Annotated in this window: 458 protein-coding genes, 4 tRNA genes, 1 other RNA gene, 4 pseudogenes and 1 riboswitch (2 of these 468 cut by a window edge); of the genes and pseudogenes, 251 read left to right on the top strand and 216 right to left on the bottom strand. The window is 53.7% G+C overall.

The features are described from left to right. On the top strand, positions 1–212 hold the 3' portion of the coding sequence (locus CYQ09_RS10505; protein ID WP_106745495.1) for a PLP-dependent aminotransferase family protein. Its footprint begins 991 nt before the window's first position; 212 of the gene's 1,203 nt are visible here — the last part of the coding sequence; the start codon falls outside the window, past its left edge; it ends in the stop codon at positions 210–212. Here CYQ09_RS10505 and CYQ09_RS10500 read toward each other — a convergent pair. The 4 genes from CYQ09_RS10500 to CYQ09_RS10485 form a co-directional block, all read right to left on the bottom strand. Then, complete coding sequence (locus tag CYQ09_RS10500) at positions 209–2,653, bottom strand: GcvT family protein (protein ID WP_106745320.1); 2,445 nt, start codon at positions 2,651–2,653, stop codon at positions 209–211. The genes CYQ09_RS10505 and CYQ09_RS10500 overlap by 4 nt on opposite strands. 128 nt (positions 2,654–2,781) lie before the next feature. After that, the gene (locus tag CYQ09_RS10495) at positions 2,782–3,666 is read right to left on the bottom strand and encodes a homocysteine S-methyltransferase family protein (protein WP_106745319.1); all 885 of its coding nucleotides are present in this window, start codon (positions 3,664–3,666) and stop codon (positions 2,782–2,784) included. 12 nt (positions 3,667–3,678) lie between these two features. Beyond that, positions 3,679–4,245 (bottom strand): helix-turn-helix domain-containing protein, encoded by a 567-nt coding sequence (locus tag CYQ09_RS10490; protein ID WP_106745318.1) that lies wholly within the window; start codon positions 4,243–4,245, stop codon positions 3,679–3,681. Between the two features lie 96 nt (positions 4,246–4,341). After that, positions 4,342–4,794: a GAF domain-containing protein gene (locus CYQ09_RS10485; RefSeq protein WP_106745317.1), complete on the bottom strand. Its 453-nt coding sequence runs from the start codon at positions 4,792–4,794 to the stop codon at positions 4,342–4,344. 121 nt (positions 4,795–4,915) lie between these two features. On the opposite strand from CYQ09_RS10485, the gene CYQ09_RS10480 reads away from it, so the two are divergent. Next, a complete protein-coding gene (locus tag CYQ09_RS10480; RefSeq protein WP_106745316.1) occupies positions 4,916–6,490 on the top strand; it encodes a gamma-glutamyltransferase family protein in 1,575 nt (524 codons plus the stop codon). A gap of 134 nt (positions 6,491–6,624) precedes the next feature. Here the strand turns inward: CYQ09_RS10480 and CYQ09_RS18325 are convergent, their stop codons facing one another. After that, a complete protein-coding gene (locus tag CYQ09_RS18325) occupies positions 6,625–6,864 on the bottom strand; it encodes a hypothetical protein (RefSeq protein WP_162617637.1) in 240 nt (79 codons plus the stop codon). Between CYQ09_RS18325 and CYQ09_RS10475 the strand changes: the two genes are divergently transcribed. Then, entirely contained in the window at positions 6,854–7,633 is a 780-nt protein-coding gene (locus tag CYQ09_RS10475; RefSeq protein WP_162617636.1) for a hypothetical protein, read from the top strand. The two genes, CYQ09_RS18325 and CYQ09_RS10475, sit on opposite strands and share 11 nt — an antisense overlap. Before the next feature lie 2 nt (positions 7,634–7,635). Here CYQ09_RS10475 and CYQ09_RS10470 read toward each other — a convergent pair whose 3' ends face one another. From CYQ09_RS10470 to cobN, 7 genes are all read right to left on the bottom strand, one after another. Next, positions 7,636–8,031: a hypothetical protein gene (locus CYQ09_RS10470; protein ID WP_106745314.1), complete on the bottom strand. Its 396-nt coding sequence runs from the start codon at positions 8,029–8,031 to the stop codon at positions 7,636–7,638. A 76-nt stretch (positions 8,032–8,107) separates the two neighbouring features. Continuing rightward, entirely contained in the window at positions 8,108–8,731 is a 624-nt protein-coding gene (gene bluB / locus CYQ09_RS10465) for a 5,6-dimethylbenzimidazole synthase (RefSeq protein WP_106745313.1), read from the bottom strand. Beyond that, a complete protein-coding gene (locus CYQ09_RS10460; protein WP_106745312.1) occupies positions 8,732–9,094 on the bottom strand; it encodes a Lin0512 family protein in 363 nt (120 codons plus the stop codon). Then, positions 9,091–9,435, bottom strand: coding sequence for a Lin0512 family protein (locus tag CYQ09_RS10455; RefSeq protein ID WP_106745311.1), 345 nt, complete (start codon positions 9,433–9,435; stop codon positions 9,091–9,093). Before CYQ09_RS10455 ends, CYQ09_RS10460 begins: the two co-directional genes overlap by 4 nt. A 50-nt stretch (positions 9,436–9,485) precedes the next feature. Continuing rightward, a complete protein-coding gene (locus CYQ09_RS10450; protein ID WP_106745310.1) occupies positions 9,486–10,154 on the bottom strand; it encodes a YrbL family protein in 669 nt (222 codons plus the stop codon). Positions 10,155–10,251: 97 nt separating this feature from the next. After that, entirely contained in the window at positions 10,252–10,860 is a 609-nt protein-coding gene (cobO, locus tag CYQ09_RS10445; protein WP_106745309.1) for a cob(I)yrinic acid a,c-diamide adenosyltransferase, read from the bottom strand. A gap of 37 nt (positions 10,861–10,897) precedes the next feature. Continuing rightward, a complete protein-coding gene (gene cobN / locus CYQ09_RS10440) occupies positions 10,898–14,599 on the bottom strand; it encodes a cobaltochelatase subunit CobN (RefSeq protein WP_106745308.1) in 3,702 nt (1,233 codons plus the stop codon). 47 nt (positions 14,600–14,646) lie between these two features. On the opposite strand from cobN, the gene CYQ09_RS18430 reads away from it, so the two are divergent. Next, positions 14,647–14,811 (top strand): hypothetical protein, encoded by a 165-nt coding sequence (locus CYQ09_RS18430; protein WP_204353927.1) that lies wholly within the window; start codon positions 14,647–14,649, stop codon positions 14,809–14,811. A gap of 2 nt (positions 14,812–14,813) precedes the next feature. Here the strand turns inward: CYQ09_RS18430 and CYQ09_RS10430 are convergent, their stop codons facing one another. The 3 genes from CYQ09_RS10430 to CYQ09_RS10420 all read right to left on the bottom strand — a co-directional run bounded on the left by CYQ09_RS10430 (position 14,814) and on the right by CYQ09_RS10420 (position 17,080). After that, on the bottom strand, positions 14,814–15,263 hold the full coding sequence (locus CYQ09_RS10430; protein ID WP_106745306.1) for a GNAT family N-acetyltransferase: 450 nt from the start codon (positions 15,261–15,263) through the stop codon (positions 14,814–14,816). Further along, a complete protein-coding gene (gene cobW, locus CYQ09_RS10425; RefSeq protein WP_106745305.1) occupies positions 15,260–16,324 on the bottom strand; it encodes a cobalamin biosynthesis protein CobW in 1,065 nt (354 codons plus the stop codon). Before cobW ends, CYQ09_RS10430 begins: the two co-directional genes overlap by 4 nt. Positions 16,325–16,405: 81 nt before the next feature. Then, positions 16,406–17,080: an energy-coupling factor ABC transporter permease gene (locus CYQ09_RS10420; protein ID WP_106745304.1), complete on the bottom strand. Its 675-nt coding sequence runs from the start codon at positions 17,078–17,080 to the stop codon at positions 16,406–16,408. 36 nt (positions 17,081–17,116) lie between these two features. Continuing rightward, a riboswitch (cobalamin riboswitch) is annotated at positions 17,117–17,335 on the bottom strand. 201 nt (positions 17,336–17,536) lie between these two features. On the opposite strand from CYQ09_RS10420, the gene smc reads away from it, so the two are divergent. Next, the gene (gene smc, locus CYQ09_RS10415; RefSeq protein ID WP_106745303.1) at positions 17,537–20,992 is read left to right on the top strand and encodes a chromosome segregation protein SMC; all 3,456 of its coding nucleotides are present in this window, start codon (positions 17,537–17,539) and stop codon (positions 20,990–20,992) included. A 51-nt stretch (positions 20,993–21,043) separates the two neighbouring features. Here smc and CYQ09_RS10410 read toward each other — a convergent pair whose 3' ends face one another. The 7 genes from CYQ09_RS10410 to CYQ09_RS10380 form a co-directional block, all read right to left on the bottom strand. Continuing rightward, on the bottom strand, positions 21,044–22,207 hold the full coding sequence (locus CYQ09_RS10410; RefSeq protein ID WP_106745302.1) for a dipeptidase: 1,164 nt from the start codon (positions 22,205–22,207) through the stop codon (positions 21,044–21,046). A gap of 9 nt (positions 22,208–22,216) precedes the next feature. Continuing rightward, positions 22,217–23,380, bottom strand: coding sequence for a lytic murein transglycosylase (locus CYQ09_RS10405; RefSeq protein ID WP_106745301.1), 1,164 nt, complete (start codon positions 23,378–23,380; stop codon positions 22,217–22,219). A 59-nt stretch (positions 23,381–23,439) separates the two neighbouring features. Beyond that, a complete protein-coding gene (locus tag CYQ09_RS10400) occupies positions 23,440–24,024 on the bottom strand; it encodes a DedA family protein (protein WP_106745300.1) in 585 nt (194 codons plus the stop codon). Next, positions 24,017–24,382: a hypothetical protein gene (locus tag CYQ09_RS10395; protein ID WP_162617635.1), complete on the bottom strand. Its 366-nt coding sequence runs from the start codon at positions 24,380–24,382 to the stop codon at positions 24,017–24,019. Before CYQ09_RS10395 ends, CYQ09_RS10400 begins: the two co-directional genes overlap by 8 nt. A gap of 62 nt (positions 24,383–24,444) precedes the next feature. Then, positions 24,445–25,341 (bottom strand): adenosylcobinamide-phosphate synthase CbiB, encoded by an 897-nt coding sequence (gene cbiB, locus CYQ09_RS10390; RefSeq protein ID WP_106745298.1) that lies wholly within the window; start codon positions 25,339–25,341, stop codon positions 24,445–24,447. Continuing rightward, complete coding sequence (locus CYQ09_RS10385) at positions 25,338–26,273, bottom strand: threonine-phosphate decarboxylase (RefSeq protein ID WP_106745297.1); 936 nt, start codon at positions 26,271–26,273, stop codon at positions 25,338–25,340. The genes cbiB and CYQ09_RS10385 overlap by 4 nt, the downstream gene beginning before the upstream one ends. Next, positions 26,270–26,644 carry a DUF1636 family protein gene (locus CYQ09_RS10380; protein WP_106745296.1) on the bottom strand — a complete coding sequence of 125 codons (375 nt, stop codon included), beginning with the start codon at positions 26,642–26,644 and terminating at the stop codon, positions 26,270–26,272. The genes CYQ09_RS10385 and CYQ09_RS10380 overlap by 4 nt, the downstream gene beginning before the upstream one ends. 210 nt (positions 26,645–26,854) lie before the next feature. Here CYQ09_RS10380 and CYQ09_RS10375 point away from each other — a divergent pair, with 210 nt between their 5' ends. Continuing rightward, positions 26,855–27,235, top strand: coding sequence for a response regulator (locus tag CYQ09_RS10375; RefSeq protein WP_106745295.1), 381 nt, complete (start codon positions 26,855–26,857; stop codon positions 27,233–27,235). Here the strand turns inward: CYQ09_RS10375 and CYQ09_RS10370 are convergent. Next, positions 27,210–28,184, bottom strand: a complete 975-nt coding sequence (locus CYQ09_RS10370) for a glutathione S-transferase family protein (protein ID WP_106745294.1) — start codon at positions 28,182–28,184, stop codon at positions 27,210–27,212. The genes CYQ09_RS10375 and CYQ09_RS10370 overlap by 26 nt on opposite strands. 172 nt (positions 28,185–28,356) lie before the next feature. Here CYQ09_RS10370 and CYQ09_RS10365 point away from each other — a divergent pair, with 172 nt between their 5' ends. The 10 genes from CYQ09_RS10365 to CYQ09_RS10320 all read left to right on the top strand — a co-directional run bounded on the left by CYQ09_RS10365 (position 28,357) and on the right by CYQ09_RS10320 (position 37,712). Beyond that, positions 28,357–29,133 (top strand): HAD-IIB family hydrolase, encoded by a 777-nt coding sequence (locus CYQ09_RS10365; RefSeq protein ID WP_106745293.1) that lies wholly within the window; start codon positions 28,357–28,359, stop codon positions 29,131–29,133. Between the two features lie 16 nt (positions 29,134–29,149). After that, positions 29,150–30,370, top strand: coding sequence for a glycosyl transferase (locus tag CYQ09_RS10360; RefSeq protein ID WP_106745292.1), 1,221 nt, complete (start codon positions 29,150–29,152; stop codon positions 30,368–30,370). Positions 30,371–30,574: 204 nt separating this feature from the next. Beyond that, a complete protein-coding gene (locus CYQ09_RS10355; RefSeq protein WP_106745291.1) occupies positions 30,575–30,796 on the top strand; it encodes a DUF6732 family protein in 222 nt (73 codons plus the stop codon). After that, entirely contained in the window at positions 30,793–32,013 is a 1,221-nt protein-coding gene (locus tag CYQ09_RS10350) for a sirohydrochlorin chelatase (RefSeq protein WP_106745290.1), read from the top strand. Before CYQ09_RS10355 ends, CYQ09_RS10350 begins: the two co-directional genes overlap by 4 nt. A 65-nt stretch (positions 32,014–32,078) precedes the next feature. Next, the gene (locus tag CYQ09_RS10345) at positions 32,079–32,714 is read left to right on the top strand and encodes a precorrin-8X methylmutase (RefSeq protein WP_204353926.1); all 636 of its coding nucleotides are present in this window, start codon (positions 32,079–32,081) and stop codon (positions 32,712–32,714) included. Then, complete coding sequence (cbiE, locus tag CYQ09_RS10340; protein ID WP_106745288.1) at positions 32,707–33,909, top strand: precorrin-6y C5,15-methyltransferase (decarboxylating) subunit CbiE; 1,203 nt, start codon at positions 32,707–32,709, stop codon at positions 33,907–33,909. Before CYQ09_RS10345 ends, cbiE begins: the two co-directional genes overlap by 8 nt. A gap of 46 nt (positions 33,910–33,955) precedes the next feature. Then, positions 33,956–34,657, top strand: coding sequence for a precorrin-2 C(20)-methyltransferase (cobI, locus tag CYQ09_RS10335; protein WP_106745287.1), 702 nt, complete (start codon positions 33,956–33,958; stop codon positions 34,655–34,657). Further along, the gene (gene cobJ / locus CYQ09_RS10330) at positions 34,648–36,453 is read left to right on the top strand and encodes a precorrin-3B C(17)-methyltransferase (RefSeq protein ID WP_106745286.1); all 1,806 of its coding nucleotides are present in this window, start codon (positions 34,648–34,650) and stop codon (positions 36,451–36,453) included. Before cobI ends, cobJ begins: the two co-directional genes overlap by 10 nt. Before the next feature lie 52 nt (positions 36,454–36,505). Next, a complete protein-coding gene (cobM, locus tag CYQ09_RS10325) occupies positions 36,506–37,273 on the top strand; it encodes a precorrin-4 C(11)-methyltransferase (protein ID WP_106745494.1) in 768 nt (255 codons plus the stop codon). A gap of 91 nt (positions 37,274–37,364) precedes the next feature. Next, on the top strand, positions 37,365–37,712 hold the full coding sequence (locus tag CYQ09_RS10320) for a hypothetical protein (protein ID WP_106357897.1): 348 nt from the start codon (positions 37,365–37,367) through the stop codon (positions 37,710–37,712). Between the two features lie 7 nt (positions 37,713–37,719). On the opposite strand, the gene CYQ09_RS10315 is transcribed toward CYQ09_RS10320, so the two are convergent. Next, positions 37,720–38,889 (bottom strand): MalY/PatB family protein, encoded by a 1,170-nt coding sequence (locus tag CYQ09_RS10315; protein WP_106745285.1) that lies wholly within the window; start codon positions 38,887–38,889, stop codon positions 37,720–37,722. A gap of 111 nt (positions 38,890–39,000) precedes the next feature. Here CYQ09_RS10315 and def (CYQ09_RS10310) point away from each other — a divergent pair, with 111 nt between their 5' ends. The 6 genes from def (CYQ09_RS10310) to CYQ09_RS10285 all read left to right on the top strand — a co-directional run bounded on the left by def (CYQ09_RS10310) (position 39,001) and on the right by CYQ09_RS10285 (position 42,759). Continuing rightward, the gene (def, locus tag CYQ09_RS10310) at positions 39,001–39,522 is read left to right on the top strand and encodes a peptide deformylase (RefSeq protein WP_106745284.1); all 522 of its coding nucleotides are present in this window, start codon (positions 39,001–39,003) and stop codon (positions 39,520–39,522) included. A 4-nt stretch (positions 39,523–39,526) separates the two neighbouring features. After that, a complete protein-coding gene (def, locus tag CYQ09_RS10305; protein ID WP_106745283.1) occupies positions 39,527–39,988 on the top strand; it encodes a peptide deformylase in 462 nt (153 codons plus the stop codon). After that, on the top strand, positions 39,985–40,485 hold the full coding sequence (gene def / locus CYQ09_RS10300; protein WP_106745282.1) for a peptide deformylase: 501 nt from the start codon (positions 39,985–39,987) through the stop codon (positions 40,483–40,485). The genes def (CYQ09_RS10305) and def (CYQ09_RS10300) overlap by 4 nt, the downstream gene beginning before the upstream one ends. Before the next feature lie 70 nt (positions 40,486–40,555). Beyond that, the gene (fmt, locus tag CYQ09_RS10295) at positions 40,556–41,455 is read left to right on the top strand and encodes a methionyl-tRNA formyltransferase (protein WP_106745281.1); all 900 of its coding nucleotides are present in this window, start codon (positions 40,556–40,558) and stop codon (positions 41,453–41,455) included. Positions 41,456–41,524: 69 nt separating this feature from the next. Then, complete coding sequence (locus CYQ09_RS10290; RefSeq protein WP_106745280.1) at positions 41,525–42,334, top strand: aldo/keto reductase; 810 nt, start codon at positions 41,525–41,527, stop codon at positions 42,332–42,334. After that, positions 42,331–42,759, top strand: a complete 429-nt coding sequence (locus tag CYQ09_RS10285; protein ID WP_106745279.1) for a VOC family protein — start codon at positions 42,331–42,333, stop codon at positions 42,757–42,759. Before CYQ09_RS10290 ends, CYQ09_RS10285 begins: the two co-directional genes overlap by 4 nt. Positions 42,760–42,914: 155 nt before the next feature. Here the strand turns inward: CYQ09_RS10285 and CYQ09_RS10280 are convergent, their stop codons facing one another. Beyond that, positions 42,915–43,268: a winged helix-turn-helix transcriptional regulator gene (locus CYQ09_RS10280; RefSeq protein WP_239495904.1), complete on the bottom strand. Its 354-nt coding sequence runs from the start codon at positions 43,266–43,268 to the stop codon at positions 42,915–42,917. A 97-nt stretch (positions 43,269–43,365) separates the two neighbouring features. Between CYQ09_RS10280 and CYQ09_RS10275 the strand changes: the two genes are divergently transcribed. The 12 genes from CYQ09_RS10275 (at position 43,366) to CYQ09_RS10220 (ending at position 55,436) form a co-directional block, all read left to right on the top strand. Next, positions 43,366–43,941 (top strand): flavodoxin family protein, encoded by a 576-nt coding sequence (locus CYQ09_RS10275; RefSeq protein WP_106745277.1) that lies wholly within the window; start codon positions 43,366–43,368, stop codon positions 43,939–43,941. Positions 43,942–44,228: 287 nt separating this feature from the next. Beyond that, entirely contained in the window at positions 44,229–45,434 is a 1,206-nt protein-coding gene (locus CYQ09_RS10270; protein ID WP_106745276.1) for an aminopeptidase P family protein, read from the top strand. Positions 45,435–45,612: 178 nt separating this feature from the next. Then, positions 45,613–47,265: a Hint domain-containing protein gene (locus tag CYQ09_RS10265; RefSeq protein ID WP_106745275.1), complete on the top strand. Its 1,653-nt coding sequence runs from the start codon at positions 45,613–45,615 to the stop codon at positions 47,263–47,265. Positions 47,266–47,399: 134 nt separating this feature from the next. Further along, on the top strand, positions 47,400–48,188 hold the full coding sequence (locus CYQ09_RS10260; protein ID WP_239495903.1) for a L,D-transpeptidase: 789 nt from the start codon (positions 47,400–47,402) through the stop codon (positions 48,186–48,188). A 131-nt stretch (positions 48,189–48,319) separates the two neighbouring features. Next, positions 48,320–49,399: a hypothetical protein gene (locus CYQ09_RS10255; RefSeq protein WP_106745273.1), complete on the top strand. Its 1,080-nt coding sequence runs from the start codon at positions 48,320–48,322 to the stop codon at positions 49,397–49,399. 3 nt (positions 49,400–49,402) lie between these two features. Further along, entirely contained in the window at positions 49,403–49,624 is a 222-nt protein-coding gene (locus CYQ09_RS10250) for a hypothetical protein (protein ID WP_106745272.1), read from the top strand. Then, positions 49,617–50,732: a hypothetical protein gene (locus CYQ09_RS10245; RefSeq protein WP_106745271.1), complete on the top strand. Its 1,116-nt coding sequence runs from the start codon at positions 49,617–49,619 to the stop codon at positions 50,730–50,732. The genes CYQ09_RS10250 and CYQ09_RS10245 overlap by 8 nt, the downstream gene beginning before the upstream one ends. A 73-nt stretch (positions 50,733–50,805) precedes the next feature. After that, positions 50,806–52,746: an AAA family ATPase gene (locus CYQ09_RS10240; protein WP_106745270.1), complete on the top strand. Its 1,941-nt coding sequence runs from the start codon at positions 50,806–50,808 to the stop codon at positions 52,744–52,746. Positions 52,747–52,753: 7 nt separating this feature from the next. Next, complete coding sequence (locus CYQ09_RS10235; protein ID WP_106745269.1) at positions 52,754–53,098, top strand: hypothetical protein; 345 nt, start codon at positions 52,754–52,756, stop codon at positions 53,096–53,098. A gap of 22 nt (positions 53,099–53,120) precedes the next feature. Next, the gene (locus CYQ09_RS10230) at positions 53,121–54,470 is read left to right on the top strand and encodes a DUF6638 family protein (RefSeq protein ID WP_106745268.1); all 1,350 of its coding nucleotides are present in this window, start codon (positions 53,121–53,123) and stop codon (positions 54,468–54,470) included. Continuing rightward, entirely contained in the window at positions 54,470–54,745 is a 276-nt protein-coding gene (locus CYQ09_RS10225; RefSeq protein ID WP_106745267.1) for a hypothetical protein, read from the top strand. Before CYQ09_RS10230 ends, CYQ09_RS10225 begins: the two co-directional genes overlap by 1 nt. Before the next feature lie 10 nt (positions 54,746–54,755). Continuing rightward, positions 54,756–55,436 carry a DUF1523 family protein gene (locus CYQ09_RS10220; RefSeq protein WP_106745266.1) on the top strand — a complete coding sequence of 227 codons (681 nt, stop codon included), beginning with the start codon at positions 54,756–54,758 and terminating at the stop codon, positions 55,434–55,436. Between the two features lie 57 nt (positions 55,437–55,493). Here CYQ09_RS10220 and CYQ09_RS10215 read toward each other — a convergent pair whose 3' ends face one another. The 3 genes from CYQ09_RS10215 to CYQ09_RS10205 form a co-directional block, all read right to left on the bottom strand. Next, positions 55,494–57,809, bottom strand: a complete 2,316-nt coding sequence (locus CYQ09_RS10215; RefSeq protein WP_106745265.1) for an aldehyde dehydrogenase family protein — start codon at positions 57,807–57,809, stop codon at positions 55,494–55,496. 4 nt (positions 57,810–57,813) lie between these two features. After that, positions 57,814–58,818, bottom strand: coding sequence for a deoxyribose-phosphate aldolase (deoC, locus tag CYQ09_RS10210; RefSeq protein WP_106745264.1), 1,005 nt, complete (start codon positions 58,816–58,818; stop codon positions 57,814–57,816). Positions 58,819–58,913: 95 nt separating this feature from the next. Further along, on the bottom strand, positions 58,914–59,750 hold the full coding sequence (locus CYQ09_RS10205; RefSeq protein ID WP_106745263.1) for a helix-turn-helix transcriptional regulator: 837 nt from the start codon (positions 59,748–59,750) through the stop codon (positions 58,914–58,916). A gap of 108 nt (positions 59,751–59,858) precedes the next feature. On the opposite strand from CYQ09_RS10205, the gene rpe reads away from it, so the two are divergent. The 3 genes from rpe (at position 59,859) to CYQ09_RS10190 (ending at position 62,373) form a co-directional block, all read left to right on the top strand. Beyond that, positions 59,859–60,542, top strand: a complete 684-nt coding sequence (rpe, locus tag CYQ09_RS10200; RefSeq protein ID WP_106745262.1) for a ribulose-phosphate 3-epimerase — start codon at positions 59,859–59,861, stop codon at positions 60,540–60,542. A 242-nt stretch (positions 60,543–60,784) separates the two neighbouring features. Then, a complete protein-coding gene (locus CYQ09_RS10195) occupies positions 60,785–61,465 on the top strand; it encodes a response regulator transcription factor (RefSeq protein WP_106745261.1) in 681 nt (226 codons plus the stop codon). Next, complete coding sequence (locus CYQ09_RS10190) at positions 61,450–62,373, top strand: sensor histidine kinase (protein WP_106745260.1); 924 nt, start codon at positions 61,450–61,452, stop codon at positions 62,371–62,373. Before CYQ09_RS10195 ends, CYQ09_RS10190 begins: the two co-directional genes overlap by 16 nt. Positions 62,374–62,396: 23 nt before the next feature. Here CYQ09_RS10190 and CYQ09_RS10185 read toward each other — a convergent pair whose 3' ends face one another. Further along, positions 62,397–63,617, bottom strand: coding sequence for a urate hydroxylase PuuD (locus tag CYQ09_RS10185; protein WP_106745259.1), 1,221 nt, complete (start codon positions 63,615–63,617; stop codon positions 62,397–62,399). Between the two features lie 90 nt (positions 63,618–63,707). On the opposite strand from CYQ09_RS10185, the gene CYQ09_RS10180 reads away from it, so the two are divergent. The 4 genes from CYQ09_RS10180 to CYQ09_RS10165 are packed head-to-tail and all read left to right on the top strand — an operon-like array spanning position 63,708 to position 68,019. Beyond that, entirely contained in the window at positions 63,708–64,628 is a 921-nt protein-coding gene (locus tag CYQ09_RS10180) for a LysR family transcriptional regulator (protein ID WP_106745258.1), read from the top strand. 60 nt (positions 64,629–64,688) lie between these two features. Then, positions 64,689–66,089, top strand: a complete 1,401-nt coding sequence (puuE, locus tag CYQ09_RS10175) for an allantoinase PuuE (RefSeq protein WP_430383339.1) — start codon at positions 64,689–64,691, stop codon at positions 66,087–66,089. After that, positions 66,086–66,559 carry an ureidoglycolate lyase gene (locus tag CYQ09_RS10170; RefSeq protein ID WP_106745256.1) on the top strand — a complete coding sequence of 158 codons (474 nt, stop codon included), beginning with the start codon at positions 66,086–66,088 and terminating at the stop codon, positions 66,557–66,559. Before puuE ends, CYQ09_RS10170 begins: the two co-directional genes overlap by 4 nt. Before the next feature lie 44 nt (positions 66,560–66,603). After that, complete coding sequence (locus CYQ09_RS10165) at positions 66,604–68,019, top strand: uracil-xanthine permease family protein (protein WP_106745493.1); 1,416 nt, start codon at positions 66,604–66,606, stop codon at positions 68,017–68,019. A 71-nt stretch (positions 68,020–68,090) separates the two neighbouring features. Here CYQ09_RS10165 and CYQ09_RS10160 read toward each other — a convergent pair whose 3' ends face one another. Then, on the bottom strand, positions 68,091–68,516 hold the full coding sequence (locus CYQ09_RS10160) for a hypothetical protein (protein ID WP_162617634.1): 426 nt from the start codon (positions 68,514–68,516) through the stop codon (positions 68,091–68,093). A gap of 198 nt (positions 68,517–68,714) precedes the next feature. On the opposite strand from CYQ09_RS10160, the gene phnC reads away from it, so the two are divergent. The 6 genes from phnC to CYQ09_RS10130 all read left to right on the top strand — a co-directional run bounded on the left by phnC (position 68,715) and on the right by CYQ09_RS10130 (position 73,648). Continuing rightward, positions 68,715–69,536 (top strand): phosphonate ABC transporter ATP-binding protein, encoded by an 822-nt coding sequence (phnC, locus tag CYQ09_RS10155; protein WP_106745254.1) that lies wholly within the window; start codon positions 68,715–68,717, stop codon positions 69,534–69,536. A 58-nt stretch (positions 69,537–69,594) separates the two neighbouring features. After that, positions 69,595–70,503 carry a phosphonate ABC transporter substrate-binding protein gene (gene phnD, locus CYQ09_RS10150; RefSeq protein ID WP_106745253.1) on the top strand — a complete coding sequence of 303 codons (909 nt, stop codon included), beginning with the start codon at positions 69,595–69,597 and terminating at the stop codon, positions 70,501–70,503. Between the two features lie 71 nt (positions 70,504–70,574). After that, entirely contained in the window at positions 70,575–71,444 is an 870-nt protein-coding gene (phnE, locus tag CYQ09_RS10145; RefSeq protein WP_106745252.1) for a phosphonate ABC transporter, permease protein PhnE, read from the top strand. A gap of 5 nt (positions 71,445–71,449) precedes the next feature. After that, complete coding sequence (phnE, locus tag CYQ09_RS10140) at positions 71,450–72,742, top strand: phosphonate ABC transporter, permease protein PhnE (RefSeq protein ID WP_106745251.1); 1,293 nt, start codon at positions 71,450–71,452, stop codon at positions 72,740–72,742. Then, complete coding sequence (locus CYQ09_RS10135; RefSeq protein ID WP_106745250.1) at positions 72,739–73,032, top strand: hypothetical protein; 294 nt, start codon at positions 72,739–72,741, stop codon at positions 73,030–73,032. Before phnE (CYQ09_RS10140) ends, CYQ09_RS10135 begins: the two co-directional genes overlap by 4 nt. A gap of 1 nt (position 73,033) precedes the next feature. Further along, positions 73,034–73,648: a chloramphenicol acetyltransferase gene (locus CYQ09_RS10130; protein ID WP_106745249.1), complete on the top strand. Its 615-nt coding sequence runs from the start codon at positions 73,034–73,036 to the stop codon at positions 73,646–73,648. Between the two features lie 141 nt (positions 73,649–73,789). Here the strand turns inward: CYQ09_RS10130 and CYQ09_RS10125 are convergent, their stop codons facing one another. The 3 genes from CYQ09_RS10125 to phnF form a co-directional block, all read right to left on the bottom strand. Continuing rightward, positions 73,790–74,329 (bottom strand): cytochrome b, encoded by a 540-nt coding sequence (locus CYQ09_RS10125; RefSeq protein ID WP_106745492.1) that lies wholly within the window; start codon positions 74,327–74,329, stop codon positions 73,790–73,792. 244 nt (positions 74,330–74,573) lie between these two features. Beyond that, entirely contained in the window at positions 74,574–75,764 is a 1,191-nt protein-coding gene (locus tag CYQ09_RS10120; RefSeq protein ID WP_106745248.1) for an alpha-D-ribose 1-methylphosphonate 5-triphosphate diphosphatase, read from the bottom strand. A 70-nt stretch (positions 75,765–75,834) separates the two neighbouring features. Next, entirely contained in the window at positions 75,835–76,545 is a 711-nt protein-coding gene (gene phnF, locus CYQ09_RS10115) for a phosphonate metabolism transcriptional regulator PhnF (protein ID WP_106745247.1), read from the bottom strand. 105 nt (positions 76,546–76,650) lie between these two features. Between phnF and phnG the strand changes: the two genes are divergently transcribed. Genes phnG through phnN form a run of 7 tightly spaced genes read left to right on the top strand, consistent with a single transcriptional unit; the run spans position 76,651 to position 81,654 of the window. Continuing rightward, positions 76,651–77,106 (top strand): phosphonate C-P lyase system protein PhnG, encoded by a 456-nt coding sequence (phnG, locus tag CYQ09_RS10110; protein WP_106745246.1) that lies wholly within the window; start codon positions 76,651–76,653, stop codon positions 77,104–77,106. After that, the gene (phnH, locus tag CYQ09_RS10105) at positions 77,106–77,681 is read left to right on the top strand and encodes a phosphonate C-P lyase system protein PhnH (RefSeq protein WP_106745245.1); all 576 of its coding nucleotides are present in this window, start codon (positions 77,106–77,108) and stop codon (positions 77,679–77,681) included. The genes phnG and phnH overlap by 1 nt, the downstream gene beginning before the upstream one ends. After that, positions 77,681–78,763, top strand: coding sequence for a carbon-phosphorus lyase complex subunit PhnI (locus CYQ09_RS10100; RefSeq protein WP_106745244.1), 1,083 nt, complete (start codon positions 77,681–77,683; stop codon positions 78,761–78,763). Before phnH ends, CYQ09_RS10100 begins: the two co-directional genes overlap by 1 nt. Next, on the top strand, positions 78,760–79,629 hold the full coding sequence (locus tag CYQ09_RS10095; protein WP_106745243.1) for an alpha-D-ribose 1-methylphosphonate 5-phosphate C-P-lyase PhnJ: 870 nt from the start codon (positions 78,760–78,762) through the stop codon (positions 79,627–79,629). Before CYQ09_RS10100 ends, CYQ09_RS10095 begins: the two co-directional genes overlap by 4 nt. Further along, entirely contained in the window at positions 79,626–80,396 is a 771-nt protein-coding gene (gene phnK / locus CYQ09_RS10090) for a phosphonate C-P lyase system protein PhnK (RefSeq protein WP_106745242.1), read from the top strand. The genes CYQ09_RS10095 and phnK overlap by 4 nt, the downstream gene beginning before the upstream one ends. A gap of 35 nt (positions 80,397–80,431) precedes the next feature. After that, positions 80,432–81,115, top strand: coding sequence for a phosphonate C-P lyase system protein PhnL (phnL, locus tag CYQ09_RS10085; RefSeq protein WP_106745491.1), 684 nt, complete (start codon positions 80,432–80,434; stop codon positions 81,113–81,115). Beyond that, complete coding sequence (gene phnN / locus CYQ09_RS10080) at positions 81,112–81,654, top strand: phosphonate metabolism protein/1,5-bisphosphokinase (PRPP-forming) PhnN (RefSeq protein WP_106745241.1); 543 nt, start codon at positions 81,112–81,114, stop codon at positions 81,652–81,654. Before phnL ends, phnN begins: the two co-directional genes overlap by 4 nt. Here phnN and CYQ09_RS10075 read toward each other — a convergent pair. Continuing rightward, a complete protein-coding gene (locus CYQ09_RS10075) occupies positions 81,636–82,313 on the bottom strand; it encodes a DUF1045 domain-containing protein (RefSeq protein WP_106745490.1) in 678 nt (225 codons plus the stop codon). The genes phnN and CYQ09_RS10075 overlap by 19 nt on opposite strands. A 34-nt stretch (positions 82,314–82,347) precedes the next feature. Here CYQ09_RS10075 and CYQ09_RS10070 point away from each other — a divergent pair, with 34 nt between their 5' ends. Continuing rightward, the gene (locus CYQ09_RS10070; RefSeq protein WP_106745240.1) at positions 82,348–83,493 is read left to right on the top strand and encodes an alpha-D-ribose 1-methylphosphonate 5-triphosphate diphosphatase; all 1,146 of its coding nucleotides are present in this window, start codon (positions 82,348–82,350) and stop codon (positions 83,491–83,493) included. A gap of 58 nt (positions 83,494–83,551) precedes the next feature. Here the strand turns inward: CYQ09_RS10070 and CYQ09_RS10065 are convergent, their stop codons facing one another. The 5 genes from CYQ09_RS10065 to CYQ09_RS10045 form a co-directional block, all read right to left on the bottom strand. Beyond that, on the bottom strand, positions 83,552–83,761 hold the full coding sequence (locus CYQ09_RS10065) for a cold-shock protein (protein ID WP_106357805.1): 210 nt from the start codon (positions 83,759–83,761) through the stop codon (positions 83,552–83,554). A gap of 239 nt (positions 83,762–84,000) precedes the next feature. Beyond that, a complete protein-coding gene (locus CYQ09_RS10060; protein WP_090195363.1) occupies positions 84,001–84,207 on the bottom strand; it encodes a cold-shock protein in 207 nt (68 codons plus the stop codon). Positions 84,208–84,892: 685 nt separating this feature from the next. After that, on the bottom strand, positions 84,893–85,798 hold the full coding sequence (locus tag CYQ09_RS10055) for a hypothetical protein (RefSeq protein WP_106745239.1): 906 nt from the start codon (positions 85,796–85,798) through the stop codon (positions 84,893–84,895). 220 nt (positions 85,799–86,018) lie between these two features. Further along, positions 86,019–86,094, bottom strand: a tRNA-Ala gene (locus CYQ09_RS10050). 101 nt (positions 86,095–86,195) lie between these two features. Then, entirely contained in the window at positions 86,196–86,522 is a 327-nt protein-coding gene (locus CYQ09_RS10045) for a TIGR02300 family protein (protein ID WP_106745238.1), read from the bottom strand. Positions 86,523–86,633: 111 nt separating this feature from the next. Between CYQ09_RS10045 and CYQ09_RS10040 the strand changes: the two genes are divergently transcribed. After that, positions 86,634–87,326, top strand: a complete 693-nt coding sequence (locus tag CYQ09_RS10040) for a M48 family metallopeptidase (protein ID WP_106745237.1) — start codon at positions 86,634–86,636, stop codon at positions 87,324–87,326. A gap of 32 nt (positions 87,327–87,358) precedes the next feature. Continuing rightward, positions 87,359–88,006, top strand: coding sequence for a GntR family transcriptional regulator (locus CYQ09_RS10035; protein WP_106745236.1), 648 nt, complete (start codon positions 87,359–87,361; stop codon positions 88,004–88,006). Here the strand turns inward: CYQ09_RS10035 and CYQ09_RS10030 are convergent. From CYQ09_RS10030 to mdh, 9 genes are all read right to left on the bottom strand, one after another. Then, on the bottom strand, positions 88,003–88,836 hold the full coding sequence (locus tag CYQ09_RS10030) for a TerB family tellurite resistance protein (RefSeq protein ID WP_106745235.1): 834 nt from the start codon (positions 88,834–88,836) through the stop codon (positions 88,003–88,005). The genes CYQ09_RS10035 and CYQ09_RS10030 overlap by 4 nt on opposite strands. Positions 88,837–89,016: 180 nt before the next feature. Then, on the bottom strand, positions 89,017–90,405 hold the full coding sequence (gene lpdA, locus CYQ09_RS10025) for a dihydrolipoyl dehydrogenase (protein ID WP_106745234.1): 1,389 nt from the start codon (positions 90,403–90,405) through the stop codon (positions 89,017–89,019). A 75-nt stretch (positions 90,406–90,480) separates the two neighbouring features. After that, positions 90,481–90,891 carry an MAPEG family protein gene (locus CYQ09_RS10020; RefSeq protein WP_106745233.1) on the bottom strand — a complete coding sequence of 137 codons (411 nt, stop codon included), beginning with the start codon at positions 90,889–90,891 and terminating at the stop codon, positions 90,481–90,483. Positions 90,892–90,895: 4 nt separating this feature from the next. Continuing rightward, positions 90,896–91,441, bottom strand: a complete 546-nt coding sequence (locus CYQ09_RS10015) for a L,D-transpeptidase family protein (RefSeq protein WP_106745232.1) — start codon at positions 91,439–91,441, stop codon at positions 90,896–90,898. A gap of 135 nt (positions 91,442–91,576) precedes the next feature. Further along, positions 91,577–92,776 (bottom strand): 2-oxoglutarate dehydrogenase complex dihydrolipoyllysine-residue succinyltransferase, encoded by a 1,200-nt coding sequence (gene odhB, locus CYQ09_RS10010; RefSeq protein ID WP_106745231.1) that lies wholly within the window; start codon positions 92,774–92,776, stop codon positions 91,577–91,579. Further along, on the bottom strand, positions 92,776–95,733 hold the full coding sequence (locus CYQ09_RS10005; RefSeq protein ID WP_106745230.1) for a 2-oxoglutarate dehydrogenase E1 component: 2,958 nt from the start codon (positions 95,731–95,733) through the stop codon (positions 92,776–92,778). Before CYQ09_RS10005 ends, odhB begins: the two co-directional genes overlap by 1 nt. Before the next feature lie 519 nt (positions 95,734–96,252). After that, positions 96,253–97,134, bottom strand: a complete 882-nt coding sequence (gene sucD / locus CYQ09_RS09995; RefSeq protein ID WP_106354490.1) for a succinate--CoA ligase subunit alpha — start codon at positions 97,132–97,134, stop codon at positions 96,253–96,255. A gap of 83 nt (positions 97,135–97,217) precedes the next feature. Then, complete coding sequence (gene sucC / locus CYQ09_RS09990; RefSeq protein ID WP_106745228.1) at positions 97,218–98,411, bottom strand: ADP-forming succinate--CoA ligase subunit beta; 1,194 nt, start codon at positions 98,409–98,411, stop codon at positions 97,218–97,220. A gap of 388 nt (positions 98,412–98,799) precedes the next feature. Continuing rightward, complete coding sequence (gene mdh, locus CYQ09_RS09985; protein WP_106745489.1) at positions 98,800–99,762, bottom strand: malate dehydrogenase; 963 nt, start codon at positions 99,760–99,762, stop codon at positions 98,800–98,802. A 160-nt stretch (positions 99,763–99,922) separates the two neighbouring features. On the opposite strand from mdh, the gene CYQ09_RS09980 reads away from it, so the two are divergent. Next, positions 99,923–100,678: a sulfite exporter TauE/SafE family protein gene (locus tag CYQ09_RS09980; RefSeq protein ID WP_106745227.1), complete on the top strand. Its 756-nt coding sequence runs from the start codon at positions 99,923–99,925 to the stop codon at positions 100,676–100,678. Positions 100,679–100,737: 59 nt separating this feature from the next. Here the strand turns inward: CYQ09_RS09980 and CYQ09_RS09975 are convergent, their stop codons facing one another. Both CYQ09_RS09975 and CYQ09_RS09970 read right to left on the bottom strand, forming a co-directional pair. Further along, complete coding sequence (locus CYQ09_RS09975; protein ID WP_106745226.1) at positions 100,738–101,373, bottom strand: PRC-barrel domain-containing protein; 636 nt, start codon at positions 101,371–101,373, stop codon at positions 100,738–100,740. 115 nt (positions 101,374–101,488) lie between these two features. Beyond that, positions 101,489–101,800, bottom strand: a complete 312-nt coding sequence (locus tag CYQ09_RS09970; protein WP_106745225.1) for a hypothetical protein — start codon at positions 101,798–101,800, stop codon at positions 101,489–101,491. Positions 101,801–101,972: 172 nt separating this feature from the next. Between CYQ09_RS09970 and CYQ09_RS09965 the strand changes: the two genes are divergently transcribed. From CYQ09_RS09965 to CYQ09_RS09905, 13 genes are all read left to right on the top strand, one after another. Then, the gene (locus tag CYQ09_RS09965) at positions 101,973–102,815 is read left to right on the top strand and encodes an HpcH/HpaI aldolase/citrate lyase family protein (RefSeq protein ID WP_106745224.1); all 843 of its coding nucleotides are present in this window, start codon (positions 101,973–101,975) and stop codon (positions 102,813–102,815) included. Continuing rightward, entirely contained in the window at positions 102,812–103,357 is a 546-nt protein-coding gene (locus CYQ09_RS09960) for an NnrU family protein (RefSeq protein WP_106745223.1), read from the top strand. The genes CYQ09_RS09965 and CYQ09_RS09960 overlap by 4 nt, the downstream gene beginning before the upstream one ends. Positions 103,358–103,361: 4 nt before the next feature. Beyond that, complete coding sequence (locus CYQ09_RS09955) at positions 103,362–103,565, top strand: DUF1737 domain-containing protein (protein ID WP_106745488.1); 204 nt, start codon at positions 103,362–103,364, stop codon at positions 103,563–103,565. Continuing rightward, positions 103,562–104,587 carry a MaoC family dehydratase gene (locus tag CYQ09_RS09950; protein ID WP_106745222.1) on the top strand — a complete coding sequence of 342 codons (1,026 nt, stop codon included), beginning with the start codon at positions 103,562–103,564 and terminating at the stop codon, positions 104,585–104,587. Before CYQ09_RS09955 ends, CYQ09_RS09950 begins: the two co-directional genes overlap by 4 nt. A 14-nt stretch (positions 104,588–104,601) precedes the next feature. Next, complete coding sequence (locus CYQ09_RS09945; protein WP_162617633.1) at positions 104,602–105,690, top strand: M48 family metallopeptidase; 1,089 nt, start codon at positions 104,602–104,604, stop codon at positions 105,688–105,690. Positions 105,691–105,939: 249 nt separating this feature from the next. Continuing rightward, on the top strand, positions 105,940–106,329 hold the full coding sequence (sdhC, locus tag CYQ09_RS09940) for a succinate dehydrogenase, cytochrome b556 subunit (RefSeq protein ID WP_106355322.1): 390 nt from the start codon (positions 105,940–105,942) through the stop codon (positions 106,327–106,329). 12 nt (positions 106,330–106,341) lie between these two features. Further along, the gene (gene sdhD / locus CYQ09_RS09935; protein WP_106745220.1) at positions 106,342–106,713 is read left to right on the top strand and encodes a succinate dehydrogenase, hydrophobic membrane anchor protein; all 372 of its coding nucleotides are present in this window, start codon (positions 106,342–106,344) and stop codon (positions 106,711–106,713) included. Positions 106,714–106,733: 20 nt separating this feature from the next. After that, the gene (sdhA, locus tag CYQ09_RS09930) at positions 106,734–108,539 is read left to right on the top strand and encodes a succinate dehydrogenase flavoprotein subunit (RefSeq protein ID WP_106745219.1); all 1,806 of its coding nucleotides are present in this window, start codon (positions 106,734–106,736) and stop codon (positions 108,537–108,539) included. Further along, positions 108,539–108,985 carry a hypothetical protein gene (locus CYQ09_RS09925; protein ID WP_106745218.1) on the top strand — a complete coding sequence of 149 codons (447 nt, stop codon included), beginning with the start codon at positions 108,539–108,541 and terminating at the stop codon, positions 108,983–108,985. The genes sdhA and CYQ09_RS09925 overlap by 1 nt, the downstream gene beginning before the upstream one ends. Positions 108,986–109,024: 39 nt before the next feature. Continuing rightward, the gene (locus CYQ09_RS09920) at positions 109,025–109,348 is read left to right on the top strand and encodes a succinate dehydrogenase (RefSeq protein ID WP_106745217.1); all 324 of its coding nucleotides are present in this window, start codon (positions 109,025–109,027) and stop codon (positions 109,346–109,348) included. Then, positions 109,345–109,638 (top strand): hypothetical protein, encoded by a 294-nt coding sequence (locus CYQ09_RS09915; RefSeq protein ID WP_239495902.1) that lies wholly within the window; start codon positions 109,345–109,347, stop codon positions 109,636–109,638. The genes CYQ09_RS09920 and CYQ09_RS09915 overlap by 4 nt, the downstream gene beginning before the upstream one ends. A gap of 42 nt (positions 109,639–109,680) precedes the next feature. Then, positions 109,681–110,460, top strand: a complete 780-nt coding sequence (locus CYQ09_RS09910; RefSeq protein ID WP_106745215.1) for a succinate dehydrogenase iron-sulfur subunit — start codon at positions 109,681–109,683, stop codon at positions 110,458–110,460. Positions 110,461–110,508: 48 nt separating this feature from the next. Continuing rightward, on the top strand, positions 110,509–111,354 hold the full coding sequence (locus CYQ09_RS09905; RefSeq protein WP_106745214.1) for an urea carboxylase-associated family protein: 846 nt from the start codon (positions 110,509–110,511) through the stop codon (positions 111,352–111,354). Here CYQ09_RS09905 and deoD read toward each other — a convergent pair. The 3 genes from deoD to CYQ09_RS09890 all read right to left on the bottom strand — a co-directional run bounded on the left by deoD (position 111,351) and on the right by CYQ09_RS09890 (position 114,524). Beyond that, positions 111,351–112,055: a purine-nucleoside phosphorylase gene (gene deoD / locus CYQ09_RS09900; protein ID WP_106745213.1), complete on the bottom strand. Its 705-nt coding sequence runs from the start codon at positions 112,053–112,055 to the stop codon at positions 111,351–111,353. The two genes, CYQ09_RS09905 and deoD, sit on opposite strands and share 4 nt — an antisense overlap. A gap of 69 nt (positions 112,056–112,124) precedes the next feature. Then, positions 112,125–112,451, bottom strand: coding sequence for an H-NS family nucleoid-associated regulatory protein (locus CYQ09_RS09895; RefSeq protein WP_106745212.1), 327 nt, complete (start codon positions 112,449–112,451; stop codon positions 112,125–112,127). Between the two features lie 105 nt (positions 112,452–112,556). Then, positions 112,557–114,524: a protein meaA gene (locus CYQ09_RS09890; RefSeq protein WP_106745211.1), complete on the bottom strand. Its 1,968-nt coding sequence runs from the start codon at positions 114,522–114,524 to the stop codon at positions 112,557–112,559. A gap of 135 nt (positions 114,525–114,659) precedes the next feature. On the opposite strand from CYQ09_RS09890, the gene CYQ09_RS09885 reads away from it, so the two are divergent. From CYQ09_RS09885 to CYQ09_RS09855, 7 genes are all read left to right on the top strand, one after another. Beyond that, positions 114,660–116,018, top strand: a complete 1,359-nt coding sequence (locus CYQ09_RS09885) for a 1-acyl-sn-glycerol-3-phosphate acyltransferase (RefSeq protein WP_106745210.1) — start codon at positions 114,660–114,662, stop codon at positions 116,016–116,018. 242 nt (positions 116,019–116,260) lie between these two features. Beyond that, positions 116,261–117,541: a crotonyl-CoA carboxylase/reductase gene (gene ccrA / locus CYQ09_RS09880; protein WP_106745487.1), complete on the top strand. Its 1,281-nt coding sequence runs from the start codon at positions 116,261–116,263 to the stop codon at positions 117,539–117,541. Between the two features lie 196 nt (positions 117,542–117,737). Further along, positions 117,738–117,953 carry a hypothetical protein gene (locus tag CYQ09_RS09875; protein WP_162617632.1) on the top strand — a complete coding sequence of 72 codons (216 nt, stop codon included), beginning with the start codon at positions 117,738–117,740 and terminating at the stop codon, positions 117,951–117,953. Beyond that, positions 117,931–118,662, top strand: a complete 732-nt coding sequence (locus tag CYQ09_RS09870) for a helix-turn-helix transcriptional regulator (protein ID WP_106745208.1) — start codon at positions 117,931–117,933, stop codon at positions 118,660–118,662. The genes CYQ09_RS09875 and CYQ09_RS09870 overlap by 23 nt, the downstream gene beginning before the upstream one ends. A 118-nt stretch (positions 118,663–118,780) precedes the next feature. Continuing rightward, a complete protein-coding gene (locus CYQ09_RS09865) occupies positions 118,781–119,416 on the top strand; it encodes an acyl-homoserine-lactone synthase (protein WP_106745207.1) in 636 nt (211 codons plus the stop codon). A gap of 40 nt (positions 119,417–119,456) precedes the next feature. Beyond that, positions 119,457–120,983: an ATP-dependent DNA helicase gene (locus CYQ09_RS09860; protein ID WP_106745206.1), complete on the top strand. Its 1,527-nt coding sequence runs from the start codon at positions 119,457–119,459 to the stop codon at positions 120,981–120,983. Beyond that, positions 120,980–121,690, top strand: a complete 711-nt coding sequence (locus tag CYQ09_RS09855) for an SDR family oxidoreductase (RefSeq protein ID WP_106745205.1) — start codon at positions 120,980–120,982, stop codon at positions 121,688–121,690. Before CYQ09_RS09860 ends, CYQ09_RS09855 begins: the two co-directional genes overlap by 4 nt. On the opposite strand, the gene CYQ09_RS09850 is transcribed toward CYQ09_RS09855, so the two are convergent. The 15 genes from CYQ09_RS09850 to trpS form a co-directional block, all read right to left on the bottom strand. After that, on the bottom strand, positions 121,687–122,439 hold the full coding sequence (locus CYQ09_RS09850; RefSeq protein ID WP_106745204.1) for a TIGR02186 family protein: 753 nt from the start codon (positions 122,437–122,439) through the stop codon (positions 121,687–121,689). The two genes, CYQ09_RS09855 and CYQ09_RS09850, sit on opposite strands and share 4 nt — an antisense overlap. Continuing rightward, the gene (locus CYQ09_RS09845; RefSeq protein WP_106745203.1) at positions 122,436–123,350 is read right to left on the bottom strand and encodes a sulfite exporter TauE/SafE family protein; all 915 of its coding nucleotides are present in this window, start codon (positions 123,348–123,350) and stop codon (positions 122,436–122,438) included. Before CYQ09_RS09845 ends, CYQ09_RS09850 begins: the two co-directional genes overlap by 4 nt. A 123-nt stretch (positions 123,351–123,473) precedes the next feature. Further along, positions 123,474–124,280, bottom strand: a complete 807-nt coding sequence (locus CYQ09_RS09840) for a purine-nucleoside phosphorylase (protein ID WP_106745202.1) — start codon at positions 124,278–124,280, stop codon at positions 123,474–123,476. Then, positions 124,264–125,229: an ABC transporter permease gene (locus CYQ09_RS09835; protein ID WP_106745201.1), complete on the bottom strand. Its 966-nt coding sequence runs from the start codon at positions 125,227–125,229 to the stop codon at positions 124,264–124,266. Before CYQ09_RS09835 ends, CYQ09_RS09840 begins: the two co-directional genes overlap by 17 nt. Further along, positions 125,230–125,652, bottom strand: coding sequence for a hypothetical protein (locus CYQ09_RS09830; protein ID WP_106745200.1), 423 nt, complete (start codon positions 125,650–125,652; stop codon positions 125,230–125,232). A 1-nt stretch (position 125,653) separates the two neighbouring features. Beyond that, the gene (locus CYQ09_RS09825; RefSeq protein WP_106745199.1) at positions 125,654–126,739 is read right to left on the bottom strand and encodes an ABC transporter permease; all 1,086 of its coding nucleotides are present in this window, start codon (positions 126,737–126,739) and stop codon (positions 125,654–125,656) included. After that, positions 126,739–128,274 (bottom strand): ABC transporter ATP-binding protein, encoded by a 1,536-nt coding sequence (locus CYQ09_RS09820; protein WP_106745198.1) that lies wholly within the window; start codon positions 128,272–128,274, stop codon positions 126,739–126,741. Before CYQ09_RS09820 ends, CYQ09_RS09825 begins: the two co-directional genes overlap by 1 nt. A gap of 63 nt (positions 128,275–128,337) precedes the next feature. Continuing rightward, positions 128,338–128,706 (bottom strand): nuclear transport factor 2 family protein, encoded by a 369-nt coding sequence (locus tag CYQ09_RS09815; protein WP_106745197.1) that lies wholly within the window; start codon positions 128,704–128,706, stop codon positions 128,338–128,340. Between the two features lie 78 nt (positions 128,707–128,784). Then, positions 128,785–129,780 carry a BMP family lipoprotein gene (locus CYQ09_RS09810; RefSeq protein ID WP_106745196.1) on the bottom strand — a complete coding sequence of 332 codons (996 nt, stop codon included), beginning with the start codon at positions 129,778–129,780 and terminating at the stop codon, positions 128,785–128,787. A gap of 189 nt (positions 129,781–129,969) precedes the next feature. Then, positions 129,970–130,389 (bottom strand): GNAT family N-acetyltransferase, encoded by a 420-nt coding sequence (locus CYQ09_RS09805; protein ID WP_106745195.1) that lies wholly within the window; start codon positions 130,387–130,389, stop codon positions 129,970–129,972. After that, the gene (tsaB, locus tag CYQ09_RS09800) at positions 130,386–130,994 is read right to left on the bottom strand and encodes a tRNA (adenosine(37)-N6)-threonylcarbamoyltransferase complex dimerization subunit type 1 TsaB (protein ID WP_106745194.1); all 609 of its coding nucleotides are present in this window, start codon (positions 130,992–130,994) and stop codon (positions 130,386–130,388) included. The genes CYQ09_RS09805 and tsaB overlap by 4 nt, the downstream gene beginning before the upstream one ends. Continuing rightward, positions 130,984–131,547: a NifU family protein gene (locus CYQ09_RS09795; protein WP_106745193.1), complete on the bottom strand. Its 564-nt coding sequence runs from the start codon at positions 131,545–131,547 to the stop codon at positions 130,984–130,986. The genes tsaB and CYQ09_RS09795 overlap by 11 nt, the downstream gene beginning before the upstream one ends. A 75-nt stretch (positions 131,548–131,622) precedes the next feature. Then, positions 131,623–132,078 carry a universal stress protein gene (locus CYQ09_RS09790; RefSeq protein ID WP_106355325.1) on the bottom strand — a complete coding sequence of 152 codons (456 nt, stop codon included), beginning with the start codon at positions 132,076–132,078 and terminating at the stop codon, positions 131,623–131,625. 277 nt (positions 132,079–132,355) lie between these two features. Then, positions 132,356–133,186 carry a class I SAM-dependent methyltransferase gene (locus CYQ09_RS09785; RefSeq protein ID WP_106745192.1) on the bottom strand — a complete coding sequence of 277 codons (831 nt, stop codon included), beginning with the start codon at positions 133,184–133,186 and terminating at the stop codon, positions 132,356–132,358. Positions 133,187–133,246: 60 nt separating this feature from the next. Further along, positions 133,247–134,266: a tryptophan--tRNA ligase gene (trpS, locus tag CYQ09_RS09780; protein ID WP_106745191.1), complete on the bottom strand. Its 1,020-nt coding sequence runs from the start codon at positions 134,264–134,266 to the stop codon at positions 133,247–133,249. 87 nt (positions 134,267–134,353) lie between these two features. Here trpS and CYQ09_RS09775 point away from each other — a divergent pair, with 87 nt between their 5' ends. Continuing rightward, positions 134,354–135,034, top strand: a complete 681-nt coding sequence (locus tag CYQ09_RS09775) for a rhomboid family intramembrane serine protease (protein WP_239495901.1) — start codon at positions 134,354–134,356, stop codon at positions 135,032–135,034. Here CYQ09_RS09775 and murJ read toward each other — a convergent pair. From murJ to CYQ09_RS09760, 3 genes are all read right to left on the bottom strand, one after another. Continuing rightward, on the bottom strand, positions 135,031–136,593 hold the full coding sequence (gene murJ / locus CYQ09_RS09770; protein ID WP_106745189.1) for a murein biosynthesis integral membrane protein MurJ: 1,563 nt from the start codon (positions 136,591–136,593) through the stop codon (positions 135,031–135,033). The genes CYQ09_RS09775 and murJ overlap by 4 nt on opposite strands. Before the next feature lie 96 nt (positions 136,594–136,689). Next, positions 136,690–139,479, bottom strand: coding sequence for a [protein-PII] uridylyltransferase (locus CYQ09_RS09765; RefSeq protein ID WP_106745188.1), 2,790 nt, complete (start codon positions 139,477–139,479; stop codon positions 136,690–136,692). Continuing rightward, positions 139,463–140,644 (bottom strand): penicillin-binding protein activator, encoded by a 1,182-nt coding sequence (locus CYQ09_RS09760; protein ID WP_106745486.1) that lies wholly within the window; start codon positions 140,642–140,644, stop codon positions 139,463–139,465. Before CYQ09_RS09760 ends, CYQ09_RS09765 begins: the two co-directional genes overlap by 17 nt. A 92-nt stretch (positions 140,645–140,736) precedes the next feature. Here CYQ09_RS09760 and rsmI point away from each other — a divergent pair, with 92 nt between their 5' ends. The 4 genes from rsmI to CYQ09_RS09740 all read left to right on the top strand — a co-directional run bounded on the left by rsmI (position 140,737) and on the right by CYQ09_RS09740 (position 143,850). Continuing rightward, positions 140,737–141,597 carry a 16S rRNA (cytidine(1402)-2'-O)-methyltransferase gene (gene rsmI, locus CYQ09_RS09755; protein ID WP_106745187.1) on the top strand — a complete coding sequence of 287 codons (861 nt, stop codon included), beginning with the start codon at positions 140,737–140,739 and terminating at the stop codon, positions 141,595–141,597. Beyond that, the gene (locus CYQ09_RS09750; RefSeq protein WP_106745186.1) at positions 141,594–141,950 is read left to right on the top strand and encodes a YraN family protein; all 357 of its coding nucleotides are present in this window, start codon (positions 141,594–141,596) and stop codon (positions 141,948–141,950) included. Before rsmI ends, CYQ09_RS09750 begins: the two co-directional genes overlap by 4 nt. Before the next feature lie 69 nt (positions 141,951–142,019). Continuing rightward, on the top strand, positions 142,020–142,964 hold the full coding sequence (gene gshB, locus CYQ09_RS09745) for a glutathione synthase (protein WP_106745185.1): 945 nt from the start codon (positions 142,020–142,022) through the stop codon (positions 142,962–142,964). A 97-nt stretch (positions 142,965–143,061) separates the two neighbouring features. After that, positions 143,062–143,850 (top strand): alpha/beta hydrolase, encoded by a 789-nt coding sequence (locus tag CYQ09_RS09740; RefSeq protein ID WP_162617631.1) that lies wholly within the window; start codon positions 143,062–143,064, stop codon positions 143,848–143,850. Here CYQ09_RS09740 and CYQ09_RS09735 read toward each other — a convergent pair. Genes CYQ09_RS09735 through cobU form a run of 4 tightly spaced genes read right to left on the bottom strand, consistent with a single transcriptional unit; the run spans position 143,820 to position 147,231 of the window. After that, on the bottom strand, positions 143,820–145,334 hold the full coding sequence (locus CYQ09_RS09735) for a YifB family Mg chelatase-like AAA ATPase (RefSeq protein WP_106745183.1): 1,515 nt from the start codon (positions 145,332–145,334) through the stop codon (positions 143,820–143,822). The genes CYQ09_RS09740 and CYQ09_RS09735 overlap by 31 nt on opposite strands. Before the next feature lie 51 nt (positions 145,335–145,385). Beyond that, positions 145,386–146,075 carry a glutathione S-transferase gene (locus tag CYQ09_RS09730; protein WP_106745182.1) on the bottom strand — a complete coding sequence of 230 codons (690 nt, stop codon included), beginning with the start codon at positions 146,073–146,075 and terminating at the stop codon, positions 145,386–145,388. 59 nt (positions 146,076–146,134) lie between these two features. After that, positions 146,135–146,713, bottom strand: coding sequence for a histidine phosphatase family protein (locus tag CYQ09_RS09725; protein ID WP_106745181.1), 579 nt, complete (start codon positions 146,711–146,713; stop codon positions 146,135–146,137). Further along, positions 146,710–147,231: a bifunctional adenosylcobinamide kinase/adenosylcobinamide-phosphate guanylyltransferase gene (cobU, locus tag CYQ09_RS09720; RefSeq protein WP_106745180.1), complete on the bottom strand. Its 522-nt coding sequence runs from the start codon at positions 147,229–147,231 to the stop codon at positions 146,710–146,712. Before cobU ends, CYQ09_RS09725 begins: the two co-directional genes overlap by 4 nt. A 95-nt stretch (positions 147,232–147,326) precedes the next feature. Here cobU and CYQ09_RS09715 point away from each other — a divergent pair, with 95 nt between their 5' ends. From CYQ09_RS09715 to CYQ09_RS09685, 7 genes are all read left to right on the top strand, one after another. Further along, complete coding sequence (locus tag CYQ09_RS09715) at positions 147,327–148,205, top strand: RNA polymerase factor sigma-32 (RefSeq protein WP_106745179.1); 879 nt, start codon at positions 147,327–147,329, stop codon at positions 148,203–148,205. A gap of 67 nt (positions 148,206–148,272) precedes the next feature. Beyond that, positions 148,273–149,466 (top strand): bifunctional phosphopantothenoylcysteine decarboxylase/phosphopantothenate--cysteine ligase CoaBC, encoded by a 1,194-nt coding sequence (gene coaBC, locus CYQ09_RS09710; RefSeq protein WP_106745178.1) that lies wholly within the window; start codon positions 148,273–148,275, stop codon positions 149,464–149,466. Next, complete coding sequence (gene dut / locus CYQ09_RS09705; RefSeq protein WP_106745177.1) at positions 149,463–149,918, top strand: dUTP diphosphatase; 456 nt, start codon at positions 149,463–149,465, stop codon at positions 149,916–149,918. The genes coaBC and dut overlap by 4 nt, the downstream gene beginning before the upstream one ends. After that, positions 149,915–150,979 carry a HesA/MoeB/ThiF family protein gene (locus CYQ09_RS09700; RefSeq protein WP_106745176.1) on the top strand — a complete coding sequence of 355 codons (1,065 nt, stop codon included), beginning with the start codon at positions 149,915–149,917 and terminating at the stop codon, positions 150,977–150,979. The genes dut and CYQ09_RS09700 overlap by 4 nt, the downstream gene beginning before the upstream one ends. 33 nt (positions 150,980–151,012) lie before the next feature. Then, positions 151,013–151,795 (top strand): transporter substrate-binding domain-containing protein, encoded by a 783-nt coding sequence (locus CYQ09_RS09695; RefSeq protein WP_106745175.1) that lies wholly within the window; start codon positions 151,013–151,015, stop codon positions 151,793–151,795. Positions 151,796–151,812: 17 nt separating this feature from the next. Continuing rightward, complete coding sequence (locus tag CYQ09_RS09690; RefSeq protein ID WP_106745174.1) at positions 151,813–152,601, top strand: amino acid ABC transporter permease; 789 nt, start codon at positions 151,813–151,815, stop codon at positions 152,599–152,601. Between the two features lie 91 nt (positions 152,602–152,692). Beyond that, positions 152,693–154,720: a M3 family metallopeptidase gene (locus tag CYQ09_RS09685; protein WP_106745173.1), complete on the top strand. Its 2,028-nt coding sequence runs from the start codon at positions 152,693–152,695 to the stop codon at positions 154,718–154,720. 20 nt (positions 154,721–154,740) lie between these two features. Here the strand turns inward: CYQ09_RS09685 and CYQ09_RS09680 are convergent, their stop codons facing one another. Together CYQ09_RS09680 and CYQ09_RS09675 are read right to left on the bottom strand one after the other, a co-directional pair. Continuing rightward, positions 154,741–155,649, bottom strand: coding sequence for a cation diffusion facilitator family transporter (locus tag CYQ09_RS09680; RefSeq protein WP_106745172.1), 909 nt, complete (start codon positions 155,647–155,649; stop codon positions 154,741–154,743). 43 nt (positions 155,650–155,692) lie between these two features. Beyond that, positions 155,693–156,223: an SH3 domain-containing protein gene (locus tag CYQ09_RS09675; RefSeq protein ID WP_106745171.1), complete on the bottom strand. Its 531-nt coding sequence runs from the start codon at positions 156,221–156,223 to the stop codon at positions 155,693–155,695. 108 nt (positions 156,224–156,331) lie between these two features. Between CYQ09_RS09675 and CYQ09_RS09670 the strand changes: the two genes are divergently transcribed. Both CYQ09_RS09670 and CYQ09_RS09665 read left to right on the top strand, forming a co-directional pair. Beyond that, positions 156,332–157,318, top strand: coding sequence for a 2-hydroxyacid dehydrogenase (locus CYQ09_RS09670; RefSeq protein ID WP_106745170.1), 987 nt, complete (start codon positions 156,332–156,334; stop codon positions 157,316–157,318). 98 nt (positions 157,319–157,416) lie between these two features. Beyond that, positions 157,417–158,637, top strand: a complete 1,221-nt coding sequence (locus CYQ09_RS09665) for a hypothetical protein (RefSeq protein ID WP_106745169.1) — start codon at positions 157,417–157,419, stop codon at positions 158,635–158,637. 16 nt (positions 158,638–158,653) lie between these two features. Here CYQ09_RS09665 and CYQ09_RS09660 read toward each other — a convergent pair whose 3' ends face one another. Next, positions 158,654–159,109: a hypothetical protein gene (locus tag CYQ09_RS09660; protein WP_106745168.1), complete on the bottom strand. Its 456-nt coding sequence runs from the start codon at positions 159,107–159,109 to the stop codon at positions 158,654–158,656. Positions 159,110–159,480: 371 nt separating this feature from the next. Between CYQ09_RS09660 and CYQ09_RS09655 the strand changes: the two genes are divergently transcribed. Further along, positions 159,481–161,982: a GcvT family protein gene (locus CYQ09_RS09655; protein WP_106745167.1), complete on the top strand. Its 2,502-nt coding sequence runs from the start codon at positions 159,481–159,483 to the stop codon at positions 161,980–161,982. 18 nt (positions 161,983–162,000) lie between these two features. On the opposite strand, the gene CYQ09_RS09650 is transcribed toward CYQ09_RS09655, so the two are convergent. The 6 genes from CYQ09_RS09650 to CYQ09_RS09625 all read right to left on the bottom strand — a co-directional run bounded on the left by CYQ09_RS09650 (position 162,001) and on the right by CYQ09_RS09625 (position 165,839). Continuing rightward, positions 162,001–162,306, bottom strand: coding sequence for a hypothetical protein (locus CYQ09_RS09650; protein WP_106745166.1), 306 nt, complete (start codon positions 162,304–162,306; stop codon positions 162,001–162,003). 31 nt (positions 162,307–162,337) lie between these two features. Continuing rightward, entirely contained in the window at positions 162,338–163,066 is a 729-nt protein-coding gene (locus CYQ09_RS09645) for a GNAT family N-acetyltransferase (protein WP_106745165.1), read from the bottom strand. A gap of 9 nt (positions 163,067–163,075) precedes the next feature. Then, the gene (locus tag CYQ09_RS09640; RefSeq protein WP_106745164.1) at positions 163,076–164,146 is read right to left on the bottom strand and encodes an NAD(P)/FAD-dependent oxidoreductase; all 1,071 of its coding nucleotides are present in this window, start codon (positions 164,144–164,146) and stop codon (positions 163,076–163,078) included. Further along, a complete protein-coding gene (locus tag CYQ09_RS09635; RefSeq protein ID WP_106745163.1) occupies positions 164,143–165,075 on the bottom strand; it encodes an aldo/keto reductase in 933 nt (310 codons plus the stop codon). Before CYQ09_RS09635 ends, CYQ09_RS09640 begins: the two co-directional genes overlap by 4 nt. A gap of 99 nt (positions 165,076–165,174) precedes the next feature. Further along, positions 165,175–165,585: a hypothetical protein gene (locus CYQ09_RS09630; RefSeq protein ID WP_204353924.1), complete on the bottom strand. Its 411-nt coding sequence runs from the start codon at positions 165,583–165,585 to the stop codon at positions 165,175–165,177. A 23-nt stretch (positions 165,586–165,608) separates the two neighbouring features. Next, positions 165,609–165,839, bottom strand: coding sequence for a hypothetical protein (locus CYQ09_RS09625; protein WP_106354638.1), 231 nt, complete (start codon positions 165,837–165,839; stop codon positions 165,609–165,611). A 169-nt stretch (positions 165,840–166,008) separates the two neighbouring features. Between CYQ09_RS09625 and mgrA the strand changes: the two genes are divergently transcribed. The 6 genes from mgrA (at position 166,009) to CYQ09_RS09595 (ending at position 172,010) form a co-directional block, all read left to right on the top strand. Further along, a complete protein-coding gene (gene mgrA, locus CYQ09_RS09620) occupies positions 166,009–167,064 on the top strand; it encodes an L-glyceraldehyde 3-phosphate reductase (RefSeq protein WP_106745161.1) in 1,056 nt (351 codons plus the stop codon). Then, entirely contained in the window at positions 167,061–168,656 is a 1,596-nt protein-coding gene (locus tag CYQ09_RS09615; protein WP_106745160.1) for a glycoside hydrolase family 43 protein, read from the top strand. The genes mgrA and CYQ09_RS09615 overlap by 4 nt, the downstream gene beginning before the upstream one ends. Continuing rightward, the gene (locus CYQ09_RS09610; protein WP_106745159.1) at positions 168,653–169,483 is read left to right on the top strand and encodes a TolB family protein; all 831 of its coding nucleotides are present in this window, start codon (positions 168,653–168,655) and stop codon (positions 169,481–169,483) included. The genes CYQ09_RS09615 and CYQ09_RS09610 overlap by 4 nt, the downstream gene beginning before the upstream one ends. Positions 169,484–169,543: 60 nt before the next feature. Next, positions 169,544–170,140, top strand: a complete 597-nt coding sequence (locus tag CYQ09_RS09605; protein ID WP_239495900.1) for a nicotinate-nucleotide adenylyltransferase — start codon at positions 169,544–169,546, stop codon at positions 170,138–170,140. Further along, on the top strand, positions 170,137–171,603 hold the full coding sequence (gene dacB / locus CYQ09_RS09600; RefSeq protein ID WP_239495899.1) for a D-alanyl-D-alanine carboxypeptidase/D-alanyl-D-alanine endopeptidase: 1,467 nt from the start codon (positions 170,137–170,139) through the stop codon (positions 171,601–171,603). Before CYQ09_RS09605 ends, dacB begins: the two co-directional genes overlap by 4 nt. Before the next feature lie 104 nt (positions 171,604–171,707). Next, the gene (locus CYQ09_RS09595; protein WP_106745156.1) at positions 171,708–172,010 is read left to right on the top strand and encodes a hypothetical protein; all 303 of its coding nucleotides are present in this window, start codon (positions 171,708–171,710) and stop codon (positions 172,008–172,010) included. A 64-nt stretch (positions 172,011–172,074) separates the two neighbouring features. On the opposite strand, the gene CYQ09_RS09590 is transcribed toward CYQ09_RS09595, so the two are convergent. Further along, a complete protein-coding gene (locus CYQ09_RS09590; RefSeq protein ID WP_106354654.1) occupies positions 172,075–172,494 on the bottom strand; it encodes a tellurite resistance TerB family protein in 420 nt (139 codons plus the stop codon). Positions 172,495–172,602: 108 nt separating this feature from the next. On the opposite strand from CYQ09_RS09590, the gene CYQ09_RS09585 reads away from it, so the two are divergent. The 10 genes from CYQ09_RS09585 (at position 172,603) to ureG (ending at position 182,072) form a co-directional block, all read left to right on the top strand. Continuing rightward, positions 172,603–174,168 carry a lysine--tRNA ligase gene (locus CYQ09_RS09585; protein WP_106745155.1) on the top strand — a complete coding sequence of 522 codons (1,566 nt, stop codon included), beginning with the start codon at positions 172,603–172,605 and terminating at the stop codon, positions 174,166–174,168. A gap of 166 nt (positions 174,169–174,334) precedes the next feature. Next, positions 174,335–176,623 carry a glycosyl hydrolase family 28-related protein gene (locus CYQ09_RS09580; protein WP_106745485.1) on the top strand — a complete coding sequence of 763 codons (2,289 nt, stop codon included), beginning with the start codon at positions 174,335–174,337 and terminating at the stop codon, positions 176,621–176,623. A gap of 325 nt (positions 176,624–176,948) precedes the next feature. Then, the gene (locus CYQ09_RS09575) at positions 176,949–177,650 is read left to right on the top strand and encodes an urease accessory protein UreD (protein ID WP_239495898.1); all 702 of its coding nucleotides are present in this window, start codon (positions 176,949–176,951) and stop codon (positions 177,648–177,650) included. 3 nt (positions 177,651–177,653) lie between these two features. Then, entirely contained in the window at positions 177,654–177,956 is a 303-nt protein-coding gene (locus CYQ09_RS09570) for an urease subunit gamma (RefSeq protein ID WP_106745154.1), read from the top strand. Positions 177,957–177,997: 41 nt separating this feature from the next. Next, a complete protein-coding gene (locus CYQ09_RS09565; protein ID WP_106745153.1) occupies positions 177,998–178,303 on the top strand; it encodes an urease subunit beta in 306 nt (101 codons plus the stop codon). A gap of 1 nt (position 178,304) precedes the next feature. Then, positions 178,305–180,065, top strand: coding sequence for an urease subunit alpha (gene ureC, locus CYQ09_RS09560; RefSeq protein WP_106745152.1), 1,761 nt, complete (start codon positions 178,305–178,307; stop codon positions 180,063–180,065). 96 nt (positions 180,066–180,161) lie between these two features. Next, the gene (locus tag CYQ09_RS18320) at positions 180,162–180,299 is read left to right on the top strand and encodes a hypothetical protein (RefSeq protein ID WP_162617630.1); all 138 of its coding nucleotides are present in this window, start codon (positions 180,162–180,164) and stop codon (positions 180,297–180,299) included. A 61-nt stretch (positions 180,300–180,360) separates the two neighbouring features. Then, complete coding sequence (locus CYQ09_RS09555) at positions 180,361–180,819, top strand: urease accessory protein UreE (RefSeq protein WP_106745151.1); 459 nt, start codon at positions 180,361–180,363, stop codon at positions 180,817–180,819. Next, entirely contained in the window at positions 180,809–181,444 is a 636-nt protein-coding gene (locus CYQ09_RS09550) for an urease accessory protein UreF (RefSeq protein ID WP_106745150.1), read from the top strand. Before CYQ09_RS09555 ends, CYQ09_RS09550 begins: the two co-directional genes overlap by 11 nt. 16 nt (positions 181,445–181,460) lie before the next feature. Next, entirely contained in the window at positions 181,461–182,072 is a 612-nt protein-coding gene (gene ureG, locus CYQ09_RS09545) for an urease accessory protein UreG (RefSeq protein ID WP_106745149.1), read from the top strand. Here the strand turns inward: ureG and CYQ09_RS09540 are convergent. After that, positions 182,041–182,733, bottom strand: coding sequence for a hypothetical protein (locus CYQ09_RS09540; protein WP_162617629.1), 693 nt, complete (start codon positions 182,731–182,733; stop codon positions 182,041–182,043). The two genes, ureG and CYQ09_RS09540, sit on opposite strands and share 32 nt — an antisense overlap. Positions 182,734–182,786: 53 nt before the next feature. Next, complete coding sequence (locus tag CYQ09_RS09535; RefSeq protein WP_106745483.1) at positions 182,787–183,251, bottom strand: YdcF family protein; 465 nt, start codon at positions 183,249–183,251, stop codon at positions 182,787–182,789. Positions 183,252–183,455: 204 nt separating this feature from the next. Here CYQ09_RS09535 and acs point away from each other — a divergent pair, with 204 nt between their 5' ends. Beyond that, complete coding sequence (gene acs / locus CYQ09_RS09530) at positions 183,456–185,414, top strand: acetate--CoA ligase (protein WP_106745147.1); 1,959 nt, start codon at positions 183,456–183,458, stop codon at positions 185,412–185,414. 83 nt (positions 185,415–185,497) lie between these two features. Here acs and CYQ09_RS09525 read toward each other — a convergent pair whose 3' ends face one another. Together CYQ09_RS09525 and CYQ09_RS09520 are read right to left on the bottom strand one after the other, a co-directional pair. Beyond that, positions 185,498–186,307 carry a zinc-dependent peptidase gene (locus tag CYQ09_RS09525; RefSeq protein WP_106745146.1) on the bottom strand — a complete coding sequence of 270 codons (810 nt, stop codon included), beginning with the start codon at positions 186,305–186,307 and terminating at the stop codon, positions 185,498–185,500. Positions 186,308–186,335: 28 nt separating this feature from the next. Beyond that, positions 186,336–187,700 (bottom strand): mechanosensitive ion channel domain-containing protein, encoded by a 1,365-nt coding sequence (locus CYQ09_RS09520; RefSeq protein WP_204353923.1) that lies wholly within the window; start codon positions 187,698–187,700, stop codon positions 186,336–186,338. 201 nt (positions 187,701–187,901) lie between these two features. Here CYQ09_RS09520 and CYQ09_RS09515 point away from each other — a divergent pair, with 201 nt between their 5' ends. The 5 genes from CYQ09_RS09515 (at position 187,902) to CYQ09_RS09490 (ending at position 193,226) form a co-directional block, all read left to right on the top strand. Continuing rightward, on the top strand, positions 187,902–188,846 hold the full coding sequence (locus tag CYQ09_RS09515; protein ID WP_162617628.1) for a calcium-binding protein: 945 nt from the start codon (positions 187,902–187,904) through the stop codon (positions 188,844–188,846). Between the two features lie 217 nt (positions 188,847–189,063). Next, positions 189,064–190,470: a 3-isopropylmalate dehydratase large subunit gene (gene leuC, locus CYQ09_RS09505; RefSeq protein WP_106745143.1), complete on the top strand. Its 1,407-nt coding sequence runs from the start codon at positions 189,064–189,066 to the stop codon at positions 190,468–190,470. Then, positions 190,470–191,075 (top strand): 3-isopropylmalate dehydratase small subunit, encoded by a 606-nt coding sequence (gene leuD / locus CYQ09_RS09500; protein ID WP_106745142.1) that lies wholly within the window; start codon positions 190,470–190,472, stop codon positions 191,073–191,075. Before leuC ends, leuD begins: the two co-directional genes overlap by 1 nt. 337 nt (positions 191,076–191,412) lie before the next feature. Continuing rightward, positions 191,413–192,252, top strand: a complete 840-nt coding sequence (locus tag CYQ09_RS09495; RefSeq protein ID WP_239495897.1) for a hypothetical protein — start codon at positions 191,413–191,415, stop codon at positions 192,250–192,252. A 44-nt stretch (positions 192,253–192,296) separates the two neighbouring features. Beyond that, positions 192,297–193,226 (top strand): endonuclease/exonuclease/phosphatase family protein, encoded by a 930-nt coding sequence (locus tag CYQ09_RS09490; protein ID WP_106745480.1) that lies wholly within the window; start codon positions 192,297–192,299, stop codon positions 193,224–193,226. Here the strand turns inward: CYQ09_RS09490 and CYQ09_RS09485 are convergent. Then, positions 193,161–194,207 (bottom strand): epimerase, encoded by a 1,047-nt coding sequence (locus CYQ09_RS09485; RefSeq protein WP_239495896.1) that lies wholly within the window; start codon positions 194,205–194,207, stop codon positions 193,161–193,163. The genes CYQ09_RS09490 and CYQ09_RS09485 overlap by 66 nt on opposite strands. Between CYQ09_RS09485 and CYQ09_RS09480 the strand changes: the two genes are divergently transcribed. From CYQ09_RS09480 to CYQ09_RS09470, 3 genes are all read left to right on the top strand, one after another. After that, the gene (locus CYQ09_RS09480; RefSeq protein ID WP_106745140.1) at positions 194,162–195,058 is read left to right on the top strand and encodes a LysR family transcriptional regulator; all 897 of its coding nucleotides are present in this window, start codon (positions 194,162–194,164) and stop codon (positions 195,056–195,058) included. The genes CYQ09_RS09485 and CYQ09_RS09480 overlap by 46 nt on opposite strands. A gap of 57 nt (positions 195,059–195,115) precedes the next feature. Then, positions 195,116–196,219 (top strand): 3-isopropylmalate dehydrogenase, encoded by a 1,104-nt coding sequence (gene leuB / locus CYQ09_RS09475; protein ID WP_106745139.1) that lies wholly within the window; start codon positions 195,116–195,118, stop codon positions 196,217–196,219. A gap of 153 nt (positions 196,220–196,372) precedes the next feature. After that, positions 196,373–197,347, top strand: coding sequence for a DMT family transporter (locus CYQ09_RS09470; RefSeq protein ID WP_106745138.1), 975 nt, complete (start codon positions 196,373–196,375; stop codon positions 197,345–197,347). Positions 197,348–197,349: 2 nt separating this feature from the next. On the opposite strand, the gene CYQ09_RS09465 is transcribed toward CYQ09_RS09470, so the two are convergent. Together CYQ09_RS09465 and CYQ09_RS09460 are read right to left on the bottom strand one after the other, a co-directional pair. Further along, on the bottom strand, positions 197,350–198,969 hold the full coding sequence (locus CYQ09_RS09465) for an FMN-binding glutamate synthase family protein (protein WP_106745137.1): 1,620 nt from the start codon (positions 198,967–198,969) through the stop codon (positions 197,350–197,352). Between the two features lie 73 nt (positions 198,970–199,042). After that, positions 199,043–199,852, bottom strand: a complete 810-nt coding sequence (locus tag CYQ09_RS09460; RefSeq protein ID WP_106745479.1) for a division plane positioning ATPase MipZ — start codon at positions 199,850–199,852, stop codon at positions 199,043–199,045. 411 nt (positions 199,853–200,263) lie between these two features. Here CYQ09_RS09460 and CYQ09_RS09455 point away from each other — a divergent pair, with 411 nt between their 5' ends. Further along, positions 200,264–201,574 carry a DEAD/DEAH box helicase gene (locus tag CYQ09_RS09455; RefSeq protein ID WP_106745478.1) on the top strand — a complete coding sequence of 437 codons (1,311 nt, stop codon included), beginning with the start codon at positions 200,264–200,266 and terminating at the stop codon, positions 201,572–201,574. A 38-nt stretch (positions 201,575–201,612) separates the two neighbouring features. Here the strand turns inward: CYQ09_RS09455 and CYQ09_RS09450 are convergent, their stop codons facing one another. The 5 genes from CYQ09_RS09450 to trmD all read right to left on the bottom strand — a co-directional run bounded on the left by CYQ09_RS09450 (position 201,613) and on the right by trmD (position 204,538). Further along, positions 201,613–201,927 carry a DUF1992 domain-containing protein gene (locus tag CYQ09_RS09450; RefSeq protein WP_106745136.1) on the bottom strand — a complete coding sequence of 105 codons (315 nt, stop codon included), beginning with the start codon at positions 201,925–201,927 and terminating at the stop codon, positions 201,613–201,615. Positions 201,928–202,149: 222 nt separating this feature from the next. After that, positions 202,150–202,563 (bottom strand): DUF7282 domain-containing protein, encoded by a 414-nt coding sequence (locus CYQ09_RS09445; RefSeq protein WP_106745477.1) that lies wholly within the window; start codon positions 202,561–202,563, stop codon positions 202,150–202,152. Positions 202,564–202,860: 297 nt separating this feature from the next. Next, positions 202,861–203,082: a 50S ribosomal protein L31 gene (gene rpmE / locus CYQ09_RS09440; protein WP_090199856.1), complete on the bottom strand. Its 222-nt coding sequence runs from the start codon at positions 203,080–203,082 to the stop codon at positions 202,861–202,863. Between the two features lie 11 nt (positions 203,083–203,093). Further along, complete coding sequence (gene rplS, locus CYQ09_RS09435; protein ID WP_106354704.1) at positions 203,094–203,477, bottom strand: 50S ribosomal protein L19; 384 nt, start codon at positions 203,475–203,477, stop codon at positions 203,094–203,096. A gap of 245 nt (positions 203,478–203,722) precedes the next feature. Then, positions 203,723–204,538: a tRNA (guanosine(37)-N1)-methyltransferase TrmD gene (gene trmD, locus CYQ09_RS09430; RefSeq protein ID WP_106745135.1), complete on the bottom strand. Its 816-nt coding sequence runs from the start codon at positions 204,536–204,538 to the stop codon at positions 203,723–203,725. 63 nt (positions 204,539–204,601) lie between these two features. On the opposite strand from trmD, the gene CYQ09_RS09425 reads away from it, so the two are divergent. Further along, complete coding sequence (locus CYQ09_RS09425) at positions 204,602–205,528, top strand: hypothetical protein (RefSeq protein ID WP_106745134.1); 927 nt, start codon at positions 204,602–204,604, stop codon at positions 205,526–205,528. Here CYQ09_RS09425 and rimM read toward each other — a convergent pair. The 7 genes from rimM to CYQ09_RS09390 all read right to left on the bottom strand — a co-directional run bounded on the left by rimM (position 205,497) and on the right by CYQ09_RS09390 (position 210,267). Then, a complete protein-coding gene (gene rimM / locus CYQ09_RS09420; RefSeq protein WP_106745133.1) occupies positions 205,497–206,027 on the bottom strand; it encodes a ribosome maturation factor RimM in 531 nt (176 codons plus the stop codon). The genes CYQ09_RS09425 and rimM overlap by 32 nt on opposite strands. Positions 206,028–206,232: 205 nt before the next feature. Beyond that, a complete protein-coding gene (gene rpsP / locus CYQ09_RS09415) occupies positions 206,233–206,625 on the bottom strand; it encodes a 30S ribosomal protein S16 (RefSeq protein WP_204353921.1) in 393 nt (130 codons plus the stop codon). 48 nt (positions 206,626–206,673) lie between these two features. After that, on the bottom strand, positions 206,674–206,970 hold the full coding sequence (locus CYQ09_RS09410) for a chorismate mutase (RefSeq protein WP_106745132.1): 297 nt from the start codon (positions 206,968–206,970) through the stop codon (positions 206,674–206,676). Then, positions 206,963–207,478 (bottom strand): GNAT family N-acetyltransferase, encoded by a 516-nt coding sequence (locus CYQ09_RS09405; RefSeq protein ID WP_106745131.1) that lies wholly within the window; start codon positions 207,476–207,478, stop codon positions 206,963–206,965. Before CYQ09_RS09405 ends, CYQ09_RS09410 begins: the two co-directional genes overlap by 8 nt. Then, positions 207,475–208,023, bottom strand: a complete 549-nt coding sequence (locus tag CYQ09_RS09400) for a GNAT family N-acetyltransferase (RefSeq protein WP_106745130.1) — start codon at positions 208,021–208,023, stop codon at positions 207,475–207,477. The genes CYQ09_RS09405 and CYQ09_RS09400 overlap by 4 nt, the downstream gene beginning before the upstream one ends. Before the next feature lie 3 nt (positions 208,024–208,026). After that, positions 208,027–209,523, bottom strand: a complete 1,497-nt coding sequence (gene ffh, locus CYQ09_RS09395; RefSeq protein WP_106745129.1) for a signal recognition particle protein — start codon at positions 209,521–209,523, stop codon at positions 208,027–208,029. Positions 209,524–209,730: 207 nt separating this feature from the next. After that, complete coding sequence (locus tag CYQ09_RS09390; RefSeq protein ID WP_106745128.1) at positions 209,731–210,267, bottom strand: FMN-dependent NADH-azoreductase; 537 nt, start codon at positions 210,265–210,267, stop codon at positions 209,731–209,733. 111 nt (positions 210,268–210,378) lie between these two features. Here CYQ09_RS09390 and CYQ09_RS09385 point away from each other — a divergent pair, with 111 nt between their 5' ends. Together CYQ09_RS09385 and CYQ09_RS09380 are read left to right on the top strand one after the other, a co-directional pair. Beyond that, entirely contained in the window at positions 210,379–211,257 is an 879-nt protein-coding gene (locus CYQ09_RS09385) for a LysR family transcriptional regulator (protein WP_106745127.1), read from the top strand. After that, positions 211,257–212,132 (top strand): DMT family transporter, encoded by an 876-nt coding sequence (locus CYQ09_RS09380; protein ID WP_106745126.1) that lies wholly within the window; start codon positions 211,257–211,259, stop codon positions 212,130–212,132. The genes CYQ09_RS09385 and CYQ09_RS09380 overlap by 1 nt, the downstream gene beginning before the upstream one ends. 3 nt (positions 212,133–212,135) lie before the next feature. Here the strand turns inward: CYQ09_RS09380 and CYQ09_RS09375 are convergent, their stop codons facing one another. Further along, a complete protein-coding gene (locus CYQ09_RS09375; RefSeq protein WP_106745125.1) occupies positions 212,136–212,456 on the bottom strand; it encodes an ArsR/SmtB family transcription factor in 321 nt (106 codons plus the stop codon). Between the two features lie 42 nt (positions 212,457–212,498). Further along, entirely contained in the window at positions 212,499–212,690 is a 192-nt protein-coding gene (locus tag CYQ09_RS09370) for a hypothetical protein (RefSeq protein WP_106745124.1), read from the bottom strand. Between the two features lie 106 nt (positions 212,691–212,796). Between CYQ09_RS09370 and CYQ09_RS09365 the strand changes: the two genes are divergently transcribed. The 7 genes from CYQ09_RS09365 to CYQ09_RS09335 all read left to right on the top strand — a co-directional run bounded on the left by CYQ09_RS09365 (position 212,797) and on the right by CYQ09_RS09335 (position 217,275). After that, the gene (locus tag CYQ09_RS09365) at positions 212,797–213,684 is read left to right on the top strand and encodes a LysR family transcriptional regulator (protein ID WP_162617626.1); all 888 of its coding nucleotides are present in this window, start codon (positions 212,797–212,799) and stop codon (positions 213,682–213,684) included. Positions 213,685–213,860: 176 nt separating this feature from the next. Then, positions 213,861–214,196 (top strand): AtpZ/AtpI family protein, encoded by a 336-nt coding sequence (locus tag CYQ09_RS09360; RefSeq protein WP_106745122.1) that lies wholly within the window; start codon positions 213,861–213,863, stop codon positions 214,194–214,196. After that, a complete protein-coding gene (locus CYQ09_RS09355) occupies positions 214,186–214,944 on the top strand; it encodes a F0F1 ATP synthase subunit A (protein WP_106354735.1) in 759 nt (252 codons plus the stop codon). Before CYQ09_RS09360 ends, CYQ09_RS09355 begins: the two co-directional genes overlap by 11 nt. A gap of 60 nt (positions 214,945–215,004) precedes the next feature. After that, the gene (locus CYQ09_RS09350) at positions 215,005–215,226 is read left to right on the top strand and encodes a F0F1 ATP synthase subunit C (protein ID WP_045996757.1); all 222 of its coding nucleotides are present in this window, start codon (positions 215,005–215,007) and stop codon (positions 215,224–215,226) included. An 80-nt stretch (positions 215,227–215,306) separates the two neighbouring features. Continuing rightward, complete coding sequence (locus CYQ09_RS09345; RefSeq protein ID WP_106745121.1) at positions 215,307–215,855, top strand: F0F1 ATP synthase subunit B'; 549 nt, start codon at positions 215,307–215,309, stop codon at positions 215,853–215,855. A gap of 3 nt (positions 215,856–215,858) precedes the next feature. Beyond that, positions 215,859–216,416, top strand: a complete 558-nt coding sequence (locus CYQ09_RS09340; protein WP_106745120.1) for a F0F1 ATP synthase subunit B — start codon at positions 215,859–215,861, stop codon at positions 216,414–216,416. Between the two features lie 124 nt (positions 216,417–216,540). Then, positions 216,541–217,275: a CPBP family intramembrane glutamic endopeptidase gene (locus tag CYQ09_RS09335; RefSeq protein ID WP_106745119.1), complete on the top strand. Its 735-nt coding sequence runs from the start codon at positions 216,541–216,543 to the stop codon at positions 217,273–217,275. On the opposite strand, the gene CYQ09_RS09330 is transcribed toward CYQ09_RS09335, so the two are convergent. From CYQ09_RS09330 to CYQ09_RS09320, 3 genes are all read right to left on the bottom strand, one after another. Beyond that, positions 217,272–218,039, bottom strand: a complete 768-nt coding sequence (locus CYQ09_RS09330; protein WP_106745118.1) for a FadR/GntR family transcriptional regulator — start codon at positions 218,037–218,039, stop codon at positions 217,272–217,274. The two genes, CYQ09_RS09335 and CYQ09_RS09330, sit on opposite strands and share 4 nt — an antisense overlap. A gap of 108 nt (positions 218,040–218,147) precedes the next feature. Further along, positions 218,148–218,807 carry an OmpA family protein gene (locus CYQ09_RS09325; RefSeq protein ID WP_106745117.1) on the bottom strand — a complete coding sequence of 220 codons (660 nt, stop codon included), beginning with the start codon at positions 218,805–218,807 and terminating at the stop codon, positions 218,148–218,150. Between the two features lie 118 nt (positions 218,808–218,925). Beyond that, entirely contained in the window at positions 218,926–219,765 is an 840-nt protein-coding gene (locus tag CYQ09_RS09320; protein ID WP_106745116.1) for a bifunctional helix-turn-helix domain-containing protein/methylated-DNA--[protein]-cysteine S-methyltransferase, read from the bottom strand. Between the two features lie 93 nt (positions 219,766–219,858). On the opposite strand from CYQ09_RS09320, the gene nth reads away from it, so the two are divergent. From nth to CYQ09_RS18315, 3 genes are all read left to right on the top strand, one after another. After that, positions 219,859–220,503 (top strand): endonuclease III, encoded by a 645-nt coding sequence (nth, locus tag CYQ09_RS09315; protein WP_106745115.1) that lies wholly within the window; start codon positions 219,859–219,861, stop codon positions 220,501–220,503. Continuing rightward, the gene (locus tag CYQ09_RS09310) at positions 220,500–221,492 is read left to right on the top strand and encodes an adenosine kinase (protein WP_106745114.1); all 993 of its coding nucleotides are present in this window, start codon (positions 220,500–220,502) and stop codon (positions 221,490–221,492) included. The genes nth and CYQ09_RS09310 overlap by 4 nt, the downstream gene beginning before the upstream one ends. 302 nt (positions 221,493–221,794) lie before the next feature. Continuing rightward, positions 221,795–221,956: a hypothetical protein gene (locus tag CYQ09_RS18315; RefSeq protein WP_162617625.1), complete on the top strand. Its 162-nt coding sequence runs from the start codon at positions 221,795–221,797 to the stop codon at positions 221,954–221,956. Positions 221,957–222,161: 205 nt separating this feature from the next. Here CYQ09_RS18315 and CYQ09_RS09305 read toward each other — a convergent pair whose 3' ends face one another. Together CYQ09_RS09305 and CYQ09_RS09300 are read right to left on the bottom strand one after the other, a co-directional pair. After that, positions 222,162–223,673, bottom strand: coding sequence for a phosphate ABC transporter substrate-binding/OmpA family protein (locus CYQ09_RS09305; RefSeq protein WP_162617624.1), 1,512 nt, complete (start codon positions 223,671–223,673; stop codon positions 222,162–222,164). A 341-nt stretch (positions 223,674–224,014) separates the two neighbouring features. Further along, a tRNA-Met gene (locus tag CYQ09_RS09300) sits at positions 224,015–224,091 on the bottom strand. Positions 224,092–224,248: 157 nt separating this feature from the next. Here CYQ09_RS09300 and uraH point away from each other — a divergent pair. Further along, on the top strand, positions 224,249–224,593 hold the full coding sequence (gene uraH, locus CYQ09_RS09295) for a hydroxyisourate hydrolase (protein WP_106745112.1): 345 nt from the start codon (positions 224,249–224,251) through the stop codon (positions 224,591–224,593). On the opposite strand, the gene CYQ09_RS09290 is transcribed toward uraH, so the two are convergent. The 9 genes from CYQ09_RS09290 to CYQ09_RS09250 all read right to left on the bottom strand — a co-directional run bounded on the left by CYQ09_RS09290 (position 224,590) and on the right by CYQ09_RS09250 (position 235,002). After that, entirely contained in the window at positions 224,590–225,555 is a 966-nt protein-coding gene (locus CYQ09_RS09290; RefSeq protein ID WP_106745111.1) for an aldose epimerase family protein, read from the bottom strand. The two genes, uraH and CYQ09_RS09290, sit on opposite strands and share 4 nt — an antisense overlap. Positions 225,556–225,618: 63 nt before the next feature. Beyond that, positions 225,619–226,443, bottom strand: coding sequence for an SMP-30/gluconolactonase/LRE family protein (locus CYQ09_RS09285; RefSeq protein WP_106745110.1), 825 nt, complete (start codon positions 226,441–226,443; stop codon positions 225,619–225,621). Further along, positions 226,440–227,045 carry a 2-dehydro-3-deoxy-6-phosphogalactonate aldolase gene (locus CYQ09_RS09280; protein ID WP_106745109.1) on the bottom strand — a complete coding sequence of 202 codons (606 nt, stop codon included), beginning with the start codon at positions 227,043–227,045 and terminating at the stop codon, positions 226,440–226,442. Before CYQ09_RS09280 ends, CYQ09_RS09285 begins: the two co-directional genes overlap by 4 nt. Positions 227,046–227,408: 363 nt before the next feature. Further along, a complete protein-coding gene (locus tag CYQ09_RS09275) occupies positions 227,409–228,470 on the bottom strand; it encodes an acetate/propionate family kinase (RefSeq protein WP_106745108.1) in 1,062 nt (353 codons plus the stop codon). Continuing rightward, the gene (locus CYQ09_RS09270; protein ID WP_106745107.1) at positions 228,467–229,402 is read right to left on the bottom strand and encodes a phosphate acyltransferase; all 936 of its coding nucleotides are present in this window, start codon (positions 229,400–229,402) and stop codon (positions 228,467–228,469) included. The genes CYQ09_RS09275 and CYQ09_RS09270 overlap by 4 nt, the downstream gene beginning before the upstream one ends. Positions 229,403–229,415: 13 nt before the next feature. Continuing rightward, positions 229,416–230,159 carry a sulfite exporter TauE/SafE family protein gene (locus tag CYQ09_RS09265; RefSeq protein ID WP_106745106.1) on the bottom strand — a complete coding sequence of 248 codons (744 nt, stop codon included), beginning with the start codon at positions 230,157–230,159 and terminating at the stop codon, positions 229,416–229,418. Positions 230,160–230,162: 3 nt separating this feature from the next. Then, the gene (gene xsc, locus CYQ09_RS09260) at positions 230,163–231,935 is read right to left on the bottom strand and encodes a sulfoacetaldehyde acetyltransferase (protein ID WP_106745476.1); all 1,773 of its coding nucleotides are present in this window, start codon (positions 231,933–231,935) and stop codon (positions 230,163–230,165) included. Between the two features lie 139 nt (positions 231,936–232,074). Then, positions 232,075–233,535, bottom strand: coding sequence for a PLP-dependent aminotransferase family protein (locus tag CYQ09_RS09255; protein ID WP_106745105.1), 1,461 nt, complete (start codon positions 233,533–233,535; stop codon positions 232,075–232,077). Positions 233,536–233,619: 84 nt separating this feature from the next. Next, on the bottom strand, positions 233,620–235,002 hold the full coding sequence (locus CYQ09_RS09250) for an aspartate aminotransferase family protein (protein WP_106745104.1): 1,383 nt from the start codon (positions 235,000–235,002) through the stop codon (positions 233,620–233,622). A gap of 479 nt (positions 235,003–235,481) precedes the next feature. On the opposite strand from CYQ09_RS09250, the gene CYQ09_RS09245 reads away from it, so the two are divergent. From CYQ09_RS09245 to CYQ09_RS09215, 7 genes are all read left to right on the top strand, one after another. Next, positions 235,482–236,489 carry an ABC transporter substrate-binding protein gene (locus CYQ09_RS09245; RefSeq protein WP_106745103.1) on the top strand — a complete coding sequence of 336 codons (1,008 nt, stop codon included), beginning with the start codon at positions 235,482–235,484 and terminating at the stop codon, positions 236,487–236,489. Positions 236,490–236,603: 114 nt separating this feature from the next. After that, the gene (locus CYQ09_RS09240; protein WP_106745102.1) at positions 236,604–237,407 is read left to right on the top strand and encodes a taurine ABC transporter ATP-binding protein; all 804 of its coding nucleotides are present in this window, start codon (positions 236,604–236,606) and stop codon (positions 237,405–237,407) included. Then, positions 237,407–238,741: an ABC transporter permease subunit gene (locus CYQ09_RS09235; protein ID WP_204353920.1), complete on the top strand. Its 1,335-nt coding sequence runs from the start codon at positions 237,407–237,409 to the stop codon at positions 238,739–238,741. Before CYQ09_RS09240 ends, CYQ09_RS09235 begins: the two co-directional genes overlap by 1 nt. Positions 238,742–238,856: 115 nt before the next feature. Continuing rightward, entirely contained in the window at positions 238,857–240,155 is a 1,299-nt protein-coding gene (gene hisD / locus CYQ09_RS09230; protein ID WP_106745101.1) for a histidinol dehydrogenase, read from the top strand. A 55-nt stretch (positions 240,156–240,210) separates the two neighbouring features. Next, positions 240,211–242,634, top strand: coding sequence for a heavy metal translocating P-type ATPase (locus CYQ09_RS09225; RefSeq protein ID WP_106745100.1), 2,424 nt, complete (start codon positions 240,211–240,213; stop codon positions 242,632–242,634). A gap of 1 nt (position 242,635) precedes the next feature. Beyond that, the gene (cueR, locus tag CYQ09_RS09220; RefSeq protein ID WP_106356411.1) at positions 242,636–243,022 is read left to right on the top strand and encodes a Cu(I)-responsive transcriptional regulator; all 387 of its coding nucleotides are present in this window, start codon (positions 242,636–242,638) and stop codon (positions 243,020–243,022) included. 74 nt (positions 243,023–243,096) lie between these two features. Further along, positions 243,097–243,717 carry an NYN domain-containing protein gene (locus tag CYQ09_RS09215; RefSeq protein ID WP_106745099.1) on the top strand — a complete coding sequence of 207 codons (621 nt, stop codon included), beginning with the start codon at positions 243,097–243,099 and terminating at the stop codon, positions 243,715–243,717. 53 nt (positions 243,718–243,770) lie between these two features. Here the strand turns inward: CYQ09_RS09215 and CYQ09_RS09210 are convergent, their stop codons facing one another. Genes CYQ09_RS09210 through uvrB form a run of 3 tightly spaced genes read right to left on the bottom strand, consistent with a single transcriptional unit; the run spans position 243,771 to position 247,016 of the window. Further along, entirely contained in the window at positions 243,771–244,238 is a 468-nt protein-coding gene (locus CYQ09_RS09210; protein WP_106745098.1) for a HugZ family protein, read from the bottom strand. 48 nt (positions 244,239–244,286) lie between these two features. Next, positions 244,287–244,766, bottom strand: a complete 480-nt coding sequence (locus CYQ09_RS09205; RefSeq protein WP_106745097.1) for a hypothetical protein — start codon at positions 244,764–244,766, stop codon at positions 244,287–244,289. 48 nt (positions 244,767–244,814) lie between these two features. Next, the gene (gene uvrB / locus CYQ09_RS09200) at positions 244,815–247,016 is read right to left on the bottom strand and encodes an excinuclease ABC subunit UvrB (RefSeq protein ID WP_106745096.1); all 2,202 of its coding nucleotides are present in this window, start codon (positions 247,014–247,016) and stop codon (positions 244,815–244,817) included. Positions 247,017–247,149: 133 nt separating this feature from the next. Here uvrB and CYQ09_RS09195 point away from each other — a divergent pair, with 133 nt between their 5' ends. Next, positions 247,150–247,461, top strand: coding sequence for an ETC complex I subunit (locus tag CYQ09_RS09195; RefSeq protein WP_106745474.1), 312 nt, complete (start codon positions 247,150–247,152; stop codon positions 247,459–247,461). Between the two features lie 1,112 nt (positions 247,462–248,573). Here CYQ09_RS09195 and CYQ09_RS09185 read toward each other — a convergent pair. Beyond that, positions 248,574–248,816 (bottom strand): hypothetical protein, encoded by a 243-nt coding sequence (locus CYQ09_RS09185; protein WP_106745094.1) that lies wholly within the window; start codon positions 248,814–248,816, stop codon positions 248,574–248,576. 153 nt (positions 248,817–248,969) lie between these two features. Then, positions 248,970–249,179 (bottom strand): aldo/keto reductase, encoded by a 210-nt coding sequence (locus CYQ09_RS18635; RefSeq protein WP_430383341.1) that lies wholly within the window; start codon positions 249,177–249,179, stop codon positions 248,970–248,972. A 143-nt stretch (positions 249,180–249,322) separates the two neighbouring features. On the opposite strand from CYQ09_RS18635, the gene CYQ09_RS09175 reads away from it, so the two are divergent. The 3 genes from CYQ09_RS09175 (at position 249,323) to dnaE (ending at position 255,849) form a co-directional block, all read left to right on the top strand. Beyond that, on the top strand, positions 249,323–250,276 hold the full coding sequence (locus CYQ09_RS09175; RefSeq protein ID WP_106745092.1) for a DUF4123 domain-containing protein: 954 nt from the start codon (positions 249,323–249,325) through the stop codon (positions 250,274–250,276). Then, a complete protein-coding gene (locus CYQ09_RS09170) occupies positions 250,273–252,141 on the top strand; it encodes a hypothetical protein (RefSeq protein WP_106745091.1) in 1,869 nt (622 codons plus the stop codon). Before CYQ09_RS09175 ends, CYQ09_RS09170 begins: the two co-directional genes overlap by 4 nt. A 207-nt stretch (positions 252,142–252,348) precedes the next feature. After that, positions 252,349–255,849, top strand: coding sequence for a DNA polymerase III subunit alpha (gene dnaE / locus CYQ09_RS09165; RefSeq protein ID WP_106745090.1), 3,501 nt, complete (start codon positions 252,349–252,351; stop codon positions 255,847–255,849). Here the strand turns inward: dnaE and CYQ09_RS09160 are convergent. Then, positions 255,846–256,151, bottom strand: a complete 306-nt coding sequence (locus CYQ09_RS09160) for a hypothetical protein (RefSeq protein WP_106745089.1) — start codon at positions 256,149–256,151, stop codon at positions 255,846–255,848. The two genes, dnaE and CYQ09_RS09160, sit on opposite strands and share 4 nt — an antisense overlap. Positions 256,152–256,298: 147 nt before the next feature. On the opposite strand from CYQ09_RS09160, the gene CYQ09_RS09155 reads away from it, so the two are divergent. Next, the gene (locus tag CYQ09_RS09155; protein ID WP_106745088.1) at positions 256,299–257,417 is read left to right on the top strand and encodes a Hint domain-containing protein; all 1,119 of its coding nucleotides are present in this window, start codon (positions 256,299–256,301) and stop codon (positions 257,415–257,417) included. Between the two features lie 8 nt (positions 257,418–257,425). Here the strand turns inward: CYQ09_RS09155 and CYQ09_RS09150 are convergent, their stop codons facing one another. Further along, complete coding sequence (locus tag CYQ09_RS09150) at positions 257,426–257,629, bottom strand: SlyX family protein (RefSeq protein WP_106745087.1); 204 nt, start codon at positions 257,627–257,629, stop codon at positions 257,426–257,428. Positions 257,630–257,776: 147 nt separating this feature from the next. On the opposite strand from CYQ09_RS09150, the gene hisS reads away from it, so the two are divergent. From hisS to CYQ09_RS09125, 5 genes are all read left to right on the top strand, one after another. Further along, complete coding sequence (gene hisS / locus CYQ09_RS09145; RefSeq protein ID WP_106745086.1) at positions 257,777–259,267, top strand: histidine--tRNA ligase; 1,491 nt, start codon at positions 257,777–257,779, stop codon at positions 259,265–259,267. Next, complete coding sequence (locus CYQ09_RS09140; RefSeq protein WP_106745085.1) at positions 259,267–260,340, top strand: ATP phosphoribosyltransferase regulatory subunit; 1,074 nt, start codon at positions 259,267–259,269, stop codon at positions 260,338–260,340. Before hisS ends, CYQ09_RS09140 begins: the two co-directional genes overlap by 1 nt. Beyond that, the gene (hisG, locus tag CYQ09_RS09135; protein WP_106745084.1) at positions 260,340–261,029 is read left to right on the top strand and encodes an ATP phosphoribosyltransferase; all 690 of its coding nucleotides are present in this window, start codon (positions 260,340–260,342) and stop codon (positions 261,027–261,029) included. Before CYQ09_RS09140 ends, hisG begins: the two co-directional genes overlap by 1 nt. A gap of 69 nt (positions 261,030–261,098) precedes the next feature. Further along, complete coding sequence (locus tag CYQ09_RS09130) at positions 261,099–261,638, top strand: hypothetical protein (RefSeq protein WP_106745083.1); 540 nt, start codon at positions 261,099–261,101, stop codon at positions 261,636–261,638. Positions 261,639–261,681: 43 nt separating this feature from the next. Further along, on the top strand, positions 261,682–263,070 hold the full coding sequence (locus CYQ09_RS09125) for a pyridoxal phosphate-dependent decarboxylase family protein (protein ID WP_106745082.1): 1,389 nt from the start codon (positions 261,682–261,684) through the stop codon (positions 263,068–263,070). Positions 263,071–263,074: 4 nt separating this feature from the next. Here CYQ09_RS09125 and CYQ09_RS09120 read toward each other — a convergent pair whose 3' ends face one another. Continuing rightward, positions 263,075–263,506: a DUF1489 family protein gene (locus CYQ09_RS09120; RefSeq protein WP_106745081.1), complete on the bottom strand. Its 432-nt coding sequence runs from the start codon at positions 263,504–263,506 to the stop codon at positions 263,075–263,077. A 148-nt stretch (positions 263,507–263,654) separates the two neighbouring features. On the opposite strand from CYQ09_RS09120, the gene CYQ09_RS09115 reads away from it, so the two are divergent. From CYQ09_RS09115 to CYQ09_RS09105, 3 genes are all read left to right on the top strand, one after another. Beyond that, entirely contained in the window at positions 263,655–265,937 is a 2,283-nt protein-coding gene (locus tag CYQ09_RS09115; protein ID WP_106745080.1) for an adenosylcobalamin-dependent ribonucleoside-diphosphate reductase, read from the top strand. Between the two features lie 327 nt (positions 265,938–266,264). Beyond that, the gene (locus CYQ09_RS09110; protein ID WP_106745079.1) at positions 266,265–267,365 is read left to right on the top strand and encodes an AAA family ATPase; all 1,101 of its coding nucleotides are present in this window, start codon (positions 266,265–266,267) and stop codon (positions 267,363–267,365) included. A 9-nt stretch (positions 267,366–267,374) separates the two neighbouring features. Beyond that, positions 267,375–268,280 (top strand): metallophosphoesterase, encoded by a 906-nt coding sequence (locus CYQ09_RS09105; RefSeq protein ID WP_106745078.1) that lies wholly within the window; start codon positions 267,375–267,377, stop codon positions 268,278–268,280. 39 nt (positions 268,281–268,319) lie between these two features. Here CYQ09_RS09105 and CYQ09_RS09100 read toward each other — a convergent pair whose 3' ends face one another. Beyond that, on the bottom strand, positions 268,320–268,652 hold the full coding sequence (locus CYQ09_RS09100) for a hypothetical protein (RefSeq protein WP_106745077.1): 333 nt from the start codon (positions 268,650–268,652) through the stop codon (positions 268,320–268,322). A 787-nt stretch (positions 268,653–269,439) separates the two neighbouring features. Here CYQ09_RS09100 and CYQ09_RS09095 point away from each other — a divergent pair. Next, positions 269,440–270,090, top strand: a complete 651-nt coding sequence (locus CYQ09_RS09095; RefSeq protein WP_106745076.1) for a hypothetical protein — start codon at positions 269,440–269,442, stop codon at positions 270,088–270,090. A 236-nt stretch (positions 270,091–270,326) separates the two neighbouring features. Here the strand turns inward: CYQ09_RS09095 and CYQ09_RS09090 are convergent, their stop codons facing one another. Next, on the bottom strand, positions 270,327–271,343 hold the full coding sequence (locus CYQ09_RS09090; protein ID WP_106745075.1) for an alpha/beta hydrolase: 1,017 nt from the start codon (positions 271,341–271,343) through the stop codon (positions 270,327–270,329). 54 nt (positions 271,344–271,397) lie between these two features. On the opposite strand from CYQ09_RS09090, the gene CYQ09_RS09085 reads away from it, so the two are divergent. After that, positions 271,398–272,009, top strand: coding sequence for a GNAT family N-acetyltransferase (locus tag CYQ09_RS09085; protein ID WP_106745074.1), 612 nt, complete (start codon positions 271,398–271,400; stop codon positions 272,007–272,009). Between the two features lie 189 nt (positions 272,010–272,198). Here CYQ09_RS09085 and CYQ09_RS09080 read toward each other — a convergent pair whose 3' ends face one another. Both CYQ09_RS09080 and CYQ09_RS18310 read right to left on the bottom strand, forming a co-directional pair. Then, the gene (locus CYQ09_RS09080) at positions 272,199–272,831 is read right to left on the bottom strand and encodes a tyrosine-type recombinase/integrase (protein WP_106745073.1); all 633 of its coding nucleotides are present in this window, start codon (positions 272,829–272,831) and stop codon (positions 272,199–272,201) included. Positions 272,832–273,154: 323 nt separating this feature from the next. After that, positions 273,155–274,423 carry a hypothetical protein gene (locus CYQ09_RS18310; protein ID WP_162617623.1) on the bottom strand — a complete coding sequence of 423 codons (1,269 nt, stop codon included), beginning with the start codon at positions 274,421–274,423 and terminating at the stop codon, positions 273,155–273,157. A gap of 99 nt (positions 274,424–274,522) precedes the next feature. Between CYQ09_RS18310 and CYQ09_RS09070 the strand changes: the two genes are divergently transcribed. Next, positions 274,523–275,344: an AAA family ATPase gene (locus tag CYQ09_RS09070; protein ID WP_239495895.1), complete on the top strand. Its 822-nt coding sequence runs from the start codon at positions 274,523–274,525 to the stop codon at positions 275,342–275,344. Positions 275,345–275,445: 101 nt separating this feature from the next. Here CYQ09_RS09070 and CYQ09_RS09060 read toward each other — a convergent pair whose 3' ends face one another. From CYQ09_RS09060 to CYQ09_RS09025, 8 genes are all read right to left on the bottom strand, one after another. Further along, on the bottom strand, positions 275,446–275,709 hold the full coding sequence (locus CYQ09_RS09060) for an Arm DNA-binding domain-containing protein (RefSeq protein ID WP_239495894.1): 264 nt from the start codon (positions 275,707–275,709) through the stop codon (positions 275,446–275,448). 147 nt (positions 275,710–275,856) lie between these two features. Continuing rightward, positions 275,857–275,946, bottom strand: a tRNA-Ser gene (locus CYQ09_RS09055). Positions 275,947–276,370: 424 nt separating this feature from the next. Continuing rightward, entirely contained in the window at positions 276,371–279,463 is a 3,093-nt protein-coding gene (locus CYQ09_RS09050; RefSeq protein ID WP_106745070.1) for a type I restriction endonuclease subunit R, read from the bottom strand. Continuing rightward, positions 279,463–280,614, bottom strand: coding sequence for a DUF4268 domain-containing protein (locus CYQ09_RS09045; RefSeq protein WP_106745069.1), 1,152 nt, complete (start codon positions 280,612–280,614; stop codon positions 279,463–279,465). Before CYQ09_RS09045 ends, CYQ09_RS09050 begins: the two co-directional genes overlap by 1 nt. Further along, positions 280,614–281,531: a hypothetical protein gene (locus CYQ09_RS09040; protein WP_106745068.1), complete on the bottom strand. Its 918-nt coding sequence runs from the start codon at positions 281,529–281,531 to the stop codon at positions 280,614–280,616. Before CYQ09_RS09040 ends, CYQ09_RS09045 begins: the two co-directional genes overlap by 1 nt. Continuing rightward, on the bottom strand, positions 281,528–282,832 hold the full coding sequence (locus CYQ09_RS09035) for a restriction endonuclease subunit S (RefSeq protein ID WP_106745067.1): 1,305 nt from the start codon (positions 282,830–282,832) through the stop codon (positions 281,528–281,530). Before CYQ09_RS09035 ends, CYQ09_RS09040 begins: the two co-directional genes overlap by 4 nt. Beyond that, on the bottom strand, positions 282,829–284,349 hold the full coding sequence (locus CYQ09_RS09030) for a type I restriction-modification system subunit M (protein WP_106745066.1): 1,521 nt from the start codon (positions 284,347–284,349) through the stop codon (positions 282,829–282,831). The genes CYQ09_RS09035 and CYQ09_RS09030 overlap by 4 nt, the downstream gene beginning before the upstream one ends. Positions 284,350–284,620: 271 nt before the next feature. Then, positions 284,621–284,890, bottom strand: a complete 270-nt coding sequence (locus CYQ09_RS09025; RefSeq protein ID WP_106745065.1) for a hypothetical protein — start codon at positions 284,888–284,890, stop codon at positions 284,621–284,623. Positions 284,891–285,103: 213 nt separating this feature from the next. On the opposite strand from CYQ09_RS09025, the gene CYQ09_RS09020 reads away from it, so the two are divergent. Beyond that, on the top strand, positions 285,104–286,048 hold the full coding sequence (locus CYQ09_RS09020) for a MobA/MobL family protein (RefSeq protein WP_162617622.1): 945 nt from the start codon (positions 285,104–285,106) through the stop codon (positions 286,046–286,048). Here the strand turns inward: CYQ09_RS09020 and CYQ09_RS09015 are convergent. Beyond that, positions 286,008–286,631, bottom strand: a complete 624-nt coding sequence (locus tag CYQ09_RS09015) for a hypothetical protein (RefSeq protein WP_106745063.1) — start codon at positions 286,629–286,631, stop codon at positions 286,008–286,010. The genes CYQ09_RS09020 and CYQ09_RS09015 overlap by 41 nt on opposite strands. Before the next feature lie 290 nt (positions 286,632–286,921). On the opposite strand from CYQ09_RS09015, the gene CYQ09_RS09005 reads away from it, so the two are divergent. The 5 genes from CYQ09_RS09005 to CYQ09_RS08980 all read left to right on the top strand — a co-directional run bounded on the left by CYQ09_RS09005 (position 286,922) and on the right by CYQ09_RS08980 (position 293,688). After that, positions 286,922–287,605: a hypothetical protein gene (locus tag CYQ09_RS09005; protein WP_162617621.1), complete on the top strand. Its 684-nt coding sequence runs from the start codon at positions 286,922–286,924 to the stop codon at positions 287,603–287,605. Continuing rightward, positions 287,602–288,024 (top strand): hypothetical protein, encoded by a 423-nt coding sequence (locus CYQ09_RS09000; protein ID WP_106745060.1) that lies wholly within the window; start codon positions 287,602–287,604, stop codon positions 288,022–288,024. Before CYQ09_RS09005 ends, CYQ09_RS09000 begins: the two co-directional genes overlap by 4 nt. Positions 288,025–288,670: 646 nt before the next feature. Continuing rightward, positions 288,671–289,795: a tyrosine-type recombinase/integrase gene (locus CYQ09_RS08995; RefSeq protein WP_106745059.1), complete on the top strand. Its 1,125-nt coding sequence runs from the start codon at positions 288,671–288,673 to the stop codon at positions 289,793–289,795. Positions 289,796–289,953: 158 nt separating this feature from the next. Continuing rightward, positions 289,954–292,212 carry a hypothetical protein gene (locus CYQ09_RS08990; protein WP_162617620.1) on the top strand — a complete coding sequence of 753 codons (2,259 nt, stop codon included), beginning with the start codon at positions 289,954–289,956 and terminating at the stop codon, positions 292,210–292,212. A 930-nt stretch (positions 292,213–293,142) separates the two neighbouring features. Next, positions 293,143–293,688, top strand: coding sequence for a hypothetical protein (locus tag CYQ09_RS08980; RefSeq protein ID WP_162617619.1), 546 nt, complete (start codon positions 293,143–293,145; stop codon positions 293,686–293,688). A gap of 25 nt (positions 293,689–293,713) precedes the next feature. Here the strand turns inward: CYQ09_RS08980 and CYQ09_RS08975 are convergent, their stop codons facing one another. Continuing rightward, positions 293,714–293,956 (bottom strand): hypothetical protein, encoded by a 243-nt coding sequence (locus CYQ09_RS08975; protein WP_106745055.1) that lies wholly within the window; start codon positions 293,954–293,956, stop codon positions 293,714–293,716. A gap of 1,929 nt (positions 293,957–295,885) precedes the next feature. Here CYQ09_RS08975 and CYQ09_RS08965 point away from each other — a divergent pair. After that, entirely contained in the window at positions 295,886–296,725 is an 840-nt protein-coding gene (locus tag CYQ09_RS08965) for a site-specific integrase (RefSeq protein ID WP_106745053.1), read from the top strand. Between the two features lie 460 nt (positions 296,726–297,185). On the opposite strand, the gene CYQ09_RS08960 is transcribed toward CYQ09_RS08965, so the two are convergent. Beyond that, positions 297,186–298,664, bottom strand: coding sequence for an NAD-dependent succinate-semialdehyde dehydrogenase (locus CYQ09_RS08960; RefSeq protein WP_106745052.1), 1,479 nt, complete (start codon positions 298,662–298,664; stop codon positions 297,186–297,188). Between the two features lie 62 nt (positions 298,665–298,726). On the opposite strand from CYQ09_RS08960, the gene CYQ09_RS08955 reads away from it, so the two are divergent. Next, positions 298,727–299,503 (top strand): alpha/beta hydrolase, encoded by a 777-nt coding sequence (locus CYQ09_RS08955; RefSeq protein ID WP_106745051.1) that lies wholly within the window; start codon positions 298,727–298,729, stop codon positions 299,501–299,503. Positions 299,504–299,638: 135 nt separating this feature from the next. Next, positions 299,639–299,956, top strand: coding sequence for a hypothetical protein (locus CYQ09_RS08950; RefSeq protein WP_106745050.1), 318 nt, complete (start codon positions 299,639–299,641; stop codon positions 299,954–299,956). A gap of 60 nt (positions 299,957–300,016) precedes the next feature. Here CYQ09_RS08950 and CYQ09_RS08945 read toward each other — a convergent pair whose 3' ends face one another. Continuing rightward, a complete protein-coding gene (locus CYQ09_RS08945) occupies positions 300,017–300,646 on the bottom strand; it encodes a ribonuclease T2 family protein (protein WP_106745049.1) in 630 nt (209 codons plus the stop codon). A gap of 137 nt (positions 300,647–300,783) precedes the next feature. Between CYQ09_RS08945 and CYQ09_RS08940 the strand changes: the two genes are divergently transcribed. After that, on the top strand, positions 300,784–301,539 hold the full coding sequence (locus CYQ09_RS08940) for a DUF1013 domain-containing protein (protein WP_106745048.1): 756 nt from the start codon (positions 300,784–300,786) through the stop codon (positions 301,537–301,539). Positions 301,540–301,687: 148 nt separating this feature from the next. Here CYQ09_RS08940 and recR read toward each other — a convergent pair whose 3' ends face one another. The 4 genes from recR to CYQ09_RS18305 form a co-directional block, all read right to left on the bottom strand. Next, on the bottom strand, positions 301,688–302,281 hold the full coding sequence (gene recR / locus CYQ09_RS08935) for a recombination mediator RecR (protein ID WP_106745047.1): 594 nt from the start codon (positions 302,279–302,281) through the stop codon (positions 301,688–301,690). A gap of 74 nt (positions 302,282–302,355) precedes the next feature. Further along, positions 302,356–302,700, bottom strand: a complete 345-nt coding sequence (locus CYQ09_RS08930) for a YbaB/EbfC family nucleoid-associated protein (RefSeq protein ID WP_106745046.1) — start codon at positions 302,698–302,700, stop codon at positions 302,356–302,358. A gap of 381 nt (positions 302,701–303,081) precedes the next feature. Continuing rightward, positions 303,082–304,836: a DNA polymerase III subunit gamma/tau gene (locus tag CYQ09_RS08925; protein WP_106745045.1), complete on the bottom strand. Its 1,755-nt coding sequence runs from the start codon at positions 304,834–304,836 to the stop codon at positions 303,082–303,084. 439 nt (positions 304,837–305,275) lie between these two features. Beyond that, positions 305,276–305,758: a hypothetical protein gene (locus tag CYQ09_RS18305; RefSeq protein WP_162617618.1), complete on the bottom strand. Its 483-nt coding sequence runs from the start codon at positions 305,756–305,758 to the stop codon at positions 305,276–305,278. Positions 305,759–305,972: 214 nt separating this feature from the next. Between CYQ09_RS18305 and CYQ09_RS08915 the strand changes: the two genes are divergently transcribed. Together CYQ09_RS08915 and CYQ09_RS08910 are read left to right on the top strand one after the other, a co-directional pair. Continuing rightward, a complete protein-coding gene (locus CYQ09_RS08915; RefSeq protein WP_106745043.1) occupies positions 305,973–307,472 on the top strand; it encodes an ankyrin repeat domain-containing protein in 1,500 nt (499 codons plus the stop codon). After that, positions 307,465–307,938 carry a protein-tyrosine phosphatase family protein gene (locus CYQ09_RS08910; RefSeq protein ID WP_106745472.1) on the top strand — a complete coding sequence of 158 codons (474 nt, stop codon included), beginning with the start codon at positions 307,465–307,467 and terminating at the stop codon, positions 307,936–307,938. Before CYQ09_RS08915 ends, CYQ09_RS08910 begins: the two co-directional genes overlap by 8 nt. A gap of 6 nt (positions 307,939–307,944) precedes the next feature. Here the strand turns inward: CYQ09_RS08910 and CYQ09_RS08905 are convergent, their stop codons facing one another. Then, a complete protein-coding gene (locus tag CYQ09_RS08905; RefSeq protein ID WP_162617617.1) occupies positions 307,945–308,673 on the bottom strand; it encodes a hypothetical protein in 729 nt (242 codons plus the stop codon). 91 nt (positions 308,674–308,764) lie between these two features. Here CYQ09_RS08905 and CYQ09_RS08900 point away from each other — a divergent pair, with 91 nt between their 5' ends. Both CYQ09_RS08900 and CYQ09_RS18550 read left to right on the top strand, forming a co-directional pair. Further along, a complete protein-coding gene (locus tag CYQ09_RS08900; RefSeq protein WP_162617616.1) occupies positions 308,765–309,463 on the top strand; it encodes a hypothetical protein in 699 nt (232 codons plus the stop codon). Then, positions 309,460–309,582, top strand: a complete 123-nt coding sequence (locus CYQ09_RS18550) for a hypothetical protein (RefSeq protein WP_275425361.1) — start codon at positions 309,460–309,462, stop codon at positions 309,580–309,582. The genes CYQ09_RS08900 and CYQ09_RS18550 overlap by 4 nt, the downstream gene beginning before the upstream one ends. Here CYQ09_RS18550 and CYQ09_RS08895 read toward each other — a convergent pair. The 4 genes from CYQ09_RS08895 to CYQ09_RS08880 form a co-directional block, all read right to left on the bottom strand. Further along, entirely contained in the window at positions 309,579–309,983 is a 405-nt protein-coding gene (locus CYQ09_RS08895; RefSeq protein WP_106745040.1) for a RidA family protein, read from the bottom strand. The genes CYQ09_RS18550 and CYQ09_RS08895 overlap by 4 nt on opposite strands. An 18-nt stretch (positions 309,984–310,001) precedes the next feature. After that, entirely contained in the window at positions 310,002–311,033 is a 1,032-nt protein-coding gene (gene rsgA / locus CYQ09_RS08890; RefSeq protein WP_106745039.1) for a ribosome small subunit-dependent GTPase A, read from the bottom strand. Positions 311,034–311,257: 224 nt separating this feature from the next. Continuing rightward, positions 311,258–311,356: signal recognition particle sRNA small type (gene ffs / locus CYQ09_RS08885), an RNA gene on the bottom strand. 37 nt (positions 311,357–311,393) lie between these two features. Beyond that, on the bottom strand, positions 311,394–313,268 hold the full coding sequence (locus CYQ09_RS08880; RefSeq protein WP_106745038.1) for a bifunctional 2',3'-cyclic-nucleotide 2'-phosphodiesterase/3'-nucleotidase: 1,875 nt from the start codon (positions 313,266–313,268) through the stop codon (positions 311,394–311,396). 89 nt (positions 313,269–313,357) lie between these two features. On the opposite strand from CYQ09_RS08880, the gene nudC reads away from it, so the two are divergent. Beyond that, complete coding sequence (nudC, locus tag CYQ09_RS08875; protein ID WP_106745037.1) at positions 313,358–314,305, top strand: NAD(+) diphosphatase; 948 nt, start codon at positions 313,358–313,360, stop codon at positions 314,303–314,305. 39 nt (positions 314,306–314,344) lie between these two features. Continuing rightward, complete coding sequence (locus tag CYQ09_RS08870; RefSeq protein WP_106745036.1) at positions 314,345–314,815, top strand: SRPBCC family protein; 471 nt, start codon at positions 314,345–314,347, stop codon at positions 314,813–314,815. A gap of 1 nt (position 314,816) precedes the next feature. Here CYQ09_RS08870 and CYQ09_RS08865 read toward each other — a convergent pair whose 3' ends face one another. Continuing rightward, positions 314,817–315,656: a prephenate dehydratase gene (locus tag CYQ09_RS08865; RefSeq protein ID WP_106745035.1), complete on the bottom strand. Its 840-nt coding sequence runs from the start codon at positions 315,654–315,656 to the stop codon at positions 314,817–314,819. 121 nt (positions 315,657–315,777) lie between these two features. Between CYQ09_RS08865 and CYQ09_RS08860 the strand changes: the two genes are divergently transcribed. The 6 genes from CYQ09_RS08860 (at position 315,778) to CYQ09_RS08835 (ending at position 322,796) form a co-directional block, all read left to right on the top strand. Continuing rightward, positions 315,778–316,293, top strand: coding sequence for a c-type cytochrome (locus CYQ09_RS08860; protein WP_106745471.1), 516 nt, complete (start codon positions 315,778–315,780; stop codon positions 316,291–316,293). Between the two features lie 167 nt (positions 316,294–316,460). Continuing rightward, the gene (locus CYQ09_RS08855) at positions 316,461–318,377 is read left to right on the top strand and encodes an extracellular solute-binding protein (protein ID WP_106745034.1); all 1,917 of its coding nucleotides are present in this window, start codon (positions 316,461–316,463) and stop codon (positions 318,375–318,377) included. 9 nt (positions 318,378–318,386) lie between these two features. Continuing rightward, positions 318,387–319,466: a microcin C ABC transporter permease YejB gene (locus CYQ09_RS08850; RefSeq protein WP_106745033.1), complete on the top strand. Its 1,080-nt coding sequence runs from the start codon at positions 318,387–318,389 to the stop codon at positions 319,464–319,466. Further along, on the top strand, positions 319,463–320,629 hold the full coding sequence (locus tag CYQ09_RS08845) for an ABC transporter permease (protein ID WP_106745032.1): 1,167 nt from the start codon (positions 319,463–319,465) through the stop codon (positions 320,627–320,629). Before CYQ09_RS08850 ends, CYQ09_RS08845 begins: the two co-directional genes overlap by 4 nt. Next, positions 320,629–322,224, top strand: coding sequence for an ABC transporter ATP-binding protein (locus CYQ09_RS08840; RefSeq protein WP_239495892.1), 1,596 nt, complete (start codon positions 320,629–320,631; stop codon positions 322,222–322,224). The genes CYQ09_RS08845 and CYQ09_RS08840 overlap by 1 nt, the downstream gene beginning before the upstream one ends. 155 nt (positions 322,225–322,379) lie before the next feature. After that, entirely contained in the window at positions 322,380–322,796 is a 417-nt protein-coding gene (locus CYQ09_RS08835) for a VOC family protein (RefSeq protein WP_106745030.1), read from the top strand. 108 nt (positions 322,797–322,904) lie between these two features. On the opposite strand, the gene CYQ09_RS08830 is transcribed toward CYQ09_RS08835, so the two are convergent. Then, positions 322,905–324,446, bottom strand: a complete 1,542-nt coding sequence (locus tag CYQ09_RS08830) for a D-alanyl-D-alanine carboxypeptidase family protein (protein ID WP_106745029.1) — start codon at positions 324,444–324,446, stop codon at positions 322,905–322,907. Between the two features lie 261 nt (positions 324,447–324,707). Between CYQ09_RS08830 and clpS the strand changes: the two genes are divergently transcribed. Genes clpS through CYQ09_RS08815 form a run of 3 tightly spaced genes read left to right on the top strand, consistent with a single transcriptional unit; the run spans position 324,708 to position 326,872 of the window. Beyond that, entirely contained in the window at positions 324,708–325,052 is a 345-nt protein-coding gene (clpS, locus tag CYQ09_RS08825; protein WP_106745470.1) for an ATP-dependent Clp protease adapter ClpS, read from the top strand. Positions 325,053–325,076: 24 nt separating this feature from the next. Then, entirely contained in the window at positions 325,077–326,048 is a 972-nt protein-coding gene (locus tag CYQ09_RS08820) for a class I SAM-dependent methyltransferase (RefSeq protein ID WP_106745028.1), read from the top strand. 20 nt (positions 326,049–326,068) lie between these two features. After that, positions 326,069–326,872 carry an SDR family NAD(P)-dependent oxidoreductase gene (locus CYQ09_RS08815; RefSeq protein WP_106745027.1) on the top strand — a complete coding sequence of 268 codons (804 nt, stop codon included), beginning with the start codon at positions 326,069–326,071 and terminating at the stop codon, positions 326,870–326,872. On the opposite strand, the gene CYQ09_RS08810 is transcribed toward CYQ09_RS08815, so the two are convergent. Then, the gene (locus CYQ09_RS08810) at positions 326,873–327,259 is read right to left on the bottom strand and encodes a hypothetical protein (RefSeq protein WP_106745026.1); all 387 of its coding nucleotides are present in this window, start codon (positions 327,257–327,259) and stop codon (positions 326,873–326,875) included. A 102-nt stretch (positions 327,260–327,361) separates the two neighbouring features. Here CYQ09_RS08810 and hemF point away from each other — a divergent pair, with 102 nt between their 5' ends. Together hemF and CYQ09_RS08800 are read left to right on the top strand one after the other, a co-directional pair. After that, a complete protein-coding gene (hemF, locus tag CYQ09_RS08805; protein ID WP_106745025.1) occupies positions 327,362–328,240 on the top strand; it encodes an oxygen-dependent coproporphyrinogen oxidase in 879 nt (292 codons plus the stop codon). After that, complete coding sequence (locus CYQ09_RS08800; RefSeq protein WP_106745024.1) at positions 328,231–328,872, top strand: LysE family translocator; 642 nt, start codon at positions 328,231–328,233, stop codon at positions 328,870–328,872. The genes hemF and CYQ09_RS08800 overlap by 10 nt, the downstream gene beginning before the upstream one ends. On the opposite strand, the gene CYQ09_RS08795 is transcribed toward CYQ09_RS08800, so the two are convergent. Continuing rightward, a complete protein-coding gene (locus tag CYQ09_RS08795) occupies positions 328,859–329,164 on the bottom strand; it encodes a hypothetical protein (RefSeq protein WP_162617615.1) in 306 nt (101 codons plus the stop codon). The two genes, CYQ09_RS08800 and CYQ09_RS08795, sit on opposite strands and share 14 nt — an antisense overlap. Positions 329,165–329,228: 64 nt before the next feature. Next, the gene (gene hemE, locus CYQ09_RS08790) at positions 329,229–330,263 is read right to left on the bottom strand and encodes a uroporphyrinogen decarboxylase (RefSeq protein ID WP_106745022.1); all 1,035 of its coding nucleotides are present in this window, start codon (positions 330,261–330,263) and stop codon (positions 329,229–329,231) included. An 81-nt stretch (positions 330,264–330,344) separates the two neighbouring features. Here hemE and hemC point away from each other — a divergent pair, with 81 nt between their 5' ends. Next, entirely contained in the window at positions 330,345–331,286 is a 942-nt protein-coding gene (hemC, locus tag CYQ09_RS08785) for a hydroxymethylbilane synthase (RefSeq protein ID WP_106745021.1), read from the top strand. Here the strand turns inward: hemC and CYQ09_RS08780 are convergent. From CYQ09_RS08780 to CYQ09_RS18300, 4 genes are all read right to left on the bottom strand, one after another. Beyond that, entirely contained in the window at positions 331,283–332,470 is a 1,188-nt protein-coding gene (locus CYQ09_RS08780; protein WP_106745020.1) for an MFS transporter, read from the bottom strand. The two genes, hemC and CYQ09_RS08780, sit on opposite strands and share 4 nt — an antisense overlap. After that, positions 332,467–333,879 carry an FAD-binding oxidoreductase gene (locus tag CYQ09_RS08775; RefSeq protein WP_106745019.1) on the bottom strand — a complete coding sequence of 471 codons (1,413 nt, stop codon included), beginning with the start codon at positions 333,877–333,879 and terminating at the stop codon, positions 332,467–332,469. Before CYQ09_RS08775 ends, CYQ09_RS08780 begins: the two co-directional genes overlap by 4 nt. Before the next feature lie 89 nt (positions 333,880–333,968). Further along, entirely contained in the window at positions 333,969–334,331 is a 363-nt protein-coding gene (locus CYQ09_RS08770) for a hypothetical protein (protein WP_162617614.1), read from the bottom strand. Positions 334,332–334,742: 411 nt separating this feature from the next. Further along, complete coding sequence (locus CYQ09_RS18300) at positions 334,743–334,904, bottom strand: hypothetical protein (RefSeq protein ID WP_162617613.1); 162 nt, start codon at positions 334,902–334,904, stop codon at positions 334,743–334,745. A gap of 1,625 nt (positions 334,905–336,529) precedes the next feature. Between CYQ09_RS18300 and CYQ09_RS08765 the strand changes: the two genes are divergently transcribed. Beyond that, on the top strand, positions 336,530–337,420 hold the full coding sequence (locus CYQ09_RS08765; RefSeq protein WP_106745017.1) for a type IV pili methyl-accepting chemotaxis transducer N-terminal domain-containing protein: 891 nt from the start codon (positions 336,530–336,532) through the stop codon (positions 337,418–337,420). Positions 337,421–337,468: 48 nt separating this feature from the next. After that, on the top strand, positions 337,469–339,271 hold the full coding sequence (locus CYQ09_RS08760; protein ID WP_106745016.1) for a phosphate ABC transporter substrate-binding/OmpA family protein: 1,803 nt from the start codon (positions 337,469–337,471) through the stop codon (positions 339,269–339,271). Between the two features lie 304 nt (positions 339,272–339,575). Here the strand turns inward: CYQ09_RS08760 and CYQ09_RS08750 are convergent, their stop codons facing one another. Genes CYQ09_RS08750 through CYQ09_RS08715 form a run of 8 tightly spaced genes read right to left on the bottom strand, consistent with a single transcriptional unit; the run spans position 339,576 to position 346,059 of the window. Further along, entirely contained in the window at positions 339,576–340,370 is a 795-nt protein-coding gene (locus CYQ09_RS08750) for an ABC transporter permease (RefSeq protein ID WP_106745015.1), read from the bottom strand. Continuing rightward, positions 340,367–341,095: an ABC transporter ATP-binding protein gene (locus CYQ09_RS08745; protein ID WP_106745014.1), complete on the bottom strand. Its 729-nt coding sequence runs from the start codon at positions 341,093–341,095 to the stop codon at positions 340,367–340,369. The genes CYQ09_RS08750 and CYQ09_RS08745 overlap by 4 nt, the downstream gene beginning before the upstream one ends. A gap of 3 nt (positions 341,096–341,098) precedes the next feature. Beyond that, positions 341,099–341,524: a hypothetical protein gene (locus CYQ09_RS08740; RefSeq protein ID WP_106745013.1), complete on the bottom strand. Its 426-nt coding sequence runs from the start codon at positions 341,522–341,524 to the stop codon at positions 341,099–341,101. Continuing rightward, the gene (locus CYQ09_RS08735; RefSeq protein WP_106745012.1) at positions 341,521–342,129 is read right to left on the bottom strand and encodes an ABC transporter ATP-binding protein; all 609 of its coding nucleotides are present in this window, start codon (positions 342,127–342,129) and stop codon (positions 341,521–341,523) included. The genes CYQ09_RS08740 and CYQ09_RS08735 overlap by 4 nt, the downstream gene beginning before the upstream one ends. Next, a complete protein-coding gene (locus CYQ09_RS08730; protein WP_106745011.1) occupies positions 342,126–342,863 on the bottom strand; it encodes an ABC transporter permease in 738 nt (245 codons plus the stop codon). Before CYQ09_RS08730 ends, CYQ09_RS08735 begins: the two co-directional genes overlap by 4 nt. Beyond that, on the bottom strand, positions 342,863–343,852 hold the full coding sequence (locus tag CYQ09_RS08725) for an ABC transporter substrate-binding protein (protein WP_430383338.1): 990 nt from the start codon (positions 343,850–343,852) through the stop codon (positions 342,863–342,865). The genes CYQ09_RS08730 and CYQ09_RS08725 overlap by 1 nt, the downstream gene beginning before the upstream one ends. A gap of 22 nt (positions 343,853–343,874) precedes the next feature. Continuing rightward, a complete protein-coding gene (locus CYQ09_RS08720; protein ID WP_106745010.1) occupies positions 343,875–344,861 on the bottom strand; it encodes a YVTN family beta-propeller repeat protein in 987 nt (328 codons plus the stop codon). A 10-nt stretch (positions 344,862–344,871) separates the two neighbouring features. Further along, the gene (locus CYQ09_RS08715) at positions 344,872–346,059 is read right to left on the bottom strand and encodes an ABC transporter substrate-binding protein (protein WP_106745009.1); all 1,188 of its coding nucleotides are present in this window, start codon (positions 346,057–346,059) and stop codon (positions 344,872–344,874) included. A 207-nt stretch (positions 346,060–346,266) separates the two neighbouring features. Between CYQ09_RS08715 and CYQ09_RS08710 the strand changes: the two genes are divergently transcribed. The 21 genes from CYQ09_RS08710 (at position 346,267) to CYQ09_RS08610 (ending at position 364,682) form a co-directional block, all read left to right on the top strand. Next, positions 346,267–346,800 (top strand): SRPBCC family protein, encoded by a 534-nt coding sequence (locus CYQ09_RS08710; RefSeq protein WP_106745008.1) that lies wholly within the window; start codon positions 346,267–346,269, stop codon positions 346,798–346,800. Between the two features lie 19 nt (positions 346,801–346,819). Then, positions 346,820–347,746: a beta-propeller fold lactonase family protein gene (locus CYQ09_RS08705; protein ID WP_106745007.1), complete on the top strand. Its 927-nt coding sequence runs from the start codon at positions 346,820–346,822 to the stop codon at positions 347,744–347,746. After that, positions 347,747–349,342 (top strand): sensor histidine kinase, encoded by a 1,596-nt coding sequence (locus tag CYQ09_RS08700; RefSeq protein WP_106745006.1) that lies wholly within the window; start codon positions 347,747–347,749, stop codon positions 349,340–349,342. Positions 349,343–349,351: 9 nt separating this feature from the next. Beyond that, positions 349,352–350,014: a response regulator transcription factor gene (locus CYQ09_RS08695; RefSeq protein WP_106745005.1), complete on the top strand. Its 663-nt coding sequence runs from the start codon at positions 349,352–349,354 to the stop codon at positions 350,012–350,014. Between the two features lie 89 nt (positions 350,015–350,103). After that, positions 350,104–350,205, top strand: a complete 102-nt coding sequence (gene pqqA, locus CYQ09_RS08690; protein WP_106357700.1) for a pyrroloquinoline quinone precursor peptide PqqA — start codon at positions 350,104–350,106, stop codon at positions 350,203–350,205. 23 nt (positions 350,206–350,228) lie between these two features. Further along, positions 350,229–351,125 carry a pyrroloquinoline quinone biosynthesis protein PqqB gene (gene pqqB, locus CYQ09_RS08685; RefSeq protein ID WP_106745004.1) on the top strand — a complete coding sequence of 299 codons (897 nt, stop codon included), beginning with the start codon at positions 350,229–350,231 and terminating at the stop codon, positions 351,123–351,125. Further along, on the top strand, positions 351,122–351,877 hold the full coding sequence (pqqC, locus tag CYQ09_RS08680) for a pyrroloquinoline-quinone synthase PqqC (protein ID WP_106745003.1): 756 nt from the start codon (positions 351,122–351,124) through the stop codon (positions 351,875–351,877). Before pqqB ends, pqqC begins: the two co-directional genes overlap by 4 nt. Continuing rightward, positions 351,874–352,158, top strand: a complete 285-nt coding sequence (pqqD, locus tag CYQ09_RS08675; RefSeq protein WP_106745002.1) for a pyrroloquinoline quinone biosynthesis peptide chaperone PqqD — start codon at positions 351,874–351,876, stop codon at positions 352,156–352,158. The genes pqqC and pqqD overlap by 4 nt, the downstream gene beginning before the upstream one ends. Further along, the gene (pqqE, locus tag CYQ09_RS08670; RefSeq protein ID WP_106745001.1) at positions 352,158–353,291 is read left to right on the top strand and encodes a pyrroloquinoline quinone biosynthesis protein PqqE; all 1,134 of its coding nucleotides are present in this window, start codon (positions 352,158–352,160) and stop codon (positions 353,289–353,291) included. The genes pqqD and pqqE overlap by 1 nt, the downstream gene beginning before the upstream one ends. Positions 353,292–353,437: 146 nt before the next feature. Further along, positions 353,438–354,418 (top strand): AAA family ATPase, encoded by a 981-nt coding sequence (locus tag CYQ09_RS08665; protein ID WP_106745000.1) that lies wholly within the window; start codon positions 353,438–353,440, stop codon positions 354,416–354,418. Between the two features lie 5 nt (positions 354,419–354,423). Then, positions 354,424–355,290, top strand: a complete 867-nt coding sequence (locus CYQ09_RS08660) for a DUF58 domain-containing protein (RefSeq protein ID WP_162617612.1) — start codon at positions 354,424–354,426, stop codon at positions 355,288–355,290. After that, positions 355,291–355,662 (top strand): hypothetical protein, encoded by a 372-nt coding sequence (locus tag CYQ09_RS08655; RefSeq protein WP_106744998.1) that lies wholly within the window; start codon positions 355,291–355,293, stop codon positions 355,660–355,662. It abuts the gene before it with no gap. Beyond that, positions 355,655–356,611, top strand: a complete 957-nt coding sequence (locus CYQ09_RS08650) for a VWA domain-containing protein (RefSeq protein ID WP_106744997.1) — start codon at positions 355,655–355,657, stop codon at positions 356,609–356,611. Before CYQ09_RS08655 ends, CYQ09_RS08650 begins: the two co-directional genes overlap by 8 nt. Further along, positions 356,608–357,534, top strand: coding sequence for a vWA domain-containing protein (locus tag CYQ09_RS08645; RefSeq protein ID WP_106744996.1), 927 nt, complete (start codon positions 356,608–356,610; stop codon positions 357,532–357,534). The genes CYQ09_RS08650 and CYQ09_RS08645 overlap by 4 nt, the downstream gene beginning before the upstream one ends. Next, positions 357,534–358,217, top strand: coding sequence for a tetratricopeptide repeat protein (locus CYQ09_RS08640; protein ID WP_106744995.1), 684 nt, complete (start codon positions 357,534–357,536; stop codon positions 358,215–358,217). The genes CYQ09_RS08645 and CYQ09_RS08640 overlap by 1 nt, the downstream gene beginning before the upstream one ends. Further along, a complete protein-coding gene (locus CYQ09_RS08635; RefSeq protein ID WP_106744994.1) occupies positions 358,211–359,428 on the top strand; it encodes a BatD family protein in 1,218 nt (405 codons plus the stop codon). The genes CYQ09_RS08640 and CYQ09_RS08635 overlap by 7 nt, the downstream gene beginning before the upstream one ends. Before the next feature lie 74 nt (positions 359,429–359,502). Next, complete coding sequence (locus CYQ09_RS08630; RefSeq protein WP_106744993.1) at positions 359,503–360,228, top strand: response regulator; 726 nt, start codon at positions 359,503–359,505, stop codon at positions 360,226–360,228. A gap of 7 nt (positions 360,229–360,235) precedes the next feature. Continuing rightward, entirely contained in the window at positions 360,236–361,402 is a 1,167-nt protein-coding gene (locus tag CYQ09_RS08625) for an FIST N-terminal domain-containing protein (RefSeq protein WP_162617611.1), read from the top strand. Beyond that, positions 361,399–363,657, top strand: a complete 2,259-nt coding sequence (locus tag CYQ09_RS08620; protein WP_106744991.1) for a hybrid sensor histidine kinase/response regulator — start codon at positions 361,399–361,401, stop codon at positions 363,655–363,657. Before CYQ09_RS08625 ends, CYQ09_RS08620 begins: the two co-directional genes overlap by 4 nt. Positions 363,658–363,702: 45 nt before the next feature. After that, positions 363,703–364,338 carry a hypothetical protein gene (locus tag CYQ09_RS08615; protein WP_106744990.1) on the top strand — a complete coding sequence of 212 codons (636 nt, stop codon included), beginning with the start codon at positions 363,703–363,705 and terminating at the stop codon, positions 364,336–364,338. Beyond that, positions 364,335–364,682: a hypothetical protein gene (locus CYQ09_RS08610; protein WP_106744989.1), complete on the top strand. Its 348-nt coding sequence runs from the start codon at positions 364,335–364,337 to the stop codon at positions 364,680–364,682. Before CYQ09_RS08615 ends, CYQ09_RS08610 begins: the two co-directional genes overlap by 4 nt. Here CYQ09_RS08610 and CYQ09_RS08605 read toward each other — a convergent pair. Continuing rightward, positions 364,679–365,476, bottom strand: a complete 798-nt coding sequence (locus tag CYQ09_RS08605) for a quinoprotein dehydrogenase-associated SoxYZ-like carrier (protein ID WP_106744988.1) — start codon at positions 365,474–365,476, stop codon at positions 364,679–364,681. The genes CYQ09_RS08610 and CYQ09_RS08605 overlap by 4 nt on opposite strands. 129 nt (positions 365,477–365,605) lie before the next feature. Between CYQ09_RS08605 and CYQ09_RS08600 the strand changes: the two genes are divergently transcribed. Next, positions 365,606–366,649 carry a quinoprotein relay system zinc metallohydrolase 2 gene (locus CYQ09_RS08600; protein ID WP_106745468.1) on the top strand — a complete coding sequence of 348 codons (1,044 nt, stop codon included), beginning with the start codon at positions 365,606–365,608 and terminating at the stop codon, positions 366,647–366,649. 4 nt (positions 366,650–366,653) lie between these two features. On the opposite strand, the gene CYQ09_RS08595 is transcribed toward CYQ09_RS08600, so the two are convergent. After that, complete coding sequence (locus tag CYQ09_RS08595; protein ID WP_106744987.1) at positions 366,654–367,268, bottom strand: hypothetical protein; 615 nt, start codon at positions 367,266–367,268, stop codon at positions 366,654–366,656. Positions 367,269–367,435: 167 nt separating this feature from the next. Here CYQ09_RS08595 and CYQ09_RS08590 point away from each other — a divergent pair, with 167 nt between their 5' ends. The 7 genes from CYQ09_RS08590 to CYQ09_RS08560 all read left to right on the top strand — a co-directional run bounded on the left by CYQ09_RS08590 (position 367,436) and on the right by CYQ09_RS08560 (position 373,726). Beyond that, positions 367,436–368,548 carry an S-(hydroxymethyl)glutathione dehydrogenase/class III alcohol dehydrogenase gene (locus tag CYQ09_RS08590; RefSeq protein ID WP_106744986.1) on the top strand — a complete coding sequence of 371 codons (1,113 nt, stop codon included), beginning with the start codon at positions 367,436–367,438 and terminating at the stop codon, positions 368,546–368,548. A 3-nt stretch (positions 368,549–368,551) separates the two neighbouring features. Then, positions 368,552–369,382 carry an S-formylglutathione hydrolase gene (gene fghA / locus CYQ09_RS08585; protein WP_106744985.1) on the top strand — a complete coding sequence of 277 codons (831 nt, stop codon included), beginning with the start codon at positions 368,552–368,554 and terminating at the stop codon, positions 369,380–369,382. A 28-nt stretch (positions 369,383–369,410) separates the two neighbouring features. Further along, positions 369,411–369,836: a c-type cytochrome gene (locus CYQ09_RS08580; protein WP_204353919.1), complete on the top strand. Its 426-nt coding sequence runs from the start codon at positions 369,411–369,413 to the stop codon at positions 369,834–369,836. Between the two features lie 122 nt (positions 369,837–369,958). Then, on the top strand, positions 369,959–371,761 hold the full coding sequence (locus CYQ09_RS08575) for a methanol/ethanol family PQQ-dependent dehydrogenase (RefSeq protein ID WP_106744984.1): 1,803 nt from the start codon (positions 369,959–369,961) through the stop codon (positions 371,759–371,761). Positions 371,762–371,845: 84 nt separating this feature from the next. Then, a complete protein-coding gene (locus CYQ09_RS08570; protein ID WP_106744983.1) occupies positions 371,846–372,358 on the top strand; it encodes a c-type cytochrome, methanol metabolism-related in 513 nt (170 codons plus the stop codon). Beyond that, the gene (locus CYQ09_RS08565; protein WP_239495891.1) at positions 372,342–373,172 is read left to right on the top strand and encodes a substrate-binding domain-containing protein; all 831 of its coding nucleotides are present in this window, start codon (positions 372,342–372,344) and stop codon (positions 373,170–373,172) included. The genes CYQ09_RS08570 and CYQ09_RS08565 overlap by 17 nt, the downstream gene beginning before the upstream one ends. After that, positions 373,169–373,726 carry a PQQ-dependent catabolism-associated CXXCW motif protein gene (locus CYQ09_RS08560; RefSeq protein ID WP_106744981.1) on the top strand — a complete coding sequence of 186 codons (558 nt, stop codon included), beginning with the start codon at positions 373,169–373,171 and terminating at the stop codon, positions 373,724–373,726. Before CYQ09_RS08565 ends, CYQ09_RS08560 begins: the two co-directional genes overlap by 4 nt. A 35-nt stretch (positions 373,727–373,761) precedes the next feature. Here CYQ09_RS08560 and CYQ09_RS08555 read toward each other — a convergent pair whose 3' ends face one another. From CYQ09_RS08555 to CYQ09_RS08545, 3 genes are read right to left on the bottom strand one after another with little or no spacing between them, the layout of a single operon-like run. Further along, positions 373,762–375,150, bottom strand: a complete 1,389-nt coding sequence (locus CYQ09_RS08555) for a S8/S53 family peptidase (protein ID WP_106744980.1) — start codon at positions 375,148–375,150, stop codon at positions 373,762–373,764. 2 nt (positions 375,151–375,152) lie between these two features. After that, positions 375,153–376,025 (bottom strand): hypothetical protein, encoded by an 873-nt coding sequence (locus CYQ09_RS08550; RefSeq protein ID WP_106744979.1) that lies wholly within the window; start codon positions 376,023–376,025, stop codon positions 375,153–375,155. A 9-nt stretch (positions 376,026–376,034) separates the two neighbouring features. Then, on the bottom strand, positions 376,035–377,885 hold the full coding sequence (locus CYQ09_RS08545; RefSeq protein WP_239495890.1) for a tetratricopeptide repeat protein: 1,851 nt from the start codon (positions 377,883–377,885) through the stop codon (positions 376,035–376,037). A 230-nt stretch (positions 377,886–378,115) separates the two neighbouring features. On the opposite strand from CYQ09_RS08545, the gene CYQ09_RS08540 reads away from it, so the two are divergent. Continuing rightward, positions 378,116–378,811 (top strand): helix-turn-helix transcriptional regulator, encoded by a 696-nt coding sequence (locus CYQ09_RS08540; protein WP_162617610.1) that lies wholly within the window; start codon positions 378,116–378,118, stop codon positions 378,809–378,811. Here CYQ09_RS08540 and CYQ09_RS18545 read toward each other — a convergent pair. From CYQ09_RS18545 to CYQ09_RS08470, 14 genes are all read right to left on the bottom strand, one after another. Continuing rightward, positions 378,808–380,445: a S8 family peptidase gene (locus CYQ09_RS18545; RefSeq protein ID WP_106744977.1), complete on the bottom strand. Its 1,638-nt coding sequence runs from the start codon at positions 380,443–380,445 to the stop codon at positions 378,808–378,810. The two genes, CYQ09_RS08540 and CYQ09_RS18545, sit on opposite strands and share 4 nt — an antisense overlap. Before the next feature lie 9 nt (positions 380,446–380,454). Further along, entirely contained in the window at positions 380,455–380,724 is a 270-nt protein-coding gene (locus CYQ09_RS08530; protein ID WP_162617609.1) for a hypothetical protein, read from the bottom strand. A gap of 59 nt (positions 380,725–380,783) precedes the next feature. After that, positions 380,784–381,200: a hypothetical protein gene (locus CYQ09_RS08525; RefSeq protein WP_162617608.1), complete on the bottom strand. Its 417-nt coding sequence runs from the start codon at positions 381,198–381,200 to the stop codon at positions 380,784–380,786. Between the two features lie 396 nt (positions 381,201–381,596). Then, a complete protein-coding gene (locus CYQ09_RS08520; protein ID WP_106744974.1) occupies positions 381,597–382,601 on the bottom strand; it encodes an oligopeptide/dipeptide ABC transporter ATP-binding protein in 1,005 nt (334 codons plus the stop codon). After that, a complete protein-coding gene (locus tag CYQ09_RS08515) occupies positions 382,601–383,569 on the bottom strand; it encodes an oligopeptide/dipeptide ABC transporter ATP-binding protein (protein WP_275425360.1) in 969 nt (322 codons plus the stop codon). Before CYQ09_RS08515 ends, CYQ09_RS08520 begins: the two co-directional genes overlap by 1 nt. Before the next feature lies 1 nt (position 383,570). Further along, entirely contained in the window at positions 383,571–384,497 is a 927-nt protein-coding gene (locus CYQ09_RS08510; RefSeq protein ID WP_106358826.1) for an ABC transporter permease subunit, read from the bottom strand. Between the two features lie 10 nt (positions 384,498–384,507). Next, positions 384,508–385,431, bottom strand: coding sequence for an oligopeptide ABC transporter permease OppB (gene oppB, locus CYQ09_RS08505; RefSeq protein WP_106744972.1), 924 nt, complete (start codon positions 385,429–385,431; stop codon positions 384,508–384,510). An 83-nt stretch (positions 385,432–385,514) separates the two neighbouring features. Next, positions 385,515–387,146, bottom strand: coding sequence for a peptide ABC transporter substrate-binding protein (locus CYQ09_RS08500; protein WP_106744971.1), 1,632 nt, complete (start codon positions 387,144–387,146; stop codon positions 385,515–385,517). 285 nt (positions 387,147–387,431) lie between these two features. Continuing rightward, positions 387,432–388,454: a siderophore-interacting protein gene (locus tag CYQ09_RS08495; RefSeq protein WP_106744970.1), complete on the bottom strand. Its 1,023-nt coding sequence runs from the start codon at positions 388,452–388,454 to the stop codon at positions 387,432–387,434. After that, positions 388,451–389,221 (bottom strand): ABC transporter ATP-binding protein, encoded by a 771-nt coding sequence (locus CYQ09_RS08490; RefSeq protein WP_106744969.1) that lies wholly within the window; start codon positions 389,219–389,221, stop codon positions 388,451–388,453. The genes CYQ09_RS08495 and CYQ09_RS08490 overlap by 4 nt, the downstream gene beginning before the upstream one ends. Next, positions 389,218–390,195, bottom strand: coding sequence for a FecCD family ABC transporter permease (locus CYQ09_RS08485; protein WP_106744968.1), 978 nt, complete (start codon positions 390,193–390,195; stop codon positions 389,218–389,220). Before CYQ09_RS08485 ends, CYQ09_RS08490 begins: the two co-directional genes overlap by 4 nt. After that, on the bottom strand, positions 390,192–391,175 hold the full coding sequence (locus CYQ09_RS08480; protein ID WP_106744967.1) for a FecCD family ABC transporter permease: 984 nt from the start codon (positions 391,173–391,175) through the stop codon (positions 390,192–390,194). The genes CYQ09_RS08485 and CYQ09_RS08480 overlap by 4 nt, the downstream gene beginning before the upstream one ends. Next, positions 391,175–392,191 (bottom strand): iron-siderophore ABC transporter substrate-binding protein, encoded by a 1,017-nt coding sequence (locus tag CYQ09_RS08475; RefSeq protein WP_106744966.1) that lies wholly within the window; start codon positions 392,189–392,191, stop codon positions 391,175–391,177. Before CYQ09_RS08475 ends, CYQ09_RS08480 begins: the two co-directional genes overlap by 1 nt. Positions 392,192–392,255: 64 nt before the next feature. Next, on the bottom strand, positions 392,256–394,373 hold the full coding sequence (locus CYQ09_RS08470) for a TonB-dependent siderophore receptor (protein WP_204353918.1): 2,118 nt from the start codon (positions 394,371–394,373) through the stop codon (positions 392,256–392,258). A 548-nt stretch (positions 394,374–394,921) separates the two neighbouring features. Here CYQ09_RS08470 and CYQ09_RS18295 point away from each other — a divergent pair. The 4 genes from CYQ09_RS18295 to CYQ09_RS08455 all read left to right on the top strand — a co-directional run bounded on the left by CYQ09_RS18295 (position 394,922) and on the right by CYQ09_RS08455 (position 396,917). After that, positions 394,922–395,086 carry a hypothetical protein gene (locus CYQ09_RS18295; protein ID WP_162617607.1) on the top strand — a complete coding sequence of 55 codons (165 nt, stop codon included), beginning with the start codon at positions 394,922–394,924 and terminating at the stop codon, positions 395,084–395,086. Continuing rightward, positions 395,086–395,256 carry a hemin uptake protein HemP gene (hemP, locus tag CYQ09_RS08465; RefSeq protein WP_106744965.1) on the top strand — a complete coding sequence of 57 codons (171 nt, stop codon included), beginning with the start codon at positions 395,086–395,088 and terminating at the stop codon, positions 395,254–395,256. Before CYQ09_RS18295 ends, hemP begins: the two co-directional genes overlap by 1 nt. Before the next feature lie 73 nt (positions 395,257–395,329). After that, on the top strand, positions 395,330–396,592 hold the full coding sequence (locus tag CYQ09_RS08460) for an imelysin family protein (protein ID WP_106744964.1): 1,263 nt from the start codon (positions 395,330–395,332) through the stop codon (positions 396,590–396,592). Positions 396,593–396,665: 73 nt separating this feature from the next. Next, positions 396,666–396,917 (top strand): DUF1289 domain-containing protein, encoded by a 252-nt coding sequence (locus CYQ09_RS08455; RefSeq protein ID WP_106744963.1) that lies wholly within the window; start codon positions 396,666–396,668, stop codon positions 396,915–396,917. Between the two features lie 10 nt (positions 396,918–396,927). Here CYQ09_RS08455 and CYQ09_RS08450 read toward each other — a convergent pair whose 3' ends face one another. Together CYQ09_RS08450 and CYQ09_RS08445 are read right to left on the bottom strand one after the other, a co-directional pair. Beyond that, positions 396,928–397,398: a Dps family protein gene (locus tag CYQ09_RS08450; protein WP_106358807.1), complete on the bottom strand. Its 471-nt coding sequence runs from the start codon at positions 397,396–397,398 to the stop codon at positions 396,928–396,930. 109 nt (positions 397,399–397,507) lie between these two features. After that, on the bottom strand, positions 397,508–397,963 hold the full coding sequence (locus CYQ09_RS08445) for a hypothetical protein (protein ID WP_239495889.1): 456 nt from the start codon (positions 397,961–397,963) through the stop codon (positions 397,508–397,510). Between the two features lie 100 nt (positions 397,964–398,063). On the opposite strand from CYQ09_RS08445, the gene CYQ09_RS08440 reads away from it, so the two are divergent. The 6 genes from CYQ09_RS08440 (at position 398,064) to CYQ09_RS08415 (ending at position 404,535) form a co-directional block, all read left to right on the top strand. Next, positions 398,064–399,554, top strand: a complete 1,491-nt coding sequence (locus CYQ09_RS08440; RefSeq protein ID WP_239495911.1) for a di-heme oxidoredictase family protein — start codon at positions 398,064–398,066, stop codon at positions 399,552–399,554. Continuing rightward, a complete protein-coding gene (locus tag CYQ09_RS08435; protein ID WP_106744961.1) occupies positions 399,551–400,567 on the top strand; it encodes an imelysin family protein in 1,017 nt (338 codons plus the stop codon). Before CYQ09_RS08440 ends, CYQ09_RS08435 begins: the two co-directional genes overlap by 4 nt. A gap of 1 nt (position 400,568) precedes the next feature. Beyond that, a complete protein-coding gene (locus CYQ09_RS08430) occupies positions 400,569–401,648 on the top strand; it encodes a DUF1513 domain-containing protein (RefSeq protein WP_106744960.1) in 1,080 nt (359 codons plus the stop codon). A gap of 124 nt (positions 401,649–401,772) precedes the next feature. Continuing rightward, positions 401,773–402,426 (top strand): protein-L-isoaspartate O-methyltransferase family protein, encoded by a 654-nt coding sequence (locus CYQ09_RS08425; RefSeq protein ID WP_106744959.1) that lies wholly within the window; start codon positions 401,773–401,775, stop codon positions 402,424–402,426. Between the two features lie 50 nt (positions 402,427–402,476). Further along, entirely contained in the window at positions 402,477–403,850 is a 1,374-nt protein-coding gene (locus CYQ09_RS08420) for a TolC family outer membrane protein (RefSeq protein ID WP_106744958.1), read from the top strand. Positions 403,851–403,917: 67 nt separating this feature from the next. Beyond that, positions 403,918–404,535, top strand: a complete 618-nt coding sequence (locus CYQ09_RS08415) for a hypothetical protein (protein ID WP_106744957.1) — start codon at positions 403,918–403,920, stop codon at positions 404,533–404,535. Here CYQ09_RS08415 and CYQ09_RS08410 read toward each other — a convergent pair. Together CYQ09_RS08410 and CYQ09_RS08405 are read right to left on the bottom strand one after the other, a co-directional pair. After that, a complete protein-coding gene (locus CYQ09_RS08410) occupies positions 404,532–405,983 on the bottom strand; it encodes a cobyric acid synthase (RefSeq protein ID WP_106744956.1) in 1,452 nt (483 codons plus the stop codon). The two genes, CYQ09_RS08415 and CYQ09_RS08410, sit on opposite strands and share 4 nt — an antisense overlap. Before the next feature lie 117 nt (positions 405,984–406,100). Continuing rightward, complete coding sequence (locus CYQ09_RS08405) at positions 406,101–406,424, bottom strand: DUF6280 family protein (RefSeq protein WP_008230719.1); 324 nt, start codon at positions 406,422–406,424, stop codon at positions 406,101–406,103. 225 nt (positions 406,425–406,649) lie between these two features. Between CYQ09_RS08405 and efp the strand changes: the two genes are divergently transcribed. Further along, entirely contained in the window at positions 406,650–407,213 is a 564-nt protein-coding gene (gene efp / locus CYQ09_RS08400) for an elongation factor P (protein WP_106358799.1), read from the top strand. 85 nt (positions 407,214–407,298) lie between these two features. Here efp and CYQ09_RS08395 read toward each other — a convergent pair whose 3' ends face one another. The 3 genes from CYQ09_RS08395 to CYQ09_RS08385 form a co-directional block, all read right to left on the bottom strand. After that, the gene (locus CYQ09_RS08395; RefSeq protein ID WP_162617606.1) at positions 407,299–407,916 is read right to left on the bottom strand and encodes a hypothetical protein; all 618 of its coding nucleotides are present in this window, start codon (positions 407,914–407,916) and stop codon (positions 407,299–407,301) included. Positions 407,917–408,134: 218 nt separating this feature from the next. After that, complete coding sequence (locus CYQ09_RS08390; RefSeq protein WP_106744954.1) at positions 408,135–408,866, bottom strand: YgfZ/GcvT domain-containing protein; 732 nt, start codon at positions 408,864–408,866, stop codon at positions 408,135–408,137. Beyond that, positions 408,859–410,649 (bottom strand): ABC transporter ATP-binding protein, encoded by a 1,791-nt coding sequence (locus tag CYQ09_RS08385; RefSeq protein ID WP_106744953.1) that lies wholly within the window; start codon positions 410,647–410,649, stop codon positions 408,859–408,861. The genes CYQ09_RS08390 and CYQ09_RS08385 overlap by 8 nt, the downstream gene beginning before the upstream one ends. A gap of 127 nt (positions 410,650–410,776) precedes the next feature. On the opposite strand from CYQ09_RS08385, the gene CYQ09_RS08380 reads away from it, so the two are divergent. Continuing rightward, positions 410,777–411,952 carry a pyridoxal-phosphate-dependent aminotransferase family protein gene (locus tag CYQ09_RS08380; protein WP_106744952.1) on the top strand — a complete coding sequence of 392 codons (1,176 nt, stop codon included), beginning with the start codon at positions 410,777–410,779 and terminating at the stop codon, positions 411,950–411,952. A gap of 126 nt (positions 411,953–412,078) precedes the next feature. On the opposite strand, the pseudogene CYQ09_RS08375 reads toward CYQ09_RS08380, so the two are convergent. Next, positions 412,079–412,306, bottom strand: a pseudogene (locus CYQ09_RS08375) (IS30 family transposase); the annotation flags it as partial. Between the two features lie 133 nt (positions 412,307–412,439). Here CYQ09_RS08375 and CYQ09_RS08370 point away from each other — a divergent pair. Together CYQ09_RS08370 and CYQ09_RS08365 are read left to right on the top strand one after the other, a co-directional pair. Beyond that, a pseudogene (locus CYQ09_RS08370) lies at positions 412,440–413,435 on the top strand (IS3 family transposase). Between the two features lie 49 nt (positions 413,436–413,484). Continuing rightward, positions 413,485–413,885 (top strand): annotated as a pseudogene (locus CYQ09_RS08365) (IS30 family transposase); the annotation flags it as partial. 4 nt (positions 413,886–413,889) lie between these two features. Here CYQ09_RS08365 and CYQ09_RS08360 read toward each other — a convergent pair. Continuing rightward, the gene (locus CYQ09_RS08360; protein WP_106744951.1) at positions 413,890–415,023 is read right to left on the bottom strand and encodes a pyridoxal phosphate-dependent aminotransferase; all 1,134 of its coding nucleotides are present in this window, start codon (positions 415,021–415,023) and stop codon (positions 413,890–413,892) included. A gap of 77 nt (positions 415,024–415,100) precedes the next feature. Between CYQ09_RS08360 and CYQ09_RS08355 the strand changes: the two genes are divergently transcribed. Further along, positions 415,101–415,262: a Tat pathway signal protein gene (locus CYQ09_RS08355; RefSeq protein WP_106744950.1), complete on the top strand. Its 162-nt coding sequence runs from the start codon at positions 415,101–415,103 to the stop codon at positions 415,260–415,262. 55 nt (positions 415,263–415,317) lie between these two features. Here CYQ09_RS08355 and CYQ09_RS08350 read toward each other — a convergent pair whose 3' ends face one another. From CYQ09_RS08350 to CYQ09_RS08330, 5 genes are all read right to left on the bottom strand, one after another. Continuing rightward, positions 415,318–415,695 carry a hypothetical protein gene (locus tag CYQ09_RS08350; RefSeq protein ID WP_106744949.1) on the bottom strand — a complete coding sequence of 126 codons (378 nt, stop codon included), beginning with the start codon at positions 415,693–415,695 and terminating at the stop codon, positions 415,318–415,320. Between the two features lie 125 nt (positions 415,696–415,820). Next, positions 415,821–418,955 (bottom strand): valine--tRNA ligase, encoded by a 3,135-nt coding sequence (locus CYQ09_RS08345; RefSeq protein WP_106744948.1) that lies wholly within the window; start codon positions 418,953–418,955, stop codon positions 415,821–415,823. A 105-nt stretch (positions 418,956–419,060) separates the two neighbouring features. Continuing rightward, positions 419,061–419,279, bottom strand: coding sequence for an anti-sigma factor family protein (locus CYQ09_RS08340; protein WP_106744947.1), 219 nt, complete (start codon positions 419,277–419,279; stop codon positions 419,061–419,063). Further along, complete coding sequence (locus CYQ09_RS08335) at positions 419,276–419,773, bottom strand: RNA polymerase sigma factor (protein ID WP_106744946.1); 498 nt, start codon at positions 419,771–419,773, stop codon at positions 419,276–419,278. Before CYQ09_RS08335 ends, CYQ09_RS08340 begins: the two co-directional genes overlap by 4 nt. Before the next feature lie 79 nt (positions 419,774–419,852). Beyond that, positions 419,853–420,230 carry a COG4315 family predicted lipoprotein gene (locus CYQ09_RS08330; protein WP_106744945.1) on the bottom strand — a complete coding sequence of 126 codons (378 nt, stop codon included), beginning with the start codon at positions 420,228–420,230 and terminating at the stop codon, positions 419,853–419,855. A 174-nt stretch (positions 420,231–420,404) separates the two neighbouring features. Between CYQ09_RS08330 and CYQ09_RS08325 the strand changes: the two genes are divergently transcribed. Beyond that, complete coding sequence (locus tag CYQ09_RS08325) at positions 420,405–422,705, top strand: xanthine dehydrogenase family protein molybdopterin-binding subunit (protein WP_106744944.1); 2,301 nt, start codon at positions 420,405–420,407, stop codon at positions 422,703–422,705. After that, the gene (locus tag CYQ09_RS08320; protein ID WP_106744943.1) at positions 422,692–423,759 is read left to right on the top strand and encodes a DUF2235 domain-containing protein; all 1,068 of its coding nucleotides are present in this window, start codon (positions 422,692–422,694) and stop codon (positions 423,757–423,759) included. The genes CYQ09_RS08325 and CYQ09_RS08320 overlap by 14 nt, the downstream gene beginning before the upstream one ends. Here the strand turns inward: CYQ09_RS08320 and CYQ09_RS08315 are convergent. Continuing rightward, positions 423,721–424,203 (bottom strand): PaaI family thioesterase, encoded by a 483-nt coding sequence (locus CYQ09_RS08315; protein WP_106744942.1) that lies wholly within the window; start codon positions 424,201–424,203, stop codon positions 423,721–423,723. The genes CYQ09_RS08320 and CYQ09_RS08315 overlap by 39 nt on opposite strands. A gap of 36 nt (positions 424,204–424,239) precedes the next feature. Next, a complete protein-coding gene (gene metF, locus CYQ09_RS08310; RefSeq protein ID WP_106745463.1) occupies positions 424,240–425,106 on the bottom strand; it encodes a methylenetetrahydrofolate reductase [NAD(P)H] in 867 nt (288 codons plus the stop codon). Positions 425,107–425,197: 91 nt separating this feature from the next. Between metF and CYQ09_RS08305 the strand changes: the two genes are divergently transcribed. Together CYQ09_RS08305 and CYQ09_RS08300 are read left to right on the top strand one after the other, a co-directional pair. After that, positions 425,198–426,103 carry a LysR substrate-binding domain-containing protein gene (locus tag CYQ09_RS08305; RefSeq protein ID WP_106744941.1) on the top strand — a complete coding sequence of 302 codons (906 nt, stop codon included), beginning with the start codon at positions 425,198–425,200 and terminating at the stop codon, positions 426,101–426,103. 123 nt (positions 426,104–426,226) lie between these two features. Further along, positions 426,227–427,021 (top strand): inositol monophosphatase family protein, encoded by a 795-nt coding sequence (locus CYQ09_RS08300; RefSeq protein ID WP_106356913.1) that lies wholly within the window; start codon positions 426,227–426,229, stop codon positions 427,019–427,021. Here the strand turns inward: CYQ09_RS08300 and CYQ09_RS08295 are convergent. Both CYQ09_RS08295 and putA read right to left on the bottom strand, forming a co-directional pair. Next, positions 427,011–427,742, bottom strand: a complete 732-nt coding sequence (locus CYQ09_RS08295) for a rhomboid family intramembrane serine protease (RefSeq protein ID WP_106745462.1) — start codon at positions 427,740–427,742, stop codon at positions 427,011–427,013. The two genes, CYQ09_RS08300 and CYQ09_RS08295, sit on opposite strands and share 11 nt — an antisense overlap. Positions 427,743–427,776: 34 nt before the next feature. Further along, positions 427,777–431,235, bottom strand: a complete 3,459-nt coding sequence (putA, locus tag CYQ09_RS08290) for a bifunctional proline dehydrogenase/L-glutamate gamma-semialdehyde dehydrogenase PutA (protein WP_106744940.1) — start codon at positions 431,233–431,235, stop codon at positions 427,777–427,779. Positions 431,236–431,340: 105 nt separating this feature from the next. Between putA and CYQ09_RS08285 the strand changes: the two genes are divergently transcribed. The 3 genes and pseudogenes from CYQ09_RS08285 to CYQ09_RS08275 all read left to right on the top strand — a co-directional run. After that, complete coding sequence (locus tag CYQ09_RS08285) at positions 431,341–431,835, top strand: Lrp/AsnC family transcriptional regulator (protein ID WP_106744939.1); 495 nt, start codon at positions 431,341–431,343, stop codon at positions 431,833–431,835. Positions 431,836–431,847: 12 nt separating this feature from the next. Then, positions 431,848–431,933: transfer RNA gene (locus CYQ09_RS08280), tRNA-Leu, on the top strand. Between the two features lie 203 nt (positions 431,934–432,136). Then, positions 432,137–432,333, top strand: a pseudogene (locus CYQ09_RS08275) (integrase core domain-containing protein); the annotation flags it as partial. Between the two features lie 113 nt (positions 432,334–432,446). Here the strand turns inward: CYQ09_RS08275 and CYQ09_RS08270 are convergent. Continuing rightward, the gene (locus tag CYQ09_RS08270; protein WP_106745461.1) at positions 432,447–433,412 is read right to left on the bottom strand and encodes a sugar transferase; all 966 of its coding nucleotides are present in this window, start codon (positions 433,410–433,412) and stop codon (positions 432,447–432,449) included. Positions 433,413–434,187: 775 nt separating this feature from the next. Between CYQ09_RS08270 and CYQ09_RS08265 the strand changes: the two genes are divergently transcribed. From CYQ09_RS08265 to CYQ09_RS08240, 6 genes are all read left to right on the top strand, one after another. Next, a complete protein-coding gene (locus CYQ09_RS08265) occupies positions 434,188–434,625 on the top strand; it encodes a hypothetical protein (RefSeq protein WP_106744938.1) in 438 nt (145 codons plus the stop codon). Positions 434,626–435,037: 412 nt separating this feature from the next. Continuing rightward, a complete protein-coding gene (locus CYQ09_RS08260) occupies positions 435,038–435,682 on the top strand; it encodes a hypothetical protein (protein WP_162617605.1) in 645 nt (214 codons plus the stop codon). Positions 435,683–436,308: 626 nt separating this feature from the next. Further along, complete coding sequence (locus CYQ09_RS18290) at positions 436,309–437,154, top strand: O-antigen ligase family protein (RefSeq protein WP_162617604.1); 846 nt, start codon at positions 436,309–436,311, stop codon at positions 437,152–437,154. Between the two features lies 1 nt (position 437,155). Further along, the gene (locus tag CYQ09_RS08250; protein ID WP_162617603.1) at positions 437,156–437,956 is read left to right on the top strand and encodes a metallophosphoesterase; all 801 of its coding nucleotides are present in this window, start codon (positions 437,156–437,158) and stop codon (positions 437,954–437,956) included. After that, entirely contained in the window at positions 437,957–440,116 is a 2,160-nt protein-coding gene (locus CYQ09_RS08245; RefSeq protein WP_106744934.1) for a Wzz/FepE/Etk N-terminal domain-containing protein, read from the top strand. A gap of 236 nt (positions 440,117–440,352) precedes the next feature. Further along, the gene (locus CYQ09_RS08240; protein WP_162617602.1) at positions 440,353–440,784 is read left to right on the top strand and encodes a hypothetical protein; all 432 of its coding nucleotides are present in this window, start codon (positions 440,353–440,355) and stop codon (positions 440,782–440,784) included. Between the two features lie 241 nt (positions 440,785–441,025). On the opposite strand, the gene CYQ09_RS08235 is transcribed toward CYQ09_RS08240, so the two are convergent. Further along, complete coding sequence (locus tag CYQ09_RS08235; RefSeq protein ID WP_106744932.1) at positions 441,026–441,880, bottom strand: sulfotransferase family protein; 855 nt, start codon at positions 441,878–441,880, stop codon at positions 441,026–441,028. Positions 441,881–441,977: 97 nt separating this feature from the next. On the opposite strand from CYQ09_RS08235, the gene CYQ09_RS08230 reads away from it, so the two are divergent. Further along, positions 441,978–443,555, top strand: a complete 1,578-nt coding sequence (locus CYQ09_RS08230; protein WP_106744931.1) for a DUF5928 domain-containing protein — start codon at positions 441,978–441,980, stop codon at positions 443,553–443,555. An 8-nt stretch (positions 443,556–443,563) separates the two neighbouring features. Further along, positions 443,564–443,926, top strand: a complete 363-nt coding sequence (locus tag CYQ09_RS08225) for an HIT domain-containing protein (RefSeq protein ID WP_106744930.1) — start codon at positions 443,564–443,566, stop codon at positions 443,924–443,926. 43 nt (positions 443,927–443,969) lie between these two features. Here CYQ09_RS08225 and CYQ09_RS08220 read toward each other — a convergent pair whose 3' ends face one another. After that, positions 443,970–444,899: an ABC transporter ATP-binding protein gene (locus CYQ09_RS08220; RefSeq protein ID WP_106744929.1), complete on the bottom strand. Its 930-nt coding sequence runs from the start codon at positions 444,897–444,899 to the stop codon at positions 443,970–443,972. An 87-nt stretch (positions 444,900–444,986) separates the two neighbouring features. Here CYQ09_RS08220 and CYQ09_RS08215 point away from each other — a divergent pair, with 87 nt between their 5' ends. Beyond that, a complete protein-coding gene (locus tag CYQ09_RS08215) occupies positions 444,987–445,166 on the top strand; it encodes a zinc-finger domain-containing protein (RefSeq protein ID WP_106744928.1) in 180 nt (59 codons plus the stop codon). Here CYQ09_RS08215 and CYQ09_RS08210 read toward each other — a convergent pair. After that, on the bottom strand, positions 445,163–445,624 hold the full coding sequence (locus CYQ09_RS08210) for a hypothetical protein (protein ID WP_106744927.1): 462 nt from the start codon (positions 445,622–445,624) through the stop codon (positions 445,163–445,165). The two genes, CYQ09_RS08215 and CYQ09_RS08210, sit on opposite strands and share 4 nt — an antisense overlap. A 39-nt stretch (positions 445,625–445,663) precedes the next feature. Between CYQ09_RS08210 and polA the strand changes: the two genes are divergently transcribed. Together polA and CYQ09_RS08200 are read left to right on the top strand one after the other, a co-directional pair. After that, complete coding sequence (gene polA / locus CYQ09_RS08205) at positions 445,664–448,480, top strand: DNA polymerase I (RefSeq protein WP_106745460.1); 2,817 nt, start codon at positions 445,664–445,666, stop codon at positions 448,478–448,480. A gap of 81 nt (positions 448,481–448,561) precedes the next feature. Next, positions 448,562–449,041: a pyridoxamine 5'-phosphate oxidase family protein gene (locus CYQ09_RS08200; RefSeq protein WP_106744926.1), complete on the top strand. Its 480-nt coding sequence runs from the start codon at positions 448,562–448,564 to the stop codon at positions 449,039–449,041. A 35-nt stretch (positions 449,042–449,076) separates the two neighbouring features. Here the strand turns inward: CYQ09_RS08200 and CYQ09_RS08195 are convergent, their stop codons facing one another. The 5 genes from CYQ09_RS08195 to CYQ09_RS08175 all read right to left on the bottom strand — a co-directional run bounded on the left by CYQ09_RS08195 (position 449,077) and on the right by CYQ09_RS08175 (position 454,400). After that, positions 449,077–449,544 (bottom strand): Hsp20 family protein, encoded by a 468-nt coding sequence (locus tag CYQ09_RS08195; protein ID WP_106356244.1) that lies wholly within the window; start codon positions 449,542–449,544, stop codon positions 449,077–449,079. 142 nt (positions 449,545–449,686) lie between these two features. Then, positions 449,687–450,496, bottom strand: a complete 810-nt coding sequence (locus CYQ09_RS08190) for a trypsin-like serine peptidase (protein ID WP_106744925.1) — start codon at positions 450,494–450,496, stop codon at positions 449,687–449,689. Between the two features lie 54 nt (positions 450,497–450,550). Then, positions 450,551–451,867, bottom strand: coding sequence for a glycolate oxidase subunit GlcF (gene glcF, locus CYQ09_RS08185; protein ID WP_106744924.1), 1,317 nt, complete (start codon positions 451,865–451,867; stop codon positions 450,551–450,553). Further along, complete coding sequence (locus CYQ09_RS08180; protein ID WP_106744923.1) at positions 451,867–452,946, bottom strand: FAD-binding protein; 1,080 nt, start codon at positions 452,944–452,946, stop codon at positions 451,867–451,869. The genes glcF and CYQ09_RS08180 overlap by 1 nt, the downstream gene beginning before the upstream one ends. Before the next feature lie 20 nt (positions 452,947–452,966). After that, positions 452,967–454,400, bottom strand: a complete 1,434-nt coding sequence (locus CYQ09_RS08175) for an FAD-linked oxidase C-terminal domain-containing protein (RefSeq protein ID WP_106744922.1) — start codon at positions 454,398–454,400, stop codon at positions 452,967–452,969. 82 nt (positions 454,401–454,482) lie between these two features. Between CYQ09_RS08175 and CYQ09_RS08170 the strand changes: the two genes are divergently transcribed. Then, a complete protein-coding gene (locus CYQ09_RS08170; protein WP_106744921.1) occupies positions 454,483–455,181 on the top strand; it encodes a DUF599 domain-containing protein in 699 nt (232 codons plus the stop codon). After that, positions 455,178–455,200, top strand: partial view of a hypothetical protein gene (locus CYQ09_RS08165; protein ID WP_106744920.1) — the 5' end (the start) only. 316 nt of this gene lie beyond the right edge of the window; only the first 23 of its 339 coding nucleotides appear in the window; the start codon lies at positions 455,178–455,180; its stop codon lies beyond the right edge, outside the window. The genes CYQ09_RS08170 and CYQ09_RS08165 overlap by 4 nt, the downstream gene beginning before the upstream one ends.

The following is a 455,200-nucleotide window of genomic DNA, read 5'->3' as shown; positions in this document are numbered from 1 at the left end:
GTATGTTCATCTGGCTGACGCTTCCTGATCATATGGACGGGGCTACAATGCTGGCCAAGTCGCTTGAAACGCAACGCGTGGCGTTTGTACCGGGCCGTGCGTTTCACGCTGACGGATCAGGCGGAAACACAATCCGGCTGAATTTCTCATTACCCGATGAAGCAACGATTGAAGAAGGCATCAAACGTTTGGGGGCGTTACTGCGCGGCTAAACCTTTGTACGGTCACCTTTGGGATTGTAGAATGGGCGTAGCTGGGCTTCTGCCTTGACCCGCGTGCCCATCACGTCGATCTCATAGGTGCTACCCAGCATGTCGGCGACAGTTTCGCCCTTGCAAGGAACATATCCCATACCAATAGCCGCGCCCAAGTGATGGCCATAACCACCCGACGACAAATATCCGACGGTGTTACCATCCCTGATGATCGGTTCATTGTGATAAAGCAGCGGTTCGGGATCTGTAAGTTTGAACTGAACCAAACGCCTGTCCAGCCCTGCTTCGCGTTTGCGCAGAACCGCATCGCGTCCGATGAAAGCGGGCTTGTCGGTTTTGACGGCAAAGCCCAACCCGGCTTCTAGCACATGGTCTTCGCAGGTGATGTCGTGCCCGAAGTGGCGGAAACCCTTCTCCAGACGGGCCGCGTCCATCATATGCATGCCGCACAGTTTTAGCCCCATGTCCTGTCCCGCGGTGTGCAGCGTTTCAAACACATAGGCGGCCATGTCGGTCGATACGTAGACCTCCCATCCCAGCTCACCAACGTAGGTGACGCGGTGCACACGGGCGAGGCCCATGCCGATCTCAACCTCTTGCGCAGTGCTGAACGGATTTATCGCGTTCGTAAAGTCATTGGGCGACACCGCTTGTAGCAGCTTGCGACTGTTTGGTCCCATCACGGCTAGGACGGCTTCGGATGCGGTCATGTCAGTGATCACCACATTGAATTCGCCAACGTTTCGCTGCATCCAGGTTTGATCAGCCAGGCGCGTCGCGGCCGGTGTCACAACCAGATAGGCCGTTTCAGATAAACGCGTGACGGTGATGTCCGCTTCGATCCCGCCATGTTGGTTAAGGAATTGTGAATAAACGATCTTCCCTGCGGGGACGTCCATTTCGCCGCCACAGATATGGTTCATAAATGCGGTTGCATCGTGGCCTTCGATCCTAATTTTGCCAAAGGATGACATGTCGTACATGCCGACATTGCTGCGGATCGCGCTGACCTCATCCGCGACATTGCCAAAGAAGTTTTGACGTTTCCATGAATATTCATAAGCAGGCGCCTGCCCGGGCTGCGCGAACCAATTCGCACGCTCCCATCCGGCCAGTTCACCCATCACGGCGCCCTGATCCATCAGGTGTTGGTGGAAAGGGCTGCGCCGAATGCCACGCGCTGTCGCTTTTTGGCGGAATGGAAAATGGTCGGCATACAGCAAGCCAAGCGTTTCCTTGGACCGTTCAAACAGGTAGGTTTTGTTGCCCTGAAACGGCTGCATCCGCGATATGTCGACATCACCCAGATCGAACGGTTTCTCGCCCGTATCCATCCATTGCGACAGCGCCATCCCAGCGCCACCAGCCGATTGGATCCCAATAGAGTTAAACCCAGCCGCAACCCAAACATTGTCCATCTCGGGTGCTTGCCCAAGGTGATACGCATCGTCAGGGGTAAAGCTCTCGGGTCCGTTAAAGAACGTGTGGATACCTGCCTCGGCCAGCATTGGCAGGCGGTTCACTGCGGCCTCTAGGATTGGTTCAAAGTGATCGAAATCTTCGGGCAATTGGTCGAATTCGAAATCATCCGGGATGCCATTCATGGCCCAAGGTTTGGCGTTTGGTTCGAACGCACCCAGCAGGATTTTACCTGCGTCCTCTTTATAATAGGCGCATTCGTCCGGCACACGAAGAACCGGCAATTGCGCGAGATCGGGAATGTTTTCAGTGACGATATAGAAATGCTCGCAGGCATGAAGCGGAACATTCGTTCCCATCATTTTGCCAACCTCATGGCCCCACATGCCAGCGCAATTGACGACCATATCACAGGTGATCGTGCCGTTATCGTCAGCAGTTTGCCAATCGACAGAGGTAACCCGACGCCCGGTGCGGTTGATGTTCGTGACCTTGGTACGTTCCGCAATGACTGCGCCATTCATACGTGCGCCCTTGGCCAATGCGAGCGCAATGTTCGCGGGATCACCTTGTCCGTCACGTGGTAGGTAGACGCCAGCCTTTACGCCGTCGATGTTTAGATGATCATAGCGGGCTTTAACTTCAGCCGGAGAAATTTCCTCGACATCGACGCCAAAGGCGCGTGCCATGGCTGCTTGGCGAAAAATCTCTTCTTTGCGTTCATCCGTGAGGGCAACAGTGATTGAACCGTTACGTTTGAAACCAGTTGCGACACCTGTTTCTGTCTCTAGGTTCCCGTATAATTCCTGGGAGTAGCGCGCGAGCTTGGTCATGTTCGCCGTTGCACGTAGCTGCGCGATCAGCCCGGCGGCATGCCAAGTGGTTCCAGAGGTCAGTTGTTTGCGTTCGAGTAAAACAACGTCTTTCCATCCCAGTTTGCTAAGGTGATAGGCAACGGAACAGCCTATAACCCCGCCACCGATAATGACCACGCGCGCAGATGTAGGAAGCTTTGCCATGATGACGTGCCGATTCGTGTTCGTGAAATTTTAGCCGATGTTTTCACGACTTGGGCGTTTCGTCACCATTTTTTATTATGCTTTAAGAATAACAGGATACGTTAAACGCGGTGCTTGAGTTGTAAGTGTTACACGATTTCGTGGCCCGCGTCGCGCAGTGCAGCGGCAAGTTCAGCTATGTGTGCAGGGCCCACTTCGCAACAGCCGCCAACAATTGTTGCCCCTTGTTCAACCCAGCCCATAGCGTGACTGGCATATTCTTTGGGACCTAAATCGCGTCTTGCTGAAAGGCTGCTGACTGTGGGTTTGTCCTTGAGGAAATCGCTCGTGATTTGCTGGAAACCGTTCGCATAACCACCAAAAGGCAAATCATTGTCAGCGAGAATACCGATTGCGGTGCTAATGGCCTCTGGCGCGGCGCAATTTGCCAATAGCGCTGCGGCTCCTTTCGTGTGGGGGATCACATCCGCAAGACGTTCCCCAGAGCGAAGTCGTGTACCGTCATTATCGTCGACAGTCATGGCTAGCCAAACCGGTTTTCCCGCAGTCATAGCCCCTGCAAGAACAGAGCGGGCGTGATCAATCGAGGCAATTGTTTCGCAAATGATAAGATCGACGCGCGGACCTAATAGTTGCGCGACTTCTGCGTAAAGCGGGACGGCGTCAGCAGGTTCAGGATGAATGTCTGGGCGATATGATGCCCTTAGCGGACCTATGGCGCCGGCGATGCGCCCGTGGCCTGCGCAAGCGGCTTCAGCTTCGGTAAGTGCGGTGCTGTAAAGGGCTGCAAAGCGGTCTTTGTAAGCTGTGTCAACGAAACGGTCGCGGTGCAGCGCATAGGTATTTGTCATCGCGACAGTCGCGCCGGCGTCACGGTAGGACCGGTGTACCGCTGATACCATGCAAGGGTGATCAATCATGACCTGCGTTGCCCAAAGCGGGGTTGCCGTATCGCCGGAACGACGGATGAGCTCTTGGCCCATCCCGCCATCAAGTAGCGTAATATCTGTCATTTTACGGTTTACCTAATAGATGGGAGGAGAAATAACCCAGATGATCTCGCAAGGCTTACTTCCTGTATTCGCCCAGCGAAAAGATTCACCACGCAATCGAAAGCTGTCGCCTGTTTTGAGGTGGAAATGCTTATTGTTAATCCAAATTTCAAATGTGCCAGTAACGATATAGCCAATTTCTTGTGTTTCGCGCACAAGGGGGGCTGTGATTTCAGACCCCGGTTCGAATTTCGAATGGATGACTTCAAAGCTGTCAGTCAGGTCTGGAGACAGGAGCCCTTCGGTCAGGCCGGGAGTGCGGCTTCCTATCGGGCGGCGCGCGTTTGCACGTACGATAAGGCCGTCTTCGTCAGGCGCCACACTGGTTTGTAGAAGGCTTGAAACAGCGACATCTAAAACCGCTGCCATCTCGGCAAGGTCCGAAATAGCGGGGACTGAAATGTCGCGCTCCACTTGGCTGAGCCAGCCAACAGATCGGTTTAGGCTTTCTGCAAGATCGACCAGTGTCATCCCGCGTGTCTTACGCAACGCGCGAATGTCAGCGCCCAAAGTTTGACCCGGTTTTTCTAAATGTGCCATGGCGTCCTAATGCGTAAAAAGAAGTTAGAATTAGCGCATAGGTTGCTAAGCGCAATACTATATTGGCTAAAATTAACACCTAATCAACCATAGGTTTTAAATCGCAAAGACTTGGGCCAGTATTTCTGTCAGCATATTTGCGTCGTTTTGATCAAATGCATCGGTTTGGTTGCTGTCGATATCGAACACAGCGATTACTGTGCCATCGCGATCAAAAACAGGTAAAACCAGTTCAGAACGCGTACTGCTTGCACAGGCAATGTGTCCTTCAAACGCCTCGACGTCGGGGACAAGCTGTACTTCGCCTGTGCGCGCAGCGGCACCACAAACGCCGCGCGAAAATGGGATTGTCAAACAGCCGTGCCCGCCTTGGTAAGGGCCGATTTTTAACAGTTCCGGTGCCGTAACCCGGTAAAATCCAGTCCAGTCAAACCGATCATCGCTGTGATGTATTTCGCAGGCCACAGTCGCCATCAGCGCCACGGTGTCTGTTTCGCCCTCGGTTAGCGAAGCAATTGTTTTTGCAAGTGTGGCATAGTCTGCGCGCATCTTATGTGATCCTGTTTATCTTAACTTACAAAGGTCTAACGACGTGCAAGAAAACCAACAAGCCCCGTTGCACTTGTTCAACAATTCCGTACCGTAGTTTAGCAATAATCCAGAGGGCACCATGCGCGACTTTCACACACCGGGCCGATCGGCTGTTTATGCAACCAACGGAATGGCTGCCACATCACACCCTTTGGCAGCAAAGGTCGCCGTTCAGATGCTAGAGGCAGGTGGCAACGCAGTGGATGCGGCGATTGCTGGCGCTGTATTACTCGGTATCTGTGAACCGCAGATGACCGGTATTGGTGGTGATTGCTTTGTGTTGTTAACACCGCCGGGTGAAGACCGTGTTGTTGCGTTGAACGGCTCTGGCCGTGCGCCCGGTGCGATTGATGCAGACGCTTTGCGTGCCAAAGGGCCAGTTGTTGCGCCCTACAGCGTTGATGCTGTGACAATTCCTGGTGCGATTGATGCTTTTTGTCGATTATCAAAAGACTGGGGTAAACTGGGCCTTAAGGCCGCGCTGGCCCCTGCCATTCACTACGCCGAAGCTGGCGTGCCTGTTGCGCCACGCGTGGCATTTGACTGGGCGTTGGGTGAAAAAAATCTATCGGGACATGCACGCGATCTGTTTTTGTTGGATGGTAAGGTGCCGACCACGGGTCAGATGTTCCGTGCGCCGGGGCAGGCCAAAGTACTGCGCGAAATCGCGATGGAAGGCCGCGCTGGATTTTACGAGGGCGAAGTCGCGGAGGACATGGTCGCCAGCCTGAATGCATTGGGTGGCACACATACCTTGGATGATTTTGCCGCGACGTCCTGTGAATACACCGACCCGATCTCGGGCGGTTATGCCGGGCTAGAGCTATGCGAACATCCCCCGAACGGGCAGGGCGCAACGGCAATCCTGCTGCTGAATATCCTAAAGCATTTTGACATTGCCGGAATGGACCCGTGGGGCGCCGAACGTGCGCATATCGAGGCCGAAGCGACCAAGCTTGCCTATGACGCTCGCAACCGTTTCATCGCTGACCCAGAATACACGACGCGGGTCGATCATATGATGGCACCGGAAACAGCCGCCAAATTGGCTGCCTTGATTGACCCCGTCAAAGCGATGCCTGCCGCGGCCCCGCTGACGGAATCTGTGCACAAAGACACGATCTATATTACCGTCGTCGATAAGGACCGCATGTGTGTGTCACTGATCTATTCGGTGTTCCATTCTTTCGGGTCTGGAATTGCATCGGATAAATACGGCGTACTGTTTCAGAACCGCGGGGCGGGGTTCACTCTTGAACAAGGTCACCCAAACGAGGCTGGCGGCGGTAAGCGCCCGATGCATACGATTATTCCGGGGCTGCTGAAAAAAGCTGGAAAGCCATTTATGCCGTTTGGCGTCATGGGCGGTGCGTATCAATCAACCGGACACGCAAGGTTCGTCAGCAACGTCACAGACTTTGGGTTGTCCCCCCAAGAAGCGATGGACGCGCCACGCTGCTTTGCTGATGGGGATGTTCTGAACGTGGAAAATGGATATTCAGACGCGGTGAAGGCTTCGCTTTGCGACATGGGGCACAACGTGCAAACACCAGACACTGCAATCGGTGGATCACAGGCAATCATGCTGCATGACGATGGTGTTCTTGAAGGCGGAAGCGACCCGCGCAAAGACGGCTGCGCGTTGGGATATTAATATCGAAGCCGTCATGTTGCAGGTGAAATTCAACATAGATATTTGTATTTTGCACAATTGACGGTTGAGACTTACATGGGGATAAGGTTGCCAGACTAGGCGGCGGTTTGTTGTGTGGTTCCGTAGGTATATGTTCAAGTCAGGGTCGTTTTGCTAATATTGCGTTCAATTCCTTTTTCGTTTGCAATCCTTTGGCGCATGGCTTTGGTGATGCCATTCGTGATTTTAGCATTAGCCGTTTTTTCAGCAATGTTTGTGATCTGGTTTTTGACTTCGCTACTGTTCTTTCCGTCAGTTGCATTCTTGATCATAACCACAGTGCTTTTGTTTCCAATGGCCGCATTTCTTGTGATGCTTGCTGTAATGTCCGCCATGATGTCAGTCGTGCCGACGATGGTCGGTGCGCGGTTGGGGCTTCAGGCGCGTGGCATCATCGTGAAAGACGGATATGGCAAAATGGTGTTGCCAGCTCTCGGATACGGCCTGTTTGAAAGCCTTCTGGGCATCATTCTGATGTCTACTGGTTTCGGATTGTTTCTGCTGATCTCCCCCCTGTCGCTTTCCGATCTTAGTCAGCTTGCGGAGGAAGAGTCTCAAATCGCGATGATAGAAGCATTTTCCGGGAGTGGTGAATACGCGTGGCCGATCATCTTGGCTATCAGCATGATTATGATTGCGGTTCGCGCATTGTTATTGGTGCCGATTACTGGCGCGTCGATTGGCAAGGATGCCAACGGTATCATGCACACACCGTTTATGGGGGCTGGCACGCGGTTTCTGTCGGTTCTATGTGTTGTTATCCTTGCTGGGGTGGCCAGCTTTTGTATTGCGCCATTCTTGGCTTTGGTGGGCGAGATTATTGGCTTTGGCGATGCGCAAATTGACGCGCTAAAGTCCGCCAATAAGGATATTGATACCGCCATGCCTTCAATCTCGACATGGCAGCTTTGGGTGCTCCTAGCGCTTGCAATCCTATCGTGGATTTGGATTTTCTGTCTGCAATGCGCTGTTGCTGTATTGGCCTATCTCGACAAGAAAAGGGAATACGAAGAAATTCGGAATGCCGAAGTCGAAGTGAAGCGTATGGCAGCTGAAGAGGTGCGCGGCCTATGGAAAGAACGTATGCCACCGGGGCGCCGGTAACGTCAGCCCGCCCGTAACGACCTTAAAAATAAACCAATACCGCCGACTAGCAGCACAAGGATGACAATCAGGTCAAAGGCGCTCATGCGTTCGAGTTGGAGCGTCATGTTGGCGATTACGCCAAAGACAAGCGCGACCATTGAGCCGCCTGCGAGCAGCCAGCCGATCCAGTTTTTCGAATTGTAGAACACCATGCCGATCCCAAACATGAAGGGGATAAGCACCATACCTGATGTTATCGGTACGCCGCCGATACCAAATACCCGTGATCCAAATCCAAAGTTGGGCCGGACGACAATACCATCAAGCAAAAGATACCCGCCGCCGATTATCATGATCACACCGATCAGAAAACTGCCTGTTCCGCCGTCTGTGCCGCCTGCGCCACGTGTTGACATGTGTCTCTCACTTTCGCTGTGTTCGTTTAGCACGGTTTTATTGAAGCACCCCATGCTTGGCTAGGCTTCTGTCGCGCTAAACCTGTTCCCACCGTGTGGCGGTGTTTTCTTGCCATTTCTTTTCGTGAAGGAGGGGGGTGTCATTGTCAAAAGCAGCTTTGCCTAAGCATAAGTACCCAGTCAGCTGCCAATGATCTGGGACCCCTAAGGTTTGGGCAACAGATACAGGGTCAAGGATCGACACCCAGCCAAGCCCCAAGTTTTCGGCACGCGCCGCCAACCACAGCGTATAGATCGCTGTGACGCTCGAATAGCACAGCATTTCAGGCATCGTTTGACGCCCAAGACCGCGTCCTTCGGCAGGTTGGTTTTCTGTGAAGACGGCGAGGTGAACGGGGGCTTCGCGCAATCCAGCGAGCTTCAGACGTGCATAGGTTTCACGTGTTTCATCGTCGTATATTTCACCGGCAGCTTCATTGGCGGCTTCGAAGTTTTCGATAATTTTGCGACGTAGCGCGGCTGTGGTCACGTGTAAAACACGCCAAGGCCGCGCATTTCCCACGGATGGGGCCATATCCATGGCTGAACGCAATCGCGCAAGCGTATCGTCAGGTATCGCATCTGGTAAAAAATGCCGAACATCACGCCGCCAACGTAGCACGTCATGAAGCGCGTCTCTGTGGGCTTGGGTCAGTTCCATCTAGCTTTGTTTCCAATTGCTGGCCTGTGATGGCAAGAATGCTTCAATCGCGGCGGTGGCCACAACTGCGGTGTCGCCAGTTTCTGGATTTGGCACGTTCATCCCCCCTTTGACTGCGGTAACCGTGGCGCGTCCACGCGGCAGCTTTTGGGCAAGCGCCGTTGGGTCGATTTTATCTGGGTCTTGCACGCCCACCGTCACCTGTACCCGCATTGCGCTGTGGTCTAACCCGATGCTTTGAAAAATTGGCAGCGTCGAATGTCGGATCGCATCTTCGATCGCGCGGGCGGCGGCCTTTTGGTAATCCATCCCGTGCAGATCGTTGCCCATGCCCATTTCAATAATGACGCGCTGATCGTTCATGCTGGCACCATATCGAAACTAACGTTGATCGCGACGTTTGCGATGACCGTTGGGTTGCCGTCAGGACGTGGAATATCCAAGCCCCCGTGGGTGACGAAAATTGTGGGTTGCCCGTAAGGAAAGATATCCAGCAATGCGTCAACGTCTACCTGTTCCGGCTGTTGCACTGCGATCTGTACGTCGATCAGCATTGCTTCTTTTGGGAAGCCAAACAGCTCTGCCATATTGATAGAGTTATGCCAAAGCGCGTCCTGTAACCCGCGACGCGCGGCTTGCGTATAGTCTTGGCGGCGCAGGCTGGTGCCCATGCCAAATTCAGTAAGGACGCGGTGTTTAGACATGCGACAGACCCTTGTTGAAGCGGTTGGAGCAACCTACCCCAACTAAACATTCAGCGCGAGAACTGTTGCGTGTCTTTATGCCACTTCAATTTGGTATTTCGGCCAAGCCGTTCACAGCTGTCAATCAGGCCAAGTCGGTTCGACCATTTGGCCATCGACCGGACCGGAATGGCGTGAATGTCACCGAAGCCGTCAACAAGAACACATTCTTCTGGGCCCGGGCCGCTCCCGTTGTCGCGGTGGCCAAAAACGAAATTGTTTGGATTCATGTCGCTTGCGCGAATGTCATTCGAAAATAGTCGCGATATCGTGTCGTTCAGCAGATCAATATGATGATCCGTCAATGTGCCTGCCTTCGCCTTTGCCCCAAGCGTTTCGCCCAATGTGCCGTCTGGCATCATTACGCTTTCGGTCAGGCAGCCCAGACCGACATTTGTGCTCACGAACCCAAACATATGCGACATTGGCGCACGAAAGGTTGGTTCAGGATGGTTTAACATCACCCGCAGGTATTCAGTGTATTCTTTGCGGATTTGGCGCAGTCGCGTGCTTGGAAACCAACGATCCATGACACCGTTAAAGTTATAGCGTCGCGGCATTTTTATGCTGGGCTTTAGAACCTTGATCAGTTTGGTGTGGTCTGTTGGGTGCAGATACACAGCACGCTGCACCCCGCTAGCGACGAGACCGGATGGAAGAAGGTTCAGTACATTTGTCATAATTCAGTTACATAGAAACTGAACCGTATAGTGCAAGGCACGATAGCGTGTGATCTGCGAAATTTGGCGCTTTTACGTGGCGAAAAGCGAACTTAGCCTAAAATTCAACTCCGATTTGCGCTTTGATCCCCGAACGGAAGGGATGTTTGACCAGCTCCATTTCGGTGACAAGATCTGCAATTTCGATCAGATCTTCGTGCGCGTTACGTCCGGTCAAAACGACATGTGTCATCGGTGGCTTGTGATCGCGCAAGAAGGATACAACCTCTGCGATGCTCACATAGTCATAGCGAATTGCGATGTTGATTTCGTCAAGCAGGACCATGTGATTGGTTTCATCGAGGATCAGCTCTTTGGCTTTGGTCCACGCGGCTTGCGCCATTTCTGTATCGCGGGATTTATCTTGGGTTTCCCAAGTGAACCCTTCGCCCATGGTGTGGAATGCGCAGGTATCAGTAAACTTCGCAAGGATAAGATCACGTTCGCCGGTGGACATGCCACCCTTGATAAACTGCACAACAGCGCATTTCATATCATGGGCTATACAGCGAAAGATCATCCCAAATGCGGCCGAAGACTTACCCTTTCCTTTGCCCGTATGGACAATGACCAGCCCCTTTTGGTCGGTCTTCGTCGCCATGATCTTATCACGGGCAGCCTTCTTTTTGGCCATCTTCATTGCATGGCGGTCAGTATCTTCGGTCATGGCAGGCTCCTTTTTGAAAGATGGTATCTGGCTTGGGCTATGTGATCAATTCGGCAATACGTGTGCGCGCAGAGTTGGATTTTGGTTGCCATAAATCGCGGTCTATAGCTTCTTGCAATCGTTGGGCGATCTCGCGCAGGGCTGGGGCATTCGCGTCCGCGATGAATTCACGTGTGTCATCGTCTTTGATGAACGCCTCCTCGACCAGATCAAAATGATGGTTCTGTACCGCGCCTGTGGTTGCCGCAAAGGCGAATAGGTAGTCGACTGTCGCCGCGATTTCGAACGCGCCTTTGTATCCGTGGCGTTTGACCCCATCGATCCATTTTGGGTTTACCACCCGGCTACGTACGACCCGCCCAATTTCGTCATCAAGTGTACGAATGACTGGTCGTTCAGGGCGTGAATGGTCGTTATGATAGATGGGCCTGTCTTGGCCTTGTAATGTGCTTACGGCTGCAGCTGCACCACCCTCGAATTGGTAATAGTCGTCACTGTCCAAAATATCGTGTTCGCGGTTGTCTTGGTTTTGAACGATGGCGTCGGTTTGCGATAGGCGCGTTTCAAAGGCATCGCGGTCTTTGCGGCCTTCGGCTCCAGCACCATAGGCGTAGCTGCCCCATTCAAGATAAGCATCGGCGAAATCGGATTTATCCGCCCAAATCCGTTCGTCGATCAGCGCTTGCAGGCCTGCGCCGTAAGCACCGGGTTTAGACCCAAAGACACGTGTTTGATTTTCACCTACTTTGGCACGACCCGCTGCGGGATTTACATCGGCAGGTTCGTCGAGTTCTTGTACAGCACGCGCAGCGCTATCGACCAGTGCAATGAGTTGGGGAAATGCATCGCGGAAGAATCCCGAAATACGCAAGGTAGCGTCAACGCGGGGTCGCCCAAGGATTGATTGAGGGAGAATTTCAAACCCGGTGACACGACGGTTTGCACTATCCCATTTTGGCTTTACCCCCATGAGCGCAAGAGCCTGCGCGATGTCATCACCACCTGTACGCATGTTCGCGGTGCCCCATGCGGTGATCAGCATGCTGCGTGGCCAGTCGCCATGGTCTTGAAGGTGTTTTTCGATCAATAGGCTGGCAGATTTCCAGCCAAGCGCCCAAGCTGTCGGTGTGGGTACGGCCCGGCTATCGACGCTGTAGAAATTACGACCAGTTGGAAGCACATCTAATCGCCCACGGGTTGGCGCGCCGGACGGGCCCGGGTTGACGAAGTGCCCAGATAGGGCGCTGAGGAGACCCGTCCCTTCGTCGGGTCCACAGGCCTGAATTGTCGGCAAAATAACCTCTAAGATTTCGTCCAGAACGGCTTGTGACGCTCGCGGGGTGAGCCCCGCATCGCCCCACCCTCCGTCCCGCAGACCACGTTGGCACAGTGCTTCCAGACGTTCGACCGTATCGCCATTGGTACGCCATGTGGTATTATCTTCTAGTGCGGCGGGTTTTTCAGGTGGGGGCGCTGCCATGTCGCAGTCAAGCGGATCGATACTTAGCTTCAGATCCTCTGCCAGCGCACGCAGAAGCGACGCATTTCTACCCTTGCCGTCACCACGTGGGACGCGTGCCAAGGCAATGGCCAAGTCCCGTTCTTGTTGCCCTTGGGGTGATTGCCCAAAGATATGCAACCCATCCCGAATTTGCGCCTCTTTTAACTCACATAGGTAGGCATCCAACTTGCCCAGATCGCTGTCGTTGTCGCCGGTGAAGCCTGCGTCTTTGGACAGGCCTGTTACGTCGGATAGCGAGAGGATTTCTTTGCGCAGGTGATCAATCCGACGCGGATCGACGCCTGCGGCTTCGTAGTATTCGTCAACCAGCGCCTCTAGGTCGCGCATAGGTCCGTAGCTTTCGGCGCGGGTCAGAGGTGGGGTTAGGTGGTCAATGATCACCGCTGATGTGCGTCGTTTTGCTTGTGTACCTTCGCCCGGATCGTTGACGATGAACGGATAGATGTGTGGCGTTGGGCCAAAGACGGCCTCGGGCCAACAGGTTTCAGATAGGGCGACGGCCTTTCCGGGGAGCCATTCGAGGTTCCCATGTTTGCCCATGTGAACGATCGCGTCAGCGCCCCAGTGGTGCCGGAGCCAAAAATAGAAAGCGAGGTAATTATGCGGTGGGACGAGGTCTGGCGAATGGTATGTATCGGTTGGATCGATGTTGTATCCGCGTGCTGGTTGAAGTCCGACCACGGCGTTGCCATAGGTGTGGATTGAAAGGGCGAAGCCCTTGTTTGCCTCCGGCGGGAGTATTTCAGACAAAGCGAGGAATGGGTCGTCTTCGGGTTGCCCCCAGCGTGAGGTAATCTGTTCTTTGGCTTCCCACGGGAGCGCGTCAAAATACCGTTGGTAGATATCGAGCGGTAGAAATTCGCCGCCTTCTTTGTCTGCGCGGTCGGTTAGCCAGTTGGTCGGGCCGTCCATAACAGTTTGCATTAACGTGGCGCTATCCACGGGGGGCGTTACTGTGTGGCCTGTCGATTTGAGCAGGTTCAGCACATGTACGGTCGCGGCTGGCGTATCAAGCCCGACGCCGTTAGCAAGCCGCCCGTCTTTGTTTGGATAGTTGGCTAGGATCAGCGCGACCTTTTTGTCGCTGGCTTCTGTGCGTCTCAGGTGCGCCCAGTTGCGGGCAAGCTGGCTGGTAAAGTCGATCCGGTCGCCTAACGCCTGATAGGTTGCGATGGGGCATTCGGTGGCGTCGTCAAAGAATGCTTCTCCTTTGAAGCTGACCGCGCGGGATAGGATGCGCCCGTCGACCTCTGGCAGGGCGACGTTCATCGCGATGTCGCGGGCGGTTAGCCCGTGCAGGCCATCGCGCCATGTGGCCTCGGACGCGCCAGATAGGATGACCTGAAAGATTGGTGCGTTGTTGGCAAGCAGTGGGTTTGTTGGGCTGTCGTCGCCGTCATGCGGGCTGCCGACTGCGAAGGCGGTACAGTTTAGGATTACTTCGGGTGGGGCTGCGGTGAACAAAGTGTCAAGTGTTGCGCGGCTGACCGGGTCTTTGAGTGAAGCGACAAAGACGGGCAGCGGGTTAAGACCCGCGCGCGATAGACTGCGCACCAGACGGTTGATTGGGTTTAACCCGCCGCCTTGGACTAGTGCGCGGTAGAAGATGATTGGGACGATGGGTGCGTCATCTGTCCAAGTTGCCTTTGCGGCATCAAGATCGGCGATACCTGAACCGGGCCAGTATACACCCGCGCGTAGCAAGGGGCTGGCAGCAGCTGGTTTTTCGCTGCCGTCGAGCATGGCGCGCGCGTAACCTAACAGATTGGTACTATTTTGCGGCCCTCCTTCGACAAAATAGGACCACAGCGCGTCGTAGTCTTCGCCCGAAACGGTAGACAGTTCACGCAGTTCTTGGTCCGGCTTGTCGTCGCCGGGCAGGGCGACAAATGGGACGCCAGCCTCAAACAAACGTGCGGCGTATTGCGTCAGCCCGTATTTCCAATACCCGGCACCACCCAAGATACGTGCAATCACCAGCCGTGATTTCGTGGCGCAGTCATCAAGATGCAGATCGACCGACATCGGGTGCTGGAGGTGCATCATATTGGCAAGGCGCAGCCCCGGTGGGTTGTCCATGTGCGCCCGCGCGTCGGACAGCGCAGCCAATTCCGTATCGGCAGCGGAAATAATTACCACGTCGGCAGGGGTTTGGCCCAAATCGACAGGCTCTGATCCGTCAGAGATCGCGCCGGGTGTCGCTGCAAGCAGGTGCATTAGGTATATTCCCGTGGTAGAGGGTGCCCAAACAAGAGGTTCACATCATGGATTACAAAGCTGCAGGAGCGCCAAAATTGGGTAAAAACGCACCAAAACACGCCGAGCACAACGCGCACGGTTCTAAAAAGAAACCGTTTGGACAACGCCCAAGCAAGGAAGAGTTGTTGGCCCGTATGAAGGCCGCGGCTGAAGCAAAGAAGGCCGAATAGCCTCATAACGGCTTTTCCATAAACACTGAGCTTTTGGCGGTTATGTAATCGCCAAAAGCACCGCATGGGACAAACCCGTGTCGCGCATAAAGCCGATGTGCCGCATGTAGCAAATTGCCGGTTTCAAGCCTAATGAGGGGTAGTTTCATTTCGATTGCTTGATCGATGATCTGCCGCAATAGGGCATCTGCGATACCTTTGCCGCGTGCGTCCTCGGACACGAACATCGACTTTACCTCACCGTAATCAGCGTAGACCTTTAGCGCGCCGGTTCCCAGAATTTGTTCGCCGATACGCGCTGTAAAAAAGTGAATGTCGTCGGCGACCAGATCGTCAATTTCAAGATAAAAGTTATCTTCGGGCGGAAAGAGTGACGCCATCAGGGCGTGACTTTGTTTGAGCAAAGCCGTCGCCTGAGGATGGTGTGGATCTGTCCGCTCGACGATAATCATGCCTGTAGGGCGGTTGTGATGGCTGCTTGATCAAGACCTGCTTCGCCGATGACGACAAGCCGCGTTTCGCGTGGTGCGTCGCCAAAGGGTTGGTCAAAGTAGGTATCAACGCGAGGGCCGACGGCCTGCAAGGTCTGGCGCATAGGTTTGCCTGTGACTGCAACAAATCCTTTTAGGCGTAGGATGTTGTTGGCGCGGATGACATCGGCGACTTGGGCTGTGAATGCCACAGGGTCTGCGATTTCGCCACGGGTGACGATGAAGGATTCGAATTCATCGTGGCCATGTGCGTGTTCATGGTCGTGGTGATGATCGTCTTCGTCATCATGGTGATGATGGTGGTGGATTTCGTGACGAGAAGACAGATCAGATTCAGCGCCGACACCTTGGCCAAGCAGAACATCGACGGGTAGGGCACCCATGGATGCTTTGATGACCTGAACACCGTCACGGCTTTCGGATTTTAGCTTTGTTGTTAGTGCGTCTGCTTCTTCGGCTGACAGTAGGTCCGCTTTGTTCACAACGATCATATCGGCGCAGGCGACTTGGTCTTCGAACAATTCAGACAGTGGCGTTTCGTGATCAAGGTTTTCATCTTGGGCACGCAGCGCATCGACTGCAGCGACGTTATGGGCGAACTGGCCGTCGTGAACGGCGCGGCCGTCAACAACGGTCACAACGCCGTCGACTGTCACTTTGGTTGAAATGCCCGGCCAGTTGAACGCCCGGATAAGAGGTTGCGGCAGCGCAAGGCCAGACGTTTCGATCACGATGTGATCGGGTTTGTCTTCGCGCGCGAGCAGGGCTTCCATCGTGGGGATGAAATCATCGGCGACGGTGCAGCAGATACAGCCATTGGACAGTTCAACGATATCGTCTTCGGTACAGGTTTCGATCCCGCAGCCTTTTAAGATGTCGCCGTCAACGCCAAGATCACCAAATTCATTGATGATCAGCGCGATGCGCTTGCCTTGGGCGTTTTGGAGCATGTGGCGGATGAGAGTGGTTTTCCCGGCACCAAGAAAGCCGGTGACAACGGTCGCGGGGATTTTTGCGGGCATGGGTATGTTCCTGCTGCAGATGTTTCCAAACGGAATGACGGCCCCAAGGGACCGTCATACAACATGTTTTGTTTGGCGCGCTTAAGCGGCGTAGAGGCGTGGTGTGACCAGACCGCTGTTTTCGAGGCTGCGTAGGCCTTTTGCGCCAGCTAGAACAGCTAGATCAACAAGTGGCTCGAGCAGGACAACTGTCATATATGCTGCACCGAATGTACCAACAGACGCGAGGTTTTCTGCGCCGAAGCCTTGGCCGTAGAATGCCCAGAACGCGACCCAAGCAACGATACCGCCTTGGTAGGTAGCAGACATCGCCAGTGCTTGTTTGTAGCTAAGGTCAACATAAGCTGTGCCTTTGGCGATCACGTTTTTAGTCAGTGCGTGCAGGCCAAGCAAGGGAACCAGCAGCGTAGTCAAGTTCATGCCGTATTGTGGCAGGTCAAACGGTGCAAAGAACATGCCTTGTATCAGCAGGCCAGCGGCAAGGCCGATTGCAGCAGGCGCAGTGCCCAGCATCAGTAGCAGAGTCGAACCCATGATCAGGTGGACCTCAGACACGCCCACAGCCATATGTGGCAGCAATTCAAAGAAGATGAAGACTGCAACAGTCGCGATGGCTGCGCGCGCGATCAATGAAACAGCACCGCGATCACGCAGGCTTTCCCAGATCAGTTTCGCGGAATAAGCAGTTGCGCCAGCAGCAGTGGCGTAAGAAAGCGCGATTTTTGCGCCTGTGACGATTCCGGGTTCGATATGCATTTTTCTATCCTTGTTTCACCGTCATCCCCGACGGCCGTTACGACATTTTGCATGGCTGGTCTCCTGGCTTGCGGGTCGCGGTACCTTGTTTACCTTCCCAGGTTTCCCCAGTGGCGTCGTTAACAAGGCACTCACCGCATACAGTCGCGGGGGCGGCTGTGGCATCGGGCCTCCTGTTAGGATCGGCCTTTCCACATTCCCATTTCATCCCCAGATGCTTGGCATCAGCGGGGAACCGTGCGCTGCTGTTGTGCGCTGCCGGGCATGGCCACGTCAAGGAAGAATGCGACATTTGCAGGCCTAAGCGCGGCGTCAGTTGGTTAAGTTGGTACGGATGCCGCAATATCTTGTGGATAACTGGGCAGAACACAGCACATGCTGCGTCTGCGACGTTGACAGGTTGCCGCATCGGGGGACATGGTTTTGGTTACGAAGGAATCATGAGGTCCGAAAACCTTGCGTTTTAGCAAACTGCGTCTGAATGGCTTTAAAAGCTTTGTTGACCCTACAGATCTGATCATCGCTGATGGTTTGACAGGTGTGGTGGGGCCAAACGGCTGTGGTAAATCCAATTTGCTAGAAGCCCTGCGCTGGGTCATGGGCGAGAATCGCGCGAAATCCATGCGCGGTAGCGGCATGGAGGACGTGATCTTTGCTGGGGCGTCGACGCGTCCGGCGCGTAACTTTGCCGAAGTGTCATTGATTATCGACAATGGTGAACGACTGGCGCCCGCGTCATTTAACGACAACGACCAGCTCGAGGTGATCCGCCGTATTACGCGTGACGCGGGGTCTGCCTATAAGGTTGGTGCAAAAGACGTCCGCGCGCGTGACGTGCAAATGCTGTTTGCTGATGCCTCGACGGGGGCGCATTCGCCTGCGTTGGTCCGGCAGGGCATGATTTCTGAGCTGATTAACGCGAAGCCAAAGGCCCGCCGCCGTATTCTAGAAGAAGCCGCCGGTATTTCTGGTCTTTATCAGCGCCGTCACGAGGCGGAACTGAAGCTTAGGGGCGCTGAAACCAACCTTACCCGCGTCGATGATGTGATTGAGCAGCTAGTCGCGCAATTGGGGCAGTTGGCCCGGCAAGCACGGCAAGCAGCCCGGTATCGCGAGATAGGTGACAACCTGCGCCGTGCTGAAGGCATGTTGTTATTTCGTCGTTGGAAAGAAGCCGATGAGGCGATGTTAGCCGCGTCAGAGCAATTGCGTGAACGGACAACTGCTGCGGCCCAAGCCGAGAAAACAGCGCGCGAGGCTGCTAAGTCACGTGCGGAATATGAAGATGCTCTGCCGCCACTGCGCGAGGAAGAGGCGATTGCTTCGGCTGTGTTGCAGCGTTTGCAGGTCCAGCGGGATACGTTGAAAGACCAAGAAGATCGCGCACTTGAAATGATCGAGACCTTGCGGTCACGCATCGATCAACTTGGCCGCGATATGGAGCGCGAAGGTGGTCTAAACAAAGACGCTGGCGAGACAATTGAGCGGCTTGAGTGGGAAGCACGTGAGATTGCCAAAGCCGGTGAGGGGCATGACGATCGACTAGAAGAGGCCCAAGACGCGGCCCGCGAAGCTGCGAGTGTGCTGGAAGAACGGGAGGCCGATCTTGCGCAGCTGACCGAAGATGTTGCCCGGCTTGCGGCTCGTCACCAATCGGCGCAGCGTTTGGTCGCGGACAACCGGACCACTATGGAAAAGAACGAGGCTGAAGCGGAGCGGGCCAAGTCAGCTATGCAAGAGGCCGCGACCGCGCTGGCGAAGGCCGAAGAAGATTTCGCTGCTGCAGGAGAGGCTGAAGCGGCTGCGGTTGCTGCAGCAGAGGCTGCAGATATTGCACTTTCAGAGGCCGAAGAGGCGCGTGCGGAAACCCAGACCCGCGAAAGCGACGCACGGGCGTTGCGATCAGAAGCCGAAGGCGAGGCAAACGCCTTACGTGCAGAGGTGGCCGCGCTGGCCAAACTCGTCGAGCGTGACACAGCCGAAGGTGGGCAGGTTCTTGACCTTCTACGCGTGCAAGGTGGCTATGAAAAAGCGCTGGGTGCTGCGCTGGCTGATGATCTGCGTGCGCCAGAGGTCGGTGCAGATGCGAAGTCCGGCTGGGCGTTGTTACCGGGATATAATACGCCACAAACGCTGCCCGAGGGCGTGAAGGCACTCACGAACTATGTCGGTGTGCCCGAAGTTTTGGCCCGCCGTATGAGCCAAGTGGGTTTTGTCGACGCCGTCGATGGCCCACGATTGCAAGCGGAATTGAAGCCGGGGCAGCGGCTCGTTTCTGTCGAAGGCGATTTGTGGCGTTGGGATGGGTTCCGTGCCGGTGCAGAGGATGCCCCATCCGCGGCGGCGTTGCGACTGCAACAGTTGAACCGCCTGACTGAGTTAAAGCGTGATTTGGAAGAGGCTTCGGCCACAGCCGTTGGCGCGGCACAAGCGCATGATACGCTGACGATGCTTTTGAAGCAGCAGACCGAGGCAGATCAGGCGGCACGTAACGCACGCCGTGATGCCGATCGGATGGTTGCAGAGGCAAACCGTGCAGCTAGCCGTGCAGAAGCCGACCGCAACCTAAGCCAAGGTAAGCAAGAAAGCCTTGGCCTTGCGCTAAAGCGGCACGAAGAAGAAGCGATGAACGCGCGCAAGGCGCTGGCAGAGGCAGAAACCGCTGCGAATGCGCTGGGCAATCTGGATGATGCACGTGCCGCTGTTGAAGACGTGAAAATGACTGTCGAAGCGGCCCGTATCACGATGATGTCGCATCGGTCGGCCCATGACGAAGTGCGCCGCGAAGGCGAAAGCCGCCTAAAACGTTCGCAACAAATCACTAAAGAGGTGAGCGGCTGGAAACACCGCCTTGAGACCGCGAACAAGCGCACCGCTGAATTGGCAGAGCGCAAGGCGATGTCAGAAGCTGAGCTGGAAGAGGCAACCGCCGCACCCGAAGAAATTGCCGCCAAACGGTCAGAGTTGGCGGATGCGATTGATGAGGCCGAAGAACGCCGTAAGGATGCGTCTGATAAATTGGTCGAAGCTGATGCCGCGCTGCGCGAGGCAGGCCACCAAGAACGCGATTCCGAGCGTTTAGCATCAGAAGCGCGCGAGGCGCGCGCGCGCTCCGAAGCGCGTGCGGATGCAGCCCGTGAAACCGTCGCCTATGCCGCCGAGCGCATCATGGAAGCGCAAGAGGTCACGCCGGATAAACTGCTTGAGACGCTTGAAATGGCGGTCGGAGATATGCCTGCATCCGATGTGATCGAGACGCAGGTCAATGCATTGAAACGTCAGCGCGACAGCCTTGGTGCTGTAAACTTGCGCGCCGAGGAAGACGCAAAAGAGGTGCAAGTCGAACACGATGGCTTGGTCTCTGAGAAGGCGGACCTTGAGGACGCGATTGCGGCGCTGCGTTCCGGGATTGCCAGCCTGAACAAAGAAGGTCGTGAGCGCCTGCTGACAGCGTTTGAACAGGTAAACGAGAACTTCGGTCTGCTGTTCACCCACCTGTTTGGAGGTGGTGAAGCCAAGCTGGTGTTGGTCGAATCCGATGACCCGCTTGAGGCTGGTTTGGAGATCATGTGCCAGCCGCCGGGTAAAAAGCTGAGCACTTTGTCATTGCTGTCGGGTGGTGAACAAACCCTGACGGCGCTGGCGCTGATATTTGCGGTGTTCCTTGCGAACCCGGCCCCGATCTGTGTGCTGGACGAGGTCGATGCGCCGCTGGACGACGCCAACGTCACGCGTTTTTGTGACTTGTTGGACGAGATGTGCCGCCGGACTGACACGCGGTTCCTGATCATCACGCACCATGCGGTCACGATGAGCCGGATGGACCGATTGTTTGGTGTCACAATGGGGGAACAGGGTGTGTCGCAGCTTGTTTCTGTAGACCTGAAAAAGGCGGCTGCGATGGTGGCGTGATGCTTGGCGTCGCTATTGCTGTGCAATGCGCCCCGCCCACCATCCCAATGCCTAGGGCAGCCGTTGGCGCAGTACCCTGACCATATTGCCACCCATGACTTTGCCGATTTGTTCATCGCTTAGCCCCACGTCGAGTAGAGCTTGGGTCAATACGGCGAGTTCTGACGTGTCAAAGCTTGTCGCGACCGATCCGTCAAAGTCTGAGCCTAGCGACACATGGTCATCACCTAGCAGTTCAACCGCAGCCTTTATCGTCGTGGCGATCCCGGCTGGGCTGTCGTCGCATGTCACGTCTGCCCAATAGCCGATCGCGATGACACCGCCGGTTGCCGCAATGTCTTGCATCAGGTCATCGGTGAAATTCCGTTTGACGGGGCAGACAGAATGGATGCCGGTGTGGCTGACGACCAGGGGGATGTCAGTCATGGCCAGAACATCGCGGGCGACTTGGGGCGATGAATGGGCAAGGTCGAGGATGAGGTTGCGTGCGGCGACTTCGCTGACCACCTGCCGACCGAAATCTGACAAACCGTGATCGCCGGTACCATGAAGGGAGCCACCGAGTTCATTATCGAAAAAATGCTGTAGGGCGATCATACGGTGGCCCGCTGCTTCGATTTTATCGAGGTTGGCAATGTCGCCTTCTAGCGGATGTGAACCTTCAATCCCGAGTAGCCCGCCGACAACCTGTTGTCCGTTGGCCCGGTCTGCAAGCAGTTGATCAAGATCGGCGCGTGTTTTGATAACACGGAGGCGACCGCCTGAGGCATCGGCATAGGAATGCAGCCGCTTTGCCTGATAAAGTGCGCGTTCTAGCAGGCTGTCCCAAGTGCGTGGGGGCCACAGTTGACCAACGGCAAGCAGGGTGATGTTGTCAAATGCCTCTGCCGAATTTTCGTGATAGTTCTGTCCCGCTGGGCTTTTGGTGACGGCGGTGAACATTTGCAGGGTGACATTGCCTTCGATCAGGCGGGGGAGGTCGACGTGGCCGCGGTTGGCACGGTTGAGCAGGCTACGTTTCCAGAGCAATGTATCGGCGTGCCAGTCACCGATGATCAGACGATTGTGCAGTGCTTGGGCCTGTGGGCTAATGGGATAAGTTTCGTGATCCGCGACAGCATTGCGTCCCTTTTCAACATAGCCGGGGGCGAAGATCAAAAAGGCAGCGATGCCCAAAATGAGCAATACAAATATGACTTTGAGGAACCTGCGCACCGCTGTCCCCTAGAGCTGATTGAGAAGATCAAGCGTTGGCCAAGCGTCCGCAGGCATTCCTAAACGCTGCTGTTCTGCCTGAACTGCGGCACGGGTCATTGCGCCCAAAATCCCGTCGATTCCGCCGACATCATGCCCACGCGCTGTTAGCTTTTGTTGAAGTTGTCGCATTTGCGGGCCGGTAAGAGGGGCGGATGGATTGCCTGCATCATAGACTGGAGCACCGGAAAGGCGGCTCGCGAAATAGGCTGCTGTCGTTACGTAGACAAAGCTTTTGTTCCACTCGAAATAAACGTCAAAGTTTGGATACGCGAGGAATGCTGGCCCGTTGCGCCCCATAGGAAGAAGAACAGAGGCCTGCAAGTTCGACGGCCCAAGCGATCCTTGGCGTGCGGTGATGCCAGCATTTGCCCAATCGCGAACACGGTTTTTGTGATTTAACCCAGTTTGTGACCAATCAAGGTTGTCAGGCACGTTGATTTCTTGCAGCCAAGGTTCATTGGGGCGCCACCCAAGCGAAGAAAGAACGTTGGCACCAGACATTAGCGCATCGGGTGCAGATGTTTTTAGCGTTACGTGGCCATCACCGTCGCCGTCCATGCCGCGTTCAATGATATCAAGCGGAAGCATTTGAACCTGCCCAATTTCCCCAGCCCAAGCGCCTGTCGTATTGTTGGGGTCCATGTCACCCCGCTGAAACAGCTCCATCGCGGCAATAAGTTGTGGGCGGAACAGTTCCGGGCGGCGGCAATCATGCGCAAGGGTTAACAGCGCGTTTCGCGTGTTAAAGTTGCCTTGGACTTGTCCATAGTCGGTTTCAAATGCCCAAAACGCCAATAGCACGCCCCGCGGAATCCCAAATCGAGATTCAATCGTGTCAAAAGTGCTGTCATAGCGTTGTCCATACACTCGGCCATTGTCGATCCGGTTTTGCGAGATGAGCGCACGCGAAAAGCTGATAAAGTCTTTTTGAAAAACACCTTGTGACCGGTCCGCATTGAGAACGCTTTGTTCGATACGTGCGCCTTGGAAAAAACGATCAGCGTTGGCTGCCGAAATACCATCTGCGCGTGCCTCTGCTTTGACCCCTTCGATAAAGCTATTTACGGGGCCTCCGCAGGTTTCTGCGGTTGCTGTGCTGGCGGCAAGGCAAAGGGCAAGGGCGAGGCGCATGGTGGGTCTCCTATTGGTTGTGAGCACGTTATCAGGCGGTCGTTGAGGTGCAAGCATTGTCACTGTTTCGAGCGCAATAGGAAAAAGCTTGCCGCGAGAGCGAGGCTGATCGCGGTCAGTAGCCATGCCCAATCGGCGACAAGGGTCGTCAAGGCGTCAAGATTGGCCGCAAAGTAATACCCGAGCATGACATAGCCGACGACCCAGATTGCTTCGCCTAAAGCATCCCAGATGATAAAGCGCCACGGATTAAGCCGCGCCGCGCCAGCTGCAAAGTTGACCCATGGCCCCAATGGCGCTGCTGCCCATGTGCTAAAGAAAACGCCGGTACTGCCCCAGCGATCGACGACTTGTTGCGCGCGTGCGAATAGCGCGGCCCTATTTGGGCGTGTGGCAAGGAATTTATCCAACCATTTACCGCCCAACCGCCCCAGCTGAAACCCGGTCTGATCACCCGCTAGCGCGGCAACATAGGCGACTGTCAGGACTTGCCAAAGCACCAGATCCCCTGCGGCAGCGAAGGCTCCGCCTGATAACATGACGGCAAACGTGGGCACCGGAACAGCAAGACAAGAAAAATAAGCCGAGGCGGCGATGATGACGAGCCCCCATGTGGCGACAAGACCAAAAAAGAAGTCAATCACGCTTGCGTTCCTTGAAATCAGCAATTGATGCTTCTAGGGCAATGATAAGCGTTTCAACGTCGGTATTCTGCGCAACGGCGATGTCATAAAGTGTTTTCTTTTGATGCATCAGGTCTCTGCCTGGCGCAATTGTGTTTTCTATTACACGAGGCGGTACGTGTTGGGACATGGCGATGTAACGCGGAGACATCCAGCCTTCGATTTGTTCTGGCGGTGCATTATACCACGCACGTGAAGAGCTTGCCGCGCGCATGCCGAAAATGACCGTGGCGGCGACGGCCACCACAATAAGCACCAAGGCAAGCCGCCGGAGTAGGCGGATATGCCGATCAGATATTTTGTGTCTACGATCTGGCATTTTCTCAGGCTCCAGTGTGCGTGCTGTATTCAGGGCGGTGGATTAAAATCCACCCTACGCCATCAGATTATAGAGATCAGCAAGGCGAGGCATAGACCCAGTGCCCATGTTTTCCAAAGTGCGTCGACGGCTTGATCCACGTGCACGGGCGTTAGGTCACGTTCGCCGCCTCCGTTTACATAGGGGAAATCATGCATTTGCCCATCATAGCTGCGCGGTCCACTTAGTGCGATGTCCAGCCCATGCGCCATAGCTGCCTCGGGCCAGCCGGCGTTGGGGGATCTATGGCGCGGAGCCTCTTGTAAAATTGGCTGAATGCCCGGACGTTTCGTGACAGCCCAAATGAGCAAGGCAGTCAGGCGTGCGGGGATCAAATTCAGCACATCGTCTAGTCGCGCAGCTGCCCAACCAAATTGTTCGTGTCGTTCAGTGCGATAGCCAATCATACTGTCGGCCGTGTTTGTGATTTTATAGATGAGTAAGCCCGGAAGCCCGCCGATGGCGAACCAAAACGCGGGCGCGATGACGCCGTCAGACAGGTTCTCGGCGGCGCTTTCGATTGCGGATCGTGCGATGGCAGCTTGGCCCATTTCGTTTGTATCGCGCCCCACAATCATTGCCACTGCCATGCGACCATCCCCCACCGATAGGCGCAACGCGTCGCCCACGGCTTGGACATGCTGGACGAGTGATTTTTGTGCCAAGAGCACGGCGATGATTGCGATGTCGACAACGGCAGTAGGGATGGATTTTAGCACCCAGCCCAAAAGACCAGCCAGCAGGCACACCCCCATAACAACGGCTGCACCTTTTACGCGTTTGTTATCGCCTGTGTTGAATGTTTTGTCACACCAGCCGATCAACCGTCCCATCAGTATTGCGGGATGTGGCACCCGCGACCACAGCAATCGCGGTTCGCCGATTACAGCATCAAGTAACATACCAAAAACAAGTATCAAAACGCTGATTCCAATTGTGCCCAGCGGTGCGTGGCGGGCAAACCTAGCCGAAGCCAATCAGGTGCATACGGAAAACTGCGTGACCAAATATGGTTTTGGGCAAGCTGATGTTGGGTCTCTGTTGCATCTTTTACTTTGTACAATCTGAACAAGGTTGTTCCCCCGATCAATTCAGCACCCTGTCCAGTGATCAGAGCATCCAGCCGCACGGAATCTGCGGTCAACCGTGCGCGCGTTTGGTTCGCCCACGCCGGATCAGAGAGCGCGACCGCCCCAATCGTGAGCGCTGGCCCCGAAATCTGCCATGGTCCAAGTAGATCGGTCAGCTTTGCGATAATGGCAGGATCGCCGATCGCAAACCCAAGCCGCACCCCGGCAAGCCCCCAGAATTTACCAAAGCTTTTCAGAACTACGGTGCCGGGACGTCTGGCTAAATGGATAAGCGATTGATCCGGAGCGACGTCGCCAAAGCTTTCGTCGATGATCGTAAAGGGCGTGTCTAAGTCAGAGGCTTTCCAGATGCGTCCGTCGGGGTTGTTGGGATGTACGACAACCATTGCATCTTGGGGGGTGTCGTTGACGTTCCATCCAGCCGCCTGAAACGCGGCACCATGTTCATTGTAGGTCGGGCCGGGAATATACACGCGGGCAGAGGGAACTGTATGAGGTAACGCGGCAATTATCGCAGAGGCGCCCGTTGCACCAATAATCGCTGCGTCTTTTGGGATGTTCCAAAAGCTACGTGCAAAATCGTATAGTCGCGCAAATGCGGCTTGGTCCGGGAGAGCGGTCCACGTGTCGTTTGAAAACGCTGGAAGCGGATAAGGTATTGGGTTGATGCCCGTCGATAGGTCCAGCCAATTGGACCGGGTGCCGCCGTAAGTCGCAATTGCAGCATCAAGCCCGCCGCCATGGTCGCGTTTTTGAGTCATTCGGTATCAGGGAGCGGTGGGTGACGGGTTATGAAATGCCCCTTCACGGCTTGTGGCCAATCGCGATAAGGAACTTGTCCTGTTTCGCTTTTGTGGTGGGATATCGCGTAAGCTACGATGCCAGATGCCGCTTCTGTTGTGGCTTCGAAATCACCCAAGGTATAGTTCAGCTTGTCTTTGCCTTGGATCGCGATGTTGCAGCCGCGTTTGCAACCCATAAGGCAGGATACGCGACGTGTTTTAACCCCCGAGAGCCCCGTCGCAGCGGCTTCAATCAGGTAGGCAAGCGACTCACCATCGGTTTGGGACATATCCCCAGCATCCCAGCCTTCGCGTTTGCAGGTGTCGCAGATCGTGATCCAAGTTGTCATAAGTCATGCCTGTTGTTAATATTGCGGCATTTCAAGCGGATTTTTGCCAGAACCACAAGGATTACAAATCTTACCTGTCTTTTGGTACAGGGTGGATTGAATCATTAACTATTCATTAGGGATTTAGACAGACTTGTGATTAAGCGAGGTTCAATTTTCGAACACTTTTCGCGCTGAAGCGATATTATGTAGCCAATAATCGGAGCAAAAATGCACGTCTTGATCGTCCAGAGTAACGTAAACCTAGGCCAGCTGTGGAAGCGGCATCTAGAGCGTTTACGTGCGAGGGTGACCTTAGTGCAGACTGGTAAAGAGGCGCTTTGTGCGCTGGAAACAGATCATTTTGCAGTTATTGTGCTGGATTTGGTCTTGAGCGAGGGAAGCGCGCTCGCGGTTGCAGATGTTGCCCAGTACCGACAGCCAGATGCGAACGTTGTGTTCGTAACGGACACAACGTTCTTTTCTGATGGATCAATTTTCAACCACAGTGCCAACGCCCGCGCATTTATCGAAAGCGCGACCCCACCTAAAGATTTAGCCGCGATCGTCGAACACTATGGACAGCCTAACCCCGCCCGTGCGGAGCGTTAAAATCAATCTGCGGATTGATTGGAATGATCCGATTTGGGTTAATCGTGTCGTGGCTATAGTGATAGTGCCTTACGATATGATCCATGTTGACGGTGTCCGCGACACCGGGCCACTGATATAACTCCCGCGTAAAGCCCATCAGATTTGGATAATCGGCGATCCGTTTGCGGTTGCATTTAAAGTGCAGGTGATAGACGTTGTCGAACCGGATAAGCGTTGTCCAAAGACGCCAGTCGGCTTCGGTGATGGTATCCCCCATCAGATACCGGTTTTCGCTAAGCCGTTGTTCCAGCCAATCTAGGCTATCGAATAGCGGATATACGCCATCTTCATAAGCTGATTGGGTGGTTGCGAACCCCGCTTTGTAAACACCATTGTTAACTGTATCATAGATGCGTTCGTTTACGGTTTCGATATCGTTGCGCATGTCTTCTGGCCAATAGTCATCCGTATTACCGGTCAGGTCATTAAAGGCGCTGTTGAACATACGGATGATTTCAGCGGATTCGTTTGATACAATTGTCTGGCGTTTCTTATCCCACAAGATCGGAACGGTAACCCGTCCAGATATGTTTGGGTCGGCTTTGATATAGATATCGCGGGCAAAGGATGATCCGAATAGGTTGTCGCCCGTGGCCCCTTCAAAGTCGGTCGCAAAGGTCCAACCATCGGACAGCATGTCAGGATGCACAACTGATACGTCAATATGATCTGTCAAATCTTTCAGCGCTCGGAAGATAAGCGTGCGGTGTGCCCAAGGGCAGGCATAGGATACATACAAATGGTATCTGCCGCTTTCTGCTTCGAAGCCACCCGTCCCAGATGGACCAGCACTGCCATCAGCAGTGATCCAATTGCGAAATCCAGTTGTGGAACGAATGAATTTTCCGCCAGATTTTTTGGTGTCATACCATGCGTCATCCCAGACACCGTCGATCAACTGACCCATTTTGGTCTCCTTTAATTTGCTTTATGCATAGCTAGTCTATCTTCAAATTATGACAAACACCGTTTCGGGCGCAGTTATCGTGCGTGCGTGCACAGAGTGTAATTGCTGCACCTGCGAAAAGAATTTTGTACAAAGGGTTGCATCCCGCTGTCCGACATATGAACCTGTGATTATGAATGCATGTAATTCTCTTGTCGTTTTCTCTGATCTCGATGGGACGCTATTAGATCATCACACTTATTCTTGGTCCGCAGCGCGGCCCGCGCTGGATATATTGCGCCGGATCAATGCACCCCTTGTTCTTTCAAGTAGTAAGACAGCTGTTGAGATCGCTGAAATTCAAGCTGACCTTGGGATCGTCGGAACGCCCGCCATTGTTGAAAACGGCGCTGGACTGTTGACGGATCAACCTGATGACGCCGGCACATATGCGCAGCTTTTGAATGTTCTGAATGGTCTGCCTGATGATTTGCGTCAGGGATTCGAAGGTTTTGGCGATATGGACGTCGCGCGGGTATCCGAAATAACGGGGCTGGATGCTGCAGGCGCAAAATGCGCAAAGGCGCGCGCGTTTTCTGAACCGGGTCTTTGGTCCGGCACTGATGGGGGGCGGGCAGAATTCATCGCGGAGCTTGCCGCGGGCGGTGTTTCTGCACGCGAAGGCGGTCGTTTCTTGACGCTGTCCTTTGGCGCAACAAAGGCCGATGGCATGGCGCAGATCGTGGCTAGCCTCAAACCGGGTCATACAATTGCGTTGGGCGATGCGCCCAATGATGTCGAAATGCTAAATGCCGCTGATTTTGGCGTGATCGTCGCCAATCCAACCCGCCAGCCGCTATCCCAATTACCCGGCGAATCCACGGGCCGCATATTTCGCACCGCACAACCGGGGCCGGCCGGATGGAACGAAGCGGTCCTAAGGTTGGTTAGGCAATTAGGTTTACAATAAGAAAGAGAACAAGCTCATGGTCGATTTTCATCAGAACGGTAACATTGCCACGCTTCATAACCTGCGGACGCGATCACACGAAGAAATGACTTATGAGCTTGAGACATTTGCGCAGTCTCGCAAAATGTCGCTAATCTTGCCTTGTCTCTATTCAGAACTTGAAACCGACGCGATGCCAAACATCTTGGCCGAGCTGTCCAAAGTCACCTACTTACACCGGATCATCATTGGCCTTGATCGCGCGACCGAGGATCAGTTTCGTCACGCGAAAAAGTTCTTTGAGGGGCTAAACCAAAATCACGTCGTAATATGGAATGATAGTCCACGGATGAAGGCGCTAGAGGCACGGTTAGACACGCTTGGGCTTGCCCCCACTGAACAAGGCAAAGGCAAAAATGTTTGGTCGTCGCTTGGATATCTTATCGGCTGTCAGGATAGCGCTGTTATGGCGATCCATGATTGCGATATTCTGACCTATACGAACGACATGCTAGCGCGGTTGGTCTATCCGGTCGCGAACCCGACTTTTCCGTATCAGGTCGCCAAGGGGTATTATGCGCGGATTGGTAATGAAAAACTAAACGGTCGCGTGACGCGTCTACTGGTTAGCCCTTTGTTGATCGCGCTTAAGAGGGTGATTGGGGATCGCGATTACATCGACTACCTACGCAGCTTTCGCTATCCGCTGTCGGGTGAATTCGCGATGCGTACCAACATCTTGCCAGACCTGCGCATTCCATCTGACTGGGGCCTAGAAATTGGCGTGCTGTCCGAAGCATGGCGGAATCTCGCGCCCAAAGCCGTCTGTCAGGTCGAGATTGCAGATGCATACGACCACAAGCATCAAGAATTAAGTCCCGAAGATGCGGCCGCAGGGCTGAATCGCATGTCCACTGACATTTGCAAGGCGATCTTTCGCAAATTGGCGGCTGATGGCACGATCTTCACGGGCAACGTTTTCCGCACGCTCAAGGCGACCTATTACCGCAGCGCGCTGGATTTGTTGGACGCCTATTATAACGATGCACAGATGAATGGGCTGACGATTGACCGTCATTCTGAAGAACGCTCGATCGAGCTGTTCGCTGAAAATATCATGCGAGCCGGGCAGTTTTTCTTGGAAAACCCACACGAAACGCCTTTTATCCCGACGTGGAACCGGGTGCATTCGGCTGATCCCGATTTCTTGCGCGACATGCAGGATGCGGTCGCTGCGGACACGGCAGATTATAAATGACGCCGCGGACTGATCATTAACCGCCGCTTATCTGTTTGCTCCGGCGCGGATGGGTCTTTATACGAATCCTCAGACGAAGCCCCTTTCAGGGCCAGAACGGTTGGAGGCGCGGCGGTTGACCCAAAAAGGGGACCAAAGCACCACGTCGTCGAATCCCGCGCAGCGCGTGGGACTTCTGGTCGTGAACCGAAACGGAGAGACCAGATGCGCGTATTGCTTACACTAACCATGGTTATGACCGGTTCCGCCGCAGCCGCACACCCCGGCCATTGGGCCGAAGCTGCCGGCCACGATCACTGGATCGCGGGCGTTGCAATTGGTCTGGCAGGTTTGGCCGCAATCTGGGGTGCGATCAAAGGCAAAAAAGCCGACGACGACACCGAAGAAGCCGAAGACGAAGAAGAGATCGAAGGCGAAGCGGCATGAAAACTGGCGTTATGATCTGCGGTCACGGTTCGCGTAGCCAGTCCGCCGTCGATGAATTTGCGACGTTGGCGGAAAAGCTGCCTGCGTATCTGCCTGACGACTGGCTGACAGATTACGGCTATCTTGAATTCGCAAACCCAGTGATCCGCGATGGTTTGGACCGTCTGCGCGAAGCAGGGTGTGAACAGATATTGGCAGTGCCCGGCATGTTGTTTGCCGCGATGCACGCCAAGAACGATATTCCCACTGTGTTGAATACATACGCGACCAAGCATGGCATCAACGTGAGCTACGGTCGTGAATTGGGCGTTGATCCCAAGATGATCGCCGCTGCAGCTGGGCGCATTCAAGAGGCCGTCGATAAGGCGAACGCTGAACACGGTGCAATACCGCTTGCTGAGACATGTTTGGTTGTCATCGGTCGCGGTGCATCGGACCCGGATGCCAACGGCAACGTGTCCAAAGTCGCGCGTATGCTTCAAGAGGGCATGGGCTTTGGTTGGTGCGAGGTGGGATATTCTGGCGTGACTTTCCCGTTGGTCGAACCTTGCCTACAGCACGTTGCGATGCTGCCATACAAACGTGTCATCGTGTTCCCGTACTTCTTGTTCTCAGGCATCCTGATCGACCGTATCTACGGGTTCACCGATCAAGTTGCCGAAGAACACACTGGTATCCAGTTCATCAAAGCGGGCTACTTGGGGGATCACCCCAAAGTGCTTGAGACCTTTGCCGAACGGATCATGGAACAAAACAGCGATACTCCGCCGCCAAACTGTGGGATCTGCGGTTATCGTAGTCAAGTTCTGGCACTGGAAGACGGCCACACCCACAGTATCAGCGTCGAAGAACGCACCCATCCGGCCTTTGGCGCGGTGCCGCCGCCGACCTGCGTGCTATGTAAATATAGGACACAAGTGTTAGGGTTCGAGGGAGAGGTCGGTGCGGTGCAAGAAAGCCACCACCACCATGTCGAAGGGCAGGGTGCCAATGCACCCGGATCTAACGTCGAAGACTGTCAAATGTGCGATAAGTTCTGCACGGGTATGTGCCGTTTGGACATGGACCACCATCACCACGATGATCACCATCATCACGATCATGACCACAATCACCACCATCATCATGACCATGGCCACGATCACCACCACGCGCCTTATCCGCACGCTGACCACCCGCATGGGCCAGAAAGCGCGCGTAAAACGCGGAACAACTGACCTCGCTTTGGTCAAAATACTCCCGCCCGAGGCTCCGGCCCATCCACGATAATGAAAGCCTGATTTTGCGTCCCTACGAAAAAGACCCTAACACCATCTACGCGCAAAGCTTTGCGACTGTCCGTGCCGAGGCACGGCTGGAACGTTTTGCCGCCGATATGCGCCCGCTGATCACGCGTGTTATCCACGCATGTGGTATGGTCGAAGTCGCGGATCGTCTGGCGTTTTCGCCAAATGCCTATGCCGCTGGACATGCGGCGTTGCAGGCAGGTGCGCCAATCCTTTGCGACTGTGAAATGGTTGGGGCAGGTATTATCCGGCGGTATCTACCAGCAGAAAACAATGTCATCGTGACATTGAATGATGCAACGGTTCCTGCACGGGCCGCTGAAATCGGGAACACGCGGTCAGCCGCCGCAGTTGAACTGTGGAAAGATCACTTGGAGGGGGCGGTGGTTGCCGTTGGGAATGCACCGACAGCATTGTTCCATTTGCTTGAACTGATTGATGCGGGCGGGCCAAAACCTGCCGTGATCCTTGGCTTCCCAGTCGGGTTTGTTGGCGCGGCCGAGAGCAAAGCAGAGCTGGCTGCCAATCCACGCGGCTGTGAATTTGTCGCATTACGTGGACGTCGCGGCGGGTCTGCGATTGCGTCAGCCGCAGTAAATGCATTGGCAGCGGGGTTACCAGAAGATGTCTGATCCTTGGCTACACATTGTTGGTATTGGTGAAGATGGGCTTGATGGGCTTGTCCCGGCGACACGCGCCGTAATCGAGGCCGCAGAGGTTATCATCGGGGGTGAGCGCCATCATTCGCTTGCGGGAAACGTTAATGCTGAACGGTTAGCGTGGCCCTCGCCATTTGACGCAATGGTCGAGACGATTAAAACGCTGCGTGGTCGCCGCGCGGTGATTTTGGTTACGGGCGATCCGCTGTGGTTTTCGGTCGGTGCGCGTATTGGCCGTGCGATTGATCCGTCAGCAATCATCTATCACCCGCAGCTTTCAGCGTTTCAGTTGGCAGCGGCGCGGATGGGATGGTCTTTGCCGGATGTCGAAACACTGACCGTGCATGGTCGCCCGGTCGAACAAATGATTGCTTTTATCCAGCCCGACGCACGGCTTTTGGTGCTGACCACCGGTGCCGAAACCCCGGGTCAGATTGCACGGTTTTTGACTGACCGGGGTTTTGGCAAATCACGCATGACAGTGCTTGCCGCGATGGGCGGCAAGGACGAGGCGCGCTTTGATGGCGTTGCAGAAAGTTGGGATCATGTCGTCCCGGCGTTCAACACACTGGCGGTTGAATGTGTCGCCGCACCCGATGCCGCGCTTTTGCCGCGCGTTCCGGGCCTTGCGGACAATCTGTTCCAATCTGACGGCACCATGACCAAGCAAGAGGTCCGCGCAGCGACTGTCGCTAAGTTGATGCCGATGCGTGGTGCGTTGTTGTGGGACATCGGCTGTGGTTGTGGATCAGTCGCGATCGAATGGATGCGTGCCGCGCGTTACGCCCGGGCTATCGGGATTGAACCGCGCGCAGATCGCCGGGCGATGGCTGCCGCAAACGCACTGGCCTTGGGTGCGCCAAAGCTATCTATCGTTGAAGGCACCGTTCCCGCAGCACTGGATGGTCTAGAAGCCCCCGATGCGATCTTTATCGGTGGCGGACTAAGCCGCCCAACATTCGAGGCAGCGTGGGCTGCCTTGCGCCCGCTGGGTCGTTTGGTCGCGAATGCTGTGACGTTAGAAAGCGAAGCCGAATTGATCGCATTGCATAAAGAATACGGTGGTGACCTCGTGAAAATCGCGACCCACCGCGCAGAACCTATCGGTCGTTTGACAGGATGGCGCCCTGCGATGCCAGTTACACAGTGGAGCCTTGTGAAGCGATGAAGCGATGCCTCCGGCGGGAGTATTTCAACCAAAGCGAGGGTGGGCGATGAGTGGCGTTCTTTACGGTGTGGGGCTTGGCCCTGGGGCGCCTGATTTGATCACGCTGCGCGCCGCGCGACTTATCGAGTGCGCGCAGGTCATAGCCTACCCATCTTTGGCTGGTGGTGACAGTTTCGCCCGTGCAATTGCTGCTGATTTGATCGCGCCAGATGCGCAGGAAATCGTCATGGATGTTCCGATGACAGTGGAGCGTACACCGGCGCAGGCGGCCTATGATACGGGTGCCGCGCAAATCGCAGAGGCGTTGGATGCGGGTCGAGATGTTGTTTGTCTGTGCGAAGGTGACCCGTTCTTTTACGGGTCTTTCATGTATCTTTATGCCCGCCTATCCGACAAGTATCAGGTCGAGATCGTGCCGGGTGTGACGTCTATCACCGCTTGTGCTGCGCGTGCTGGAATGCCGCTGGCTGCGCGCAATGAACGGCTGACCGTACTGCCGGGGCCATTGCCCGAGGATGAATTGCGCACGCGTATCGAAGGTGCCGAAAGCGTGGTGATCATGAAGGTTGGTCGCCACCTTGCTAAAATTCGCGCTGTTATTGCCGACCTTGGTCTGACTGACACAGCGATGTATGTCGAACGCGCGACGCTTCCCCAAGAGGTGGTGCTGCCGTTGTCGGAGGCCCCAGAAAAGGCTCCGTATTTTTCAATGATTTTGCTGACAAAGGGGGCCGATCCATGGCTTTGAAACCAGTAGTTTTGGCCTTGTCCCGGTCAGGAGAGGCAACTGCCCATCGCGTGGCGGCTGCAATTGGCGCGCAAGTGCATGGCCGCGAGGGCCGTGTTAAAAAGGCTGATGCCTTTTTCCCAAATGCACTGGATCATGCGCGTGATTTGTTCGCGGCGGGTGTGCCAATTGTGGGTGTCTGTGCATCAGGTATTCTGATCCGCGCCGTTGCGCCGTTGCTGTCTGATAAAACGACCGAGCCACCTGTTGTGTCGGTGTCCGATGATGGTGGCGTTGTTGTTCCCCTATTGGGTGGACATCGCGGTGCGAACCGTCTGGCGCGTCAGATCGCGGATGCTTTGGGTGGTGATGCTGCCGTCACGACTGCAGGTGATGTTGCAATCGGCGTGGCCTTGGATGAACCGCCTGCAGGGTATCGTTTGCACAACCCCGAAGACGCCAAAGGCGTTATGGCAGCTTTGCTGGCTGGCGGCGGCGTGACGTTCACCGACGAGGAACTGTTTGATGTCACACTGCCCGAAGGTGGGGATGTCGAAATCCTTGTGACCGAAGCCGCAAGCGAGGGGAACGCAGGCAAGCTTGTCTACCATCCGCAGCGCTTCACGCTTGGGCTTGGCTGTGCGCGCAACGCGGATACCGAAGAAATGTGGGAGCATGTCCAAGGCGCGCTGCATGCTGCTGACGTGGCACCGGGGGCTGTGGCCTGTGTGGCGTCGATTGATCTTAAGGCTGATGAGCCTGCGATTATCGCTGTTGCTGCCCGACTTGGTGTACCTTTGCGGGTCTTTACCGCTGCTGAGCTGGAAGCGGAAGCTGGCCGTTTGGCGAACCCATCTGACGTGGTGTTCGCCGAAGTCGGCTGTCACGGTGTATCCGAAGGTGCGGCCCTTGCCGCTGCTGGTGCTGACGCGGAATTGTCTGTCGCGAAAAGCAAAACCGCGAATACGACCTGCGCGTTGGCACGGTCGGATGACCCTATCGTAAATATGCGGGGCCGCGCACGTGGAACGCTTTCGATTGTGGGGATTGGACCGGGGCAGGCGACTTGGCGCACGCCAGAGGTTTCGAAACTCGTGTCCGAGGCGGAAGAACTGGTTGGTTACGGGCTTTATATTGATCTGCTTGGGCCACTCGCAATTGGCAAGGAACGGTCTGATTTTCCGCTGGGGGGGGAAGAAGACCGTTGCCGCTATGCGTTAGAGCAAGCGGGCAAAGGCAAGAATGTCGCCTTGGTGTGTTCCGGTGATGCCGGGATTTACGCGATGGGTGCGTTGGTGTTCGAATTGCTAGATCGCGGTCCAGATCAGATGGGTGTTACGGACGCAGCCCGCCGGGTTGAAGTGATTTGTTCGCCGGGTGTCAGCGCATTGCAAGGTGCCGCCGCACGCGCGGGCGCGCCTCTTGGGCATGACTTCTGCGCGATTTCATTGTCGGATCTGCTGACGCCGCGCGAAGATATCGTGAAGCGTTTGAATGCTGCGGCTGAGGGTGATTTTGTGATTGCCTTCTATAACCCGGTGTCGATGCGTCGCCGGACGTTGTTGGCCGAGGCGCGTGATATTTTGTTGCAGCACCGCCCTGCAGATACGCCTGTGATGCTCGCGTCATCGCTTGGCCGACCAGAGGAACATCTGCGTTATCGCCGTTTGGAAGAATTGGAGGTGGATGAGGTTGATATGCTGACAGTCGTGTTGGTCGGGTCTTCGCATTCACGTCTGGCGCAGTTGGGAACGGGCCCTCGTATGTATACACCGCGTGGCTATGCTCGTAAAATTGATGGGGACCTGGCTGGGTGACGCGCTTTCGCTAATGCGAAAGACGCCCCAACCACCATCCCAAGGAGACAAGATGACAGTATTTTTTATCGGCGCCGGTCCGGGTGATCCGGAGTTGTTGACGCTTAAGGCAGCACGGTTGATCGGTGAATGCCCCGTGTGTTTATATGCAGGATCTTTGGTGCCAGACGCCGTTGTGGCCTGTGCACCTGATGATGCGCATGTGATGGATACCGCTCCAATGACGCTGGATGAAACCCATGCTGAAATTCTGGCGGCCCATGCAAAGGGGCTGAACGTCGCGCGCGTGCATTCGGGCGATCCATCGCTTTATGGTGCGATTGCGGAACAAATACGCCGGTTAAAGGCAGACGATATTGACTATCAGATTGTTCCCGGTGTTCCAGCCTATGCCGCAGCTGCTGCGGCGCTGGGGACTGAGCTAACGGTGCCAGAGGTTGCGCAGTCTATCATCCTGACGCGGATGTCGATGAAATCGACAGGCATGCCCGAGGGCGAGACGCTTGAGAATTTTGCCCGGACAGGTGCCACCTTGGCGATCCACCTTGGTATTCGTGCGCTACGCGAGATCGAGCGCCAGCTTGCGCCATACTATGGCGAGGACTGTCCTGTTGCGGTGGTATATCGTGTTGGCTGGCCGGATCAGCTGATTATTCGTGGCACGCTGATGGATGTCCGAGAGAAAGTACGCGCCGCAAAAATCACGCGTACCGCACTGATTATGGTTGGGCCCGCACTGTCAGATTCGAATGGCTTTCCGGATTCCGCGCTATATGATGCAGCTAAGCCACATGTGCTGAGGCCAGTACGCAAGCCCTAAGTTATACTAAATTCCTAAAGGATGCGTGGATTCGTTACTTGATGTTTACGAAAGCGTGCGCATTCTAGTAGGTGATTGGAAGGGGGCCATCATGTATGAATTTTTGCCAGAGGCAGTGCGTCTAGGATTAGAAGAAGCCCGTAAAGCTGCATTAAAACGCAAAGATCGGCTGTCGGTACACGACGGCGATGACACGTATCGGATACGTCGGTTCTGGGATGGGGGATTCGCCCTTGACCTTGATGCATCTGACCGATTGCGCGGACATGTCGATATTTATGACGGGCCAAAGCATCTGTATCAGTGTCTTGTCGTATCATCAGTCGCTGAAGATAATGAACGTGTCTTTGAATTCAAATGGCTTCGCCCAGTGACGGACCGGCCTGCAGCGGATTATGTCATGCCAGAGTTCGCCCCAGCAGGTCTGCTGGAGCGCTAAGGTATTCTTATTGAAGGTCGCTGAACGCCTTTTGCATCCGTGCGACGGCGTCTTCGATCTGTGCCTTTGGTGCGCCTAGGTTGAACCGTAGGAAGTTCTCGCCGCCTGTCCCGAACGTCGGGCCATGATTGGCCGCGATCTTGGCAGTTTGTTCAACGCGGTTGGTGAATTCTTCGCGGGTCATGCCTGTCCCTGAAAAATCGACCCACGCAAGATAGGTCGCCTCAAGCGGCATTGAGGAAAGGCCGGGGATCGCGTTGATCCCGGCGTCGAAAATCTTACGGTTCTCGTGCAAATATGCGCGCAATTCATCGACCCAAGCAGCCCCTTCGGGGGAGTAGGCCGCCGTGGCCATGTGCAGGCCAAAACTGTTTGCCGAAATGCCAAGTGCCGCCATCCGGCGGCCAAATTTTGCGCGTAGATCAGGGTCTTCGATGATGACATTGCCGGAATGGCTGCCAGCAATGTTAAACGTCTTTGTGGTCGCGGTCATCATAACGAGCCGGTCGACGCTGCCTTCGATGTGCGGCATTGGGATATGTGTCTGGCCCGGCATGGTTAGATCGTGGTGGATTTCGTCAGACACAAGGATCAGGTCGTGCCGTTTAGCAAAGGCTGCGACGCCTTCTAATTCTGCCTTTGTCCAGACGCGCCCGCCGGGGTTATGTGGCGAACACAGGATAAGCATCCGCTCATTCCCCAACATCTGCGCGTCATAGGCGTCAAAATCCATTTCATAGCGGCCATCGTTGTTGACCAATTCGCATTCGACAACTTGCCGGTTAGCGGCATGAATGACTCGTGCAAAGGCATGATAGACGGGGGTGAACAGCACGACGCCGTCGCCGGGTTGTGTAAACGCATCGATGCAAAGCGCGGTGCCGTTCACCAGACCATGGGTGGTGAAAATCCACGAAGGATCGATGGACCAACCATGCCGTTCCTGCATCCACCACTGAATGGCCGCGCGGTATTTGCTTTCGTCACCAAAATACCCATAGACGCCATGATCAACCATGTCTTGGACGGCTTGTTTGATTGGATCGGGCGCGCGGAACTCCATATCTGCGACCCACATTGCGATACCTTCATCGGCGGAAACACCATAGATGCTTTCCATTCCGTCCCATTTGACACAATGGGTGTTTCGGCGATCAACAGGGGTATCGAATGTCATGGGGCTCTCCTTGGCTGATTTGCGCAGGGTTGCGCAGATGAAGGGCCATGTGCAAGCGCGATATTGTACCCCCTGCTTGCGGTACACCGGGTTAGCGATTAGATCACCCGCATGGCATTACGAAATATCCTTATTCACCCTGATCCTCGGCTCAAGAAGGTGACAGCACCCGTCGCATCGGTGTCGGACGACATCCGTCGTTTGGCCGATGATATGTTGGAAACGATGTATGACGCCCCCGGTATCGGGCTGGCGGCACCACAGGTTGCGCAGATGCTGCGCATGATTGTTATGGATTGCGAAAAAGACGAAGACGCGACACCTGCGCCCATGGTTTTGATCAATCCGCAGGTCGTGTGGTCGTCAGATGAGCGCAGCGTCTACGACGAAGGCTGTCTTTCTATCCCCGATCAATACGCCGAGGTCGAGCGCCCCGCAGAGGTAGAGGTCGAATGGCTGAACCTTGACGGCAAAACCCAGCGTGAAAAGTTCGACGGGCTTTGGGCGACATGTGTGCAGCATGAGATTGATCACTTGGATGGGAAATTGTTCATTGATTATCTAAAGCCGCTTAAGCGCCAGATGATCACGCGCAAGATGCAAAAGCTGAAACGCGAAATGGCGCGGGGCTAGGGCGTTGGCCGTTCTGGACCTGCGTTTTGACGGCGATCCGGTGCTGCGCGAAGTTGCGACAGCGATCAACACCTTTGATGCAGCCTTGGCGCAATTGGCCGATGATATGCTGGAAACGATGTATGCCGCGCCCGGTCGCGGCTTGGCTGCGCCGCAGATTGGGATTAGCCAGCGGATTTTCGTGACGGATGTCACGTGGAAAGACGCCGAGCCGACACCGCTTGTCTTCGTGAACCCACAAATCATCGCACAGTCCGACGAAACGCAAACTGGGACCGAAGGTTGCCTGTCGATCCCTGACCGTAGTTTTGATGTATCGCGCCCCGTCTGGGTCGAAATGCGCTGGCAGTCAGTGGATGGCGCTATCCAATCTGCGCGGTTTGACGGCATGCAGGCGATTTGTGCCTGTCACGAATTGGATCACCTGAACGGCATTTTAATCACCGATACTGGGATAGAACTATGATGCACCGCCCTTATGTGATGTGGCCGCACGAGGTATTGCGCACGAAGGCCGCGCCAGTGACTGAGGTCACAGACGAAACCCGCGCCATCTGGGATGAGATGATCGTTGCGATGGATACGATGCCCGGTGTTGGGCTGGCGGCGCCTCAGCTTGGTATCGGGTTGGCATTGGCGGTTGTTGATGCGTCCGAGGGGCGTGGGCAGGCCGTGCGGATGGCGAACCCAGAAGTGCTTCACGCAAGTGTAGAGCCGCGCGTTCACGAAGAAGGCTCACCAAATTTGCCGGGTGTTTGGGCCAAGGTGTCGCGTCCGCGTGCTGTGACCGTTCGATTTTTGAACGAACAAGGCGTTCAAGAAGATCGCGATTTTGTTGGCCTTTGGGCAACCTCCGTCCAGCACCAGATTGACCATCTTGCGGGTAAGATGTTTTTTGATCACTTGACGAAAATGAAACGCGATATGCTGATTAAAAAGGCGCGCAAGCTGAACCGAGGTTAGGGGGCGATCAAATTTAGCTAAATTTGATCTATGCCGTTGCGCGAAATTGAAAGTAAGAAAGAGGTTCAAGATGCGTGTCGTCTTTATGGGAACACCAGATTTTTCGGTGCCAGTCTTGGATGCTTTGGTTGACGCAGGCCACGTCGTCGTGGCCGTCTATTGTCAGCCCCCGCGTCCAGCGGGTCGCGGCAAAAAGGACCGCCCAAGCCCCGTCCAGCAACGTGCAGAGGCATTGGGTCTGACTGTCCGATACCCGGTTTCGTTAAAGACGCCCGAAGCCCAACAAGAATTCGCAGCGCTAAATGCAGATATCGCGGTGGTCGTCGCATATGGTCTGATCTTGCCTCAGGTCGTTCTGGATGCACCTCGGCATGGTTGCCTGAACATTCACGCGTCTTTGCTTCCACGCTGGCGTGGTGCTGCGCCAATCCACCGTGCGATCATGGCAGGTGATGCACAGACAGGTGTCTGCATCATGCAGATGGAGGCCGGGTTGGATACAGGCCCCGTATTGTTGCGTGAGGCCTTTGACATCGGTGTCGAAGAAACCACCGGAGAGTTGCATGATCGCTTGTCTGCATTGGGTGCCGATCTGATCGTGCAAGCGCTAGACCAGTTGGATCAGCTTTCACCGCAGGTTCAGCCCGAGGATGGTGTGACCTATGCCGCCAAGATCGACAAAGCCGAAGCGCGGGTGGATTGGACGCAGCCCGCTGAAGTGGTTGATCGGCTTATTCGCGGCCTTTCGCCGTTTCCGGGTGCGTGGTGTGATGTTGCGGGCGAACGCGTTAAACTCCTTGGCAGTCGTACTGTCCCCGGCAATGCAGAACCGGGCACTGTTTTAGACGGCTTCACCATCGCTTGCGGGGCGGGCGCTGTTGAGATCACACGTGCGCAGCGACAGGGCAAAAAGGCGATGTCAGCCGAGGATGTGCTGCGCGGTTGGGATTTAGGGACACGTATGTCCTGACCTGATTTTCGGGACTTGGTTTACCATACGTAATCGTTATAGTCCCCTTTGATAAGGGGAGGATATCGCATGAAAACCATACCGCTATTGGGCTACGGCACGTGGAACAGGCCCGGTGATGCAGCCTATGATGGTACGCTGTCTGCCTTGCAGGCCGGGTATCGCCATATTGATGGCGCAGAGGGTTACCAGAACGAAGAACACGTCGGTCGCGCAATTGCCGACTTTGGCCTGCCACGTGATGACCTGTGGGTGACCACGAAGGTCGCGCCCGAAAGCTTTGGCCCCGGTCAAGTCCGTCCGCATGTTGAGGCATCGCTAGAAAAGCTGGGCGTTGGTCCGGTTGATTTACTCTTGTTGCACTACCCTTCGATCAACGACGAATATGAAATCGAAGACTACATGGCGCAATTCGCGGCGGTCTATGATGCAGGGCTTTGCCGCAACATCGGCGTGTCGAACTTTACAAAGCGATATCTGGATCGCGCGTTGGAATTATTGGGTGACCGCCCGATCCTTACCAACCAAGTCGAACTGCATGTATTCATGCAAAACAAACCCATCGTGGATTATTGCCGCGCTAAGGGCATTCCACTGACCGCGTTTTCACCGCTTGCGCGTGGTGCTGTTGTCGACGATCCTGTTCTGACGACAATTGGTGAAAACCATGGCGCAACGGCTAGTCAGGTCGCATTGGCATGGCTGTTGTCCGAAGGGCACATCGTCATCCCTTCATCGGGTAATCCTGACCGTATTCGTGAAAACCTAGCCGCCGCTGATCTGCAACTAACGCCAGAAGAACTAAAACGGATCGAGGGCCTAGAACGCGGCATGCGCCTTGTGAATGGCCCGTGGTGCCCAGAGTGGGATATCGCATGAGCACCCCGCCATTTTCGCTGGTCGGGATTGATCACGTGGTGTTCATTGTTGACGCCATGCCCAAAGCGCTGGCGTTTTATCACGATGTGCTTGGCTGCGTTCCCGGCTATTCCTATCCCGCGATGGGGATGGAGCAGGTATGGGCGGGTGCCGCACTGATTGTGTTGTGGGATGTAACTCATCCGGGTGCCGCCAGCGCTGTGCCACCCGTATCGGGCGGGCGGAACGTAGATCACGTCTGCATCGCCACCAGCCCTTTTGACGCGGATGACATGCGGGCGCATTTATCAGCGCACGGAGTCACGATCGACCGCGAAGCCCAACACGGCGGCGCGCGCGGTGTCGGGCATTCGTTCTACATCTTTGACCCGTTCGGTAATAAGCTCGAGATCAAAGGGCCAGCGGAATATCCTGACGGGCGATGAGTTTGACCGTCACCTAACCGCAGCTTTGCGCCCTCTTGTGCCGAAGCTGCGATGAAGATGTCGCTTGCACTTATTCGTTGAGCCGCAAAAATATTCGCGATTTCGGCCTGTGGCGCCCGTTTCGCATAATTATCCAAACCGAATTTGGAAGCTAGCTAGTGAGAGCACAGTTGATCTTCGCACTGTTCAGCTAGATCCCATTTTATGGAAAGGTCACTTAGCTGATTTAGAATAACGCGCAGTTCCAAACCACGTTCACTAAGCGAATAAGAAACTTCCGGAGGAATCGTTGGCTTGTAGTGACGTTCGACAAGTCCACAGCCTTCAAGCTTCCTCAATCGTTCTGTTAGCACACGCGACGAAATCCCTGGGACAAGTCTTTTCAGCTCTCCAAAACGAACTTTTTTGTAGTTGGCGAGGCGCCATAAGATATATGTCGTCCAAGGTCCTGAAATTATTTGTAAAAGGCTGTCCATTGGGCAGGAAATTGGGGCATCCGAAAACTTCATTTCATAAATTCCTCACCAGGTTACTTTAAGATACCTACTTTTATAAAATTATCAGAATAGCTAGCTGCTCGAAAGAACAAAATGAGGAGACGTTCAAATGACGAAGCAGGCGAAAATCGGAATTGTCTATCACAGCGGGTATGGTCACACGAAAGTACAGGCAGAATCCATTCTCGCGGGCGTTAGCTCGGTTGATGGTGTGCATGGACAATTGATCGAGGCAGAAGCGGCAGCGGCGAACCTAGACCCGCTTGACGATCTGGATGGTCTTGTTTTTGGGTCACCGACTTATATGGGCACTATCTCTGCTGGCTTCAAAGGATTCATGGATGCATCTTCAGCTAAATGGATGGAGGGTGCCTGGAAGAATAAGATTGCTGGCGGATTCACCAACTCTTCCAGTCAAGTTGGCGACAAAACTGGGACTCTGCAAGCCATGAGTGTCTTTGCTGCACAGCACGGGATGATTTGGGTCGGACTTGATCTCCCGCCTGGCAATAACTCGTCATTGGGTTCAGACGAAAACCTGAACCGTATGGGCGCAAGTTTAGGCGCGATGGCTCAATCAATGGCTGATCAAGGTCCTGATGAAACACCAACAAAGTCTGACAAGGACACGGCGCATTACTACGGCAGTCGTATTGCCGAAGCGACCTTGCGTTGGATGAACTGAGCAACAGCAGCCGATGATGTTTCAATTGCTTCGTCATCGGCTTACGCTGTCAAGGCCGACATTCAGCTTACATGGTGTTTTGTGATGACAATGTTGATCGCCGCATTATGGGGTCGTTTCGGCGGCACTCTATACTGAGTAGGGCACGATGCTGCGTTTTTGGTTTAAGCACTGATCAATATTGATTTGGATGCGCCCGCAGCTTAGCATTTTAATCACAACGATGGCGTCGTTGTGATTCCATACATGATGTCCTGAACGCCGGGACCTTTTCACGAGGGTCTGACATGACTGCACGTCCGCAATTTTACCGTTTTCACCAAGGTGCCGAAGTCCTGCCATTTGCTGCTTCTGAATACGTAGCTCGGCTGGCTGGCCTGCGTCTTATTATGGCGCAACAGGGGATTGAGGCCGCTGTTTTCACGTCGATGCACAACATCGCCTACTATTCGGGGTTCTTGTACTGCGCTTTTGGGCGGCCATATGGGCTGGTTGTGACGCAGGCGGATTGCGTGACGATTAGCGCGGGGATTGATGCCGCGCAGCCTTGGCGGCGCTGTTATGGCGACAACATCACCTACACGGATTGGGAGCGCGACAATTACTGGCGTGCGATCGTGTCGGTGACGGGGCAGGGCCGGAGTGTCGGATATGAGGGTGATCACCTAACGATGCTTCAGCATGAAAAGCTAAAGGCATTCATGGCCCCTACTGCAATGACCGACATTGCCCCGGCGACAATGCTGCAAAGGATGCATAAATCGCAAGCAGAGCTGGACCTGATCCGCGCGGGTGCTGCGGTTGCTGATGTGGGCGGTTTTGCTATTCGTGATGCGATCAAACCCGGCACCCGCGAAATTGACGTCGCAATGGCGGGTCGTGACGCGATGGAGCTTGAGATCGCAAAGCGTTTCCCTGACGCTGAATACCGCGATACGTGGGTTTGGTTCCAATCGGGGATCAACACAGATGGCGCGCATAATCCAGTAACAAGCCGTGTGTTAGAGCAAGGCGATATTCTGTCCCTGAACACTTTTCCGATGATCAGCGGGTATTATACAGCGCTTGAGCGGACACTGTTCGTGGGCGAGGTTGATGATGCGAGCCTAGCTTTATGGGAAGCAAACGTTGCTGCACACGAATACGGCATGTCGCTGTTGGTGCCGGGTGCAAAGTGTTCTGACGTGACCTCCAAGATCAACGCCTTCTTTGAGGAACGTGATCTGCTGCAATACCGTACCTTTGGATATGGGCATTCGTTTGGCGTACTGTCGCATTACTACGGTCGTGAAGCAGGGTTGGAACTGCGTGAAGACATCGACACAATCCTTGAACCCGGCATGGTGATTTCGATGGAGCCCATGCTGACAATCGCCGAGGGGCAGCCCGGTGCAGGTGGTTACCGAGAGCATGACATTTTGTTTGTCACCGAAAATGGGAATGAGGATGTAACACATTATCCGTACGGCCCTGCACATAACGTGATTGGGTAAAAAGAGATTGCCTGCCGTTCAGACTGTTCGGTAGGCAGTTTTGTTATTTCCCGTTTGTCTAGGGTAAAATTGCATCAATCCTCCGCTTTGACGCGTAAACCATAGAGTTTAATGTCAAATCTAATTACGCTTTGCTAAGTACAGTTAGGCGGCGCCGTCTTTTGCGAGGATTGCCAGCATGGCAGATAACGATAGCACAAACCCTGCAACACAGGGTAATCAGACTATTTCTGGTTCGACTGATGCTGACCAGCTTACAGGCGGGTTGGGTAATGATGCTATTAGCGGTGGTGCTGGCGATGATATCCTTCGCGGTGATGGCCCGGTTGCGGGTGCGTGGCACTTTGAAACCTATGATCACAATTTTGGTTCAGGGTCTAACCAAGCCTTTGATATTGGCAGCGATGCGTCTGAACGTACAGCCTCTGGCTATGTGACAGATTTCGATGTTGAGGGCGTTACCAACACTGTGCGCGAGGTGGGTGGGGACCCGAATGATTTTGGGGTTATATACACCAATACGATTTCAGTCGTCTCTGGTGGCTCATATGCGTTTTCGACGAGCTCTGACGACGGATCAACGCTTCAGATATTTGACTCTGCTGGCAACCCGGTCATCTGGGATTCACAAAGTTCTCCTATCGGGGATAATAGCTATTTAAACAACGACTTTCACCAGCCAGATACGACGCGTAGTGGGGCGATCACGCTGAATGCTGGTGAAACATATACTGTTCAGATTCGTTATTGGGAAAACGGTGGTGGCAACGTATTAAGCGCGAGCGTCAATGGTCCTGATACAGGGGGCGCAACGCAGAATTTGTTGACGACACCAATGCTAAATGGTGCGCCTGACCCGGACTATTCAACGACCGGAATTGCCGCTGGTGTCGAAGGTGACGATATTCTCGATGGTGGTGCAGGAAACGATACCATCGATGGTGATGGCGGCGATGACAGGATTACCGGTGGCGCAGACAACGATACCTTAACCGGTGGTGATGGGAATGATACGTTCGTGTATAATGCGGGTGACGGCGACGACGTTATCACTGATTTCAACACAGGTACTGGTCAAGACATCAACGACGGTGATCAAACCAACAACGATTTCCTTGACCTATCAACATTTTACACGAACCTTGCCGAGGCACGTGCCGATCTAAATGATGATGGGGTGCTGAATAACGCGTCTTTGGGGGGCGGTTCGATCACCTTGACGGGTGTTGCAGCCGATGATCTGACCGCTGATAACGTAAACCTTGCATGTTTTGTACGAGGAAGCCGGATAACGACAACACGCGGTGAAGTCGCAGTCGAAGACCTGCAGGCGGGTGATATGGTTCATACCGTCGATAACGGGTTACAGCCCGTGTTGCATATTGTGTCGCGCAAGGTGCCGGCAACAGGTCGTTTTGCGCCGATTGTTATTTCAAAGGGTGCGCTAGGCAACGCGCGTGATCTTTTGGTGTCTCCTCAGCATCGGATGTTGATGATTGGTTGGCAGGCACAAGTGATGTTTGGTGAGGGGGAAGTTCTTGCCGCGGCTAAGCATTTGACCAACGGTGACACAATCTATCAAAGGTTTGGGCTCGCGGTAGAGTATTTTCACATCGTCTTTGAACGCCATGAAATTATTTATGCAGAGGGTATCCCCAGCGAGAGTTTCCTAGTGTCCGCGGAAAGCGTAAGCCAGCAAGAACAGCATACGTACGATGAACTGATAGCGTTGTTTCCAGAGCTTGCCACATCGCCCGAGCGTTTTAACAAATCGGCGCGGCGGACACTAAAGTCGCACGAGGCCTCTTTGTTGAGCCAGACAAAGCACTAGCTGGTTTCGTGCGGTGTTACGACAGTGCGTGATTGTCACGATTTGTAATGCATTCGCAGAAATCCGCTTGCTGGCTATTTTGCCTAGCCTAACTGCGGTGCTAAGACGGCAAAAGCGAAATATTGGGTGAGTGTATGCGATCTTTGACAATTCTAACGCGTCGATCTTTTGGGGCCATGATGCTGGCCAGCACAGCGGCGGCTTGTGCGCCACGCGTCACCGAAGAGGAACTGCCGCCGCCAGTAGAGTTTCTCGATGGGTATGGACCAATCGAGGATGCAGGGTATCGGTTGCCCGGAATTCCGTCAGAATATCTGCAAGGTGTAAACCGTCGCGTGTCCGGAATTTATAACGGAGAGCAGCGCGGAAATACGATCGATGTCGATCCATATGCCAAGTTTTTATATCATGTTCGCGAGGATGGTACGACCACACGCTACCCCGTTGGGGTTGGGCGCGCCGGAAAATCGATCCGCGGAAACGCGACGATCCGCATGAAACGGATGTGGCCCGGCTGGACGCCTACCGCGAATATGTTGCGGACTGAACCCGAAGTATACGGCGATTTGGCGGCTGGGATACCCGGCGGCTTGCGCAGTCCTCTGGGTGCACGTGCCCTTTATCTCTATCGTGGCTCACGCGATACGTACTACCGAATTCACGGAACTAACGACTTAGAATCAATTGGGAATTCGGGCTCTGCTGGCTGCATTCGGATGTTCAATCAGGACATCATCCACCTGTTTGATCAGGTTGATGTTCCAATGAAAGTCCATATCCGCACGCCCGAAGAATCGCTTCGGGTTGATCCCGAAAACTACGAACGCGGAATCGAACTTCCGCCGAAGATCATCGATGCCGAAGAACTGCTCGGGCCAGAAGCGGTGGCGATGGATCACCCACCAGTTTTCGACGACGCATAAGCGCTTTATTTTGGTCACAGGTCTTGTAAGAATTGCGCCTGACAAGGTGTGTTTTCGCATGCCGTGTATTTGAAAATAGACGCGGCAGTGCATATGTAACTGTTAATATACAATAAACGAGGGATTTTTAGATGGCCGATTTTCAGACCCAGATTCAGGAATCGCAACAACAGGTTGCCGCTGCGCAAAGCAAGATTTCAGAACTGACAAGCCGTATTGAAACGGCGCGGACAAAAATGGCCGAAGGCACTGACATCGCTGTCGATATCGAAAACGCCAGCCTTGATGAAGTGCACGCACATACTGACCTCATGAATGCAAACATCGCAGAGCTGATCATGGGCTTGGACGATGTGACATCCGCATTTTCCAAAGACTTTGATGACATGCGGTCAAAGACTGGCATGGAAACCTTTATCGGAATTTTCAGCAAGGCGAAGGCCGATAGCATGCGCCAAGAACGTATGCGCACGGCATCAATTGATGACAAATTGCAGGACTTGATCAGCAAATCTGACGTAATCATGAAACTGCTTGAAGGCCAGCTAGCGGTGCTGAATGAACAGAAAATCAGCGTCGAAAAGAACCTTGGCGGTACCTTGCAAGAACGCGAAGCGGTTGTTGGTGAATTGGAAGCAATCCGCGCTGACATCTTGGCCGTGGATCCACAGATCATCACGCTTGAAGGTAAAATTTCGGTTGAACAAGACGCTGCTGCCCGTACGAAACTGGAAACCGAATTGGCTGGGTTGAATGCCAGCTACAACGATATGGTCCAGCAAGAGCAAGTGAAACTAGCAAAATCCCAAACGCTAGAGCGCTATATCGAAAAGGGCAAAACCTGGATCGACAGTTTGCAGAACCAAGCGGCGACGCAGATGGTGCTGATCAACAAACTGCAAACAGACACGAAGCAGCGTGTTGTCCTGTACGACGCCCTTTCCAAGTCTTTGAAAACCGCACAACAGCAGGACGTCGCGCACAAGATCAACGAAATCGGTGTGAAAACCGACCAAGAGGCCCAAACCGCGATGGCCGCAATCGGTGCCGCGACTAACGCGCGCATGGCCGACATGATGGAAGCCCACGAAGACCACATGGTCTTTGCCCGCGAGATACTCGAGCAAAAGGCGAAAGCAGACGAGCGTTTTGTGCGCCGCTTCCAACAGATCGTCGAAAAGCACGACAGCAATCAGTATGGGACAGAGTAGGGCGTGAAGCGCCGGAATATTTTCTTGGTGTCGTTGCTTGGTGCTTTAGCCTTTACGGACGCGTTCCGCCCATTGCCGTTCGGCTGGTCGGGACTGCCAGAGGTGATTGAACGATTAATTGAGGCAAGCGTTATCGCTGCGCTTCTCGCCCTAGTCGGACCCAAAGGATACGAAAACCTAATGGATCAGCGTGTAGGCGGTTTGAGGAGTAAGAAGGATGACTAACCTTCAAGCCGACCACATGAAACTCGAAGATACCCGCGTGACGCGTCGGTATTTTGGCAAGTTCCAACGGATCACGGGCTATTTGACCAAGGTCGCCGCGACGATGGAGGCTGAGGGGCGTTTCTCTCGGCGTGATATTGAGGCGTTGGCGCAATACCTTGTTGGTTTGAATTGGACCTTCACGGCGCTGGCCCACAAATATCATTTCTCGGGGCGTTTCGCCCATGCCGGACAGTTGACCTTTGACCGGATAGAAAGCGGCTTTCCTGTCTATCAAGAATTGCTTGAGATGGCGAATGACGCGCTTCAGGCCAAACGCCACCTTGGGTCGATGCCAAGTACGGATGACTTGAAGGATCAAATGGTGCGGGTCATCCTAAGCGAACAGGAAATCCCGACGAAGCTGCAATATGCGCTGTCACAGCGGCTGTATTATGAAGAGCTTTTGCGCGGTGACCAGTTTTGGGCACGTAATGATCCGCAGGCGGTCTGGGTCGAAAACAAGGCCGACCGCCGTGTGTTTCAAGTTCACTGGGCCGTTTATGACAGCCAGATCAATCTGCCAACGATCTATATCATGGACGTCGAAGATACCGGACGCACTGGCCTGCCCAAAGATGAACGGCGCTGGCCAGAGGCCCAAGCGCATCTGATGGCGCAGTCGGTTGCAGGGTTGAAGCTCCTGACGATCGCAAAGGGCTTTGATGAAGATTTCGACGACCTGCATCCAACGCGCCTGCGCCGGTTCCACATCGGCCCCATGTATAGCAACGCCTTTACCCGCCAATCAGGACCGCTGCGCGAGGTTCTTGAGGCAGCGAATGCCCCTGTTGGTGAAGATTGGGCGCTGGTGTGGTCCGAAGAAGAGCTGGTCGCTGAACGTGTTGAGCACGTGAAGTCTGGCTGGTTCGGGTCGGTTGAACGACAGATTTTTGCGCGCGATGTGTTCGAGCAGGGCGGCGCGAATTTGGGCGCGACCCGGTTGGAACGTTCCCTCATTATGCCAGAGCGCCCCTATCAGGCATTGGCAGAACGGAACCCATCTGGTTTTGGCGATGTCCGCAAGTTTGTCGTCAGCGATAGCGGACGTGTGCTTAGCTATCGTTAGGGAGAACAAATTTAGCTAAATTTGTTGGCCTCCGGCGGGAGTATTTTGAACAAAGCGAGTTGAAAGAAGAGATATGAGCCAGACAAGCGATCAAATGGAAGTGCGTGAAGACGATATCCGCAAACACTATATGCCGGTGGCCGAGATGTTGATGCGGTTGGATCATAGCCCTCGTTTGGCTAAGGCGCGTTTGTCATTGGAAGCGCCCGAGAAGTCGCCGGATGTGGCAGCGACCCGCCGTCGGTTCCGTTCTACAACACCTGGATTGCTGTCGCGTACATCCGCGCCTGCTGGTGGTGTTCGCATGCTTGATCGTCTTGCGGAAACGGACGACGATGATCCGCTGACGTCACCTGCGCAGGCATCCGTGGCGCATGCGTTGCGCCGTGCGATGTCCATCGCTTTGGCCGTGGCAGAGGCTTACTCTGATCAGACGCCTTTGACCGAGTTGAAGCGCGTCAATCTTGAGGGGCGTTTGCCATCGGAAAGGTCCGTTAAGTTCGCAGAGTATCTGGCAGCTGAAAGTCTGATCACATTATATACATTTGCGAATGCCACGTCATTTTTGTTGGCGAGTCATGGGACGGAAACGAGCGTTGAAGTTGGACCTGTTGATGAGGTTTTGACCGATAATGCCCCGTTGGCATTGCATGGTGCGATTTGGGAACTTGATCAGAAGATAGGTCAATTTGCCAAGGATGAATCGACGCTGATCGCTACTCTGCTTGCTTATTGCGAGCAGCTAATGGATCGCGTGGCGCTGCGTGCAACCACGGCCCCGCATATGGCCGCGTTTAACAATTCAAGCTGGCATGTTGAAGCTGACGATTTCACGATTCAGGGCTTTACCCCAGCCCGCAAGGCCAAGGGTTCCGCCCTGTCCATGACCTTTAAGAAACCGAACGAGGTCGTTGGTAACCACATTGCCAAGTATCAGGCGATGAAGCTCGCCAAGATGGTGATGGCCTATGACTTTGATCGCAAACTGAACCCATTTGCTGAACTTGGTGGGTTTATCTTTACCTTTATGGGCGACGGTAAGCCGGGGACGGGTAAGACCACACTTATCCAAATGATGGCTGGCTTGGTGAACGATTACTGTCAGGTCGCGGGCTATCCGTTCCGCTATCAGAACCTTTCGACCGACAATATTGACAGCTACCAGGGTAAATCGGGCCAAAACGCCAAAGCATTTATCAACAACGTGCTTGATCCGCATGTGATTGGCTTTGGCACGATTGACGATATTGACCAGCTTGCGGGGAAACGCGGGGACCGTCAGTCATCTGCTGGCCAGCTAGAAATCACCGCCGTGCTGATGGAAAGCTTTGCGGGTGCAAATACAGTTGTGCGGGGGAACTGTACGTTCGGCATGTTCTCGAACTATCCCGAGAATGTCGATGATGCACTGCGTCAGCGTGCTGGCGCGCGATTCTTGGTCGATGGTCCGCAAACGCGCGAAGACTATATCGACATTCTTTACTTGCTGATGGGAAAAAACCACGAGATCCCAGTCGGTGCGCATGAAGTGTTCAGCGCGCAAGAGATCAAAAAGGCAGTCGCCGCATCGTTCGAGGGCCACGCACGACCCAAAGAGGTTGGCTTGCTGAACGTTTATGACCGTGTTTCGTCTGAAATTGGCACGCTTGATACGATTGCCAAAATGGGTACTTACCTGAAAGCCATTCAAGAGGCTGATCCGCGGTTCACAGGCCGTGCGATCAAGAACATCACCGACGCGGTGAAGGTTCGTGCGATGGACTTTGAACTGCCCGACGAATGGATGGAAAACCCTGACCTGTTCATGTTCAAAGACTACGACACCAAGAAGGCTATGATTTCGGACCTCCGCGTGCCGATCACGGTCGACATGGTCATCCAAGAAATCAACCGCTACGCAGACAGTGAATTCCGCTATGCAGATAAGTCCGACGAAGTCGCGATTGAAAACATGGTCCGCGATTTTGGTCGTCAGGAAGAAGCAAAGCGACGCTATTTAGACAGCAAGGGTTAACGGAAGGATGGGTGGCCTGATTTCGGATAGCTTGTTCATCCCGGCGCTAATGTTGGCCGGGCTTGCATTTGCTATGCCGCGCATGCTGGCTCGCGGATTGCCTGAAGGCGTAAAGCCGCTGCTGCTAAACGCCTTCTTGTCTACGATCTTCGTGTTCGTGATTTCAGCGACTTTCTTCGCCGGTCTCTACATATGGCAAGGGGTGGCATTCGCGGAAATGATGGTACCGGGCTGGTCTGCGAACATCGCATTCTTCGGGCGTCTCGGCCTAATCTCAGCAATTATTTGGGCGCCGATTATGTTATTGTCTTTGGCTGGCTTGCCCAAAAAATGGGTGAACGAAACATGGTAGAGTCATCCAACGGAGTTGCAAAATGCATCGACTAATCGAAAAAGGCCTGATGTTTGGCAACCTGATCCGGGTGGATAGTCCGGTATTGGTTGAGCGCTATAATCGCGCGCTTAAGCATCTTACCGGACGTAAAACGTCTCAAAATATGTTCCATATTGATATTTCTGGATTCAGCCCCGAAATCGGTGAAGAGTTCGGAGATGATCTCTATCTGAACCACGCGGGCGTGAACCGCCAGTTTATTTTGCTGACGACAGAGCAAGCGACCGCGCCGCTGTTGAATGCAAAGTTTTCGACTGCGCGTAGCATCCTCAAACAGTTTATCAACGAAAATAGATCAGAGTTGTTTGCCTTGACCGCGCGCGATGCCGTTGCGGGCGAATTGGTGAACTCTGTCTATTTGGTCGATAGTCCGGCGCGCCTTTTTGATATTCGCAAAGTCCGGATCGAGGCTGATACGACCAGCGGCACCGTGGCGATGGCTGACAAACTGGGCCAAATGATCGATCGGTTTAAGTCTGAACAAGATGCGTGGTTTGACGACGTGTTGATCGCGGATATGATTGGTATGGCAAAAAAGACGGGTGATGTGGTGCGCAACCCGGTCCGCCTAAAACAGATGGAATTCGATCAGGACAACTATTGGACCGACCTGTTTGGCGGCATGTACCTGTTTCGTGGTGTTGAACATCCAGCAGCGATTGTCGCGAGCGATAAGGACGACTTTGACGACTTGCCTATTCGGTTTACCTTTGACCTTAGGGATCGTTCAGCCATTGCCAAGTTCCTAAGCATTAACGATCTGGTTGAACCCATAATCGACGCACGTGGTGTCGATGCTGCCGCGATTTTGCATCAAAAGATGGATTTCATCGTGATGGAGGTCGCCGCCGCGATGGATGAAAACCTTGCCGGTGCGACCCGTCGCGACCTGCGCCGTTTAGGGCGGCAATATGCAAAGAAACTACCAGAGGCGTGGCAGGGGCTTGCCGCGTTGTTGCGCTGGGCCGAAGAAGACGGGCCGTGGCCCAAGATCACGTCAGAACACCCGGCGTATTTCTATACGCTGCGTGCTAAGCCGCACGCGGATGCAGATTTAGTAAACATGCTGTTGGCTGAACTCACGCCGCTTGATATCAGGCAGCTGTTCATCTGCCACAAAGAGGTGTTTTATCGCGCCTACGCCACATGGCCGGATGAAAAACGGGCTTATGTCGTTGATTTCCTTGATCGTGAGTATCAGGTAGATAAGGCTGGAACCCGACAAGCGCTATATGGTCTCGAGGCCCCGATGGAGGAGCCAAGGCCACGGGCGCAACCTGATTTGATCACCCGCGTTGGCCCGTGGGGCGCTCTGGGGAGGAGAAGCTGATGGGATTTATTCGACTAATCGTGTTCGGCTTTGTCGGGCTAAGTGTGCTGTATCTGATGGTCTCGGTCTATTCGCGGTCGGTCAGACGTGAACGGCTAGAGAAAGAATTTGATGCCGATCACCTAGATAATGTTGATCAAGACGCCCGTGATGCCTATGTGGCTGAGGGAATCGCGTCTTATAACCGTTCGATCCGACCCAAATTGATCGGGCTGGTCTATGTCGTTCCTACCATCGCCATCGGCGCTATTATCTATATGATTAACGAGAACTAAAGGAATTTCCATGCACCGCATTAAGATCGCTTTTCGGGTTCTTGTATTCATGTTTGGCTGGGTCATCTTGCATTATGCTCTGCCGCAGCACGACATCGTGCGTGTTGTGAACACCTACCAAGAACGCCAAGATCTGAACGATTGGACCCGTATTTTCTGGGCGCGCCCGGATGACCAATCTGCCACGATTATCAATCGGGATGTTCAGTTTATCCAAACAGTGAAAAAGAAAACTTTCCTGTTGGGTTTTGTGCAGCGCGAAACAACCGAAGTCATGGTGTATCGTAACGAAGATACTGGTTGGTCGTGGCCGTTCTACTTTAAGTTCGACACCGCTTCGTTGCAAACGGAGGCTGACGATTTACGGTCCACCCCCGAGCAACCTAAATGGGCTGTGGTGACCCATTACGGTTGGCGGAACGAATATTTTTCGGCCTTTCCGAACGCGATTGCGATCCGCCCAGTGGAAGGGCCTAACGTGACGATTATACCTTGGTTCAATATTGCGTTTTTTGTCTTCTTGATGGTTGGCATTGTCTTTATTCGTGCGATGTGGCGTCAGTTTCGTGAACGCACTGTTGATCCCTTGATGGATAGCGCGGGGCATCGCGTAGACGAAGTGCAGGCGGATATGGCCGAAAGAAAAGGCCGCGTCTCGCAATGGCTCGGTACTTGGCGGTCAAAGAAGTAAAACAAAAGGCCCCGAAGAATCGGGGCCTTTTTTGTATGATGAGTTGGCGAAGGTTCGTTACTCGCCGTAAGGAATCCAGATATTTTTCACCTCGGTCGCGGCATAGAGGTAATCCTTAGCCGTCGGTGCCAAGTCATGTCCGTTGTTGACCCATGTACGCTTGAGGTTCCCCGCACTGGCCTTTTCCACCACTCCGCTGACATCGCTGCTTGAGAATGACCAAACCGCGTCCAAATCCATGTGGCTAGCGAGTGTCGGCGCCAGTTCTGCGTGGTCGCCGGTGATGATGTTTACGACGCCTGCAGGCATGTCAGATGTTTCTAGCACTTGGTAGAAATCAGTCGCCACCAGCGGGAATGCCGCGCTTGGGATAAGGACCGTACGGTTGCCCATCGCGATTGCGGGGGCCATTGCGCTGATCAATCCTGATAGCGGAGTATCGTCACACAGAACGCCGATGTTGCCGACGGGTTCTTTCATCGCCAAGGCAACGCCGCGGATCGGTACACCGTGCGCCTGCCCATCGTATTTGTCGGCCCATGCGGCATAGGTAAACAGCGTTTGGATCGCTGTTTCGACCTCTGCCGAGCCGGATTTTCCACCGACTAGGGCGTCAATCCTTGCGGCAAATTCAGCATCCCGTGCCGACAGATTTTCTGCGATGTAATACAGGATTTGCGCACGTAGGTGGCCAGTTGTCTTGGACCAGCCTTTGGCTGCGTTACATGCCTCGACCGCGTTGCGGATGTCTTTGCGATTGCCAATGCCACTATGGCCCAGCAGCTTGCCTTTGGCGCTGTAGACGGGGTTTGAATAGCCACCGTCGGGGCGCGCTTGTTTGCCGCCGATATACAGCTTTGCAGTACGGTCGAGAGGGTCCGCAGGCTGACCGTCAGTCGCTGAAAATGCTTTGGCTGGCTTGATTGGCTTCGCTGATGCCTTTGGCTTGGTGTAACCTGTCAGACCTTCCCAGCCGCCTTCACTGCCAAAGCCGCTTTCGCGTACGCCACCAAAGCCAGCAGCGGCATCCATCATGTTGGTGCCGTTGATCCAGACAATGCCTGCAACCAGCTTGGGCGCGATATCGAGCGCAAGGTTGATGTTTTCTGACCAGACAGACGCAGCAAGCCCGTATCGCGTGTTGTTCGCGATCTCAATCGCCTCGGATGGTGTACGAAATGTTGTCGCGGCCAGAACTGGTCCAAAGATCTCTTCCTGCATCAGTGTCGATGCGGACGACAGGCCAGTGATCAGTGTTGGCGGATAGAAACAGCCTTCGGGCGCTGCAACCTGATAGGTTTCGCCTTCTGTATTGGCGCTGACCATCTTGGTGATCTGGTCCAGCTGAACCGGGTCCACGATGGCGCCAACGTCGATGCATTTGTCGAGCGGGTTACCAATGCGCAGCCCGTCAATGCGGGATTTCAATTTGGCGTAGAACCGATCAGCGATGCCTTCTTGGACCAGTAGACGTGATCCGGCGCAGCAGACTTGGCCCTGATTGAACCAGATCGCGTCAACCAACCCTTCGACCGCGCTGTCGATGTCGGCATCGTCGAATACGATGTAGGGGGATTTGCCGCCAAGTTCGAGCGATAGCGCCTTGCCTGATCCGGCAGTGGCTTCGCGAATTTTGCGGCCAACTTCGGTGGATCCAGTGAATGCGATTTTATCGACATCAGCGTTGACCAGTGCCGCGCCAGTTTCGCCGTCGCCAGTCACAATGTTCACGACGCCCGGCGGTACGCCTGCCTCTGTACAGATTTCGGCAAAGACCATCGCGGTCAGTGATGTGTATTCTGCTGGTTTCAGAACGACCGTGTTACCCATCGCCAGCGCAGGCGCGATCTTCCATGCAAGCATCAGCAGCGGAAAGTTCCATGGGATGATCTGACCGCAAACACCCAATGCCTCGCGGTCGGGCAGCTCTTCGTCCATCAACTGGGCAAAGCCCGCGTGGTGGTAAAAATGGCGGATCGCCAGAGGCACATCAATGTCGCGGCTTTCGCGGATCGGTTTGCCGTTATCCAGTGTTTCCATCACGGCCAAAAGGCGGCTGTGTTTCTGCAAAAGACGCGCGATTGCATAAAGGACACGTGCACGTTTATGGCCCGACTTGGCCCAAGCAGGTTGCGCCTTGCGGGCGGCTTTGACAGCGGCTTCGACCTCGGCTGCAGTGCCTTTGGTTACGCCTGCCAGTTTTTCGCCGGTGGCTGGGTTGTTTGATGGGAAATCATCGCGCAAAGCGCCCCATTCGCCGTTGATGAAATGGCCCGCGATGCCGCCACGATCGGCGATCCACTGCAGTGCCTCTTTGCTACTTTCAGGGGCAGGGCCGTATTCCATGGTGTCGAAGATTTCTTTGATGGTCATGATCTTATCCGATCGCGTGACGCCAGGATGCCGAATAGGCGCCTGTGACGTGATGTTCGAGTTGCCGTTCAATGTCGCCCAATAGACTGGATGCACCAAAGCGGAACAGGTCGGGTTGTAGCCAGCGGTCGCCGAGTTCGTCTTTGATCATGGATAGATAGACCAGCGCGTCTTTGGCTTTGGAAATGCCGCCTGCGGGTTTGTAGCCAACCTTGATCCCCGTACGTTCCTGATAGTCGCGGATCGCGCGGATCATGGTTAGCGTGACCGGCAGGGTAGCGTTGACGGGTTCTTTACCAGTGGACGTTTTTATGAAATCTGCCCCGGCCATCATACAGACCAGCGACGCACGCGCGACGTTGCGCAAGGTGCCCAGTTCGCCAGTTGCAAGGATCGCCTTAACATGGGCGTCGCCGCAGGCCGCGCGCATTTCTTTCATTTCATCATAAAGTGCCTGCCAATTGCCGGTCAGCACGTGGCGGCGCGAAATGACGATGTCGATTTCTTCGGCACCCGCTTTGACGCTTTCGCCGATTTCGGCGATGCGCAGGTGGAACGGCGAAAGGCCCGCAGGAAAACCAGTGGAGACAGCCGCGACGGGAATGCCCGACCCTTGCAACGCATCCACGGCAGTTTCGACCATGTCGTGATAAACACAGACTGCACCTGTGGTCAGCCCGGTCATGCCAAGATTTTCAAGGATGTCTGCCCGAACAGGTTGGCGCGCCTTGGCGCATAGGCGTCGCACGCGCCCTTCGCTGTCGTCGCCCGACAGGGTCGTCAGATCGATCAGACTGATCGCTTTGCATAGCCAAGCGGCTTGGTAATCTTTTTTGACTGACCGCCGACTAGGCAGAGTTGCTGCGCGTCGTTCGATGGCCGATGTATTTGCTTGGACAGCCATCACCCAATCAAGGTCAAGTGGCATGCCGTCGTTACGCTGTTCTTGCACCTGCGGAAGCTGGTGCAAAGTGGTGGAGTGAGTAGTTTGCAAGGGGGCCTCCTGCATTGCCGGATCAGACTGGCAGTTTGGTCGATGAATGGCAAGTTTTGATCAATTGATCAAAACTGTTTTTTGAGTATTTGACGCAAGGTGATGGTTGGCTAGCCTTGAGGTTGGACGAGTTCGCGCTGGTATTTGTGCCGATATTGGAGCGGCGTTAGTTCATATGCGTTTCGGAACAGTTTGTGAAAATGTGACATGTTCGGAATGCCGACATCCCGCGCTATTTCGCTGATTGGGTCGCTGTCCGTGATCAACACGCGTGCAGCGTGGGTCATACGCAAGTCGTTGATGAAATCTGACGGTGTTTGGCCATAATATTTACGCATACTGCGCGAGACATGCGGATGTGCTTTGCCCGTTATCGCGACAAGACCAGCAGCCCCTTCCCGAAACACCGCGGGGTCTTTGGCTGTCTGGCAAGCCTTCGCCAGCCATGCAGGTGCGTCTTTTGGTTGAATATTACCCGTTAAGTCGGCGCAAAGCGGTAGCAAGAAAGCCTCTGCGTGCAGCGCAGTGCACGCGCTGCGTTCCAAAAGGACAGCGGCGTGGTTTAGTGTAGCCAATTGGCGAATATCGCGTTGGTGTTGTGCGATTTTGGCGTCGGACCAGAAAAGGTGACCCTGCAGGTCTGGATGGCGTTTTCCAAGATTAGCAATCGTATCAGGGTGGATGCAGAGCGATACAATAAGCGCATGTTCGCCGCGACCTTGTAGCGCATGATGCTGACCGGGCTGTAAGAAACCGACAGTGCCTTCGTCCAGCGTGTCGGTGCGGTCGGGCAGGTGATGTCTGACCTGACCGTTTTGAACCCAAAACAGTTCGAAAAAGTCATGCGTGTGCAGGGCTTTCGGGCGCTGAGGCGCCAAAGTCGCGCGCGTAAGGTGAATTTGCGCGCGGTTTTGCAGAATGTCTTTGTGATACAAAGTCTGGACCATGCCGCAAATTAACACAGCCTTTGCTGCATTGCAGCATATATCTTCGTTGCGTGACAATTGGCCCGACTAGGACTATCTGCTGTGCAAATCTAACTATGAGGTGCGCCCATGTCCTTTGATCGTTCTTTGAAGATCGCCCCGTCGATTTTGTCTGCTGATTTCGCCAACTTCGGCAAAGAGTGCGAGGCGATTGAGGCGCAGGGTGCTGATTGGGTGCATGTTGACGTCATGGATGGGCATTTCGTGCCAAACATCACTTTCGGTCCGGCAACCTGTGCTGCGATCCGCCCGCATATCAAAGGTGTTATGGACGTGCATTTGATGATTGCCCCGGTCGATCCATATATCGAAGCCTTTGCAAAAGCGGGCGCTGATGTGATCACCGCCCATGTCGAGGCTGGCCCACATATCCACCGCACATTGCAGGCGATCCGTGCAGCGGGTGCCAAGGCAGGTGTTGCGCTGAACCCCGGTACGCCAGCAAGCGCGGTCGAATATCTGTTGGATATGGTTGATCTTGTTTGTGTGATGACAGTGAACCCCGGATTTGGGGGGCAAAAATTCATCCATAGCCAAGTCGAAAAGGTGCGCCAGCTGCGCCAGATGATTGGTGAACGCCCGATCCATATCGAAATTGATGGTGGCGTTGATCCGACGACAGCGCCTTTGGTTGTCGAGGCAGGTGCCGATGTGTTGGTCGCAGGTTCTGCCGTGTTCCGTGGCGGGAGCGTCACTGATCCGACCCCATATGGCGACAATATGCGCGCCATTCGGTCTGCCTGTTCTAGCTAATCGTAAATCTACGCAAAATCTGCACAATTCACAGGGATAGTGTGCACCATGCTTTTTTAAGTCTGCTTGAGAGCAGTAATAAAGAGGCAAGAAAATGGTTGTACGTGGTATTCCAAAAAGACTGGCACGGGATGCGTGGTGGCTGGACGATGAATAAACCCTGCTTATCCAACCGTATGCCGCAAATTGCGCTACCTAAACGAATGCTGACGCCGTAGTTTGGCATTGATGGAGGTGGGGCAATGATATTGATCGCAGATGATGATGCGCAAATTCGTGACGTATTGCGCATTGCGCTGGGGCAGGCAGGTTTCGGTGTGACTGAGGCGGCCGATGGTCGCGCAGCGCTAGAAGCTGCACAAAGCCTGTCACCTGACTTGATCGTTCTCGATATCGGCATGCCCGAGATGGACGGGCTTTCGGTGTGCCGTGAATTGCGCAAGACTTCGCAGGTGCCCGTGCTGTTTTTGACCGCGCAAGCGGATGAAGTCGACCGGATTGTCGGTCTTGAGCTGGGCGCAGATGACTATGTGTCTAAACCGTTTTCACCGCGCGAGTTGGTGGCGCGTGTCCGTGCGATTCTGAAACGCAGCGGACCAGTTGAAACAACGCAGGCCGTCTTGCGCCGGGGCTTGCTGAGTATCGATCCAGAGCGACACCTTTGCCACGTGAATGATGCGCCGGTGACGTTGACTGCCCGCGAAATGGAACTAGCGCTGCATTTAATGCGACGCCCGGACAATGTGTTGTCCCGCCCGCAGTTGGTCGATCAAATCTATGGCACCAACGTACATGTCAGTGATCGTACGATGGATAGTCATCTACGCAATTTGCGGGCTAAGCTGGCCGAGGCGGGCTGCACCGACGCGATTGAGACTGTACATGGTGTTGGCATCCGGATGGGCGCATGCCGCGGCGCGTAATCGCCAAATGGCGACCGCCACTGGCTTTTGTGCTGGGTGGCACCTTGGCTGCAGTGTTCTTTTTGCCGCTTATTGGTATCGGTTATTTTCGTGTCGCTGGTGGCGTTCTTGGTTGGGCCGAGACCACTTGGATGATTGCCGGAATGGCATTCGTTGCGACGGGTGTGCTGGGATTCTTTTTGTGGCGACTTGTGTTGCGCCCTGTGCGCGCCATTACGGATTACGCGCAGGCCGAAGGTGAAGCCAAAGTCCCGACCCATTTCGGAACGCCAGAGTTTTCCAAACTAGGAAACGCCGTGTTTGCCATGACCGAGACCTTACAGGGTCGCGAGGCCGTTCTAAGGTCTTATGCGGATCATGTGACCCACGAATTTAAGTCCCCTTTGACTGTCGTGCGTGGCGCCGCAGAGCTGCTGGGTGATCCTAATCTGTCAGTCGCCGACCGCACTAAAATGCTGCAAAATATCACCGACGCAGTGGCAAGGATGGAGGCTCTGTTGGACAGTCAACGTGCGCTAGCCCGTGCACAAGACCCGTTGCCGCGAGGGAGTTGCGTTCTTTCTGAGGTCGCTGACTTTGATGGTGTGCGTGTGATAAAGGATGGCGAAGTGCCGTTTTCACCAGAGGTTCTGAAACTGGTTTTGACCCATCTTGTTGGAAACGCCAAGGCGCATGGCGCAACAGATATCCAAATCACGCATCATGATCATCGGGTCGTAATCGCTGACAACGGGCCCGGCATCTCCGAAGGTAATCGGGACCGCATTTTTGATCCGTTTTTTACAACGCGTCGTGACGCCGGTGGGACAGGTATGGGGCTGCCTATTGTGGCGCGAATGCTTCAGGCGCAGGGTGCGCAGATCAGCTTGTTGGACGGACCGGGTGCTGCGTTCGAAATCAGGTTTTAGGGCGCGGTGGGTTAAAACCCACCCTACGACCCTGCGCGGTACCAAGCGATCAGTTTAGCGCGATCTTCGTTTTCTATGTGTGTAATGTTTGCAGGCGGCATTGCTTGGCTAACCCCTGCTTGCAAATAGATTTGGCGCGCGTGTTTCGTGATGTCCCCTGTGGTTTCTAGGAACACACCTTTGGGCGCATGCTGCATATTGCCCCAGACCGGTTCGCGCGCGTGGCACATTGAACAGCGGCCAATGACGATATCGTGGACTTCGTCGTATCCTTCGGCACTCGCAAAGCGTTGCTCGTATGCGGTTAATTCACGCGCCTCAGCCTCTTCATAGCTGTCATATCCGCGCTGCGTGGATAGCCATGCGATGATGAGGAACAAGATAACCGTGACGGCCCATGTCCAGCTTGGTTTGCCTTTGCGGGCGTGCATTGAATTGAAATAATGACGGATCGTGACGCCCATCAGGAATACCAATGCCGCGATAATCCATGCGTATTGAGTACCGAACGCCAGAGGATAGTGGTTCGACAACATCAGGAATATCACTGGCAGGGTAAGGTAATTATTATGTGTCGATCGCAGCTTTGCGATTTTGCCATATTTTGGGTCCGGCGTGCGCCCGGCCTTTAGGTCCGCAACGACGATCCGTTGGTTCGGCATGATGATAAAGAACACATTGGCCGTCATAATCGTAGCGGTGAACGCGCCCAAGTGGAGCAATGCCGCGCGGCCGGTAAAGACTTGGTTATAGCCCCACGACATGGCGACCAGCAGGACAAACAGCAGCACCATCAATACGGTTGGCGTGTTTCCAAGCGGGGATTTGCAAAGGTAATCGTAGATCAGCCAGCCGACGGCAAGCGATGCCGCCGAGATAAAGATGGCCTGCCAAATCGCCAGATCAGCCTTGGATGGATCAATCAGGAAGAGTTCAGCCCCGGCCCAGTACACGACCGCGAGCATGGCGAAACCAGACAGCCAGGTTGAATAGCTTTCCCATTTGAACCAGGTCAGATGTTCTGGCATCGCCTTTGGCGCGACCAGATATTTCTGGATGTGATAGAAACCGCCGCCGTGGACCTGCCATTCTTCGCCATCGGCGGGGCCGTCGATATCGCGGTTCAGCGACAGATCAAGCGCGATGAAATAGAAGCTTGACCCGATCCAAGCGACCGCCGTGACCACATGCAGCCAGCGCACGGCAAAGGCCAGCCAGTCCCATAGAATTGCCAGATCGTACATGCGTGTCCCCTTTTTGCGCCCAGTCTAGTCAACGGCTTGGTTTTCTTGTATTCGCTGATACTGCCAAGCTCTATCAAAAATTGCAGAATAATGTCTTACTTTGAGAATATCCGCACTTTCGTGCGTGTCTATGAACTGGGGTCGATGTCAGCGGCGGGTCGCGATCTTCGGATTTCGCCAGCGGTGACATCTGCCCGGATTTCTCAGCTAGAGGACCACTTGTCTGTGCGGCTGTTCCAGCGAACCACCCGAAGCCTTACACCGACAGCGCAGGGCAAGGCGTTTTATGGTGGCGCTTGCAGTGTCTTGGATGCTGTCGATTACGCCGAGGCACAGGTTTCTGATCTGACCGAAAACCCCAAAGGGCAGCTGCATGTTGCGGCACCTTTGGGTGTTGGGCGCCGATTGATTGCGCCGCATGTTCCCGAATTTACAGCGCAATATCCGTTGATTGACGTGCGGCTGCGTATGACTGACCGGACGGTAGATATGACAACCGAAGGGTTGGATTTGGCGTTTCATTTGGGCCAGCCTACCGACAGTAATTTGCGCCAACGCAAGATATCGGATGTCGCGCGGGTGCTGGTTGCATCGCCTGAATACATTGCCGCGCGCGGGCATCCGGCGGATGGTGCTGCGCTTGTGAATGACAAACATGAATGCCTGAACCTGCGCTTTCCCGGTGCACTTGAGTTCCAGTGGCAGTTGATGACCGAAAATGGCCCGCAACGGTTTCGCGTCAGTGGGCGGCTGGAAAGTGACGATGGTGATGTTCTTACAGACTGGGCGCTGGCGGGGCAGGGGGTGGCGATGAAACCGCGTTTTGAGGTCGCAGAGCATCTTGCGAATGGTGCGCTTGTCGTTGTTGGTGCGAAAACGCCCCCCGTGCCGGTTCAAATGTCGTGCCTTTATATGCATCGCAGGCACCAAGATCCTAAAACCCGCCTGTTTATGGAGTTCATGATTGATAAGATCGGCGATGCTATTCGAACTGCCGAAAGACTTTCGTAAATATTTTGAAAACAATCAGGATTATTTCTGATTATCATGGCAATGAAATAGGAGACACCGGTGCAAAGATATCCGCGTGACATGATCGGCTATGGGGCGAACCCTCCGGCGGCGAATTGGCCGAACGGTGCGCGCATTGCCGTGCAAATTGTCTTGAATTACGAAGAAGGCGGCGAAAACAACGTGCTGCACGGCGATGCCGCGTCAGAGGCGTTTTTGTCCGAAATCGTTGGTGCCGCGCCGTGGCCCGGCCAGCGCCATTGGAACATGGAAAGCATCTATGAATACGGCAGTCGTGCTGGGTTCTGGCGGCTGCATCGGCTGATGGCCGATTTGCCGATTACCGTTTACGGGGTCGCCACTGCATTGGCGCGCAGCCCGGAACAGGTTGCCGCAATGAAAGACGCAGGCTGGGAAATTGCGAGCCACGGTTTGAAGTGGATCGAATACAAAGACGCCCCCGAAGATGTCGAACGCGCCGATATGGCTGAGGCGATCCGCCTGCACACAGAGGTCGTGGGTGAACCGCCGCGCGGTTGGTACACGGGGCGCTGTTCGGACAACACTGTGCGACTAGCTGCGGAGACTGGCCAGTTTGCCTATGTGGCGGATACCTACGCCGATGACGTGCCGTATTGGTCAGAGTTCGGTAAAACCGATCAACTGATCGTGCCTTACACATTGGACGCCAACGACATGCGTTTCGCGACGCCGCAGGGCTTCAACTCTGGCACGCAGTTTTTTGAATATCTCAAGGCCAGCTTTGACGCGCTATACCGCGAGGGCGGGCGGATGTTGTCGATTGGCCTGCACTGTCGCCTGATTGGCCGCCCTGGCCGTGTCGAGGCTTTGCGTCAGTTTATCGAATATGCGCAAAGCCATGATGACGTTTGGTTTGCGACCCGTGAACAGATCGCCGACCATTGGGCGACCGAGCACCCGCATCAGCGTTTTGTCCGCCCATCGCAAATGGGCCGTGATCAGTTTGTGCAGGCTTATGGTGGCGTTTTTGAGCATTCGCCTTGGATTGCCGAGCGCGCCTTTGATCTAGAGCTTGGGCCCGCGCATGACACCGCCGTAGGCTTGCAAAATGCGTTTGCGCGGATGTTCCGAACCGCAAGCGAAGACGAAAGGCTGGGCGTGCTGACAGCGCACCCGGACTTGGCCGGAAAACTGGCCGCAGCGAAGCGCCTGACAGCAGAAAGCACAGGAGAGCAAGCAAGCGCAGGTTTGGACGCGCTGACCGACAGCGAACGCACAGAATTCGAAGCAGGCAACACGGCCTATACCGACAAATTCGGCTTTCCCTTTATCATTGCCGTGCGCGACCATGACAAAGCGTCGATCAAGGAAGCAATGCAGTCACGTCTAAACAACGATCGGGCAACAGAATTCCAAGAAGCCTGCCATCAGGTCGAACGCATCGCACTGCACCGGCTTAAGGATATGTTGCCAAGATGACCCGAAACATCAGCATATCCCCTCTGACGGCAGCGGCGTTTGCGCCATATGGGGATGTGCTGAATTGCGATGGCGACCCCGATAAAATCATCAACGCTGGCCTATGTGGGCGGTTCCACGACCGGGCAAAGGTTGATGTTGGCGATGCACGGGTGGGGATCAGCCTGTTCCGGTCTGAACTGCGGCAACTGCCCTACCAGCTAGGCCTAATTGAGCGCCACCCAGACGGATCGCAGGCGTTTATCCCGATGAGCATGGACCCGTTTTTGGTCGTCGTCGCAGACGCTGATCTGCGACCCCATGCATTCATCACAAACCCCGGAGAGGGTATAAATTTCCATCGTGGTACCTGGCACGGCGTTCTGACCCCACTGGCCGGGCCGGGCCTATTTGCCGTGATTGACCGTATCGGTGACACCCCAAACCTAGAGGAGCATCACTACGACACACCCTATTTCATAAATTTCTAAATTTGACCGGCGCTAAGATCGGCAAACCATCAGGGACAAAAATAATGACAGATAATTCAATCGGGACGCCAGAACAGCTGCGCGACCCAGACTATTTCCCGGGGATCGCAAAAGCGGTTCCACTTGGCATTCAGCACGTATTGGCGATGTTCGTATCGAACGTGACACCTGCCATCATCATTTCAGGGGCAGCTGGCTTTGGCTTTGGGTCCGACGCGGGGGCGCTTGGGTTCCCGGATATGACCTATCTTATCCAGATGTCGATGCTGTTTGCGGGCATCGCGACACTGTTCCAAACAATCGGCATGGGCCCAGTTGGCGCACGGCTGCCAATCGTGCAAGGGACGTCGTTCGCGTTTATCCCAATCATGATCCCACTGGTCGCTGGCAAAGGGGTAGAGGCAATGCCCGCCCTGTTTACCGGCGTTTTGATCGGCGGCCTGTTCCACGCGTTGTTGGGCACCGTGATCGGCAAAATCCGATTTGCCTTGCCTCCTTTGGTGACCGGGCTGGTCGTAGTCATGATCGGTTTGGCGCTGGTCAAGGTTGGCATCCAATATGCGGCGGGCGGTGTTCCTGCGGTGAATAGCCCCGAATATGGCAGCCTGTTGAATTGGGGTGCCGCTGGTACGGTCATAATTGTGACCCTCGCGCTAAAGTTCTTCGCCAAGGGCATGTTGTCGATTTCTGCTGTGATCATCGGGTTGATCGCCGGCTATATCTATGCGCTGATTTTCGGGATGATCAGCTTTGGCGGTGATTTCGGCATCGCGGCCAAAGTCAGCAATGCAGCTACTTTCGCAGCGCCGATGCCGTTCAAATATGGCTTTGAGTTCAGCGCGGCTGCGGTCATCGGGTTTTGCATGATGGCGTTTGTGTCAGCAATCGAAACCGTCGGCGACGTCAGCGGCATCACCAAAGGTGGCGCGGGGCGCGAAGCAACGGACAAAGAAATCCAAGGCGCGACCTTTGCCGATGGTTTCGGCACTGCGCTTGCTGGCATCTTTGGCGGTTTCCCCAATACATCCTTTAGCCAGAACGTCGGCCTGATCGCGATGACCGGCGTGATGAGCCGGCACGTCGTGACCGTCGGTGCGATCTTCCTGATTATCTGCGGGTTGGTTCCCAAAGTGGGCGCGATCATTAACACCATCCCAATCGAAGTTCTGGGTGGTGGTGTGATCGTCATGTTCGGTATGGTCGTTGCAGCTGGTGTGTCCATGCTGTCCGAAGTCGACTGGAACCGCCGCAACATGGTGATCTTTGCGATTTCCCTGTCGATCGGCTTGGGCCTTCAGCTAGAACCAAAAGCGGTCCAATATCTGCCAGACACAATGCGCATCTTGATGACATCCGGCCTGCTGCCATCAGCCTTCATCGCGATTGTGCTGAACTTGGTGCTGCCCAAAGATTTGGACGGCTCACCTGACATTGCTGGCGGTCTATCCGGCGATAAATAAGACACAAAGGGCCTCGCATTTGCGGGGCTCTTTTGAGGGTGAATTACTTTGTGGAGCCGCAGCTTATTGAGTCAACGTCCAATGATAGCTCGAAATTTAGCAAAGAGCCCCAAGCGTCTAGGAACGTTGTCTACGTTCATAAAAATAATATTTAGTGGCTCTGGTGCGCTCAAAGGAAGCTCTCGTTTTATGAGTATCATTTTTGCGTTTGCTCTAATGTCCTGCCAAAAAACGGAGTGAAGCATTGCATCCTTGTTCCAGTAACCGACGACACCAGACTTGCTATCAATCAACTCATCAAGTTTTTTAATGTCTGGGTTTTCATTTAGAAAGTCCGCGGGTTCCTTGAGGATATAGGTCTCAAAGTCCAAAACTAAATTATCGGCAGCTTCGTCGTAACACTGGTACAACTGAAATTGAGTATCAGCCTCTTGGGCAAGCGCCCTGAGTGACCAAATTAGGCTGTCTGAAATTGACGTTGAATGAGTTTCGGTCATGAATATGGATTGCATATTTAGTTTTGAGGATCAACGGTTGCAAAGCCCCACATAGCTGACATCGTGATTGAGTATCCAAGCTGCGTCATGATTAATCCCTTTGTCGTTTATGCCCCGATCCGTCACAAAACCTTCACCATTTCTTAACAATTCTGCAAAGCGAGGGGATCACACAGCATAAGACTTTGGAGAGCCTTGATGCTGCGTATTGATGACCTGACCAAGGCCTTTGGCCAAAATAAAGCCGTTGATGCGGCGAGTATCGCTGTCGATAAACCGGTGATGATCGGGATTATTGGGCGGTCGGGCGCTGGTAAATCTACACTGCTGCGGATGCTGAACCGTTTGACCGATGCGACCTCTGGTGCGATCATGTTTGAAGGTCAGGATGTCACGCAGCTGCGTGGTGCGGCCAAGCGCAATTGGCAATCCCAATGCGCGATGATCTTTCAGCAGTTTAATTTGGTGCCGCGGATGGATGTTGTGTCCAACGTGTTGCACGGCACGTTGAACCGTCGTTCGACCTTTGCAACGATGTTCAATCTTTATCCGACCGAAGATATCCATCGCGCGATTGAAATTCTTGATCGTCTTGGGATCGCGGAACATGCACCCAAACGCGCCGAGGCATTGTCTGGCGGTCAGCAGCAGCGCGTCGCGATTGCGCGGGCGTTGATGCAAGACCCCAAGATTATTCTGGCAGATGAACCGATCGCGTCGCTTGACCCGATGAACGCGCAGGTGGTGATGCAGTCCTTGCGTGATATCCACGAACAAGACGGCCGCATGGTAATTGCGAACCTACACACGCTTGATACCGCGCGCCGGTATTGCGACCGGGTGATCGGGATGCGCGGCGGGCGGATCGTGTTTGACGGCACGCCCGAACAGCTAACTACCGGCGCTGCCCGCGACATTTATGGCGCGGACGAGACATTCTCGGAAGCGGCCACATCCACCGAAATTGAAACCCTAAGCGAAGAAGTCGCGAAACTGGCGGACATCGCCGTAAGCGTCTGACGCAAGATTTAACCCCAAAGCCCCGTCTGCTTGGGGCGTTTTGTAAGAGAGAAGACCAATGAAAAAACTGATAGCTGCCGCGCTTGCGACAACATCGCTGACAGGTGCTGCCTTTGCTGAAGGTCACGCCATTGACGAATTTCGCATCGGCATCTTGGGTGGCGAAAACGCGCAAGACCGTATGAATTCATACGAATGCCTGCGTGGTTACACCGAAGAAGAATTAGGCGTCGAAACAAAGCTGTTCGCGCCAGCGGACTATAACGGCGTTATTCAGGGCCTGCTGGGTGGTACGCTTGATATGGCTTGGCTGGGCGCGTCTTCTTATGCTGCGATTTACATCCAAGACGAAACTGCGGTCGAACCTGTTTTGGTTAAAATCAATTTGGATGGGTCTTACGGGTATCATTCAATCGGTTTTGCACGCGCAGACAGTGGCATCACATCGCTTGAAGACATGCAGGGCAAAGTCTTTGGTTTTGGCGATCCGAATTCGACTTCTGGTTACCTGATCCCATCTATCGAAATCCCCCAAGAGACCGGCGCATCAATGGAATCTGGTGACTACTTTGGTGAAGTCAAATTCACTGGCGGTCACGAGCAGACAATCGTTGCTGTGAATAACGGTGACGTTGATGGTGGCGTGACTTGGGCCGATGGCCAAGGCGAATGGGACGATGGTTTCAATTCTGGCGCACTGCGCAAAGCGGTTGATGCGGGTCTTGTCGATATGAACGATCTGGTTGAAATCTGGCGTTCCGCGCCCATCCCCGAAGGTCCGATGGTTCTGCGCACCGCGCTGCCACAAGACGTCAAAGACAAGATGACAGCGCTGGTTGATGGCCTGTTCGAAGCAGACCCAGACTGTGCCTATGGCGTTGCGGCAGGTGAAACGCTTGGCTTTGATCCGATCACACATGACGCCTATGTTTCGATCGTTGCAGCCCGCCTTGCAAAGTCTAACTAAACGATTTTCATGAAGTTCTGCAGGCCCCGGTATCACACTGGGGCCTGTAATTTTGTTTATAAGGCAGGCAGATGGCAGAGCTGACAACCGCAGATATTCAGACCGACTATATGGCGCAGGTCCGCAGTAAACGGGTCATGAACATGATCCTTTTGATTGTGTTCGTCGCATTGATGTTGGGTGGTTTTGCAACGGCAAACGACCGAAACGCGGGTGGCTTTTGGAATGGGCTGCCGATGTTGCTCGACTTTCCGACTGATGTGATTAGCGAGGCATTTGAACGGGCTCATTTGCTGCCGGGTTATTTTGCGAAATATCTGCCGTCATTGACTGAAACCATCAATATCGCTGCGGCTTCGACCCTGTTGGGTGGTATTTTGGGTTTGCTCATGTCGCTGCTAGTGACGCGCGGCCTTGCCCCTGTTCCGTGGATGGTCGGCCCGTTGCGCCGCGTTTTGGACGTGCTGCGTGCTGTCCCTGAAATCGTGATCGCGCTTGTGCTGATCTTTATCCTGGGCGGTGGCCCTGTGCCTGCGATGATCGCGATTGCGCTACACACGGTCGGCGCGCTGGGGAAATTGTTTTCTGAGGTCAATGAAAACGCGTCGTTAAAACCAATAGAAGGGCTGGAATCTGTTGGCGCAGGCTGGATCCAACGGATGTGGTTGGGTGTCATCCCGCAGGTCGCACCAAATTACCTAAGTTATGCGCTGCTGCGGTTTGAAATCAACATTCGCGCCTCTGCTATCCTTGGCTTTGTGGGGGCGGGCGGCATTGGATACGACCTACGTAACACGATGAGCTGGGGGCAGGGCAAGTTCGACGAAGCCGCCGCGATCTTCCTGTTGCTATTTTTTACCATCGTCGTCGTCGACCAAACATCCAGCTACCTGCGCAACCGTTTGACCCACGGGTCTATCAAAGGGGAGATGCACGCGTGACAGTCATGCCGCTCCAAATCCGTTCTGCCGCGCATTTTCAACGCAAACGGCTGATGTCGTTCGCAGCACCTGCAATGATCCTTGTCTATTTCATTTATATCTTTGTCAGCTTCGATATTGGCGGATTGGCTGAGCGTGCCAATTTGGATAATGCGCGAACGCTGGTTTCAGATGCGTATAGCTATAAAACCCACGTCACCCGCGACAACCGTGATGGTTCGGTCGACGTATCCATCGAAGGGGAACGCAAAGGGCGCTACGCCGAAGGGACAGGCCCTGCGTGGGTCGCTTTGGGGACTGACACGTTGATTGACCTTGGCGATGATCATGTCGTGACCTTTGGCGAAACCCAGGTGACCTATGACGTTCCTGGCTATGGGATGATCGTCACTGAACCCGGACGCAGTGGCGTAAACGCAGTGTTTCCAGCGGGCGAACTGCCCGATTGGATAAACGCATCAAAGAACCGTGTGACCATTTCAACTGATGCCGGGCGCCTGACCGTTACCCGAAACAGGTCAGAAGTATTCCGTTATTCTATGGGCTGGGAACTGTTCTTTTTCACCTTAGATAGCCCGTACCACGGGATGGAATTTGGCAGGTTAGTGGGGCATGCGTTCAACGGCGAAGCTGGCGCGATTTGGTCCGAATTTTGGGCAAACAAGATGTGGCGGCATGGTGATGTCGCATGGGCATTATTCGAAACGGTCCTGATGGCATTCCTAGGTACATTTGGTGCCGCGATGGTCGCGCTGCCGCTTGGGTTCTTGGCCGCAAAGAATTTCACTCCACTTGGTGGGTTGCGTTTCGCGGCACGGCGCGTGTTTGATTTCTTGCGTGGGGTAGACGGGCTGATCTGGACGATTGTTTTATCACGCGCCTTTGGGCCGGGTCCGCTGACTGGGTCATTGGCGATCTTGCTGACAGATACGGGCTCGTTCGGCAAAATGTTCTCGGAAGCGTTGGAAAACGTTGATAGCAAGCAGATCGAAGGCATCACCTCTACCGGTGCCAAGCCACTGCAACGTTACCGTTTCGGGGTCATTCCGCAAATCACCCCCGTGTTACTAAGCCAAGTTCTGTACTACCTTGAATCCAATACGCGATCCGCGACAATCATCGGTGCGATCACCGGTGGGGGGATCGGTCTGCTGCTAACCCAAGCGATCAATACCCAGAAAGACTGGGAAGAGGTCACATACTACATTGTTCTCATTATCCTGATGGTCATGATGATGGACACGTTCTCTGGTTGGTTGCGGCGCAAGCTGATCAAGGGCGACGAGGGCGGGCATTGACGACAATCCTCATAACGGGCGCAAACCGTGGCATTGGCGCGGCGATTGCGACGATTGCGCAGTCACGCGGCATGGATGTTATTCGCGCGGTGAGGCCGGGCAATCGCGGCGATGTTGCGTTTGACGTTACCCAACCCGATGCGGTGATGACAGCGATGCGCGGTATTGGCATACTGGCAGATTTAGAACCCGCAGATGTTGCCGATGGTATTGTGACGCTTGCCGAGAATATAACGCTCAATGACACCGGGAAATTTTTGCGGTGGAATGGCGAGGAAAGGTCATTTTAATATGGCACGGTTGAATGCAGACACTCCGTTTGTTCATCCTGATTGCGAAATTACGGATACGACTTTTGGCCGATATACCGAGGTCGGGCGCGGGACGCGCTTGGCGCATTCCCATTTGGGTGATTATTCCTATTGTGACCGTTTTGCCGATATCGCGAATGCACAGATAGGCAAGTTCGCGAATATCGCGAGTTATGTGCGGATTGGCGCGACGGATCACCCGATGGAGAAGGCGAGCCTACATCATTTTCATTACCGGTCCGCCGACTACTTTGAAGATGCATGTCAAGATGACGATTGGTTTGCGCTTCGCCGGTCTCGGCGAACAATCATTGGGCATGACACATGGATCGGGCATGGTGCCCAGGTCCGGCCAGACGTAACGCTTGGGCATGGTTGTGTCGTTGCTGGCGGTGCCATCGTAACCAAAGACGTGCCGCCCTATATGATTGTCGCAGGGATACCGGCTGTGCCTCTGCGTGCGCGTTTTACCGACGACGTCGCCGAACGCATGATGGCGCTCGCGTGGTGGGACTGGCCGCATGATAACTTGCGGGCCGCCCTATATGACTTTCGCGAAATGACCGCTGAAGCGTTTCTCGAAAGATATGCTTAGGGGATATGGAGTCTGCATTGAAACAGATCGCGAAACCGTATCCCGTATCCCGTATCTCAATTCTGCGCGCCAAACACAGACGTTGACGATGCAGGTCGTGCGGCCGTTGATTAAACCATCTCGGATGGCCGGGCGTCGATTTTACCCGACCATACGTTTGAGGGTATCATCACGCAGGATAATTCGGTGCCAGATGCATGCCATAGCAATATGCCCGACAACCAAAAACGCGAGAACCCAGCCTAATTCACCATGCCACCCCCCGAGAGCCTGCATCCAGCTAATTTCTGTGATACGCGCAGAAAAAATTTCGATGCCTAGATAAGTAAATCCGCGCGTACCACCAGCGTATGCCATTAATTTTAACGACGGAACGATCGCCATAAGCAGGTACAAAGCGATATGACCAACTTTAGCCGCTTGACCCATCGTTCCGCTGTGGGATGGTCGTCGAGAAATGTTCATCAATCCCCAAATGCCGCGTAAAATGACCAGGATTAATAGGGTTGTTCCCAGCGTTGCATGGTAACTCCAAAGTGCTTCACGTAATGCGTTCTCGCGCGGAAGGGCCCAATGCGCTGCTGCCGACAAGAACTGCATAGCAAATAAAGCGGCCATGCCCCAATGGAGTGTGCGACTTATGAGGCCGTAACGTTTCGGAGTGTCTGATAGCGTGGTCATAACGGATTCCATCTTCGGTTTGGTTTTACATCTAACGGTCAACGCAGGTTTTTCCGTCGTTGATAAACCTCTGCAGCATTTCTGCGTGAGCATAAATCAAAACCTAGCTTTTGAGAATATTGTACACATCGCGATAGGCGGGCTGATACTTTCGCGTATCATGGCAGTCAGCTCGTTTGGTTGACCGATTGATTGTGTAGGCTTGCGAGGCAACGATCAGAGCGATCTAGTGTTCAAAATCTACTCACTCGGCTGCGATCCGCAGTTTTGGTGCAGCTTGGGTTAGTCGATGTGCAAGACCCGCGGCGAGATATGACCATCTGCCAGCTGCCATGGTGCCTTCGACTTGGCGGGTACTTGCGTTTACGATGGTTAGGTCGGCGCGTTTGCCTTCGTCGATGACACCACGGTCGCCTAATCCCATTATGCGTGCAGGACGGCTTGAGATCATTCCCCAAGCACGGGCGAAGTCCATAACATTCGCATCGGCTAGGGAAAATGCAGCCTGCGCCAACGTGGGGTAATGGTAATCGGAAACAAGCGCGTCGCACAGTCCTTCGCGGATCAAAGACACGGCGGCGATGTTGCCCGATTGTGATCCGCCACGCACCACGTTTGGCGCACCCATAATCACAGGGTCTGCCCAAGTTTTCGCAAGCGCTGCCGCGCTTCGCTGCGTAGGAAATTCACATATTTTCGCGCCAATCATTGAGTAATATTCGCGTGTGCGCCCATCCGGGTCGTCATGGCTCCCATATCGTACTGCGAGACGGTCAAAAGCGGCTGCGAGATTGCACAAATAACGGGGAACTTGCGTGCTGAGGTCCCGTGTTGCTTCGACAAGGGCCATATGCTCTGCTGTTGTTCGCCCTGCGCGTGACGCCCATGCGGCGATCCGATCTGGTTGTGCCTTTGCGATCTCGACGGCCTCATCAAGGTGGTTGTTGAACACGACGTAGTCGATGCCATAGGTTTCTATGGCGTCAATTAACCTATCTTGGGTATCGACAGTATGTGTTTCACATCGGATTTGTATCCGTAGGTCTGTCAACATGTTGCTTCGATAGTCCGCGTGGGTTTGCATGAACTTCTCTGCAAAGTCAGGTCCGCGACCGCCACCTTCCCAAGACCAGCTTTGCGCCATCCATGCTGTCGTTACCCCATTTGCAGCGGCGTCTCGGTCCGTGCCTGCTAGCCCAAATTCGATGGGAAACGGCGCGGACGGGCGGGGGGCAAGGTGGTGTTCAAATGCGTCACCGTGTAGATCAATGATCCCCGGCAATACGTAATACCCAGCAAGGTTAATGCTTGGCTCACCCGGCCTACTATCGTCGCGCATAAATCCTTCACGTACCGTTATGTTGCCTGTCGTGATTTGTCCGTCGCGTAAGATTTGTGCGCCGTTTAACGAAAGAAATGCAATCGGGGGTGTCATCGATTTGCTCGCCTGAAGGTTGTTTCAGGTTTTATCGCCCATCGATGTATCGTGCGTATGACATCGCGATTCACGAATTGCTAACAGTCAGCGTGACGCGGTCTCCTGCGAACCAAGTATGGCCGAATTCAATGGGCGTTCCGTCAAGATCGACGTTGATGCCAACGGACCGTAGTATAGGCGCACCCTCAGTAATCCTTAGGTGCAATGCCTGTGTGGGATTGGCGAGCTTCGCTGTCATCCTCGTAGAAGCGCGCGTATAATCTGTGATGCCGTGCCGTAAGAATGCGGCTGTGACTGATTTGGTTTCGTCTACGTCTCGCAAAATATTGGGAAATCGCTCTGCGGGAAAGACACTCCGAAATAGCGCGATAGGCTGCTCATCAGCGAGTGATAGCCCGTCATAGACATGGACAAGGGTGCCCATCTTAATATTAAGCGCCTCAGCCTCGCGCTCATCTGCGGCGCGTGTTTCTAGGGACAGGATTTGCTTAGCTGGTGCACGACCGGCGGCGGTCAAGTTCTGGTGAAATCTGACCCGGCGACCAATGGGATAGTCCGTTGGTGTTTGGGCAACAAAAACGCCTGCGCCACGTCGGGCATGTACAAGACCGTCATTCGCCATCGCGGCCAAGGCGCGCCGGACTGTGTGCCTATTTACCCCAAATCGGGCGGCAAGCACAGCTTCGGTCGGAAGCTTGTCACCGGGGCCGTAACGACCTTCAGCAATATCATTGGTCAGCGAGGTGCTGATCGAAGTCCAGATTGCAGTACGAGCCATGGTGTCACGAAAGTTTCACATCATCAGGGATTGCCAGTCGTAAAAGACTCGGCCTAGTATTTGTCTAGTTGTATATTAATTTAGACAAACAGGCAAGGTGTCTAGATGGAAGAAATGAACGATCCAAACGCAGCCCGAAAAGCATGGATGAGCCTGTTGGCTAAATCTGATGCAGTTACGTTGGTACAGCTATGGGGTGAAATTAGGATCGCGCCAGAGTTTAGCTATTTGCGTGCGCCAGAGATCGGTGGCGTGATGGTGCGCGGGCGGGCAGGTGCGGTTGGCTCAGCTTTTAACTTAGGCGAAATGACGGTGACGCGTTGCTCTGTTAAATTGATCAGCGGCGTTGTTGGTCATGCTTATGTGCAGGGGCGTGACAAAGAGCAGGCGCGGATCGCCGCATTGGTTGATGCGCTGATGCAGACGAAAGAAGCCGCGGTTGTTCAGGCAGCGGTGATTGATCCGCTCACCGACATTCGTCGTTCATCACAGGTCAGTCGCGCGGCAAAAGCCGCCGCAACCAAGGTCGATTTTTTCACGATGGTCAGGGGCGAGGACTAATGCAAGCAACGACTTTAGAAGGTGGTTTTGGCAACGCGCCGCTCGATTCCGCGCGTGCGTTTCGGCAGATTATGACTGCAGTTGCGCAACCGGGTATCATCAATGATGTCGTGGGCGCGACCCCGCCTGCACCGTTGTCCGTGGCCGCTGGTGTGGTTTTGCTCACGCTTTGTGATCCGGATACACCTGTTTTTCTGACACCGGAATTTGACACAGATGACGTAAGAGCATGGATTACCTTTCACACTAGTGCGCCATTGGTCGATGCGGCAAAGGCGAGTTTTGCGGTTGGTTCTTGGGGCGATTTGCCGATTGCTGATTTTGCTATTGGAACTTCGGAATATCCTGACAGGTCCGCGACATTGATCGTCGAAGTCGCTTTGTTAAATCCCGAAGGGGCTGAACTACGAGGTCCAGGGATCAAGGGCAAAGCAACGCTTTCGTTGCCGGACACGGCGGCGTTTCAAGAAAATGCAGCGCTTTTTCCGCTTGGACTTGATTTTGTCTTCACGTGTCAAAATCGTCTTGCTGCGCTGCCACGCACGACCAAAGTTAACGCGATAAAGGTGTCCTGATGTATGTTGCAGTAAAGGGCGGCGAAAAGGCGATCGATAACGCCCATGCGTGGTTGGCCGAAGAACGGCGGGGCGATACATCGATTGCTGAATTGTCAGTTCCGCAAATTCGCGAACAGCTTGCGCTGGCGGTAAACCGGGTCATGGCCGAGGGGTCGCTCTATGATCCCGATTTGGCTGCGCTTGCGATAAAGCAGTCGCGCGGTGATTTGATCGAGGCGATCTTTTTAATCCGCGCTTACCGTACGACATTGCCGCGATTTGGTGGGTCTTGCCCTGTTGATACGGAGCAAATGATCTGTGATCGGCGTGTGTCTGCAACGTTTAAGGATGCGCCGGGTGGGCAGGTGCTTGGGCCGACGTTTGATTACACACATCGTTTGTTGGATTTCAAATTGGCCGCAGACGGGGAGGTTCCACAAGCGCCCACCGCTACAACCGCACAACCTGATACTCCGCACATCATGTCGTTCTTGGATCGCGAAAATCTGATCCAAACCGAACCCGAGGGGCCAGAGACACCGCCTGATTTAACGCGCTCTCCGCTTGAACTCCCAGCGACGCGTGCGCTTCGTTTGCAAGCGCTGACGCGTGGCGATGAGGGGTTCATCCTTGGCATGGCCTATTCCACACAGCGTGGATACGCCCGCAACCACGCCTTTGTCGCAGAGCTGAGGATCGGTGCAGTGTCCGTGGAGATGGATATTCCTGAACTGGGGTTTGCCATCGACATCGGCGAAGTTACCCTAACCGAATGCGAAACGGTGAACCAATTCCAAGGCTCTAAAACGGAGCCTCCGCAATTCACACGGGGATATGGATTGGTATTTGGGATGACCGAACGCAAAGCCATTTCCATGGCGCTGGTCGACCGGGCGTTGCGCTGGAAAGAATTGGGTGAAGATAATGTCGGTGCGCCCGCGCAGGACGAAGAATTCGTGCTGTACCACGCAGACAACATTCAAGCGACAGGGTTCCTCGAACATATCAAACTGCCGCATTACGTCGATTTTCAATCTGAATTGGAACTGATCCGCAGGCTGCGTCGCGAAGCGATGGGCGAACAGGAGGCCGCAGAATGACGGACTATAATTTTGCCTATCTGGATGAGCAAACCAAGCGGATGATCCGTCGTGCGATCCTTAAGGGGCTTGCTATCCCGGGGTATCAGGTGCCGTTTGCCAGTCGTGAAATGCCAATGCCGTACGGTTGGGGGACTGGTGGTGTACAAGTTTCGGCAGCGGTTCTGACGCCGGACGATACGTTTAAGGTCATTGATCAAGGTGCGGATGATACGACCAACGCAGTGTCGATACGTCGTTTTTTTGAAAAGACAGCAGGCGTGGCTGTAACCGAAGCAACGGTCGATGCCAGCGTGATCCAGACACGGCACCGCATTCCTGAACAGGAACTGCGCAGTGATCAAATTCTTGTTTACCAAGTGCCGATCCCCGAACCGCTGCGGTTTTTGGAGCCTTCAGAAGTCGAGACACGCAAGATGCACAGTCTTGAGGAATACGGGCTAATGCATGTGAAACTATACGAAGATATTTCCCAGCATGGCGCAATTGCGACGGCCTATGCCTATCCGGTGAAGGTTGAAGGTCGTTATGTGATGGATCCGTCCCCGATTCCTAAATTCGATAACCCGAAACTGAACATGGCGGGTATCCAGCTGTTTGGCGCAGGCCGTGAACAACGGATATATGCGGTGCCACCTTATACGGATGTCGTCAGCCTTGATTTCGACGACTATCCCTTTGAGGCAAGCAAAGCCGACCACGCATGCGATTTGTGCGGCGCCGAAGACAGCTATCTGGATGAGTTGATCGTCGATGACGCAGGCGGGCGCATGTTTATGTGTTCTGACACGGACTATTGCGCGGGCCGCCGCAAGGCGGGTTGCATTGGTGCGCAGGGTATCCCCTATCAGGAGGATGTCGCATGAACCCGTTGTTAAATGTAACTGGCGTGTCAAAATCCTATGGCGACCGCATTGGCTGCAAAGATGTTTCGTTTGACCTGTACCCCGGCGAAGTCATGGGGATTGTCGGAGAAAGCGGGTCGGGCAAGTCAACGCTTCTGAGCTGTCTCGCGGGTCATCTTGGGCCTGATACTGGTGCCGTTAACTTTGATACGCGCATCGCAGGTATGCGTGACACGATTACGATGTCGGAACCTGAACGCCGGATGTTGTCGCGCACTGACTGGGCGTTTGTACATCAACATGCACGGGATGGTTTGCGTATGAATGTCAGCGCGGGCGGTAACGTAGGAGAGCGGCTCATGGCTGTCGGCGCACGTCACTACGGCGAAATTCGTGAACAGGCGATAGATTGGCTTAGCCGGGTTGAGATTAACGCCGACCGCGTAGACGACCGCCCCAGTGCCTTTTCGGGGGGGATGCAACAGCGCTTGCAGATCGCGCGAAACTTGGTGACTGGTCCGCGGCTTGTGTTCATGGATGAGCCAACGGGGGGGTTAGATGTGAGCGTACAAGCGAGGCTACTGGACCTGCTGCGGGGGCTTGTCCGTGAGATGAACCTAAGCGCGATTATTGTCACACATGACTTGGCTGTTGTGCGGCTTTTGGCGGATCGACTGATGGTCATGAAGGACGGGCATGTTGTTGAAACTGGTCTTACGGATCAGGTGCTGGATGATCCGCAGCATGGTTATACCCAGCTACTGGTGTCCTCTGTGTTGCAGGTCTGAATTTTGAGTATTTTGAACAAAGCGAGGATAGGATGATGATTACTGTCGATAACGTATCAAAATCATTTACGCTTCATAACCAAGCTGCCGCGACGATCCCCGTTATGGTGGGTGCGTCATTGCAGGTGAAGGCTGGTGAATGCGTTGCGCTTGTCGGGCAATCAGGGTCTGGAAAATCAACCTTAATGCGGATGATTTATGGGAATTATTTGACTGCGGGCGGGCGGATTATGGTCGGTGACTTGGATGTCGCTGTTGCGGCGCCGCGCGACATACTTGCGTTGCGCCGCTATACGCTGGGCTATGTGAGTCAGTTCTTGCGTGTTGTGCCGCGTGTGCCAACGGTCGAGGTGGTCGCGGAACCATTGTTGGCAACAGGGACTGACCGTTCGGCTGCAATTGCGCGGGCGGAAGTATTGTTGGATAACCTGAATATTCCCGAGCGGCTATGGAGCCTGAGCCCAACGACGTTTTCAGGGGGAGAACAGCAGCGCGTGAATATTGCTCGTGGGTTTGCCCATAACTATCCCGCGCTTTTGTTGGATGAGCCGACCGCGAGCCTAGACGGAGTGAACCGTGAGGTTGTCATGTCGATGATCGAAGAGGCTAAGGCGCGCGGCGCGTCGATTGTTGGTATTTTCCATGATGAAGCCGCGCGGGACCGTGTCTGTGACCGCGAAATCGATGTGACAGGTTTCACGCCGCGGGCAGCCATATGACGGGTCGGTTTATTGCTGTTGTTGGTCCATCTGGTGTGGGCAAAGATAGCGTTATGTCGGCGATGGCGCAGTCAGAGCCGCGGCTTGTGCTTGCTCGGCGGATTATCACAAGGCCCAGTGACGCTGTTGGTGAAGATTTCGAGGGTGTCACTGAAGACTGCTTTGCGCAGATGCGGTCAGCGGGTGAGTTTGCGTTGTCTTGGCCAGCCCATGGTCTGCAATACGCCATCCCTGTGAGTGTCGATCAAACTCTTGCTAAGGGATGCGATGTCGTTGCGAACCTGTCGCGTGCGCAGCTTGTCGCCGCGCAGAGTAGGTTTGAGCGATGTGAGATTATATCGCTAAGCGCCACGCGCGAGGTGCTTGCGCATCGGCTAACTGCACGTGGTCGCGAAACCAAGGAACAAGTTGAAAAGCGTCTTGATCGGGCGAGCTATGCTTTGCCGGATGGCGTGATAGCGCATGTTATCGATAATAGTGGGGCCTTGGATGAAACTGTGCAGGCTGTACTTCGCCTGCTTTATCCGGCGAGATCATAACGTTGGATTTCATGGAACATCCCTTCGCTATCCTCTCCCATCAGGGCGATCTGCTCGATTGGAAACGGACGAGGCACCAGCGGCAAAAGATGCGGCGCCAACGCATCGGTCACGTCAGCACCAAGACCGGGGTCAATGCGTCCAGACAGGGTCAGATGAAAATGAAAGTCCTCGCCAACGTAGGGGTAGCCCCATGTCATCAGGTTTTTCTCTTGCCTTTCAGACAAGTTGGCTTGCCTGCGGCGGGCCAATTCGGAAGCGCTAGCAGGTGCGCGAAAGTCGTCAAGCGTTTCGACGATATGCTGGGCAACACTATTCAATGTAGTGATGTTGCCGCGCGGCCGAAGCGCCAGAAACCCGCGATGATGTTTGAGAGACAGCCCATCCAGACGGAATGGGGGGATGGTTTCAGCCATTTGGCTGGTTGCAGTCTTCAACTGGTTTTGCGACGCCCCCTCGATCAATCTGAAAGGTGCCTTCAGGGTGGCGTGAATACCGTATTTTCGAGGTGTCTGCGTCAACTTATCGACGTCAAGATCGGCGATTTGGGGGTGAACGCATTTACGCCCATCCCGATTATCCCAACCCAGCCAAGATGCGCAGAAATCGGCGAATGCGCCGGATGGAGGGGTATAGAAAATTGCGTATCGTTCGAACATGAAACACTCTTTGCCAAGATTGCGTGACAAATCCATGACACAAGAAATTACACTCGCCAATGCCCAGCTTATCCTTGCTGATGAGGTGATTACCGGCAGTTTGAAAATGCAGGGGGGCATCATCACTGACATTGCCCACGGCACAACCATACCGACCGGGGCGATTGATTGTGACGGCGATTTTGTCTGCCCCGGTATGATCGAACTGCACACTGACAATCTTGAACGGCATATCAGCCCGCGCCCCAAAGTCGACTGGCCTCACCGTGCAGCAATCGTTGCACATGACCGAGAGCTTGCTGGCACGGGAATTACAACGGTGTTTGATGCGATCCGGGTCGGGTCTATCACGTCTGACCATGGCAAACGGTATGGAAAATATGCGCGTCAGGTCGCGGACGAGATTTTGCAAATGCGCAATGCGCGCGCGCTTAAAATCAGCCACCATATTCATCTGCGCGCAGAGATTTGTTCGGAAACGCTTGTGGATGAATTGGCTGAGTTTGATGAATCTGACCGAATTGGGATCGTATCGTTGATGGACCACACCCCGGGTCAGCGTCAGTTCAGCGATTTGCAAAAGTATGAAGACTATGTTTGCGGGAAGCATGGAATGGATCGTGCCGCATTTCCGGCCTATGTCGATTTTCTATATAGCCTGCAGTCCCGCCTTGGGACGATGCACGAGACGGCGGCTGTCGCGGCTGCGCATCGCTATGGCGCGACCATGGCGAGCCATGACGATACAACGGCAAAACAAGTTGCTGCAAGCCGCGCGCACGGGATTACATTGGCCGAATTTCCAACAACCGTTGAAGCTGCGGATGCATGCCACGCGTCAGGGATTGCAACGATAATGGGTGCACCAAATCTTGTGCGTGGTGGGTCACATTCGGGCAATGTTGCGGCACATGAATTGGCTACGTTGAATCGGCTTGATATTTTGTCGTCCGACTATGTTCCGGCGGCATTGCTATTGGGTGCTGTGCAGCTTTCAAAGGTCTGGGGGAACTGGGCACGCGGTATCGGGACGGTCACGTCGCAGCCTGCTAAGCATGTGCATCTGACGGATAGGGGCGTGCTCAATATTGGGCAACGTGCGGATGTATTGCGCTTTGGTCTGGTTAACGATCTTCCGCTGGTTCGGTCTGTGTGGGCGTCTGGCAACCAGGTCGCATAAAGTTTAAACGAGAAAGGGCGCCTAAATGAGGCGCCCTAAACTATTCTATGTGTACCGATTAATCGGCGAGTGTCAGGTTGACGGCGCTTTCGCGACCATCGCGACCAGCTTCGATGTCAAAGTTAACTTTTTGATCATCGCGCAAGCCAGTCAGACCTGAGCGTTCCACAGCAGAAATATGGACAAAAACGTCCTTAGTTCCACCATCTGGGGCAATAAAGCCGAAGCCTTTAGTTGTGTTGAACCATTTCACGGTGCCTGAAGCCATGTGAGTGTCTTCCTTCAAAATCATCCGCTCGCGGAACTGCAGCGGGTTGGCTCGGTCAAACTTAGATCGATTGACTGGGCCGAAAGGGAGACAGTGGTCGATAATTTAACGTCGCGACTCAACCATGGCAGAGTGTGCAACAAAATCAACAATTTTAAGGTATTGTATGCAAAAAGGCGTTAAATTGCCTTTGGATTGTGGCGCGCGTGAAAACGCACGCCACAAAATTCATTAGACGCTTATGCGAGTGCGAGGTTAACCGCAGATTCGCGGCCGTCGCGACCAGCTTCGATGTCGAAAGTAACTTTCTGATCGTCGCGCAGGCCAGTTAGGCCAGAACGCTCAACAGCAGAGATGTGAACGAATACGTCCTTAGATCCGCCATCGGGTGCGATAAAGCCGAAGCCTTTAGTTGTGTTGAACCATTTCACGGTGCCAGTAGCCATCGTGTTTTCCTTTATTTATCAATACTATCCGCATAATTGCGACAGTTTGGCTTAGTCAGTGCAAGATCGAAAGACTGTAGCCGGATAGGAAAACAGTGGTCGAGTTGGATAACGTCTGCCAACCCCATGTGGGACCTTATGACTAATAAATCAAGTAAAATCGACGTGTCGGCGCTACGTCAGACATGCAACGGTGCTACTTTGCAGTTAATCCTTGGGTTGTTTTTGAGTACTAAAGAACACGCAGGTTGCGTTCAGGTAGAATGATAAAGACAAGCGGTGGGTGGCCACCGCCAAAGCGGGCGCTTGCCAAAATGCGCTATGTGTCATGATCAAAAAGGTCAGTTCCGCCGCGCTGCTTTGGCTGCCCAATTAGTCTTGCATTTAGCAGTCCTGAATTGGCGTTCTTAACCCTGATTATACCAGTAAAGGGAAAGCTATCTGACAGTTTTAAGCTATTTGATCAGGAACCCATAACAGTTCCTTTTTGAGTTCTTAAAATGCAATGAAATCAATGGTGCGGTTTTCGAATTGCGCAGCAAATCTTCCTTTTTGGCAGCATAGTTTTTCCTTCGATACCCGAAGAAAAACTGACACTCGAAACCCGTTAGTCGACTGACGGCAATGCGGGACTTTGCTCCGTTCTGAAATGGCTTGAAAACGTCTTCTTTTTGATCGTCTGATCCTAGTTTCCATCAGCTCTGGATACGAAATCATCAATTTGATTGCGGAATGAGCTTGAGAAGTATGTGAACGCTTCTTCGCTGATCGCCTCGAACTCCCCATTGATGATTTCGCGACCGTCCACAATGCGAGACACACGTGGCTCCTCCAAACGCTGGAATGTCACGCCCAGCATCGTTTCGCACTCTGCGGCCGTATTGTTCCGCGCAATCTCGAAGAACTCTTGCGTCTCGAAGTTCAGGCTAAGCTGGTTGGTCCTGCACGCACTGTCGTTCAAAGGAACGGCGTCGATGAGTTGCCCTTCCCATCGTGTGATCCGGTAGGTGTCATCCGCAATCTCTCCGACGTGGTAAGATTGGACCCAAGAATTTTGGTCGGGCAGCATAAGCGCCATCTGGCGATACTCACACGTACCTTCATTGCGACTGCATTCAATATCTACGTGATTGACCGGGTAGGCGATCCTTTCGTCGATGATCTCAACCGTACCTTTCACGAATGCCCAGTCCTCCGTCATCGTTCCTCCGAAGTCGAATGGAAAGAAACTGACGCTGGTCATGTTCACACGCGAGGCGCGGTATCCAAGCGAATGGATTTGCCACACGGTTAACGCACCCGTAGGTTCGCCACCCAAATCCGATTGGAAGGCACGCTTTGCGCCTTCGTAATCGGCAAACCCGTTATACATCAACGAGTTTAAGTAGGCTCTCATAACCAACTCGCCCGCCGGCGACGTCGCGAGGTTGGCAGCTCCGCTGAATATCAGCGGGACTGAACTATGTCGCTCGTCCTCTGACAATGCGAGAAGCTGTTCTGGCAGATAATTGCCATACTTTGCGATGGCATCTTCATCTGCTTGGGCGACGCTGGCGAGAAAAATGAAAAGAACTCGGAGGAAAGTATGCATACCAAACAGATGACATGGGTGCCAGACAACGGTCAACTACGGACTGAAATTGCTTAATACGCGAAGCCGACATTCGTGCGTCGTGCAGCATTGGTCAAAGTTGGGCTCTTTTTCTCTTTCGCTGCGGTTTGTACTAACGTCCGCAGTGCGGAAAAATTGGAAAAAGGAAGGTTTATGCTGCCATACAGGAACTATTATGGGGTGTTTAGCATAGTTAATTTGGTGGAGCCTAGCGGGATCGAACCGCTGACCTCCTGCATGCCATGCAGGCGCTCTCCCAGCTGAGCTAAGGCCCCATCATGATGACAATGTCATCGGGTGCAACTTGCGTTGCGAGGTGCTGTCTATGCAGCGATCCGGGCGAGATCAAGAGTAAATCGCGCCCGGGATCGTAAAATTAGTCGTCGTCGTTTGTGGCAACGTCCGCGAGCTCGTCGAGTGAGACAGTATCGTCGTCATCGTCGTCTTCCAGCACGTCATCACCCAGATCAACGTCATCTGTATCATCGTCATCATCGAGCACCAGATCATCGTCATCTGACGTATCTGCAGCCTTTTTAGACTGGGCGTCTTCTGCGTCTGCGACCATTGTCCGGGTCTTGGACGTGTCGACAGTCACTTCATTGCCTGTATATGGGCTAATGATTGGTGTCGCGTTCAGGTCGTAAAAGCGTTTGCCGGTTTCAGGGCAAACACGCTTTGTGCCCCATTCTTCCTTAGGCATAGGCTATCCCTTCAAATTCTTGTCGTACCCTTGCGGGTGATCGGTGCCAACTGCCATAAGCAGGCAGGCGTGTCAAAGCCTTTGACACATGAAAAATATGAGTAGTTGGATATGGGCCGTCATACGCTTGAAGGCAACCCCCCGATTGCGGTGAGTTTACGCCGTTCTGCGCGGGCAAAGCGATTGTCGCTACGGGTGTCCCGTTTGGACGGCCGTGTGACGCTTACAATGCCGCATCGCACCCCAGATCAAGAGGGAATAGCGTTTTTACGTGTGCAAGAGCCATGGCTGCGGGGGCATTTGGCAGAACTTAGCCCTGTTTCAAAGGTGACTTTGGGCGGTGCGCTGATGGTTCGTGGGCAGATGTTGCCTATTTTGCATGCCGATGTGCGCCGGCTACATATTACAGAGACCGCTGTAGAGGTTCCTGTTGGCGCGAAATCGATTGGGATGGTGATTCCGAAGCGGTTAAAAAATATGGCGCGGGATGCCTTGGTCGCGGCGTCTGATCGCTATTCTGCTGAATTGGGCCGTAGCTATAGCAAGCTGACGATTCGCGACACACGATCGCGCTGGGGGTCATGCAGTAGTGCAGGAGCGTTGATGTATTCGTGGCGGCTGATTATGGCCCCGCCAGAGGTGCTTGATTATGTCGCCGCGCACGAAGTCGCTCATCTGCAAGAGATGAACCATGCGCCCGAATTTTGGGCCGTGGTTTCGCATTTGTGTCCTGACTATAAAGCGCATCGGGATTGGTTGCGCAAAAACGGTGATCAATTGCATCGTGTGTCTTTCGACGATTGACCGCTCGGCTTTTTGTGATCACATAGAAACGCATGATTCAGCCTCGTCCTGTCGACCCTTCTACTGCAGCCCATGAACGCGTCTATCGCGCGCTGCGCACCCGTATTATGCACGGAGAGATCGACCCCGGCGCATCATTAACCTTGCGTGGGATTGGAAACGACTATGAGGTGTCGATGACACCCGCCCGTGAAGCGGTCCGTCGCTTGGTCGCCGAAGGCGCGCTGTCGCTGTCGACATCGGGCCGTGTTTCTACGCCGGCATTGTCGAATGATCGTATCGAAGAGCTGGCAACATTGCGTGCGATGCTCGAACCGGAACTTGCGTCTCGTGCGCTACCACGTGCGCATTTTGCGTTGATTGACCGGTTAGAAGCCATAAACCAAGGTGTCAGTCAGATGATTTCGCGCCATGATGCTGCGGGATATATCCGTATGAATTTGGAATTTCACAGGACGCTGTATTTGCGTGCACAGGCGCCTGCTATGCTCGCGATGACAGAAACCGTGTGGTTGCAGTTGGGGCCAACGATGCGGGCTCTGTACGGCCGTTTGAACCGCACAGAGCCACCGTATCATCACAAGCTTATCTTAAGCGCGCTAAAGGCAGGCGATGAGCCGGGGCTGCGTTTAGCCGTGCGTACAGACGCGACGCAAGGGTTGCGAATGCTAAAGGCCTAAGATGTGGCTGCTGCTAGGGCGTTATCAAGAACCCGCCGAAAGTCTTCACCAGGCATGCCAAGCCCATAGGCCAGCGCTGTTGCGAACTCATGCTCGTTTGGTTGCATTCGTCCGCTAGCGATTGCGACAGATAGAATGCCTTGCATCATCAGATCTTTTTCGCGATCTCGTAGACCCTTACCAAACGCGATAAAGTCGTGTTCAGTCAGTCCTACTGACATGTCAATTGTATCCACCAAGTGAATAATGTCTGAGTTCGGGTAACTACGCCCCGTCAACTGACGCGCCATTTTACGAATATGGGCAAGTTCGGTCGCGTCGACAATACTATCGCACTTGGCCATATGGCACATTGCGGACAGAATACGATGGGCCGCTTTTTTGCGCATTGGCCCACGCAAATCATACCCCATAAGTGATTTGATACGGCGAATGATGACAGCAATTAATCCCAACGCCGCCGCAATCAAAAGGCCGTAAACGGACAGATTACGTTGCCAATCGTTCCGCGCGATTGGATCAACATTTTCGGGGATAAGATTGAGAGCCTGCGCTGCGACAATTTTGTCCTCGGTATAAAGCTGTTCATACTCAGCCACACAGCCATCGCTCGCGAGCGCATAGCTTTGGATATCACTAGTAATGCGCAGTCCGAACACCGTCAGATCGTCGGTCACATAGCAAAGTGACATCATTTCGTCTGATGGGCCGGGAATACGCGTTTCGGCTACAAACTCTAGCCCCGTTTCACGGGCTATATCGAATGTTGCCGCCTGCGCCGGAGCGCCGAAGGAAACAAACGATAACAATATAAAAATGAGGTTTTTCATACGAACTCTCAACAACACTCACGCTTTAAAACACTAATTATGTGCCAAAATATGGCAGCTATGTGGTTGATTAGTCGCTGATACGTGGGAAAGTCGACCCTAATCGCGTGAATTATTCACGTAAATAGTTGAAAGCCAGATTAGGTATGCCGCGCCAACACAGGTTGGCGCGGCAAGTTTTTAGACGTGAATTGCGCCGTCACCACAGGCCAAAGCCGCCTCGCGGACAGCTTCGGAATAGGTTGGGTGGGCGTGGCATGTACGCGCGATGTCTTCGGCAGCAGCACCAAATTCCATTGCGACACAGATTTCATGGATCAGATCACCAGCCATTGGGCCGATGATATGTGCACCCAAAATACGGTCCGTTTGCGCGTCAACCAGTAGTTTCACAAAGCCATCACCGGCAAAGTTTGCCTTGGCCCGCGCGTTGCCCAAGAATGGGAATTTGCCGACCTTATAGGCGCGACCAGCGGCCTTTAGGGTCTCTTCGGTTTCACCAACGTTGCTGACCTCTGGGTGCGTGTAGATCACACCTGGGATAACGCCGTAGTTCACGTGCGGCTTTTGACCCGCGATGACTTCGGCGACGGCCATGCCTTCGTCTTCGGCTTTGTGGGCGAGCATTGGACCTTCGATGGTGTCACCGATTGCATAGATACCCGGCACATTGGTCGCATAGCTTGCGTCTGTCTTGATCTGTCCACGCTCAGTTAGTGCAACACCCAAGGCGTCGATGCCAAGGCCTGTGGTGTAAGGCTTGCGGCCTGTAGCAACCAGTACGGTGTCAGCTGTGATTGTGTGTTCGCTTTCGTCTTTGCGGACAACATAACTGACGGTGGCTTTGTTGTTCTTGACTTCAACGCCCTGAACTGCGGCACCGAGGGTGAATTTAAGGCCCTGTTTAGTAAGCATTTTCTGGAACTGGCGTGCAATTTCAGCGTCCATGCCGGGGGTGATGGCATCGAGGTATTCGATCACAGTGACCTCGGCGCCAAGGCGGGCATACACGGAACCCAGCTCTAGCCCGATAACACCAGCGCCGATAACGACCAGTGACTTTGGAACCTTTGGCAAGGTCAGCGCGCCGGTCGAAGTCACAACAGTCTTTTCGTCGACTTCGATGCCGGGCAATACGGATGCTTCGGAACCAGATGCGATGATGATGTTCTTGGCATCGTGGACTTCGTCGCCGACTTTGACTTTGCCTGCTTCAGGGATGGAACCCCAACCTTGAAGCCAGTCTATCTTGTTCTTTTTAAACAAGAATTCGATGCCGCCGGTGTTCTGGCCAACTGTCTTTTCCTTGTAGGAAATCATCTGTTTCCAATCAACAGATGGGGCTTTGCCCTTGAGGCCCATTTCCGCAAAGTTATGCTCTGCTTCGTGCAGCATATGTGTGGCGTGCAGCAATGCCTTGGACGGGATACAGCCAACGTTTAGGCATGTGCCGCCAAGCGTTTCACGGCCTTCAACGACGGCGACTTTCATCCCGAGTTGGGCGCAACGAATGGCGCTAACATAGCCGCCGGGGCCTGCACCGATCACGATGACATCATAGCTGGACATTTAGGACTCCTTGGTCTTTTGAGGGTGGCACACCGCGTACACAACCTGTGCATACGGCGTACATACGTGTGTGTGTCAGACTAATGCCGACATTATCATGAGCATGGTCGAGAGAAACCCCACAAACCAGATCAGCGAACGCCAAGGCGCCCAGCCAAAGTAGTAGGCAGGGATATAAAGGATGCGGGCACCAAGATAGGTCCACGCGCAAGCGGCGCTGAACCCGGTTCCCTTGTCGCCAAGGGTGATCACGACGACTGCGATCGTGAACATGATCAGTGCTTCAAAATGGTTGTTCATTGCACGGAACAGACGGCCTGTTCCGACGCTAGCCTGTTCCATTAACGGTTTGCTAAGGCGCTGGGGATCGCGCGGCGATGATGTTTTGCCTGTGCCAAGTTCGATGTTGGCTGGAATGCTCATCAGGCAAAACTGGATACCTTGGAGCACGCCAGCAAGGGCAAGAACGGTGAGTTCGGGTGTCATGGCGTCATTCCTGAATTGTGATCGGGGTGCCGTTCGGGACCAGCGACCAGATTTCGCGCATTTGCTTATTATTGACTGCGATGCAGCCGTTTGTCCAATCCCAGTAGGTTTGCAGCGGGCCAAGCCACCCCCAACCGTTGAGGATGCCGTGGATCATGATGCTGCCGCCGGGGGATACGCCACGGGCCTCGGCCTGTGCGATGTCGTCGGCGTTGGGGTATGAGATATGCAGCGATAGATGCGCGATTGAGTTTTCATTCCGCCAGTCGATTTCATAGGTCCCAGTAGGGGTGCGTTCGTCACCTTCTTGGGTTTTGTGACCTGTCGGGTTGGCACCCATTGAGATGTGGTAAGTCGCGATGGTTTCATTACCACGTAGCAGGGTTAACCGACGGTCGCTTTTGTCCACCAAAATCGTATCAGCCTGTTCGCTGTCAGCGGCCATTGGCGGCGGAGTGCCAGAGCCAACCCGCATCATGACTTGGGTGTAGGCGAAAAGGCCGAGCGCAATCAAAGCCAATAGGGCGAGTGGTTTCAGAAAGCGTGGCATATCATTCTACAGTTTCAATAAAGCCCCGCGTTTATGGGGTAGTTTTGCCCGGCATCGCCGGGCAGCGCCCGGATCTCCCCAATGGGGAGGGCGCTTTGCACCCACCCCGAGGTCCGGGCGTTGCTCTATGATGGGTTACAGATCCATCAACAGACGACGTGGGTCTTCCAGTGCTTCTTTGACGCGTACAAGGAATGTCACGGCGCCTTTGCCGTCTACGATCCGGTGGTCATAGGACAGCGCGAGGTACATCATTGGGCGGATGACCACTTGGCCGTTGATTGCCATTGGGCGGTCCTGAATTTTGTGCATGCCGAGGATACCGGACTGCGGGGGGTTCAGGATGGGCGAGGACATCAGTGACCCGTAGACACCACCGTTAGAGATGGTGAATGTGCCGCCCTGCATTTCTGCCATGGACAGTTTGCCGTCACGTGCTTTTGCGCCTTTTTCAGCGATGGCTTTCTCGATCCCAGCGAATGACAGCTGGTCGGCGTCGTTGATCACAGGAACAACCAGACCGGTTGGCGTACCCGCAGCGATACCCATGTTCACGTAGTTTTTGTAAACGATATCAGTGCCGTCGATTTCCGCGTTCACTTCTGGGACTTCGTTCAGCGCGTGGATACATGCCTTGGTGAAGAAGGACATGAAGCCCAGTTTTACGCCGTGCTTTTTCAAGAACAGGTCTTTGTATTCGTTACGCAGGGCCATCACCTCGGTCATGTCGACCTCGTTATAGGTGGTCAGCATGGCAGCGGTGTTCTGGCTGTCTTTCAGGCGCTTGGCAATTGTCTGACGCAGGCGTGTCATTTTCACGCGCTCTTCGCGGTCAGCTTGATCCGCAGCAACAGGTGCGCGTGGTGCGGCTGCTGGGGCAGGGGCGGCGGATGCGCTGGAAAGTGCGTTCAGCACGTCCTCTTTCATGACGCGGCCGTCTTTGCCTGTGCCAGAAACGTTTGACAGGTTGTTTTCAGCCATCAGTTTCTTCGCAGATGGCGCGTCTTCGACGTCTTTACCTGCTGGTGCGGCTGCGGCGGGTGCTGGGGCTTCTGCAGGTGCTTCTGCCTTAGGCACAGCGGGCGCTGCGGACGCACCGCCTTCGCTGATTTGTGCCAGCAGCGCGTCAACGCCAACGGTGTCGCCTTCGGCTGCAACGATTTCTGACAGGGTGCCAGCGATCGGTGAAGGTACTTCGACGGTGACTTTGTCTGTTTCCAGCTCGCAAAGCATTTCGTCAACTGCGACGGTATCGCCGGGTTGTTTGAACCATGTGGCAACCGTGGCTTCGGTGACGGATTCGCCTAGTGTTGGTACGCGGACTTCGGTGCTCATTACTTTGTTCCTTCGATAGTCAGCGCATCGTTCACGAGCGCTGTTTGTTCTGCTTTATGTTTGCTGGCCAGACCAGTTGCCGGAGAGGCCGAAGCCGAGCGCCCAGCGTAAACGGGCCGTGTGTGTTTCGCTTTGATCCGGGTGAGGACCCATTCGATGTTTGGTTCCATGAAGGACCACGCACCTTGGTTTTTGGGTTCTTCCTGACACCAGACCATTTCGGCGTTTGTAAACCGTTCAAGTTCGTTCACAGCAGATTGGGCTGGGAAGGGGTAGAACTGTTCGAAACGCATGATGTAGACATCGTTGATCCCGCGTGCGTCGCGTTCTTCGAGAAGGTCATAGTAGACCTTACCAGAACACATCACGACGCGTTTGATTTTGTCATCAGCGACCAATGTAGTGTCTGAATTCCCCTGTTGCGCATCATCCCACAATACGCGGTGGAAGCTAGAACCCGTGGTGAATTCTTCGGCCTTAGACACCGCCAGCTTGTGACGTAGCAGTGACTTTGGTGTCATCATGATCAGTGGCTTACGGTAGCTGCGGTGCAGCTGACGACGCAGGATGTGGAAGTAGTTCGCGGGCGTTGTACAATTCGCAACGATCCAGTTGTCCCCGCCACACATGGTCAGGAAACGTTCTAGACGTGCGGATGAGTGTTCTGGCCCTTGGCCTTCGTAACCGTGCGGCAACAGACAAACGAGGCCGGACATGCGGAGCCATTTGCTTTCGCCGCTTGAGATGAACTGATCGAACATGATCTGCGCACCGTTGGCGAAGTCGCCGAACTGGGCTTCCCACAGGGTCAGCGCGTTAGGTTCAGCCAATGAATAGCCGTATTCAAACCCAAGCACTGCGTATTCTGACAGCATGCTGTCGATTACTTCGTAGTTCGCCTGACCTTCGCGGATGTGGTTCAGCGGGTAATAGCGATCTTCGTTGTCTTGGTTAATGAGGCCAGAGTGACGTTGACTGAATGTACCACGTGTACTGTCCTGACCGGACAGACGTACCGGGTAGCCTTCGGTGACGAGAGAGCCAAATGCGAGCGCTTCGCCTGTTGCCCAATCGATACCTTCGCCAGTTTCGAACATCTTGGCCTTGGCACCCAAGATACGGCCAACGGTTTTATGTACCGGGAACCCATCAGGCACCGTTGTCAGGCCGCGGCCAATCTCTTGGAACGTCTTTTCCTCAATAGCTGTCGCGCCGCGCTGATAGTCTTCTTTTTGGGCGTCCAAGTGTGACCACTTGCCGTCCAGCCAGTCAGCTTTGTTAGGCTTAAAGGTTTTGCCCGCTTCGAATTCGGCATTCAGGTGCGCTTGGAAGCTGGCCTTCATGTCTTCGATTTCGCCCTCAGGGATCAGGCCATCTTTGACCAAGCGATCAGTGTAAAGCGTCAGCGTTGTCTTCTGCTTTTTGATCTTTTTGTACATCACCGGGTTGGTGAACATCGGCTCGTCGCCTTCGTTGTGACCAAAGCGGCGGTAGCAGATGATGTCCAGAACCACGTCTTTGTGGAACTTTTGACGGAATTCCGTTGCGACGCGGGCGGCGTGTACGACGGCCTCTGGATCGTCACCGTTCACGTGGAAGATTGGTGCTTCGACCATCAGCGCAATATCGGTTGGATACGGGCTTGAGCGGCTGAAGTGCGGCGCGGTGGTAAAGCCGATTTGGTTGTTCACGACGATATGCATCGTACCGCCGGTGCGGTGACCGCGCAGACCAGACAGGCCGAAACCTTCGGCAACGACGCCTTGGCCTGCGAACGCAGCATCACCGTGCAGCAAAATGCCCATGACTTTGGTGCGGTCTGTGTCGTGTAGCTGGTCTTGCTTGGCGCGGACCTTGCCCAACACAACCGGGTTCACGGCCTCTAGGTGGGATGGGTTCGCTGTCAGCGACAGGTGGACATTGTTGTCGTCAAAGCTACGGTCGGAAGACGCGCCAAGGTGGTATTTTACATCGCCGGAACCATCGACCTCCTCGGGTTTGAACGACCCGCCTTGGAATTCGTTAAAGATCGCGCGGTAGGGTTTTTCCATCACGTTCGCGAGGACCGACAAACGGCCGCGGTGCGGCATACCAATGATGATTTCCTCAAGGCCCAGCTGACCGCCGCGCTTGATGATTTGTTCCATCGCTGGGATCAGGCTTTCGCCGCCATCTAGGCCGAAACGTTTCGTGCCCATATATTTGACGTGCAGGAATTTTTCGAAACCTTCGGCCTGAACAAGGCTGTTCAAAATGGCTTTGCGGCCTTCTTTGGTAAACGCGATCTCTTTGCCGTAACCTTCGATGCGTTCTTTCAGCCAGCCCGCTTCTTCGGGGTTTGAAATATGCATGTATTGCAGGGCGAAGGTGCCGCAATAGGTGCGTTTAACAATCGCGATGATCTCGTTCATCGTCGCAACTTCGAGGCCAAGCACGTTATCGATAAAGATCGGGCGATCCATGTCGGCGGCTGTAAAGCCGTAGGATGCTGGGTCCAGTTCTGGGTGCGGCACGTTTGCATGCATGCCCAATGGGTCAAGGTCAGCAACCAAATGGCCACGAATACGGTATGCGCGGATGATCATCAGCGCACGTACCGAATCCAGCACTGCATTGCGGACTTGGTTTTCGTCGAGCGATACGCCCTTTTCGGCGGCTTTGTCTTTGATTTTTTTACCAGCCGCTTCGGGTTCGGCGGGCCACTGACCATCAAGCGCAGATGTCAGGTCATCGTTTGGTACCGGTGGCCAATCCATACGGCCCCAAGACGGGCCAGCGGCCTCTGCCTTGGCGTCTGTCGGGGCATCACCCAACGCCTTGAAGAATTCGCGCCAGCTTTCGTCAACCGCGTTCGGGTTGTCAGCATAGCGGGCATAAAGCTGTTCAACATATTCCGCATTGTGCCCCTGCAAGAACGAGGAAGCGTGGAAGATATCGTTAGGAGATTGGTCGTTCATGAGAGAGCCTCATTGGGTGGCTGATTTAAGGGGGGCTTCAGGCCAATCCTAGTCAGTATCGCAAGGCCTAGGATGAATAGAAATACAGCTATCGCTGGGAAGTGTTCAGTGGCTGTTGGGTCAGGTGCCAATCCAGACATATGCATACTGTAGAAGCCGAGTCCGACGAGCGAGGTTAATGGTCCGTATGTAGCGCCAGTGTGGCCCAAGCCTGCTTCGTTTGACCGACGGGCAGCCATTCCCATCGCCGGAGCTAGAATCATAGCGGCAATGAAAAATGCGGTAAGGATAGCATTCTTTGAGTGGGTGAACGGAATTAGAGCCATAAAAACCACAACAGACAGTGTTAGAGGTAAAGGAACAAATGTCCAAAATTCTCGCCTAGACGCCTGACTCTCAAAGTCAAACGTGGAAAGAACTCCTGCACGGATGAATTGCAGCGACTTCATTTTGTCTTCCTTAGAGCGCCCACGCGCAATGGATGGCACGGCGCAAACAAAATGCACCGTGCAGTTTCAATTAGCCTATTGCCTTCAGGACAGCTTCGCCAAGTGTGGCGGGGCTGTCTGCGACGACGATACCGGCAGATTTCATTGCTTCGATCTTGCTTTCCGCGTCGCCTTTACCACCGGCAACAATCGCACCAGCGTGGCCCATGCGGCGGCCCGGAGGCGCTGTGCGGCCTGCGATGAAACCAGCGACTGGTTTCCAGCGGCCTTTTTTCTTTTGCTCAGCAAGGAATTCGGCTGCTTCTTCTTCCGCAGAACCACCGATTTCACCGATCATGATGATCGAATGTGTTTCGTCATCGTCAAGGAACATGTCCAGCACGTCGATGTGCTCTGTGCCTTTGATGGGGTCACCACCGATACCAACAGCTGTGGACTGACCAAGGCCAGAGTCAGATGTCTGCTTCACGGCCTCATATGTCAGTGTACCGGAACGGGATACAACACCTACAGAACCACGCTTGTGGATGTGGCCCGGCATGATGCCGATTTTGCATGCGTCGGGTGTGATAACGCCTGGGCAGTTCGGCCCGATCAGACGTGATGCGGAACCTTCAAGCGCGCGCTTCACCTTCATCATGTCCAGCACGGGGATGCCTTCGGTGATACAGATGATCAGTTCCATTTCAGCGTCGATCGCTTCAAGGATGGAATCCGCAGCGAAGGGCGGAGGCACGTAGATCACCGATGCATTTGCTTCGGTCACGTGCTTTGCTTCGTGGACAGAGTTGAACACGGGCAGGTCAAGGTGGGTCATGCCGCCCTTGCCGGGTGTCACGCCGCCAACCATTTTGGTGCCGTATGCGATGGCTTGTTCAGAGTGGAATGTCCCCTGAGAGCCTGTAAGACCCTGACAGATGACTTTGGTGTTTTCGTTTACGAGAATGGCCATGTGGGCCTCCTTGGAAATCTTGGTGTAGGGTGGGGTTCACCCCACCGATGAGGTGGCACGGCGGGGTAAACCCCGCCCTACGTTTATCCTTTGACCGCTTTCACGATCTTCTGGGCGCCGTCTTTCAGGTCGTCAGCAGCAATCACGGCAAGGCCGGAGGTGTTGATGATCTCTTTGCCTTTTTCGACGTTTGTCCCTTCGAGGCGGACAACGAGTGGAACTTGCAGGCCGACTTCTTTGACCGCAGCGATCACGCCTTCGGCGATGACGTCGCAGCGCATGATGCCGCCAAAGATGTTCACGAGGATGCCTTTAACGTTTGGATCAGATGTGATGATCTTGAACGCTTCGGTTACTTTTTCTTTGGTCGCGCCGCCGCCTACGTCAAGGAAGTTGGCAGGTTCAGCACCGTACAGCTTGATGATGTCCATAGTGGCCATCGCAAGACCCGCACCGTTCACCATGCAGCCAATTTCGCCTTCGAGGGCGATGTAGTTCAGGTCGAACTTAGACGCGGCCAGTTCTTTGGGGTCTTCTTCTGTTTCGTCGCGCAGGGCGGCGATATCAGCGTGGCGGTAGATCGCGTTGCCGTCGAATGAAACCTTAGCGTCCAGCACTTTCAGGTCGCCGCCGTCGGTGACGATCAGCGGGTTGATTTCCAGCATTTCCATGTCTTTTTCGACGAATGCTGTGTAAAGCTGGCCCATCAGTTTGACGCACTGCTTTGTTTGCGGACCGTTCAAGCCAAGTGCGAACGCAACGCGGCGGCCGTGGAATGCTTGGTAGCCAGTTGCAGGATCAACTGTGAAGTTCAGGATTTTCTCAGGAGTGCTCTCGGCTACTTCTTCGATGTCCATGCCGCCTTCGGTCGAAACAACAAAGCCGATGCGGCTTGTTTGGCGGTCAACCAGCAGAGCGAGGTAGAGTTCGGTTTCAATGCCAGAACCGTCTTCGATGTAAATACGGTTTACGACTTTGCCGACTGGGCCAGTCTGGTGTGTGACCAATGTACGGCCGAGCATCTTCTTAGCTTCTTCGGCAGCTTCTTCGACTGATTTGGCAAGACGTACACCGCCAGCTTCGCCAGCGTCGGCCTCGACGAATTTACCTTTGCCGCGGCCACCAGCGTGGATCTGTGCCTTAACAACCCACAGTGGGCCATCAAGTTCGCCAGCGGCGGTTTTTGCGTCTTCGGCGCGCGTCACAGGGCGACCGTCGGAAACAGGAGCGCCATAGCTGCGCAGCAGTGCTTTGGCCTGGTATTCGTGGATGTTCATAGGGACATGTCCAATTTGGCTTCGGTTGCACCACGTAAAGCACAAGGAATGGACGTTTTGTAACTGAAAAATGTCAGATCGGCGGATAATCGAACATTTGTGATCACAGCTTTTTTGAGTGTGATCACAAATGCTGCGCTTGCGCTGTAACCGGGGAATCAAATGAGGATAATAGGCTGTGCATCCCCCGTGCAATGCGATGGTGTCACGGTCAGAACTGAAACAGGCTGTTGGCTATGTCTATCACTTGATCGTTGCACCGCCATGGCCCATCGTTGGTGGTAGGGGGCTGATCTAAAATAGAGGTGGTGTGGTTTTGACGCGGCGGTAGAAAGTAAAAAGGGTGCCCCGATGGGCACCCTTTTAAGTTCGGATGGGTTTCAGTCGCTTACGCGAGTGAGCCGTCGATGTCTTTACAAGCAGCGACCAGACCTTTGACCGCATCGACAGATTTGTCGAACATGGCTTGTTCGTCTTTGTTCATCTTGATTTCGACAACACGCTCAACGCCGCCGGCGCCGATGACTGTTGGGACGCCGACATAGAAACCGTCAAGGCCGTAAGCGCCGTCAACGTGGGCTGCGCATGGCAGAACGCGTTTTTGGTCTTTGAGGTAGGCTTCGGCCATTTCAATCGCGGATGTCGCAGGTGCGTAGAACGCAGAGCCCGTTTTCAGCAGGCCAACGATTTCGGCACCGCCGTCACGTGTACGCTGTACGATTGCGTCCAGTTTGTCTTGTGTGGTCCAGCCCATGTCGACCAGATCAGGCAATGGAATGCCCGCAACTGTGGAGTAACGTGTCAGTGGGACCATTGTGTCGCCGTGACCGCCAAGAACGAACGCTGTGACGTCGCGCATGGATACTTTGAATTCGTCAGCAAGGAAGTGACGGAAACGCGCTGAGTCGAGGACACCAGCCATGCCGCAAACTTTGTTGTGTGGCAGGCCAGAGAATTCGCGCAGCGCCCAAACCATCGCGTCAAGCGGGTTGGTGATGCAGATCACAAATGCGTCTGGCGCGTGGGCTGCAATGCCTTCGCCAACGGCTTTCATAACTTTTAGGTTGATGCCCAGAAGGTCGTCACGGCTCATGCCGGGTTTACGTGCAACACCAGCTGTCACGATGCAGACGTCCGCGCCTGCGATGTCAGCGTAATCTGCTGTACCGGCCATTTCGGCGTCGAAACCCTCAGATGGGCCAGCTTCGGCGATATCAAGCGCCTTGCCTTTTGCCGCGCCATCATTGAGGTCGAGCAAGGTAACATCGCCGAGTTCTTTGATCGCTGCGAGGTGTGCAAGCGTACCGCCGATTTGTCCGGCGCCGATAAGGGCAATCTTGGGTCTAGCCATGGAAATGGATCCTTTGGTGGGTTCGATTTGCGACATTGGGTAAGCCTTTGATCGCCCGCACGCAAGAGCGCTGCATCGCGGCATCCCTTATTATGTGGTGGTTCCTTATCCTGTAAGGCGCTAACGAAGGATGAATTCAAGGTATTTTAAGGGCAGGCAGATGATTGAATTTGATTGGCAATTTTTCATGATAGGGATCCCTGCGATCATGTTTGGGGGGATTTCAAAGGGTGGATTCGGGTCTGGAGCAGCGTTTGTGGCCGGGGCGATTCTGGCATTGGTCGTGCCGCCGGGTGTCGCGTTGGCCGTCATTTTACCGTTGTTCATGTTGATCGACGTTGCAACGCTAAAGCCGTACTGGGGAAAATGGCATTGGCCCTCTGCCAAGGGCATGATGCAGGGGGCTGTTCCAGGCGTCATTTTTGCAGCGTGGGTCTATACTGCGGTGGACGCAGATTTCTTCCGCATATTGATCGGTTTGATTTGCTTAGCGTTTGTCATGTTTCAGCTAAGTCGTGCCATGGGCTGGCTCACTATTGGAACGGCCCCGTTTTCGCGTCCCTTCGCATGGTTGGCGGGAATGGTTGGCGGCTTTACCAGCTTTGTCAGCCATGCTGGGGGTCCGCCGACGGCCGTGTTTTTGCTGTCGCAAGGGTTAAGTAAGACGGCTTATCAAGCCACGACGGTTATCACATTTTGGGCGGTGAATTGGATGAAAGTCGTGCCTTATGCGTTTTTGGGGATATTCACATGGAACACATTGTTAGGCAGCTTGCTTTTGGCCCCATTTGCCCTGATCGGCGCATGGATCGGGGTGCGCGCCCACGATTTCGTTCCTGAACGGTTGTTCTTTGGCCTAACCTACGTTCTTTTGGTATTGACCGGGATACGATTGATATGGGTCGCAATAGCATAGCCCCCCAGCAAATGCTGAGGGGCTATACCGTCATATATTAGTTAGCTTGCATATATTAGTTAGCTTGCTTCAAACTCTGGCATTGCTTCGAGCTCTTCTTGCGTCGCTGCAACATAGACCACCACGTCGCCGTCTACTTCGGTCTTCATCAGGGCGAGGTCAGCGAATGGTACCGCAACGGATTTTTCACCAATGCCGATAAAACCACCCACGTCGATCACTGCTTTTTCGGCGTTGCCGTCAGCAGATAGAATGATTTCGCTGACTTCACCAATTTCCGCATCTGTTTCGTCGTAGACCACGGCACCTTCCAGATCGGCAGCAACCATAACGTCAGCCTGAGCTGAGATTATCGCGCCGTTTTCGATCATGGGGCTTGTCACGGTTTCATTGGTTTCTGCGATAAAGGCGTCAGCTTCGGCCTCTAGCTTTTCGCCAGCGTCAACGATGGCTTCGCCTGTTGCTTCTGCACCGGCTTCGATGTTGTCGCCAGCTTCGGCCATTGCATTGCCCGCATCGTCAAGCAATGTCGTATCCGTATCTGCTTGTGCGTTCATTTCAAGCTCAGTTGAAACAGCTGAATCGTTAGCCTGAGCAGTTACCGCAGTGTCCGCGCTAGTGTTCAAGTTGCTTTCCGCAAATGCAGCTGTACCAACCAAAAGTGTCAGGGCAGTTGTTGTCATCATACGTTTCATGTCGTTTCCTTTCACGCTCTGTGATGGCGGTTGCAACGTGTTGCCGCCGCCTTGTGATAGGAGAACAGTCAGGGCCTATTTAGGTTGCATGAAATCCGAAATAATTTCTCCCCACCTAAAGCAAAGAGGGAAATTCAGCGAATTTTTCGTATTTGTATTCAAACGCTTGCCCGGCTGAAACCAAGCAGGTCAAATTTCCCGGTCGCGTTGATGTGATTGTCCAGCTGCCAGTATCAGGCGCGACGAAGAGCTCGACCATTGTGTGGTCGTCGGCCCATCTGACCGCATGTGGATGTTCACCGAATTGGCGCGCAAGGCGGTCAATGATTGCATCACGATGGATACATGTCTGTTCTGCGCGTGCGTTGTGTGCGGCAAGCAGCATTGCGCCAATAAGTAACGGCATGTGAAGTAGCATACGCTGCATCTTGGGGCACCTGATTGGGTTCGGTTTGGTGCTTCGATATTTGGAAGGTATCTATGATTAATTGGTTAACGTACCGTAATGACGGGTCTGTCGCCGCAGTGCGGCATATTTTGACTTGAACTATCGTTTAATTTCTGGCCAATTATGCGCAATAATATTGCGAGGATACGCCATGCACGACCGCCCATTCCGCTCAGCACTTTATATTCCTGGTTCAAAGGATCGCGCGTTGGACAAAGCACGCGGCCTACCTGTGGACGCGATTCTGTTTGATCTTGAAGATGCCGTTTCGCCAGACGCAAAGGTAGAAGCCCGCGCGACGCTCGCGAGCGCGCTAGAGCAAGGCGGCTATGGCCCACGGTTTAAGGTCGTACGCATTAACGGGCTTGATACAGAGTGGGGTGCAGATGATGCGGCGGCTGTTGCGGCAATGGATTGCGACGCGGTTCTGTTGCCAAAGGTAAACAGCACGGCTGACGTCGATGCATTGGCGGCGCTTATTCCCGATTTGCCAATCTGGGCAATGATGGAAACCCCGCAGGGCATTTTGAATGCGGCAAGTATTGCAGCACACCCCCGTATGGCGGGGTTCGTGTTGGGAACGAATGATCTGGCCAAGGATTTGAACGCGCGGGGCAGGGCGGCAATGGTGACCTCGCTTCAGCTATGTCTGCTTGCGGCAAAGGCGGCAGGGATTGTCGCGCTTGATGGTGTTTATAACGCCTTTAAAGACGAAGACGGATTGCGTGCCGAATGTAGCGAAGGGCGCGATATGGGCTTTGATGGTAAGACCCTGATTCACCCGGCACAGGTTGCCGTTACCAATGCGGCCTTTGGCCCAAGTGATGATGAAATCGACCTTGCTCGTCGTCAGATCGAAGCATTCGATGCCGCAGAGGCCGAAGGGCAGGGCGTTGCCGTTGTGGACGGTCGCATCGTTGAGAACTTGCATATTGTCACCGCGCGGGCGACGCTAGCGAAAGCTGACGCCATCGCCGCATTGGAGACTTCATGACATTTATCGTTCTTGGACTGGTTCTTTGGGCCAGCGTTCATTTTTGGAAACGACTTGCCCCCGCAAGCCGCGAAGCGCTGGGCGATAAGGGGAAGATGATCGTGACGGCAGGGTCTGTTGTCGGTCTGATCTTGATGATCATCGGATATCGTGGCGCTGACGGGACATTCTATTGGGGGCGCACGCCTGCAATGACAGGGATTAATAACCTGTTGATGCTGTTGTCATTCTATCTGTTTGCTGCTGCCGGATCGAAAGCGCGGATTACACAGTATATTCGCCACCCGCAGTTAACTGCTGTGATGATATGGGCGGTTGCCCATTTGTTGGTGAACGGTGACACGCCGTCGTTCATTTTATTCGGTGGTATGCTGGTCTGGGCCAGTTCCGAAATTCAACTGATCAACCGCGCGGAACCTGATTGGACGCCCGCCCATGCGGTACCCATGAAAAAAGAAATCACTGCTTTGGTCGCAACTGTGGTCGTCTTTGCCGTTGTGGCGGGCGTTCATATCGCGCTTGGCTATAACCCGTTTGGATGAAGACATGAAAATCTATCGACTACTGACCGAAGACGACACCGCCGCCTTTTGCCACAAAGTGTCCGAGGCTCTTTCAAAAGGTTGGGAATTGCACGGCAGCCCAACCTATGCGTTTGATCAGGCAAATGGCGTGATGCGTTGCGGTCAGGCCGTCACCAAAGATGTCGACACGCCTTATACGCCTGACATGAAGTTGGGCCAGCAATGACCAAGACAAACGCAGGCCGCTTTTTTGAGGATTACGCCGTTGGTGATGTGATCACCCATGCGGTGCCGCGCACAATTAAGATGGGTGAAAGGGCGCTGTATCACGCGCTTTATCCCGCGCGTCATGCGTTGCATTCATCTGATCAATTCGCGCAAAGCTGCGGCCTGCCGTTTAGCCCGCTGGATGATCTTGTGACCTTTCATACGGTGTTTGGGAAAACAGTACCGGATGTGTCACTGAATGCGGTGGCTAATCTAGGCTATGCAGAGGGCCGTTGGATCACGTCACTTTGGCCCGGTGATACGATCACCGCCACGTCAGAAGTGATCGGGGTTAAGCAGAATTCAAACGGCAAAAGCGGCGTTGTCTGGGTTCGTACAACGGGGCGCAATCAACACGGCGAAGAGCTGATGTCGTACGTTCGTTGGGTGATGGTACGCAAACGTGGCGAAGGCCCGGCGCCCGAGGCGGTGATCCCTGAACTGGCCAAGGCCGTGTCGGCCCAAGACCTCGTGATCCCCAAGGGTTTGGATTTCACGAACTACGACTTTGCCCTTGCAGGCGAACCGCATCGCCTGTCGGATTATTCCGTGGGCGAAGTGATTGACCACGTTGACGGCGTCACGATTGAAGAGGCCGAGCATATGCTCGCCACGCGCCTATGGCAGAACACCGCAAAGGTTCATTTCAACGCGACCAATCGGCCAGATGGCAAGCGCCTGATTTACGGTGGCCATGTGATCAGCCTTGCGCGGGCGCTGTCGTTCAACGGTTTGGCAAACGCGCAGATGATCGTCGCACTGAACGGCGGGGCGCACGCGAATCCTTGCTTTGCAGGTGACACAGTACGTGCGTGGTCAGAGGTTTTGGATATTGCCGAAACATCAGCGCCGGGTGTCGGTGCAATCCGCTTGCGGCTGGTCGCAACCAAAGGTGAGGCTGGAACGCTGCGAGGCGAAGACGGGAAGTACGCGCCAGAGGTCCTGCTGGACTTGGATTACTGGGCGCTGATGCCTGTATGAACAATGCAGGCTGGATGGCTAAACTTCATCGCAAAGCAGGCGAGAAAGTTTTCCGTGGGGCGTTAGAAGACTTGCAAGCTGGCAAATTGCGGCGGGTCGAAGCCGCGCATCGCACGGCGCTATTACTATCGTTGTTTGTGATGCTATCCCCTGTCGCCCTAATCGTGGCAGGTGGCGTCATCGCCGTCGCCGCTTTGCCGTTTTTAGGAGGCATCTTTTGGGGAGGTCTCCTAATTGCCGTCGGGGTATTTCTGTTGCCCGCGCGCTTTCGGGCACCTGAACGTGCGCTTCGGCGCAATGACGCGCCACGCCTGTTCAAGGATTTGGACCGGGTCAGTGAAGCGTTGGGCGCTCCGAAAGTTACGGTCGTGGCTGTAGATGGAAGCTTTAATGCTTTCGCGGCGATGCATCGCAAAGAGGTTGTGCTTGGGATTGGTGCCGTGTTGTGGGACGCTAGTTCACCGGAACAACGGCTTGCACTTGTTGCGCATGAGACCGCGCATTTCGTGAATGGTGATCCTTCGCGAACGCGAGTGATTGGGTTTGCTTTACAGATGCTTGATAAATGGGAAATGCTTCTTGAGCCCGATTTTGGTGATGCAGCGCATGCTTTCGCAGCACTGCTTCTCTTGCCGTTTCGTTGGCTGGTTGCACTTCTGAATGAGACAATTCGGACGCTGCTATACGTCCAAATGCAGCGCGCTGAATATCTGGCTGATGCTCTGGCGGCAGAAGTTGCAGGGGGCAATGCTGTAAAGCAATTACTGTCCACAATCAGCCTATCTGAGTATATTGATGAACAATGGAGCACGCGGCATGGCGTTGGTTCTGCTCGGGGGCGGGATGTTATCAAAATGATTGTAGAGCCCGTGGTCCAATTGAATGCTGATGAACGCGTTGAAATTGCGATTGGTAATGGGAAAGTGGATCATTCAGTTGATACCACGCATCCTCCTACCCACTATCGGATCGCTTTTCTTAACGCTGCTCACGTAGTCAAACCTAAAATTCTGAACAATCTGTTTGACCGTGAAGATACATCGTTCGAGAAAGCGTTTGATGCCGTGGGTGAGAGCCTCGCGGTACAGCTTGAGGTTCAATGAACTAATCGCGGACCTGCGCGAGGCTAGTCACCGCGTATGATAATTGAGATTAATTCTGACTAAATCAGTCGGTTTATACTTTGTGATCACATGGAAAAAATGTGTGATCACAAAAATGCAGAATTTCGCTGATTGGCGTATTATTTCACCATTTATCCATCCTCCTCTGCGTGACTCTTGTTTGGAAGTCGTGCAAAAAAGACCAAAGGCGCGACCGAAATGGCAGCCAAGCCAAAGAAGGGAACATTCATGGCCGACAATAAACAGGACAACCGTCCTCTGTCTCCGTTCATGATCGGGCAATACTACCGACCACAGTGGACGTCGATGACGTCGATCTTCACACGTATCACTGGGCTTTCATTGCTCGTTTCTGCATTGATGATCGTATGGTGGTTTGTTGCCGCTTCGGCCGGGCCAGACGCATTTGCGGTGGCTAACGGTTTCTTGACTAGCTGGTTTGGTGATCTGGTCTTGTTCTTGTCGACTTGGGCGATGTGGTATCACATGCTTTTCGGTATCCGTCACCTGATCTGGGACTCTGGCCGCATGCTTGAGGTCGACCAGTCCGAACTATACGCGCAAGCCGCGTTGGTTGGGTCCGTTTTGCTGACAATCTTTGTCGTTATCGTTCTTTAAGGGAGGCAGATCATGGCATTTATGACTGACCGTAAACGGGCTGCTGGCCTTGGTTCCGCCAAAACAGGAACCGAACATCACTGGCACATGATGGTAACTTCAGTGGCGCTTGTGCCGTTGGTGGTGCTGTTCATCTTTACATTCGGCGCGGTCCTTGGGTCCTCTTATGAAGAGGTGATTGCCTATTACCAACGCCCATTCCCGGCGGTTATTGCAATTCTAACAATGCTTGTCGGCTTTAATCACTTTGCGAACGGCGTCCGCGCCACCATCGAAGACTATACCGGTGGCATGACCCGCAAAGCGCTGATCATTGGCATGACCTGCCTATCTTATACTGCTGCCGCCTTTGCGATCTTCGCAATCGTGCGCATCGCCCTTTAATTCCGCGGAGCAACTGAACAATGGCTGCATACGAATACGAAACCCATACCTATGATGCGATCGTTGTTGGCGCTGGTGGCGCTGGCCTGCGCGCAACATTAGGTCTGGCAGAGCAGGGTCTGCGCACCGCTTGTATTTCAAAGGTTTTCCCAACACGTTCACACACTGTTGCTGCCCAAGGTGGTATCGCGGCGTCCCTTGGTAACATGGGCCCCGATAGCTGGCAGTGGCACATGTATGACACTGTGAAAGGGTCTGACTGGCTGGGTGATACCGATGCGATGGAATACCTTGCGCGTGAAGCCCCCAAAGCGGTTTACGAGCTAGAGCACTATGGTGTGCCATTTAGCCGTACTGAAGAAGGTAAAATTTACCAGCGCCCATTTGGCGGCCACACAACCGAATTTGGTGAAGGCCCGCCCGTACAGCGTACCTGCGCTGCTGCTGACCGGACTGGTCACGCGATCTTGCATACGCTGTATGGTCAGTCACTGAAACAGCAGGCTGAGTTCTACATCGAGTACTTTGCGCTTGATCTGATTATGTCCGAAGACGGCGTTTGTCAGGGTGTGATCGCATGGAAGCTGGACGACGGTACAATGCACGTCTTTAACGCTAAGACGGTTGTTCTTGCGACGGGTGGTTATGGCCGTGCCTATTTCAGCGCGACATCTGCCCATACCTGTACTGGTGACGGTGGCGGCATGGTTGCCCGTCAGGGTCTGCCGCTGCAGGATATGGAATTCGTACAGTTTCACCCAACTGGCATCTACGGTGCGGGTTGTCTGATCACCGAAGGTGCACGTGGTGAGGGTGGTTATCTGACCAACTCTGAAGGCGAACGGTTCATGGAGCGTTACGCCCCGAACTATAAAGACCTCGCACCGCGTGACTATGTCAGCCGCTGTATGACGATGGAAATTCGCGAAGGTCGCGGCGTTGGTGCGGGCGGTGATCATATTCACCTGAACCTGAACCACCTGCCAGCCGAAGCATTGGCCGAACGTCTGCCCGGTATTTCTGAATCGGCTAAGATTTTCGCAGGTGTTGACGTGACCAAAGAACCGATCCCGGTTCTGCCAACGGTTCACTATAACATGGGCGGTATTCCAACGAACTATTACGGTGAGGTTCTGAACCCAACCGCCAAAGACCCGAACGCTGTTGTTCCCGGTTTGATGGCCGTTGGTGAAGCTGGCTGTGCCTCTGTTCACGGTGCGAACCGTCTTGGATCTAACTCTCTGATTGACCTTGTGGTCTTTGGTCGCGCTGCCGCGATCCGCGCTGGTGAGGTTGTCGATCGCAATGCACCAAACCCAACGCTGAACCAACCTTCCGTTGACGCATGTTTTGATCGTTTTGATGGTCTGCGCCACGCAAAGGGCAACATCGCGACGGCTGATCTGCGTTTGGAAATGCAAAAGGCGATGCAGGCTGATGCTGCTGTGTTCCGTACAGATAAAACACTGGCCGAAGGCGTTGAGAAGATGACAGCAATCGCGGGCAAAATGGATGACCTGAAAGTCACCGACCGCAGCCTTGTCTGGAACTCTGATCTGATGGAAACGCTCGAACTGACCAACCTGATGCCAAATGCATTGGCGACGATTGTTGGCGCTGAGGCGCGTAAAGAAAGCCGTGGCGCACATGCGCACGAAGACTACGCGACACGTGATGACGAAAACTGGCGGGTGCACACCATCAGCCACGTTGACGGCGATAAAGTGACCCTAAGCCACCGCCCGGTCATCACCAAAGGCCTAACAACCGAAGCCGAAGGCGGGATTTCTGAAGCCAAGATTACACCAAAAGAACGGACATTCTAATGAAAGTACTAATTGTGTCATTGACCGCCGCGTCTGTGCTTAGCCTTACGGCTTGTGCTGGAAATGATCCATTGAAGGCATATCCACAGGCCGAAACGGTTCGTGAGTGTCAGGTTTTACATGAGGCTGAAGCTGATCAAGCACGCCAAAACATGCGGAATACACAGTATACATCGTCGGGTGGTAACGCACTTGGAACGCTGATCGGGACTGCAATTGGTAAGGGTATCGGTGAAGGTGTTCTGAATAACCGTCTTCAAGGGTGCATTGCACGTGTTGGCGGCGCGTCACCTGCTGGAGGTGCAACTTACACCTCGTCGATTAGCGCATCCTCATCAAGCTACAGCGGTTCTTCTGCAGGCTATCAACCTGCGATTGGAGGATATCAATGCAAGCGAGGAGCGGGACCGTTCCAAGGCGGTGGTGCGCTTTGCCCAGGATCATAAGTTAGCGGCTGCTGACGCAATGGAGACAAGGATAGTTCGATGCGATTATTGATAGCGATGGGCCTAGCGACATTTACGCTGTCCGGTTGCATGCAAGATCTAGGCTCCCAAGGTGATGTGCTTGCGCGTAGCGCGGCTAAGGGTGTCGTGAATAATGTCGTGGCATCTAAGTTTCCGGGCGTCGATGCGACGCCTGTGACGGACTGCATTATCGACAACGCCTCTGGTTCGGAAATCTTGATTATCGCTGAGGCTGCCGTGGTGGGGACTTCGCAAGCGACGACTGATCTTGTCGTTGATATCGCGCAGCGCCCTGAAACAACCCGGTGTGCGGCGGGCAGCTTATTGGGGGTAAACCTGTGATACGTGTTTCCGCTTTTACATTGATGTGTGTTTTGGGTGGCTGTGCGACGACACCGCCAACGCCAGAAGAAGCTGCGCAAAAATGCGAAGAGCGGGCGCAGGCAGCACAGGCCCCAACCGGTGGTATGACTGTCGGTGTAAATAGCCGGACCGGTGTTTCGACCGGGATTCAAATAGGTGTTTCGGCTGACCTAATACGCGGGCGTGACCCGTTAGAAGTTTATCAAAGCTGTGTCATGGATATGACTGGCGAACCGCCTATCCGCCCTGCGCGGTTGCGGGCACTTTAAGAATTTTCGGGCAATACTGTCCGTGACGGAAGGATCATCACTATGGTGCAACTGACACTCCCTAAGAATTCCCGCATGACTGTCGGGAAAACGTGGCCAAAGCCTGAAGGCGCAACAAATCTGCGTAAGGTGCAGATCTATCGTTGGAACCCTGACGACGGGAAAAACCCGCAGCTGGATACATATTTCGTTGATATGGATACCTGTGGTCCGATGGTTTTGGACGTTCTGATTAAGATCAAGAACGAAATCGACCCGACCCTGACGTTCCGCCGGTCGTGCCGTGAAGGCATTTGTGGTTCGTGCGCGATGATGATCGACGGGGTGAACACACTGGCCTGTATTTACGGTCTCGACGAAATTAAGGGCGACGTGAAAATCTATCCGCTGCCGCACATGCCCGTGATCAAAGACCTGATCCCTGACTTGACCCATTTCTATGCGCAGCACGCGTCGATCATGCCTTGGCTTGAAACAAAGACGAACCGCCCTGCGAAGGAATGGAAACAGTCGATTGAAGACCGCAAGAAGCTAGACGGCCTGTATGAATGCGTGATGTGCGCGTCATGCTCTACCTCGTGCCCATCTTACTGGTGGAACAGTGACCGTTACCTTGGGCCAGCTGCGCTGTTGCACGCGTACCGTTGGATCATCGATAGCCGTGATGAAGCAACCGGCGAACGTTTGGACGAACTGGAAGATCCGTTCAAACTTTACCGCTGCCATACGATCATGAACTGCGCCAAGACATGCCCCAAAGGGCTGAACCCAGCCAAAGCCATTGCCCACATTAAAGGCATGATGGTTGAGCGTGTTGTCTAAGATTGAACGCCACCTTCGGGTGGCGTTTTCTGCTATAGGGGGATGTGCATGACCGACATCCCGCATGATGCAGACGCGCGCCGCGCTGTTGCGCCTGTGATTTGCTATCCAACGGATGGCCTGCCTGTGGCGGATATGCAGTTTTATGCTAAAGTCCGTGAGACCCTGACATCTGTGTCGCGTGTTACGGTGCCGCCGCGTGATGCCGCTGCAATTTCCGTCCCAGCAGGGCAATTTTTGCGCATACATTCGGTCGAAGGGTCACAGGTTGGCGATTTGAACTTGTTCAACGCCAATGATTTGTCTGAGCGGTTCTATTCGGGGAAAACACGCGCTTTGCATGGGACCCATGTCACGACGGGTGAAAGGCTTTGGTCATCATTCCCGAGCATGCGCCCGATGGCTACTATCACGTATGATACGTTGAACTGGTACGGGATCGACCAATATGGCGGCTCTGTGCATGATGTGATTGGCACGCGATGCGATCCCTATACGGGGCGGCTTTTGTCTGGTGAGGACTATCATCATTGCTGCCATTCAAATCTGACGCGTGCCTTGGCTGCGCATTCCGGGCTTTCCCTGGCTGAGGCAGAGCATCATGTGCATGACGTATTGAACGTGTTTATGTGTACCGGGTTTACCCGTGACACTGGGCAGTACTTTATGAAAGCCAGCCCTGTACGCCCCGGTGACTATATCGAAATTTTCGCTGAGATTGATCTGCTTGCAGTGCTCAGCGCCTGCCCGGGCGGTGATTGCAGTGCTGAGCATTCCAGTGATGCCGCCGCTTGCTATCCGTTAGAGATGGAGGTGCTGCGTCCTGCTGACGGCACCCTTGATCGTTGGGTGCCGCCTACAAAGAATAAATACGACCTTAGTCACGGCGCTTAGGCGAACGCCGCCTCGAGCGCGATTTCGACCATGTCGCCGAACGATTTTTCGCGGTCCTCGGCTGGTAGGGCCTCGTTTGTGATCAGGTGATCGCTGACCGTCAGTACCGCAAGCGCGCGGCGACCGTAGCGGGCGGCAAGGTTGTAAAGCTCGGCAGCTTCCATTTCGACGCCCAGAATGCCGTGGCGCACCATCTGTTCGTTCAGGTCTGGCCGTTCGTCATAAAACACATCTGACGAATAGATGCCGCCAACATGTGTCAGAACGTCTTTCGTTTCGGCCGCCTTATGCGCGGCGGCAAGAAGCCCGTAGTCAGCGCAGGGCGCAAAGTTCAGTTCTTTGAAGATGCCGCGCGACGGGGTGGACAGCGTGGATGCTGTCATTGCTAAAATGACGTCACGAATGCCAACGTGTTCTTGCATCCCGCCGCATGATCCGATCCGAATAAGCGTCTGAACGTCAAAGTCTTTAATCAGTTCATTCGCATAGATGGAAAGTGACGGCATCCCCATGCCTGAGCCCTGAATTGTGACAGGGTGTCCGTGCCAATTGCCGGTAAAACCAAGCATGCCGCGCACTTTGTTAATGCAGCGCACATCCTGCAAGAACGTTTCTGCCGCCCATTTGGCGCGATAGGGATCGCCCGGCATGAGAACGGTTGGGGCGATGTCGCCCGGTTCTGCACCAATGTGAATTGTCATGTTTAATCTCCTGTCCAGTTTGCGCACAGCATAAGCCGCTTGTGCGCAAAGTGGCAGAGATAACCGGTTTTAGATTTCCATTGCGTCAGGCGATTGGCCGGCAGCTATTGCATCTTTAAACCACTGAGGCTGGCGCCCCTTTCCAGTCCATGTCTGGTCGGTATCCGCTGGATTGCGGTATTTGGGGCTGGAAAGGGGCTTTGGGCCAGATTTGCGCCCTTTTGACCCATTCCCAGTGATGTCGTCCAATGAGAAGCCATATGCTGCAACGGCTTGCTCGGCTGCTTGGCGTGCTGCTTGTTTTTCTTTTTCCGCAACTTCGATCAATGCGCTTTCAACATCAGACTTTAGTGCTTCAAGGTCGGTCCGGGACATTGAGGTGAGATCGAGGTTCATGGCGGGCTCCTTTTTAGTTTCCGCGTACTAACATTAGGCGTACTGATACGGACACTGGAATCGCACAATTCTTATACAAAAGTACAATTGTTTGTAATTGCACTACTATTCACCGGCAAGAAAGCGCCCATCGACCAGTTTTATGATGTCTGCCATGATGACATTTAATTCAAAGTCTTTAGGTGTATAGACTTTTGCAACGCCCATCGCATGTAACGCATTTGCGTCGTCGTCGGGGACAATTCCGCCAACAATGACCGGAATATCGCGCAATTCTGTTAGATTTAGCTTGGTCATTACGTCTTGTACAAGCGGAAGATGCGATCCAGATAGAATAGATAATCCAATAACATGCGCTTTATTTTCGCGGGCTGCGTCGATGATTTCGTCAGGTGTTAACCGGATACCTTCGTATGAAATGTCCATACCGCAGTCGCGCGCACGCGTGGCAATCTGTTCGGCCCCGTTTGAATGCCCGTCAAGCCCCGGTTTGCCTACAAGAAACTTGAGCCGCCTTCCAAGCGCAGAACTTACTTGGTCAACCTGTTCGCGGAGTTCATCGAGCCCCTCTGTCCGGTTCGACTGGTTCTGACTAACGCCGGTTGGTCCGCGATACTGCCCAAACACAGAACGTATAACGTCAGCCCATTCGCCTGTTGTGACCCCTGCGCGTGCGCACGCAATCGATGAAGGCATGACATTGCTACCGTCGCGTGCGGCTATCCGTAAGGCGGCGAGCGCGTTGTTTACCGCAGTGGTATCACGGGTGGTTTTCCAGTCTTTTAGGCGGTTCAATTGATCTGCTTCAGCTTTGGGGTCGGCAACCATAATTGCGTCGTCGCCAGCGGTTAGTGGGGACGGTTCGCCAGATTGCCACTTGTTCACCCCGACGACAGTTGTGCTGCCGCTTTCGATCCCTGCGATGCGCGCAGCGTTGCTTTCGACCAGTCGTGACTTCATATAGCCGATCGCCCCAACTGCACCGCCCATCCCGTCGATCTGGGCAAGTTCAGCGCGCGCACCTTCTTTGAGTGCGGTCACCTTTCGGTCGATGGCCGGGTTGCCGTCGAACAGGTCGTCAAACTCAAGAAGGTCGGTTTCATAGGCCAAGATTTGTTGCATCCGTAGTGACCATTGCTGATCCCATGGGCGGGGTAGGCCCAATGCTTCGTTCCATGCTGGTAGCTGTACGGCGCGTGCACGTGCGTTTTTCGATAGCGTGACCGCCAGTGTTTCCAGCAAGATACGGTAAACGTTGTTTTCGGGCTGCTGTTCGGTCAGCCCGAGCGAGTTGACCTGAACACCGTAACGGAAACGACGATATTTTGCGTCCTCAACGCCATAACGGTCGGCGCAGATTTCATCCCACAGTTCGACAAAGGCCCGCATTTTGCACAGCTCTGTCACGAACCGGATACCCGCGTTCACAAAGAATGAGATGCGGCCAACCATCGCTGGGAAGTGTTCGGCGGGTACTTTGCCCTTCAGGTCGTCCAACACGGCGGTTGCCGTTGCTAAGGCAAATGCTAATTCCTCTTCGGGTGTCGCTCCGGCCTCTTGCAGATGGTAGGAGCACACGTTCATCGGGTTCCATTTGGGCAGATGCTCGCGGGTATAGGCCGCAACATCTGTGATCATCCGCAGGGACGGTTCGGGCGGGCAAATATATGTGCCACGCGACAGGTATTCTTTGATGATGTCGTTTTGAACGGTGCCCTGGAGGGCGCTGATATCCGCGCCTTGTTCTTCGGCGACGGCGATATAAAGCGACAGTAGCCATGGTGCCGTCGCGTTGATCGTCATCGAGGTGTTCATTTGATCAAGCGGGATGTCATTAAACAAGGCCCGCATGTCGCCCAGATGGCTGACGGGCACGCCAACTTTGCCGACTTCGCCTTTGGCAAGCACGTGGTCGCTGTCGTAGCCAGTTTGCGTTGGTAGATCAAAAGCGACTGACAGGCCGGTCTGACCTTTTGCTAAGTTGCCGCGATACAGCGCATTCGATGCTGCAGCCGTCGAGTGGCCAGCGTAGGTGCGAAATAGCCATGGGCGGTCTTTCTGCGTCTGCGACATATCGGGTCCTCTGGTTTTGTTGCGCAATTTTATTGCGTTCAGAATTTATTATCCGATATTTTGTGGCGCTGTCAATTCGCTGCATTGCGGCATGACGGGATTTACGTCAGGTCGTTTCCCTGTCAGGTTCGCGCAATGACGCAAACCGTTTCAATGCCGCTGTGGGCCTTTGCCCTGATTGTCCTGTTTGCAGCAGTGACGTTCGCGTCGCATTTCCTATTTCCGTCCGTGCGCTGGTTTTTTCGAAAACGTGCTGAAAGGGTCATTGCGCGAGTAAATCAACGCCTTCAGCGTCCGATCGAGCCGTTCAAGCTTGCGCGTCGTTACGACATGATCCAGCGGCTGATCTATGATCCCGAGGTCACGCAAGCCATCGTTGAATACGCTCGTAAAGAAAACGTGCCCGAAAACGTCGCCTTTGAAAAGGCCAAGGGATACGCGCGTGAAATCGTGCCTTCGTTTTCAGCGACCGCGTATTTCAGCATTGGAATCAGGTTGGCACGTTGGCTGTCAAAGTCGCTTTATCGTATTCGCCTAGGGACGTTTGACCGTAAACGATTGGCCGAAATTGATCCTGACGCTGCCGTTGTGTTTGTGATCAACCATCGCAGCAACATGGATTATGTGTTGGTGACGTATCTAGCTGCAAACGCTGGAGCATTGTCTTACGCCGTGGGGGAGTGGGCCCGCGTTTGGCCGCTATCGCCGATCATCCGCGCGATGGGGGCGTATTTTATTCGGCGTAAGTCGCGGGGCGCGCTGTATCGCAAGGTTCTTGCCCGATATGTGCAAATGGCGACGCGCGGAGGCGTTAGTCAGGCTGTTTTTCCTGAAGGTGGGCTAAGCCTTAACGGTCGAATGGCGGCACCTCGGGTGGGATTGCTGAACTACATTATCGACGATTTCGACCCAAAGCAGCGTGAAGTTATCTTTGTGCCAGTCGCGATTAATTATGATCGGGTGCTTGAGGATACGATTTTGATAGCTGCTGATAAGTCGGGAACGCGCAAGTTCCGGCCTCCGTTTTGGGATGTGGCCCGTCGTGTTGGCCGACATATGTGGTTACGGATCACGCGGCGGTTTCATACGTTTGGAACGGCCTCTGTCAGCTTTGGTGATCCGCTAGAACTGTCGCGGTTTCGCGATACGGTATCTGATGATTTGACCAATGAAGTTGCAAATGAACTTATGGCACGCATTGGGCGGGTCATTCCTGTTTTGGGCGTTCCTATCGTTGCGTATGCGTTGATCAACGATATGGTCGATAACAAAGTTGCGTTGATTGATCGGGTTAATGCAAAGCTGACTGCATTGCAGGCGGGGCAGATGCCGCTACCGCGGCGTACCCCTGACGTTATTGTGTCCGAAGCGCTTGACCAGTTGGTAGCGCGTGGGATTGTTGAAATGACAGATGACAGCATCCAAATCACGACAGTAGGCCGGGATATCTTGGCTTATTACGCGAATTCAATCGCGCACCACTTTCAATCCTAACTGAAATAAATCCCCGTTTTATGCTATGATTCAGGCGCAGAAGGCGTCTGGATTCTGGCTGTGCGGCTGCTTTGTGCTTCTTGGAGTACGATTGTGAGAAAGTTACGCTGCGACGCGGCAGACATAATATTACAATATTAATGGCGTTAAGGTTGCAAAGTTGCGCATCGAATATTATCCATCAGTGAGAGCGCCGATTCTGCGGCGCAGCAACAGATGGATTTTCAGTGATGGAGACCGATATGGCCCTAGACCAGAATGCACCCGCAACGGCGCCTAAAAAGGCGCTTTATGAGGTCGGTGAACTGCCGCCCGTCGGTCATGTACCCGATCAAATGTACGCATGGACAATTCGCCGCGAACGCCACGGGGAGCCGGATCAGGCGTTTCAGGTAGAGGTCGTTGATACGCCTAAGCCCGATAGCCACGAAGTGCTGGTTCTCGTTATGGCAGCAGGCGTTAACTATAACGGGATCTGGGCCGGCCTAGGTATTCCGATCAGCCCGTTTGACGTTCACGGCGCAGATTTTCACATCGCGGGCTCTGATGCGTCGGGTATCGTTTGGGCCGTTGGTGACAAGGTCAAGCGTTGGAAGGTTGGCGATGAGGTCGTCATCCATTGCAACCAAGATGACGGGGATGACGAACACTGTAATGGCGGCGACCCTATGTTTTCGGAAAGCCAGCGCATTTGGGGTTATGAGACACCGGATGGATCGTTTGCCCAGTTCACGAACGTTCAGTCTCAGCAGTTGATGCACCGCCCAAAGCACCTAAGCTGGGAAGAAAGCGCATGCTATACGCTGACGCTTGCGACGGCATACCGCATGCTGTTCGGCCATCACCCACATGAATTGAAGCCTGGCCAAAACGTTTTGGTTTGGGGTGCGTCAGGTGGTTTGGGATCATATGCAATTCAATTGATTAATACTGCAGGTGCGAATGCAATCGGTGTGATTAGTGATGAAAGCAAACGCGACTTCGTGATGTCGTTGGGTGCGAAAGGCGTGATTAACCGTAACGATTTTAGCTGCTGGGGGCAAATGCCTACGGTGAATACTCCCGAATACAAAGAATGGTTTAGCGAGACCCGTAAATTCGGCAAAGCAATTTGGGAAATTACCGGCAAGGGTAATAACGTCGATATGGTTTTTGAACACCCAGGCGAGGCAACATTCCCCGTTTCGACTTTTGTGTGTAAACGTGGCGGTATGGTTGTCATCTGCGCGGGGACTACGGGCTATAACCTGACGTTTGACGTGCGCTACATGTGGATGCATCAAAAGCGTTTGCAGGGAAGCCACTTTGCCAACCTGAAACAAGCAAGTTCCGCGAACCAGTTGATGATCGAACGCCGTCTTGATCCATGCATGTCAGAAGTATTTACTTGGGATGAGTTGCCAGAAGCACACAGTAAGATGCGCAGAAATGAGCATAAGCCCGGAAATATGGCGGTGTTAATTCAATCCCCCAAAGCGGGTTTGCGTTCACTTGATGACACGCTAGAGGCATCTAAGAAATAGCGCATATATCAGCGTTAAAAGGCGTAAAGGCGTTACCTAGTCGGGTGACGCCTTTTTTGCTATCGCAATGATTTTAAATCGTAATCCGTCTACTCACTATTATTGGGGAGTATGAAGGTGTGAATAATTGTTTCATAAATTTCATTGATACTCTTGCCGTCAGTAAAACAAAAATGATTAGTAGAGAGACATGAAAATGGGACACGATTGGATCATCGACGTACTTGCCGATTTGAAACGCTTTGCGAATACGCACGACCTTCCGATGTTAGAAGCACAGCTTGAAAATACGACACTTGTCGCATCCGCAGAAATCGGCCGGATGGTCGAAAATACTTGTCACTTGACGCAGGGAGACAGTCCTGGAAATCGACGGTTTTCTCCAAGCACTGGAGCAGGCAGGCGCGCTTGACGACCTTCAAGGTCTGATCGTGCGCTTACGTGATGAGTTTGCAGTTGATCATGTGGTCTACCATTGGTTAAGCGCAGATGGTGAACAATACGGGTTCGGTACTTACGATCCTGTTTGGGTGCAACGCTATGTCGAACGCGATTATATGCGTATTGATCCGGTCGTGATTGGTTGTTTTCAACGCTTCCATCCCGCGGACTGGAAGTCACTTGACTGGTCATCGCGTGCGGCGCAGGCTTTTCAAAAAGATGCGATTGCGCATGGCGTTGGCAATCAAGGGTTTTCATTCCCAATCCGTGGCCCAAATGGTCAGCTCGCGTTGTTGACTGCATCTCATACCACTGACGATGAAGCTTGGGAAAGTTTCACGAAATCCAATCAGCGAGAGTGGATTTTGATCGCACATTATCTGAACCGCAAAGCGATGGAGTTGGAAAGCCGTCGTCGGCCAGAGCCAGTCCGTCAGCTTTCGCCGCGTGAAATTGAGGCGTTAACCTATCTTGGTATGGGCCATGGGCGGGCACAGGTGGCAGAATTTTTAAATATCTCTGAGCATACGTTGCGGGCCTATATCGAAAGTGCGCGTTTTAAGCTGGGCGCATCGAATACAACCCATGCTGTTGCACGGGCCGTTGCTGAAGGTCTGATTGTATTGGGCGGTGCGGCAAAAGCCGCGCGAGGCGGTTGGCCTGGTCGCGATTCGGGGTAACGCTGCAATGCGGCATTTTATTAAGAATACGTTAACGAACGGTTCTTGCAATTAACGAAATACCTGTGTGACGGCTTCTACCCTTGAGACATCGTTAACGGCTCAAGGGGAGCATGGAATGCTTCGTTACATTTATGGGAATGATCTTTCTCAATTTCCCGTACTTCAAGATACTATGCACAAGGACCGCGCGACCCAGTTTTCAGAGCGTCTGAAATGGGCGGTGACCGTCGATGAAAACGGTTGGGAGCGGGACGAATATGACGCGATGAACCCGCTTTATGTCATTTGGGAAAACGCCGATGGCACCCATGGTGGATCGATGCGGTTTTTGCCGACGTCAGAGCGCACGATGGTCAATGATCACTTTAGCGACTTGCTGAAGGGCGAAAGAATCGAAAGTCCCTTTATCTGGGAATGCACGCGTTTTGTATTGGGGCAGCAGGCAACCCCACGGGTCGCGGCAGCCATGATGTTGGCAGGCGGAGAGTTAATGCGTGCGTTTTCGCTAACCCATCTATTGGGGGTTTTTGATCCGCGTATGGTCAGGATATATTCGATGATTGGCGCATCGCCCGAAGTATTGGGTAGTTCAGGCGAAGGCCGCGATAAGATTAGCGTTGGATTATGGGCTTATCGTCCCGAAGATCGCGTGCGCGTTTTACGCCGGGCAGAGGTTTCCTCTGACGTGTCAGAGCTGTGGTTTGATCTTTCTTTTGGGCGGTCCATTCAGCAGATGCAAAAGGTGGCCTAATCCACTGGTCCCGCCGCGATGGTACAGGTACTGTCGCGGCATGAACGCACCAGTCATCACATTTTCAGACGATCAGGCCGAGGCTTGGGATAACGTCGCGACCGCCCTGCGCCAATCCGGCGTGGATTTAGACGATAGCCTGCTTATGCCGCCCGCCTCTGACAAGTCATCAGTGATGGCTGTCATTGGCAAGGCTGGATCGGGCAAGACCATGCTTTTGGCCAAGCTATATAAAGCACTGGAAGACGCGGGCGTTGACGTTATTTCCGGCGATTGGGAAGGTCGAAAACGCAAAGACCGCCGAACACTGGCGATTTTGGCACCGACCAACAAGGCCGCGAGTGTGCTGCGAAATCGTGGGGTTCCCGCGACGACGATCCACCGTATTCTTTATACGCCTGTCTATGACCCAGAATACGAAAAGGTGGCTGAATGGCTGGCTGGACAGGGTGAGCGCCCCGAGATCGAAGGCCTGACAGATGTCGCGCTTGATCGCGCCTTTGCCTCCTATCAGGTAAACAAATCCATTCCCGCTGCATTAGCGGCGGCTGGTCTGCGTGGAAGCGATTTTATTACGGGCTGGAAGCGGCGCGAAGAAGCGTTGGATATCGGCTTTGTTGACGAAAGCTCTATGCTGGACAGCAAGCAGTTCGAAGACCTGCAAGAGATTTTCCCGACCCTAATCCTGTTTGGCGATCCGGCGCAGTTACCCCCGGTGCAGTCGTCTGGCGGGATGGTATTTGAAACCCTGCCGGAAAAGCGCGTTCTAACGTTGAACCGTATCCACCGGCAGGACGCGGGTAACCCGATCCTTGATCTGGCGCATGCTTTGGCTGATCCGCAGCTCGATTTCTATGCCTTTGAGCGCATGGTTGAAGAGGCGTCGAAAACGGACGAACGTGTCGTGATGGCACAACGGGTCGAGGCCGATTTGATGGCACGTTCCCCCTGTCTGGTCTGGCGCAACGCCACCCGTATTCGTCTGATCCATGCATTTCGGTCTGCGTTTGGTGCCCCGCATGACGAATTGCTACCGGGCGAGCCGTTGATTTGTGACGGTATTGAATTGCCGATGAAACACCGCAAAAAGCGGTTGGACCTAGAGGCACGCGGCCTGATCAAGGGCGCGCAAGTGATCTACCTTGGGCCGGGTCGCAAGCCTGGGTTTTCACGCTTGCATGTGATGGGCGCTGAGGACCCACAGGTCAGCGCAGCAAGCATCGTTAAAATCGAACAAGAAGGCGACGCAGAACCGTTTATCCCTTTTGCTGCCCGCATGGGGGCCACGTTCCTTCACGGGGCAGCCGTTACCATTCATAAGGCACAGGGTTCGCAATGGGACACGGTGCAGGTCTTTGCCCCCGATATTTACGCGGCCAGCCGCATGGGCCGTGTTGAGGCGGGACAGCCGTTGTGGAAACGGCTAGCCTATGTCGCGATCACCCGGGCCGAAACACAGTTGCGTTGGGTTGTTCGAAACCGTTTGGCGCGGCCCGATGGTATATTGCGTGTTGACGACCTTGAAGTCCCAGCCGCGCCCCTAGAACTGACAAGTGAGGAACCATGAAGACAATCATGATCACTGGCGCCAGCAGTGGTATTGGGCGCGTCACAGCTGAACATTTCCTAGACAACGGTTGGCGTGTTGGGCTGATCGCGCGTCGTGCGGATGCGCTAGCGGAAATAGACCACGCTAACGCGGTGCACTTTCCCTGTGACGTGACAGATGAGGGGGCAGTTGATGGCGCCTTTGCCGTTTTTGGGCATTTGGATGTGTTGTTTAACAACGCTGGTATGTTTGGTCCGCAAACAACCATCGACGAAATCGCGCTGTCGGATTGGCAGCAGGTGATCGACGTGAACTTAACGGGCATGTTTTTATGTGCGCGTGCTGCATTCCGGCAGATGCGCCACCAAACGCGACAAGGTGGGCGGATCATCAACAACGGTTCTATTTCGGCTTATACGCCGCGCGAAGGGTCGATCTGCTATACGACCACGAAACACGGCGTGTCGGGGTTAACTAAGACGATCACGCTTGATGGGCGGGCGTTCAATATCGCCTGTGGTCAAATTGACATTGGCAATGCGCGTACCGAGATGGTGCAAAACCTGGAAAAGGCGCGTGCCGCCCAAGGTTTAGAGCCGTTGCCAACGATGGCCGTCGAAGATGTGGCGCGGTCTGTTTACCACATGGCTTCGCTTCCTGCTGAGGCGAACGTGCAGTCGATGATGGTGATGGCAACGAAGATGCCACATATCGGGCGCGGTTAGCGGCGCAACATCCCAAAGATCGCGGAGGCACCCCAACCGGCGCCGACAGCGATTGCCAGCGACATCAGCCCGTACAGCAGGGCGTAATTGTGGGCGAGGTTATATAACCAGCGTTCTAACCCGACCTTTCGCACCGGGATTTCGGTCCGGTATTCGTCGATCACACGACCATTGCGGGTTAGAAATATACGCGCCTCGTATGTCCCCTCGGTCAAGTTCGCAGGCAACGTAATCGCAGTCCGAAACAGGGTGTCCTCTTCAAGGTCAATCGCGCCTTCTAGCCGCTGGTACAGCCCTTCGTCGGTTCGAATGCGGATCAGCGCATTCATAAAGGCAACGCTATCGCTAACTTGTCCGCCAATCGCCTTGATCGTGCGGGGGGTGGTGATGCGGTATTGTAGGTCTTCGACATGATGCAGCACATCGCGCATCGGTGCGGATGTTGCGACGGCATAGAATGACGGGGCTGCGTCGACTTCGACCTCATCCGTGTTGATCCAGATGCCGACGCGGCGGTCTTTGCGCCAGATATCGACGGGTTGATCTGGCCCTGCGATCGTGACGATCACGCCAAGCTCGCTTTTGTCGGGGATAGGGGTTTCACGCTTTACTGCACCGAACACGAGGATATCGGACCCTTCGAATGTCGCTGTAATCGCGACTTGGTCCTGTGACAGGCCCAGCACGATTTCTTCTTCGGCATGCGCGGGCAGGGCACATATCAGCAGGAATGCGATCAACCGGATCATGGCATCCCCGCCGTCAAAGAATAAAGCTCGGTCGGTTTGATCAACAGATCAATTGCGAGTTTTATACAAACCCCTAAGACCAATGTGGCTAGTAGGATGCGCAGCTGTTCCGCCTTCATCCGTACACCAAGGCGGGTCCCAAATTGGGCGCCGATAACGCCGCCAATTAGCAAGAGTAGGGCCAGTACAACGTCAACCGTGTGGTTGGTGGTGGCGTGTAAAACTGTCGTAAAGCCGGCAACAAAGATGATCTGAAACAGCGATGTACCGATCACGACCTTGGTAGGCATGCCCAGCAAATAGATCATCGCGGGGACCATGATAAACCCGCCACCAACGCCCATGATCGCGGCAAGGACCCCAACGAACATCCCGACAAGAATTGGCGGAATGACCGAGATATAAAGCCCCGAAACCCGAAATTTCATCTTCATGGGTAGGTTATGGACCCAGCCGTGTTTGCGACGGATCACCCGCGCACCCGGCTTGTTCGCACGGCGAATTGCGTTCAGGCTTTCGACAAACATCAGTGCGCCGATCACGCCAAGGAACAGCACGTAGCAAAGCTGAACAAGCAGATCGACCTGACCCAATGATCGCAGGTAGCTAAATACTAAGACCCCAAGCGCAGACCCAATAAGCCCGCCAATCAGCAGCACCGTGCCCATCACCATGTCGACAGTTTTGCGTTTGAGATGGGCAAGAAGGGCGGAAAATGACGAAGCGACAACTTGGTTCGTGCTTGTTGCGACGGCTACGGCTGGTGGGATGCCGATAAAAAACAGAAGTGGCGTGATCAAGAAGCCGCCACCAACGCCAAACATTCCCGACAAAATTCCGACCAATCCGCCGATCCCTAATAGAAGAAAAGCGTTCACCGATACTTCGGCGATGGGAAGATAAACTTGCATGAACTGATCCGGGCGTTTGTGCCTGTACCCACACCAAAACCGTTTCCCGCCTGAGTGTCAAACGGTCGCACAAATTTAATGCATGTAAGGTGCTGAATTGCCGATTTTGAAAGGGGGGCTGACCTAGGCTCGCGCCTTTAGATACCCGCGCAAGACCTTTTCCAGCTTGGCCGCACCAATTGGTGCCATTGCTTTTGTGTGCTCGTGGCTGATGTTCTCGTCGCTCATCCCGGCGGCCATGTTGGTAATGGTCGAAATCGCGGCAGCCTTTAGGCCAAGGAACCGGGCAAGGATAACTTCGGGAACGGTGGACATGCCCACGGCATCAGCGCCAAGCAATTTGATCGCACGAATTTCAGCGGGTGTTTCGAACGATGGACCGGAATACCACGCGTAAATGCCATCGGCCATTTCGACATCTGCAGTATCGGCAGCCGTGCGTAGCGCCGCACGGATTTCAGGATCGTAGGCGTCTTTCATCGGGACAAAGCGCGCGTCGGTTGGTTCACCGATCAGCGGGTTCAGCCCGGAAAAGTTGATATGGTCGGACAGGCACATGATGGACCCGGTCGGCATGCCAGCCCGCATCGACCCGGCAGCATTGGTCGCGATCACGCGATCCGCACCAAGTTCGCGCAATACCTCAAGCGGGAGGCGCATGGCGTCGGCTTTGCCGTTTTCATAATAATGCGCGCGGCCACCAAAGACGGCCACGCGCACGCCTTCAAGATCGCCGATCACAAGGTTGGGGTTGTGTCCGGACACGCCCGCGTGTGGAAAACCGGGTAGGTCACCATAAGGGATCGCAACGCCGTCAACAGTATCCGCAATATGCCCAAGGCCCGATCCAAGGATTAGACCAATCTGGACGGGTGCATCGCCAGCGATGCCGCGAATTTGGTCAGCAAGTGCCTTAGCGTTCTTTGACATAGGCTTCGCCCCCCGCTTTGGGGCCAGCGGCCTTGCCTACGAAACCCGTTAAGATGACCACAAGGATAAACGGTAGTACGTCCAGCAGTTGGTTGTTCAACGCAAAGCCAATGACGTTTTCAACAACGTCGGACCGTAGCGCCATCGCCTGAAGGAAACCGAACAGCAGGCACGAATATAGCGCGTACCATGGGCGCCATTTCGCAAAGATAAGTGCGGCCAAAGCGATGTAGCCGCGACCGGCGCTCATGTCTTTGGTAAAGCCCGCTTGCAATGCTGTCGCTAGATACGCGCCAGCAATACCACAGAGCACGCCACAGATCGCCACAGCCGCAAAGCGCAAGCCGATGACCGAAACGCCGGCGGTATCAACAGCGGCAGGGTTTTCACCCACAGCACGCAGACGTAGTCCAAAGCGCGTGCGATATAGTATCCACCATGTTGCCGGAACGAGCAGCAAGGCCACATATACAAGGATTGTGTGACCCGAAATCAGTTCGTAGTAAATCGTCCCTAACACGGGCACATCGCGAAGCTGCTCTGCAAAGGGCAGCTCGATAGGGTTAAAGCGCGCATCGCCAGACAGTTGCGGCGTACGGCCCCCCTGTTTGAACCAGCTCTGGGCGACAACGACCGTTAAGCCCGCCGCAAGAAAGTTAATCGCGACCCCGGAAATCAACTGGTTTCCGCGGAAGGTGATCGATGCCAACCCGTGAATACCAGACAGCAGCATCGATGCACCGATGCCCGCCAATAGTCCCAACCAGACGTTGCCTGTGACAGATGCAATCGCTGCCGACATAAACGCCGCCGCCAGCATCTTGCCCTCTAGCCCGATGTCGAAAATTCCGGCCCGCTCAGAATACAAGCCAGCCAAACAGGCCAGCAAAAGCGGGGTCGCTAGACGCAAAGTCGCGTCTAGCATCTGCAAGAGGGTCGCAAAGTCCATTTAGGCAACTTTCTCCATCAAGAATGGAAATAGGGCAAAGAAGCGGTCAGCCACTTCTGGGTTCCGGCGTAGGGCGTCTTCTGCCTCGGCCTGTGTGATATCGACGGCTTGTGTTTTGTCGCGGCGCAGAAAGAACTGTAGCCCCAGCATTGCGTCAAAACGGTCGTCGGTGATGAATGGGTCGTGTGGGATGCGGCGCATCACAGCATCGTTCGGGCGGAATACGCTTGCGGGTTTTTGCAGTGCAAGCAGCGCCACCAAATGTGGTGGCACGTCGCCACCGGGTGTTTGTGCAATCACGTGATGGATCCACATGTGGAGCTCTTCCATCGTGATCATGCCAAGCGCAAGACAGCTGAGCACAAAGCCCAGATCTGCGCCGGTGTCATCATCGACACCTATTTTAAAGGGTCCTGCCATCATTTTATGCTCTCCTCATGCTCATGAATAGCCGCTCGAGCGGCATGCGCACCATATTGTCTAGTGCACCCGTAAAGAGGATCACCAATGCCTGTATTACGATGATCAACTCACGGGGGATCGACGTCCATAGGGCGAGTTCTGCGCCGCCTTGATATAGAAAGCCGAAAAGAAGGGCCGCCAAAAGAACCCCAAAGGGGTGGTTGCGACCCATGAGCGCGACGGCGATGCCAATAAAGCCAGCGCCCTCTGCTGCGTTCAGGACCAGCCGTTCGGCCTCGCCCTGTACGTTGTTGATGGCCATCATACCGGCAAGCGCGCCGGAAATAAGCATGGTGACCATGATGATTTTTGTGGGGCTGATGCCTGCGTATTTCGCGGCAGATTCAGATTCCCCGAAGGAACGAATTTCGTAACCAAGACGCGTACGCCAGACCAGTGCCCAAACGAACAAACACGCGGCCAATGCCACGAAGAATGACACGTTGGCAGGTGCGCCACGGAAAAACGTGGTGTCGCCAAAGTTAAACATGTCTTGGAAGGATGGTAGATGCGCGGGTTCCGGAAACTTGGCCGTCGCAGGTTCCATGCCCGGTGCCTTAAGCGCGCCGATCAGCAAGAAGTTCAGCAGTGCAGCGGCGATGAAGTTGAACATGATTGTTGTGATCACGATGTGGCTGCCGCGTTTGGCTTGCAAGAACGCAGGAATTGCAGCCCATGCAGCCCCAAATAGGGCCGCCGCAGCCGCCGCGCCAAGCAATGCAAGCGTCCAGTGCGGCCATGGGATGTATAAACATACAATCGCAACGCCCAAACCGCCAAGCAAAGCCTGACCTTCGCCGCCGATGTTGAACATCTTTGCCTGTGCAGCAATCGCAACAGCAAGGCCGGTGAAGATAAAGTTGGTAGCGTAGTAGATCGTATAACCCCAACCATAGGTGGAGCCAAGCGCACCACTGACCATCAGCTTAAGCGCCTCCCAAGGGTTTTCACCAATCGCGAGGATCACCAGTGCAGATAGAATTGCAGCAAGAATGATCGAGATCACAGGAATCAGGATCACGTCAGCCCATTTTGGCATCACGTCCATCAGGAATCGCCTCCGCTCATCCCGGCCATGAGAAGCCCGAGTTCTTTTTCGTCTGTATTTTGAGGCATCCGCTCGCCCATTATTTTTCCGTCAAACATAACAGCGATCCGGTCAGAGAGCGACAAAATCTCTTCTAACTCTACTGAAACCAGCAAAATTGCCTTGCCCTGATCCCTTAGTGCAACAATCTGCTGGTGGATGAATTCGATCGCTCCGATGTCCACGCCGCGTGTTGGCTGGCCGATGAGCAGCAAATCGGGGTTGCGTTCAATCTCGCGGGCGAGAACGATTTTCTGTTGGTTACCCCCGGAAAAGCTTTTCGCGGCAAGCGTTGGATCGGGTGGGCGCACGTCGAAACGGGCCATTTTTTCTTCGGTATCTTTCTTAAGCGCGGCGTTATCCATGAACAGCGCGTTCTTTCGATAGCGGGCGTCGCGGTGGTAGCCAAATCCGGTGTTTTCCCACGCGTGGAAATCCATGATCAGACCTTCGCGCTGGCGATCTTCGGGAACGTGGGCGATGCCACGCGCGCGGCGGCTTTGGCCGTCAGATTTCGCACCGGTCAGGTCGATCTCTTCGCCGTTCATCTTGATGCTGCCAGTGGCTTTTTCATAGCCACCTAGAACCTCGAGCAATTCGGATTGGCCGTTGCCGGCGACGCCAGCGATCCCAAGGATTTCGCCCGCATGCACATCAAAGCTGACACCTTTGAGGCGATGAACGCCCTTTGCATCGGTGACGTTCAGGTCTTTGACTTCAAGGATCTTACGACCAATCTGGGCAGGGGCCTTGTCAACGCGCAAAAGTACTTTGCGACCGACCATTAGCTCGGCCAGATGAGGCGGGTTTGTCTCGGATGTTTTGACGGTGGCTGTCATTTCACCACGGCGCATGACGCTGACGGTGTCGGTGATTTCCATGATCTCGCGCAGTTTATGCGTAATCAGGATGATCGTTTTGCCTTCGCGACGCAGGTTTTCCAGAATGCGGAAAAGATGGTCGGCCTCGGCGGGGGTCAGGACGCCTGTTGGTTCGTCGAGGATAAGGATATCGGCCTTGCGATACAGTGCTTTCAGGATTTCAACACGCTGCTGCATCCCAACACCAACGTCTTGGATGACCGCATCGGGATCAACGTTCAGTTCGTATTCTTCAGCAAGGTTTTTCAATTCGCGGCGGGCACGGGCAAGCGACGGTTTCAGCAGGCCGGAATCCTCGGCCCCTAGCACCACATTCTCAAGCACCGTGAAGTTTTCGACCAGTTTAAAGTGCTGGAACACCATACCGATACCTGCCGCGATGGCGGTTTGGCTGTCGGTAATGTTTTTCTTTTCGCCCGCGATGAAAATCTCGCCTGCGTCGGCTTTGTAAAAGCCGTAGAGGATCGACATCAGGGTCGATTTACCCGCACCGTTTTCACCAATGATCCCGTGAATTGTGCCGGGCATCACGCGGATTGAGATGTCTTTGTTGGCTTGCACGGGTCCAAAGGCCTTGGAAATGCCTTTGAGTTCGATTGCGGGGGCTTGGGTCATACTGGGGCCTTTAATTTCGAAGTTGGCCTATTTCTGGCCAACCAAAGGTCGTTCTTAGGTGTCTTAATCTGCAGGCGTTTCGCCGACGAATCCGGCGATCGCAATGATCTGGCCGTCATCATTGGTATCCACGAAATAGGTTCCGTGTTGCGCCATCTCTTGTCCGTCCGGGCCTTTGCCGCTGAATTGAACAATGGCGCGGGTATAGTTGTTAATGTTGTCGCTTTTGGTCACTTTAGCGCCCCAACCGGGAGCATTTGCGCCGAACATCGCAACATAATTCGCAATGGCAGTCGCACCCAGCAGGCGTTCACCTGATCGCGGATCAGAGTAGGTGCCATTTTCAACAAAGCACTGCGCAATCACGTCCGCTTGCGCATTAGGATCTTGCATAGACCATGCAGCGAAGAACTTGTCTGTCGCATCTGCCATTGGTTCTACCTCTTGTTAAATGGGAATGCCGCGCAAATTTCTTCGCGCGGCGTTGGTCGCTCTTTTTATAAGAACAGCTTAGAAATCAAGCGCAGGGCATGTTTCATCGCTAGAGTAGTCGTGAACAGCCAGTTCGCCAGCTTCGATCTGAGCTGCGGCAGCGTATGTTGCAGCCAGAACGTCATAGCCAACGATACCTTCGTTGTTTGCGTCCATTGCAAAGCCAACACCGTGGTTTGCGACGCTCATGACGTTAAAGCCAGTTTCCATGTCAGCGCCATCAGACATTGCGTCGTAAACAGCGGAGTCAACGCGCTTCATCATGGATGTCAGAACTTTGCCTGGGTGCAGGTGGTTCTGGTTCGCATCAACTCCGATCGACAGGATGCCTTCGTCTGCAGCAGTCTGAAGGACGCCAACGCCTGTGCCGCCTGCGGCAGCAAATACAACGTCAGAACCTTGGCTGATCTGTGCAAGTGTCAGTTCGGAACCCTTAACCGGGTCGTTCCAAGCCGCAGGTGTTGTACCTGTCATGTTAGAGATCACTGTCACATCTGGGTTTGCCGCTTTGGCGCCCTGTGCGTAACCACACGCGAATTTACGGATAAGTGGGATGTCCATGCCGCCGATGAATGAAACAGTGCCTGTTTCAGATGTCAGCGCAGCCATCATACCGACAAGGTAAGACCCTTCGTGTTCGTTAAAGACAACGGAACGCACGTTTGGCGCGTCAACGACCATGTCGATGATTGCGAACTTGGTGTCTGGGTAATCAGCAGCAACCTCTGCCAATGGTGTACCCCAAGAGAAGCCAGCCATGACGATTGGGTTTGCGCCAGATTCGGCAAAGCGACGGATCGCTTGTTCGCGCTGTGCGTCAGATTGAATTTCAACTTCAGCATAAGAACCGCCAGTTTCGGCCGCCCAACGCTCTGCACCGTTATAGGCGCTTTCGTTGAAGGATTTGTCGAATTTGCCGCCAAGGTCGAAAAGGATGGCGGGGTCAGCGGCCGCTGCGCCAGCTGTCAGTGCAAGCGCGGCAGAGGCGCCTAGAAATTTTTGTGCAAGAGTCATTTGGGTCTCCCAAGTCGTTATACGAGGTTTGTTCGGCGCAATTCGCCGCCTCTGTCAAAAGCCGAGCCGATCTTTGCGTCGGTCCATCAGCCGATAAGGCCCTGACTGACGCGGAAGATCAACTGCTTTTTCGTTTAACCCATGGGGTTCGTCGTTGTTTGGGGCTTTATATTAAAGGGTTACGTTGGGTTATACGACCTGAAGTTGCTTCCTTAAAACCAGTGCCGCAACGGCTGCCCCATCTTTGGGCAGATAATAACCGGGACGGCGACCCACTTGGGTGTAACCTGCTTTTGCATATAAGGCTTTTGCGGCTTCGTTATCTTCGGCGACTTCAAGAAAAACGCTGGCGGCGCCTGATTTTTGGGCAAATGCTTCGGCTTGGGCTAGCGCAACGCTGGCTAAGCCCTTTCTGCGATGCTCTGATGCGGTAGCAAGGGTCAAAACTTCAGCTTCATCGAGGGTAACACGCAGCAAAGCAAAGCAGCGGTCGTCCCCTGATAGAATCGATCCTGTTTGGTCCATCAGTGCAGAAAATTCTTTTGCCGACCATGACCGCGCGTTTGGAAATGCGGCGGCATGAATTTCAGCAAGGGTTTCAGGCGTCACAACAATATCGCCGGTGCTTGGTCACGAGGAGGGGCGGCGTCCGCCGCACGAACGTAAAGCGGGGTGGGGCGGTGCGCATCTGCGCCGATCCGTTTTGCTGTGATCGACGCTGTTGCGCTGATTAATTGTTCGGCCGTCTTTTCCAGTGTTGTCGCATTTGGCCAATCTGCCGAAACCGTTTCTTGATCGGCGATCAGTTTGGGCTGCGATGAAGTGCCAGACTCATTGAATTCTTGAACATAGCACTGCCCGCGTGGCGCAGGGATAATTGCGGTGATTGGGAGTATTTCTCCGTATATCCGCGCGTCAAAACCGTTCACGCCAATCGCAGGTTTGCCTAAGCCCAAGGCTAGGCCGCGTGCGGCGGACACTGCGATGCGAATGCCAGTAAAATTGCCCGGCCCTGTGCCGACGCCGATAGCATCAAGATCGCGCCAAGAGATCCCTTCGGCTGCCAGCATTTCTTCAAGCATGGGCATCAGGTGTTCGGCTTGGCCTTTGGACATTTCATCAATGCGGGTGATAATTCGGTCGCCCAACAACAAAGCGGCGGCGCAATGCGCCGCCGATGTATCAAATGCGATGACTTTGACGTTAGGCTGCAACGGGCCGCACCTCGACCACCTCGGGGATGTAGTGGCGTAGCAGGTTTTCGATACCCATTTTCAGCGTCAGGGTGGATGATGGGCAACCTGCGCAGGCACCTTGCATGTGCAGATAAACAATGCCGCGCTCGAACCCGTGGAACGTGATATCTCCGCCATCTTGGGCAACGGCAGGGCGGACCCGTGTGTCTAGTAGTTCTTTGATCTGGTTGACGATCTCGCCGTCTTCGCCGCTATGGTCGGCATGGCCGCTTGCGGGGGCATGGTCGTCTGCCATGACTGGCTGGCCCGATTGGTAATGCTCCATGATCGCGCCCAGAATGCCGGGCTTGATGTGGTCCCATTCGACATCGTCGGCCTTGGTTACAGTGACAAAGTCATTGCCAAAGAACACACCTGTCACTTTTCCAGCCGCAAAGATGCGTTTCGCAAGCGGTGAATTCTCGGCCGCCTCTAGGGTTGGGAAATCGGCAGTACCCACCTCGAGCACGTTCTGGCCGGGTAGGAATTTGAGCGTTGCCGGGTTCGGCGTTGATTCCGTCTGAATAAACATGGTGCAAACCTTTTTTGTCAGGGTTTTGATATGCGCCTTGGATAGGTCTATGTCAAGGTTTGGAACGATTCTAAACTAGGTAATCGCTTCGAGCCGCTCTTTTGACAGGTCACCGGGCACAATGGTTATTGGAATTGGCAGGCTACCGGATTGACGCGATAGCTGGGTAACTAACGGGCCGGGGCCTTTGTTGTCAGTGCCCGCGCCAAGAACAAGAACCCCAATTTCGGGGTCTTCACTTACGTGGTTGATGATTTCGTGCATTGGTTCGCCTTCGCGAATAACCAATTCAGGGTGCACATTTTGACGGTCACGCATCCATTTTGCAAAGACTTCGAAATGGACTTCGATCCGTTCCCGTGCCTCTGCGCGCATAATTTCACCCACGCCAATCCAGTGGTTAAATTCATCTGGCGGGATAACAGATAAAATCGCAACACCGCCCCCAGTTTTAGCCGCGCGCATCGCTGCAAAGCGCATTGCATTCAGGCATTCTCGGCTATCGTCCAGTACGACCAAAAACTTGCGCATCGTTAGCATTCTCCCGTTCAAGCCGATATTGGAGCATAGTTCGTGTGCTGGCAATGAAATTGAAACACAGTCTATACGTTGGCGTTCGATGCCGGGGGACACCGAACGCCTCGTATACCGGGGCGTCCTACTTGGGCGGGACAACGACGCCCGGGCGGGGCGTGCAGAGCGAATCGATACTACGCCACCCCATGGTCGGGGCGGCGCGATTCAGTTTTGTGACGGTCTTGACGGTCCGGCGGGCATTAGAACACGCGTTGGCGAACGCGGGGATTTGTTAAACCTGATCTTCGGGACAGATTGTAACCGCGGGCATCCCGGTTGATGGGCATTTCAGAAAGTTGAGACCATTGTACCGTTTGATTAATGGGTCTCGGATTAACAGTTCAAAACCGTTATCAATCTTCTCTCGTTTCGCGCGAACGCCCGGATTAAAGACAAGTACAACTTTCTTTCGGGCAATGCGTAGCATTTCGTCTATGAAAGTTTCGTAATTATCTTCGTCGCCGTACGCGTCGATTGCCTGGAAACAGGCGACGATATCATAAGAATTGTCGTCGAAAGCGTACGGAGTTTTCGATCCATCAAACCCGATGACTGGCAGGTTGAGTGCATTATGGATAGGCGCATAGACCGAGCCGCGCCCATCAAGGAAGTCAGTTGCCTGATAGGTATTCCCAAAATGCTGTGCTACTTCTGCACCGCCGCATCCACCAGAAGATAGTTCCAATATATCGTAGGATTTGGCGCTATCCAAGACTTCGGGAAATAGCGTCACACACCGATCAAACTCGCGCAGCACGTTGTGGGCACGGAGTTGATATTTGGATTGTACCATTCCGAATATGCGCCGCGACGTATTGACGATAGCGTCAAAGTTGTCGGGTAAAAACTCTTCTTTCGGAAATGGGTAGGGCTTTAGAAAATCAGTCGGGATAGCGACCGATTTACTATCTAGTGACTTCCAGGATTTTTCGGTGCGACCAAACCACTTACGTATTTTTTCTGAAAGGTATGACGCATTTGGTCGAGATTTCTGCAAAAGTTCATAGGATGCAACTTCTTGATCGAAGTAGTTTCTGAGTAGTCGGGGACGGTTCGTTGTCATAAAATTGCCTTTTCTCAAAGCTGTAATTTACGCGCCAAATTTTCGGTTCCTGTGGATCTATTATGAGGAACGCAGCAATCCAACGATGTCGTATGTCTTCTTGAGGATTGGTTCAGCAATTGCGCGCGCTTTGTCAGACCCTGCTGCCAAGATACGGTCGATCTCGGCGGGGTCGTCCATCAGCCGTGCCATTTCTTCGGAAATGGGTGCCAGCTTAGCGACGGCAAGATCGGCAAGTGCGGGTTTGAATGTTCCCCATCCAGCACCCGGGTACTGTGCGATCACGGCCTCGGGTGTTGTATCGTCCAATGCGGCATAGATTTCGACAAGGTTGCGGGCCTCTGGGCGGTCAGCCAACCCTTCGACTGTTTCGGGCAGTGGCTCTGGGTCGGTCTTTGCTTTCTTGAACTTCTTGGCGATCTTGTCAGCATCATCGGTCATGTTGATGCGTTCCATGTCGCTTTCACCTGACTTTGACATCTTCTTAGTGCCGTCGCGTAGGTTCATGATGCGCATGGCTGGTCCTTCGATGACTGGGGTGGTCATCGGGAAGAAATCAGTTTTGTAGTCGTGGTTAAATTTGGCGGCGATGTCACGGGTCAGTTCGACGTGCTGCTTTTGGTCTTCGCCCACCGGAACATGGGTCGCGTGATACAGCAAAATGTCTGCAGCCATCAGGGAAGGGTAGGCGTATAGGCCCAGCGATACTTTTTCAGCGTTGCTGCCTGCTTTGTCCTTGAACTGGGTCATGCGGTTCATCCAGCCGACACGCGCCACACAGTTAAAGACCCAGCCGAGTTCCGCATGCGCGGCAACTTGGCTTTGGTTGAAAAGGATCGATTGCGACGGATCAAGGCCAGCGGCCAGATAGCCAGCGGCAACTTCGCGGGTCATATTGGCCAGCTCTTTTGGGTCCTGCCAGACCGTGATCGCGTGCATGTCGACGACGCAATAGATGGTTTCCATCTGGCCTTGCATGCCAACAAACCGTTTGATCGCACCAAGGTAGTTGCCCAGCGTCAGCCCGCCAGAGGGCTTAATCCCAGAGAAAACGCGGGGCGTGAATGTCGTATCTGTCATTATAAAATGTCCGGGCTGGATTTCGGGGCAGGGGTCGCATACCCATGCCAGACGGACCCGTCAATTTCAACAGCCCAAGGCATCATGATGAAACCTGAAAGCCCAATCAACGCTATTCCGCCAATTATTATTGTGCTGACACTGGTTATCGTCGCCGTTGAATGTACCATGCAGCTTGCTGATCTAGGTATTGTCGGGGGCGCGCGGGGCGTCGGCTGGCGTGTCGCGGCGATCCAAGACTACGGTTTTTCTGGCGCTGTGCTGGACCGGATGTTGGTGCACGGGGACTATTCCTTCGAAATGATGCGCCGATTGGTGACCTATCCGTTCATCAACGCGAACCTGACCCAAGCGGCGTTTTGTGCAGCATTGACCCTTGCCTTGGGCAAATTCACAGCAGAGTTTTATGGCGGCATCAAAATCTTCGTTCTTTACGCCGTAACGGCGATCATCGGCGCTTTGGCCTTTGGCTTGTTGGCGCCTAACAATTACCCACTGATCGGTGGGTTCCCGTCGGTTTATGGATTGATCGGGGCATACACCTATGCGCTTTGGCTGAACCTTGGCGCGATGGGGCAGAACCAGCTACAGGCGTTTCGCTTGATCGCTGTGTTGCTTGGCCTGCAGTTGCTGTTCGGGCTGTTCTTTGAAACCGGCTATGGCTGGGTCGCGGAATTGACCGGATTTGTTGTTGGCTTTGCGTTGTCGCTATTGCTCGCACCCGGCGGTTGGACCGCCTTTTTGGGCCGGATGCGGCAGCGGTCTTAGCGGCGCAGGTTGCGTTTGAATTCGGCGAGTTTGAACGCACCAATCAAATGCCCGATCCCAAAATAGCTGACGATCCCGGTCAGGACCAACACCAGCAGCGCAAGGTAGCGCAGCGTCGCGATGCCGAAGAATGGCGATAGCACCGCAGCCGTCACCCACAAAATCACCCCCATTCCAGCAGATGCCAGAACGATCCGAGGAAGCCGCTGTTTGAACCGTGCATCAAATTTTGATGCGCCATCCATATGACGCGTGCCATTCAGCAAAAGCAGAACGGTGGCCCAACCTGTGAGCGACGTGCCGACCGCTGCAGCAATATAACCGATAAATGGCGATAGACCGATCGCAAGTGCGGCGTTAAGGGCAAGCGCGATCAGGGCGTAATAAAACGGGCGTTTAGTATCTTCGCGTGCGAAATAAAGCGGCTGGAGCGTCTTTTGCATGACAAAGGCAGGTAGTCCGAGGCCATAGATCGCCACGGCAATTGCAGTCGCAGCAGTGTCGTCGCTGTCAAAGACACCACGTTCGTACAAGACACTGACAAGCGGGAGTGAGATCACCATGAGCGCGACCGCAGCAGGTACGGTCAGCGCAAGGCTGATTTCACTGGCGCGGTTAAAGGCATTTTGCCCGCCTTCATGATCGCCCGCACGCAAGCGGCGCGATAGATCGGGCAGCAATACAACACCGATTGCAATACCAACGACACCGAGCGGCAATTGGTACAGGCGGTCGGCATAGTTCAGCCAAGCAACCGCGCCGTCAAAGAAGCTGGCGACCTGACGCCCAACCAAAAGGTTGATCTGTACGACGCCACCAGCCAATGCAGCAGGGGCGGCGATAATTGCGAGGCGCTTGAGTTCGGGGGTCATTTTTGGCCGCTGCAATCGCATTGGAAACCCTGCGCGCTTTGCGGCAAACCAAACAAGCGTAACCTGGGCAATACCGGCGACAGGTACGGCATAGGCAAGTGCTTCGCCCATGAGGGTTTGATTGTCTACACCTGTGCAGCCACAGGTTAGGCCAGTCAAAACAAGTGCGCTGATAAAAACAATATTGAGTAAAAGGGGCGCCGCAGCTGCGGCCGTAAAACGACCCGTCGCGTTAAGTACGCCAGATAACAGCGCTGACAGCGATATAAACAGGATATACGGAAACGCGATACGCCCGTAATAAACAGCCAGATCAAACCGTTCTGATCCAATAAAACCGCTGGCCATCATAGTCACCAAAGCTGGCATCAGAACAATTGCGACGACTGTGAAAACGACCAGCACACCTGCAAGGCCGACAAACGCGTCTTGGGCAAATTCTTTGGCGTCTTCGCCACCTTCTAATTTTTTGGAAAACATAGGCACAAAGGCCATGTTGAATGCGCCTTCGGCAAAGAAGCGGCGGAAAAGGTTGGGCAGTGAAAACGCGACCAAGAACGCCTCGGCTACCGGGCCGGTGCCAAGGTAGGCCGCAATCATGATATCGCGCACAAATCCAAGTAGGCGACTAGCCAAAGTCCATAGGCCAACGGTGAAAAAGCCCGACATCAGACGGATTGGTTTCATGGGGTCGTGACCTCGATCATAGAGCCGTTCTAGGGCACCCTATGGAAGCGACTAGGGCGCAGCAAGAATGCGATTGTGCAAGAGATGTGCAGGATATCAGGTGCGTGCGCGTTCTGAACCTTGCGCGATCGCTTCGCGCAGCTTGCGTTCAAGCGCGGCACGTTTGGAATCTGCGTAATACTTTAGCCCAACCATATCCTTGACATAGAACGTATCAACGACCTGTTCACCATATGTCGCGATGACTGCTGATGCGATGTAGACATGATTATTCGCTAGCGTCCGTGTTAGATCAAAAAGAAGCCCCGGACGGTCGCGCGATTCAACCTCGATGATCGTGTAGATTTCGGACCCCTCATTGTCGAATGTGATATTCGTCGGGACTCTGAACGCGCGTTCACGTTTCTTGATCTTGTCTTTACTGACGAGCGCGTCGCGGGCGACGACTTCGCCTTTGAGCGTTTTAACAATCATTTGACGCAGGCGCGACAGACGGGATTCTTTGTAGGGATGGCCGTCATTGTCTTGAATCCAAAACACAGCGGTCGCGTACCCGTCCTTTGACGTATAGCTGCTTGCGTCGACGATATTCGCACCGACAAGCGCAAGAGCGCCAGTCATGCGACTGAACAAGCCGGGGTGGTCGACCATCGCAAAGCACGCGCGGGTCGCGTCGCGGTCTTCGTCGAGCATCAGGTCGATCCGGATTTCATCGTCAGAGATGTCATGTAACAGGTTTGCAAATATGACATGAGCCGCGAGCGGTAGACCTTGCCAGTATGGGCCATAGTGGCGGCCCGCTTCGGCCTTAAGCGCTTTTGCGTTCCAGTCCGTAAGCGTGGCGCGCAGTACGCGTTTTGCTTCGTTTTCACGGGTTTCGCGGTTCAGATCCTCTAGGCCGTTTTGAAGTGCATCTTTGGTCGCGGTGTAGAGATTGCGCAGTAGCACTGCCTTCCAGTTATTCCACGTATCGGGACCCACACCGCGAATGTCACACACAGTTAAGACTGTCAGAAGGTCCAGCCGTTCAACTGATTTCACAGCCTTGGCAAAACCACGCACGGTGCGTGGTTCGGAAATATCGCGTTTTTGCGCCACATCGGACATCAGCAGGTGGTATCGGATCAGCCACTCGACAGTGTCGCAGTCTTTTTTACTCAGGCCAAGCCGTGGCGCGACCTTACGGGCGATTTGCGCGCCTAAAATTGAGTGATCTTCGTCCCGGCCCTTGCCAATGTCGTGCAACAGTAGCGCAACATATAGAACCTTGCGGTTCACCCCGCGTTCTAAAATGCCTGACGCGACAGGCAATTCTTCGATCAGCTCTTTACGTTCGATCTGGGCAAGGTTGCTGATGCACTGAATGGTGTGTTCGTCGACAGTATAGTGATGATACATATTGAACTGCATCATTGCGACGATGGGCGCAAATTCTGGAATGAATGCGTCAAGAACACCCAGTTCATTCATGCGCCGCAGGCCGCGTTCCGGGTTTCCGTGTTTGAGAAGCAAGTCGATAAAGATACGCCGTGCTTCTTTGTTTTGGCGCATGTCTTCATCGATCAGGTCAAGGTTCGCTGCGATCAAACGCATCGCATCTGGATGCAGCAATGTGCCTGTGCGCAACGCTTCTTCAAAAATGCGGAGCATATTCACGTTGTCAGCCAAAAATGCGTCTTCATCGGCGACTGTCAGGCGGTTTTGTTTGATCGCGTAAGGGGCCTTTGCCCGTTTGCGCCGGCCAAGCAACCTTACAAGCATCGGTTCTGGTTTGGTGTGTGTGGCTTCGAGTGCGGTCAAGAAGATACGGGTCAGTTCGCCCACGCTGTTTGCCTGACGAAAGTAAGCCTGCATAAAGTGTTCGACAGCGCGGCGGCCGCCATGATCGGTGTAGCCCATAGCCTCGGCGACTTCGACTTGTAGGTCAAAGGTAAGTTGATCGGTTGCACGGCCTGTAATCAGGTGCAGATGGCAGCGTACAGCCCACAGGAAATCTTCGGCGGTGACGAATGTTTCGAATTCTTCGGGTGAAAACACGCCCAGCCCAACAAGGTCTGCGGCGTCTTTGACGCCGTTGACGTATTTACTAATCCAGAACAACGACTGAAGATCGCGTAGGCCACCTTTACCTTCTTTGACGTTTGGTTCGACCACATAGCGTTGACCACCTTGCTTGCGGTGACGTTCAGACCGTTCGTCCAATTTTGCTTCGATAAATTCTCCAGCGGTGCCTTTGAACAGATCAGACCAAAGTTGCGCGCCCAACCGTTTCGCTAGTTTTTCGTCGCCAGCAAGATATCGGTATTCCACCAGTGACGTTCGTATTGTGTAGTCTTCGCGGGCCAGACGAATGCAGTCTTTAACTGTACGGCTTGCGTGACCAACCTTAAGCTTAAGATCCCACAACATATAAAGCATGGATTCAATCACGCTTTCGGCCCAAGGGGTCATTTTGTAAGGCGTCAAAAACAGAAGGTCGACATCAGATTCAGGTGCCATTTCGCCGCGCCCATATCCGCCAACGGCGATAAGCGATAGTTTCTCGCCTTGGGTCGGGTTGGGTAGGGGGTGCAGTCTTGTTGTTGAAACATCAAGCACCAGTTCGACAATTTGATCCGTCAGCCAGCTATATGCCCGGGTCGTTGTGCGCGACGCAAAAGGCTGTGCTTTGAACGCGGATGCAATAACCGCGCGGCCAGCATCGCGTGCGCGCGACAAGATTGCGACCGTTGCCGCACGAATCTCACGCTCGTTAGATAAATCATCCAGTGCCGCTGCAATATCTGCTGCGACGCGTTGGCGATCAAAAATGTCGGACGCCGGACAGATGAAACTGTCCGGCGCGTTTGCTTCTAATTCTGCAGCGAGGTCAGAAACCTGCGCCACCGAAGCTACGAGGGGCTTGTTCAAGGATAACTACCTGATTTTCTGTGATTGTTGCTACGGCCAAGGCGCGTTGGTTTAACCCGTTTGGCAGTAGCCGGAACACGCCAGACGTACCGCGGAAACCTTGCGGAGACGTCAACGCGGATTTGGTGAGCGCTTCGGTGTTGCCTGCGGCGACCAGTGCACCAATTGCGGCGATCCCATCATACGCTAGGCCAGCAAGCGGATGAGGCTGTTCGCCGTATGTTGCTGCATACCGGTTGGCAAAAAGTGCCGCTGTTGACTGATCAGGCATTGCAAAAAGCCCGCCTTGAATGCCGGGTAAAGCATGAAGCTGCGGCACGGTATCCCAACGGGTAAGCCCTACAATTTTTGTCGTATCCGTATTCATGCCTGCATCGGGCAATGCGGTCGCGATCAGCGGCAGATCAGCCGCCGCGCCAGCTGTGGTGAAAACGGCCTGCGCGCCGGAACTGCGTACGCTACCAACGATTCGACGCGTCGAGGTAAATATCCCTTGTTGTGACAGTGGATAGCTTTCCATGCCGACAACTTGACCGCCGTTGTTTTGAACGGCGCTGGCAATCGCTTGGCTGCCGACTTGGCCTGAAGGATTATCACCGTAAGCGACGAGGTACCGGTTGATGCCGTTGCGTGTACCGTATTGGACCAAACGATTGGCAGTGTTTTCAAAGGTTGATCCCAGAACAAAGACGTTCCCGCCCGCGATGCTGGTTGTGTTGGAAAACGACAGTACATTTACGTTGCGGCCTGCTACGGCAACGCCGACCGCGTTTGCAGCTTCGCTATAAAGTGGCCCAAGAATGATCTTTGCGCCGTCATTTACTGCTGTAGCCGCTGCGGATGCCGCTGTGGCTGGGTCACCGGCTGTGCTATAAACACGCAATTCGATTTTTGCACCTTCGAGGTCAGCAATCGCAAGACGCGCCGCGTTTTCAAGGTTCTGCGCAAGGAAGTCGTCGCTACCCGTACCAGAGCCGCGCGGCACAAGCAGCGCAACAGGGACAGGGTCGCTGGTGTCAATTGACTGGCCGACGTTGGCGTCAGGTGCCAGTGTAACATCACAGGCGGCAAGCCAAATCAAAGCGGTAAAAGCGAAAAATTGTGCCACGGCCTTACGAGCACTAATGTATCGGGCAAACATATGCGGTATCCCTTCGTAAATCAGGCGATGCGCCACAACGGTGTCGACGCCATTTTCGGCCATCATAAAGCAGGGGGCACGCGGGTCCAGATATGAATTTTGTAAACAAGCCACTCTCTGCCGGATTGTATTTTGTCGCGACCCCCATCGGGTCGGCACGCGACATGACGTTGCGCGGGCTCGATATTCTAGCATCGGCTGATTTGATCGCTGCCGAAGATACGCGGACAGCCCGTAAGTTAATGGAAATTCACGGTGTGCCATTGAATGGCCGCAAGGTTGTTGCCTTTCACGACCACAGTGGTGACGGGGCGACCGCACGGCTGGTTCAGGATATTCAAGAAGGAAAGTCAGTGGCTTACGTGTCAGAGGCAGGGACACCTTTGGTTGCCGACCCCGGATATGAATTGGGCAAAGCCGCAATTGCCGAAGGTTTGATGGTGACATCTGCGCCGGGGGCTTCTGCGGTGCTTGCCGCGCTTACGGTGTCTGGCCTTCCAACTGATCGCTTTGCATTTGTAGGCTTTTTGCCTGCGGCGAAACAGCAACGCGAAACCGAAATCGCAGGACTGCGGGATGTTCCATTTACGCTAGTGTTTTACGAAAGCCCGAAACGCGTTGGGGAAATGTTAGGGAATCTGCGCGATGTATTGGGTGGGGACCGACAGGCCGTGGTGTGCCGGGAACTGACAAAGAAGTTCGAAGAAACGTCGCGGGGTACGTTGGCGGAATTGGCTGACGCCTTTGATGGGCGCTCTGTGAAAGGTGAACTGGTCGTGCTGGTTGGGCGTGCAGGCGCGACTGACGTGGCCGAAATGGATGTCGAAGATGCGCTGCGCGATGCGATGCAGACAATGCGGGTCAAAGACGCGGCGACGATTGTTGCTGGCGCACTCGGGTTGCCGCGCAGGCAGGTCTATCAGGTCGCGCTGGGCATGAAGGATGATGAATGACAGGACGCACTGGCTATCATGCGGGGCTAGCGGCAGAAGAAATCGTCGCGCGTGATTATCAACGCCGCGCGCACAGTGTTGCGGCGCAACGTTGGCGCGGCAAAAGCGGTGAGATCGATTTGATCCTGCGCGATGGCGACACCGTCGTGTTTGTCGAAGTTAAGAAAAGCCATAGCTTTGCACGCGCCGCGACACGGTTAAGCCGCACCCAGATGGATCGCATTTGCGGTAGCGCGTCAGAGTTTTTGGCTGGTGAACCACATGGCCAACTGACCGATGTGCGCTTTGATTTGGCGATGGTAGATGGTGTCGGTGCGGTCAAAGTGATCGAAAACGCGTTCATGGAAAGCTGAGGGGCCATTGCACAACACATGTGGCTACGCCATGTATCAGGGCAACACAGCATTCAAAGAGGTTGCACCATGTCGCTGAAAATTGCTTTCCAGATGGATCCAATCGGCCCCATTGATATCAACGCGGACAGCACGTTTCGTATCGCCGAAGAAGCGCAGGCGCGTGGGCATTCGTTGTTCTACTATACGCCTGATAAGCTCGCATTTGATCAAGGACGTGTAACCGCGCGTGGCTGGCCGTTGACCGTTCAACGGGTCGCGGGTGATCACTTTAGTTTGGGCGAAGAACAGACTGTTGATCTGTCGGAATTCGATGTGGTTTGGCTGCGCCAAGACCCGCCATTTGATATGGGCTACATCACGACGACGCATATTTTGGATATGATCCATCCAAAAACACTGGTCGTGAACGATCCGTTTTGGGTGCGGAATTATCCTGAAAAGCTGCTGGTGCTGAACTTCCCTGATTTGACGCCACCGACGATGATCGCCCGTGATCTTGAAACCTTGCGCGGCTTTCGTGAAGAGCACGGCGATGTCATTCTTAAGCCGCTTTATGGCAACGGCGGGGCTGGGGTGTTTAAGCTTGCCCATGCTGACAGCAATCTGGCGTCGCTACACGAATTGTTCAGCGGCATTAACCGCGAGCCATTGATCATGCAGAAATATCTACCTGCGGTTTCCAAGGGTGATAAACGTGTGATCCTTGTGGATGGTGAACCTGTCGGCGCAATCAACCGCGTACCTGCTGCGGGTGAGACGCGATCGAATATGCACGTCGGTGGTCGTCCAGAGAAGGTCGCGCTGACTGATCGTGACCGCGAAATTTGCGCCAAGATTGGGCCGTTGCTGCGTGAAAAAGGCCAGATTTTCGTCGGGATCGACGTGATTGGTGACTGGTTGACTGAAATCAACGTGACTTCGCCAACGGGTATCCAAGAACTAGAGCGGTTCGACGGCACGAATGTTGCCGAAAAAATCTGGCTCGCCATCGAAGCCCGCCGCGTGGGATAAGGTGCGTTTACACATATTAAATTTCTGGCTGCGCTATTTTGTGCGGCCAGTGCTTGCCATTCAACGAGAGCCCGCTTTTTCAAAGTGGGCATTCGATTTGGCCGCACCTTGGCTGTTTCGCGGTCCACCTTACATCTGCCATCTGACCGAAACGGTTAACACGTTGACGCTGAACTGGATCAGCACAGGAAGGGTACACCCTAGACGCGTCATCCTCTATTTTCATGGTGGCGCGTATTTCGTCGGTAGTGGCGCCGCCTATCGCGGGCTATTGGGGCGCGTTTCTAGTATGACTGGATTACGTGTTTGCGCTCCTGATTATCGGTTGTTGCAAGACGCTCCGTTTCCTGCGGCGTTTGATGATTCAGTACTGGCTTGGGATGCTTTGATTGCCAAAGGTTATCGCCCGCAGGATATTATCCTGGGGGGCGACAGTTCTGGTGGCGGGCTCATGTTGGCGTTGCTGGCATTCTTAACCCAACGCGGTGACTATCCGCTTGCAGCATTCGCGATGTCGCCATGGGTTGACCTAACTCTTCAAGGTCAAACCTTACACGCAAAGTCTGAGGTCTTGTTACCTATTTCTCGCATTGACGAAGTCGTGAACCGTTACTTGAAAGGTGCCGTTCGTGATGATCCGCGGGCGTCGCCATTGTTCGCGCGATTTGATCAACCGCCGCCCGTATTGATCCAAGTCGGAAGCGGTGAGGCCTTGCGCGCTGACGCTGAACGTATGGCAGGCGCTTTACAGGGCGCGCAATTATGCGTGTGGGACGAAGTCCCGCATGTTTGGCAGATGTTTGACGGTTACGTCCCCGAAGCACGTAACGCATTGGCGGAGATCGCGGAGTTTATTCAAACCTCTTTTGTCATCGATAGCCGATAGCTGACGGCTTCTGCTACATGTGGTTTGCGTACGTCGTTAGACCCGTCAAGATCGGCAATGGTGCGTGCGACCCGCAAGACCCGGTGATACCCGCGTGCAGATAGTCCAAATCGTTCCGCAACTTTGATCAATAGGTCGCGGCCATCTGTGTCCGGCGTTGCGATTTCTTCTAGAACACGGCCTTCGGCATCTGCATTCACGCGCATATTATTATGTCCGGAAAAACGCGTTTCTTGCAGACTGCGGGCCCCTGCGACGCGTTCGGCGATTGTTGCAGAGCTTTCGCCATCTTGAGGGAGGTCCAGATCGGTAAATGCGACTGGCGGTACTTCGATCCTGAGATCAAAGCGATCCATCAAAGGGCCTGATATACGCCCCAAGTAATCATCGCCACATTGCGGAACGCGCGCACATGCGCGCGCTGGGTCCGAAAGATACCCGCATTTACAAGGGTTTGCCGCTGCGATCAGCATAAAACGACAGGGATATCGAACATGTGCGTTTGCACGGGCGACGACGACTTCGCCAGTTTCAATTGGTTGTCGGAGCGTTTCTAATACAGTGCGCGCAAATTCGGGAAATTCATCCATGAATAGCACCCCATTGTGCGCGAGGCTGATTTCGCCGGGCTTTGCTGTGCGACCGCCGCCGACAATGGCAGGCATTGATGCGGTATGGTGGGGTTCGCGAAATGGTCGCTCTCGGTTGATTCCGCCTTCGTCGAGGAGACCAGACAGAGAGTGGATCATTGACGTTTCAAGCGCTTCAACGGGGGAAAGTGGCGGTAAGATACCAGGGATGCGCGCGGCTAGCATTGATTTCCCAGAACCGGGCGAACCGACCATAATCAGGTGATGACGCCCTGCCGCCGCAATCTCCAATGCGCGTTTGGCGCGTTCTTGGCCTTTGACTTCAGAAAAGTCGCGGCTGTTGCTGGTCCGGTGAACTTCGCCGGGTTCTGATGGCGATAATACCGATTGCCCAGTGTAGTGCCGCACCACATCGGCCAATGTACGCGGTGCAATCACGTTCGCGGCCCCGACCCATGCGGCCTCTGCACCGCAGGCGTGCGGGCATAGTAGGGTGCGGTTGTCTTCTGCTGCGGCCATTGCTGCGGGCAGGGCCCCGACCACTGGCACCAATGTGCCGTCGAGTGATAGTTCGCCCAGCGCCACAGACTGGGCCGCATCATCTTGGGGGATGATGTCTAGGGCGGCCAGTAGCGCAAGAGCGATGGGAAGATCGAAATGCGAACCTTCTTTGGGCAGGTCTGCCGGCGATAGGTTTACGGTGATCCGTTTGGATGGCAATGCAATCGCCATTGCGGTCAGTGCTGCGCGGACCCTTTCGCGGGCCTCTGACACCGCTTTGTCGGGCAGGCCAACGATCGAAAACGCGGGAATGCCGGGCGTTACGGCGCATTGCACCTCGACCAGTCGTGCCTCTATCCCTTCAAATGCCACTGTGTAGGCCAGTGCGACCATGTTCACGCTCCGCTTTTTATTAACGGTTACGTGGTCGTGGTTTACGAATGGTTAAGATGCGTCGCCCGGCCAAGGTTTGCGCCCCAGATCCATTGGATAAGGCCAAGGATCGTATATTTCTGATTTCGATGCTTCGCGCCATGCTAAAAACGCGGGGTCAGCTAAATGCGCGTCGACATAGGATTGGGCGCTGCCAGTGATCGGTAGGTCATAGGTCGTCATCCGCAGCGCAACCGGCGCGTAAAAGACATCGGCCAGCGTGTATTCACCAAATAGCCAAGGCCCGCTTTGTCCGTGTCGCGAACGCGCCAGCGCCCATAGTTCTTCGATGCGGGCAATGTCTGCCAATACTGCCTCGGATGGTTGGAACCCATCCCAGACGTGGGTGATCATGTTGGGGCATGCATCACGCAGCGCCATAAAGCCCGAGTGCATTTCATGTGTGATTGTTCTGGCTAACGTCCGTGCAGCGCCGTCACGTGGGTACAGATTCACGTCTGGATGACGTTCGACCAGCGTTTCACCCATCGCCATACTGTCGGTCAGCACATAGCCTTCGGGTGTTTGCATCGCTGGAACTGTCCGCGCGGGCGCAAGATGCGCCAGTTCTTCGCGGTAGGTGCCGGCGTATAGCCCAACCAAATGCGTGTTATAGTCCAGCCCGAATTTTTCGAGCATAAGCCAGCCGCGCAACGACCAACTGCTGAAGGTGCGATCACCAATGTAAAGTTCATAAGTCATGTTAAGAGTTTAGCGCGTCAGGGCCATCTTCGCATAACGATTTTATGTGACGGATCCCATCACGGAAGATGATTGACCGACCCCAATGTCCAGCCTGTCTGGCTATGGGTCATCTGCGTAATCGACAGGTTTTCGATATGGTGCCCCATTGCCTGATAGGCGGTGCTGCCACTGGCCCGTTGGATTTGGGTCATAATGACACCCATATGGGCCGTCAGGATGATATCATGGTCTTGATGGCGTGCGCATAGGTCGTCGATTACCGCGTTGACCCGTGCGGCGACCATGTTCCAGCTTTCTCCGCCGGGGGCCTTTAGGTCGCCGGGTTCTTCCCAGAAGCGGCGGCTTAGATCGGGATCGCGTTTCGCGACTTGGGTAAAATGCAGACCGTCCCATTCGCCAAAGTCAAATTCGCGTAAATCACGATGATCCGGCAAACGGGTGCGGTCACGGGCAATTGCGTCCGCAGTCGTTGAGGCGCGGATCAGGTCTGATGAAATAACTAAGGCCGATTTTGGAAGGTGATCCGCGACTCGATTGATCAGCGCATGGTCAGATAGATCGGCAGGCACATCCCGCCAGCCGACAAATGATTTTTCGTGTGTTGGCCCGTGCCGCACCCACCATAGTCGCGTCACGGCAATTGCCCCTTTAGCGTCATGGGTAGTCCGGCCATGACAGCCACGACAAGATCAGCCTTGGCTGCGATCTGTTGGTTGAGCGTGCCTTGGGCATTTCGAAACCGCCGGGCGAGCGCGTTATCGGGAACGATCCCTTGCCCCGTTTCATTCGAAACGATGACAACGGGCCCTGCACATGCATCAAGCGCCAACAGCAACGCGGCGCTTTCCTTGGCAAGGTTATGTTCGCCAAGAATGAGGTTCGTAAGCCATAAAGTGGCGCAATCAACCAAGACTGCATCGTCTTCGGTGACCCGCTCTAAAACTGAAGCAACATTGATCGGCTCTTCGATTGTGTCCCAAAGGGTTCCACGCTGGTCCCTGTGGCGTGCAACCTTTTGGGCCATTTCATCATCAAAAACCTGCGCGGTGGCGACGTAAACAGGATTAAGCTGCGTATTAAGTACAAGGTCTTCTGCAAAGGCTGACTTCCCAGAGGCCGCCCCGCCTAGCACGAGAGAGAGATTGGGCAACATTAGATTGAAACCTTTTTTGATCCGATACGTTTCTTTCTACGTAACCGAATTAGACAGCAAAGTTAATGCTACGCAGCCACCAAAGGAGCGGATTGATGAGCACCATCGGTATTACAGATCAGAATTTTTCGCGCAACGCGATGAAGGCGGAAATGTTGGACGCCGAAACTGAGTTGGCGTTGGCCTATGCATGGCGCGACAAGCGTGATGAACAGGCGTTACATCGGTTGATCACTGCGTACATGCGATTGGCGATTTCGATGGCCGGGAAATTCAAACGATACGGCGCGCCAATGAATGACCTTATTCAAGAAGCATCTGTCGGGTTGATGAAAGCTGCTGATAAATTCGACCCTGACCGTGGCGTGCGGTTTTCAACATACGCAATGTGGTGGATTAAGGCATCCGTCCAAGAATACGTAATGCGGAATTGGTCGATGGTGCGCACAGGGTCAACATCATCGCAAAAATCCTTGTTCTTTAATATGCGCCGGGTTCAGGCCCGGATCGAACGCGAGGCCGCCGCCGAAGGGCGCACAATTCCTAAGCACGAGCTGCATCAGCTTGTCGCGACCGAGGTTGGCGTGCCGTTGCACGATGTTGAGATGATGGATGGCCGTCTGTCGGGGGCGGATTATTCGCTTAATGCGACGCAATCGGTCGAGGACGAGGGGCGCGAATGGATTGATGCCTTAGAGGACGATAGCCCCCAAGCAGAAGAAACCGTCGCGAATAACCATGACAATGATACGCTGAAGCAGTGGCTATCAACCGCGCTGGGCGGATTAAACGAACGCGAGCAGTTCATTGTGCACGAGCGTAAAATGCGTGAAGACCCGCGCACCTTAGAAAGCCTTGGCACGGAAATGGGCCTGTCAAAGGAACGTGTTCGCCAGCTAGAGGCCGCAGCTTTTGGTAAGATGCGTAAAAGTCTAGAGAGCCAAAGCACAGAGGTACGCGCATTTTTCGCCTAAGGCCTATCATTGTGTTTCCGGTATGAACTGACCTAAGTTCAACCCGAGTAAATACCGGAGACAGCACATGCTGGCGGACAAGCACATATTGTTAATTGTTGGTGGCGGTGTCGCTGCCTTTAAGGCGTTGGATTTGCTGCGTCGTTTGCGTGAACAAGGCGCTAAGGTCACACCTGTTCTGACGAAGGCAGGGGCGGAATTCGTAACCCCACTTAGCCTTTCTGCGCTGTCAGTGAGCAAGGTTTATCAAGACCTGTTTGATCTGACAGACGAGGCCGAGATGGGTCATATTGAACTGTCACGGGCTGCCGATCTTATCGTTGTGGCCCCCGCGACAGCTGACCTTATGGCGAAGATGGCACATGGGCTGGCGAATGATCTTGCCTCTACTTTGCTTCTTGCAACTGACAAGCGGGTGTTGATTGCCCCGTCGATGAATGTGCGCATGTGGGAACATCCAGCCACGCAGCGCAATTTGGCAACCTTAAAAGGCGATGGTGTGCTTGTCGTTGGACCAGATGAGGGCGCTATGGCCTGTGGTGAGTTTGGCCCCGGGCGCCTTGCCGAGACACCTGACATTATCGCGGCGATTGATGTGGCGCTGTCGGATGGTCCGCTGAAGGGAAAGCATGTTTTGGTGACCTCTGGACCCACCCATGAGCCGATTGATCCGGTGCGTTACATCGCGAACCGATCTTCGGGCGCGCAAGGAACAGCTATTGCCAAGGCGTTGGTTGCACTGGGCGCGCAAGTAACTTTTGTCACTGGTCCTGCCGATGTGCCGCCACCCGCAGGCGTGCGCGTCGTTGCCGTTAAGACCGCAAAAGAAATGCTGGATGCTGTCACCGACTCGGCGCCCGCCGACGCGGCTGTCTTTGCTGCTGCGGTTGCGGATTGGCACGTTGCTAATGCAGGCGATAGCAAGATCAAAAAGGATAAATCGGGGCTTCCCAAGCTTGAGTTCGCAGAAAATTCGGACATCCTTGCCACGGTGTCACAAATGAAAACCGGACGCCCTGCGCTTGTCGTTGGCTTTGCTGCGGAAACAGATGATGTGATTGCCTACGCCACGGCCAAACGCCTGCGCAAAGGGTGTGATTGGATCGTGGCAAACGATGTATCGCCTTCGACTGGCATCATGGGCGGCAGCGAAAATGACGTGACCTTAATCACTGCCGACGGCGCGGAAGACTGGCCGCGTATGTCAAAGGATGCCACGGCGGCCGAGCTTGCCACACGAATTGCAAAGGCCATCACGTGACACCAGAAATTACAATTCAATGGGTTGAAGGTGCCGACGTTGGCCTTGGGCTTCCTTCTTATGAAACGCCCGGTGCAGCTGGCGCTGATCTACGTGCCAATTTACCAGACAAGCGTGCAATTGAATTGCCGCCCGGTCGCCGCGTGCTGGTCCCAACGGGCCTATGCATGGGGATCCCGCAAGGCTACGAAGTTCAGATCAGGCCGCGGTCGGGTCTGGCTCTTAAGCAGGGGATCGGGTTGGTGAATAGCCCTGGTACGATTGACAGCGATTATCGCGGTCCGGTGGGGATTATCCTGATTAACTGGGGGCAAGACTATTTCACCATCGAACACGGCATGCGCATTGCACAAATGGTAATAGCGCCAGTTGTGCAGGCCCGATTTCGTCCCGTTGCGTCGTTAGACCTGACGTCGCGCGGTTCGGGCGGATTTGGATCGACCGGCCTATGAGTATGGTCGGGGCAATGGCCGCTGCCCTTTGGGGTATCGGCATGTTGATGGGCGCACCAATGCGTGCGCGCTGGACGATGCTTGCCATGTTGATTGGTGCAGTGATCCTGGGGCATCTTGTGCTGCCCGACGGACACCCACTACGTATGGCGACAGGTGGCGATGTGCGCCTATGGATCATGCTTATCGTCTTTGGCGGGATCATTGCAGGTTATCGGAACCTATTGGGTCGCGTGCGTGCGCGCGCCGTTTTAAACACGACGCCCGAACAAACCCCCGCTAGTTTTTCTGATACAGAACTAAACCGCTATGCTCGCCATATCATATTGCGAGAGGTCGGCGGTCCCGGACAAAAAGCACTGCGCGACGCATCGGTTTTGGTCGTTGGGGCAGGGGGACTGGGGGCGCCCGCGCTCCAATATCTGGCAGCAGCTGGGGTTGGTACGATCGGGGTGATCGACGATGATTTGGTCGAAAATGCAAACCTTCAGCGGCAGGTGATCCATCTAGATCAAAATATTGGCATGCCGAAGGTGCATTCTGCCGCCGAAGCGATGCGCGCGCAGAACCCGTTCGTGACTGTGCAGCCTTACCACCGGCGTCTAACCGATGAGGTCGCGAATGAATTATTCGCTGAATATGATGTTATCTTGGACGGCACCGACAATTTCGATACGCGGTATTTGATCAATCGCACCGCAGTCGCATTGGATAAGCCGTTGATCGCAGCCGCGCTAACCCAGTGGGAAGGGCAGATTAGCGTCTATGATCCCGCCAATGGCACCCCGTGCTATGCCTGCGTCTTTCCTGTGGCACCCGATGCAGAACTTGTTCCTAGCTGCGCCGAGGCTGGCGTGATCGGGCCGCTGCCGGGCGTCCTTGGTTCCATGATGGCGGTTGAGACAATTAAGCTGATTACGGGCGCTGGTGATGGGTTGCGTGGTCGGTTGCTGATTTATGATGCGCTTTATGCCCAAACACGGACAATTGCGGTTAAGCCAAGGGGCGACTGCGCGGTTTGTGCGGGCAAGGGCTTGCGCGTATCGGGCCGAGGCTCTTAGGCTGATCCAAAATTTAGATCAGTGGAGATTATCATGAAAACGCTTGCGACACTTGCTGTGGTTCTTTGTGCCACCTCTGCCATCGCCGAAGGCCATTTGCCCAATTTGGAAGGCAAAGAGATCGTGGTGGTCACAGAAAACGCCTATCCGCCGCTACAGTTTATTGACGGCAACGGTGATGCCGTGGGCTGGGAATATGACGCCATGGCTGAGATCGCGAAGCGTCTGAATGCCACTGTCGTGTATGAAAATATTAGCTGGGATGCGATGATCCCTGCCGTGTCCGAAGCCCAGTTTGACATGGGTATGACGGGTATTACGATCCGCGAAGACCGGGGAGAGGTCGTTGATTTTTCTGATAGCTATATGACCTCTGAAATGGTGATGCTTGTGCGTGGCGATGAGGATCGGTTCGATGATGCTGCCGGATTTGCCGCGAACGATGACCTGTTAATGGCCGCACAGCCGGGTACCACGCCTTTTTATGTCGGCGTCTATGAGGTGCTGGATGGCAATGAGGCAAACCCACGTATCCAATTGATGGAAACATTTGGCGCCACGGTGCAGGCGTTACGTGTTGGCGATGTCGACCTTGTTTTGACTGATGGAACTGCGGGCAACGGTTATGTCGCGGCCTCTGATGGTGGGCTAAAGATTGTTGGTGAAAAACTAGGGACCGAGGATTTTGGTTTTATTTTTCCTAAAGGGTCAGACTTGGTTGCCCCGATCAACGCTGCCATTGCTGATATGACGGCAGATGGAACAATTGATGCGCTGAACACGCGGTGGTTTCTTGAATATAAATTGGGTGAATAGGCGCGGAGCGAACCGGGTTGCACCCTAAGAATACCGATAAACCGGATTTCCCCTATTGGCTGGTCGCTGTTGTCGCGATCGGCCTTTACTTGTTTTGGCAGGTCATCGCGGATGAAACTTACACCAAGGTCCTGCACACCCTGAGCAAAGGCATATGGGTGACGATCTATGTGACTGTGATCGCCTATTCGATTGCTTGTGTTCTGGGGCTTGGTTTGGCGCTCGCGGGAATGTCGCGGTCATTGGTTTTGCGCCAGTTTTCACGGTTCTACATTGAAGTCGTACGCGGCGTGCCGATCATTGTTTTGTTGCTGTATGTCGCCTTTGTTTTAGCGCCTGCGCTTGTTTCTTTGTGGAATTGGATGGCTGAACTGATTGGGTTCGATCCTATCCGCACACGTGATTTTTCGTTGCTGTGGCGTGCAATCATTGCGTTGACCTTGGCCTATGCGTCGTTCTTGGCCGAGGTGTTTCGTGCGGGCTTGCAGTCCGTCGACACCGGCCAAATCGAAGCGGCCGAGGCGCTTGGTCTCAGTCGGTGGCAGGTTTTTCGGCTTATCGTCTTTCCGCAAGCGTTGCGTACGATTCTGCCGCCACTTGGGAATGACTTTGTCGCGATGCTAAAGGATTCTAGCCTTGTTTCAGTGCTGGGCGTGACGGATGTGACGCAGCTGGGCAAAGTGACGGCGGCCGGCAATTTCAGATATTTCGAAACCTATAATGTCGTTGCTTTGGTTTATCTTACGATGACGATCAGCCTGTCGATTGCCTTGCGCCGATTTGAGCAGCGGATGCGCAGGCGGTGAAACGGGAATTTGAGTATTTTGTACAAAGCGAGGGTGAGGTTCTGGCAAATTTGATGTCAGAGGCATAGCTATAGTTCAAAGGAGATTTGCCATGACTAATCCACTGCTTGCCGATTGGGATACACCATTTGGTCTGCCGCCATTTGATCAAATTACTGACGCAGATTTTTCGCCTGCGGTGGATGCTGCATTGGCAGAAACGCGCGAAAACATCGCCGCGATTGCGGACAATCCTGACGCACCGACATTTGAAAATACGATCGAGGCGCTGGAACTGGCAGATGAAGCACTGGGCCGCGTGCTGGGCGCATTTTATGGTGTGGCAGGTGCAGACAGCAACCCTGCGCGCGAGGCGTTGCAACGAGAATTTGCACCCAAGCTAAGTGCTTATTCGTCTGAAGTATCAGAGAATAAGGCGCTGTTCGCACGTGTCGAAACGCTTTGGGCGCGGCGTGATACACTGGATCTGACCGATGAACAGCAACGCGTTTTAATGTTGTCACGCCGCACCTTCGTGCGCTCTGGTGCTTTGTTGGAAGGTGACGATGCTGTGGCCCTTCGCGACGTGAAATCGCGGCTTTCGGTTTTGGGGACCGAGTTCACCCAAAACCTGCTGGCTGATGAACGTGAATGGTTCATGCCGTTGGCCGCTGGTGATATGGACGGATTGCCTGATTTTGTCATCGCAACTGCTAAAGCTGCCGGGAAAGAAAAGGGTGCAGAAGGTCCGGTGGTGACATTGTCCCGATCCTTGATTGTACCGTTTTTGCAGTTTTCTGAACGCCGTGATCTGCGTCAAAAGGCCTATGCAGCATGGGCCGCGCGGGGGGCAAACGGCGGTAAGACTGACAACCGTGCGCTTGCTGCTGAAACGTTGAAGCTGCGCGAACAGCGTGCTGGTTTGCTTGGCTATGAAACATTTGCTGATTTCAAGCTAGAGACCGAAATGGCCGGTACGCCCGGCGCTGTGCGTGACTTGTTGTTGAAGGTTTGGAAACCCGCCAGGGCGGCAGCCGAGTCCGATGCTGAAGTGCTAAAACGTATGCTGCATGCTGATGGATGGGATGGCCCGCTAGAGCCTTGGGACTGGCGTTTCTATTCCGAAAAGCGCCGCAAGGAACTGCATGATTTGGACGAGGCCGAGTTGAAGCCATATCTTCAGCTTGATCGCATGATCGAGGCATCGTTCGCTTGTGCAAATCGCCTGTTCAAACTTGATTTTGCTCCGATTGAGGGGCCGATCTATCACCCCGACGTGCGCCTATGGGAGGTTACCCGCAACGGCGAACATGTTGCGGTATTTATCGGCGACTATTTTGCGCGCGGCTCCAAGCGTTCGGGTGCGTGGTGTTCCGCGATGCGGTCACAGCAGCGTCTAAGCGGTGACGTGCGCCCGCATGTCGTCAATGTTTGTAACTTTGCAAAGCCCGCAGAGGGGAAGCCAGCCCTGTTATCTTATGATGATGCTCGGACTTTGTTCCATGAATTTGGTCACGCCTTGCATCAAATGCTGTCTGATGTGACCTATGAAAGCATCAGCGGCACATCGGTCGCACGTGACTTTGTAGAACTGCCGAGCCAACTGTATGAACACTGGCTGGAGGTTCCCGAAGTTCTTGCTGAATTCGCGACCCATTCAGAAACAGGCGAGCCGATGCCAAAAGACCTGCTGGAACGCATGTTGGGGGCTGCGACCTATGATATGGGTTTCCAGACCGTCGAATATGTCGCGTCGGCCTTGGTCGATCTTGAGTTCCACAATGGTCCAGCCCCTGCCGACCCTATGCAAAAGCAGGCGGAGATTTTGGAAGACATCGGCATGCCCCATGCGATCCGGATGCGGCATGCGACGCCGCATTTCGCACATGTGTTCGCAGGCGACGGCTACTCCAGTGGGTATTACAGCTACATGTGGTCAGAAGTGATGGATGCGGATGCTTTTGCAGCCTTTGAAGAGGCTGGTGGGCCGTTCGATCCGGAAACGGCGAAACGTTTGGAAGAAACGGTGCTTTCATCCGGCGGTTCTGTTGATGCAGCAGATCTATATACCGCGTTTCGTGGTCGTTTACCGGGCGTTGACGCGCTTCTTAAGGGGCGGGGCCTAGATCATTCTGCGTAGGGTTGATTTCAATCCACCTTCTACGGGCGCGGGTCGTCGGGGTGTTTCTCAACGCCAACCGGGTCTTTGTGGATCAGCACATCTGCTTGCGGATAGGCGTCTACGATGGCCCGGCGAAGTGCTGCACCCGTGGCGTGGGCATCATTGAGAGTTTGACTGCCGTCTAGTTCGATATGCATGTTCACGAAAACGCGGCTTCCCGCGACACGCGTTTTTAGGTCGTGGTAGCCGTGAACACCTTTGAACCCATCGGCAATTTCACAGATGCCTTTGATCATTGCTGGTTCTGCTTGCCGATCCATTAACGCATCCCACGCGCCTTTACCGATACGCAGCGCGCCGACCGCTAAGAGCGCTGCGGCACCTAACGCGACCACGCTGTCGATTTGCCCAAGACCAAGACTGGCAGACGCCCACAATGCGATGATCGCGCCGATGTTTGGGATAAGATCACCAAGGTAGTGTAGGCTATCAGCTTGCACGACCTTGTTTCCGGTTTTTGCCGCGACGTGGCGTTGCCACAATACCAACCCAAGCGTGACCACGATGGAGAATACCATCACAGATATCCCCTGCGTTTCGTGTTCTGGCAACGTTACAGTATCGTCAAGAAGCCGAAAAACTGCGGCTGTTCCAATGACGCAGGCGGAAATTAGGATGAATAAAGACTGACCAAGCGCTGCTAGATCTTCGGCGGATGTGTGACCAAAGTTGTGATCATCATCTGCGGGTTTTGCGGCATATGCGATTGCCGCTAAGCCACCAAGCGACATCATCAAATCCATTGCACTATCCGCGAGCGTAGCCGCAATCGCGAGTGATCCAGTTTGCCCCAATGCCCATAGTTTGGCTAGCACTAGAACAAGCGCAACAGCGACAGATAATAATCCTGCAGAGAGGTTAAGGCGGGTGGAATTTGTGTCGGACATAGGCTTTTGCTAGGCTGTTTTTGTAGCTATCACAAGCGCCAGTCTATTCTCTGATCTCGGCCTCGGCGACCCCCCAAAGCACAGATTTTGGCGTCCAACCGCGGTAACCACCTGCGCTTAGTTCACACCATGAAGGCGTGCAATCGCCTAGGCGGGCAATGACGCCGTGTTCAAGGACTGCATTTTCGGTGGCGTCTTCTGACGGTCTTGATCGAAGCGGCGTATTATCTCCGTCGATCAATACCGTCCGTACGCCTGACAGCATTGTGTAGTGGACCCACCCGCCTTGCCCGTCGCGGTCAATCACCCGGCGCCAATGTCCATATTCAGCGATGACCTGTAGCGGCATGTTGCGTCGTTGGAATACCCAATCAATGCGGTGTGACAGGGATGGTCCGCGTCTGACATTCGCTTCGGATGCCTTTAGCGAAACAAAACGCGGCATTGGAAGGTTCGTTTCAGGCCCAAGCGCGAGCGCGTCGTTGATGTCTTGCGCAAACGCCGTACCCGCAATGACAACGCTTGCGGCCAAAGCAAGTCGAACGATGCGAAACCAGTGCACCAAAGTACCCATTGTTTGTCCTTAACTGCTCAAAATTGGCGCGCGGTTCTTGTGCTACGCGTCCCTTTGGCGCAACCTGACACGGAATAGATAATTTGGAAAGCCACGGGAGGGCTCACCATGTCAGGCAAGCGGTTAAGTGTTGTTGTGACGCGACGGTTACCTGATGTCGTCGAAACCCGCATGAAAGAGCTGTTTGACGTAACATTGCGCGACGACGATGTTGCAATGTCGACGGATGAACTAGCCGTCGCGATGGGGTCTGCTGATGTGTTGGTGTCGACAATCACGGATCAAATTGATGCTAAATTGCTAGCGCGCGCCGGTGACCGTTTGAAGCTGATCGCGAACTATGGTGCAGGTGTAGACAATATTGATGTTGCCACCGCCCGCGAACGCGGCGTTCACGTGTCAAATACACCCGGCGTAGTGACCGAAGACACCGCTGACATGGTTATGGCGCTGATTTTAGGTGTGACCCGCCGCTTGGCCGAAGGCCTGCGCATTGCGCAATCAAATGATTGGCAGGGATGGTCTCCGACTGCGATGATGGGTGGTCGCATCCGCGGCCGCAGATTGGGCATTCTCGGAATGGGGCGGATCGGTCAGGCTGTCGCACGTCGGGCGAACGCATTTGGAATGGAAGTGAATTATCATAATCGGAAACGGCTTCGTCCTGAGATCGAAACAGATTTACAGGCGACATATTGGGAAAGCCTTGATCAAATGGTGGCACATATGGACGTCATTTCGATCAATTGTCCGCACACGCCGTCGACGTTCCACTTAATGAATGCCCGCCGTCTTAAGCTAATGAAATCGGACGCTGTGGTTGTGAATACTTCTCGGGGTGAAGTGATCGATGAAAACGCATTGACCCGGATGTTGCGTGCTGGGGAAATAGCGGGTGCTGGGTTGGATGTTTTTGAACGTGGGCATGACATTAACCCACGGTTAAAGCAGCTTCCGAACGTCATTTTGCTACCCCACATGGGGTCTGCGACGGTGGAAGGTCGCATTGAAATGGGCGAAAAGGTCATTGTGAATATTCAAACCTTTGCCGATGGGCATCGCCCCCCGGATCTGGTTGTGCCCGCAATGCTATGACGTTAGCATGATTGCGAAAAATGGCATTTTTTCGATGTGCCTTTTGTTTTCGTTACGTGTTTTATTATACTTTTTACAAACTCTAGGAATGGCGCGCTATGCGATTTTCGTTGGCTCTTATTGGTGTGGCAATGGTTGTGGTCGCTGCTGCAATCGTCTTTACCTTCAAAATTGTTTGGGACGATTATGTCTATAATCAACGTTTGGTCAGTGTAGAGGTAACAGCACCAGATGGTTGGAAGGTTGCATCTTACCTTCCCCAGCATGGAGAGAGCATTGTGGCAGAATCATCGGCCCCACGTGATGCGCCTGCGACCACGACACAACGGCTTCTTCGTCATTACGCTGATATCAGTGAAGATGTCACTGCGGGTGCGGTGTGGACGTTCACGCGTGATGATGAACGTGTCGTGCTAAGTTTAGTTTTTGGTCCGCATCAGCCGCCTAGTCAGGGGAATATATTTTCACAAATGCGGCGCGCTTCGGCGGGCTCTCCAAAGCCGAACCTTGATGTTGAGGTCGCAACGGTTGCAGGAGCACCGTTAATTCTAAAACCTCGGACGTCTTCCGTGCCGGGTGAAGCATTTCCTGAACCCGTCAATTATCGACTGTTTACAATGCGGCTGGGTGATGAGGAGATCGACGAAGTACTTGATATTAAAGTGTTGACCGATAGCACAGATGCTGCCGTCGCAGCGGCTATTATGGGCGTGGATCTTGAGCGTGCAAATCAACTTTTGCCAACGCCTGACCCGAATTTTGCCATCTCATTGGGGATCGTGTCGGATACGCCGCTGGCGACATCTGTGCCGGAACCGACCGTCGCGTATCGCGCCGCAGAGATGCTTGAGAACGGCCATGACTACGGCGCCCCTTGGAATGAAGCCTTACGGCGCGTTAAAACTGGCGAAATTGCAGATTGGGTTGCTATGACGGCTGCGTATCCCGACCAAATTCAGGATGCGCCATTTGAATTACTGACTGTCTTGGACGACGGATCAGAAGAAAATACCGCCCGCTATTTCGCATCCGCGATGATCGATAGCGGTCGCGATTGGAACGATCATGAATATTATATTCTGACAAAGGTTGCTGATATCACAACTGCGCAAAGTGACTTAGCAGCGTATTTATCGGGTGATTACGAGGTTGCCGCAGAGGTGTTAGCGTTAATCGCAGGTTTACCTGAAACGCGCGCGGTTGAGTCTACTTCAACCGCGGATGTTAATGCACGCCCGTCGGTATCTAGCGGATTTGGTCAATCGTCCCGGTGTCGTATCGAAAATGGTGTGCGCCGCTGTTCCGTCGGGGGTAACTAGGCGCGGCCAGATCGTTTCATGACCCTGCCCAATGCGTTGGCAGTTTTCCTGCGATTTGCCCGGCTTCCACGATTTCCCGATAGTGGTTCATTTTATGTGCGAGAAATCGATGTTTCGGATCGGGCAATAGCGCGGTGACTTGACCCACATGGTGAAACGCGCCGGGCAGGTTTGGCACAACATCGTCTTGACGATTGATTATCAAACACATCTTGCCGTTTTTGATAGGGCCACGTGTATGGCGAGGACGGGGTGCGGCAAAGCCAATTCCGGGCACCCCATAGCTTTTGGTCAGAATTTGTGCGGCTGCCGCCCCCAATGAATGTCCTATAATGAATGTCGGCGTTACCCGTTCTTTGATCAGCCAATCTGCGACCACCGCGGCGTATGCCAGAAAACCTTGATGCCAGATTGTCCCCGACACGCCTTTGGCGACGCTATCGTCGCTTAACTTTAGTCGTTTGTGTCCCAAAAGCAGGGGCCGTAAATTATATCTTAGGTAGTCACGAACAGAATTTGACCCCGGCAAGAGCAGTATATCGCCTTCTAAAAGGTGTGCTTGTACGTCACGATGAGGACAAGATCGCATAACCCGGGGCCTGATTATGTTGATGCTGTTATAACTTGCTTCCGCCAGTTTCCCGGCGTCTTCGAGCGAGAATTGAACCATTTGCTTTATCCATTTTCGACGTAATAATGTTATCGTCTGGTTCGCAGTGTAGCATAAAAATGGGACCTTTATGTATTGCTGTCGCAATTGCACGATGAGGCGTCGGCTAGTTCTTTCGTTCATGTTCAGTTTCGCGCAAATTGAACGCAAGAATAGTAAAGGGAGTCGCGCTTATGAAAACGCATGTCAAAGCATTGGTTGTGGGCGGTGGTGCCGTCGGGACATCAATCGCATATCACTTGGCCAAGGCCGGTTGGGATGATGTGATGTTGTTAGAGCGCGATGAGCTCACATCGGGTTCGACTTGGCATGCGGCGGGCTTGCTGCCCTATTTCAACATGTCTTACGCGTCTAGCCACATCCACGACTATTCGATCAAGTTTTATAAGACGCTTGAGGAAGAAACCGGGCTGAACCCCGGTTTTTCGGTCGTTGGCAACCTACGTATGGCGCAGTCGCAGGCGCGTATGGACGAATACATGCTGTATGCTACGACGGCGGAAACCGTCGATATCCCGTATGAATGGATGACCCCAGATCAAATCCGGGAACGTTGGCCGTTGGTCCGGACCGAAGATCTGGTGGGCGCGATTTTCCACCCGACTGATGGTTATATCAACCCAGCCGACGTCACGATGGCCATGGCCAAAGGTGCCCGTCAGCGTGGCGTCACGATTGAACGCCGTTGGCAGGTTGATGGCTATCATTGGACGGGTGACCACTGGGATGTGACCTGTACGAAAATGGTTGAAAAGGGCGGTAACCTGATCCCGTCCGAGGAACAGATCGTTATCCATGCTGAACACGTTGTGACAGCAACAGGTAACCATGCACAGCGCACGGCGAAAATGCTGGGCATCAAGACACCGGCGATTCCGGTCGAACACCAGTTCATCGTGACAGAACCTGATCCGGCGTTGGTCGAGTGGCGCAAACAGAATGGCGAACACCCTGTTCTGCGCGACGTTGACGCCCGCTGGTATGTCCGCGAAGAACGCGGCGGCTGGATTTTGGGACCATACGAGGACGGCGCACCTTCGCGTTTCCGCTACGGTGTGCCTGATAGTTTCCGTGCTGATCTGTTCCCGCTGAATCTTGAGCGGATCGAACAGGAATACATGGACTTTATTCATCGTATTCCGTCGACCGAAGAAGTCGGTCTAAAGGACGATTTCAACGGTCCAATTTGTTACACGCCAGATGGCAACCCGCTGATTGGCCCGGCACCTGGCCTGCGGAACATGTGGCTTGCTGAAGGGTTCTCGTTCGGGATTACGGCTGGCGGTGGCGCTGGGTATTATCTAGCACAAATGATGGTCGAAGGCGAAGCTGAGATCGACATGGCGTCCCTTGATCCAAAGCGTTACGGCGATTGGATGACGTCCGAATATGCGACGGTGAAGAACGAAGAAACCTATCCGTTCCTGCTGAAATTGCATTGGCCAGACGAAGAACGCCCAGCAGCACGTCCGCTGCGCACATCGCCCGCCTATGACCGCCAAGCCAAACGCGGCGCACAATTTGGTCAGGTGAACGGTTGGGAACGGCCTAACTACTTCGGCCCCGTGGATGCGCCCGCAAACTTTGACGAAGAAACCAATTCATTCCGCCGTGGCGGCTGGTGGCAACATGCCGTCGAAGAAGCAAAGGCGATCCGCGAAGGCGTTGGCCTGATCGACGCCACAGCGTTCACCAAGCACATCGTTAAGGGCCCCGGCGCAGAAGCGTTTCTAGATTGGTTCACTACCAACAAACTGCCAAAGGTCGGTCGGATTAACCTGACCTATGCACTGACAACTGCTGGGACGACACGCACGGAATATACGATTGTGCGGTTGAAGGATGATGAATTCTATCTGGTCTCGGCTGGGGCTTGGACAGATTATGATGCGGATTTCCTGCGTAAGGCGATCGAAGACAAAGAAGCTGACTTTGGCCGTATCGAAATGCAGAACGTTACCACGCAGTGGGGCGTATTTGCGATCGCGGGCCCCAAAGCACGTGATGTGCTGAAGGAAGTGATCTGCGACGCTGACCCGGAAACCGCCCTGTCGAACAAGCGTTTCCCTTGGCTATCTGCCCGGCAAATTGAATTGGGGATGTGCCCGGTCAACGCGATCCGCGTGGCCTATACGGGTGAACTTGGTTGGGAGCTGCATCACCCGATGGAGATGCAGAACTATCTGTTCGATCTGCTTGAAAAAGCCGGTGAAAAACACGGGATGAAGCTGGTGGGCGCACGTGCACAGAACTGGCTGCGTCAGGAAAAATCTTATCGTGCATTTGGGACTGAACTGGGGCGCGACGCAACCCCGCTTGAGGCTGACCTGCCGCGATTTGTTGATCTATCCAAGGATTTCCACGGCAAGGCAGCGATGGAGAAGATCGGGATTCGGTCAACCTGCGTGACGCTTTTGATTGATGGTCCTGACGATGCCGATCCATGGGGTCGCGAGGCGCTGTATGACATGGATGGCAATCGTGTCGGGCGGTTAACGTCAGGTGGCTATTCAGTGGCGTTCGAAAAATCCATTGGTATGGGCTATGTCAAACCCGGAATGGATGTCGTCGGCACCAAGCTGCAAGTCAAAATGTTCGATAAACTATGGCCCGCAGAGATTGTCGAAGACAGCCCTTACGATCCGAAAAACGCCACGATCCGTATCGACGGCTAATACTTACGCAAGCGCTGTCTAACCGCGCCAGCGCTTGCGTATCCGGTGCCATGTCCACCGGCCACGCACGATAAGGGTTGCTAACGGCCCTTGTAACGCAGGGATATCAATTGCAAGCAAAAGCATCCCAACCGGGATCATCCAAAGCCCAAGTACGGGCAGGATCGCAAGGCAGCCGCCCACGATCAGAATAAGCGCTAAAAATAGACGCACAACGAACCAGCCGGGCTGGCGCAATCGGTCTATCCAAGGGGCCAGCTCAGCTACGCGATTAAATTCGCGTTCGAACCGTTTGCGGCTTGTGACGGTTTTGTCTTTTTCCATGCTGCTCTAATTGGCGATCTCGCGTAGATATTCAATCGGGGGGATTGATTATTGACGATGGCATTAGGTCAGACAAACGTTGGCGCTGTTGTCCGTTTGTATCAAAATTGTCAGGTGCCAGCCAAGTTTGAAAGGCGTGTTCAACAGTCGGCCAGTCTTGGTCGAGTATAGAAAACCACGCGGTATCGCGGTTGCGTCCCTTATAGATAGTCGCCTGTCGAAACAGCCCGTCATAGCTAAAGCCAAGTCGCTGTGCCGCGCTGCGGGAGGGGGCGTTTAACGCGTCACATTTCCATTCGTATCGCCTGTAGCCCAGGTCGCCCATGGCACGTTTCATCATTAGATACATGGCTTCAGTTGCGGCGGGGGTTCGTTGAAGTGCGGGTGCAAAAGTAATAAATCCGACCTCAACCACGCCATTGGCTGGATCAATTCGAAGGAAGCTCGCGACCCCAACTGGGCGACCGGTATCTTTGGCGATGATTGCGAAATACAGCGGGTCTTGGCTCTGACGCGCGGTTTCAACCCATGCGGCATAGTCTTGCGCTGACGCAAATGGCCCGACGGGCATATATGTCCACAGCGTACCAGTTGTATCCGCATCAAAGGCCGCGAACAGTTCGTCACTGTGCGCTAAATCAAGCGGAACAAGGTCGCAGTACTGTCCGCACATTGGTGTTTTGGGAATAGGTGCACAGCCTGTCCATTCGGGAACTGGGTTGCCGATAGGCTGCCCCTGCGGGTTTGTAGTCTGTGTCATTGTGGTCTTTCAGGCAAAACGTACGGGTGATAGTGCGGCAACGGAATCAGCTGAAATTGCAGGGGTGCGGTTGGCGACCAAATCAGCAAGTAGCTGGCTTGCGGCGGGGGCCGATTGCATCCCATATCCGCCTTGTCCCGCACACCAGATAAAACTGGGGTCGTTGGTGTCTGGCCCAAGAACGAGCGTCCGGTCCGGTGAAAACGTGCGCATTCCGGCCCATGATGACAAAAGACGGGTCACGGACATGGTAACGTTTTCTTCGAACCGCGCGATACCTTCGGCCAATACCATATCATCGGCATATGTATCGTGTGGCGTTACAAGGTCTTCGTCCGCGGGCGACACGATTAATGCACCTGCATCAGGTTTAGAATACCATGTTTCACCTGCTGCAAAGACCATAGGCCAAGTGCTGACGTTCATGCCTTCGGGGGCGGGAATACGGGCCATTGACCGACGAAGCGGCGTAAAGCCAAGTGGCGCAATACCTGCCATTTTCGCGATGATATCGACCCACCCGCCTGCGGCATTCACTATATTTTTTGCCTCATAGGTAGTCGATACGGTTGTCACCGCCCAACCTAAATCGGTACGTTTTATGCCAGTGACAGCGGATTTCGTTTGAATGATTGCTCCATTTTTACGGGCCAATTTGGCGAATGTCTGATTGAGCCTATCCGTGTCGATGTCTTGGGCGCGGTCATCATAGCCGACTTGCGTAACCACATCGGGATTAAGGATGGGAAGACGTTCTCGGGCCTCTGATATGCTTAGCTGGTTGAGCTTCATTTGGGCGAAGTCAGTGTTGAACTCTGCCTTATTCCCATTATTTCCCACCAGCATAATCCCGCGGGGGCTAAGGACATCAGCGTCTTTGTGAAAATCATAAGACGCTTCATTCAACGCGATGGTTGATGGCTTTCCATAGTTGCGTTCAAACAGGGCGGCAGATCGTCCCGAAGCGTGATAGGCAAGCGCGCTTTCGCTTTCCAGCACAGTGACGCTGCCAAGCTCTGAGAGACGTGCTGCAGCTGATAATCCAGCGATACCACCTCCTATAACGAGAAAGTCGATCATGCTTCTTCCAATCTGTCGGTCGCAGGTGCTGGGGTAACACTGAGCGCTGTAATTCGCGCGTAAAGTTCGGCGGACATGTCAAATTCATTTGCGGCCAGTGACGGTTCTAACTGCTTGGCCGATCTGGCTGAAATGATAGGGCTGGGTCGCGTAGGGTGGGTCTTGACCCACGCCACTGCAAGGGTCGCGGCATCAGTGCCCAATTCAGATGCAAGCCCTGACAATGCCTTTGCTGCATCATGCATCCATGCTTCATCATAGCGCGCTTGGTATCGTTCGTCTTCAGTCAATCGACCGGTGCCGCCATTTGCGTATTTGCCCGTCAGCAACCCGCCCCCAAGCGGGGAATACGGAATAACTGCGATGTCTTGGTCCTGCGCCATCGGGAAAATTTCGACTTCGGACTGACGTTTGACAAGGCTGTACATGGGTTGGATCGCGTCTATTTTTGTACCCAGTGATCTCGCAACGATTTGGGCTTTCATCACCTGCCAAGCAGCATAGTTCGACACGCCGATGTAGCGGATAACGCCCGCGCTTTGAAGTTCGGCCAAGGTGCTAAAGGTTTCTTCAAGCGGTGTATCTGGATCAAATCTGTGTAGGTATAGCAGGTCTACGGTGTCTTGGTTTAGCTGCTTGCGGCTGCGGTCAAATTGGTCTTCGATGTTTGTGCGCGACGCGCCGCCAATATATCCGACCTTTGTGGCCAGAAAAATTTCGTCTCGTTGTTGTTTGATCATGCCGCCTAGGATGGATTCAGAGCGACCCCCCGTATATCCCACCGCGGTGTCGAAGTGATTTATCCCGATGGAGCGTGCTGCATCGAACATCGCACGGCTTTCTTGGGCGTCGGCTGTGCCGCCGAATTGCATGGTTCCAAACGTGAGAGGCGATACGGGCGCGCCGTTGCGGGTATAAAGCTGTGTCATAAAAATACTGTTGCATGGCTTTTCATTCATGAAAAGCGCAGGATTGTACCCATAACAATCAGTGCTGCTGTCCTGCCAATGCGCGGCAGGACAGGAGTGTTATTCTACCACAGCAGATGCGTTATCGGTGACCACATATGAACAGGCATGGCATGCCTTTGCCCCAGTTTGATCGAACCATCGACAGGTGGCGCGAATGGGGCAGGCGGGTAGCCCATCTGATTTGGGTAAATGGAAACCCTCGATATGTGTAAGTACGCGGTCAATGACCCCGCATCGATTTCCTGTCCACTGGCTGCACCCGTTGGTCGCGCAATGGCTTGAGAAACGCATCCGTTGTTCTGGTGGGCCTACTTTGCTAGCAGTTGTGATAAATTCATCATCGACCGCCATTGCAGTGCGTAGGTTGTGAATGCGTCCATCGGCACCTTTAACGCCCAGTAATTTGGCACCCGGTTCGCACCGTGCGCTGGGGCAGCTACGGTCTGCCCCAGCGTTTATGGAATCCAAAGTGCCCCTTTCAGGGCGGCCCATCACAAGCCCCCAAGCCGTTTTCCAAGGTCGGCTTCGATTTGAGAAATACGATCAAGGTCAGGGTGCAGAATAATGCCCCACCATTCGCGTGGAAATTTGACGGCAAAGGGTTTGTCAAACCCCAGCCGCGCAACATGTTTAAGGGCTACGGACTGCAATTCATTTTGAAGTTGCAGTTGATCTTCTTTGGACATCGGCATTTCGCCAAGGTCGATCGCAAAACGTGCCATGAGGACACTCCTTTGTTGCTAAAGTTTATGCCGCTAAAAATAAGATGCAGCAAAAGCAGTATAACACACGGCAAAGTTGATCTCGGGTCAGGTTTTCCTGACTGCCCCGTTGACATCGCACCAGAGCCGTGGTCGCTTGCCACGTAAACGTTATAGGGGAGGATAACACATGACCTACGTTCCAGCAGAAAACCGTTATGAAAACATGGTGTACCGCCGTTGTGGGGCGTCTGGTGTAAAGCTTCCAGCGATCTCGCTTGGGCTTTGGCATAACTTTGGCCACGACACGCCGCATGATACCAAACGTGCAATTTGTCGGACGGCATTTGACAATGGAATCACGCACTTCGATCTGGCCAATAACTATGGCCCGCCGCCGGGTTCTGCGGAACATGCGTTCGGGTCGATCTTGTCCGAGGATTTCAAAGGTTACCGCGATGAGCTGATTATCAGTTCCAAAGCAGGCTACGACATGTGGCCCGGCCCATATGGTGAATGGGGTAGCCGCAAGTATTTGATTGCGTCATGTGATCAGTCGCTCAAACGGATGGGTTTGGATTACGTCGATATCTTTTATTCGCACCGTTTCGATCCTGATACCCCACTTGAAGAAACGATGGGCGCGTTGGATTACATCGTGCGGTCGGGTCGTGCGCTATATGCGGGGATTTCTTCGTACAACACTGAACGCACCCGCGAAGCCGTCGCGATTTTGAAAGATCTGGGTACGCCCTGTCTGATCCATCAGCCGTCTTACAACATGCTAAATCGTTGGGTTGAACGCGATGGTTTGAAAGATACGCTTCAGGATCTCGGCGTTGGGTCGATTGCGTTCACACCGCTGGCCCAAGGCATGCTAACCAAGAAATATTTGGGTGGCATTCCTGAAGACAGCCGCGCAAGCCAAGGTAAATCGCTTGCGCCCACCATGCTGACCGAGCGTGCGATTGAGAACATTCGTAAGCTTAATGAGATTGCCGAAAGCCGCGGTCAGACGCTGGCGCAGATGGCGATTGCCTGGGTCTTGCGCGATGGCGGGATCACGACCGCACTGATTGGTGCATCGAAGCCGAGCCAAGTCGAAGACTGCGTTGGTGCGATTAACAATCTGGACTTCACGGCAGATGAACTATCGCTGATCGATAAATATGCGGACGAAGAGCAGATCAATCTTTGGGCCAAATCAGCCGAGCAAACGCAGGGTGCGGCGGAGCGTAAGAAATGATCCAGAACCCGATTTTACCCGGTTTCAACGCTGACCCGTCGTTTTGTCGGATTGGCGAAGATTACTATATCGCTGTGTCCACGTTTGAGTGGTATCCCGGCGTGCAAATCTATCATTCGCGCGATTTAGTGAATTGGGATTTGGTCGCGCGTCCGCTCAACCGCGCTGCGCTTTTGGATATGCGCGGCAACGGTGATAGCTGCGGGATTTGGGCCCCCTGTCTGTCGTATGCAGATGGCAAATTTTGGCTGGTTTACACGGATGTTAAGCGGCTGGACGGTGGGTTCAAAGATGCGCCGAATTATATCACCACCTGTGAAACGATTGATGGTGAATGGACCGATCCTTGGTATGTGAATTCGAGTGGATTTGACCCGTCGCTGTTTCATGATGACGACGGCCGCAAATATTTCATGAATATGCAATGGAACCATCGCGGTCCCGGCACTGGCGGAAACCCTGCACACGCATCGTTTGACGGTATTTTGTTGCAGGAATGGTTACCTGAAAAGGGGCTGTTTGGCCCGGTGAAAAATGTATACGCAGGCACGCCACGTGGCCTGACCGAAGCGCCTCACATCTTTAAGCGTAACGGTTACTATTACATGACTACGGCTGAAGGTGGCACTGGCTACAATCATGCGGTGTCGCTCGCGCGTTCTCGGGATATTTGGGGACCTTATGAAAACCACCCAGATTTACATGTGATCTGCGCGGAAGGGTCGGATGGACCGATTCAGCGCACCGGGCATGGCCAATATGTCGAAACCCATTGGGGCGGTCTTTACCATACGTTTCTGATGGGGCGTCCATTGGAGGGGCCGCATGGCCCATTTTGTGCCCTTGGCCGAGAGACAGGCATCGAGGAAGTCGAGTGGCGCGACGACTGGCTGTATCTGAAGGCAGGGGGTATGGTGCCACGGGTCGAGGTCAAAGCGCCTGTTGATGTGAAACAGCATGCGCCTGTGCCAGTGTTGCGCCAGCTTGGTGGACAGCTACCGCCAGAGTTTCAATGGCTTCGGACACCGGAAACCGCGCGCATTTTCCGCGAAGATGATGATGCGTTGGTTTTGATTGGGCGTGAAAGCATCGGAAGCTGGTTTGAGCAGTCATTGGTTGCTCGTCGGCAAGAACACCACGCGTATTGTGCCGAAACGACAGTTGAAATTGTCGCCGATACCTATCAGCAGGCAGCGGGTTTGACGACCTATTACAACCGTCACAAGTTTCACGCGGCGTTGGTGACTTATGCCGAAGGTGTTGGCCCCGTTTTGACGTTAATGTCCTGTGCGGGCGACTGGCCTGAGTGTGCGCTGACGTTTCCAACCGAGGACGCGCGGCTAGAGCGTGGATCAGTTGACCTGCGTGTTGAGGTGAACGGAGCAATGCAGCAGTTCTATTATCGCCAAGGGGGCGAGTGGGTTGCCTTTGGTCCTGCGCTTGATGCGTCGGTGATATCAGACGAAGGAGGGCGGGGTGAACACGGATCGTTCACAGGCGCCTTCGTTGGGATGGTTGCATTTGATACGTCAGGTCAGGGCAAGGAAGCTCGGTTCACTCAGTTCAACTATCTGCCGGGAGAGGTGGGTTGAAACCCACCCTACGGAGCCAGCTTTGTGTTTACACGTTGCACAGTGGGGCGGTAGAGGTCTTGCTGGACCATCCTGAGCATATTGAAGCGCCCAATTGGCATCCAGATGGCTATCTGATTGTGAACGGTGGTGGGTGGATTTTTCGTGTGCCGTTGGATGCGCCAGCATTGCATCCTATCGATACAGGATTTGCAACTGCCTGCAACAATGATCACGGTGTTTCGCCTGATGGAAAGATGCTGGTCATAAGTGACAGTCGTCGCACGGATGAAAGTTGTATTTATACCGTGCCGATTGGTGGCGGTGTGCCCTCACGCGTGACCGAGCAGACGCCGTCCTATTGGCATGGATGGTCGCCTGACGGTGCGACATTAGCGTATGTCGCTAAACGTGGTGGGCCATTTGCGCTTTATACTTGCCCGGTCGCCGGCGGGATTGAACGGTGCATCACGGATGTGTTCGATCATGTTGACGGGCCCGATTATACGCCTGATGGCCAGTGGATTTGGTTTAACGGTGAACATAACGGTCGGGTTGATCTATGGCGGATCAGGCCAGATGGAACAAATCTTGAGCAGATGACCGATGATGAAGCGGTGAATTGGTTTCCGCATCCATCGCCCGACGGTACACATGTTCTTTACTTGGCATATCCAAAGGATACCCAAGGACATCCCGGTGGACTTGATGTCGAGTTGCGTTTGATGTCAGCATCCGGCGGTTCAGCCAAGCGCCTTGTTCGCCTAAACGGAGGACAAGGCACAATCAACGTTCCGTGTTGGTCCCCGAATGGTGAACAGTTCGCGTTCATGCGTTTTGTAGCCTGACAGGGCTTTACTTTTACAGCGGACCTCGGCTTTTTGCCTTTGGGTAATAAAGGAAGTGGTGTGTACGGATTTCCAGTCGCAAAATCTGGTCAGGTGATTGGCTTGCTTGGTGGATCGTTTGATCCACCGCACGAAGGCCATGTGCATATTACCAAGGCGGCGCTGAAACGTTTTGGACTGGATCATGTTTGGTGGCTTGTCAGTCCGGGGAACCCGCTTAAGAAAAATGGGCCTGCCCCTTTAAATGAACGGATTCAGGCGGCGTCAGCCATGATGCAACACCCACGTGTTCGCGTGACCGGGGTCGAAGCACAGCTTGGCACGCGGTACACAGCGCAAACCTTGCAGGCTTTGCAGCGGCGGTATCCGGGGGTGCGTTTTGTATGGCTGATGGGGGCTGATAACTTGGCGCAGTTCCATTACTGGCAGGATTGGCGGTGGATTATCGATAACGTGCCAATTGGCGTGATTGCGCGCCCCGGTGATCGCATCGCGGCGCGGCTGTCTAAAGCCGGGCGTATGTATGCCCAATCAAAGGTTCCGAGCACAGCAAGCCACATCATTGGACGTTTGCCTGCGCCCGCATGGTCGTTTGTGAACCTGCCAATGTCCAATCAGTCCTCGACGGCTATTCGTGCGCGAGGTGAGTGGAAATGAAGCTGACCAGACGCACGATGCTCGCCGGGCTGGCTTCGAGCTATGCAACTGGCGTCAGTGCCGAAGCGCCGATGTCATCGCTGCGGCCTGTTGTGCGCCCAAGCTATCAGACAATTACCGAACGAGTGATTACGCAGTCCGGTCTAAGCGGTGAGATTGGCATAGTCCTATCCAACGCAGATACGGGAGAGCTGATCGAGGCGCATAGTCCAGATGTACCGCAGCCGCCCGCCAGCGTAACCAAAGCTGTCACCGCGCTTTATGCGCTAGAGCAATTAGGCCCACTGCATCAGTTTGAGACGACGATATATGCCGATGGGACCGTGACTGATGGTGTGTTGGACGGGAACCTGATCCTAGCTGGCGGTGGTGATCCGAATCTGGTGACCGATGATCTTGCGCAGCTGGCGCAACGTCTAAAAGACACAGGTCTTACCGAGGTAAAAGGCAACTTTTTCGTCTGGGATGACGCGCTGGTGAATTTAGATGAAATCGATAGGACGCAGTTAGATCATCTTGGATATAACCCGACCGTAACGGGACTAAATTTGAACTTTAATCGCGTGCATTTTGAATGGAAGCGGGACGGGGCCAATTATACCACTGCGATGGATGCCCGCAGTGCAAATTACCGCCCAGTGGTCACAACGTCGCGGATACGAATTGCCGATCGCGCTACACCTGTTTTTACCTATCGTGATCTTGGTGACGTAGATCAGTGGAGCGTCGCAAGGTCTGCGCTGAATAATGGTGGGTCACGCTGGCTGCCTGTGCGCCACCCAGCGCTTTATGCGGGAGAAGTGTTTGCCACTTTCGCACGTAGTCAGGGTATTGTGCTAAAGACAGCCGCAGAGATTGCTGATTTGCCATCGGGTGTCACCGCAATGGCGTCGTTCCAAGGTGCGCCTTTGACCGACCTTATGCGGGCGATGATGCGTTATTCGACTAATATTACAGCAGAGGCCGCGGGGCTCGCGACTACGACCAAAGACACTGGGCAAAAATGGGGGCTGCTAGCGTCTGCCGCTCGCATGTCGCGCTGGGCGCGGCAACGCGCTGGCGGTATTAGCCCCTATTTTGCGGATCATTCCGGGTTAGGGGACACATCGCGTCTTAAGGCGTCTGATATGGTTCGCTTTTTGACCGCGCCTGACGTGGCGCGGACGCTTCGGCCGATAATGAAGGACATTCTTGTACGAAACACACAAGGCGATGTGATCCCTGCGACCCAAGATGCCGTTCAGGCGAAAACCGGAACTTTGAACTTTGTATCAAATTTGGCCGGATATTTGCGTGCTGCTGATGGACGGAACCTTGCTTTTGCGATTTTTGCGGCCGACGTTCAGGCGCGTGAGCGTGGCAAGATTGACGGAAGCGAATCACCGCCCGGCGCCCGCCAATGGAATCGTGAAGCAAAGGCGCTTCAGCAGGAACTTTTGCGTGGATGGGCAACGCAGCTATAATGATGCGCAAGATTTTTGGGAACCTTTTGACCTAGACATGTGTTCATTTTCTGAAAGCGCTTGATTGCTAATTTGGCAGCAGCGCACGAAAAAGGAGACATAAAATGAAGACGGGCATGACTGTTGTAGGTGTGGTTCTTGCGGCTGTGATCGCAGTATTTGCGTATTATATGATCGACATCGACCAGACCCAAGAAGGCGCACTTCCAGACGTTGACGTATCTGTTGAAGGTGGCGCATTGCCAGAGTTCGACGCTGACGTGGGTTCAATCGAAATGGGGCAAGCCGAAGTTGAGGTTGAAGTACCTGATGTGGATGTTTCTACGACCACTGAAACCATCGAAGTACCGACGATTTCTATCGAAGCACCTGAAGATGATGGTGTGCTCGATGACGACGAATCTTAATAGTTTTACTTTTTAAATGGTGTGACGGCCCCGAAAGGGGCCGTTTTTTTCGTGCATTGCCGTCTTAAAGCGTTAAATGACGCGCGCGCGCACCGCGTTCAATTGCGGCCGCATGGAGCCGATCAAGATCAAGCTCTTCACGAATTTCTTCAAGCATCCGCCCTTCTTGTTCGTCAATAAGCCCGTCGGCTGCGGCAACGTCACACGAAAGCGCATAGGCTGTTTCAAACAGGCGGTCAGGAAGAGCGTCGCGGATCAGGCCGAACAGCGCCTCGAGCCCGTCTTCGGGTTCAAGCAGTTCAAACACCATTTTTGACATGCGTGGCAGGCGTTCGGGGTCATATCCTGCAAACACTGGCAGCATGTTAATTGCGTTGCTGATTTTTACCAATTCCGATGTACGGATATTTTCGTCCGATGCCGATACGGCGATCATAAGCGCCACAAGGGCGTCTTGTGCGGTCAGCGGTGCGTCTTCGGTCATGGTGTTTCCTTTGTGTTTGTTACCCATTTATTGACGCTGACCCCGTGTCGCAATAGGGAGTGCGCTAAGTAGGCACCATGGGGGTGCTCTTTAGACGTGAGAAATATCATGACCAATTTGCGCGACGCGGCGATGACATCCAAGGCTTGGCCTTTTGAAGAGGCGCGCCGTGTGCTCAAACGTTACGAAAAGAAGGACCCTGAAAAGGGGTATGTTCTATTTGAGACAGGTTATGGCCCCTCAGGTCTGCCCCATATTGGTACCTTTGGCGAAGTAAGCCGTACAACGATGGTGCGCCGCGCATTTGAGATTATTTCTGATATTCCGACTAAGCTGCTGTGCTTTTCTGACGATATGGATGGCATGCGCAAAATACCGGGTAACGTGCCTGACCCTGCGGCGTTAGAACCCTTTATTCAAAAGCCACTGACCGCTGTGCCCGATCCGTTTGGAACACATGGCAGCTTTGGCGATCACATGAATGCCCGTTTGAACAACTTTTTGGATACTTTCGGGTTTGAATATGAATTCGCGTCATCGACTGAATATTACACCAGCGGCAAGATGGACGACATCCTGCTGAAAGCGGCTGAAAAATACGATGACGTCATGGCGATTATGCTTAAATCGCTGCGCGAAGAGCGTCGGCAGACCTATTCGATCTTCTTGCCAATCAGCCCGACCACTGGCCGCGTGCTGTATGTTCCCATGAAAGAAGTCACCAAAGATGGTATGATTACCTTTACGGATGAAGACGGCACAGATGTGACGCTTCCTGTGACTGGCGGAAATTGTAAGCTGCAGTGGAAGCCAGATTTTGGCGCGCGCTGGGCGGCTTTGGGTGTTGATTTCGAAATGTACGGCAAAGATCACGCTACAAATACTGCGATTTATGGTGGTATCTGTCGTGCGTTGGGTGGCCGCCCACCCGAGAACTTTACCTACGAATTGTTCTTGGATTCTGAAGGTCACAAAATATCTAAGACGTCGGGCAATGGTCTGACGATTGATGAATGGCTGACATATGCGTCTACCGACAGCCTATCGTACTTTATGTACCTCAAGCCAAAGACGGCAAAGCGGATGCACTTTGATGTTATCCCAAAGGCGGTAGATGAATATCATCAGCAGCTACGCGCGTATCCCGATCAAGATGATAAGGGTAAGCTGAACAACCCCGTGTTCCACATTCACGGTCAGAACGTGCCTGCATCTGACATGGTTGTGCCGTTTGCGATGTTGCTGAACCTCGCGTCTGTTTCCGGTGCTGAAGACAAAGAAACCCTTTGGGGCTTTATCCAACGTTATGCGCCTGATGCATCCGCTGAAAAGAACCCCCAGATGGATCATGCTGCTGGGTTCGCGGTGCGCTATTACAACGATTTTGTGAAACCGACCAAAGTGTACCGTGCGCCAACTGATCAAGAACGCACTGCCATGCAAGACATGGTTGCCCGTCTTAAGGTTTGGGATGGCGGATTAGATGCAGAAGCGTTGCAATCTATGGTTTTTGCTGTTGGCAAAGAGCATAATTTTGACCCGCTGCGTAATTGGTTCACCGCATTGTATGAGGTGCTGTTGGGCGCATCCCAAGGGCCTCGTTTTGGTGGTTTTATCGCGCTTTATGGCGTCGAGGAGACGATCAACCTCATTGAATCACAGCTGCAAGCCTAAGTTTCATCACGACGATGTCAAAGGCCGGGTTTATGCCCGGCCTTTTGTGTTGCAGCCCCCACCGTCACGGTGGTGTCAGGGCTGATTTAGCAGTTTCACGTACCTCTTTCGCAGCGGTGCCGCATGACGCGGGACCAACATGCACGCTGCCAGAGAAGGTATTTTCATGAACAAAGCGATTACAGACGGAATTGTATTTCAACCGCTGCCATTCTCGGCAGGTTTGGGTGTTTGGTCCAGCGGTGATGGCACGCCGGGGTCTGACACATATGCGATCAGCGGATCGGGTGTGTTTGTTGCGGCCGACGCGGACTTTGCTGGGTGTCTCGAGGTGCTGAAAGTCGATCCAACAGCGCGCGTACGCTATATGGGCGAAACTCCCATTATCGCCGGTTGTTATTTACGTGTGACCGCGAAGGTGAAAGCAATTTCAGGACCGCTGCCTGCTGTGCGTGTGTCGGGTTGGGCCGGGCAGGCGGGTGGGGCACCTGTTGCTGGGTTGCCTGCATTTGGGCCTGCGACACAGCTGACCCATTATGGACAGGTTGTCGAAGTCAGCGCAATCATTGGCACAGGTGACCGTACTGGCGTCGACATGCTTTGGAGCGATGCTGACTATGGGCACTTTGGGATTGATTTGACTGGCCTGACCGGCGGTGTTGTGCGTGTTGACGACATTCAGATTGAAGATGTCAGCAACGTTTTCACGCGCGATCTGTTGTCGCTGGTTGATGTGAAGGATTTCGGCGCCAAGGGCGACGGTGTCACGGATGATAGCGCCGCATTCGAGACTGCAGACGCTGCCGCCAACGGCCGCACCGTCATGGTGCCTGCCGGGGATTATCGTCTAGCAGATAACGTCACGATGGAAAATCACGTGAAATGCGAAGGCCGTATTGTGCAGGATGCGCAGTACCGTTTTATTCTGCAGCGCGGTTATGATTTTGATGCTTACCTAGATGCGTTTAAAGACGAAGAAACCGCCTTTAAAAAGGCCTATCAAGCGCTGATCAACTTTGCCGATCATGAATCGCTTGATCTGTGTGGGCGACGCGTTTCGTTGTCTGAACCTGTGAATATGCAAGCCTGTGACCCGTCGCGGACAGTATATGCCACGCGTCGTGTCATCCGTAACGGGCAGTTTGAACCAGTCGATGGCGCTGCTTGGGACGCAGATGTTGTGACATCGCAGGCCAGCTATAGTGCAGCGGACGAATTGACGCTGACCGATGTGGTCGACATTGCAACCATTCCCGTGGGGGCGTTGGTCGAAGGCAATGGAGTGGGGCGCGAGATTTACGTACGTTCAATCAATATACCAGACCGTATCATTACGCTGAGCGCGCCATTGTTCGACGCTGAAGGCAGCCAAAACTTCACCTTCACGCGGTTTAAGTATTTGTTGGATTTTTCCGGCTACGAGAAGCTAAGCCAGTTTGTGTTAGACGATATTGAGTTTCAGGGCAGCGGGATCGCCAGTGGTATTATGCTTGCGCCAGCGGGTCTTACGTTTCACTTGCGCGATTGCTTTATCAACAAACCCAAAGACCGGGGCCTAACGTCGCCCGGGCGCGGCTGTCAGGGAATGATGCTTGATCGTTGCCAATTTATCTCGGCAGAGCAGCCGCTTGCCGTGTCTCAAAGAGTAAGTATTGGGTTTAATGCAAATGCAAACGACGTAAAAATTCGCGATAACAGGGTCAATCGTTTCAAGCACTTTTGCGTTTTAGGCGGTTCAGGTACTTTGATTACGGGCAACCATTGGTTTCATGGCGATGATGAAGCACTGGGTATTCGCAAGGGCGGAGTCATCCTGACGTCACCCAATCCCAAAAGTATTTTTACCGGCAACTATTGCGACAACAATTTTATTGAATGGACGAATGAACACAGCAGTGATCCGTCGTTGGGTGCCCAATTTTCTTTTGGGGGGCTTACCATTACAGGCAACATTTTTTTGACCAGTGATGTGGCATCTTGGGCGAACTTCATTGTGATCAAACCCTATGGTCCAGGGCACTATATTAATGGGTTTGCGGTCGTGGGGAACGTATTTCGATCATCCAACGGGCAGATCGACCGGGTCGAACGCGTTGATACAACTTTTGCTGACTTGGACTATAGCCGTACGCGTGGGCTCGAATTTCGTGGGAATACGTTTCACAACGTGCACGAACCCGTTTCAAATCCTGCGACCCTAGATCACGATCAAGCCACAGAGGCGCTGACGTGGGTAATGGAAACGGGCACTGCATTGCCGTTCGACGGGCACGCCAAGTTCGTTGATACGGTTATGCCGGATGGGCCGATTAGCAACAGTGTAGGCGTGCGAATTCATGAAATGCCTTGGGCTGAGGGTAGCCAAGGGTCTGATAACCGGTCGGTGCATCTGAATTGGGGCACCGCGGTAAAGGGCAATGTCCGGTATCAGGTCCGGATGGATACGCCGTATTAAGCTAGTTTGAAGCGGACCAAAGGGGGTATCACTCGACGCCCTCTTCGGTATTCATGCTACACGTATGCCTAACTTTTGGGCGAATGGCAGCAGTGGTGTGAAAACTTGAGCGATTTTTTCGGTGCGCACTGGCATCACCCTACGGTTATTTGGCAGTTTGATTTTCGAAACATCAAATGACCGAGGCCACTCAATAACCTACGCTGCCGAAATCAATGTCGCAAAAGCGTCGCCCTTGGCCCCACGCGCCCAAGGCGCGTTGCAGCTTAGGGCGAAGCGGCGGGGTAGGGATTCAGTCATTGCTGATCTCCGCCACGAGGGATCCTTGAAGGCGCTATTTCCGCGGGTGCACGGCGCGGCATTGGATGCCGTATTTTTGAATACTGCAGGTGGTTTAACCGGCGGTGATCATATGCAGTTTGATATCGCGGCTGATGACAACGCACATATCATTCTTTCATCGCAAGCGGCGGAACGTGCATATCGGGCTCATCCGGGGCAGGTGGCGCGTTCAAATGTAACGTTGCGAGCAGGGCCCGGCGCACGCATTGACTGGCTGCCCCAAGAAACCATTTTGTTTGACAGTGCGGCGCTGGATCGCCGGATGAATGTCCATCTTTCTCATGATGCCACTGCATTGATTGTTGAACCCGTGATATTCGGTCGGCTCGCGATGGGCGAAGTCATTCGCACGGTACATTTCACGGATCAATGGCGTATCTGGCGGGACGGGACGTTGGTATTCGCGGATGCCATTCGACTTATAGGTGACGCGCAGGCGCAGATGGCGCGTGCCGCAATTGCCGATGGCGCTGGTGCCATGGCGACGGTTCTTTTAGCAGGCGCACAGGCCGAAGCCTTGGCTAGCGGTTTGACCCTTCCTGATACCAGTGGCGCGAGCCTGATTGCGGATGACCTGCTGCTTGTTCGGCTGTTGGCCGAGGATGGCTTTGCCCTGCGTCGTCAACTTATCCCTGTTGTTGAGGCGCTATCAACCGCGCCCATCCCCCGTGTTTGGAGACTGTAAACCATGCAACTAACCCCCCGCGAAAAAGACAAGCTGCTGATTGCAATGGCCGCTGAGGTCGCGCGTAAGCGGCTCGCCCGTGGTGTAAGGCTGAATTATCCCGAAGCAATCGCGCTGATTACGGACGCTGTCGTCGAAGGCGCACGCGACGGTCGGTCGGTTGCTGATATGATGCAAGCTGGTGCGCAGGTGATCACCCGCGAACAGGTTATGGATGGCATCGCCGAAATGATCCACGAAGTGCAGGTCGAGGCGACCTTTCCTGACGGTACCAAGCTGGTGACCGTGCATGACCCGATCCGTTGATTTTTGAGTATTTATAGCAAGATGATGAGGGGGATATTACGATGAAGCCCGGTGAATTGATTGTCGCAGATGGCGAAATTACTTTGAACGCAGGCGCAGAGGTTACAGTTATGGAAGTGGCCAATACGGGCGACCGGCCGGTGCAAGTCGGCTCTCATTTCCATTTTGCAGAAACGAACCCAGCCTTGGATTTTGATCGTGACGCGGCTTACGGGCTGCGGCTTGATATTGCCGCCGGAACGGCTGTGCGGTTTGAGCCGGGCCAGCGCCGTGAGGTTTCATTGATCCCGATGTCGGGCGCACGTCGCGTGTATGGATTTAATGCCAAAGTGATGGGGGATCTTTAGGATGCCAGCAACAATTTCTCGCCGCGATTACGCAGCTATGTTTGGTCCCACCGTGGGCGACAAGGTTCGGCTAGCTGATACCGATTTGATCATCGAGGTCGAGCGCGATCTGACTGCTGAATATGCTGGTGCTGCTAGCACTGGCGGGTCCGGCAATAATGCTATGCTTTATGGCGAAGAGGTTAAGTTCGGCGGTGGCAAGGTTATCCGTGATGGTATGGGGCAAAGTCAGGCGACCCGTGCTGAGGGTGCCGTTGATACGGTTATTACCAATGCCCTGATCGTCGACTGGACTGGGATCATTAAGGCGGACGTCGGCCTTAAGGGTGGTCGTATCGTTAAGATCGGTAAGGCAGGCAATCCGGATACCCAGCCCGGCGTTGACATTATCGTTGGTCCGGGAACCGAGGCGATCGCTGGCGAGGGGCGCATTCTGACCGCTGGCGGTATCGACAGTCATATCCACTTTATCTGTCCGCAACAGATCGAAGACGCGCTGCATTCTGGTCTGACGACTATGATCGGTGGCGGCACTGGACCTGCACATGGGACGCTGGCGACGACCTGTACACCGGGGCCTTGGCATCTTGGTCGTATGATGCAATCGGCTGATGCGTTTCCGATGAACCTTGCTTTTGCGGGTAAGGGGAATGCGTCACTGCCTGCTGCGCTGGAGGAACAAGTGCTGGGCGGTGCGTCCTGCCTGAAGCTGCATGAAGACTGGGGAACGACCCCAGCAGCGATTGATAACTGCCTGTCTGTCGCAGATGCGATGGACGTGCAGGTGATGATCCACACGGATACGCTGAATGAATCTGGGTTTGTTGAGAATACCGTTGGCGCCATGAAAGGCCGTACCATCCACGCATTCCATACCGAAGGTGCAGGGGGCGGACATGCGCCCGATATTATCAAGATTTGTGGCGAGGCACATGTGTTGCCATCATCCACAAACCCAACACGCCCGTTCACCGTGAACACGGTAGATGAACACCTCGACATGCTGATGGTTTGCCATCACTTGGATAAATCAATCCCGGAAGACGTCGCCTTTGCCGAAAGCCGCATCCGCCGTGAAACGATTGCCGCCGAAGATATCCTGCACGACATGGGCGCGTTTTCGATCATTGCATCTGACAGTCAGGCCATGGGCCGGGTTGGCGAAGTGCTGATCCGTACGTGGCAGACCGCTGATAAAATGAAAAAGCAGCGCGGCGCGTTGAAAGAGGAAACCGGCGACAACGACAACGTACGAGTCCGTCGCTATATCGCAAAATACACGATCAACCCGGCCATCGCGCATGGGATTTCGGCGCATGTTGGATCGATTGAAGAAGGTAAACGTGCTGACCTTGTCTTATGGAATCCCGCGTTCTTTGGCGTGAAGCCCGAGATGATCTTGATGGGTGGTACCATCGTGGCCGCGCAAATGGGTGATCCAAACGCGTCAATCCCGACGCCGCAGCCAGTCTATTCGCGCCCGATGTTTGGTGCATATGGGCGGTCGGTTGAAAACTCTGCCGTTACATTTGTGAGCGCTGCTGCTCAAGACGCTGGTCTGCGCGATAAGCTGGGACTGGCAAAGCAGACATTGGCCGTCACGAATACCCGCAACATCGGCAAGAAAGACCTAAAGCTGAACGATGCCATGCCACATATGGAGGTGAACCCTGAAACCTACGAAGTGCGTGCGGATGGAGAGTTGCTGACATGCGAACCCGCCAAAGAATTGCCAATGGCACAACGGTATTTTCTGTTCTGATGGGTATGACGTGGCGTTCAAAGGGCTTGATTGCTGCGACGCAGCATTATAGATTTGTTGCAGGGAGGAAAGACATCGCTTTTGACGAGGCTCAATATGACTTTCCAGACGAACAACACTCTTATCACAAACCGCGAAATGATCATCGAATTGGCCAAAGTGGCTGTTCGGGAAATCTTTCTTCTACCAGCAACCGTCTTGCGTGCGGTGCATCGCATCGCGACAAAGCGCTAAAAACATGCTTCCCTCTGGCGCATGCTAGGGGGATGGCGCAACGAAATCATGTAGGTGCGCCATGACAGCCAAGGCGCATCAAACACAGCCCCATGCGCATGGGGCTGTCGCAGGTACTGTTAGTTTGACCTATGACGCACGACTGCTGCGTCGTAAGCGGTTGACCACTGATGCGGGTGAACTGTTCTTGGTGGATCTGCCGCAGACGACATCGGTGAATGCGGGCGAAGTTTTCCTGCTCGAAGATGGTCGTCAGATTACTGTTGCCGCTGCTGACGAACCGTTGATGCGGGTCACTGGCGACCTTGTTCGGCTTGCATGGCATATCGGTAACCGGCATGCGCCTTGCGCGGTTTTGCCTGATGCGTTGGTCGTGCAGCGCGAAAAAGTGATGCGCGCGATGCTGGAACAGTTGGGCGCGACTGTCACGGATTTCGACGGCCCGTTTACCCCAGAAGGCGGTGCCTACGGGCACGGCCGGACTATGGGGCACGATCACAGCCATTCCCATGAACACTGAACACCTGCTGACACTGACCCAGTGGCTTTCGCCTGCCTATCCTATCGGCGCATTTGCGTGGTCGCATGGGTTAGAACAGGCCGTGCAACGCGGTGATGTGGCCGATGCGGCCGGGTTGGCGGATTGGCTGGATGCTGTGCTCACCCAAGGCGCCGGGCGGTCTGATGCTATATTGCTTTGTGCGGCACATGGTGCCGATGATGTGGCCCCTGTTGCTGAATTAGCGGCAGCGCTTTCGCCTTCGCGGGAACGAAGGATGGAGACCGTGCAGCAGGGTGCGGCGTTCGCTTCAACGACACGTGCGGTTTGGGCACTGGACCTGCCGGATATGGCCTATCCGGTGGCCGTTGGCCGTGCTGCGGGCCTTATGGGATTGCCGGTCGTTCCGACAGCGCAGGTTTGGTTGCAAAGCTTTGCCAGCAATCTGGTGCAGGCAGCCCAACGACTGATGCCATTGGGGCAAACAGAAGGGCAGCGCATTCTGGCGGGTTTGTCGCCTGTGTGCGCTACGATCGGCGAGGAAGCCGCGCAATCCACTTTGGATGATATAGGCACGGCCAGTTTTGCTGTTGATATTGCGTCGATGCAGCATGCGGACCAGTATCCGCGCATATTCCGATCATAAGATAGATGGAGCAAGAATGATGTCACCGCATGGACCGTTGCGCGTTGGAATTGGTGGGCCTGTTGGCGCGGGTAAGACGACGCTGACAGCGGCGCTTGCGCGTGCGTTGAAGGATCAGGTTAGCCTTGGGGTGATTACGAACGACATTTACACCCAAGAAGACGCCGAAGCTCTGATGCGGATGCAAATCCTGCCCGCTGACCGCGTGATGGGGGTCGAAACGGGTGGTTGTCCGCATACTGCGATCCGAGAGGACGCGTCCATCAACCTCGCTGCAATTGCTGAAATGCGTGCGCGACACGATGATCTTGAACTGGTGCTTATTGAAAGCGGTGGTGACAATCTGTCTGCGACGTTCAGCCCGGAGCTGGCCGATGTAACGATCTATGTTATCGACGTTGCCGCTGGCGAAGAAATCCCGCGCAAGGGTGGCCCCGCAATCACACGTTCCGACATTTTGGTTATCAACAAAACTGATCTAGCACCGCATGTTGGTGCTTCGTTGGATGTGATGGCGACAGATGCCGCGCGGATGCGTGGGGATCTTCCCGTTGTTTTTGCGAGCCTGCGACACGGGCAGGGGGTTGAAGATGTGATTAGTCTTCTGCGCGAAATTGGGGGATTGTAGCGGTCGACCAAAGGTCCAGCTTAAGCGCCGATCCGCGGTCGCCGGTTAATGCTTTCACCGCGCCAAGGCTGATCGAGTACCGTTCATTTACATGGAAGATCAGCGAGGGGTTCACCTTGGCATAGGTGTCATCGTCATACCCTTGCCCTGTTTGCAGTTGGGACACGACAGTCCAGCGATCACTTAGATGATGCCCCCATGTAAAATCTGCTTTGGACCGAAAAACATGATCTATGTCGCCGTAAGTGGCGCTGGTATCAATGGCGAGCCAGCCTTGATCTAGCCCGCGCCCCCAAGACACGCCGCCGCGCGTCAGGTGCTCTACCGGGTTAAGGGGGTCCACCCGGCCACCCAAGCCAATATGTGCGGACCATGTGTTGGGCGCGATAGGTTCTCCGATCGGGAAGCTCGCGAAAAACACCGCAGCTTGAATGCGTCCCTGATCGGCCGTGTGATAATCGACGCCAAGGGTAACAAGGCCATTCAAGCCATATTCGGCATAGAATGTCGGGTCGTAGTTCACCGGAAGTTTTGCGCCTTCCGATAGTAAAAAGTTCCCGCCACTTGCTGTGAAAATCTGTCTGTGTTCACGGCTCCATGGTCCGGCGTCCGCAAGGGATACCGTGCAGAGAAAATACAAACAGGTAATAAGAAACCGCATCAATACATCCAGTCAGATGTTGGCAGTCTGCGTTAAGGATAGTTAATACTGCGTTAAGGTTGGCGCGGGGTCTTCCGCAGTTTGATCGCGTAAGCAGGCAGCGCGATTGCTTCGCGCAGGTGTTGCTTAAGAATGCTCCGGGTTGGTCGGGGGCTAGATACAGTCGCGTTGAACCCGAAATGTCGGGCAACCATGGCAGCGCGGCGCGCGTGATACCTGTCAGTTACAATTATGACATCACGACCAGTCAGTAATTCCCGCGCATTGCGAATATTTTCCAAGGTCGTGGTCGATTGATCCTCTGGCAGGATGCAGTCGGGGCTAACGCCGTGGTGCTCAAGAAGGGTTTTCATCAGCGCCGCCTCGGTCGGAGGATAAAGCCCCAGTCCACCACATGGGATGATGATGGGTGCCTGACGATCAAGCCAAAGGCTGGCCGCGTGTAAGGTGCGTCGGCGCAAGGCAGGTGACGGGCCATCCTTCCAAACAGCAGCGCCCAGAACAATTATCGCGTCCATTTTGATGCGCCTCATTCCATGTGTTTTGTAGGTCTTGTAAAAAACCTAACAAAATTCACGCCTCGCGGGTGTTAAGATTGACAAATTGCGCATTGGCTTAGCGCGACGGCTTGGATTCCTAATCATTCTGATCATGATATGCCTCGGAGGAGGCCAACAGTTTCTTAGCTGGGCCCAAACGACACGTCAAAGGGGGGAGAGACCATGACCGATCAAACATCCAAGATGTATCCGCCATCTGCCGAAATGGCCGCCGCAGCGCATGCGGACAAGGCAACATATGACGCGATGTACGCACAGTCGATTTCTGACCCCGAAGGTTTCTGGGCTGAGCACGGCAAGCGCGTTGACTGGATCAAGCCTTTTACGAAGGTTAAAAACACCAGCTTTGCGCCCGGCAATGTTGACATCAAATGGTTCGAAGACGGCACACTGAACGTCACCGCAAACTGTATCGACCGCCATTTGGAAACCCGTGGTGATCAGACGGCGATCATCTGGGAACCAGATAGCGTTGACGATGAAGCGCAGCACATTACCTACAAGCAGCTCCACGAACGCACCTGCAAAATGGCGAACGTCCTAAAAGAAATGGGCGTGACCAAAGGCGACCGCGTCGTGCTTTACCTGCCAATGATCCCAGAGGCCGCCTATGCGATGCTTGCCTGTGCGCGTATTGGTGCGATCCACTCGATCGTATTTGCTGGGTTCTCTGCCGAAGCCTTGGGCGCACGTGTAAACGCATGCGACGCAAAGGTTGTTATCACGTCTGACGGCGCACCACGTGGTGGCCGCGTGACGAACCTCAAGGATAGCGTGAACCAAGCGCTGCTGAACGACTTTGACGAAGTGAAATGCTTGGTCGTGAAACGTACTGGCCAGCAGATCGCATGGCGTCCTGAGGGTGATTACTGGCTGCACGAGATGGAAGAAAAGGTCAGCGCCGACTGTCCGCCCGAAGAAATGAACGCCGAAGATCCGCTGTTCATTCTGTACACATCAGGGTCCACTGGTCAGCCAAAGGGTGTTGTGCATTCGACGGGTGGTTACATCGTCTATGCAGCGATGACCCATCAATACACATTCGACTATCATGATGGTGATGTGTTCTGGTGTACTGCCGACGTGGGCTGGGTCACTGGACACAGCTATATCGTCTACGGCCCGCTCGCTAATGGCGCGACGACTGTGATGTTCGAAGGTGTACCAACATATCCAGACGCAGGTCGTTTCTGGCAGGTCTGTGAAAAGCACAAGGTCAACCAATTCTACACTGCGCCTACTGCAATTCGCGCGTTGATGGGGCAGGGGAAAGAGTTCGTTGAAAAATACGATCTCTCTGACCTGAAAGTGCTGGGAACAGTGGGCGAGCCTATCAATCCAGAGGCTTGGAACTGGTACAATGATGTTGTCGGTAAAGGCACGGTGCCAATCGTCGATACATGGTGGCAGACCGAAACTGGTGGTCACCTGCTGACCCCACTACCGGGTGCAACTGCGACCAAGCCGGGTTCTGCAACGCTTCCGTTCTTCGGTGTGCAGCCTGTGATCCTTGAACCAACGTCGGGCGAAGAAATCCATGATACCGCCGCCGAAGGTGTGCTGTGTATCAAAGATAGCTGGCCGGCTCAGATGCGCACCGTATGGGGCGACCATGAACGGTTCGAGAAAACCTATTTCAGCGACTATAAAGGTTATTACTTTACCGGTGACGGCTGTAAGCGCGACGACGACGGGTATTACTGGATCACTGGTCGCGTTGATGACGTGATCAACGTATCGGGTCACCGGATGGGCACGGCCGAGGTCGAAAGCGCACTTGTTGCTCACGCTAAGGTCGCTGAAGCCGCGGTCGTTGGTTATCCGCACGCGATCAAAGGGCAGGGCATCTATGCCTATGTCACCTTGATGACGGGCGAAGAACCATCTGAAGATCTGCGTAAAGAGCTAGAGGTTTGGGTGCGTTCAGAGATTGGCCCAATTGCAAAGCCTGACTTGATCCAGTGGGCGCCGGGTCTTCCAAAGACACGTTCAGGTAAAATCATGCGCCGTATCTTGCGTAAAATTGCCGAAGACGATTTCGGCGCACTTGGCGATACATCCACATTGGCCGACCCGTCCGTGGTCGATGACCTAATCGAAAACCGGATGAACAAAGGCTAAGGCTTCGCTTAATTGATAGAAAAGGCCGCGCAAACTTATTGCGCGGCCTCTTCTAAATCCGGGTCAATTTGCATGACGGTTTCTTATGACCATTGTGCTGGATTTAGCTTTAGTAGTTCAGCTATTTGCGCATAGAATTCGGGTTCGTCTTTTTGTAGCTGGGCGGGTTTCTCAAAGAAGACTTCGACGGCCACAGCGAAAAATTCTTGATGGTTTTCTGCGCCATAGGCATCCAGCAGGGTTTTGCGTCCCTGTTCCACGTTTTGAAGGTGGCGCTCGTATGATGTTAGAAACACGCGTTCCCATTGCGCAAAGCTTTGGTTTTTCTTGAGTAAAGGAACGCCGTTTGTATTTCCGGATAGATCATCAAGTTGGTGTGCGAATTCATGCAAGACAACATTGTGTCCGTCATATTCATTTTCAGCACCCCGCTGGGAGTGTTCCCAAGATAGAATGACAGGGCCACGTGACCAGCTTTCGCCATATCGTATGACTTCTTTTTGCTGAACGACAAAGCCATCGTGCGTGGTCGTGATCGACTTGAATGCACTGGGATAGACAAGAATTGTCCGAAGGTTTTTGTACCAGTCGTCACTGTTAACGATAAGCAGACATGCTTGGGCCGCAATCGAAAGCCTGATTCCATCCGTGACTTCGAGGCCATTACAGCCACTGATATCAACTTGATGTAAAAAGAGCCTGATTTTTCCTTCTAGCTTGGCTGTCAGTTCAGGAGGGAGCCGCCGTATCAGCGGGACTTGTTCCACGACGATGTTGCGTTCACTATCTGAGAGGCTGGCTTTCAGTAGGCGCTGCCGAAGCTTCTGTTTTTGCCAGATGCGATAAGACAGTGCACAGGCTGCAAGAACCATGAAGGTTAAGAGAATTGGCATGTTTATTTCGTATGTTGGTTTTTATTGCTTAGGCACTTGGCAAAGAGCTATCAGCTTTTTTGCCGACATTTTCAGTCTGCAACATCTTTACCTCTCGCTGTGGGAACGGAATGCTGATGTCGTGTTCTTGGAATGCGTCCCAAAGCGCGAGGAAAACGTTGCCGCGGATATTGGTTAAGCCCCCCGTGGGGTCGGTGATCCAAAACCGTAAGATGTAGTCGACAGAGCTGTCACCAAAACCGACGATGTGGCAGACGGTGGGACGACTGGTAAGAACGCGGTCGACGCTTTGTGCTGCTTCAATTGCGATGCGGCGGACATCATGTGGGTTGTCGGTGTATGACGTCCCAAAGTGGATATCGAGCCGGACAAAGTCGTTGGAATGTGACCAGTTCACGACCTGGCCGGTAATCAGGTCTTCGTTCGGGATGAGGTATTCTTTGCCGTCGCGCGTGACTACAGACACGTAGCGCGCGCCAAGGGCGTTGATCCAGCCAAAGGTTTCACCAAGGCTAATCACGTCGCCCGGTTTGATCGATTTGTCGATCAGGATGATCACGCCAGAGACAAGGTTCGACACGACCTTTTGGAGGCCAAAACCAAGGCCAACACCGATTGCCCCCGACAGAACTGCGAGCCCGGTTAGGTCGATCCCGATTGCTTTAACACCGAAATAGAAAGCCGCCCCATAGATCGCGATTTGAAGCCCCTTGACGATAAGCACTTGCATCGACGGGCTGATGTCTTTGTTGCTGCGCACCTTATTTGCGGTCGTTGTGGTGAAGAACCTAGCGAGGCTGATTAGCACCCCGAGAATGACCAGAGACTGGACGACTAAAAGCAATGAGAACCTGATTTCGCCGATTGTGAAACCAGCACTGTCGAGCAGTTCTTCTGTGGGTTCCAGTAACCCGAGGATACGAAGGCTGACATAGGTCCATGCCCCATAGCGGACAGTCTTTCGTAAGAACGGGCTTTTAATGAGCCGTGTCGCGAAAACGACGGCAAGCCATGCAAAGGCTAATGTGCCAATGATCCCAAGCAAATAGCTTCTGCTATTCCATGTGACTTCTCGCATGACAAAGATTGTGAGCCAGATCAGTGCCACAAAAAATATCGCTCTTAGTCGTTGATTGGTAACAACTAAGATACGCATCCGCCATTTGGGCCAGTTTTCACGCGCTGCCATCCATGCTCTGATGCGGGGTCCTAAGGTGGTCCGCAATATATGCGCGAGCACGAAAAGCCCGATCGCGATGCCGATTTGATAGATGTTCCATGTTCGAATAAATGTGTCAGCGAATTTTGACATGTAATCGAACAGTTCGTTGCCTATCGATAGGACTTGTTCGAGTTGTTTGTCGCCTTCTGGCTGGGATGCGTGTGCGGCCATGATACTCTTACGATTGGGTTGGATCAGTGTTGCACGTCGATGGGCCTTTGGGCAAGCTAAGCTGAGACTTCCTTTGGCAACAGATGCGGCGCATTTGCCATACCTCTTGCGGGTATGTCCCGGTGCGCGAATTGAAGCTTGAGCGTGTGTTCTGGCCGGGGTAAGGCCCCGTAGAAATTAATTTTTTCGAAAGAAATGGCTATGTACATTGCTTTGGCACTGGTTTTGGCGACCTTCGGTTTGGTGTTTTTGGCTGACGAAGACGACGATGATGATGTGACTGGAAATGAAATTCGTGGCAGTGAAGAAGATGATGACGTAACCGGGACTGAAGGCAACGACACTATTCTGACGTGGGCCGGTAACGACACGATCGATGCTGGTGCTGGCGATGATGAAATTCGCCCCGGTGAGGGTGACGATATCGTGCGCGCTGGGGATGGTCGCGATTGGATCGTGGGTAGTCCTGGCAATGATGAATTATATGGTCAGGTTGGTGGTGATCGCGTGTTTGGCGGCACCGGTGACGACATTATTGACGGCGGGTATGGTTCTGATCGACTTGGCGGTCAGGACGGTGACGATACCATTTTTGGTGGTTATGACGCACGCGAGGAAGATGGCGAACTGGTTCCTGCTTTAAACTCTACTGATCATATCAGTGGTGGCGACGGTGATGACACGATCTATATCTGGGGCGGTGATGGAATTGCGCGCGGCGATGATGGCGAAGACGATCTTGTTCTTGTTACCGGCGCTGCGACGCTTGAGGCTGGCGCAGGCGCGGGCGACGACTTTTACGTGCTTGCAAATGTCACAGACGAACAGCTGACCGAAGCAATCATCGAAGATTTTGATCCGTCGCGTGATACGCTGACATTGACGGTTGATCATGTTCCTGCTGGTGGAACCCTGCCTGATGTTGATGTCACGATGACAGAAACTCAGGTCGATGGCGTGAGCGGCGTTATGGTCGAGGCTGTTTATACTGGTCCAGGCGATATCCCCGAAGAGACAGAGGGCGCGGTTGCTTTCCTGAAAGGGGTCACCATCGATTTGCTGGATGGCGCGAACATTTCAGTTGAAACGACCGACCAAGCCGATTTGTTCGATGCAGAGGCAACAATGGCGCAATTGGCCGGTTAATCCACTGTATAAGTGGATACTGACGCAGAGTGGGACTTGCGAGACTCGCTGCCCATGTATATCTGACCCGTTATGAAACAGGTTTTTGATATGGATGACCGCGCTCGCCTACCTTGGCGGTTTTTCGGCGCGAGCTGCACGATACTAGCTCGGGGTTGATCCCCTCGCCAATTCCGCACGCCTGAAGACATCTGAAAATTTGATACGGGAGAGGACCATGTCCCCCAAAACGCTCTATGACAAAATCTGGGATGCGCATGTTGCGCATGAAGCAGAAGACGGCACTTGTTTGCTGTATATCGACCGCCATCTGGTACACGAAGTAACCAGCCCACAGGCGTTCGAAGGCCTGCGTATGGCCGGACGCACAGTGCGCGCACCTGAAAAAACCATCGCGGTGCCGGATCACAACGTGCCAACCACATTGGACCGCGCGAACGCGTCTACGATGACCGAAGATAGCCGTATTCAGGTTGCCGCGCTTGACACGAACGCCAAAGAATTCGGCCTGCACTATTACCCCGTATCTGACGTGCGTCAGGGTGTTGTGCATATCGTTGGCCCAGAGCAAGGCTGGACACTGCCCGGCATGACCGTTGTTTGCGGCGATAGCCATACAGCGACACACGGCGCGTTTGGTTCACTGGCGCACGGTATCGGTACTTCTGAGGTTGAACACGTTCTGGCGACCCAGACCTTGATCCAGAAAAAATCGAAGAACATGAAGGTCGAAATCACTGGTAAACTTGCCCCCGGCGTGACCGCAAAAGATATCACCATGGCCGTTATCGGCGAAACGGGTACCGCTGGCGGCACGGGTTACGTGATCGAATACTGTGGTGAAGCGATCCAAAGCCTTTCTATGGAAGGCCGTATGACGGTTTGTAACATGGCGATTGAAGGTGGCGCGCGCGCTGGGCTGATCGCGCCAGACGAAACCACATATGCCTACTGCAAAGGCCGCCCACATGCACCTAAAGGTGATGAATGGGATGCTGCACTGGAATACTGGAAAACGCTCTTTACAGACGAAGGTGCGCATTTCGACAAAGTGCTGACCCTGCGTGGTGAAGATATTGCTCCGCTTGTGACATGGGGAACATCACCCGAAGACGTGCTTCCGATCACGGCAACTGTGCCTGATCCAAGCAGCTTTGAAGGCGGTAAGGCAGGCGCTGTTCAGCGTTCAATTGAATACATGGGTTTGGAAGTTGGGCAAAAACTGTCTGACATCAAAATCGATACTGTGTTCATCGGCTCTTGTACAAACGGCCGTATCGAAGATTTCCGTGCCGCGGCAGCGGTCCTGAAAGGCAAAAAGATCAAGGAAGGGATGCGCGCAATGATCGTTCCCGGCTCTGGTCTGGTGCGCGCGCAAGCCGAAAAAGAAGGCATCGCGCAAATCTTTATTGATGCTGGATTCGAATGGCGTCTTGCTGGTTGTTCCATGTGCCTTGCCATGAACCCTGATCAGCTTGCTCCGGGTGAGCGTTGTGCATCTACTTCGAACCGTAACTTCGAAGGTCGCCAGGGTTACCAGGGGCGTACGCACCTGATGTCTCCAGCTATGGCTGCAGCAGCAGCAATCACCGGTCACCTGACTGATATCCGGGAGATGAACTAATGGAAAAGTTCAATAAACTTAGCGGTATTGCCGCTCCTCTGCCGTTGGTGAATATCGATACCGATATGATTATTCCAAAGCAGTTTTTGAAAACAATTAAGCGGTCGGGCCTTGGCGCGAACTTGTTTGATGAAATGCGTTTTGATCGTGAAGGTAACGAAATCGCTGATTTCGTTTTGAACAAGCCGCAATACCGCGATGCGCAAATCCTTGTCGCTGGCGATAACTTTGGCTGCGGTTCATCGCGCGAGCACGCGCCTTGGGCGATTGCCGACTTTGGCATCACGTGTGTGATCGCGTCTTCATTCGCGGACATCTTTTACAACAACTGTTTCAAAAATGGCATTTTGCCAATTGCGTTGCCGCAAGAGCAGGTCGACGTGTTGATGAAAGATGCTGAAAAAGGATCAAATGCCCGGATCGAAATCGACCTTGAGGAACAAACAATCACGTCCTCCGACGGGGAAGTGTTTAACTTTGAAGTTGATGAATTCAAAAAGCACTGCCTGCTGAACGGTTTGGATGATATCGGCCTATCACTCGAAAAGGTTGCTTCAATTGATAGCTTTGAGGCAAAGGCTGCCGTTGAACGCCCTTGGGCCTAACCACGTCTCCTAATATCCATTTGAACAGGCCGCACTGCTGTGCGGCCTGTTCCATTTAATGATAAACTTATCGAAAATTTTATGATCTAATTTCAGCAGCGTGACAGGTTGTAACAAGTGCAGTATACTAAATAGCAATCCATTCGATGCAATAGTGGTTCGCCCGGTGTAATCAAAGGGATGCCACTACGCTAATACCACAGTCGTCGTTTAGGTATTCGCTGTATTATAGTAGGTTATAGAGTCGCAGCGGCACGCATATGTTCGTCCAGCATTTCATCATCGAAATGCAAAGAAACCTAGACCGCCTGTCGGTATAAATGGGGATTGTTGTAGAGTGTCTGATCGTCTGCCCGGAGCAATAGTGCGCGCAATTATGGTTGTGTTGCTGGTTGTTATGCCGGCGATAATTTTGCCGCGTGAGACGCAAGACAGCCTTCAGATTGTCGTTTTGTTCGCAATTTTTGCGGCGATATTTACGTTGGTCGAATATAGCGCCGCAAGCCCAACATTGGTCGAGTTCAGGGATGCACCGCCGTTCAATCGCGTCCGGTTTTCAACCTTATTTGCAACGGTGCTGTGCCTTTCAGTAATTTTTCGTGGCTATGTGTCACCTTCAGCTATTACCGAGTTGTTTAAGCAAAGCGGGGCGAGCATTGGGGAAATTATCGATTTTCCTTATTCGCCTGTGCGACTTATGGTTTTGATGTTACCGCAGGACGCCGCACCCGAAGTCGTTCAGCGTGTACGCGACGCGGCAGGGCTTAGCTATCTGGTGTCGATTTTCGCGATTCTTTGGTTCATTATTGTTTTGCGGTTACAGCACTGGCCGCGCCGTGAGGGGCCATTTAATGTTTGGGTGAATTTGCCAACGTTTGATGCCGCTGCAGGCGGGGATGTCGTTGATCGTCTTGAACGTGATGGTCGCGTTAACGTAATTTTAGGCTTTTTACTGCCCTTTCTTGTTCCGGCATTACTCAAGCTATGTGCTGTGTTTGGAATGCCCGTCCAACTGGATGATATGCATATGTTGATTTGGACAGTGACGGCATGGGCGTTTTTGCCAGCAAGTATATTAATGCGCGGTGTTGCTCTCAGTCGGGTCGCACAGATGATAAAACAACAACGGAAAGTCGCCTACGAACGCGCGGTTTCCGAAGGTGCTTATATTGTCTAATTGCTGTTACGTGTCCGGGCGTCATTCAGGCCGAAACCTATCGTATTGCAACATTTGCTGCGCCGCTTAGCAGATCCGGGCCCGGGTTACTTCTTCGGGACCTGCAAAAGGGTGCTGATGATGAAATTTCTGCGATTGTCGCGCTGATTGATGACGCTTCACCTGATGTCTTACTACTGACGGATTTCGATTATGATTTGGATGGGTTTGCGTTGAAAACCTTTTCTCAAATTTTAGACGGCCCCTATCCCTATCTTTATTCCGCGCAGCCCAATGCAGGCGTGCCAACAGGGCTGGATATTGATGGGAATGGCCGATTGGGCGAAGCCAGAGATGCACAAGGATACGGAGAGTTTTCTGGCGACGGGGGGATGGCGATACTTTCGCGATTTCCATTTGGGGAGGTGACGGATCTTTCCGATTTGCTGTGGCAAGACGTTCCGGGGGCCGTTTTACCGCCGATGACACCAGAAACTGCTTTAGTGCAGCGACTTTCGTCAACGAACCACTGGATGGTCCCCATCGCACTGCCAAATGGTGACCTTCAGTTGATGGCATATTCAGCGACTCCGCCGGTTTTTGATGGACCCGAGGACCGCAATGGGCTGCGTAATCGCGATGAACTAATGCTTTGGACTACGGTGTTGGACGGCGTGTTCGGTCACGCGCCGGATAGCTTCGTGATCTTAGGGAATGCGAACCTAGATCCACAGGCGGGCGACGGCATTCGGGCGGCGATGGGCGATTTTCTAGGTGACCCACGTTTACAAGACCCACTGCCGGGAATCGCTACAGCTTATTGGCCACACCTGCCTGAACTTGGTGAATTGCGCGTTAGCTATGTGTTGCCCTCACAAGATTGGATGGTGACAGGTGCTCAGGTAATGCGCCTAGCACCTGACCAGCCATCAAAGAGTGATGACAGTATGGCCGCCGGACCGCACCGGCTTGTTTGGGTGGATATCAGTCGGTAACCCAGCCAACATCACGGTTTTCAAATCGGTCGGCTGGAAGTCGGGTAAAATCCGGTTGAATTTGGCCGCGGAAATCGTGTGTGGCATTGAATAAAGGTAGCGCATTTCCGACATCTCGCGACCGAGTTCCCAAATCGGGGAAAAAAGCCGCATCGCCCACCAAGGAAACGAAGTGTACTTGAGGCGATAGCCAAGGTGGCTCTCCAGACATTGTTTGAGCGTCTCATTCGTGAAGGCATGGCCGGGAAACGGGATATCGTTAAATTGACTCAGCTCATGTCGACGCTCTGCCAACATCAGGGCCGCGCGCGCCCAATCTGGGGTATAGCAATATGCTTGCATGGCCTTTGGGTTGCCGACATTGACCAACTGGCGCTTGCGTATGCGGCGCAGACTACCGACGCTCATGAAATCGCCGTTACCGTTGGGATCAATAAAGTTTCCCGCACGTAGCATAATGATCTGCACCCCCGACGACGCATAAGTCTGCTCCATTGTTACTCTGATCTTGCCTTTCCTTGTGTTTGGAATTTGCGCGGTGTTTTCATCAAATGTACCGGGCTGATTGCCAAAATTGTAGATGCTTGCAGGTAGAATGACAGTCGCACCGCTGGCCTTTGCTGCCGCGATAACCTGTGCCGTAATCTGCGGGATGAGGGTTTTCCAGTCATGGTAAAGAGGAGGATTTAGCCCGTTGATGATGACGTCCGCACCTATTGCAGCACGTGTCATGTCGTCGGTTTTCCGGTTGTAGTGCCGGACATTCCAGCCGGCTTTTTCAAACGCTATCGCGGCATGACTGCCGATTTTTCCTGCGCCGCCGAGGATAAGAACTGTTTTGGTCATTGTGATCTCCTTTGGTTGTGGCTCAAAGGTGATCTGTTCGCACGTGAAAATAAATTGCCTGAATATGTAGGTCATGTATTCATAATTGAATGGATATTCGCCTATCAGATTTGGACTGGTCGCTCGTGCAGGCATTTCTTGCAGTGGCCGAGGGGGGCAGTCTATCTGCGGCAGCGCGTGCTTTGGGGGCAAGCCAGCCAACGCTTGGACGCCAGATTAAAACCTTGGAAACACAGCTTAAGGCCGATTTGTTTTACCGCCAGCCGCGCGGGTTTACCTTGACGCAAACAGGCGCTGACTTGGTTGCGCCAGCCCGAACAATGCGCGACGCTATGCAGCAGATCGCGTTGACGGCTGCCGGACAGCAGGCCAGCCTAGCAGGTGCTGTGCGGATTTCGGCTAGTGTTGCCGTCGCGGCGGATCACATGCCTGCGATCATTGCGCGTATTCGCGCCGAAGAACCCGAGATCGAAATTGAACTTGTTCCAACGGACGATAGCCAAAACTTGCTTTACCGCGAGGCTGACATTGCGGTGCGGATGTACCGGCCGACGCAGCTCGATTTGGTGACCAAACATTTGGGTGATCTCGAATTAGGAACTTACGCGGCTAAGTCCTATTTGAGAAATAGGGGAATGCCACAGACCCTAGACGAAATGATGACCCATGATTTTGTTGGCTACGATCGAAGTCTGATGATTATCGACGGATTTCGCGCAGCAGGTATCAATGTGGGGACTGGTTTCTTTAAAACACGCTGCGATCATCACGTAACCTATTGGGAATTGGTGCGCGCTGGCTGTGGAATCGGTTTTGCGCAGGCCGTTGTGGGGGACAATGATCCAGCGGTCGAGCGGGTGGTACTAGGGTTTCCGATACCGTCATTACCCATTTGGCTAACTGCGCACGAGGCAATGCGCCAAACCCCACGTATTCGGCGCGTTTGGGACCTGCTAGAGGAAGGTCTGCGCCCCTTGGTATCTTGAACCTTTGGCCTTGGCAGGCTAGGCCGTTGACAACATTTTCAACCAAGGACCAGACATATGGCAAACCCCTCCCTTTTGATCCTCGCAGGTGACGGCATCGGCCCCGAAGTCATGGATGAGGTAAAGCGGATTATTGGCTGGTTCGGCGATAAGCGCGGCGTTGCCTTTGACGTGTCCGAAGACCTTGTTGGTGGTGCGGCTTATGACAAGCATGGCGTTCCATTGCATGATGACACAATGGCAAAAGCCCAAGAAGTAGACGCCGTTCTGCTGGGCGCTGTTGGCGGTCCAAAATACGATGATCTGGATTTCAGCGTAAAGCCAGAGCGTGGCCTGCTGCGTCTGCGTAAAGAAATGGACCTGTTCGCGAACCTGCGTCCTGCGCAGTGTTTTGATGCGCTTGCAGATTTCTCTTCTTTGAAGAAAGAATTGGTTGCCGGTCTGGATATCATGATCGTCCGTGAACTGACGTCAGGTGTTTATTTCGGTGAGCCGCGCGGCATTCACATGGAAGACAACATGCGCGTTGGTGTGAACACCCAACGTTACACCGAAGCCGAAATCGAACGCGGCGCACGTGCAGCGTTTGAACTGGCGATGAAGCGCGACAAGCGTCTGTGCTCCATGGAAAAAGCAAACGTGATGGAATCCGGCATTCTGTGGCGCGATGTTGTTACCGAAGTGCACGCTGACTACCCAGAGGTGGAACTGTCCCACATGTACGCGGACAACGGTGCGATGCAGTTGGTACGCGCACCAAAGCAGTTCGATGTGATCTACACAGACAACCTGTTCGGTGACATCCTGTCGGATTGTGCTGCGATGTTGACTGGTTCGCTGGGCATGTTGCCATCAGCCAGCCTTGGCGTGCCAATGGAAAATGGCCGCCCGAAAGCGATGTACGAACCGGTACATGGCTCTGCGCCTGACATCACGGGCCAAGGCAAAGCAAACCCAATCGCATGCATTTTGTCCTTCGCAATGGCGCTACGTTATTCGTTCGACATGGGTGCTGAGGCTGATCGCCTCGAGGCAGCTATTGAGGCAGTTCTGGCAGACGGCGCACGTACCGGCGATCTGATGGGGCCTGAAGGCGGCACTCCACTGTCTACAACGGAAATGGGTGATGTCATCTTGGCTGCGCTGGACGCGTCACTATAAACAAATTTATATCGCGTCCCGGATAGGGGGCGATCCATAAACATCATGACGCCCGTGGGTGCCTGATCAATGTCTTTAAATTGGCCGTTGATCTTGACACCTGCGGGCGATCGTTTTTTGTCAGTATGTAGCTAACTTAACGAAAGACCGGATATGTCACCCAATGCAAAAGGCGCTATGTTTGCTTTGACTGCTTTTGCTGTCTTTGCGACGCATGATGTAATCATCAAGATTTTGGGCGCGACTTATTCGCCGTTTCAGATTGTGTTCTTTAGCGTTTTGCTGAGTTTCCCGCTAGCCACGGTTATGCTGATGCGTGATGCAAAGCCGGGTACCTTGGTGCCCGTGCATCCGTGGTGGATGGCCTTGCGCACCGCTGCGGCGACGGTAACTGGTGTGGCTGCGTTTTATGCATTTTCTGTGCTACCGCTTGCACAGGTTTACGCGATCTTGTTTGCGACGCCGCTTTTGATCACCGTTCTTGCGATCCCGGTCTTGGGTGAAACCGTACGATTACGCCGCTGGATTGCGGTTTTGGTCGGTCTTGTTGGCGTTATGGTGGTGCTGCGCCCCGGGCAGACACCGCTAACAGGCGGTCACCTTGCGGCGCTTGCATCGGCGGTGTGCGGTGCGATTGCGTCCATTATTGTACGCAAGATCGGGTCAGAGGAACGCCCGGTTGTGATGCTGATCTATCCCATGGTCGCCAACTTTGTGATTATGGGCTGCGCCTTGCCCTTTGTCTACGAACCGATGCCAATAACGCATCTGGGAATGTTGGGTGTAATTGCATTGTTTGCATGGATCGCCAGTTTTCTGGTTATCCTTGCCTATCAAGCGGGCGAGGCCGCAATCATCGCGCCGATGCAGTACAGTCAGATTATTTGGGCCACGATTTTCGGGATGCTGTTTTTTGACGAAACGATGGATTTGTTCACGGGTGTCGGCGCGACAATCATCATCGCAAGCGGACTTTATATCGTTTTGCGCGAAAGCACGGGAACGTCAGAGAACACCCCAGTTCTGCGAAACCGGTCCCGCACCGTTACTGGTGCAGGACCGCGTGTCAGTTTGTTCATGCGTGCGCTAGGGCAAACTCCACCACGCCAAGACGACCCGGCCGATTAGGCCTATGTGCGGGCTTCTGGCGGCGCAAAGCTGTCGGCTGATGCCCGTGCCCAGCGTTCACGGTAAACGATATGTTCATCGTTATCTTCAAGTAAGAAGCCAATGGGTAGATAATTGTACACGTCGTTGGCTTCGGTCATCTGCCCATCACCACGACGGGTCATAAAGTGATAGGGGAGGAACCCGCTTGGGTCATTCAGCCCGGCCGCACCAGCGATTTCGCCAAGCGCCTTAAGCGTGTTCGCGTGGAAACGCGCCACGCGCTGGCTTTTGTTTTCGACGTTCAGCGCCTTTTGACGCAGCGGGTCTTGGGTCGCGACGCCGACAGGGCAGTGGTTGGTGTGGCAGGCTTGGGCCTGAATACAGCCGATAGAGAACATGTAACCACGCGCCGAGTTACACCAATCTGCGCCTAATGACAGTGCACGTGCGATATCAAAGGCACTGACCAGTTTGCCGGCGGCACCCACCTTGACGTGGTCACGGATGCCAGCGCCCCGCAGCGTATTGTGTACGAATGTCAGACCTTCGATCATTGGCATCCCGACGTGGTTGGCGAATTCCAGCGGCGCTGCGCCTGTGCCGCCTTCGGTCCCATCGACAACGATGAAATCGGGGATGATACCCGTTTCCAACATCGCTTTGACCATGCACATGAATTCACGGCGGTGGCCAATGCAAAGTTTGAAACCGACGGGTTTACCACCCGAAAGTTCACGTAGTTGCGCGATGAAACGCATCAGCTCAAGGGGGGAAGAAAACGCACTATGCGCTGCAGGTGAAACGCAGTCGACACCCATTGGAATATGGCGCGCCTCTGCAATTTCTTCGGTAATCTTTGACGCAGGTAGCATCCCACCATGACCGGGCTTAGCGCCTTGGCTAAGTTTTATTTCGATCATCTTGATCTGATCGTCCCCGGCTTGCTCTGCGAATTTTTCGGGGTTGAATGTGCCGTCGTCGTTACGGCAGCCAAAATAGCCCGAACCAATTTCATAAATCAGATCGCCACCCGGTTCACGGTGATAGCGGCTTATGCCGCCTTCGCCAGTGTCCTGCGCAAATCCACCAAGCTTGGCACCCGTGTTCAGGGCTTTGATCGCATTAGCAGATAGCGATCCAAAGCTCATCGCCGAGATGTTGTACAGCGATGCGTTGTAAGGTTTCGCACAGTCAGGACCGCCAATCATCACACGAAAGTCAGTGTCCGAAAAATGCACAGGCTGAACAGAATGCGTGAGCCATGAATACCCGGCCTCGTACACCTTTTCTTGGGTGCCGAATGGGCGCTTATCTTCGGCACCTTTGGCGCGTTGATACACCAATGATCGCTGTTCGCGGCTGAATGGCTGTTCGTCTTGATCATTCTCAATCAGGTATTGGCGGATTTCGGGGCGGACTGCTTCGAATAGGAAGCGTAGATGACCCAAAACCGGGTAGTTGCGCAGGATCGAATGGCGGGTTTGCCGCATATCGCGGATGCCGACGAAGGTCAGAATTGCGAATATTATGAATGGGATGAACAGCCAAGTATGCCAAAATGTTAATAGCAGGGTAATGACTGCCATAACAGAAACAAACACGAACGTACTGTAACGTTCCAACGACAACAAATCACGCATGATGGCTCCTCTTGGCTTTCGCGACATGCTTAGGCTGCTAAGCTACGTCGCGAAAGGGATTCGCATCAACTGGTTAAAAATTTGGTGTCACGCCCGGTAAATCGAGCGCCTTGATCAGGTCTCGCAGTTCTTGGCGGGCTGCCACGTTTGAGATGTTCATCCCCTTAACGCCCATATCGCGCAGATCGAGAAGCGTGAGACCACGTGGGAATAGCTCGCGAAAAATAACCCGTTCATTAAATCCGGGGGCCGTCCGAAAACCGACGCGCTTGGCCAGTTTCGTGATCGCGCGCTGCATCTTTTCTTTGTTGACCATCGCTTGCGCACCTAGGCGGTTCCGGACCACGATCCAGTCAATCGGTTTCAGCCCGGCCTGTGCGCGCAGTTGCCGCGCGTTCCATACCATTTCTGAATAAACAGATGGGCCGGTGATTTCTTCGCCGTCACTGTCCACATGGGCCAGCAGATCAAAGTCGATGAAGCTATCGTTCAGCGGCGTAATCAGCGTGTCCGCAAGGCTGTGCGCTACTTGGCTAAGCCGGGTGTGCGAGCCGGGGCAGTCGATGAGGATAAAGTCGTTATCGGCTTCCATTTCGGACACGGCCATCGAAAGACGGTGATCAAAGGCGTTTTCGCCGGGCTTTAGGCTTGTCTGATCAATCTCAGGAAGTTCGTGATAGCTGGGCGACGGCAGGTCGATCCCTTTTTCTGCAAGAAAACTGGTGCGATTTGCGATGTAGCGCCCAAGCGTCTTTTGCCGTAGGTCAAGGTCAAGCGTCCCAACCCGATGTCCCATCCGTGCAAGCGCTGTCGCGACATGCATTGATACGGTCGACTTGCCCGCGCCGCCTTTTTCGTTACCCACGACAATAATATGTGCCACGCAATCCATCCCTACAGAATATGCTTTGGATCACTATATGGTGTGGTGACCGCAAGGGGAAGTGATCGCCCTGAGGATACGGCGTTTATTTCCTTCTGGCGTGCTGCTGGCGATACACTTAGCGGATGACGCAGCTGTCTCCTTGACAGTTTGCGCAGAAAGGCGCATGTGCAACCCAACCGATGCAAGCTGCCGCGTGAGCAGAGCGTGACCGCAGGTCAATCGCAAGGCATCGCTTAACTCTCAGGTTCCCACATCACGCAGGGGTCCCGCGCCAAATCGGCGCCCGGACAATGCGGTTCTGGCTGTCAGCATATGGCGCAACCTTGCTTTGGTTTCATGGCGCTGTGCCGTGAGCCTTACCGTATGCGCAGGCCTGATCGCCTGCTAAATAGACAGGATATCCAACTTATGGATTTTGATATGCTGGGGCTCGCGCCTCGCCTTGTGAACGTTCTAAAAGAACAAGGGATCACCGATCCCACCCCAATTCAAACCCAAGCCATCCCGCACGCCATGAATGGCCGCGACGTGATGGGGCTTGCCCAAACGGGTACTGGTAAAACTGCTGCGTTTGGTCTGCCGATGATCAACGCACTGATGAAGGCTGGCGTTAAACCAAGCCCGAAAACAGCACGCGGTTTGATCCTTGCGCCAACACGCGAGTTGGCCAAACAGATTTCTGAAAACCTGACTGCTTATACCAAAGGTAGCCACTTGAAAGTGGCGCTTGTGGTTGGTGGTGCCGGGATTTCTGCACAATCGAAACGTCTAGCAGGCGGTGTTGACCTATTGGTCGCGACGCCGGGCCGTTTGATTGATTTGATCGATCGTCGCGCCGTGCGTTTGGACGAAACAATTTATCTGGTACTGGACGAAGCGGACCAAATGCTCGACATGGGCTTTATCCATGCGTTGCGTCAGATCGCGCCGTTGTTGGCCAAGGATCGCCAAACAATGATGTTCTCGGCAACGATGCCAAAGCTGATGGCGGAATTGGCATCCACATACCTTAAGGACGCCGTACGCGTTCAGGTAAACCCTCCGGGGCAGGCTGCGAAAAAGATTGCGCAATCGGTGCACTTTGTGGCCCAAGCTGCCAAGACCGACCTGCTGATCGAACTGCTTGATAAACACCGCGATGAGCTGGCATTGGTGTTCGGCCGCACCAAACATGGCTGTGAAAAGCTGTATAAAGTGCTGGAAAACAAAGGCTTTGCTGCGGCGTCTATCCACGGCAACAAAAGCCAAGGCCAACGTGATCGTGCGATCACCGCGTTTAAGGCCGGTAAGGTCCGCGTTCTGGTCGCAACGGATGTGGCCGCGCGTGGGATCGATATTCCCGATGTGCGTCACGTGTATAACTACGATATGCCAAACGTTGCAGACAACTATGTTCACCGGATTGGCCGGACGGCGCGTGCTGGTGCCGAAGGTTGCGCCGTTGCACTGGTTGCCCCTGACGAAATGATCGAATTGCAGGACATCGAAAAGGTGATGAAGGAAACAATTCCTGTCGCTTCTGGTCGTCCGTGGGAAATCAAACCCGGCCAGAAAAAGCGCCCCAATGGCGGCGGTGGCGGCGGTCGTCGTGGTGGCGGCCGTCACGCATCAGGCGGCAAACCCGGCGGTGGTAAACCCGGTGGCGGTGGCAAACTCGGCGGGGGACGGCGTCGCGGTGGCGCCGGTGGTGGCCGTTCGCGCGCCACGGCTTCTGCATAAATAAAATACACCGCCTCGGATATGATCCGGGGCGGTGCCTATCCGTATTTACGAAACGCTTCCATCTCGATGGCGATCTTTGTGTGAAGCTCGGACAACACCAGCATCTCATCCTTACGCGCGGTTTCATCCGTTAGGGATTTGAGCCGTTCTTGCGACGCAAGGATCTGCTGGCGTAAAATGACAACAGGCGATTTGGCATCGGCCTCTGCCATCATCTTATTTAACACAGCATTCTGCGGATCATCTAAGCTGGTTAAGGGCTTGCCTGCACCCGGTAAATCATCAAAATCGCCACGCTTTTCTGCGTTCTGGACGATTTGATCAATCAGGCCGCTAAGTGGGTGGTGCATGTCGCTGTGCTCATTGTTCAGAACTGGGGACGTGATCCGACTTATAGTTTCGGGTTCTGTGCTACCTGCCTAAAGGGATATTGTCACGGTTTGGCTGAACAGGTGTTAAGATTTATGAGTGCTGCATCGCCCGCAACTTAAATTAAATTGCGGGCGATGCCCTGTCGTTGGTCTCTTGCTAAAGAACAAAATTAAATACTCGTACCGAGACCGCCTTCAAGACTATTCGGCAGTGATGACAGTCATGACAAGCTCGCCATCTACACGGATGGGGCCGTCTTCTTTTGCTCCAAGCGTGTATTCAAAACCGCCTGTCACCATACCACCTTCTTCGGAGTGCACCATGAGCATCAACATTTCACCGGGCGCGATGTCCTCTGTGAGAATCGCAGCAACATCCACGTTGTCACCCATCCGGAGAGGGGCATAGCCAACAACCGGACCCGGCTTCATTTCTGCGTCAGTACGATGCACCACCATCCAGCCATTTTCCGCAGCTACGACAGTATCGGCACTGACGACACCGTTTTCAACTGATTGGTTGGCCGCTTCGACGGCCGGTGCGGGGGCGTGTCCCGCGGCAAACACGCTCGTCGCTGTAAGGGTTAGGGCAACGGCTGAAATCATCGTTTTCATAGGTATCTCCACTTTTTTACTGATGAACACCATGTTCGCCAGATCACCTAAGTCACGTTGCACCGTCTTAGAAAGTTTCACACGGCGACGAAAAAAATCGACATACGTTGATATGGGGGCGTGATGAATGGTTGGGCGGGGCACAATGACAGGGATTCTAAGAGGTTTCAGGCCAATAGTGCTTCTGCAAAGCTGCTTGTTGCGTCGCCGGTTTATAGTACCGCAAACAAAAAACGCCGCCCATTTTCATGAGCGGCGTTTTTAATGCGTAGGGTGGATCTTGATCCACCAGCGGTCTTAGAAGCCCAGACCAGCGTATTTGTTTTTGAACTTAGAGACACGACCGCCAGCATCCATCAGACGGGTTGATCCGCCGTTCCATGCTGGGTGTACAGATGGGTCGATGTCCAGCGCCATTTGGTCGCCTTCTTTGCCCCATGTGGATTTCATTTGAACCACTGTGCCATCGGTCATTTTCACGTCGATGAAGTGATAATCTGGGTGGATATCTTTTTTCATGACAGCAATCCTTACGCTTCGGCGCCCTTAGGCGCTTTGTAGTTGGTGACTTCTGCGATACGTGCGGACTTACCGCGACGGGTGCGCAGGTAGTACAGTTTCGCGCGACGTACGCGACCACGGCGCACCACGGTGATGCTTTCGATGTTTGTTGAATGCAGTGGGAACACACGTTCCACGCCTTCACCAAAGGAAATCTTGCGAACAGTGAACGAGCCAGCAATGCCTTTGCCGTTCTTACGGGCGATGCATACGCCTTCGTAGTTCTGCACACGTGTACGTGTGCCTTCGGTTACTTTGTAACCAACGCGGATGGTGTCACCCGCTTTAAAGTCGGGGATTTCTTTCCCCAGCGCAGCAACTTGCTCCGCTTCGAGTTGTGCAATCAGATCCATCTGACGGCTCCTTAATATGCTTGCGGTTTTCCGCAATGTTTCTGTGCAAACTGAGAGCTCTTGGTCTTCAACCGGGTCCCTATCCAAAGATAAGCCCGCCAGAGGTCAGGTCGTCATTCGTTTATTGGTTTGGGTCCGTCTGCCTTGTGCCGAAGAAGGCACTACATATGACATTACCAAACGAATCCACAGGCTGACGCCCGCAGACTGCCGTTCTATAGGGGGCATCCCCCTTGCGATCAAGGTTATTCTTGAGTTTTGGCCTGATGGGCCGCCCATAAATCGGGGCGTCGTTCTTGTGTGATCTTTTCGGACATCTCGCGCCGCCATTCTGCGATTTTAGCGTGGTTGCCGGACAGCAAAACATCAGGGATCGCATGACCCTGCCATTCGGCGGGTTTGGTGTATTGCGGGTGTTCTAACAATCCGTTGGAATGGCTTTCTTCGACCGCGCTTTCTGCGTTGCCCAAGACTCCGGGCAGTAGCCGCACAGTGGCGTCTATCATGGCTTGGGCTGCGATTTCACCGCCTGTCATGACGAAATCGCCAAGCGACACTTCTTGAATACCAAAGTGTTCCAGTATCCGCTCGTCCACGCCTTCAAACCGACCACACAGCATGGTGACACCGTCCGCGCGTGCCCAGTTGCGGGCCATCGCCTGATCAAACCGCTGTCCGCGGGGTGACAGGTACACCATTGGCATCATGCCGCGTGCACCTGCGCGTGCATCCTTGATCGCAGCCTCAAGAACATCAGCGCGTAGAACCATGCCCGCGCCACCACCAGCAGGGGTATCATCGACGTTGCGATGCTTCCCGATCCCGTATTCGCGCAGATCATAGGTCTGCATCTGCCAACGCCCATCTTGGAGGGCTTTACCCGTCAGGCTTTCGCCCAATACGCCGGGAAAAGCTTGCGGGAATAGGGTCAAAATTTGCGCGGTCCATGACCCGGCAAGTTCAGGCGTGTCGGTCATTAGCTCGCGTGGTTTCAGCGTGGGCCGGATGGAAATGCGTCCTGCGGCTTTGCCGGCGGGCTTTGGTGGTGTTTGTTCTGACATGCGGTGGTTCTAGGGGATGACACTGTGCTGCGAAAGGGGCAACATGACCGTCGGAGTAGATGGATGAGCATTGATTTCGATAGAATCCTATATCGCGCGGCAGATCGTGAAGCCGCGATTGCGCGATGGGATGCCGCGACAGTGGGTAGTCCTTTGATGACGCAGGTCGCACGTGGCGCGTTGCTGAGCGCTAAAATACACACAGCGGTTTTCGCTGGGGAGTTCCAAGGTCGTTCGGTGATCCTCCGGCATATTACGCGTCCGAATGCGGTAGACGTTGTCACGAAGATGCAGCTGGAACTAGAGCGGATTGGCCCAACAATGCGCAACGGCGATTGTCAGATTAACCAGCTTATCGCGGCTGATCCTGAATGTGGTTTAATGATCGTATCGGTCGTGCCGGGCATTCCGTTTTTCGAAGCAGATGAACCCGGATTGCTGTTGCATGCAGGTCGCTGGCATCGGGCCTATGTTGCCGCGCGTCGTGAGCGAGGGCAGCTATCACCAATGCATTGGCATAAGAAGTTGGCGGATATCCCATATAATGGGCTTGATGGAGGTGATTTTGCGCTGGCGGATACTCTGAAAGATGCCCTTGCTATACAAACACGTGCGTTGAAAGGTTTTGAGATCGCTCGTGTTGCGGGCCACGGTGATTTTGCGCCGCATAATTTTCGATATCAGTCGGGCGTACTCTACGCGTATGATATTGGTACGGGCGCCAAGTCGCCATTGGCGCGGGAATTGGCACATTTCTTATTTCACATCGCACTAAAGTCTAACCGTGTGGTTGGACCGTGGGGCATCGACCCGGCGCAAGTTGTGGACTTCGCGCGCGCAGCTGGGCTGCCGGATGCCGAACGTGACAGCACGCTGCGCTATTTTTTTGGTTGGTATTTGTATCGATCATTATTGCGCTACGCGCGCAACGCTGGGCGGCAGGTCCGGTTGCGCGCCCTTATTCAGCGGTATCTTGATCCGCTTGGGTAAATAGACCCTCTGGCGGATCAGCGATCACGCGGCCTGCGGATAGATCGACTGTTGGTACGGCGGCCTTGGTAAAAGGTAGTAGCACGGTTTCGGATTGGCCGGGTTCAATAACTTCCAGCAGATCGCCTGCGCCGTGGTCCATAACGTTTTTAACGGTGCCAAGCGTAGAGCCACCAGTATCAAGCACCGTTAGGCCGATCAGATCGGCATAGTAATATTCATCATCAGGCAGGGACGGCATCGCGTCGCGGTCAGCGTAAAGGCTGATGTTGCGTAGCGCGTCGGCTTCTTCTTTGGTGGTGATGCCATCGACACGGGCGGTAAAGCCGTTCTTCAGCTGACCAGTCAAAACCATTTGGCCAAAGGTGCGGCCGTCTTCGGTGTAAAGCGGGGTGTAATCGGCGATTGCAGCGGGGTCCGCGCAAAACGACTTAAGGCGGACTTCGCCCTTGACGCCAAAAGAGCCGCCAAGCGTGCCAACAATTACGCGGTCAGTCATTTGGGATATCCGATCTTACACACATTTGTTTGGTCCATTGTCCGTTGCTGTTTTCGCAATTTGCCTGTGCATTACTGCGTTCAGTCAGAATACCTGCAATGAAAGCAAATGCTGTGAAAATCACAAGGCGTAGCAAACGAAACATGGAAGTTCCCTAAAGGGATGGGGTGTTGCCCGGCGCATTTGCCGGGCAACGATGAGTAACTTACTCTTCAGAAGCAGCAGCTTCTTCTGCAGGTGCGTTTGCAGCTTCTTCAGCAGCTTTCGCTTTTTCTGCTTTTTCTTCAGCACGTGCCTGAGCAGCTTTGCCAGGTGTACCTTTTTTCGGGTTGCTGCGGTCTTTCTTAGGCAGCTCGCCTGCGGCTTCCAGCATGCGGGAAACACGGTCAGTCGGCTGTGCGCCTTCGCCCAACCAGTACTTCACGCGCTCGATGTCCATTTTCACGCGGTCTTCGCTGTCTTTTGGCAACATTGGGTTATATGTGCCCAATTTTTCGATGAAACGGCCATCACGTGGCATGCGGCTGTCAGCAGCAACGATTGCGTAGTGAGGGCGTTTTTTAGAACCGCCGCGTGCGAGACGAATTTTCATAGCCATGGTGTATTCTCCTATAAATGGCAGGGGTGTGGTGGATTGAAATCCACCCTACGATTGGTGTTGTTTGTGGTGTTGGATTACTTCCTGAATGATGAAGTTCAGGAATTTCTTGGCAAACTCAGGATCTAGATCGGCCTGGCTTGCAAGTTCGGTCAACCGTGCGATCTGCTGCTCTTCGCGCGCGGGATCGGACGGTGGAAGCGCGTGTTCGGCTTTGAGTTTGCCGACGGCTTGGGTGTGCTTGAACCGCTCGCCCAATGTATAAACGAGGATGGCGTCCAATCGGTCGATGCTATCGCGGTGGCCTTTAAGCACCTCTGCGGCGCGGGTAATAGCGTCAGACATGGGACGTTCCTTTGCTGGGGCGGGAATGGCGGTAGACAAGGCAATTGTCACCTTTGGGCGTTGCTGCCTTTGGGTCCAGTACGGCGCCAAGCGTTTCAGCAACGCGAATTGATCCTGCGTTTTCAGCGCTAACGTAGCTGACGATGCTTTGCAGCGGTGTCGTAGCGAACGTGTAATCAAGCATCGCGCGTGCGGCCTCTTGGGCCAATCCGCGTCCGGTGAACCCATCAAACAAAAACCAACCGCATTCAGCTTCTGGGAAGTGTGGTGGGTGGACAAGCCCAGCACCGCCCGCAAATACGCCGTTTTCAACAATCGCGAGCGATCCAAAGCCATTTAGCGCCCAAGTGGCGATATCATTGGCAAACCAATCCCATGCTTTGTCTTTACTAATCGGCCCATCCATGTGGGCAGCGCGATCGCTCCCCATGAACGCAGCATAGGCGTCAAAGTCTTCGCGCGCATAAGGGCGAAGTGTCAGTCGATCTGTGTAAAGCGTTGGGATCATGATATTGCCCCTGCTGCTTGGGCGGTCGCGCGCGGATCATCAAAGCGCAGGTGGCGCATAATCATGACGTTTTCACCGTCGATCACATCGCGTCGTTCTTCGATCGCGCCAAGGCGTGTCGCCAGAGCGAGCGAGCGTGTGTTACTGGGCGCGATGAGCGAGATCAGTGGCTCAAGCCCAAGTGTCCGACCGGCCCATTCGCGTACAGCGCAGGCCGCTTCGAACGCGTAGGATTTGCCTTCGAAGCCATCAAACATATGCCACGCTATTTCGGGCTGCGGCCATTCGATGTGGTTCAGGACACCAACGCGGCCAGTCGCAACGCCGGTATCTTTTTCGGTCACGGTAAAGAAACCGTAGCCATGCCAATTCCAGTGACCGATGCCTGCGATAAAGCCACGCCATGCATCACGTTCACTGACCGCACCCCCCAATGTTTCCATACGCGCAGAACGCGTAGCCCACGCGGTGAATGCCGCAAGGTCGCGCTTTTCTGGGCCGCGAAGGACCAGACGTGCTGTGGAAAGGGTAGGGGCGGGTGTCATTGGTTACTTTTTCTTCCCGAAACCAGATAGACCGGGTGGCAGGCCCATGCCGCCAAGACCGGGCAAACCACCGGGCATTTTGCCTTGCAGGGCTTTAGCCGCTTCTTCCATGGCTTTTGGGTCGTTCATGTCGGGCATTCCAGCTGGCATACCGCCGCCTTTGCCGAACATGCCTTTCATGGCCTGTTTCAGCATGCCACCTTTGCCCATTTTCTTCATCATGTCAGCCATCTGACGATGCTGTTTGACCAGCTTGTTCAGTTCAGACACTTCAAGACCGGCACCTTTGGCGATCCGCTTTTTGCGGGATGCGGCCAGTAGATCAGGGTTCGCCCGTTCCTTTTTCGTCATGGAATTGATCAGGGCGATTTGGCGTTTCAGGATGCTATCATCCATGCCAGCAGCGGCCATCTGTTTACCCATTTTGGCAGCGCCCGGCATCATGCCCATCATCCCTTCCATGCCGCCCATCTTGAGCATCTGCTCGAGCTGCATTTTCAGGTCGTTCATGTTGAAACGGCCCTTTTGGAACCGCTTCATCATGCGTTCGGCTTGTTCAGCCTCGATTGTTTCTTGGGCTTTTTCGACGAGCGCAACGATGTCACCCATGCCAAGGATACGACCAGCGATCCGGTCAGGCTCAAAGGTTTCAATCGCGTCTAGCTTTTCACCGACACCGACAAAGCGGATCGGTTTGCCAGTGATCGCACGCATCGAAAGCGCCGCACCACCGCGACCGTCACCGTCCATACGTGTGAGGACAACGCCAGAAACGCCGATTTTGTCGTCAAATTCTTGCGCAACATTGACCGCGTCTTGACCTGTCAGGCCATCAACAACCAGCAGTGTCTCGCGTGGGCTGACGGCATCACGCACGGCAGCAGCCTGCGCGATCAGTTCTTGGTCAATATGCAACCGGCCCGCAGTATCAAGCATATAGACGTCATAGCCACCGAGGTTCGCTTGGGTCTTGGCGCGTTTCGCAATCGCAACGGGGTCTTCGCCTTTGACGATTGGCAGCGTGTCCACGCCAATCTGACCACCAAGGATTTGCAGCTGTTCCATCGCAGCTGGGCGGTTCACATCGAGTGATGCCATCAAAACGCGCTTGCCTTCGCGTTCTTTCAAACGCTTTGCCAGTTTCGCGGTTGTTGTAGTCTTACCCGAACCTTGCAGGCCGACCATTAGGATCGGGGCGGGTGGGTTGTCAATTTTTAGCGCGCCCGGGTCTTCGTCACCGGTTAGGATATGCTGCAGTTCGTCATGAACGATCTTAACGACCTGTTGCCCGGGTGTGATCGATTTTGTGACGGCCTGACCAGTTGCTTTATCCTGAACCGCCTTGATGAAATCACGCGCCACCGGCAGCGAGACGTCAGCCTCAAGCAGTGCCACGCGGACCTCGCGGAGGGCCGTTTTGACATCATCGTCAGATAGCGCACCCTGTTTGGTGAGCTTGTCAAAGACGCCTGAAAGGCGGTCGGATAGATTCTCAAACATAGGCCTTGGCCCCTCGCGTCGTTTCGGTTGCCTTGCGTATATAGGAACGCGCGGCGTAAAGCAGTAGCGCCCCCGTGGGCGCAACGCGCTGACGGGGGGCGATCCCCTAGAAACTGGGGACCGGAAAGCTGATGCTATCCGGGTGTTGGGTCGCGTTTACGGCGCTTGACTGCCTGAGTCAACACGCCGTGCCGCGTATACTAACGACTATGCGGCTTCTGGGATGATATCCTTAGCCGTGTGGACCGTGATGTCGTCGACCCCAACAAACTGTAATACCTGACGTAGATGCGGTGTGGCAAAATCAACAGGACTATCAACGGGAACGCCGCCTGACGCGACTGCAACGATTGCTTTTTTCCCTTTTACAAGGCCAACCGGGCCACCTTCGGTGTAGTAAAATGTCACTCCGGGTCGTGCGATCAGGTCGATCCATGCTTTCAAAGCAGCGGGCATTCCGAAGTTATAGATCGGCATCCCAATGACGATGATGTCCGCACCTTCGATTTCCGCAATCAGAGTATCTGAAAGCGCAAGCGCTGCATTGTCCTCTGCGGACCGATCTGATGCGGGAACAAGGCGGGCGTTAATCCATGTGCTATCGACCTGCGGTAGCGGCGTTACCGCCAAATCACGCGTGATAACCTTGGTGGGAGATAGGTCCGAAATGATTTTAGCAGTGGCGGCGCGGCTAACAGAGCCGTCTGATAGCCCAGATGCCGTGATGTGGAGGATAGTGGTCATTTGGATGCCCTTTGGGAAATTGTGAACTTCAATTTCGTAATATGCCCTTGCAAATTCGAACTAAATGCAGAAATTTGAACATCAAATGTTTGCAAGCGCACAGGATCACTGATGGATAACTGGGACGAAATTCGTACGGCTTATCAGGTTGCCCGTAAGGGCACCGTAAGCGGGGCAGCAGATGCGCTTGGCGTACATCATGCCACAGTCATTCGTCACATTGACGCGCTTGAGGTACGGTTGGGTGTGAAGCTTTTTCAGCGACATGCGCGTGGGTATACAGCGACGGAAGCAGGGCAGGATCTATTGCAGGTCGCCCAAGCCACTGACGATCAATTCACACAACTGGCTGGACGAATAAAAGGGCAAGGCGAAGGCGTATCTGGTGATTTGGTTGTCACGTCGCTTGAGATGGTGTCGGACCTGCTGACGCCAATTTTGACGCGTTTTCAAGCAAGCCACCCAGAAGTACGCGTGCGGTATCGCACTGGCGACCGTGTATTTCGGCTAGAATATGGGGAGGCTCACGTCGCGATTCGTGCAGGGCGTATGCCTGAAGAACCCGATAATGTCGTACAGCCGTTTATGGCGCAGCGTATGGCGCTGGTCGCTGCGTCCCCGTATGTTGAAAAATATGGTGTTCCCAAGGGGATCGACGAATTCAAAGATCATCTTTTTGTTGGACATGATGATGACAATACGCGCGCACCTTTTGCGAAATGGATGCGCGACAACGTACCGAATAACCGCATCGTCTATCTAGCAAGCGAAAACCGCCACATGCGCGACGCTGTTCTCACTGGGGCGGGCATTGGCTTTGTCCAAAGCCATTTGTTGAAGCGCGATCTGGGCCTGATTGAAGTCATCCCACCCCAAGAAGAATGGGAATCGCCACTGTGGCTGGTCACGCATGTCGATTTGCACCGCACAACGAAGGTGCAGGCATTCCTGCGTTTCCTGAAAGATGAAGTAAAAGGCATGAGCTGTTAATGAAACCGTCACATGCTGGGCATCTCGCGATGCTGTCGTTTTCGGTGCTAATTGCCGGGTCTTTCTCGCTTGGGGCATTGGCTGCCAATGAAATAACCCCATTGGCGCTGAATACGGTCCGCTTCTGGATTGCCGGTGCAATCATTGGCACTGCAGCACTAGTGACCACAGGTATTCCGCGATCAGCCGCACGCGCGCCTTGGCGGTATCTTGTGCTGGCGGGGTTCTTTACGACGTATTTCGTTTTGATGTTCGAAGGGCTGAAAACAGCAGCACCCGTCAGTGCGGCGGCGGTGTTCACGCTCACACCCATTCTAAGTGCGGGATTTGGCTGGATACTCTTACGCCAAGCGCTGACGGGGCGGATGGCGCTTGCACTTGGTATTGGTGCTTTGGGCGCGCTTTGGGTGATTTTTCGGGCGGATATTCCAGCGATCTTGCGGTTTCAAATTGGCGGCGGCGAAGTCATCTATTTCTGGGGCTGTGTGGCACATGCTGCCTATACGCCGCTTGTGCGCAAACTGAACCGCGGTGAACCAACGCTTGTGTTTACTTTTGGTACGCTGGTTGCTGGCGCGATTATTCTTACGTTCATTGGCTGGAATGATCTGATCACCACCGATTGGGCGCATCTCCCTAATATCGTTTGGATAACAATAATTTATACAGCCGTTATCGCAAGTGCGACCACCTTTACGCTATTGCAGTTCGCCGCATTGCGCCTGCCCAGTTCAAAGGTGATGGCATACACATACCTAACTCCATCCTGGGTGATCGTATGGGATATTGCGCTTGGTGGAACTGCGCCACCGGTCATGGTGTTGCTTGGGCTGGTGCTGACGGTCGTCGCTTTGGTGATGCTGTTGCGCGACTAATGGCTATTCTAGTTGCGTTGCTAGGAATGCTTCAAACGCGTCAAGATCAATGGCATCCATCTGGCCAAAGGCTTGCATCCAAACTGATGCCTCTCGCATTGCATCGGGTTCCAGCTTGCACCATTTCACCCGCCCGCGCTTTTCTTGGCTGATGAGCCCGGCTGATGTCAGGATGCCAAGGTGCTTTGAAATCGCAGCGAGCGATACCTCGAATGGTTCGGCGACGTCAGTGACGGCCATGTCATCTTCTAGCAGCATCGCAAGGATCGCGCGGCGTGTCGGGTCGGCGAGGGCCGAGAATATGATATCGAGCTGTTGCGTCATAGGCTGACGTCCTAGCAATGATATCACGGGCAGGCCAGCGTTTCATAGCAACGGTCGATCTTCGGAATCCGTGGGCCAGACAAAGCGATAACGTTCCAGTTCCGCAAGCGTCATGCCGATATCATGTGCAATATGATCACTAATATACATCGGGCATTTCGCAGATTCAGGGCGCATAGCGTTGGCAAGCCGCTGCCAGATACCTGCGCCAACAGGTAACGGTTTTAGTAGCATTCATTCGACTTTCTGGATGTTGATGTCCAGATATTGCCAGATTCGGCTTGGATACTTCAAAGCCAATTTCTTGACATCACATGTGCTAAAAAGGCACGTTTTGACTATGGCTAGATCATTACCACCACTAAACGCATTACGCGCATTCGAGGCCGCAGGCCGGCACGAGAGCTTTTCTCGTGCCGCAAATGAATTGGGGGTCAGTCATTCAGCCATTAGTCGCCACGTGCGTGGGCTTGAGGATCGGTTGGGCGCGCAATTATTTCGTGATCTTCCGCGTGGCGTTGCATTAACGCAGGCTGGCGCACGTTATTTGGCAGCACTTAGCCCTGCGTTTGACCGTATCGCCGAGGCGTCGGAAGTCTTCACGCATCGACCTGCCGGGCAGGTCAGTGTGGATACAGAGCCGCTTTTTGCGACGAACTGGTTGATCCCGCGTTTGGGCGACTTCAATCAACGATATCCTGAAATCGAATTGCGGCTAGGTGCAAGCAATTCTCTTGCCGATATCGCGCGCTACGAGGCCGACCTTGCAATCCGGTTCTATCACGCGGGCCCGCCCAGCGATGATCTGCCTCTTGTCAGTAATGCGCCGCTTTATCCTTTTGCTGCGCCGTTTTTGGTGCCTGAACCATTGCCGCCAAGTGCATTATTAAAGCTGCCGCTATTGCGAGATCGGTACGAGGATACTTGGCTAGAGTGGGCGATTGTGGCCGGGAGTGACGAGACGCCGGTGGCCCAATCTGATTGGCGGCTTCGGGCAACCTTGGCTTATGCTGCGGCTTTGGCTGGGCAGGGGGTTTTGCTGACCTCAGCCGATGTCACGCAGGGTGACGTTGACGAAGGGCGGTTGACGCAATGTTCGGACATTGGATTTCGCATGGGGAGCTATCATCTTGTCGCTGGGGAGGGCGTGATGCGACGTGGACCCGTGCGGATATTCCGTGACTGGCTGCTGGATCAAAGCGCCCCTTTGCGGTCGATCTCGCGATAGTTAACGAAATGGTTGAATGTTGTATTGGGTGGGATCTGGCATCGCAATTGTAATTTTCTAGAATCTGGTCCCTATAATTCTTATGTAAATCAGCGTATTAGGTTGCCTTCACGTTTGCTTGACTCTGAGCGAGGTGGAACCTAAACCATGCCCAACCTTCCGAGGGGACCAAATACATGTCTGACCCGCACGACGCTGACCGCCTAAAGGCATTAGAAGCGAAGATCGCAGCGTTAAAAACGCCTGAGTCAGACAAGGACCACTCAGAAGAACATTATTCCCAAGCACAGCTTGCTTGGCGGATGGTGATAGAGCTAGTTGCCGGTCTCGCGATCGGCTTTGGCATCGGATACGGGCTGGATACCTTGTTTGGGACCATGCCGATTTTTCTGGTGCTGTTCATATTGTTTGGCCTCGCGGCTGGTGTTCTTACCATGATGCGATCCGCCAAAGAAGTGCAATTGAAGCAGCAAAGTGCTGCGGAAGAAGAGGGTGACGCAAGTGGCGACTGAGACAGAAGCAGCTTCCGAAGGTGGTCTGGTTTTTCATCCGTTGGATCAATTCATTCCAAAGTCGCTGTTCGGCGACGGCGCGGTGCATTGGTACACCCCATCAAATCTGACCCTATGGCTGGCCATTCTGGTTCTTTGCGTCATCGGCGTGTTCGTTTTGGGTAGCCGCGGTCGCGGCATCGTACCATCACGTATCCAATCCGTAGGCGAGCTGATGTACGGCTTTGTTTACAAGATGATTGAAGACGTGACCGGAAAAGATGCGGTTAAATACTTCCCATACATCATGACACTCTTCGTGTTTGTCTTGTTTGCGAACTATCTGGCGCTACTGCCAATGTCTTATAGCCCGACATCTATGATCGCGATTACGGCGGTTCTTGGTTTCGGTGTCTTCATCGCGATCACGGTTCTCGGCTTTGTTAAACATGGCGCTGCGTTCCTTGGTCTTTTCTGGATGAAAGACGCGCCCGGCTTCTTGCGCCCAATCATCGCGATCATCGAAGTTATCTCTTACTTCGTGCGTCCGGTCAGCCTGTCCATTCGTTTGGCTGGTAACATCACTGCGGGTCACGTTGTGATCAAGGTTTTCGCAGGCTTTGCCGCGCTGACATTGGCTAGCCCTGCAGCGATCCTTGGTATCGTCGCTATCTACGGTCTTGAGATCTTGGTGGCTGGTATTCAGGCTTATGTTTTCACGATCTTGACGTGTGTCTATCTAAAAGACGCGCTTCACCCCGCACACTAATCACCTCAAGGGTGGGATCATCCACCCTTTACTAAACTTCCAATCGTAAGGAGAATTCTCATGGAAGGCGATATCGCAAGCATCGGTGCCGGTCTGGCAGCAATCGGTTCAGGCATTGCAGCAATCGGCGTAGGTAACGTTGCTGGTAACTACCTGGCAGGCGCACTGCGCAACCCATCAGCTGCTGCTTCGCAGACAGCGACACTGTTTATCGGCCTAGCATTCGCCGAAGCTCTGGGGATCTTCTCGTTCCTCGTCGCGCTTCTGCTGAAGTTCGCTTAAGTACAAGCCGTTATCCTTACGTCTGGTTGGTGCGGTAACCTGCGCCAACCAGTAAAATCACAAGGTATTCGGGGGCCACGATGGCAACAGAAACACACGAAACCGTAGCAAGCGCATGCTTGGACTCGCACGGCGGTGCCATCGGTATGCCGCAGCTTTGCGGTGAATGGATTCCACACCAGATATTCTGGCTTCTTGTCGCACTTGCCGCGACATTCTTTGTGATGTCACGCATCGCACTGCCCCGCATCGCTGCGGTTCTAGCAGAGCGCTCTGGCACAATCACAAACGACCTTGCCGCTGCAGAAGAGCTAAAGAACAAAGCATCTGAAGCAGAAGCTGCCTATGACAAGGCGCTTGTTGATGCACGTGCACAGGCCCAGCAGATCGTTGCTGAAGCCAAAGCAGAAATTCAGGCAGAACTGGACGCGGAGCTTGCGAAAGCTGACGAACAGATCGCTGCTAAGACAGCCGAAAGCGAAGCGGCAATTGCCGAAATTCGTGACGGCGCTGTTAAATCCGTCACTGACGTTGCCAAGGCGACAACCAAAGAACTGGTTGCTGCTATGGGTGGCAAGGCTGACGCAAAAACCATCACCGCTGCGGTGACGGCACGGATGAAAGGCTAAGTCATGCGTTTGATTTTCACCGCACTCTTCGCCCTGAGCGCTTCACCTGCATTCGCAGCAAGCGGTCCTTTCTTTTCGCTAAAGAACACGGACTTTGTTGTTCTGCTCGCGTTCCTGATCCTTGTCGGTATCATGCTGTACATGAAGGTCCCGAAGACCATCGGTGACATGCTTGATAAACGTGCCGTCAGCATCAAATCTGAACTGGACGAAGCCAAGGCACTGCGCGAAGAAGCACAGTCTTTGTTGGCATCTTACGAGCGTAAGCAAAAAGAAGTTCAAGCGCAGGCTGAACGGATCGTTGCATCTGCAAAAGACGAAGCAACCAAAGCTGCTGCCACAGCCAAGGAAGAAATTGCTTCTTCGATCACGCGCCGTCTGGCCGCCGCAGAAGAGCAGATCGCAAGTGCGCAAGCTGCCGCTGTCAAAGATGTCCGCGACCAAGCAATTGTTGTTGCTGTCGGCGCCGCAAAAGACGTGATTTCTAGTCAGATGGACGCAAAGTCCGCTGGTTCGTTGATTGACGACGCAATCGCGACAGTTGGTGACAAGCTGCACTAACACGTTCGTGGAACTTCACCGCACTATTTCAAAGCCCGGATGCAGCCAAGCATCTGGGCTTTTTCGTTGACACATTGTTGGGCTGTCGCAACAGTCGCCTTATGACGTCTGCGAAAACGAATATATGACCAACCTTGGCCGCGCCGTATTGGCCACATTGATCTATATCGGCATTGTTGGTGTCGCGACTGTCTTTGTTTTTCGGATATTTACCACGCCTCTTGATACTGTTTCTGTCATGTGGCGGACGCTTTCGCTTCAAATAATCTTGCTGCTTTCGTGCTATTTGTACGTAAGACGCTATACCGATTGGTACACGATCGGATTTCGTCGCTTGAATTGGGGGGCGTTGGTATGGTTGCTGCCAGCCGTCGCATTGGTGTTTGCCATGGGCTTTGTCGTCATAAATGCGGCGACCAAAGGGAATGGCGTTTCACTGCCTATTTCGACGGTTGGGCTGTTGGTCGTTGTACCGTTTCTGGTTGGCTTGACCGAAGAGATTATGTTTCGCGGCATTTTACTGCGTGGAGCCTTAGCCCGGTTGCCCGTGTTTCAAGCCATGTTGTTAAGTGCATTGCTGTTTTCGTTGATGCACTGCGTAAACGTTTTTACCGGGCAACCGGCGTTGGCAACCTTGCAGCACACTGCATTCGCATTTCTCGTTGGCGTCTTTCTAGCCCCAATCGCACTGAAGCTTGGCAACTTATGGCCGCTGATTATGTGGCATACGGCGTGGGACTTTATGATCTATTCAAGCCAGATGCTTGGTGTCGTGCACCACTACGCGCTGATTGGGATTATGATCCAAACCCTTGTCAGTATTTGGCTTTGGGTGGAGTTGATTGGCGCAAATCGCTAGCGGGATACTTCGTGATCTAAACGTTTTTGGGCAAATGTTTCGTTGCGGTCCGATTTTTGTTGATCCGACAATGATGCCTCGACAAAGTTTAAATGTGCTTCGACTGCGGCGCGCGCTCCGGCAGGGTCACGGGCCTGCAGCGCATCATTGATCGCGCGGTGTTGGTCCAGCAGGGTGTCGCGGGTCGTGCGCTGCTTAAACATGATGGACCGATTATAGAAAACGCCTTCGCGCAGTAGTTCGTACATCGAACGCATCATGTGCAGCATGATGATGTTGTGGCTTGCTTCGATAATCGACAGGTGAAAATCGGCGTCAAGATATGCCTCGTCAGCAGGGTTCCGTTTTTCGTGGGCGGCTTCCATTTTTTGGAAAATGGTATTGATCAACGCAAGGTCGGTGTCGCTTGCCAATCGTGCGGCACGTTCAGCGGCCAGCCCTTCCATGTCACGTCGAAAGGCGATGTAGTCGAACACAGCCTCAACATGGGTCGCAAACAGCGTGACAAGCGCAGGAGCAAATGCGGACCCGAGCACATCAGCGACATAGACACCTGCACCTGCCCTAGAGGACAACAGCCCGCGCTCCTGTAGGTCGGCAAGAGCCTCGCGCAGTGACGGCCGTGACACGCCCATCCGTTCGCTCAGCTCACGTTCCGACGGGAGCCGTTCACCAGGGCGCAGAATGCCGCGAAGGATCAAACCTTCGATTTGGCGTATCACGCCGTGCGATAGTTTTTCTTGTTGAACTGGTTCGAATGGCATGTGGCCCGCCCTCTTGGATTGGTCAATTTATATGACCGGATGGGTGGCTTCACAACGAAAAAGGGGCCGCATAATACGACCCCTTTCGATTGTCTTCCCAACTGACGCTTAGCCGTTTGGTGTAATAATGATCTCAACCCGGCGGTTTGCGGCACGACCTGATGCGTTCAGGTTTGATGCAACGGGCTGGTCTTCACCGGCGCCGATTGCGCGGATGCGCGAAGATGATACGCCACCGCTACGCAGAACTGATGCAACCGCTTGGGCGCGGCGTTGCGACAGGTCAAAGTTGTAGGCCGCTGCACCAGTGTTGTCAGTGTGTCCAACGACGTTGACTGTCGTGTTCGGGTGGTTGTTCAATGAACGCGCAACGATCAGCAGTTCATTCTGTGACACGCCTGAAACGGCGGTGCTGTCAGTCGCAAACAGCAAGTCTTGGGATAGAACAACACGCAGGTCGGTACCGTTGTTTGATACGCCTACATCGCTACGCAGTTGGCGACGCAGTTCTTCGGCTTGCTTATCAAGGCTGTTACCAATGCCAGCACCCACACCCGCACCAAGCGCGGCACCAACGAGGGCTGCTTGGTTCCGATCACGGTTTGATCCGCCATTGTTCGCGAGCGCGCCAACAGCCGCGCCGCCCAATGCGCCGATCAACGCGCCCTGTTGTGTTTTCTGGTATTCGTTGGGTCCGCCTGGTTCACAAGCCGCAACAAAAGTAAGCGAAGCCGCAGCTGCAACAAGAGGGAGTTTTGAAAATTTCATCGTTTCGGTTCCATTCGATATGGGTGCGCAAATTGCGCGTTCTGGATAACGCAGCTTATGATCTTATTGCCACTGTTATCCAATAACGCATTCGTCATAGGAATGGTTCCGCCTAAAATTAAAGGGTCGCGTCAGCGCGTGCGGATTCCCAAGCAAGAATCGCACGCTTCACCGGAAGCCCCCAGTGATAGCCGCCAAGCGCACCGGACTTGCGTAACGCCCGATGGCACGGGATCAGTAAGCTAACGGGATTGCGACCGACCGCAGTGCCAACCGCGCGAACGGCCTTGGAGTTGCCAATGGATTGGGCGATTTCAGAATATGTCGTCACGTGACCTGATGGGATGCTCAGCAATGCCTCCCACACCTTCAGCTGGAATGGTGCGCCGATCATATGAAGCTGGGTTTGACCAGTCATACCCAACGCGGCAGTCGCCCATGGGGTCAGTTGCGCTGGATCTTCGACATACGTCGCCTTGGGCCAGCGGGATTTCATATCGGCCATTGCGGGCTCCGGTCCTGCCTCGGCCGCAAAAGCCAGCCCGCAAATGCCACGATCCGTGCCCATGACCAAAGCAGGACCAAAGAGGCTGTCGAACCAGCCCCAGCGGATCGTTAAATCTGCACCATCGCGGGCATAGTCGCCGGGGCTCATGGCTTCCCATCGGACGAACAAATCATGGAGCCGCCCACTACCAGACAATCCAACAGAATGCGCTGTGTCGAGCGTCGTAAAACGGTCGCGCAACAGCGTCTTTGCATGGGCCAGCGTCAGGTACTGTTGATAGCGTTTCGGCGATACGCCAACCCATGTCGAGAACACGCGCTGAAAATGTGCGGGGCTCATGTTCATGTCTGCGGCAAGATCTGCCAGACTAAGCTGTGTATCGCCAGCAGCGTCGATCGCGTCAATCGCGCGGCGCATGACCTGATAGTGGTAGGGCTTTGTGTGTTCCATACGTGTAATCTAGTTACGACTGCCCCAACGTGCGACCCGAATATTGCGCATCTGCTGCTTGCCCCCTTTGTCATGAAAAGGCATACCCGCGGAATGGTCAAACAGCTTGATTATCACACGATCCGAGAGATCTTTACGCGTTTTCACGATGCCGAGCCCGAGCCGGAAGGTGAGCTCGAGCATGTGAACGTGTACACATTAGTCGTTGCGGTGGCGCTGTCCGCGCAGGCGACCGATATTGGCGTGAACAAAGCAACCCGCGAATTGTTCAAAATCGCGGATACGCCGCAAAAGATGCTCGACCTTGGGCTAGAGGGCGTAACCGAACACATCAAAACCATCGGCCTGTTTCGCCAAAAAGCCAAAAACGTCATGAAAATGAGCCAGATACTGGTTGATGAATTTGGCGGAGAGGTTCCGAACTCTCGGGCGGCGCTACAGTCGCTACCCGGTGTGGGCCGTAAAACAGCGAACGTTGTTCTGAACATGTGGTGGCACCAGCCTGCGCAGGCGGTCGACACGCATATCTTTCGCTTTGGCAATCGAAGTGGTGTTGCTGTCGGTAAAGACGTCGATGCTGTTGAACGTGCCGTCGAAGATCATATACCCGCTGACTTCCAGCAGCATGCCCACCACTGGATGATTCTTCATGGGCGCTATACTTGCGTCGCCCGAAAACCCAAATGCGCGGCCTGTCTAATCCGCGATCTCTGTCTATTTGAGGATAAAAACCTATGAAAAAGTTTCAGGTTGTCGGTATCGGCAATGCGATGGTCGACGTTCTGGCCCGTGCCGAAGATGCATTCCTAGAAGAGGCCGGGATCGGTAAAGGGATTATGCAACTGATCGACATGGATCGTGCCGTGTCGCTATACGCGAGCGTTGGTCCTGCGAAGGAAATTAGCGGCGGGTCAGCTGCGAACACTATCGCGGGTGTCGCGCATTTGGGTGGCCGGACTGCCTATGTCGGCAAGGTCAAAGACGATCAGCTAGGCGCGATCTTTGCACATGATCTGCGCGCGCAGGGGGCGGTTTACGAAACCGCGCTCGCGCCAAAGTCGGAAGAAGCTGAAACAGGACGCTGCATTGTTATCGTGACGCCAGATGGTGAACGGTCAATGAACACCTACCTCGGTGTGACTGAATTTTTGTCACCAGATGACATTGATGAAGCCCAAATGGCCGAGGCTGAATGGATCTACCTCGAAGGGTATCGCTTTGACGGGCCAGACAGCCACGCCGCCTTTGCCAAAGCGATCAACGCTTGCAAAGGGGCAGGGGGCAAGGTCTCAATCACGCTTTCCGATCCATTCTGCATCGACCGCCACCGCGACGCTTTCCGCGATATGATCAAAGATCATGTCGATCTGCTGTTCTGTAACCGGGCAGAAATGCTGTCGATGTACCAAACTGACGACTTTGAAGCAGCGCTTACCAAAGCCGCAGCCGAGGTTGCAGTCGTGGCCTGCACAGACAGCGAACATGGCGTTCACATCCTAGACGGCGACAACCGCTGGCACGTGCCTGCCGTACCGACGCAAATCGTCGATGCGACCGGCGCGGGCGATCTATTCGCGGGCGCGTTCCTATGGGCGATGACAAACGGTTACGATCTGCAAACATGCGGCAAAATGGGCAACATCGCTGCATCCGAAGTCATAAGCCACATCGGCGCACGCCCCGAGGCGAACCTAAAGGCCTTGTTTGAAGATCACGGTTTGATCTGAGCACCTCGTATCTAAGGCCACAGGATCAGAACGGCTTTTACCACTTTCCAGTGGTCGGCAGTATCTAAGGCGGCGTTCTTCTTTGAACGTCGCTAAAGGCGCAGATTAAATCTGTGGTGTTTGGTATTCTTGTGCGACCACATCTGATGACTACATCTGATGACTAGAGCTAGCAACTTCCATATATGTCTCGATGCTGTCATTCCTGCATCTGACCTGTGCCGCTAAGCCTATTCGTCAGAAGCTATGCCTGGCGTGAAGCAAAAAGGCCTCCGATACCTAGCACGACCAAACTAAATCGGGTGGAAGAAAACTTCGGCGAGGCAAATCCCAGCCTCACACCGAATGATCTGGCCAAGATTAACGCCGAAGCCGCAAAAATCGCCATGCAACGCGACTGGCTGCCTGACGGGGTATTGACGACGACCGAAAGCGAAAAGGCCAAGATCGACCAAGTCGGATAAACTCGCTTGGTTCTTCTTCTGTGCTGTGCTGGTTCGCTGCGATAAATTGCTTTTAAGCATGATAGCCATTTTATTGACGTGGCTCGCCAACCGAAGAGCATCTTCTGAATGCGCCATGCGGTAATGTTAGAGGCTTTAAGTTAGCTCGTTTTCAGTGGCAAAGCCAAATGCGGACGGCATTTTTAATACCGTCCGCGGCAATAGCTTAGCGCACCCACACCTCAACACGGCGATTTAGTCGTTGTCCGGCAAAATCACTGTTGCACGCAACGGGGTTTAATTCTCCGTAGCTTTTAATTTGAATAGTGGACGGGTCAAAGGCGGACCCTGCAACTTGTGAAGATATGCTGCCAAGAACAGCTTCTGCGCGGGCTAAGCCTAATGTGCGGTTCGCGTCGAATGCGCCATCGGCGTCGGTGAAACCAACCAGTGCAATTTCGTTGATGTCTGATGCGTTAGATAGATAGCCGGTCAATCGTAGCAAATCACGGCGCGACGCGTTGTCTAGGTTGGATGATCCCGTTTGAAATCGGAACGTTGGCGATAGTCGGCGCCATTCAAGCATATCAATGTAAAGTTCGCGCAATGCAGCGAGTTCTTGGCGGCTTTGGTTGCGATCAATCTCAGTCCGGATTGCTTGGGCCGAACGGGATAGGTCCCGGCTGTCGATATTAAAACCAATAAAGCCCGACTTTTCGATGATTCCGTCTGCGGCTGGTGACTTTGCATAGGCAAGCAGCCCTTGGGCGCGTGACGGCAGTTCGGCATTTGTCGTGTAAAGATACAATGTGCGTTGCAGCGGGTATTCTCCGGTTTTTGCGGCAAAGGTTGATGCCTCTGCGGCGATGCCGCAGCTTGAAATCAAACCCAACGGTTTGTTGTCACCGCGAAATGCAAACCCGACGTAGCCGATGCCGCCAGCATCGCCAAATACCGATTCAGACATCGCTGAGTTTCCGGAAACGATACGTGCCTGTGCGCTGAGCGACACGTCATATGGTTCCAGAAATTTGCCAGAAACAGTGGCAAAGGTACCAGAGTTGCCATCGCGTGAATATACCGTCACAGGCAGATCGGCGCCGCCCAATTCGGACCAATTGCTGATTTTACCCGAAAGCAATTCTGAAATTTGGTTTTCGGTTAACGCATCGACAGGGTTGTCTGGGTGCACAACGATCAAAAGCCCATCAACTGCGATCCCGTGTTCTTGTTCGAAGCTAAGCGCGTCACCCAAGCCTGCGTCAGAAAATGCTTGGACCTCGGTGCCTTTAATACGGCGAGACGACATTCCGATTTGTGTCGATAGATCAAGCATACCGCGAAAACCCGTGCTGGATCCACGATCTTCGATCATGGTCGTGAAGAGCGTTTCGCCCAACCCTTCATCGGCGATGACGGTGTGCAGGACCTGTCGTTCGCCGGTGGTGCGGCTATCGACGACGGCACGTTGGCTTTCGGCATAACCGCGTACAAGTAGCGGCATCAGTTCTGCGCCGATAGTGTCTGACCCTTTAATCGTAAAATCTATGTTTGCTTGTTCGCTGGCTGGGCAAGCCGCCCCCGCACAGCTAACAAGCGAAGCCGGTACTTGAACTTCCCCAATTTCAGTACGCATAACGTAAAAACCGTCGCTAAAATCGATCAATTCGCCCGACAGCGCCATTTCACCATCACTGGTTGTAAGCGAAACGTCGTCTGCGAGTGCGGGCGATGTCATACATAGGCATGAAACCGCTGCAAGTCGCGCTATGAGTGTGTTGGTGGGAGACATGTGAGTGGTCTTTCGTTATGAGAGTCGGTGCAAGCCAGTCCTGTTGGCGGCAGCACAGATGCTCTTTTAACGCATCAGATTTGTTACAGATTGGTGACGTTTTTGTAACGAAAGACTTAAAGTTAAATTATTCCAATTGGTTGAAAAATCCTAACTGGGAATCATCTGATAATAAATAAAGGTTCCCATCACGAAGCTGCTGGGGTTTTAGAGTTTATCCAACTCTTGTGATCGCTCTGCTTTTAGTGGATTTGTTGGGACTGTTCGACAATTTCTGAGAGGTATGGTGGTGGCGTGAGGGAGACTTGAACTCCCGACCTAACGATTATGAGTCGTTCGCTCTAACCAACTGAGCTACCGCGCCTAACCACGAAGGACCGATTAAGCAATGGGGCGCGGGGTGTCAAACCGATTCTTGGCGCTTTTGTCGGATTTTTGGGATGAACCGTTTACGCTGTGAAAATTGCGTGACAATGAAGGTCGTTTTTTGCAACATCCCCCAAGGCAAAAGAGGGTAAAATATGACCGGTTTTCTGACCACACATGTGCTTGATACGGCAAGCGGCTTGCCGGCGGCTGGGATGACCGTTGATCTTTATTGTTTGAACGATGGTCAGCGCGAACATGTGGTTACAATGGTGACCAATGATGATGGCCGTACCGATAGCCCGATCTTGCCCGCTGACGCATTTAAAACCGGCAAGTATGAACTGGTTTTTCAAGCTGGCGCGTATTTTTCCCGAAGCGAAGAAATCAGTTTTCTCGATGATGTTCCGATCCGGTTTGGCATAAGCGATCCGGCGTCACATTATCATGTGCCGCTACTGGTCTCTCCATTCAGCTTTTCGACCTATCGCGGTAGCTAAGCGCTGAATGTCCATCGCGTTGTTTGCCGGTACGGTGCATCGGCTGTGACGGCGATTGACGGAAACGCGCTGTTGTTTGGCGCGTCAGGCCAGCGCTGAGGCTCAATTGCCAGTCCTTCATAGGTAGATTTTCCGGGACGTTGTGCGCCGCGCCCATCATAGACTTGAATGCCGGGTTCAGTCGTCGCGATGGTCATTGTTACGCCACTGGTCCCCGTTAGCGTCAGCACGTCACGCAAAGTCGTTGGGCTGTCCGAAAGGCAAAAGTTGTGGTCGAGAGCAGGGGCCCCCTGATCAAAGCGGCGTAGGGCGCGGAAATCCATAGCGGTGCCAGTCACGTCACATAGCTCACCTGTCGGCGCAGTTGCTTCGTTGATGGGCAGATAATGGTCTGCGAAAATTTGGAGCTGCTGTCCTTCCCAAGTGGCAGCCCCATCCATATTCCAATAGCTATGATTGGCGAAGTTCATCAACGTTTTGGTGTCGGTCAGACCTGTGATCTCAAGCGTGAGGTTTGCTGGGGCTGTGACCGTAAACACCGCTGTGATTGTACGACGCCCAGGCAAGCCGTTGACGCCGTCGGCCAGATCAAGTGAGAGCGTGACACTGTTTTCGCTACGTTCGACGACTTTCCAGATTTGAGCATGTGTTCCGTCACTACCTGAATGTAGGTGTCCGGTCCCGTTTTCGTTGCGCTCAAGTTCGTACATCATGCCTTCAAGGCGCACGCGGGCGTTGCTAATCCGGTTCGCGATTGGTCCAACCAATGCACCATGATAACCCATTCCATTTTCGTAGTCTGACAAATTGTCAGAGCCAAGCGTCAGTGAATGCGGCACGCCCGCCAGACGTACATCCTGCAAGATCGCACCGAGCGTTAGGATGCTCACGGTCAGGTCACCTGCGCTGAGCGTGATTTTTTCGATCGCGTCGCCATTTTTCGTCGTGCCAAAGGCTGTCATGGAACATTCCTGTTTCGATCCGCTTGCGCGGAGTTTTGAGTATTTTGGGCAAGATGATGCGGTCTAGAGAATAACCTTATGCTCAGCTTGGCCTTTGATGTCTGTCTTGGTTTGGAAGGTTTTACCGTTCGTGTCATTTTCTGGCAGGCCTGTTGCTGCAGATGTGCAGAACAACGTTGTGAGGTCTTTCCCGCCAAAAGAGGGGCAGGTGGTCTGTGGGGCGGAGAAATCATAGGCTTTGATGAACGTTCCGTCAGGCTTGTATCCTGCGACACGTCCGCGCCCCCACTGTGCATTCCACATGTTGCCGTCTTGGTCGATGACTGCGCCATCGGGGCGGTCATCCGTTCCGCGCAGGTCAAGGTAGAGTTCAGGTTTAGCGTTGGGCCATCCGTCAGCATCCAGACCAACACGCATGATTTTTTGCGTTGGCGTATCGGTGAAATAAGCCGTTTTGCCATCGGGCGCAAAGCAGATCGCGTTTGAGATTGTGATTGGTGCGAATAGCTGGCGCAGTTCACCTTTGTAGTAGCGGTAGATGGCGCCGGCGTTTTCTTCGGCGTTGATCCCCATCGTGCCGATCCAGAAACCACCCTGCGGGTCCGCGCGGCCGTCGTTTGACCGTGTGACGCTGTTGTCAGCGTCGAGCGCGCAGATTTCGCTATGCTCTCCGGTCATGATGTCAAAGCGATGCAGCGCCTTGGCAGAGGCAATAATTAGCGTGTCATTGTCGACCCAACCTGCGGCGCTGACGTATGTGTCGAACTGCCATTGCTGCCCTGCTGTGTGGAGCCGATGACCTAGGATATCGAACCAGAAAAGCTGGTTGCGCGTTGGGTGCCAAAGAGGGCCCTCGCCAAGCTGGCATTGGGTGTCGTCGAAAATCATAATGATGCCTCGTCAAATGCGGCGACAATGTCGGTCGCGCGGGCGCTGATGTCCGCGATTGACATGCCGGGTTTATAAAGTGCCGAGCCAATGCCAAAACCATCGGCGCTTGCGTCCAGCCATTGTTTGAAATTTTCTGGGCCAGCGCCGCCTACGGCGTAGACCAACGTTGCTGGGGGAAGGACTGCGCGGAATGCTTTGATCCCTTCAGGACCTATCAGGTTTGCAGGGAATATTTTCAGCCCATCGGCGCCTGCTTTGAGCGCTGTGAAGCATTCGGTTGGTGTCATAACGCCCGGCCAGCTTTGCATGCCTGCCGTTTTGCTCGCGAAGATGACGCGCTGGTCGCAGTTAGGTGACACAATCAGTTTGCCGCCTGCTTGGGCGACGCGACCAACATCATCGGGCGACAGGACCGTGCCAGCACCGATAAGAGCGTTGTCACCGTGCGCATCCGCCATTAATTTGATGCTGTCGAACGGATCAGGAGAGTTGAGCGGGACTTCGATCTGGGTGATCCCGGCGTCGATAAGCGCCGCCGCCGCAGTTGCCGCTTCGTTCGGTGATATGCCCCGCAGAATGGCGATGATAGGACGATGCATTGAATATCCTTAAGTCTGGCAACATCTTGTGCCGTGGTGAAGAGTGGGGGTGTTCAAGCCACCGAAATTTTCAGGCTCGAGATTGGTAGAATACCGTAGGCTAAAGTTAAAGCGCGACTTACAGTGCAATTCAACGTTTGCTGCTATTTAGACCGCCATCATGTTTAAGTGGTACGAAACCCAAGTGGCCACCCCATTCCACAAATATCAACGCGATAGGGTAACCACTGCATTGGCCATGCCAAGGACCGATAATGCAAATCCGGAAAACCCTTGCTCAACGCCAGCCATTCGAACGATCATCACAAGGATTACGAACTATTGGACTGAAAGCTTCGTCACGTTGAGCAGGGTATCAATCATTCAGGACCTACTCATGACGGTGAGCGCATCACGAGCGATCTGTTTTTCTTCGTCAGCAGCAATCACGTGGACGGGCACATCGCCGAAGCAGGCCAGATGCGCCATGATTTTATCGCGAATGGGGGCTGCGTTTTCACCGATGCCACCCGTAAAGGCGACCGCGTCGACACCACCCATTGCGACAATCGCTGACCCGGCTTGCCGTGCGGCCCAATAGCAAAAGTGATCAACCGCAAAACGTGCGTCATCATCGTCGCGTTCCAGCAGGTTCTTCATGTTGTTGTCGCCAGCCAGACCTTTCAGCCCACTTTGTTTGTTCAACAGCGTATCTGCGCCTGCCAGCCCCAGTTCATCGGCGATCCGCAAAACGGCGGCTCCGTCGATTTCACCGCAACGCGTGCCCATGACCAGCCCAGACATAGGCGAATAACCCATCGAGCTTGCGACGGATTTCCCATCTTTGATCGCGCAAAGGCTGGCCCCATTGCCAAGATGCAGCGCCAATAGACGGGGCGGCAGGTCATCCCCAAACTCTGACACCATGTTGGCATAAGACGATCCGTGAAAGCCATAGCGTTGAATGCCAGCAGCGTATTGCGCATCAGGAATGGCATAGCGCGTGGCGACATCAGGATTGTTCGCGTGAAACGCGGTATCAAAGCTTACAAACTGCGGCAGGTCTGGGTGGGTCTTGGCCAAGGCTTCGATCCCGAGCAAGTTCACCGGGTTGTGCAGTGGGGCAAGCGGAATGCAGGCCCGGATCGCGTCGATGACCTGGGGTGTCACGCGTGCGGGTTCCGAAAAATATGTGCCACCATGTACAACACGGTGCGCGACGGCGGTGATATCTGTTGCTTTATGACCTGCGTCGTCAAGTGCCGTCATCATTTGCGCAATGGCGCCGGCGTGATCTGGGGCGTCGACGTTGGATTTGGTATCGCCCAGCTTCAATGTGCTGTTCGCGCCAATCTCGCTCACGATTCCGTCGGCGATTTGCGTAAGGTCAGCCTGAAACAGGCTAACCTTTAACGATGATGATCCGGCGTTGACGACGAGGATCATGATGCCGCCGCCACGATTGCACCTAATGCTGCCGAACAGATGCGTGCGGGTGCCTGTTGACTGCGCGAGGTAAGAAGGATCGGAACCTTTAGCCCCATAACCAGCCCGCCAGCGCAGCACCCCATGCCAAGTACCATAAGTTTGAACAGCGCGTTCCCAGATGTGATATTGGGCGTCAGCATAATGTCAGCGTCGCCCGCCACGTCAGAGGCATAGTTCTTTGCCTTGGCTGCAGCCGCGCTGAATATCAGGTCGAGCGCCATCGGCCCTTGGACCGTGGCGTTTGGCAATGCATCTTTGGCCCATTCTGCGATTTCGGCGGCCTCCATCGTGTTGGTTATCGACGGAATTGGATCTTCGGTCGGGGCAAGAATTCCCGCTTTGACCTGTGTATCGCCTAATATTTCGGCCAACCGCACCGCGTGGCTAAGGCAGGCTTTACGCGTATCGACGCTTGGATTCACGTTTAGCGCAGCATCAGTCAAGAACAGCGGCCGTTCCGATCCGGGGCGCGTGATGTGAAAGATGTGACCGCAACGCGTCCCTTTTTCGCGCAGGCCTGCCGCCGAAGGCAGCAACCCTTTCAGAAACGTAGACGTATGAATTTGGCCTTTCATGATGCTATCGACCTCGCCAGCGCGGGCAAGCTCTGCCGCTCGCGAGGCGGCAGCAGCATGGGGTGCGTGCTCAATCCGATATGGGCTGATGTCCCAACCGATTTGTTTCGCAGTATCGTTGATCTTGTCAGCGTCCCCAATCAGTACAGGGTCGGCAAGCCCCAGATCGGCGGCTTCGCGGATGCCTTGCAGTGGGTTCACTGAACCCGCGTTGACCAAGGCAACTTTTGGCGCTGGTAGGCTTTGTGCTTTGGCGAGCAGCCCTGCTGGGCAGGGCGCGGTTTCGGTGGCAAGAAACGGGAAGGGGAGGGTCATTCGGCTGTGCCTTTCATGTCATCATCGGCGTAAGTAGGCCAAGCGCTGACAAGATCAGCAAGAGAAAAACGGCAAACCGACGAAAGGTAAGCGGGGAAGCGGCCAAAAACTGGCGACCGCCCAACCAGACGCCTAATCCCAGAATAGGAAAGGCCAAAGCCGCAGCCAGCACAGTATCCTCACTGACAAGGCCACCATGCCACATCAGCGGTAGTGTCATCATATCGAGCCCGGTCAAGAACACGATCATTGTCGCGCGAAACTGCGGGGCTTGCATGGGCTGTGCCGATAGGAATGCCGCGACAGGTAATCCGCCAACGCCCGCGCTATTGCAAACCCCAGAGATAACGCCAACGCCAGTATGCCCAATAGGTCCGATGACGCGCTGAAGCGTCCATCCCGAAAGCAAAACCAGCGATAGCGTCAGGATGATGCCTGAGATTACCATCCGCACGGTTTCGTCCCCGACCGAAAGAATGATGCTAACCGCAAAGGGGAGCGCAACAGCCGCCCCAACAAGCAGAGGTATGACCCGCCGCCAATCGATCTGGCCGCGAATGCCGCGTGCTTGGAACCCGGTCATCATCATTTCGCAGGCAAATACCACGGGGATCAACGGCAGCGGGTTGGTCAGCAGTGCCGCGAAGGCGATGAAAATCGCGGAAAACCCGAACCCAGAATAGCCCCGCACATACGCCGCCCCAAGCAATGCAATTGCAAGGGCTGCGGATGTGCCAAGGCTTAGGTCAAATGGCAAAGCTTACTCGGCTGCCATGTCATCAGAAGATACGCCCGCAACGCGCACAGGTTTCTTCATTGCATCACGACGGAACGGCTCACCGAGTTCTTGGTTCAGGATGACTTCAATCAACGTGGTTTCGTTGTTTTCCATCTGATCCTTGATCGCTTGATTAAGAACAGTGGTTAGTTCGTCCATTGTTTTCGCTTGAACGCCCTTCAACCCGCAGGCCTGCGCGATGCCAGCGTAGCTGACTTTCATGTCCAATTCGGTGCCAACAAAGTTATCATCAAACCAAAGGGTCGAATTCCGCTTTTCAGCACCCCATTGGTAGTTGCGGAAAACGATTTGCGTGATGGCTGGCCATTCGTCGCGGCCAATCGCGGTCAGTTCATTTACCGAAATACCAAATGCACCGTCACCGGCGAACCCAATCACAGGAACATCCGGCTGGCCAATCTTTGCGCCAACGATGGACGGCAGGCCATAACCACATGGGCCGAACAGGCCGGGGGCCAGATATTTGCGCCCCGTCGGAAACGAAGGATAGGCATTGCCGATTGCACAGTTGTTGCCGATGTCAGAGCTGATGATCGCGTTTTCAGGCATCGCAGATTGGATCGCACGCCACGCCATGCGCGGGCTCATCCAATCGGGGCGGGCCGCACGGGCACGTTCGTTCCAAGTGGTGCCCGGATCGTCTTCTTCGTGGTCAAGGCTGGTCAGTTCTTGTGCCCAAGCAGATTTCAGGTTCCCGATCAGCGCTTTCCGATCATCGCGGCCTGCATCGCCTGCGTCATCCGAAAGCTGTTCCAATATACCCGCCGCGGCCTTTGCAGCGTCCGCCACAATGCCGACAGTGACCTTTTTGGTCAGGCCAATACGGTCTGGGTTGATGTCGACTTGGATCACCTTGGCGTCTTGGGGCCAGTAGTCGATGCCATAGCCCGGCAGGGTGGAAAATGGGTTCAAACGTGTGCCTAGTGCCAGCACAACATCTGCCTTGCTGATTAGCTCCATCCCGGCCTTTGATCCGTTATAACCCAATGGACCAGCGAACAGTGGGTGGGCGCCGGGGAATGCGTCGTTGTGTTGGTATCCAACGCAAACAGGGGCATCTAGGCGTTCGGCCACTGCTTTGGATGCTGCAATGCCACCTTCGGCCAGAACCACACCAGCCCCGTTTAGGATCACCGGGAACTTGGCGTTTGATAGCAACTCGGCAGCCTTCGTAATCGCGGTCTCGCCGCCAGCGGGGCGTTCGAAATCAACGATCATCGGTAGTTCGATATCGATTACTTGGGTCCAAAAATCGCGCGGAACGTTGATTTGCGCGGGCGCACTGGCGCGTTTGGCTTTCATGATAACGCGGTTCAACACTTCGGCAACGCGGGATGGGTCGCGCACCTCTTCTTGATAGGCGACCATGTCTTCGAACAGTTTCATCTGCTCGACCTCTTGGAAACCACCCTGACCGATTGTCTTGTTCGCGGCTTGTGGCGTGACCAATAACAGCGGTGTGTGGTTCCAATATGCTGTCTTCACGGCGGTCACAAAGTTAGTGATACCCGGGCCGTTTTGCGCGATCATCATCGACATTTCACCGGTGGCACGGGTGTAACCGTCTGCCATCATGCCTGCGGACCCTTCGTGCGCACAGTCCCAGAAGCTGATTCCTGCCTTCGGAAAGATATCCGAGATCGGCATCATCGCGGATCCGATGATCCCGAAAGCATGCTTAATCCCGTGCATTTGCAGGGTTTTAACGAATGCTTCTTCGGTGGTCATTTTCATGAGGAAAGGTCCTTTGGGTTTGATCAGACGCGCGACGCGGCGTGTCCGATATGGTGTTGTCACATTAGAAACGGGGCCGGCTTTTCAATAGGGCCAATTGCGTTGGGTTCTTATGGCCAATTCAGGCGGATTATCGGGCTTAATGCTCTGCGAGCGCCCGCGCAATCAATCGCACGCCCGGGGCAATTTTCGCTGATGGGATCGAAGAATAGGCAAGACGAAAATATTCGGTCGGTGGGGTTTCCGATGCAAAGAAAGGTGCGCCCGGTTCCATCAATACGCGATCCTCGCGTAGCCGGGCAGATAGTTGCGCGGTGTCTGTGCCATCTGGTGCACGTAACCATACCGCTGATCCGCCATAGGTTCCGTGCCCAGCAACGTTTAGGCCATATTCCTTTAGAGCTGCATCCATGACCTGACGTCGCGCATGGTAGGCCTTGCTCATGCGCCGGATCAGTGCGTCGTAGTGCCCAAGCGACAGGTAATAGCTAACGGTACGCTGAATATGCCCGGGCGGATGCCGTAATATTGTCGCTCTCAATGCGCGGGCCTCGCGGATGAAGGGTGCAGGTCCGACAAGATACCCCAATCGTAACCCCGGAAATAACGATTTTGAGAACGATCCAACGTAGATCACCCGCCCATTTTGATCGAGCGATTTGAGCGATGGTGAAGGCGGCTTTAGAAAGGACATTTCGAATTCATAGTCATCTTCAACGATTAGAAAATCGTTATCTTCGGCCTTGCGCAACAGAGCCTTGCGGCGGTCAACTGACATTGTCGATGTTGTTGGGCATTGGTGGCTGGGGGTCGCAAAAACGACATCCGTATCAACAGGAAGCGCATCGGGCGGAAGCCCATCCCCATCCACTGGTACGGGCGTGTATTGGCAACGTGATTGGTCCAGAATATTACGAAGTGCTGGATAGCAGGGGTCTTCGATTGCAGCCATCCGCCGGCTATTCAGTAGTACCTGCGCCGAAAGCCAGAGCGCGTTTTGTGCGCCCATCGTGACAAGGATTTCGTCTTCGTCCGCTAGGATCCCACGCCGCGGTAACGTTTGGCGCGCGATGAATTCGATTAATTGCGGATCGTCACCATCGTAATAATCAGCGGTCATCGCACTAAAGTCGCGCATCCCAAGCGCCCGCAGCGCGCAAAGTCGCCAGTTGGCGGTATCAAACAAGGTTTTGTCGGCTTGGCCGTAAATGAAGGGGTATTTATAACTGGCCCAATCTGCGGGCTTGTCCATATACAGGCCCGGTGCAAACCGTTGGCCGATCGCGCGGCTCCAATCGACTGTGCCAGATTGGGCGCGTTTAGCGGGAAAAGCTGGCGGTTCGGGCGCGTTTTCGGATACGAAAAACCCGGATCGTCCACGCGATGTTAGATAGTCGTCGGCGACCAATTCCGTATAGGCAAGCGTGACTGTAATCCGGCTAACCCCCAAATGGGCGGCCATTTTCCGCGACGAAGGAAGCCGTTCGCCCGCCCGAAACCGCCCAGCAAGGATGCCTTGCGCAACCATCTGCTGCACGCGCGCCTGCAACGTGCCGACGGCAGATGGATCAAGAAAGAAAGTATCGACAGCGATTGACATAAATTGGCCCTAAGTTGCGTCAATTTTGGACTTAACTGTAGGCCAAGGCAAGCGCCAATGCGGCGCCTGCAAAGTTCGGCGGTGTTAGCCAAGCACGCGTTTGATCGCGTTCCCAACCGCCTCGGTGACTTGGTTCATGTCGTCTTTGGTCGCTACCAAAGATGGGGCAAACAAAATTGTGTTGTTATAGCCCGGTACTGATCTGTTTGTGCCTCCGACAATCACGCCTTGGTTCATGCAGTCGGCAACGATAGCCGCGATGTATTTTTCATCAACGGGTTCTTTGGTGTCACGGTCTGTGACCAGTTCGGCACCTGCGAACAGTCCCATACCGCGAATGTCGCCAATCCATTTATGTTCCTCCATCAGCCCCGCAAGGTTACTCATCAGATGTTCGCCCATAGCGGTTGAGTTCGAAAGTAAGTCTTCTTCGACAAGAATATTCATGTTTTCGATCGCAGCAGCAGGACCGCCTGTGCAGCCGCCAAAGGTCGAAATATCACGGAAGTAGCTCAGTTTATCAGTGTCGTCTTTGAACTGCTCAAAGACTGCATTCGTTGTGACACAGCATGAAATTGCGGCATATCCAGACGCAACGCCTTTGGCCATCGTGACAATATCTGGCTTGATCCCAAATTGCTGATAACCGAACCACGTCCCCGTACGCCCCATGCCACAGACAACTTCGTCAATGTGCAAAAGGATATCGTATTTTTCGCAAATCTCTTGGACGCGTTCCCAGTAGCCTTTGGGCGGAACAATAATACCACCACCTGCGGTAATGGGTTCTAGGCAAAGCGCACCAATAGTGTCCGGACCTTCACGTAGGATCACGTCTTCGATCGCTTGGGCGGCGGCGTGGCCGTATGCTTCTCCGGTCAGGCCATTTTCAGCGCGGTATTCAAGGCAATGCGGTACGCGCACGAATCCGGGCGCAAATGGGCCGTACTGTGCATTGCGTTCGTCTTGGCCGCCCGCAGACAGCGCACCTAGCGTTGTGCCGTGATAGTCCCGGTCGCGATACAGAATTTTGTATTTCTTGCCGCCATGATGCTTGTGGCTGATCTGGCGAACCATTTTAAAGGCTTTCTCGTTCGCTTCAGAGCCAGAGTTAGCATAGTAAACACGATCAAGACCGGGCATCTTGTCAATTAGCATCTCTGCAAATTGTGCGCCGGGGATGGTGCCCGCAGTGCCGCCGAAGAAGCACATCTTGGTGACGGCTTCAGCGATGGCAGAACCGATACGTTCGCGACCGTAACCAACGTTGACGGTCCAAACACCACCGGACACGGCATCCAGATGCTCTTTGCCTTTGATATCCCAAACGCGCAGGCCTTTGCCTTCGACTATGATGCGCGGGTCAGTGGTTTCGTAGGTCTTATGTTGGCTTAGGTGATGCCAGATGTGCGCGCGATCTGCCTCGATCACATGGTCGGGATCATTAAAGAAATTGGTGGTGTCCATGTAGGAGGCTCCATCTATGTAACGAAAAACGGGCAGCGCGAATCTAATTCGTGGCTGCCGCTGTCCTTTGCACTTTGCCTACAGAATTTGCAATGTCAGTAGGGCCAGTTTCCGCAGATGCATATAGCCAAAAACCGAACATGACCTTGTTCTGTGATGTGGTGATTGATGGTAGCGCGTTGAATAAAATGAATAAAATTTCATGGGTTGTGTCTGAACGGTGTAATCCTTTGAAAATAAGCGCTGTTTGTTATGATTGACGCAGCAGGTCGAATTTCTTTGGCTTTGGTTAACTTGTCGTAGTCTGCTCCTGAAGTGGCCCGACAGGTGTGTGTGTAAAAACCTGCGGGTACACATGTCGCTGATCGGTCTTGGGACTATGAACCTAAGGTGAAACATGGTCAGTTCAGAATTATCGAGGCAGGTAAACCTGCCCACCTCATGGTCTTATTTGCTAAGGCCCAACACGGGAGACGAAAATGAAACTCAAGACAGTATTAATGGGTGCCGCTGCTGGCGTCGCGATCATGACGGGCGCGACCACTGCAACTGCGGAAGCCCACGGAGAAATTACCGTTGGCTACTTCCTCGAATGGCCGATGCCGTTTCAATACGCCAAAGTGAATGGCACTTATGACGAAGCGCTGGGTATGAAGGTAAATTGGGTTAGCTTTGATGCGGGCACAGCAATGTCGGCGGCGATGGCATCAGGTGACGTACAGATTTCAGTAAGCCAAGGTGTGCCGCCTTTCGTGGTTGCTGCATCTGCTGGGCAAGACCTGCAAATTTTGGACGTAGCTGTATCTTATGCCGAAAACGATAACTGCGTCGTGGCGTCCGGGCTTGAGATTGACAAAGACAGCGCTGACGAGCTGACAGGCAAGAAAGTAGCTGTGCCGTTGGGGACGGCTGCGCACTATGGCTTCTTGCGCCAGATGGAACACTTCGGCGTCGATCTTGCCTCGCTTGATATCGTCGATATGGCGCCACCGGATGGCGCCGCCGCAATCGCACAGGGTTCAGTGGATATGGCTTGTGGCTGGGGCGGTTCGCTGCGCCGCATGAAGGAATATGGGAACGTCCTGTTGACTGGCGCTGAGAAAGAAGAACTGGGTATTCTGGTGTTTGACGTGACTTCCGCACCCGCCAGCTTTGTCGCTGAGAACCCAGAACTGGTCGCTAAATTTCTTGCTGTCACTGCCGAAGCAAACGCTGCGTGGAACGACGGTTCTGGTGTTGAGGCAATGCTGCCCGTGATCGCCAATGACGCCGGTATGGACGAAGACGCGACAGCTGAAACGATGGCAACATTTGTGTTTCCATCGGTCGACGAACAATTGTCTGACGCTTGGCTGGGTGCAGCGGCACCAGCGTTCATGAAGGGTGTTGCTGATGTATTTGTGGAATCCGGATCAATTGACAGCGCGCTAGATAGCTATGCTGGCAATGTGAACACTGGTCCACTGGCGACACTAAACGACATCTAAATCCTTTGATCCCGGCGCGGACCAGTTGTCTGCGCCGGGGCAAGAATTTTCTAGAAAATTCTGATGCATGCTGTGGCGTGCAAATAATTTTCTAGAAAATTATTGGAGCGGGATATGTCAGGACTTCAGATAGACAAACTCTCAATGCGGTTTGATCTGCCGAATGGGTCATCGGTGCAGGCGTTAAAGGACGTATCGATTGATCTCAAGGCGGGCGAATTGTTGTCTGTGCTTGGACCTTCGGGCTGTGGGAAAACAACCCTACTGAATATCGTTGCAGGGTTTCTTGCACCGACTGAGGGGAAGATCGTCTTAAACGGCAAGACAGTCACCGGGCCGGGCGCAGAGCGAGGCATGGTCTTTCAACAAGGCGCGCTGTTTGAATGGATGAGCGTGCGCGAAAACGTTGGCTTTGGCCCGTCGATGAAGGGCATGGCAAAAGCCGAAAAGGCGCAGATCGTCGATCATCTTTTGGATGTTGTCGGGCTGCAGGATTTCAAGGAGAAGGCCGTTTACGAGTTGTCCGGCGGGATGCAGCAGCGCGTGGCACTTGCCCGCTGTTTAGCCAATGAGCCTGACGTGATCTTGATGGATGAACCGCTCGGTGCGCTTGACGCGTTGACCCGTGAAAAAATGCAGGGCCTTGTTCTGAAGCTGTGGAAAGAGACCGGCAAGACGATCATCTTGATTACCCATTCCGTCGAAGAAGCGTTGTTGCTGGGCGAGCGTCTAATCGTGATGGCCCCGCGTCCGGGTCGTATCCACCGAGAATACAACCTGCCGTTTGCAGAAATGGGCGTGAACCAAGACTTAAGACAGGTCAAAAAAGATCCACGGTTCAATGAAACCCGCGAAGAAATCCTTGCGATGATTTGGGACATGGAAGAAGAAATCATGGGCCGGACGGAGAACGCGTAATGGAGCTGCTTTCAAATCTTGGCGCAGAACTCTGGGCCGTTCTAACGACGCTATTTAAGGCGGCACCATACATTATCGGCTATGTCGTTCTGATCTTGGCGATGATGGTCATTTGGAGTGGTATCAAACGGCTTTTGACTCCGAAACACGACTATCGCTCTCTCAAAACAGTGACCTTTGGCGACGAAAGCGCAGTGACGTCAAACACTGTCGCTTCGGTCGTGTCAGTGGTGTTGATCTTTGTGCTTTGGGGCGCATTTACTGGGTCAAAGTTGTTGCCGGGGTTCATGCATGCGCCGGGCGCATTCACCGGAAATGGTTCGTTTACCTATACCATCACAACACCTGACGGGCAGACCGATGACGCGACGGTGTCTGTCATCGTTCACCCTGCAACGGTTGAAACCGAAGCGCCCGAAGTCAGTCCGGGCAGCGGCATCGCCAAAGATGATTCCATTGCAATTGCCAGCTATCGCAGCGCGTTGCTGCGGGTCGATCGCAACGATGAAATGGGGCGCGACGAAGACACGTTCATTACGGCTGTCAACGGCCAACCGATTGCCCCGGAAGGGTCGGTTCAGGTTGATTTTGGTACTGTCGCGATGTCTGCGAAGGGGACGCTGAATATCATCCCTGCGACTGGTGTCCAAATGGAACCCATTTGGCTGCCAGCGCCCGAAGCTGTCTGGAAGCGCATGACCGAAATCGCGACTGTTGGTTTTCGCAATTCCACGCTGATGGAACACTTGGGGTATTCCTTGTTTCGTGTCGTCGTTGGTTTCCTACTTGGTGCGATTGTCGGGATTCCTTTGGGCTATGCGATGGGACTGTCGAACTGGTTCCGTGGTTGGTTTGATCCTATTGTCGAATTCATGCGCCCGGTGCCGCCGCTTGCGTTGATCCCGCTGGTGATCATATGGGCGGGCATTGGCGAGGTCGGAAAAATCATCCTGCTGTTTCTAGCTGCACTGTGGATCATGGCGATTGCAGCCCGTTCCGGCGTGTCCGGGGTTCGGATATCCAAGGTGCATGCGGCGTATTCTCTGGGCGCTTCGAAATGGCAGATCATGCGTTATGTGATCATCCCGAATTCATTGCCTGAAATCTTTACCGGTGCGCGTGTCGCGATGGGCGTGTGTTGGGGGACTGTTGTTGCCGCCGAGTTGGTCGCCGCCGAAAAGGGCGCAGGCATGATGATTATGGTCGCGTCTAAATTTCAAAGCACGGACATTGTTCTGATGGGCATCATCTTGATCGGGATAATTGGCTTTAGCATCGACATGCTGATGCGCTGGATTGAGCGCGTCTTGGTACCATGGAAGGGCAAAGGTTAAGCCTTTCCGAAGAATGCTTTTGATGAAGTAAAACAAGAGAGTCAAAGGGCAGCTAACCCTTTGCCTTTTGGTATTTCTAGTCCCAAATCAAACCTGTCCCACAATAGGTTTTGAAATGGTTGAATACCTCAAGCGCGCGGTTCGAACCGCCCAAACAGACCATGCGGACGTGGCACCTGCCGTACAGGCATTGCTTGCTGAAATTGCGCATGGTGGTGAAGCTGCCGCAATCGCCTTGGCGCAGCGGTTTGATCACTGGCAGGGAGAGACAATCGTCTCGCGAACCGCGCTTGATTACGCGATAGATCAGGTTTCAGAGCAAACCAAGGCGGATATTCAATTTGCCCACGCCAATATTCTGCGATTTGCTCAGGCGCAGCGCGACACGATCGTCGATACCGAGGTCGAAATTCTGCCGGGTTTGTTCGCTGGCCAGCGTCAAATCCCTGTCGGTGCCGCTGGGTGTTACGTACCGGGTGGTCGCTACGCGCATATTGCCAGCGCCATGATGACAATCACGACGGCAAAGGCTGCAGGGGTTAAACACATTACCGCGTGTTCTCCGCCGTCCGGCCCTGACGGTATTCCGCCCGCGATCCTGTATGCGATGGATTTGTGTGGGGCTGATACCATCTTGAACATGGGCGGCGTGCAGGCTGTTGTAGCTATGGCAAAGGGGCTGTTCGGATTGCCGCGCGTGGATATTCTTGTCGGGCCGGGTAACCAATATGTGGCCGAGGCAAAACGTATTCTGTTCGGCGAAGTCGGTATTGATATGGTCGCAGGGCCAACCGATTCACTCGTGCTTGCTGATGCTGGTGCTGACCCGGACATTGTTGCAGCTGATCTTGTTGGACAGGCAGAGCATGGGCCGAATTCGCCTGTTTGGCTGGTGACTGATGACCGGGCGCTGGCTGACGATGTGATAGCACGTGTTCCGGCCCTGATCGCGTCCTTGCCTGATATGAACGCAGCCAATGCCGCCGCCGCATGGAGCGATTATGCCGAGGTGATCCTTTGTGCTGACCGTGAAGAGATGGCGCATACGTCTGATACTATCGCGCCTGAGCATCTGACTGTGCAATGCCATGATCTCGATTGGTGGCTTGATCGGCTCACGACCTATGGATCGCTGTTTTTAGGCGAAGAAACGACTGTCGCATTTGGTGACAAAGCAGCAGGACCAAACCATGTTCTGCCAACATCGGGTGCGGCGCGTTATACAGGTGGCCTATCTGTCGGTAAGTTCATGAAAACAGTGACTTGGCAGCGCGCAACCCGTGATGCAGCACGACCAGTCGCCGAAGCAACCGCCCGGATTTCACGTATCGAAGGCATGGAAGGACATGCCCGCACTGCCGACATTCGGCTAGCAAAGTATTTTCCGGACGAAGTTTTCAATCTAGGTTCTTGACCTTCCCGTGACTGGAACCCCTATGTAAAGGGTCTGATTAATCACGGGGCATGTCATGGGACATTCTGCAGAACTTAGATTTGGTGTCGACGGGATGAGCTGCGCAAGCTGCGTTAGCCGCGCGGAAAAGGCGATTTCGGCCGTATCTGGCGTGACACAAGCGCGCGTCAACTTGGCGAATGCATCGGCAACTGTGGATTTGAACGGTGCCGATGCTGGTCGCGCAATGGTAAGCGCTTTGCGGGCCGCTGGCTATCCTGCTTTGCCAAGCAAGCTTCGGTTTGAAATAATCGGCATGACATGTGCGTCATGTGTGGGCCGCGTAGAACGCGCTTTGTTGGAAACGCCCGGTGTCATCACGGCGTCGGTCAATTTGGCGAATGGCACCGCGACCGTCACGACGTTGACCGATGCCGCGACTTTGCAGCAGGCTGTCAGTCACGCTGGTTACGAGGCCAAGGTCCTTGAGGGTGCATCGCCTACTGACGACCGCCAAGGCAAAGAAGCAACAAAGGTTTTCCGCAACTTCCTGATCGCGGCGGCGTTAACTATTCCAGTGTTCGTTCTTGAAATGGGCGGGCATATGTTCCCAGCATTTCATCATTTCATCGCCCGAACAATTGGCACGCAAACGAGTTGGGCGATCCAATTCATCCTCGCGACTGTTGTTCTAATGGGACCGGGCCGTGTGTTCTTTGCCAAAGGAATTCCAGCGCTGCGGCGGTTCGCGCCGGATATGAATTCGCTTGTTGTAATGGGGGCGGGTGCGGCGTGGGTTTATTCCACCGTCGCACTTTTCGCCCCGGCGCTTTTGCCCGCAACGGCGCGGTCCGTCTATTTCGAAGCGGCCGCGGTGATTGTAACCTTGATCCTGCTTGGCCGTTGGTTAGAGGCACGCGCAAAGGGCCGGACGGGAAACGCCATTAAGCGGCTAATCAGCCTACGCCCCAGTAGCGCCCGCGTACTACGCGATGCAGAAGAGGTTGATGTACCCGTCGATAAAATCGTTCGCGATGACATCATTGTGTTGCGCCCCGGCGAACGTGTGGCGACTGACGGTGTGGTGCAAAGCGGTGCGTCGTTTGTGGACGAAAGCATGGTCACCGGTGAACCTATTCCAGTCGAGAAATCCAAAGGTGACACTGTGGTCGGCGGCACAGTGAATGGGAATGGCGCGCTTCAAATTCGGGCGACCGCTGTGGGGGCTGAAACCATGCTGTCGCAGATCATCGCGATGGTAGAAGATGCCCAAAGCGCACGGCTGCCAGTACAAGACCTCGTCAACAAAATTACACAGTGGTTCGTTCCGGGGATCATGGCCATTGCTGTGTTGACCGTTATCATTTGGTTGGCCTTTGGCCCTTCGCCTGTCTTGTCTTACGCATTGGTTGCAGGTGTGTCGGTTCTGATTATCGCCTGCCCTTGCGCTATGGGCTTAGCGACCCCAACGTCGATTATGGTGGGCACTGGCAGGGCGGCTGACCTTGGCGTTTTGTTCCGTCAGGGCGATGCGCTTCAGGCGCTGCAGGGCGTTGATATCGTTGCTTTTGATAAGACGGGGACGCTAACTGTCGGCAAGCCAGTGCTGACTGACATTGAGCCAGTAACAGGTGACAAAGCCGCGCTTTTACAGATTGTTGCCGCAGTTGAATCGCTTTCCGAGCATCCATTGGCCCAAGCAATTGTTGCCGGGGCATCCCGCCCGCTGCCTGCCGTGACTGACTTTGCGTCCATTCCGGGACACGGTCTGCGAGCGGTGGTTGAAGGCCGGGTTGTGCTGGTCGGTGCCGCCCGCCTGTTAACGCGCGAAGGCATCGATCCGTCACCACTTGAACAAGCAGCACAAGAGCTTGCTGGTGCTGGTAAGACCCCAATCATGGTCGCGATTGATGGTGCGCCTGCGGGTGTGATTGGCGTCGCGGACACCGTGCGGCCTTCGGCGAAAGCAACAGTTGCAGGGTTGAATACGCGGGGCATCCGCGTTGTGATGATCACTGGTGACGCAGAGCGGACAGCAAAAGCGATTGGTGCCGAATTGGAGGTCGCTGACGTTTTTGCTGAGGTCCTGCCCGAAGGTAAGGTCGACGTGATCCGCCAATTGCAAGCAAATGGCAGCAAGGTGGCCTTCGTCGGTGACGGTATCAATGATGCGCCTGCGCTTGCGACCGCCGAGGTCGGTATCGCGATTGGTACGGGAACGGATGTGGCCGTCGAAAGCGCGGATGTTGTACTCATGTCGGGCGACCCGGCTGGGGTACTGAACGGGATCGTCATTAGCCGGGCGACCATGGCCAATATCAAAGAAAACCTCGTTTGGGCGTTTGGTTATAACGTGCTGCTGGTTCCGGTCGCGGCTGGGGTGCTTTACCCCATTTGGGGTGTGCTTTTGTCGCCGGGGTTGGCGGCCGGGGCAATGGCGCTGTCGAGCGTGCTGGTCGTAACAAACGCGCTGCGCTTGCGCTGGGTGAAGGGAGCATAAGATGAATATCTCTGAGGTCGAAACCCGTACCGGGTTGCCTGCAAAGACCATCCGGTATTACGAAGAAATCGGGCTGGTGACACCGGCGCGCAGGCCGAATGGCTACCGTGATTTTCAGGACAGTGACGCGCATAAACTGGCGTTTTTAGGCAGGGCGCGGGCGCTTGGTTTCTCGATTGAGGATTGCCGTAACCTATTGGCATTATGGGAAGATCAGGCGCGGGCGAGCGGTGATGTTCGTCGTATTGCGAAACAGCATTTGGTGGAGATTGAGGATAAAATTGCTGGGTTGATTGCGATGCGGGATACGTTGTCGGAATTGGTTAAGGATTGCGCGGGCGATAACCGGCCTGATTGTCCGATCTTGAAGGGATTAGAAGGGTCATAAAAACGTCCCGATGTTGCCTTGTGGTTGTGGAAATTCTGCGTGATATCCACGCAGCACAAACATGAGAGCTAGGCATGCGCATACTTCGGGGGCTACTGATTTGCACGTTGATCGCATTGGTGGTCTGCGCTGTTTTGTTGCCCGAAGGCGGTGAAAAACCACGTGTGATTGATGCCTTAGGTAAGGCGATTTTTGGCGTTTTTGGCCTGCTTGCGCTTGGCTATGCCCTAAAGCTTCGCCGTTGGCTAAAGCGCGGCAAGCGACCAGCCGAAAAACCGCGCGAGCGTGCAGGAAAGCCAATAATTGTTGATGGTTCGAACGTCATGCACTGGGGCGGGGACCCGTCGATAATGGTGCTGAAACGTGTGATGGATGCGCTGCATAACCGTGGTTATGAACCCATCGTCTATTTCGATGCGAACGTTGGTTATAAGCTGGCTGATCAGCATTTGGGCGCGCGGGATATGGCGGTGCAATTGGGGTTGCCCAAGAGCGATGTAACGCTTGCGCCCAGTGGTACACCTGCTGATCCGATCCTATTGAAACACGCGGTTGACGACGGGCTACGCGTTGTGACGAACGACCGCTTTTTAGACTGGAAACAAGAATTCCCTAAAATCGGGGATAAAGGATTCTTGGTTAAGGGGCGCTGGCAAGAAGGCAGTGTTATCTTGCTGGGATTGGGCCGGGGATAGGGGCACCGCCCGTGCACATTGCGTACACACAGCGTATGTACAGGGGCCGCATGTTAGTTTTCGGCCAGATCGGCGCTGGTTAAACGGAACGCTTTGCCAAAACCGCCGTTCAGGTGGAAGGCGGTTGGCGTTAGCCGGAACATGATGAAATCGGGGAAATCATAGTACAGTTTTGCCTTTGGGATTTGGGCAAGCCATGCGGATTTATGCGCGGGTTTGTCGACCTGCGCGGCGGTGCATTGCACGGTTAGGCGCGGGTGGGTCAGCGGATCACCTTTGTCGCCGGGTTCACCGACCAGTACGGCGCATTTGGGTGCGGCCAGCAATGCGCTGGTGTGGGTCGACAGCCGCGAGACCAAGGTGAGGAAACCGTTCCCATCCCAGATCAAACCAACCCGCGTCACGTAGGGCGCGCCATCTGGGTCAACGACCGCCAAGGCCCCAAACCGCGTGGCGGTCAGGATGTCATTGGTGAGCGCAATGGATTCAGGCGTGGTGGGATTAATGGGGTCTTTGGTCATGATGGGGGTATCGTGTTGGAGGCCCTGCAATAACAACAGAGTGAAAACCTAATTTAGCTTTTGATCAGGAATGGAGGGAGAGTAAAGTTGGTTGATTTGCTGCTTGCCGCGCTCAAAAAGTCTAGACGACAATCGTACGGCTCGTTCAGCGACCTTGCAGGACAGTTCAGGTTCAATCATCGGCTGATCAGCCTGATGAAAACAGGCGCGATGAACGACATATAGGATATCATGGCAGTAAAGCATTGGCATGCGCGAATCTTCGGTAGCATCGATCGCGGCTATACGATCCGCTTCACTGTCTAACCATCTGATAAACATGAGCCTTCGCTCCATGGAAATATCTACCGGCGCAAAAATCATATCGTCTGGGACCGCGAGTTTTTGTGAGATGCCAGCAACTACTACCGGAAATATTAGCGCTACGCTGTCAAAACCGGACTGTTCGGCTTTTTCGTAGTTATTTATAACATCTTCCCAAATCATGATGCGTTTACGTTGGTTGCGTCGGTATATCCATTTCAGCATTACTTCTGCCTCAAACTATGTGTGTTGCTCTAGGGCGTCACAATATCATCAGCGGCTTCTACGTTTTACACCACCACGTTGACCGGGTTTACCCGCGGTACTACGCCCTGCTGCTTTTTGAGCATCGTTAACAGCCTTGTCCACTGCTTGTTGTCGTGTGAGCGGGTCGTCGCTGACCACGAGGTCGACGGTTTCGAGCCGTTTGACTTCGTCGCGCAGGCGGGCGGCTTCTTCGAATTCGAGGTTCTCGGCGGCTTTGCGCATGTCGTTGCGCAGGCCGTCCAGCACGGCCTCGAGGTTGCCGCCGTGCAGTGGTTTGTCGACTGTGGCGGTGACCCGGTTCATGTCCACGTCGCCTTTGTAGAGGCCCGCGAGGATGTCTTCGACGTTCTTTTTCACGGTGGTCGGCGTGATCCCGTGTTCGACGTTATAGGCCATTTGTTTGGCGCGGCGGCGTTCGGTTTCCTTCATCGCGCGGCCCATGGAGCCGGTGATTTTGTCGGCGTACATGATGACGCGCCCTTCGGCGTTACGCGCGGCGCGGCCGATGGTTTGCACGAGCGAGGTTTCGGAGCGCAGGAAGCCTTCTTTGTCGGCGTCGAGGATCGCGACCAACCCGCATTCGGGGATATCGAGCCCCTCTCGCAATAGGTTGATCCCGATCAGCACGTCGAACGCGCCAAGCCGCAGGTCACGCAGGATTTCGATCCGCTCAATCGTGTCGATGTCAGAGTGCATATAGCGAACCTTGATCCCCTGTTCATGCATGTATTCTGTCAGGTCTTCGGCCATGCGTTTGGTCAGGGTCGTGACCAGCGTGCGGTAGCCATCGGCCGAGACTTTGCGGACCTCGTCCAATAGGTCGTCCACCTGCATTTCAACGGGCCGGATTTCGATTTCAGGGTCGATCAGCCCGGTGGGTCGAATGATTTGTTCGGTGAACACGCCGCCGGTTTGTTCCATTTCCCACGCGGCAGGGGTGGCTGATACGAACACGGATTGCGGGCGCATCGCGTCCCATTCTTCGAACTTCAGCGGCCGGTTATCCATACAAGACGGCAGCCGGAACCCATGTTCGGCCAGCACGGATTTGCGTCTAAAGTCACCTTTGTACATCCCGCCGATCTGCGGCACGGACACGTGGGATTCATCGGCAAAGACGATGGCGTTATCGGGGATGAATTCGAACAGGGTGGGTGGTGGTTCGCCGGGTGCGCGGCCGGTTAGGTAGCGTGAATAGTTTTCGATGCCGTTGCAGACGCCTGTCGCCTCGAGCATCTCAAGGTCGAAGTTGGTGCGCTGTTCTAGGCGCTGTGCTTCGAGCAGTTTGCCGTTGGCGGCCATTTTATCAAGCTGCGTCCGCAGTTCTTTTTTGATGCCGATGATGGCTTGGTTCATTGTCGGTTTGGGCGTGACGTAGTGGCTGTTGGCGTAGACGCGGACCTTATCGAAGGTTCCAGTTTTGGACCCGGTCAGTGGGTCGAATTCGGTGATCGTCTCGAGTTCTTCGCCAAAGAACGACAGTTTCCATGCGCGATCATCCAAGTGGGCAGGCCAGACTTCAAGGCTATCGCCGCGCACCCGGAAGGTGCCGCGTTGGAAGGCCGCGTCGTTGCGTCGGTATTGCTGGGCGATCAGGTCAGCGATGATCTGGCGCTGGTCGTAAATTTGCCCGACGTGGATGTCTTGGGTCATCGCGCCGTAAGTTTCGACAGAGCCGATACCATAGATGCAAGACACCGATGCCACGATGATCACATCATCCCGTTCTAGTAGCGCGCGGGTGGCAGAGTGCCGCATCCGGTCGATCTGTTCGTTGATCTGGGATTCTTTTTCGATGAATGTGTCGGATCGTGCGACGTAGGCTTCGGGTTGGTAGTAGTCGTAATAGCTGACGAAATATTCGACCGCGTTGTCCGGAAAGAACCCTTTGAATTCGCCATATAGCTGGGCGGCCAACGTTTTGTTCGGCGCAAGGATAATCGCAGGACGTTGCGTTTCCTCGATCATCTTGGCCATGGTGAAGGTTTTACCTGTACCCGTCGCGCCCAATAGGACTTGGTCCCGTTCGCCTGACAAAATCCCCGCCGACAGTTCTTTGATCGCGGTGGGTTGGTCGCCTGCCGGTTCGAATTCCGTGTGCAGGACGAACTTTTTACCACCCTCCAGCTTTTCACGGTTTTTTACATCCGGTGCAGGGTTGGCCAAAAAGGCTTCTGGTTCTGACTTATCGGTCTGGGCGTAGGGCATGCGACGTTCCTTGGGTTAACCTATATGTGATCCCTTTTTGTTCCGCTGCAACCCTTCTTGTTGACATTACTTGTCAGTATGCTTGCGCTGAGCGCCTGTTTTGTCGATAACACGCCTAATTATGGAGACCATGATGCGCGCACGAATCTATAAACCCGCGAAAACAGCAATGTCGTCAGGCACAGCCAAAACACACCACTGGGTTTTGGAACATGTCGCAGAAACCGCCCGCGAGGTTGACCCTTTGATGGGTTGGACGTCCTCCGTTGATACGCAAGCCCAAGTGAAACTGACGTTTGACACCAAAAAGGCCGCGGTCGAGTATGCCGCCGAACACGGTATCGAGGCCGTTGTTCAAGAGCCGAAACCACGAAAACTCAACATCCGTGCGGGCGGCTACGGCGAAAATTTTGCGACGAACCGCCGCGGTGCGTGGACCCACTAGAACTGTAAATCGGGGCAAAGTTGTCTCGAAATCGGGGCAAGGATCCCGCGAAGTCAATGTGCAATCAAGATATAGGGCGCCCACTGGGCGCTCGAACTATTTGTTGATGTGACTGACAATATGTCAATTCACCCACGGAGCGATTGATTGAGCGCTAGTTCAGCGTTTTGTCCAAAGCGCTCTTCAGCCGCGACTCTAGCTCATCTTAGGGAAAACGGCGCGTGGTAGGTCGGGAGTGGGCCGCGACGGTTACTTAGGCCAAAAGTAACTGCAGTTGGAAAGCAGATTGGGGGTCAAGTTGTACCGGGCAATGTGGCCAGAAATCTCTCAAGACGAAAGCATGAGGGTGAGGGTCCTTGCCTCTTTCTGGATCTGACGAAAAGATGCTTGCAGCCGGCTGTAATGCGTTCGCGACACCTGAATGCCGATTCCCCAAAGCTCCGTGATGCATGACCTGAAGAACACCAGCCCGATTTAACCGACCACAGTAACGGCGGAGAAGGGCATTTAGCTCTGCCGATGTACTGAGATACCCATCTCCAGTGAATAGCTGTCCAAAATTGTCAAACGAAGTGTTCCATCTAACTGGGTGGGTCGAAGAATGGCCCTGAAGTTTCATACTTGTACCAACGGGACCCGAATACAAAAAGAGAGATATAATATTGCGTCGCCTTGATGTGCCGCCAAAATTCTTATCATAAATATATTTCAGTGCCCTTAACCCTCTCGCTCGTTTCGAGGGGGCTTTGATGAGCGCACGTACTATTCCTTGGACGCGTAGCCTGAGGTGAGAACTCGCATGCGGCGACATAAGCGCATCATTATAGGGTACAAACTCCCAGTAAGATGGGATTACAATTCTTCCATAATGTCGTAGATGTCGTACGCGTGTCATCACCGGATCAGATATATTTAGATTAATATCGACGTCCGACAATTCCTCAAGACCTTCGAATATTGGGCCCTGAATTGGCCCATCCGGTCTTGGGGCGTCGACTGATCCTGGGCTGATATCATCAGTCTCGGCGGCAAGTACAAAAACTATTTGTTCAATGTCGCCCCGTTCGGCCATGCATACTGCAGGGTTGAGGGAAAAATCGAACAGTTGGCTATCAGGGGAGATCCCCTGTTCCAGTATATGTTGACATGTAAGCTTCAGCTTCTTGCTTAGTCGCCGTTGGCACAATTTTTCCAAGTTCCCCTTTGGCGATGTTTGTGATCCTTGCCTGGTTGAAGTCACGCCCTGGTTTCGAGAAATAGGAATGGATCGCTTGCTGAGATAATTTGGGGAAAAACTTCAACATCGCTTTTATGATGCCAATTTCCCTATCGGTGAGTTTATTCTTCTTAACCACTAAAATGACCTTTTCTTAGGGTTGCTCGTTTAGAGGCCTGAAACTCGCAAGGACCAGTTAGATTATTCGTTTCAAACATGAATTAGTGGCGGTATTCTAAGTGTTTGAGCTATGTAAAACAAAACGTCCTTCCGGGGGCAAATATATCATGTTTCATTGACCAACAAAAAAATTCTTTGCGATCTCATCAATCATCAAAATTTCAGCTGCTTGGAATTCAAGATTCGCGGCGTCAAGTAAATCGACAAGGTGCTTCGTATTGCGCGGTCCAGGAATTGGCACTACGTTCGATCCCTGAGATCGAACCCAGCTCAGCGTGACAGCGATCGCTGAAACGCCATAACTTGACGAAATTTCTTGGATGCACCCATGAATTTTTTTGTGCCGATTGCTCGGGGTTTTCGAAGGCTTTTAGCCGCTTGTGAGGTGTTGAGCTGGTCAGTATTTGTGGCGCATACTGCTGAAAATACATCTAGGCTAAGGCTGCTTTACGCGTGATCCAAAACATGGACGAATTTTTACAGCGTGACCTAGTTTTTGATATCATCCCCCTTAAGGATCCAGACTCTGGTGGTGAAATTTCATTTATTCCCAGTGAGTTAGAAAGTAAATTATTCGGAGAAACTGATGCCGATGGGCATCCGCTATATGTATATGCAGTGATAGATGCTGCGAAGGTTCGGTTCTTGACCGACCGTCTGTCGCAGTGCGATTTGCCGCATGTCTGTCTTTATGAAAATGACGATTACGCAGAAACTGCACCTTGGTTGGTACAGCTTGAGGTGGAAGCAGAGTTAACTCGGCAATATTTCGCGTATGATCCAGGCCAAGACAACCCGTGGCATATGCTAGCACTGGATGCCGGCATCGTGTTGCGCTCTCGCTTTGGTATCAAGGATGTTCAACACCACTTACGGCGTTATACGCTTTTGGCTGACGAAGCTGGGATCAGGCAGTATTTTCGATTTCAGGAACCCGGCTTTTTAGACGCAGTACTTCGGTGTTCTAACCAAGTCGAAGTCGCCAGTTTTTTCGCTCGGGTCGAAAGCTTTATGTATATGTTTCCGGCGTTGAATGACGGGTTGTGGGATGCTGTAAAAACCTCACCCCAACCGGGCTTGAACCTGTCCGAAAACGCGACATTCAATTTACCTGTGATTGACAAGACCAAGAGAGCGGCAATGCATGATGTGCTTTGCACGCGTCAGGGACGTAATCTGGCAATCCATGGTGGGACACCAGCATCTGAACGAAAGATGCGTGCCGAAGTGTACACGCGCCTTTTCAATGCTGGTTTCAATAATGAAACTGCGCTGATTGGTACATATGATCTGTTAGCGCAAATTCCCGCAGAGGCGCACGCTTCGATTTGGCAAGCTATCGAAAGCGGAGATCATTCACTGGGTTTCCTGAATTATAAGATCGCAAAGCATTATAATCTTGAGGTGGACGTAACATGAGTATCTGCATCGAATGCGGTGAATTTGAACTATTTTATGTTCTGGCATGTGGTGATGCAGCAGTCGGGGAAAGCAACATTCTTCTTTTTGCAGGAGATGAACTAGCCGAAATTCATCAAGAAATAAAATTTATGGATGACACCTTTGGTGCACTCGAAAAAGCAAAAGCAGAACAAGACCCAGAGGCGATCATTGCGGCCCAAGACCACATAACAACGACGTTGAAGGGCCATATTCCTATGCTGGACGGATATACCCGACCAATGGCTCGGTTGCCCGGTGAGCATCTCGTTCAAGCTTATTCGATTAAGGGGAAGAAGTGGACTCGAATTCGAAGCACCAAGATGCGCAATCATTGGCGGAGCTACAACGTTAATAAGTCGCTGTTAGTGGCTGAAGGTTCTGCAGACGATCCGAAACAATTGAATAAACAAGGTCTGAGAACTGCTTTTACACAAGCAAGGAAAAAGATCAAAAAGGACTTGGCTGAGGGGATCACTTTCCGCTCCCAGCTTGCCAAGGGCACGGTTAGCGGGTCGATTACTGATGTATGGGACGCCAGCTGGCTGCAATGGGTCGATGCTGTCAATGATAGTCTCATTTATAGCGGGTCGAGCGGGTACCATGACCTGTCTGCAGGTGCGCAGCTATTGCGGGCCTATGCGGGGTATGGGCTGAACCTTGGATATAACCCCAAAACAGGGGGTTACGGTTTAACAGGTAACGCAGAGGCGCGCGCCATTCTGGCCGAGGCCAAAGCCCAGTTTGATGGATACGCACCGCACCGTGATGGTTGGCATGCATATCTATCGTATTTTCCTGAAACGGGGTCGGAGGCTGGTCGTCAGCAGGACCTTAATTTTGGATACTTCCGAGGCCGATTGACAATAAAGGCGCATGCGATGTTAGGCGCCAGTATTTTTGGAACTGCTGGCATTGAATATGCACCCGAACCCGGCGGATCTATTCTTGCTAAGCCATCCATGGCCGGTGCCAAAGGCGAAATCGCCGCCGGTGCGTTTGCGGGCGTAGAGGCAGGCGGTAATGTTGCCGGTGCATTGGAGTGGCAAAACCCTGGCTGGCGCGAGGATAAAAATGGCGCGATCAAGGACGCGAAATGGGTGATCCTCGTTGAGCTTGGCGTGATGGTAGCTGCTAACGCCGGAATTGGCGGCGAAGTTGATTTTATGATTAGCTTTGAGGGTGGTAAGTTTATGTTCCGTGCGAAGGCCCAGCTCGTGATTGGAGTAGGGGCCAAGGGGAGCATGACAGGGCTTGTGGGAACTGGCGCGATCTATGACCTTATTGTATACGTGTACAATCAATTGAAAGAAAACGATTTTAGCTTCTTAACCTTCATGAGCAAAGAAGCATTTGATGCCGTAATTGGCTTGGTCTTGTATGCCGTTGAATTCGGTGCCGACGCCTTGCGAGCGGCTGAAGACAAGATCGATGCGTTCATTGCAGCAGCTAAGGCATCGATTGATAAAAGTGATAAGGCTGAAGAATACGCACGTAAAATTAAAGCAAAACCTGAGGTTTTGCTTTTCGCGCCTCCGGAAGCTAAGGGGGCAATTTTGTACAAACTATCAGAAACGTTCACGTTTTCTTTAGAAGAACATCAAGAAGCCGCTATTTTGACGGTCGTCGGTACAGTCCAGACGCAGCGCGAATGGGAGCAAATTGTTGAACGCATCACCCCTACAGGGGCTAAGTCAACCGCTTCGGAAGGTATGAAGCGGTTGAGCTGGATCATGGATGGCGGGTCAGAACAAAAATTTGGAAAAATGTTGCGGGCTCTCGCAACATTGCCGCCAACGACATTAGCTCCGGGTGAACCAGTGGTAATGCGTAATTTGGTATGATTATGGGCAGGCTAGATATCGTGATGTTTTGCAATCGTGCTTAATTGAATGCTTCAATAAGGGCGGGTAAGCATCACTGGACTTATGTGCCCAGAGTAACATTATAAGTTGGAGATACGATGAGGGTCGGCACAGAAAGCTGAGAACTGCGCAAAGCAGCGTGCTTTGTTATCTTGTCTGTAGCACAGCATCAGATAGTTTGCCCCCATGAGTACAAATCCCCGATTCATCCATCTGCGTGTCCATTCAGAGTATTCCCTGTTGGAAGGTGCCGTTCCGGTTAAGAAATTACCCGGCATGGCCGCCGCGATGGACATGCCCGCTGTTGCCGTGACCGACCGCAACAACATGTTTTGCGCATTGGAATTTTCGGAGGGTGCTTCAAAGGCCGGTATCCAGCCGATCATCGGGTGTCAGGTTGATCTGTGCTATACGACGCCAGAGCCGGGAAAGCGCCCCGAAGATCCTGCGCCGATTGTGCTGCTTGCCCAGACCGAGGCAGGTTATATGAACCTGATGAAGCTGAACTCTTGCGAGTATTTGGACGCAGGTGGGCAGTTGCCGCAGGTCACGTTAGATGACCTAAGCCAATATCATGAAGGATTGATCTGTTTGTCTGGTGGCCCCGATGGCCCGGTTGGTCGTTTGCTGCGTCAGGGTCAACGCCCGAAGGCCGAAGTCCTGATGGATCGTTTGGCTGTGACGTATCCGGACCGTCTGTATGTGGAACTTCAGCGTCATCCGATTGATGGTGGTCTGCCAGAGGCAGAGCGCCTGTCAGAGCGTGGGCATATTGAGATGGCATATGCGAAAAACCTGCCTTTGGTTGCGACGAATGATGTCTATTTTCCTAAGACGGGTCTGTATGAGGCACATGATGCGCTGTTGTGTATTTCTGAAGGTGCCTATGTCGATCAACAAGAGCCGCGTCGTCGTCTGACTCCGCAGCATTATTTCAAGTCTCCACAGGAAATGGTGACGCTGTTTGCCGATCTACCAGAGGCCATCGAAAACACGGTTGAGATTGCAAAGCGCTGTGCGTTCAAGACTTATAAACGTGATCCGATCCTTCCTAAGTTTGCTGATGACGAGGTCGCGGAATTGCGGCGTCAGGCCGAGGAAGGACTGAAAGCCCGGCTGGCCATTATTCCGCACGCGGCTGAGGTCGCCGAATACGAAAAGCGACTTGAGTTCGAGCTGAGTATTATTGAGGGCATGGGGTTCCCCGGCTACTTCTTGATCGTTGCTGACTTTATCAAATGGTCCAAGGATAACGGTATTCCTGTTGGGCCGGGCCGTGGTTCGGGTGCGGGATCACTGGTGGCTTATGCGCTGCTGATTACCGATCTTGATCCACTGCGCTATTCGCTTCTGTTCGAGCGGTTCTTGAACCCAGAACGTGTCTCCATGCCCGATTTCGATATCGACTTTTGTATGGACCGCCGCGAAGAAGTTATTCGCTATGTGCAGGAAAAATACGGGCGCGATAAGGTGGGGCAGATCATCACCTTTGGTGCGCTGTTGTCCAAGGCTGCTGTGCGCGACGTAGGTCGTGTTTTGCAGATGTCTTATGGGCAGGTCGACCGTCTATCCAAGATGATCCCTGTTGAGGGGGTGAAACCTGTTTCGATTGAGAAGGCGCTCGCGGATGAACCGCGCCTGCGCGAAGAAGCCCAGAACGAAGAGGTCGTTGATCGTCTGCTGAAATACGCGCAGCAGGTCGAAGGCCTTTTGCGGAACGCATCGACCCACGCTGCGGGTGTTGTGATTGGTGACCGTCCGTTGGACGAACTGGTCCCGCTGTATCAAGATCCGCGCTCTGACATGCCTGCCACCCAGTTCAACATGAAGTGGGTTGAGCAGGCCGGTCTGGTTAAGTTCGACTTTTTGGGTCTAAAGACCCTGACAGTCATTCAGAACGCCGTTGAGCTGGTCAAAAAGAATGGCCGCACGTTGAATGTGGCGGCCGATGGAACCGAATTGTACCAGCCGCCCGTTGGTTTCGAATACGATATCGGTGCGATCCCGCTGGATGACGAGGCATCCTATAAACTCTATTCCAGCGCTAAGACCGTCGCGGTATTTCAGGTGGAATCCAGCGGCATGATGGATGCGCTAAAGCGCATGAAGCCGACCTGTATCGAGGATATTGTTGCGCTTGTGGCGCTGTACCGCCCCGGCCCGATGGAGAACATCCCGACCTACTGCGAGGTTAAGAACGGCCAGCGCGAGATTGAATCGGTGCATGAATCTATCGATTATCTGCTGGCAGAAACTCAAGGCATCATCGTTTACCAAGAACAGGTTATGCAGATCGCGCAGGTCATGGCTGGCTATAGCCTTGGTGGTGCGGATTTGCTGCGTCGTGCGATGGGTAAAAAGATCGCCGAGGAAATGGCCAAGGAACGTCCCAAATTCGAAAAAGGGGCGATGGAAAATGGGGTCGATAAGAAAAAAGCGGCCGAGGTTTTTGACCTTCTCGAGAAATTCGCGAACTACGGTTTTAACAAATCGCACGCGGCTGCCTATGCGGTGGTTTCTTACCAAACAGCATGGCTAAAGGCGAACCATCCGGTCGAATTTATGGCCGGTGTGATGAACTGCGATATTCACCTAACAGATAAATTGGGTGTCTATTTCCAAGAGGTCAAAAAGGGCCTTGGTATCGCATACACGCCGCCTTGTGTGAACAGGTCACAAGCCACGTTTGACGTGTTCGAGGGCAAACTTGTCTATGCGCTGGGCGCGTTGAAAAACGTCGGTGTCGAGGCGATGAAGCTAATCGTCGAAGGCCGCGGCGACAGTGAGTTCGTGAACCTTTTCGATTTCGCGCGCCGGGTTGATTTGAAGCGGGTCGGTAAACGTCCGCTGGAAATGCTTGCACGGGCAGGGGCGTTCGACGTGCTTGATCGTAATCGTCGTCGCGTGATGATGAGCCTTGATGCGCTGTCCGGGTATTCGGGTGCAATCCACGATCAAAAGTCATCCAATCAGGTGTCATTGTTTGGCGAGGCTGGCGATGATTTGCCCGAACCCCGCCTTGCTGGTGGCGACGATTGGTTGCCCGCAGAACGGCTGGCCGAGGAATTCAAGGCGATCGGTTTCTACCTGTCTGGTCACCCGCTTGATGACTACATGGGCGCGCTGAAACGGAAACAGGTCCTGACCTTGGACGAGGTCATGCTGAAGGCCAAACGGGGTGCCTGTGTTGTGAAAATGGCGGGTACTGTTTCTGGCAGACAGGAACGCAAATCTGCACGCGGGAACCGCTTTGCCTTTGCGCAGCTGTCTGACCCGACAGGGCAATACGAGGTCACGTTGTTCTCTGATACGCTGGAGGCCGCGCGTGATTACCTTGAGACAGGTAGCCAAGTCGTGCTGTCTTGCGAGGCCACGATGGAAAGCGACCAGCTAAAGCTGCTTGGTCGTTCTGTCGCGCCGATTGATAATGTTGTTGCTGATGCGGGCGGTTCTGCGCTGCGGGTGTTTATCGACACGCCGGACGCAATCGAATCCGTGGCGAGCATCCTTGCCAACGCCATCAAAGATGGCGTGCGGGCAGGGCGGGGGCCTGTTTACTTTAACCTGATGCATCCTGATTTGCCGGGTGAGGTTGAATTAGACCTTGGCGAAGATTTCCCTGTGAACCCACAGATCAAAGGCGCGCTGCGCAGTTTGAATGGTGTGATAGAGGTCGAAGACGCTTAGGGCTTTGACTGTGCAAAGGGATCGATTCGTACAATGGCACGTTCGTTCTTGATGATGCAGTAATTCCTGCGGTCACCTTCGAATTCTGGAATGGTACTTGTGATCATCTTAAGGGTAGGTGCCGCGAAAATCATGGCTTCGCCTGTGTCGCCGCCAAATTCGTGTGTTTCTTCGGGCGTAAAGAATAACCCCATTGCAACGTCAGTCGCCGGGAACACCTTTGCGCCGTGTTCTGCGATCAGCTGATCGATTCGTGATCGCAACCTTTGGGCGGTTTCATGTGGAAAAGTGACGACAGCCAATATTTTTTCCCCCTTGTCAATTGCGTCGGGACTTAAACCTCTGGGGTTGGGCCTGTACTTTGGTGTACTTATTAACCTTTTGGCCTATAAATAAACAAAAAGCCTCGTAAGTCATGTCGTAAATATTGTGAAGTGACAGGTATAGCTATGCCATTTTTATTTGATTGGACCACTTTTTCTAGCCCGAATGGGTCGACGACGTTAAATGACGGGGTGAACAACACTGGCTTCACGTCGACAAATGTGGCGACTTCGGGTACTTCGGGCTCGAGTTATAACAATGGCAATGGTGGCTATATTCGCTCAAGTGGGCTGCAGGCGGGTCAGCTCAATGGTGTAAGGCTGGATTTTACAGATCGCGCCGTAGATAATCTTAGTTTTGAAATTTTAGATTTAGACGCCAATGGTACGGCTTGGGATGATCAGGCCGTGATATACGGCTATGATGCTAACGGCAATTTAGTTGCACCAACGTTTAGCGATCTTAGCGCGACTCATGATGTCGTGGATGCGTACACAGTTGAGGCCAATGGTAATAACAGTCAGTCGGTTGATGGCCCGGGTTCCCCTGATTCACTGACGGTAACATTCGATCAGCCTGTCGTGCGGGTGTTCGTGTTGATGGGGGGCAGCCAGTCCAGTGGTGTCCGTGCTGGCGTAATTGGCATTGGTGATCTAAGCGGCGACGTGGTTTGTTTTGGTCACGGCACATTAATTGAAACTGATACAGGTAAGGTTGCCGTGCAGGATCTGCGCGAAGGCGACTTGGTCATGACGATGGATAACGGGCTTCAGCCGATTCGCTGGGTTGGGTCTCGGACTGTTGATGCCGTTGGAAAATTTGCGCCAATCGTTATTTCCCAGGGTGTTGTGGGCAACACGCGTGAACTGGTGTTGTCACCACAGCACCGTGTGCTGATGCAGGGCTGGCAAGCAGAATTGATGTTCGGTGAATTAGAGGTACTTGTGCCAGCAAAGCAGCTTGTGAACGGCGGAAGCATCGTGCGCCGTGAAGGTGGCGAGGTGACCTATTATCATATCTTATTTGATCGACATGAAGTCGTTTACGCCGATGACGCACCCTGCGAGAGCTTTCATCCCGGTCATGTTGGGATCAATGGCATGCACGAAGAACAAAGCGCAGAGATATTTGCGCTATTCCCAGAGCTGGAACATAATCTAGCGGCGTTCGGTCCAACAGCGCGTCTGGCGCCCAAGGCGAGCGAAAGCGGACTGCTGGGCGCATGGGCGCTACCTGCAGCCTAGGTCGGCTTTTACCAATGTGGGGGGCGCTGGTCGGCGAGCGGCACGGTGCCACCTGCATCTAACTCGCGTGATGCCTCGCGTTCCATCAACATCGCCAACCGGCGCATCGCGAGCGCCAGTTCGGTTTCTTGTCGCGCGACGATATCCGACAATTCGTCGACTGTGCGTGTCAGGTGGGCGATTTGTTCTTCTAGGTGCAATGTATCGGTCATGTTGCTGCATTAGCGGAACTACGCTGGCCTGCATAGTCTGGGATTTTCCCAAAACCACACGCTGCGGCAGTTTTTCGATGACTGCATTGCTCCTGTGACGTAGCCGCGTTAAACGGCGACCTATTATCCGCGAAGATAGGACCCAATATGGCCAAGGTTAAAAAGCAGCCCCGCCCAAAGGCGCAGACACCAAAAGGTTTCCGCGACTATTTTGGTGCAGAGGTGGCAGAACGCACGGAAATGCTGACCAAGATTGCCGGAGTCTATCATCGTTACGGCTTTGACGCGCTGGAAACATCGGCTGTCGAAACGGTCGAGGCATTGGGCAAATTTCTGCCCGACGTTGATCGCCCGAACGAAGGTGTGTTCGCGTGGGAAGAAGACAATGACTGGCTTGCCCTGCGCTATGATCTGACAGCCCCATTGGCGCGTGTCGCGGCGCAGTATCGCAATGACCTGCCGTCCCCTTATCGCCGTTATGCGATGGGTCCGGTTTGGCGTAACGAAAAGCCCGGTCCGGGCCGGTTCCGTCAGTTCTATCAGTGTGATGCTGATACTGTCGGCGCGTCTAGCGTCGCGGCTGATGCTGAAATCTGCGCGATGCTGTCTGATACCCTAGAGGTCGTGGGCATCCCACGCGGCGATTACGTTGTGCGCGTCAATAACCGCAAGGTGCTGAACGGCGTCATGGAAGTCGCGGGCGTCTTGGACCCAAGCGACCCAGATCGGTTCGCATCCGAGCGCGGCATTGTTCTGCGCGCAATTGATAAGCTGGACCGCCTTGGTGTGGACGGCGTGTGTGCATTGCTGGGCGAAGGCCGCAAAGATGACAGCGGCGACTTTACCAAAGGTGCCGGGCTATCCGCCGAGCAGGCCGAAATCGTCATGGGCTTTATGGATGCTAAACGCGACACAGGCACAGCGACCGTTACGCGTTTGCGTGAACTGGTGACTGGTTCAAAGGTCGGCGGTGACGGCGTGGCCGAGCTTGAGACGATTGCCGAACTGCTGGACGCTGGCGGCTACAGTTCAGACCGCATAGAGATTGACCCATCCGTCGTGCGTGGCCTTGGCTATTACACCGGACCGGTGTTCGAGGCTGAACTGACGTTCGAAGTCACCGATGAAAAGGGGCGTCCGCGTAACTTTGGTTCGGTGTCCGGCGGTGGTCGTTATGACGATCTAGTGAAACGCTTTACGGGCCAAGAAGTGCCAGCAACAGGCGTGTCTATCGGTGTTGACCGTCTGTTGGCCGCGCTGCGCGCCAAGGGCCGTTTGGACACCGTTGCTGCTGGTCCTGTTGTCGTGACCGTCATGGACCGTGCACGTATGGCTGACTATCAGACGATGGTGGCTGAGCTGCGTAACAACGGCATCCGTGCAGAGGTTTATTTGGGTAATCCCAAGAACTTTGGCAATCAGTTGAAATATGCGGATAAGCGCAATTCACCTGCTGCTGTGATTGCGGGTGGCGATGAATTCGACGCGGGTAAGGTCCAAATTAAGGATATGATCCTTGGCGCAGAGATCGCCAAGAACGCGACCCTTGAGGAATGGAAAGACCGCCCGAGCCAATACGAAGTGCCTCGCGATCAAATGGTCGCGAAATTGCGCGAGATTTTGGACAGTCAAAGCTAATGCCAAATTCACCTGAAACGCGGGCCGAGGCCCGCCGCCTGCGCGATCTGTTTGCCGCCCAAGGTGCGCAAGTGATCGAAGCGGATGTGCTACAATCCGCTGAAACGCTGCTTGATCTCTATGGCGAAGACATTCGTGCGCGAGCCTATCTAACGTCTGATCCGCTGCGCGGTGAAATGGTGCTGCGCCCTGATTTTACGGTTCCCGTTGTGCAGATGCATATGGAGAGCCACGCGGACCCTGCGCGCTATGCCTATGCGGGCAAGGTGTTTCGTAAGCAAGAAAACGACGAAACCCGTGCGAATGAATACATGCAGGTTGGGTACGAGGTGTTCGACGGCCAGAACCCTGCTGCCGCAGATGCCGAGGTGTTTGCCGTGATCGCCGAAGGTTTGTCTGGGCTGCCTGTGCGCGCCGCAACTGGCGATATTGGCATTCTGACAGCTGCTGTGCGTGGTTTGCAGACGACGGATGCCCGCAAGGCCGCCTTGTTGCGCCACATCTGGCGGCCGCATCGCTTTAAAACACTGCTAAAGCGTTATGCGGGCGGCAAGGTTCCAGCGACGCGCACTGCGTTGCTGGCGGCCGATGATCCGTTTGCAAACGCAGGTTCAGATATCGGTTTGCGCAGCCGTGCCGAGGTTGAGGCCCGGATCGCCGCATTGCGTGACGATGCACAACAGCCGCCGATTTCTTCGGATGAAGTGATGTTGATTGATGCGATTTTGGAGTTGCGTGAAACGACGCCCAATGTCCTGAGCCATCTACGAGACATCGCAGTTGATATGCCGGCGATTTCGGATGCCGTAGCCCGGATGGAAGCTCGCGTGAATGCACTGGATGCACGTGGCGTTGATGTTGATAACCTTGAATTCGAAGGCAGCTATGGTCGGACGTCGTTGGAATATTACGATGGTTTCGTATTTGGGTTCTACGCAACAAAACGCCCTGATCTGCCGCCAGTCGCAACGGGTGGCCGTTATGACGCGCTGACCGCTCGCTTGGGCGAGGGGCGTGCGGTCCCGGCGGTCGGCGGTGTGATCCGTCCTGACTTAGCCTTGGGGGTTGCGTGATGCTAAAGCTTGGTGTGCCGTCAAAAGGACGGCTGATGGAAAAGACCTTCGACTGGTTCGGCAGCCGGGGCGTGACCCTGCGCAAGTCTGGATTAGACCGCGAATATGCGGGTGCCGTCGAAGGTATCGAAGGCGTTGAACTGGTGCTTTTGTCAGCCGGAGAAATTCCACGCGAACTTGCGTCTGGGAACATCCATCTTGGTGTGACTGGGTCTGACCTTGTCCGTGAAAAATTGGCGAATTGGGACAGCCAAGTCGGTGAACTTGCACTTATGGGTTTTGGCGGCGCTGATCTGATCGTTGCTGTGCCGCAGGCGTGGGTCGATGTAGATACGCTCGACGATCTAGACGCCGCCGCCGCCGCGTTTCGCGCAAAGCACGGTTTTCGCCTGCGGATCGCGACCAAATACCACCGTCTTGTACGGGAATTTTTGCGTGAACACGGTGTTGCTGATTACCAGCTGATTGACAGTCAAGGGGCGACCGAAGGTACAGTTAAGAATGAGACCGCAGAAGCAATTGCGGATATCACCTCGACGGGTGATACGTTGCGTGCGAATGGTTTGAAAATTCTTGACGACGGCTTGATCCATGCATCGCAGGCGACGCTGTTTCGCGGCCGCCGCAAGGACTGGACTGATGAACAGCGCAAGACATTGAAGACCCTACAGATGATTTTGGGAATTTAGGCAAAAGCGTTCATAATTTGGTCAGGATGTCGTGCGAAGGTGCGTGCATTACATTTTTAGGATCACCTTATGAAATTCGCTTTTGCTGTTCTGACATTGTTGCCTGTTGCTGCGTATGCTGACATTGAATATTGGGATTACAATGATTGGCGAGTCATCATTGAAACCGTCGATACGGGCGAAGATACGCGTGTCTTTTGCACCGCGTTAACAGGTGGCGATGGTATGCCATCATTGCGTATTGATGTGTCAAATGGTGACGCATTGCCTCCAGCATACTATCCGGCGCCGACATTGTACGAAACCGCGCCGCGCGGCTATGAAACGCTGATGAAAGACGGGCAGCGCGTGCTTTTTGAATTTGACCCAGACAATATTACCGAAGGTTTTGTGACCGCCGGGTTCGATGATGACGGTATTCGGTTTGCCTATGCGCAAGCACACCAAGACGATAGTCTTTGGCTGCTGCAATCCATGCGTCAAGCGGCACAGCTTTGGATCACGCTGGACGGTGAAGTCGTCTATGGCGCGTCGCTTGCTGGGTTTACCGCGTCTTATGGAAAGATTGCAGAGCAATGCGGGTTTTCGACCGTTGGGGTAATCAACTAACCAAAGGATTGTTCCTGCGCGTGCAGCGTGGCTAAGTGCGGCGATGACACATGATGAATTGGTAGAATGGTCGCGTCGCGCGGCTGAATGGGCACTTGATTATCACAACGGATTGCGTGATCGGCCTGTAAGGGCGCAAGTTGCCTATGGGGATACGGCGGCAAAACTGCCAGCTGTCGCCCCTGACGCGCCTGAACCAATGGCCCAGATTTTTGCGGATTTCGAGGCGACTGTGCCCGATGCAATCACGCATTGGCAGCATCCACGGTTCTTTGCGTATTTCCCTGCGAATGCATCACCTGCATCGATGTTGGCCGAACAGCTAACCAGCGCCATCGCGGCACAGGCGATGTTGTGGCAAACATCGCCTGCGGCGACCGAGATCGAACAGGTCATGGTTGGCTGGTTGCGTGCCGCGCTGGGACTATCCAACCATTTCACAGGCACGATCCATGACAGCGCGACCACTGCAACATTATCGGCGGTTCTTACTATGCGTGATCGGGCGACAGGATGGCGCTCGGTCGAAGACGGGCTGTTCGGCGGACCGCGTTTGCGGATATACGCATCGGCGCAGACGCATTCGTCGGTAGATAAAGCCGTGCGCGTTGCGGGGATCGGGCAGGCCAATCTAGTGAAGGTGCCGACGCGTGCCGATTATGGCATGGACCCTGAGGCGCTTGATGCTGCGATCCGCGCAGACATTGCATCGGGGCATAAACCTGCCGGGGTCATTATGTGTACTGGCGGAACGTCGATCGGTGCATGCGATCCGATTGCTGAATGTTTGATTGTCGCAAAGCGGCACGATCTTTATACTCATGTGGATGCGGCTTGGGCCGGATCGGCGATGATCTGCCCAGAGTTTCGTGATCTATGGGCGGGCGTTGATGGCGCTGATAGCGTTGTGTTCAATCCACACAAATGGCTGGGTGTGCAGTTTGATTGTGCGGTCCAGTTTCTTGCAGATCCCGCGCCGCAGATTAGGTCGCTTGGGTTACGGCCAGAGTATTTACAGACTTTGGGGCATGATGAGATCGTGAACTTCAATGAATGGACCGTACCATTGGGGCGGCGGTTTCGTGCGTTGAAGGTGTGGTTCGTGTTGCGCGCCTATGGGCTAGACGGATTGCGGCAGCGTATTCGAAATCATGTGGCTTGGGCGGATGAGTTAGCCAAAGCGATTGCGCAAATCGAAGGATGCAAAATTGTGACTGCGCCAGTCTTGTCACTGTTCACCTTTCGATTGGGTGACGATGCTAAGACCGAAGCATTGCTTGAACGCATAAACGATGATGGTCGCGTTTATCTGACCCAGACACGCCACGAAGGGCGGTTTGCGATCCGTGTGCAAATAGGGCAGTTCGACTGTACCCGCGACGATGTAATGACAGTTGCAGAAGTGGTTTCACAAATTTCTAGAAATTTGTGACGGCCTATCGCACGCCAATATCTGCTAGGGCTTTGGATAGCTCGGGGGGCAATGCTTCTTCGGCCTGTTGTCTGCCAGTTAGGTCCTCTGGTGCATCGTCAACGGGAAGATAGCGCCAGCCTTGAAAGGCGCGACGCGGGGTTGCTGCGACGCGGATCAAACCGGGTTTGCTGACGATCGCACACCGGCGGATACCGTCCTCGCCAATGATTTCATCCAGACGGATAACCGGCTGGCGGCATTGGATCACCCCTTTGATCACCCAATAGATTGACCCACCGTTAAGTATTTCGGTCTCGCGCTTGGGCCACATGCGGGTTATGTGCCGGGGATACCCATCAGCAGTCTGCGCGTGACGCGTGTCTTGCCATGCTGCCAATCCCGCGACATCATCCGTGCCAACCGACAGCTTCACTATATTTATGCACTTTGTCACATTTGACCCCTAGATGTGGTATCATCATCCCGGTATAGACCGGGGTTCACGATTCTGAAAGTAGGGCCGCTGCCCTTGCTTTCAATCATTCACCGCTTATGCTTTGCAGCCTCGCTGCAGCCCATCAGAATCAAACAAGGATCATCCCATGACCGCTTTTGCCGCCCCGATTGCCGAACAAATCTGGGATATGAAGTACCGCTTCAAGCAGGCAGATGGAACGCCAATCGATCAAACGGTCGAAGATACATGGCGTCGTATCGCTAAATCTTTGGCTGTGGTCGAAAAAGACCCGGCGGTTTGGGAGGAAAAATTCTATGGCGCGTTGTCAGATTTTAAATATCTGCCCGCTGGCCGGATCACTGCAGGTGCAGGTACAGCGCGTTCTGTGACGCTGTTTAACTGTTTTGTCATGGGCACTGTGCCTGACAACATGGGTGGCATCTTTGACATGCTAAAGGAAGCCGCGCTGACCATGCAGCAGGGCGGGGGGATCGGTTACGATTTTAGCACCATCCGCCCCAAAGGCGCGTCGGTAATGGGTGTTGCTGCGGATGCCTCTGGCCCGCTGTCGTTTATGGACGTCTGGGATGCAATGTGTCGCACGATCATGTCAGCAGGTTCGCGTCGTGGCGCGATGATGGCGACCATGCGTTGCGATCACCCTGACGTCGAAGATTTCATCACGGCGAAATCCGACGCAGCCCGTCTGCGGATGTTTAACATGTCTGTGCTGATTACTGATCCCTTCATGGACGCGGTTAAGGCGGACGGACCTTGGGATTTGGTGTTCAACGGCAAGACATATCGCACCGTTCAAGCCCGCGAATTGTGGGATGCGATTATGCAGTCGACCTATGATTATGCCGAACCCGGCGTGATTTTTATCGACCGCATCAATCAGATGAACAACCTGAACTACTGCGAAACCATTGCCGCGACGAACCCATGTGGTGAGCAACCCTTGCCACCTTACGGTGCTTGCCTGTTGGGTTCGATCAACATGGCTCGCCTTGTCAGCAACCCGTTTGAAGCTGGTGCTGCGCTTGACTCGGATGCGATGACTGATCTGGTCGCGACCGCCGTGCGCATGATGGATAACGTTGTTGATACCTCGCGGTTCCCGCTTGAGGCACAAGCACAAGAGGCCGCGGCCAAGCGTCGTATCGGGCTGGGTGTCACTGGTTTGGCCGATGCATTGCTGATGGTTGGCCTGCGCTATGGATCAGAAGAAGCGGCGCGTCAGACGGACGAATGGATGCACGCGATCGCCCGCGCCGCATATCTGGCGTCAGTGGACTTGGCGAAGGAAAAGGGTGCGTTCCCGCTGTTCGACGCTGACAAGTTTCTGGCGAGTGGTGCAATGCAGGACATGGATGATGATGTTTGTGATGCTATCCGTCAAAATGGCATACGAAATGCGCTGCTCACTTCAATCGCGCCAACCGGTACCATCAGCCTTTATGCTGGCAACGTATCATCCGGGATCGAACCCGTGTTTGCCTATGCCTACACTCGTAAGGTTCTGCAAAAAGATGGGTCGCGGACCGAGGAAGAGGTCGTTGATTACGCTGTTCAGATGTGGCGCGACCTAAAGGGCGACGCACCTCTGCCGGACTATTTTGTGAACGCACAAACGCTTGCGCCACTTGACCATGTTCGTATGCAGGCGGCAGCGCAAAAATGGATCGACAGCTCGATCTCAAAGACGATTAACTGCCCCGAAGACATCAGCTTTGACGATTTCAAAGAGGTCTACATGGCCGCATGGGATCAAGGCTGCAAAGGTTGCACGACCTATCGTCCGAATGACGTGACAGGTTCCGTTCTGTCCGTATCATCCGAAGCATCGCCATCCGAGGTTCCTGAGCAAGTACGTGAAGGCGACCAAGGGTCTGAGATCATCTATATGTCAGAGCCGTTGGATCGCCCGAATGAGCTAGAAGGCGCGACGTACAAGCTGAAATGGCCAGATTCTGAGCACGCCATCTACATCACGATCAACGATCTGGTGATTGCTGGACACCGCCGCCCGTTCGAAGTGTTTATCAACTCCAAAAACATGGAGCATTTCGCCTGGACAGTGGCCCTGACCCGGATGATCAGTGCAGTGTTCCGCCGTGGCGGAGATGTGTCATTCGTTGTGGAAGAACTGAAAGCGGTCTTTGATCCGCGTGGTGGAGCGTGGATGCAGGGCAAATATGTACCCTCAATCCTCGCGGCGATCGGCGGCGTAATCGAAAAGCACATGATCGCAACCGGCTTTTTAGCTGGCGAAGGCATGGGGCTAAAAAGCGACCCTCAAGCAGACGTGGTGTCGTTGAATAGCAAACCACGTGGAAAAGCCTGTGGCTCTTGTGGGTCGTATGACCTGCGTATGGTCGAGGGTTGTATGACCTGTGGGTCGTGCGGATATTCGAAGTGTTCTTAATGAAACGCTAAGTTCAGTGTTGTCAGACACCCTATAACTTGGCCACTATGGGGTGTTTTTTGACCACTCCGCACAGATCAAATGACCACCAACCTTCTTGAGGTTGGTGGTTTTTTAATATTTTCAATGAGTTACGATATTTTCGCTGTTCTGCAGTGAACACTGATAAGTCTGACCGGCTCTAATAAGCTGGGGCTTGCCATATTTCCGCGGATGTTCCCAAAGTGTTCCAGAGGTTCCGGAACCTTTCATATCAACAGTTGCCCGATTGTTATCGATCTCCGGGTGCCGGCGCAGGCCTTGCTTGCGCTATGAAAGGACTCCGACATGACAAACTCCCAATCCAAAATCCCGTTTCACAACCTCACCTTCTACGATGACTTGCCCAAATTAGGCGACGTGGAAGCGCGATGGAAAAAATTCCTGAAGGCGACCCGCGATGCTGCGCAACGTGCTGAGATCGAAGCCGGTCGAATAGCGGAAGACGATCGGGTAGATTTGTTTGACTTGCTCGATGACGCCGATAAGCGCCGCATCAAACGGCGCGCGATGCGGTTCCTTGATTGTTTGCACTCCTCAACAGGCATGCGCCATCTGAGCGAGGAGAACCGTGCTCGCCTCACGTCGCTCAGAGGTGGGTTGCCCATCGCCAAGATTGCCACCGAACACGAAGCCGACGAGATCGCGGCAGCCCTGCATGCCGAGATGCCTTGGATGGCACCGGCGACCGAAACGGTTTGGCACGGACTGCGGGCTTCGGCGCGGGATGGGCTGCCCGGACTGCGATTTAACCCTCTCGTTCTCGTTGGGTCGCCCGGCATTGGCAAAAGCCACTGGGCGCGCCGTCTTGCCCATTATCTTGAGGTGCCGACGACGAAGATTGACGCGACAGGCGAACCGGGCAGCTTCGCTTTAGTCGGCTCGCAAAGGGGCTGGTCCAGCGCAACGCCGGGCAAACTGTTGCAGACCATTCTGCAAAACCGCCACGGCGGGCCATTGGTTATCGTTGATGAGGTGGAAAAGTCGGGCAATGTTCAAGCAACGAATGGTGCGCGTCATACCCTGACCGATGCATTGTTGCCCTTGTTGGAACGCATGACAGCCGAGACATGGGAATGTCCGTTCTTCCAAATCAAATGCGATATGTCTTGGGTCAATTGGGTGATGACAGCCAACAGCCGCAACGGGTTGCCCGAGCCGCTTCAAAGTCGCTGTATTGTTCTGAATTTGCCGGACCTAACGACGGTACAACCGCGGCAATTCGTTGAAACCGAGGGCGCGCGCCGAGGCTTGCCCGATCCCGCGATGGCCGCGCTGATGGATGTCTTCGACTGCGGTGCTATCAAAAATGCCAACCTGAGCCTGCGCACTGTCAGCCGCATGCTGGATCGCGCCCAAACATTGGCCTGCACGCCAATGCTAAACTGAGGTCACGCCATGCAATATCAAACCATCCCGTACCACAGCGGCGAAATCGTTGTCCTGGGTGATCTGCATTATGACAGCTACCGCCGTTTCGCCCTGAGCCCGATTGATCAATGGGCCCTGCAAGACATCGTTTGGTACGCCGATGCTCTGATCCTCGCAGGCGACCTGACAAACGGTCCTGCTGACCGCTGGACGCAGGTTTTTCAGTATCTTTCAGAGTTCATCCGGCCCGAACGGATCTATGCGCTGCCCGGTAATCACAATTATTATTCAGGCCATCTGACCGACGACCCTAAGCTGGAAAGGGTTGCGAAGGACGTGGACGCACATTTCGCACAGAAAACAGCTCTGCTGCATGGTGATACGCGCATCTTGTGCTGCACGTTGTGGACCGATTTTAACCTGTCCGACGAGCCCTCGGTTGCTATGCACACTGCTGACTTGCTCATGGCAGACTATCACATGATCGGTGCTCCTCTGGACCCCAGCACGCCTGCCGACCGTATCCCAATTATGCGCCGAGAGCGCCGGTTGGAGCCAAGAGAAATTCTCCGTGTTCATCAAGATCATCGGGCGTGGCTTGCTGATAACCTAGCCAACCCGCATCCTTCGGGGAGCAATGGCCGGACAGTGATCATTACGCATCACGGACCGCATCTTGCCGTTGCTGGCGAGATAGATACACTCTCTGCCGCGTTTCATTCGGACATGAGTGATCTGATCATTCAGTATCGTCCAGACGCATGGTTCTTTGCCCATTCCCATCGACGGCTTCGCGCCAAAATTTACGGTACGGATATCAGGAATGTGTCTGTGGGATATGCAGGTGAACTGATCGATGAGTCCGTTTCATACCTGCGGGAAGCGGTTTTGTGGAAGAGCTATTCCGCAACGGTAAAAAGCGGCGGCGGATGATCCATGGCTTTGGCGGGAAGATAGGTCCAGACTTCAATCCTATCCCAAGTACTTGTCGGCGGCGCCCACGCCAAAGTTTTGGAGGATCGAAAGATCTAGAGGAGCATCGCTCGGTCGCGTCAGGGCGTTCGGTATAAACGGTCCGCTATACTCAACGTTTGGAGCACTCCCGTGAGACCCCAAATCGCCTTTAGTTTCTCGAACGAATAGGGTGAAATCGGTCAGAAACTGCACTGTATCAAACAAGGCGTCACGATCTGCTTTCGACAGGTGTTCAATTTCGCCGAGATCAACAAACTGCTTCAGGCGATCGACAAAATCCTGTTCAGATTGGTCTTTTGGCATCTGTTTTGCGAAATCTATCAGGTTCATCCTGGAAGTCCCTATTGCTTTGGTTGCCGCCCCAAGTGGACCGAATTATTGTGACTTTCGCAGTCTGGTTGATGCCGTGATGGCACCGCTGCACGCATATGTCAGATCGGACGTGGAGAGCCTTGCTTTGAGACGCGCTTCACGTGGCGCAGCAGCCATTTTCGGCTTTATCCACGAACCTCGCCCGGTGAGGGACGATCCCGTTAGGATTGGCGGTTGGGCTTTAGGTCATGCCGTGCCCCCCGCCTGAACCGAATGTGATGGATGTATCATGCGGCGTCCTCCCATGGCGGTGCGCGGGACTTGGGTGTTTGGCCGCGCATAAAGGTCTCGATGATGATTATTGCGCCACCGCATTTGTCAGCTTTGCTTGAAAGAGGATCGTGATGGTGCGACTTGGCCCAGAGCAGCGATGCGGCACCGCCTACATTGGAGACTGAAGCCTACACCGTGGGCGTATTCTGTTGAAAAACTCCAATACCGGGCGTCCCATGCAAAATTGTCGGAATAATATTCTGAATTTATAAAATTTTTCCGACATTTCTGGACGTGCTTTGATGAACGAAGAACAGCTTTCTAGTTTCATAAAATTTGCAGACGCAGCAAAGAGTTTTTCAACAAAATCGGCGGATTGCGGACTTTCGCTGCGGTTTGCTCCGAGGTCGGCTATGCGGGACGAAGCTGCCGTTCGGTATCGCTGAGTGAGCGTCCGGTTCGATGCCGCTTTTGCATCCGCTTTCTTCAGTGTATCGAAATATAGCTATAGTTCCGTGGACACCTTATAACTATGAAAAAAACGATACCCGAAGACCTTGAAATCCTTGCCAGCGCTTATTCTCTCAACATCGAGACATCAAACCGTGCTTGGGTTGCTTTGATATCAATTTGCTTAGCAGCGGTTCTCGCCCAACCAAGCGATCCCGAAACAATGGACATTGTAGGCTTTGCAATTAACCCTGACTTTTTTCACTGGGTCTCGGTAGTAGTCATTTCTGCTTTGAACATTCACTATTGTTCCTCTCAAATGATGACCTACGAATTTTCGAAAAACTTCGCTCAATATTTGTCAGACATCGACGCAGTCAATATAAAAGTTAGCAAAAACAATAATTTAAAAGAAATAGCATACAAGATGGTTAAGCCAAGCTACGTCAGACTTTTTCCTCTCACTCTTGGCATGCCAAAGACCTTTGCCCGATTATTCATGGTTGCCGTGAAGCCTCTAATAGATACGCTTTATACTCTTTTGCCAGTCGCGTGCATTCTGCAGCAAGGGAGACTTGGTTACCTCACCCTCGACCATAGTGGGGGGATACTGAACTGGTCATTCGGATTGGCGACAGTATCTGCTGCGTTTGCGGTGATTGCGATATTTTCGTCAGTAATTATGGCGGTCCGCGTTGCAGGATGGCAGCGTCTACTGAGCGGTTTTCGATAGAAAGCAAGTGCTCAAGTTCGCCTTAGTTAGCGAGCAGGCAATTTGATTCAGGTTGAGAAGCCGACCTTGGGCCGATTTGCAGCATTGGTCTTTTTGGGCTCATACCTGCCGTTAGCCGCAATAACCACCAAAGTCCGCTCTGGGCCGTTTGTGTCGTAGATCGCGCTCCAGACAGGCAAAATGCTGCGACCGATCTAATGGCGGCAGAGAGCCCACTTCGACCGATGCTGCGCGATCTATGAACGTCCGCCTTTGCTTTCCTGCGCTATCCAATCTGCAATCTTAGCTATCGTTCCCGACGCATATGCGTACCTCCCCTCCGCGAGGAACCAGACGCGCGCAATAGCCGACCAGTCTTCGAGGAGCTGCCAATTATATGCCCGTGCCTTCAACAATCCGTGCGTTGCACCGGGCCAGACGATGATCTCTGTCGAAACTGCGCGCCCGGCTAGGGTTTCTCGGTAGATCGCAGCGTTGCGAGCGGCATTAACGTTAAGGTCATCCGCGCCCCAAAAGGCGAGAAGCGGCAGATCGAGCGTCGACAGTTCTTGTCGCGCATCCGCGCTTCGGTTGCGCTGAACAAAGCCCCAACGATCATGCGACATATCTGACGGCGCGTCTCCTACATTTGCCTCAGCCCCGAACACCCGATCATCTGCCAGATTTTGCGCGGCAATTGTTTCGTCGATCACTTCGGACTCAAGCCCCTCTATCGTCAGCCGTGTACGCGTGTAGTAGTCCCCTTGATCCTGCCAAGACACGGCTGGACCTACCAAGACAATGAAGTCTGCGTCTTCTTGCGTCAGCGACGGCAGAACCCAACCAGCTTGCGAAAACCCAAGTGCGCCGACGCCGATCCCCGGTAAGCGTTGTTCTAATTGTTGCAATGCTCCGCGTGTTTCGGTGGTTCGTTCTGACATCGATTGATGCAGCCAGTTTCCTTGCGATGATCCGACCCCGGGCTTGTCCCAAGATGCAACCGCGATGCCTTGATCAAGAAGCGCGTTAATTATCGGTGCATACCCACCTGCAGAGGTGCGATCTTGCGCCCCATCACCATGGACGAAAACCACAGCCGCCTTGGGTGCTTTATCAGGCAACCAAATCGTGCCGGAGATGGTGTTACCAGAGACCACAAAATCAAACGGTTCATCGGCTCTGCGATCCAGATCATGATCAGCCAAACGCCACAGGACAAACACGGCGAGGCAGACGACAAAAAGGCTTGCGTTCAGGAAATACGATAGCTTCAATTGAATCCGCTCAATGCTGTCTCCATCTGATAAGTAACTTAGGAGGGACTACCATTGAATACAATCCAGCCGTCGCCCAGCTTCACCGTCGAAAATGGTCTGCGCAGTGAACATCGACACCGTGCTGCGCGCGGATACTGGAATGCTTTCGCACGAAAGCTTCGCTACCCTCTTGGCCCAGAAGAAAAAGCTGTGCGCTTCATCGAAAGCATTCTTGATCCAACACATGCCATAAGTGCCGTTTCCAACGACGGACGGTTTCTGGGGATCGCAGGTTTTAAAACGTCAAAGGGTGCGCTGGTTGGCGGTGGGTTCACCGATATGGCGCGGACTTATGGGTGGGTCAGTGCGCTTTGTCGTGGCATGGTGATCAGTATTTTGGAACGTGACCTCGCGGATGAGACGCTGCTGATGGACGGCATCTTTGTTGAGCCCGATGCGCGCGGCCAAGGTGTAGGCAAAGCACTGCTGCAATCCATCGAGACGCATGCTGCGTCACAAGGTTTGCAGAGTATCCGGTTGGATGTCATCGATTCCAACCCACGCGCCCGTGCGCTATATGAACGCGAAGGCTATTCAAAAATTGGCGTTAAATCCCTCGGCCCGCTTCGCACCGTTTTTGGGTTCTCATCCGCGACAGAGATGTCAAAAGTGGTGGGCGGCTAGCCTGTCGTCCCACAAAAGCCGCCATTCGACGGAGTATTCTTTATGGCAGGTTTGTCCCGCGATCCAGTCATCCACGCACCGAGAATGCTGCGGGATGCACGAATGTCGGCAATGCGGGCTGCGGACGCAGCATCGAGCGACCGTGATCAATGGCCGCAATGGGCCGTACATGTAGTACGGCCCATACGCTTATATTTCAATAGCTTCCGCGATTGCCAAGGCGTCTTCAAGTTCAACGCCAAGATATCGCACTGTACTATCCATCTTGGTGTGACCCAGCAGAAGCTGAACGGCACGCAGGTTGCCCGTCTTTTTATAAATCTGGGTTACCTTTGTGCGTCGCATAGAATGGGTGCCGTAAGCAGTTACCTCCAGCCCAATCGACGACACCCAGTCCCGCACGATACGGGCATATTGGCGTGTTGAGATGTGAAGTCGCTCGTGGAAGCGCCCCGGCCAGAGAAATTCGGACCCGACCATCAGCGGGTCTTTCATCCACGTCGCGACCGATGCCCGTGTGCCCTCCGAGATTTCAAACCGAACCGGTTTTTGGGTTTTGCTTTGCAGTACGGATGCGCGGGCTTTGATCTGCCCAGACGCCATGACATCCACGACTTTCATCCGGACCAGGTCGCAGCCGCGCAACTTGCTGTCGATGGCCATATTAAACAAAGCCAGATCGCGATGGTCCTCGGCCAATTCGAGTCGGACGCGGATGGCCCAGACATGTTTGGGTTTCAGCGGGAGCTTTTGACCGACGATGCGACCTTTGTTCCAAGCGGGACGAAGTGCGCGAATGGCCGGTAAGTTTGGCATATGCATGATAGATACTCCGATCCACCATTCCCTCCCACAGCGACAACCAGACGTTGACAGCGCTGTATATCACAAGATGTGCAAAAACAGCTAACGGCAGGAAAGAGCCCTTAATGTCCGGTGCCGCGAGTTGTATAAATGTCGGCTTTGGCAATCGGGATAGTTAGCCCATGCTCCAAAAACGGCCATTTGTGGAAACTCTACAAGTTCGCTTTGCGGGGCGGACATAACGGACCTCAATCAATTTTGAGCGAATAGCCCGTCTTGAAGGACTGCAAATCTGATAAAAGCATGTAATGCTGCCTGAGGGTGCAAGGTCAAACACTATTCTAGTCTAAATGCATCCACCGGACAGCGCGACGCCCATCAACGCCGTCAGAACTGCCCGCGATTAAAGAACCGTCGGCACTAACACCTTTAGCATCGCTGCTAACAGTATCCTCTTCCTGAGGTTTCAAACCGCCAAGTAAAGTTAGATTCTCCTTTAGCACTTCAATAAATGCCATCTGCTGGGAGATACCGCCTACACTGCCGACAATAGTCGTTCCATCAGGGCTGATATCATTCACGATGCTGCGTGTACTCGCAGCATCGACAAGTAGGTTACCTTGCCCAGACACCTCGCCCCACATTGTCGCTATGCTGGTGCTATTCAGCGGGCCAGAATTTCCAACAATTATTACCCCATCACCGGACGCGTTACGCGCCATTGAGACAAACGGATCGGGCTCTTGTTCAAGCAAAATCATGCCCTCCTCCTCGGTCCAACGAAAAGCTGAAAACCCGACCTGCCCGACGACCGTGGTCCCGTCGCTACTCACACCGAATGCGACACTATCGTCTGTTCCAACCCGCTGAGTTCCATCTTTCGCTGTCCATGAAAACGCATACCGACCTCCGCCAAATACGCTGCCGATTGTCCCGACCACAACTGTACCATCCGAGTTGACCGCGCGCGCATCCGATAGATCGTTCATCGCTTCACCAGTCAGAAGCACCATGCCAGTCTCTTCTGTCCACCGAAAAGCACGGGAGCCAGCTGAACTATCACTGCGTCCGACAATAACGCTACCGTCAGCGTTGACACCCCAAGCGATACTTTTCGAACCGCCGGGCAGTGTACCTAAGCTCACCATACCATCAGTTTCTGTCCAACGAAAAGCTCGTTCGCCCAGAGATGACGTGCTCTGTCCCACAACAACCAAACCATCGTCACTGATAGCTGTTGCACGGCTCCTGTCACCTCCTTCGAGGACACCTAGATCACAAATAATGAGCCCATCTTGGCTGCTACCTATTGGTTGACCGCACGTCTCGCCAATAACCTGGGTCCCTCCCAAAAGTTGGATAAAAATAAACAAAAATGGAACGCTCAGTTTGGGTAACGAGAACAATTTCAGGAAATTAGACACTCTTCTGCCTCCTAAATTTTCATACAGCGCTTTTTCTCGAAGCACGTAGGTCGCATCAATAGATATCAATTGCACTAACTTCACCTTCAAAAACAATATAGTGACGTGATCCTTGCCGGTTTTCGCCGCACAGTACATACCGCTCTCAAAAACGACCGTTAGTTGAACGCAGTCGAAATCAGCCATTGGCGCAACCGCAGCGAAATGGCGGTTTGTCCGCGAACTGTGAATTCGAACCCTCAGGCATTGTGCGCGCGCGGCGAATGTCGGCAATGCGGGCTGCAGGTGCAGCATCTCAACTTGCCTATCGAGGTCGGCTTGCCAGTGGCCCGCATCGTCACCGAGCACGAGGCTGACGAGATCGCGGCCGCGTTGCACGCCGAAATGCCGTGGATGGCACTGGCAACTGAAGCGGTCTGGCACGGGCTTCGTGCATCGGCGCGCGAGGGGCTGTCGGGATTTCGTTTCTCTCCGCTCGTTTTGGTCGGTTCCCCTGGGATCGGCAAAAGCCACTGGGCTCGCCGTCTTGCGCATCATCTTGCCGTGCCAACAACTATGATCGACGCGACGGGGGAACCGGCCGCATTTGGTATCGTCGGGTCCCAGCGCGGCTGGTTCAACGCGACACCGGGCAAGCTGCTGCAGACAATCCTGCGGGAGCGCCATGGTGGGCCTCTCGTCATCGTTGATGAGGTCGAGAAGTCAGGTGACATCCATTCCAGCAAAGGCACACGTCATGCGTTGACCGACGCCTTGCTGCCGCTGCTTGAACGTATGACTGCCGCAACATGGGAGTGCCCGTTTTTCCAGATCAAATGTGACATGTCTTGGGTGAACTGGGTGATGACTGCCAACAGCCGACAGGGGCTGCCTGAGCCTCTGCAGAGTCGCTGTGCGGTCTTGGAACTGCCCGACCTGACGCCAGACCAGCTTCGTCACTTTGCGAAGAAAGAGGGCGCACGCCGTGACTTGCCAGCCCCTGCGATGGCTGCCTTGATGGATGTCTTTGATTGTGGCGCGATCATAAATTCCGGTCTGAGCCTTCGCACGGTGAGCCGCATGCTCGACCGCGCACAGACGCTTGCCTGCCAGCCCATGCTGAACTGAGGTTGCCGCTATGAATTATCAAACCATCCCATATCACAGTGGCGAAATCGTCGTTCTCGGCGACCTGCACTATGACAGCTATCGACGCTTTGCCCTGTGCCCTATTGATCAATGGAACTTGCAGGATATTCCAAGGCTCGGTCACGCGCTTCGTTCAACGTCACGACGTCAGCGCCACCAAGCCCGAAGTCGGTGCGCAGGGGCTTGCCTTCGCGGTTGCGTTGACCCTTCACTGTGATGCGTACAATCCAGCGTCTCGCACCGGATGGATCGACCACGAGGTACAATCCGTTCCCGTCACCATGGCGACCGGGACCGAGGGTTCGGACTAAATTCTTTGTTAGCTTTCCGCCTAGAGCAGCCATAAAAGTACCACGATCTATACCACGAAATGAATAGAAACGAGTCTAATCGAAGAGAAACGAAAAGCAACAATGAATACATATATATCAACAAAAACAGCCCCATAAGGGGGTGTATAGGTACCAACGGAATTGAATAAAATTGAGGTCTGGCGGAGACGAAGGGATTCGAACCCTCGAGACGGTTTCCCGCCTACTCCCTTAGCAGGGGAGCGCCTTCGACCACTCGGCCACGTCTCCGCCGATCCGTTTAGAGAGGGTTACCCAAGGAAACAAGCCGAAAATCACATTTTTCTGGAAATCTTGAAGAATGCCTGATCCAAGTGTTTTGCGCGCCAAATGGCGCGTTTGAGCAAGGGTGGTTGGCAATATTCTGTCAACGAGGAGGTGGTTCGCTACCACGGACAATCAAAATAGCTTGCGAAGAAAAACCCGCGCTCTGCGTCAACGCGACGGCCAGTAAAATCACACTGCAATATCAGATTCGGAAGCGGGCTACGGTCGATCTGATCTGGTCCTGTTCCGCCATGTACGCAACTCAGGCTTTGACATCGAAGATGTTATTCCTCAGATGCCGTAGAGATGGCTTGGTCAGCGTTTCTGGGAAACAGCATTTCAGGTTTCCACGTAGAAAATTTCCTCACGATTTTCGCCTTCGCCCAAGCTACATCATGCGCGCCATCGCCTCAGCTTGCTTGATGACAAGTTTGACAGCGTCAGCCTGAAGATCAGGTGGATAGCCAAAGCGCCGTAATATCCTTTTCACGGATACGCGCATTTTCGCTCGGACATCGTCCCTCTGCCACCAGTCAACGCCCGAGTTGTCACGTAGGGATTTGACCAACTCGGCAGCAATGATTTTGAGCTTGTCATTGTCCATGACCTCGACTGCACTGTCGTTTTGCGCCAGAGCATCGTAAAAGCTGCGCTCAGCCTCTGACATGTCATCTTCGGGCTCGGCACTGAGATCCTTGGCCATCCCGATCAATTCCTGGATGACCTGCAATGCGTCGATGCTGCGATTGTGATACCGGGCAATTGCACTGGTGAGGCGCTCAGAGAACTTTTGGTTTTGAACAACGTTGCCACGTGTGCGTGCCTTGATCTCACCATTCAAAAGCTTCTTCAGAGCTTCAACGGCCAGATTTCGGTGCTGCATATTCTGAATTTCATGCAGAAACTCTTCTGAGAGCACACTGATATCAGGTCGATCGAAACCACAGGCCTCCAGTATGTCCACCACTTCGGTGGAAGCCACTGCTCGATTCAACAGTTGTTCGATCGCGAAATCAGGCGAGGAATTGCGCCCTGCGCCACCCTTCACGTCCAATTTTTGCAAGGCTGCGCGCACCGCCAAGAAAAAGGCGACCTCTTCGGCATGTTTGGAAGTTTCAGGCGATCCCGCGGCCAATTTGAATGCCTTCGCCAAAGCCGCGACAACATCATGGAACCTCTTCCCGAAATCCTTGTCTCCCTCCTGGCCTTCCTCACGCGCCTTGGTCAACACATGATCCGCCGCTGCAGGCAATATCTCGATACGGTCGGCTGCTGTCCCACCAAGAACGCTGGAGTAATCAAAACCGTGGAAAAGGCCGCGTGCGACTTCAAGGGCGCTCAAAAACGCGGATACGGCCTCTCTCTCATCCACCCCGGTTTGCTGTTGGTCACCTTGTGAATAATGGGCCAAGGCTTTCTTCAGATCAGCAGCCAGACCGATATAATCGACGACCAACCCGGCTGGTTTCCCAGCGAAGACCCGATTAACCCGAGCAATCGCCTGCATGAGGCCGTGGCCCTTCATGGGCTTGTCGACGTAAAGCGTATGCATGCAAGGCGCGTCAAACCCCGTCAGCCACATGTCCCGAACAATGACGAGTTTCAGCGGGTCGGAGGTGTTCTTGTATCGCTTGCGGAGCGCTTCCAGCTTCGTCTTGCTCCTGATATGCTGCTGGAATGCCAACGGATCAGTTGCGTTGCCAGTCATGACAACTTTGATCGCACCAGTCTCGTCTGTGTCGGAGTGCCAATCGGGATGCGCCGCAACGATCCGATCATAAACCTCGACACATATTCGGCGGCTCATGCAGACAATCATGGCTTTGCCATCTATCGCTTCAAGCCTTGCATCAAAATGCGTGAGAATGTCCTCGACTACTGCATCAAGGCGCGGCCCAGCACCAACGAGTTTTTCGATCTGAGACCATTTCTTTGCGGTGGCCGTTGCCTCGTCTTCTTCGAGCGCCTCGGTCGCTTCGTCGAATTCCTCATCAAGGCTTTCCTGAACGTCATCGGCGATTTCCACGCGGGCGACTCGACCTTCATAGTAAATCGGAACGGTGGCACCGTCCTCGACTGCTTGGGCAATGTCGTAGACGTCGATGTAGTCCCCGAAAACAGATCGGGTATTTGCGCCGACCAACTCAACCGGCGTCCCGGTGAAGGCGACATAGACGGCATTTGGCAAGGCAGAGCGCAAGTGATGAGCCAACCCATGGCGGACTTCGCCGGTCATCTGATCCATCTTCGCTTCAAAGCCATACTGCGTGCGGTGCGCTTCGTCGACCATGACAATGACATTTGAACGATCCGTGAGTTCCGGGAAGGTCTCGCCTCGTCCCGGTCGAAATTTCTGCACTGTCGAGAAGACGATGCCCCCGACCTGACGGTTAAGGAGGGTCTTCAGATCATCAATGCTATCCGCCTGGGTTGGGTCTTCGCCCAGAAGGTCCCTACAGCGCCCAAAGGTTGTGTAGAGCTGGTTATCAAGGTCGTTGCGGTCGGTAAGCACCAAGACGGTTGGATTCTCAAGCTCCTTCAGATGCATGGCCCTACCAGCCAGGAAAGTCATCAACAGCGACTTTCCGGAGCCCTGAGTATGCCAGATAACACCGCCCTTACCATCGTCATTCCGCGCACTCAGGATTGATGCCATGGCTTTCCGGACGGCATGAAATTGATGATATCCAGCCGCCTTCTTGATCGGCCCTTTTCCATCATCCTCAAAGACGACGAACCACCTCAATAGATCCAGTAGAACAGCACGATTGAGCAAGCCTTCAGTGAGCGTATTGAGGGCAAGCCCCTCGCGTTCGGACTGGATGGTTTCGCCATCGACAGTCCTCCAACGCATGTAGCGATCCAGCCCTGCCGATAATGTCCCGTACCGCGCGTTCAAACCATCGGAAATCACCGAAATCAGAGAGGTTCGGAACAGGTTGGGGATGTCCTGCTTGTAAGTCTCGATCTGGTTGAATGCCGATTCAATGTTCGCACCCTCGGTTCCCTTCAATTCAACCACCACCAACGGCAGACCGTTCAGGTAAATTACAATATCGGGGATCCGAGGCGTCCGCCCGACCATGTCCACCTGATTGAAGGCATGCCAGGCGTTCTCCTGATCATCCCAATCCACCAGGCGGGCACGGTCATTACGCTCCTCTCCCTGACTGAAGTAGGTGATCGGTACGCCCCGTGTCATGAGCCCGTGCAGGCGGCGGTTCTCTGCAATCAAGTCACCAGCAAAGACCTCGTCCGTCACACGCGCCACAACCTCTTGTACCGCGCCATCCGGCAGATCCGGATTGAGCCGTTGTACGGCCTTGGCCAGAACCTTTCGCAATACCGCATCATGGAAACTGCGGCGTTCAGGGTCGCGCTTCTCGGGCGATATCTCAGCACCAGAGGCGGTCGAGTATCCCAGCCCAACCAGCTTTTCCATCATCCAGTCTTCGAGGTCGGATTCTGAGTTCCAAGCCATCAGCTCACCCCGCCCTGAGGGATTTTCGTGGCAAGCAACCGAACAGGCTCCGAGAATGCGGCATCCATCTTCTGATAGTGCTCAATCAGCCATTTGATCATCTCTGGCCAGTGCTCTTTGCTGTACCCTTGAACTGGCGTCTTACAGACCATCATGCTGACCTTTTTGTCGTCAATCCGTCGCCACTCCAACGGTTCGCCGACGGCCTCCTCATAGCGTTCTTTCTCAGATGCCAGTTGATCGAACAGCCATTTATTTTCTTCGCGGCTGGATCGGTTGAGCTGGAACTCCACCCGAACTTCGTGGCGAAGGAAGATCAATGTCAGTGTGCAACCCGACACCCCTATACTGGAGTTCACCCAATGATCTTTGGACGGTGTGATGTTCTGCCATCTCTCAAGGCCAGCCCCTCGTAGGCCCTCAAGCGCCTGCTCCCAAAACTCCATCCGCATTTGATGGCTCCAGCGTTGCGCACCTTTGGCATTCTTCTCCTCGCTGTCCTTCTCGGCCATCCGGATCATATAGTCTGCGGCCTCTGGCGTCGGGATCACCTGCTGCAGGTCGATGAACAGCTCTTCTTCGAACTTGTAGGGCATCACCTTGATGCAGCGCGCGTCGATCTGGTGTTCGCGCAGCCACAGCACTGTCGCCGTCACCTCGCGTCGAAAATTGGCGGCAATAAAGATGATCCGCTGATCTGTGCCGTCATTCAGGACAACCTGATCCAGCGTATCCTCCCCCAGGAACTCGCAGATGGTGCTGGCGGCATCGCCGGAGCCGTGACGGTCCAGATACTGCTGAAAGATCCCTACGATCTCGGCCTTTTTCAGACTGGAGCAATAGGCGGCGTATTTCAGAGCCTGCCAGACGACATCCCGGCCGGAATCGTCCAGCTTGTTCTCGATGACCACCAACTGCCCGCTCTTGTCCAGCGCCAGCAGGTCGAGCCGTTCGCGGGTGCCGTCGAACCCGTCAAATTCCTTTTGGATGATCAGCAGACCATCCTCACCCTCGCTCATTGCCTCACAGAGCGCATCGGGCATGGTGGCCAGCCATTCCTGCAGATGCTCCCTCTCTCGGAACCCCACTTCGGAAAAGCTGGTGCGTTCAAGCTTGCGCAGGCGGTTGGCGGAACGGTCAATCTGGAACATCAATCACCTTGGAATTTTGTAAAATCGAAATATGCGACGCCCTGGAGCTCCCGCTCTGACAACAGGCCCGTCAATCGACCCCTTCGCGCTTCATAAGATTGGTCGGGAGCAGAGACTGGGTCAGCATCCGAAGGCTGACCATCTTGCAGTCGCCCAGTGGGCTGTTCTTCGATCCCTTCATCCACCGACGGGATAGGCGTCTCTAATGAGAGCAAATCATCCACCCAATCGGGCCTGTCGTCCCTTGTCTTAAACTCTTGCCCACCTAACATGTTCTTCATCATACGTTCGACGGCGCAACCTCGAACGCTATGGTTTCCAACCGCGAAAAACCGATGCCATGGCACCGTACCAGGAAAGACCTCGGCAAGCTTATTTGTTTTCAAGGTTTTCATGAAGGCTGCTGTTGCAACAGAGCATCCCCATGAGCTACGCCCATACCAGTTGGTCTTGACTGACCGCGAAAACAGCGATGCGTCCTTGGCAAATTTGTGGTTGTAGAGAACATAGACGGGGTTCATTTTCCCAGCAGCATTGATCAACTGATCAATTTGTTTCCCGCCAGCATGAAAGCTATTGTATGCACCCTGCTTGGTCGGCGTTGGAAAGAGACGCTTGGCTTGCACCCGAAAGCCAATCTTGCAGTCAGGCAGTTCGACAAACCACTCCCAATCCGCACCGTTGCCTACTTTTACAACAGTGCCATCCTTTTTCGTTTCTCCACCTTCTTCTTTCCCGGAGAACATTTTCATTTTCAATCCGTGTGGCGACAGGTCCCGCGCCATACGAAGTAAAAGCATCTCGGTGATCGTCACTTCCTGCAGCCAAAAGTTATGCTGGATCGCGTCGTTCTGGTCAGTCCAGACCTGATGTGAAAGACCTCTGAGGTAGGCCCGAAGGTCACCGGAAGCGATCATGCGGATACAACCTCCTCAACCTGCTTTTCGGCCTCGCGAATGCGGAGGTTTCCGGACATGAGGCGAGGCAAAAGGGTGTCGCGGAGGGTGGCGAGGGTTTGGCTTTCTCTGGTCCTGTTGAGGGTTTCCAAGAACATCGGAGACACCAATTCTTCGAATGCTTGCGACAGTGCATCTGTGGGCGCAGTCACATTTGTAGCCTGCAAGGTCTTGGTGGTAATTGTGTCGAATACAGAACCATGTGCGGCAAGCGTGATGCCAACGACTTCATTCATGAAAAGGCAGTTGGCGAAAAAAGGTCGGCCATGTCTGGATTGCAGCGCATAGCAGGTCTGGTTCATGGCGATATCATCGCCAAACATACATGCCCGCCCAGTAGTTGCCCCCCTCGCGACAACCACGGTCGAGAATTTCGGAACAATCTTGGTGCTACTCTTAACAAGACCGGCTCGGGTTATCGATCTCTCTGTACCAATCAAGAATGATTGACCGCATTGACTGACATCTTTGGCACTCGCCCACGGGATATCGCCTCCCCAGTATTTGGGCTCTGAGGTCTTCGGCGTTCCACCAGAAATTAGCTCCATGACGTCCAATAAAGGTACAGAGGCCCACCCCTTCGGCAGGCCGTCGGGGCCGAAGCTGTCGGGGAAAAGGGCGGCGGTGGTGGGGTCCATGTGGGCGGGGGATTGGCCGAGGGCGCGGGCGTGGACGGGGTCGAAATCCACGAACCAAGACCGATAGAGCGCCCGCGCCATCTCCTCCAACGTCGCGCTCATCCGGCGATTCAGCTCGATCTTGTTGTCGAGAGCGCCGAGGATTGCTGCGATCTGTTGTTGCTCTGACCGTGACGGCAGGGGAATTTCGAGCGTTCGATAGTCATCACGCCTGACAAACCCACGTGCCGAACCTGACATCCACTCAAGAGGGCCGATGCAGAAGTGCCTAAAGCAGTAATGCAGATACATCGGGTCAACTTTTCCCGGCTTAGCTCGAATCCGCCACATATTCTGGTTTAGCAATGCGGGCAGGTTTTTTGCGCGAATAAGACCCACTTTACCAAGAGTCGCGCCCACCATCACAAATAGAGTGTCATCTTTTTGAAGAGCGAAGCGCTCATAGGCAGGAACCAAGACGTGAGGAATATACTTAGGATCGGAAAGGTCGACACTGCAATCATCCCTGATATTGAGCGTACGAAGAACCGCCATCCCGGTTTCACTATACTCGGAACTCTTAAAAGCATGCCCACCCGTCAGATCGGCCACTTTCGCAAGTTCGACTGTGGCCCATTCCATCATGTCAATTTCTCCAACCGCGCTTGAATCTCCGACTCCAGCCGCCGCCCCTCGGTAAACTGCGCCCTCAACTCCGCCGTCAGCCGCTCGAACTTCTCCTCGAAAGGCTCGGCGTCTTCCTCTGCTGCGCCTGCGCCGACATAGCGACCCGGGGTCAGCACAAAGTTGTGCTTGGTGATCTCCTCCAGCGTGGCCGCCTTGCAAAAGCCCGGCTCGTCTTCATAGGTGCCTGCGTCCGGCTCCCCCCGCCATGCGTGATAGGCGGCGGCGATGCGCGCGATCTCGTCCTGAGACAGCTCCTTTTGCTTGCGAGACCCAGCCACCAACGCGCCCATCTTGCGGGCGTCGATGAACAGCACCTCACCGCGCCGGTCGCGCAGCTTGGCATCCTTGGCGATGCCGTTGGATTTATCCTTGGCCAGGATCCACACACAGGCCGGAATTTGCGTGCCGTAGAACAGCTGCCCCGGCAGGGCGACCATGGCATCCACTGCGCCGCCCTCGACCATGGCACGGCGAATGTCGCCCTCGCCCCCTGACATCGACGACATGGAGCCGTTGGCCATCACCACGCCTGCGATGCCAGTGCTGCCCAGCTTGTCATAGATGTGCTGCATCCAGGCAAAGTTGGCGTTGCCGACCGGGGGCGTGCCGAATGTCCAGCGCCGATCCTCGGCCAGAATGCCGCCGCCCCAGTCAGAGATGTTGAAGGGCGGGTTGGCCATTGCGAAGTCGAATTTTTCGTCCGGGAAAGCATCGCGCAGCAGCGTGCCCTGATCGTTCCATTCGATGCGCGCCACGATGCCACGAATGGCAAGGTTCATGCGGGCAAGGCCATAGGTGGTGTGGTTGAGTTCCTGCCCGTAGATCGCCAGATCCTCGCGCCGTCCGGCGTGGTGATCAAGGAAGCGTTCGGAATGCACCATGAACGATCCGGATCCGCAGCAAGGCTCATACATCCGGCCCTTCATCGGTTCGATCATGTCGACGATCAGCTCAACCACGGGTTTGGGTGTGTGAAAGTCGCCGCCGCGCTTGCCCTCGTTGCTGGCGAATTCGGAGATGAAGTATTCGTAGATCCGGCCGATCAGGTCGAAGTCTTTGCGGGTGCCTTCGAACTCGATGTTCGAGAACAGGTCGATCAGGCCGGAGACGACATGGCTGCCCAGAGCCTCGCGGCCGAATACCTTGGGGAGTGCGCCTTTGAGCTGGTCATTCTCGGCCTCAATGGCGCGCATGGCGTCGTCCACCTTGACGCCGATCTTGGGGTCCTTGGACTGCGCCGACAGGGTCCGCCAGCGGGCCGCCTCGGGCACCCAGAAGATGCCTTCGGCCATATATTCATCGACATCATCGGCCACCTCCTGGCCCTCTGGCAGAAGCTCATCATACTTGCGTTGAAAGGCAATCGAGATGTAGCGCAGAAACAGCAGGCCCAAGGCCACGTGCTTGTATTCGCCCGGGTCCATGGAGCCGCGCATCTTGTCCGCCGCAGCGAAGAGCGTCTTTTCGATTGTCATCTGATGTTCCTTCCTGGCGCGTGCCCGCCAGATGGCTGAAATTATTTTCCTCACTATTCACATGTTTAGGGTGTGGTTCAATTGCTGGTAGGTATTTTGTTTTGCCTTTGGGAGCCGCTGCAACCGCCCCTTGTGTCCGTGCTCCTGCTACGACCTGTTCAGGACGGCAGTTACCTCGCCTCCTGAACAGGCGGTTCTTTGGACATGAAAAACTGAAGCCCGCGCATTACTCGCGCTTGCCTTCAGCAAACTCATCAAAAAGGTCTCGTAGCTATTTTGAAATTGTCAAATCACCGATTTCGAGAAACTGACGGTCCTTTTTATTGGTGATATGCTTGTGGATACCTGAGAAAGCCTTTTCAGCTTTTTCCGGAGGAAGATCATTTGTATAGGCCAGGAAAGCAGCGCCGTAGATGATTTTTCTGCGCGTATCAGCGCGCCTCTTTTCCTCTTTTGCTTTTTGATTCAGGTCTGAGAGAACGGCGGTCTTTTGCTCAATCTCGCGGGCCAGCGCTTCGATTTTCTTCTCTGTTCGGGACATTGTTGTTACCTTTCGTTGGGGTCCTGAAGGGGAAGTCGCGCCCGAGGTTGCCGGTCGCTTCATTTTTTTCGCATGCGAGATCGTAGGAGCAGGTTTCACAACCTGACGACCCGAGAGGTAGGAAGGCGCAATTACGCAAACTTTGTTTGCAGCGCGCCTGCAGCGGGCCTTTTTTGGGTAGCGAGATCTTGCCGGGGCCTGATCTCCCTCAGTATGAAACACCCTGCATGTCATTTTTCTGTTCTCACTCTTTCTCGCGGTAAAACCGCTGGCGCCGTCGCGCGGGCCGCATACATCGCGCGCTGCCGCTTGCACGATGATCGGATTGGAAAGACGTTTTCATACGACCATCTCGGCGGGCTTCTGGCCGAAGGCACCGTCAATTGGGTGACGGGAAGTGACCGACTTTGGAATGAAGTTGAGGCCGCTGAGACCCGCAAGAATTCCAGGGTAGCCCGTGAAATTCGCGTGGCGCTACCTGCCGATCTGCCGCTCGACGATATGCGCCGTGTAGTTCATGGCTTCACTTGCAATCTGAAAGATCGCTACGGCGTGGTGGCCCAATACGCCATCCACGCCCCCAAATTCCATGATAAAGAAGACGGCAAAGAAGTGGAACGCAAGTATCAGGATGGCACACTGGATCTCGAAGAATACCTGTGCATCATGGCGGACCCAAAACGCACAAATCTCAACTTTCACGCACATATCTTGGTCTCGACTCGTGAAAAGGATGAGGTGAGTGGTGGGTTTGGCGCAAAAGTCCGGCGTCTGGATAACATCAAAACTGGACCTGAGGAAATTCAGACAATGCGGGCTGAATGGGAGATCCGGACAAATGCTGCCCTCCGTCGCATAGGGTCTAAAGCCAGGATCGACCTTCGTTCTTACAAAGAGATGGTGAACACAGGCGATGCGCCGGAGGGTCTGACCCCTCAAAAGCATCTTGGTCCGAAGGCTTCAAATGCAAAGAACGCGGAGCTGGTCGAGGATGGACAACCTGTTCATCCAATTCAGACAATTGTTGAAAATACAGAAGGTCTGCCGGTCATTAAGGCAATGGTTGGAGCGCGAGAGAAGGTCAAGGATCACAACGATGAAACATGGACCTCATGGCTTATCCTTCGCGACCTGGAGAGGCAAAAAGCCCGGCTTTGACCCAAGATCTGCTCGATCTTGACCAAGACATGCGCCATCCCGCCTGCTCGGGTGTCATTTGTGGCATCACTGTGAGCTGAGGGTCCGGCATTTCCAAACGTTTAGGCAGGCGAGGAAGGTAGAATTTCGGCCATCTTTTTCCGCCATGGAGGCAGGCAAGAGACAAAAACATCAAATCATGCATTGTGCGGCATGCTCTGACTTGAGCCGTTTGCATGATCGCGAACACCGTGGATTTGGTCCCGAATGAATCAGAGAATCTTTTGCTTAACTTGAAACGCAGACGCCGACCTTCGATCTTGATCGTATCAAAAATTTTTTGATCGGCCAGTTCTCGGCAAGCAGTATGTAGCCACCGGTTGTCTTTGCTTTTTTCAGGGCCGACGGCCGCTGCAAGTATGCCTGTTCGGACACTATGTTCTTTTGAGAACTGTGCCGGAACAATTTTCATGTTGCCCTTTAGTGTGCAGTGGATCACATAAATTAGTCCGTGCACGAGCCTCAGTGCGAGGAAACTGCGGTTTCCGTTGACGAGGAACTGAATGACGGGTTCGGGGATCGTGTAATTGTCGTTGATGGGCATGTGTTTGTTGGCTCCTGTGTGTTGCAAGAAGCAATTGGTCCCCTACCGACCCCGTTCAAAATGCGTTTCGCCCCGTCCAGCAACCTGATCGTCCCGCGTAGCAGGCCAGGTCGCCCCGTTCAGCGGCACGATGCCCTGATGAAGCGTGCAAGAGTTGGTCTAATTAACTGCGTCGAACCACGGCATGAACGTTCGTATAAACCCGTCGTTCATGCGTGGATTGCCATCTATCATTCTGAAATATAATATTTTTACCGATTTTGAATTCCATGAAAATTGGAATTAGGGAATTGAAAAGTGTTGTTTTGTTTCTCTCGCACCAAGTGAACCTCCCCTCATTCCGCGACGAAAAACATGGATTTTTTCGACAACGGTTTTCCGGAGGAAATCTGGCTGCGGTTTATTCTGTCCGCAGTCCTCTGGGCGAGACTGCGGACAGAATGAACCCGCCACCAGCAGAGAAAAGATGCTTGAAGCAAGGAACACCTCCTTGCACTGCTGGAGTTACGATCAAAATGAACATTGCCACCCCTTTGGCCCTCAAGCCGACTTTGCCGCATCAACAGGCTGTCTTTCCCATTCATGGATTTATTGAGTTGAACCGTGATGCTCTCCACCATGCAGCCCGCCTGCTGGGTGGCTGTGATGGGGCACACACTGTCGATCAGATTTCTGATGCACTGAGCCGGGAGCTTGCGCCGTCGCGTAGGACTTCAGACCTGCTCAAGCAACTGCGGGACATCCTTTTCCTCGAACACGTGGACGATCCTGATCGGGTTGAATCTGGGTTCTTCGCGGCCATTGATCCCGCCAATCCGGTCGTGGAGGATATCTGCCTGCTGGCGGACGGACTGGCCCAAGCCTTGCGCAACTCTCCGACCGTCTCAGGGCTTGCTGGCCGTGCAATTGATGGCAATGGCACACAGGGTCCTCATTACTGTGCCGGTGTCCAGAAATTGGGAGACCTGAAATGAGCGCGGAACTTTCCCACCGAGAATTTCTGTTGGCGTTAACTGCGGATGCAGTGATGCAAGCGCGCATCGCGCGTGACCAGCTTCATGAAGTCATCATTCCGGCACTGCCCCCGCAAAGGCGCGCGCTTGCCGAGGCAGTGAAGCGCCAACTGCATGCGGATGCTTTGCTCACTAAGCCATTTTTGCGTGACTTGGAGATCCTGATCGATTTCATGCGGGTGGAAATCGAAAAAGGTATCCAGACAACGTGGATCGCGGATGAGCACAATGTGCACGGCGGTCATCATGAGCGCCATTTCGATACGCGGAGTCACTCTCTGGCGGTCGCTGTCGGGCATCTGATCGGCATGTACGAAGCCGCTACCGAAGTCATCGACTTTGCCGAGGCGGAGCGTCTGATCGAGGACCTCCTTCAATGATGATCCAGGACGGCGCGTACCATCAGCGCCGTCATCTTGAGGGCCCAGATGCCCGTGGGTTGGCTTAGACAACCAATCCCAAGCGTGCCGACACCCATACCTTCTGCTGCTCAAACGTCGGCGCGCGCTTTGACATGTGAACCATTTTCGAATGCCACTTCCGGGGTCAGCTTCATATAGCGAGACCTACTTCGAGAGAAGCATCCAAGGGGGACGAAAACGATCAAAACAAATCTCTACATCCTGATTCAAAGAAAGCAACCGCCCCCAAGAGATCAACATTAAGTGGCTGTAAAAAATGATAATAATCACTTTTTCGATACCTTCTCCCATGGATATCGAATGTTGCGCACAGGTGCGAGCGAGTTGGGAAAATAAGTCTGATTTCTTCCTCGGGACCCACAAAAAACACTCTGGTTCCCTTTATCGAAGACCAACTTGAGGAATGGAAAATGGCGGTCAGTCAAAATTGGGCGGTTAAGCCACTCACCCAAAAACAGGCTGCTGCAGTAATAGGGCTCAGCTACCGAACGTTCAGCGATGTCCTTTCAGACCTTGAGAAAGATGGCGTGAATACACACGAGCCTCGTGGAAGCCGCCGGGTCTTTTATCCCGAAAATATTGAGAACATCAGGACAGCACTAAAATGCAGACCAATCAAAAGAAAAAACGCGCCAAGAACCGTTCGAAGAGTAACCCGTGGCAGCCGTTCTGGGTCGAAGACGCGGGCGACTGGGCCATCGACTTCGTCATCGACGGCCGCAGATTTCGCCGCCGCCTTGGCTTGCGCACAATCGAAATGAAGCAGAAGGCGAACGTTGAAGCCAAGCGGCTTTTCGATGAAGCGTGGGAGGAAGCCAAACAACCGGTGCTCCCCGAAGCTGCTCCGAAGACACCTTTTTGCCTCGCGGCTCTTCGCTACATGGAGCAGGGAAAAGAAAAGCGTTTCCTGGGCCGTATTATTGAGCATTTCGGTGAGCATACGATGATTGAGGATATCGACACGATGAAAGTCGCGGAAGCCGCCGCAGCTCTCTATCCGAATGCGAAGCCAGAAACGGTTCGGCGCCAATTGAAAACTCCGATTAAAGCCGTGATCAATTTCGCTCAGGGAACCGGCCGTGAAAAGAACCACGATACCAAACGGACACGTTGGCTCACTCCGGAAGAGGCCGAACGGCTGATCTTTTTCGCGAGCAATCCCCACAAAGCGAAGCTGGACGACCCACAGTGCAAGACGCTCCAAAAGATCGCTTTCATGCTTGGTGGTGGCGCCGGTCCCGGAGAGACCTTCTCTTCGAAGGCCGAGCACTGGAACTCTGCGACTTCGGAGTGGTGGTTGGACGGGACCAAGACCAATTATCGCGCGCGCTTTGTTTTGCTCCCGCAGCGTTCCATCGATTTGATGGGCGATCTTCCGGAAAGCGGCACTGCATTTCTCACGCCGGACGGTCAGCCCTATGTAGAACGGCAGAATGGTGGCGGACAGATGGCTGAAGCATTCAGCAAGGTCAGGAAAGCCGCAGGTCTGGGTGCGGATGTCGTACCATACACCCTGCGCCACACATGGGCGACATGGTACTATTCTCAGACCAAGGACTTTCGGCGGCTCGTCGATCTCGGCGGCTGGAACAAATCCGACACTGCAAACCGGTATTGCAAGGTTGCGCCAAAGGATCTCGGGAACCGCCTTCTCCAGCATGGTTGGGATTTCAGGGAGGACGTCGGAGCACCGGTAAAGTTCGGAGAACTTATTACCATCGGAAAATAAACATAATCGCCTGGGGCAATTCCCCCGGGCGATTGCACAATTGGTCCACGAGATGCATTGTCAGGGCCATGACAAATCATCTCACTTCCCGTCCCATCGTCCGCCCCATCGACATACAGTCTGGCATCGGAGTTCTGACACGGGCAGAGATCTGTCAGATGATCGCGCTCATCGAATGCGTGGACGGCATCTTCCTTGCGAAGGGTGCAGCTGCCGGTGTCGTTGCCAAGCTTGGTCTGGACGTTGACGTCGCTGCAAATCAGATTCAGGCCGCTCAGGATGATCTGGCCAGATCGACTGCCTCCGAAGGTGATTTGCGCTTTCGCCTCTGGGCTCGGCTCACCGATGCTTTGGCGATCCCGTCCGAACCACCACTCTCGAAGAAATCCGCCACCAGATCGGCCTCTGCCTTTGCGGTGAGGGCCGCCGAACGTCTGACACCATCGATCAGATCCCGCCACCGGGAAAACAATCGAGAACTGTCAGAGAGCGGTCTTGCCGCACGGATAGGCGGTAGGGCTGCCGATTATTGGCGAATTGCGAAGGTCGCGATGACATCGGAACCGCCTCTGGCGTTCCCGGAAATTGTGGCCGAAGAAATGCTCGTCTTGCTCGCAGACGAAGCCCTCGTTGAGGCTGTTGCGGAAACGGCAGATCCAGAAATCGCCATAGCGCTTAGAGATGGGCAGTTAAGAGCACGCAACGCTATTGCCGCCGGTGGCGCGTGGGTCGGTGGGGCTGCGGTAGTCGCAAATGCCGGATTTGTTCCATATATTCTGGCGGCTCAATTGAGCGCTGCAATCCCCATGGTGAGCGGGCCGACCCTGGTGTCTCTACTCGCAACACTCACAAACCCTGTGACTGTTCTCGTCGGGGTCGCGACACTGGGCTGGCTCGGGATCGGACGCGGATCACGGCTTGTTCGCAGCCAGCTTGCAGCACGCCTCGGCGTCATGTTGGCTGCACAGGGCACTCATCACAGTGAAACAGGCCTGGCACAGTTCTTGACTGATATGCGCGCACTTGACCACTCGCAGGCGGACGCGCTTGGCTGGATGCGGGCAAGCGACCGATCTGCTCTTCGAAGAAAGATGGGCGTTCTCAATGGCCGCCTCGTCGGCCCTGTCCCACCTCCTGCGGGCGCTCCGCCGGCCCCCTGGTCCACCAAGAGGGTATCGACGGATGTGACCGATGCATCACTTGTCGTGGGTCTGACGGCCGGTGAGATGCTTTGGCATGCAGTATCACTCGATGCGAATGTTATGAAGGCCGCTGATTTCTCCCGCACCGAGGACCTTGGGGATCCCCTGGCATTTGCTTGTCGCGCCAGTGATTTCGTTAATGCTGGTGCCGGATGGTCACTGCGGGGATACACCGCTGAACGCCTTGTCATGGACCAACTGATTGCCGATGGGCACCATGTCCGCCTTGCCGATGCAAGTAACACGCCTGGGCTTGATCTAATTGTCGATGATCAGGCCGTGCAGGTGAAGTGCGGCACCTCGCTCTCCAACCTAACCGATCACTTCGAAAAGTACCCCGATATTCCCGTGATAGCCAATACCGCGCTGGCCCAGCAGGCCGCCGAGAGCGGCGCGCCGTGGGCACATTTGGTGACTACCCTGCCAGGATTCGAAATTGGCTTAATCGAAAAGCAAATAGCTGAGACGCTCGGCCACGCTGCCGACCTCGCTGACCCTGACATCTTGCAGTTCGCCCTCTCGATTGGTGTCCTACGCGGTGGGATCGAAGTCGCTCAAGGCAGGGTGCCGTTTTCGGATTTACCTGCCTGGTTACTCCTCGACGGAGCGTCTCGCGGTGCACTGGGCTTTGCGGGCAGCCAGGCTGGAGCCTGGTTCGGTCTGGTCGCCATCGGTCCGGCCGGCGCGCTCATCCTGGCCCCCGCGATAGGCGGTGCAGCCCTTTTGGGAAACAACACCCTAAAGACCGCCGCGCAGACACATCTGATGGCGGAGTGGTTGCGAGGCCTTTTGTGCGCCGCTGAAGGACTACATCTTGGCCTTATTGCGACCCTTGAACGCCGCATCGACAACCTTGAGGCGCGCAACAGCGCCTTCTTCGGTCGAGCATCGCACTCAGAGCTTGACGCATGGATGGCGCGAAGATCGCAAGATGATCTGGTGGCAACCATTGAAGATCTAATATCTCTCAATGCCATGCAGCCGAAAACCGAAGCCGACGTTCTCCGGCTGCTGTTCACAGCACGCGACATTACCCCTGCTGATGCAAAGGTGCTTGGTTGCGTCCGAATGGTCGAGAAATCACTTGCTCAAAAGCCTGGTTTGAAGACCGTTATGATCGACGCCGGGCGCCCGGCTGCGAATGCGATCCGATCGCGCTTGAAAGGCGCTTGGTTCAATCAACGTGAAACAGAAATCGTTGATGATGAGCAGTAGGTGCAGTTGACGAAGATTTGTCAAACTGGAATGAAAAAGGATAAAATTCTTTTTTTACAGACACTTACAGCCCCTTAGCAGGGGAGCGCCTTCGACCACTCGGCCACGTCTCCACCGACGCGTATAGCCAAGTAAACATAAGGGTTACAAGGCGAAAATCTCCAGTTTTGAAATTTTCTTTCCTGGACAAAAATACCCTCAAAATGGCCCTGAGTGGCACAGAATGGCACTGGGTTTGGGAAACATTTGGTCAATTTCCCTTACAGAGAAAGCGCCCTGAACTGCGTCAAGTCAATTTTGCGATGGCAATTGCCAAGCACGAGAGCCAACGAACAAAAAGCGTTTCCGTCAACGTCCACTCGAACCGATCTCCTTTTTGTAAGGAGGTTTGGTCATGAAAAAAGTCAAGGACGACCCAGGTTCAGCAACCACAAAAGAGCTGGCCGAATATTGGAGAATGCCATCTGTTAGGGCCGCTCGTGAACTTGCACTGGCACTCGGCCTACGGCGTATCGAAGGCAAATTTCCCTGGTATTCCGTTTGGGCAATTGAGGGCCTGGCTCCACCGCCACGCTACAGGTGGGAAGAATTAAAGCTTCCGCATAGCACTGCAGGCGATGTGGCTGAGGCGCTCGGAGAGACTATACGATCTGGAAGGCGGCGTGGCGTTTCAAAGCCTGATCCGAGTTTCCCAGACCCGATCCCGCTCCGAAAAAAACCGATACTCTGGCGAACAGCCCAGCTGCGCGCTTGGCAGGCGGGTTTGCCAGTCCCCAACTATCGGGTCGCTTCGACCGCAGCACGGCGCACACCAAAACCCCTGGCTAACCGAACTCAAGAACCTCCGTCCAATACCTACAATCCGTTCGCCAAACCGAACATCACCTCCAGAAGGCGCGTCGCTATGGCACATGCGCAGCTTTCGCAGCTTTGGAAACCGATGCTGTCCCGGCCAGGGTATCCAATATTCTGGCTCTGACATACCGCGGCAAGTCCCCTTGGTTGTTTCTGGGCATTGGAAAGTCAGACAACGGGCGAATGAGCATTCCTGCGGCGTTCGTGAAGAACCGCAAGGGCATTCACGCAGTCATTCAGGCGGCGAGCCCTTTCCGCGGGCTTGAGACGATGCGTTGGTTTGAAGCCAAAATTCGCCCCCTATTTTGCAATCACAAGGACAACGACCACTTCTTTCCCGCAGTCATAGATCCAACGAAACGCCTTCCATATGGAACGTTCAAGTCATGGTGGTCCGACTGCGCCGCTAATTGCGGATTCCCTGGGATGAACCCTCACATGTTCCGCCACGGCCAAGCTTCAATCCTTGTGGCACAAAACCCAGGTAATTGGTCTCTTGTGTCTGCTCGGCTTGGCGACTCAGAAGCGGTATGCCGCACAGCTTACGCCTGGATCGACCACGACAAATTAGTGCTTGCCGGCCAGCAAGAACTGTCAAAGGAGCTTCCACGTGCCGCATGAACCAATCAGTTCCGATGAAATTCTCTCACTTCAAGTTGAAGGAGGTCAACGAAGCAAGGATAGCCTGCGTATACCCCAATGCTTCAAATGCTTTTTTTGCAGCCGATGCCAACTCCGCAGGAGAGCTTCCCATGGTCGTGATCTTTACTTGAGAAATCTGGTCCTCCTCGCAGCAGTAGTGGCGTGTGATCCAAATATGCAGATGGCGCATCGAATACTTGCAACGCAGCCACAGGGTCACCTCGCGCAGGTCAGTCTTTACATACATTGATAGTCTCCGTTCTCAGCTAAGATGGGCCGCGCTCGGTGACGAGCACGGAATGAAATTAGGGATTGGGCGTTAAAGGAACCGCGCAACCAGATCAGACACTTTCGCTCCGTGCCACCGGGTTGCATCCGAAGTGGGTGCATTCATTACGCGGGCGAGGAGATCCAAGTGCTCGAAGGACTGGCTTCCAAGCCGGTCCGCGATCGTCAGGAGAGCATCCTGTATTGCAGGCGCAAGCTCGGCGCGCGACTGTGACACTGTTTTGCCAGATCCAATCTGGCTCAGAGCGACCAAGAACCGCGGTTGCGGCGCGGATCGCGCTCCGATCAAAACCGGAATGCTGATAGACTTCGACCCCGCCGATATACTTCTCAAGAACAGGTAGGACCTCAGCGAACGTTGGTCCACTCAAGACCATCTTGTTATCGATGCCATGCAGGCCGGTGAAAACCCAATGGGATGTCTGCGGATCACCTCTGCCTCAAGGCTTGAAATGTCGAGATCATCGGAAAGAGGCACCCAAACAGCTTGGCAGTAGGCGAACCGGTAGAGAGAGGCAACAAGCCAGGAAAGAAACATGACTTAGTTCACAGCTTGTGGGGTGCCGTTTCGTCTCGTCAAAATGAGGAATGGGCACCATTTGCGACTGGGACACTCATACGCGGTGGGCTTTAGTAACGGTTTCTGCGCGAGATTGGCCTCAAATGAGCCGAATCAAACCCAATTGATTAGAGCAAGAAACCGCCAGAACACGCCAACTGTGCGAAGAGCGAAGATGTTACGGCTGTAACATTTATAACGCTTGCGTGATGGGACGCCTGCAGTTCCGAGACGTTTTTATTGGAAATTCACCACAGAAGCAACGAAATCACCAGTCTTAGACATACCATTTCACAGAAGGGGAAACGACACGAAAATCCTCCTTCATGTAAGGTTTTTCGCCCATGAGGTAATTACTAACATCATGTAAAAAATAAACTTTTTTCCTTTTGATGCCTGATTGAACTTGAGGTGTTTTCGGACCGAACTCGGAACCGGTCAGAAGAGACGAAAGCCCAGAACGCCTCAGCTGCACTTTGAGCGGAAAAAACGTCAGGGCATATCCAAGAGGAGAGGTTATTTTATGATCGCGCCTGCGGTGTCCAAACCCAACTCCTCAGAGATTAGAACAAAATAATTCCATCGAAAATTTGCCTACCAATTGATTTTGCTTATCAAATTCTATTCGAAAATTTGTACTTTCTCTGGCACATATTCTTCTTCCCATCCTGATGTTGGGGATTCCAGACATCACGTTTCCAATGAAAATTGGTTCAGAAAATTCGTTCTGCAGAAATTTTTTCATACTGAACAATCTTGGTGGAAAAAGACGAAAAGCCAATTCGAAAAATGGGAACTGAAAGACTTTTTCCAATAGGTCAGCACGCAGCACGATTTCCCACCTTCCGCATCGCCTTGGTTTCGTTTTGCACACCGTCTTTGACCTTCAAAATTCCTTGTGAACGGTCTTGGAAAAATCAATTTTTCCACTGAAATCGCTACGCAAGAAAATTCCAACAGATAAGAAAAAACCGCGAAAGATGGGCCGCAGGCATCGTTGCCTCCCCCTTTACAGGCAATCTCTTTTACGCCCCTCAATGAGGCCGAGCCCAAAGGAAACATGTGTTTCCACAGCCAAAAGAGGAGGTTCGGAAGAGTGTCAGATCAAGGTCATCAAGACAGTCAGTTTTGCCCCCACTGCTGCAAATTCACAGATTGGGCTGAGCCACCGCTGAAGCGAAAGCAAGCGGCACGTGCATTAGGGCTTTCAGTCGAAAGCCTCTTCAATATCCGCAGACAATATGGCGCGCATTACGAAGTAGACGCGCGGCATCGAGGAAACATTGTTTTCTACCGACATCACATCGAAACAATAAAGGAGATATTGAAATGGGAAAACGAGAAACGTTTGGGGGTGAGCCACCGTGCTGGCATCCGTTCTGGAAAGATCGGTCGTGGTGCTACGATTTCCGCGTTGAAGGGGAAAGGTTCCGGCGTTCGACGGGCGTCTGCGATCCAGGCAAGGTTGAAATAGCCAAATTGGTTGCCGAAGGCGTTCATGACGCTGCTTGGGAGCGCGCGCTGTCGCCTGTTCCAACCTTCATGGAGGCCGCCGAACTCTACGTCGCAGAATTTGGTGCACATGAAGAAGAGCTTAAACCCATCGTCGCCTATTTCGGTCCAACTGTCCGAGTCGATGAAATCGACCCTTTTACGCGTAAACAGTGCGAGGTCGCTCTTACAAAACCGCACTGGAAGGCTGCCACCAAACGTCGCCAAGTGTCAGTACCGCTGAAGGCCGTGATCAACAACGCACTGGGATTGCGACCGGAGGTCCATGAAGACGACGTCCGCAAACGCATTCTGACGCCGGAAGAGGCCGAACAGCTTATAAAGGCGGCTTTAAGCCCGCCAGAAACCGTGCGAGATCCACGCCGCCGCCTCTCGAAGATGATCGCCTTCTTACTGGGCAGTGGCGCGACCCCCGGGGAGATGTTCTGCGTACGTGCAGAGGACATCAACCGCCAGACCGGTGAGGTTTGGATCCGCGGCGATGAGGTCGGCGGCGGAAAGACTGCGTATCGTCCCCGCATGCTACTGCTCCCTGAAAGGTCATGGGAGCTGATGGGTGACCTGCCGTCCACAGGCCGTGTGTTCCTGTCCACCACTGGCAAGGATGTGGTGCCGGATGGCCAACGTGGTAGCACGGTTACAGAGAAAGCGCCTTGAACTTGGCTTGAGCCAGTCGTTCTGATCATCCGGGGTAATCAGATCCCAACCTTCGGTGTTCGTGATACCGTCGATTGCACCAAAATCTTGGATAACCGCCAGTTTCTGTTTCTGGTCCAGATAGTCGCCGATGTCGTGAAAAAAGATCCGGCCATGCTCTGCTGCTTCTGGGTTCTTCACGAAGACGCTGATCGCAACCGGCGTCCTGGTGCCTTCTTGCAATTTATCCCTAGTGTTTTTTAGAGTTCATACCACGTCGCTGCGTTGGAGGTGGGGTTCGCACGTGTCTGAAGTAGACCAGTGTCCTATTGCAATGTGTAAATTTCTTATTGGCGCTGTGATGCCGCCTGCGAAGCAATTTAATATCGCCGAATTCTGCGATCGCTGGGGGTATATTGATATCGTGGCTGTCCCAATAAGGGTGTATATTGCGGTTACATACCCTTATTTTTTATTTACATTACACTCCTACGCAGATGTATTTCATCTCAAGGTAGTCCTCGATGCCGTGTGATGATCCTTCGCGGCCGAGGCCTGACTGCTTTACACCACCAAATGGCGCAACCTCGGTTGATATGATGCCAGTGTTCACACCCACGATCCCGTATTCTAGTGCTTCGGCGACCTTGGTCACACGTGAAAGGTCTTTGGCATAGAAATAGGAGGCCAACCCAAAGATCGTGTCATTCGCTTGAAAGATTACGTCGTCTTCGTCTTCAAACATGAACAGCGGCGCAAATGGACCGAATGTTTCATCTGTGCTGACAGCCATGTCTTTGGTCGCGTTGCTGATGATCGTTGGTTCAAAGAACAAACCGCCCAGATCGTGCGGCTTGCCGCCTGTCAGAATAGTCGCGCCCTTTGAAAGTGCATCATCAAGATGGCTTTGGACTTTGTCGATCGCTTTGGCTTCAATCAGGGGGCCGAGTGTCGTTCCGTCTGTGAGGCCGTCGCCGACGCGCAGGGATTCGACCGCCGCTGTAAATTTGGCCGCAAAAGCGTCGTAGACACCTTTCTGAACATAGATACGGTTGGCACAAACACAGGTTTGGCCGTTGTTGCGGAACTTGCAGGCGATTGCCCCTTCAACGGCGGCATCAAGATCGGCATCATCAAACACAATGAACGGCGCGTTGCCGCCCAGTTCCATGCTGCATTTCATGACTTGGTCAGCGGCCTGACGGAGTAGGATGCGGCCAACTTGGGTTGATCCAGTAAAGGTCAGTTTGCGCACGATGTGGTTTTCGCAAAATTCCTTGCCGATCTCGTCTGCGGCATTTGATGTCACAACGGAAAATAGCCCCTTGGGCACGCCCGCCTCTTGTGCCAGCTTTGCCATCGCAAGCGCAGACAGGGGCGTTTGCGAAGCGGGTCGCACAACAAACGCACAGCCAGCGGCAAGGGCTGGGGCCACTTTGCGTGCGATCATCGCATTGGGGAAGTTCCAAGGCGTGATGCCCGCAGCTACGCCAATTGGCTGCTTGATGACGCTGATCCGCTTGTCGGCCATGTGTCCGGGAATGGTTTCGCCATAGACGCGTTTTGCTTCTTCGCCGAACCATTCGATGAATGATGCACCATATGCCACTTCGCCGCGGGCCTCTGTCAGTGGTTTGCCCTGTTCGGCGGTCATGATGATAGCAAGGTCTTCTTGGTTCTCCATCAGCAGGTCGAACCATTTGCGCATAACTTTTGAACGTTCTTTGGCGGCCAGCGCAGCCCACGGTTTTTGCGCCTTTTCAGCCGCAGAGATCGCTTCGCCGACTTCGGCGCGGGATAAATCTGGAACCAGTGCGATAACATCCCCTCGCGCTGGGTTTGTTACTTTGAAGTTCGCCCGATTTTCAGCAGACACCCATTCGCCGGAAACAAATGCGGCTTCACAGACCAGATCCGGACGCGTGAGCATGGATTTGAGGTTGGTCGTTTCATCAAGCATGTTAGGCTCCTTATGTTTGGCGCTATCTGACCCTGCACTTAGGGCGGCGTAAAGGGGGAACCATGGAATTAGATGATGCTTTTGCCAATGCGGCCTATATCCCGAACGGTGAAACCTATCCTGACAAATGGGCGGCTCTTGCGGCCGCGTTTCGTGATGTGACGCTATGTGAATTGGATTTGCCCTATGGTGAAGGCCGCCGGCATCGGTTCGATCTATTTCATCCTGCCCGTATGGCGCGCGGGGTTATCGTATTTGTGCACGGGGGATACTGGCTTCAGTTTGATAAATCATATTGGTCACATTTGGCGGCGGGTCCGCTTGCGCATGGGTGGGCTGTTGCGATGCCTTCATATGACTTGTGCCCGCAAACGACGATCCCAGAAATCGGCGATCAAATTGCGGCTGCAATTGGTGTGATTTCCCAGCGTGTGCTGGGGCCGATTCGCTTAGTCGGACACTCTGCTGGGGGCCAACTTGTTGCGCGCATGACTGCACCGCGAACTTCGGTCACCTGGTTGGATCGGCTTGACCTCGTGATGCCTGTGTCGCCCGTGACGGATTTGGTTCCTTTGACCCGGACGTCGATGAATGTAGACCTTAGGCTTGATATTGACACTGCCAAGGTTGAAAGCCCTGTTTTAATGGCTGTCCCCGAAACCCGTGTGGAAATTCATGTTGGTTCAAAAGAACGTCCTGTTTTTATTGAACAATCACATGATTTGTCGGCGGCATGGGCGTGTGGCCTTGAGGTTGAAGAGGATAAAAACCACTTTGATATCATCGAAGAACTGGCTGACGCCGATAGTCGGCTAACCAAAGTGCTATGTGGGTACTAAATAGGCGGGTTAATTCCTTATTTAGCTACTAGATAGAGTAGAGTAGTCAACGTTCGGCTATAGTGATACAAAATTTACATGTATATGTTGAACAAGTTCAATCTGCTGCTGAACTAATCTGGTTTGAGGACAAATATGAATACAGCAAACTTTGCGAAAGTGGTGTTGCTAGCTGCCGCATCAGTATCACTTTCAGGCTGTGAGACAAGTTCCAAAGGGGGCATCACTGATGGTGGCCTTGACGGTGGAACGCTTCGCGATGGTCTTGCGAATATATGGATTGACCCCGATGGGTGTCAGCACTGGTATATTGATGATGGCATTGAAGGGTATATGACACCGCGCTTGCGTCCAGATGGACGGCCTTATTGCCAAGAAGAACGTGGCGAAATCGTTCTGAAAGATGGTAGCGTTATGATGGCAGAGCAAGAACCAGTGCCATCTGAAACCTAAATTTAGGACGTAGCATTGTGAATAAGGCGCCGCAGTTTTGGCGCCTTTTTGCTGTTGGGGTTACCGCATCGGACTGAATTGCGCGTTTGTCATTCTGCAATCGCGAATAACGTCGGGGCCGCAGGTGCGAAATTCTAAATCGCGTGTCATGCATATGCGGGCTTCTTGAATGTAGTTGGATTTGCAGGTGATGGTGATCTGGTCTGCAGATAGGTCAGGGTTGTCCTTTAGGAATGCTTCTTCGATTACGCTGGCAGGCACGGTGATGTCTCGGTCGATTGTACGAAATACTGGTGGCCTGACGACACGTGCGTAAGCCTCGCGCGATAATGCATAGTAGTCTTGCGCCGACAGTCCCGTGCAAACCCCATGTTTGCGCCATTGATGCCAAGCAAGGCCTGATGTCCCCATGATATCTGCCATATCACCTGTTTGGCTCCGGCTGGGTGCACGGTGGGGTGTGTTGCAAAACGACGGGTAGCCATGATCATATTGCGGCCAAAGCCCATGAAGAACCCAATCAAAATTTTCGCTTTCGTCGCATTGCGGTGAATTGCGCGCGTCGCCTTCCAATTCGCACCAGTTCGCCGACCACGATAGAGACAGCACGTAATAATCGAAGTCGCCAGCAGCATCCTGTGCTTGGGCTGAAGATGTGATAAGCAAGAGTAGGGCAATAAGCCTGCGCATTTTGATCTTTCCTAAAGTCGTTTAGCCTACTATATAGGGTTCAAGTTCCCCGACAATGCGAACCCGGCTGTTATCACAGTCTGCCCAGTTTAAGGGCGCGGGAAAGGCTTGTCTGAAATTACGATGGAGATGAAAAGATGTCCGATACACCGATTATGGCCAAAGCGACCGCTGTTTGGTTGTGCGACAATACGACAATGACCTTTAAGCAAATTGCAGATTTTTGCGGTTTGCACGAACTTGAAGTGCAAGGTATCGCGGATGGTGATGTTGCTGTTGGTGTCAAAGGTTTCGACCCAATCGCAAACAAACAACTGACCCAAGAAGAGATCGATAAAGCCGAAGCAAACCCGATTCATAAGCTAAAGCTGCTGTTCAACCCGGCTTCTGCAGGCGAAGAAAAACGCCGCGGCCCACGGTATACGCCGCTGTCTAAACGCCAGGACCGCCCTGCGTCGATCTATTGGCTGGTAAAATTTCACCCAGAACTGTCTGACGCACAAGTCAGCAAACTGGTTGGTACAACGAAACCCACGATCCAAGCGATCCGCGAGCGGACCCACTGGAACATCAACAACATCGATCCGATCGACCCTGTTGCGCTGGGCCTTTGTAAGCAATCAGAGTTGGATGCTGCCGTTCAAAAAGCGAATGCAAAGAAAGCTGCCGAAGGCGGCGCGATGACCGATGATGAACGTCGTAAGTTGGTGAGCACCGAGCAGTCGCTGGGCATGGAGCCTGAACCAAAAATGCCTGCGGCGATGTCTGGGCTGGAGGCGTTCAGCCTGTCCGACCCACGTGGCGACGATGATGGCGAAGATGAGGATAACCGCGATATCACAGATGCGGATAGCTTCTTTAACTTGCCCGACAGTGATGAAAAAGACGACTGATCTGTTCGAAAACTGATGAATTGAAAGCACGTTACCTTAATTGGTCGCGTGCTTTTTTATTGTCATGAATGACCTGTCATAGCTGATTGTCGTGCGGGGGCAGGTGGACGCATAGAGTGCATCATACAACGTGCGAAGCTTGGCTTGTTTAAAGCGCTTTACGTGCGTTCAGCGCTGCCGTGATCGTTCCGTCATCCAAGTAATCTAATTCACCGCCGACCGGGACGCCCTGCGCCAAGGACGTGACGCTAACATCAGGCAGTTGATCCGCAATATAGTGTGCGGTTGTCTGTCCGTCGATCGTAGCGCCGAGCGCAAGGATCACCTCGGTCACGTTTTCCGCTTTTACACGATCCAAAAGCTGTGGAATTCGTAGCTCGTCTGGGCCCACCGCATCTAATGCTGATAAAGTACCGCCGAGTACGTGATATCGTCCCTTGAACACATTTGCCCGTTCCATCGCCCAAAGATCTGCCACGTCTTCGACGACAGCAATTTGCCCAATGGCGCGTTTCTCAGATTGGCAAATGTCGCAGATGTCGGCTGTGCAAACGTTTCCACAATTCAGACATTCGCGCACAGTCGATCCGACGCGATGCATCGCCTCGGCCAATGGGATCAGCACGAGGCTACGTTTTTTGATCAAATGCAGCACGGCACGACGCGCTGATCGCGGGCCAAGACCGGGAAGTTTGGCCATCAGCGCGATCAGATTATCAAGGTCTTCTGTGCCGTTAGTCATCCGGTTCCCGGTGCCTCGAACAAATTTAGCCAAATTTGTTCTGTGTCATGAATTTTCTAGAAAATTCATTCGCCTTAGAAAGGTAGGTTCATTCCCGCAGGTAGACCCATGTCTTCGGCCATTTTTGCCATCTCTCGCTGGCTGCGCTCTGCCGCTTTGCCTTGCGCGTCTTTGATGGCGGCCAAAATCAGGTCTTCGACCACTTCTTTTTCGTCACCGTTAAAGATGGATGGATCGATATCCAGCCCTTTCAATTCACCCTTGGCGGTTGCAGTTGCTTTTACCAAGCCTGCACCGCTGACGCCTTCGACCATGACGTTTTCGAGGTCGGCTTGCATTTGGGCAACTTTGCCCTGCATTTCTTGGGCTTGTTTCATCATCTTGGCCATGTCGCCAAGACCACCTAGTCCTTTAAGCATCTCATACACCTTTTTTTGCGCGTCGACGGGACGCCCATGCCATTAGAATACATATTGCAGCACAGACCCCGATGGACAAGTAAATAGGTCCGATGCAGCCTTCTTGAATAGCCCCGAGATGAACTCCATCGGTATAAAACGATGCTAGTTGACCCAATGTCATGAGGCCCCATAGTCCTGAGGACATGATTTTTAGCCAACGACGGCCTGCCAGCATCGCGATTAATGTGAGTGCGATAAGGGCTAGACCAACTGAGCTTGTAATCACTGCGATTAACTCATCAACCGCAGTGGCCGTACCATCTTCGGGCGACCAGAGAGGTCGTTGCTTATCACAAACTTCTGCTGCGGATGTCGTAGGTAAGCAACAGGCTATCGTAATTAGTCTTCGTCGAAAGGATCCCATTCATCATCCACTTCGGGCAGCGCATCTTCGAGCGCATCCTGTGCTTTGTCGGCTTCTGTGCGGATGTCAGTGATCCGCGCCTTGGGAAAGGCCGCTATCACCGCCTGCACAAGCGGATGCTCGAATGCTTCTTGCCTGATCGCGTTTTCGGCCGCATCGCGCACCTCAGCGATGGTGGGTGCGCCACCTTCGTTCATCACGGTGATGACCCAGCGATTGCCAGTCCATGCTTGCAGGCGTGACCCTAGGCGCCCGACAAGATCAGACGCGGCTTCTGCGGTTGGAGTGACTTCAATCCGGCCGGGTTGGTAATTGACCAGCCGTAGACCAGTTTCAACCTCGACCAGCAGCTTCACATCGCGGTGGGCGCGGATCAGTTCAACGACATCTTCGAACCGCGCGTAATGCTGCAAGGCGTCGGTCGACAAGGCGACCGCAGTTTGCGCTCCTGATGCAGAAGGCCCACTGGGCCCGCTGTGCGTCGGGGCTGGCGTGCTCGACATTGCGTTTGTTGCGCTACCTGCTGCCGGGGCAGGGCGCCCGCCCGATGGGCCACCGTTTGGTGGCGGCGTTGCGTTTTGTAGCTTGCGAACCAATTCGTCTGGCGTCGGTAAGTCAGCGACATGGGTTAGTCGGATCACGGCCATTTCGGCGGCCATCATGGCATTGGGCGCCATTGCGACCTCTTCCAACGCTTTCAAAAGCATTTGCCACATACGCGACATGACCCGCATCGGCAGATCGGCAGCCATTGCCTGACCGCGCGTGCGCTCATCGGGGCTGATAGTGGGGTCTTCGGCAGCTTCGGGGGTGATCTTAATCACGCTGACCCAGTGGCAGACCTCGGCCAGATCACGCAGAACTGCCATCGGGTCAGCCCCATCTGCGTACTGCCCGGAAAGTTCAGTCAGGGCTTCGGCGGCCTGACCACGTAGGATCATATCAAACAGATCAAGCACGCGACCGCGATCGGCGAGGCCAAGCATTGCACGGACTTGATCGGCGGTGGTTTCACCAGCGCCGTGGGAAATGGCCTGATCCAATAGGGACGTCGCATCGCGGGCAGACCCTTCGGCAGCGCGGGTAATCAATGCGAGCGCGTCATCGCTGATCTCGGCGTTTTCGCCAGTGGCGATTTTGCGCAGGAGCGCAATCATGATTTCAGGTTCAATCCGCCGTAGATCAAATCGCTGACAACGTGACAGGACTGTCACGGGGACTTGCCTAATTTCTGTCGTCGCAAAGATAAATTTGACGTGTGCGGGCGGTTCTTCAAGCGTCTTCAAAAGCGCGTTAAACGCGTTCTTGGATAGCATGTGAACTTCGTCGATGATGTAAATCTTGTAGCGGGCAGAGGCCGCGCGATAGTGAACGCTGTCGATGATTTCGCGGATGTCGCCCACACCTGTGCGGGATGCAGCATCCATTTCCATCACATCAACATGGCGGCCTTCCATGATGGCAGTGCAGTGTTCGCATTCGCCGCAAGGTTCCGTTGTTGGTCCGCCGTTCCCATCAGGCCCGATGCAGTTCATGCCTTTCGCGATGATCCGCGCGGTCGTCGTTTTCCCGGTGCCACGAATACCCGTCATAATGAACGCCTGCGCGATCCGGTCAGCCTCGAAAGCGTTTTTCAGGGTGCGGACCATGGCATCTTGGCCGACCAAATCAACAAAGGTTTCGGGCCGGTATTTGCGCGCGAGCACTTGGTAGGCTGGGGTGTCGGTCATGGCGGCCTTTGTCGAGTGGATTCTATCGTGCACAGCCTAAGGGCGCTGGCCGCCAAGGTCCACCTGTTTGACTGCGACCGCAACGCGTCTTTTGGTTTGGGTAATGTGAGGGATAAGCAGCATAGCGCATAGAACAGTATGGTGTCGCCATGCTCATAGACAACTTAGGCGTTTGGACTTTCCATTACCATTTAATTGAACCCCTACGCCGGGTTCATTCGGGTTGAGAGGTAGGCACTGCTACCACCACGAACTGTTGTTGCCGTCGTCGAGATGCTCGGCCAGGTTTTTCGGAAGTGGCCACGCATCAAAATCCAAACCGATTGGTGAAGCAGTGGAACCACGGTTCCAAGCGTGCTCCCATAGCTGCTTGTGCAATTTTATGTCCATGGCCTCGAGCGCCTTGTCGACCTTTCTTTGCGTCGATTTGATCGCTTCTTCAAGCTGGGATTCTTTTGATCGACCCTCGAAAATGGTCGGTAACGACAGAGCATTCCATACCATTTTGCCTGCCGATAAACTTATAAGAAGCACAACATTCGCTATAAAAACTTGCAACATTGGTCGTGACAATCTCTTGCAGCACCCCCCAACTGAACCACCCCGAACTTTCGTTGGAGTTTTCCAGAGCCGCACGAGCTAAGTCAAATTCCTGTGTAAAGCTCTCTCGGAATTGCCCTGCGAACTGTGGTCGGTTGAAGTCATCTCGCCCAGGCCAAACCTGAAGCTTGGGTCGCACAAACAAACCCTGTCGAGATTGTTCCACAAAAAGCTCAAAATCAAAGATAAAGAAATAGTCTTCTGGGTCATCACTATTGTGAACTAAATATACTGGGATATCGATCATTCGCCCAAGTTGGGGCATTTCCGGCTTGGACATGATTTTACTTATCCGGGCAAAAATAGAAGGCTTTAATGACATGCGTTCACCATATGGCGACTTGGGATACATGCCATCCCTAATTGATGTTGCGCCTTCATACAGCCCCGGCTAACCTAAACCTGCCGATATCGGGCGGCATCCTTGGTTCGCGGAAAGCGCAGAGCACCCGGATACGATCTGAACGACCCACATATGTGGTCTTTCTCATTTGCCCGGGATAGCGAACCGGCGGGCCTATCTGGTGAGGAAGCCAATGACAGACCCATTAAACGCCCTGCGTCAGCAAGCGAAAACCCTTCAAAAACTGTATCAATCCGGTGACCGTGCCGCGAATACCCGTGTGAACGTGGTAAAGCCACGCGCTGGTGAATTGAAACGCGCCGATTTTCTACACATCATCGCCCGCGAGAATGGTTTTACCAGTTGGCCGCAGCTGAAGGCCGCGGTCGAAACCCAAGGCATGGATCGTGCGGCGAAACAGCAACGTCTAAAAACGGCACTGTTTCATGGGCAGACGAATGTCTTGCAACAACTGCTGTCTGATACGCCCGATTTAGCAACTGGCGCGTTTGGTTTGCAGGTCGCATTGTACGATCTGGGTGCTGTGGCCCAAACGTTGAAAGATGATCCACATATCGCGACCCGCCAACTTGGTCCGCGTCGTCCGATTTTGCATTTGGCATTCTCGAAAATGCTGACCGCTTGGCCGGAAAAAGAACAAGATATGCTCGCGATTGCAGAACTGTTGCTAAGTGCTGGTGCAGACGTGAATGATGGCTATCCGGCGCATCCCGGCAGCACGCATCTTTTGTCGGCATTATATGGCGCGATTGGCCACGCGGGGAATATCCCAATGGCGCGGTGGCTGCTGGAGCACGGCGCGAACCCGGATGATGGTGAAAGCCTGTATCACGCGACTGAGTTGGGTCATCATGAGGGACTAAAGCTGTTGCTTGAATATGGCGCGAATCCGGCCGGGACCAATGCGCTTTTGCGCGCAATGGATTTTCATGATGTCGCTGCAGTTGAAATGCTGCTCGCGGCTGGAGCAACCCCGGACGAAGCTATGCCTGCGTTACATCACGCAGCACGGCGTCAATCACCGTCGAAGATGGTGGAAATATTGTTGAACGCTGGCGCTGACCCTAACCGTGCGTTTCATGGCGCAAGCACCTATGCGGCTGCGCGGATTTTCGGAAACCAGTCCCTAAGCGATGCGTTGGAGGCACAGAGCGTTGATACGACCCTGACCGACATCGAACAAATTCTTGCGGATTGCGCCGACGGCAAGGTGGTTGAGGGGCGTTGGATAGATGTCGCCAAGGTTCCGCAAGCTTTCAAACATGTCCTGCACGAGGTTCTGGTTTTGCCTAACCGCATGGAGCATGTACGTGCGTTGGTCGCTGTGGGCATGCCGTGGGATGCGCCGGACGGACAAGGGGTGCCGCCTGTGCAACTTGCTGGATGGCAAGGGTTGCCTGACATGACCGACTATTTTCTACAGCTGGGGCCTGATCTTAGCTATGTGAATGGCTTCGGTGGCACATTGTTAAGCACCATTATTCACGGGTCGGAAAACTGCCCGGATCGCAAAGAACGCGATCACATTGCGTGTTTGGAGCTTGCGTTGGAACACGGGGTCGCGTTGCCACGAAAGGCGATCAAGTTTGCGGGGAACCCAAGGGTATCATCATTCCTGACTGACTGGGCTGTGGCTCATCCGGGCCAAGTTGTGGACCACGGGATTGTCTGACTTTGCGGTATATAGTTTGGCTGTGGGCGGGGGCGAACTTGCGCTCGCCCCAGTACCGGGGACAAGCGGCTCGTATCCCAGCGACTTAGCTGTGGTGCAGGCGTGGGGGCCTGCGATTGTCCTAAGCATGACGACCATGACCGAACTAGAGCAGTTTGGCGCAGGGCAATTCGGTGAAGATCTTTCCGATGCGGGCATCGCGTGGCTGCATTTGCCCGTTCCGGATTTTGGCGTTCCTCGTCAGCTCGATTGGCCCAAAGTGCGCGACAGTGTTTTTGAACACCTAAGCGCCGGTAGAAGGGTTCTGGTCCACTGCAAAGGCGGATGTGGCAGGTCCGGGACGATTGTTCTTCGGCTTATGATTGCGGCCGGAGAAGACCCAGACGCTGCGCTGATGCGGTTACGGCGGGCGCGACTTTGCGCGGTTGAAACGCTTGCCCAATTGGAATGGACGCGGCGTGGCTAGTGGGTACTAGTTGGCACGCGCGGCGAGTTCACTCAGCATTTCTTCTATGTCCGGTACCAGTGCTTCTGCGACTTTCTGGGTTGCCTGTGCACGAAGCTCTGAACTACGCGTAGTCGCCTGAAATGTACGGGCAAAGCCAGATAGGTCTGTGGTCACTTGTGTCGTACCGTAAGGATAGCCGTTGCGGACATCCAAGAATGCCGCAGCGCCAATGCCCGCCACTTCAATATTTCGCGTCGGCAAGAGCATTCCGCCGACAAGGGTAACATCAGCAAGGGCGAACGGGGTGTTGCCAGTCCGACTGCGCGCACCGACCTCGTAGATGATGACGTAATCAAGGTGCTGCCGCGCGGAAGCCAGCCGGATTTGCTGAATGATCTCGCCAGCATGCGAGCGATAGTGTGATTGGCCTTTATCTGCGCGGTTTAGGGACATCATTGCGACCACCATCGGACTAACGGGTACAAACTCTCCATAGTGGCTGTTGCGTTCGGCGATGCCCGCGAAAAGCGCGGTTTCGTTGGGGGGCGGAAGGCTCAGGTCACCGTTAACAATACGGGCTATTCCTATGCGAGCAGGGAAGCTGAGGTTCGGTTCGACCCCTGCTGCCGCTGCAATATTAGCATCAATAAGATCCGGTGATTTTTCAATGAAGGATGCGCCTGACGATGTCTGGATGTTGGGGCTGCAGGCAGTCAACGCCATAAGAAATAGCGCAAATATTGGTCGTGGCATTTTACTCTCCATAAATGTGTAAAATACACATATTTGCAACTTGCTTGTGTTGTCAAATTGAAATGTGCAATGTGCACATATGAATTATGTGTTGGATAAACTGCTATTGCCCATCGCACGCCTTTGCGTCGCGCGGGGGCTGTTGTTCGGTACTGCTGCTGAGAGGCTAAAACTGCAATTTTTGCGTGCAGCGGAGGCAAAGATCGACGGTAAGGTCACTGATAGCCGGGTCAGCGTGATGACTGGGCTGCAACGTCGCGACATTGCGCGCTTACGCCAGTTACCAGAAACAGCTGTTCCGCCAGTAAACCATCTGTCGCGCTTGGTCGCACAGTGGATTGCGCAGGGCGGTGATCCGCTATCGCGCAAAGCGTTCGATGCACTTTCGTTGGATATCCGGCGCGACGTACACCCCGCAACGATGTTTGCGCAATTGGCCGATGCGGGGACGGTCGCGGCCGATGGTGACGATGTCGTGTTAAAGACTACATCGTATCAGCCTTTGCCCGGTAGCGATGATCAGATGGAATACCTTGCCCGAAATGGTGGTGATTTTCTGTGCGCGGCCACAGCCAATATCATGCAAAGTGATGCCCCGTTTTTTGAACGGGCCGTGCACTATAATAACCTTTCCGAGCAATCAGTTGAGCTGCTTAATCGCGAGTATCGTGCCGCCCAGATGCAGGTGCTAAAGCAAATCAATGCACGTGCCGCAGAGTTACAGAAAACTGACCCTGGAAAAACACGATTTCGCGCAGGCGGCTATTTCTACAAGGAGACGGACGCATGATCCGCAAAATCATTCTGATCATAGCGCTGCTAGGGCTGACTGCTTGTGCAGCGCCGCAAATCGCACCAGAGCAAGACGGCGGAATTGGCGGTACTGGCGCGCCTATGATAGAGGTCTAGGGCGCGCCGCTAGCAGTTACGTTGGCCACAACTCTGATTTCGATAATTGCGCCTTCACGACGTAGACCTGCTGCTTCAATAGCGGTCCATGCGGGGTAGGGTGGTTGTAAGTATTCAAGCCTGATCTGGTCGAACAGCGCGAAATGGTCGCGCAGCCCTATGTGGTAGGTCGTCATCTCTGCAATCGCAGCAAAGGGCAGGTTCGCTTCGCTTAGGATTAAGCCGATCTTATCGAATGCGTTCCGCATTTGCGTGGCGGGGTCCGAGGGCATTTGACCATCTGGATCGCCGCCCGTCATGCCCGTTAGAAAAAGGTGGCCGCCCGATATGACACCGGGCGACATTTTGATTTGCTCATAAGCCGTTTGGAAAGCAGGAGGGATAACGGGTGTTATCGCCATTTTCTTCTCCTTAAATGGTTAGCGGCCCTTTTTCTTCATGACGCTTTTGATGTGTTTGCCCAGCTTTTTGGACCGGTCACGTGCTTGGGCAATCGTTTCAGTCGCTTGGATGTTTTCGCGCTTCAGCTTTTTGAACCGCTTTAGTCGATCTGGATCGATCTCGCCTGCCGCAATAGCTGCCTGCACTTTGCAGCCCGGTTCGCTTTCGTGCGCGCAATCGCGAAATTTGCAAGTTTCAGCAAGTTCCGAGATTTCCGGGAATGTTGCGTCGATGCCAAATGACACTTCGGCCAATCCCAATCCGCGCATGCCGGGTGTATCGATCAGCCAGCCACCTGACGGCATCGCATGCAGCGAACGCCCAGTTGTTGTGTGGCGACCGCGTGCGTCGTCTTCTCGGATGTCGCGCGTTAGGGCGTTACCGCCAGTCAGCGCATTGGCGATGGTGGTTTTGCCAACGCCAGACGATCCGGTCAGCGCCACGGTTTGCCCTTTGCCACACCAAGGTGCCAAGGTTGCGATGACATCGTCTGACTTTGCATCGAAGGCTATCACTTCAAGTCCACGACCAAGTGCGCGCGCTTGATCGACGTAGTCATCTGGATTGTCGCATTGATCCACTTTGGTCAGCAAAATCACGGGGGTGATCATCGCGTCATGCGCCAGTGCAAGGTACCGTTCGAGCCGAGCAGGGTTAAAGTCATTGTTGCAGGATGTCGTGATAAATAGCGTGTCGATATTCGCGGCGATCAGTTGCTTTTCGCCCGTATGGAATTCGGTGCCACGCGACAGTTCGGTCTTGCGGTCCAGCACCTGGATTAGACGGAATTGTTCTGGCGCCGCGAGGACCCAATCTCCAACTGCCACGGCGGCGGTCGTAATTCCGGGATCAAGCGTCAGTTCTAGCGTTCCGATGTCAGAAAAACCCACGACACGGTCGCGATGGACTGTGGCAATGCGGGCAGGGGTGAGCGTTTCAAGCTCATCAATATCGAGCTGAGACATAAAGAATGGCGACCAGCCAAGGGCGTCGCGAGTAAGATCTGTCAATGAAGTGTCCTCGTCAAAGGAAATACGTTGGCTGGTAGCGTTGTTCTACCAGCGGAAACCGGACGAGGGAACGGAATTCGTTTCAGCGCACCCAAACCGGGAGGAAAGATCGTACAATCATGAATGTCCTCCTTTTTCGCGGCTTGCCTTTGCGGACTCGGCAAAACGGCGTCGCCGTTTTTTGGTCTGTCCGTGTTCGCAAAATCGCTTAGCGATTTCGCTTTAGGTGAGAGGCTGGACATCGACCCAAGTGGGGCTCGTTGTGGCTGCTTCCTTCCGGACCTGACCAGGTTGGCGAGGCACTTGCCCGCGCCAACCTCTCAGGGGTCATATATGGCGACTGGTGCGGCAGTGCAAGCGTCAGAACGTAAAACGATAAAGATCGAAGCCGTTATCGCCTGGACCAACGTGCGAAATTGAGCCTGTCGCGTATCTTTGCGCGGCGGGTGCTGAAGTGAAAATACCGCTGGTATCTTTGAGGTGACTAAATTTCCAACATTTAGGTGGGAGCAGGTCGATCCCATCCTGTTGTTGAAACGATTGGACCAGAATTTCGCGTACGGAATCTTTGCTCGTGTAGAGCAGATCAACGTCAGGGCACCTTGCGTAACCGCCCCCGCCATTGATCCGGTAGCGGTTTGCCGCGACAATGAAAACGTCATTATCGTTCACAGCTTTGCCATGATACGTAAGATTGCGCACCCGGCTGTGGGTTGCATCAATAAGTACACCGGCCACATCAAAACGCGCGGGCTGACTTGGGTCGATTTCATAGGATAGGCCGTGCAGGACATCACAATTATATCCAGGACTGCATGCGTTGATAAGTGGCTGATCATGCTTGCCGATCGCAATCTGCAGGTAATGCGACGCAGCGCGTTCGATCCAGTTTCGCAGTTCTGCTCCGGTGCGACGGACCGCGCATAGTTTGTCTGCGAAGGGAAATATTGCTGCTGCGTCGCGTCGTGCAATTGGCCCTGACGAAATGTCGATGTAATGTCCCGGTCCTGCCCAGCCACCAAATAGATAGGGGGCCGTCGCCGAAATGACGGGTAACGTTTCGTATGGGGTGTTGGTCAGGGCTTTGATGACATGCGCACGTTGGGCCTGTCCAAGGAGCCGTTGGCTTAAGTCTGTTCCAATTGTGGTAAAGTAGCTGTGCAGCGGATTTTTCGTTTCTGCGATGGGTTCGCGGATATGCGCCAGCGTTTCTGAATGTGCGGCAACAACCTCTTCTCTTAAACGCTCAGGTAATGCGCTTTCTGGTGCGAGACCGGGATCACCTTTGGCGAGCCGGCTAGAGTGCTGTTTGATTACCCAAGTGCTATTGTGCCAGCTGACGGTGAGGTCAACGACGCCAAGCCGACTGCCATAAAAGCCGGGCATAACAGTTGGCTTGCCGTGCAATGTCCCTGCAATCGGATCAATAGGCGTACTGGATTTTCGGTCGGGGGCTGGGAAAAATTCATGGGTGTGCCCGGTAAGGATGACATCGATGCCATCAACGGCAGCAAGCGGCACAGCTGCGTTTTCCATACCATAAACATGATCGCTTGATCCAATGCCTGAGTGGCAAAGGGCGACAACAACATCGGCCCCTTCTGCCTTTAGCTGAGGCACGATTTGCTTGGCGCAATCGACAATATCAGTCGTGTCTGCGAAGCGGCCCAGCTTATCGGGGTTCCAATGTGAAACGTGCGGCGGGAGGAAACCAACAACACCAATTTTAATGGGGCGTGAAACGCCGTCGCTGCAGGTGATCTCGCGGGCTAAAATTGCGTATGGCTGCGCGATCTGCGGCCCATCATGAAGGCGCAGGTTTGCACAGGTGATCGGAAACTGCGCATCCGCCAGTGCGCCGCGCAGAAACGGAATCCCATAGTCAAATTCGTGATTTCCCAAAGCCAACGCATCATAACCAAGCACATTCATGGCTGCGATCATCGGGTGTGTGTCATCATCATCCGAGTGTGTCGCGATATAGTCGGCGAGCGGGTTTCCCTGCAAAAAATCCCCGTTATCCATCAGTAACGATGTCACATGGGGCTCAGCACGTAGTGCCGCAATTTTGTTTGCCAGCCGGATAAGGCCCGTCGTTTTGTCGGGGCGATCTGCGAAATAGTCGTAGTCAAGGATGTGCATGTGCAGATCCGTTGTCTCCATAATACGCAGGTGTCCCGTCGGCGTGGCGTTTCCATGATTGCGTTGCGGCAAAGTGGCAAGTTTTGTATTCATTTCATGACTATAGGCGGTGCGCAGGTGGGCGCCAGCGCTGAATTGCGGAATGAATTGAACTTCTTACGGTGTCATGGCATTTCAGTAGTATGAAAATAGCAGAGACAGTGACATTTGGCGGGTCTGGATTAAACCGTGCAGCCAATTTACGTGCTCAGGCGGCAGAACTTGTTCAAGATAGTCGTGCACGTGTGATTCTTTTGTGGCGCGGGAAACCGATGCTGATCGGGGATGCGCTGGTGCGTGTGCCTTTGAACCATCCGATGTTAAACGACGCTGGTGCCGATATGGTATTTTTGGGACAGGACCCTGATGCTGTGTTTGCTGCAGATTTGTCTGGATGGACACCGCAAGGTTTAGCTGACGAAACTTTAGATAGTTTTCTTGATGCGTCCGAGCAACGTCATCATGCAGCGCCCGAAGACGCCAGTTTTCGCGAATTGCGGGCAGTCATGACGCAGCTTAGTCCGCGTGATGCTGAATTGGCCGCGACAGCGCGCGCGATTTTCGGGTGGCATCTGTCCCACCGGTTTTGCGCGCGGTGTGGTCATGAAAGCCAGTTCTCAGTGGGAGGCTGGCAAAGGGACTGCCCGGCATGCGGCGGGCACCATTTTCCGCGCACAGACCCTGTTGTCATTATGCTTATTACACATGGGAATTCTGTTTTGCTGGGGCGCTCTCCGGGGTGGCCAGAGGGGATGTATTCTTTACTTGCAGGTTTTGTAGAACCGGGTGAAACAATGGAAGCGGCGGTGCGTCGCGAAGTCCTAGAAGAGGCTGGGATTGAAGTTGGCGAAGTTTCATATCTTGCTAGCCAGCCTTGGCCATTTCCATCGTCGTTAATGTTTGGCTGCGCTGGAACCGCGACGAGCACAGAGATCACAATTGACCCGGTTGAAATTGAGGATGCAAAGTGGGTGTCACGCGAAGATATCGCGCGTTCCTTTGCAGGACAGCATTCAGAGATACTTCCGGCGCGAAAGGGCGCGATCGCGCATTTTTTGCTGGAAAACTGGTTGGCAGATCGACTTGATTAACTAATAAGCGTTAAGACCGTTCCTAAAAGGATCCCGACTATGAAATTCAGCACTCGAGAGGACATTGAAGCACCTGCTGATTATGTTTTCGCGCATGTCACTGATTTCGCTGGATTTGAGCGGCGTGCGTTGCGTTATGGGGCGCAAGTGTCACGCGTGGGACAGGACCAAGGTGCGCCAACCGCAGGCACTGAATGGGAAATTGCGTTCAAGTTCCGCGGTCGAAACCGAAAACTTGATGCCAAGCTGACAGAATTTTCCGCCCCCGTTGGGTATCAGGTTACTGGCGTGACAGACGGTATGCACATTGTCACTGACATTGAATTGGTCTCGCTGTCGCCGACACGCACACGCCTACTGGTCGGGGTCGACTTGCGGTCGAAATCATTCACCGCGCGCCTTGTCATTCAATCAATGAAACTCGCGAAGGCCAAGCTGAACAAGCGGTTTCGTGCCCGCGTTCTTGAGTTTTCCGAAGATATTGAAGAAGGTTACCGCAAGGGGCAGTAACCTATTTTTCGTGCCGTCGTGCCGCTGCCGGGTAAACGCCCATCACGTGTAATTTATCGGTAAAATAGTTCAGTTCCTCTAGCGCGAGCTGCACACTGCGATCATCGGGATGGCCTTCGATCTCGGCGTAGAATTGGGTTGCGGTAAAGTGGCCGTCTACCATGTAGCTTTCCAGCTTGGTCATATTCACGCCATTGGTCGCGAAACCGCCCATCGCCTTATAAAGTGCGGCGGGAATGTTGCGGACGCGGAACACGAAGCTTGTCATCATACCATGCTTGCCGCGTTTGCGATAATCAGGTTCACGAGACATGATCAAAAATCGTGTTGTATTCCGGTCATGATCCTCGATGTGGCGGGCCAGCACCTTTAGGTCATAGATTTCAGCGGCCAACTCTGATGCAAGTGCCGCAATAGTTACATCGTCGCCCTCAGATACTTCGCGCGCGGCGCGCGCGTTGTCCGTGCTTGTATGGCCGTGGATTCGATTTTCGCGCAAAAAACCTGCGCATTGCGGTAGAATAACGGGGTGGCCATAGGCACCAGTGATATCCTCTAGTTTAGCAGTTTTTTTACCCAGCAAGTTCACGTGCACACGAACAAAGGTCTCGTCAACGATATGTAAACCGCTTTCAGGCAGAAGTGAGTGAACATCTGCGACTCGGCCATATGTCGAATTTTCAACAGCAATCATACCGAGCGTTGCGTCGCCTTTGCGAACTGCTTCGATTGCATCTTCAAACGTCCGGCAGGGAAGGGGGGCAAAATCGGGGCGTGCGGCGGCACAGGCTTCGTGTCCGTATGCGCCAAGTTCTCCTTGGAATGCGATTTTTTGCGTCATAAACGTGCCCTCCGAACGGCACCCGTAAAAAAATGGGCGATTGGTCGCGGCAGTATACCTTGCAACCGGGTATGGGAAGCGGATACATAGCCTGAAAACTGTGAACTGAATGGAACGCGACATGTTCGACACAATGACTTTGACCAAAGTAATCGGCGGCCTGTGCGGCACCTTTCTGGTTTTCTTGCTCGGCTCTTGGGCGGGCGACCTCATTTACACGACTGGCGGTGGCCACGGCGATCATGCGCAAGCATATGTGATCGAAGTCGCAAGCGCAGATGCGTCTGAAGAAGTTGTCGAAGAGGTCGACTTTTCGCTGATCATGGCATCCGCCAGCGCTGCAGACGGAGAGGGTGTATGGCGCAACTGTCGTTCTTGTCACTCTCTTGAACCCGGTGTGAACTCTACTGGCCCATCGCTTTATGGCGTCGTCGGTCGACCAGTTGGTAGTGAAGAAGGCTTTAATTACTCTGGTTCGCTTGTCGCTGTGGCTGATGTTTGGGACGCAGATCACTTGAACGGTTTTCTTGAAAACCCTAAAGGTTACGCACCAGGCACTGCCATGGGATACAATGGCCTGCGTAAAATCGAAGATCGCGCAAACCTGATCGCGTATTTGGATAGCCTTGACGATTAATAGCGCAAGTATGTGTGTTTCAAGGGCCGCTCATTAACTGGGCGGCCTTTTTTGTTGTCAAGTTCTTGGTGAACACGGCGCGATCACGTATTCTCAACTTGAATGTTGACCAGACTGTCACGTAGCCTTGCGTCTAATAAAATGCTTTGCCGTAACCGGAGATAAGAATGCAGAATCGACCCCAAGCCCGTGCTGTCGCCTTAAAACGTGAAAATGAAACGGGTCGGTTAATTTATCTTATTGCAGGGTCTTCCATTTGCTTTGCTGGGCTTATGCTCGGAAATGCTGGCTTCGCAGAAACCCATGAAACAGTGATCGAAAGCCACGGGTACAACGAATACGGTGACCTGAAATATGGCCCAAACTTTACCCATCTGGATTATGTGAACCCGAATGCCCCCGTCGGTGGTGAGGTAAGCATTTCGTGGAGCGGTACGTTCGACAATATGAACCCATTTGCCACGTTAAGTGGAACGCCCGGGGTGATGTCGTCAATGATGTGGGAAACCTTGATGACCGGCACTGATGATGAAGTTGGTTCTTCGTATTGTCTGTTGTGCACCACGATTGAATATCCTGAAGATCAATCTTGGTTGGTGTTTAACCTGCGAGACGATGTATTGTTCTCTGACGGAACGCACATGACGTCTGCTGACATCATACACACATTTGAGGTTTTGCTTGAACAAGCTACGCCTTCGGCTCGTACGGGTTTGGCTCAACTTGTCGATGAATACGAGGCGATTGATGCACACACAGTAAAGTTCTCTTTTAATGATGATGCACCGGATCGCGGGCGAATTGCACAAGTGGCGTCTCTTCCTATTATGTCTAAAGCGTGGTTCGAAGAAACGGGTGCACGATTGGACGAACCACTAATGGAAACATCGCCAGGTACAGGCGAATATATGATTGGTTCGGTCGACCCGGGGCGTCAGATTATTTATACACGCAACCCCAATTACTGGGGTGAGAACGTTCCAATCAATGTGGGGCGCGGCAATTACGATTCGATTCGGATTGAATATTTTGCTGATTCTTCTGCCGCGTTTGAGGCGTTTAAGGCCGGTGAATTTACCTTCCGGCAGGAAACGAGCTCTTTGAACTGGGCAACAGCATATGATTTCCCTGCATTGGAAAACGGTTCAGTTGTGCGTGATACGTTGGACGATGGGACATTGGCAGCAGCAACCGGCTTTGTCTTCAACTTGCGTCGTGCGAAGTTCCAAGATCGCAACGTGCGTCGTGCGTTGGGTTTGATGTTCAATTTCACGTGGACAAATGAAAACTTGCAGTACGGGTTATTTCAACAGCGCGAAAGCTTTTGGGAGAATGATCGCCTAAAAGCGACCGGGCTCCCTGAAGGTCGTGAGCTCGAAATTCTAGAAAGCGTGCGCGCGTCGCTTCCCACCGAAATATTCACAGAAGATGCGTTCCTGCCACATCAAAGCGGTGATCGCGCCCTTGACCGTAACAACCTTCGGCAGGCGCTCGTTTTGATGGAAGCTGGCGGGTACACAAACGGGGACGATGGGCTTTTGCGGGATGCAAACGGCAATACGCTCGACATTGAGTTCTTAGAGACCCGTCAAAGTCTTGATCGTGTAATCACCCCTTATATCGAAAATTTGGAACGTCTTGGTGTTAACATAACCTATAACCGTGTTGATCCGTCGCAGTATCAGGCGCGTACGCAAGAAAATGATTTCGACATGATCTTCAGCTATTACCTTAATGGTTTGCAAGAAGGTCGCGGGTTAGATCAGCGGTATGGTTGCGAAGACAAAGACGACGTTTTTAACCGTGCAGGATATTGCTCAGAGGCAGTCGATGCGATCGCGAAGCTAGTCGCCGACGCAAAAGATTACGACGAAATGTCAGCAGGGGTTCGCGCGGTCGATCGCATTATGCGCTACGATTATTTTATGGTTCCCGTGTGGACCCAAAGCAAGAATTGGGTCGCCTATTACGACATGTATGAATATCCCAGCAATTTACCTGAATTTGGTTTGGGATATTTAGATTACTGGTGGATCAATCAAGACAAAGCAGACGCGTTGACCGCGGCTGGTGCGTTCCAGTAAAGAACTGACATGGGCGCCTATATTCTCCGACGTTTACTGCTCGTTATTCCCACGCTTTTGGGAATTATGATTATTAACTTCGCATTGATTCAGTTTGTGCCCGGTGGCCCGATTGAACAAATACTCGCGAACCTCGAAGGGAACGGCGACGTGTTCGAGGGGATTTCGGGCGGGGGCGGCGATGCTGATTTTGGTGGCGAAGCCGAAAGCGACTATATCGGCGGCCGCGGTTTGCCGCCTGAGTTCATCGCTGAGCTAGAGCGTGAATTTGGCTTTGATAAGCCACCACTTGAGCGCTTTCTGACGATGATATGGAATTACATGCGTTTTGATTTCGGAGAGAGCTATTTCCGGTCAATCAGCGTGTTCGATCTGGTGATGGAAAAAATGCCAGTGTCCATCACGCTTGGGCTTTGGTCGACTTTGATCGCCTATTTCGTGTCGATCCCACTGGGTATCAAAAAGGCGGTACGCGATGGGTCATCCTTTGACACGTGGACATCTGGTGCGATCATCGTTGGTTACGCGATCCCCGGTTTCTTATTCGCGATCTTGTTAATCGTGCTTTTTGCAGGCGGTTCATACTGGCGGGTGTTCCCGCTGCGTGGCCTGACGTCTTCGGATTTCGACCAACTCAGCCTGATTGGCAAAGCGGCTGACTACCTGTGGCACATCGCGCTGCCAGTCTTTGCCTCAACGATTTCCGCATTTGCCACATTGACGTTGCTGACCAAGAACAGCTTTTTGGATGAAATCAAAAAGCAATATGTGATCACGGCCAAGGCAAAGGGCCTGTCAGAGCGCAAAGTGCTGTATGGCCATGTCTTCCGAAACGCGATGCTGATCGTGATTTCCGGATTTCCAGCGCTGTTCATCGGCGTGTTCTTTGGTGGATCGCTCATTGTCGAAACGCTGTTTTCGCTGGATGGGTTAGGGCGCTTGGGCTTTGAAGCCGCCGTTGCGCGCGACTATCCCGTTGTCTTCGGAACACTTTTTGCGTTCTCGTTGATTGGTCTTGTGGTTGGGATTATCACCGATTTGACTTACGTTTTCATCGATCCGCGTATCGATTTTGAGGCTCGCGGATGAAGATGCTATCCCCCCTAAACCAACGCCGCTGGCGGAACTTCAAACGGAACCGCCGTGCAGTTTGGTCGCTGATTATCTTTAGCGTACTGTTTGGGCTTTCGCTCATGGCTGAATTCATCGCCAACGATAAGCCGATCGCCGTCAGCTACCGCGGCGAAATTCGGATGCCAATTTTTAGCTTCTATTCAGAGCGTGACTTTGGCGGCGATTTCCCAACCGAAGCGGTTTACAAAGATGCCGAAGTTGAATGCCTGATTGTGACGGGTGGGCTGGACAGTTGTTTTGACGACCCCGAAGGTCTGATCAAAGCCGTTGATGAGAGGCAGACGCTCGAGGGTGATTTTTCTGAGGGCTGGGTTATCTGGCCGATTATCCCTTATTCCTACAAAACGATTGTCGATGTGAAGGGCGTTGCCCCAGCCCCACCAAGCGGGGACAATTGGCTAGGGACAGATGACACGAAGCGCGATGTTGTGGCGCGTGTCATCTATGGTTTCCGCCTTTCCATCGTTTTCGCGCTTATGGTAACGGTCGCTTCGTCGCTGATCGGGATCGTCGCGGGCGCAGTGCAGGGGTATTTTGGCGGCTGGACCGACCTAATATTCCAACGTTTCATCGAAATATGGACAGGAACCCCATCGCTTTACGTGATCATTATCGTGTTCGCGATCTTGGGGCGAAGTTTCTGGCTGCTTGTGTTTTTGACGGTGCTGTTCGGCTGGCCTGCTTTGGTCGGCGTTGTCCGGGCGGAATTCCTGCGAGCGCGCAACCTTGAGTACGTGCGTGCCGCCAAGGCGCTTGGCGTGCGTGACCGCACGATCATGTTCCGCCACATGCTGCCAAACGCAATGGTCGCAACGGTAACGATGCTGCCTTTCTTGGTGACCGGTGCAATCGCGACCCTCGCGTCGCTTGATTTCTTAGGGTTTGGATTGCCGTCATCTGCGCCATCCTTGGGCGAGATGACGTTGCAGGCCAAGCAGAACTTGCAGGCCCCATGGTTGGGCTTCACGGCCTTCTTTACGTTCGCGATCATGTTGTCGCTGTTGGTGTTTATCTTTGAAGGCGTGCGCGACGCGTTTGACCCGCGCAAAACCTTTGTCGCTGACGGCAAGGTTGATACGGCTGATCTGCCCTTTGGCAACGAAAACGGGGCAGAATAATGACTGCGGTATTAAATGTGCGCGACCTGCGCGTGGCGTTTCGCCAAGATGGCGGCGTGACACATGCCGTGCGCGGCGTGTCGTTTCAGGTCCACAAAGGTGAAACTGTTGCCTTGGTCGGTGAATCAGGGTCGGGAAAGTCGGTCACGGCGCTGTCCACCGTGCAGTTGTTAGACGACAGCGCGGTCATGGCTGGATCGATCAAATACAACGCCGAGGAAATGGTTGGCGCAGATGAACGCGCCCTGCGCCGGGTCCGTGGGAACGACATCAGCTTTATCTTCCAAGAGCCGATGACCTCGCTCAACCCGCTGCATACGCTTGAAAAGCAGCTGGGCGAAAGCATCGAGCTGCACCAAGGTATTCGCGGTCCAGCGGTGCGTGAACGCATCTTAGAATTGCTACAACGTGTCGGCATTCGCGACGCTGAAAGCCGCCTAAATGCCTATCCACATCAGCTGTCAGGGGGGCAGCGCCAGCGTGTCATGATCGCGATGGCGCTCGCGAATGGACCAGAACTGTTGATCGCGGATGAGCCGACGACAGCCTTGGACGTGACCATTCAGGCGCAAATTCTGGAACTGCTTGCTGAGCTCAAGCGTGACGAAGGCATGTCGATGCTGTTCATCACGCACGACCTGACAATCGTGCGCAAAATCGCAGATCGTGTTTGCGTTATGAAAGATGGCGAAATCGTTGAAACCGGCCCCACGGCCGAGATTTTCGCGAACCCGCAGCATCCTTATACACAAACGCTTTTGGCGGCGGAATCGACTGGTTTGCCAGAGCCCGTCGCACCGGATGCTCCGATTGTTTTGAGCACGGACAAAACACGAATTTGGTTCCCGATCCACGCCGGGCTTTTGAAACGTACTGTCGGCCATGTGAAAGCGGTGAACGAGGCGACACTGAACATTAGGGCAGGGGAAACGTTAGGCGTTGTCGGCGAAAGCGGTTCGGGCAAAACCACGCTTGCGCTTGCTGTGATGCGGCTGATCCGGTCTGAAGGACAGATCGCGTTTCAGGGCAAGGATATTCATGGCCTGAACCCTAAAGAGATGCGCCCATTGCGCAGCGAAATGCAAATCGTGTTTCAGGATCCCTATGGGTCTCTAAGCCCGCGCATGACTGTGGCCGAGATCATTGCCGAAGGGCTGGGCGTTCACGGCGTTGATCCAGGTCGAAATCGCCGCGACATGGTGTCCGAGATCATGGGTGAGGTCGGTTTGGATCCGGCCACGATGGACCGCTATCCACATGAGTTTTCAGGCGGTCAACGCCAGCGGATCGCGATTGCACGCGCGATGATCCTGCGTCCTAAATTGCTAATTTTGGACGAACCCACCAGCGCATTGGATATGACCGTGCAGGTGCAGATCGTGCAGTTGTTACGTGACCTCCAACAAAAATACGGGCTGGCCTATTTGTTCATCAGTCACGACCTAAAAGTCGTGCGTGCCCTGTCACATAAGGTGATGGTGATGAAACAAGGTGACGTCGTCGAGGCCGGTGACGCCGACGCGATTTTCGATGCCCCGCAAACCGAATACACGCGCGCGCTGATGGCAGCTGCGTTTGAGGGTAAGGTTGTTTGAAAGGGCGAATGCTGAGGCGTTAATGTCTGGAGTGCAGGACTTTGCTGCCGTTCGACACGGTGGCGCGAAGGTCGACTTTGAGGGCGGGTGACAGTTAGGCAGCCTTGGCCTTTTACCAATTACCGGACCAAGTTTTGCATTGGGGAGTAAGTTTGATGATTGCCTATGTCACGGTCGGCGCAGATGACATGGTAAGCGCGGAACGATTTTACTCTGCCTTCTTGCCCGCCCTCGGCTATGGCCTCGAAACTTACCATGGAGACTTGAGTTACGTTCCACCGGCGCAGCCAGGTCAAAAACCGACTTCTCCCGGTTTCTATGTAAAACCTCCTTTCGACGGTGGTCTTATATCGTCTGGGAATGGTTCTATGGTGGCATTCGAGGCAAGCAGTCAGATCCAAGTTCGTGAACTTCACGCGGCCGCGCTTGCTGCTGGTGGATCTGACGAGGGTCAGCCGGGTTTCCGCGCTTCATATGGCTCCCACTTTTACGTTGGCTATCTTCGCGACCCTCACAGAAATAAGGTTGCACTGTTCTGCGATAATCCGGACGAAGCTGGACGCGACGATTGAAACCGGAAATTACCGACATGCTTGCTGTCTCAGAAATCCAGAAAATGGGCTCTAAGCTACCTTAAAGTCTTCCACACATGTCAACACGTGTGGAAGATGACTTTGACGTTAACTCTCAGACCCAATCATAAAACAGGTCGTGCCGCGTGCTTGTAGCCGGCGGCAGGCTAGATCGGCGCCTTCGCGGCTTAACCCCATAAAGTTTGCGTCAAACCCGCCAGAGCGCTGCACGACCCGGCGGAGTGCACCGTCTAATGTGCTCATCTCGTTCAAGGCGACGCGTAGCAGGACCCGTTCGGCGTCATAACGACTGTTGTAGCGCCCAACATTTACGCCCCAGTGGCGACCGCCGGAGGTTGAGATACGTGTCACCACCTCTGGTCCGGCATCCGCTACCACGGCTACGGGGGCAGCCGCAGCAGGTGCTTCGACGGCCGCAACAGTTGTCGTTTGCAGGCTTACTGGGCGAAGGTGGGGCGTTAGTACAGGTTTGTCGGTTGCGATCAGTGAGGCAACTGTTGATGCTGGTGTCGCGACTGCTTGAGGTGCTGCTTCGGCGACGATAGTCGTTTCTGGCTCCGATGCAGTCTCAGCCATCGCTTCGGCCAATGCGGCGTTAATAGCGTCGTTTAGGACTTCATCGACTACGGCGGTTTCGGCTGCAGCGACAAGAATTTCGGCGACTGGTGCAGTTGGCGCTGGGCGTGCAACTGGGCGCAAGCTGCGGCTAACAAGACCGGACTGACGGGTGGTCGATCGGCCCTGCGTCGCGGGGGCGCTTGTCAGCATTGCCGCAGGTGGGTTTGGTCGGCGGATTGTGGCCCGTGATGGCGCGCGGTTAAAGCCCATATCCATGAGTTCAGTGACGCGTGCGTTACGTGCTGTCGTTGATGATCCACCAAACACGGTCACGATAATCCGTTCTTGGCCGCGCTGCGCCGATGCAACAAGATTAAAGCCAGCTGCACGGGTATAGCCGGTTTTGATTCCGTCCCCGCCATCGTAGCTGTCCAACCAGCGGCGGTTTGTGTGGCGAACAGTTGCAATCCCGGCATCTGCTGTACGGCGTGAAAACAGGTTATAATATTGCGGAAAGTCATAGATCACGTGACGTCCCAGTACCGACATATCGCGTGCAGTAGACATGTGGCCTGACTGGGTCAGGCCGTGTGCGTTTACAAAGGTTGTGTTGCGCATACCCATTGCGCGCGCGGTCCGGTTCATGCGTGTGGCAAACGCTTCTTCGGATCCGGCGATGGCTTCGCCAATAGCGGTGGCGGCATCGTTGGCGGATTTCACCGCTGCGGCACGTAGCAAATAGCGCAGGCGAATGGTCTGACCTGAACGTACACCCAGCTTGGAAGGTGGCTCTGATGCAGCGTTCCGGCTAATTCGCACTTCGGTATCTAGCGTGATTTCACCACGTTCAATCGCCTGAAATGCGATGTACAACGTCATCATTTTGGTCAGTGATGCTGGATGCAATCGGGTGTCAGCATTGCGGGAATGCAAAACTTCTCCTGTGCGTGCGTCCATCACCATCGCTGCATAGGGGGCAGCAGATGCGTTGATGGGCGCAATCAAAGTTACGATTAAGAATGCGAATAGATACAGCCCCTTTAGGGCCAATTGTCCCGGACGACTTGCCACGTCGTTTGCCTCTTATATTTACTGCCTCTGGTCCCGAATTTTTTCGGTGACCTTATTTTTATAAAAGGACGCTAACATAAGATGACTTTTCAGAAAATACCCTAAATTCAAAGACTTTTCTGGTGATCATAATGCAGTATTTAGCACATGTTGTGCCGTTGCTTGGGTTCACCCCTAAATGGCTGATTTGCATTTCGAACGAGGGGGTTTTCACATCCGAATGGTATCCTATATATGATGTTCACCAAACAGGGCGATGCGATGTTGGCTGACTTTTATATGATGGCAAATAAACAAGACGATGGCGATGATGGCGACGTCGGTGTTGTGCTTGAGACAAAGCCAAAGACCAAACGTCCGCCAATGTACAAAGTTATGATCCTTAACGATGATTTCACGCCGATGGAATTTGTTGTCATGGTGTTGGAACGGTTTTTCGGTCTGTCCCATGCCCAAGCGTTTGAGATCATGTTGACAGTTCATAAGAAGGGTGTTGCAGTCGTTGGTGTCTTTAGCCATGAGATCGCGGAAACGAAGGTTGCGCAGGTGATGGATTTCGCCCAGCGTCACCAACACCCTTTGCAATGCACGATGGAGAAAGAATAACGCCCGGCCGTTATTCGAAATAACATGTCACAGTCTCGTTTAAGCACCGCTCTTGATGACGGCCTTTTGGTATTGCCTGAAGGTAATATCGCAATCATGCGTCCGTCAGCCACCTATGATGTTGCCGGGCTTGAACGCGACGCGCTACAGATTGTGCATGGTTTTTACCCAGACTATGCCGCGTGGGAGAATGCAGGTTACCCTGTTTCGCGGGCTTTGAACAAGGTTTCCGTCGCGATTATTGTCGTTCCCCGGGCTAAGGCTCTGGCGCGCGCGATGGTGGCGCAGGCCTGCGAAAGTGCGGATCTAGTTGTCGTTGATGGCCAAAAAACAGACGGGGTTGATAGTGTATTCAAAGAATGCCGCAAACGTCTAGGCGCGTTGCCGTCGATCACCAAAGGGCACGGGCGTATCTTTTGGTTTGCTGCGACAGATGCTTTCGCCGATTGGACTACACCGCCACCTGAAAAGGGCGAGCACGGGTATTTCACCACGGCTGGCGTGTTCTCAGATGGGGCTATCGATGTTGGATCTGCGTTGCTTGCGGCTGCGCTACCAGCAAAATTGCCTGCGCGGATGGCCGATCTTGGCGCTGGGTGGGGATATCTTGCAGCGCCGGTCCTTGAACGTGCCGGTGTGCAATCACTTGATATGATCGAGGCCGAGGCCCTGTCAGTTGCTTGTGCAAAGATGAACGTTACTGATCCGCGCGTGACCTTTCATTGGGGGGACGCGACGCAATTTCACCCTGACGCTGCCTATGACGGTATCGTTATGAACCCCCCATTTCATACAGGCCGGGCCACTGATCCGTCGCTTGGTCGTGCCTTTATCCAATCCGCCGCCCGTCTGCTTGCCCCGCATGGCAAACTATGGATGGTTGCGAACCGCCATCTTCCTTATGAAACAACCTTGTCTGAGTGTTTTCGTAATGTAGACATGATTGGCGGGAATGGTGCGTTCAAAGTATTTCACGCAAATCGGCCACTGCGCTAGCATGGCTAAGGAGTAACGCGATGTCCTTTTCTATCTCTGGCAAGACAGCCATTGTCACGGGCGCCGCCAACGGTGTTGGTCTTGCGATTGGGCGTCACTTTGTCCAAGAGGGCGCGAATGTTGTGTTCGCTGACATGGACGAAAAGACGCTGTGTCACGAAATGGGTGATGCGGCGAACAAAGAAGAAAACGTGCGCATCTTTTCTGGTGACCTGCGTAAGAAGCTGACAATCGCTAATTTGCTGTCCACTACGATTGAAGCGTTCGAACGTGTCGATATTTTGGTGAATGCATCGCGGCAGGTTCTAAAGACAGACCCGCTTGATCCCGATGATAATAGTGTCGAAGAACTGTTGCAGCAGAACACAATGACAGCGTTGCGCGTTAGCCAAGCAGTTGCGCGCAAGATGATTAAACAAGCTGGCGATGAGGCGAGCGGGCATGTTGGTTCAATCGTGAACATCAGTTCAATTGCGGCGCGGCGTACCCACCCTGAATTGTTGGCCTATTCGGTTAGTTCGGCGGCGTTAGAACAGATGACAAGGTCAATGGCTGTTGCTCTGGCGCCTAATGGTATTCGCGTGAACGCCGTCGCATTCGGAAGCGTCATGAGCGCGAGCCTGAAAGGGTCGCTCAAGGGATGTGATGAAGACCGCGAGGCCATCGTGGACAATACACCATTGCACCGTATCGCAAGCCCGGGCGAGGTATCAGATGCCGTGCAATACCTGTCGTCTGATGCGTCCAGCTTTGTGACCGGCCAGATCATCACGGTTGACGGTGGCCGGACCTTGTTGGACCCAGCCGCCGTTTCTTGTCACTAATTATTCAGGATGGATCGCGATACATTGCGCGACCATCCGGTCAGAATTTGTTTCGGCTTGGGTCAATCGGCGCTCTAGCTGGTTCAGCTTTGTCTGTTCAGCGTTCAGATCAATTGAGACCGGACGTGTTGTCGTAAACGTCTCTGTCTCGTTACACGGATAAGTGAACGTTTCGTCGTCTTTATTGCGGCCTCTGCATGTTTTTGTCAGCGTTCGGACATCGGTGCTTTCGGCCAATGCATAGCCGCGCGCTAAATTGCCGCGTGCTTCGCTGATGAGGTTGCGAAGTACGTAAACATCACGGTTTGCATCGCTAATGCATTGTTCGCGTGGCGTTGCGCAGGCCGTGAGCGCAAGAAGCGGTAGTATGATGAGGGCAGGGCGCATGGTATTCTCCGAGTGTTGATCTAGATCATCGTTAGCTGATTGATATCCTGCAAAGAAGCTAAGATAGACTGTTATTCAATATCACAGCGCGAAGGAGCGGGCATGTCAAACGGGTTTGAAGCAGAAAAGAGCAAAGCATCGGCTTGGTTTCGCACGTTACGTGATGAGATTGTCGCCGCATTCGAGGGATTGGAAGATCGTCAAAACAGTGACAGCCCTGTCGGCCGATTTGAAGTCACCGAAACCAAACGTGCATCTGATGACGGTACAGATGCTGGTGGCGGGCTGATGTCGGTCATGCGCGGCGGTCGCGTTTTTGAAAAAGTTGGCGTGAACGTGTCTACGGTCTTTGGCCAGTTGGGCGAGGCGGCACAAAAATCAATGGCCGCACGCGGGGTTCCCGGTATGGATCAAGATCCGCGTTTTTGGGCGTCAGGTATTTCCTTGGTTGCGCATATGCAGAACCCACATGCTCCTGCCGTGCACATGAACACCCGCATGTTCTGGACCCCCCACGCATGGTGGTTCGGTGGCGGTTCTGATTTGAACCCATGTATCGAATACGATGACGATACGGCCCATTTTCATGCGGTACAGAAGACACATCTCGATCCGCATGGCGAGGATCTTTACCCCAAGCTAAAATCATGGGCCGATGAATACTTTTATATCCCACACCGTAATCGCGCACGTGGGGTCGGGGGCATCTTTATGGATGATCGCTGTACCGGTGATTGGGATGCCGATTTTGCCTTAACACAAGACATCGGGCGGGCATTCTTGCCTGCTTATGTGCCTCTTGTTGATAAGCGCCGCGAGGCCGCGTGGACCGCGGCAGACAAGGATGCGCAGCTGGTCCACCGTGGACTTTATGCTGAATATAACCTTGTCTACGATCGTGGGACCAAATTTGGTCTGGCGACCGGGCATGATGCAAACGCAGTCCTGATGAGCCTGCCGCCCATGGCGAAATGGGCTTAGCAGGCATCGACCCTATTACATTGCTGGCTTTCGCCGGCACCGCGATGCTGATCGAACTTACTCCCGGTCCCAACATGGTATATTTGGCTGTGGTCGCTGCCAGTCAGGGGCGCAAACTCGGGTTTGCTGCCGTGGCTGGTGTCGCGATTGGGTTGATGATTGTTGGTATCGCGGCGGCGCTTGGCCTTGCTGCGATTATCAGCGCATCCCCAACTTTGTTTCAGGTGTTACGCTTTGGTGGTGTGGCTTACATGCTATGGCTTGCGTGGGACAGTTGGCGTGATGCGTCCGAACCTGTGCAAGACGTCGCAAGCGGTACCGCTGGCCGCATTTATTTTCGGCGCGGTTTGATCACCAACTTGCTAAACCCCAAAGCTGCAGTGTTCTATGTTGCTATTTTACCCAGTTTTGTAAGCCCTGATGCGCCGCTGATGTCACAAACATTGGCGCTATCAGTCGTATTCGTATTGGTCGCGACCTTGATCCATGCGGGTATTGTCACCTTGGCGGGGGCAGCGCAGATGTTGCTTGAGGACGAAAAACGCAGCCGGATTATCCGGCGCAGTTTGGCGTTGGCGTTGGTCGGGGTTGCGCTGTGGTTCGGATGGTCAACGACGCTTAGTCAACCGTAACAAATTTTGCGCCGCCGGTCGGCCGCGTGTTGGTTTCAGTCGGCGTTGCGGCAGGCTGTGTGCCTTTCGCAATTTGGCGGAGCATCATACCGGCAAGTTCGGGAGAAATTTCACCGTTGCTTGAATTGCTTAGCATCCGCGCGGCGCGTTCTGGTGCAAAATGAACCATCGCGCGTGCAACGCGCATCGAGGTCAATCCTTCTGGGCGCTCAACCCCTAAGGGGGATGAAAGCGCAGAGCGTTCGACAGCGGTAGCAGGCACTAGCCAAATCCAGCCAACGACCATGATCATCAGCCCAACCCATGCGCTGCGAATGCTGTGAAACATAAGGCGTAGGGTTAGAGGCATCCGTGGCTTAGCCACCGCGTACAGTGTCAATCATGAGCTGAACATTGTCTGGGTTTGCATCTGGTGTGATCCCATGCCCAAGGTTAAAGATATGTGGACCTTTGCTGAACGCATCGCAGATACGGCGGGTCTCAGTCACTAAGTCTTGGCCGCCTGTGACCATATGTGATGATTTCAGGTTACCCTGAACGCAGCCGTCAACCTGTACATGTTCTGCAGCCCACGCGGCATCAATACCGTCATCCACAGCGACACAATCAGCGCCTGTTGCAGCGTGAACGCCCGGATATCTTTCGCCTGCACCGCGTGGGAAGGCGATGACTGGAATGCCGGGGTGCTTTTCTTTCAGCGCCGCAGTGATCCGCTGCATGGGTTTGATTGAGAATTCGGTAAAGTCTTCGCCTTGCAGCGATCCGGCCCAGCTATCGAATAGTTTCACGACTTCGGCGCCTGCTTCGATCTGCTTCGACAGATAGGCGATCGTGCCTTCGGTAATCCGGTGCATGATACCTTGGAAAACCGCACGGTTTTCAGCCTTAAGCGCGTGGGCTGGTCCCTGATCTGGCGTGCCTTGGCCTGCGATCATATAGGTTGCCACTGTCCATGGCGCACCGGCAAAGCCGATCAGTGTCGTTTCCTTTGGCAATTCTTGCGACAGGATTTTGACGGTTTCGTAAACAGGGTTCAATGTGTCGTGGATGGCCTCGACCGGTTTCAACTGGGCCAGCTCGTCCGCGCTTGTGATGGTCGACAGCCGTGGCCCTTCGCCAGTCACGAACCATAGGTCTGCACCCAATGCTTGGGGCAGCAACAAGATATCGGCGAATAGGATCGCAGCATCAAACCCGTAGCGACGAATTGGCTGAAGCGTGACTTCAGCCGCGAGTTCAGGATTGTAGCATAGCGACAAAAAGTCGCCCGCTTGTGCGCGGGTCGCTTTGTATTCTGGCAGGTATCGACCAGCCTGACGCATCATCCAAATGGGCGGGGTATCCAAAGTTTCACCCGCAAGGGCGCGAAGGATGGTTTTTTGCTGCGTCATAGGGTCGTCCTTTATATTACATTGGTGGTCCCAATTGCATGGCTTATTGTCAAGCTAGATCGCGGTCGCTAACAAACCACCATGACATTTGAAATGCCCACACCCGCCCAGACCTTTAAAATCGGAACCCGTGGTTCGCCGCTTGCGTTAGCCCAAGCGCATGAAACGCGCGACCGCCTGATGGCAGCGTTCGATCTTCCCGAGGATGCGTTTGAAATCTGCGTGATCAAGGTCACTGGTGACCAAATCCAAGATAAGCCTCTGCGCGAGATCGACGGTAAGGGGCTATTCACCCGCGAAATCGAAGAAGCATTGCTGGATGGCGGTATCGATATTGCCGTGCATTCAACCAAAGACATGCCCGTCGCACAGCCGGGTGGGCTTGTGATGGATACGTTTTTGCCGCGCGAAGATGTCCGTGATGCGTTTATTTCGCTTAAGTACCAAAGCCTGTCTGACCTGCCTGACGGGGCTGTTGTAGGTACGTCCTCAACCCGTCGCCGGGCGCAGCTTGCAGCGCGCTTTCCAAAGCTGAAGGTCGTCGAATTCCGCGGGAATGTCCAAACGCGGTTGAAAAAGCTGGCAGATGGCGTGGCCGATGCAACGTTCCTTGCGACCGCGGGTTTACGCCGCTTGGGCATGGATGACGTGCCTTATACCCCAATTTCACCTGACGATATGCTGCCCGCAATTGCGCAAGGCGCGATTGGTATCGAACGGCGGCTAGACGATGCGCGTGCCCAGACGATGCTTGCCGCCATTCACGATGGGCCAACAGGTCAGCAGATCGCGGCAGAGCGGGCGTTTTTGGGCCGTCTTGATGGGTCTTGTGAAACACCGATTGGGGCATTGGCTGAACTTGATGGTGATCAGCTACGCCTGCGCGGCGAGATTCTAAGCGAAGATGGATCGCGTGTTCTAGCCGACGAAGCGACCGGGCATGTCGCAACTGGCCCCGATATGGGGAACGCGATGGCACTGCGATTGTTGTCTCGGGCTGGGCCAGATTTCTTTTCGCACTAGGCGTTCTGACGGTCGATCCACAATAGGCTAACCGCACCAGCGATAATCACAAACGCGCCCATAAACGCGGCGATGTGATAACCACCAAGCCACGTGCCAAACGCAAAGATCACGGCGGCTAGGCCTTCGGATACAAGCCGTTGTAAGGTCACCAATGACGCGCCTGCGCCCGCGCGTGCCCCTAGCAAATCTTGTAGGTAGGTGATCGTCAGCCCGTAAAGCAGGCCACCACCAATTGCGGCAGGCAAGACCAAAACCCAGACCATTGCAAACGGGGCGAGTACGGGCAGTAGCCCAAGGAAGACCGCATAAAAAACGGCACCCAAAGCGATGACATGCAGCCGCCGGATATAGCGCAGCAGGGGGCCGACGGCGAACATGACACCGACCTCGATCGCGACAAAACTGCCGAAAAATAGACCAACATCGCCCGGGCCGCGCCCATTTGCTTCGTTAAACACAAGTGCAAGAAGGACCCCCATTAATGTTGACCCAGCGTGGATCGCACCCATCCAAAACAGCCGCCACATGATGTTTGAAGCGAGCACTTCTCGGAGAGATTGAACAAAACTGAGCGTTGATTTTTCTTCTGTCCATGGCGCGTCCGTGTCTGCGGGCCATTCAAGATAAACCAGCAAAGACATGGCGATCATGACCAGAAAGACAACAGGGTAAAGCGTGGTCAGTGGAAAGCCATTATCAAAAGCCCATCCCCAAAGCGGAAGGACGACGATGAAGGGCACCGCGAATAGCGCGCGGATGGTGGATGTCAGGCTGTCGCGCGTGGCCGCTGGTAAGTGTGCGATGTACAGCCGCATAACAGCAAATACCTGACCAAATATGGTTCCGCCCAAGGGCAAGATCAGTACATGGGCAAACAGAAATGCAGTTGTGTTTCCAAATGCCCATACAATTACCATTGCGAAGCAGGACGCACCCATCGCGATCAATGCAAATGCGCGGCGCAAGGGATGCCGATCTGTCAAAATGCCAACCCCCACAGAAGTTGCCACCGACACCAGTAACGTAGCGGTCATTTGCAGGGCAAACATTTGGTCGCTAAGGCCAAATGTGGTGATCCCTAGCAACGAAACATAGGGGGCAAACGATGCGGCAAAGACACCAAAAAGCACGGCGCACGCGCTGAAAAACCGTAGTGTGCGATCATGCCATAGCTGCATCATGCGGGGGGAATTACCTTACCGGGGTTCAAGATGCCTTTTGGGTCGAGTGCAGCCTTTATTGCCCGCATCGCATCAAGCGCGACGGGGTCTTTGCGGCGGCTCATCGTGTCGAGCTTGGAAATGCCTACGCCGTGTTCTGCACTGAATGACCCGCCCAATTCTTGCACGACATCTTCTACGGCTTCGACCATTGCTTTCATCGCATCAGGGTCGTTGCGGCTAACGAATGTGGTGTGGTGAATGTTGCCGTCACCCAAATGGGCAACGATGACTTCAACACAGTTCGGGTCGATTGCCTTTAGGCGTGGGGTGATTTCGCGTTCAAATGTCGCGACTTTGTCCAATGGCACGGCAATGTCGGTGTTCACAAAAGGATCACCCTTAACAAGGATTTCACCGGCTTCTTCACGACGACGCCACATCTCGGCGCGTTGAGATTCATTCTGGGCAATGACCGCATCAAGAACACGACCATCCTCGAGCATTGCGCCAAGTGTATCTTCGAGATGCGCAACCACAGGAATTTGGCCATCCGAGCCGGGCGTCGCGTCGCGCTGCGCTGTTGCACCGATTTCAATCAGAATATTTACGTCGTAGCTGCCATCAAATGGGGGTCTTGCCCCTTCTATAATCCCGACGTGGCGGTCGATGTAATTGCGCGGCATATATTCGAACGCCTCGACTGCGCCACCAGTGCTGTCTTGCATGGTGTGTAGCAATGACAGTGCGTCATCTAGGGACGGCACCGCGATCATGGCGGTCGCATAGGCGCGTGGCTTTGGCTTTAGCTTCATGACCGCTGCGGTGATGATGCCCAATGTCCCTTCGGCGCCGATCATCAGGTGGCGTAGATTGAGGCCAGAGTTGTCTTTGTGCAGCGCGCTCATCAAATTCATGATGCGCCCATCGGCCATGACGATTTCCAGCCCCAAGCACAAATCGCGCGTGTTGCCATAGCGCAGAACGTTTGATCCACCTGCATTGGTCGAAAGCACACCACCGATCATTGCCGATCCACGTGCACCAAATGTCAGCGGAAAGATAAGGTCATGCGCGTCAGCTGCGTCATGCAAGCTGGATAGAATGACACCAGCGCCCACAGTCGCGGTGCGGCCCGCAACGTCGATGTCGTTGATCTGGTTTAGGCGATCTACCGATAGAACAAGCGCATCAGTTGCTAAGGTCGCCCCAGTTAGCCCCGTATGCCCAGAGACAGGAACCACCGGCGTTCCCGTGGTATTTGCAATCTTCATAATCTCGGATATTTCATGGGCAGAGCCGGGCCGTAGAACGGCCAGTGGTTCACCCTTATATTGGCCGGTCCAATCCGTCGCATAGGGGGCAGCATCCGCCCCCTTGAGTACGCGGTCGCTCCCGATAATGGCGGCGATTTGATTGCAAATATCCATGAATAAGTTCCTTCCCTGGTCACCCGCGAATAGCTAGCGCTAAACGTAGGTCAACGAAAGGTAGAGATGCATCATAGAAAAAATGTGGTTTATTGATCCTGTCCGGTGGTGCCGGGGCTGACATTCATAGTTACGACAAACGTTAAAAGGAGGCAAAGAGCGACAGTAATCGTAAGTGGAACCCATCCATTGATTACAATCATTTTGAACAAAACCATCGCTAAGGCTGCTCCTGCCGCCGCTCTGGCCCAGACAAATAATATAAGCCAGAACCCGATGACCATAAGGCCTTTGAAATAGTTTGCATCAAAAAGCGGGCCAAACCCTGATGGTTCAAGAAGTATCGTTAATGAGGCGATCGGGGATGCGGGTATATTGTAAATACCAATAAAACTAATTGCGCAAATAATAAGTCCGGAAATGGTGCACGCAATATATGAAACGTAGTTCATGCAAAAAACCTGCGGAAATGAATAAATTATAGTCAGCGCACGATAGGGCATTTCTGTTGGTAAATAAACCCTTGTCAAAATTAAAACTAAAAATCAGTTTCTTAGCCTGCGTTGGTGGCCGATTCAGCAGCCAGGGTAGCAATGTTTGTGAATTTTTATATCGTTATGGTTTAGTTGATGAATGTGTAACGATTTATGGTGGCGAAATGGGTCGCGTGTAATTGATGAATGCTGTATTGTTTATATGGAATTTAACATAAACCGTGTTTTATTGTTGCTATGTTTGATGCTTTGAATTCACCATTTTCGAAATTACCGTGAGGTATTTTTAGATTTGATAGTAATTTTTGTGAGGTATTTTTAGATTTGATAGTAATTTTTGTGCGGTATTTATCGAGTAAATAGATTGCCTTAGTAATGCTTGCGGCTTTTGTAATTAGGGCAGAGCGCATGGACGCCATTGCGCGCATTCTTAACTATCAATTGTGCGACCGCCTGACCGCGCGCATTGGAGAGAGGAGAGCCGACAACAACGACAACACTTAACAGGGCAATCAATACTACATCTAACATTCGGCTCTCGCTTCTCTTTTTCGGCGCTGCAATGCGTCACATTCAACTTTATGGCGACACATCTACCGTATTTTCCCGCTTATGAAATATGCCCTTAAGTACAGTCTGTCAGTATTCGTCTATCATGCTTACCCGTTCGGATAGGGTCAGGGTGGCGCACGTAAAACTATTGCACGAAAGAGTTTGTAAATCCTGAATGGCGGGTGTTTTTCATTTTCGGTGTCGCGCTAAAATAAGTGAACCGTTCGCGATCGAAGTCATTAAGTGAAATTGGTTTTGGCCTTCTTTTGAATGTTAATAAATTTCCCCGGTCCTTTCTGGCTGGTATATCATCACCGTGACCGTACCGTGCTAACTCATCATTATAGGTTGTTTTGCGATGTCGATGAATTCGCAAAGTTGCGTGGTTGGGCACTCTTTCAACTTTGGATTTTTCTCTGCCAAGGCTCTAAGCTTCTTCGATATTGAACGATAATCAAGAGTGGCGAACTTGTCAGAGGAACAGGAAGACCTTAACGCCGCCCCCAAACTACCCCTAATGGATAGGGTAGTTAGTACGAATACTAACACACTGTACTTAAGCGCATATTTCGCTGAGCGGTGAAATCTGGCAAACATGTATCTGTAAAGTTGAGTGTGGCATGTTGTTAACGCCACAAAATGAGAAGAGAGAGCCGAATGTTAGATGTCGTATTGATTGCCCTGTTAAGCGTTGTAGTTGTTATCGGCTCTCCCCTCTCAAATGCTCGCGGGAAGGCAGCTGTTGATTGGCTGCAGTGCACTGTTAAGTTGTATGCGCGGCGGATCCAGCTGCCAAGTCGAAGCTAAGCTTACATTTACTTTCCTGAATAATTCATGGTTTTCTTGAAACCTTTTGCGGTTTACGTTGGCGTTCTTTCCCAACTTCGCCAAGATCAATCGGCGCGAATTTTGCGCTTTTGATGTGCCCCCAATCAATCTCGTTCGCCGGTAAATGAAGTGCGGCCACGCATCGCTAAAATCAATAGTCCTCGGCGCGTTTCTGACGGAACAGCTTTTGTCGCAGAACTCCTTGTCGGCGCGGTCCCCGTCGTAATTAGGGGGCCGTTAGTGCGGAATCTCTTGACCTCAATCGCCGTATTTTTTCGGACTGCCCTGCCGATGTTAGCCGACAGCCACCCCGCTTTTGTCGGCACGCTCCGCAACGCTTGGTCTAATGGAGCAAGTTTCGTTCGATTGGTATGATGGAAGCGATGGTCTCGGAGGTCCAATATTCTATTCGGGTTAGCAGGGGTGTCGAACACGCATTACTTGCACATCAGTTAAGCGCACTCAGGGGGTGGGAGCTGAAAAATTTTACTAGCTGTTAAAATTTGCATTAAAAACAAATATTTAAGAATTTTTGATCTGCTTGTTTTCTGGTCGCCTCTCTCGAATTTCGCCTAAAACGCGCGCGTTACGTCGGTCACCCCCATTTTCTCGTGCGCACAAACTTCAGCAGCTAGGCTAGATAGGCAAACATAGCTCTGGCGCCTGTCATGTATCGAGACCGGTCGCATATGCGCAGAAATGCGCTGTTGTACCGAGTGATCTTTTAAAGGGGCAATCCCCCGAAATGCACTAGACACGATGAAGAGGCTTAATCCATGAACAATATCCTGAAAGCTGCGGCCATAGTTGTGGCCGCAAGTACAGGAATCGCGACTCCGACGCTGGCCGAAACCAACGTGACCGCAGAAGAAGCAACCCGAAAGGTCAATATCGCAGGGCGTCAGCGGATGCTGTCACAACGTATGGCAAAGGCCGCCTGCCTCATGTCGCAAGAGCTAAGCTATGGTAGCTCTTTTGATCAAATGGCGCTTGCCTATGAGCTGTTTGAACGGTCCGATTATGCATTAAGGCATGGTAACGCAGACATGGGGTTGCAACCCGAAGCTATGCCGAGCGTTTTAAACGCGCTTTCAAATATAGACGAACATTGGTTGCTGTATCACGTGATTATAGAGGACAGCATCACGAATGGTAAAGTGAATGCAAATGAACTGGAAGAGCTAGACGCTTCAGGACTTCAAGTTCTGAAGTTTATGAACATCGCTGTTTTCCAAACTGCGCGATCTTACGCAGATGTTTCTCCGGATCTTCCTCTGGGCGTCACAATTACGGTCGATGTTGCGGGCCGACAGCGTATGTTGTCCCAACGTGCAGTAAAAGAAGCCTGCATGATGCGGGTGGCTGAGGATCCTTCGATCTATGCAACACGTCTCTCCGAAACAGTTCATTTGTTTGATCTGTCATTGAATGCGCTGTTAGCTGGCTTTGAACCTGCAGGCGTGATCGCCGCACCAACAACAGACATTGAGAACAAGCTTAGAGAGGTACGCACCCTGTGGGTCCCCATCAAAGATATGATGGATCGTGCCGCTAATGGCGAAGTGCTGAGTGATGCCGACTTGATTTGGTTAGCCGCAGAAACAGAACCGCTACTGCGGACCATGAACGAGGCCGTCGGCCTATATGAGTTCATCTCAGCGAACTAACCGCCCGCGCTTCGACGCGCGACCAAAGACTGCCATAAGGAGAAATAGATGAAACCCCTTAGAAATTGCCAGAGCAACTCGACGTTATCGCTCTCAGGGATGCTCGCGATGTCCAGTGCGCTGCTCATTTCAAGTATGCTGCCCGCAATTGCCCAGACGCAAGACCAAGTTATTTTGAGATCGGAAGGGGAGTTCGAGATTATCGGCACAGAAATTGCTCTCGAGGATGGCATTTACCAAATCAAAACTGCGCTAGGCGAGCTTCTTATTGCTGCGGATGAAGTCGAATGTATCGGGGCGCGCTGTGCCGATTTGGTTTCAGATAGGAAAGGAGCCAAACCTATCGTAACGCTACTTACAAAAGCTGGTGACATGGAACTGAACGGGCGCCTTATCGCGCTTGAAGACGGCGCATATGTTCTTGAAACCGCACTTGGCGAATTGCGCGTGCCTGCTGAAAACATGATCTGCGTGGGCGACGGTTGCCCGGAAATAGCTCTGGAGCCACGATTTGCTATTCACGCCGATGGCGCGGCGCTTGAAAATCTGCTGCCCAGTTTACTCCGTGACTTCGCCAAAATGAAGGGCGCCACACTATCTTACTCGGAGGGGGAAACCGCAGGAGAGCGTGTTGCTCTTATGGTTGATGACGGTGGTAAACTTGTCGCTGAAATGACGCTGCGCCCGGAGACGGCCGAAGGTTCACTGCGCGCGCTAGATGATGGTAATTTCGACGTCGCATTTACACCACGCCGCATCGCTGAAGATGAAGTAACTGCCTATAAAGAATTGGGGTATGGCGATCTCAGAGGGAGTCAGCATGAAACCTTAGTTGCGCTTGACGCAGTTACGGTGGCTATTCACCCAGATAACCAAGTTCGCAATATCTCGCCAGACATGCTGAAGCGTGTTTGGGCCGGCGACATAACAAACTGGCAAGAGCTAGGCGGCCGCGACATGCCGATACGCCTGTATGGCTACTCTGAAGCCGCGAATGAAACACTTATTGACTTCCACAGCAATATTCTACCTGGTTCGCTTGCTAACGCTGCTCCGATGCACGCCAAGCTTGGCGGTACCGATGAATTGATCGAAGCGATCAAACTTGATCGCGCGGCGATTGGTGTCGCCCCTAAATCGGCTGTCGTCACTGGGGGCGCACGACTTATATCGCTAACGCGTAGTTGCGGGCTAATCGCCTCTCCATCCAATTTTGACGTAAAAATCGGCGACTACCCAGCGGGACGAGAGATCTATGCCTACACACGGCCGAATGCCCTTCACCCAGTGGCGCGTGAGTTCGTTCGATGGGCCACCAGCGTTGCCGCGCAGGACACAATTGCACATGCCGGCTTCGCGAACGGTGACATTGAACGCACCGGTATCGAAAACATGGGAATGATGTTGGTTCATACTGCCGCCGTTGAGCCTGATTTCGATGGGACACAGTTTTCTACTATGATGCGTGAATTGCGCAGCGCGGACCGGCTTTCGATCGCATTCCGTTTCCAGTCTGGTTCAAGCCTACTAGACACTGAATCTATCGCTAACCTCGGCAATCTAGCTAACCGTATTCGGGCGGGAGAATTTACAGGTCAGGAAATTTTGCTTGTCGGTTTCGCCGATAGCATTGGTGAAGCAAGTCAGAATACAGCACTGGCCCAAACGCGCGCGCGGGCTGTGTCGGATATTCTGCAGCGTGAATTACCGAACCAACTACGCGAACAAATACGGATCAACTCGCTTAGCTTTGGAGAACAACTGCCCATGGCGTGCAATGACGATCCCAATGGCCGAGAGCTAAATCGACGCGTTGAGGTATGGACCCGTTTGGCTGGTCAGGACACTTAACGATCAGCAGATATCTTCTGTTTGGCCCGGCAGTAAACTGGCGGGCCATTGCTCCGTTGACAATTGCAGATCCAGTGATAGGCCGTGCCATAGAGTTGGCCGAAAAACTAGAACTAGTCCTATCCCAGAACCTTGAGATATGGACCACTTGCACTTCACCGATCCAAGGCAAGCAGGCCCCGCACCAGCGGATCAGATCACCTTCGCCGAATTGAGTGTGATAAATATCCAGATTGATCCGCAATTGAGGGCTGTTGAGCATAATGCCCCATTGGCCGTAATTTTGCCTATACAATACAGGGGACTAGGATCGCTGCGATCGTCTTAACCCAGCTGCAGGATCATAGCCGACTAAGCTGCCACATAGGAAAATGATAAATGCCAAGATGACCCAAAGTAGGGCTGTTCCGTTGAACTGTTCGTACATCGCAAAGCGTATCAGTTCGACCGCATGGGTGAACGGGTTCAGGGCGCAGATGTCGCGTAGTAATGGCGAACTTTCTGCCATTTTCCAAAGCGGATAAAGCGCGCTGGACATGAAGAACATCGGGAAGATGACGAAGTTCATGACGCCTGCAAAATTTTCGAGCTGTTGGATGGTAGAGGAAATTAATAGCCCGAGTGCACCCAGCATGAGCCCGCTGAGAATGAGAGTTGGGAAAACATAAACATATCCCATCGCTGGAAGCGTGATCCCGAACATCGCTGCGATCGCAAGGAATGCGTAGACCTGCAAAATGGATACCGCGACGCCGGCCATAAGTTTGCTGAATAATAGCCACCAACGTGGAAGTGGGCTGGTCAGAAGTAACCGCATCGACCCCATTTCGCGGTCGTAAACGAGGCTAAGTGACGACTGCATCCCGTTAAAAAGCTGGATCATGCCGCATAGGCCGGGCACGATGTAGACCTCGTATGTGATGTAGGTTTGGTAGGGGGGAATGATCGATAACCCCAATGCCGCTCGGAAACCTGCGGCGAAGACCATCAGCCACACAAGTGGCCTGACCAGTGCTGCCAAAAACCGTGATCGCTGGTTCACAAAGCGCATCGCCTCGCGCAGGGTGATGGCCCGTAGTGAAACAAGATACGGCTTCATAGGCTTGGCTCTGGTGTGGTGTCGGTCATGTGCATGAATGCATCGATCAAGGTGCCATCTCTGGCGATTTTACGGGCATTGTCATGGGCAAGGATGCGCCCCTTGTGCAGAACCACCACGTCATCATTGTCTTGAATTTCGTCAACAAGATGGGTCGCCCAGAAAACCAATAAACCGTCATCAGCGAGGTCATGCACATGTTGGGTGATGGCTTGCCGGGTTGCGGTGTCTAAGCCGACAGTTGCCTCGTCCAGCAGCAACACCTCTGGTTCATGGATCAGGGCGCGGGCGATTTCCATGCGGCGACGGTGACCGCCGTTTAGGCTGCGCGCCTTTTCTTTGGCCCGTTCACGCATCGACAGACGATCAAGCGCTGCGTCGATGTTGCGCTGGGCCGCACGCCCCGAAAGGCCCTGTAACGCGGCGAAATACCGTAAGTTTTGGACAACCGACATATCCAAATCGAGCGTCTGTTGTTGAAACACGACGCCAATCTTCGCCAGTGCGGCACGGGGTTCACGCGCGAGGTCATGTCCGGCAACACTGATGGTTCCCTGTTTCGCCACAAATAGGCGTGTTAAAAGGGAAAATAGCGTCGATTTGCCCGCGCCATTCGGCCCCAACAGCGCACAAAAGCGGCCTTTTTCTAGCTCAAAACTGACGTCATCCAACGCCGTTTTTGCGCCATAACGGTAGGTCACATTTTGTACGCTTAGGGTGCTCATAGGTTACTGGATCACAATCTCGACGCGTTGACCATCGCCTGTCGATCCGGGTTGGCGCAATTCATAGCGGCCCGGTTTAATTGCGATGAATTCGATTTCCACTGTGCCTGCCTCGTCGAATTCGATGCTGTCGACACCCAGTGGGCGAATTTCGATCCCGTTGATGACGATCTCATTGATCCAGATCGCGCGAAAGAACCCAGCGCCTTCAAGCGCTAGTTCACCGGTGCCGTCTGCTTCTATTTCGATTTCATAGGCGGTGCCTGATTTAAGCATCAGCGGTGCATCCGCGATAGGCTGCCCAACGGAAAGGGTTAGCGGTTCGAGGTCTTCTTTATTGGTGTTGGACAATAGTCCGGCAAAGCCCAAATCATGTGCCACAACCGGTGTTGCCAAAGTTAGCGCGGCAAGGATGGATAAAATCTTCATTTGAGTGTCTCCTTCGTTTTCAATGTTGCTGGTTGACCATGAAGGGTCAGGGTTTGGGTGGCTAATCTGGCTGCCTCTGTCGTGTCGTGCGTAACGAATATTGTCGCTGGTTGGGTTTTGCTGATCAGACGTTCCGTCAGGGTTAGCATTTCATCGGCTGTTTTTTCGTCCAGTGATACGAATGGTTCGTCCATGATCAGTAAATCCGGGTTCCCGGCAAATCCGCGGGCGAGCGATAGCCGACGTTGCTGGCCAAGTGATAGCTGGCCTGGGAATAGGTCGGCTTTATCGGCCAATCCGACCTCGGAAAGGGCCTCGCGCACGGCGCTCTCGCTCAGTTCTGGATGTATCAATTGGATGTTTTCAAAGACTGACCGCCACAAAAGCAGCGTTGGTTCTTGAAAGACGATTGCCATGTTCTTAGGCCTGCTGACGGTGCCTTCGAACTTGGGGTCAATTCCGGCGATCAGCCGCAATAGGGTCGATTTACCGATGCCTGAAGGCCCCAAGATGGCGACTGTCTGCCCCTGTTCCACGTCGAACTGAATATCCTGCAGAACGGGAACATCGCCATAGGATTTGGACCTTACATCGACGCTAATCATGCTGTTCTCCAGCGCCGAACGCGCTTTTCCCACGGCTGTAGGATGAGCCATTCGACAAGCAGCATGACTGTGATGAATGACATGGCATAGACCAGCACCAACCGCACATCGAACAGTTGAAAATAGAGGTGTATTTGGAACCCGATACCGTTTGAGCGCCCCAAAAATTCGACCACGAGAACAATCTTCCAGATGACCGCGATGCCCGAACGCGCTGCACCCGCGATGAACGGGGCAAGCTGCGGTAAGATCACATGTTGCAGGACGCTTTGTTTGCGCATGCGGAACACCTGCGCCATCGCCTTTAGGTTTGGATCAATTGACCGCGCTCCTTCGCGGATGATCGTTGTGACATTTGGGATTTTATTCAACGTTACAGCGATAATTGCGGCAGTTTCGTTCAACCCGATCCAAAGATAGCACAGCACAATCAGGACCAAGGCAGGCAGGTTCAAGAACACAACTAGCCACGGGTCCAGCCAACGATCCACGCGTGGCAATAGGCCCATCACCAACCCCAAGGCCAAGCCAAGGCTCATCGAGAGTGTAAAGGCCCAGATCACGCGGATCAGGGTTCTGCCAAGGTGGAATAGTAATTCACCAGACCTAAGCTCAGCCCAAAGTGGGCTGAACAGTTCTTGGGGCATTGGCAGCACCATAGGGTCGGCCGCGATCCACGCGACCAAGAACCAGAACCCCAAAAGGCCCAAAAGCGAAAATGCGCGAACGGACATTACTGGATCGCGGCAAACAGACCATCTGGTAATGTTGTCGCCTCTCCAACAAGCCGCTCACCGCCAAGCTCTGCCATCAACTGCAGCATCTTATCCGCGCTTGATGGGTCTACTGGGCCGGGCTTTGGGATACCTGCGCGGAAATCGGTGCGTAGTGCCTCGAACTGGGCATCGTTATTCGCGTTCATCATCGGGCGGATGGCATTCCATGCGGCATCGTCACTGGCAAGAAGGTCTTTTGCATCGCGCGAAGCACCGTATAGCGCGGCAGCAATGCCGGGGTTTTCGGCGATGAAGCTTTCTTTCATCACGTAGCCCAGCAGTGGAACCTCTGGATCGAGGCCAAGCGCGACTGATGCTTCCTCGACCGATATCAACTGACGCATTCCGGCCGATTTCATCTTGGCTAGAAAGTGCCAAAAATTGATTGCCCCGTCGGTTTCGCCGGAAATGCCGCTTCGGAAAATCAAAGGTGGCGCGCCAAAGACTTGTTCGGTTTCTGCGGCAAGATCCATGCCGTATTCTTGCTGTGCATAGGCACGCAAAATCAGCCAGCTTTTGTCGACTGGGCCGCCTGCAATGCCGATGCTGCCACCTGCAAGATCAGCCAATGTCTGGGCGGTGCTTTCAGCAGGTAGGACAAGGCCGCCGACTGCTTTGGAATACGGAATAAACACGTAGTCACGACCAGCAGCGCGTTGCCGCGCGACCCAGATCCAGTCGGCAACCGCGACGTCGGCCTCTCCGCCCTCTAACGCGACGCGGGTCGCGCCGTTGTCGGCGTAGGGTTGGACATCAAGGGTGAAACCGTTTGCCGTGTCGAAACCGTTGCGCGCGATTGTGTCGAGTTCCCAGTTGACGGTCCCAATCTTAAGAACAGCAGCACGAATAACGGGCAGGTCGGATTGGGCCTTTGTCGCCACAGGCGCGCACATTAGGGCCGATATGGCGAGTGCCGAGAAAACGCGGCGGCGCATATTTGAAATCATTTAGTTTTCCTCCCCAGGATATTTAGTCAGGCGTCACGGCGACGCCCCAAGGCTGCCGTCCGACCTGTATTGATTTGATTGCTTGCTGCCGGGCCACGTCAATCACGGTCACATCATTTGAATTGCCGTTTGTGGTAATCAGAAATTCCTGTCCCGGCGTGAATTCCATCTGCCAGACACGTTGACCGACAAGGATGTAATCAACGACCTCAAGGCTTTCGACATCAACCACAGCGACCCGGTTTGCTGGGCCTAGCGCAACGAACAGCCACTTATTGTCGGCCGTGACTTTCATCCCAACGGGCTGAAGCCACTCTGGCTGCACACCAGCCACCTCGAACCCGATTTTTGTGGTCAATTCAGGGCCGTTTGCGGCAAGCGGATCAATTACACTGACCGTGCCACCGATTTCAGAGCTGACAAACAGCTTTGTGCCGTCATCCGTATAAACGGCATAGCGTGGGCGTTGATCGACAAGGATATTATGCTTGATTTGATAGTCAGACGTATCAATGAAATGCGCCATATTAGTCGTTTCAGACGTGTTAATCACAAACGTTGCATCGGGGCTGATCGCCATCCCTTCGGGTTCGACACCGACAGGGATTTCAGCAACAACTGTGCGGCTTTGCGTGTCGACGACAGTGACCAGATTGTCGTCTTCGTTGGCGATGTACAGCAACTCTCCGGTCGGATGAATTGTGAACAGTTCTGGGTCTGGGCCTGATGGTAGCGTCCAGACTTCTTCGTAGGTTTCAGTGTCAAAAACGCGGATCGTATCGTCGTCGGAGGCGCAGACGTATAGGTACTTTCCATCAGGGCTAACGCCAATTCCGCGCGGGCGGTTACCGCCGGGGAATTCTGCGATCGCTTCCCAGCTATCGCTGTCGATGACTGTGATCGTATTGCCGCGTTCGTTGCTGACGAAAACCTTGTTCGCGGCGGCTGGGGCAGCGAACCCTAGGGTGGCGACACAAATACTTGCAATAAACTGGATGGGTCGTTGCATGGGTTTTTCCTTATTTAGCAAAGGCATTGCAGGCGCTTTCGGGTTGGTCCAACCCAAGCGTGTCGAGCGTCGAGACCTGATGCAGGTAACCATCTTGGGGTGAAACGCTTACGGTGATTTTGCTATCAGTCAGCAGCACGGGTTGGCGTAGCTGGCCGTTCCACGGACGGAAATTGACTTTCCTACCTTTGAACGCGGCCAATTCAAATTCGTCGCTTAGGATATAGTCGCGCAGCGCGGCCGGATCGGCGGCGTTGATCCGAATGACCGCTTCGCCGATCACGCGCAGCGATAGCCAGACTTCATAGTCGGCTTCTTGAACGAACCTACCAGATGCCTCTTCGAACCGGCGTTGAAACTGGGTCGCGCCCCATGCTTCGTGCGCGGCGTGCATTGTCACGGGGCGTAATCCACCAGAGCCCATGACAGGGCGCGGCGTCCAAAGGTGAAACGGCAGATAAAGTGCGAAAAGATCAGAATTATCGGCGGCGATGACCACATCGTGGTCTTCGGCATTCTGGGTAAAGACCGGAATCTGGCGTTGGACCAACACGTGACCAGTGTCGGTCCTGCGTGACCCGCCGGTGTCTTCGAATTCGCGTTCTTCGACGACTTGTGCACCAAATTTGTTGGCTGCACGACGGTAGGCATCGCCCAATGTGCGGTCAGCTGGGTTTGATCCTTGAATAAGGAACACCTCGCGCCACTGCTTCCACATGGCGAATTGCACGACGGCGTCAGCAAGCATCATTTCACTGGGCGCGACATGCAGCAGGTTTGCGCGGCACTGATCGTCGCGGACCGACATATCGCGGGCCGTCGCGTTGATCACCAATACATCGGGGCCTGCGCGGTCTGTGATCTTTAGCAGGTCTTCGGCGTTGGCCATGACCACGAGCAACGTTGTTCCGTTCGCAAGCAGTTCGTCTAGCACGGCATCAGTTTCTTCGGGGGTGGCTGCGACATAGTTCGTGTTGAACGTCATTCCCATAAAATTGCCGGTCGTCTGGTTGTCTTCGTCAGCCAACTTGCCCCCGGCAAAGCCCAGATCGTCTGGGATCAGATCGTAGCGAGAAATTGGCATAATCTGGGAGTAGTCGACACGCAACACGACGGCGTTAATATCTAGGGCAGCGACGCCAAGGGCGCTACAAAACAGGCAAGTAAACGCTGCAATCAAGCGTGCAAATACCATCATCCTAGATGACCTCCCCCTTTGAAAATAACCAAAAAATCCGCGTAATTGGTTCCCTTTGCGAATGCTGCAACGATTCAACTTGGAAAAAAACCGATACTTTAGGCTTATTGTCAGCTTCACTTAAGCTCCGCTACGGTCAATGTAATTCAGCACAAGCCACGTTTGCTGTGATGTTCATTTGCCATTTCCCAACACACGAGCCAGTCAATGAAAATACACCGAAGAACTCTTATCCTGCTTGCCGCTTGCCTTCCAATGGCGGCCCACGCACATGGTCCAACCCGCCAAAAAGTGACACTGTCCACTGAGGTAAGCGCCACACCCGAAGAGGTCTGGGCCGTGGTCGGCAATTTTCAGGACATGAGCTGGCATCCGGCGGTTTATTCCAGCACAGGAACTGGCGGCAACGAAATAGACGCCACACGCCTGCTGGTGTTAGGAGAAGAAGGTGGTCCGACGATTGACGAAATCCTGTATAAATTCTCAGATGAAAAGATGAGCTATTCGTACCGGATCACCGAGGTATCCGTCGACGTGTTACCAGTTACAAATTACTCCTCCCACATAACGGTTACGGCGACGGACAGTGGTGGGTCGTTGGTCGAATGGCGCGGTGCGTTTTACCGTGGCTACCCGAACAATGATCCGCCACCCGAACTAAACGACGAAGCTGCAATTGCTGCAGTGTCAGGTGTTTATCAGGCTGGTTTGGACGCGCTTGTTGCCCGCTTTGGTAGCTAACAGGGCCATTTGCTTATCGATGGTTTTTACCCTCGCTGTGACGCAGGTCGCAGCGGGGGATTTGGCTTTTGTGACCAATCAAAACGACAGCACACTTAGTGTTATTGATCTAGATGATCACCGCGAAGTCAGACGTATCGATGTGGATGGTGCACCTGCCGGTGTCGCCGTTGATCCTGCGGGCAGTTTTTTCGTGACAGTGAGTGCTGACAGTAAGGTAGTTCGCAAGTTCGACAGCAACACATTGGAATTGTTGAACGAAGTGTCGCTTGATGGTGGGCCAATAGGCGTCGCTATTCACCCAGATGGTAAGACCATTTATGTGACCGACTGGTTCAATGCCCGTATTTGGGTTCTTAGCGCAGCTGATCTAGCCGTCATCAATACGCTAGAAACGGGTGCAGCCCCAGCCGGGGTTGCCGTGACGCCAGATGGCGCTTGGCTTGCTTCTGCTGACAAAGAGGCCAGTCAGGTTTCGATATTTGATCTGCGGACGAATACGGTTGCCCACCGGGTTCCGGTTGGCGTGCGGCCCTTTGGGGTTACGGTGGGACCGCGAGGCCGGTTTTTCACGGCTGATGTTGGATCAAATTCGGTAACGGTTGTTGATCCGATTTCGGGCAAGGTCGTTGGCACAGTTCCAGTCGGTGAACGCCCATATGCGGTGACATTCGCGCAAGGTGCTGGTTTTGTGACGAACCAATATGCCGACACTGTCAGCGTGTTTGACCTGAACGACCTCACAGTAAATGCAACAATTGATGTTGGTGAATATCCCGAAGGGATCGATACAACGACTGATGGCAATCAGGTGATTGTCGCAAATTGGTTTTCGAATACTGTCAGCGTCATTGATGTGAACAGCCTAAGTGTTGTTGCCGAAATCGATACTGGCGATGGTCCCAGAGCCTTTGGTCGCTTTATCGTTGAGGGGGGCGAAGAATAGGTGCGCAGTTTACGTGCGAGGCTGGCAATTGGCGCTGCGATCATTGGTCTGGTCGCGGTATTATCGAACGCACTGACTATTCGCGGAATGGCATTGATGTCCGCGCAGGTGCAAGTCGCAGTGACGGCCGAAAAGCGGATACAACGATTGTCAGATCTTGCGACCCAAGTCGGTTCGCTGATCGTCATTCTTTACGAAGCGGCGCAATCCGGCGTCGATGCTGATACGCGGAATGCACGGTTAGAAGGGCTAACCGCCGGAATACGCAGGAATTTTGCGGCAATTCGTACGGACCTTGACCAAAACGTCGGGGATGTTGCGCAATCAGATCTGGATGAACAGTCGCGTCGGGCGACCCGCAGCATTGGCATTGCGCGGATGGAAGCATTGTTCGAAGGCACGATAGAACAATTCAGTGATGCATCTGAAATAGTGGCACCTGATCAACGTGCGGCGCAATTGCAGGGGCTGATCAACGCATTTTCGATTGGTTTCGATCCGCTGTTGAACGCGGCTATGACCGAAGACCGCCGCGCGCGTGAAGCCGCAATCGCGCAGGTTGACGCTTTGCGTGACCGCCTTACGCGGGCAGCCTTTGCCGTTGGCGTTTTCGCACTGCTGCTTGTAGCCGGGTTTTACTATTTCTTGGTGCGCCCGCAGTTGTCGCGTTTGGATCAACTACGTGTTGCTTCCCGGTCCATCGGGAATGAGAACTTCAAAGTCAGCCTACCGGATGAACAAAGCGACGAAATCGGCCTTTTGTTCAAAGCGACAAACGAAATGGCAGCGTCATTGGCTGCGCGTAAGTCCGCAGTGGACAGCGAATGGGGGCGGCTTAACCAAACTATCGCGGACCGGACAGAGGCGCTACGTCACGCCAATGAAGCACTGGCCAAGACAGACGAAGACCGGCGCAGGTTTTTTGCTGATGTCAGTCACGAATTGCGCACACCGCTGACGGTCATCTTGATGGAGGCGGAGCTGGCGCTGAAATCGGGCGCCCCACAAGATGGTCCGTATGGGGTGATCCACGGTCGCGCACGGCGATTGAACCAACGTATCGATGACTTGCTACGTATCGCCCGATCTGATGGAGGAATGCTGAGCCTTGAACGCACGACATTTGACTTACACCGCGCAGCACAAGCTGCGGTCGCCGATATGCAAAGCCTTGCAGACAATGCGGGGGTAACGATCACGCTAGATGGCGTTTCTGGGACCAACGTCGAAGGCGATGAGAACTGGACGCGGCAAGTGGTGACTGGGCTAATCGAAAACGCGTTGCGTCATGCTAAAGATGGCGGTTCCATCGCTATAAAGATCAACGCAACAGCAAGAGAGGCAAACCTGCAGGTGATCGACAATGGTAGTGGAATATCAGAGAAGGATCTGAAGCTCGTGACCAACCGATTTGCCCAGGCCTCTATCGGGAAGGCCGCGTCAAACGGGTTTGGAATTGGTCTGTCACTTGCGCATTGGGTGATGACCGAACAGAAGGGCAAACTGACCATCCAAAGCCCTGTTCCAGCGTCGTTCAAGGTGGGCCCGAACGCCGGGACCATGGTGACGGTTTCGCTTTTGCGTGCAAGCGGTTAGCGTGATGTGATGGCTGATACGACGATCCTTATTGTTGATGACGACCCCGAGATCATAGATGCGCTGGCGCGTGGTCTACAGATGCACGGATATGCCACGCTGGCCGAAAGCACGGTCGAGGCGGCGGCAAAGCGGTTTCCAGAGGGGCAAGTGGCTGCGGCAATCATTGATGTGATGATCGGACGCGATAGCGGCATTGATTTGGTGCGTGGCCTGCGCGCCGCCGGACATGCAAAGCCGATACTGATGCTATCCGCGCTAACGGAAGTCACCGATAGGATGGCCGGGTTAGAGGCGGGGGCCGATGATTATGTCGTAAAGCCATTCGCGTTTGACGAACTCGTTGCCCGATTGCAGGTTCAATTGCAGCGGTCGATCACTGCGCATTGTGTGCTTGATCCCGCGTCGCGCACAGTGCGTGGCCAGACCCGCGAGGCGATTCTGACTGAAAGAGAATTCGACCTATTGGCGATGCTGCATGAAAAGGCCGGTACTGTCATTTCGCGGGGTGAGATCTTTGATACGCTGTGGGCGAATGAAGGGTCTTCATCCGAAAATGTCGTTGATGTTTACATCGGATATTTGCGCAAAAAACTTGCGCCGATGGATGACTTTCACTTTAGCATCAATACAATAAGAAACCGTGGTTTCGTTTTTCAGCACCTCGATTAAGGGTCCGTTCTTATTTTTTCTTAGAACATAAGATTTGACCGAAATGCCCAGCAGGACGCACATTTATCAGACATAGAGGAGGAACTATTATGGCTTGGACGAAACCAGTGATCCGCGAAATCGAGTGCGGCATGGAAATCAACATGTACGGTCCCGAAAACGACGAACGTAACAACGACGACCTGTTCTAAACATATAAGCGCGGAGCACGCAGATGGTATTTCGCGCTTGTATTTTGGGGGCAGCTGCCGGCGGTGGCCTGCCCCAATGGAATTGCGGTTGTGAAAACTGCAATTTGGCACGTAGCGGTAAAATACCCTCCCAATCTCAGTCTTCTGTAGCAGTTAGCGCGAATGGCGCTGACTGGGCAATCCTCAATGCTTCACCCGATATACGTGATCAAATGGCGCGCATGCCTGCATTACATCCCACAGATTTGCGCGTCAGCCCTTTGAAATCAGTTCTTTTGACAAATGGTGACATTGATCACATCGCGGGATTGCTCATCTTGCGTGAACAGCAACCGTTCAACTTGTTCGCGACCCATGATATCCATGATGTCATCGACGCGAACCCGATTTTTGGCGCCCTAAAGCCTGATCTCGTAATTCGCCGCAACATCGCGCTGGGCAAACCATTTGAGTTGGTAACCGGAGTTCAGGCCACTCTTTTCTCTGTGCCGGGGAAAGTACCTCTATATCTAGAAGGCGAACACGTACAGACAGACCTTGAAGGCGAACAAACTGTTGGTGTTCATCTGAAAACTGACCAGCGAGATGTGTTTTATATTCCCGGTTGTTCGACCCTAAAGCCGGATCTGCGTGACCGGCTATCGGGTGCCGATATGGTCATGTTTGACGGTACGCTGTGGCAAGATGATGAAATGGTCACTGGCGGGCTAAGCCAAAAGACGGGCAATCGGATGGGGCATATGTCGATGTCGGGCCCTGATGGATCGATGGCTGCTTTTGCCGACCTTCAGGTAGGTAAAAAGGTCTATGTGCATATGAACAATACGAACCCTGTTTTGCGCCCATCATCGGACCAACGCGCCAGCGCTGAAGCATCCGGTTGGACCATTGCCCAAGACGGGATGGAGTTTGAATTATGACCCCAAGCAAAGAACAGTTCGAAGCACGACTACGTCAGATTGGTGCAGAACGGTATCACGACAAGCACCCATTTCATCACCTTCTACACTCTGGAGGATGTACGCCCGATCAGGTACGTGCATGGGTTATCAATCGGTTCTACTATCAATCACGTATCCCGATGAAAGACGCCGCATTCATGAGCAGGGTCGATGATCCTGCACTGCGTCGCGCGTGGCGTTCCCGGATCGAGGACCACGATGGCACCGCCGAAAACGAGGGCGGTATTGAGCGGTGGCTGCGGCTTGCCGATGCTGTCGGGCTTGACCGTGATTATGTTGCCAGCGCCGAAGGCGTCATGCCCGCGACCAAATTTGCGGTCGACGCTTATGTGCGATTTGTTCGGGATGAAACACTGCTAGAGGCCGTTGCGGCATCACTCACGGAATTGTTCGCACCAAAAATCCACGCGCAGCGGATTGAGGGCTTGCTTGCCAATTATGCCTTCGCGGATGACTCTAGTCTGGCCTATTTCAAGAACCGATTGAAAGAAGCGCCCAAAGACGTGGCCTTTGGATTGGCTTGGGTGTTGGACAAAGCTGACACACAAGAAAAACAAGACGCGGCGGCAAAGGCGCTGATCTTTAAAACCGATGTGCTATGGTCGCAGCTAGATGCATTGCATGCCGCATATGTTGACCCCGCAAAAATTCCGCCGGGGGCATGGCAACCCGGTACATTTCTTGCGCAGAACGTGGCGGCTGCATCATGACCGATGGGCTATCACCTAATTCAATTCCGGTAATCCCGCGCGGCGTTCGGTTGCATTGGGATCATGTCCGCGAAAAATGGGTCTTGCTTGCGCCCGAACGGGCGGTCGCGCTGGATCCGATTGGTCATGCAATCATGACAGAAATTGATGGCGCGCGTAGCTTTGGTACGATTACGACGGCTCTGGCTGATAAATATGGCGCCCCCCACGAACAGGTCGCGGCGGATGCGGGTGAATTTCTGCGCGGTCTGATGAACCGCCGCATTTTGGAGGTCGCATAATGGACGGTGCAGAGGTCAGAGACTGGCGTGCAGAGGGCAAGGCGAACGGTATTCCTGCGCCAATCGCCATGCTGGCTGAACTGACACATCGCTGCCCCCTATCATGTCCGTATTGTTCTAACCCTGTTGAACTGGCGCAAAAGTCACTTGAGCTAGATACATCTGACTGGGTTCGGGTGTTTCAGCAGGCCGCAGAACTGGGCGTGCTTCAGCTTCATCTTTCAGGGGGTGAACCCGCAGCCCGTCGTGATCTGGTTGATCTGGTTAAGGCCGCGCGTGATGCGGGGCTTTATACGAACCTGATCACGTCTGGGATTGGGCTGACGGAGCGGCGCTTGCAGGAATTGGACGCGGCAGGGCTCGATCATATTCAGCTTTCGCTGCAGGGTACGGATGCCAACATGGCCGACCGCATTGGCGGCTACAAAGGTGGCTTTCAACGCAAGATGCAGGTTGCCGAATGGATCAAGGATATAGGGTTTCCACTGACCCTAAATGCCGTGGTTCACCGTCAAAACCTGCACCAGCTTCCACGCGCGATCGAGATGGCGTTGGAAATGAATGCAAGGCGTATTGAGGTTGCCATTGTGCAATTCCACGGTTGGGCGATGTCGAACCGTGATGCGTTGATGCCGACAAAGGAACAGGCACAGGAGGCCAGCCGCGTCGTGGCCGAAGCCCGTGATCGGTTAAAAGGGCAACTGGTGCTAGATTACGTTCCTGCTGATTATCACGCCGATTACCCCAAGCGCTGCATGGGTGGCTGGGGCACAACGGGCCTAAACGTCGCCCCCGACGGAGAGGTCCTGCCGTGTCATGCAGCCCAGACCATCAAGTCGCTGAGGTTTGATAATGTACGCACCAAGAGCTTGTCCGAGATTTGGTATCGTGGGTCAGCATTCAACGCCTATCGCGGCGATGATTGGATGCAAGAACCATGCCGTTCTTGCGACCGTAAGAAACTAGATTTTGGCGGATGCCGTTGTCAGGCGATGGCATTGGCCGGTGATCCAAATGCGACCGACCCAGTATGCGTGAAATCTCCGTTGCATGCGGAGTTGCAGATGCATACAGCGTTATTGTCTCGCGACAAAACCGCAGAGCTGACCTTTCGCAAGCAGCCATCAGCTTGAGCGGTGCGTATTTGAATAGCACTAATTTCACATAGTGTACTGCGTTGAAAAGAATAAGCCCTAACTTTCTGAGCGTGGCGTTGCCCGACTGGTCTACTACCTTTGTGTAACTAGATTTGGTGTGTTTTCCCGGTCAGGGTTTGGCCATGAATCTGGGGGGATTGACCGTGTTTGATGGTAAGTCACGCGAGTGTTTTGAACAAATTTCGGCGCTTAAAGAATGGCTTGAAACGGGGCTGATCGGTAGCGACCAGTTAATTGAACGACTGCTGATTGGCGTTCTGACAGGGGGGCATCTTTTGATTGAAGGGCCGCCGGGGTTGGCGAAAACCCGTGCCGTAAAACTGCTGTCGCGTGCTCTTGGTGGGTCGTTTGCACGGGTGCAATGCACGCCAGATTTGTTGCCTGCGGATTTGACTGGCACGGATGTCTTCAACCCCGAAACGGGTAAATTTGCGTTCGCGCAGGGCCCTGTATTTCACAACCTAGTGCTGGTCGATGAAATCAACCGCGCACCGCCCAAAACACAGTCTGCCCTGCTAGAGGCAATGGCCGAAACGCAAGTCACCAGCGGCGGCACGACCCACACCTTGCCAGAACCGTTTTTTGTTGTCGCAACGCAAAATTCCATCGAACACGAGGGCACCTTTCCCCTGCCAGAGGCGCAGCTAGATCGGTTTTTACTTCACATCGTTCTGACCCAACCCAACCTAGAGACCGAGCGACGCATTCTGGATCTGGTCGAAGATGAACGGGTTAAGGGCGACGCGACACCGCCGGAATTGGGGCTTGATGTTGTGCAGGTCGCCCGCCGTGATGTGGACAACGTGTTTCTGTCGCCTGCCTTGCGGGATTATATTGTCAGGCTGGTGGTGGCGACTCGTGTTGCCCCGTTTGATGCACAAATTGAACATTCAGTTTCCCCGCGAGGTTCAATCGCGCTGGCGGCATCGGCGCGTGCGCGTGCCTATCTAAACGGACGTGATCACGCGATCCCCGAAGATGTCGAAGCGGTACTGTCCGATGCGCTTGCTCATCGGATGGTTCTGAACTGGGCGACCGCCGCCGAAGGTGTGACACCTCGGGCCGTCGTCGCCGACATCATGCAACAAACCCAAGCGTTATGACGGATGTGTCGGGTACGCAGGTGACAGCACAGGCGTTAATTGCCTTGCAAGGTGCCGTCGTGGACAGCGCGCGTCGCGAAGTGCCAACAAGCGGCCTGCCCGGTGGGTTTCCAATCAAAAGACGCGGCCAAGGTCAGGTGAACGCCGACAGTCGTCTCTACATTCATGGCGATGAATTGCGGTACATCGACAAAGGTGCGACCGCGCGGACTGGCGATCTGCATGTGCGGACCTTTCACGAAGAACGCGACAGAGTGACCTTTTTGGTGGCTGATTTCCGGCCATCAATGCTGTGGGGCATGCGCCGTGCCTTCCGTTCGGTTGCCGCAGCCGAGGCGCTTGCTTGGATTGGTTGGCAAGCCGTCGCAGCTGGTGGACGTGTCGGTCTGCTCGCAATCACGACAGGTGAACCCATCATCGTGCGGACGCGTTCGGGTACCCGTGGGATGCTGTCGGTGATCGGCGGGCTAGTCCGCGCCCATGAATTTGCGACCTCTGTCGTTGGCCCGGATCTGTTCACTGATCCACCGCTAGATATGGCCGTCGAAGGTCTACATCGGATCGTTCCCAAAGGTGCGTCAATCATCATCGTAAGCGCCTTTGACCAACGCGGTAACAATTTCGAAGGCACCATGAAACGGCTAGCCCAGCATCGCGCACCATCATTTGTCGTGGTCGAAGACAGCGGGCTACAATCACTGCCGCCGGGGCATTACCCAATTCGGTCGCCAGACGGATACTGCCGATCAGTGAAGCTACGACAAACGCCACCGCGCGATCATGCGTTACCAGAAATTCCGGGTTGCGCGGTTATGCACCTGGATACCAGCTTGCAAACGCGGCAAGCCATGACGCAGGCAGGAGCATCGTGAATGGCAGAGGGCATCACCACAGTTGATGCGATGTTGTCGGGTTTGCACGACATCCGATTGCCAGAGGGCGCGCCCGGCGGGCTGATTTCAGAGATATTGGTCGCCGTTGGTTTTGGGCTGTTGTTGGCATATTTGACGTCATTGGTACTGGGGTATTTTCTGCGTGGCCCAGAAAAAGACGTTGGTTCATTGACCGACCAGATCGCGGCGCTAGCGGACTTACCTGAAGATGACCGTGCAGTTGCGCTATTGCACATGATCCAGATTCACGCACCTGCCGCCTTACCTACTGAACTGTATGCTCGCGATGGCATCCCTCTGATCACCGAGCTTGAAGCTACGCTTCGTCAGAGTGAGGCGCAGAATGCTTGAGTTCGCAAACCCATGGTTTTTCGTACTGCTGCCGCTGCCAGTCTTTGTGTATTTCTTGGCACCGCCGCAGACACTCAGTGGTGCCGTGCTGGTCGTACCCGAAGGTATCGAACGCCGAATGCTAAGTGGCGGCGCAGGTGGTCAAAACCCGCTCCGTCATATTGATATGCTGACGCCGATTTGCATTTGGTTTCTGTTGGTCATTGCGTTGGCCGGGCCGCGTGTCGTTGCGCCACAGCAAGCCCTACCAATGTCGGGGCGCGATCTGATCCTTGCCTTGGATTTGTCGGGGTCGATGGTGCGCGATGACTTTGCACTGGATGGGCAAACTGCGACGCGACTTGAGGTCGTCAAAGCCGTCAGTGCAGACTTTGCGCGTGCACGGGCAGGTGACCGCGTTGGACTGGTGGTGTTTGGGTCCGACGCATTTGTCGCGGCAGCGCCTTCGTTTGATACAGATGCAGTCGCTCGGAAAATCGAAGACATGGTGATCGGCATTTCTGGGCGGGCAACCAATATCGGTGATGGCATTGGGATTGCGCTAAAACGGCTAGAGGCGTCAGATGCAGACACCAAAGTCATCATTCTTTTGTCGGACGGAGCGAATAACGCAGGTGCCGCAATGCCACGTGATGTTGCTGCGCTGGCGGCGGATATGGGGGTGCGTATCCACACGATTGCGCTGGGTCCGATTGCGTTAGAGGAAGCACCCGATCAGCGCGGTGTGGTTGATGTGCGGACGCTGGATGCCATTGCCAAGATCAGCGGCGGTCAGATGTTCCGGGTCCGTACGACAGATGATCTGCGTGCTGCGGCGTCTGAATTAGATGCGTTAGAACCAACAGCCCGCGCAGGTCTATCGGCGCAGACCTACCGCGCGTTTTGGATTTGGCCAGCACTATTGGCGGGCCTTCTGGGGATCGGACTTGGGGTGCGGTCAAAAGAATGAGCTCTATCGCCGATATCACCTTTCTGCGTCCCTTTTGGTTCGCCGCGATTCCCGTGCTCGCAACGCTTATGATTTGGCGTTTGCGCCGATCCGGTCAGCCGGGTGATTGGCAGGCAAGCATCCAGCCGCATCTACTGGCCGCAATGACTGCGATGGGGCGGATCGAACCTGCAGGCAGTCGATTTTTTGCCTCTGTCCCTTTTGTCATTGCGATGTTTGTTGCGGTGGCGCTGACCGGGCCATCCATTGAGAGACGCGGCGCGCAAACTTTCCGCAATTTGGATGGGGTTGTGTTTGTTATCGATGTGTCAGGATCAATGGTGCGCGACCAAAGCTGGCCATCGGTCGTAAATATGGCGCATGCGGGCCTTAGTGCCTTGGGCAGTAAACCCGCAGCGCTGATTGTCTACGGTGGGGATAGCTATCTGGCGTCGCCATTGACCACCGACCACAGGCAGTTGGCGCAAAGCATTTTGCTGATCGACGAAAATTTGATGCCGGATCGGGGCAACAGGCCACACCTTGCATTGGAACGCGCTGCCGACCTGCTGCAGAATGCGTCGGTGCTGTCTGGTGATGTCGTTTTGATGACGGATGGGGAGGGGCTTAGCGACGACGCGATTGCCGCCGCCATGCGGATCACAGAGTTGGGCGCACGGCTGTCTGTGGTGGTGGCCAAAACAACCGTATCTGGCAACCCGCCGATGAGCCCGACAACCTTTGATGGCTTGGTAAGCGTCGGTGGTGGCCAAATCTATGAAACAAGCGACCTCATTCGGTTCATGGAGGATGTCGGCGATACCGCAGCGTCGCGTACTGAATCGCAGGAACTTCAGCTTGTTTTGCGTGCTGACATCGGACGGTATCTTCTGTTTCTTGCGCTGCTTCCTGCGCTGTTGCTGTTCAGAAGGAGCCGCGCCTGATGAAACGGATGCTGCCTCTACTAGCTGCTATATGCATTGCCCTTGCTGCGTTGTTGGGTGGGGCCGCACCATTTGGGCGGGTCGCATTGTCGCTCGGGATGCCACACACTGCCGCGAGCTTGTTTACAGATCCGGGCTGGATGGGGGTTGCGCTCTACCGCGCAGATGATTTCCAAGGGGCGGCAGATGCCATGGAACAAGCAGGCGCAGATGCGTTCTATAACCTTGGCAATGCCCATGCCCAGTTAGGCCAATATGCGGCGGCGCTGGAAGCCTATGATCTGGCGGCTTCTACCCGGCAAGACCCGCAAGCGCAGCAGAATTTTGATCTGCTGCGGGCGTTTTATGCATCTACGACGCTTGACGTAGATGGGGTATTCTTGACCGAGGATCGCGAAGGATCAACCACAGACGCGCCAATTGCGCGGGGTGATGCGCGTGCCTCTGGAACGGGGGATGAGGTTACTAATACATCCGCGACGCCAGCCCTTGCTGAGATTGTGAGCCGTGGTGAACAGCGGGTGCGACAGGTCTTTGATGCGCAATCCATCACCGCGAATGCCCGCTGGCTTACCACGTTAAAGGACGTACCCGGCGCATTTTTGGCAGAACGTATTTACCACGAACACAAGGCGCGTCGCGATGCTGGAACTGGCCAAGAGCAGGAGGGCACCGAATGGTAAGAGCATTCTATGCGATCTTGCTGGCAGCATGGTGGGCGGTGCCCGTTTGGGCGCAAACCTCGACGGTTGACCCTAACGATCTTACGCTGTCAGTGACGGTCGAACCGTTACCCGATCCATTGATGCGCCAAGAAATGGTGCTGATAACGATCCACGGCATCTATAAACGCCACATTACATTAGAAAGTTTGGAACAGCCGGATTTCGATGGTTTTAATTGGATGCAGTTGGGGCAGGACCACTGGTTCGTAAGCATGCTGGATGGTCGCCCGGCCAGGAACATGCGGCGACGGATGGCCGTTTTTCCTGATGAGACCGGGACATTGGAAATCGGGCCGTTCAAGCACCATCTGACGTTGTTAGATGAAAACAACAAATGGTTCGAACATACGATCACGTCAGAGCCGGTCACGATAGACGTCGCACCAGAGCCGCAGAATGATGAATGGTGGTTTCCTGTTCGGGGTTTGCGTGTCTCCGACGACTGGTCAAATGCACCTGATCAACTATCCGAAGGCGAAGGTGTGCTGCGCGTGATCCGTATATCTGCGCTGGGCGCGAGCCCCGATATGATTCCGCCGATGCCGGAACTGACGTCGCCTTCGGCCCTTATCTTTGCGCATCCCGAAAAGCGACTGGTTGATCTGACCTCGCGCGGACCAGAAGCGATTGCGTTTTGGCGTTGGACAGTAACCCCGACGAATGGTCATTCCGCGATCCTTGAACCGATTAGGTTTAGCTATTTCGATACGGTCGCACGCGAAATGCGCGAGGTTTCGATTTCGCCGCAACGTGTTGCCTTTGGGGATGTGATCGGTGCACCGGTTTCGGATCAGCGTGCACCCGTTGAAGCAAGCCGGAGTCATCCGCTTGTCTTGCCTATCTGTGGTATTATTGCATTTCTTTCCGGGGTGTTGGCTGTAACGCGAGGTGAGACGCTTTCACGTTATTACCTTCGCCAAAGACTACGCAGCTGGCAGCTTCAACGACAACTTCGCTGGGCAATATGGCGTCATGATATTGCGGGGGTTAGAGCCTCCGCCCATGCGCTTGATCAACTATACGGATACTCAATAGAGCGCTCAGAGTTGCTGTCAGAACTGGACAGTCATCTCTTTGGACGGTCGTTTGATCCAAATATACCTGAAAAATTTGTATTTCGCCTGCGACAAACATTTTTGACAGGTGGTTTGCACACGAATGTGCACTGAAATATGCCGACTCGCCCAAAAGGTGCTTTGTGGAAACCAGATGTTCCGCTACGCTTTTGCTGGGAGGAACTAAAATGTCTAATTTTGCGAGTGCAGAGAAGCATTTCTCTGCCAGCCATATACTCGTGGTGGATGATCATCCGCTGTATTGTGACGCCATGGCAGCATCGCTGTCATCCGCCTTTAAAATTAAGCAGGTCAATTCGGTGAATTCGTTGGAGGGAGCGATGAAAGCACTGGGTACAGGGCCGACGCCAGATTTGGTTTTACTTGATTTGGGGTTGCCAGATGCGACAGGGTTAAGCGGCTTTTTCCAACTTAAGGAACATTGCCAAGATATGCCAATCGTCGTCATTTCGGCTGATTCGTCAGATGATACAATTCAGGCCGCGATGGATGCAGGGGCGATGGGCTTTGTACCAAAAGACGCGCCGCGTACCGTGATCGGGGATGCGCTTGCGCAGGTCCAGGAAGGATCGCGGTATCTACCACCTTGCTATTGTCCAAAGCCAAGACAGACCGCGCAGGACCCGGTTAGTGTGCAAGAAGCGTCAAAGCGCATTGCCCGCCTTACCCCACAGCAGCGCCGGATTATGGAGCTTATTTCAGCGGGCAAGCCAAACAAAGTGATCGCTTACGAACTTTCGGTCGCCGAAGGCACGGTCAAGGCACATATCACAGCGTTGCTGCGTCGGTTGGGCGTAAGCAACAGGACCCAAGCCGCTGTTTTGGTAAACAGTGCAACGTTAAATCGTCCGCAGTCGTTGTCAGATACAAACGCGCGTGCGCAGTTAAGCTAGTTTAATTATGAATATGGTTGATGGTGACTTTACTGGCGCAAGCATTGTGTCGGTGGGCGTTTCTATGTCTGCCGATCCTGATATCGCCGTATCAGAAGCAGCGGCGCAATTGCCGGATGAGGGCATTTGCTTTGTTTTGGTCTTTGTTCCTGAATGCTTGGACACAAGCAAAGTTGCCGCCGGTCTTGCGCAGTATCTGCCGCAAACCTTGGCATTTGGATGCACCACTGGTGGGCAAATTACACCGCAAGGTTATGCGGATAATGCGTTAATGCTTGTGTCGTTTCCACGTGATCATTTCAGATGTTCATCCAAGCTGTTTAGCCCGCTCAAGCCGGTTTCTATTGAGCAAACCGCATTAGCAGCGCAAACGCTTGCCCAGCGTTTCCAAACTACAGCCGGTTGGCGCAGGTTCGCAATTACGATTGCAGATGGGCTGTCTAAGCAAGAAGACGTTTTGGTCGCTGCATTGGATGCAGGTCTAGGTGATATTCCGGTCTTTGGGGGGTCTGCGGGGCATGGGCTCGAGTTTGATGGTACCTATGTTTTGCACGGTGGTGCATTTCATGAAGATGCAGCACTTTTGCTGATCGTTGAAACGGACCTCGTATTCGAAGGCGTTGAATTCGATCATTTTATGCCGACAGAACGCCAGTTGGTTGTCACGCAAGCGCGCCCTGACGATAGGATCGTGACGGAAATTAACGGCGCAGTTGCGGCGGACGAATATGCGCGTTTGATCGGCTATGATGTTGCTGATCTATCGCCACGGGTTTTTGCAGAAAATCCGGTGTTGGTGCGCAATTTGGATAACTGGCATGTTCGCGCAATCCAAGAGGTGCTTGATGATGGTGCTTTGACGTTTCTGTCTGCCATCGAAAACGGCCTTGTACTGACTCTCGCTCGTGGGAAAGAAATCATCAAAACGATGGATGCAGAACTTGCTGTTACCGGGCCACGCGGGGAAGCGCCGCATTTCATTTTGGGTTTTGATTGTGTGCTAAGACGGCTTGAAATTGAACAAAAACAGCTAAGTGGCGAAGCATCACAGGTGCTGCGCGACAGGCGCGTGTTGGGGTTTAACACCTACGGTGAACAGCATGGCGGCGTTCACATGAATCAGACCTTTGTCGGCATTGCGTTCTTTTCGTCTAGTCTCAAGATGGATTTATGATTGATCGTGATCTCCCACTTGATGTTCAAGTCGCGCAACAAGACAAGATCATCAAAGCGCTTGTCCAGCGTGCCAACCAACGGCATGAACTAGGCCGTTCGGCATATTCGTTGTTTCAGTCGGCGATCACTCTGCAAAGCAAAGTATCAGAGAAAACACGCGATCTAGAGGCAGCGCTAAACACGCTTGGCCAAACTAGTACAGAGCTGGAAACATCAGAAGAAGCGCGTAACCAAACCGAACAAAGCCTGACCGACGCGTTAGAGTCGATGGAAGGGGGCTTTGCGTTATTCACGGGTGGTCGTTTGCGTGTTTACAACGACTATTTCAAAAAGCTAATTCCGGATGTTCACGATGTTATCGGTCCGGGGCTATCGTTAGAGACATATTTCGACAGTCTAACAAAAAGCACCTACATCGCCCGCGATAGTGACGCCGAGAAACTTGCCGGTAATGCGGCTCAAGCGAACGAAGCGCCCGCCCCATTTGTGTTTGAAATCAAGAATGATCGTTGGTTCGTGATTAATTACCGGCAAACGAGCCACAATAATATTGTTGTTTTCCAAACCGAAATCACGTCGGTCGTGCGGTCCAATCGGTTGGAAAAAAATCAACTTATCGACGCGCAAGAACATTTTTTAAGCGCGGCATTTGATAACATGCCGCAAGGTGTGTGTACGTTTTCGTCCGATGGCACGATGTTGTTTGGAAATGCACGTTTTACGAGCTTGCTTTCTTTGCCCGGTCGCCTAGCCTGTGTTGGGACTTCGTATGCTCAAATTGTTGAGCATCTGAGCGCGCATTCAATCATGGGCGACTTGCGGCACGATAACTTTGCAACTTTGCTGCGGTATCTACGCCGCAAAGAAAGCCTGCATCTACGCCGGCGCCAGAAAAACCATACTGTTCTAGAATTCGTGGTGAACCCGCTACCTGACGGTGGCTGCATCGTGAACGTGATGGATGTCACTGTGCAGTCTCAGACGACAGAACAGTTGGAAAATAGGGTCCAAGAGCGCACGCAAGAGCTGACTGATTTGAACAAAGAATTGCGCGGGCAATATACGGCGCTAGAAAGCATCGAAGAGGATCTACGACAGGCAAAAGCCGAGGTCGAAGCCGCGATGAGTTCAAAAACGCGGTTCTTTGCGGCAGCTTCGCATGATTTGTTGCAGCCCATCAACGCAGCGAAGCTGTTGATCTCATCGTTATCGGATATGGCGTTAGAAAATGACGTTCGGGATACGGTCCATAGGATAGATCATTCATTCCAATCTATGGAATCGTTGCTTCACGCGTTGCTCGATATTTCGCGGCTTGAGTCTGTGGATATGAAACTTGCGGTGACGGATTTTGCGCTTGATGGCATCATGCGTAACATCGCGAATGATATGGGGCCGTTGGCTGTTGAAAAAGGTCTGCGCCTTGAGGTGGTTCCAAGCCGTGTATGGGTGCGTAGCGACCAACGCTATCTATCTCGATCGGTTCAAAATTTGGTCAATAACGCGATCCAATACACAAAGTCAGGTCGTGTACTTTTGGGGTGCCGCCGTCGCGGAAATTCCGTTGTGATCGAGGTCTGGGACACGGGGGTTGGTATAACAAAGGCCGACCAAGAACGGGTTTTCCAAGAATTCACGCGGGTTGATGGTGGTAGCGGTATGGGTATGGGCCTAGGTCTATCGATTGTGCAGCGTGCCTGTGCGCACTTGGGGCACAAGGTGTCCGTGCGCTCTCAACCGGGCAAGGGGTCGGTGTTTTCGATTACCTTGCCTATGGTGACTGCAGGCGTTGGCGAGCATTCAGATACGCCGAATGTCACGTCACAAACATCAGAATCCTTGGATTTGATTGTCGTGATGATTGAAAATGACCCTGGTGTGCTGTTTGCAATGTCACGACGACTAGAGAGTTGGGGCGCAAGCGTTCTTGCGTGTACCTCTACGGAGCAAGCTGTTGAAATGGTGGCAGAGTTGGGGATGAATCCAGACGTGATTTTGGCCGATTATCAATTGGATCACGGCGATACTGGCATCGAAAGCATTATCGCACTACGTCAGCAAGCTGGTGCCGGACTGCCCGCAATAATTATCACCGCCAATCAAGAAACATCCATCAAGGACCTGTGCGCCCAGCTGCGAATATCAGTGCTGACGAAGCCGGTGAACCTGTCACGATTGCGATCGCTGATAGATTGGAAAACCCGGCAGGTGCCACGCGTGCGCAGCGAAGGATACGACCAAAGTCTGCAATGACGTAGTGCAATAATTGAATACTCTACTGATAGCGAAAAGGGGTGAATGAAGTTGTTAAGATACGTACTTATGGTGTTGCTTCTTGCGACGCCGGTTCACGCAGAAGAAATCTATGATTTGATCTTTAAGCAGGGTACCTTGACTGGGGTTCATCACGATTTGCGTTATGACCGCGAAACCATTGTCGCAAGCAACCCTGAATATGGACAACGACATTCGGGTGACGTGGTGCTTAGCTTTGCACCTGATGACATGGCTGTGCTTCGGTTTTTGCAAGGAGATCAGCATCGTAATCTGGGACAGTTTCCTGCGACTGTTGGGAATCCAATTATTATGTATTTTGTTGAAACAGTGCTACGTGATGTCGCCCACGAAGCTGGCGGAAGCCCATTTTACATTCGCAACCGTATCAAAGAAGCGCTGATCACCCCTGCGCCGATTGACGACGCTATGATCCCTTTGGGGGACGGTGAAGTATCGGTTAAGCAAATCACATTCCGTCCGTTTGAAAACGATGAAAACCGCGAACGCATGGGCGTTTACGGCAACCTAGAAATGACCTTTGTCATGTCCGACGCGGTGCCGGGTTGGTATGTATCGCTGTCGGCTGTTGCATCGGATGCCAGTGGCGGTGACGGCTACAGCAACACCCTGAATTTGATGCCCGAGGTGGCGGAATGAAAAACCTTGTTGCAAGCGCGCTGATACTACTGGGAAGTTCGGCTTTTGCGCAATCCGTCAATGATCAATTGAATGATTACCCAACAATTGCACGTGCAGATTACGTTTTCGGCTGCATGGCGGTGAACGGGCAGGGGCGGGATCAACTGGCGAAATGCGCATGCTCCATCGATCATATTGCCACGATCCTACCCTATGAACGCTATGTCGAGGCTGAGACCGTGCTCTCAATGCAGTTAGCTGGTGGGGAACGTATGGCGATATTTCGAACGGCTTCTATGACGCAGGCCATTGTTGCCGATTTACGGCGTGCACAGGCCGAGGCCGAAATTCTTTGTTTTTAGGCGCCTTCGTTTTTTGCGAGAACCTGTTCGAAAATGTTGCCTTCGGTGTCACGCGCTCGAATGCGGATTGTCGGCGTGCCATTGTCACGGTAGCCGAACCGAAAAACCGGATTTTCACTAACTGATATCCCACCCTCAAGCGTGAATAATACTTCGTCGCCTTGGAAAACTTCGATCAGGTCGATGAAGTGCGCGCTGACGAACAGCTGGGTTATTTGGTCGCGTTGAAGGCCGGAGTAGTTTGGGTGTCGGATCATGACCTGGGCTTCGCGCCGTTGCCCTGACATGCGCGGCGTGTCGTCAAAACTACGCAGCCGCATTTGCCCCATCGACGCTAAGGCAACTTCGGGATCACGCGATGCGGGGGCAGAACAGCCACCGGATGCTTTGACATATCCACCGTTCATAAATAGCCCATCGTCGGTTTCCGCGATGACGCGGATGTTCGAATATTGGTTTACTCTGACCCGAAGTTCAAAATCTAGCGGCCACATGGCTTCGCTGAATGTTAAATCTGCGGCCAACGGGGCAGGGTTTTCGTCGATGATCACCAGTGCGCCGTGGATCGGCGTCGCATCCGCCGATTGCGACATAACAATGGGAACCGTGGCAGCATCATGCGCGCGATACGGTGTCTCAACCGTGAACAATGCGGCACCGTCATGCAATGTGGTGTCCCCGACGAAATCAAAGCGCAGTTCATTCCAACTTTCGCTTTCGATCAGGGCGTTGTCTTGGGCAATGGCGGTCTGCGCCAAGACCGTAAACAAAGATGCAGCAAGAAGACGTTTCATCGGTCTCTCCTCTTTTGATCGATGTTTTGTAGCACAAATGGCAAAAATACAGGAGTAATCCTTAGTATCGGTTCGCGTTACCGTGATCAGCTGCTACTGAATTTTCATTATGAAAGCGAAGGCCGCACAATGTTTGAAGCGATCATAAGTCTGTGCTTGCTGTCCGATCCGGCGGTTTGCCGCGATGTCTTAATCCCCGGATATGAGGCAATATCAGTCGCTGAATGTGATGCGCAACTTCGGGCAAACCCACCGGATTTGAAACTGTTTTTAAATGAAAAATCACACGGGGCGGCGGCCTGCGCAGCTGTTGGCGATACGTTAAGCTTTCATCAGGCTGCGCCGGGTGTTTTCGTCCATCGTGGTGCGATCAGTGATGCCAATCCACAAAATCAAGGCGACGTCGCAAATGTCGCTTTCGTGATAGGCCATCGCGCGGTTGCCATTATCGACAGCGGTGGTTCGCGTCGCGTTGCTGAACAAATTTACCGGGCCGTTCGGTCGGAAACAGGGCTTCCGGTCCGGTACGTTGTTTTAACACATATGCATCCGGATCACGTGTTGGGCGCATCACTATTTGCGCAGGCAGGTGCCGAGATCGTTGGCCATATTGGCCTCGCGCGTGGGCTTTCGGATCGAAGTGACGCCTATTTGAATAGATTTCAGGACTTGATTGGCGCTGCAGGGTTTATCGGCACCCAAGTTGTCATGCCCGATATCGGTGTTGAAAAGATGTTGGATCTTGATCTAGGTGATCGCGTTTTGCATCTGCGATCTTGGCCAAGCGGGCATTCTATAAACGATCTGACAATCGGCGACCCATCAAGTGGTATTTTGTTTACGGGAGATTTGATGTTTCACGAATACACGCCTGCTTTGGATGGCAGTGTTCTGGGTTGGCAAAGGGTTATGACCGAATTGCAGGCGCTTCCCTATCATACAATCATGCCCGGGCACGGCGGTCCGATATTAGACTGGCCAGATAGTGCTGGCCCTCTAAATGCGTATCTTGCACTGCTTATCTCGGACGCGCGCTCTGCGATCGTTCGCGGCGATAGTTTAGGGGATGCTGTGCGGGTAATCGGTCAAAGCCAAGCCGCTGATTGGGATTTGTTCGATCAGTTCAATCCACGTAATGCCACTGTGGCGTTCACTGAATTAGAATGGGAATAGCGGCCTAACCGGGCATGTGATGCGATAGTGTTTGGGCAATGGCATAGGCGCGTTTTTCCAAGATGACGGGCGTTTCACAGACGTACAGCAGCGACTGTGCACGGTCACGATAAATGCGTTGGTCCCAGTCTAACTGTTCTTCAAGCGCATCAACCTTATCAAAGTCGGGGTCCTGTTTCGCCATTTCACTATCCATGTCGATCCGGGCTGTTTCTATCCGTGTGGCTAAGTCGATCTGGGACAGCGAATAGCGACCGATACCTGCGATGATATCGGTGCGATCCCTGTTAATTCTGTTGAAAATCGCCTGAAAAATAGCGGTGTAATCATCTTGGGTAAGCTGAGCGTTGGTCGCGGCGAAGTTGGCTGTGATATCGTCAACTTCGTCAAGAGACACACGGCGCAATACCAGCGTGTCCACCAAAGTTGACGCAGCAGGTGTTAGATCTTGCGCGGCTTCGTTTTCAGGTGATTGGTGCGGCCACATCAGACCCAAAGATAGTTGTTCGACCTTTCGTTGGACGCATGGCCATGTCGGGTCAGAGTAGTCTTCGGCAGAAACAAAAGCCGGCTGTCCCAGGAATAGGGCTGCGATGAGTGTCATACGCATTTTCGTCATGTGTTCCCCCGTTAGTCGTACAGACGGCGATTATCGCGCGCGAATCTATATCATATTTAGAGCGCCGTTTCAGTTGTTCTGTAACAGCGACCAAAGTCGTAATTGTCGGATGAGACCTGTTTTGACTAACTTTTCCCTGAAGAAGAATTGCCTTTGGGGGATAGATAATGCGTACACGTGCCGCGGTTGCAGTTGCAGCTGGCAAGCCACTTGAAGTGATGGAAGTGAACCTCGAAGGGCCGCGTGCCGGTGAGGTTTTGATCGAGGTGAAGGCGACTGGCCTGTGTCACACCGACGAATTCACCCGCTCTGGCGACGATCCTGAAGGTATCTTTCCAGCGATCCTAGGTCACGAAGGTGCGGGCGTTGTGATCGAGGTCGGCGAAGGCGTCACGACGCTTGAGGTCGGCGATCACGTCATCCCGCTTTACACGCCGGAATGTCGCGAATGCGAATATTGTCTGAACCCAAAAACAAACCTGTGCCAAAAAATCCGTAGCACCCAAGGTGCGGGTCTGTTGCCCGATGGTTCGACCCGATTTTCGATGCTCGATGGTACGCCGATTCACCATTACATGGGCTGTTCGACCTTCGCGAACCACACGGTTGTGCCGGAAATCGCCCTAGCGAAGGTCCGCAAGGACGCCCCGTTTGATAAGATTTGCTACATCGGTTGCGGCGTCACCACGGGCATCGGCGCAGTGATCAATACGGCCAAGGTCGAGATCGGCAGCCGCGCGATTGTGTTCGGTCTGGGCGGCATTGGCCTGAACGTGCTGCAGGGCCTGCGTCTTGCTGGGGCGGATCAGATTGTGGGCGTCGACATGAACGATGGCAAGGAAGAAATGGGTCGCCACTTTGGGATGACTGATTTCGTGAACCCATCGAAAGTCGAAGGCGATCTGGTCGCGCATCTGGTCGAACTGACTGGCGGCGGCGCGGATTACACGTTTGATGCTACGGGCAACGTGGGCGTGATGCGCACGGCGCTTGAGGCCGCGCACAAAGGTTGGGGCGAAAGTATCATCATCGGCGTGGCACCTGCCGGGGCCGAGATTTCAACCCGCCCATTCCAACTGGTCACAGGCCGCAGCTGGCGCGGCACCGCGTTCGGCGGCGCACGCGGCCGGACCGACGTGCCCAAGATCGTCGACTGGTACATGGAAGGCAAAATCGAAATCGACCCAATGATCACCCACAAGCTCAAGCTCGAAGACATCAACAAAGGCTTCGACCTGATGCACGAAGGAAAATCAATCCGCGCTGTCGTGGAATACTAGGTCGTGGAACTCGTTTCTCGTAATAAATGCTTTGATGGGCAGCAGTCAGTCTACAAACACCAGTCATCGGTGTGCGGGACAGAGATGACCTTTGCGGTCTATCTGCCACCGCAAGCGCGGACGCAGTCTGTTCCGGTGCTTTGGTATCTGTCTGGACTCACCTGCACCCATGATAATGCGATGACCAAAGGCGGTTTCCAGAAACACGCCGCTGAACATGGAATTGCTTTGGTCTTTCCAGATACGTCGCCGCGTGGCGAAGGTGTTGCGGATGACGAAGCCTATGATTTAGGAATGGGCGCCGGGTTCTATGTGAACGCAACGCAAGGACCCTGGAAACCGCATTTTCAGATGTATGACTATGTCGTGAGCGAACTGCGGAGCCTGCTACAGGGCGCTTTGCCGATTAACGACCGGCACGGGATCACGGGGCATTCAATGGGCGGGCACGGCGCGCTTACCATCGCAATGAGAAACCCAAAGCTGTTTACGTCGCTTTCCGCGTTTTCGCCCATCGTGAACCCCAGCCAATCTGACTGGGGTCGCAAACAATTCAGCGCGTATCTGGGCGACGATGAATCCACATGGGCCCAATATGATGCTACAATACTTATGTCTGAGCTTGGTTGGCATGGCGACATTTTGATCGACCAAGGCGCTGACGACCAGTTCATCGACTTGTTACGGCCACAGGCCTTTGCGGATGTCGCGTCAAGTCGGCGCCAGCCATGCGTTTTACGCACGCATGACGGGCACGACCACAGCTACTTTTTTGTTTCCAGCTTTGCCGAAGATCACGTCACTTGGCACGCGGAACGGCTTCACGACTACTAATTTCAAAGGGACGAGGAATAGAAAAACCATGAGAACAAGATCACTGATAGGGCTAGCGATTGTCGCAGGTATTGCGATGGCCAGCGGTGCATCCGCGGAAAGCCACGCTGAAGAAGTGGCCTTTGAAATTACTGGTGACGCTGCTGCGGGTGAACGCGTCTTTCGTCGCTGTGCCGCCTGCCATGCCGTTGGTGAAGGGGCCGAGGCAAAAGCTGGCCCTGTGTTGAACGGGGTTGTGGGCCGTGCGGCCGCCATTTCCGAAGGGTTCGATTATTCGTCAGCAATGATTGAATTTGCTGCCGCCGAAGAACTGATCTGGGTGCCAGAGACGCTTGATGCGTTTTTGACAAAGCCACGCGAGTACATCAGCGGCACGCAAATGACGTACGCCGGTTTGCGCAAAGAGGAGGACCGCGCAAACCTAATCGCCTATTTGGCGACATTTTCAGAATAGGAGGGACAATTAAATCCGAGATACCCATTGGTATTAATGCCCATGGGAACAGCCCGTGAAATTCGGGCGCTGGACGGACAGGGATGGCCGGATTCAGCAATGATACCTTTAGGGAGGTTACTATGAGGAAAACAAAATATTTAGCCGCAGCTTTGCTTCTAAGCTCGACGGTTACTGCATCAGCAAATGAAGAGCTGATGAGTATGATGGATGACCCCAATCAATGGGTTATTCAGACCGGCGATTACGCCAACCAGCGCTATTCAGAGCTTGACCAAATCAACAAAGATAACGTTGGCGATCTTCAGGTTGCATGGACGTTTTCAACTGGTGTTTTGCGTGGCCACGAAGGATCGCCATTGGTGATCGGGGACGTGATGTATGTGCATACCCCTTTCCCGAATATCGTATATGCGCTTGATCTGACCCAAGAAGGCAAAATCATCTGGAAATATGAGCCCAAGCAAGACCCAGATGTTATTCCGGTAATGTGTTGTGACACTGTGAACCGTGGCGTTGCATATGCCGATGGCAAGATTTTCTTGCATCAGGCGGACACTACCGTTGTTGCTTTGAACGCCGAAACAGGCGCTGTTGAGTGGAGCGTGATGAACGGCGATGCATCCGTTGGTGAAACCAACACCGCGACAGTTTTGCCCGTCGGCGACAAGGTCATCGTTGGTATTTCTGGTGGCGAATTCGGTGTGCGCGGTTCCGTGACAGCCTATAGCATTGCAGACGGCAGCCAAGTTTGGCGCGCCTATTCAATGGGCCCCGACAGCGATATCCTTGTTGATCCAGAGATGACAACGCATCTGGGTGAACCGGTTGGTGTCGATTCCGGTCTTAATACGTGGGAAGGCGACCAGTGGAAAATTGGTGGTGGCACCACATGGGGCTGGTATTCGTATGATCCGGATGAAAACCTTGTGTACTATGGCACAGGTAACCCATCGACATGGAACCCTGCGCAGCGTCCGGGTGATAACCGTTGGTCTATGACCATCATGGCACGCGATGCTGACACAGGCATGGCCAAGTGGTTCTATCAGATGACTCCTCACGATGAATGGGACTTTGATGGCATCAACGAGATGATCCTGACCGACCAAGAGATCGACGGTGTTGAGCGCAAGCTGCTGACACACTTTGATCGGAACGGTCTGGGTTATACGCTTGATCGCATCACTGGCGAACTGCTGGTCGCTGAAAAGTTCGATCCTGCTGTCAACTGGACAACAGGCGTGGATATGGATCCCAACTCTGACACCTATGGGCGTCCAGCGGTTGTGGCCGAATATTCAACCGAGCAAAACGGCGAAGATGTGAACTCTACTGGCATCTGTCCTGCGGCTCTTGGTTCAAAAGACCAACAACCAGCGGCCTATTCGCCAGAAACGCAACTGTTCTATGTTCCAACAAACCACGTTTGTATGGACTACGAACCATTCCGGGTAAGCTATACCGCCGGTCAGCCATATGTGGGTGCGACGCTTGCGATGTACCCGGCACCAGACAGCCACGGTGGCATGGGTAACTTTATTGCGTGGGATAACACCAAGGGTGAAATCGCTTGGTCACTTCCAGAACAGTTTTCTGTTTGGTCTGGGCCATTGGCAACTGCAGGTGACGTGGTGTTCTACGGCACGCTCGAAGGTTACCTAAAGGCTGTGGATTCCAATACCGGTGAAGAGCTTTACCGCTTTAAAACGGCCTCTGGGATCATCGGTAACGTGATGACCTACACCCATGACGACAAGCAGTACATCGCGATCCTTTCAGGGATTGGTGGTTGGGCTGGTATTGGTCTTGCTGCAGGTCTGACGAACCCGAATGACGGTCTTGGTGCTGTGGGCGGCTATGCTGCGCTTAGCGACTATACCGCACTTGGTGGTCAAATGACGGTCTTTGCATTGCCTGACTAACGGCATGCATCAACGATAAAAGGACCGGCGCAACTGTCATAGGCCTGCGCCGGTCTGTTGCTCAGATTTAGAGGTCAGAAACAAATGCGTAACTATGCACTCCTGCTGGGAACTGCAGCCCTTATGTCAATCGGACAGGCCGCGCTGGCCCAAGATGTGGCAAACACTGATGCCGCCTATAGCGAAGATGGGCGTTATTATAACGACGAAGATATACCCACCTTTAACATCAACGATGAAGGCGCTGTTGATTGGCTCACCTATTCCGGATTTCGCCGGTATCATTCTGAATGCCATGTGTGCCACGGGCCAGAGGGCGAAGGCTCAAGCTATGCACCAGCTTTGAAAAATTCCGCGCTGGAAATGGACTATTACGATTTTGTCGACGTTGTGGTGAATGGGCGTCAGCGCATCAATGCGGCCGAAAATTCGGTGATGCCGTCATTTGGCGATAACCCAAATGTCATGTGTTACCTTGATGATATCTATGTCTATCTGCGCGCACGCGGTGTCGAGGCCGTTCCACGTGGTCGCCCCGGAGCGAAAGAGGCAAAGTCCGACGTAATTCGCGAGGATGAGAATGCGTGTTTGGGCTAAGGGCCTTTTGCTATTAGGATATGCGCTGTGCGGTATGGCCGCGCAGGCGCAAACCTCAGATCTGGTTTCTGACAGCGCATTCCGAGTATGCGCTGATCCAGCGAACGCCCCCATGTCCGACCGCGATGGCAACGGGTTTGAAAACAAACTCGCCGAATTATTTGCCGCGCGGCTTGAACGCCCTGTGCAATACGAATGGTACCCGATGTCCACCGGTTTTATTCGGAACACATTACGGGCAAACCGTTGCGACGTCGTGATTGGTTACGCTCAAGGGCATGAGATGGTGTTGAACACCAACCACTACTTTACCTCCGCATATACTCTGGTCGCAAAACGGGATGGCGCGATTGCTGATGTCGACACTTTGTCAGATACGCGACTTGAGGGGCTGCATCTGGGCGTTGTCGCCGGTTCGCCCCCCGCGACGCATCTTGCCCGTCATGGGCTGATTGCGGATGCGCGTGCGTACAATCTGGTCGTCGACCGGCGTCATGAATCCCCTATCCCGGATATGCTGAATGACCTGAACGCAGGAGAGATCGACGGCGCGTTGATCTGGGGGCCGATTGCCGGACCGCTGGTCAAGGCAAATTACCCATATCTTCAAGTCACGCCGCTGGTCAAAGAAACGATGCCGCCGCGTTTGTTCTTTCGCATCACAATGGGTGTGCGACAGGGTGAAAAGGTATGGCAGCGACAACTGAATTCGCTCATCCGGCGCAATCAGGCAGAAATTAATGCGATCCTGATTGATGCGGGCGTCCCCCTTATCAACGATATGGGGACGGGTCTGCTGGAACAGGAACCATGATGCGCGTAGCGGCATTCGCATCGTTGCTTATGCTAGCTGTGCCAAGCATCGCCGAAACAGTGCCAGAGCCTGATAGCTATCGGATGGAGCAATACCGCGCGCCAGTTCCCAATACCCTTACGGGGGCGACCGTCGTAGATATCGACGCGGCTCATGTGCTGTGGTCGACAGGGCATGCAGTGTTTATCGATGTGTTGCCGCGTGCACCAAAGCCAGCCGAGTTACCAAAGGGGACCGTCTGGCGCGAACAGCCAAGATTATCGATCCCCGGTGCGATATGGTTGCCGAACGTTGGCTATGGACAACTCGCACAAGCCAGTGCCGGCTACTTTGAAACCGAGATGGCGCAGGCGACGAACAGTGACCTCAATGCGCCAGTCGTATTTTTTTGCCTTAGCGAATGCTGGATGTCTTGGAACGCTGCGAAGCGCGCGGTCACCGAATTGGGTTATAAACAAGTCTATTGGTTTCCGGATGGCACCGACGGGTGGGACAACGCAAATTACCCCACCGAAGTGATATCCCCTGTTCCCGGATTTGGAGCACGGGACTAACGCGTCAAGAGACCCAGCGCGTCATTCCAATGTGATCATACCTGATCGGGAAATGTTGGTTCACCGGACCAACAAGGAACCGCTAGCTTTTCATCGTCCCCACCAATTTCGTGGCATTGGCCAATCAGCCATGTCTTCGCGCTAACGCCCGTCGACAGCGGGTCGCGGCCAGTAGATTTTGCCAACGACAAAAAACCTGCAATCAGGGCCGAAGCCGCGGATGTCCCGCCGAACCTACTGAAGTAAGACCCAAATTCGCGCATTGTGTTGTTAAGAGACGCGCTTTGATAAGGGCTGCCAGAATAACCGGCAGGGCCGGGCACGTCAGTGCTGATCACATCATAGCTGGAAAACATGTGGTTACTATTATTGGCGGGGACGCCTGTAGGATCGTAATCCGGGCTTTGTTCGTCCAAACGTACTTCGTTACGGTCAAAGACTTCGGCGTCGTTGCTCGGAGCAAAAACAGTAATATTCCGACTACCTGAATAGCTGCTGCGATGCCCCTTTGCATTGATTGCACCGACAGAAATAATTCCGTTGTGTTCGGACGCCAAATTTGCGGGATAAATTGCGTTGTCTTCATTCGAATTTCCAGCGGCACATACCACCGGGCGGGCTTGGGACACGTTTTCAATAAGTTGGGCAAGTTCAGACCAAGCATTGTTATCGTCACCGTCGCTTGAGACTTGCCGCACCAGATCATTGAGCGCGACACCGTCTACAGTGTGATCGCCCAGTTCTGGCACAGTGCGCGTTGGGTCCGCGATATTGCGCGGGAAAAGAACAACGTCTGCGTCGATTAATTCCGCATACAGAAATGCTAAGATCAGACCTTCGGGGTTGGGATCAAAATTTGTAGAGATTTGAACAATCTCACACATCGGATCAACACCAGAGTAAGGCAGCGCGATTGGAATGGCATGACCCGTTGCTAAGGTCTGGGTCGACACACAAGGGCGTGCGCCAACCAGCCCGGAAATGCTTGTTCCATGGTTTGAAAATGACGGGGAAACGCAAGGCTGAACCATATCCGCGTGGGGTTTTGATCCGTGCGATAGGCGGTCAATGAATTCTGCCAATAAGTGAACGGAATGTGGCAATCCGTCTGCGATACTCGTTGCCCAATTTAGTTCTAGATCACCGATGGATTCTTGATTTTCTGGCAGATATGGAAACGAGCCCAGTCGCGCAGAAAACAGATCCAAAGACAGTTCGGTGTTTATCGCCCCGACAAGATTTGGGTGATCAATGGCTGCTGATGTATCAATCACGGCAATCCGCGTCGGTTTGGATTGTTGGGTCGCACGCCATCCATTTGGAACATTGTTTTCACCAAGCACGCCCAGCGTTTTCAGGTGCCATAACGCGTCATACTGAGGATAGATTTCTGTACCAGTCAGTTGTGTTTCAATTTTTGTCATTTCTAAATCCACTCTTGTAGTGCAGAGAGCATTTGGGCCTTGCACACTTTCTCCATCACCGGCGTCACCATGCGCGCCAATTTATAGCCGGCGTCGGTATCTGACGCGTAGTGTAGGCCTGCCCACTCTCGATTTTCGGCGATCCTTCGTGCGCTATTGAATAGCTCCGAGCTTGCAGGGTGTTCGGGTAGCATTCGCGAAAACAAAAATGCGATGGAAAATGACTGAAACGCGTGGTTTGACGGATACGACTGATGTGGTGGGTTTGGTAAAACAGGGCGAAGGCGCGGTTCGATCTGGTTCGGGCGTAGCACGCGGTAGCGGTCTTTGTAACGTAACCCAATTTCGTCAGTTAATACTAAGACGAGGTGGAATAAATGCTCTGTTGCCTCGTATCCACCGACGTTTTCGATACCAAGAGGGCGCAGATACCCAGACAGCTCGATCTCGGCTTCTTTGAAGATTTCGTCTCGCCGCAGTTGCTCGGCTGTTGTCTTGAGCAGGTGTTGTTTGGCCAATAGATCAATTGCTTCGCGGCGCAATTGTTCGGGGGCAGGCGGCAATGGAATAGGTAGGTTGTTCCATTCGTTGATGAGCGAATGTAACTTTTCACGTTCCTTCCACGGTTCCTGCAACGCACCGCCCGCGACAGTTTCAAGAGATCGGTTCCTATTACGATTACGGTTTCTATTACGATTACGGTTCCTGTTCCTGTTTCGGTTTCTATTGCGGTTCAGTGCCAGCAGTGACAGCGCGCCACCAGTAGTCGCACCCGTGGGCAAGTCGGCCATGGGCTGTGCAGTGTCTTCGTTTAATCGCAGCCCGGTTGGCGTGACCGTAAAGCTATTGCTTGCCAAAATTTGATGAATGTCCAAAGTGACCTCCTAATGTGAGCATCGTTTTATTGCTTCGAGAAAATTCGCTTCTTTCGGGTTTTCCCCGAGCCGAAAGCGTTCCTTTTGAACGCTCGGGTCTCCAAAGTCAGGGTCGGCACCCAGCAAGTTGTGATAAACATCGGCGGCTTCGGTCATGCGTCCAGTGTCAGACAGATTGACCAGCAAATACCGCATGGCAGCCGAAAATTTGGGTTGCTTCTTGAGAGCGTTTTGGCTGGATACGATTGCCTTGCGGTGATCGCCAAGCATCGTCGCAGTCATCGCAAGTGTCGTGTCGTAGCTATAGCTTATAGGGCTGTAACTGCCCAAATAGACCGCCCGTTGGGCCGCGCTATGGGCTGCTTTGTAGTCACCGGTATACAACTTGTGTAATGCGTAGTGGTCCCAAACAAAGGCTTGATTGCGATTCAGGTTTAAAGCCCGTTCGATTAACGCACCGGCCATAGCATGGTCGCGGAATACATAGCCCATCGTATGCCCCAAGCACGCAAGCGATATGGCGTTAAAGGGGTTTTTGTTCTGCGCATCTTGCGCGAGTTCGACGGTGTCTCTGACAGTGGTTGCGTCAATAATGCCAAGGTTTTCACCAATTTTGAACGAGGCAGAATAGGCACGAAGCGCTGAGAATAGTGCGCTGTTATGGGTATCTCGTGTAGAAGAAAGCAGCTGTTCGGCATTCTCGAGCGCCATACGGTCCAAACGGAACATCATGTTCAAGGCCGTATATCCTGCGACCTGTGATTGATCTAAATGCGTGCCAATGCTGCTGGCCTGATCTGTTATGGATTTCGATATACGGTCGACGTTCTGTGTGACGAAACCTGAAATAACGTAGCTATCCCAATCCAGCACATCAGCTACAGAAGTTTGAATTGACTGGCTCCATTCCAATGACATGCGTGTCGCGTGGTAGAAAAAGAATGTCAGCGTCAAAGACTCGCGTATTTGAAGCGCGCGGACGCGAATGTAATAGTCCGTATCACTTGCGCCTGCCAAACTGTCCGAATGGGCTGTGGAATCCCGAAAGTCATAAATGTCCAGCGGGTGCAGTTCACATAGGTTCCTGGCGATTCCTTCAAGCACATTATCAGCAACATGAGTCGTGTTTGTATCGCAGCCCTGCTGAATGTTTGGCAGAATGCCCACAGAGATACGTAGTGTTCGTTGTGTCGGCTGCACCGTGACCTGTCGGGTATCAATGTTTTGCGGAACATTGACCGGTGCTTCGTCGTGTGCGGCGATCAACTGTTCAGACTTTCTTACCCATGTCTGTCGCTCAAGCAGTAGCCAGTTTTCGAATTCTTCGTCGCGAATATCGATCCCTTCTAGCAATGTAGTGTCCGGCGAGATGTTCAAGATCGACATCTGAGAGACATCCTGTTGAACGGCAATGTAATCGATCCATAGCCGATCATCCTTTAGCGTGATTGTATGGCGGTCGAGCGCAATTATAGCGTCAAACAAGCCCCCCAAATCACGGCGCAGTTCAAAAATGACCTGCCTTAGACTGGTCGATGACTTTCGCTCGTCGCTTTCGCTCCAAAGTTTATCGCGTAGCCAAACGCGGGTTCTTTGGCGTCTGGGCGCGAGTGCCAGCAACGCGAGCAGCGCAACTGCCTTTTTACTACGCGGGGTGCGGTTTTGTCCTGTTGCGTCCGTAAGGGATATGGGGCCAACGACGAATAGCTTTGCGTAATAGCCGTCAGGCTTACCTGCGTCGGATGAATGTTTTGAAGGCTGACATAGGTCTTGATCATTTGCAGTTTTACAACCTGTGCCAAGGTGCGAAGCCAGCACAGCGTCTTTTGAATTTTCATGTTTTTCAAATGATTGTATCAAAGCACTTATCCACTTCTTCGCAAAATGCAGAATCACTGTGAAATAGGCGGCGTTAGTGAAACGTTATATTATTTATAGGCATCGCGTTAAATTACCGCAGCTTGCGTTAGTGAACGATTTTAGACTCTCATTTTGAAAATCGAATAGTACGGCTTTCCATACCTGCGTTATGCGCGGCGTTAATGTGGCGGTCACGTTTTTCTAACAGGGCTTTCGATAGGAACTTTCTTATGATTTTGGGGGAGCCTGCCATGTTTAATACTGCAATTATTTCTAAAAGTTCTTTTTTCAACCAAGCTTTAATGACCGAGTTAAATCGCTCTGAATTTGCGTTCGTTGCACAAGCGACATCCATACGAGATTTGATTACGCAGGCAAATATCCGACGACCAGACATAGATATCGCGGTGCTAGAGGTCACAAAACCCGACGAGGCCTTTATTCAAGAGCTGGCCGCATATCATCGAAAACAGCATGCGTTTAGGTCGCTGCTGATCGTACCGTCATATAACGCACAGTTGCTGACGCGATTGTTCGAAATTGGCTGCGCGGGATGCTTGTCGTCGGCCGTGCCGGTCAATGCGATATCTCATTATCTAAAATTGGTTGCTGACGGTCAGCGTATACTACCTGATGGCGCGGCCGACCTGTTGCAAACTTTGGTAAAAGAAGCTGAATTTTCAGTAAATGGCGCAGCGCTTCAGACGAAACTAACCACGCGAGAGGGGCGTATTTTGGGGCACTTGCTGAAAGGTGAACAGAATAAACAAATTGCGATGCGCCTGCAGGTTCCTGTTACGACGATTAAAGGCGACTTAAAATCAATTATGCGCAAGACGGGCGCACGCAATAGAACTGCTCTGGCCATCGCAGCGGTTAAAACTGGATGGCCAGAGCATTTTGAACACGGTCAAATGCTAAGTTAAGTCGTTTCTTTTATCGTCTTTGCTGCTTCCAATGCCTTTCTGATAAGGTCAGCGATGACATCTATGCCGTCGTCTGAGGGGGGGGCGCTAATATTGTCTGCAGTCAGCGTGGGCATTCCGTGACCTTGCAATTCAGGCGGTAAGCCAAGCGATTGACAACTGCCAAGAACGGCTTGGAACAGGGTCTTTGACCGTGCACCATTGCGTGGCATTCCATGAATATCTGGTCGCTGAGCAAGCAGAACTGCCGCGATGCCGGCGACATGTGGTGACGCCATCGAGGTCCCGTCATAGCTGCCAAAGCCAGGTCCCGGTAGCGTGGATACAATCGCGACGCCCGGACCGCAGACATCGATCTCTGGCCCGCGACATGTGAAACGCGCGGCGAAACAGGACCCGTCACTTGTCACATGGTCCGTTACATGGCGGCTATGAAAACTGTCCTCGGGGAAGGTCCCAAATTTACCGATTGCAGACACAGCCATCACCTCGGGGTAGGCTGCGGGATACATGACAGCCCCGCCGCTGTTACCCGCAGCTGCGACCAACAATATGCCAGCTTCTCTGGCGGCTTGCATGCGTTGTTGTAGTAGGTCACTTTGATTTGCCCCGCCCAACGACATGTTCACCACATCGACCTTTAGCGCGATCGCTTCGTCAATCGCGGCAATAAGCTTTGAAAAGCTTGCGCCAGGAAAAACACGTAAGGCGAAAACATCGACGCGGTCAGCGACACCGCGCATTCCGATCCCGTTGTTCAGTGCGCTAATGGTTCCAGCGACATGTGTACCATGACCACTATCATCCGTTTTCCAGTCTTCTTCGGGGTTCCCTTCGGCGGCAAAGCCTCGACCGCCTGCAGCGACTACGTCAGGGTGGCCATCGGCAAAACCGCTGTCTATCACCGCAACGCGAATGCGATCTGACGCAGGCATTTGGACGTTCCCAATTGCATCGTTACCCCAAAGATTTACCTGTGGCGCATCCAAGCTGGCCGGTAGGCTGGTGACGGTTACCGTGTTTTCTTTTGCCGCAAACGCGGGCTGTTGGATGATCCGGCTCCAATGATCCAGTGCTGGCTTGATCCGCAGCTCTGTCAAACTGTCGAGCGTTTCACCAAATAGTTTAAGCGCAACCCGACCTTGGGCATTCGTCATTTGTTGATCTGACCAGACTTCTCCGGCTAAATCGACACGGGCGCTTCCAACTGGTGCGCCATTTTCGTCGACAACCTTCAATGTAATCTTAAGCTCGTTGCTACTGTTTGCTGCCGTAATTGGCAGCTGACTCATCTCGAACGTGGCTTCCGTAGTTTGCATGAAAAGCTGATGATCCGGTTCAACAAGCAATGCACCTTTATATTTGCTTTTCAGCTTATCGGCGTCTTCTTCGGTCAGTTCTGCGGTTAATGTATGGATGTCATTCGTATCGGGGTGGCGCATGACTGTAAAAGCGGGGGCCGTCGTGTCCGTGTCGTCGTCTGCCATAGCAGCAAATGCTGCGGCATCTCCGGCAAGCTCAACACTCAGCTTTTCAAGATCCACTTCGTCAACGTTCGCCGGAGTGATAGAGGGTTTGCCCAAAATGTATTTTTGCGTTTGAGCTTTGTCCTTTTTGGATCCAACTTCTGGCATGGCTACCTCCTATTTTAACTGTTGATTAATTTGGGCGAGATCGGTCGCGATGCTTTCCAGCCGCCGGGCGAGGTCTTGGACCTGAACGCGCAGGTCTTCGGGTTCCTCTGGCTGCGTTGATGAAAGCGCTTCGGCCGTGTCAAAACTGGCTTCGAGCTGATTAATCAGCAATTCGATTGATGCTTCTGTTGATAGGTCATCAGTCGAAGTATCAGATGAAAATTCACTGAAAAATGCGTCAATTTCTTGCAGGTCGTCTTTAATCAAGGTGCGGGTCATGGTCTTCTCCTGAAAGATATGCGCGGGCCCAAATAGAGCGCCGCGCGGTAGTTCGGAATTTACTTGGTGCATGCCTTGATGCAGCGATATGCGTCGTAAGCGGCGCGGATCGCGGATGCGTATTTTTTTGCCTTGAAATAACGCACTGCTTTCAAAACTTTGGGAACGCATTTGGAGCATTTCCCATAGCGGCGAACGAGACGGACAATCGTCGCGATCAGCTTGCGGGCTTTGTTATAAAGGTATTTTCCAATGAACTGTTGGTCGAATTCATTGTCAGCCAGTTCGCCGATCGACGCCGTTTCAAAACCAAGTTCGCTAATGCCTGCAGCATCAAGTTCCGCATCAAGTTCAGCAAATGCTTCGGACAGCTCACTGTCCATTTCTTCAAGCCCAAACTCCGCAAATTCGGCATCCATTTCAGCGAATTCTGCGGCCATTTCGTTCAATTCCATTTGAGAATAAGTACCAGACATTTCTGTCTCCTTTGACTGTTTGAAATTAAGTGCGCCAAACGCTTGGCCCTTAGTTTTTCGAACGATCAAAGGAGAGAGACTCACTCTCTTTAGAGAAATATTTGACGCGGATGAGAGTGGGCTAATCACCGTCGACCAAAGAGAATCACTTTTGGCCCGACGCTTGCGGATTGTGCTAACCTGTCAGAGTATGGCCAAATCGAAGTGAAACGAAGTCACAAGAGCGGTCCTAAACCGGGACAATCCTCATCAAAGAGGCGGGCTTTTGTGTGGCGTGATGCGGGCATCAGCCACTTTCATTTTTGAACGGCGCAGTAAGCCATCGCGCCTTAGAATAGAGTTTTGAGCAAAAATTGGTGCCTTTGCTCATCCTGCAAAAGCAAGATGGGCAAAGTTTTATGCCGTGGCTAGCACATCCCGAGGGGCGTGATAGGGACATGCAACATGGTGGGTTTGGCCTATGTCCAACATCACTGGGCGGTTTTGGGCGCAGCTGGTCACTGCTTTTGGGCAACGTGTACGGAATACGCAGCCAGATGGTGGTGAAAGTGGGGAAGGGAGTTCGCCTTGCAGGATCGGCCGACTACGTGCTTTTTCAAGAACAGGGTCGGGGATCGGAACGGATGAAATCAGGGCTTGGGTGTAGGGATGCTCGGGTTCGGTGGTCAATGCGTGTGCATCGGCGTGTTCCATCGTGCGCCCAAGATACAGTACCATGATCCGGTCGCTGATGTGTTTTACAACGCTAAGGTCGTGCGCGATAAAGATGAGCGAAAGACCAAAGTCGCGCTGAAGCCCCATAAGCAAGTTGACAACCTGTGCTTGCACCGAAACGTCCAGCGCCGACACGGGTTCGTCGCAGATCAATAGCTTGGGTTTGAGGATGAGCGCGCGTGCGATGCCGATCCGCTGGCATTGGCCACCGGAAAATTCGTGCGGGTAGCGGTTGATGAGGTTGGGGAGCAGACCCACACGTTCCATAAGTTCTGCAACACGTTTTTTGACCTCGGCACGTGGCGTGTTTGGTTCGTGGGTTATCAACGGTTCGGCGATGATTTCGCCTACGGTCATGCGGGGGTTCAGCGCCGCTAGCGGATCTTGAAAGATCATCTGCACATCGCGGCGGTGAACGCGGCGTTCGGCGGGGGACATGTTCGCAAGGTCGCCACCTTCGAACATGATCTGGCCACCTGAAGACGGAACGGTTCCGACAATCGCGCGGGCGAGGGTCGATTTGCCTGATCCAGATTCCCCAACGACGCCCAGACATTCGCCAGCCGCTAGGTCAAAGCTGACTTCATTCACCGCATGCAATTTGTCAGCGGGCGTCCAAGGCCATGCACCAGGGCGGCGGATATCGAAGGTGACAGATAGGTCTTTTACTGAAAGGATCGTGGACATTACGCGACCTCCGCAATTGGTTTGTGGCATGCGCGGCGCTGGCCTGCCTCTAGTGTTTCGAGGGGAGGGCGCTGGGTGGCGCATCTGTCCATCGCGACGGCGCAACGTGGTGAAAATGGGCAGCCCGCTGGTAGGCGTGACATGTCGGGCGGTTCGCCCGCGATTGTCGCAAGTTCTACTTCGTCGCGGTCAAGTCGCGGTACGGCTTGGAGCAGTCCCAAGGTGTATGGGTGGGTCGGTTTGGTAAAGACAGTTTCAGTTTGCCCTTCTTCCATGACTTGGCCGCCATACAGCACGAGCGTGCGGTCACAGAAGCCAGCAACGACCCCAAGGTCATGTGTGATCAGAATGATTGCCGTTCCAAATTCACGACGAATATCGCCAAGCAGTTGCATGATTTGCGCCTGAACTGTCACGTCTAGCGCTGTCGTTGGCTCGTCTGCGATCAGCAGACGTGGCCGACACAAAAGCGACATGGCGATCATGATACGTTGCCGCATCCCGCCCGAAAATTCATGCGGATAGTTGGTGATCCGGTTGCGAGCGTCAGGAATACGCACCGCGTCCAACATCTTGACCGATTCAGTGATCGCGTCCCGCTTAGACATGCCTTTGTGCAGCGTAAGGACTTCGGCCATCTGTTCGCTGATCCGCAGGTATGGGTTCAGCGATGTCATCGGGTCTTGGAAGATCATCCCGATTTGCTGACTACGCACTTTGTTCAGCGCCTTGGTGGACATGCCCAGCAGGTTCTGCCCGTCAAAGTTGACCGCCCCCGTTGCCCGCCCGTTTTTGGCCAATAGGCCCATTGTGGCAAATGCGGTTTGGCTTTTGCCAGACCCGGATTCACCGACCACCGCAAGCGTTTCACCCTCGTTCAGGCTTAGGTTGAGGCCGTTCACCGCGTTCACCTCACCCTCGGGGGTGATGAATGAAACCTTTAGGTCTTGGATGTTCAACAGGCTCATATCAGCGGTCCTTTGGGTCGAGAGCATCGCGCAGACCATCACCGACAAAGAAGAAGGCAAAGATCGTTAGGACGAAGAAAAACAGTGGGAAAAGAAGCTGCCACAGCGTGCCATATTGCATGGTGCCTGCACCTTCGCTGATCAGCGCGCCAAGGCTGGTGTTGGGTTCTTGTACGCCAAGGCCAAGGAAACTGATGAAACTTTCAAAGATGATCATATTCGGAACAAGTAGCGTCGCGTAGACGACGACGATGCCCAGCAGGTTTGGAATGATATGCCGCAAGATGATCCGCAGCGGATGAACCCCAGTGGCCACGGCAACTTCGACGAATTCTTTGTTTTTGATGGTCAGTGTCTGACCACGGGCGATCCGCGCCATATCAAGCCATGAGATAAGCCCAATACCGATGAACAGCATCAGAATTGACCGGCCAAAGATCACAAGCATCAAGATGAGAACAAACATGAATGGGATCGACATCAGTACATCGACGATGCGCATCATGATGCCGTCAACGCGACCGCCAAAGTAACCGGCCGTCGCCCCATAAAGCGTACCGACAAGAACAGCGACCATCGCGCCCACGATGCCAACCATCAGCGAAATGCCAGTGCCTTGCACCGTCCGCGCAAATAGGTCACGACCGCTATTGTCGGTGCCAAAGTAGTGGCCGGTTTCAAACGAAGGAACGCCCAAATGCGCGTTGCGTCCCATGAGCGAAAAATCGACAAAGTCTCGCTCCCATTGGGCAAAGAACCCACCAAATAGCGCAAAGGCCGCGACGAGGATCAAAACGATAAGTGATACCACAGCTGCCTTGTTGCGCATGAACCGTGCACGGGCCGATGCCCAGAGCGACCGGCCCTGTACTTCGGCCAAAGCAGCGGCGTTTTCGATATCTTCGACAGTTGTCCGATTGGGAAACATCTGGGACCCCTTAGTAGCGGATCTTGGGGTCAATCCACGCGTAGAGGATATCAACCACAAGGTTAAAGAGAATGGTCAGCGCGCCCACCAGAATGGTGATCCCCATCATGACCGAATAGTCGCGGCTAAAGGCCGAGTTCACAAAGAATGTGCCAATGCCACCTGTTGAGAAGAACGCATCGATCACGACGGAACCGGTGATCATGCCAACAAATGCTGGCCCCAAATAGGACAGCAGCGGTAAGATCGCGGGCTTCATTGCGTGGCGTAGGATGACCCGGCGCATCGGAATACCCTTGGCTTGTGCGGTTCTGATAAAGTTAGTGTTCAGCACCTCAAGCATCGACGATCGCATAATCCGGGCGATCGACGCCATATATGACGTGGATAGGGCAATCACGGGCATGATCAAATATGGCCATTCGCCACCGTTCCAACCACCGCCGGGCAACCAGCCAAGCCATAGGGTAAAGACCAGCAGAAGGATCGGGGCCATCACGAAGTTGGGTAGAACCTGCGCGCCAACGCTGAAGCCAACGGCCAGATAATCCAGCCAGCTGTTCTGTTTAATCGCTGCGGCAGTTCCTAGCGTCACACCGACAACTGTTGCCAACACAAACGACCAGAACCCATAAGTTAACGTCACGGGAAAACCTTGGGCGATGATGTCATTGACGGAACGGTCCTTGAATTTGAACGACGGCCCAAAATCGAAATGTGCGACAACCCCCCAGATATAATCAGTGATCCGTTTCCAGAACGGTTGGTCCAATCCATATTTGGCTTGGATATTAGCAAGAACTTCGGGCGGTAGTGGGCGTTCAGAGTTGAACGGACCGCCGGGTGCTGCGTACATCAGCACAAAAGACAGGACCACAAGGATCAATAGGGTTGGCACCGCCACCATGAGGCGGCGAACGACAAAGCTGAACATGTTGAATTTTCCAAGCGAAAAGCAGTGAGTGTCGCGCCCCTTATATCACAAAGGGGCGCGATCAACTGGGCAGTCGACTAAGTTTAGTCTGCTACGATGTAAAGGTCGCGCGCATACCAGTTCTGCTGAAAGTTATTATACGGCCAGCCTTTGACGTTGTGACGCAGCATTTTGTCAGCCGCATAGTGGTAGATTGGGATGATTGGGACATCCTGTGCAATCAGCTGCTCTGCAGCTGTATACTGCACCTGAGGGTTATCTGATGTTTTGGCCTCTGCCATCAGGGCGTCATACTCAGCGTTAACGTATTTCGCGTCATTGTAGCCTGATTCAGACTGCATGAGGTCAAGGAATGTTGATGCTTCGTTATAGTCGGCACACCAAGCGCCACGTGCGATCTGGTAGTCTTGGTTGCCACGTGTTTCCAAGAACACCTGCCACTCTTCATTGCCAAGCGTTGTTTCGACACCCAGTGTCTGCTTCCACATTTGGCTAACCGCGACAGCGATAGATTCATGGGCTGACGAACTGTTGTAGATCAATTCCAATGACAGTGGATTGTCGCTGCCATACCCGGCGGCTTCCATCAGCTCGGCCGCTTTTTCGTTGCGTTCGGCTTGGGTCATCGAAACCATTGGTGTTTCAGGCGTTTCAAAACCAGCGGTTGCCCAGTGGGTAAACGTATAAGCGGGCTTTTGACCACCGGCGAGAACGTTGTGCACGATGATGTCACGGTCAACCGCCAACGACAGTGCTTCACGGACATTAACATCCAAGAGCGCTGGGTTGGTCGTGTCGGTCAAGTTGATAGTGTAGTAATAAGAACATGCATTTGGCACTGACATCACGTCTTCTGGGTACTCTGCTTGTAGGGCCGGGAATTGACCCGCAGGAATATCTGTCCGGTCAAGTTCACCCGCAAGATACCGTGTTAGCGCAGTGTCTTCATCGTTGATGACCAGTGATGTGACTTTTTCGATGATGGTATTTTCATTGTCCCAATACATTGGGTTACGTTCACGCACCAATTTTTCCTGGGGAACGTGCTCGGTCAGAACATATGCACCGTTGGACACCATGTTGCCCGGTTTAGTCCATTCAGCGCCCAGTTCTTCGACAACTTTTTCAGGTACGGGGAAGGTTGTGTAATGGGTCAGCATCTGCGGGAAATAGGGCAGGGGCTGGGTGATTTTCACGACAACAGTATGATCGTCTGGGGCTGAGATACCGAGAGCATCTGTTGGCATTTCGCCTGCGATGACCTCGGATACGTTTTCAACCGCCATCAGTTCTAGAAACCATGAATATGGTGACGCCAATTCCGGGGATGCCGCGCGGCGCCACGCATATACAAAGTCGCTTGCAAGTACGGGATCACCATTGGACCACTTTGCATCACGCAGGGTGAATGTGTATGTCAGCAGATCGTCAGAGACTTCATAGCTTTGCGCCACGCCGGGAACGATATTGCCGTCAGCATCTTGGTTCATCAGGCCTTCGAACAAATCACGCACGATATCGCCGCCGGCGCTGTCTTCGACAACGCCCGGATCAATCGATGGGCTTTCATCCAAATCGCGGTAGGTAAATGTCTGATCCGCAGCAAGTATTTCGCCCGTTACGGGGTGTGTTGCATGTGCTTCTGCAAAAGCGGCGCTGCCTACGACTGTAAATACAGCAGCAGTGGTCGCCATCAATGTTGATTTAAATGTCATGGATTTTCCCTGTTTGCCGCCCGTTGGCCGGACGGGGTTTCGTTGTCCCGTACGCTTTGCGCGTCGATCCTTAATCCTTTGACCAATGAGTCAAAATGGCAAGTAACTTTTCAGCTACCCTGACGGAAACTTATGCAAATAGGTAATTTTTAGGCGTTTAGGTGTGCCTTGCGACCCTTGTGATCATTTCGAAGTTCAGAAAATAAAAATCAATCTATAGTTGTTTTTCGAAGCGTCGGCCACAGCGATTCGCAATACGCCCCCTGTAGTCATTCACGAGAACGGTTAATAAGCCCAATATCCGGAAAAGTAGCTTTCGGTTTTGGTCGCGCCTTTTTTCAGGAAGAAATCTTTTGCTTTACGTACGATTCCACGTTCTGCCGCGATCCAGACGAAGGTACCCGTGGGCAATTGGTCGATCTTGGATAGCTTCGACCATAATGTCGTTTTATCCTGACGTACGACCCATTCGATTTGAATGTTCGAAGAGGTGGCTATTGGTGATATATCTTGTGCATCGCCCACTTCGATGATGGCGCGGCCAGTGGTGTGCGTCGCGGCGTTGGCCAAGATGCGTCGAATTGCGGGCAGTGCGGTTTCATCGCCAGCGATCAGCAGTGCATCGCAAACCGGAAAATCACCGCCGCCGGGCCCCATGATTCCAACGACGTTGCCGGGCAGCGCGGATTGTGCCCAATTTGTTGTGCGCCCCCCCGCATGTTCAAAGATGTCAAAGCTAAAGCTGCTAGAAGCGCGGTCAAAATCAACAAAGGTATATCCGGCACGGTGAAGCGTGTCGTCGCCTGTCGGCCATACCGTGCGTTTTTTGTCGTTCAGCATAGGCCAAACGGCTGGCCTATTTTCAGGCGGTAACAGAAGGGAAAAATGCATGCCGCCCGATGAGAACGGGACAAGATTTTCACACTTGATGACGACGCGTAGAAAATTTGCAGATACGCGCTGCACCGAAAGCACAGAACCTAGCTGAAAGTTGGGAGGCGTAATGTTGACGTTTTCGTCACCCGTCCATTTCATATCTGCACTTGCCTGCGGCACAACATGATCGAGTAAATAAATCACGGCTTCGCGTGTTTGGTATAACTGGGTGTCGTCTGGCGCGACAATTGCAACGCTGAATCCTAGGGTATCAACCGAAAACGAAACCGAAGCATCGCCATACGTGACCTCCAACCGATCGGAATATTGGGTCATAGGTAGACCGTATTCCTCGATATGAGACTTGATATGGGGTAACAGATCATCGGAAACAGTGCCGTCAAAGCGGCTTGTTGATGTTGATTTGGTCATAGTGGGATTACCATTGGTGTGTTTGTAACGGGGTCCGGATCAACGCGCGCCTTAAGCCCGAATGCATCTGACAAATTCGCCGCGGTCAGGACCTGATCGGGTGTACCCGCGGCAACCAATCGCTGATGCCCCAACAAGACCAGCTGATCGGAATATCGTGCGGCAAGGTTCAGGTCATGAAGTACTGAAATAACCGTGAGCCCGGTTTCTTTGTTCCGTTTACGAAGGAGGCTCAACACCTCAATCTGGTGAACGAGATCCAGAAATGTGGTTGGTTCGTCTAACAGCAACAGCGGTGCGTTTTGCGCCAAAACCAATGCGATCCAAGCACGCTGGCGTTGCCCGCCTGACAGCTCATTGATTGGACGTTCTGCTAAGTCTTGCATTTGAACTGCTGCAAGCGCGTCATGACATGCCTTGGCATCTTCATCTCGCCAAGGGCTAAGAAAACCGCGCCAAGGCGTGCGCCCGCGTTTGACCAAATCAGCAACGCTGATGCCCTCTGGCGCGAGCGGTGCTTGGGGAAGGATCGCCATCTCGCGCGCGAGAGCACGTGTGTCGCGGGTGTTAATATCAACACTATCTAACACCACTTGTCCTGCGCTGGGCTTTTGTAATCGGGCCATTGCCTTAAGCAGGGTTGATTTACCGCACCCGTTCGGGCCCAAGATGGACACCATCTGGCCTTTTTCAAAGGTCAGGTTTAGGCCCTCGATCACGTTTTGATCATCATACCCAAGCGATAGATCAACGGTTGTCAGGCTCATAGCTCACCTCTTTTCATTTCTCGTGATAGACGCCAGAGCAGGTAAGGCGCGCCCAAAATTCCGGTCATCACACCCGCAGGCAGCTGAATGCCGGGTAGGGCTGCCCGTGCCGCAAGGTCCGCGAGCATGAGCACAAGCGCGCCTGCGCCTGCGCCTGACAGCATTTTGCTGGTAAGGCTTTGGGCACCTGTCATGCGAATTCCCATGGGGCCGGCCATTAATGCCACAAAGGGTACAGGACCCGCCACTGCCACACCTGTCGCAGCAAGCAAGACAGCCGTACCAGAAAGCAGCCAGCGGGCTGCCCCAACACGTAATCCCAGCCCCGCCGCAAGGTCAGGCCCTAATTCAAGCGCCGCAAGATTTCGCATTTGTCCAAGTGACACTGCTGTTAGCACGCCGCCGATGATCCAGACCTGTGTCGCATGGCTCCAGTCACGCGCGGCGAGCGATCCTGTTAACCAACGCTGCGCTTCTGCGGCTTCATTATGGGCAAGCAATGTAAGCAGAAAAGTCGATAGTGCAGAGCTGAAAAAACCGACGCCAAGTCCGACCAAAATCAAGGTCAGCGGGGCAGGGACGTGTCCCTTTTGATGAGTAATCAAACCAACGCATCCGGCGGCAACAAGACCGCCGATTGCGGCGACGAGCGGCATGGGCGCATTGATCCCGAATGCGACGGCAATAATAATGGCCAAGCCCGCCCCAGAGGTGAAACCCATGATGTCTGGTGCGGCAAGTGGATTTCTAAAGAGCGCTTGGAACAATGCCCCTGACAGCCCTAACACGGCACCTGCGCCAAATGCGGTAACGACACGCGGTCCCCGGATCGTATTGATCATCAGCGCGCCCGGTCCTGTGCCGGTTGTCATGCCTTCCCACAGGGTTGCTATAGATAACGACGACTGCCCAAAGATAAGCGAGGCGACAACGGTCCCGCATAGCAGGCATATCATAAAGACTGGGCCTCTCATGATTGAGCTCCGGGGCGTAAACGCCGTGCGACCCAAAGGAATACAGGACCGCCTAGTAAGGCCGTCATAATGCCAGCGCGAACTTCGGATGGTGCCATCACGACCCGGCCTAACACGTCAGCAAACAACAGGATTGTCGCCCCAAGGATGGCTGAGACGATCAGTTCCATCCGAAGCCAGTGACCGACAATCAGTCGTGCCAATGGCGGTACCATCAGACCAAGGAACGCAATTGGCCCGGCGACAGCGACAGCTGCGCCGGTGGTCAATGTCACAACAGCCAAAGCGCCCGCTTGTACCCTGCCGGGGCGTGTCCCTAACCCTCGTGAAAGTGCGGAACCTAAGGATAATGCCTCGATCTGCGGCGCGATCGCGAGCGCAGCAAGACCGCCGACGGATGCAACCATAGCCATTTCCATTAATGGACGTGTGGTTGCTTGGGTTAACGACCCGGCGACCCAAAAGCGAAACACCTCAAGCGAGTCTTGCCGCACGAGCACCAATGCCGTCACCAGCGACAGTAAAAGCGCATTCAGCGCGGCCCCAGCGAGTGTGAGCCGCACAGGGCCAACATCACCGCGAAGGCCACCACCAAGGGCGAAGACAATAATAGATGCAATCGCGGCACCCGGGAACGTGAGCAACGCGACCATTGCCTGATCAGACCGTCCCAATAGGGTAGTCCCCAACAGTAAAGCAAACGCAGCGCCTGAATTCACGCCTAAAATACCGGGATCAGCGAGCGGATTTCGCGTGATTGCCTGCATCACCGTTCCCGCAACGCCAAGTGCGGCCCCAGCAATCAGGCCTGCGAACAATCGCGGCATGCGAATGGCCGCAACCGTCACATGTGCGGGATCTGTTTGGTCGTAGTGGGTTAACGCCTCTAGAAATATGCGCGGGGGGATGCTGCGCGCACCAACAGCGAGCGCCAAGGCCACCGCGATAATCAGAAGAATAACGATCCCGGCAAAGCGCATTATTCTGTTAGACCTGCTTCTAATGCCGTCGGGACGACCGTTGACGGATCACCATCCAACGCGAGCTTCATTTGCGGTTCAAGTTGTTCGAGCGCATATGGCAACGATAGGACTGTACCAAATGAAACGGCACCAGCGAGCAGTTGATTGCAAAACACTTCGCGGCCTTCACGGTAGGCATTCAATGTACGCCGCATCGCAAGGTTTGCGATATCAGGTGCGCGATCTGTTGACGAAATCCACAGCAATAGATCAGCGTCAAGCGGAGAAAGATCCTCTGGCGACAATGTCGTATAGAAGCCGTCGATGATTGTTTGTTCGGTCAATTTTTCTGTTGGTCGGAAACCAAGGTCCGTAAAGAAACGGGCACGGGTATCTTCGCCCATGAAGGCACCAGTTTGGCCGCCATCATGCCAAGCTGCAACTGCGGTCTTGCCAGCCCAGTCCGGATTTCGGGCTTTAATACCTGCGAATTTATCATGCACATCAGTAATCAGTGTTTCTGCCAGATCAGACTTACCAACAGCCCGTGCTATCGTGCGCAGACCAACATCCCAAGGTGTTCCATAGGCCGAGTATTCGTCTGAATGCATAAGTACCGGCGCGATCTGTGAAAGCAGTGCGTATTCGGCTTCGGATATGCCTGACCCATTTGCGACAATTAAATCAGGGGCAAGGCCAGCAACTGTTTCGGCTGATACTTCGCCAGTCATAACCGTAGGTTCTGCATCGCCCAGATGCTCTTGCGCCCAAGGCCAGACGCCATAGGGATAGTCGCCATACCAATACCTGATTCCGACGGGTGCAATGCCCAAGGCCAAGATTGAATCGTGAGAGTTGTAGCCCAATGAAACCACGCGCTTTGCGGGGGCGGGCAGTGTAATTTCACCAAATGCGTGCTGAAACGTCAGGTCTGCACTTTGCGCAAGGGCAGGTGGGGCAGCCAAAACACTGGCTGTACCTGCTAGAAAACTGCGGCGGTTCAGTGTCGTTGAAATGAAACTGTTCTTGAGCATGTGCTATCCGTTCAATTGCAAAGATGGAAACCTCCGCCCGGTGTGCGGGCGAAGGTTGTTTTCATTACCAAGTGTATTTGAGCGTGGCGCGTGTTGTCCGACCGTCACCATAGTATTCGCTACCGTAGTAAGATGTGGTCATATATTCGGTATCAAACAGGTTGGTCACATTGAGCTGCAAGTCGACATTCTCGGTCACGGCATAGCCGAACGCAGCGTCGACGACTGTGTAGGATTTAACATTTGTCGTGTTCGCGTCGTCGCCATATGTCTGCCCCATGAAACGCGCCCCTAGGCCAAAGTTCATGTCACCTAAGTTATCTAGGTCTTCGATGGCATAGTTTGCCCAGACCGAAGCAATATGTTTAGGTAGTCGGGCAGGGCGGTTACCTTCGTTCGTGGCGATCCCATCGTCGACAATTTCGGCATCCCAATACGCATAAGAGCTGAGCAAGCTGAAGTTATTCGAGATTTCCGCTTTGGCCTCCAGCTCAAGCCCACGCACGTTGACCTCGCCGATCTGGCGACTTTCGGTTGGCGACACCTGTGTGTTCACGTTTGTCTGCGTCAGGTCAAAGACTGATGCCGTGAACAGCGCGTTCATGCCTGCGGGGCGGTATTTCATGCCCAGCTCGTACTGTTCGCCTTCTTGCGACTCCAAAGAGATATTCGTGAGGTTTGGTTGGAAGGATTCTGAATAGTTTGCGTAAACCGACAGGTCGTCTGTTGCTTTGTAAGTTAGCCCAAAACGTTTTGTGAATGCTTCAACTGTGTCTTCAGGAACCGTCGTATCGATGCCGGAATAAACATCGTAGCTGACGTTCGACGCCATATCGATCACGTCATATCGTCCGCCCAGGGTTGCAATCCAACGATCATCAAATGTCAGTTCTTCTTGGACATACAATGATGTTGTTTGTAGCTCTGGCGCCCAGATGATGTAGTCCGGCACTGTAATGCAGGCTGTTCCGCAATAGTTGGGATCGTTTGCATCAATACCCGACGCGCTGCCGTATTTAGATGCTTCGTCCATTTGGAACCAAGTATATTCCAGCCCGACCAGCGTTTGCGATTCAAATCGACCAAAACTGCGTTCGTATTGAAGCCGGTTATCGATGGCGAATTGTTCACTATGCCCATCGACCGCAAAGGCACTACGGGCTGCTGCCGGATCAGACGTCGCGCCGTAGACTTGTTCATATGTAAGATCCAATTCCATGTAGCGCGCGGTGCTTCCAAAACTCAGACCGCCACCGAAATCATGATTAAACTGAAAGCCGATGTTGCTTTCGACTGTGTCCATTTTGTTAAAGTCTGGTTCACCAAGGAACGTATCAATGTCGACATCAAGCGTATCGGAGAAACCGACGCCGGGCACGCTGTCGTGTTCTTTGTAGTCGGCCAAAAATGTCAGTGTCGTCGCATTTGTTGGTGCGTATGTTAAACCAACCGCCAGATAGCGGCGATCATCTGTTGAATAGTCATACCCATAAGCACCGTCTTGCACTTTTGTTGTGACGCGATAGCTCAGCGATCCGTCGTCGTTCAACGTGTTGCCAAAATCGGCGCCGATTTCGCTATGGTCTTCGCCCAGTGTCACATATGTTTCTGCAAAAGCTTCACCTGTTGGGCGCTTTGTTACACCGTTGACCAATCCTCCGGGCGCGTTCAAACCAAACAGTGACGAATTCGATCCTTTTAGCACTTCGATACGTTCGAATGCGTAGGGTTCGCGACGACCAAAGGTAAAGAATTCCCCGCGTACAGGTAGCCCATCACGGTAGGTCCCGTTGGCAAGCTGATCAAATCCACGAATACGGAATGCATCATAACGGTCATCGCCGCCCCACTCGTTGACCATGACACCGGATGTGTAGCTCAGAACTTGTTCTAGATTCTGGGCGCCACGTGCTTCGACTTCTTTGGCAGTGACAACAGAAACGGATGCGGGCGCATCCAAAAGATCAGTGTCTGTCTTGCTGCTGGATGTCGTGCTGGACGCAACGACCGTTTCTTCATCTGATGCGGTATCAAGCGTAATCGTACCCAGCATCTGCGATTGGGTATCTTGTGCAAAACCTGCGACTGGAAAGGCAATGGCAGTACAGGATAAAAGAGCGATTTTTAAACCTGAACGAACCAACATCTGTTGCGTGACGGTTGTGATAGATTGATTTTGCATGTGGGTATCCTGCAAGCTGTAGTTTGAGATGGCTTGCTGGTGACCGCGTTACACGTGGGTGATCGGTGCGGCCATTGCTTGCTACGATTTAAACCCGACTAATTTACTTGGTATTGATCGGGTGCAATGGTAAAAACGCAAGACTGTAGAGGTGTTGCGTTTTTGTTTCATCTATTCATGGCTCTAGGGTTGAGCGGTCCGAATTTGATGTTCGTATTTTGTGTTGTTGGTGTTTTCCAACATCGCCGTGCGGCGTTTCAATCGAGGGGCAACATGGTTGTATACTCTCTTATGTTTAAAATGGCGCTGGGCAAAATGTTTGCTCATCTTGTGTCTACGGTGTGTCGTTAGACGGCAGCCATTATTTAGCATGAGGCATGCTTTGGATGGGGCTACGTAATGTGCGTTTCCTTCTTGTTGTTCTAATAATGTGTAATCCGAGTAAAAAAGTCGGATTGACTTTGTTGATTAAATTGCTCAGGTAAGAAGCATCTTGTCCTTGGGCTGTCCAAGGATGCCGATAGGCGACCCGCCAGAAGGACCTTGCGATGCAACAGGGCACACAACAGGTAAACGAAAAAGCTGTTGATCGTGGTGCAAATCGCCCCGCACGGACAGAGTTTGCCGATGTGATGCATCAGCCCGCAACGTTCGAAGGTCTGAGCCTTGAGTGGGTTTTTGACCGGTTTGAGCATCAAGGAGGGCGTAGCTAATGTCGGTACATCCGCTTCCACGCACGACTAAGCCAGCAGAGCCACAGCAACTGCCAACATATTCAGCGCCCGATTTGACGCAAAATGGCGACCGCGCGCTGATCACATTAGGCGACCAGACTTATACGCTGCGGATCACTCGGGCCGGCAAATTAATTTTGACCAAATAAGACCCGTATTCCGATTTTGGATCGCAGCGACTGTTATCCTCATCATTGTATGTTTTACTAAAGGAACGACTACATGAAACGTATCTACCTACTTTCAACTGCGCTGGGCCTTAGCCTCGCAACGCCTGTATTGGCTGTTGAAAAGGCTGACGTCTTGAACACCTATGCAGATATCGCTGCGGCCAACTATGACGATGCGTTAATCACTGCGAAGACACTGCAATCGGCCGTAGACGCGTTGATCGCGGACCCATCCGCAGAAGCACTGCAAGCAGCGAAATCCGCTTGGCTCGCGTCGCGCGTTCCTTACCAGCAGACCGAAGTTTTCCGTTTCGGCAACGCGATTGTTGATGACTGGGAAGGCAAAGTGAATGCGTGGCCATTGGACGAAGGTCTGATCGATTATGTTGATACCTCCTATGGCGGCGCGACCGACGAAAACGCATTTGCTGCGCTGAACGTTGTTGCGAACCCATCTTTCACTCTGTCTGGCGCTGAAGTTGACGCGGCTGCGATCACGCCAGAGCTGCTGGCAGAGACGCTGCACGAGGCCGATGGCGTCGAATCTAACGTTGCGACGGGTTACCACGCGATTGAATTCCTGCTTTGGGGCCAAGACCTGAACGGTCACGGCACTGGTGCCGGTAGCCGTCCTTGGACTGACTATGCCACTGGCGATGACTGCACGGGCGGCAACTGTGATCGTCGCGGTGAATACCTGAAAGCGGCGACTGATTTGCTGGTGTCCGATCTTGAGTGGATGGCTGCACAGTGGGTTGATGGTGGTGCGGCACGTGCTGAACTGACCGAAACCGAAGCAACTGGTATCTCTGCTATCCTGACTGGCATGGGTTCACTTTCATACGGTGAGCAAGCTGGTGAGCGTATGCGCCTTGGCCTGATGTTGAATGATCCAGAAGAAGAGCACGATTGCTTTTCTGACAACACACACAACAGCCACTACTACGATGGTTTGGGTGTGCAGAACGTTTACCGCGGTGAATACATCCGCGTAGACGGTACTTTAGTCACCGGTCCGTCACTGTCTGATCTGGTTGCTGAAACAGATGCAGATCTGGACACCGAAGTGCAGACCAAACTGTCGACAACAATGCTTGCACTGGGCCGTATCAAGTCAGCCGCCGAAGCTGGTTTTGCTTATGACCAAATGCTTGAGCGTGGAAACGAAGCAGGTGAAGCACTGGTTATGGGAGGTGTTAACGGCTTGATCGACCAGACACGTTCGTTTGAACGTGTGGTTGCAGCGTTGGGCGTTGATCAAATCGCATTCGAAGGCTCTGACAGCCTTGACGATCCAGAAGCGGTTTTCGAATAGAAACCTGTTACTAATCACATTAAACTGGGGCGGCATTCCAAAAGGGGTGCCGCCCTTTTCCGTCGGAGCCAACATGCCAAAGACACCAAGCCCCTGTATCGATGTGTGCAAATTCAAACGCGAAGGCCACTGTATTGGTTGTTCCATGACTAAGTCGCAAAAGTCTATCTTTAAGCGGTTAAAGAAAGATAGCCAGCGTGACGGCTTTGTAACCATGCTGATGGCGCAGCAAGAGGTCATGGGGAAATACGCAGGTTGGCGCATTGCCTATGCGAAAAAGTGCAAGAAAAAAGGCGCCGAAGCGCCTTTCAAACTCGTTAACTGAACCAAAAAGATTAGGCGAGGTGTGAGCGTAGGAACCACGCGAATTTTTCGTGTGTTTGACCGCGTGCGATGCACAGGTCTTCGGTCAGTGTGTCGCCATGTGATGCGGCCAGTTCACCACAGCCTGCCAATGTAGCAGCCAGCGTTTCCTGCGCGTCGAGCATCATTTTGATCATTTCCTTGTCGGTGGCTTTGCCTTCGAATTCGGAAACTTTGGACCGTTTGATCATGCCAGCAAGCGTACCTTCGGCGTGTGCGTCAATTGCTTTGATGCGCTCTGCTAGGTCGTCTTGGGCGACAAAATGGTCTTCGTACATTTTTTGGAAAAGGTCGTGCAGCGGGCCGAATGCCATGCCGGTGACGTTCCAGTGAAAGTTTTGCGCAAGCATCGTTGTGACCGCAGTTTCGGCGACTGTCTGGTTCAGTGCTTCTGCGATTGCTGCTTTTGCGTCTGTGCTAAGAGTGATGGCAGTCTGTGTCATATCAGTTCTTCCTGCGATTCAAAATAAATGCTGGCTGGCGAAAAGCTGGCTTGCTTAACGCCTTATTTATAGCACTTTTTGTAAAAGCCAAGAACTTTTTAGAATAATTCTAAACTTGAGAAAATTGCTCGGAAATCCCGCGGATCAGAAAACCTATATGACGTTGGTGTTCGCGCGGTACACGTGATCGAACGAGGAACGCAAAACTATCGCCATCGCCACGTTTAATCGCGCTCAAAGCCTGCACAAGCCACGCCTCGTCGAATGAAATCTCCTCAGTTCCGGGTCGGAAGAAGGTGGTTTTGCGACTCGTTACTTGGCGTAGGCATTTGATCAAAGCGCGGGCATGAGCATCGCGCGCGGTTTCAGGCTGGGTGGACAGCATGGCGCAGGCCTTGAACAAGTCCATCTGCGCAGCTACCCGGCATTCCAATGCAATTACGCGCAGTGCATTCAGAACATCACGCCATTGTGCTGCCAAATCAGGTGGGCTTTGCGGCTGACGCGCTGGTTCAGCAGACATTGGTCGTGCCACCATGTCGCAGCTCAGGATCGGTTTTGCCATGAAAAGTGACTCGCGCTTTTTGAATTCCGACTATAACTATCAGAAATATCCGAGCTTAGAAAGATATCTTGTGCGCCGTTCTGTTATTAATCTTGGCTTTGTGCTGCTGTGTGCGCCGGTTTCGGCCATTTCAGGGGTGTTGGATGAACCGCATCTGAACATTATTCCTCGGACCGAAGCTGAAATTGCCCGAATCCAAGCGGTCACTGAACCGACAACGGATTTCAGCGCCGCCGCCCGGTTCGAAGAAAAATCCGCAGGCGCGGCGACGGTACGTGCGCGCATTGACGCAGATGCGTTTTCGCAATCCTCGGCAAATATCAGTTTTGAGGATGAACTGACTTTTAAGGTCGGTAATGGTTTCTTTCGCAAGTTGTGGGTTTCGTCTCCATCGTCGACGCTTGCCTCTGATGGTTTGGGGCCACTTTATAACGCGCGGTCCTGTCAGCGCTGCCACTTGAAAGATGGGCGCGGGCATACCCCTGAAAATGCATCTGATAGTGCGGTTTCACTGTTTTTGCGTGTTTCTATTCCGGGCGGTTACGACGACAAAATCGCGGATATCGAAGACTACATCGCAACGCTTCCTGATCCGACCTATGGTGAGCAGTTACAGGATTTCGCCGTGCAGGGGCATCCGGCAGAATACCGGCTGGACGTGAAGTATACCGAAGAAACCGTAATTCTAGCAGGTGGAGAGATCGTCAGCCTGCGCCATCCGACCTATCGCGCCGCAGATTTGGGATATGGCCCGCTTCACCCTGACGCGATGTTAAGCCCGCGTGTCGCGCCCCAAATGATCGGTCTTGGTCTGCTAGAGGCAATTCCAGCCGCAGATATTTTGGCAAATGTCGATCCTGACGACGCCGATGGCGACGGGGTTTCGGGACGCGCAAATATCGTTTGGTCTGTTGAGTTTGATCAGCCCATGTTGGGGCGGTTTGGCCTTAAGGCCGGTGCGCCGACTGTGCGGCATCAGTCGGCTGCGGCGTTTTCCGGTGACATTGGTATCTCATCGCCGCTGTTTCCAAATGGTGCAGGGGAATGTATGCCGTCGCAAACGGATTGTCAGGCTGGCCCGCACGGTGATGGCGACGCACGGGTCACCGAGGTCGATGATCAAGGTCTTGATCTTGTCACCTTTTATAGCCGAAATTTGGGCGTGCCTGCACGGCGCGACGTTGGCGATCCAAATGTTTTGCGCGGGAAAGAACTGTTTTATCAGACGGGCTGCACTTCATGTCATACGCCCAGTTTTGTGACACATCGCTTAGAAGATCGGCCCGAACAAAGCTTTCAATTGATTTGGCCGTATTCTGACTTGTTGCTGCATGACATGGGCGAAGGGCTGGCCGACAATCGGCCAGAAGCACGTGCGACGGGAACCGAATGGCGTACGCCGCCACTTTGGGGTGTTGGCTTGACCGAGCAAGTGAGTGGTCATACGTATTTCTTGCATGATGGCCGCGCGCGGAGCCTGCTCGAGGCAATTCTCTGGCATGGGGGCGAAGCACAGTCTATGCGTGACGCAGTTGCTGCGATGCGAAAACAAGACCGCGACGATTTAATTACATTCTTGGAGAGCTTATGAGACCTCTATTGTTTGCCTGTGCGGTGACGTTGGCTGTAGGTCCGGCAGCGGCGCGACCCATTTCAGAACTGACAGCGGACGCTGTGAACAATCACGTATTGCCCGGATATAAACGTTTGGCCGAACGGTCACAGGTGTTGGCCGATGTCGCGCAATCCGATTGTGTATCTGGGTCGCCGCAGTTGCGCGCAGCCTATGGGGATGCGTTTGATGCATGGGTCGGCGTGAGCCATTTGCGGTTTGGCCCAAGCGAGCGTGATGATCGCGCCTACGCGCTTGCGTTTTGGCCTGACAGCCGCGCGGTAACGCCAAAGACGCTTGCCGCAATGATCGCGTCAGAAGACGATATTGCGCAAAACCCCGATGATTATGCTGATGTGTCCATTGCCGCACGCGGATTTTATGCGCTTGAATTTCTGCTATACGACGACACAATCGCGGTTGCAGGAACTGATGCATATCGCTGTACGCTTATCCGTACCGTAACCGGCGATATTGCGGCTCTGACAGATGCGATCGAGGATGACTGGACTGGCAGTTATGCTGATCAGCTGTTGAACCCTTCGCCAGACGGAATCTACCACACCGAAGAAGAAGCCGCCCAAGAGATGTTCAAAGCCGTGTCGACCGGGTTGGAATTTGTCGGCGATACACGTTTGGGGCGTCCGTTAGGAACATTTGACCGTCCCCGTGCATCCCGTGCCGAAGCGCGGCGCTCGGGGCGATCTGCCCGCCATGTCGAGCTGTCACTTGCGGCATTGCGTGATCTTGCGACGCGATTGGCCGGCGACGATGCAGCGCTTGCCACCAATCTAACCAATGCATTTGATCGCGCGCAGTCGCGCGCTGAACAACTTGACGATCCCGTCTTCGCTGGCGTCGATGACCCGATGACCCGCTTTGAAATAGAGGTGGTGCAGCAAAATGTGAGCGCGATCAGAACTGTTGTGCGCAATGAACTGGGTCCTAAATTGGGTGTTATTGCGGGTTTCAATGCCTTGGACGGAGACTAGCATGACGACAAGCAGGCGTCAGTTTTTAGCGGGGCTGCTGGCAACGGGGCTTGTCCCGACGCCAACTTGGGCCGATGCTGGGTCGCCACAGTTTCTATCGGCGGCAGCGCTGACGGATGGTCGTTATGTCCTTTGCGGAATTGGCGCAGGCCAAAACATATTGTTCCAAATCCCACTGCCGGCACGTGGCCATGCCGCCGCAGCGCATCCAACCCGACCAGAGGCTGTCGCCTTTGCGCGGCGGCCGGGGACCTTTGCGATCGTGATCGATTGTTTGTCTGGTAAACCAAAGGCGACGATGACAGCGCCAGAAGGTCGCCACTTTTACGGACATGGTGCATTTTCATCTGATGGTCAGTGGTTATTCACAACCGAAAATGACTATGAGGCCGGGCAGGGGCGCGTTGGTGTTTGGGATGTGCCCGCAGGCTATGTCCGGGTCGATGAATTCGCGAGCGGCGGTGTCGGTCCACACGATGTTAAGCGGCTGCCGGGCACAGAAACGCTGGTGATTGCGAACGGCGGTATAGATACGCATCCGGACAGCGGGCGCGCAAAACTAAATATCGCGACAATGGCGCCTAATTTATCATACGTTCGTAACGGTCAGCTGATCGAAACAGTCGCGCTTGATCCAAGTTTACACAAAAATTCGATCCGTCATCTAGATGTGTCTGCGTCCGGCGTCGTTGCATTTGGTATGCAATGGCAGGGCGGTGGGGATGTTTCTGTCCTAGCTGGTATGCATCAGTTGGGCGGGCAGGCCGAATTGTTGACTGCACCTGCTGATCAATTGCGTGATATGCGCGGCTATGTTGGTAGTATTTCTTTTTCACCAGATGCGGCGTTGGTTGCGACGACTTCGCCAGTGGGTGGAGTTGTTCAAATATATGATGTCGATGGCAAAGCTTTGATGCAGCGTGTTACGGCTGCTGATGCAGGCGGCGTTGCCGCGTGCGATGCTGGATTTATTATCACTACCGGCTTTGGAGAACTGGGGCAGATTGATCAAGGCGAACTGCGGCTTGCCAAAATGGCGGAACTGGCATGGGATAACCATATTGTTCCTGTTGGTGTCTAAAAGGCGTTATTAGTTTGTCGGCGACTGCTTGCTTTGAAGCCAGTCCATGACTAGATCAATCGTTGCCGCGCGAGCCCTTCTGTGGCATGAAGCAGAAAATAAACTGAACGAAAGAGTTTAGATCGTGACAGACTATGCATCCCGCCGCACAATGATGGTCGACACTCAGGTGCGCCCTTCTGACGTAACAAAGTTCCCAATCATTGACGCGATGCTATCTGTTCCGCGCGAACAATTTGTCCCCAACAGTCAACGTGAAGCAGCCTATGTCGGGGAAAACCTTGATATCGGCGGCGGTCGTGTTTTGCTTGAACCGCGCACCTTAGGGAAAATGCTAGATGTGTTGGATATTCAGCCACAGCATGTTGCGTTGGATATGGGATGCGGTCTTGGGTATTCTGCGGCGATCTTGGCAAACATGTGTGACTTTGTTGTTGCGGTAGAAGACGACGAAGCGCGCGCCGAAGAGGCGCAAAGCCTGCTTTCCGAACTGGGTATCGACAATGCCGCAATTATGGCTGGTCCGTTGGCTGAAGGTTCTGAAAAATCAGGCCCTTACGATGTTATTATGATTGAAGGTGGCGTTCAGGCAGTGCCTGACGCCGTGCTTGCGCAATTGCGCGAAGGTGGCCGCATTGCATGCGTTTTCGCCGAGGGAAACCTGGGTGTCGTCCGCGTGGGGCACAAATTGGATGGTATAGTAAACTGGCGCTTTGCGTTTAACGCGAGCGCGCCCGTTTTGACAGGTTTTGAAAAAGAAGCAGAATTCGCGCTCTAACGCGTTCATATCATATGCGCGGCGCTAACTAAAAAGTGAGTGATAAAAAGATGATCAAACGCAAAGGGTTCGCTGCTATCGCGGTAGTCGTCTCGATGATTTCCGGAGCGGCGGCGCAGGCAGAGACATTGTCAGATGCGCTAACGGCGGCATATACAAACTCTGGCCTACTTGAACAAAACCGCGCTTTACTACGCGCTGCAGATGAAAATGTGGCGCAAGCGGTAGCCGCGACTTTGCCAGTGATCAACTGGTCGATGTCCGCGTCCAGTTCAATCAACAACGCGTTACCTGCATCCCAGCGTGAGGCGACGAACACAGCGCTTGCTGCAATTAGCGGTAGCCTGACGTTGTACGATGGTGGTTCAAACCGTCTTGCCGTTGATGCCCAAAAAGAATTGGTTCTTAGTACGCGTCAAACGTTACGCGATGTTGAACAAGACATTCTTTTGCGCGCAGTGCAGGCCTATATGGACGTGCGTCGCAACCAAGAATTCGTGCAATTGCGCGAAAGCAACGTCCGCGTGATTACCCAAGAATTCCGCGCGGCCCAAGACCGGTTCGAGGTTGGCGAAGTCACACGGACTGATGTCGCCTCTGCTGAGGCGCGTCTTGCCGCGGCACGTAGTTTGCTTGCCGCCGCTCAAGGTGCGTTGGTGCAATCGATCGAAGAATACCGCGCTGCGGTTGGCCGTGCACCTTCGAACCTTGCAACTGTTTCTCCTGCGCCTGTTTCGCAAAGCGTAAACGAGGCAAAAGATTTTGCTGTCCGCAATCACCCCAGCGTCCTTGAGGTTCAGCACTCGGTTGCAGCGGCCGAGTTGAACATTCGTCGCGGTGAAACTGCTGTGATCCCGACAGTGTCACTGAGCGGATCAATATCCACGAACCAAGATTCTGTTGAGGCTGGCCAGATTGGCATTGATGTCGGTGGACCGATCTATGCAGGCGGGCAAATTGCCAGCGTGATGCGCCAGTTGATTGCAAGCCGTGATGCGTCACGTGCTGGTTTGCACCTGACGATGACATCGGTCGAACAGCAGGTTGGAAATGCATATGCATCGCTCCAAATTGCGCGCGCGGCCCGTCAAGCTTCTGATCGTCAGATCAGTGCAGCGCGTGTTGCGTTCGAAGGGGTCCGCGAAGAGGCGACACTTGGCTCGCGTACCACTCTTGAAGTTCTGAACGCAGAGCAAGAATTGTTGGATGCAGAGGCAAGCCGCATTTCAGGCCAAGCTGACGAAGTCATCGCATCATACGCTGTGCTGTCTGCGATGGGCCTTTTGACGGCCGAGCACCTGAACCTGCCTGTGCAGCAGTACGACCCATCCGCTTATTATAATATGGTCAAAGATTCACCGCCACTTTTGTCCGAGCAGGGCCGTTCATTGGATCGGGTACTGCGCGCAATCGGCGAGGAATAACCAAGCTGTTGTTTAGATCCGCCTTTTGGATTAATCTTTAAGGCGGATACACAGCGAGGAATGCACCATGTCTAGCACTGCACGAACGGGCGACGTTGACGACGCTTTGCTAAGATCTGTGCGTAATCTCATCTCTGTGCGTACGGGCGAGACACCTGCTCCTGCGCCCGAGCGTTTGATACTTACACCTGCGCTGCGGGTGGATGTGGATCAACCGTCAGCAGAGCCTGAAATGGTTGAAGAACCTGCGTTTCGCCACGCTGATGAAGTCAATAAAATTCTTGTGCTGGAACCTGCTAAGCGCACTGATCGTGCTGGGTTAGAAGCCACGATTGCCGAGTTGGAAGCCGCCGTTACGTCTCAGTCAGAGGACTTTGAAGCTGACGAAGGTGAGAACTTTGACGATACAGCGTGGGCTGCAAGTGCTTTCCAGTCTCGCATTCTCGATTCGTCCGAAATCCTGAACGGCCCGCCGATTATCCGCGAAATAGCAGAGGATGAGCGGAAAACTGCTGATCTAGAGGTGCCGAATGCGGGAATTGACGAAGACGCCCTGCGCGCCCTTGTCGTCGAAATTGTACATCAGGAATTGAGCGGTGAGTTGGGTGAGCGTATCACCCGAAACGTGCGCAAATTGGTACGTCGTGAGATTAACCGTGTGCTTGTCAGTAAAGGGTTGGATTAAACTGGCCCGGCCAACGCGATAAGCTGGCCAATATCCATATGCGTTTCAAGATGCTCTGCGAGCGCGTCAAGCGTTGCATCCACGCTGTCCGCATATCTATGATGAGTAAGCGGTTTTCCAAGGCGTGACAGGAATGCCTCGCGAAAGCTGTCAGCTTCGAATAATCCATGCAAATAGCAGCCCATAACCTGACCGCTTGTATTGCTGGCGCCTTCACCGCGTCCGTCAAGCGATAACCAGGCGCGTTCGCAGTCTGGGCCGGTGGTTTCGCCTAAGTGAATTTCATAGCCGCTGACCGCATCACCTGTGGGCAGGTAGGTTGCCATAGATCGCGCGAGCCGTTTTTGTGGTTTCATCACGGTCTGTACATTGAGCAGTCCCAGCCCAGCAACGCGGCATGGTGTGCCTTCAATGCCGTCTTCATCGGTGATTGATGTGCCTAACATCTGATAGCCGCCACAGATACCCAATACATGCCCGCCGCGACGGACATGAGCGGTTAGGTCAATATCCCATCCTTGGGCGCGAAAATGAGCCAAGTCAGCAATGGTGGATTTCGATCCGGGAATGATAACCAGATCGGCGTCTCCGGGAAGCGGTTGGCCAGGATTAATAATTTCGACGCTGATGCCTGGTGTGGAGGATAGCGGATCAAGATCGTCAAAGTTCGCGATACGATTAAGGCGTGGGACCGCAACTTTAATGTCTCCGCCGGTACGGCTTGCGATGTCCATCACGTCTTCGGCTGGTAGCCGCCAAGCATCTGCAAACCAAGGAACGACACCAAGGCTGGCCCATCCGGTGCGTTGTGCAATGATGTTTAGGCCTTCGGCAAACAGCGTCGTGTCACCGCGGAACTTGTTAATTGCAAAAGCCTTGATCAGACCGTTGTCGGGATCTGACAAAACAGCGTGGGTGCCGACAAGCTGTGCAATGACACCGCCACGATCAATATCACCCACCAGTACGACCGGCACATTGGCAGCCTCAGCAAAGCCCATGTTTGCAATGTCGCCAGCGCGCAAGTTTACTTCGGCGGGGCTGCCGGCCCCTTCGATGATCACAAGGTCGCGGCCCGCGCCAATACGCCGAAAGCTGTCGAGCACGGCAGGCATTAGCTGCGCCTTTTGTTTTCCGTAATCGCGCGCCTTTAGCGTGGCAAATCGCTGGCCTTGTACGATGACTTGTGCGCCGGTGTCCGTCTCTGGTTTAAGTAGTACAGGGTTCATGTCCACAAGGGGCTCTAGGCCGCAGGCGCGGGCCTGTAGCGCCTGTGCGCGGCCGATTTCGCCGCCATCGGCAGTAACGGCCGCATTGTTCGACATGTTTTGCGGTTTAAAGGGGGCTACGGATAGTCCGCGCTTTACGCAGGCGCGCGCAATTCCCGCGACCAACATGGATTTTCCAACGTTGGACCCAGCACCTTGGATCATAATCGCTTTGGTCATCGCGCCTCACTTTCGCGGCGACAATAGGTGCGCATAAAGGCAGGCGAAAGCACAAATGAAAACGCAGCCCCAAGGGACCGCGTTTTCATAAAACTATTACGTTTTCCTGCGTATAGGTTACGCAGCGCGTGCTTCCTGTTCAGCAGCGTTGCGACGTTCGCTTTCTTCACGAGACAGGGCAACAGATGTACGTACACCCTTGCCGACGAATTCCATCAGGCCGCCAACAACACGTTCGTTCGGGTCAATGCCCGCGCAAGACAATACTTCGCGTCCGTCGCGTGAACGTGCCCAGCGGGCGATTTGTTCGGGGCCATTGCCATATTTCTTGTCATCAGCGATGGCGTCATCAAGTGCAGCAAGCACCACAGCAGCAAATAACTTACGAGCACGGTTGCCTTGTTCATTGTTAAACGCAGTACCGTCGACGAAATCTCTCATCATGCTTCCTTCTTTTTGCTCTTGTAGTCCCCGAGTGACGGGCAATATGCATGTTTGAACCCGATTCGGGGGCTCTCTTTTGGAATGGCAGATATGCGTATAATGCATAGCTTGCGGTCATGCTCGCGGCGCATTCCATGATCTTGCCAGCTCACTACTGTGGATATATAGGCTTGGGGCATCGATAATCAACCTTACCCCTTTAACGCGGAATGAACACAGCCCATGCCCAAAATTAACGGTAACGAAATTCGTCCCGGTAACGTTCTTGAACACGAAGGTGGTCTTTGGGCCGCCGTTAAAATCGACCATGTTAAGCCTGGTAAGGGCGGTGCATTTGCACAAGTGGAACTTAAAAACTTGCGCGACGGTCGTAAGCTGAATGAACGTTTCCGTTCTGCGGATAAAGTGGAGCGTGTCACGCTGGAACAAAAAGACCAGCAGTTCTTGTTCGAGGCAGACGAGATGCTGACGTTCATGGATACACAGACCTACGACCAGATTGCGTTGCCAGCAGATATTCTAGGCGATCGTCGCCCGTTCTTGCAGGATGGTATGACCGTTAAAATCGAATACTACGGTGAAGAAGCGCTGAACGTTACCCTGCCGCAGAAAGTCGTCTGCAAAGTGGCCGAGACAGAACCTGTCGTGAAGGGACAGACTGCGGCGAACAGCTTTAAGCCCGCAACATTGGACAACGGCGTTCGCGTCATGATCCCACCGTTTGTTGGCCAAGACGAAAATATCGTCGTGAATACCGAAATTTTCGAATACGTCGAACGCGCGTAAGCCGCGTTTTCATTTTTGATCCTAAGGCCGCCTTTTGGGCGGCCTTTTGCTTTCGTTGGTAAGAACGGACTACGTCTTAGGCTTTCTATTCTTCGACCGTCAGGATCACGCCGCCAACATCAACGGTTGCTCCGCTCTCTGCCTCAATTGTACCTGAAACATATCCCGACACGCTCTCTTCTCCAAATACGCCTTCAAAGTCGCTTTGCAGATCAATATCCGTGTTGGCGTCGATGCCGAACATGTCGACAGGCGCATTCAACGTACCAGTGAGTTCGGTCAAAATCTGTGGATCACTTGAAGTCGCTGTACGATCGATAAACCCGTTTTCAAAGGTTAGCGTTCCGTCGACCGCAGGAAGTTCTTGGCTCTGATCTGATACACTTGCGGCATAAATAAAATCATTCACGGTGCCAGTCACGCTATCCGATGCGAAAGCAACGTCGATATTTGTCTGGCCTACCAATACCCCCGTCTCGGAGGTGTCAACAAGCGCGAGCATGCCAGAATATGACGCTGTTCCTACAGTTGGGATATCTGCTGTTTCCAGTGCAACGTCGTTTTCAGTTGCGTCTGTCAGCTGATCGAGTTGGTTAGAAATATCTGTATAGCTTGTGCCTGATCCGTCATCATCAGATTTACATGCTGTCAATGTAAAGGCGGCAATAAGCAGCAATGCTTTGGCGGGGCTGACTGTATGCAAATACTTGATCCATTCTAATATAAGGGTGGTGTTTTCTGGCTTTGTATAGGCTTTCCAATTGGGTAGATCAGGCTTGAGGACCGGTCTACCTGTTATCTTTTTTGCGGCTAGGATCAGTGGTTATTCGCTCATAGCGATAGCTAAGCACGATCACAAAAGCGAAATTGGGCCCTGATCTGCCCAAAGCATTTGCGTTCTACTGTTCTGCTACGGCGGCGTTAAACTGTTATCTCAGCCGCGCCCGCGCTTAGTGTACCTGTTGCACGATCAAACCTTAGGTATGCAATTGCATGTCCATTTGCTTGTGTGAAAAGAGTGCCGACGGCTTTGTTTTCAGCGTTTGCAATCGGTGTCCCGATTGGAGCCGACCCGGTTATCGACACCTTTGAGAGACCTTTGCGCAGCGTCGTTTTGTGCTTCATGCGTGCGATGATTTCTTGGCCGACGTAGCAGCCTTTTTTGAAATCGACGCCATTCAACTGTTCAAATCCGGCCTCAAGAATATAGCTGTCTGCCATGAGTTCGATGCCTGTTTCCGGGATCAGGTGTTCGACGCGCAGCGCATCCCAGTCAGTATCGTCACTGACGTTAGCGTCGCCATATAGCCGCCAGCCCATTTGTGAATGGCGCGGGTCGGATAAAGCGCCAGAGGGTGCAGGTCCGGTGCCGCGCGATACGATTAGGCCTGTCTCTTCGATCACGACGGCGGCGCGTAGCCTGTACATCATCAGCCGCTGCGCAAGTGTCGGTGCATGCGATGTTGCAACGTCGATCAGCAGCCGATCCGATTGGCCAATCACGAAAAAGTCCGAGATGTATTTGCCTTGCGGCGTTAAAAGTGCCGCGTAGATGATGCCGTCTGCGGCCTTCTCAACGTCGTTGGTGATTAAACCTTGCAGGAATGACACGCGGTCATCACCGCTGATAGATAAAACAGTCCGCTCAGTCATTGTCGCCGCCTTCAGATTGCGAAAATTGCATATTGTATAGATCGGCATAGATGCCGCCACGTTCAAGCAGTTCGTCATGTGTCCCTTGATCCACAACGCGCCCATGATCCATGACAACAATAGAATCCGCATTGCGGACAGTCGATAGGCGGTGCGCGATGACCAGCGTGGTGCGCCCCGTCGAAAGTTGCTCTAGCGCGGCCTGTACAATTGCCTCAGACTTCGTGTCGAGCGCGCTGGTGGCTTCATCAAGTAGCAAGATTGGGGTGTCACGCAGCAATGCACGCGCGATAGCAACACGTTGACGTTGGCCGCCCGAAAGGTTGGAACCACGCGGGCCAGCAGGGCTATCGAGCCCATCAGGGAGCATTGGTAAAAAATCGCTAACATGCGCGGCATCCAGAACCGATTTTAGGTGATCTTCGGAAATGTCTTCGCGACCAAGAAGGATGTTGTCGCGTAGGGTTTCATCAAAGAGCGCGGCGTCTTGGTTCACCACTGAAAAAAGCCCGCGTAGATCAGATAGGGCAAAGTTCTTTGCTTCGGTGCCGTCGATGGTGATCATGCCAGATGACGGTTCGACAAGGCGGGTCAGAACATTAAAGATCGTGCTTTTCCCCGCGCCAGAGGCACCAACTAGCGCAGTGGTTTTACCTGCCTTAGCAGTGAAACCAGTACCGCGCAGCACAGGCAGTTCGCCATAATTCATCTCAACCTGATCAAGGATGATCTCGGGGGAATGTGTTACAATTTCCCTTGGCTGTGGTGGAGAAAGGATTGTTGGCTTCAAGTTCAGTACTTCTTGAAGCCGCTCTACGCTGGCTGCAGCCATCTGCCATTGCCCGCTCATTTGGCCAAGGCGGCGTAGCGGGTCAAAAGCAAGCGACATGGATGTAAAGAACGCCATGAACTGGCCGTTTGTCTTTTCACCAGAAATAATCTCGGCTCCGCCGTAAATCATTACGCCGAAAAAACCCAAGCCCGTCATAATATCAATCAACGCGGGGACTGCGGCTTGACCGGTGGCAGTTCGCATATTCGCGTTGACGCCTTCCTTAATAAGCCCGTCATAGCGGTCGGCTTGGTAATTTTCTAATGCGTTTAGTTTGATTGGGTTTATGCCGTGAAATACCTCGTCCAAACGGGTTGATACGCGGCCTGCGATTTCGCGGGCGTTGCGGGCGCGGCGACGGATATATGCTTGCACAAGCAACGAAGGGAGCACGAGCAATGGAATGCCAACAATGGCAATGAGCGTCCACCGCCAGTCGATCCAAAGGGCGACACCAAACAGCCCGATCAGTGAAATCAGATCACGCCCCAAGGCCGTGACGATACTGCTCCAGACCGAATTGATCGAAGTGACATCACCTTGCACCCGTTCGATCAGCTGACCGGGCGGGTGGATTTGGTAAAAGCCGCTATCAAGGGTCATCATATGCCGTAGCAGATGTTTGCGCATGCTTGCAGAGGTCAGTTGCACAACCAATGTCATCAACAATCGTTGCCCGGATGATGTGATGGCCCTGACGATGAAAATGGTCAGAATACCGAATGCCACCAGATAGAGAGCACTGTCATCAGCCGCTGCGAACACGTCGTCAAACATGGGTTGCACCATGCGTGACAATAACGCGAGCATTGACCCCTCGATCGCCATGAGGATTAGCGCCGCCACCAATAGCCATTTGTGTGGACGCAGGTAATCTTTCCACAGCCACCAAAACAGCGAAAACGCGGATTGGGATTTTTTCTTGTCTGTCGGGGGAATAGGCGCGGGCATCGCGGATCTTTCGGTTCAGGTTTCCAACGATCTAATCTTAAACAGGGGGGCGGGGCAAGTTCACTACGCTTGACCTTGGGTTTCTCAGGCGTACTGTCCGCTGGTAACCACTATCGAAAGCATTCCCATGTCCTTGTCTAATGGTCGCCCATATTTGGCGATTCCCGGCCCGTCTGTCATTCCAGATGTGGTTCTGCAGGCGATGCATCGCGCTTCGCCAAATATCTACGAAGGCGAATTGCACGAGCTGACGCACAGCCTGATCCCTGATTTGAAATCTGTCGCGATGACAGACCACAATGCCGCGATTTATATCGGTAACGGCCATGCCGCTTGGGAGGCCGCGCTGTCGAATGTTATCGGCCCTGGTGACACAGTGCTTGTCCTCGCTACGGGTCGGTTCGGTCTTGGCTGGGGCGAAATCGCCACCGGCCTTGGTGCGGCCGTCGAGGTCATCGATTGCGGGGTACAGTCCCCGATTGATTTGGCGCGGGCCGAAGAACGGCTCGCTGCGGATACAGCAGGGCACATCAAAGCTGTGCTCGCTGTGCATGTCGATACCTCAACCAGCGTCAAAAGCGATATTGCGGGCCTGCGCGGTGTCTTGGACCGTACTGGCCATCCAGCACTGCTAATGGCCGACTGTATCGCCTCGTTGGGCTGTGACCGCTTCGAGATGGACGCTTGGGGCGTCGACGTCATGGTCGCCGCTTGTCAAAAAGGGCTGATGACACCGGCAGGTATCAGCTTTGTTTTCTTCAACGACAAAGCTGATGCCGTGCAGTCTGCACGCGTATCCCGCTACTGGGATTGGCGACCACGGACGGACCCAGCAGTCTACTACCAATACTTTGCAGGAACCGCGCCAACGCATCACCTATACGGCCTACGTGCCGCGCTTGATTTGATCAAAGCCGAAGGGCTGGATGCGGTGTTCGCACGCCACGCCAAATTGGCCCAGACCGTGTGGGCTGCAATTGATGTCTGGGGCTCTGACGGGCCGATGTCTTTAAACGTGCCAACCCCAGAAAATCGATCTCACGCGGTGACTTCAATCGCGATGGGTTCTCCAGTTGGCCAAGACCTGCGCGAATGGACGGAAACGAAATGCGGCCTCACCCTCGGTATCGGACTCGGGCGCGAACCAGAGGAAGCCTATTTCAGGATCGGCCACATGGGCCACGTCAGCGGTCACATGATCATGGGGGCACTAGGAACGATTGACGCCGGCCTCAAAGCGCTCAACATCGCACACGGGCGCGGCGCGCTTGAAGCGGCATCGGAAGTGATTTCCAGCGCGTAATAAAACATGGGAGGAACGATGGCTTACCGTTCCTCTATTCTGCGTGCGATTCACCAGGCCGTCACAGCGAAGGTCTTTAACCGTGCGTTTGCGCGACGTGGCGAATGTCTGCGTTGAGCGGTGGGCTCAACCGATCGATGCAACACACTCAGCGAACTTCTCTGCTGGGGTTTGATATTGCAAGGTCTTGCGAGGTCGTTCGTTAAGCTGCCTTGCGATTGCGCTGAGTTTGGCCTGTGAATGTACGGATGGGTCGGTTCCACGAGGCAAATACTGCCTCAAGAGCCGGTTTGTGTTTTCGTTCGACCCGCGTTGCCACGGTGATCGCGGGTCGTAGAAGTAGACGTCAACGTCCTTGGCCAGCCGCGGTTTCAACGTGTGGGCGCAACACTTTAATCATTTTGGAAAGATGGAGTGGTAATCCCCCTTAAAATTAGTGGTGTTCAAAAGTGGAATTTTTTCGGAAAGATATCTGAGGAGATTTACGATTAGGAATGGACGATTTAGCGACGCACAGATCATGGCCGTGTTGAAGCAGGCTGAAGGCGGTACGCCCGTCTCGGAGCTTTGCCGGGAACATGGGATGAGCAGCGCCAGCTTTTACAAATGGCGGGCCAAGTTTGGCGGCATGGATGCGTCCTTGATTGCTGAGATGAAGGACATGGCCGAACAGAACCGTCGCCTCAAAAAGATGTATGCTGAGATGAGCATGCAGAACGACCTGCTGAAAGAGGCACTTGGAAAAAAGCGTTAAGGCCGTCTCTGCGACGAGAGATGGCCATGAATGCGGTCACACGGCACGGCGTAAGCATTGCGTTGGCGTGCCGTGCGTTTGAGATCAGTGAGACCTGTTATCGCTACAGCCCAATCCTGAGCGGCGAGAACGAGGAGATCGCTGATTGGTTGGAACGGTTGACCGAGAACAAGCGGAGCTGGGGCTTTGGCCTGTGCTTTTTGTATCTGCGTAACGGCTGGAACCACAAGCGCGTCTATCGGATCTACTGCGAACTGGAGCTGAACCTGCGCATCAAGCCAAAGAAGCGCCTGAAGCGTGACAAATCTGAGCCGTTGGCAGTGCCTGACGTGCCAAACGATACGTGGTCCATGGACTGCATGGCGGATCAGCTTGCTGATGGTCGCTCGATCCAAACCCTGAACGTGCTGGATGACTTCAATCGCGAGGGCTTATGCATCAAAGTTGACTTCTCGTTGCCTGCTGAACGCGTCGTGCGCAGCTTGAACCAGATCATTGAATGGCGGGGCCAGCCGCAAGCAATTCCAACCAGGCAAACCCCAGCAGAACGCATATATCGAGCGCTACAACCGCACCGTTCGCGGTGAATGGCTGAGCCAATACATCTTTGAAACCATCGAGGAGGCACAAGACCAAGCAACCGAATGGCTCTGGACTTACAACAACGGGCGACCCAACACGGGCATAGGCGGCATCACACCCGCTATGAAACTGAAAACAGTCGCCTGAATTCTACGGCTGGGCCCCCATTAAAAATGGGGGGATTACCCAAGGACCCCAAAGTGTTATCACGGCACTGATCAAGCAAGCCCGCAAGTTGTCCAAAGAGCTGTATCGGTCACTAACATGGGACCGTGGTTCTGAGATGGCCGGACATGTGGCGTTTACCATGGCGGTAAAGATCGACGTCTATTTTTGTGATCCGCAGTCACCTTGGCAACGCGGGAGCAACGAAAATACCAACCGGTTGCTTCGCAAATACTTCCCGAAAGGCACCGATATATCAGGCTTCAGCCAAGCCAAACTCAGCGCGGTCGCTCGCCAGCTCAATGAACGGCCAGAAAGACCTTGCAATACCAAACCCCAGCAGAGAAATTTGACGCCTGTGTTGCTGCGATCAGAGGAAACCACACCCGCATAGCGGACCTTCAATTCAAAAATACGCGGCAAGGGCATTAGGGTTTTAAGATGGTGACGAAACACTGAAAGACTCCCCCCTTCTTTTTTGTAAGGCGACCGGGAATGCTTTTCCAAACGCTTCCAGTTGCTCTGGTGTGCCACAGCTGACCCGGATGCAGCGGTCTTGGGGTGCGACGAAAGGCATTCGTACGAATATGCCATCATCGACCAGTGCTGACAAAACCCGCCGGGCGAAATTTCCGTTTTGGCCGCAGTCAATCGCTACAAAATTGGTGGCGGATGGAACGGTTGTTAGCCCGTTGTCGGCGGCGATCTGCATGATGGTCTTGCGTGCGGTGCTGATTTCGGACTGCACATACGCCAGCCAGTCGGTGTCCTCTAGCGCGGCAAGTGCGCCTGCCTGCGAAATGCGGCACATGCCAAAGTGATTGCGGACTTTGTTGAACGCATCGATCACCTCAGCCGCGCCAATCGCGTAACCGACACGGGCTCCGGCCATCCCATACGCCTTTGAAAATGTCCGCATGCGGATCAGGTTCGGGTTGTCGACCTGCATTTCAGGCGCGGTCCCTTTGGGGGCCATTTCGATATAGGCCTCGTCCAGCACCAACAGCGACCCGTCAGGAACATCGTCGATCATCTGGTTGATGATATCGGCTGAATGCCATGTGCCCATCGGGTTGTCGGGGTTTGCGATGTAAATGAGCTTGGCGTTGACCTCGCGGGCCTTTGCGATCAGGGATACAGGGTCTTCATGGTCATCGACATAGGGTACTTTGTGCAGTTCCCCGCCAAAGGCCGCAATGTGGTAGTTGAACGTCGGATATGCACCATCCGAGGTCACTACAGTGTCGCCTTGCCCAACGTATAAACGGACAAGGACGCCCAAGAGCGTATCAATCCCTTCGCCGACCATAATGTTTTCTGGCGCGACGCCGTGGTGTGCGGCCAACGCGTTGCGCAACTCAAAGCTCTCTGGGTCGCCGTACATCCAAACCTCTGACGCGGCCTTTTGCATGGCGGCAATCGCGCGGGGCGACGGGCCGAATGTGTTCTCGTTTGCGCCAAGACGGGCGACGAACGGTTTGCCGCTGGCGCGCTCTGCAGCCTCTGGGCCGACGAAAGGCACCGAAGCAGGTAGCGATTGGGCGAGGGGAGTAAGCACGGGTTTTGTCATGGCGGCTAGATAAGCCCGGCCTTGAAAACAATGCAATCGTGATTATATGAGAATCATTCGCAACAGGAGGGTTTCGAATGAAGTTATCACGCCGCGGGTTCCTCGCAAGCACTGGCGCAGCCGTCGCAGTACGCGCCGTCCCACAGGTTGTCACCAAGACTGGCGGACGCCGTGTGCTGACGCTGGTCTATGATAAAGCACTGGGTATGATGCGGGCGGTGGAGCGGGTGGTCCCGTAGGACTTATGCTTGCCCGAGGTGGCCTAGGCCCGCTGTGAGATTATAGCAAACTGCTCTATGTCCTCAGGGCCTCTTCTACCTTCTCAGAAAAACGTCCGCGTTCGGAGAAGACAGTTAAGGCTTTTTGCGCGAATTCGAATAGTCGATTCCACTCTACCGAGGCTTTAAGCCACTCAAGGTTTGATGTGTCATTGTGGGTTGCATCTGAAGCGCTAGATACAAGTCCGATAAACTCAGCGATGACCTCTTTTTCGGTTTCAGTGAAAACCTTCGGAGCCTTCTCGTAGTCGAGAGGCAGCCAATCATCAACCTTATTGATCATCTCATAGGCACCAAAAGAGGCGATATTTTCGAGAGAGGAATACATCTCAAGTAATTCGATTACGCGATTGCGAAGCCTTTGGTAAAGTAACTGTCGACTGATTTCTTCCATTCAGCATTTTTGGCATCGGAGGTGACCTTTTTCAAGGTCAGCTTCCTCGGTACAACTGACTTCCCCGTCCGAGCTCTATATCTAAGTCTCGGCAAAGGGCTGCCCGAAACAGGCAGCCCATTCCTTTACCCAATCTCTTTCAAACGCGCGATCGCTGCTTTGATCTGCGCTTCTTCGCCTTCGCGGAGGCTTAGGTTTTCTTTGGCCTCAGCGACAACTTCATCCGGTGCGGATGCCACGAATTTGGGGTTGTTTAGGCGTCCGCGCAGACCGCCCAGTTCTTTGGCCAGTTTTTGCAGCGTCTTTTCAAGCCGTGCGATTTCTTCGGGCACGTCGATCAGGTCGGCGAGTGGCAGACCGAATGTGCCGCCGTCCATTGGTATCGTCACGCAGCCTTTGGGGAAGGCGTCGACCGCTGTCAGGCTTTCGATCCGTGCGAGGCGTTGGATCAGCACGTGGTTGTTGTCCCATGCGGATTGGCCTTTGTCGTCCAAACCCATGACCACCAGCGGCACTTTTGCACCGGCGGGCACGTGGCTTTGCGCACGGGCGGAACGTGTGTTGTCGATCAGGTCGATCACCCAGTTCATTTCGCGGTCGGCGTCTGCGTCGATCAATTCGGCCGCTGTGTAGGTTGGCCAATCGGCGTGGACCAACATTTTGGCGCGGTTGTCTGCAAGGCCCCAAAGCTCTTCTGTGATGAACGGCATGATTGGGTGCAGCAAGATTAGGCATTGGTCCAGAACCCAACGCAGAGTTTGCTCTGTCTCGGATTTGGCTGCCGCGTCGTCGCCTTGCAGGATGGGTTTTGAGAACTCCAAATACCAATCGCAGACCTTGCCCCATGTGAACGCATAAAGCGCATTAGCGGCGTCGTTGAAGCGGTAAGATTCCAGCGCGGCGTCGACCTCTTCACGGACTTTGCCGGTTTCGCCGATGATCCATTTGTTCAGCGTTTGCGTGGCCGCTGGGCGCACAGCATCACCGGGATAGCCGATTTCATAATGGTCGGCAAAGCTGAACGCGTTCCACAGTTTCGTGCCAAAGTTCCGGTATCCCTTGATCCGGTCTTCAGAAATTTTCAGTACGCCACCCAATGCTGCCATCTGCGCGTTTGAAAAACGCAGTGCATCCGCGCCGAATTCGTCGATCATGTCCAGCGGGTCGATGACGTTGCCCTTGGTCTTGGACATTTTCTCGCCCTTCGCGTCACGTACCAATTGGTGCAGATAGACGGTGTGGAACGGGTCGTCCTTTAGCACGGCTTGGGACATCATCATCATCCGGGCAACCCAGAAGAACAGGATGTCTTGGCCCGTGATCAACACATCGCCGGGGAAGTATTTCATCGCCTCGGTGTCTTCGGGCCAGCCGAGCGTACCGAATGGCCAAAGGCCCGACGAGAACCACGTATCAAGCACGTCAGGGTCGCGCCAAACTGGGAATTCCAGCTTGGTCGGGTCTTGTGTGACGTTATAGGCGGCAAGGCCAGCAGAGAAGCGCTCGATTGCTTCTGCTTTATCAGCGACTTCGACGATTGCCGCATGGCTAATCGGGCTTGGGGTATCCGCATTGTCAAAGACGAAGGCAGATTTGACGCTTTCGAAATCGGGGGCGCAATGCATGACATTGCCTCGGTGAACGATGCCCTCAAGAAGCAGACCAAGAATTTCGACTTCGTCCAGATCACCTGATGGGTTGTGTTCATCTTCAACGCCAAGGTCGAGTCCGTACCAAACTGGGATCTGGTGACCCCACCATAGTTGGCGCGAGATGCACCATGGTTCAATGTTCTCCAGCCAGTGATAGAATACTTTTTCGCCTGATTCAGGCATGATTTTGGTACGGCCAGTTTTCACGGCTTCCAGCGCTGGGCCAACGATCTTGGACGTATCGACGAACCATTGGTCGGTGAGCGCAGGTTCGATCACGACCTTTGAGCGGTCGCCGAAGGGCTGCATGATCTTTTTGTTTTCGACGTAAGGTACAGTTTCGGTCACTTCGACCTTGTTGCCATCTTCGTCTTTTTCAGTGCGGGTCACGTCATGCATGACCGCGTTGCCTTCGGCGGTGATGTCTTCAACGACCTTTTTACGCGCCTCGAAACGGTCCAGCCCACGGTATTCTTCGGGGACAAGGTTCATCGCGGCGATTTTCGCCTCGTCAAAGGTTTCTTCACCGTTGGCGATACGCTGCGCGACTTCTGCTTCCTCAATATAGGGTGCACCATCGTTGCGCATCGCGCCTTTGGTATCCATCAGGGAATACATCGGAATGCCGCCACGCTTTGCGACTTCGTAGTCGTTAAAGTCATGTGCGCCAGTGATTTTCACGGCACCCGAGCCGAAGTTCATGTCAGGATAGGGATCAGTGATGATCGGGATCAGGCGGCGATGTTCTTTGGGGCCGACAGGGATTTCACACAGTTTGCCAACGATTGGCGCATAGCGTTCATCGTCTTTGTGCACCGCAACTGCACCGTCACCCAACATGGTTTCGGGGCGGGTCGTGGCGATAGAAATGTAATCGCGGGTTTCACGCAGGGTGACATTGCCGTCTTCGTCTTTCTCGACATACTCGTAGGTTTCACCACCTGCGAGCGGATATTTGAAATGCCACATGTGGCCGTCGACTTCGATGTTTTCGACCTCAAGGTCCGAAATCGCGGTTTCAAAATGCGGGTCCCAGTTGACCAGACGCTTGCCGCGATAGATCAGCCCATCGTTGTACATCTGCACAAACACCTTGAGCACGGCATCATGGAAGTTGCCGTCTTTTTCAGTCTCAGGCGCGCTTTCGGCACCAGACATGGTGAACGCGGACCGTGACCAATCCATGCTGTCGCCCAAACGCCGTGCCTGCTGTTCGATCACGCCGCCTTTGTCGCCTTTCCATTCCCAGACCTTTTCAAGGAACTTTTCACGGCCCAATTCTGTCCGTTTTGGTTGACCTGTAGCTGCGAGTTCTTTTTCGACCATGAGCTGTGTGGCGATCCCTGCGTGATCAAGGCCGGGCTGCCAAAGGGTATCGTAACCCTGCATCCGTTTCCAGCGCGTCAGGATATCCATCAGCGTGTGGTTAAACGCGTGTCCAACGTGCAGGTGCCCAGTGACATTGGGTGGCGGCAGTTGGATGCAGAATGTTTTATCCGCATTTTTGCCGTGCGCGTTTGCGCCCGCGTTGAAAGCGCCCGCGGTTTCCCACATCTCATAGATGCGTGCTTCGGCGGTTTTTGCGTCGAATGTCTTGTCCATGGCCATTGTCACGTCCCCAATCTGGTTTGGAATTCGAATACCGAATGGGCTGACTAAGGGAAAGGGGCTTATCGTCGCTTGCGCAGGCGAAATGTGTTCAGCTTTAGCGCGTTACTCTGGCAGCTTTGCGAATTTGGGTGGGATATCCCGGTATGTGTACAGTTTTTGAATAGCTGCGTTTTGCTGTGTCCAAGTTTGAAGGTCAGCTATGCGTTCGGGATGTTTGTCTAAATACGCTTCGACTTTGGTCATGAGCACGTCGTCTAGTTGTCCATCTACAAATGCATGCAACAAGGCGTCTGTGATCGGGCGTTCGTCTAGCAATGTCATAGAGTTGAATTCTTTTCCATCGTCATGGTCGCCTTCAGTGCGGATCTTGCGCGCGCCAGCCGTGACATAAGCGTGCCAATTGGGATATCGAGCGTCTCTGCTGCTTCTTTGTAGCTAAGCCCAGAAATTACAACCGTTAATAGTGCTTCGCGCTGTTCGGGTGAAAGGCTTTCGATTGCGCGGGCTGTTTCTATCAACGTAAGTTGATCTGCGAGCGTATCGGTTGCCGCAATATTGAGCGTAATGTCGTTTATCGGGGCGGTGATGTTGTGATGTGCTGGCGACCTTAGCTGTGTGCGATAGGTGTTCAGTAACACTTTCATAGCCCAAGATTTGAATGTTCCGGTGGGGCGCCATAGGTCGCGTTTACGCCATGCGCGCTCTACACCGTCTTGAAGCAGGTCATCTGCGGCGTCAGGATCGCGCGTTAATGCATATGCGTATCGCCATAAGTCAGGGAGGCAGATTTCAATCCGTCGGTGAAAATCACCCATGTTGAACCGCCGTCCCCATATTATTTGTAATCGTGAATAACGCTAGCGGTCAGCGTATGGCGCGTAAATGGGATTGGCTTTAAGGGCGCGCAAGGTGCCAATTCCCGCCGATGCCGTCGCCTGTGGTGTCCCCTGGCATCTTGTCGTTTACCCAGCGATACAGTGGCCGCCCAGCATAGACCCATTGCAGTTGTCCATCATCACGCGTGATGATGGTGAACGCACCGGTTTCGCCGGCATCCACGTCTGCCGTGAGCGGTGGCCAGCTATTGCTACAACTGCCATTGCATTCAGATGATGTGGCGGAGTCTGGCGCGAATGTATAAAGGCTCATGCCGTTTGCATCAGTGAGAAGGCCACCGGCAACGGTTGCAGGGGGTGTTTCTGGACCAGCAGCGTAAGCCCCTGATGCGATAAGTCCTTCGATGACCATAAGAGTTACAATAGTGGTTTTCATAAAATGGCTCCGTTTTGAAAATATTCGCCGCCAATTTTGCTGAACGACTATTACAATAACGCCTGCCTTGGGTGTTTTAATCCCGATAAAACGAATTTTTCTCACGATGCCGTCACTAGACAACACAGTCGCTAGGATTAGGGTGGCATCAAGAGGGCAACGAAGGAACAGCACATGGAAAAGTTCGGCAAAAGCCAATCTGTCAAACGTGTCGAGGATATGCGACTTGTCACCGGGCATGGGCGTTACGTTGATGACATTGCTCCCAAAGACGCATTACATGCATATTTTCTGCGTTCACCAGTGGCCCATGGTGAAATCGTTGCATTGGATTTGGACGACGCGCGCGAAATGCCGGGTGTGCATTTAATTGTTACCGTTGATGATTTGATCGCCGCGGGCGTTAAGATCGGGCTTGGTACGACCGTGGTGAAAAACCGTGATGGATCACGGGGCGCAAAGCCCGAGCGCCCCGTTCTTGCACGCGGCCGTGTTCGTCATGTCGGCGAGGCGGTTACGATGATCGTCGCGGATAGCTTGCTTGAAGCGAAAGACGCGGCTGAAGTTATTGGGCTCGAGATTGACGACCTACCTGTGCATGTTGATTTGGCCGTTGGCGGCGATGCAATCCATAGTGAAGCACCTGAAAATAAGGCGTTTGATTTCGGTTTAGGTGACGAAGAAGCCGTGAAAGAGGCGATCAAAGACGCGGCACATGTTGTGACAACGGAAGTGTTTGATAATCGAATTATCGTAAATTCGATGGAGCCTCGCGGTTGCTTTGCCGAAATCACCGATGGTCGCCTGCATTTGGCCTTTGGTGGTCAGGGTGTATGGGGCCTAAAGGATGATTTGGCGAAGCACTTCGGCTTGGATAAGTCCGAGATCCGCGTGACTAACCCCGATGTCGGCGGGGGCTTTGGCATGAAGGGTATGCGTTACCCCGAGTATTTTGCGGTATCACATGCGGCGCGGGTGTTAAGTCGGCCGGTCCGTTGGATGTCCGACCGGACAGAGGCGATGTTGTCGGACAACGCAGGGCGTGATCTTACGACGACGGCGACCCTTGCTTTTGACGAAAACCACCGCATTGTTGCCTATCATTTAGATACTGTCGCGAACATGGGCGCATATAACTCTGCCTACGCGCAGCCGATCCAAACAGAGCTATTCGCCAAAGTTATGATGGGCACTTATGATGTGCAAACGGCCTATATGGGGTGCGTGGGTGTGTTTACGAACACAACGCCGGTAGACGCATACCGTGGGGCTGGTCGACCCGAGGCGATCTTTGTTCTTGAACGTGTAATGGACGAGGCAGCCCGTCAGCTTAGGGTCGATCCTTGGGCGCTCCGCGAGAAAAATTTCATTGCTCCGGAACAATTCCCTTACACATCGGTAACGGGCGTGACTTATGATGTTGGTGAATTCGCCAAGGTGCTGAACCGCGCCGCGCAAGAGGCCGACCGGACTGGGTTTGGAGGCCGTAAGGCGAACACCGCCGCGAAAGGCAAGCTGCGCGGGCAGGGACTATGTTACTATATCGAGAGCATTTTGGGTGACACCGTAGAAACCACAAAAGTTGAATTCGTTGATGGTGGCGCGTTGATCTATGTCGGGACGCAATCGAACGGGCAGGGCCACGAAACGGTTTATGCGCAGTTCCTTGCAGACCAGACGGGTATTCCCGCTGATCAAATTACAGTGGTGCAGGGGGATAGTGATCAGATCGCTAAGGGCGGCGGTACAGGTGGGTCACGTTCGGTCACTGTGCAAAATACGGCGACGCTTGCGACCGTCGATGTGATGATCAACGCATTCAGTGCCTTCCTTGCCGATGATCAGGGTGTTGATGCCAGCGCAGTCAGTTTTGACGACGAACAGTTTCGGATTGCTGGATCAAACCTGACTCCCACAATGTTAGAGGTCGTCGATATGGCGCGCCACGCGGGGCGCGATGACTTGTTGGCACACACAGCGACGATTGATTTGGAAAACCGTAGCTTCCCCAATGGGGCTCATGTTGCCGAGGTTGAAATCGACCCCGAAACTGGGGTTGTTACGGTGGATCGTTATACCGTAGTTGACGATTTTGGTAATCTTATTAATCCAATGCTGGCCGAGGGGCAGGTACATGGTGGCGTTGCCCAAGGGATCGGGCAGGCATTAACAGAGCGGGTGGTTTTTGATGAAGATGGTCAGTTGCTGACTGCGACTTTCATGGATTACGGAATGCCGCGCGCTGATAATATGCCAATGATCGGGTTTGCCACTGAAACTACGCCGTCGCTGAACAATCCAATGGGGATGAAAGGCTGTGGTGAGGCAGGCACTGTTGGTGCTCTTGCGGCTGTGTCGAATGCGGTTATTGACGCGTTGTGGGATGTGGGTGTCCGGCATGTCGAGATGCCGTTTACACCGCACCGGGTTTGGGAAACGATAAAGGCGGCAAAGAATAACAGTGAAGCTGCGTGATTGGTTCTTTGGATTATTCGGACGCCGTGCGCGCACCGAAGAAGGTGGTCTACGCCGGCGCGGTTCAGCGACCCATGTGGTTATCCTAGATGGGACGATGTCGTCGCTTGCCACTGGTCGTGAAACGAACGCGGGGCTTACATTTAAGTTGCTGAACGAGGTCAGCCGCACCAACAATGTAACTTTGCATTATGAAGCGGGAATTCAGTGGCGCGACTGGGCAGGCACATGGGGGGTGATGACCGGCAAGGGTATCAATCGTCAAATTGAACGTGCATATGGTGTTGTTGCGTCACGCTATCGGCCCGGCGATAAGATTATTCTGGTTGGTTATTCGCGCGGGGCTTATGCCGTACGGTCGTTGGCGGGGGTGATTGACAGCGTTGGCTTGGTGCAAGCCGATCACGCGACTGTGCGGGCAGTACGGCAGGCGTATAGGCACTATAGAAATGGCAGCATTAATCCTGCGGCTAAGCGATTTCGCGAAATTTATTGTTATCATGATGTTAAAATCGAAGCGGTCGCCGTTTGGGATACCGTAAAGGCGCTTGGGCTTCGGTTGCCAATTTTGTGGCGCTGGGCACCTGCGCAGCATGACTTTCACAATCACGCGCTGGGCCCACACGTTCTGAACGGCTTTCATGCGCTGGCAATTGATGAACGCCGCCGCGCGTATGAACCCGTGATGTGGAAAAGCAATCCCGAATGGACTGGCCATATGGAACAGGTTTGGTTTCGCGGAAATCATGCAGATATCGGCGGACAGGTCTGGGAACACCCGCAAGCGCGACCTTTGGCGAATATTCCTCTTGTTTGGATACTTGACCGCCTGTCTGACTGTAACGTCCCGCTACCGGACGGTTGGCGCGACAGATTTTCGCAAGATGTCACCGCGCCGTCCATCGGAAGCTGGCGTGGTTGGGCGAAGGTTTTCCTTGCACGCAGAGCAAGGGTCATCGGCGACGATCCATCTGAACGAATGCACGAAACGATCACCGCCGAGATTATAGAGCCATCAATCGCGGTGGATTTGCATAATCAGGCAAGTGGTTGAACCGGTCGCATAAAGTTTGCCGTCATCAGCGCCGCGGATTTCACCATGTGACACACCTGTCGACCGACCGGCGTGGTCTAGAAAACCAGTCGCGATAATTTCTGTCCCAATGGGGATCGCCCGCGTGAGGTTCACTTTGTATTCAAGGGTCGTATAAATTGCGCCTTTTGGCACTTTGGTCTTAACGGCGCAGGCCATGCAGCTATCCAGTAGAGTGCCGTACCAGCCCCCGTGAATCCCGCCCATTGGATTGGTGTGCTCGTACTGTGGCGTGCCGCGAAACGTAACTTTGCCAGGCTCAACAGTATCCAGCCAATAGTTCATAAGTTTGCCAATCGGCGCAGAGAGCGCCGGTTCGCGTAGCATCGTCTGAAGGTAGTCGAAGCCCGACATAGACAGCATTCTGTCGCGATCAGGCAATGTGTATGGAACGGTGGTTGTCATAGGGCCTCGGGCGTTGTTTCGCCCGAAGCTGTACGGTTACGCTACGTTTTGCAACCGGCCTTTTGGTGTGACACCTAGCGCATGACATACATCGCGCGTCAGTTCCGGGCGGTTCAAAGTGTAGAAATGCAGGTGGTCAACGCCACCTTGCAGCAGATCATCACATAGTTCGGTCGCCAACGCAGTCGCGAGCAGATCAGTCGTTCCATCGCGGGTCGCATGTTCAAATGCATCGGTCACCACTTGTGGAATTGTCGTGCCGCACATTTTCGCAAACCGCTGTGTGCCGCCCCAGTTTTCGATTGGCAGGATGCCCGGAAGGATCGTAGCATCGATCCCCGCCTTTACGCAGGCATCACGGAACCGGAAAAATGTGTCGGCTTCAAAAAAGAATTGTGTAATCGCAGAAGTCGCGCCAGCGTCGATTTTACGCTTTAGGAACGCGATGTCTGCGGCTTGGTCTGCGGCCTCTGGGTGCTTTTCAGGATATGCGCCCACGCGGATGTTGAATTTTCCTGTGTCCGCCAATGCGCCGATCAGTTCGACAGAGCTGGCAAAGCCTTCGGCATGTGGTTTGAAGCCATCCGACCCTTTTGGCGCGTCACCACGTAGGGCCACGATTTCGCGCACGCCTTCTTCGGCATAGCCGTCGGCGATTTCCAATGTCTCGGCTTTTGTCGCATCGACACATGTCAAATGCGCGGCAACGTTCAAGCCGCTGGTCTTGTGGATCGTGCCGACTGCCTCGTGCGTCAGTTTGCGGGTGGTACCGCCTGCGCCGTAGGTCACCGATACGAATGTCGGGTCAAGCGGGGCGAGCGTATTCACGCAATCCCAAAGCCGGAATGAAGCCGCGAGCGACTTAGGCGGGAAGAATTCGAATGATACAGACGGCGTAGACATGGGCGGACCTCTCTCTTGCCATGCTGTTATCGCAGCTTTAATGAGTTGAGACAAATTCATAACTTTCACCACGATCATGAGGCTGGCTCATATGCATATCGAATTCCGGCATCTTCGGACCATCAAGGCAATCCATGACACGGGTGGTCTGGCGCGTGCGGCTGATCAGCTGAACATCACGCAAAGTGCGCTAAGCCATCAGATCAAAGGGATCGAGGATCAGGCCGGCGTTGAATTATTCGTGCGCCGATCTAAACCGCTGAAACTCTCGGCCGCCGGAATGCGGATGCTTGCCGCGGCTGAATCGATCTTGCCACAGGTCGCTGCACTTGAGGCGGAATTCTCGGGTTTGATCAAAGGTAGCTCTGGTCGCCTGCACATCGCAATCGAATGCCATGCCTGTTTTGAATGGTTGTTCCCCGTGTTGGAACAATTCCGCAAGGCATGGCCTGAGGTCGATGTCGATATTCGTCCGGGCCTTGCGTTTGATGCCTTGCCTGCGCTGAGAAAAGAAGAGGTGGATTTGGTTGTGTCCTCTGATCCAGAGGAACTGCCTGACACTGATTTTACGCCGCTTTTCGACTATGAACCCGTTTTTGTAGCGTCGTCTTCACATCCGCTCGCACAGAAAGAAGTGATCGAGGCCGAGGATTTTCGGGGTGAAACACTGATCACCTATCCTGTTGACCGTGCGCGGCTTGATATCTTTTCTCAGCTTTTGACACCGGCCAAGGTTGAACCGGGGGCAGTGCGGCAGGTTGAACTGACTGCTGTGATCTTATTGTTGGTCGCCTCGAACCGTGGCGTTGCAGTGTTGCCGGATTGGGTTGTTAGCCAAGTACGTTATAACTCTGACTACGTGACCCGACCGTTAACCAGGGACGGTATTACCCGTCGTCTTTATGCCGCGACCCGGTCCGAGGATACGTCCCGCCCATTCATGGCGCATCTGATCCGACTAGCGAAACAAGAGGCCGTGAAATTGCAACGAAATTGACGGGGTATTCATGATCCGCGTAGCGTCATCTGACAGGGTTTCCCGAAAAGCAGGTTTACCCCTTGTTACGCACGCGCGTTGGGCCTATACGCCGCGCTTGATCCCGAACCCGGAGAAGATGTGATGGCTGGCAGCGCAAACCTGAACGTGATGATGAAAACCGCCCGTAAAGCAGGGCGTGCATTGCTGAAAGACTTTGGCGAAGTCGAGCAATTGCAAGTAAGCGCGAAAGGTCCCGGCGACTTTGTTAGCCGTGCGGACCGTACCGCCGAAGAAACAATCCGTGAAGAATTGCTGCACGCGCGCCCATCCTATGGGTTCTTGGGCGAAGAAGGCAAAGAAATCGAAGGCGCTGATCCAACCCGTCGCTGGATCGTTGATCCGCTGGATGGCACAACCAACTTTTTGCACGGTCTGCCACATTGGGCTGTTTCCATCGCGCTAGAACACAAGGGCCAGATCGTTGCTGGTGTTGTCTATGATCCTGCTAAGGACGAAATGTTCTATGCGGAAAAAGGTGGTGGTGCTTGGTTGAACGAAGGCCGTTTGCGCGTTTCCGGACGTCACCGCATGATCGAAAGCATCTTTGCGACTGGTCTGCCATTTGCTGGCCGCTCTGATCTGCCAGAAACACTGCAAGACCTTGCGCGTATCTTGCCCGCTTGTGCCGGTGTCCGCCGTTTCGGCGCTGCTGCGCTTGATCTGGCTTATGTTGCTGCAGGTCGTTACGACGGCTTCTGGGAGCGGAACCTGAAAATCTGGGATATGGCAGCTGGCCTGATCATCGTTCGCGAAGCAGGCGGTATGGTTGAACCTATTCGTCCCGACGGTGATATCTTGGCCGATGGCGCTGTTATCTGTTCGAATGAACCGATCTTTGAGAACTTTTCAAAGGTTGTTCGCAAGGCTAACGCCTAACAGTCGGAATATTACTGCGACCGTAGTGGGTTTCCGGATGATCCGGGTGCCCATCCGTGCGTTGCCAAAACCCTGTGCCGCCTAGCGTCAACCACATTGGCAACATCAACACAAAGCCTGCGACAAAGCCGCCCGCGTGCGCCCAATGGGCCACGCCGCCCGTTCCGGCCATCGCGTTGAAACCGTTGAATAGCTGCGCCGCAAACCAAAACCCTAGTGTGATCCACGCGGGTATTGGAAAAATGCGGAAGAATACGATGAAGAATACAAACACATCGACCCGCGCCTTGGGGAATAGCAACAGATAGCCCCCCATAACGCCCGCAATCGCCCCTGATGCCCCGACCATCGGGATCATAGAGGATGGCTCTGACGCGAACTGCGCCAAACCAGCAGCGATCCCGCATAGCAGATAAAAGACCAAGAACGGCACATGGCCCAGTTTGTCTTCTAGGTTGTCGCCATAAATCCATAAAAACAGCATGTTCCCGGCGAGGTGCATGAACCCACTGTGCAAGAACATAGAGCTAAGCGCGGTCACATAGCCTTCTCCTGCAGAAATTCGCGCCGGGACCAATCCGTAGTGAAAGAAAATCTCGGCAATCGCGCGTTCTGATTGTGCGGCATAGCTGCCCAAGAAAATCAGTACGTTCAATATGATCAGCGCAATCGTGACATAAGGCACGCGTTCAGACGGGTTGTGGTCGCGGAATGGAAATATCATACCGCGACCGTGATTTATGTCCGCGCCGTGGTCAAGCGGTAGCTTGATCCGCGACTTGGGCCAGCAGTGCGGCGTTGCCACCTGCCGCTGTCGTATCAATACAAACGTGCCGTTCATGCATTGCGTGGGCTACGTCAGGCATGCCAGTGATCAACGCAACGATTGGGCCTTGGCGTTTGCTAAGGGCCGTTTCGATCGCGCGCCCTGTTTCGGCGTCGCCCCACCACAACACGCCTGCTAAGGGCGCTAGTGTCGTCAGATGGTTCGGGGCTAGCGTACCTTCGCTGCTGATCCCAATACCACCAAGCGCCTCGATTGCGCGAACCTGTGTCGCTGCAGCCTCTGGGCCCGGACCCATGCAAAGAATCGGACCACGTGGGCGGACGCTATGACGGTTGGATTCGCCTGTTGGTCCGGGCAAATCGGTTGGTGTTTGTGCTGTAACTGACTTTGTTGCGTTTAAACGTGTGCTTATGGCGGCTAGGTCACTGTCAGCCGTCCATTCAGACGTGGCGCTTTGCACAGGGTTTGCAGTAAAGCGCGGCAGATAGTGCGGACCGCCTGCCTTGGGTCCAGTCCCAGACAGACCTTCGCCGCCAAAAGGTTGGCTGCCTACGACGGCACCAATCTGGTCGCGGTTTACGTAAATATTCCCGGCTTCAACCCGTTCAACGATGGTCTGTACGCGGTCATCAATCCGGGTGTGCAGACCAAAGGTCAGCCCGTAGCCAGTGCCATTAATCGTGTCGATCACATTGTTGATTTCATCCGCCTTAAACGTTGCTACGTGCAACACAGGGCCAAATATTTCACGGTCCATATCCGTGATGCTGTTCACCCGAATGGCCGTGGGCGCGATGAAATGCCCGCCATTTTCTGGCGCTTTGATTCGGTGAATAATGCGACCGTCTGACTGTGCTTGGGTAATGTGATCCGCGATTATCTTATGCGCGGGCGCATCAATCACGGGGCCAAGATCGGTTGATAGCAACCACGGATCACCAACGACCAGTTCGTCCATCGCACCCTTCAGCATTTTCAACAGCGGCTCTGCGATGTCCTCTTGAACATACAGGCAACGCAGGGCCGAACACCGCTGACCAGCGGACCGGAACGCGCCGTTCACGATGTCACGCACTGCATGTTCGGGCAGGGCAGTACTATCAACGATCATTGCGTTTAAGCCGCCGGTTTCCGCAATCAGCGGTGTTCCCGGCGCGCAGTTGGCCGCCATGGCTTCGCGGATCTTTAACGCAGTGGCAGTAGAGCCTGTGAATGCCACCCCGTTTATTCGCGCATCAGAGGTAAGCGCTGCCCCAACGTTCCCGCCTCCCGGAAGCAATTGTAATGCGTCGACTGGCACGCCGGCCGCATGCAGCATTTCAACGGCACGGGTTGCGATCAGAGGTGTTTGCTCGGCCGGTTTGGCCAATATAGCGTTGCCAGCGGCCAGCGCAGCGGCAATTTGCCCGGTAAAGATAGCCAGTGGAAAGTTCCAAGGGCTGATGCATGTCCAGACGCCACGGGCCTCTGTGTCGTCGCTAGCTTGGGTCGCGTAATAGCGCAGGAAATCCACTGCCTCGCGCAGTTCAGCCACGACATCTGGCAAGCCCTTTCCCGCTTCGCGTGCCAGAATCGCGAACAGTTCATTTGCATTGGTTTCATAAGCGTTGGCGGCAGCGTTCAACGCAACAGCACGTGTGGCTGCATCTGCGCCCCACGGTTTCGCGTATCCAATCGCCGCAGTGATATCGGCAGGGCCAGCTACCTGAACTAGGCCGACGATATCTTTTGCACGTGCCGGGTTTGTGACGGGTGTCTTCGGTTCCATCGGTTGACCCGCTGCGATAATGGGATGCCCTTGAAACTGTGTTTCCATAAACGGCGCACGCCCGGTTTCTATAGCTGACAGCGTGGGGGCATGGGTTAAATCCCATCCGCGAGAGTTAACGCGTTCTGGCAGGAAGATATTTGGCCCTTTGGGCAGGTCGACACCATGACCGATTGCTTCAAACGGGCAGGCGGCCACGATTTCTGGGGCAACGTCTTCGTCGACGATTTGGTTCACAAAACTAGAGTTCGCACCGTTCTCCAACAGACGCCGAACAAGATAGGCGAGCAGATCTTCGTGCGCGCCGACGGGGGCATAAATGCGGCAATGCGTCTTTTCCGCGTTCAGCACAAGTGTGTGCAGGGTTTCACCCATGCCATGAAGGCGCTGGAATTCATATGTTGCGGGTGTCAGCCCCATCGTCGATGCGATGTCGAGAACAGCAGCAACTGTGTGTGCGTTATGTGTCGCGAACTGCGGGTAAATCCGGTCAGTCATCCCCAGCAGCTTGCGGGCGTTGCTGATGTAGCTGATGTCAGTGTGCTGTTTAGCCGTGAATACGGGGAATCCGTCGATGCCTTCGACTTGGGCACGTTTGATTTCAGCGTCCCAATATGCGCCCTTCACCAAGCGGACCATGATTTTGCGATCCAGCTTTGTTGCCAATGCGTGCAGGTAGTCGATCACCAGCGGGGCGCGTTGGCCGTAGGCCTGCACGACGACACCGAAACCATCCCACCCAGATAGCGCAGGCTCTGACAAAACAGCGGCGATCACATCAAGTGACAAGGAAAGGCGGTCAGCCTCCTCTGCGTCGATGTTAAAACCCATGCCAGCAGATTTCGCCAGCATGGCCAATGCACGCACACGCGGGACCAATTCGGTCATGACGCGCGCCTCTTGGGCGACCTCGTACCGCGGGTGCAGCGCGGATAGTTTGACCGAGATGCCTGGGTTTTCGGCAACCGTTTCATGTGTGCAATGTTCAGCAATCGCGCTGATCGCACGCGAATAAGACAGATGATAGGCGCGTGCATCGGCCTCTGTCCGGGCGGCTTCGCCCAGCATGTCATAGCTATAGGTAAATCCCTTTGCTTGCATGCCAGCAGCACGTTTCATCGCCTTGCCGATATCTTCGCCCAAGACGAACTGGCGGCCCATTTCACGCATCGCACGGGCGACAGCGGTACGAATGACGGGTTCACCCAATCGCTTTACTGCGCTGCGCAGGTGGCGGGTGATACCGGGCTTTTCATCGTCCAACACGCGCCCCGTTAGCATCAATGCCCAGGTCGATGCGTTGACCAGCGACGACGCCGAATGCCCAAGGTGCTTGCCCCAGTCCGACGGCGCAATTTTATCTTCGATCAACGCATCGATGGTTTCTGCGTCCGGAACGCGCAGCAGGGCCTCTGCGAGACACATCAACGCGATGCCTTCGTCGGTCGAAAGGCCATATTCAGCAAGGAATACTTCCATTAGTCCGGGTTCTGCGCTACCGCGTATTTGGCGTACAAGGTCTGCGGCGCGGCTGCTAATCCGCGCACGATCTGCGTCGGTTAGATCTGCTGTCTGCGTCAGCGCCGTCACAGCCTGCATCTCGTTGCAGTACATTGCGGCATCGATTTCTTTGCGCATGTCGATTTGATCACTGTGCATGGGTGGAGTCCTTGTTATTTTTTCCTACTATATGCCATTGTGTGCAGTCCTTTTGGTTGATAATTATCGGATTGTTAGTCGTTTCCACCAAAGAGGGTGATATAAATGGTCGATTTGAGTTCTGATCTGGACGGTTTTGATCGCAAGATTCTAGATGTACTGGCCGTCGAGGGTCGTGTGAGCGTGACAGAGCTGGCGCGTCGTATTGGTCTTTCGAAATCACCAACACAGGCCCGTCTAAAGCGATTGGAAGAAAACGGTGTTATTCGCGGGTATCGCGCCTTATTCGACCCCATTCGTTTGGGGCGTGATCATGTCGCTTTTGTTGAAGTAAAGCTCACAGACACCCGAGAGGCGGCGCTAGCGGCATTCAATGCCGCTGTGATGCGCGTGCCAGAGGTGGAACAGTGCCACCTTATTGCAGGTGCTTTTGATTATTTACTAAAAGTACGAACAGCAGGTATGATTGGTTATCGTGCTGTATTAGCTGATAAAATTTCGACTTTGCCGCATGTGGCGAACACATCAACCTATGTTGCGATGCAAGCAGTTAAAGAAGAAGGCCTTTCACCGCTTGCTCCTCAGGGCGCGTCGGCTTAGGAATAGCACCGTGCCCGCGTGGTGGAATGGTAGACACATGAGACTTAAAATCTCCCGGCTGTAAGGCCGTGCCGGTTCGAGTCCGGCCGCGGGCACCACTTTGAATTGAAATTTGTATGTTTTATGGTGTTTGATCCGAAAACCATTACACAAACGCTACACCGAATTGACTAGCGGACATGAGATTTACAATCGAATTGCAGCATTTGAAGCTGGCTAAGAGCGGCAATGCCAAGTACCGGAGACGAGTCACATCGCCCGCTATGAAGGCTTGATTGGTCGTAGCGCGGTGGGATGAGGGCGGTTTTCGCATCTTGACGTGATTGATGACTTCAGCCGCGAATGTCTGGCCGCCGTGGCTGATACGTCTCTGTTTGGTGTATGTGTGGCCCGCAACCTGATCGCAGCGTGGCGTATCGACTTCAACCACCACGGCCACACACAAGCCTCGCTGGACTGACGTCGGCGGAATATGCTAGCCCGTCAAAAGAGGACTAAAACTTGAACAGAACTCACCTAAATTAGCGGACTCAAAGTGGAGTGATCACAAAGCATCAACCACAATCTGTCAACGCTTTGCGCGTGGTGCTATGTGCTGGCTCGCATGCCGCTTAGCATCCGGTTTTGCAGAATACGACCTTCACAGTTTTTAGGATGAGCAAGATGTCTGTCACAAACGAGAGTTTGCTGGCATATTCGTTGTCGTAGCGGACGCGATCCACGAATTTTGAGGCGCCTCGACCTTCGACTTGCCATAGACCAGTTACGCCCGGACGCAGACTATAGTAGTGAGAGCCGCCGGCATCGCGATAAAGTTGATTTTGTGATGACATGAATGGGCGAGGTCCCACAATGCTCATGTCGCCAAGCAACACATTGAAGATCTGTGGTAGCTCGTCGATACTGGTTTCCCTTAGAAAACGGCCCAACTTTGAAATGCGTGGATCATTCGTTAGTTTTTGAAAGGTGTGCCATTCATACGCCACCTTGTCATCGGTCGCACACAAATGTTTCAGCCGTTGTTCTGCATCCACGTGCATAGTCCGTAATTTGAAGCACTGAAAACTTACGCCATCACGGCCAATGCGGTCTTGAGTGAAGAAGCCCGGACCACCGTCACGTTTAACAAGGCACCAAGCAGCCAGTATGATCGGCGTTACGACGGGGAGCAAGAGAAGGCATATTAGGACATCAAGTGAGCGTTTGAGGTGCTTATTGTAGAGTCCGTTTTTCTTATCGTGGCTGCCGTCATCTAAGCTGTTCAGCCAATGGGGCGTATTGGCAGGATTCAAATTGGAGAAGCGGGTTGGCCCAAGATCGGCGTTCGTGGCTGCAGCTGATAGTACCAATTGAGCTGTTGAGCGACTTTCAGTGCAATCAGTGATTGTGTTGATGCCCTTGGCCTGATTTCCGCGGCGTGAGGTCAGCGCATATCGCAGCGCTTTCGATGCGATAAACGGCTCCGTTAGGAAATTAAGTAACTTTTTTCTGGTTACCTTGAATGCGCCTGTGCGCGTGCGCGACGTATCGACAGTTTGGATATTTTCGCTGAAATCCACTATTTTATAGATCTTCATTTTTTCCCCCACGAGGATACATGTATATGAGTTTGTGAAATTAAATTGGTATTGGTTGAAAGCTTTGATGCGCGAAATTTGCGATCAATTAATATATTGATAACTCAATTTTAGTAATTTGATAGTATTTGATTTAATTTTTTAAAAAATAGACGTGTGGAGGCGCTATTTTTGGGGTTTGTCTGAATTTTGTTTTTGTATTTTCAGCGTGGTGAAGGCTTAGATGATTTTTTTATTGTCGGTTTAGCAAGGTTTCCACCCAAGACACTAAATCAGCTCTCTTAAGCGATAAGTTTTTGATTCTTAAACGTTCATTTGAACGGATTCCAGCAGATTACCTGTGTTGGAAACTAAAATTGTTATCGTGCGTTATTGGTGAATCCCTTAGTACACCCTGTGGTTGCTTAAATTGTGATCATTTGACGAATTTTCAAAAATTTAATGAGCGTCCGGGTCACTTGTGATTCTCTTTTCACTGCGAAGGACACGTGGGTCGGCCTCAGTTGCGTGGTGGATTGGGATAATTCCTGATGGCCGAATGCGAAAAACCGTATCGCAACGTCTATCCGCACCTGTCAAAAAGGATAGTCGACCATACGGCTAGCGGCAGGTCTACCCAGACGCGTTCGTTAAATTTGTCTGCAATTACTGCAAGATAAGCTCACGTTCGAAACCAGTTCAAAACTTCTTTGTGTTGCTCTGTTGGCTGACATCGTCAGTCGGCCCGGATGATTTGTGCTGTCGGACTTTGGTTTAATCGAAGGATCGTCTCAATATGTCTTATCTTGCAGTATTCCGCGTGGTTTGTGTTTCTTTGGCTCTTGTTTTTGGCGTTTCTGCCTCAGCCAACCAGACATCAAGAGTTATTAACAATGATGGCGGTGGCAACGTGAATGAGTATCTTGTTGATTTGAGCGTCGCGATCCTATCGGGTGAAAAGATCCAAATTGACGGATGGTGCGCATCTGCTTGCACTTTGTACCTTGCTTCAACAGAGACATGTGTCACTGCTAACGCGGTTCTTGGTTTCCACGCCCCTAGAGGCGGGAGCGCGGCCGAAAACCAGCAAGCTGCTCAGGTTATTGGTGCACGTTTGCCTGCTGCGTTGAGAAATTGGTATTTCACGTATGCTGCTGAACTGGACGGGAACAAATTTGTCACCCTGACCGGATCTCAAGTTGTTCAAATGGGTGCTGCGAATTACTGTGTGTAAAGGTTTTAAGTCAAAAATTACTTTTGCGTGTGTTGCCCCTTGCCTGAAGTGATGGCGGGGGCATTGTCCAACAGTTGATTTTATCTATAGGTCAACCCAGTGCGTTGTTCGAGTGATGCGAGTATCCATCTGAATTTCCTACAAGAAGGGCGTGCCTGTGTATGCAAAGAGGCATTTCATTTGATTGAAATTTTTTTGTTGAGAATTTGTCTTTATAAATAATTATCTTAGTTTTATAAGCGTTTAGATAGTGCGGCGTCTAGGTGCCCGAAATTTTAAATTAATTGGCTTGCTCAGGCGTTATGAGTTTGCCGTCGCTGTATTTATTTTGTGAACGGAACATCATGTTTCTTGTGCTGTGTCAGGTGTACGACCAATTTGGGGTTGGGAATTGAAAATATATCGTCGTGCCTTGATTTTTCTGGCCGCGCTGTCGGTGTGTTTCTCGGCATACGCGATCGGTCCGGAAATTAAGACCATGACGAGAGATCGCGATGAAGTCAGGGTTTTCCTTTCGGCTATTAACTCCTCTCCTCAGTTTGAGAACTCATTTTCGTATGTAAGCCGTGTTCGTCAAATGACGCTTTGTGATGACTTAATGTCGTCTGTTTCGGGGGCGTTGATGGGGCAGGCTGTGCTTGAAAGTGTTGCTCAGGGTTGTATTGATCATGCGCGCCGGGTGCTCATGTCTTCACCAACGATGTCGCTTGCGCATCTTGTGTATGCCCATGCGGCGTTTATCAACGGCAACACAGAACAGGCAATTACGGCATTGCAAATGTCACAAGCCACGGCCCCTTCTGAGGGGGGGCAGGCGACGCGACGCATGCGTCTGGCTTTTAAGATAGGACCCGAGCAATTGGGCGCACCCGCAATTTCTGATGCGCGTCTCATGGTCCAAGACCAAATTTATAGAACCTATCTTGCTACCTACTTTGTGGCCGATCCAGAGAAGCAAGATTGGGTGGTTGATGCGGTTTCTGACGTCAGCGGTCGCGACTTGCGCGCATTTTACAATCTCATCAGGGCTAAATCTTTGGGGGATTCGTCGTCATGATAGATTTTACGCGGGTTACGCCATCAAGTGCGGAAACTTTAAAGAAAACGCGGACGTCGCGGGCCGCCTCACTCTTCGATTTCGAGGTTGTTGAAGTGGTTGAGCACCGCTGGCAAGAATCTCCAAAGGCCGCGTCGCGGCTAAATGACCGCGTGGCGGTTTGTATTGCGATATTTTTATTTCTCATTCCGGTTCCTTATGGGGCAAACCGACCGCTGGCGTGGCTCGCGGCGATCGGAGTGGTCGGTCTTTTGACATTTGTATATTTTGTGATGTTGCAGCGTCTGGATCCGAACCGCCCAGTTCAATTTCGGAACTATAGGTGGGTTCTTGTGCCAGGTCTTATGGCGCTAGTGTGGGCCACGATTCAGTTGATTCCGATAGGGGCGCCGCCAATTGCCCCGCTTCCAGAAGGCGTTTCGCCTTCAACGATATCACTTGATTCTTCGGCAACGATTCTTGGGATACTAAGGATGCTATCCTATGCTTTCTTATTCATTCTGATTTCAGAGGTCTGCACAAACCGATTCCGAACCGAAAAATTGTTAAAGTGGATTTTTTGGGGAATTTTTGCACATGCCGTGTGGGCGCTTCTTTCGTTGAGCGTGCTCGATGATAGCCTGCTCTTGCAAGAGAAGACTAACTATCACGGTTTTGCGACAGGCACATTTGTTAACAGAAATTCATTTGCGACCTTTATGGGGATGGGGTTTGTGATTGGCGCTGCGCTGTTGGTGTTCGAAATACGATCGCCCGCACGCCGTATGCCGAACCAGAAACATAAGGTGAAAGGTTTTACGACAGACGCTGCATATGTATCAATTTTGATGTTTGTAATCTTTGCGGCACTGCTAGAGACAGCGTCGCGACTGGGTTTGATATCGACGCTAGCTGGCACTTGGTTCACAATTGTCGTGCTGCTCATACGGACGGGCGTTTCGAAGTTTAAAATTTTCAGCGTCTCGTTTGCGCTTGGTCTTGTCACGTTGATTGGGTTGATCAGCCTGCTGGGGCAGGCGATGTTGCAGCGCTTTGTTTATTTGCAAGTGGATTTAGGTGAGCGCCTAGAGCTTTATAGACAGACATGGAAAATGATTGAAACGCGGTGGTTTGCGGGCTTTGGTTTAGATACTTACGCTGTCGCGTTTGAAGCTTTTCATCGTCCCGAACTTTCTACATCGTTAATTTGGGACAAACCCCACAATACTTATCTGACGCTCTGGTCTGAATTGGGGCTCGTCGCGGGGTCGTTGCCAATGATCTCTGTTGGCATTGCATTTATGATGGTACTACTTTCGATCCGTGATCGACAAGAAAGCTTTTTTCCGGCGTCTGCCGCGGTCGGTGTAATCGTGGTTGGCGCGGTCCATTCGCTTGGCGATTTCAGTCTAGAGATAGCGGCGAATACCTATGTCTTTGTTGCTATTGTCGCCCTGGGATTGGCGCGCCGCAGCTTGGCGAGGGAACTGTAGTATGTTTTTCCGTCGCCCCCCGCCCCAGCTTCGGCGTATTTTGAAGTTGTCAGACATGCCTGCGGCACTCTACGCAATCGGCGACATACATGGTTGTTTGGATCTATACGACGAACTTGAGGCTCAGATCGTCGAAGATAGCCAGCCGATTGCGGGACCTAAATTGATCGTTTGTTTAGGGGATGTCATTGATCGGGGGCCGAATTCGTCCGGGGTTGTAGAGCGGCTTCTTGGGCCTGCTCCCGCAATGTTTGAACGTGTGGTGCTTCGTGGAAATCACGAGGATATGATGGCTCAATTCCTTATGACCCCAGAGCGTTACCTTGATTGGGTCGACTTTGGGGGGGAGGAAACACTGGCTTCATATGGGGTACGTCCGAATTCTGACCTTGGATTTAAGGCTGAGATTAAATCCTTGCGACGGAAGCTCGATTTGGGAATTCCCGAAGAGCACCAAGATTTTTTGATGGGCTTACCAATTGCACTGGAAGTCGGGATGTTGCGCTTTGCTCACGCGGGCTATGACCTCTCGAAACCTGCCTCAAAGCAGTCGCCGGAACGCTTGATGTGGGGGCCTGCTCATCAGAGGGGTACGTATAGGGGGAAGGCAGTACTCGTTCATGGTCATGTCGCTGTTGACGATGTCGAAATATCTAACAGCCACGTCAATCTAGATATTGGCGCTTTTCAATCTGGCAGGCTTGCTGCGATGCGTTTCGTTGCCGGATCTGATGAACGGAAATTACTTGTTGCAAAGAAATTACGCCCGAAACGATCAACGATAAATTCAAAGGAAGACTAAATGACGCGAGATAATCAGGAATTTATCGACTTGAGGGATGTTGTTGCCGTCTTGCGCAGGCGGAATAGACTTATTGGGCTCACGCTTTTTGTTTTTTTGACGGTGGCCTTCGTCTACTTGACTGCGGCGACCCCGCTTTACACGGCCCGGGCTCTTATTCGGATAGATCCGCAAGAGACGAACCTACTAGATCCGAGTGATACGGGCGTTAGCAATGCTTCGGTCGAGGCGACACGACTGGAAACTGAAGTGGAGATTTTAAAGTCTTCAAACATCGGTCTTCAGACGATTACTTCTCTGGATTTGGAACAGAGCGAAGAGTTCGGACCGTCGGTGTCGCTGGCGGATCAATTTAAGGTTACGTTCGGGTTTGATCTTCCTGCGCCGCCTTCTGGTAGTGACTTGACCAATTTAACCCTGAGCAAATTTAATGATGCACTGTCCGTCCGCCGTCTAGGGCTAACTTATATCGTTTCAGTCGAAGCAACCACGCCAGATCCGACGCTTTCGGCAAGCATCGCAAACACGCATGCCGCTATGTATATTCAGGATCAGGTAACAGGTCGAAGTGAGGCGTCAATCGCTTCGCGCGATGTGCTACAGTCACAACTGCAGAGCGCACGAGGAAACCTTGAGCAGAGCAATGATACTTTGCGAAATTACATCGAAACAAATGTTATTCGTTTAGCTGATGAAGCGGGAAATCGCGAGTTAGCGTCCATTGGCCGGCGATTGCAAAATATTACGCAGCAACTAAGCGATTTCGAAGATGCGGTCGTGATTGCGCAAAGTGCTCGGGATAGCGGTGACTGGGAGACACTTGCCGCGCAGGTTGGCGACGACGCGCTCTCCAACCTTGAACGTCAGCGCGTTCAATTGCAGCAACGATTACAGGCATCCCAAGTTGGCAGTGACGAAGCATTTGATCTTTCACTTGGCCTTGCTGCACTTGAAGGACAGATTCAGGAACGTGGGGAGCAAGTTTTCGAGAGATTGGAGACGCAGATGCTGAATACTCATGATAGCCGGATTGCGTTGCTTGACGAAGTGCAATCTACGGTACTGCAGAGCGAATTATCGGCGTCTACGCTTGCTGACATATATAGCTTGCAGCAAGAGGCGGGAATTGCGCAACGACAATACGATCAACTTTTAAGTCGAATAAGGGATCTGGAAACACAGTCTGTGTTACAGGTGGCCAACAGTCGCGTCGTATCCGATGCGATGGTGCCAAGCAGTCCCGCTTTGCCCAATAGAAAAGTGGTGTTTGCTTTGGCCCTCGTGGCGGGGGTGACGTTTGGTATTGGCTTTGCATTCCTGAAAGAGCTTTATTTTGGGGGCATTACGTCCGCTAGCCAATTGCAAAATATTATTCCGACACAAGTTGGTGGGATAATTCCCAAGGTGAACTCTAGCAACGTCAAAGAGGTTCTGGCTGACAGAATTGTCAATGACCCGATGTCGCCTTTCGCGGAGTCGTTTCGCAAGCTCCGCGCAAGTATTGATGAGGAAATCGGGGAAAAAAAAGGGGGGAGGGTCATTATGGTGACCTCGGCGATTCCAGCAGAAGGTAAGTCTACGACAGCGCTATCTCTTGCGCGGGTTTACGCCGCAGCTGGTAAGTTGACGTTACTTGTTGACGCTGACCTTCGAAATCCGAGCGTGCACAGTTTTCTGGGCGTAGAGCCTGAATCCGGGCTGCTTGAATATTTGATAGAACATTCCGGGCGATCGCAAAAAGGAGAGCGCGTCACGGGCGAATTGCTGGGTGGGCATAGCGAAGTAGAGCAGTTTTATGTCGTGGATCCGCTTACGGATGGGGGCGTCATTTTAGGGCGTAAAAAGGCGCACACTCCTACCGATGCACCACTTCAGTCAGATGTCTTTGTCGAGCTAATAAACGGCGCGCGAAGTAGTTTTGATGTGATTATAATAGACACCGCGCCCTTGGTGCCGGTTGTGGATACGCGATATGTTACGCCACATGTGGACGCCGCCGTTCTTTGTGTTCGTTTCGGAGAAGCAAGCCAGTCTGAAGTTCGTAGCGCATTTGAACAACTGGTGAAAGCTGGCCGCGGAAATGTGAAACTCGTTACAGCCTTGAGTTGTTTTGAAGGGCGCACGCGCAGTTACGGGTATGATGGCTACTATCGGAGTTAGGGAAGCGTCTGTGACTATCGGTGTTGGACCATTTTAAAGCTGATACAGCGTCGCTTATGTATTTGAATCTGATTGTTAATATCGAAGGAGGTTTCTGTTTTTAGATTAATACTCTTCGTTTTTGATAATTGTATTTAATTATTTTACACTTGGTGGTATTATCCTTCGTAATTGCTTTTGGGATGTGAATGTATTTGCAGTATCGCAATTTGCTGCGTTTTAAAAAGGGCTTGGTCATGAAAAAATTTATTACTGCTACGGCACTGTCAACCGTGATTGCTTTCAGTGCGCAAGCGCAGGAATTCGATATCAACGCTGTTCTGTCTGAACTTAGTGCCAGTTGCGCGGCTGCACCTGAAGATTGTGCTGCACTCACTACGACCGCTATGCAGGCGATCCGTGCATCTGGGTTACCAGCTGAGGTTATGAACCAACATATTGGTGCTGTGGTATCTACTGTTGTTGCGGTTTCTCGTACGGTGCCGCCTGCAGCGCGCGCTCAGCTTGCTGCGGCTGTCGCTGTCGCGAGTGACCCGAGCGTTGGCTTCGTGGGAAGCTCTGCCCAGATTCAGCAGCAGGTTGCCGCAGTTCAAACTTTGGCAACGTCGCTTTCTGGTGGTGGTGAGGTGTCGGACGTAATCGTTTCTCAATTTGGTAGTACAAGCTGATCACCCGAGCCGCGAATTTATTACGAGATGGGCTCGATGCAATGGAGAGAGCCCGTCTCGTTAGATCATGAGTTGAGAGGCATCTGTATTACTGGTGTCTAGGTTTGTGTTTCTTAAGTTCGATAGCTTCGCTTAAATAGAGGCAACCGTTGAATTTGTACTGCTAAAATGAATGATGCAAAAATCCAATGGCAAGCCGCCGTGTATTTTTGCTGTGATTTAAGACTGCAGCTTTTGGACTTTACTGACCCAATTTTGCGTGGACTTCGTCGAGGTCAATTTCGCCGATGGGCATTTTATTCGCAGGATTTTCAAAGTCATATTTAAATATGCGAAAATCCTTTTTGTACATCTCATATATCAGATGCATCGACAGATCGTCGAAATAGTCTTCGACCGGGTGCAAGCGTTTCGGGCCGTGGCCTTCGCTTTCATTGAAGCGTGGAATCGTTTTTAGGTCGATGGTGTGGGGCGTTTCGATGCCGTCTAAGACTTGCTGCATCCCCTCGTTGAACTTTTCAGTCCAAAAAATATTATCATAACGGCCACCGTTCACGATGTAAGTCGAGATGTGACCTGACATGGCAGACCAGTGAATGTCGGGCTCCATCGGACGACGCCAGCGGATGCTGTCACGCGCAAATAGCAAAAAGCGGCGAAAGCTTTTGATCTGATCGAATTCAAACCCTGTGTCGGGGCTGCCTACTTCGATTCCGTACTTTTGGGTTAGCAGAGGAACAAGGTTCCCGCGGTAGTATTTTCCATTTCGCTGGATGCCGCATATTTTGTCAAAAAATGACGATAGGATACGGGTGTATGGATTGCGCACACAAGTGAAAGCATAGCTTTTGTGTTGAGCAACGTTATCTGAAATGGGGCCTTGGCTATCGTCAAGCGCCCACTTGTGCATGCCTGACTTGGCGTCGTGGATGTCCCCATCAAAGAACGCACCATGATCCGAGTAATACATGATTTGGCCAATGGTTGAACATGCGCATTTCGGGACCACGCGGTAAACGACGCTTTCGCTCGTGGTCATCCAGGTTCCGGGAAAGCTGGGCAATGGGGATCTCCTTTTGCGAAACGTCGCGGTCATTTTCTCTTTAAGAGCAAAGAAACACTGTTTATTCAATGACTGTTCACGCTAATAAGCTTTAAACTGTCATTCTGATTGCAGAGGTTACCTACAACACATGGCTAGAATCGCCTTTATCCTTCTATGCCACAAGAACCCGAGCGCGATCGTGCAGCAGGCGGAACAGTTGACCGCGGCAGGTGATTTTATAGCAATTCATTTCGATGCATCCGCCGACGCCCAAGACTATACGACCATCACAGAGGCGCTATCGGGTAATCCGAACGTGACCTTTGCCAAGCGGCGCGTCAAATGCGGATGGGGCGAGTGGAGCCTTGTTCAAGCGACGCTTTGCGCGATCGAAGCCGCGGTGGATGCGTTCCCCCGCGCGAGCCATTTTTACATGGTCTCTGGTGACTGCATGCCGATAAAATCGGCAACTTATGCGCATCAGTTTCTTGATGACCATGACTGCGATTTTATTGAAAGCTATGACTTCTTTGATAGTAATTGGATCAAGACGGGGTTTCGTGAAGAACGATTGATTTACCGCCATTTCTTTAATGAAAGGACCCAAAAGTGGCGGTTCTATACGTCTTTGGGGCTTCAACAAAAGTTCGGAATGACGCGCAAGATACCATCAGACATCCAAGTTATGATTGGTAGCCAATGGTGGTGTTTACGTCGTCGCACAATCGAAGCACTGCTTGAATTCGTCCAACACCGAAAGGATGTCATGCGGTTTTTTCGCACCACCTGGATCCCTGACGAGACGTTTTTTCAAACCCTCGTACGCCATTTGGTGCCTGGGAGCGAAATTGAAAATCGGACGCTAACGTTTTTGATGTTCACCGATTACGGGATGCCGGTGACGTTCTATAACGATCACTACGATCTGTTGCTTGGTCAAGACGGACTGTTCGCACGTAAAATTAGCGCCGAAGCACAGGATCTTCGCGATGATCTGGGTGCGATGTACGTGAGTGAAAGAACCGACTTTGTGATTTCGGATGAAGGGCGCAATTTGTTCGGGTTTTTGACGGGGCGTGGGCGCATCGGACGCCGTTTTGCACCACGTTTTTGGGAAAGCGAAACAACGCTGGGGCGCAGCCGCGAGCTACTTATCATTGCATGTAAAAAATGGCATGTCGCCAAGCGTCTCGTCGCTGGTATCCATCGTCATACGGATATTCCGACGGTCGAGTATCTTTTTAACGAAGAAGACACGCCATTGCCTGATTTAGGGGGAATCGAAGCGAGCCTTGCAAAGCGTGGCCGACATCGGCGCGCGTTCTTGCGTATGCTTTTCGATCATTATCAAAGTGACCGGCTCGTCATTTGCCTTGATACGGCTGATCTTGAATTGATGCGCGATTTCTTTGCTGATCGCGCGACGGTTCGGTTACTTGAAATTGAGTGTATCTTTGATGATGCATACCTCACTGGACATGCCAAACGCGTAGGGCTGGTTGGCGCCGATGCCGGCGAAGCGACGATTGCACGGCTACTTCCTACGATTCGTAACGATATTGCCCACGAGCGCGACAGTATGAGAGACGCTTCCTTTTCTGGGGCTCTCAGGATACGTGAAAACGCGAGTACTGATGAAAACGCTGCTGCGATTGCTCGCTTTCTAAGCATCAATGCTGATTTAGCGCGTGATTTGGCTGAAACCCCTTACCTTTTTGTCGATTGAGGATACCTATGGAACACGCATACGACGACCAGAATATTTTCGCTAAAATCCTGCGCGGCGAAATTCCGAACAAAACCGTTTTCGAGAACGATCATGCGTTGGCGTTTCACGATATCCAGCCACAGGCTCCGGTGCACGTCTTAGTGATCCCAAAAGGCCCCTATATGAGCCTTGATCATTTCGCGCGTGATGCTTCACCCGAAGAACAAGCCGGATTTTTTGGTGCTATCGCAGCTGTCTGCGACCTTGTTGGGGTTGAGCAGGGCTTTCGCGGGATATCGAACACGCGGGTTCATGGTGTGCAAGAGGTCCCGCATTACCACATGCATATCATCGGTGGTAAGCAACTTGGTCGCATGTTGGCTGATTGACGAAAGCGCGATCAAATTTAGCTAAATTTGATCTGTGCCCGCATTACTTTGCTGATGTGAGTGATAAAAATACATCCTCAAGGTCGGCCTGTTGCGTTTTCACGTCTTTGATCGTGATGCCCGCATTGCGGACAATATTCAGCACGTCATCTGCAGGGGTTGTTGTGCTTTGATAGGTGAAGGTTAGCGCCCCATTGTCGAGCTTTTGCCCCGTGATCGTGTTGGGGAGGTCAGGTAAATCCGCTGGCGTGTCTGGGGTTATGACCAGTGTTTTACTGTCGAGCTGTCCCAGTAGGTTTGCGGTACTGTCACGTACGATGACTTCGCCGTGGTTAATGATAGCGATATCGTCGCACATGGCCTCTGCTTCTTCGAGGTAATGTGTCGTTAGGATGATCGTCATCCCTTCGTCATTGAGTTTGCGCACGTTCTGCCAGAGCATATTGCGCAGTTCGATATCGACGCCCGCTGTGGGTTCGTCCAGCACCAAGATTTGCGGTGAATGCACCAAGGCTTTGCCCAACAATAACCGGCGTCGCATCCCACCCGATAGCGACCGCGCATAGGCGTCGGCTTTATCGGTAAGGCCGATTAGTTCAAGAATCTCTGCGGTTTTGCGTTGGGCTTTGGGAACCCCATAAAGCCCAGCCTGCACGTCAAGCGATCCGGCGGGGGTGAAAAACGGGTCAAGGTGTGGTTCTTGCGGCATAATACCGATAGATGCGCGTGACTGGCGTGGATTGGTGTCTTGGTCGAATCCCCAGATTTTGACAGCGCCTTCGGTTTTTACCACAAGACCAGCTAAGATATTGATTAGTGTTGATTTCCCCGCGCCGTTCGGCCCCAACAGCCCAAAGATGGACCCGCGGGGGATGTTCAGGTTGATGCCTTTCAACGCGTCCTTGGCGGGGCTGCGCCCTGTGGCAGCATAGGTTTTCTTAAGCCCGGAAATTTCTATTGCGTTGTCGGTCATGGTGGTCTTTCCCCTGCGCGTCGGCTGCGGTATATCAGCACTGATCTAAGGCGGGCAGCGCCCCGCGGCAAGCTAACAGGTGATATCATGACCACGCCCGCCCCAGAGACTCGCATTGTAAACGACTGGCGCGTTGCCTGTGACGGCGGGGAAGGCGGATTGGGCCACCCGCGTGTCTGGCTTCAGATCCCGCACGAGGTTGGTTTCGTCGAATGCCCTTATTGCGATGCAAAGCTGGTGCATGCGGATTTTGAGGGCAAAATCTAGCTCATTGGGATCGCGCCAGCGTCGCAAGGTAACATCGCAACGCGGTGGCCGGTGTCTCCGCGTAAAAAGGCGAGAACATTATTCCCAGACCAGATTCTAATTGCTCGACCATCAGAGGTAATTCCTTGGCCGACAGCGGTTCCCGTGTATGGGTCTTGATATGTGTAGAATACTTTGCCTGTCATGCCATCTTCGCAAGTTACATCAGCCTGACCTAACCCAAAGGCATTGCGTGACATCCATGTTCCTTCGCAAGACGTGCCGTCACTGATGGTACCCGTAAATGTTCCTGTGCCTCGGCCAAATGCGCGCCCGTTAAACCATCGCCCATCTGTACCGATACAGGCGACGACGCGATTACAGTTTTCGTTATCTTCAGTGAGCGCGCAACTTGTACCTGATTGTGCGTTGGCGGGTAGGGCAAAGCAGATGGCGACTGGAACGATCAGGCGGAACATGGCAAAACCTTTTACAAATACGAATAGGGAATGAATGACATGGCGCAGCAATTTGGAAAAGGGTGTCACTTACACCTGATCGACGGATCGGCGTTTATCTTCCGAGCGTATCACGCGCTACCGCCGCTGACGCGTAAATCAGATGGATTACCTGTTGGTGCTGTCAGCGGTTTTGTGAACATGTTGCAGCGCTATATCGAAGGCAACACAGGCGCTGATGCCGCGACTCATGTTGCCGTTATTTTTGATAAAGGTAGCCACACGTTTCGCAATGACTTGTATGACCAATACAAGGCCAATCGCGAGGCCATGCCAGAGGATCTGCGCCCGCAGATGCCGCTGACCCGTGACGCAACGCGTGCGTTTAATATCGCCTGCGAAGAGATCGAAGGATTTGAGGCCGACGATATCATTGCGACCCTCGCGCATCAGGCCCGCGATGCGGGTGGGCGTGTGACAATCGTTTCATCTGACAAAGATCTGATGCAATTGGTCGGCGGCGGGGTCGAGATGCTGGACCCGATGAAGAACAAGCGCATCGATAACGATGGTGTGCGCGAGAAATTTGGGGTTGGTCCTGAACGCGTGGTCGATGTGCAGGCGCTTGCTGGTGATTCTGTTGATAACGTGCCGGGCGCGCCGGGAATTGGGATCAAGACTGCTGCGTTGCTGATCAACGAATATGGCGATCTGGAAAGCCTATTGGACCGCGCAACCGAGATTAAGCAGCCCAAACGCCGCCAAACGCTGATCGATAACCGTGCGCAGATCGAATTGTCTAAGAAATTGGTTCAGCTTGATTGTGATATGGAATTGCCGTTCGATTTGGACAGCCTCGAAGTACGCGACCCTGATCCGGAAACGCTGCTAGGGTTTCTTGCGCAGATGGAATTCCGTACTATCGTTAAACGTGTCGCAGATAAGCTTGGGGCAGAGGCTCCGGTGATCGAAGCCGCAGCGCCCCAAACTGCCGAAGTTGCAGCGCCAGAGGCGGTCCCGTTTGACGCAGATAATTACGAATGCGTATCAGACGAGGCCGCTTTGCAGGTCTGGATCGATCGCATCCGCGAACGTGGTTATGTCGCTGTTGATACTGAAACCACTGGTCTGAACGAAATGGTCGTTGATCTGGTTGGTATCTCACTATGCGTTGAGCCGGGTCAGGCCTGCTATATTCCATTGGCGCACAAGGCCACTGCATCAGACGATCTGTTCGGCTCTGACGATGTTGCCGAAGGGCAGATGGATTTTGAACGCTGTCTGGCGTTGTTGAAACCTGTTCTAGAGGATGTGTCGATCATCAAGATCGGCCAGAACATGAAATACGATTCCAAGATTTTCGCGCGTCTTGGTATCGCTGTTGCCCCGATTGATGACACGATGCTGATGTCCTACGCGATGAACGCAGGTGTTCATAATCACGGCATGGATGTGCTTTCTGATCGGTATCTGGGACACACGCCGATTCCGATTAAGCCGCTGTTGGGTACGGGTAAATCTGCGATCACATTTGACCGCGTGCCGGTTGCTGATGCCGTGAAATACGCGGCGGAAGATGCCGACATTACGCTGCGCCTCTGGCAGCAGTTTAAACCACAGCTGCACGCAAAACGCGTCACCACCGTCTATGAAACGCTTGAACGCCCGTTGGTGCCTGTGCTGGCGCAAATGGAAATGCATGGCGTCAAAGTTGATCGCGATACGCTGTCGCGGATGTCCAACGCCTTTGCGCAAAAGATGGCCGGGCTAGAGCACGACATTTATGAAATGGCCGGACGCAAGTTCAACGTCGGATCACCCAAACAATTGGGTGAGATCATGTTCGACGAAATGGGTCTGGAAATGCCTGACGGCAAAAAACCATCTAAGGGAAAGACTGGCGCGTATTCCACGGGCGCTGACGTGCTTGAAGATTTGGCGACGATTCATGACCTTCCGCGTCGCTTGCTGGATTGGCGGCAGCTATCAAAATTGAAGTCGACCTATACAGATGCGCTGCAAGAACACATCAACCCTGATACGGGCCGCGTGCACACATCCTATTTGATTACGGGTGCGAATACGGGGCGTCTGGCATCGAAAGACCCTAACCTGCAAAACATTCCTGTCCGTTCAGAAGAAGGCCGGCGTATCCGCGAGGCATTCGTCGCTGAGCCGGGCAAGGTGTTGGTCAGTCTCGACTATAGTCAGATTGAGTTGCGTATTCTGGCCCATGTCGCTGGTATTGATGCACTAAAGCAGGCGTTCAGCGACGGCATTGATATTCACGCAATGACTGCTTCTGAAATGTTTGATGTACCGTTGGATGAAATGACACCCGACATCCGGCGTCAGGCCAAAGCGATTAACTTTGGAGTGATCTATGGGATTTCGGGCTTTGGTCTTGCCCGTAACCTGCGCATTCCACGCAGCGAAGCGCAGGGGTTTATCGACCGCTATTTTGAACGTTTTCCAGGTATTCGCAAATATATGGATGACACCGTCGCATTCGCCAAAGATCACAACTATGTCCAAACGCTGTTCGGGCGTAAAATCAATACGCCTGAAATCAATGCAAAAGGCCCGCATGCAGGCTTTGCTAAGCGTGCCGCGATCAATGCGCCAATTCAAGGGACAGCCGCAGACGTGATCCGACGCGCAATGATCCGTATGCCACAAGCCATTGCCGACCTGCCAGCAAAGATGCTGTTGCAGGTGCACGACGAACTGATCTTTGAAGTGGATGAAGCCAGTACCGATGCACTGATCGACACCGCCCGCGATATCATGGAAAACGCAAGCGAGCCGGCTGTGAAGCTTGATGTGAAATTGTCGGTGGACGCAGGGCAGGGCGCAAACTGGGCCGAAGCACATTAGTATGGAACGAAGCGCCTAGTTATCTGTTGAATCTCTGAACGGCGGCGCATGACGTGCCGCCACGAGTTTAGGAGAACCAATATGGATAATCCACGCGACGAATTTTGGGACCGGATCGAAGACGTGAACGATGGCATGCTGAACATTGGCTCAGGGTCGTTTACACCGATGTCGCCACAAGTACGTGACGATGCAAATGACGGAAAAATTTGGTTCATCACGGCAGCTGGAACGAGCTTTGCAAATGCGACCCAGACGGGCCCGGTTGCAAGCAACTTGATCGTCGCAGATCGTTCTGCTGCGATCTATGCCGACATTGCTGGTACGCTCGAATTATCACATGATCGGGAAGTGCTGGACGAGGTCTGGAGCGTAATGGCCTCGGCATGGTTCGAAGAGGGTAAGCAGGATGCAGATGTGCGGTTGCTTTGCTTCACGCCGACGCAGGCTGAAGTATCGCTCGTCGAAGAAAGTTCAGTTCGTCTTTTCTATGAAATGGCCAAAGCGGCGATCACTGGCGATAAACCGGATGCAGGCTGGCAGGGAACGATCACATTCTAAACGTATATGGGGGGCGCTTAGCCCCCCATATCACATCAGTTCACGGATTTTGCATCAACAAGGTTGGCATCTTTTTTACCAGCTGCGGTGATCGCAACACGGCGGGGCTTTAGCGCCTCTGGAACTTCGCGGACCAGGTCAATGTGAAGCATACCGTTTTCATGGCTGGCACCGGTCACGCGCACGTGGTCGGCAAGATGGAACCGGCGTTCAAACGCGCGGGTCGCGATGCCGCGATGCAGGTATTTGCGTTCGGTTTCATCCTCGGCTTTGCGAGCGGTCACATGAAGCGAACGATCCTTAACTTCGATGGCAAGGTCGTCGTCTGAGAATCCGGCAACAGCGATGGAAATACGCCAGCCGTCATCAGCAGTCTTTTCAATGTTGTAAGGGGGGTAACTGTTCTGGCCGACGTCACTGGCAAGAGCGCGATCCATCAGATCGGCAATTTGGTCAAAGCCAACGGTGGCTCGGTACAGGGGGGCTAAGTCAAAACTACGCATTTTAGGTCATCCTTTATCAAGCGATAACAATTGTGATGCCTTCCCAGCGGGACAGGCGGTATATTCCAAGGCCCATCATTGGCGCCTTGGTCTATTTGATTTGGGGTGGATGTTTCGCGGTTTCAAGTCCCCGCTAAGGACGCTAGTTAACGCTGACGAATTTCGCGCCAGTGTTATTGCGTTCACCGATTGAGATCAGGCGCTGCGTTCCGCCGGGCCGTGCAGGGCCGATTGTAGAAAAATGCGCCATCAGTTCCGATAGCGGCCCGTCAAGTGATGTACCTAGTGAAACCTTTTGGCCATCAATTTGCGCCATTGCAGATACGACCGACGCGATCCGGGTTTCGCCATTGCGCATAGTGAACACGGGCGAACCGCTTGACCCGAAATCAACGTCACAGGTCATGACAATCACGCCTGTTTGCCGCCCAAGAACGCTACAGACTTCTTGCAGGCTGGGTGCGTCTTCACGTCCGCGCCCGTACGACACGACGCCGATCTCATCGCCCGTCAGCGGGCGTGTCGCGATGAGGTAGGGGCGGATACGCGTATTTTGGATCGGACGATCGAGTTCAAGGACAGCGATATCCATCGCCACCTCTGATGGAACAAAGGCGTCGCCATTGCTGTGGTAATTAGGGTGCGGGATCGCGCGATTGATTGCGCGTGTCGCCGAAGCACGACCATCACGCAAACCTGCCCGAAACTGGAATCGTTCGCTGGCGATCGTTGATCCGTCAGCGTCATACAAACAATGTGCCGCGGTCAGGATCAGGCTTTCGCGGATGAGAGCGGCGGTGCAAAATCCTTTGCCTGCAATGTCCAATCTGCCAACGGCCTCCCAGCCTTGGCTATCTTGCCGTGTTTGCAGTGTTACCAGTTCGGTTTCGTCGGCCTGCACTGGCAATGCAGATACCAGCAAACAAACCGCAAAAGTCAAAAGTCGCCGCATGTCGTCCCTATTCTTTGGGCCAGCTTCGCCGACAGTTACGGCAGGAATATGGCATCAGCGCAGGATGGGGACTTTGACGTCAGATTTTCCGGCGCTGTCCATTGCCGGTGGTTTGGGCCCCCCGGTCGCCCAATCAAGAAGCTCAACAGTATGAACGATGGGCACATCAGTTGCGCTACCAATTTGCATCATGCACCCGATGTTCCCAGCCGCGATAATATCAGGCAAAAGCGCCTCTAGCGTGTCGACTTTACGCGTCTTGAGCTGGCCTGATATTTCAGGCTGCATGAGGTTGTATGTTCCCGCTGATCCGCAGCACAGATGGCTGTCGGCAGGTTCGAGGACCGTGTATCCTGCCTTTTTCAGCAGTTCTTTCGGATAAGTTTTGATCTGCTGGCCATGCTGCAATGAACAGGCCGCGTGATAGGCGACCTTGGTTTCTTTGTTGGTACCCATCGGCAGATCGAGCTTCATCAATACTTCGGAAACATCCATCGCGATGGCACTGACGCGGGCGGCATCATCGGCCAGTGGGTCGTTACGAAACATATGTCCATAATCTTTGACGGTGGTCCCGCAGCCCGATGTATTGATGACAATCGCATCAAGCCCATTGTCCATTTCGCGCACCCATGCCCGAATGTTTTTTGCCGCCGCTGCATGGCTTTCGTTTTCTTTGCCCATGTGGTGGGTCAAGGCACCACAACAGCCTGCACCTTCTGCAACAACTACCTCTGCGCCCAACCGCGTTAGCAATCGAATGGTTGCGTCATTGATGTCGGTGTTCAGCGCCTTTTGCGCACAGCCTGTCATCAGTGCGACACGCATCTTTTTGCCCTGTGCCGGGAAGGTCTGCGGGTCATCATTGCGGCTGACTGGTGGGATCACTTTGGGTGCCATTGCGATCATTGCGCGTAGGCGTTGATCTGGCAAGAACCGCACGAACGGACGTGTGATTTTCGCGCCAAGTAAAGCGAGCCGGAACCGGTTAGGGTAGGGAAGCACCCGTGCCAACACCCAGCGTAGCGCACGATCCGACCAAGGACGGTCGTAGTGTTCTTCGATATAGGCGCGGGCATGATCGACAAGATGCATGTAGTGCACGCCCGACGGACAGGTCGTCATGCAGGCAAGGCAAGACAAACAGCGGTCGATGTGTGTGACCGTTTTCTCATCCGGCTTGCGATTATTCTCAAGCATATCCTTGATCAGATAAATCCGACCACGGGGGCTATCTAATTCATCGCCAAGCACTTGATAGGTTGGACAGGTGGCCGTGCAAAAACCGCAGTGCACACAGGCCCGAAGGATTTCATTCGCGCGCGCAGTACCGGGATCGGTTAGCTGTTCTGGTGTGAAATGGGTCTGCATTAGGCCATTAACCCCCGGTTCAAAATGTTGCGTGGGTCAAATTTCTTGCGTAGTCCCGCGCTGATCGCTGCGAGTGGTGCCGCTTCAGGCTGGAATGTTGGGGTATCGACGTCGCCACGGATCAAAGTCGCGTGACCTTTGAAATCGCCCAACTTCGCGCGCAGGTCACCGTCGTCGGTCAACGCCCAAATCAGTCCGCCGCCCCAGTCGTACTGAACCGCCTTTGCGCCCATCCGGGCGACAAGCGCAGGTGCATCTGATGGTTTCACACTGATCCGCCAGACGTTTCCGGGTTGGTCTGCAAAGACGCTTACATCACGAATTGCCGCCCAGTCTGTTTCTTCCTCCGATGGGATTCCGAACGGTGCAAGCACATGTACAAGCTCTTTGGCGCGATAGGCAACGGAATCAACGAACCCTTCGAGCCTGAACCGGGTTTTGTCAGCTGCCGGATCGTGCGCCGCACCTGTTACTTCATACGGGGATGAAAGTGCTGCAGACATGGCATGCACAGCCTGCGCATCATCCAACCCAGTCAGCACCAGCGTCGTTTGTCTGGCCAGGTCGGGCAAGACTTTGAACGATACTTCGGTCAGTACACCCAACGTGCCATAGGATCCTGCCAATAGCTTAACCAAATCATAGCCCGTGACATTCTTCATCACACGGCCACCGTTTTTGATGATGTTCCCAGCCCCATCAACAAAGCGCACGCCAAGCAGGAAATCACGACAGGCCCCAACCGAGATACGGCGCGGGCCTGATACATTTGCAGCGACACCACCACCGATTGTAGGTTCTCCAGTCGTGCCAAGCAGTGCACGGTGATCCATCGGTTCAAACGCAAGACGCTGGTTTTCGGCGGACAGTGCTGCGTTGATTTCAGATAGTGGCGTTCCGGCCTTTGCGACAATCGTAAGCGCACCGGGTTCGTATAGGGTGATGCCGGACATAGCACTCATATCCAGAACATCGCCTGTGGCATGACCATAGCTGCGGGTGCCGCCGCCTTGGATACGCAGCGGGCCATCGGCGCCCGTGATCAATTGGGCGAGGTCTTGTTCGCTGTTGGGCTTCATTTTTAGGTCTCTTGAAATTGTTAGGCAGCGCGCCGGGCTTCGGAACTGGCAAGCGGAAAGACTTTGGCGGCATTCAGCAGCCATGCCGGGTCAAACACGTCTTTGATCGCCATTTGTGCCTCTAGATCGGGGGGATCATATTGCACCGTCATCAAGTCACGCTTTTCGATACCCACGCCATGTTCGCCCGTCAGGCAGCCGCCGACCTCGACACATAGTTTGAGGATATCGGCACCAAAGGCCTCGCAGAGTTCTAGGTCGCCGGGCTTGTTGGCGTCAAACAGGATCAGCGGGTGCATGTTTCCGTCACCTGCGTGAAAAACGTTGCCGACACCCAGCCCGTATTCAGCGGACATCTCGCCAATGCGGCGCAGCACATAGGGCAGTTGTGACACGGGGATGGTGCCGTCCAAACACATGTAGTCGTTGATCTGTCCCATCGCGCCGAACGCGGACTTGCGGCCAAGCCAAATGCGGGCGGCTTCATCAGCGGACTTTGCTTCGCGCAGTTCGACCGGGTTATGTTTGGCGGCGATCTCCATGATCAGGGCCAGCTGCGCGTCGATTTCCGCGTCTGATCCTTCGACCTCAACGATCAGCAATGCTTCGCACATGGGATAGCCTGCCTTGGCGAACGCTTCTGTGGCTTCGATACAAGGACGGTCCATGAATTCGATGGCGACGGGCAGAACGCCAGCCTTGATAATGTCAGTAACGACCTGACCCGCGACTTCGTTGCTGTCGTATCCCATCAGAACCGGGCGCGCGCCTTCGGGTTTGGGCAGGATACGCACGGTTGCTTCGGTCACGACGCCAAGCTGGCCTTCAGAGCCGCAGATCACCCCCAGCAGGTCCAACCCGCCTGCATCCAGATGTGCGCCACCGATTTCGACAATGGTGCCGTCCATCATGACCATCGTGACCCCCAGCAGGTTGTTGGTGGTCACCCCGTATTTCAAACAATGCGCACCGCCAGAATTCATCGCGATGTTGCCCGCAATAGCACAGGCGAGCTGGCTTGACGGGTCGGGCGCGTAGAAAAAGCCGTCAGTTTCGACCGCGCCGGTGACCGACAGGTTGGTGCGGCCTGTTTGGACCTTGATATAGCGATCAGGGTAGTTGGTTTCGATGACGGCGCTCATCTTGGCCACGCCAAGGATCACTGAATCGGCAGTGGGTAGCGCGCCACCTGCAAGCGATGTGCCCGACCCGCGCGGGACCACAGGCACGCCCATCTCGTGACAGATTTTCAAGACTGCTGCGACTTCTTGGGTGTTGGATGGCAGCACTGCACAAAGTGGCGGACAGCGGTAAGCGGTCAGGGCGTCACATTCATACGCACGGGTCTCGGCCTCGTCGGAAATCACTGCATTATCGGGTAAAACGGCCCGTAAGCGGCTGACTATCTGGTCTTTTCGGGACAGGACGCTGGCGTTTGGTGCTGGCATTTCCATAGGTGACCTCCATCATTGGTAAAAATATATTACCAATTTTTTCGTATAGCAAGTGGTAAGCCGACTGGCTACATATTGAAATATGACACTGATTGAACACCTGAGCCTTTTGACCCTTTGGGATTGGTGCGCTGCGGCGCTTATTGTGCTTGCTTGGTACGCTATTGGGCTGTTGATCGATAAGTCTGGCGGCAAACGCCCATCCGTGACCGTGCTTATGTCGGAACACAGGCGCACGTGGATGAAAGTGTTCGTCGAACGCACGCCACGCCTATTCGATAGCCAAATCCTAAGCAGCCTGCGGCAAAGCACATCGTTTTTTGCCTCCACCTGCCTGTTGGCGATGGGTGGCGTTCTTGCGTTGATCGGGAATACTGATCCCCTAAGCGGTGTGGCGCTTGAGGTCACGGATATGCCGGTTCCTGTCGTTGTTTGGCAGCTAAAGTTGGGCCTTGTCGTGTTGTTCCTTGCGAACGCGTTTTTGAAATTTGTCTGGGCGAACCGCGTGTTTGGTTATTGTGCTGTGGTCATGGCTGCGGTGCCAAACGACCCCAAAGACCCGGTCGCATTTCCACGCGCGGCACAGGCAGCCGAATTGAATATTCGTGCGGCAGTAAACTTTAACCGTGGGCTGCGCGCGATGTATTTCTCGCTTGCCGCGCTAGCGTGGTTGCTGGGCTCGGTTGCGTTGATCATCGCGACTGTCGTTGCCGTCTGGATTGTCTGGACACGAGAATTTGCATCGATCCCGCGCAGTATTCTGCTAAACGAAAAGATATGAAATATGTGCTGATCCCCGT

The sequence above is a fragment of the Yoonia maritima genome (assembly GCF_002933395.1).
GTDB classification, from domain to species: domain Bacteria; phylum Pseudomonadota; class Alphaproteobacteria; order Rhodobacterales; family Rhodobacteraceae; genus Yoonia; species Yoonia maritima_A.
Note: the sequence above shows the minus strand (reverse complement) of the source record. Positions and strands in the feature narration are given on the sequence as shown.

Excerpts from the sequence above, each read along its gene's own strand:
- CYQ09_RS10500 (WP_106745320.1), bottom strand. The coding sequence starts at position 2,653 with ATGGCAAAGCTTCCTACATCTGCGCGCGTGGTCATTATCGGTGGCGGG.
- CYQ09_RS10495 (WP_106745319.1), bottom strand. The coding sequence starts at position 3,666 with ATGACAGATATTACGCTACTTGATGGCGGGATGGGCCAAGAGCTCATC.
- CYQ09_RS10490 (WP_106745318.1), bottom strand. The coding sequence starts at position 4,245 with ATGGCACATTTAGAAAAACCGGGTCAAACTTTGGGCGCTGACATTCGC.
- CYQ09_RS10485 (WP_106745317.1), bottom strand. The coding sequence starts at position 4,794 with ATGCGCGCAGACTATGCCACACTTGCAAAAACAATTGCTTCGCTAACC.
- CYQ09_RS10480 (WP_106745316.1), top strand. The coding sequence starts at position 4,916 with ATGCGCGACTTTCACACACCGGGCCGATCGGCTGTTTATGCAACCAAC.
- CYQ09_RS10475 (WP_162617636.1), top strand. The coding sequence starts at position 6,854 with ATGTCCGCCATGATGTCAGTCGTGCCGACGATGGTCGGTGCGCGGTTG.
- CYQ09_RS18325 (WP_162617637.1), bottom strand. The coding sequence starts at position 6,864 with ATGGCGGACATTACAGCAAGCATCACAAGAAATGCGGCCATTGGAAAC.
- CYQ09_RS10470 (WP_106745314.1), bottom strand. The coding sequence starts at position 8,031 with ATGTCAACACGTGGCGCAGGCGGCACAGACGGCGGAACAGGCAGTTTT.
- bluB (WP_106745313.1), bottom strand. The coding sequence starts at position 8,731 with ATGGAACTGACCCAAGCCCACAGAGACGCGCTTCATGACGTGCTACGT.
- CYQ09_RS10460 (WP_106745312.1), bottom strand. The coding sequence starts at position 9,094 with ATGAACGATCAGCGCGTCATTATTGAAATGGGCATGGGCAACGATCTG.
- CYQ09_RS10455 (WP_106745311.1), bottom strand. The coding sequence starts at position 9,435 with ATGTCTAAACACCGCGTCCTTACTGAATTTGGCATGGGCACCAGCCTG.
- CYQ09_RS10450 (WP_106745310.1), bottom strand. The coding sequence starts at position 10,154 with ATGACAAATGTACTGAACCTTCTTCCATCCGGTCTCGTCGCTAGCGGG.
- cobO (WP_106745309.1), bottom strand. The coding sequence starts at position 10,860 with ATGACCGAAGATACTGACCGCCATGCAATGAAGATGGCCAAAAAGAAG.
- cobN (WP_106745308.1), bottom strand. The coding sequence starts at position 14,599 with ATGCACCTGCTTGCAGCGACACCCGGCGCGATCTCTGACGGATCAGAG.
- CYQ09_RS18430 (WP_204353927.1), top strand. The coding sequence starts at position 14,647 with ATGGATTACAAAGCTGCAGGAGCGCCAAAATTGGGTAAAAACGCACCA.
- CYQ09_RS10430 (WP_106745306.1), bottom strand. The coding sequence starts at position 15,263 with ATGATTATCGTCGAGCGGACAGATCCACACCATCCTCAGGCGACGGCT.
- cobW (WP_106745305.1), bottom strand. The coding sequence starts at position 16,324 with ATGCCCGCAAAAATCCCCGCGACCGTTGTCACCGGCTTTCTTGGTGCC.
- CYQ09_RS10420 (WP_106745304.1), bottom strand. The coding sequence starts at position 17,080 with ATGCATATCGAACCCGGAATCGTCACAGGCGCAAAAATCGCGCTTTCT.
- CYQ09_RS10405 (WP_106745301.1), bottom strand. The coding sequence starts at position 23,380 with ATGCGCCTCGCCCTTGCCCTTTGCCTTGCCGCCAGCACAGCAACCGCA.
- CYQ09_RS10395 (WP_162617635.1), bottom strand. The coding sequence starts at position 24,382 with ATGCCAGATCGTAGACACAAAATATCTGATCGGCATATCCGCCTACTC.
- CYQ09_RS10385 (WP_106745297.1), bottom strand. The coding sequence starts at position 26,273 with ATGACTCAAAAACGCGACCATGGCGGCGGGCTTGATGCTGCAATTGCG.
- CYQ09_RS10380 (WP_106745296.1), bottom strand. The coding sequence starts at position 26,644 with ATGACAACTTGGATCACGATCTGCGACACCTGCAAACGCGAAGGCTGG.
- CYQ09_RS10375 (WP_106745295.1), top strand. The coding sequence starts at position 26,855 with ATGCACGTCTTGATCGTCCAGAGTAACGTAAACCTAGGCCAGCTGTGG.
- CYQ09_RS10370 (WP_106745294.1), bottom strand. The coding sequence starts at position 28,184 with ATGGGTCAGTTGATCGACGGTGTCTGGGATGACGCATGGTATGACACC.
- CYQ09_RS10365 (WP_106745293.1), top strand. The coding sequence starts at position 28,357 with ATGAATGCATGTAATTCTCTTGTCGTTTTCTCTGATCTCGATGGGACG.
- CYQ09_RS10360 (WP_106745292.1), top strand. The coding sequence starts at position 29,150 with ATGGTCGATTTTCATCAGAACGGTAACATTGCCACGCTTCATAACCTG.
- CYQ09_RS10355 (WP_106745291.1), top strand. The coding sequence starts at position 30,575 with ATGCGCGTATTGCTTACACTAACCATGGTTATGACCGGTTCCGCCGCA.
- CYQ09_RS10350 (WP_106745290.1), top strand. The coding sequence starts at position 30,793 with ATGAAAACTGGCGTTATGATCTGCGGTCACGGTTCGCGTAGCCAGTCC.
- cbiE (WP_106745288.1), top strand. The coding sequence starts at position 32,707 with ATGTCTGATCCTTGGCTACACATTGTTGGTATTGGTGAAGATGGGCTT.
- cobI (WP_106745287.1), top strand. The coding sequence starts at position 33,956 with ATGAGTGGCGTTCTTTACGGTGTGGGGCTTGGCCCTGGGGCGCCTGAT.
- cobJ (WP_106745286.1), top strand. The coding sequence starts at position 34,648 with ATGGCTTTGAAACCAGTAGTTTTGGCCTTGTCCCGGTCAGGAGAGGCA.
- cobM (WP_106745494.1), top strand. The coding sequence starts at position 36,506 with ATGACAGTATTTTTTATCGGCGCCGGTCCGGGTGATCCGGAGTTGTTG.
- CYQ09_RS10320 (WP_106357897.1), top strand. The coding sequence starts at position 37,365 with ATGTATGAATTTTTGCCAGAGGCAGTGCGTCTAGGATTAGAAGAAGCC.
- CYQ09_RS10315 (WP_106745285.1), bottom strand. The coding sequence starts at position 38,889 with ATGACATTCGATACCCCTGTTGATCGCCGAAACACCCATTGTGTCAAA.
- def (WP_106745284.1), top strand. The coding sequence starts at position 39,001 with ATGGCATTACGAAATATCCTTATTCACCCTGATCCTCGGCTCAAGAAG.
- def (WP_106745282.1), top strand. The coding sequence starts at position 39,985 with ATGATGCACCGCCCTTATGTGATGTGGCCGCACGAGGTATTGCGCACG.
- fmt (WP_106745281.1), top strand. The coding sequence starts at position 40,556 with ATGCGTGTCGTCTTTATGGGAACACCAGATTTTTCGGTGCCAGTCTTG.
- CYQ09_RS10290 (WP_106745280.1), top strand. The coding sequence starts at position 41,525 with ATGAAAACCATACCGCTATTGGGCTACGGCACGTGGAACAGGCCCGGT.
- CYQ09_RS10285 (WP_106745279.1), top strand. The coding sequence starts at position 42,331 with ATGAGCACCCCGCCATTTTCGCTGGTCGGGATTGATCACGTGGTGTTC.
- CYQ09_RS10280 (WP_239495904.1), bottom strand. The coding sequence starts at position 43,268 with ATGAAGTTTTCGGATGCCCCAATTTCCTGCCCAATGGACAGCCTTTTA.
- CYQ09_RS10275 (WP_106745277.1), top strand. The coding sequence starts at position 43,366 with ATGACGAAGCAGGCGAAAATCGGAATTGTCTATCACAGCGGGTATGGT.
- CYQ09_RS10270 (WP_106745276.1), top strand. The coding sequence starts at position 44,229 with ATGACTGCACGTCCGCAATTTTACCGTTTTCACCAAGGTGCCGAAGTC.
- CYQ09_RS10265 (WP_106745275.1), top strand. The coding sequence starts at position 45,613 with ATGGCAGATAACGATAGCACAAACCCTGCAACACAGGGTAATCAGACT.
- CYQ09_RS10260 (WP_239495903.1), top strand. The coding sequence starts at position 47,400 with ATGCGATCTTTGACAATTCTAACGCGTCGATCTTTTGGGGCCATGATG.
- CYQ09_RS10255 (WP_106745273.1), top strand. The coding sequence starts at position 48,320 with ATGGCCGATTTTCAGACCCAGATTCAGGAATCGCAACAACAGGTTGCC.
- CYQ09_RS10245 (WP_106745271.1), top strand. The coding sequence starts at position 49,617 with ATGACTAACCTTCAAGCCGACCACATGAAACTCGAAGATACCCGCGTG.
- CYQ09_RS10240 (WP_106745270.1), top strand. The coding sequence starts at position 50,806 with ATGAGCCAGACAAGCGATCAAATGGAAGTGCGTGAAGACGATATCCGC.
- CYQ09_RS10235 (WP_106745269.1), top strand. The coding sequence starts at position 52,754 with ATGGGTGGCCTGATTTCGGATAGCTTGTTCATCCCGGCGCTAATGTTG.
- CYQ09_RS10230 (WP_106745268.1), top strand. The coding sequence starts at position 53,121 with ATGCATCGACTAATCGAAAAAGGCCTGATGTTTGGCAACCTGATCCGG.
- CYQ09_RS10225 (WP_106745267.1), top strand. The coding sequence starts at position 54,470 with ATGGGATTTATTCGACTAATCGTGTTCGGCTTTGTCGGGCTAAGTGTG.
- CYQ09_RS10220 (WP_106745266.1), top strand. The coding sequence starts at position 54,756 with ATGCACCGCATTAAGATCGCTTTTCGGGTTCTTGTATTCATGTTTGGC.
- CYQ09_RS10215 (WP_106745265.1), bottom strand. The coding sequence starts at position 57,809 with ATGACCATCAAAGAAATCTTCGACACCATGGAATACGGCCCTGCCCCT.
- deoC (WP_106745264.1), bottom strand. The coding sequence starts at position 58,818 with ATGCAGGAGGCCCCCTTGCAAACTACTCACTCCACCACTTTGCACCAG.
- CYQ09_RS10205 (WP_106745263.1), bottom strand. The coding sequence starts at position 59,750 with ATGGTCCAGACTTTGTATCACAAAGACATTCTGCAAAACCGCGCGCAA.
- rpe (WP_106745262.1), top strand. The coding sequence starts at position 59,859 with ATGTCCTTTGATCGTTCTTTGAAGATCGCCCCGTCGATTTTGTCTGCT.
- CYQ09_RS10195 (WP_106745261.1), top strand. The coding sequence starts at position 60,785 with ATGATATTGATCGCAGATGATGATGCGCAAATTCGTGACGTATTGCGC.
- CYQ09_RS10190 (WP_106745260.1), top strand. The coding sequence starts at position 61,450 with ATGCCGCGGCGCGTAATCGCCAAATGGCGACCGCCACTGGCTTTTGTG.
- CYQ09_RS10185 (WP_106745259.1), bottom strand. The coding sequence starts at position 63,617 with ATGTACGATCTGGCAATTCTATGGGACTGGCTGGCCTTTGCCGTGCGC.
- CYQ09_RS10180 (WP_106745258.1), top strand. The coding sequence starts at position 63,708 with ATGTCTTACTTTGAGAATATCCGCACTTTCGTGCGTGTCTATGAACTG.
- CYQ09_RS10170 (WP_106745256.1), top strand. The coding sequence starts at position 66,086 with ATGACCCGAAACATCAGCATATCCCCTCTGACGGCAGCGGCGTTTGCG.
- CYQ09_RS10165 (WP_106745493.1), top strand. The coding sequence starts at position 66,604 with ATGACAGATAATTCAATCGGGACGCCAGAACAGCTGCGCGACCCAGAC.
- CYQ09_RS10160 (WP_162617634.1), bottom strand. The coding sequence starts at position 68,516 with ATGACCGAAACTCATTCAACGTCAATTTCAGACAGCCTAATTTGGTCA.
- phnC (WP_106745254.1), top strand. The coding sequence starts at position 68,715 with ATGCTGCGTATTGATGACCTGACCAAGGCCTTTGGCCAAAATAAAGCC.
- phnD (WP_106745253.1), top strand. The coding sequence starts at position 69,595 with ATGAAAAAACTGATAGCTGCCGCGCTTGCGACAACATCGCTGACAGGT.
- phnE (WP_106745252.1), top strand. The coding sequence starts at position 70,575 with ATGGCAGAGCTGACAACCGCAGATATTCAGACCGACTATATGGCGCAG.
- phnE (WP_106745251.1), top strand. The coding sequence starts at position 71,450 with ATGCCGCTCCAAATCCGTTCTGCCGCGCATTTTCAACGCAAACGGCTG.
- CYQ09_RS10130 (WP_106745249.1), top strand. The coding sequence starts at position 73,034 with ATGGCACGGTTGAATGCAGACACTCCGTTTGTTCATCCTGATTGCGAA.
- CYQ09_RS10125 (WP_106745492.1), bottom strand. The coding sequence starts at position 74,329 with ATGACCACGCTATCAGACACTCCGAAACGTTACGGCCTCATAAGTCGC.
- CYQ09_RS10120 (WP_106745248.1), bottom strand. The coding sequence starts at position 75,764 with ATGACACCCCCGATTGCATTTCTTTCGTTAAACGGCGCACAAATCTTA.
- phnF (WP_106745247.1), bottom strand. The coding sequence starts at position 76,545 with ATGGCTCGTACTGCAATCTGGACTTCGATCAGCACCTCGCTGACCAAT.
- phnG (WP_106745246.1), top strand. The coding sequence starts at position 76,651 with ATGGAAGAAATGAACGATCCAAACGCAGCCCGAAAAGCATGGATGAGC.
- phnH (WP_106745245.1), top strand. The coding sequence starts at position 77,106 with ATGCAAGCAACGACTTTAGAAGGTGGTTTTGGCAACGCGCCGCTCGAT.
- CYQ09_RS10100 (WP_106745244.1), top strand. The coding sequence starts at position 77,681 with ATGTATGTTGCAGTAAAGGGCGGCGAAAAGGCGATCGATAACGCCCAT.
- CYQ09_RS10095 (WP_106745243.1), top strand. The coding sequence starts at position 78,760 with ATGACGGACTATAATTTTGCCTATCTGGATGAGCAAACCAAGCGGATG.
- phnK (WP_106745242.1), top strand. The coding sequence starts at position 79,626 with ATGAACCCGTTGTTAAATGTAACTGGCGTGTCAAAATCCTATGGCGAC.
- phnL (WP_106745491.1), top strand. The coding sequence starts at position 80,432 with ATGATTACTGTCGATAACGTATCAAAATCATTTACGCTTCATAACCAA.
- phnN (WP_106745241.1), top strand. The coding sequence starts at position 81,112 with ATGACGGGTCGGTTTATTGCTGTTGTTGGTCCATCTGGTGTGGGCAAA.
- CYQ09_RS10075 (WP_106745490.1), bottom strand. The coding sequence starts at position 82,313 with ATGTTCGAACGATACGCAATTTTCTATACCCCTCCATCCGGCGCATTC.
- CYQ09_RS10070 (WP_106745240.1), top strand. The coding sequence starts at position 82,348 with ATGACACAAGAAATTACACTCGCCAATGCCCAGCTTATCCTTGCTGAT.
- CYQ09_RS10065 (WP_106357805.1), bottom strand. The coding sequence starts at position 83,761 with ATGGCTTCAGGCACCGTGAAATGGTTCAACACAACTAAAGGCTTCGGC.
- CYQ09_RS10060 (WP_090195363.1), bottom strand. The coding sequence starts at position 84,207 with ATGGCTACTGGCACCGTGAAATGGTTCAACACAACTAAAGGCTTCGGC.
- CYQ09_RS10055 (WP_106745239.1), bottom strand. The coding sequence starts at position 85,798 with ATGCATACTTTCCTCCGAGTTCTTTTCATTTTTCTCGCCAGCGTCGCC.
- CYQ09_RS10045 (WP_106745238.1), bottom strand. The coding sequence starts at position 86,522 with ATGCCTAAGGAAGAATGGGGCACAAAGCGTGTTTGCCCTGAAACCGGC.
- CYQ09_RS10040 (WP_106745237.1), top strand. The coding sequence starts at position 86,634 with ATGGGCCGTCATACGCTTGAAGGCAACCCCCCGATTGCGGTGAGTTTA.
- CYQ09_RS10035 (WP_106745236.1), top strand. The coding sequence starts at position 87,359 with ATGATTCAGCCTCGTCCTGTCGACCCTTCTACTGCAGCCCATGAACGC.
- CYQ09_RS10030 (WP_106745235.1), bottom strand. The coding sequence starts at position 88,836 with ATGAAAAACCTCATTTTTATATTGTTATCGTTTGTTTCCTTCGGCGCT.
- lpdA (WP_106745234.1), bottom strand. The coding sequence starts at position 90,405 with ATGTCCAGCTATGATGTCATCGTGATCGGTGCAGGCCCCGGCGGCTAT.
- CYQ09_RS10020 (WP_106745233.1), bottom strand. The coding sequence starts at position 90,891 with ATGACACCCGAACTCACCGTTCTTGCCCTTGCTGGCGTGCTCCAAGGT.
- CYQ09_RS10015 (WP_106745232.1), bottom strand. The coding sequence starts at position 91,441 with ATGCCACGCTTTCTGAAACCACTCGCCCTATTGGCTTTGATTGCGCTC.
- odhB (WP_106745231.1), bottom strand. The coding sequence starts at position 92,776 with ATGAGCACCGAAGTCCGCGTACCAACACTAGGCGAATCCGTCACCGAA.
- CYQ09_RS10005 (WP_106745230.1), bottom strand. The coding sequence starts at position 95,733 with ATGAACGACCAATCTCCTAACGATATCTTCCACGCTTCCTCGTTCTTG.
- sucD (WP_106354490.1), bottom strand. The coding sequence starts at position 97,134 with ATGGCCATTCTCGTAAACGAAAACACCAAAGTCATCTGTCAGGGTCTT.
- sucC (WP_106745228.1), bottom strand. The coding sequence starts at position 98,411 with ATGAACATCCACGAATACCAGGCCAAAGCACTGCTGCGCAGCTATGGC.
- mdh (WP_106745489.1), bottom strand. The coding sequence starts at position 99,762 with ATGGCTAGACCCAAGATTGCCCTTATCGGCGCCGGACAAATCGGCGGT.
- CYQ09_RS09980 (WP_106745227.1), top strand. The coding sequence starts at position 99,923 with ATGATTGAATTTGATTGGCAATTTTTCATGATAGGGATCCCTGCGATC.
- CYQ09_RS09975 (WP_106745226.1), bottom strand. The coding sequence starts at position 101,373 with ATGAAACGTATGATGACAACAACTGCCCTGACACTTTTGGTTGGTACA.
- CYQ09_RS09970 (WP_106745225.1), bottom strand. The coding sequence starts at position 101,800 with ATGCAGCGTATGCTACTTCACATGCCGTTACTTATTGGCGCAATGCTG.
- CYQ09_RS09965 (WP_106745224.1), top strand. The coding sequence starts at position 101,973 with ATGCACGACCGCCCATTCCGCTCAGCACTTTATATTCCTGGTTCAAAG.
- CYQ09_RS09960 (WP_106745223.1), top strand. The coding sequence starts at position 102,812 with ATGACATTTATCGTTCTTGGACTGGTTCTTTGGGCCAGCGTTCATTTT.
- CYQ09_RS09955 (WP_106745488.1), top strand. The coding sequence starts at position 103,362 with ATGAAAATCTATCGACTACTGACCGAAGACGACACCGCCGCCTTTTGC.
- CYQ09_RS09950 (WP_106745222.1), top strand. The coding sequence starts at position 103,562 with ATGACCAAGACAAACGCAGGCCGCTTTTTTGAGGATTACGCCGTTGGT.
- CYQ09_RS09945 (WP_162617633.1), top strand. The coding sequence starts at position 104,602 with ATGGCTAAACTTCATCGCAAAGCAGGCGAGAAAGTTTTCCGTGGGGCG.
- sdhC (WP_106355322.1), top strand. The coding sequence starts at position 105,940 with ATGGCCGACAATAAACAGGACAACCGTCCTCTGTCTCCGTTCATGATC.
- sdhD (WP_106745220.1), top strand. The coding sequence starts at position 106,342 with ATGGCATTTATGACTGACCGTAAACGGGCTGCTGGCCTTGGTTCCGCC.
- sdhA (WP_106745219.1), top strand. The coding sequence starts at position 106,734 with ATGGCTGCATACGAATACGAAACCCATACCTATGATGCGATCGTTGTT.
- CYQ09_RS09925 (WP_106745218.1), top strand. The coding sequence starts at position 108,539 with ATGAAAGTACTAATTGTGTCATTGACCGCCGCGTCTGTGCTTAGCCTT.
- CYQ09_RS09920 (WP_106745217.1), top strand. The coding sequence starts at position 109,025 with ATGCGATTATTGATAGCGATGGGCCTAGCGACATTTACGCTGTCCGGT.
- CYQ09_RS09910 (WP_106745215.1), top strand. The coding sequence starts at position 109,681 with ATGGTGCAACTGACACTCCCTAAGAATTCCCGCATGACTGTCGGGAAA.
- CYQ09_RS09905 (WP_106745214.1), top strand. The coding sequence starts at position 110,509 with ATGACCGACATCCCGCATGATGCAGACGCGCGCCGCGCTGTTGCGCCT.
- deoD (WP_106745213.1), bottom strand. The coding sequence starts at position 112,055 with ATGACAATTCACATTGGTGCAGAACCGGGCGACATCGCCCCAACCGTT.
- CYQ09_RS09895 (WP_106745212.1), bottom strand. The coding sequence starts at position 112,451 with ATGAACCTCGATCTCACCTCAATGTCCCGGACCGACCTTGAAGCACTA.
- CYQ09_RS09890 (WP_106745211.1), bottom strand. The coding sequence starts at position 114,524 with ATGTCGCAGACGCAGAAAGACCGCCCATGGCTATTTCGCACCTACGCT.
- CYQ09_RS09885 (WP_106745210.1), top strand. The coding sequence starts at position 114,660 with ATGACGCAAACCGTTTCAATGCCGCTGTGGGCCTTTGCCCTGATTGTC.
- ccrA (WP_106745487.1), top strand. The coding sequence starts at position 116,261 with ATGGCCCTAGACCAGAATGCACCCGCAACGGCGCCTAAAAAGGCGCTT.
- CYQ09_RS09875 (WP_162617632.1), top strand. The coding sequence starts at position 117,738 with ATGGGACACGATTGGATCATCGACGTACTTGCCGATTTGAAACGCTTT.
- CYQ09_RS09865 (WP_106745207.1), top strand. The coding sequence starts at position 118,781 with ATGCTTCGTTACATTTATGGGAATGATCTTTCTCAATTTCCCGTACTT.
- CYQ09_RS09860 (WP_106745206.1), top strand. The coding sequence starts at position 119,457 with ATGAACGCACCAGTCATCACATTTTCAGACGATCAGGCCGAGGCTTGG.
- CYQ09_RS09855 (WP_106745205.1), top strand. The coding sequence starts at position 120,980 with ATGAAGACAATCATGATCACTGGCGCCAGCAGTGGTATTGGGCGCGTC.
- CYQ09_RS09850 (WP_106745204.1), bottom strand. The coding sequence starts at position 122,439 with ATGATCCGGTTGATCGCATTCCTGCTGATATGTGCCCTGCCCGCGCAT.
- CYQ09_RS09845 (WP_106745203.1), bottom strand. The coding sequence starts at position 123,350 with ATGCAAGTTTATCTTCCCATCGCCGAAGTATCGGTGAACGCTTTTCTT.
- CYQ09_RS09840 (WP_106745202.1), bottom strand. The coding sequence starts at position 124,280 with ATGTCAAAGAACGCTAAGGCACTTGCTGACCAAATTCGCGGCATCGCT.
- CYQ09_RS09835 (WP_106745201.1), bottom strand. The coding sequence starts at position 125,229 with ATGGACTTTGCGACCCTCTTGCAGATGCTAGACGCGACTTTGCGTCTA.
- CYQ09_RS09830 (WP_106745200.1), bottom strand. The coding sequence starts at position 125,652 with ATGATGGCAGGACCCTTTAAAATAGGTGTCGATGATGACACCGGCGCA.
- CYQ09_RS09825 (WP_106745199.1), bottom strand. The coding sequence starts at position 126,739 with ATGGACGTGATGCCAAAATGGGCTGACGTGATCCTGATTCCTGTGATC.
- CYQ09_RS09820 (WP_106745198.1), bottom strand. The coding sequence starts at position 128,274 with ATGACCCAAGCCCCCGCAATCGAACTCAAAGGCATTTCCAAGGCCTTT.
- CYQ09_RS09815 (WP_106745197.1), bottom strand. The coding sequence starts at position 128,706 with ATGGCAGATGCGACAGACAAGTTCTTCGCTGCATGGTCTATGCAAGAT.
- CYQ09_RS09810 (WP_106745196.1), bottom strand. The coding sequence starts at position 129,780 with ATGACTCTTGCACAAAAATTTCTAGGCGCCTCTGCCGCGCTTGCACTG.
- CYQ09_RS09795 (WP_106745193.1), bottom strand. The coding sequence starts at position 131,547 with ATGTTTATTCAGACGGAATCAACGCCGAACCCGGCAACGCTCAAATTC.
- CYQ09_RS09790 (WP_106355325.1), bottom strand. The coding sequence starts at position 132,078 with ATGCGCAAGTTTTTGGTCGTACTGGACGATAGCCGAGAATGCCTGAAT.
- CYQ09_RS09785 (WP_106745192.1), bottom strand. The coding sequence starts at position 133,186 with ATGACAACGAACCGTCCCCGACTACTCAGAAACTACTTCGATCAAGAA.
- trpS (WP_106745191.1), bottom strand. The coding sequence starts at position 134,266 with ATGACAGATACGACATTCACGCCCCGCGTTTTCTCTGGGATTAAGCCC.
- CYQ09_RS09775 (WP_239495901.1), top strand. The coding sequence starts at position 134,354 with ATGAAACCTGAAAGCCCAATCAACGCTATTCCGCCAATTATTATTGTG.
- murJ (WP_106745189.1), bottom strand. The coding sequence starts at position 136,593 with ATGAAACCAATCCGTCTGATGTCGGGCTTTTTCACCGTTGGCCTATGG.
- CYQ09_RS09760 (WP_106745486.1), bottom strand. The coding sequence starts at position 140,644 with ATGTTTGCCCGATACATTAGTGCTCGTAAGGCCGTGGCACAATTTTTC.
- rsmI (WP_106745187.1), top strand. The coding sequence starts at position 140,737 with ATGAATTTTGTAAACAAGCCACTCTCTGCCGGATTGTATTTTGTCGCG.
- CYQ09_RS09750 (WP_106745186.1), top strand. The coding sequence starts at position 141,594 with ATGACAGGACGCACTGGCTATCATGCGGGGCTAGCGGCAGAAGAAATC.
- gshB (WP_106745185.1), top strand. The coding sequence starts at position 142,020 with ATGTCGCTGAAAATTGCTTTCCAGATGGATCCAATCGGCCCCATTGAT.
- CYQ09_RS09735 (WP_106745183.1), bottom strand. The coding sequence starts at position 145,334 with ATGGTCGCACTGGCCTACACAGTGGCATTTGAAGGGATAGAGGCACGA.
- CYQ09_RS09730 (WP_106745182.1), bottom strand. The coding sequence starts at position 146,075 with ATGACTTATGAACTTTACATTGGTGATCGCACCTTCAGCAGTTGGTCG.
- cobU (WP_106745180.1), bottom strand. The coding sequence starts at position 147,231 with ATGTTGCCCAATCTCTCTCTCGTGCTAGGCGGGGCGGCCTCTGGGAAG.
- CYQ09_RS09715 (WP_106745179.1), top strand. The coding sequence starts at position 147,327 with ATGAGCACCATCGGTATTACAGATCAGAATTTTTCGCGCAACGCGATG.
- coaBC (WP_106745178.1), top strand. The coding sequence starts at position 148,273 with ATGCTGGCGGACAAGCACATATTGTTAATTGTTGGTGGCGGTGTCGCT.
- CYQ09_RS09700 (WP_106745176.1), top strand. The coding sequence starts at position 149,915 with ATGAGTATGGTCGGGGCAATGGCCGCTGCCCTTTGGGGTATCGGCATG.
- CYQ09_RS09695 (WP_106745175.1), top strand. The coding sequence starts at position 151,013 with ATGAAAACGCTTGCGACACTTGCTGTGGTTCTTTGTGCCACCTCTGCC.
- CYQ09_RS09685 (WP_106745173.1), top strand. The coding sequence starts at position 152,693 with ATGACTAATCCACTGCTTGCCGATTGGGATACACCATTTGGTCTGCCG.
- CYQ09_RS09680 (WP_106745172.1), bottom strand. The coding sequence starts at position 155,649 with ATGTCCGACACAAATTCCACCCGCCTTAACCTCTCTGCAGGATTATTA.
- CYQ09_RS09675 (WP_106745171.1), bottom strand. The coding sequence starts at position 156,223 with ATGGGTACTTTGGTGCACTGGTTTCGCATCGTTCGACTTGCTTTGGCC.
- CYQ09_RS09670 (WP_106745170.1), top strand. The coding sequence starts at position 156,332 with ATGTCAGGCAAGCGGTTAAGTGTTGTTGTGACGCGACGGTTACCTGAT.
- CYQ09_RS09665 (WP_106745169.1), top strand. The coding sequence starts at position 157,417 with ATGCGATTTTCGTTGGCTCTTATTGGTGTGGCAATGGTTGTGGTCGCT.
- CYQ09_RS09655 (WP_106745167.1), top strand. The coding sequence starts at position 159,481 with ATGAAAACGCATGTCAAAGCATTGGTTGTGGGCGGTGGTGCCGTCGGG.
- CYQ09_RS09650 (WP_106745166.1), bottom strand. The coding sequence starts at position 162,306 with ATGGAAAAAGACAAAACCGTCACAAGCCGCAAACGGTTCGAACGCGAA.
- CYQ09_RS09645 (WP_106745165.1), bottom strand. The coding sequence starts at position 163,066 with ATGACACAGACTACAAACCCGCAGGGGCAGCCTATCGGCAACCCAGTT.
- CYQ09_RS09640 (WP_106745164.1), bottom strand. The coding sequence starts at position 164,146 with ATGATCGACTTTCTCGTTATAGGAGGTGGTATCGCTGGATTATCAGCT.
- CYQ09_RS09635 (WP_106745163.1), bottom strand. The coding sequence starts at position 165,075 with ATGACACAGCTTTATACCCGCAACGGCGCGCCCGTATCGCCTCTCACG.
- CYQ09_RS09625 (WP_106354638.1), bottom strand. The coding sequence starts at position 165,839 with ATGGCACGTTTTGCGATCGACCTTGGCGAAATGCCGATGTCCAAAGAA.
- mgrA (WP_106745161.1), top strand. The coding sequence starts at position 166,009 with ATGACCTACGTTCCAGCAGAAAACCGTTATGAAAACATGGTGTACCGC.
- CYQ09_RS09615 (WP_106745160.1), top strand. The coding sequence starts at position 167,061 with ATGATCCAGAACCCGATTTTACCCGGTTTCAACGCTGACCCGTCGTTT.
- dacB (WP_239495899.1), top strand. The coding sequence starts at position 170,137 with ATGAAGCTGACCAGACGCACGATGCTCGCCGGGCTGGCTTCGAGCTAT.
- CYQ09_RS09595 (WP_106745156.1), top strand. The coding sequence starts at position 171,708 with ATGAAGACGGGCATGACTGTTGTAGGTGTGGTTCTTGCGGCTGTGATC.
- CYQ09_RS09590 (WP_106354654.1), bottom strand. The coding sequence starts at position 172,494 with ATGACCGAAGACGCACCGCTGACCGCACAAGACGCCCTTGTGGCGCTT.
- CYQ09_RS09585 (WP_106745155.1), top strand. The coding sequence starts at position 172,603 with ATGACCAATTTGCGCGACGCGGCGATGACATCCAAGGCTTGGCCTTTT.
- CYQ09_RS09580 (WP_106745485.1), top strand. The coding sequence starts at position 174,335 with ATGAACAAAGCGATTACAGACGGAATTGTATTTCAACCGCTGCCATTC.
- CYQ09_RS09570 (WP_106745154.1), top strand. The coding sequence starts at position 177,654 with ATGCAACTAACCCCCCGCGAAAAAGACAAGCTGCTGATTGCAATGGCC.
- CYQ09_RS09565 (WP_106745153.1), top strand. The coding sequence starts at position 177,998 with ATGAAGCCCGGTGAATTGATTGTCGCAGATGGCGAAATTACTTTGAAC.
- ureC (WP_106745152.1), top strand. The coding sequence starts at position 178,305 with ATGCCAGCAACAATTTCTCGCCGCGATTACGCAGCTATGTTTGGTCCC.
- CYQ09_RS18320 (WP_162617630.1), top strand. The coding sequence starts at position 180,162 with ATGACTTTCCAGACGAACAACACTCTTATCACAAACCGCGAAATGATC.
- CYQ09_RS09555 (WP_106745151.1), top strand. The coding sequence starts at position 180,361 with ATGACAGCCAAGGCGCATCAAACACAGCCCCATGCGCATGGGGCTGTC.
- CYQ09_RS09550 (WP_106745150.1), top strand. The coding sequence starts at position 180,809 with ATGAACACTGAACACCTGCTGACACTGACCCAGTGGCTTTCGCCTGCC.
- ureG (WP_106745149.1), top strand. The coding sequence starts at position 181,461 with ATGATGTCACCGCATGGACCGTTGCGCGTTGGAATTGGTGGGCCTGTT.
- CYQ09_RS09540 (WP_162617629.1), bottom strand. The coding sequence starts at position 182,733 with ATGCGGTTTCTTATTACCTGTTTGTATTTTCTCTGCACGGTATCCCTT.
- CYQ09_RS09535 (WP_106745483.1), bottom strand. The coding sequence starts at position 183,251 with ATGGACGCGATAATTGTTCTGGGCGCTGCTGTTTGGAAGGATGGCCCG.
- acs (WP_106745147.1), top strand. The coding sequence starts at position 183,456 with ATGACCGATCAAACATCCAAGATGTATCCGCCATCTGCCGAAATGGCC.
- CYQ09_RS09525 (WP_106745146.1), bottom strand. The coding sequence starts at position 186,307 with ATGCCAATTCTCTTAACCTTCATGGTTCTTGCAGCCTGTGCACTGTCT.
- CYQ09_RS09520 (WP_204353923.1), bottom strand. The coding sequence starts at position 187,700 with ATGGCCGCACACGCATCCCAGCCAGAAGGCGACAAACAACTCGAACAA.
- CYQ09_RS09515 (WP_162617628.1), top strand. The coding sequence starts at position 187,902 with ATGTACATTGCTTTGGCACTGGTTTTGGCGACCTTCGGTTTGGTGTTT.
- leuC (WP_106745143.1), top strand. The coding sequence starts at position 189,064 with ATGTCCCCCAAAACGCTCTATGACAAAATCTGGGATGCGCATGTTGCG.
- leuD (WP_106745142.1), top strand. The coding sequence starts at position 190,470 with ATGGAAAAGTTCAATAAACTTAGCGGTATTGCCGCTCCTCTGCCGTTG.
- CYQ09_RS09480 (WP_106745140.1), top strand. The coding sequence starts at position 194,162 with ATGGATATTCGCCTATCAGATTTGGACTGGTCGCTCGTGCAGGCATTT.
- CYQ09_RS09485 (WP_239495896.1), bottom strand. The coding sequence starts at position 194,207 with ATGCCTGCACGAGCGACCAGTCCAAATCTGATAGGCGAATATCCATTC.
- leuB (WP_106745139.1), top strand. The coding sequence starts at position 195,116 with ATGGCAAACCCCTCCCTTTTGATCCTCGCAGGTGACGGCATCGGCCCC.
- CYQ09_RS09470 (WP_106745138.1), top strand. The coding sequence starts at position 196,373 with ATGTCACCCAATGCAAAAGGCGCTATGTTTGCTTTGACTGCTTTTGCT.
- CYQ09_RS09465 (WP_106745137.1), bottom strand. The coding sequence starts at position 198,969 with ATGCGTGATTTGTTGTCGTTGGAACGTTACAGTACGTTCGTGTTTGTT.
- CYQ09_RS09455 (WP_106745478.1), top strand. The coding sequence starts at position 200,264 with ATGGATTTTGATATGCTGGGGCTCGCGCCTCGCCTTGTGAACGTTCTA.
- CYQ09_RS09450 (WP_106745136.1), bottom strand. The coding sequence starts at position 201,927 with ATGCACCACCCACTTAGCGGCCTGATTGATCAAATCGTCCAGAACGCA.
- CYQ09_RS09445 (WP_106745477.1), bottom strand. The coding sequence starts at position 202,563 with ATGAAAACGATGATTTCAGCCGTTGCCCTAACCCTTACAGCGACGAGC.
- rpmE (WP_090199856.1), bottom strand. The coding sequence starts at position 203,082 with ATGAAAAAAGATATCCACCCAGATTATCACTTCATCGACGTGAAAATG.
- rplS (WP_106354704.1), bottom strand. The coding sequence starts at position 203,477 with ATGGATCTGATTGCACAACTCGAAGCGGAGCAAGTTGCTGCGCTGGGG.
- trmD (WP_106745135.1), bottom strand. The coding sequence starts at position 204,538 with ATGTCAGAACAAACACCACCAAAGCCCGCCGGCAAAGCCGCAGGACGC.
- CYQ09_RS09425 (WP_106745134.1), top strand. The coding sequence starts at position 204,602 with ATGAGCATTGATTTCGATAGAATCCTATATCGCGCGGCAGATCGTGAA.
- rimM (WP_106745133.1), bottom strand. The coding sequence starts at position 206,027 with ATGACTGACCGCGTAATTGTTGGCACGCTTGGCGGCTCTTTTGGCGTC.
- rpsP (WP_204353921.1), bottom strand. The coding sequence starts at position 206,625 with ATGGCTATGAAAATTCGTCTCGCACGCGGCGGTTCTAAAAAACGCCCT.
- CYQ09_RS09410 (WP_106745132.1), bottom strand. The coding sequence starts at position 206,970 with ATGTCTGACGCTATTACCCGCGCCGCAGAGGTGCTTAAAGGCCACCGC.
- CYQ09_RS09405 (WP_106745131.1), bottom strand. The coding sequence starts at position 207,478 with ATGATCCCAACGCTTTACACAGATCGACTGACACTTCGCCCTTATGCG.
- CYQ09_RS09400 (WP_106745130.1), bottom strand. The coding sequence starts at position 208,023 with ATGACACCCGCCCCTACCCTTTCCACAGCACGTCTGGTCCTTCGCGGC.
- ffh (WP_106745129.1), bottom strand. The coding sequence starts at position 209,523 with ATGTTTGAGAATCTATCCGACCGCCTTTCAGGCGTCTTTGACAAGCTC.
- CYQ09_RS09390 (WP_106745128.1), bottom strand. The coding sequence starts at position 210,267 with ATGACCACTATCCTCCACATCACGGCATCTGGGCTATCAGACGGCTCT.
- CYQ09_RS09385 (WP_106745127.1), top strand. The coding sequence starts at position 210,379 with ATGGATAACTGGGACGAAATTCGTACGGCTTATCAGGTTGCCCGTAAG.
- CYQ09_RS09380 (WP_106745126.1), top strand. The coding sequence starts at position 211,257 with ATGAAACCGTCACATGCTGGGCATCTCGCGATGCTGTCGTTTTCGGTG.
- CYQ09_RS09375 (WP_106745125.1), bottom strand. The coding sequence starts at position 212,456 with ATGACGCAACAGCTCGATATCATATTCTCGGCCCTCGCCGACCCGACA.
- CYQ09_RS09370 (WP_106745124.1), bottom strand. The coding sequence starts at position 212,690 with ATGCTACTAAAACCGTTACCTGTTGGCGCAGGTATCTGGCAGCGGCTT.
- CYQ09_RS09365 (WP_162617626.1), top strand. The coding sequence starts at position 212,797 with ATGGCTAGATCATTACCACCACTAAACGCATTACGCGCATTCGAGGCC.
- CYQ09_RS09360 (WP_106745122.1), top strand. The coding sequence starts at position 213,861 with ATGTCTGACCCGCACGACGCTGACCGCCTAAAGGCATTAGAAGCGAAG.
- CYQ09_RS09350 (WP_045996757.1), top strand. The coding sequence starts at position 215,005 with ATGGAAGGCGATATCGCAAGCATCGGTGCCGGTCTGGCAGCAATCGGT.
- CYQ09_RS09345 (WP_106745121.1), top strand. The coding sequence starts at position 215,307 with ATGGCAACAGAAACACACGAAACCGTAGCAAGCGCATGCTTGGACTCG.
- CYQ09_RS09340 (WP_106745120.1), top strand. The coding sequence starts at position 215,859 with ATGCGTTTGATTTTCACCGCACTCTTCGCCCTGAGCGCTTCACCTGCA.
- CYQ09_RS09335 (WP_106745119.1), top strand. The coding sequence starts at position 216,541 with ATGACCAACCTTGGCCGCGCCGTATTGGCCACATTGATCTATATCGGC.
- CYQ09_RS09330 (WP_106745118.1), bottom strand. The coding sequence starts at position 218,039 with ATGCCATTCGAACCAGTTCAACAAGAAAAACTATCGCACGGCGTGATA.
- CYQ09_RS09325 (WP_106745117.1), bottom strand. The coding sequence starts at position 218,807 with ATGAAATTTTCAAAACTCCCTCTTGTTGCAGCTGCGGCTTCGCTTACT.
- CYQ09_RS09320 (WP_106745116.1), bottom strand. The coding sequence starts at position 219,765 with ATGGAACACACAAAGCCCTACCACTATCAGGTCATGCGCCGCGCGATT.
- nth (WP_106745115.1), top strand. The coding sequence starts at position 219,859 with ATGGTCAAACAGCTTGATTATCACACGATCCGAGAGATCTTTACGCGT.
- CYQ09_RS09310 (WP_106745114.1), top strand. The coding sequence starts at position 220,500 with ATGAAAAAGTTTCAGGTTGTCGGTATCGGCAATGCGATGGTCGACGTT.
- CYQ09_RS09305 (WP_162617624.1), bottom strand. The coding sequence starts at position 223,673 with ATGACATCGCCCGCACTCGCAGACGACGTTTCGCTTACAACCAGTGAT.
- uraH (WP_106745112.1), top strand. The coding sequence starts at position 224,249 with ATGACCGGTTTTCTGACCACACATGTGCTTGATACGGCAAGCGGCTTG.
- CYQ09_RS09290 (WP_106745111.1), bottom strand. The coding sequence starts at position 225,555 with ATGACAGCCTTTGGCACGACGAAAAATGGCGACGCGATCGAAAAAATC.
- CYQ09_RS09285 (WP_106745110.1), bottom strand. The coding sequence starts at position 226,443 with ATGATTTTCGACGACACCCAATGCCAGCTTGGCGAGGGCCCTCTTTGG.
- CYQ09_RS09280 (WP_106745109.1), bottom strand. The coding sequence starts at position 227,045 with ATGCATCGTCCTATCATCGCCATTCTGCGGGGCATATCACCGAACGAA.
- CYQ09_RS09275 (WP_106745108.1), bottom strand. The coding sequence starts at position 228,470 with ATGATCCTCGTCGTCAACGCCGGATCATCATCGTTAAAGGTTAGCCTG.
- CYQ09_RS09270 (WP_106745107.1), bottom strand. The coding sequence starts at position 229,402 with ATGACCCTCCCCTTCCCGTTTCTTGCCACCGAAACCGCGCCCTGCCCA.
- xsc (WP_106745476.1), bottom strand. The coding sequence starts at position 231,935 with ATGAAAATGACCACCGAAGAAGCATTCGTTAAAACCCTGCAAATGCAC.
- CYQ09_RS09255 (WP_106745105.1), bottom strand. The coding sequence starts at position 233,535 with ATGTCAATCGCTGTCGATACTTTCTTTCTTGATCCATCTGCCGTCGGC.
- CYQ09_RS09250 (WP_106745104.1), bottom strand. The coding sequence starts at position 235,002 with ATGGACACCACCAATTTCTTTAATGATCCCGACCATGTGATCGAGGCA.
- CYQ09_RS09245 (WP_106745103.1), top strand. The coding sequence starts at position 235,482 with ATGAAACTCAAGACAGTATTAATGGGTGCCGCTGCTGGCGTCGCGATC.
- CYQ09_RS09240 (WP_106745102.1), top strand. The coding sequence starts at position 236,604 with ATGTCAGGACTTCAGATAGACAAACTCTCAATGCGGTTTGATCTGCCG.
- CYQ09_RS09235 (WP_204353920.1), top strand. The coding sequence starts at position 237,407 with ATGGAGCTGCTTTCAAATCTTGGCGCAGAACTCTGGGCCGTTCTAACG.
- hisD (WP_106745101.1), top strand. The coding sequence starts at position 238,857 with ATGGTTGAATACCTCAAGCGCGCGGTTCGAACCGCCCAAACAGACCAT.
- CYQ09_RS09225 (WP_106745100.1), top strand. The coding sequence starts at position 240,211 with ATGGGACATTCTGCAGAACTTAGATTTGGTGTCGACGGGATGAGCTGC.
- cueR (WP_106356411.1), top strand. The coding sequence starts at position 242,636 with ATGAATATCTCTGAGGTCGAAACCCGTACCGGGTTGCCTGCAAAGACC.
- CYQ09_RS09215 (WP_106745099.1), top strand. The coding sequence starts at position 243,097 with ATGCGCATACTTCGGGGGCTACTGATTTGCACGTTGATCGCATTGGTG.
- CYQ09_RS09210 (WP_106745098.1), bottom strand. The coding sequence starts at position 244,238 with ATGACCAAAGACCCCATTAATCCCACCACGCCTGAATCCATTGCGCTC.
- CYQ09_RS09205 (WP_106745097.1), bottom strand. The coding sequence starts at position 244,766 with ATGCTGAAATGGATATACCGACGCAACCAACGTAAACGCATCATGATT.
- uvrB (WP_106745096.1), bottom strand. The coding sequence starts at position 247,016 with ATGCCCTACGCCCAGACCGATAAGTCAGAACCAGAAGCCTTTTTGGCC.
- CYQ09_RS09195 (WP_106745474.1), top strand. The coding sequence starts at position 247,150 with ATGCGCGCACGAATCTATAAACCCGCGAAAACAGCAATGTCGTCAGGC.
- CYQ09_RS09175 (WP_106745092.1), top strand. The coding sequence starts at position 249,323 with ATGGACGAATTTTTACAGCGTGACCTAGTTTTTGATATCATCCCCCTT.
- CYQ09_RS09170 (WP_106745091.1), top strand. The coding sequence starts at position 250,273 with ATGAGTATCTGCATCGAATGCGGTGAATTTGAACTATTTTATGTTCTG.
- dnaE (WP_106745090.1), top strand. The coding sequence starts at position 252,349 with ATGAGTACAAATCCCCGATTCATCCATCTGCGTGTCCATTCAGAGTAT.
- CYQ09_RS09155 (WP_106745088.1), top strand. The coding sequence starts at position 256,299 with ATGCCATTTTTATTTGATTGGACCACTTTTTCTAGCCCGAATGGGTCG.
- CYQ09_RS09150 (WP_106745087.1), bottom strand. The coding sequence starts at position 257,629 with ATGACCGATACATTGCACCTAGAAGAACAAATCGCCCACCTGACACGC.
- hisS (WP_106745086.1), top strand. The coding sequence starts at position 257,777 with ATGGCCAAGGTTAAAAAGCAGCCCCGCCCAAAGGCGCAGACACCAAAA.
- CYQ09_RS09140 (WP_106745085.1), top strand. The coding sequence starts at position 259,267 with ATGCCAAATTCACCTGAAACGCGGGCCGAGGCCCGCCGCCTGCGCGAT.
- hisG (WP_106745084.1), top strand. The coding sequence starts at position 260,340 with ATGCTAAAGCTTGGTGTGCCGTCAAAAGGACGGCTGATGGAAAAGACC.
- CYQ09_RS09130 (WP_106745083.1), top strand. The coding sequence starts at position 261,099 with ATGAAATTCGCTTTTGCTGTTCTGACATTGTTGCCTGTTGCTGCGTAT.
- CYQ09_RS09125 (WP_106745082.1), top strand. The coding sequence starts at position 261,682 with ATGACACATGATGAATTGGTAGAATGGTCGCGTCGCGCGGCTGAATGG.
- CYQ09_RS09115 (WP_106745080.1), top strand. The coding sequence starts at position 263,655 with ATGACCGCTTTTGCCGCCCCGATTGCCGAACAAATCTGGGATATGAAG.
- CYQ09_RS09110 (WP_106745079.1), top strand. The coding sequence starts at position 266,265 with ATGACAAACTCCCAATCCAAAATCCCGTTTCACAACCTCACCTTCTAC.
- CYQ09_RS09105 (WP_106745078.1), top strand. The coding sequence starts at position 267,375 with ATGCAATATCAAACCATCCCGTACCACAGCGGCGAAATCGTTGTCCTG.
- CYQ09_RS09100 (WP_106745077.1), bottom strand. The coding sequence starts at position 268,652 with ATGAACCTGATAGATTTCGCAAAACAGATGCCAAAAGACCAATCTGAA.
- CYQ09_RS09095 (WP_106745076.1), top strand. The coding sequence starts at position 269,440 with ATGAAAAAAACGATACCCGAAGACCTTGAAATCCTTGCCAGCGCTTAT.
- CYQ09_RS09080 (WP_106745073.1), bottom strand. The coding sequence starts at position 272,831 with ATGCATATGCCAAACTTACCGGCCATTCGCGCACTTCGTCCCGCTTGG.
- CYQ09_RS18310 (WP_162617623.1), bottom strand. The coding sequence starts at position 274,423 with ATGGCTGATTTCGACTGCGTTCAACTAACGGTCGTTTTTGAGAGCGGT.
- CYQ09_RS09060 (WP_239495894.1), bottom strand. The coding sequence starts at position 275,709 with ATGGCTGCTCTAGGCGGAAAGCTAACAAAGAATTTAGTCCGAACCCTC.
- CYQ09_RS09050 (WP_106745070.1), bottom strand. The coding sequence starts at position 279,463 with ATGGCTTGGAACTCAGAATCCGACCTCGAAGACTGGATGATGGAAAAG.
- CYQ09_RS09045 (WP_106745069.1), bottom strand. The coding sequence starts at position 280,614 with ATGTTCCAGATTGACCGTTCCGCCAACCGCCTGCGCAAGCTTGAACGC.
- CYQ09_RS09040 (WP_106745068.1), bottom strand. The coding sequence starts at position 281,531 with ATGATCGCTTCCGGTGACCTTCGGGCCTACCTCAGAGGTCTTTCACAT.
- CYQ09_RS09035 (WP_106745067.1), bottom strand. The coding sequence starts at position 282,832 with ATGATGGAATGGGCCACAGTCGAACTTGCGAAAGTGGCCGATCTGACG.
- CYQ09_RS09030 (WP_106745066.1), bottom strand. The coding sequence starts at position 284,349 with ATGACAATCGAAAAGACGCTCTTCGCTGCGGCGGACAAGATGCGCGGC.
- CYQ09_RS09025 (WP_106745065.1), bottom strand. The coding sequence starts at position 284,890 with ATGTCCCGAACAGAGAAGAAAATCGAAGCGCTGGCCCGCGAGATTGAG.
- CYQ09_RS09020 (WP_162617622.1), top strand. The coding sequence starts at position 285,104 with ATGAAACACCCTGCATGTCATTTTTCTGTTCTCACTCTTTCTCGCGGT.
- CYQ09_RS09015 (WP_106745063.1), bottom strand. The coding sequence starts at position 286,631 with ATGCCCATCAACGACAATTACACGATCCCCGAACCCGTCATTCAGTTC.
- CYQ09_RS09000 (WP_106745060.1), top strand. The coding sequence starts at position 287,602 with ATGAGCGCGGAACTTTCCCACCGAGAATTTCTGTTGGCGTTAACTGCG.
- CYQ09_RS08995 (WP_106745059.1), top strand. The coding sequence starts at position 288,671 with ATGCAGACCAATCAAAAGAAAAAACGCGCCAAGAACCGTTCGAAGAGT.
- CYQ09_RS08990 (WP_162617620.1), top strand. The coding sequence starts at position 289,954 with ATGATCGCGCTCATCGAATGCGTGGACGGCATCTTCCTTGCGAAGGGT.
- CYQ09_RS08975 (WP_106745055.1), bottom strand. The coding sequence starts at position 293,956 with ATGTATGTAAAGACTGACCTGCGCGAGGTGACCCTGTGGCTGCGTTGC.
- CYQ09_RS08965 (WP_106745053.1), top strand. The coding sequence starts at position 295,886 with ATGGGAAAACGAGAAACGTTTGGGGGTGAGCCACCGTGCTGGCATCCG.
- CYQ09_RS08960 (WP_106745052.1), bottom strand. The coding sequence starts at position 298,664 with ATGCTTGATGAAACGACCAACCTCAAATCCATGCTCACGCGTCCGGAT.
- CYQ09_RS08955 (WP_106745051.1), top strand. The coding sequence starts at position 298,727 with ATGGAATTAGATGATGCTTTTGCCAATGCGGCCTATATCCCGAACGGT.
- CYQ09_RS08950 (WP_106745050.1), top strand. The coding sequence starts at position 299,639 with ATGAATACAGCAAACTTTGCGAAAGTGGTGTTGCTAGCTGCCGCATCA.
- CYQ09_RS08945 (WP_106745049.1), bottom strand. The coding sequence starts at position 300,646 with ATGCGCAGGCTTATTGCCCTACTCTTGCTTATCACATCTTCAGCCCAA.
- CYQ09_RS08940 (WP_106745048.1), top strand. The coding sequence starts at position 300,784 with ATGTCCGATACACCGATTATGGCCAAAGCGACCGCTGTTTGGTTGTGC.
- recR (WP_106745047.1), bottom strand. The coding sequence starts at position 302,281 with ATGACTAACGGCACAGAAGACCTTGATAATCTGATCGCGCTGATGGCC.
- CYQ09_RS08930 (WP_106745046.1), bottom strand. The coding sequence starts at position 302,700 with ATGCTTAAAGGACTAGGTGGTCTTGGCGACATGGCCAAGATGATGAAA.
- CYQ09_RS08925 (WP_106745045.1), bottom strand. The coding sequence starts at position 304,836 with ATGACCGACACCCCAGCCTACCAAGTGCTCGCGCGCAAATACCGGCCC.
- CYQ09_RS18305 (WP_162617618.1), bottom strand. The coding sequence starts at position 305,758 with ATGTCATTAAAGCCTTCTATTTTTGCCCGGATAAGTAAAATCATGTCC.
- CYQ09_RS08915 (WP_106745043.1), top strand. The coding sequence starts at position 305,973 with ATGACAGACCCATTAAACGCCCTGCGTCAGCAAGCGAAAACCCTTCAA.
- CYQ09_RS08905 (WP_162617617.1), bottom strand. The coding sequence starts at position 308,673 with ATGCCACGACCAATATTTGCGCTATTTCTTATGGCGTTGACTGCCTGC.
- CYQ09_RS18550 (WP_275425361.1), top strand. The coding sequence starts at position 309,460 with ATGATCCGCAAAATCATTCTGATCATAGCGCTGCTAGGGCTGACTGCT.
- CYQ09_RS08895 (WP_106745040.1), bottom strand. The coding sequence starts at position 309,983 with ATGGCGATAACACCCGTTATCCCTCCTGCTTTCCAAACGGCTTATGAG.
- CYQ09_RS08880 (WP_106745038.1), bottom strand. The coding sequence starts at position 313,268 with ATGAATACAAAACTTGCCACTTTGCCGCAACGCAATCATGGAAACGCC.
- nudC (WP_106745037.1), top strand. The coding sequence starts at position 313,358 with ATGAAAATAGCAGAGACAGTGACATTTGGCGGGTCTGGATTAAACCGT.
- CYQ09_RS08870 (WP_106745036.1), top strand. The coding sequence starts at position 314,345 with ATGAAATTCAGCACTCGAGAGGACATTGAAGCACCTGCTGATTATGTT.
- CYQ09_RS08865 (WP_106745035.1), bottom strand. The coding sequence starts at position 315,656 with ATGACGCAAAAAATCGCATTCCAAGGAGAACTTGGCGCATACGGACAC.
- CYQ09_RS08860 (WP_106745471.1), top strand. The coding sequence starts at position 315,778 with ATGTTCGACACAATGACTTTGACCAAAGTAATCGGCGGCCTGTGCGGC.
- CYQ09_RS08855 (WP_106745034.1), top strand. The coding sequence starts at position 316,461 with ATGCAGAATCGACCCCAAGCCCGTGCTGTCGCCTTAAAACGTGAAAAT.
- CYQ09_RS08850 (WP_106745033.1), top strand. The coding sequence starts at position 318,387 with ATGGGCGCCTATATTCTCCGACGTTTACTGCTCGTTATTCCCACGCTT.
- CYQ09_RS08845 (WP_106745032.1), top strand. The coding sequence starts at position 319,463 with ATGAAGATGCTATCCCCCCTAAACCAACGCCGCTGGCGGAACTTCAAA.
- CYQ09_RS08840 (WP_239495892.1), top strand. The coding sequence starts at position 320,629 with ATGACTGCGGTATTAAATGTGCGCGACCTGCGCGTGGCGTTTCGCCAA.
- CYQ09_RS08835 (WP_106745030.1), top strand. The coding sequence starts at position 322,380 with ATGATTGCCTATGTCACGGTCGGCGCAGATGACATGGTAAGCGCGGAA.
- clpS (WP_106745470.1), top strand. The coding sequence starts at position 324,708 with ATGTTGGCTGACTTTTATATGATGGCAAATAAACAAGACGATGGCGAT.
- CYQ09_RS08820 (WP_106745028.1), top strand. The coding sequence starts at position 325,077 with ATGTCACAGTCTCGTTTAAGCACCGCTCTTGATGACGGCCTTTTGGTA.
- CYQ09_RS08815 (WP_106745027.1), top strand. The coding sequence starts at position 326,069 with ATGTCCTTTTCTATCTCTGGCAAGACAGCCATTGTCACGGGCGCCGCC.
- CYQ09_RS08810 (WP_106745026.1), bottom strand. The coding sequence starts at position 327,259 with ATGCGCCCTGCCCTCATCATACTACCGCTTCTTGCGCTCACGGCCTGC.
- hemF (WP_106745025.1), top strand. The coding sequence starts at position 327,362 with ATGTCAAACGGGTTTGAAGCAGAAAAGAGCAAAGCATCGGCTTGGTTT.
- CYQ09_RS08800 (WP_106745024.1), top strand. The coding sequence starts at position 328,231 with ATGGGCTTAGCAGGCATCGACCCTATTACATTGCTGGCTTTCGCCGGC.
- CYQ09_RS08795 (WP_162617615.1), bottom strand. The coding sequence starts at position 329,164 with ATGATCATGGTCGTTGGCTGGATTTGGCTAGTGCCTGCTACCGCTGTC.
- hemE (WP_106745022.1), bottom strand. The coding sequence starts at position 330,263 with ATGACGCAGCAAAAAACCATCCTTCGCGCCCTTGCGGGTGAAACTTTG.
- hemC (WP_106745021.1), top strand. The coding sequence starts at position 330,345 with ATGACATTTGAAATGCCCACACCCGCCCAGACCTTTAAAATCGGAACC.
- CYQ09_RS08780 (WP_106745020.1), bottom strand. The coding sequence starts at position 332,470 with ATGATGCAGCTATGGCATGATCGCACACTACGGTTTTTCAGCGCGTGC.
- CYQ09_RS08775 (WP_106745019.1), bottom strand. The coding sequence starts at position 333,879 with ATGGATATTTGCAATCAAATCGCCGCCATTATCGGGAGCGACCGCGTA.
- CYQ09_RS08770 (WP_162617614.1), bottom strand. The coding sequence starts at position 334,331 with ATGAACTACGTTTCATATATTGCGTGCACCATTTCCGGACTTATTATT.
- CYQ09_RS18300 (WP_162617613.1), bottom strand. The coding sequence starts at position 334,904 with ATGTTAGATGTAGTATTGATTGCCCTGTTAAGTGTTGTCGTTGTTGTC.
- CYQ09_RS08765 (WP_106745017.1), top strand. The coding sequence starts at position 336,530 with ATGAACAATATCCTGAAAGCTGCGGCCATAGTTGTGGCCGCAAGTACA.
- CYQ09_RS08760 (WP_106745016.1), top strand. The coding sequence starts at position 337,469 with ATGAAACCCCTTAGAAATTGCCAGAGCAACTCGACGTTATCGCTCTCA.
- CYQ09_RS08750 (WP_106745015.1), bottom strand. The coding sequence starts at position 340,370 with ATGAAGCCGTATCTTGTTTCACTACGGGCCATCACCCTGCGCGAGGCG.
- CYQ09_RS08745 (WP_106745014.1), bottom strand. The coding sequence starts at position 341,095 with ATGAGCACCCTAAGCGTACAAAATGTGACCTACCGTTATGGCGCAAAA.
- CYQ09_RS08740 (WP_106745013.1), bottom strand. The coding sequence starts at position 341,524 with ATGAAGATTTTATCCATCCTTGCCGCGCTAACTTTGGCAACACCGGTT.
- CYQ09_RS08735 (WP_106745012.1), bottom strand. The coding sequence starts at position 342,129 with ATGATTAGCGTCGATGTAAGGTCCAAATCCTATGGCGATGTTCCCGTT.
- CYQ09_RS08730 (WP_106745011.1), bottom strand. The coding sequence starts at position 342,863 with ATGTCCGTTCGCGCATTTTCGCTTTTGGGCCTTTTGGGGTTCTGGTTC.
- CYQ09_RS08725 (WP_430383338.1), bottom strand. The coding sequence starts at position 343,852 with ATGATTTCAAATATGCGCCGCCGCGTTTTCTCGGCACTCGCCATATCG.
- CYQ09_RS08720 (WP_106745010.1), bottom strand. The coding sequence starts at position 344,861 with ATGCAACGACCCATCCAGTTTATTGCAAGTATTTGTGTCGCCACCCTA.
- CYQ09_RS08715 (WP_106745009.1), bottom strand. The coding sequence starts at position 346,059 with ATGATGGTATTTGCACGCTTGATTGCAGCGTTTACTTGCCTGTTTTGT.
- CYQ09_RS08710 (WP_106745008.1), top strand. The coding sequence starts at position 346,267 with ATGAAAATACACCGAAGAACTCTTATCCTGCTTGCCGCTTGCCTTCCA.
- CYQ09_RS08705 (WP_106745007.1), top strand. The coding sequence starts at position 346,820 with ATGGTTTTTACCCTCGCTGTGACGCAGGTCGCAGCGGGGGATTTGGCT.
- CYQ09_RS08695 (WP_106745005.1), top strand. The coding sequence starts at position 349,352 with ATGGCTGATACGACGATCCTTATTGTTGATGACGACCCCGAGATCATA.
- pqqA (WP_106357700.1), top strand. The coding sequence starts at position 350,104 with ATGGCTTGGACGAAACCAGTGATCCGCGAAATCGAGTGCGGCATGGAA.
- pqqB (WP_106745004.1), top strand. The coding sequence starts at position 350,229 with ATGGTATTTCGCGCTTGTATTTTGGGGGCAGCTGCCGGCGGTGGCCTG.
- pqqC (WP_106745003.1), top strand. The coding sequence starts at position 351,122 with ATGACCCCAAGCAAAGAACAGTTCGAAGCACGACTACGTCAGATTGGT.
- pqqD (WP_106745002.1), top strand. The coding sequence starts at position 351,874 with ATGACCGATGGGCTATCACCTAATTCAATTCCGGTAATCCCGCGCGGC.
- pqqE (WP_106745001.1), top strand. The coding sequence starts at position 352,158 with ATGGACGGTGCAGAGGTCAGAGACTGGCGTGCAGAGGGCAAGGCGAAC.
- CYQ09_RS08665 (WP_106745000.1), top strand. The coding sequence starts at position 353,438 with ATGAATCTGGGGGGATTGACCGTGTTTGATGGTAAGTCACGCGAGTGT.
- CYQ09_RS08655 (WP_106744998.1), top strand. The coding sequence starts at position 355,291 with ATGGCAGAGGGCATCACCACAGTTGATGCGATGTTGTCGGGTTTGCAC.
- CYQ09_RS08650 (WP_106744997.1), top strand. The coding sequence starts at position 355,655 with ATGCTTGAGTTCGCAAACCCATGGTTTTTCGTACTGCTGCCGCTGCCA.
- CYQ09_RS08645 (WP_106744996.1), top strand. The coding sequence starts at position 356,608 with ATGAGCTCTATCGCCGATATCACCTTTCTGCGTCCCTTTTGGTTCGCC.
- CYQ09_RS08640 (WP_106744995.1), top strand. The coding sequence starts at position 357,534 with ATGAAACGGATGCTGCCTCTACTAGCTGCTATATGCATTGCCCTTGCT.
- CYQ09_RS08635 (WP_106744994.1), top strand. The coding sequence starts at position 358,211 with ATGGTAAGAGCATTCTATGCGATCTTGCTGGCAGCATGGTGGGCGGTG.
- CYQ09_RS08630 (WP_106744993.1), top strand. The coding sequence starts at position 359,503 with ATGTCTAATTTTGCGAGTGCAGAGAAGCATTTCTCTGCCAGCCATATA.
- CYQ09_RS08625 (WP_162617611.1), top strand. The coding sequence starts at position 360,236 with ATGAATATGGTTGATGGTGACTTTACTGGCGCAAGCATTGTGTCGGTG.
- CYQ09_RS08620 (WP_106744991.1), top strand. The coding sequence starts at position 361,399 with ATGATTGATCGTGATCTCCCACTTGATGTTCAAGTCGCGCAACAAGAC.
- CYQ09_RS08615 (WP_106744990.1), top strand. The coding sequence starts at position 363,703 with ATGAAGTTGTTAAGATACGTACTTATGGTGTTGCTTCTTGCGACGCCG.
- CYQ09_RS08610 (WP_106744989.1), top strand. The coding sequence starts at position 364,335 with ATGAAAAACCTTGTTGCAAGCGCGCTGATACTACTGGGAAGTTCGGCT.
- CYQ09_RS08605 (WP_106744988.1), bottom strand. The coding sequence starts at position 365,476 with ATGAAACGTCTTCTTGCTGCATCTTTGTTTACGGTCTTGGCGCAGACC.
- CYQ09_RS08600 (WP_106745468.1), top strand. The coding sequence starts at position 365,606 with ATGTTTGAAGCGATCATAAGTCTGTGCTTGCTGTCCGATCCGGCGGTT.
- CYQ09_RS08595 (WP_106744987.1), bottom strand. The coding sequence starts at position 367,268 with ATGACGAAAATGCGTATGACACTCATCGCAGCCCTATTCCTGGGACAG.
- CYQ09_RS08590 (WP_106744986.1), top strand. The coding sequence starts at position 367,436 with ATGCGTACACGTGCCGCGGTTGCAGTTGCAGCTGGCAAGCCACTTGAA.
- CYQ09_RS08580 (WP_204353919.1), top strand. The coding sequence starts at position 369,411 with ATGAGAACAAGATCACTGATAGGGCTAGCGATTGTCGCAGGTATTGCG.
- CYQ09_RS08575 (WP_106744984.1), top strand. The coding sequence starts at position 369,959 with ATGAGGAAAACAAAATATTTAGCCGCAGCTTTGCTTCTAAGCTCGACG.
- CYQ09_RS08570 (WP_106744983.1), top strand. The coding sequence starts at position 371,846 with ATGCGTAACTATGCACTCCTGCTGGGAACTGCAGCCCTTATGTCAATC.
- CYQ09_RS08565 (WP_239495891.1), top strand. The coding sequence starts at position 372,342 with ATGCGTGTTTGGGCTAAGGGCCTTTTGCTATTAGGATATGCGCTGTGC.
- CYQ09_RS08560 (WP_106744981.1), top strand. The coding sequence starts at position 373,169 with ATGATGCGCGTAGCGGCATTCGCATCGTTGCTTATGCTAGCTGTGCCA.
- CYQ09_RS08555 (WP_106744980.1), bottom strand. The coding sequence starts at position 375,150 with ATGACAAAAATTGAAACACAACTGACTGGTACAGAAATCTATCCTCAG.
- CYQ09_RS08540 (WP_162617610.1), top strand. The coding sequence starts at position 378,116 with ATGATTTTGGGGGAGCCTGCCATGTTTAATACTGCAATTATTTCTAAA.
- CYQ09_RS18545 (WP_106744977.1), bottom strand. The coding sequence starts at position 380,445 with ATGCCAGAAGTTGGATCCAAAAAGGACAAAGCTCAAACGCAAAAATAC.
- CYQ09_RS08530 (WP_162617609.1), bottom strand. The coding sequence starts at position 380,724 with ATGACCCGCACCTTGATTAAAGACGACCTGCAAGAAATTGACGCATTT.
- CYQ09_RS08525 (WP_162617608.1), bottom strand. The coding sequence starts at position 381,200 with ATGTCTGGTACTTATTCTCAAATGGAATTGAACGAAATGGCCGCAGAA.
- CYQ09_RS08520 (WP_106744974.1), bottom strand. The coding sequence starts at position 382,601 with ATGTCCACGATCCTTTCAGTAAAAGACCTATCTGTCACCTTCGATATC.
- CYQ09_RS08515 (WP_275425360.1), bottom strand. The coding sequence starts at position 383,569 with ATGAGCCTGTTGAACATCCAAGACCTAAAGGTTTCATTCATCACCCCC.
- CYQ09_RS08510 (WP_106358826.1), bottom strand. The coding sequence starts at position 384,497 with ATGTTTCCCAATCGGACAACTGTCGAAGATATCGAAAACGCCGCTGCT.
- oppB (WP_106744972.1), bottom strand. The coding sequence starts at position 385,431 with ATGTTCAGCTTTGTCGTTCGCCGCCTCATGGTGGCGGTGCCAACCCTA.
- CYQ09_RS08500 (WP_106744971.1), bottom strand. The coding sequence starts at position 387,146 with ATGACATTTAAATCAACATTGATGGCGACCACTGCTGCTGTATTTACA.
- CYQ09_RS08495 (WP_106744970.1), bottom strand. The coding sequence starts at position 388,454 with ATGACCAAATCAACATCAACAAGCCGCTTTGACGGCACTGTTTCCGAT.
- CYQ09_RS08490 (WP_106744969.1), bottom strand. The coding sequence starts at position 389,221 with ATGAGCCTGACAACCGTTGATCTATCGCTTGGGTATGATGATCAAAAC.
- CYQ09_RS08485 (WP_106744968.1), bottom strand. The coding sequence starts at position 390,195 with ATGAGAGGCCCAGTCTTTATGATATGCCTGCTATGCGGGACCGTTGTC.
- CYQ09_RS08480 (WP_106744967.1), bottom strand. The coding sequence starts at position 391,175 with ATGCGCTTTGCCGGGATCGTTATTCTTCTGATTATCGCGGTGGCCTTG.
- CYQ09_RS08475 (WP_106744966.1), bottom strand. The coding sequence starts at position 392,191 with ATGCTCAAGAACAGTTTCATTTCAACGACACTGAACCGCCGCAGTTTT.
- CYQ09_RS08470 (WP_204353918.1), bottom strand. The coding sequence starts at position 394,373 with ATGCAAAATCAATCTATCACAACCGTCACGCAACAGATGTTGGTTCGT.
- CYQ09_RS18295 (WP_162617607.1), top strand. The coding sequence starts at position 394,922 with ATGCAACAGGGCACACAACAGGTAAACGAAAAAGCTGTTGATCGTGGT.
- hemP (WP_106744965.1), top strand. The coding sequence starts at position 395,086 with ATGTCGGTACATCCGCTTCCACGCACGACTAAGCCAGCAGAGCCACAG.
- CYQ09_RS08460 (WP_106744964.1), top strand. The coding sequence starts at position 395,330 with ATGAAACGTATCTACCTACTTTCAACTGCGCTGGGCCTTAGCCTCGCA.
- CYQ09_RS08455 (WP_106744963.1), top strand. The coding sequence starts at position 396,666 with ATGCCAAAGACACCAAGCCCCTGTATCGATGTGTGCAAATTCAAACGC.
- CYQ09_RS08450 (WP_106358807.1), bottom strand. The coding sequence starts at position 397,398 with ATGACACAGACTGCCATCACTCTTAGCACAGACGCAAAAGCAGCAATC.
- CYQ09_RS08445 (WP_239495889.1), bottom strand. The coding sequence starts at position 397,963 with ATGGCAAAACCGATCCTGAGCTGCGACATGGTGGCACGACCAATGTCT.
- CYQ09_RS08435 (WP_106744961.1), top strand. The coding sequence starts at position 399,551 with ATGAGACCTCTATTGTTTGCCTGTGCGGTGACGTTGGCTGTAGGTCCG.
- CYQ09_RS08430 (WP_106744960.1), top strand. The coding sequence starts at position 400,569 with ATGACGACAAGCAGGCGTCAGTTTTTAGCGGGGCTGCTGGCAACGGGG.
- CYQ09_RS08420 (WP_106744958.1), top strand. The coding sequence starts at position 402,477 with ATGATCAAACGCAAAGGGTTCGCTGCTATCGCGGTAGTCGTCTCGATG.
- CYQ09_RS08415 (WP_106744957.1), top strand. The coding sequence starts at position 403,918 with ATGTCTAGCACTGCACGAACGGGCGACGTTGACGACGCTTTGCTAAGA.
- CYQ09_RS08410 (WP_106744956.1), bottom strand. The coding sequence starts at position 405,983 with ATGACCAAAGCGATTATGATCCAAGGTGCTGGGTCCAACGTTGGAAAA.
- CYQ09_RS08405 (WP_008230719.1), bottom strand. The coding sequence starts at position 406,424 with ATGAGAGATTTCGTCGACGGTACTGCGTTTAACAATGAACAAGGCAAC.
- efp (WP_106358799.1), top strand. The coding sequence starts at position 406,650 with ATGCCCAAAATTAACGGTAACGAAATTCGTCCCGGTAACGTTCTTGAA.
- CYQ09_RS08390 (WP_106744954.1), bottom strand. The coding sequence starts at position 408,866 with ATGACTGAGCGGACTGTTTTATCTATCAGCGGTGATGACCGCGTGTCA.
- CYQ09_RS08385 (WP_106744953.1), bottom strand. The coding sequence starts at position 410,649 with ATGCCCGCGCCTATTCCCCCGACAGACAAGAAAAAATCCCAATCCGCG.
- CYQ09_RS08380 (WP_106744952.1), top strand. The coding sequence starts at position 410,777 with ATGTCCTTGTCTAATGGTCGCCCATATTTGGCGATTCCCGGCCCGTCT.
- CYQ09_RS08360 (WP_106744951.1), bottom strand. The coding sequence starts at position 415,023 with ATGACAAAACCCGTGCTTACTCCCCTCGCCCAATCGCTACCTGCTTCG.
- CYQ09_RS08355 (WP_106744950.1), top strand. The coding sequence starts at position 415,101 with ATGAAGTTATCACGCCGCGGGTTCCTCGCAAGCACTGGCGCAGCCGTC.
- CYQ09_RS08350 (WP_106744949.1), bottom strand. The coding sequence starts at position 415,695 with ATGGAAGAAATCAGTCGACAGTTACTTTACCAAAGGCTTCGCAATCGC.
- CYQ09_RS08345 (WP_106744948.1), bottom strand. The coding sequence starts at position 418,955 with ATGGCCATGGACAAGACATTCGACGCAAAAACCGCCGAAGCACGCATC.
- CYQ09_RS08340 (WP_106744947.1), bottom strand. The coding sequence starts at position 419,279 with ATGACATTGCTAGACGAACGCCCGATCACAGACGCCTTGTTGCATGCA.
- CYQ09_RS08335 (WP_106744946.1), bottom strand. The coding sequence starts at position 419,773 with ATGGGTGATTTTCACCGACGGATTGAAATCTGCCTCCCTGACTTATGG.
- CYQ09_RS08330 (WP_106744945.1), bottom strand. The coding sequence starts at position 420,230 with ATGAAAACCACTATTGTAACTCTTATGGTCATCGAAGGACTTATCGCA.
- CYQ09_RS08325 (WP_106744944.1), top strand. The coding sequence starts at position 420,405 with ATGGAAAAGTTCGGCAAAAGCCAATCTGTCAAACGTGTCGAGGATATG.
- CYQ09_RS08315 (WP_106744942.1), bottom strand. The coding sequence starts at position 424,203 with ATGACAACCACCGTTCCATACACATTGCCTGATCGCGACAGAATGCTG.
- metF (WP_106745463.1), bottom strand. The coding sequence starts at position 425,106 with ATGTCTACGCCGTCTGTATCATTCGAATTCTTCCCGCCTAAGTCGCTC.
- CYQ09_RS08305 (WP_106744941.1), top strand. The coding sequence starts at position 425,198 with ATGCATATCGAATTCCGGCATCTTCGGACCATCAAGGCAATCCATGAC.
- CYQ09_RS08300 (WP_106356913.1), top strand. The coding sequence starts at position 426,227 with ATGGCTGGCAGCGCAAACCTGAACGTGATGATGAAAACCGCCCGTAAA.
- putA (WP_106744940.1), bottom strand. The coding sequence starts at position 431,235 with ATGCACAGTGATCAAATCGACATGCGCAAAGAAATCGATGCCGCAATG.
- CYQ09_RS08285 (WP_106744939.1), top strand. The coding sequence starts at position 431,341 with ATGGTCGATTTGAGTTCTGATCTGGACGGTTTTGATCGCAAGATTCTA.
- CYQ09_RS08270 (WP_106745461.1), bottom strand. The coding sequence starts at position 433,412 with ATGAAGATCTATAAAATAGTGGATTTCAGCGAAAATATCCAAACTGTC.
- CYQ09_RS08265 (WP_106744938.1), top strand. The coding sequence starts at position 434,188 with ATGTCTTATCTTGCAGTATTCCGCGTGGTTTGTGTTTCTTTGGCTCTT.
- CYQ09_RS08250 (WP_162617603.1), top strand. The coding sequence starts at position 437,156 with ATGTTTTTCCGTCGCCCCCCGCCCCAGCTTCGGCGTATTTTGAAGTTG.
- CYQ09_RS08245 (WP_106744934.1), top strand. The coding sequence starts at position 437,957 with ATGACGCGAGATAATCAGGAATTTATCGACTTGAGGGATGTTGTTGCC.
- CYQ09_RS08240 (WP_162617602.1), top strand. The coding sequence starts at position 440,353 with ATGAAAAAATTTATTACTGCTACGGCACTGTCAACCGTGATTGCTTTC.
- CYQ09_RS08235 (WP_106744932.1), bottom strand. The coding sequence starts at position 441,880 with ATGACCGCGACGTTTCGCAAAAGGAGATCCCCATTGCCCAGCTTTCCC.
- CYQ09_RS08230 (WP_106744931.1), top strand. The coding sequence starts at position 441,978 with ATGGCTAGAATCGCCTTTATCCTTCTATGCCACAAGAACCCGAGCGCG.
- CYQ09_RS08225 (WP_106744930.1), top strand. The coding sequence starts at position 443,564 with ATGGAACACGCATACGACGACCAGAATATTTTCGCTAAAATCCTGCGC.
- CYQ09_RS08220 (WP_106744929.1), bottom strand. The coding sequence starts at position 444,899 with ATGACCGACAACGCAATAGAAATTTCCGGGCTTAAGAAAACCTATGCT.
- CYQ09_RS08215 (WP_106744928.1), top strand. The coding sequence starts at position 444,987 with ATGACCACGCCCGCCCCAGAGACTCGCATTGTAAACGACTGGCGCGTT.
- CYQ09_RS08210 (WP_106744927.1), bottom strand. The coding sequence starts at position 445,624 with ATGTTCCGCCTGATCGTTCCAGTCGCCATCTGCTTTGCCCTACCCGCC.
- polA (WP_106745460.1), top strand. The coding sequence starts at position 445,664 with ATGGCGCAGCAATTTGGAAAAGGGTGTCACTTACACCTGATCGACGGA.
- CYQ09_RS08200 (WP_106744926.1), top strand. The coding sequence starts at position 448,562 with ATGGATAATCCACGCGACGAATTTTGGGACCGGATCGAAGACGTGAAC.
- CYQ09_RS08195 (WP_106356244.1), bottom strand. The coding sequence starts at position 449,544 with ATGCGTAGTTTTGACTTAGCCCCCCTGTACCGAGCCACCGTTGGCTTT.
- CYQ09_RS08190 (WP_106744925.1), bottom strand. The coding sequence starts at position 450,496 with ATGCGGCGACTTTTGACTTTTGCGGTTTGTTTGCTGGTATCTGCATTG.
- glcF (WP_106744924.1), bottom strand. The coding sequence starts at position 451,867 with ATGCAGACCCATTTCACACCAGAACAGCTAACCGATCCCGGTACTGCG.
- CYQ09_RS08180 (WP_106744923.1), bottom strand. The coding sequence starts at position 452,946 with ATGAAGCCCAACAGCGAACAAGACCTCGCCCAATTGATCACGGGCGCC.
- CYQ09_RS08175 (WP_106744922.1), bottom strand. The coding sequence starts at position 454,400 with ATGGAAATGCCAGCACCAAACGCCAGCGTCCTGTCCCGAAAAGACCAG.
- CYQ09_RS08170 (WP_106744921.1), top strand. The coding sequence starts at position 454,483 with ATGACACTGATTGAACACCTGAGCCTTTTGACCCTTTGGGATTGGTGC.